This window comes from Sphingopyxis sp. 550A (genome assembly GCF_053569535.1).
Map to the genome: position 1 here is coordinate 4021419 of NZ_CM131615.1, position 447562 is coordinate 4468980.

The 447562-nt window shown below is 63.7% G+C and carries 417 protein-coding genes, 5 tRNA genes and 12 pseudogenes (2 of these 434 only partly in view); 217 read left to right on the forward strand and 217 right to left on the reverse strand.

The genetic code is table 11. The features are described 5' to 3' along the window. The 9 genes and pseudogenes from ACVENA_RS19495 to ACVENA_RS19535 form a co-directional block, all read right to left on the reverse strand. Positions 1 to 290 carry the 5' portion of an IS110 family transposase gene (locus ACVENA_RS19495; protein WP_449325887.1) on the reverse strand. 736 nt of this gene lie to the left of the window's left edge, so the window shows 290 of its 1026 coding nt (coding positions 1–290); it begins with the start codon at positions 288 to 290; its stop codon lies off the left edge, out of view. 228 nt (positions 291 to 518) lie between these two features. Then, positions 519 to 1091, reverse strand: a pseudogene (gene istB, locus ACVENA_RS19500) (IS21-like element helper ATPase IstB); the annotation flags it as partial. Between the two features lie 66 nt (positions 1092 to 1157). Continuing rightward, positions 1158 to 2003, reverse strand: a complete 846-nt coding sequence (istB, locus tag ACVENA_RS19505; RefSeq protein ID WP_053554354.1) for an IS21-like element helper ATPase IstB — start codon at positions 2001 to 2003, stop codon at positions 1158 to 1160. Then, positions 2000 to 3241 carry an IS21 family transposase gene (gene istA / locus ACVENA_RS19510; RefSeq protein WP_053554353.1) on the reverse strand — a complete coding sequence of 414 codons (1242 nt, stop codon included), beginning with the start codon at positions 3239 to 3241 and terminating at the stop codon, positions 2000 to 2002. The genes istB (ACVENA_RS19505) and istA (ACVENA_RS19510) overlap by 4 nt, the downstream gene beginning before the upstream one ends. Positions 3242 to 3396: 155 nt before the next feature. Further along, positions 3397 to 3558 (reverse strand): annotated as a pseudogene (locus ACVENA_RS19515) (ATPase); the annotation flags it as partial. Continuing rightward, complete coding sequence (istA, locus tag ACVENA_RS19520) at positions 3545 to 5059, reverse strand: IS21 family transposase (RefSeq protein ID WP_021238707.1); 1515 nt, start codon at positions 5057 to 5059, stop codon at positions 3545 to 3547. The gene istA (ACVENA_RS19520) and the pseudogene ACVENA_RS19515, both read right to left, overlap by 14 nt. Before the next feature lie 634 nt (positions 5060 to 5693). Beyond that, the gene (locus tag ACVENA_RS19525) at positions 5694 to 7607 is read right to left on the reverse strand and encodes a glycoside hydrolase family 2 protein (protein WP_449326725.1); all 1914 of its coding nucleotides are present in this window, start codon (positions 7605 to 7607) and stop codon (positions 5694 to 5696) included. Next, positions 7601 to 8290 (reverse strand): GDSL-type esterase/lipase family protein, encoded by a 690-nt coding sequence (locus ACVENA_RS19530; protein WP_449326726.1) that lies wholly within the window; start codon positions 8288 to 8290, stop codon positions 7601 to 7603. Before ACVENA_RS19530 ends, ACVENA_RS19525 begins: the two co-directional genes overlap by 7 nt. An 18-nt stretch (positions 8291 to 8308) precedes the next feature. Further along, on the reverse strand, positions 8309 to 9334 hold the full coding sequence (locus ACVENA_RS19535) for a cupin-like domain-containing protein (RefSeq protein WP_449326727.1): 1026 nt from the start codon (positions 9332 to 9334) through the stop codon (positions 8309 to 8311). Between the two features lie 88 nt (positions 9335 to 9422). On the opposite strand from ACVENA_RS19535, the gene ACVENA_RS19540 reads away from it, so the two are divergent. After that, on the forward strand, positions 9423 to 10328 hold the full coding sequence (locus ACVENA_RS19540) for an endonuclease/exonuclease/phosphatase family protein (RefSeq protein ID WP_449326728.1): 906 nt from the start codon (positions 9423 to 9425) through the stop codon (positions 10326 to 10328). A gap of 10 nt (positions 10329 to 10338) precedes the next feature. On the opposite strand, the gene ACVENA_RS19545 is transcribed toward ACVENA_RS19540, so the two are convergent. From ACVENA_RS19545 to ACVENA_RS19570, 6 genes are all read right to left on the reverse strand, one after another. Then, complete coding sequence (locus tag ACVENA_RS19545) at positions 10339 to 11619, reverse strand: sugar MFS transporter (RefSeq protein WP_449326729.1); 1281 nt, start codon at positions 11617 to 11619, stop codon at positions 10339 to 10341. A 10-nt stretch (positions 11620 to 11629) separates the two neighbouring features. Beyond that, positions 11630 to 12946, reverse strand: coding sequence for a glycoside hydrolase family 30 protein (locus ACVENA_RS19550; protein WP_449326730.1), 1317 nt, complete (start codon positions 12944 to 12946; stop codon positions 11630 to 11632). 149 nt (positions 12947 to 13095) lie between these two features. Further along, complete coding sequence (locus ACVENA_RS19555) at positions 13096 to 14607, reverse strand: tryptophan halogenase family protein (RefSeq protein ID WP_449326731.1); 1512 nt, start codon at positions 14605 to 14607, stop codon at positions 13096 to 13098. A gap of 18 nt (positions 14608 to 14625) precedes the next feature. Continuing rightward, on the reverse strand, positions 14626 to 16620 hold the full coding sequence (locus ACVENA_RS19560; protein ID WP_449326732.1) for a glycoside hydrolase family 3 protein: 1995 nt from the start codon (positions 16618 to 16620) through the stop codon (positions 14626 to 14628). Between the two features lie 157 nt (positions 16621 to 16777). Continuing rightward, positions 16778 to 19702 carry a TonB-dependent receptor gene (locus ACVENA_RS19565; protein ID WP_449326733.1) on the reverse strand — a complete coding sequence of 975 codons (2925 nt, stop codon included), beginning with the start codon at positions 19700 to 19702 and terminating at the stop codon, positions 16778 to 16780. Positions 19703 to 19865: 163 nt separating this feature from the next. Further along, a complete protein-coding gene (locus ACVENA_RS19570) occupies positions 19866 to 20924 on the reverse strand; it encodes a LacI family DNA-binding transcriptional regulator (protein ID WP_449326734.1) in 1059 nt (352 codons plus the stop codon). Between the two features lie 136 nt (positions 20925 to 21060). Here ACVENA_RS19570 and ACVENA_RS19575 point away from each other — a divergent pair, with 136 nt between their 5' ends. From ACVENA_RS19575 to ACVENA_RS19595, 5 genes are all read left to right on the forward strand, one after another. Next, a complete protein-coding gene (locus tag ACVENA_RS19575; protein ID WP_449326735.1) occupies positions 21061 to 22065 on the forward strand; it encodes a cupin-like domain-containing protein in 1005 nt (334 codons plus the stop codon). 306 nt (positions 22066 to 22371) lie between these two features. Then, positions 22372 to 22728, forward strand: coding sequence for an IS66-like element accessory protein TnpA (gene tnpA, locus ACVENA_RS19580; protein ID WP_052182212.1), 357 nt, complete (start codon positions 22372 to 22374; stop codon positions 22726 to 22728). Next, a complete protein-coding gene (gene tnpB, locus ACVENA_RS19585; RefSeq protein WP_006963110.1) occupies positions 22725 to 23072 on the forward strand; it encodes an IS66 family insertion sequence element accessory protein TnpB in 348 nt (115 codons plus the stop codon). Before tnpA (ACVENA_RS19580) ends, tnpB (ACVENA_RS19585) begins: the two co-directional genes overlap by 4 nt. Positions 23073 to 23134: 62 nt before the next feature. Beyond that, entirely contained in the window at positions 23135 to 24667 is a 1533-nt protein-coding gene (tnpC, locus tag ACVENA_RS19590; protein ID WP_449326736.1) for an IS66 family transposase, read from the forward strand. Beyond that, entirely contained in the window at positions 24664 to 25275 is a 612-nt protein-coding gene (locus ACVENA_RS19595) for a plasmid pRiA4b ORF-3 family protein (RefSeq protein ID WP_037513771.1), read from the forward strand. Before tnpC (ACVENA_RS19590) ends, ACVENA_RS19595 begins: the two co-directional genes overlap by 4 nt. 152 nt (positions 25276 to 25427) lie before the next feature. On the opposite strand, the gene ACVENA_RS19600 is transcribed toward ACVENA_RS19595, so the two are convergent. Beyond that, on the reverse strand, positions 25428 to 26453 hold the full coding sequence (locus ACVENA_RS19600; RefSeq protein ID WP_449325887.1) for an IS110 family transposase: 1026 nt from the start codon (positions 26451 to 26453) through the stop codon (positions 25428 to 25430). Between the two features lie 161 nt (positions 26454 to 26614). Between ACVENA_RS19600 and ACVENA_RS19605 the strand changes: the two genes are divergently transcribed. Further along, positions 26615 to 28198, forward strand: a complete 1584-nt coding sequence (locus ACVENA_RS19605; protein WP_449326737.1) for an ISL3 family transposase — start codon at positions 26615 to 26617, stop codon at positions 28196 to 28198. Positions 28199 to 28461: 263 nt separating this feature from the next. Here ACVENA_RS19605 and ACVENA_RS19610 read toward each other — a convergent pair whose 3' ends face one another. The 4 genes from ACVENA_RS19610 to ACVENA_RS19625 form a co-directional block, all read right to left on the reverse strand. After that, positions 28462 to 29277: an alpha/beta fold hydrolase gene (locus ACVENA_RS19610; protein WP_449326738.1), complete on the reverse strand. Its 816-nt coding sequence runs from the start codon at positions 29275 to 29277 to the stop codon at positions 28462 to 28464. Between the two features lie 136 nt (positions 29278 to 29413). Then, positions 29414 to 31831 carry a TonB-dependent receptor gene (locus tag ACVENA_RS19615; protein ID WP_449326739.1) on the reverse strand — a complete coding sequence of 806 codons (2418 nt, stop codon included), beginning with the start codon at positions 31829 to 31831 and terminating at the stop codon, positions 29414 to 29416. Positions 31832 to 31859: 28 nt separating this feature from the next. After that, on the reverse strand, positions 31860 to 34211 hold the full coding sequence (locus tag ACVENA_RS19620; protein ID WP_449326740.1) for a penicillin acylase family protein: 2352 nt from the start codon (positions 34209 to 34211) through the stop codon (positions 31860 to 31862). Continuing rightward, a complete protein-coding gene (locus ACVENA_RS19625; RefSeq protein WP_449326741.1) occupies positions 34208 to 35026 on the reverse strand; it encodes a DJ-1/PfpI family protein in 819 nt (272 codons plus the stop codon). Before ACVENA_RS19625 ends, ACVENA_RS19620 begins: the two co-directional genes overlap by 4 nt. Before the next feature lie 105 nt (positions 35027 to 35131). Between ACVENA_RS19625 and ACVENA_RS19630 the strand changes: the two genes are divergently transcribed. Genes ACVENA_RS19630 through ACVENA_RS19655 form a run of 6 tightly spaced genes read left to right on the forward strand, consistent with a single transcriptional unit; the run spans position 35132 to position 40672 of the window. Continuing rightward, positions 35132 to 35620, forward strand: a complete 489-nt coding sequence (locus ACVENA_RS19630; protein WP_449326742.1) for a MaoC family dehydratase — start codon at positions 35132 to 35134, stop codon at positions 35618 to 35620. Next, positions 35613 to 36926: an MFS transporter gene (locus ACVENA_RS19635; protein WP_449326743.1), complete on the forward strand. Its 1314-nt coding sequence runs from the start codon at positions 35613 to 35615 to the stop codon at positions 36924 to 36926. Before ACVENA_RS19630 ends, ACVENA_RS19635 begins: the two co-directional genes overlap by 8 nt. A gap of 38 nt (positions 36927 to 36964) precedes the next feature. Beyond that, the gene (locus ACVENA_RS19640; protein ID WP_449326744.1) at positions 36965 to 37699 is read left to right on the forward strand and encodes a TetR/AcrR family transcriptional regulator; all 735 of its coding nucleotides are present in this window, start codon (positions 36965 to 36967) and stop codon (positions 37697 to 37699) included. Beyond that, a complete protein-coding gene (locus ACVENA_RS19645; RefSeq protein ID WP_449326745.1) occupies positions 37696 to 38721 on the forward strand; it encodes a phosphotriesterase family protein in 1026 nt (341 codons plus the stop codon). The genes ACVENA_RS19640 and ACVENA_RS19645 overlap by 4 nt, the downstream gene beginning before the upstream one ends. Further along, a complete protein-coding gene (locus tag ACVENA_RS19650) occupies positions 38718 to 40205 on the forward strand; it encodes a class I adenylate-forming enzyme family protein (RefSeq protein WP_449326746.1) in 1488 nt (495 codons plus the stop codon). The genes ACVENA_RS19645 and ACVENA_RS19650 overlap by 4 nt, the downstream gene beginning before the upstream one ends. A 59-nt stretch (positions 40206 to 40264) precedes the next feature. After that, on the forward strand, positions 40265 to 40672 hold the full coding sequence (locus ACVENA_RS19655; protein ID WP_449326747.1) for an IS5 family transposase: 408 nt from the start codon (positions 40265 to 40267) through the stop codon (positions 40670 to 40672). Here ACVENA_RS19655 and ACVENA_RS19660 read toward each other — a convergent pair. The 4 genes and pseudogenes from ACVENA_RS19660 to ACVENA_RS19675 form a co-directional block, all read right to left on the reverse strand. Further along, entirely contained in the window at positions 40653 to 41030 is a 378-nt protein-coding gene (locus ACVENA_RS19660) for a plasmid pRiA4b ORF-3 family protein (protein ID WP_449326748.1), read from the reverse strand. The genes ACVENA_RS19655 and ACVENA_RS19660 overlap by 20 nt on opposite strands. Before the next feature lie 25 nt (positions 41031 to 41055). Next, positions 41056 to 41382 (reverse strand): annotated as a pseudogene (locus ACVENA_RS19665) (hypothetical protein); the annotation flags it as partial. Between the two features lie 120 nt (positions 41383 to 41502). Then, positions 41503 to 43218: an acyl-CoA dehydrogenase gene (locus ACVENA_RS19670; protein WP_449326749.1), complete on the reverse strand. Its 1716-nt coding sequence runs from the start codon at positions 43216 to 43218 to the stop codon at positions 41503 to 41505. A gap of 110 nt (positions 43219 to 43328) precedes the next feature. After that, the gene (locus ACVENA_RS19675; protein WP_449326750.1) at positions 43329 to 44405 is read right to left on the reverse strand and encodes an ornithine cyclodeaminase; all 1077 of its coding nucleotides are present in this window, start codon (positions 44403 to 44405) and stop codon (positions 43329 to 43331) included. A 66-nt stretch (positions 44406 to 44471) separates the two neighbouring features. On the opposite strand from ACVENA_RS19675, the gene ACVENA_RS19680 reads away from it, so the two are divergent. The 8 genes from ACVENA_RS19680 to ACVENA_RS19715 all read left to right on the forward strand — a co-directional run bounded on the left by ACVENA_RS19680 (position 44472) and on the right by ACVENA_RS19715 (position 50499). Next, positions 44472 to 44972, forward strand: coding sequence for an Lrp/AsnC family transcriptional regulator (locus ACVENA_RS19680; RefSeq protein ID WP_241942233.1), 501 nt, complete (start codon positions 44472 to 44474; stop codon positions 44970 to 44972). A 226-nt stretch (positions 44973 to 45198) separates the two neighbouring features. After that, positions 45199 to 45564, forward strand: a complete 366-nt coding sequence (locus ACVENA_RS19685) for a DUF2946 family protein (RefSeq protein WP_241942232.1) — start codon at positions 45199 to 45201, stop codon at positions 45562 to 45564. A gap of 83 nt (positions 45565 to 45647) precedes the next feature. Beyond that, positions 45648 to 46184, forward strand: a complete 537-nt coding sequence (locus tag ACVENA_RS19690; protein ID WP_449326751.1) for a DUF2244 domain-containing protein — start codon at positions 45648 to 45650, stop codon at positions 46182 to 46184. A gap of 3 nt (positions 46185 to 46187) precedes the next feature. Then, positions 46188 to 46394 (forward strand): hypothetical protein, encoded by a 207-nt coding sequence (locus ACVENA_RS19695; RefSeq protein WP_241942230.1) that lies wholly within the window; start codon positions 46188 to 46190, stop codon positions 46392 to 46394. Continuing rightward, positions 46391 to 46879: a copper chaperone PCu(A)C gene (locus ACVENA_RS19700; protein WP_241942229.1), complete on the forward strand. Its 489-nt coding sequence runs from the start codon at positions 46391 to 46393 to the stop codon at positions 46877 to 46879. Before ACVENA_RS19695 ends, ACVENA_RS19700 begins: the two co-directional genes overlap by 4 nt. Then, positions 46866 to 47492, forward strand: coding sequence for an SCO family protein (locus tag ACVENA_RS19705; RefSeq protein WP_449326752.1), 627 nt, complete (start codon positions 46866 to 46868; stop codon positions 47490 to 47492). Before ACVENA_RS19700 ends, ACVENA_RS19705 begins: the two co-directional genes overlap by 14 nt. A gap of 29 nt (positions 47493 to 47521) precedes the next feature. After that, complete coding sequence (locus ACVENA_RS19710; protein ID WP_241942227.1) at positions 47522 to 49612, forward strand: TonB-dependent siderophore receptor; 2091 nt, start codon at positions 47522 to 47524, stop codon at positions 49610 to 49612. A gap of 14 nt (positions 49613 to 49626) precedes the next feature. Further along, on the forward strand, positions 49627 to 50499 hold the full coding sequence (locus tag ACVENA_RS19715) for a DJ-1/PfpI family protein (protein WP_241942226.1): 873 nt from the start codon (positions 49627 to 49629) through the stop codon (positions 50497 to 50499). Between the two features lie 326 nt (positions 50500 to 50825). Here ACVENA_RS19715 and ACVENA_RS19720 read toward each other — a convergent pair. After that, positions 50826 to 51295 (reverse strand): annotated as a pseudogene (locus ACVENA_RS19720) (transposase); the annotation flags it as partial. 109 nt (positions 51296 to 51404) lie between these two features. Here ACVENA_RS19720 and ACVENA_RS19725 point away from each other — a divergent pair. The 4 genes from ACVENA_RS19725 (at position 51405) to ACVENA_RS19740 (ending at position 54812) form a co-directional block, all read left to right on the forward strand. Beyond that, positions 51405 to 51488, forward strand: a tRNA-Leu gene (locus ACVENA_RS19725). A 361-nt stretch (positions 51489 to 51849) separates the two neighbouring features. Further along, positions 51850 to 52461: an LmrA/YxaF family transcription factor gene (locus tag ACVENA_RS19730; protein ID WP_449326753.1), complete on the forward strand. Its 612-nt coding sequence runs from the start codon at positions 51850 to 51852 to the stop codon at positions 52459 to 52461. After that, positions 52458 to 54302 carry an alpha/beta fold hydrolase gene (locus tag ACVENA_RS19735; protein ID WP_449326754.1) on the forward strand — a complete coding sequence of 615 codons (1845 nt, stop codon included), beginning with the start codon at positions 52458 to 52460 and terminating at the stop codon, positions 54300 to 54302. The genes ACVENA_RS19730 and ACVENA_RS19735 overlap by 4 nt, the downstream gene beginning before the upstream one ends. A gap of 51 nt (positions 54303 to 54353) precedes the next feature. Next, positions 54354 to 54812: a DoxX family protein gene (locus ACVENA_RS19740; RefSeq protein WP_449326755.1), complete on the forward strand. Its 459-nt coding sequence runs from the start codon at positions 54354 to 54356 to the stop codon at positions 54810 to 54812. A 250-nt stretch (positions 54813 to 55062) separates the two neighbouring features. Here the strand turns inward: ACVENA_RS19740 and ACVENA_RS19745 are convergent, their stop codons facing one another. The 3 genes and pseudogenes from ACVENA_RS19745 to ACVENA_RS19755 form a co-directional block, all read right to left on the reverse strand. Next, on the reverse strand, positions 55063 to 55659 hold the full coding sequence (locus tag ACVENA_RS19745; RefSeq protein ID WP_449326756.1) for a class I SAM-dependent methyltransferase: 597 nt from the start codon (positions 55657 to 55659) through the stop codon (positions 55063 to 55065). Positions 55660 to 55730: 71 nt separating this feature from the next. After that, complete coding sequence (locus ACVENA_RS19750) at positions 55731 to 55958, reverse strand: LysR substrate-binding domain-containing protein (RefSeq protein WP_449328972.1); 228 nt, start codon at positions 55956 to 55958, stop codon at positions 55731 to 55733. A gap of 45 nt (positions 55959 to 56003) precedes the next feature. Next, positions 56004 to 56432 (reverse strand): annotated as a pseudogene (locus ACVENA_RS19755) (IS3 family transposase); the annotation flags it as partial. A gap of 160 nt (positions 56433 to 56592) precedes the next feature. Between ACVENA_RS19755 and istA (ACVENA_RS19760) the strand changes: the two are divergent. Next, positions 56593 to 57834 (forward strand): IS21 family transposase, encoded by a 1242-nt coding sequence (gene istA, locus ACVENA_RS19760; RefSeq protein ID WP_053554353.1) that lies wholly within the window; start codon positions 56593 to 56595, stop codon positions 57832 to 57834. Next, positions 57831 to 58676, forward strand: coding sequence for an IS21-like element helper ATPase IstB (gene istB, locus ACVENA_RS19765; protein WP_053554354.1), 846 nt, complete (start codon positions 57831 to 57833; stop codon positions 58674 to 58676). Before istA (ACVENA_RS19760) ends, istB (ACVENA_RS19765) begins: the two co-directional genes overlap by 4 nt. A gap of 184 nt (positions 58677 to 58860) precedes the next feature. Here the strand turns inward: istB (ACVENA_RS19765) and ACVENA_RS19770 are convergent, their stop codons facing one another. From ACVENA_RS19770 to ACVENA_RS19780, 3 genes are all read right to left on the reverse strand, one after another. After that, positions 58861 to 59169 carry a transposase gene (locus ACVENA_RS19770; RefSeq protein ID WP_158501145.1) on the reverse strand — a complete coding sequence of 103 codons (309 nt, stop codon included), beginning with the start codon at positions 59167 to 59169 and terminating at the stop codon, positions 58861 to 58863. A gap of 104 nt (positions 59170 to 59273) precedes the next feature. Beyond that, positions 59274 to 59624 (reverse strand): hypothetical protein, encoded by a 351-nt coding sequence (locus ACVENA_RS19775; protein ID WP_449326757.1) that lies wholly within the window; start codon positions 59622 to 59624, stop codon positions 59274 to 59276. Positions 59625 to 59931: 307 nt separating this feature from the next. After that, entirely contained in the window at positions 59932 to 61494 is a 1563-nt protein-coding gene (locus ACVENA_RS19780; protein ID WP_449326758.1) for an FAD-dependent oxidoreductase, read from the reverse strand. Positions 61495 to 61541: 47 nt separating this feature from the next. Between ACVENA_RS19780 and ACVENA_RS19785 the strand changes: the two genes are divergently transcribed. Further along, positions 61542 to 62039, forward strand: coding sequence for a MarR family winged helix-turn-helix transcriptional regulator (locus ACVENA_RS19785; RefSeq protein ID WP_449326759.1), 498 nt, complete (start codon positions 61542 to 61544; stop codon positions 62037 to 62039). 327 nt (positions 62040 to 62366) lie between these two features. Here ACVENA_RS19785 and ACVENA_RS19790 read toward each other — a convergent pair whose 3' ends face one another. Next, positions 62367 to 62822 carry an Rrf2 family transcriptional regulator gene (locus ACVENA_RS19790; RefSeq protein ID WP_449326760.1) on the reverse strand — a complete coding sequence of 152 codons (456 nt, stop codon included), beginning with the start codon at positions 62820 to 62822 and terminating at the stop codon, positions 62367 to 62369. Here ACVENA_RS19790 and ACVENA_RS19795 point away from each other — a divergent pair. After that, on the forward strand, positions 62731 to 63687 hold the full coding sequence (locus tag ACVENA_RS19795; RefSeq protein ID WP_449326761.1) for a class I SAM-dependent methyltransferase: 957 nt from the start codon (positions 62731 to 62733) through the stop codon (positions 63685 to 63687). The genes ACVENA_RS19790 and ACVENA_RS19795 overlap by 92 nt on opposite strands. Positions 63688 to 64097: 410 nt before the next feature. Further along, positions 64098 to 64841, forward strand: coding sequence for a hypothetical protein (locus ACVENA_RS19800; protein WP_257546813.1), 744 nt, complete (start codon positions 64098 to 64100; stop codon positions 64839 to 64841). Positions 64842 to 64864: 23 nt separating this feature from the next. Here the strand turns inward: ACVENA_RS19800 and ACVENA_RS19805 are convergent, their stop codons facing one another. The 4 genes from ACVENA_RS19805 to ACVENA_RS19820 all read right to left on the reverse strand — a co-directional run bounded on the left by ACVENA_RS19805 (position 64865) and on the right by ACVENA_RS19820 (position 66946). Beyond that, positions 64865 to 65557 (reverse strand): DMP19 family protein, encoded by a 693-nt coding sequence (locus tag ACVENA_RS19805; protein ID WP_449326762.1) that lies wholly within the window; start codon positions 65555 to 65557, stop codon positions 64865 to 64867. Positions 65558 to 65673: 116 nt separating this feature from the next. Continuing rightward, a complete protein-coding gene (locus ACVENA_RS19810) occupies positions 65674 to 66057 on the reverse strand; it encodes a DUF4189 domain-containing protein (protein ID WP_257546809.1) in 384 nt (127 codons plus the stop codon). Between the two features lie 74 nt (positions 66058 to 66131). Continuing rightward, positions 66132 to 66482: a hypothetical protein gene (locus ACVENA_RS19815; RefSeq protein ID WP_257546807.1), complete on the reverse strand. Its 351-nt coding sequence runs from the start codon at positions 66480 to 66482 to the stop codon at positions 66132 to 66134. Positions 66483 to 66580: 98 nt separating this feature from the next. Continuing rightward, the gene (locus tag ACVENA_RS19820; RefSeq protein ID WP_257546805.1) at positions 66581 to 66946 is read right to left on the reverse strand and encodes a response regulator transcription factor; all 366 of its coding nucleotides are present in this window, start codon (positions 66944 to 66946) and stop codon (positions 66581 to 66583) included. A gap of 380 nt (positions 66947 to 67326) precedes the next feature. Between ACVENA_RS19820 and ACVENA_RS19825 the strand changes: the two genes are divergently transcribed. The 3 genes from ACVENA_RS19825 to ACVENA_RS19835 all read left to right on the forward strand — a co-directional run bounded on the left by ACVENA_RS19825 (position 67327) and on the right by ACVENA_RS19835 (position 69869). Continuing rightward, the gene (locus ACVENA_RS19825; protein ID WP_449326763.1) at positions 67327 to 68100 is read left to right on the forward strand and encodes a LytR/AlgR family response regulator transcription factor; all 774 of its coding nucleotides are present in this window, start codon (positions 67327 to 67329) and stop codon (positions 68098 to 68100) included. A gap of 247 nt (positions 68101 to 68347) precedes the next feature. Next, a complete protein-coding gene (locus ACVENA_RS19830) occupies positions 68348 to 69265 on the forward strand; it encodes an alpha/beta fold hydrolase (RefSeq protein WP_449326764.1) in 918 nt (305 codons plus the stop codon). 169 nt (positions 69266 to 69434) lie between these two features. Continuing rightward, positions 69435 to 69869 carry a hypothetical protein gene (locus ACVENA_RS19835; RefSeq protein ID WP_449326765.1) on the forward strand — a complete coding sequence of 145 codons (435 nt, stop codon included), beginning with the start codon at positions 69435 to 69437 and terminating at the stop codon, positions 69867 to 69869. On the opposite strand, the gene ACVENA_RS19840 is transcribed toward ACVENA_RS19835, so the two are convergent. From ACVENA_RS19840 to ACVENA_RS19850, 3 genes are all read right to left on the reverse strand, one after another. Continuing rightward, positions 69852 to 70301 carry a response regulator transcription factor gene (locus tag ACVENA_RS19840; RefSeq protein WP_257546796.1) on the reverse strand — a complete coding sequence of 150 codons (450 nt, stop codon included), beginning with the start codon at positions 70299 to 70301 and terminating at the stop codon, positions 69852 to 69854. The genes ACVENA_RS19835 and ACVENA_RS19840 overlap by 18 nt on opposite strands. A gap of 108 nt (positions 70302 to 70409) precedes the next feature. After that, entirely contained in the window at positions 70410 to 71081 is a 672-nt protein-coding gene (locus ACVENA_RS19845) for a DUF4386 domain-containing protein (RefSeq protein ID WP_257546794.1), read from the reverse strand. Further along, complete coding sequence (locus ACVENA_RS19850; protein ID WP_257546792.1) at positions 71078 to 71497, reverse strand: DUF6326 family protein; 420 nt, start codon at positions 71495 to 71497, stop codon at positions 71078 to 71080. The genes ACVENA_RS19845 and ACVENA_RS19850 overlap by 4 nt, the downstream gene beginning before the upstream one ends. Before the next feature lie 18 nt (positions 71498 to 71515). Between ACVENA_RS19850 and ACVENA_RS19855 the strand changes: the two genes are divergently transcribed. Further along, entirely contained in the window at positions 71516 to 72688 is a 1173-nt protein-coding gene (locus tag ACVENA_RS19855; RefSeq protein WP_257546790.1) for a helix-turn-helix domain-containing protein, read from the forward strand. 57 nt (positions 72689 to 72745) lie between these two features. Here the strand turns inward: ACVENA_RS19855 and ACVENA_RS19860 are convergent, their stop codons facing one another. Continuing rightward, the gene (locus tag ACVENA_RS19860; RefSeq protein ID WP_257546787.1) at positions 72746 to 73873 is read right to left on the reverse strand and encodes a hypothetical protein; all 1128 of its coding nucleotides are present in this window, start codon (positions 73871 to 73873) and stop codon (positions 72746 to 72748) included. A 29-nt stretch (positions 73874 to 73902) separates the two neighbouring features. Then, a complete protein-coding gene (locus ACVENA_RS19865; RefSeq protein ID WP_257546785.1) occupies positions 73903 to 74364 on the reverse strand; it encodes a hypothetical protein in 462 nt (153 codons plus the stop codon). 233 nt (positions 74365 to 74597) lie between these two features. On the opposite strand from ACVENA_RS19865, the gene ACVENA_RS19870 reads away from it, so the two are divergent. Both ACVENA_RS19870 and ACVENA_RS19875 read left to right on the forward strand, forming a co-directional pair. Next, positions 74598 to 75089 (forward strand): ankyrin repeat domain-containing protein, encoded by a 492-nt coding sequence (locus tag ACVENA_RS19870; protein ID WP_257546783.1) that lies wholly within the window; start codon positions 74598 to 74600, stop codon positions 75087 to 75089. Between the two features lie 140 nt (positions 75090 to 75229). Then, positions 75230 to 75640 carry a hypothetical protein gene (locus tag ACVENA_RS19875; RefSeq protein ID WP_257546781.1) on the forward strand — a complete coding sequence of 137 codons (411 nt, stop codon included), beginning with the start codon at positions 75230 to 75232 and terminating at the stop codon, positions 75638 to 75640. A gap of 46 nt (positions 75641 to 75686) precedes the next feature. Here the strand turns inward: ACVENA_RS19875 and ACVENA_RS19880 are convergent, their stop codons facing one another. From ACVENA_RS19880 to ACVENA_RS19905, 6 genes are all read right to left on the reverse strand, one after another. Then, positions 75687 to 76166, reverse strand: a complete 480-nt coding sequence (locus tag ACVENA_RS19880; RefSeq protein WP_449326766.1) for a hypothetical protein — start codon at positions 76164 to 76166, stop codon at positions 75687 to 75689. A gap of 29 nt (positions 76167 to 76195) precedes the next feature. After that, positions 76196 to 77281 carry a DUF1176 domain-containing protein gene (locus ACVENA_RS19885; RefSeq protein WP_257551555.1) on the reverse strand — a complete coding sequence of 362 codons (1086 nt, stop codon included), beginning with the start codon at positions 77279 to 77281 and terminating at the stop codon, positions 76196 to 76198. A gap of 113 nt (positions 77282 to 77394) precedes the next feature. Beyond that, positions 77395 to 77997 carry a hypothetical protein gene (locus tag ACVENA_RS19890; RefSeq protein WP_257546777.1) on the reverse strand — a complete coding sequence of 201 codons (603 nt, stop codon included), beginning with the start codon at positions 77995 to 77997 and terminating at the stop codon, positions 77395 to 77397. 14 nt (positions 77998 to 78011) lie between these two features. Next, the gene (locus ACVENA_RS19895) at positions 78012 to 79139 is read right to left on the reverse strand and encodes a sensor histidine kinase (RefSeq protein WP_257546775.1); all 1128 of its coding nucleotides are present in this window, start codon (positions 79137 to 79139) and stop codon (positions 78012 to 78014) included. Positions 79140 to 79178: 39 nt separating this feature from the next. Further along, positions 79179 to 79688 carry a DUF4189 domain-containing protein gene (locus ACVENA_RS19900; RefSeq protein WP_257546772.1) on the reverse strand — a complete coding sequence of 170 codons (510 nt, stop codon included), beginning with the start codon at positions 79686 to 79688 and terminating at the stop codon, positions 79179 to 79181. A 117-nt stretch (positions 79689 to 79805) separates the two neighbouring features. Next, on the reverse strand, positions 79806 to 80309 hold the full coding sequence (locus ACVENA_RS19905; RefSeq protein WP_257546770.1) for a DUF4189 domain-containing protein: 504 nt from the start codon (positions 80307 to 80309) through the stop codon (positions 79806 to 79808). A gap of 203 nt (positions 80310 to 80512) precedes the next feature. On the opposite strand from ACVENA_RS19905, the gene ACVENA_RS19910 reads away from it, so the two are divergent. After that, the gene (locus ACVENA_RS19910) at positions 80513 to 80983 is read left to right on the forward strand and encodes a DUF4189 domain-containing protein (protein ID WP_257546768.1); all 471 of its coding nucleotides are present in this window, start codon (positions 80513 to 80515) and stop codon (positions 80981 to 80983) included. Positions 80984 to 81029: 46 nt separating this feature from the next. Here ACVENA_RS19910 and ACVENA_RS19915 read toward each other — a convergent pair whose 3' ends face one another. Then, the gene (locus ACVENA_RS19915; protein ID WP_257546766.1) at positions 81030 to 81713 is read right to left on the reverse strand and encodes a hypothetical protein; all 684 of its coding nucleotides are present in this window, start codon (positions 81711 to 81713) and stop codon (positions 81030 to 81032) included. 147 nt (positions 81714 to 81860) lie between these two features. Between ACVENA_RS19915 and ACVENA_RS19920 the strand changes: the two genes are divergently transcribed. The 4 genes from ACVENA_RS19920 to ACVENA_RS19935 all read left to right on the forward strand — a co-directional run bounded on the left by ACVENA_RS19920 (position 81861) and on the right by ACVENA_RS19935 (position 84866). Continuing rightward, the gene (locus ACVENA_RS19920; protein WP_449326767.1) at positions 81861 to 82880 is read left to right on the forward strand and encodes an SHOCT domain-containing protein; all 1020 of its coding nucleotides are present in this window, start codon (positions 81861 to 81863) and stop codon (positions 82878 to 82880) included. After that, complete coding sequence (locus ACVENA_RS19925) at positions 82874 to 83593, forward strand: tetratricopeptide repeat protein (protein WP_257546762.1); 720 nt, start codon at positions 82874 to 82876, stop codon at positions 83591 to 83593. Before ACVENA_RS19920 ends, ACVENA_RS19925 begins: the two co-directional genes overlap by 7 nt. 26 nt (positions 83594 to 83619) lie before the next feature. After that, positions 83620 to 83955, forward strand: a complete 336-nt coding sequence (locus ACVENA_RS19930) for a hypothetical protein (protein ID WP_257546760.1) — start codon at positions 83620 to 83622, stop codon at positions 83953 to 83955. Positions 83956 to 84038: 83 nt separating this feature from the next. Further along, positions 84039 to 84866, forward strand: a complete 828-nt coding sequence (locus tag ACVENA_RS19935; protein WP_257546758.1) for a hypothetical protein — start codon at positions 84039 to 84041, stop codon at positions 84864 to 84866. A 59-nt stretch (positions 84867 to 84925) separates the two neighbouring features. On the opposite strand, the gene ACVENA_RS19940 is transcribed toward ACVENA_RS19935, so the two are convergent. Beyond that, a complete protein-coding gene (locus ACVENA_RS19940; protein WP_257546756.1) occupies positions 84926 to 85966 on the reverse strand; it encodes a hypothetical protein in 1041 nt (346 codons plus the stop codon). A 293-nt stretch (positions 85967 to 86259) separates the two neighbouring features. Here ACVENA_RS19940 and ACVENA_RS19945 point away from each other — a divergent pair, with 293 nt between their 5' ends. From ACVENA_RS19945 to ACVENA_RS19955, 3 genes are all read left to right on the forward strand, one after another. Beyond that, entirely contained in the window at positions 86260 to 86763 is a 504-nt protein-coding gene (locus ACVENA_RS19945; protein ID WP_257546754.1) for a hypothetical protein, read from the forward strand. A gap of 87 nt (positions 86764 to 86850) precedes the next feature. Next, entirely contained in the window at positions 86851 to 87348 is a 498-nt protein-coding gene (locus tag ACVENA_RS19950) for a DUF4189 domain-containing protein (protein WP_257546752.1), read from the forward strand. 12 nt (positions 87349 to 87360) lie between these two features. Then, positions 87361 to 88758 (forward strand): hypothetical protein, encoded by a 1398-nt coding sequence (locus ACVENA_RS19955; RefSeq protein ID WP_449326768.1) that lies wholly within the window; start codon positions 87361 to 87363, stop codon positions 88756 to 88758. A 14-nt stretch (positions 88759 to 88772) separates the two neighbouring features. On the opposite strand, the gene ACVENA_RS19960 is transcribed toward ACVENA_RS19955, so the two are convergent. Then, on the reverse strand, positions 88773 to 89258 hold the full coding sequence (locus ACVENA_RS19960; protein WP_257546748.1) for a hypothetical protein: 486 nt from the start codon (positions 89256 to 89258) through the stop codon (positions 88773 to 88775). A 214-nt stretch (positions 89259 to 89472) separates the two neighbouring features. Between ACVENA_RS19960 and ACVENA_RS19965 the strand changes: the two genes are divergently transcribed. Beyond that, a complete protein-coding gene (locus ACVENA_RS19965) occupies positions 89473 to 90363 on the forward strand; it encodes a LysR family transcriptional regulator (RefSeq protein ID WP_257546746.1) in 891 nt (296 codons plus the stop codon). Here the strand turns inward: ACVENA_RS19965 and ACVENA_RS19970 are convergent. Then, positions 90351 to 90590 carry a DUF2274 domain-containing protein gene (locus tag ACVENA_RS19970; RefSeq protein WP_449326769.1) on the reverse strand — a complete coding sequence of 80 codons (240 nt, stop codon included), beginning with the start codon at positions 90588 to 90590 and terminating at the stop codon, positions 90351 to 90353. The two genes, ACVENA_RS19965 and ACVENA_RS19970, sit on opposite strands and share 13 nt — an antisense overlap. Before the next feature lie 12 nt (positions 90591 to 90602). Between ACVENA_RS19970 and tnpA (ACVENA_RS19975) the strand changes: the two genes are divergently transcribed. The 4 genes from tnpA (ACVENA_RS19975) (at position 90603) to ACVENA_RS19990 (ending at position 93506) form a co-directional block, all read left to right on the forward strand. Continuing rightward, positions 90603 to 90959 carry an IS66-like element accessory protein TnpA gene (tnpA, locus tag ACVENA_RS19975; RefSeq protein ID WP_052182212.1) on the forward strand — a complete coding sequence of 119 codons (357 nt, stop codon included), beginning with the start codon at positions 90603 to 90605 and terminating at the stop codon, positions 90957 to 90959. Further along, on the forward strand, positions 90956 to 91303 hold the full coding sequence (tnpB, locus tag ACVENA_RS19980) for an IS66 family insertion sequence element accessory protein TnpB (protein ID WP_006963110.1): 348 nt from the start codon (positions 90956 to 90958) through the stop codon (positions 91301 to 91303). The genes tnpA (ACVENA_RS19975) and tnpB (ACVENA_RS19980) overlap by 4 nt, the downstream gene beginning before the upstream one ends. Before the next feature lie 62 nt (positions 91304 to 91365). Beyond that, entirely contained in the window at positions 91366 to 92898 is a 1533-nt protein-coding gene (tnpC, locus tag ACVENA_RS19985) for an IS66 family transposase (protein ID WP_449326736.1), read from the forward strand. Beyond that, complete coding sequence (locus ACVENA_RS19990) at positions 92895 to 93506, forward strand: plasmid pRiA4b ORF-3 family protein (RefSeq protein ID WP_037513771.1); 612 nt, start codon at positions 92895 to 92897, stop codon at positions 93504 to 93506. Before tnpC (ACVENA_RS19985) ends, ACVENA_RS19990 begins: the two co-directional genes overlap by 4 nt. A gap of 24 nt (positions 93507 to 93530) precedes the next feature. Here ACVENA_RS19990 and ACVENA_RS19995 read toward each other — a convergent pair whose 3' ends face one another. The 5 genes and pseudogenes from ACVENA_RS19995 to ACVENA_RS20015 all read right to left on the reverse strand — a co-directional run. Beyond that, complete coding sequence (locus tag ACVENA_RS19995) at positions 93531 to 93656, reverse strand: DUF2274 domain-containing protein (protein ID WP_449326770.1); 126 nt, start codon at positions 93654 to 93656, stop codon at positions 93531 to 93533. Next, positions 93653 to 94852 (reverse strand): TrbI/VirB10 family protein, encoded by a 1200-nt coding sequence (locus tag ACVENA_RS20000; protein ID WP_257546742.1) that lies wholly within the window; start codon positions 94850 to 94852, stop codon positions 93653 to 93655. The genes ACVENA_RS19995 and ACVENA_RS20000 overlap by 4 nt, the downstream gene beginning before the upstream one ends. After that, complete coding sequence (trbG, locus tag ACVENA_RS20005; protein ID WP_449326771.1) at positions 94849 to 95883, reverse strand: P-type conjugative transfer protein TrbG; 1035 nt, start codon at positions 95881 to 95883, stop codon at positions 94849 to 94851. Before trbG (ACVENA_RS20005) ends, ACVENA_RS20000 begins: the two co-directional genes overlap by 4 nt. Then, the gene (gene trbF, locus ACVENA_RS20010; RefSeq protein WP_449326772.1) at positions 95880 to 96563 is read right to left on the reverse strand and encodes a conjugal transfer protein TrbF; all 684 of its coding nucleotides are present in this window, start codon (positions 96561 to 96563) and stop codon (positions 95880 to 95882) included. Before trbF (ACVENA_RS20010) ends, trbG (ACVENA_RS20005) begins: the two co-directional genes overlap by 4 nt. A gap of 5 nt (positions 96564 to 96568) precedes the next feature. After that, positions 96569 to 97210: pseudogene (locus ACVENA_RS20015) on the reverse strand (P-type conjugative transfer protein TrbL); the annotation flags it as partial. On the opposite strand from ACVENA_RS20015, the gene ACVENA_RS20020 reads away from it, so the two are divergent. Continuing rightward, on the forward strand, positions 97185 to 98180 hold the full coding sequence (locus ACVENA_RS20020; protein ID WP_449328973.1) for an IS110 family transposase: 996 nt from the start codon (positions 97185 to 97187) through the stop codon (positions 98178 to 98180). The pseudogene ACVENA_RS20015 and the gene ACVENA_RS20020 sit on opposite strands and share 26 nt — an antisense overlap. A 374-nt stretch (positions 98181 to 98554) precedes the next feature. On the opposite strand, the gene ACVENA_RS20025 is transcribed toward ACVENA_RS20020, so the two are convergent. Continuing rightward, on the reverse strand, positions 98555 to 99358 hold the full coding sequence (locus ACVENA_RS20025) for a hypothetical protein (RefSeq protein ID WP_449326773.1): 804 nt from the start codon (positions 99356 to 99358) through the stop codon (positions 98555 to 98557). Positions 99359 to 99589: 231 nt separating this feature from the next. On the opposite strand from ACVENA_RS20025, the gene ACVENA_RS20030 reads away from it, so the two are divergent. Continuing rightward, positions 99590 to 100273 carry a DUF6088 family protein gene (locus ACVENA_RS20030; RefSeq protein ID WP_449326774.1) on the forward strand — a complete coding sequence of 228 codons (684 nt, stop codon included), beginning with the start codon at positions 99590 to 99592 and terminating at the stop codon, positions 100271 to 100273. Positions 100274 to 100402: 129 nt separating this feature from the next. Here ACVENA_RS20030 and ACVENA_RS20035 read toward each other — a convergent pair. Beyond that, positions 100403 to 101766 (reverse strand): IS3 family transposase gene (locus ACVENA_RS20035; protein WP_257546647.1). Its coding sequence is split into 2 segments (ribosomal slippage): positions 100403 to 101416 and positions 101419 to 101766, totalling 1362 coding nucleotides; the frame shifts between segments, so codons are not numbered across the junction. 86 nt (positions 101767 to 101852) lie between these two features. On the opposite strand from ACVENA_RS20035, the pseudogene ACVENA_RS20040 reads away from it, so the two are divergent. Further along, a pseudogene (locus ACVENA_RS20040) lies at positions 101853 to 102671 on the forward strand (IS110 family transposase); the annotation flags it as partial. A gap of 517 nt (positions 102672 to 103188) precedes the next feature. Next, a complete protein-coding gene (locus ACVENA_RS20045) occupies positions 103189 to 103323 on the forward strand; it encodes a hypothetical protein (protein ID WP_269433233.1) in 135 nt (44 codons plus the stop codon). Here ACVENA_RS20045 and ACVENA_RS20050 read toward each other — a convergent pair. From ACVENA_RS20050 to ACVENA_RS20060, 3 genes are all read right to left on the reverse strand, one after another. After that, positions 103310 to 103447 carry a hypothetical protein gene (locus ACVENA_RS20050; protein ID WP_156416611.1) on the reverse strand — a complete coding sequence of 46 codons (138 nt, stop codon included), beginning with the start codon at positions 103445 to 103447 and terminating at the stop codon, positions 103310 to 103312. The two genes, ACVENA_RS20045 and ACVENA_RS20050, sit on opposite strands and share 14 nt — an antisense overlap. Positions 103448 to 103615: 168 nt before the next feature. Next, positions 103616 to 105115 (reverse strand): MFS transporter, encoded by a 1500-nt coding sequence (locus ACVENA_RS20055; RefSeq protein ID WP_449326775.1) that lies wholly within the window; start codon positions 105113 to 105115, stop codon positions 103616 to 103618. A gap of 122 nt (positions 105116 to 105237) precedes the next feature. After that, a complete protein-coding gene (locus ACVENA_RS20060; RefSeq protein WP_257546738.1) occupies positions 105238 to 106272 on the reverse strand; it encodes a LacI family DNA-binding transcriptional regulator in 1035 nt (344 codons plus the stop codon). Positions 106273 to 106563: 291 nt separating this feature from the next. Here ACVENA_RS20060 and ACVENA_RS20065 point away from each other — a divergent pair, with 291 nt between their 5' ends. The 8 genes from ACVENA_RS20065 (at position 106564) to ACVENA_RS20100 (ending at position 120295) form a co-directional block, all read left to right on the forward strand. Next, entirely contained in the window at positions 106564 to 109416 is a 2853-nt protein-coding gene (locus tag ACVENA_RS20065) for a TonB-dependent receptor (protein WP_137869759.1), read from the forward strand. An 84-nt stretch (positions 109417 to 109500) separates the two neighbouring features. Next, positions 109501 to 110997 carry a tryptophan halogenase family protein gene (locus ACVENA_RS20070; protein ID WP_257546733.1) on the forward strand — a complete coding sequence of 499 codons (1497 nt, stop codon included), beginning with the start codon at positions 109501 to 109503 and terminating at the stop codon, positions 110995 to 110997. Next, positions 110994 to 112796 (forward strand): alpha-amylase family glycosyl hydrolase, encoded by a 1803-nt coding sequence (locus ACVENA_RS20075; protein WP_249340270.1) that lies wholly within the window; start codon positions 110994 to 110996, stop codon positions 112794 to 112796. The genes ACVENA_RS20070 and ACVENA_RS20075 overlap by 4 nt, the downstream gene beginning before the upstream one ends. Positions 112797 to 112808: 12 nt before the next feature. Next, positions 112809 to 114455, forward strand: a complete 1647-nt coding sequence (locus ACVENA_RS20080) for an alpha-glucosidase (protein ID WP_137869761.1) — start codon at positions 112809 to 112811, stop codon at positions 114453 to 114455. Beyond that, positions 114455 to 116497, forward strand: coding sequence for a glycoside hydrolase family 97 protein (locus tag ACVENA_RS20085; protein ID WP_257546725.1), 2043 nt, complete (start codon positions 114455 to 114457; stop codon positions 116495 to 116497). The genes ACVENA_RS20080 and ACVENA_RS20085 overlap by 1 nt, the downstream gene beginning before the upstream one ends. Next, positions 116494 to 117411, forward strand: a complete 918-nt coding sequence (locus ACVENA_RS20090; protein ID WP_058457390.1) for an alpha/beta hydrolase — start codon at positions 116494 to 116496, stop codon at positions 117409 to 117411. Before ACVENA_RS20085 ends, ACVENA_RS20090 begins: the two co-directional genes overlap by 4 nt. Further along, positions 117408 to 118934 carry a tryptophan halogenase family protein gene (locus ACVENA_RS20095; RefSeq protein ID WP_257546721.1) on the forward strand — a complete coding sequence of 509 codons (1527 nt, stop codon included), beginning with the start codon at positions 117408 to 117410 and terminating at the stop codon, positions 118932 to 118934. Before ACVENA_RS20090 ends, ACVENA_RS20095 begins: the two co-directional genes overlap by 4 nt. After that, a complete protein-coding gene (locus ACVENA_RS20100) occupies positions 118931 to 120295 on the forward strand; it encodes a cation:proton antiporter (protein ID WP_449326776.1) in 1365 nt (454 codons plus the stop codon). The genes ACVENA_RS20095 and ACVENA_RS20100 overlap by 4 nt, the downstream gene beginning before the upstream one ends. Positions 120296 to 121023: 728 nt before the next feature. On the opposite strand, the gene ACVENA_RS20105 is transcribed toward ACVENA_RS20100, so the two are convergent. From ACVENA_RS20105 to ACVENA_RS20125, 5 genes are all read right to left on the reverse strand, one after another. Beyond that, positions 121024 to 122214: an IS91 family transposase gene (locus ACVENA_RS20105; RefSeq protein ID WP_257546699.1), complete on the reverse strand. Its 1191-nt coding sequence runs from the start codon at positions 122212 to 122214 to the stop codon at positions 121024 to 121026. 5 nt (positions 122215 to 122219) lie between these two features. Next, positions 122220 to 123128, reverse strand: coding sequence for a tyrosine-type recombinase/integrase (locus tag ACVENA_RS20110; RefSeq protein ID WP_257546696.1), 909 nt, complete (start codon positions 123126 to 123128; stop codon positions 122220 to 122222). A gap of 180 nt (positions 123129 to 123308) precedes the next feature. Then, positions 123309 to 124787: an AMP-binding protein gene (locus tag ACVENA_RS20115; RefSeq protein ID WP_257546694.1), complete on the reverse strand. Its 1479-nt coding sequence runs from the start codon at positions 124785 to 124787 to the stop codon at positions 123309 to 123311. Continuing rightward, the gene (locus tag ACVENA_RS20120) at positions 124787 to 126202 is read right to left on the reverse strand and encodes an amidase (protein ID WP_449326777.1); all 1416 of its coding nucleotides are present in this window, start codon (positions 126200 to 126202) and stop codon (positions 124787 to 124789) included. Before ACVENA_RS20120 ends, ACVENA_RS20115 begins: the two co-directional genes overlap by 1 nt. Then, positions 126199 to 127824: an MFS transporter gene (locus ACVENA_RS20125; protein WP_449326778.1), complete on the reverse strand. Its 1626-nt coding sequence runs from the start codon at positions 127822 to 127824 to the stop codon at positions 126199 to 126201. Before ACVENA_RS20125 ends, ACVENA_RS20120 begins: the two co-directional genes overlap by 4 nt. Here ACVENA_RS20125 and ACVENA_RS20130 point away from each other — a divergent pair. From ACVENA_RS20130 to ACVENA_RS20140, 3 genes are all read left to right on the forward strand, one after another. Further along, positions 127777 to 128649, forward strand: a complete 873-nt coding sequence (locus ACVENA_RS20130; RefSeq protein WP_257546688.1) for an alpha/beta hydrolase — start codon at positions 127777 to 127779, stop codon at positions 128647 to 128649. The two genes, ACVENA_RS20125 and ACVENA_RS20130, sit on opposite strands and share 48 nt — an antisense overlap. A 33-nt stretch (positions 128650 to 128682) precedes the next feature. Next, on the forward strand, positions 128683 to 130992 hold the full coding sequence (locus tag ACVENA_RS20135) for a TonB-dependent receptor (protein ID WP_449326779.1): 2310 nt from the start codon (positions 128683 to 128685) through the stop codon (positions 130990 to 130992). Between the two features lie 114 nt (positions 130993 to 131106). Further along, positions 131107 to 131733 (forward strand): TetR/AcrR family transcriptional regulator, encoded by a 627-nt coding sequence (locus ACVENA_RS20140; RefSeq protein WP_257546683.1) that lies wholly within the window; start codon positions 131107 to 131109, stop codon positions 131731 to 131733. Positions 131734 to 132114: 381 nt separating this feature from the next. Here ACVENA_RS20140 and ACVENA_RS20145 read toward each other — a convergent pair whose 3' ends face one another. The 12 genes from ACVENA_RS20145 to ACVENA_RS20200 all read right to left on the reverse strand — a co-directional run bounded on the left by ACVENA_RS20145 (position 132115) and on the right by ACVENA_RS20200 (position 146804). Next, entirely contained in the window at positions 132115 to 132582 is a 468-nt protein-coding gene (locus ACVENA_RS20145) for a hypothetical protein (protein ID WP_257546681.1), read from the reverse strand. Further along, a complete protein-coding gene (locus ACVENA_RS20150; protein ID WP_257546679.1) occupies positions 132582 to 133811 on the reverse strand; it encodes a molybdopterin molybdotransferase MoeA in 1230 nt (409 codons plus the stop codon). Before ACVENA_RS20150 ends, ACVENA_RS20145 begins: the two co-directional genes overlap by 1 nt. Further along, a complete protein-coding gene (gene cobA, locus ACVENA_RS20155) occupies positions 133804 to 134589 on the reverse strand; it encodes a uroporphyrinogen-III C-methyltransferase (protein ID WP_257546677.1) in 786 nt (261 codons plus the stop codon). The genes ACVENA_RS20150 and cobA overlap by 8 nt, the downstream gene beginning before the upstream one ends. Next, positions 134579 to 137176: a nitrate reductase gene (locus ACVENA_RS20160; protein ID WP_257546675.1), complete on the reverse strand. Its 2598-nt coding sequence runs from the start codon at positions 137174 to 137176 to the stop codon at positions 134579 to 134581. The genes cobA and ACVENA_RS20160 overlap by 11 nt, the downstream gene beginning before the upstream one ends. Further along, entirely contained in the window at positions 137176 to 137517 is a 342-nt protein-coding gene (gene nirD / locus ACVENA_RS20165; RefSeq protein WP_257546672.1) for a nitrite reductase small subunit NirD, read from the reverse strand. Before nirD ends, ACVENA_RS20160 begins: the two co-directional genes overlap by 1 nt. Then, positions 137514 to 139991 (reverse strand): nitrite reductase large subunit NirB, encoded by a 2478-nt coding sequence (gene nirB, locus ACVENA_RS20170; protein ID WP_449326780.1) that lies wholly within the window; start codon positions 139989 to 139991, stop codon positions 137514 to 137516. Before nirB ends, nirD begins: the two co-directional genes overlap by 4 nt. Next, complete coding sequence (locus ACVENA_RS20175; protein ID WP_257546668.1) at positions 139991 to 141205, reverse strand: alginate export family protein; 1215 nt, start codon at positions 141203 to 141205, stop codon at positions 139991 to 139993. The genes nirB and ACVENA_RS20175 overlap by 1 nt, the downstream gene beginning before the upstream one ends. A gap of 2 nt (positions 141206 to 141207) precedes the next feature. Beyond that, positions 141208 to 142440 (reverse strand): nitrate/nitrite transporter, encoded by a 1233-nt coding sequence (locus tag ACVENA_RS20180; protein ID WP_257546666.1) that lies wholly within the window; start codon positions 142438 to 142440, stop codon positions 141208 to 141210. A gap of 249 nt (positions 142441 to 142689) precedes the next feature. Beyond that, positions 142690 to 143901 carry a CmpA/NrtA family ABC transporter substrate-binding protein gene (locus tag ACVENA_RS20185; protein ID WP_449326781.1) on the reverse strand — a complete coding sequence of 404 codons (1212 nt, stop codon included), beginning with the start codon at positions 143899 to 143901 and terminating at the stop codon, positions 142690 to 142692. Further along, a complete protein-coding gene (locus ACVENA_RS20190; RefSeq protein ID WP_058457382.1) occupies positions 143898 to 144479 on the reverse strand; it encodes an ANTAR domain-containing response regulator in 582 nt (193 codons plus the stop codon). The genes ACVENA_RS20185 and ACVENA_RS20190 overlap by 4 nt, the downstream gene beginning before the upstream one ends. Before the next feature lie 123 nt (positions 144480 to 144602). Next, positions 144603 to 146234: a Na+/H+ antiporter gene (locus ACVENA_RS20195; RefSeq protein WP_257551553.1), complete on the reverse strand. Its 1632-nt coding sequence runs from the start codon at positions 146232 to 146234 to the stop codon at positions 144603 to 144605. Between the two features lie 63 nt (positions 146235 to 146297). Next, complete coding sequence (locus ACVENA_RS20200; protein ID WP_449326782.1) at positions 146298 to 146804, reverse strand: DUF983 domain-containing protein; 507 nt, start codon at positions 146802 to 146804, stop codon at positions 146298 to 146300. Positions 146805 to 146872: 68 nt separating this feature from the next. Between ACVENA_RS20200 and ACVENA_RS20205 the strand changes: the two genes are divergently transcribed. The 4 genes from ACVENA_RS20205 (at position 146873) to ACVENA_RS20220 (ending at position 150819) form a co-directional block, all read left to right on the forward strand. Further along, positions 146873 to 147193: a helix-turn-helix domain-containing protein gene (locus ACVENA_RS20205; RefSeq protein WP_257546656.1), complete on the forward strand. Its 321-nt coding sequence runs from the start codon at positions 146873 to 146875 to the stop codon at positions 147191 to 147193. Next, complete coding sequence (locus tag ACVENA_RS20210; protein WP_257546654.1) at positions 147190 to 148851, forward strand: SulP family inorganic anion transporter; 1662 nt, start codon at positions 147190 to 147192, stop codon at positions 148849 to 148851. Before ACVENA_RS20205 ends, ACVENA_RS20210 begins: the two co-directional genes overlap by 4 nt. Positions 148852 to 148947: 96 nt before the next feature. After that, complete coding sequence (locus ACVENA_RS20215) at positions 148948 to 149253, forward strand: alkylphosphonate utilization protein (RefSeq protein WP_449326783.1); 306 nt, start codon at positions 148948 to 148950, stop codon at positions 149251 to 149253. 558 nt (positions 149254 to 149811) lie between these two features. Next, positions 149812 to 150819 carry a fused MFS/spermidine synthase gene (locus tag ACVENA_RS20220; protein ID WP_449326784.1) on the forward strand — a complete coding sequence of 336 codons (1008 nt, stop codon included), beginning with the start codon at positions 149812 to 149814 and terminating at the stop codon, positions 150817 to 150819. A gap of 27 nt (positions 150820 to 150846) precedes the next feature. Here ACVENA_RS20220 and ACVENA_RS20225 read toward each other — a convergent pair whose 3' ends face one another. Then, entirely contained in the window at positions 150847 to 151059 is a 213-nt protein-coding gene (locus ACVENA_RS20225; protein WP_449326785.1) for a hypothetical protein, read from the reverse strand. A gap of 329 nt (positions 151060 to 151388) precedes the next feature. Here ACVENA_RS20225 and ACVENA_RS20230 point away from each other — a divergent pair, with 329 nt between their 5' ends. Next, complete coding sequence (locus ACVENA_RS20230) at positions 151389 to 152285, forward strand: PAS domain-containing protein (RefSeq protein ID WP_449326786.1); 897 nt, start codon at positions 151389 to 151391, stop codon at positions 152283 to 152285. A 394-nt stretch (positions 152286 to 152679) separates the two neighbouring features. Then, positions 152680 to 153225 (forward strand): winged helix DNA-binding protein, encoded by a 546-nt coding sequence (locus ACVENA_RS20235; protein WP_449326787.1) that lies wholly within the window; start codon positions 152680 to 152682, stop codon positions 153223 to 153225. 17 nt (positions 153226 to 153242) lie between these two features. On the opposite strand, the gene ACVENA_RS20240 is transcribed toward ACVENA_RS20235, so the two are convergent. The 4 genes from ACVENA_RS20240 to ACVENA_RS20255 all read right to left on the reverse strand — a co-directional run bounded on the left by ACVENA_RS20240 (position 153243) and on the right by ACVENA_RS20255 (position 155257). Then, complete coding sequence (locus ACVENA_RS20240; RefSeq protein ID WP_449326788.1) at positions 153243 to 153446, reverse strand: hypothetical protein; 204 nt, start codon at positions 153444 to 153446, stop codon at positions 153243 to 153245. Positions 153447 to 153526: 80 nt separating this feature from the next. Beyond that, entirely contained in the window at positions 153527 to 153772 is a 246-nt protein-coding gene (locus ACVENA_RS20245) for a hypothetical protein (RefSeq protein WP_449326789.1), read from the reverse strand. After that, complete coding sequence (locus ACVENA_RS20250) at positions 153765 to 154232, reverse strand: hypothetical protein (protein ID WP_449326790.1); 468 nt, start codon at positions 154230 to 154232, stop codon at positions 153765 to 153767. Before ACVENA_RS20250 ends, ACVENA_RS20245 begins: the two co-directional genes overlap by 8 nt. Before the next feature lie 47 nt (positions 154233 to 154279). Continuing rightward, positions 154280 to 155257: a LuxR C-terminal-related transcriptional regulator gene (locus ACVENA_RS20255; protein ID WP_449326791.1), complete on the reverse strand. Its 978-nt coding sequence runs from the start codon at positions 155255 to 155257 to the stop codon at positions 154280 to 154282. A gap of 393 nt (positions 155258 to 155650) precedes the next feature. Between ACVENA_RS20255 and ACVENA_RS20260 the strand changes: the two genes are divergently transcribed. From ACVENA_RS20260 to mobF, 16 genes are all read left to right on the forward strand, one after another. Beyond that, entirely contained in the window at positions 155651 to 155875 is a 225-nt protein-coding gene (locus ACVENA_RS20260) for a hypothetical protein (protein ID WP_449326792.1), read from the forward strand. A gap of 275 nt (positions 155876 to 156150) precedes the next feature. Next, entirely contained in the window at positions 156151 to 156579 is a 429-nt protein-coding gene (locus ACVENA_RS20265; protein ID WP_449326793.1) for a thermonuclease family protein, read from the forward strand. A 253-nt stretch (positions 156580 to 156832) separates the two neighbouring features. Then, on the forward strand, positions 156833 to 157153 hold the full coding sequence (locus tag ACVENA_RS20270; protein ID WP_439569697.1) for a DUF736 domain-containing protein: 321 nt from the start codon (positions 156833 to 156835) through the stop codon (positions 157151 to 157153). Positions 157154 to 157622: 469 nt separating this feature from the next. Beyond that, complete coding sequence (locus ACVENA_RS20275; protein WP_449326794.1) at positions 157623 to 157787, forward strand: hypothetical protein; 165 nt, start codon at positions 157623 to 157625, stop codon at positions 157785 to 157787. Positions 157788 to 157907: 120 nt separating this feature from the next. Continuing rightward, the gene (locus ACVENA_RS20280) at positions 157908 to 158339 is read left to right on the forward strand and encodes a hypothetical protein (RefSeq protein ID WP_449326795.1); all 432 of its coding nucleotides are present in this window, start codon (positions 157908 to 157910) and stop codon (positions 158337 to 158339) included. Between the two features lie 311 nt (positions 158340 to 158650). Then, positions 158651 to 158962: a DUF736 domain-containing protein gene (locus ACVENA_RS20285; RefSeq protein ID WP_449326796.1), complete on the forward strand. Its 312-nt coding sequence runs from the start codon at positions 158651 to 158653 to the stop codon at positions 158960 to 158962. A gap of 123 nt (positions 158963 to 159085) precedes the next feature. After that, positions 159086 to 159295, forward strand: coding sequence for a transcriptional regulator domain-containing protein (locus ACVENA_RS20290; protein WP_449326797.1), 210 nt, complete (start codon positions 159086 to 159088; stop codon positions 159293 to 159295). Between the two features lie 40 nt (positions 159296 to 159335). Next, positions 159336 to 159854, forward strand: coding sequence for a DNA -binding domain-containing protein (locus tag ACVENA_RS20295; RefSeq protein ID WP_449326798.1), 519 nt, complete (start codon positions 159336 to 159338; stop codon positions 159852 to 159854). Between the two features lie 102 nt (positions 159855 to 159956). After that, positions 159957 to 160202, forward strand: coding sequence for a helix-turn-helix transcriptional regulator (locus tag ACVENA_RS20300; RefSeq protein WP_449326799.1), 246 nt, complete (start codon positions 159957 to 159959; stop codon positions 160200 to 160202). Between the two features lie 62 nt (positions 160203 to 160264). Next, complete coding sequence (locus tag ACVENA_RS20305; protein ID WP_449326800.1) at positions 160265 to 160747, forward strand: DUF2840 domain-containing protein; 483 nt, start codon at positions 160265 to 160267, stop codon at positions 160745 to 160747. Beyond that, positions 160717 to 161331, forward strand: coding sequence for a S26 family signal peptidase (locus ACVENA_RS20310; RefSeq protein ID WP_449326801.1), 615 nt, complete (start codon positions 160717 to 160719; stop codon positions 161329 to 161331). The genes ACVENA_RS20305 and ACVENA_RS20310 overlap by 31 nt, the downstream gene beginning before the upstream one ends. Continuing rightward, the gene (locus ACVENA_RS20315) at positions 161328 to 161663 is read left to right on the forward strand and encodes a DUF736 domain-containing protein (RefSeq protein ID WP_449326802.1); all 336 of its coding nucleotides are present in this window, start codon (positions 161328 to 161330) and stop codon (positions 161661 to 161663) included. The genes ACVENA_RS20310 and ACVENA_RS20315 overlap by 4 nt, the downstream gene beginning before the upstream one ends. Before the next feature lie 3 nt (positions 161664 to 161666). Further along, positions 161667 to 162395: a lytic transglycosylase domain-containing protein gene (locus ACVENA_RS20320; RefSeq protein WP_449326803.1), complete on the forward strand. Its 729-nt coding sequence runs from the start codon at positions 161667 to 161669 to the stop codon at positions 162393 to 162395. Positions 162396 to 162708: 313 nt separating this feature from the next. Beyond that, positions 162709 to 163077 carry a hypothetical protein gene (locus ACVENA_RS20325; protein ID WP_449326804.1) on the forward strand — a complete coding sequence of 123 codons (369 nt, stop codon included), beginning with the start codon at positions 162709 to 162711 and terminating at the stop codon, positions 163075 to 163077. Then, a complete protein-coding gene (locus ACVENA_RS20330) occupies positions 163074 to 164960 on the forward strand; it encodes a type IV secretion system DNA-binding domain-containing protein (protein ID WP_449326805.1) in 1887 nt (628 codons plus the stop codon). The genes ACVENA_RS20325 and ACVENA_RS20330 overlap by 4 nt, the downstream gene beginning before the upstream one ends. After that, complete coding sequence (mobF, locus tag ACVENA_RS20335; protein WP_449326806.1) at positions 164960 to 167743, forward strand: MobF family relaxase; 2784 nt, start codon at positions 164960 to 164962, stop codon at positions 167741 to 167743. The genes ACVENA_RS20330 and mobF overlap by 1 nt, the downstream gene beginning before the upstream one ends. Positions 167744 to 167876: 133 nt before the next feature. Here mobF and ACVENA_RS20340 read toward each other — a convergent pair whose 3' ends face one another. Beyond that, a complete protein-coding gene (locus ACVENA_RS20340) occupies positions 167877 to 168995 on the reverse strand; it encodes a Fic family protein (protein WP_449326807.1) in 1119 nt (372 codons plus the stop codon). A gap of 116 nt (positions 168996 to 169111) precedes the next feature. Here ACVENA_RS20340 and ACVENA_RS20345 point away from each other — a divergent pair, with 116 nt between their 5' ends. Next, positions 169112 to 169297 (forward strand): hypothetical protein, encoded by a 186-nt coding sequence (locus tag ACVENA_RS20345; RefSeq protein WP_449326808.1) that lies wholly within the window; start codon positions 169112 to 169114, stop codon positions 169295 to 169297. A gap of 37 nt (positions 169298 to 169334) precedes the next feature. Here ACVENA_RS20345 and ACVENA_RS20350 read toward each other — a convergent pair whose 3' ends face one another. The 4 genes from ACVENA_RS20350 to ACVENA_RS20365 form a co-directional block, all read right to left on the reverse strand. Then, complete coding sequence (locus ACVENA_RS20350) at positions 169335 to 170171, reverse strand: JAB domain-containing protein (RefSeq protein WP_449326809.1); 837 nt, start codon at positions 170169 to 170171, stop codon at positions 169335 to 169337. Positions 170172 to 170272: 101 nt separating this feature from the next. Continuing rightward, complete coding sequence (locus tag ACVENA_RS20355) at positions 170273 to 170839, reverse strand: hypothetical protein (protein WP_449326810.1); 567 nt, start codon at positions 170837 to 170839, stop codon at positions 170273 to 170275. Further along, positions 170788 to 171120 (reverse strand): hypothetical protein, encoded by a 333-nt coding sequence (locus ACVENA_RS20360; protein ID WP_449326811.1) that lies wholly within the window; start codon positions 171118 to 171120, stop codon positions 170788 to 170790. Before ACVENA_RS20360 ends, ACVENA_RS20355 begins: the two co-directional genes overlap by 52 nt. Before the next feature lie 59 nt (positions 171121 to 171179). Continuing rightward, on the reverse strand, positions 171180 to 171701 hold the full coding sequence (locus tag ACVENA_RS20365; protein WP_449326812.1) for a LuxR C-terminal-related transcriptional regulator: 522 nt from the start codon (positions 171699 to 171701) through the stop codon (positions 171180 to 171182). Positions 171702 to 171918: 217 nt separating this feature from the next. On the opposite strand from ACVENA_RS20365, the gene trbB reads away from it, so the two are divergent. From trbB to ACVENA_RS20420, 11 genes are all read left to right on the forward strand, one after another. Continuing rightward, complete coding sequence (trbB, locus tag ACVENA_RS20370) at positions 171919 to 172902, forward strand: P-type conjugative transfer ATPase TrbB (RefSeq protein ID WP_449326813.1); 984 nt, start codon at positions 171919 to 171921, stop codon at positions 172900 to 172902. After that, positions 172899 to 173231, forward strand: coding sequence for a TrbC/VirB2 family protein (locus ACVENA_RS20375; protein ID WP_449326814.1), 333 nt, complete (start codon positions 172899 to 172901; stop codon positions 173229 to 173231). Before trbB ends, ACVENA_RS20375 begins: the two co-directional genes overlap by 4 nt. Further along, complete coding sequence (locus ACVENA_RS20380) at positions 173231 to 173500, forward strand: VirB3 family type IV secretion system protein (protein ID WP_449326815.1); 270 nt, start codon at positions 173231 to 173233, stop codon at positions 173498 to 173500. Before ACVENA_RS20375 ends, ACVENA_RS20380 begins: the two co-directional genes overlap by 1 nt. Further along, on the forward strand, positions 173497 to 175932 hold the full coding sequence (trbE, locus tag ACVENA_RS20385) for a conjugal transfer protein TrbE (protein ID WP_449326816.1): 2436 nt from the start codon (positions 173497 to 173499) through the stop codon (positions 175930 to 175932). The genes ACVENA_RS20380 and trbE overlap by 4 nt, the downstream gene beginning before the upstream one ends. A 13-nt stretch (positions 175933 to 175945) precedes the next feature. Next, the gene (gene trbJ, locus ACVENA_RS20390) at positions 175946 to 176665 is read left to right on the forward strand and encodes a P-type conjugative transfer protein TrbJ (RefSeq protein WP_449328974.1); all 720 of its coding nucleotides are present in this window, start codon (positions 175946 to 175948) and stop codon (positions 176663 to 176665) included. Positions 176666 to 176711: 46 nt separating this feature from the next. After that, a complete protein-coding gene (trbK-alt, locus tag ACVENA_RS20395; protein ID WP_449326817.1) occupies positions 176712 to 176921 on the forward strand; it encodes a putative entry exclusion protein TrbK-alt in 210 nt (69 codons plus the stop codon). After that, positions 176918 to 178198, forward strand: a complete 1281-nt coding sequence (gene trbL / locus ACVENA_RS20400; RefSeq protein ID WP_449326818.1) for a P-type conjugative transfer protein TrbL — start codon at positions 176918 to 176920, stop codon at positions 178196 to 178198. Before trbK-alt ends, trbL begins: the two co-directional genes overlap by 4 nt. Positions 178199 to 178202: 4 nt before the next feature. Continuing rightward, on the forward strand, positions 178203 to 178886 hold the full coding sequence (trbF, locus tag ACVENA_RS20405; RefSeq protein WP_449326819.1) for a conjugal transfer protein TrbF: 684 nt from the start codon (positions 178203 to 178205) through the stop codon (positions 178884 to 178886). Beyond that, the gene (gene trbG / locus ACVENA_RS20410; RefSeq protein WP_449326820.1) at positions 178883 to 179719 is read left to right on the forward strand and encodes a P-type conjugative transfer protein TrbG; all 837 of its coding nucleotides are present in this window, start codon (positions 178883 to 178885) and stop codon (positions 179717 to 179719) included. Before trbF (ACVENA_RS20405) ends, trbG (ACVENA_RS20410) begins: the two co-directional genes overlap by 4 nt. A 116-nt stretch (positions 179720 to 179835) precedes the next feature. Next, a complete protein-coding gene (locus tag ACVENA_RS20415; RefSeq protein WP_449326821.1) occupies positions 179836 to 180936 on the forward strand; it encodes a TrbI/VirB10 family protein in 1101 nt (366 codons plus the stop codon). Next, complete coding sequence (locus ACVENA_RS20420) at positions 180933 to 181154, forward strand: DUF2274 domain-containing protein (protein ID WP_449326822.1); 222 nt, start codon at positions 180933 to 180935, stop codon at positions 181152 to 181154. Before ACVENA_RS20415 ends, ACVENA_RS20420 begins: the two co-directional genes overlap by 4 nt. Here the strand turns inward: ACVENA_RS20420 and ACVENA_RS20425 are convergent. The 4 genes from ACVENA_RS20425 to ACVENA_RS20440 all read right to left on the reverse strand — a co-directional run bounded on the left by ACVENA_RS20425 (position 181151) and on the right by ACVENA_RS20440 (position 183920). After that, positions 181151 to 181315 carry a hypothetical protein gene (locus ACVENA_RS20425; protein WP_449326823.1) on the reverse strand — a complete coding sequence of 55 codons (165 nt, stop codon included), beginning with the start codon at positions 181313 to 181315 and terminating at the stop codon, positions 181151 to 181153. The two genes, ACVENA_RS20420 and ACVENA_RS20425, sit on opposite strands and share 4 nt — an antisense overlap. Positions 181316 to 181700: 385 nt before the next feature. Continuing rightward, positions 181701 to 182525, reverse strand: coding sequence for an SDR family NAD(P)-dependent oxidoreductase (locus ACVENA_RS20430; protein ID WP_449326824.1), 825 nt, complete (start codon positions 182523 to 182525; stop codon positions 181701 to 181703). A gap of 43 nt (positions 182526 to 182568) precedes the next feature. Next, positions 182569 to 183156 carry an isochorismatase family protein gene (locus ACVENA_RS20435; protein WP_449326825.1) on the reverse strand — a complete coding sequence of 196 codons (588 nt, stop codon included), beginning with the start codon at positions 183154 to 183156 and terminating at the stop codon, positions 182569 to 182571. 35 nt (positions 183157 to 183191) lie between these two features. Beyond that, the gene (locus ACVENA_RS20440; RefSeq protein ID WP_449326826.1) at positions 183192 to 183920 is read right to left on the reverse strand and encodes a pirin family protein; all 729 of its coding nucleotides are present in this window, start codon (positions 183918 to 183920) and stop codon (positions 183192 to 183194) included. Between the two features lie 199 nt (positions 183921 to 184119). Between ACVENA_RS20440 and ACVENA_RS20445 the strand changes: the two genes are divergently transcribed. Then, positions 184120 to 185483 (forward strand): IS3 family transposase gene (locus ACVENA_RS20445; protein WP_257546647.1). Its coding sequence is split into 2 segments (ribosomal slippage): positions 184120 to 184467 and positions 184470 to 185483, totalling 1362 coding nucleotides; the frame shifts between segments, so codons are not numbered across the junction. A gap of 83 nt (positions 185484 to 185566) precedes the next feature. After that, positions 185567 to 186253 (forward strand): annotated as a pseudogene (locus ACVENA_RS20450) (arylsulfatase); the annotation flags it as partial. 39 nt (positions 186254 to 186292) lie between these two features. On the opposite strand, the gene acs reads toward ACVENA_RS20450, so the two are convergent. Genes acs through ACVENA_RS20510 form a run of 12 tightly spaced genes read right to left on the reverse strand, consistent with a single transcriptional unit; the run spans position 186293 to position 197210 of the window. Next, positions 186293 to 188215 carry an acetate--CoA ligase gene (acs, locus tag ACVENA_RS20455; RefSeq protein WP_449326827.1) on the reverse strand — a complete coding sequence of 641 codons (1923 nt, stop codon included), beginning with the start codon at positions 188213 to 188215 and terminating at the stop codon, positions 186293 to 186295. A gap of 12 nt (positions 188216 to 188227) precedes the next feature. Beyond that, a complete protein-coding gene (locus tag ACVENA_RS20460) occupies positions 188228 to 189328 on the reverse strand; it encodes a zinc-binding dehydrogenase (RefSeq protein ID WP_449326828.1) in 1101 nt (366 codons plus the stop codon). After that, positions 189325 to 190065 (reverse strand): SDR family NAD(P)-dependent oxidoreductase, encoded by a 741-nt coding sequence (locus ACVENA_RS20465; protein ID WP_449326829.1) that lies wholly within the window; start codon positions 190063 to 190065, stop codon positions 189325 to 189327. The genes ACVENA_RS20460 and ACVENA_RS20465 overlap by 4 nt, the downstream gene beginning before the upstream one ends. A gap of 12 nt (positions 190066 to 190077) precedes the next feature. Next, complete coding sequence (locus ACVENA_RS20470; RefSeq protein ID WP_449326830.1) at positions 190078 to 190905, reverse strand: alpha/beta fold hydrolase; 828 nt, start codon at positions 190903 to 190905, stop codon at positions 190078 to 190080. 12 nt (positions 190906 to 190917) lie between these two features. After that, a complete protein-coding gene (dmpG, locus tag ACVENA_RS20475) occupies positions 190918 to 191952 on the reverse strand; it encodes a 4-hydroxy-2-oxovalerate aldolase (RefSeq protein WP_449326831.1) in 1035 nt (344 codons plus the stop codon). Continuing rightward, positions 191949 to 192890, reverse strand: coding sequence for an acetaldehyde dehydrogenase (acetylating) (locus ACVENA_RS20480; protein WP_449326832.1), 942 nt, complete (start codon positions 192888 to 192890; stop codon positions 191949 to 191951). Before ACVENA_RS20480 ends, dmpG begins: the two co-directional genes overlap by 4 nt. Positions 192891 to 192894: 4 nt before the next feature. After that, positions 192895 to 193680, reverse strand: a complete 786-nt coding sequence (locus ACVENA_RS20485; protein ID WP_449326833.1) for a 2-keto-4-pentenoate hydratase — start codon at positions 193678 to 193680, stop codon at positions 192895 to 192897. Beyond that, positions 193677 to 194621 (reverse strand): catechol 2,3-dioxygenase, encoded by a 945-nt coding sequence (locus tag ACVENA_RS20490; RefSeq protein WP_449326834.1) that lies wholly within the window; start codon positions 194619 to 194621, stop codon positions 193677 to 193679. Before ACVENA_RS20490 ends, ACVENA_RS20485 begins: the two co-directional genes overlap by 4 nt. Positions 194622 to 194656: 35 nt before the next feature. After that, positions 194657 to 194995 carry a 2Fe-2S iron-sulfur cluster-binding protein gene (locus ACVENA_RS20495; RefSeq protein WP_449326835.1) on the reverse strand — a complete coding sequence of 113 codons (339 nt, stop codon included), beginning with the start codon at positions 194993 to 194995 and terminating at the stop codon, positions 194657 to 194659. After that, positions 194970 to 195284: a hypothetical protein gene (locus ACVENA_RS20500; RefSeq protein ID WP_449326836.1), complete on the reverse strand. Its 315-nt coding sequence runs from the start codon at positions 195282 to 195284 to the stop codon at positions 194970 to 194972. The genes ACVENA_RS20495 and ACVENA_RS20500 overlap by 26 nt, the downstream gene beginning before the upstream one ends. Then, positions 195281 to 196147 (reverse strand): alpha/beta fold hydrolase, encoded by an 867-nt coding sequence (locus tag ACVENA_RS20505; protein WP_449326837.1) that lies wholly within the window; start codon positions 196145 to 196147, stop codon positions 195281 to 195283. Before ACVENA_RS20505 ends, ACVENA_RS20500 begins: the two co-directional genes overlap by 4 nt. 4 nt (positions 196148 to 196151) lie before the next feature. Then, positions 196152 to 197210 carry an LLM class flavin-dependent oxidoreductase gene (locus ACVENA_RS20510; RefSeq protein ID WP_449326838.1) on the reverse strand — a complete coding sequence of 353 codons (1059 nt, stop codon included), beginning with the start codon at positions 197208 to 197210 and terminating at the stop codon, positions 196152 to 196154. 198 nt (positions 197211 to 197408) lie between these two features. On the opposite strand from ACVENA_RS20510, the gene ACVENA_RS20515 reads away from it, so the two are divergent. Continuing rightward, on the forward strand, positions 197409 to 197852 hold the full coding sequence (locus tag ACVENA_RS20515; protein WP_449326839.1) for a flavin reductase: 444 nt from the start codon (positions 197409 to 197411) through the stop codon (positions 197850 to 197852). On the opposite strand, the gene ACVENA_RS20520 is transcribed toward ACVENA_RS20515, so the two are convergent. Then, positions 197828 to 198598 carry a TetR/AcrR family transcriptional regulator gene (locus ACVENA_RS20520; RefSeq protein WP_449326840.1) on the reverse strand — a complete coding sequence of 257 codons (771 nt, stop codon included), beginning with the start codon at positions 198596 to 198598 and terminating at the stop codon, positions 197828 to 197830. The genes ACVENA_RS20515 and ACVENA_RS20520 overlap by 25 nt on opposite strands. Positions 198599 to 198943: 345 nt before the next feature. Between ACVENA_RS20520 and ACVENA_RS20525 the strand changes: the two genes are divergently transcribed. Both ACVENA_RS20525 and ACVENA_RS20530 read left to right on the forward strand, forming a co-directional pair. Next, the gene (locus ACVENA_RS20525; RefSeq protein WP_449326841.1) at positions 198944 to 201082 is read left to right on the forward strand and encodes a TonB-dependent receptor; all 2139 of its coding nucleotides are present in this window, start codon (positions 198944 to 198946) and stop codon (positions 201080 to 201082) included. 13 nt (positions 201083 to 201095) lie between these two features. Continuing rightward, a complete protein-coding gene (locus tag ACVENA_RS20530) occupies positions 201096 to 202289 on the forward strand; it encodes a cytochrome P450 (RefSeq protein ID WP_449326842.1) in 1194 nt (397 codons plus the stop codon). Positions 202290 to 202401: 112 nt separating this feature from the next. Here the strand turns inward: ACVENA_RS20530 and ACVENA_RS20535 are convergent, their stop codons facing one another. From ACVENA_RS20535 to ACVENA_RS20565, 7 genes and pseudogenes are all read right to left on the reverse strand, one after another. After that, on the reverse strand, positions 202402 to 202530 hold the full coding sequence (locus ACVENA_RS20535; RefSeq protein WP_449326843.1) for a sigma factor-like helix-turn-helix DNA-binding protein: 129 nt from the start codon (positions 202528 to 202530) through the stop codon (positions 202402 to 202404). Between the two features lie 81 nt (positions 202531 to 202611). Beyond that, positions 202612 to 202911 (reverse strand): RNA polymerase sigma factor, encoded by a 300-nt coding sequence (locus ACVENA_RS20540; RefSeq protein WP_449326844.1) that lies wholly within the window; start codon positions 202909 to 202911, stop codon positions 202612 to 202614. Beyond that, positions 202908 to 203402 (reverse strand): hypothetical protein, encoded by a 495-nt coding sequence (locus ACVENA_RS20545; RefSeq protein WP_449326845.1) that lies wholly within the window; start codon positions 203400 to 203402, stop codon positions 202908 to 202910. The genes ACVENA_RS20540 and ACVENA_RS20545 overlap by 4 nt, the downstream gene beginning before the upstream one ends. Positions 203403 to 203621: 219 nt before the next feature. Beyond that, positions 203622 to 203855 (reverse strand): annotated as a pseudogene (locus tag ACVENA_RS20550) (nucleotidyltransferase); the annotation flags it as partial. A 237-nt stretch (positions 203856 to 204092) separates the two neighbouring features. After that, a complete protein-coding gene (locus ACVENA_RS20555; protein WP_449325887.1) occupies positions 204093 to 205118 on the reverse strand; it encodes an IS110 family transposase in 1026 nt (341 codons plus the stop codon). A 228-nt stretch (positions 205119 to 205346) separates the two neighbouring features. Next, positions 205347 to 205670 (reverse strand): annotated as a pseudogene (locus ACVENA_RS20560) (ATP-binding protein); the annotation flags it as partial. Continuing rightward, positions 205667 to 205939: pseudogene (locus ACVENA_RS20565) on the reverse strand (transketolase); the annotation flags it as partial. The pseudogenes ACVENA_RS20560 and ACVENA_RS20565, both read right to left, overlap by 4 nt. Before the next feature lie 190 nt (positions 205940 to 206129). Here ACVENA_RS20565 and ACVENA_RS20570 point away from each other — a divergent pair. Then, positions 206130 to 206564 (forward strand): Lrp/AsnC family transcriptional regulator, encoded by a 435-nt coding sequence (locus ACVENA_RS20570; protein WP_449326846.1) that lies wholly within the window; start codon positions 206130 to 206132, stop codon positions 206562 to 206564. Between the two features lie 117 nt (positions 206565 to 206681). Then, positions 206682 to 207164: a MarR family winged helix-turn-helix transcriptional regulator gene (locus ACVENA_RS20575; RefSeq protein ID WP_449326847.1), complete on the forward strand. Its 483-nt coding sequence runs from the start codon at positions 206682 to 206684 to the stop codon at positions 207162 to 207164. Between the two features lie 112 nt (positions 207165 to 207276). On the opposite strand, the gene ACVENA_RS20580 is transcribed toward ACVENA_RS20575, so the two are convergent. Further along, positions 207277 to 207591 (reverse strand): hypothetical protein, encoded by a 315-nt coding sequence (locus ACVENA_RS20580; RefSeq protein WP_449326848.1) that lies wholly within the window; start codon positions 207589 to 207591, stop codon positions 207277 to 207279. A 2-nt stretch (positions 207592 to 207593) separates the two neighbouring features. Between ACVENA_RS20580 and ACVENA_RS20585 the strand changes: the two genes are divergently transcribed. Continuing rightward, entirely contained in the window at positions 207594 to 208064 is a 471-nt protein-coding gene (locus tag ACVENA_RS20585) for a hypothetical protein (RefSeq protein ID WP_449326849.1), read from the forward strand. A 242-nt stretch (positions 208065 to 208306) separates the two neighbouring features. Here ACVENA_RS20585 and ACVENA_RS20590 read toward each other — a convergent pair whose 3' ends face one another. Continuing rightward, on the reverse strand, positions 208307 to 209071 hold the full coding sequence (locus ACVENA_RS20590; RefSeq protein WP_449326850.1) for an SDR family NAD(P)-dependent oxidoreductase: 765 nt from the start codon (positions 209069 to 209071) through the stop codon (positions 208307 to 208309). A gap of 222 nt (positions 209072 to 209293) precedes the next feature. Here ACVENA_RS20590 and ACVENA_RS20595 point away from each other — a divergent pair, with 222 nt between their 5' ends. Beyond that, positions 209294 to 211417, forward strand: a complete 2124-nt coding sequence (locus ACVENA_RS20595; protein WP_449326851.1) for a TonB-dependent receptor — start codon at positions 209294 to 209296, stop codon at positions 211415 to 211417. Positions 211418 to 211479: 62 nt separating this feature from the next. Beyond that, on the forward strand, positions 211480 to 212526 hold the full coding sequence (locus ACVENA_RS20600; protein ID WP_449326852.1) for a Rieske 2Fe-2S domain-containing protein: 1047 nt from the start codon (positions 211480 to 211482) through the stop codon (positions 212524 to 212526). A 34-nt stretch (positions 212527 to 212560) separates the two neighbouring features. On the opposite strand, the gene ACVENA_RS20605 is transcribed toward ACVENA_RS20600, so the two are convergent. The 3 genes from ACVENA_RS20605 to wrbA all read right to left on the reverse strand — a co-directional run bounded on the left by ACVENA_RS20605 (position 212561) and on the right by wrbA (position 215119). After that, positions 212561 to 213946: a spinster family MFS transporter gene (locus tag ACVENA_RS20605; RefSeq protein WP_449326853.1), complete on the reverse strand. Its 1386-nt coding sequence runs from the start codon at positions 213944 to 213946 to the stop codon at positions 212561 to 212563. Between the two features lies 1 nt (position 213947). Beyond that, positions 213948 to 214403 carry an SRPBCC family protein gene (locus ACVENA_RS20610; RefSeq protein ID WP_449326854.1) on the reverse strand — a complete coding sequence of 152 codons (456 nt, stop codon included), beginning with the start codon at positions 214401 to 214403 and terminating at the stop codon, positions 213948 to 213950. 116 nt (positions 214404 to 214519) lie between these two features. Then, on the reverse strand, positions 214520 to 215119 hold the full coding sequence (gene wrbA / locus ACVENA_RS20615) for an NAD(P)H:quinone oxidoreductase (protein ID WP_449326855.1): 600 nt from the start codon (positions 215117 to 215119) through the stop codon (positions 214520 to 214522). Between the two features lie 416 nt (positions 215120 to 215535). On the opposite strand from wrbA, the gene ACVENA_RS20620 reads away from it, so the two are divergent. Further along, positions 215536 to 217713 (forward strand): TonB-dependent receptor, encoded by a 2178-nt coding sequence (locus ACVENA_RS20620; RefSeq protein WP_449326856.1) that lies wholly within the window; start codon positions 215536 to 215538, stop codon positions 217711 to 217713. A gap of 171 nt (positions 217714 to 217884) precedes the next feature. On the opposite strand, the gene ACVENA_RS20625 is transcribed toward ACVENA_RS20620, so the two are convergent. Together ACVENA_RS20625 and ACVENA_RS20630 are read right to left on the reverse strand one after the other, a co-directional pair. After that, positions 217885 to 219519 (reverse strand): MFS transporter, encoded by a 1635-nt coding sequence (locus tag ACVENA_RS20625; protein WP_449326857.1) that lies wholly within the window; start codon positions 219517 to 219519, stop codon positions 217885 to 217887. 102 nt (positions 219520 to 219621) lie between these two features. Next, on the reverse strand, positions 219622 to 220587 hold the full coding sequence (locus ACVENA_RS20630; protein WP_449326858.1) for a 3-keto-5-aminohexanoate cleavage protein: 966 nt from the start codon (positions 220585 to 220587) through the stop codon (positions 219622 to 219624). Between the two features lie 393 nt (positions 220588 to 220980). On the opposite strand from ACVENA_RS20630, the gene ACVENA_RS20635 reads away from it, so the two are divergent. Then, positions 220981 to 221502, forward strand: coding sequence for a MarR family winged helix-turn-helix transcriptional regulator (locus ACVENA_RS20635; protein WP_449328975.1), 522 nt, complete (start codon positions 220981 to 220983; stop codon positions 221500 to 221502). 34 nt (positions 221503 to 221536) lie between these two features. Here ACVENA_RS20635 and ACVENA_RS20640 read toward each other — a convergent pair whose 3' ends face one another. Then, positions 221537 to 222421: an NmrA family NAD(P)-binding protein gene (locus ACVENA_RS20640; RefSeq protein WP_449326859.1), complete on the reverse strand. Its 885-nt coding sequence runs from the start codon at positions 222419 to 222421 to the stop codon at positions 221537 to 221539. Between the two features lie 115 nt (positions 222422 to 222536). On the opposite strand from ACVENA_RS20640, the gene ACVENA_RS20645 reads away from it, so the two are divergent. From ACVENA_RS20645 to ACVENA_RS20655, 3 genes are all read left to right on the forward strand, one after another. Further along, positions 222537 to 223708 (forward strand): IS3-like element ISSpma3 family transposase gene (locus ACVENA_RS20645; protein WP_449326860.1). Its coding sequence is split into 2 segments (ribosomal slippage): positions 222537 to 222789 and positions 222789 to 223708, totalling 1173 coding nucleotides; the frame shifts between segments, so codons are not numbered across the junction. A gap of 256 nt (positions 223709 to 223964) precedes the next feature. Continuing rightward, the gene (locus tag ACVENA_RS20650; protein ID WP_449326861.1) at positions 223965 to 224738 is read left to right on the forward strand and encodes an SDR family NAD(P)-dependent oxidoreductase; all 774 of its coding nucleotides are present in this window, start codon (positions 223965 to 223967) and stop codon (positions 224736 to 224738) included. Between the two features lie 41 nt (positions 224739 to 224779). Further along, entirely contained in the window at positions 224780 to 225148 is a 369-nt protein-coding gene (locus tag ACVENA_RS20655) for a nuclear transport factor 2 family protein (RefSeq protein ID WP_449326862.1), read from the forward strand. A gap of 23 nt (positions 225149 to 225171) precedes the next feature. Here ACVENA_RS20655 and ACVENA_RS20660 read toward each other — a convergent pair whose 3' ends face one another. Genes ACVENA_RS20660 through ACVENA_RS20685 form a run of 6 tightly spaced genes read right to left on the reverse strand, consistent with a single transcriptional unit; the run spans position 225172 to position 230919 of the window. Beyond that, positions 225172 to 226575 (reverse strand): NAD-dependent succinate-semialdehyde dehydrogenase, encoded by a 1404-nt coding sequence (locus tag ACVENA_RS20660; RefSeq protein WP_449326863.1) that lies wholly within the window; start codon positions 226573 to 226575, stop codon positions 225172 to 225174. A 1-nt stretch (position 226576) separates the two neighbouring features. Next, on the reverse strand, positions 226577 to 227371 hold the full coding sequence (gene hpaI, locus ACVENA_RS20665) for a 4-hydroxy-2-oxoheptanedioate aldolase (protein ID WP_449326864.1): 795 nt from the start codon (positions 227369 to 227371) through the stop codon (positions 226577 to 226579). Positions 227372 to 227410: 39 nt separating this feature from the next. Then, positions 227411 to 228259 carry a 2-oxo-hepta-3-ene-1,7-dioic acid hydratase gene (locus ACVENA_RS20670; protein ID WP_449326865.1) on the reverse strand — a complete coding sequence of 283 codons (849 nt, stop codon included), beginning with the start codon at positions 228257 to 228259 and terminating at the stop codon, positions 227411 to 227413. Beyond that, the gene (locus ACVENA_RS20675) at positions 228259 to 229353 is read right to left on the reverse strand and encodes a cupin domain-containing protein (RefSeq protein ID WP_449326866.1); all 1095 of its coding nucleotides are present in this window, start codon (positions 229351 to 229353) and stop codon (positions 228259 to 228261) included. The genes ACVENA_RS20670 and ACVENA_RS20675 overlap by 1 nt, the downstream gene beginning before the upstream one ends. Positions 229354 to 229369: 16 nt before the next feature. Beyond that, a complete protein-coding gene (locus tag ACVENA_RS20680) occupies positions 229370 to 230362 on the reverse strand; it encodes an ornithine cyclodeaminase family protein (protein ID WP_449326867.1) in 993 nt (330 codons plus the stop codon). After that, complete coding sequence (locus ACVENA_RS20685) at positions 230359 to 230919, reverse strand: hypothetical protein (protein WP_449326868.1); 561 nt, start codon at positions 230917 to 230919, stop codon at positions 230359 to 230361. Before ACVENA_RS20685 ends, ACVENA_RS20680 begins: the two co-directional genes overlap by 4 nt. Before the next feature lie 95 nt (positions 230920 to 231014). On the opposite strand from ACVENA_RS20685, the gene ACVENA_RS20690 reads away from it, so the two are divergent. Beyond that, on the forward strand, positions 231015 to 231938 hold the full coding sequence (locus ACVENA_RS20690; RefSeq protein WP_449326869.1) for a LysR substrate-binding domain-containing protein: 924 nt from the start codon (positions 231015 to 231017) through the stop codon (positions 231936 to 231938). Between the two features lie 6 nt (positions 231939 to 231944). Here the strand turns inward: ACVENA_RS20690 and ACVENA_RS20695 are convergent, their stop codons facing one another. Then, a complete protein-coding gene (locus ACVENA_RS20695) occupies positions 231945 to 232568 on the reverse strand; it encodes a superoxide dismutase (RefSeq protein ID WP_449326870.1) in 624 nt (207 codons plus the stop codon). Between the two features lie 88 nt (positions 232569 to 232656). Continuing rightward, positions 232657 to 233535 carry a hypothetical protein gene (locus ACVENA_RS20700; RefSeq protein WP_449326871.1) on the reverse strand — a complete coding sequence of 293 codons (879 nt, stop codon included), beginning with the start codon at positions 233533 to 233535 and terminating at the stop codon, positions 232657 to 232659. Positions 233536 to 233777: 242 nt separating this feature from the next. Between ACVENA_RS20700 and ACVENA_RS20705 the strand changes: the two genes are divergently transcribed. The 7 genes from ACVENA_RS20705 to ACVENA_RS20735 all read left to right on the forward strand — a co-directional run bounded on the left by ACVENA_RS20705 (position 233778) and on the right by ACVENA_RS20735 (position 238213). After that, the gene (locus ACVENA_RS20705) at positions 233778 to 233948 is read left to right on the forward strand and encodes a hypothetical protein (RefSeq protein ID WP_449326872.1); all 171 of its coding nucleotides are present in this window, start codon (positions 233778 to 233780) and stop codon (positions 233946 to 233948) included. A gap of 77 nt (positions 233949 to 234025) precedes the next feature. Then, positions 234026 to 234424 carry a nuclear transport factor 2 family protein gene (locus ACVENA_RS20710; protein WP_449326873.1) on the forward strand — a complete coding sequence of 133 codons (399 nt, stop codon included), beginning with the start codon at positions 234026 to 234028 and terminating at the stop codon, positions 234422 to 234424. Further along, the gene (locus tag ACVENA_RS20715; protein WP_449326874.1) at positions 234421 to 235182 is read left to right on the forward strand and encodes an SDR family NAD(P)-dependent oxidoreductase; all 762 of its coding nucleotides are present in this window, start codon (positions 234421 to 234423) and stop codon (positions 235180 to 235182) included. Before ACVENA_RS20710 ends, ACVENA_RS20715 begins: the two co-directional genes overlap by 4 nt. 41 nt (positions 235183 to 235223) lie before the next feature. Further along, positions 235224 to 235922: an EthD domain-containing protein gene (locus tag ACVENA_RS20720; protein ID WP_449326875.1), complete on the forward strand. Its 699-nt coding sequence runs from the start codon at positions 235224 to 235226 to the stop codon at positions 235920 to 235922. 213 nt (positions 235923 to 236135) lie between these two features. Continuing rightward, positions 236136 to 236681 (forward strand): SDR family NAD(P)-dependent oxidoreductase, encoded by a 546-nt coding sequence (locus ACVENA_RS20725; protein WP_449326876.1) that lies wholly within the window; start codon positions 236136 to 236138, stop codon positions 236679 to 236681. Positions 236682 to 236885: 204 nt separating this feature from the next. Further along, the gene (locus tag ACVENA_RS20730) at positions 236886 to 237470 is read left to right on the forward strand and encodes a TetR/AcrR family transcriptional regulator (protein ID WP_449326877.1); all 585 of its coding nucleotides are present in this window, start codon (positions 236886 to 236888) and stop codon (positions 237468 to 237470) included. A 152-nt stretch (positions 237471 to 237622) separates the two neighbouring features. Next, positions 237623 to 238213, forward strand: coding sequence for an isochorismatase family protein (locus ACVENA_RS20735; protein ID WP_449326878.1), 591 nt, complete (start codon positions 237623 to 237625; stop codon positions 238211 to 238213). Positions 238214 to 238269: 56 nt separating this feature from the next. Here the strand turns inward: ACVENA_RS20735 and ACVENA_RS20740 are convergent, their stop codons facing one another. Together ACVENA_RS20740 and ACVENA_RS20745 are read right to left on the reverse strand one after the other, a co-directional pair. Then, complete coding sequence (locus tag ACVENA_RS20740) at positions 238270 to 238989, reverse strand: glutathione S-transferase family protein (RefSeq protein WP_449326879.1); 720 nt, start codon at positions 238987 to 238989, stop codon at positions 238270 to 238272. Positions 238990 to 239334: 345 nt separating this feature from the next. Beyond that, positions 239335 to 240672, reverse strand: a complete 1338-nt coding sequence (locus tag ACVENA_RS20745; protein ID WP_257546640.1) for a tyrosine-type recombinase/integrase — start codon at positions 240670 to 240672, stop codon at positions 239335 to 239337. A gap of 415 nt (positions 240673 to 241087) precedes the next feature. Here ACVENA_RS20745 and ACVENA_RS20750 point away from each other — a divergent pair, with 415 nt between their 5' ends. Continuing rightward, entirely contained in the window at positions 241088 to 241378 is a 291-nt protein-coding gene (locus tag ACVENA_RS20750) for an SDR family oxidoreductase (protein ID WP_449326880.1), read from the forward strand. Between the two features lie 16 nt (positions 241379 to 241394). On the opposite strand, the gene ACVENA_RS20755 is transcribed toward ACVENA_RS20750, so the two are convergent. Then, positions 241395 to 242054 (reverse strand): CerR family C-terminal domain-containing protein, encoded by a 660-nt coding sequence (locus ACVENA_RS20755; RefSeq protein WP_449326881.1) that lies wholly within the window; start codon positions 242052 to 242054, stop codon positions 241395 to 241397. A 262-nt stretch (positions 242055 to 242316) separates the two neighbouring features. Here ACVENA_RS20755 and ACVENA_RS20760 point away from each other — a divergent pair, with 262 nt between their 5' ends. Continuing rightward, the gene (locus ACVENA_RS20760; protein ID WP_449326882.1) at positions 242317 to 244344 is read left to right on the forward strand and encodes a TonB-dependent receptor domain-containing protein; all 2028 of its coding nucleotides are present in this window, start codon (positions 242317 to 242319) and stop codon (positions 244342 to 244344) included. Positions 244345 to 244346: 2 nt separating this feature from the next. On the opposite strand, the gene ACVENA_RS20765 is transcribed toward ACVENA_RS20760, so the two are convergent. Then, the gene (locus ACVENA_RS20765; protein ID WP_449326883.1) at positions 244347 to 245576 is read right to left on the reverse strand and encodes a histidine-type phosphatase; all 1230 of its coding nucleotides are present in this window, start codon (positions 245574 to 245576) and stop codon (positions 244347 to 244349) included. Positions 245577 to 245728: 152 nt separating this feature from the next. Here ACVENA_RS20765 and ACVENA_RS20770 point away from each other — a divergent pair, with 152 nt between their 5' ends. The 6 genes from ACVENA_RS20770 (at position 245729) to ACVENA_RS20795 (ending at position 256714) form a co-directional block, all read left to right on the forward strand. After that, on the forward strand, positions 245729 to 246043 hold the full coding sequence (locus ACVENA_RS20770) for a PepSY domain-containing protein (RefSeq protein ID WP_257546629.1): 315 nt from the start codon (positions 245729 to 245731) through the stop codon (positions 246041 to 246043). Beyond that, positions 246043 to 246708, forward strand: coding sequence for a response regulator transcription factor (locus ACVENA_RS20775; protein WP_257546626.1), 666 nt, complete (start codon positions 246043 to 246045; stop codon positions 246706 to 246708). The genes ACVENA_RS20770 and ACVENA_RS20775 overlap by 1 nt, the downstream gene beginning before the upstream one ends. Further along, on the forward strand, positions 246705 to 248042 hold the full coding sequence (locus ACVENA_RS20780) for an ATP-binding protein (RefSeq protein ID WP_449326884.1): 1338 nt from the start codon (positions 246705 to 246707) through the stop codon (positions 248040 to 248042). Before ACVENA_RS20775 ends, ACVENA_RS20780 begins: the two co-directional genes overlap by 4 nt. 169 nt (positions 248043 to 248211) lie before the next feature. Then, positions 248212 to 250764, forward strand: coding sequence for a TonB-dependent receptor (locus ACVENA_RS20785; protein WP_449326885.1), 2553 nt, complete (start codon positions 248212 to 248214; stop codon positions 250762 to 250764). 344 nt (positions 250765 to 251108) lie between these two features. Beyond that, positions 251109 to 254249, forward strand: coding sequence for an autotransporter outer membrane beta-barrel domain-containing protein (locus ACVENA_RS20790; RefSeq protein WP_449326886.1), 3141 nt, complete (start codon positions 251109 to 251111; stop codon positions 254247 to 254249). A 77-nt stretch (positions 254250 to 254326) separates the two neighbouring features. Continuing rightward, positions 254327 to 256714, forward strand: a complete 2388-nt coding sequence (locus tag ACVENA_RS20795; RefSeq protein WP_449326887.1) for a protein kinase domain-containing protein — start codon at positions 254327 to 254329, stop codon at positions 256712 to 256714. Positions 256715 to 256724: 10 nt separating this feature from the next. Here ACVENA_RS20795 and ACVENA_RS20800 read toward each other — a convergent pair whose 3' ends face one another. The 3 genes from ACVENA_RS20800 to ispG all read right to left on the reverse strand — a co-directional run bounded on the left by ACVENA_RS20800 (position 256725) and on the right by ispG (position 260834). Next, positions 256725 to 257237: an ECF-type sigma factor gene (locus ACVENA_RS20800; protein WP_449326888.1), complete on the reverse strand. Its 513-nt coding sequence runs from the start codon at positions 257235 to 257237 to the stop codon at positions 256725 to 256727. A gap of 173 nt (positions 257238 to 257410) precedes the next feature. Further along, on the reverse strand, positions 257411 to 259261 hold the full coding sequence (locus ACVENA_RS20805; protein ID WP_449326889.1) for an alpha/beta fold hydrolase: 1851 nt from the start codon (positions 259259 to 259261) through the stop codon (positions 257411 to 257413). 421 nt (positions 259262 to 259682) lie between these two features. Continuing rightward, positions 259683 to 260834 carry a flavodoxin-dependent (E)-4-hydroxy-3-methylbut-2-enyl-diphosphate synthase gene (gene ispG, locus ACVENA_RS20810; protein ID WP_257546606.1) on the reverse strand — a complete coding sequence of 384 codons (1152 nt, stop codon included), beginning with the start codon at positions 260832 to 260834 and terminating at the stop codon, positions 259683 to 259685. Positions 260835 to 261096: 262 nt separating this feature from the next. On the opposite strand from ispG, the gene ACVENA_RS20815 reads away from it, so the two are divergent. Both ACVENA_RS20815 and ACVENA_RS20820 read left to right on the forward strand, forming a co-directional pair. Continuing rightward, a complete protein-coding gene (locus ACVENA_RS20815) occupies positions 261097 to 261849 on the forward strand; it encodes a TorF family putative porin (protein WP_449326890.1) in 753 nt (250 codons plus the stop codon). Positions 261850 to 262214: 365 nt separating this feature from the next. Further along, positions 262215 to 262979 carry a TorF family putative porin gene (locus ACVENA_RS20820; protein ID WP_449326891.1) on the forward strand — a complete coding sequence of 255 codons (765 nt, stop codon included), beginning with the start codon at positions 262215 to 262217 and terminating at the stop codon, positions 262977 to 262979. A 51-nt stretch (positions 262980 to 263030) separates the two neighbouring features. Here ACVENA_RS20820 and ACVENA_RS20825 read toward each other — a convergent pair whose 3' ends face one another. The 5 genes from ACVENA_RS20825 to ACVENA_RS20845 all read right to left on the reverse strand — a co-directional run bounded on the left by ACVENA_RS20825 (position 263031) and on the right by ACVENA_RS20845 (position 270037). Then, positions 263031 to 264608: a toll/interleukin-1 receptor domain-containing protein gene (locus ACVENA_RS20825; protein ID WP_449326892.1), complete on the reverse strand. Its 1578-nt coding sequence runs from the start codon at positions 264606 to 264608 to the stop codon at positions 263031 to 263033. Positions 264609 to 264697: 89 nt separating this feature from the next. Beyond that, the gene (locus ACVENA_RS20830; protein WP_449326893.1) at positions 264698 to 265846 is read right to left on the reverse strand and encodes an alpha-hydroxy acid oxidase; all 1149 of its coding nucleotides are present in this window, start codon (positions 265844 to 265846) and stop codon (positions 264698 to 264700) included. 102 nt (positions 265847 to 265948) lie between these two features. Beyond that, a complete protein-coding gene (locus tag ACVENA_RS20835) occupies positions 265949 to 267184 on the reverse strand; it encodes an NAD(P)/FAD-dependent oxidoreductase (RefSeq protein ID WP_449326894.1) in 1236 nt (411 codons plus the stop codon). 151 nt (positions 267185 to 267335) lie between these two features. Further along, positions 267336 to 268967 carry an amidohydrolase gene (locus ACVENA_RS20840; RefSeq protein ID WP_449326895.1) on the reverse strand — a complete coding sequence of 544 codons (1632 nt, stop codon included), beginning with the start codon at positions 268965 to 268967 and terminating at the stop codon, positions 267336 to 267338. A 191-nt stretch (positions 268968 to 269158) separates the two neighbouring features. Then, the gene (locus tag ACVENA_RS20845; protein ID WP_449326896.1) at positions 269159 to 270037 is read right to left on the reverse strand and encodes an NAD(P)-dependent oxidoreductase; all 879 of its coding nucleotides are present in this window, start codon (positions 270035 to 270037) and stop codon (positions 269159 to 269161) included. A gap of 57 nt (positions 270038 to 270094) precedes the next feature. On the opposite strand from ACVENA_RS20845, the gene ACVENA_RS20850 reads away from it, so the two are divergent. Next, entirely contained in the window at positions 270095 to 271345 is a 1251-nt protein-coding gene (locus tag ACVENA_RS20850) for a threonine ammonia-lyase (RefSeq protein ID WP_449326897.1), read from the forward strand. After that, positions 271342 to 271734, forward strand: a complete 393-nt coding sequence (locus ACVENA_RS20855; protein ID WP_449326898.1) for an acyl-CoA thioesterase — start codon at positions 271342 to 271344, stop codon at positions 271732 to 271734. Before ACVENA_RS20850 ends, ACVENA_RS20855 begins: the two co-directional genes overlap by 4 nt. On the opposite strand, the gene lptG is transcribed toward ACVENA_RS20855, so the two are convergent. After that, entirely contained in the window at positions 271735 to 272832 is a 1098-nt protein-coding gene (gene lptG / locus ACVENA_RS20860; protein ID WP_449326899.1) for an LPS export ABC transporter permease LptG, read from the reverse strand. Positions 272833 to 272838: 6 nt separating this feature from the next. Then, on the reverse strand, positions 272839 to 273993 hold the full coding sequence (lptF, locus tag ACVENA_RS20865) for an LPS export ABC transporter permease LptF (protein ID WP_449328976.1): 1155 nt from the start codon (positions 273991 to 273993) through the stop codon (positions 272839 to 272841). A gap of 174 nt (positions 273994 to 274167) precedes the next feature. Here lptF and ACVENA_RS20870 point away from each other — a divergent pair, with 174 nt between their 5' ends. The 3 genes from ACVENA_RS20870 to ACVENA_RS20880 all read left to right on the forward strand — a co-directional run bounded on the left by ACVENA_RS20870 (position 274168) and on the right by ACVENA_RS20880 (position 276616). After that, entirely contained in the window at positions 274168 to 274641 is a 474-nt protein-coding gene (locus tag ACVENA_RS20870; RefSeq protein ID WP_449326900.1) for a DUF2141 domain-containing protein, read from the forward strand. A 6-nt stretch (positions 274642 to 274647) separates the two neighbouring features. Continuing rightward, entirely contained in the window at positions 274648 to 275619 is a 972-nt protein-coding gene (locus tag ACVENA_RS20875; protein WP_449326901.1) for a diacylglycerol/lipid kinase family protein, read from the forward strand. Positions 275620 to 275704: 85 nt separating this feature from the next. After that, entirely contained in the window at positions 275705 to 276616 is a 912-nt protein-coding gene (locus tag ACVENA_RS20880; RefSeq protein ID WP_449326902.1) for a hypothetical protein, read from the forward strand. Between the two features lie 146 nt (positions 276617 to 276762). On the opposite strand, the gene ACVENA_RS20885 is transcribed toward ACVENA_RS20880, so the two are convergent. The 3 genes from ACVENA_RS20885 to ACVENA_RS20895 form a co-directional block, all read right to left on the reverse strand. Next, positions 276763 to 278721 carry an ATP-binding protein gene (locus ACVENA_RS20885; RefSeq protein WP_449326903.1) on the reverse strand — a complete coding sequence of 653 codons (1959 nt, stop codon included), beginning with the start codon at positions 278719 to 278721 and terminating at the stop codon, positions 276763 to 276765. A gap of 122 nt (positions 278722 to 278843) precedes the next feature. Beyond that, positions 278844 to 280046 carry a serine palmitoyltransferase gene (spt, locus tag ACVENA_RS20890; RefSeq protein ID WP_449326904.1) on the reverse strand — a complete coding sequence of 401 codons (1203 nt, stop codon included), beginning with the start codon at positions 280044 to 280046 and terminating at the stop codon, positions 278844 to 278846. A 7-nt stretch (positions 280047 to 280053) separates the two neighbouring features. Next, entirely contained in the window at positions 280054 to 280290 is a 237-nt protein-coding gene (locus ACVENA_RS20895; RefSeq protein WP_257546570.1) for an acyl carrier protein, read from the reverse strand. A gap of 153 nt (positions 280291 to 280443) precedes the next feature. Here ACVENA_RS20895 and ACVENA_RS20900 point away from each other — a divergent pair, with 153 nt between their 5' ends. Beyond that, the gene (locus ACVENA_RS20900) at positions 280444 to 281016 is read left to right on the forward strand and encodes a Pycsar system effector family protein (RefSeq protein ID WP_257546568.1); all 573 of its coding nucleotides are present in this window, start codon (positions 280444 to 280446) and stop codon (positions 281014 to 281016) included. A 188-nt stretch (positions 281017 to 281204) separates the two neighbouring features. Continuing rightward, positions 281205 to 282614 carry an MATE family efflux transporter gene (locus tag ACVENA_RS20905; protein ID WP_257546566.1) on the forward strand — a complete coding sequence of 470 codons (1410 nt, stop codon included), beginning with the start codon at positions 281205 to 281207 and terminating at the stop codon, positions 282612 to 282614. On the opposite strand, the gene ACVENA_RS20910 is transcribed toward ACVENA_RS20905, so the two are convergent. Next, complete coding sequence (locus ACVENA_RS20910) at positions 282556 to 283128, reverse strand: hypothetical protein (RefSeq protein ID WP_257546564.1); 573 nt, start codon at positions 283126 to 283128, stop codon at positions 282556 to 282558. The two genes, ACVENA_RS20905 and ACVENA_RS20910, sit on opposite strands and share 59 nt — an antisense overlap. A 70-nt stretch (positions 283129 to 283198) precedes the next feature. Between ACVENA_RS20910 and groES the strand changes: the two genes are divergently transcribed. From groES to ACVENA_RS20925, 3 genes are all read left to right on the forward strand, one after another. After that, on the forward strand, positions 283199 to 283486 hold the full coding sequence (gene groES, locus ACVENA_RS20915; protein ID WP_037554105.1) for a co-chaperone GroES: 288 nt from the start codon (positions 283199 to 283201) through the stop codon (positions 283484 to 283486). A gap of 63 nt (positions 283487 to 283549) precedes the next feature. After that, positions 283550 to 285193, forward strand: a complete 1644-nt coding sequence (gene groL, locus ACVENA_RS20920; RefSeq protein WP_449326905.1) for a chaperonin GroEL — start codon at positions 283550 to 283552, stop codon at positions 285191 to 285193. Between the two features lie 205 nt (positions 285194 to 285398). Beyond that, positions 285399 to 286148: a glutaminyl-peptide cyclotransferase gene (locus ACVENA_RS20925; RefSeq protein ID WP_449326906.1), complete on the forward strand. Its 750-nt coding sequence runs from the start codon at positions 285399 to 285401 to the stop codon at positions 286146 to 286148. Positions 286149 to 286321: 173 nt separating this feature from the next. On the opposite strand, the gene iolG is transcribed toward ACVENA_RS20925, so the two are convergent. Further along, a complete protein-coding gene (gene iolG, locus ACVENA_RS20930) occupies positions 286322 to 287305 on the reverse strand; it encodes an inositol 2-dehydrogenase (RefSeq protein ID WP_449326907.1) in 984 nt (327 codons plus the stop codon). A gap of 146 nt (positions 287306 to 287451) precedes the next feature. On the opposite strand from iolG, the gene ACVENA_RS20935 reads away from it, so the two are divergent. The 10 genes from ACVENA_RS20935 (at position 287452) to ACVENA_RS20980 (ending at position 299658) form a co-directional block, all read left to right on the forward strand. Beyond that, entirely contained in the window at positions 287452 to 288324 is an 873-nt protein-coding gene (locus ACVENA_RS20935) for a MurR/RpiR family transcriptional regulator (protein WP_257546552.1), read from the forward strand. Between the two features lie 94 nt (positions 288325 to 288418). Then, positions 288419 to 290359 carry a bifunctional 5-dehydro-2-deoxygluconokinase/5-dehydro-2-deoxyphosphogluconate aldolase gene (locus ACVENA_RS20940; RefSeq protein ID WP_449326908.1) on the forward strand — a complete coding sequence of 647 codons (1941 nt, stop codon included), beginning with the start codon at positions 288419 to 288421 and terminating at the stop codon, positions 290357 to 290359. Beyond that, on the forward strand, positions 290356 to 292191 hold the full coding sequence (gene iolD / locus ACVENA_RS20945) for a 3D-(3,5/4)-trihydroxycyclohexane-1,2-dione acylhydrolase (decyclizing) (RefSeq protein WP_449326909.1): 1836 nt from the start codon (positions 290356 to 290358) through the stop codon (positions 292189 to 292191). Before ACVENA_RS20940 ends, iolD begins: the two co-directional genes overlap by 4 nt. Further along, entirely contained in the window at positions 292188 to 293081 is an 894-nt protein-coding gene (gene iolE / locus ACVENA_RS20950; protein WP_449326910.1) for a myo-inosose-2 dehydratase, read from the forward strand. The genes iolD and iolE overlap by 4 nt, the downstream gene beginning before the upstream one ends. Beyond that, positions 293081 to 293872, forward strand: coding sequence for a 5-deoxy-glucuronate isomerase (gene iolB / locus ACVENA_RS20955; RefSeq protein WP_449326911.1), 792 nt, complete (start codon positions 293081 to 293083; stop codon positions 293870 to 293872). Before iolE ends, iolB begins: the two co-directional genes overlap by 1 nt. 9 nt (positions 293873 to 293881) lie before the next feature. Further along, the gene (locus tag ACVENA_RS20960; RefSeq protein WP_449326912.1) at positions 293882 to 295390 is read left to right on the forward strand and encodes a CoA-acylating methylmalonate-semialdehyde dehydrogenase; all 1509 of its coding nucleotides are present in this window, start codon (positions 293882 to 293884) and stop codon (positions 295388 to 295390) included. Between the two features lie 200 nt (positions 295391 to 295590). Further along, complete coding sequence (locus ACVENA_RS20965) at positions 295591 to 296925, forward strand: MFS transporter (protein ID WP_449326913.1); 1335 nt, start codon at positions 295591 to 295593, stop codon at positions 296923 to 296925. 11 nt (positions 296926 to 296936) lie between these two features. Then, on the forward strand, positions 296937 to 298343 hold the full coding sequence (locus tag ACVENA_RS20970) for an alkaline phosphatase D family protein (protein ID WP_449326914.1): 1407 nt from the start codon (positions 296937 to 296939) through the stop codon (positions 298341 to 298343). Positions 298344 to 298345: 2 nt separating this feature from the next. Next, positions 298346 to 298546: a hypothetical protein gene (locus ACVENA_RS20975; protein ID WP_257546535.1), complete on the forward strand. Its 201-nt coding sequence runs from the start codon at positions 298346 to 298348 to the stop codon at positions 298544 to 298546. Continuing rightward, positions 298543 to 299658: a Gfo/Idh/MocA family protein gene (locus ACVENA_RS20980; protein ID WP_449326915.1), complete on the forward strand. Its 1116-nt coding sequence runs from the start codon at positions 298543 to 298545 to the stop codon at positions 299656 to 299658. The genes ACVENA_RS20975 and ACVENA_RS20980 overlap by 4 nt, the downstream gene beginning before the upstream one ends. 212 nt (positions 299659 to 299870) lie before the next feature. Here ACVENA_RS20980 and ACVENA_RS20985 read toward each other — a convergent pair whose 3' ends face one another. Beyond that, the gene (locus tag ACVENA_RS20985; RefSeq protein WP_449326916.1) at positions 299871 to 300635 is read right to left on the reverse strand and encodes an inositol monophosphatase family protein; all 765 of its coding nucleotides are present in this window, start codon (positions 300633 to 300635) and stop codon (positions 299871 to 299873) included. Between the two features lie 141 nt (positions 300636 to 300776). Between ACVENA_RS20985 and ACVENA_RS20990 the strand changes: the two genes are divergently transcribed. Next, positions 300777 to 302771 carry a phytase gene (locus tag ACVENA_RS20990; protein WP_449326917.1) on the forward strand — a complete coding sequence of 665 codons (1995 nt, stop codon included), beginning with the start codon at positions 300777 to 300779 and terminating at the stop codon, positions 302769 to 302771. A gap of 231 nt (positions 302772 to 303002) precedes the next feature. Here the strand turns inward: ACVENA_RS20990 and ACVENA_RS20995 are convergent, their stop codons facing one another. Next, positions 303003 to 303494, reverse strand: a complete 492-nt coding sequence (locus ACVENA_RS20995; protein ID WP_449326918.1) for an AfsR/SARP family transcriptional regulator — start codon at positions 303492 to 303494, stop codon at positions 303003 to 303005. A 358-nt stretch (positions 303495 to 303852) separates the two neighbouring features. Next, positions 303853 to 304353, reverse strand: a complete 501-nt coding sequence (locus tag ACVENA_RS21000) for an AfsR/SARP family transcriptional regulator (RefSeq protein WP_449326919.1) — start codon at positions 304351 to 304353, stop codon at positions 303853 to 303855. A gap of 318 nt (positions 304354 to 304671) precedes the next feature. On the opposite strand from ACVENA_RS21000, the gene ACVENA_RS21005 reads away from it, so the two are divergent. The 3 genes from ACVENA_RS21005 (at position 304672) to ACVENA_RS21015 (ending at position 313332) form a co-directional block, all read left to right on the forward strand. Further along, complete coding sequence (locus tag ACVENA_RS21005; RefSeq protein ID WP_449326920.1) at positions 304672 to 310845, forward strand: autotransporter domain-containing protein; 6174 nt, start codon at positions 304672 to 304674, stop codon at positions 310843 to 310845. A gap of 76 nt (positions 310846 to 310921) precedes the next feature. Further along, positions 310922 to 312451 carry a class I SAM-dependent methyltransferase gene (locus ACVENA_RS21010; RefSeq protein WP_449326921.1) on the forward strand — a complete coding sequence of 510 codons (1530 nt, stop codon included), beginning with the start codon at positions 310922 to 310924 and terminating at the stop codon, positions 312449 to 312451. Positions 312452 to 312708: 257 nt separating this feature from the next. Further along, positions 312709 to 313332 (forward strand): hypothetical protein, encoded by a 624-nt coding sequence (locus ACVENA_RS21015; RefSeq protein WP_449326922.1) that lies wholly within the window; start codon positions 312709 to 312711, stop codon positions 313330 to 313332. Between the two features lie 48 nt (positions 313333 to 313380). Here ACVENA_RS21015 and ACVENA_RS21020 read toward each other — a convergent pair whose 3' ends face one another. Together ACVENA_RS21020 and traA are read right to left on the reverse strand one after the other, a co-directional pair. Further along, on the reverse strand, positions 313381 to 314127 hold the full coding sequence (locus ACVENA_RS21020; RefSeq protein WP_449326923.1) for a DUF6118 family protein: 747 nt from the start codon (positions 314125 to 314127) through the stop codon (positions 313381 to 313383). Between the two features lie 17 nt (positions 314128 to 314144). Then, the gene (gene traA, locus ACVENA_RS21025; RefSeq protein WP_449326924.1) at positions 314145 to 317165 is read right to left on the reverse strand and encodes a Ti-type conjugative transfer relaxase TraA; all 3021 of its coding nucleotides are present in this window, start codon (positions 317163 to 317165) and stop codon (positions 314145 to 314147) included. Positions 317166 to 317338: 173 nt separating this feature from the next. Between traA and traD the strand changes: the two genes are divergently transcribed. Together traD and ACVENA_RS21035 are read left to right on the forward strand one after the other, a co-directional pair. Continuing rightward, on the forward strand, positions 317339 to 317644 hold the full coding sequence (gene traD, locus ACVENA_RS21030) for a conjugal transfer protein TraD (protein WP_449326925.1): 306 nt from the start codon (positions 317339 to 317341) through the stop codon (positions 317642 to 317644). Between the two features lie 37 nt (positions 317645 to 317681). Further along, positions 317682 to 317903 (forward strand): conjugal transfer protein TraD, encoded by a 222-nt coding sequence (locus ACVENA_RS21035; protein WP_449326926.1) that lies wholly within the window; start codon positions 317682 to 317684, stop codon positions 317901 to 317903. Positions 317904 to 317909: 6 nt separating this feature from the next. On the opposite strand, the gene ACVENA_RS21040 is transcribed toward ACVENA_RS21035, so the two are convergent. From ACVENA_RS21040 to ACVENA_RS21050, 3 genes are all read right to left on the reverse strand, one after another. Continuing rightward, entirely contained in the window at positions 317910 to 318749 is an 840-nt protein-coding gene (locus tag ACVENA_RS21040) for an NYN domain-containing protein (protein ID WP_449326927.1), read from the reverse strand. A 75-nt stretch (positions 318750 to 318824) separates the two neighbouring features. Continuing rightward, entirely contained in the window at positions 318825 to 319412 is a 588-nt protein-coding gene (locus ACVENA_RS21045) for a hypothetical protein (RefSeq protein ID WP_449326928.1), read from the reverse strand. Positions 319413 to 319422: 10 nt separating this feature from the next. After that, positions 319423 to 320007, reverse strand: coding sequence for a hypothetical protein (locus ACVENA_RS21050; protein WP_449326929.1), 585 nt, complete (start codon positions 320005 to 320007; stop codon positions 319423 to 319425). A gap of 157 nt (positions 320008 to 320164) precedes the next feature. Between ACVENA_RS21050 and ACVENA_RS21055 the strand changes: the two genes are divergently transcribed. Then, the gene (locus ACVENA_RS21055) at positions 320165 to 320410 is read left to right on the forward strand and encodes a hypothetical protein (protein ID WP_449326930.1); all 246 of its coding nucleotides are present in this window, start codon (positions 320165 to 320167) and stop codon (positions 320408 to 320410) included. A gap of 28 nt (positions 320411 to 320438) precedes the next feature. On the opposite strand, the gene ACVENA_RS21060 is transcribed toward ACVENA_RS21055, so the two are convergent. Both ACVENA_RS21060 and ACVENA_RS21065 read right to left on the reverse strand, forming a co-directional pair. Next, on the reverse strand, positions 320439 to 320720 hold the full coding sequence (locus ACVENA_RS21060; RefSeq protein ID WP_449326931.1) for a type II toxin-antitoxin system YafQ family toxin: 282 nt from the start codon (positions 320718 to 320720) through the stop codon (positions 320439 to 320441). Beyond that, positions 320707 to 320970, reverse strand: coding sequence for a type II toxin-antitoxin system RelB/DinJ family antitoxin (locus tag ACVENA_RS21065; protein ID WP_449326932.1), 264 nt, complete (start codon positions 320968 to 320970; stop codon positions 320707 to 320709). The genes ACVENA_RS21060 and ACVENA_RS21065 overlap by 14 nt, the downstream gene beginning before the upstream one ends. 525 nt (positions 320971 to 321495) lie before the next feature. On the opposite strand from ACVENA_RS21065, the gene ACVENA_RS21070 reads away from it, so the two are divergent. After that, entirely contained in the window at positions 321496 to 321699 is a 204-nt protein-coding gene (locus tag ACVENA_RS21070; RefSeq protein WP_105998980.1) for a helix-turn-helix transcriptional regulator, read from the forward strand. Positions 321700 to 321711: 12 nt separating this feature from the next. Here ACVENA_RS21070 and ACVENA_RS21075 read toward each other — a convergent pair whose 3' ends face one another. From ACVENA_RS21075 to ACVENA_RS21105, 7 genes are all read right to left on the reverse strand, one after another. Next, a complete protein-coding gene (locus tag ACVENA_RS21075; RefSeq protein WP_449326933.1) occupies positions 321712 to 322944 on the reverse strand; it encodes a tyrosine-type recombinase/integrase in 1233 nt (410 codons plus the stop codon). A 163-nt stretch (positions 322945 to 323107) separates the two neighbouring features. Further along, positions 323108 to 323182 (reverse strand) — tRNA-Glu (locus ACVENA_RS21080). Between the two features lie 46 nt (positions 323183 to 323228). After that, positions 323229 to 323304 (reverse strand) — tRNA-Glu (locus ACVENA_RS21085). Positions 323305 to 323384: 80 nt separating this feature from the next. After that, on the reverse strand, positions 323385 to 325148 hold the full coding sequence (recJ, locus tag ACVENA_RS21090; protein ID WP_449326934.1) for a single-stranded-DNA-specific exonuclease RecJ: 1764 nt from the start codon (positions 325146 to 325148) through the stop codon (positions 323385 to 323387). After that, positions 325145 to 326659, reverse strand: a complete 1515-nt coding sequence (locus ACVENA_RS21095; protein ID WP_449326935.1) for a PH domain-containing protein — start codon at positions 326657 to 326659, stop codon at positions 325145 to 325147. The genes recJ and ACVENA_RS21095 overlap by 4 nt, the downstream gene beginning before the upstream one ends. Then, a complete protein-coding gene (locus ACVENA_RS21100; protein WP_449326936.1) occupies positions 326656 to 327183 on the reverse strand; it encodes a PH domain-containing protein in 528 nt (175 codons plus the stop codon). The genes ACVENA_RS21095 and ACVENA_RS21100 overlap by 4 nt, the downstream gene beginning before the upstream one ends. Before the next feature lie 238 nt (positions 327184 to 327421). Beyond that, positions 327422 to 329383, reverse strand: a complete 1962-nt coding sequence (locus ACVENA_RS21105; protein WP_449326937.1) for an alkyl/aryl-sulfatase — start codon at positions 329381 to 329383, stop codon at positions 327422 to 327424. Positions 329384 to 329481: 98 nt separating this feature from the next. Here ACVENA_RS21105 and ACVENA_RS21110 point away from each other — a divergent pair, with 98 nt between their 5' ends. Beyond that, entirely contained in the window at positions 329482 to 329964 is a 483-nt protein-coding gene (locus tag ACVENA_RS21110; protein ID WP_449326938.1) for a flavodoxin family protein, read from the forward strand. A 237-nt stretch (positions 329965 to 330201) separates the two neighbouring features. Here the strand turns inward: ACVENA_RS21110 and ACVENA_RS21115 are convergent, their stop codons facing one another. Both ACVENA_RS21115 and glpX read right to left on the reverse strand, forming a co-directional pair. Continuing rightward, entirely contained in the window at positions 330202 to 331233 is a 1032-nt protein-coding gene (locus tag ACVENA_RS21115; protein WP_449326939.1) for a TIR domain-containing protein, read from the reverse strand. A 51-nt stretch (positions 331234 to 331284) separates the two neighbouring features. Next, positions 331285 to 332259, reverse strand: coding sequence for a class II fructose-bisphosphatase (gene glpX, locus ACVENA_RS21120; protein WP_449326940.1), 975 nt, complete (start codon positions 332257 to 332259; stop codon positions 331285 to 331287). Between the two features lie 54 nt (positions 332260 to 332313). Here glpX and ACVENA_RS21125 point away from each other — a divergent pair, with 54 nt between their 5' ends. Further along, positions 332314 to 332781 carry a hypothetical protein gene (locus ACVENA_RS21125; RefSeq protein WP_449326941.1) on the forward strand — a complete coding sequence of 156 codons (468 nt, stop codon included), beginning with the start codon at positions 332314 to 332316 and terminating at the stop codon, positions 332779 to 332781. On the opposite strand, the gene ACVENA_RS21130 is transcribed toward ACVENA_RS21125, so the two are convergent. Together ACVENA_RS21130 and ACVENA_RS21135 are read right to left on the reverse strand one after the other, a co-directional pair. Beyond that, a complete protein-coding gene (locus ACVENA_RS21130) occupies positions 332778 to 334097 on the reverse strand; it encodes a homoserine dehydrogenase (RefSeq protein ID WP_449326942.1) in 1320 nt (439 codons plus the stop codon). The two genes, ACVENA_RS21125 and ACVENA_RS21130, sit on opposite strands and share 4 nt — an antisense overlap. A gap of 265 nt (positions 334098 to 334362) precedes the next feature. After that, a complete protein-coding gene (locus ACVENA_RS21135) occupies positions 334363 to 335175 on the reverse strand; it encodes a hypothetical protein (protein WP_449326943.1) in 813 nt (270 codons plus the stop codon). 341 nt (positions 335176 to 335516) lie between these two features. Here ACVENA_RS21135 and ACVENA_RS21140 point away from each other — a divergent pair, with 341 nt between their 5' ends. The 6 genes from ACVENA_RS21140 to ACVENA_RS21165 all read left to right on the forward strand — a co-directional run bounded on the left by ACVENA_RS21140 (position 335517) and on the right by ACVENA_RS21165 (position 339662). Further along, positions 335517 to 336173 carry an energy transducer TonB gene (locus ACVENA_RS21140; RefSeq protein WP_449326944.1) on the forward strand — a complete coding sequence of 219 codons (657 nt, stop codon included), beginning with the start codon at positions 335517 to 335519 and terminating at the stop codon, positions 336171 to 336173. 131 nt (positions 336174 to 336304) lie between these two features. Further along, complete coding sequence (locus ACVENA_RS21145; RefSeq protein ID WP_257551551.1) at positions 336305 to 337060, forward strand: MotA/TolQ/ExbB proton channel family protein; 756 nt, start codon at positions 336305 to 336307, stop codon at positions 337058 to 337060. A 120-nt stretch (positions 337061 to 337180) separates the two neighbouring features. Then, the gene (locus ACVENA_RS21150; RefSeq protein ID WP_257546503.1) at positions 337181 to 337699 is read left to right on the forward strand and encodes an ExbD/TolR family protein; all 519 of its coding nucleotides are present in this window, start codon (positions 337181 to 337183) and stop codon (positions 337697 to 337699) included. 33 nt (positions 337700 to 337732) lie between these two features. After that, positions 337733 to 338158 (forward strand): ExbD/TolR family protein, encoded by a 426-nt coding sequence (locus ACVENA_RS21155; protein ID WP_257546501.1) that lies wholly within the window; start codon positions 337733 to 337735, stop codon positions 338156 to 338158. Positions 338159 to 338416: 258 nt separating this feature from the next. Then, on the forward strand, positions 338417 to 338983 hold the full coding sequence (locus tag ACVENA_RS21160; RefSeq protein WP_449326945.1) for a septal ring lytic transglycosylase RlpA family protein: 567 nt from the start codon (positions 338417 to 338419) through the stop codon (positions 338981 to 338983). 106 nt (positions 338984 to 339089) lie between these two features. Next, entirely contained in the window at positions 339090 to 339662 is a 573-nt protein-coding gene (locus ACVENA_RS21165) for a superoxide dismutase family protein (protein ID WP_449326946.1), read from the forward strand. Positions 339663 to 339678: 16 nt separating this feature from the next. Here ACVENA_RS21165 and ACVENA_RS21170 read toward each other — a convergent pair whose 3' ends face one another. Then, entirely contained in the window at positions 339679 to 341271 is a 1593-nt protein-coding gene (locus ACVENA_RS21170; protein ID WP_449326947.1) for a spinster family MFS transporter, read from the reverse strand. Between the two features lie 103 nt (positions 341272 to 341374). Here ACVENA_RS21170 and ACVENA_RS21175 point away from each other — a divergent pair, with 103 nt between their 5' ends. Further along, complete coding sequence (locus tag ACVENA_RS21175) at positions 341375 to 341857, forward strand: low molecular weight protein-tyrosine-phosphatase (RefSeq protein ID WP_449326948.1); 483 nt, start codon at positions 341375 to 341377, stop codon at positions 341855 to 341857. On the opposite strand, the gene thpR is transcribed toward ACVENA_RS21175, so the two are convergent. Beyond that, positions 341770 to 342381 carry an RNA 2',3'-cyclic phosphodiesterase gene (thpR, locus tag ACVENA_RS21180; protein ID WP_449326949.1) on the reverse strand — a complete coding sequence of 204 codons (612 nt, stop codon included), beginning with the start codon at positions 342379 to 342381 and terminating at the stop codon, positions 341770 to 341772. The two genes, ACVENA_RS21175 and thpR, sit on opposite strands and share 88 nt — an antisense overlap. A gap of 196 nt (positions 342382 to 342577) precedes the next feature. Between thpR and ACVENA_RS21185 the strand changes: the two genes are divergently transcribed. The 4 genes from ACVENA_RS21185 (at position 342578) to ACVENA_RS21200 (ending at position 345199) form a co-directional block, all read left to right on the forward strand. Beyond that, positions 342578 to 342712, forward strand: coding sequence for a hypothetical protein (locus ACVENA_RS21185; RefSeq protein WP_449326950.1), 135 nt, complete (start codon positions 342578 to 342580; stop codon positions 342710 to 342712). A 1-nt stretch (position 342713) separates the two neighbouring features. Continuing rightward, positions 342714 to 343442, forward strand: coding sequence for a Bax inhibitor-1/YccA family protein (locus tag ACVENA_RS21190; RefSeq protein ID WP_297662415.1), 729 nt, complete (start codon positions 342714 to 342716; stop codon positions 343440 to 343442). Between the two features lie 154 nt (positions 343443 to 343596). Beyond that, on the forward strand, positions 343597 to 344529 hold the full coding sequence (locus tag ACVENA_RS21195) for an MBL fold metallo-hydrolase (protein ID WP_449326951.1): 933 nt from the start codon (positions 343597 to 343599) through the stop codon (positions 344527 to 344529). Positions 344530 to 344713: 184 nt separating this feature from the next. Next, positions 344714 to 345199, forward strand: coding sequence for a tetratricopeptide repeat protein (locus ACVENA_RS21200; protein ID WP_449326952.1), 486 nt, complete (start codon positions 344714 to 344716; stop codon positions 345197 to 345199). Positions 345200 to 345258: 59 nt separating this feature from the next. Here the strand turns inward: ACVENA_RS21200 and ACVENA_RS21205 are convergent, their stop codons facing one another. Next, positions 345259 to 345894, reverse strand: coding sequence for a glutathione S-transferase family protein (locus ACVENA_RS21205; protein WP_449326953.1), 636 nt, complete (start codon positions 345892 to 345894; stop codon positions 345259 to 345261). 101 nt (positions 345895 to 345995) lie between these two features. Here ACVENA_RS21205 and ACVENA_RS21210 point away from each other — a divergent pair, with 101 nt between their 5' ends. Further along, positions 345996 to 346757: a competence/damage-inducible protein A gene (locus ACVENA_RS21210; protein WP_449326954.1), complete on the forward strand. Its 762-nt coding sequence runs from the start codon at positions 345996 to 345998 to the stop codon at positions 346755 to 346757. Here ACVENA_RS21210 and ACVENA_RS21215 read toward each other — a convergent pair. Further along, the gene (locus ACVENA_RS21215; protein WP_449326955.1) at positions 346730 to 347971 is read right to left on the reverse strand and encodes an MFS transporter; all 1242 of its coding nucleotides are present in this window, start codon (positions 347969 to 347971) and stop codon (positions 346730 to 346732) included. The genes ACVENA_RS21210 and ACVENA_RS21215 overlap by 28 nt on opposite strands. Before the next feature lie 58 nt (positions 347972 to 348029). Between ACVENA_RS21215 and ACVENA_RS21220 the strand changes: the two genes are divergently transcribed. Next, complete coding sequence (locus ACVENA_RS21220) at positions 348030 to 348824, forward strand: transglutaminase-like domain-containing protein (RefSeq protein ID WP_449326956.1); 795 nt, start codon at positions 348030 to 348032, stop codon at positions 348822 to 348824. A 328-nt stretch (positions 348825 to 349152) separates the two neighbouring features. On the opposite strand, the gene ACVENA_RS21225 is transcribed toward ACVENA_RS21220, so the two are convergent. The 3 genes from ACVENA_RS21225 to ACVENA_RS21235 all read right to left on the reverse strand — a co-directional run bounded on the left by ACVENA_RS21225 (position 349153) and on the right by ACVENA_RS21235 (position 351176). Further along, positions 349153 to 349566 carry a helix-turn-helix domain-containing protein gene (locus ACVENA_RS21225; protein ID WP_449326957.1) on the reverse strand — a complete coding sequence of 138 codons (414 nt, stop codon included), beginning with the start codon at positions 349564 to 349566 and terminating at the stop codon, positions 349153 to 349155. A 321-nt stretch (positions 349567 to 349887) separates the two neighbouring features. Further along, positions 349888 to 350796, reverse strand: a complete 909-nt coding sequence (locus tag ACVENA_RS21230; protein ID WP_449326958.1) for an ImmA/IrrE family metallo-endopeptidase — start codon at positions 350794 to 350796, stop codon at positions 349888 to 349890. Beyond that, complete coding sequence (locus ACVENA_RS21235; RefSeq protein ID WP_449326959.1) at positions 350793 to 351176, reverse strand: helix-turn-helix domain-containing protein; 384 nt, start codon at positions 351174 to 351176, stop codon at positions 350793 to 350795. Before ACVENA_RS21235 ends, ACVENA_RS21230 begins: the two co-directional genes overlap by 4 nt. Before the next feature lie 166 nt (positions 351177 to 351342). Between ACVENA_RS21235 and ACVENA_RS21240 the strand changes: the two genes are divergently transcribed. The 5 genes and pseudogenes from ACVENA_RS21240 to ACVENA_RS21260 all read left to right on the forward strand — a co-directional run bounded on the left by ACVENA_RS21240 (position 351343) and on the right by ACVENA_RS21260 (position 356096). Continuing rightward, on the forward strand, positions 351343 to 352455 hold the full coding sequence (locus ACVENA_RS21240) for a multiubiquitin domain-containing protein (RefSeq protein ID WP_449326960.1): 1113 nt from the start codon (positions 351343 to 351345) through the stop codon (positions 352453 to 352455). Further along, on the forward strand, positions 352452 to 353849 hold the full coding sequence (locus ACVENA_RS21245) for a ThiF family adenylyltransferase (RefSeq protein ID WP_449326961.1): 1398 nt from the start codon (positions 352452 to 352454) through the stop codon (positions 353847 to 353849). Before ACVENA_RS21240 ends, ACVENA_RS21245 begins: the two co-directional genes overlap by 4 nt. After that, positions 353846 to 354184 (forward strand): DUF6527 family protein, encoded by a 339-nt coding sequence (locus ACVENA_RS21250; protein ID WP_449326962.1) that lies wholly within the window; start codon positions 353846 to 353848, stop codon positions 354182 to 354184. The genes ACVENA_RS21245 and ACVENA_RS21250 overlap by 4 nt, the downstream gene beginning before the upstream one ends. Positions 354185 to 354362: 178 nt before the next feature. Further along, a pseudogene (locus ACVENA_RS21255) lies at positions 354363 to 354530 on the forward strand (phenylalanine 4-monooxygenase); the annotation flags it as partial. A 162-nt stretch (positions 354531 to 354692) separates the two neighbouring features. Continuing rightward, positions 354693 to 356096 carry a metallophosphoesterase family protein gene (locus ACVENA_RS21260; RefSeq protein ID WP_449328977.1) on the forward strand — a complete coding sequence of 468 codons (1404 nt, stop codon included), beginning with the start codon at positions 354693 to 354695 and terminating at the stop codon, positions 356094 to 356096. Between the two features lie 138 nt (positions 356097 to 356234). Here ACVENA_RS21260 and ACVENA_RS21265 read toward each other — a convergent pair whose 3' ends face one another. Then, a complete protein-coding gene (locus ACVENA_RS21265; RefSeq protein WP_449326963.1) occupies positions 356235 to 356531 on the reverse strand; it encodes a DUF2285 domain-containing protein in 297 nt (98 codons plus the stop codon). An 89-nt stretch (positions 356532 to 356620) separates the two neighbouring features. Between ACVENA_RS21265 and ACVENA_RS21270 the strand changes: the two genes are divergently transcribed. Continuing rightward, on the forward strand, positions 356621 to 356860 hold the full coding sequence (locus tag ACVENA_RS21270; RefSeq protein ID WP_449326964.1) for a helix-turn-helix domain-containing protein: 240 nt from the start codon (positions 356621 to 356623) through the stop codon (positions 356858 to 356860). Positions 356861 to 356979: 119 nt separating this feature from the next. On the opposite strand, the gene ACVENA_RS21275 is transcribed toward ACVENA_RS21270, so the two are convergent. The 6 genes from ACVENA_RS21275 to ACVENA_RS21300 all read right to left on the reverse strand — a co-directional run bounded on the left by ACVENA_RS21275 (position 356980) and on the right by ACVENA_RS21300 (position 364774). Then, positions 356980 to 357786 carry a LuxR family transcriptional regulator gene (locus ACVENA_RS21275; RefSeq protein ID WP_449326965.1) on the reverse strand — a complete coding sequence of 269 codons (807 nt, stop codon included), beginning with the start codon at positions 357784 to 357786 and terminating at the stop codon, positions 356980 to 356982. 273 nt (positions 357787 to 358059) lie between these two features. Further along, complete coding sequence (locus ACVENA_RS21280) at positions 358060 to 361422, reverse strand: TonB-dependent receptor domain-containing protein (RefSeq protein WP_449326966.1); 3363 nt, start codon at positions 361420 to 361422, stop codon at positions 358060 to 358062. Between the two features lie 88 nt (positions 361423 to 361510). Continuing rightward, a complete protein-coding gene (locus tag ACVENA_RS21285; protein ID WP_449326967.1) occupies positions 361511 to 362575 on the reverse strand; it encodes a FecR family protein in 1065 nt (354 codons plus the stop codon). Beyond that, complete coding sequence (locus tag ACVENA_RS21290; RefSeq protein WP_449326968.1) at positions 362572 to 363090, reverse strand: RNA polymerase sigma factor; 519 nt, start codon at positions 363088 to 363090, stop codon at positions 362572 to 362574. Before ACVENA_RS21290 ends, ACVENA_RS21285 begins: the two co-directional genes overlap by 4 nt. Before the next feature lie 200 nt (positions 363091 to 363290). Beyond that, positions 363291 to 364502 (reverse strand): tyrosine-type recombinase/integrase, encoded by a 1212-nt coding sequence (locus ACVENA_RS21295; RefSeq protein ID WP_449326969.1) that lies wholly within the window; start codon positions 364500 to 364502, stop codon positions 363291 to 363293. A 198-nt stretch (positions 364503 to 364700) separates the two neighbouring features. After that, positions 364701 to 364774: transfer RNA gene (locus tag ACVENA_RS21300), tRNA-Gly, on the reverse strand. Between the two features lie 133 nt (positions 364775 to 364907). Here ACVENA_RS21300 and ACVENA_RS21305 point away from each other — a divergent pair. After that, a complete protein-coding gene (locus tag ACVENA_RS21305) occupies positions 364908 to 366062 on the forward strand; it encodes an acyl-CoA dehydrogenase family protein (RefSeq protein WP_449326970.1) in 1155 nt (384 codons plus the stop codon). After that, entirely contained in the window at positions 366062 to 367009 is a 948-nt protein-coding gene (locus ACVENA_RS21310) for an acyl-CoA dehydrogenase family protein (RefSeq protein ID WP_449326971.1), read from the forward strand. Before ACVENA_RS21305 ends, ACVENA_RS21310 begins: the two co-directional genes overlap by 1 nt. A gap of 112 nt (positions 367010 to 367121) precedes the next feature. On the opposite strand, the gene ACVENA_RS21315 is transcribed toward ACVENA_RS21310, so the two are convergent. Continuing rightward, positions 367122 to 367592: an Lrp/AsnC family transcriptional regulator gene (locus ACVENA_RS21315; protein WP_257547210.1), complete on the reverse strand. Its 471-nt coding sequence runs from the start codon at positions 367590 to 367592 to the stop codon at positions 367122 to 367124. Between the two features lie 98 nt (positions 367593 to 367690). On the opposite strand from ACVENA_RS21315, the gene putA reads away from it, so the two are divergent. Continuing rightward, a complete protein-coding gene (gene putA / locus ACVENA_RS21320) occupies positions 367691 to 370783 on the forward strand; it encodes a bifunctional proline dehydrogenase/L-glutamate gamma-semialdehyde dehydrogenase PutA (protein WP_449326972.1) in 3093 nt (1030 codons plus the stop codon). A gap of 330 nt (positions 370784 to 371113) precedes the next feature. Here the strand turns inward: putA and ACVENA_RS21325 are convergent, their stop codons facing one another. Then, on the reverse strand, positions 371114 to 372052 hold the full coding sequence (locus ACVENA_RS21325; protein ID WP_449326973.1) for a tetratricopeptide repeat protein: 939 nt from the start codon (positions 372050 to 372052) through the stop codon (positions 371114 to 371116). Positions 372053 to 372222: 170 nt separating this feature from the next. Between ACVENA_RS21325 and gdhA the strand changes: the two genes are divergently transcribed. From gdhA to ACVENA_RS21350, 5 genes are read left to right on the forward strand one after another with little or no spacing between them, the layout of a single operon-like run. Beyond that, positions 372223 to 373578 carry an NADP-specific glutamate dehydrogenase gene (gene gdhA / locus ACVENA_RS21330; RefSeq protein WP_329628732.1) on the forward strand — a complete coding sequence of 452 codons (1356 nt, stop codon included), beginning with the start codon at positions 372223 to 372225 and terminating at the stop codon, positions 373576 to 373578. A 48-nt stretch (positions 373579 to 373626) separates the two neighbouring features. Beyond that, positions 373627 to 375063: a multiheme c-type cytochrome gene (locus ACVENA_RS21335; RefSeq protein ID WP_449326974.1), complete on the forward strand. Its 1437-nt coding sequence runs from the start codon at positions 373627 to 373629 to the stop codon at positions 375061 to 375063. A gap of 6 nt (positions 375064 to 375069) precedes the next feature. Continuing rightward, the gene (locus ACVENA_RS21340) at positions 375070 to 377058 is read left to right on the forward strand and encodes a heme-binding protein (protein ID WP_449326975.1); all 1989 of its coding nucleotides are present in this window, start codon (positions 375070 to 375072) and stop codon (positions 377056 to 377058) included. Then, complete coding sequence (locus ACVENA_RS21345) at positions 377059 to 378999, forward strand: hypothetical protein (RefSeq protein ID WP_449326976.1); 1941 nt, start codon at positions 377059 to 377061, stop codon at positions 378997 to 378999. It begins immediately after the preceding gene. A gap of 3 nt (positions 379000 to 379002) precedes the next feature. Beyond that, on the forward strand, positions 379003 to 383307 hold the full coding sequence (locus ACVENA_RS21350) for a hypothetical protein (RefSeq protein WP_449326977.1): 4305 nt from the start codon (positions 379003 to 379005) through the stop codon (positions 383305 to 383307). Between the two features lie 243 nt (positions 383308 to 383550). Here ACVENA_RS21350 and ACVENA_RS21355 read toward each other — a convergent pair whose 3' ends face one another. Together ACVENA_RS21355 and ACVENA_RS21360 are read right to left on the reverse strand one after the other, a co-directional pair. Beyond that, a complete protein-coding gene (locus ACVENA_RS21355; protein WP_449326978.1) occupies positions 383551 to 385644 on the reverse strand; it encodes a RelA/SpoT family protein in 2094 nt (697 codons plus the stop codon). Positions 385645 to 385845: 201 nt separating this feature from the next. Next, entirely contained in the window at positions 385846 to 386154 is a 309-nt protein-coding gene (locus ACVENA_RS21360) for a CC_3452 family protein (protein ID WP_449326979.1), read from the reverse strand. A gap of 128 nt (positions 386155 to 386282) precedes the next feature. On the opposite strand from ACVENA_RS21360, the gene ACVENA_RS21365 reads away from it, so the two are divergent. The 3 genes from ACVENA_RS21365 (at position 386283) to ACVENA_RS21375 (ending at position 388802) form a co-directional block, all read left to right on the forward strand. After that, on the forward strand, positions 386283 to 386792 hold the full coding sequence (locus ACVENA_RS21365) for a winged helix-turn-helix transcriptional regulator (protein WP_257547189.1): 510 nt from the start codon (positions 386283 to 386285) through the stop codon (positions 386790 to 386792). 82 nt (positions 386793 to 386874) lie between these two features. Beyond that, positions 386875 to 387999: a sensor histidine kinase gene (locus ACVENA_RS21370; RefSeq protein ID WP_449328978.1), complete on the forward strand. Its 1125-nt coding sequence runs from the start codon at positions 386875 to 386877 to the stop codon at positions 387997 to 387999. Further along, entirely contained in the window at positions 387996 to 388802 is an 807-nt protein-coding gene (locus tag ACVENA_RS21375) for a LytR/AlgR family response regulator transcription factor (protein ID WP_257547186.1), read from the forward strand. The genes ACVENA_RS21370 and ACVENA_RS21375 overlap by 4 nt, the downstream gene beginning before the upstream one ends. A gap of 335 nt (positions 388803 to 389137) precedes the next feature. Here ACVENA_RS21375 and ribA read toward each other — a convergent pair whose 3' ends face one another. The 4 genes from ribA to ACVENA_RS21395 form a co-directional block, all read right to left on the reverse strand. Next, positions 389138 to 390184: a GTP cyclohydrolase II gene (gene ribA, locus ACVENA_RS21380; RefSeq protein WP_449328979.1), complete on the reverse strand. Its 1047-nt coding sequence runs from the start codon at positions 390182 to 390184 to the stop codon at positions 389138 to 389140. Positions 390185 to 390201: 17 nt separating this feature from the next. Then, a complete protein-coding gene (locus tag ACVENA_RS21385; protein ID WP_449326980.1) occupies positions 390202 to 390990 on the reverse strand; it encodes an exodeoxyribonuclease III in 789 nt (262 codons plus the stop codon). A 287-nt stretch (positions 390991 to 391277) separates the two neighbouring features. Beyond that, positions 391278 to 391895 (reverse strand): LolA family protein, encoded by a 618-nt coding sequence (locus ACVENA_RS21390; RefSeq protein WP_449326981.1) that lies wholly within the window; start codon positions 391893 to 391895, stop codon positions 391278 to 391280. Between the two features lie 134 nt (positions 391896 to 392029). Continuing rightward, on the reverse strand, positions 392030 to 394345 hold the full coding sequence (locus ACVENA_RS21395; protein ID WP_449326982.1) for a DNA translocase FtsK 4TM domain-containing protein: 2316 nt from the start codon (positions 394343 to 394345) through the stop codon (positions 392030 to 392032). 543 nt (positions 394346 to 394888) lie between these two features. Here ACVENA_RS21395 and ACVENA_RS21400 point away from each other — a divergent pair. Next, on the forward strand, positions 394889 to 396118 hold the full coding sequence (locus tag ACVENA_RS21400; RefSeq protein ID WP_449326983.1) for a UbiH/UbiF/VisC/COQ6 family ubiquinone biosynthesis hydroxylase: 1230 nt from the start codon (positions 394889 to 394891) through the stop codon (positions 396116 to 396118). Between the two features lie 135 nt (positions 396119 to 396253). After that, entirely contained in the window at positions 396254 to 396961 is a 708-nt protein-coding gene (locus ACVENA_RS21405; RefSeq protein WP_449326984.1) for a sigma factor, read from the forward strand. A 14-nt stretch (positions 396962 to 396975) separates the two neighbouring features. On the opposite strand, the gene ACVENA_RS21410 is transcribed toward ACVENA_RS21405, so the two are convergent. Next, positions 396976 to 397626 (reverse strand): LON peptidase substrate-binding domain-containing protein, encoded by a 651-nt coding sequence (locus ACVENA_RS21410; RefSeq protein ID WP_449326985.1) that lies wholly within the window; start codon positions 397624 to 397626, stop codon positions 396976 to 396978. Between the two features lie 6 nt (positions 397627 to 397632). Next, a complete protein-coding gene (locus tag ACVENA_RS21415) occupies positions 397633 to 398544 on the reverse strand; it encodes a tetratricopeptide repeat protein (RefSeq protein ID WP_449326986.1) in 912 nt (303 codons plus the stop codon). A gap of 202 nt (positions 398545 to 398746) precedes the next feature. Here ACVENA_RS21415 and ACVENA_RS21420 point away from each other — a divergent pair. From ACVENA_RS21420 to ACVENA_RS21440, 5 genes are all read left to right on the forward strand, one after another. Further along, a tRNA-Gly gene (locus tag ACVENA_RS21420) sits at positions 398747 to 398821 on the forward strand. Between the two features lie 514 nt (positions 398822 to 399335). After that, positions 399336 to 399470 (forward strand): benenodin family lasso peptide, encoded by a 135-nt coding sequence (locus tag ACVENA_RS21425; RefSeq protein WP_137865550.1) that lies wholly within the window; start codon positions 399336 to 399338, stop codon positions 399468 to 399470. A 61-nt stretch (positions 399471 to 399531) separates the two neighbouring features. Continuing rightward, entirely contained in the window at positions 399532 to 400173 is a 642-nt protein-coding gene (locus tag ACVENA_RS21430; RefSeq protein WP_082657704.1) for a lasso peptide biosynthesis B2 protein, read from the forward strand. A gap of 29 nt (positions 400174 to 400202) precedes the next feature. Then, the gene (locus ACVENA_RS21435) at positions 400203 to 401885 is read left to right on the forward strand and encodes an asparagine synthase-related protein (protein ID WP_449326987.1); all 1683 of its coding nucleotides are present in this window, start codon (positions 400203 to 400205) and stop codon (positions 401883 to 401885) included. A 19-nt stretch (positions 401886 to 401904) separates the two neighbouring features. Then, complete coding sequence (locus ACVENA_RS21440) at positions 401905 to 402087, forward strand: hypothetical protein (RefSeq protein ID WP_449326988.1); 183 nt, start codon at positions 401905 to 401907, stop codon at positions 402085 to 402087. Positions 402088 to 402094: 7 nt separating this feature from the next. Here ACVENA_RS21440 and ACVENA_RS21445 read toward each other — a convergent pair whose 3' ends face one another. From ACVENA_RS21445 to ACVENA_RS21500, 12 genes are all read right to left on the reverse strand, one after another. After that, entirely contained in the window at positions 402095 to 404275 is a 2181-nt protein-coding gene (locus ACVENA_RS21445; RefSeq protein WP_449326989.1) for a prolyl oligopeptidase family serine peptidase, read from the reverse strand. An 11-nt stretch (positions 404276 to 404286) separates the two neighbouring features. Continuing rightward, positions 404287 to 406818: a TonB-dependent receptor domain-containing protein gene (locus tag ACVENA_RS21450; protein ID WP_449326990.1), complete on the reverse strand. Its 2532-nt coding sequence runs from the start codon at positions 406816 to 406818 to the stop codon at positions 404287 to 404289. Positions 406819 to 406917: 99 nt separating this feature from the next. Then, the gene (locus tag ACVENA_RS21455; protein ID WP_449326991.1) at positions 406918 to 407907 is read right to left on the reverse strand and encodes a FecR family protein; all 990 of its coding nucleotides are present in this window, start codon (positions 407905 to 407907) and stop codon (positions 406918 to 406920) included. Beyond that, positions 407904 to 408512, reverse strand: a complete 609-nt coding sequence (locus ACVENA_RS21460; RefSeq protein ID WP_439513745.1) for a sigma-70 family RNA polymerase sigma factor — start codon at positions 408510 to 408512, stop codon at positions 407904 to 407906. Before ACVENA_RS21460 ends, ACVENA_RS21455 begins: the two co-directional genes overlap by 4 nt. Before the next feature lie 254 nt (positions 408513 to 408766). Further along, on the reverse strand, positions 408767 to 409378 hold the full coding sequence (locus tag ACVENA_RS21465; protein ID WP_449326992.1) for a GntR family transcriptional regulator: 612 nt from the start codon (positions 409376 to 409378) through the stop codon (positions 408767 to 408769). Continuing rightward, complete coding sequence (locus ACVENA_RS21470) at positions 409375 to 410253, reverse strand: phytanoyl-CoA dioxygenase family protein (RefSeq protein WP_449326993.1); 879 nt, start codon at positions 410251 to 410253, stop codon at positions 409375 to 409377. Before ACVENA_RS21470 ends, ACVENA_RS21465 begins: the two co-directional genes overlap by 4 nt. Continuing rightward, on the reverse strand, positions 410250 to 410876 hold the full coding sequence (locus tag ACVENA_RS21475; RefSeq protein WP_449326994.1) for an acyl-homoserine-lactone synthase: 627 nt from the start codon (positions 410874 to 410876) through the stop codon (positions 410250 to 410252). The genes ACVENA_RS21470 and ACVENA_RS21475 overlap by 4 nt, the downstream gene beginning before the upstream one ends. Positions 410877 to 410973: 97 nt before the next feature. Next, a complete protein-coding gene (locus tag ACVENA_RS21480) occupies positions 410974 to 411735 on the reverse strand; it encodes an autoinducer binding domain-containing protein (protein ID WP_439513741.1) in 762 nt (253 codons plus the stop codon). 254 nt (positions 411736 to 411989) lie between these two features. After that, positions 411990 to 412640, reverse strand: coding sequence for an SOS response-associated peptidase family protein (locus ACVENA_RS21485; protein WP_439513740.1), 651 nt, complete (start codon positions 412638 to 412640; stop codon positions 411990 to 411992). A 14-nt stretch (positions 412641 to 412654) separates the two neighbouring features. After that, a complete protein-coding gene (locus tag ACVENA_RS21490) occupies positions 412655 to 413164 on the reverse strand; it encodes a hypothetical protein (protein ID WP_449326995.1) in 510 nt (169 codons plus the stop codon). A gap of 11 nt (positions 413165 to 413175) precedes the next feature. Beyond that, entirely contained in the window at positions 413176 to 413505 is a 330-nt protein-coding gene (locus ACVENA_RS21495; protein WP_317154167.1) for a hypothetical protein, read from the reverse strand. 1 nt (position 413506) lies between these two features. Beyond that, entirely contained in the window at positions 413507 to 413698 is a 192-nt protein-coding gene (locus ACVENA_RS21500; RefSeq protein WP_089216810.1) for a DUF6771 family protein, read from the reverse strand. Positions 413699 to 413936: 238 nt separating this feature from the next. Here ACVENA_RS21500 and ACVENA_RS21505 point away from each other — a divergent pair, with 238 nt between their 5' ends. The 9 genes from ACVENA_RS21505 (at position 413937) to ACVENA_RS21545 (ending at position 425689) form a co-directional block, all read left to right on the forward strand. Next, positions 413937 to 414338, forward strand: coding sequence for a DUF2958 domain-containing protein (locus ACVENA_RS21505; protein ID WP_322309597.1), 402 nt, complete (start codon positions 413937 to 413939; stop codon positions 414336 to 414338). Positions 414339 to 414461: 123 nt separating this feature from the next. Further along, positions 414462 to 416543: a ParB/RepB/Spo0J family partition protein gene (locus ACVENA_RS21510; protein ID WP_449326996.1), complete on the forward strand. Its 2082-nt coding sequence runs from the start codon at positions 414462 to 414464 to the stop codon at positions 416541 to 416543. Positions 416544 to 416761: 218 nt separating this feature from the next. Beyond that, positions 416762 to 418360 carry a hypothetical protein gene (locus ACVENA_RS21515; protein WP_449326997.1) on the forward strand — a complete coding sequence of 533 codons (1599 nt, stop codon included), beginning with the start codon at positions 416762 to 416764 and terminating at the stop codon, positions 418358 to 418360. Between the two features lie 3 nt (positions 418361 to 418363). Next, positions 418364 to 419329: a M28 family peptidase gene (locus ACVENA_RS21520; protein ID WP_449326998.1), complete on the forward strand. Its 966-nt coding sequence runs from the start codon at positions 418364 to 418366 to the stop codon at positions 419327 to 419329. 250 nt (positions 419330 to 419579) lie between these two features. Next, positions 419580 to 420632, forward strand: coding sequence for a DUF7146 domain-containing protein (locus ACVENA_RS21525; protein ID WP_449326999.1), 1053 nt, complete (start codon positions 419580 to 419582; stop codon positions 420630 to 420632). Positions 420633 to 420949: 317 nt separating this feature from the next. After that, positions 420950 to 421891 carry a DUF2493 domain-containing protein gene (locus ACVENA_RS21530; RefSeq protein ID WP_449327000.1) on the forward strand — a complete coding sequence of 314 codons (942 nt, stop codon included), beginning with the start codon at positions 420950 to 420952 and terminating at the stop codon, positions 421889 to 421891. Positions 421892 to 421956: 65 nt separating this feature from the next. Next, positions 421957 to 422883, forward strand: coding sequence for a HEPN domain-containing protein (locus ACVENA_RS21535; RefSeq protein WP_449327001.1), 927 nt, complete (start codon positions 421957 to 421959; stop codon positions 422881 to 422883). A 298-nt stretch (positions 422884 to 423181) separates the two neighbouring features. Continuing rightward, positions 423182 to 424027: an Abi family protein gene (locus tag ACVENA_RS21540; RefSeq protein ID WP_449327002.1), complete on the forward strand. Its 846-nt coding sequence runs from the start codon at positions 423182 to 423184 to the stop codon at positions 424025 to 424027. A 348-nt stretch (positions 424028 to 424375) separates the two neighbouring features. After that, positions 424376 to 425689 (forward strand): acetamidase/formamidase family protein, encoded by a 1314-nt coding sequence (locus ACVENA_RS21545; RefSeq protein WP_449327003.1) that lies wholly within the window; start codon positions 424376 to 424378, stop codon positions 425687 to 425689. 63 nt (positions 425690 to 425752) lie between these two features. Here the strand turns inward: ACVENA_RS21545 and ACVENA_RS21550 are convergent, their stop codons facing one another. Further along, positions 425753 to 427231: a flavin-containing monooxygenase gene (locus ACVENA_RS21550; protein ID WP_449327004.1), complete on the reverse strand. Its 1479-nt coding sequence runs from the start codon at positions 427229 to 427231 to the stop codon at positions 425753 to 425755. Positions 427232 to 427377: 146 nt separating this feature from the next. Continuing rightward, positions 427378 to 427503, reverse strand: coding sequence for a hypothetical protein (locus tag ACVENA_RS21555; RefSeq protein ID WP_449327005.1), 126 nt, complete (start codon positions 427501 to 427503; stop codon positions 427378 to 427380). Between ACVENA_RS21555 and ACVENA_RS21560 the strand changes: the two genes are divergently transcribed. The 4 genes from ACVENA_RS21560 (at position 427502) to ACVENA_RS21575 (ending at position 432845) form a co-directional block, all read left to right on the forward strand. Beyond that, positions 427502 to 429925, forward strand: coding sequence for a TonB-dependent receptor (locus ACVENA_RS21560; protein WP_449327006.1), 2424 nt, complete (start codon positions 427502 to 427504; stop codon positions 429923 to 429925). The genes ACVENA_RS21555 and ACVENA_RS21560 overlap by 2 nt on opposite strands. Next, complete coding sequence (locus ACVENA_RS21565) at positions 429922 to 430713, forward strand: SDR family oxidoreductase (RefSeq protein WP_449327007.1); 792 nt, start codon at positions 429922 to 429924, stop codon at positions 430711 to 430713. The genes ACVENA_RS21560 and ACVENA_RS21565 overlap by 4 nt, the downstream gene beginning before the upstream one ends. Positions 430714 to 430915: 202 nt before the next feature. Further along, positions 430916 to 431872 (forward strand): AraC family transcriptional regulator, encoded by a 957-nt coding sequence (locus ACVENA_RS21570; protein WP_449327008.1) that lies wholly within the window; start codon positions 430916 to 430918, stop codon positions 431870 to 431872. Between the two features lie 52 nt (positions 431873 to 431924). Further along, positions 431925 to 432845 carry a LysR family transcriptional regulator gene (locus ACVENA_RS21575; RefSeq protein WP_449327009.1) on the forward strand — a complete coding sequence of 307 codons (921 nt, stop codon included), beginning with the start codon at positions 431925 to 431927 and terminating at the stop codon, positions 432843 to 432845. Here the strand turns inward: ACVENA_RS21575 and ACVENA_RS21580 are convergent. From ACVENA_RS21580 to ACVENA_RS21590, 3 genes are read right to left on the reverse strand one after another with little or no spacing between them, the layout of a single operon-like run. Continuing rightward, a complete protein-coding gene (locus tag ACVENA_RS21580; RefSeq protein ID WP_449327010.1) occupies positions 432838 to 434073 on the reverse strand; it encodes an NAD(P)/FAD-dependent oxidoreductase in 1236 nt (411 codons plus the stop codon). The genes ACVENA_RS21575 and ACVENA_RS21580 overlap by 8 nt on opposite strands. A gap of 19 nt (positions 434074 to 434092) precedes the next feature. After that, a complete protein-coding gene (locus ACVENA_RS21585; RefSeq protein WP_449327011.1) occupies positions 434093 to 435289 on the reverse strand; it encodes an aromatic ring-hydroxylating oxygenase subunit alpha in 1197 nt (398 codons plus the stop codon). Beyond that, positions 435286 to 435654 carry a hypothetical protein gene (locus tag ACVENA_RS21590; protein WP_449327012.1) on the reverse strand — a complete coding sequence of 123 codons (369 nt, stop codon included), beginning with the start codon at positions 435652 to 435654 and terminating at the stop codon, positions 435286 to 435288. Before ACVENA_RS21590 ends, ACVENA_RS21585 begins: the two co-directional genes overlap by 4 nt. A 273-nt stretch (positions 435655 to 435927) precedes the next feature. On the opposite strand from ACVENA_RS21590, the gene ACVENA_RS21595 reads away from it, so the two are divergent. Both ACVENA_RS21595 and ACVENA_RS21600 read left to right on the forward strand, forming a co-directional pair. After that, the gene (locus tag ACVENA_RS21595; RefSeq protein ID WP_449327013.1) at positions 435928 to 436707 is read left to right on the forward strand and encodes an aspartate/glutamate racemase family protein; all 780 of its coding nucleotides are present in this window, start codon (positions 435928 to 435930) and stop codon (positions 436705 to 436707) included. Between the two features lie 77 nt (positions 436708 to 436784). Beyond that, positions 436785 to 437735 carry an AraC family transcriptional regulator gene (locus tag ACVENA_RS21600; protein WP_449327014.1) on the forward strand — a complete coding sequence of 317 codons (951 nt, stop codon included), beginning with the start codon at positions 436785 to 436787 and terminating at the stop codon, positions 437733 to 437735. A gap of 44 nt (positions 437736 to 437779) precedes the next feature. On the opposite strand, the gene ACVENA_RS21605 is transcribed toward ACVENA_RS21600, so the two are convergent. From ACVENA_RS21605 to ACVENA_RS21620, 4 genes are read right to left on the reverse strand one after another with little or no spacing between them, the layout of a single operon-like run. After that, positions 437780 to 438082 (reverse strand): non-heme iron oxygenase ferredoxin subunit, encoded by a 303-nt coding sequence (locus ACVENA_RS21605; RefSeq protein ID WP_449328980.1) that lies wholly within the window; start codon positions 438080 to 438082, stop codon positions 437780 to 437782. After that, positions 438082 to 438558 (reverse strand): nuclear transport factor 2 family protein, encoded by a 477-nt coding sequence (locus tag ACVENA_RS21610; RefSeq protein ID WP_449327015.1) that lies wholly within the window; start codon positions 438556 to 438558, stop codon positions 438082 to 438084. Before ACVENA_RS21610 ends, ACVENA_RS21605 begins: the two co-directional genes overlap by 1 nt. Before the next feature lie 24 nt (positions 438559 to 438582). Then, the gene (locus tag ACVENA_RS21615; RefSeq protein ID WP_449327016.1) at positions 438583 to 438954 is read right to left on the reverse strand and encodes a hypothetical protein; all 372 of its coding nucleotides are present in this window, start codon (positions 438952 to 438954) and stop codon (positions 438583 to 438585) included. Positions 438955 to 438968: 14 nt separating this feature from the next. Beyond that, positions 438969 to 440165: an aromatic ring-hydroxylating oxygenase subunit alpha gene (locus ACVENA_RS21620; RefSeq protein ID WP_449327017.1), complete on the reverse strand. Its 1197-nt coding sequence runs from the start codon at positions 440163 to 440165 to the stop codon at positions 438969 to 438971. A 388-nt stretch (positions 440166 to 440553) separates the two neighbouring features. Here ACVENA_RS21620 and ACVENA_RS21625 point away from each other — a divergent pair, with 388 nt between their 5' ends. From ACVENA_RS21625 to ACVENA_RS21640, 4 genes are read left to right on the forward strand one after another with little or no spacing between them, the layout of a single operon-like run. Then, positions 440554 to 442935: a TonB-dependent receptor gene (locus ACVENA_RS21625; RefSeq protein WP_449327018.1), complete on the forward strand. Its 2382-nt coding sequence runs from the start codon at positions 440554 to 440556 to the stop codon at positions 442933 to 442935. A gap of 56 nt (positions 442936 to 442991) precedes the next feature. After that, positions 442992 to 443477, forward strand: a complete 486-nt coding sequence (locus ACVENA_RS21630; RefSeq protein WP_449327019.1) for a nuclear transport factor 2 family protein — start codon at positions 442992 to 442994, stop codon at positions 443475 to 443477. Positions 443478 to 443505: 28 nt separating this feature from the next. Beyond that, complete coding sequence (locus tag ACVENA_RS21635) at positions 443506 to 444750, forward strand: aromatic ring-hydroxylating oxygenase subunit alpha (protein ID WP_449327020.1); 1245 nt, start codon at positions 443506 to 443508, stop codon at positions 444748 to 444750. Further along, a complete protein-coding gene (locus tag ACVENA_RS21640; RefSeq protein ID WP_449327021.1) occupies positions 444747 to 445100 on the forward strand; it encodes a hypothetical protein in 354 nt (117 codons plus the stop codon). The genes ACVENA_RS21635 and ACVENA_RS21640 overlap by 4 nt, the downstream gene beginning before the upstream one ends. Before the next feature lie 33 nt (positions 445101 to 445133). Here ACVENA_RS21640 and pcaD read toward each other — a convergent pair whose 3' ends face one another. The 4 genes in view from pcaD to ACVENA_RS21660 are tightly spaced (at most 18 nt apart) and all read right to left on the reverse strand, a layout consistent with a single transcriptional unit that may run on beyond the window. Continuing rightward, complete coding sequence (gene pcaD, locus ACVENA_RS21645; RefSeq protein ID WP_449327022.1) at positions 445134 to 445961, reverse strand: 3-oxoadipate enol-lactonase; 828 nt, start codon at positions 445959 to 445961, stop codon at positions 445134 to 445136. Then, positions 445958 to 446608 carry a 3-oxoacid CoA-transferase subunit B gene (locus ACVENA_RS21650; RefSeq protein WP_449327023.1) on the reverse strand — a complete coding sequence of 217 codons (651 nt, stop codon included), beginning with the start codon at positions 446606 to 446608 and terminating at the stop codon, positions 445958 to 445960. The genes pcaD and ACVENA_RS21650 overlap by 4 nt, the downstream gene beginning before the upstream one ends. Beyond that, complete coding sequence (locus tag ACVENA_RS21655) at positions 446605 to 447315, reverse strand: CoA transferase subunit A (RefSeq protein ID WP_449327024.1); 711 nt, start codon at positions 447313 to 447315, stop codon at positions 446605 to 446607. The genes ACVENA_RS21650 and ACVENA_RS21655 overlap by 4 nt, the downstream gene beginning before the upstream one ends. Positions 447316 to 447333: 18 nt before the next feature. Continuing rightward, positions 447334 to 447562, reverse strand: partial view of a dioxygenase family protein gene (locus tag ACVENA_RS21660; RefSeq protein ID WP_449327025.1) — the 3' portion only. It continues 662 nt past the right edge of the window; the window shows 229 of its 891 coding nt (coding positions 663–891); its start codon lies beyond the right edge, outside the window — the gene reads right to left on this strand; it ends in the stop codon at positions 447334 to 447336.

The window sequence follows — 447562 nt, forward strand, 5'->3', positions numbered from 1 at the left end:
TCATTCTCGTCGCTCTTGTTCATGCGAACGGACAGGGCCGCATGGGCGTGACGCGCATCGATGCAGACCACGGGCAAACCGGTGCGCTTGAGTTCATGCCAGAGCCAACTCGACATGGCGCCCGTCTCGAGGCCGACGCGTTCGGCATTGGGAGCTTTCTTGGCGATGACCGCCGCCAGCACGCCCGGATCGGATTTCACCCGGCCCTGGTGTATGGGCCGTCCTGCCTCATCGACGATGCAAATCGACGTTTCCTTTTGCGATACGTCCAGTCCGACATAGTGCTTCATGGCGATGCTCCTCCGTTACGATGATTTCTCGCATCCTGCAGCTGTCGCGCCCAAATGAGAACAACGGCAGCAATTACGTCATCGTGTTCAGAAGAGGGACCCCCTTTTTCGGATATGATGTTGGTTTGTTGAAGATGGCCTTGCGCTGCGTGCGGCGGAGGGCGGGCGTAGCCCGACCGGAGGCGCGCGCAGCGCAAGATAGATTTTTGAAGGCGCCGAAGGTGGCTGTCAGCTGCGGTTTTTGAAGCGCCAGCTGTCGTTGCCCGTCTCGACGATATCGCAGTGGTGGGTGACGCGGTCGAGCAGCGCCGTGGTCATCTTGGGATCGCCGAACACGGTCGGCCATTCGCCGAAGGCGAGGTTCGTGGTGATGATGACGCTGGTCCGCTCATAAAGCTTGCTGATGAGGTGGAACAGCAACTGCCCTCCCGAGCGGGCGAACGGCAGATAACCGAGCTCGTCGAGCACGATCAGGTCGAGCCGCGACAGCTGCGCCGCCAGGGTCCCGCCTTTGCCGATCCGGGTCTCCTCTTCGAGGCGTGTCACCAGATCGACGGTGTTGAAGTAGCGGGCGCGAGCGCCCCTTCGCACGACATTGGCGGTGATCGCGATGGCGAGGTGGGTCTTGCCTGTCCCCGTGCCGCCGACCAGCACGATATTGCGGCGAGGCGGGAGGAAGGAGCCATCGTGAAGGGAGCGGATCATCTCCTCATTGATCGGTGTGCCCTCGAAGCTGAACCGCTCCAGGTCCTTCACCACGGGCAGCCTCGCAGCCGTCATCCGATAGCGGATGGAGGCTGCTGTCAACGCTGACTAATAATTCCCCAGAAGTGCCGGGTTAAAATTCCCCAGTTTGGGTTTCGGTGATCAGCCGTTCCAGTGATCGTGCGTGCGCTCCTTCGGTGGCCGCCCGCGCCTTTTGGGCGGCGGCGGCGGCGTGATCGCTGAGATCGCCCTGGTGTGTTCCGGCACGAGGTCGGAGTGCGCGCGCAAGCGGTAACTGGCGCCCTCGATCTGGATCACGATGGCATGGTGCAGCAAGCGATCGAGGAGCGCCGTTGCCACCACCGGATCCCCGAACACCTCGCCCCATTCAGCAAAGCCGCGGTTGGATGTGAGGATCATCGCTCCCTTTTCGTAACGGGAGTTGACCAGCTGGAAGAAGAGGTTGGCACCGCCGGGCGTAACCGGGAGGTAGCCGATCTCATCGACGATAAGGAGGGTGTTTCGGTTGAAGAACCGGAGCCGTTCGGGAAGCCGTCCGTCACGCTCGGCACGCACCAGCATGTCGATCACCTCAGCCAGACTGGCGCGGTAAACACGCTTGCCAGCGCGAACAGCCTCTGCGCCCAAGGCTGTCGCCAGATGGCTCTTGCCTGTGCCCGGCGGTCCCAGCAGATGGACCACCTCGCCGCGCTCGATAAAGTCGAGCTGCGCCAGTGCGAGGATGCGGCCGCGATCCAGCGAAGGCTGGAACGAGAAGTCGAAGCCTTCGAGGGTTTTCATGGGCATGAGCCGTGAGGTCTTGAGCCCGACAGTGAAGCGCCTGCTTTCCCGATTGCCATACTCATGCGAGAGCAAGACATCGATGGCTTCAAGCGCGGTCATTTCGCCGCGCTCCAGACACCGCATGGTATGATCAAGTACCTCGAGCGCGCGGGGCATTCTCAGGCCAACCAGGCTCGTGCGGATGCGGTCGATGATCTCCGTCATGGCCGTACCTCGCTGCCGGCCAGTCGCCGTCCTACCGCCTCGTAGAAGCCCAGCGAGCGCCTGGTAATCTCAAGCCCTGCAGGCGGCGGCACTGTTGCCGCGCGAGGCGGAGCGAGCCGCCGGTGGGAAGGATCAACCCGGCGCTGATTGCGTCCATCGAGAACGGGATGCACCGCGATCAGCTTGCGATCCTCGAAGATCCTGATCTCACGGGGATGATTCTGCACCTCCACGACCCGTTTGCGCGTAGCGTCGGGCACCGAGTAGAGATTGCCGCCAACCGATACCATGCCTTCATGGCTGACTCGCCGCTCGATCGTGAGCACCGCATTGTATGGGGCCGCAGGCAAGGCCGTCAGGACCGGTTGCTCCTCGGCAAAGTGCTCGCTGACGATCCGCCGGGTCGTGGCATGCAACCGAACATTCGCGACCGTGTCCAGCCATTCGCGGAACTGCCTGTTCAGGTCATCAGCGTTGCAGAAGGTGCGTCCAAGGAAGAAGTCCTGACGGATGTAGCGGTAGGGCCGTTCGATCTTGCCCTTGGTTTTCGCCCGATAGGGCCTGCATGCACGCGGCAAAGCGCCGTAATGATCCAGCAAGGCCACCAGCGACCGATTGTAGATCACAATACCCTCGGCATCCTCATCGATCACAGCGGTTTTCATGCGGTCGTAAAGCACCTCGGACGGGGCACCGCCCATCGCATCGAAGGCGTCGATGTGGCAGCGCATCACCGTCTGCAGATCCTGGGTCGGACAGAACCGACCCCACAGCCAGCGGCTATGACCCAACACCATCGAGAACAGCCAGAAGATCCGGGTCACGCCCGGCTCATCGCTGAACGCCACCTTGAACTGGGCGAAGTCCACCTGGGCCTGCCGTCCCGCGGGTGTTTCGAAGCGCCGCTCGAACGGGACCACTCGCGGCGGCCGCATCTGGCGCAGGAAGTCCGTGACGGTCGTGTAGCCGCCCTTGAACCCCATCGCAGCGATTTCGCGGAAGAGACGCTTGCCAGACAACCCAGGATATAACGCGATGCGATCGCGAAGATATGGTTCGTAGGGTTCCAGCTCCCGCGGACGGGGTGGCCGGGGCTTGTACACCGGCGCCTTCACGCCGCCGGCCAGGTGTTTGCGTACCGTCTTTCGATCAAGGCCCGTCTGCCGCGCAATCGCCGACACCGACAGCCCCTGCCGCTTCAAGTCATGGATCATGACAATTTCCTCAAGTCTGATCACCTGCCACGCCTCCCGCCAATCCGGGCAAGCATAGGAGGGATCCGTGCGGGTCGTTGCCAATTCGCTCCGGGGCTAGCCCCGGAGCGAATTGGCGCTCACCTCAAACTGGGGAATTTTCATTCGGCACTTCTGGGGAGAATACATCCGGTATCGACAGCTGCATCCCGGTGGGTCGCCTCAGCACGGAGCAGGTCGGTCAGTATCTCCATGGTGGTGCGCTTGCGCTGGAGGCCGGTGGTGACCGCCTCGTCGAACGCCGCCGCCATGCCCTTGAGTCCGAGGCCGCGCATCGTGTCGATCATATCATGCCGCTGCATCATAGCCTCGCAGCAGATCATAGCGGGCACAGTCGGCGAGCGGAGGATGCTGCAGCATCCGGTCTTCCGAAGTGACGATGCTGTGGGGTGTCGCCGGCTCGCGGCGCCGGGAGAGGATGTTGAGGATCAGCTCGTCGCTGGCCGTTCCGTTCGCCAACGCTTCGCGCACGGCAGCCTCTACCGGCTCCAGGCCATCGGTGAGCACCGCCGAGAGGACCCGCACGAACCTGCGATCGGCCTCGTCCCCGGTGCCGAGCCTTCGCCGTAATCGGTGCAGGGCGGGCGGCAGATCCCAGTCCTGGAACGGTGCGCCGTTACGCAGCGCGCCGGGCTTGTGCGCGAGGACCGGCAGATAATGCCAGGGATCGTATATCGTGCGGTTCCGACCGAAGTGGCGCTCATGCTCCCCGACGATCGCATCGCCGCAGCGTATGACGATGCGATCGGCATAGGAGCGCACCTGAACGGTCCGGCGTGCGGCCGTCGACATGACCGAGTAGCGGTTGCGATCGAAGCTGATGAGGCAGGTGCCGGTGACGGCATGCTCGCTCTCATGGAAGCCGTCGAACGGTGCCAGGATCGGCTGCAGGGCCGGTCGCTCCATATCCAGCGCCTCGGCGACGGTAATATCCCCGCGTTCGGGATGGGCATGATGCTCGGCCCAGCGCCGGCACTCGGCCTCCAGCCACCCGTTGAGCTCGGCCAGGCTGGCGAACCGGAGTCGCGGCTGGAAGAAGCGGCCTCGGATCGTCTGGACCTGCTGCTCGACCTGGCCCTTCTCCCATCCCGCCGCCGGCGAGCAGGCGGTCGGCTCGACCATGTAATGATCGGTCATGATCAGGAAGCGGCGGTTGAACACACGCTCCTTGCCGGTGAACACGGCCGTCACCGCCGTCTTCATATTATCGTAGATACCGCGTCGCGGCACACCGCCGAAGAACGCGAACGCCCGGGCATGGGCATCGAACAGCATCTCCTGGCCCTCGCGCGGATAGGCCCGGACATAGGGTGCGCGCGAGTCGCAGAGACGCATATGCGCCACCTTCACCCGCATCGGCTTGCCGGCGATCTCCACATCCTCGTGGCTCCAGTCGAACTGGTAGGCCTCACCCGGCTGGAAGGTCATCGGGATGAACGCCGGTGCGCCTTCGCCAGCATCCTTCCGCCGCGCAGCACGCCAGCGCGCCGCATAGCGGCGCACCGCATCATAGGATCCATCGAACCCCTCGCGCACCAGCAGGTCATGGATACGCGTCATCCGTAGCCGATCGCGGCGGCCGCGACCTTCGTTCTCCTCAAGCAGCGCATCGAGACGATCCTGATAAGGACCGATCCGCGGCAGCGGCTGGACTTTGCGCTGATAGTTGAACGCCGCCTCCGGCGACCGGATCGCTTTGCGGACGACCTTCCGCGACAAACGAAGGTCACGAGCGATCGCCTTGATCGCCTTACCCGCTGCATGCTCACGCCGAATCCGAACCACTGTCTCCACGATCAACATCCCGTTCTCGCCAACTGATCAAAACCAGTCGGCCGACTAAATCCCCGGGATGAAGGGGTCCTTTTTGCACGCCGATCACCCCACGAAGGGGGTGCCTATTGCACGCTGATCCTCACAATTACCTGCGAAATTGACCGGGGAAACAGCCGGGGATTTCCTTGCGCGACAAGTGCTGGACCATGTCCGGACCAGATGGCCGAACCGCCAGTTTCTGGCGATGCGGTGGAATTTGGGCGCGACTACACCTGATCCGCGTACATCAGGCTCGCTCACCCAAGGCTGGGCACTCATTCTCGAGCAATTGACGAACACCCAAGACCGCATCTTGCCATCCGCGCAATGGGTCTGGCCTGCATCCGACGTGCAATCCTGCCGGGCGAATGGTCAAAACAAGCCATGTGACGCGGTTACTAATTTGACAGTTGCTGGAGATATTGCGTCACTTGGCTACAGGATGCCCTATCTCGAAGTGTATGGAGCGGATGTCGGAAACCCGGAGCTGGGTGATGCGCTAGCGCGACTTGCGGCGCAGATGCCTCCTGCCAATTAGGAGCGCGGCATGGCAACCGTTGTTGCGCCTTGGCGATATCGCCGAACAGCGCGGGCAAGGCTCTTGCGACGCCGGAATTGAACGTCACCGGCATCTGCCTTCCGGATCGCTCTCAAGGCTAAAACACTCCTGCTGCTTGATACGATACCATTGTGCCAGGACTTCGAAGGCCAGCTTTCGTTCACCTGTCTCGCTGACCAAGCCCTTGCGGTTCCACCCGTCCTGGACGCCCGGGAGCTGCCGTCGGGGTGAACGGAAGTCTTTCAATATCCAGGGCGACATGCCTGCCAAGCTTGGAATTTCGTCTGCCATGGCAAGCGTGGCACGATAATAATCTGCCTGATAATCCTCGGTGAACTTGGCAGGAGACGAGCCAAGTTCTCGCAGGCCGAATTTTGCCCCCGCGCCGAATTCGGAGAACAGGAACGGTTTGTTCTCCGGCAGATCCCAAAGGAGAGAGCCGATATCTTCAAGTCGATCCGAGCCATACCAACCGAAATAGGTGTTCACAGCCAGAATATCGACTGCCTCGGCGAGTGGATCGGTAATCGTCACCACTTGCGTTTCCGCTCGTTGTTCACGCCCCGTCAGAAGCGCTGCGGTCACCAGCCTGTCAGGATCGAGCTGGCGAACGTCGTTTGCCAGTTGGGTCATGAACTCGTTGCGTGCCTCGCTGACCGGTGTTTCATTGCCAACACTCCACATGGCGATTGCTGCGCGGTTGCGATCGCGCAGGATCATTTCGGCGAGCATCCGGCGGGCTTTCTCGAGCACTTGCGGGTCGTCGAACGCGATCCGCCAATACACCGGGATCTCACTCCATACGATTAGTCCGAGCCGATCGGCCGCCCGCAGCATGGCCTCACCATGCGGATAATGCGCCAGCCTCACGAAATTTGCGTTAAGACCTTCCTTGGCCAAGCCCAGAAGTTGTTCCGCCTCGGCGTGAGAAACAATGCGACTGGGATTTTTCCCGAATTCCTCTTCGTGGAGGCTTATGCCGCGCAGGAAAATCGGTCGATCATTGAGCAAGATCTCGCTGCCTCGCAGTGTAACTGTCCTAAAGCCGACAGTGTCATGCCAGCGATCCTCGCCTGCAGATAATTCGACGCGGTAAAGTCTCGGCCGTTCAGGTGACCAGCGTACCAGCCGCTTGGGCGACGCAAAACGGAACGACACCTTCCCGTTGGCGTCCGCAACACCGGTCTGGATGATCCCCAGTTCGGGAATTGCCAATCGAACGGACAAATTTGCTCTGTCCTCGCCATTAAGCCGAACATTCGCAGCGATAGTTCCGTCAGCTGCCATCCGCACCCAGGCATCGTCTACGAAGGTACCCGGAACGGTATGGAGCCGCACGTCACGGGTGATCCCGCCATAGGTTTCCCAATCCGTGACGGGCGGTGGCACATCCTTATCGCTGCGATTTGAATCGGCGGCGACGACGAGGCGATTGCCCTTCTCGCGAAGAAGGCCCGTGACCTCAAAGGCAAACGGCGTAAACCCGCCTTCATGTGTCCCGAGCCGGGTGCCATTGAGCCAGACTTCGGCCGCGTAATTGACCGCGCCAAAGCGCAGGAATGTCCGCTTTCCAGGATCGAGGATCGTATCGAAGCGGCGCTGGTACCAGACCAGGCCTTGGTATTGGCGCATCTGTGTTGAGTGGGTTAGCCACGACGACGGTAGGGTGGCGACCGGGGCAGCGTCCATGTCGTACTCGTAAAGCGCCAACGGAGCGGCGGCACGGACACTCGCCACATCCGTGTCATCGAAGCGCCGATGCCCCTCGCCGACATCGCCGCCATGGAACCCGGCTTGGCCGTCGCGATAGGGATCGATTGACCAGGTCCATTGGCCTGAAAGATCCTGACTCTCGCGCAGATCAGCTGCAGAAAGGACTGGGCCAATAGGCATGACCTGGGCCGACGTGGGCAATGCAAGCAGATTCGCTGCCAATGCCAGCAGCAGTCGCACCAAGCGCATTTTGCCGATCAGCATCCCGGTGCTCGGCTCGTTTTGGCACGCCTGAACGCGTTGCTAATCTGCTCGCGCCACAATTTATAACCCGAGGATCTCATGTGCAGCCCATCCGAAATGAACAGGGATGGGTCGGGCTTTCCCTCTTTCAGCATGGCCGAAACGATATCCACGTAGACGAGGTCGTCACGCTCCTGGGCCATCTGCTCGATCATGCGATTGAGCTCCGACTGGCTCGCATACTGATTCCACCGGGCAAGCGACGGCTTGGCAGAGACGTAGAACACCGGGGTCGGGCCCAAGGCCGCGGTCTTGCTTTCCATGAACTTCGTGAATTCGGCTAACACGGCTTCGGGCGACTTGCCGGCATCGATGTCGTTCTCACCAGCGTAGAATGCGATGCGCTGCGGCCGATAGCGCCCTACCACTTGATCGAACCGATAGTTGATGTCGGAGATCTGCGAACCTCCGAAGCCGCGCTTGAGTATCCGCAGTTTGCGGAAATCATTCTTCATGTCGAACCAGAAGCGAAAGCTGGAACTGCCAACAAACAGCGTTTCGCACCCATGAGGTGGGTAGACCTCGTCCTCCACGTTGAAGACGTGAATTTCCTCACCGAATGGCGCTTCCTGCGCTTCCAGCGCTGCCGGAGGGAGCAGGCAAGCGGCAAGAAACCCGAGCGAAAGTGCAATTGTCCGTTTCATTTCAAGACTCCGGTCTTTCTAGGCGAACGGGCCGGTCTTGCCCGCCCCGTCGTTACAAAGATTGTGAATCAGGTGACGCTTGAGTTCCTCGATCCTGGCTGGCGTTGCCGAATCGAGTACACCACGGATGTCCGACGGCAGGTGTTCGCCTGCGGGACCGTTAAACTCGAAGACATAGTGGTCGAACATGGCCTTCCAGGCACGGCGCTGGTCACGCGGGAGCTCACGCAAGGCGATCACGCCGTGCAATAGTGCATCCCACGGCGACCCAAGGTCCTGCCGCGCCGCGTCCCACCAATAGTTCACCAGGATATTGACTGGTTCGAGCGCGGCAACGTGGTGATACCATTGGTAAGGAATATAGAGCACATCGCCGGGCGAAAGCTCTGCAACCTGAGCCTGGGCCAGGGCGGACGAAAACCGCGGGAAGCGCTCGTGATCGGGCTCGGAGACATGGACCATGCTGATCGGCGTCCCTCCAGGTGTGAGCTCAAAGGGACCCATGTATAGGTCACCGATTGCTTCAGGAGGGAAAAGGGTGAACCGGCGCCGCCCTGCGACGACGCATGCTATGTTCTCCAGCTCGTCGTTATGGGTCGCAACCTCGGCCCGATTACAGATCCACATTCGCGGGAGGACGGATGGCGGCAGAAGCGGCATCGGATGGACCGCGACAAAGCCGGGAACGCAAAGGTGGACAGGGAGGCCCTGTGCCGCCAGCGCCCGAGGGTGCGAAGCATTCGCTTCCTCGGCCAAAAGCTGGAGGAATTGCCGGAGCGTGGTTTCTTGGCGAGTGAAGTTCAGCTCTCGCACGTCGCGCGTGTAATGGAAGCGTCCCTGCTCCGAGGGATCGGCCACTGAATATGTGAGCGGAGCGCCGGAGGCGTTGGCTGCGAGTTGCGACAGAAGTTCGTCCGTACCGCCGATCGCAGCCTTGACGATCGGCCAGCCCGCAACCAGGCCGCGAATCACGACCGGTTCACCTTTCTCCCGAAAGGACGAGAGATTGGCTTCCGCCGCCTCGACAACAAGCACTTCCTTCACGCCTATCACGCTCCTTGTCCGCAGAATTACACTTTGACGGGAAAATTGGAAGCGCTACCAATTTCTCAAGCAACCTGTGAGAACGACCATGAAAATCTGGAGCAAGTCACGCCTTACGCTGCTACTTCTCCTTGTTGCGGCTTGGACCACGCCTGCCCGCGCTGGTGAAGATCGCTGTGCTGCACCGATCCTGGCAATGACCTATAACATCAGGCTTGATACGGCGGCCGATGGACAGAATAGCTGGCCCCATCGTCGTAATTTCCTGATCAGCCAGATAGAGATGCTCCGACCCGCACTGCTAGGCATGCAGGAAGTCCTGCCCAATCAGCGTGCGGACCTTCAGTCAGCATTGACCGGATATGCGTTCGTAGGGGGCGGACGCGATGACGGCAAGCTGGCCGGCGAAGCATCGCCGATCGCCATCGACCGACGAGTATTCCGGATCGAAAACAGCGGTACTTTCTGGCTTTCACCAACCCCTTCGATCCCTTCCACCGGATGGGATGCTGCGTACCCGCGTATCGTGACATGGGCGCGGCTCCGTTACCGGCGGAGCAAAACCCGCGTACTTGTCGTCAACACCCACTGGGACCATGTGGGGCGAGAGGCACGCACCGAGAGCGGGCAACAATTGGCTCGCTGGCTGCAGGATACCCGTAGCGGCAACGACGCCGTAATCATGCTTGGCGACTTCAACACGGATTCCGACGATCCAGCTGTTGCCGACATGCTCCAACTCACAGGCCTCAGGTCAGCCCAGGAGGCTGCAAGCTCAACAAGTGCAGCCGAGCAACCTTCGACCTTCAATCGTTTCGAGGCTCAACCTCCGGCTGGTCAGGTCATCGATCACATTTTCGTCAGCGAGAGAGTCGCGGTTTGGCGGAGCATGGTCATTGCCCAGCACCTCAATGGCCGCGTTCCCTCCGACCACTTTCCGTTCGCCGCGCTGCTCAAGCTTCCGTCCAAGCAGCGGGGGAAAGGATGCAGCTAGGCTCCCTGCCTTAGTGGGCTACCGGCACCACTTCTTCGCCGGAACTTTGAACACGAGCCCGCACAGCTAGGACAGCGAAAACTGCGATGACGGCATAGGCTGCCATTGGAATGAAGAAGGACGTCGACAGGCTGGCGCTGTCGGCCATATGCCCGACGGCATAGGGCAAAACTGCGCCGCCGACGATGGCTACGCATAGCAAGCCCGACGTCGAAGCCTGAGAAACCCCAGCCCGCTCCAGCGTGATCGTGAAGATTGTCGGGAACATGATGGAATTGAACAGCCCCACGGCAAGTGCCGCGTAGCCAGCCAAGGGTCCGGACGAGACGGCGACGACAAGGCAAAGTGTCATAGCAACACTTGCGGCAATACCAAGCAAGACGGGCGCCCGCACGATGGTCAACAGGTACGAACCAATGAAACGTCCAATCAGGGCACCCATCCAGTAGATGTTCGCAAGATAGAAGCCTGCAACTTCCAGAGGCAGCCCCATGATGTCGGACTGATTGAGGAAATTGATCATGATGCTGCCAATCGACACCTCGGCACCTACATAGAGGCCAATTGCGAGCGCACCGAACAACGCCCACCTCGAACGCAGCGCATGCAGCACAGAGCCTCCCGGAGCCTGACCGAAGTCCAGCGCGGCCTTGGTAATCCGTTCGCGCGAGAACCAGATGAACACCATCAGCCCGACAAGCATCGCCGCAATCAGGAGGAATGCGTGGGATACGGCTTGAAGCGCGATCACGCGTTCGGCCGGATCGGTGATTGGAGCATGACCAGCCTTGAGGACGTCCTCACCGAGCATGATGCGCGATCCGAAGTTCACCCCCAGAACCACGCCGAGTGAATTGAAAGCCTGCGCAAAGGTCAGGCGGAAATGGCTGCTTTCCGGTGGGCCGAGCGCAGCGGCCAGAGGGTTTGCCGCGACCTGCAAGGTCGTGATTCCCGCTCCAAGGATGAACAGCGCAGCCAGAATCAAGGTATAATCCTGAACGCGAACGATAAACTGCACCAGCAAACAGCCGGCAATCATCGTCGCCAGCGCGACGAGGATAGAGCGCAATGAGCCCAGTTTGGCGAGCAGGGCGGCAGCGGGAAACGACATAAAGCCGTAGGCGGCGAAAAAGACCAGCTGGGTAAGCAAGGCTTCGGTATAATTGAGGCTGAAGCTAGCCTTCAGCGACGCGATCAGCGGATCGTTGTTCGAGGTAATGAAGCCCCAGGCAAAGAAAAGTGTCGTTACCGAAACAAACGCCGCTGAAATGCCTGACAAATGCTGCCTCATCGTCTCATCCCTAATTTGCCTCAACGGCGATTACGTAAGTTGCCAATGATCCACGCGGCATGGCAGCGCGATAGGTCTTGCCTGCAACGCTGAAGGAAATTTCTTCCTTGTCGGCGGTGCCGTTGAAGACGATGAGCGAGACCTTGGTGCCATTGTCACCGAGAAAAGCGACTGCTTCCACTCCATTCGTATTGGCGGCGGAGCCTACGCGCCGCGCCTGATCCGGCAGGAAGCGGCTGCCGTGGGCAAAGGCATAATACTCAGGCTCGCGAGTGACAGTGCCGGTCTCGGTATTGATCGTGACCAGACCGCGACAGTTCCCGCAGCCCCCCAGGTGAGGACCGTGGTCCTGATCGAGCGCGAGGTTCCACATTACGACGCCCCTTGCCCAATGCCGGGGCGCGCCAATGACAAGGTTTCGCGCAGACCATTGGAAGGCCGATGTCCAGTCGCCGCTCCAGTCGCCGGCAGAGCATTCCGTGAACCAGGTCTCTTTGTCGGGAAAACTATCGTGAATGGCGGACTGGGCCGACAAGTCTCCGCCATAGCAATGCCAGGCTACCCCATCCACGAATGGCGATGCCTTTGGGTCCGATAGGACCGCTCTGGGACTTTCAGGCTCGTTCCAGTTGTGATCCCAGTCCAGCAAGCGTGTCTGCGGTATCTCTAGGTCCATCAGCGGGCCCAGGTGGTTGCCAATGAACGCGGCGCGCTCGGCAGGCTCGACGCGCATGCCTGGATAGTCCTCAGGCTCGAAATGCGGCTCATTCTGGATTGTCAGCATGTTGACGGGCACACCTGCCGCATCCATTGCCTTGGCATAGCTGACAAGGTACCGGGCGAAGTCATCATAGTGCGCCGGATCAAGTTTGCCTTTGATCAGACTTTGGCTGGTCTTCATCCATGCCGGCGCTGACCAAGGACTGGCGATCACCGTCAGGCGCGGATTGATCGAACGGACTTCGCTGATCGCCGGAATCAGGTTGGCTCTCGCAGGAGCGATGTCGGCCACCGGATCGCCAACGGTGTCGGCGTAGGTGTAATGAGTGAGCGAGAAATCCGAGGCCCCGATCGTGATCCGAGTGATATCCAGTCCCAGTTCCCCACCGGGGCCAAAGATCTCCTGCATCAAGGCCGCGCGATCGGCTGCGTTCATCTTCCGCATCAGCAGCCACGCGGTGGCATCAGTGATGGATGCCCCGTAGCCGGAGAATGGCTGGTATCGCTGGGAAAGGTCAACCAGGACGTCCGCTGACTGACCGGCACTTGGCTGCACCTGGCCTGCGGTGATTGCGGAAAGTCGCTTGGTTCCATCCGCTGTTGTCAACCAACCAGGCACCGACGCCGTAGGCGATGGGCCGGTGCCAGGAGGTGTGCCTGCCGAGCTAGTGGCACCGGAACCGGAACACGCGGTCGCCAGCAGCGCAAGTGCGCCAATCGAAGCACGCATCCCAAAAGCAGGAACACGGAGGGCCATCACATCGCAACCTTTGCATCGCAATATTTCGCGACGAAATCGGCATGTGTCGGCATGACGGCGACGCATTTCCCTATGACATTCTCGATATTTCCGAGGAACTGGACAACCTGCGCCTCGCTTCGGATATCGACGAGCGGGTCATAACCCTTGGGAATGATGCCCTGCCCAAGCATTACCTGAATCCAGCTCTCTTCACTGAAGAGCTCCTCGTCCTCGCGGAAGATCCGCCCGTTGGCGCTGAACAGGTCCATCTTCCGCTGAAGCGTATCGGGGACCTCCATATCGCGGCAATATTTCCAGAATGGCGTATCGTCGCGCTCGGTGGCTTTGTAATGCAGGATGATGAAGTCCCGCACGCGTTCGTATTCGAAGTCGGTCTGCCGGTTGAATTCATCGATGTTTGCCTGGTCGAAACGACCATCGGGCATCAACCGGATCAGGCGAATGAGAGAAGACTGGATCAGGAACAGGCTGGTCGATTCAAGTGGCTCCAGGAACCCGGCGGCCAAACCAAGCGCGAGGCAGTTCTTGTTCCAGATTTTTTCGCGTTTGCCGGTAGTGAAACGAATTCGGTTGGGTTCTGCCAGTTGCTCACCGTCAAGATTGTCGAGTAGGATTCGCTCCGCTTCGGCTTCGTCCATGTACCGGCTGGAGAAGACGTGGCCATTGCCCGTGCGATGCTGCAACGGGATGCGCCATTGCCAGCCGGCTCCATGGGCCGTTGCCATGGTATAGGGCGTGAAATTGTCCGACCGCTTGCACGGAATGGCGATGGCACGGTCACATGGCAACCATTGCGTCCAGTCCTCGAACCCTGTTTTCATGGCCTGCTCAATGATGAGGCCACGAAACCCCGAGCAATCGATGAACAAATCGGCTTCGATCTGCTCGCCACTGTCGAGTATTACGGATTCGACGAAACCATCGGTCGATCTAATCGCAACATCGACAATCTTGCCTTCCTGGCGAATGACGCCGCGATCCTCGGCATAGGTGCGCAGGAACTTTGCGTAGAGCCCGGCATCAAAATGATAGGCATGGGCGATATGGCCGATTGGTGAATCCCCGGCATCGGCACGGGCGGGCATGAACTTGTTCTCGAGCGCGGCGGCGGTGTTGATAGAAAAGTTGGCGAAATCGGAAGCTTCGCCCTTGAGCTTCATCTTTAGCCAGTATTGGTGGCAACGCAGCCAGCCAAGGTCCTGGCCGATGACCCCAAACCCATGGATATAACTGGAGCCGATCCTGTCCCAGTTGTTGAACTGGATGCCCAGTTTGAAGGTGCCTTGGGTCAGGCGCATGAACTGGACCTCGTCCAGTTCGAGCAATTCATTGAACTTCTTGATGGCCGGGATGGTCGCCTCGCCGACGCCAACGGTTCCAATGTCTTCCGACTCAACAAGCTTGATGCGGTAAAGGCCCTGGAACAGGTGCGACAAAAGCGCCGCCGCCATCCACCCCGCCGATCCGCCGCCGACGATCAGAATCGTTCTCAATTCACCTGACATGCCAATTTTCCTCCCCGCTCAATCGGCAAGAGCCGGGCATGTGAGGCGGTTGTCAATCGGAAGAGGCTGTGAATCCCCGTGCTTAGTCGCATCGAGGCCGAATCCACGACTAAACAATTCAGGCTGGCTCGCTGTCTCCGGACAAGGATCGCCTGGCCAGGCAAACGGCAACCTGCCGGTGAAAACTCTTCCCGGCCGCCCGGCCGTTCCCTCGAACAGGACATCGGTTATGCCCCGAGCCTCGGTACCCGGCAGCCAGGCAGCGATGAAGGCGTCGGACAGGTTCATCAGATCGTTGGCATAGACCGGCCGCCCAGAGAACAGCACAGAAACGACAGGCACTCCTTTGCCGGAAATACGCGCCAGGGTCTCGAGTTGGTCCGGATATCGCGCAGTATGACGCAGAGTGGCGGGGTAGACTATGTCTCCCTTCATCTCGGCATAGGGCGCTTCGGCCATAACCATGATCACGGCATCGTACTGGGACAAGTCGACACCGCGCCCGTCCCTGCTGACTTCGACGCTGCCGCCGCCACCCAAAGCTTTGGTCACGGCTGAGAGCATGTCGTCGGCAATGGGATAGTCGGAATCGTCCGTCTCATCACCTTGCCAGGTCAGCGACCAACCACCCATCTGGGCCGTGACCTTGTCGGCGGCTTCACCGACGAGCAGAATCTTGGCGTCGCGCTTCAAAGGCAGCGGCGAGGCCTGACCGTTCTTCAGCAGAACGAGCGACTTGGCCACGGCTTCCCGCGCAGTGGCGCGGGCCACGTCGCTGGCGAGATCCTGTTCAGCCGAAGCATCCAGAAACGGCGCACGTTCCATCAAACCCGTGCGGAACTTGACCCGCAGGATCCGGGTAACGGCATCGTCGATTCTGCTCATCGGGATTATTCCCGCTTCTACATCGGCAACGGTCTCATCGATGAATTTCTCCCAATCGTCGGGAACCATGATCATGTCGATCCCGGCATTGATAGCCTGAGGGCAATGGGTACGTGTGCAGCCGTCAACCTGCTCGATCGCGTTCCAATCGGACACGACGAAACCGTCAAAGCCCAATTTGCCCTTCAGCACATCGGTTATCAGTTCGCGATTTCCATGCATCTTGCCGTGGGCGACACCAGCACCGGTGTCATTCCAGCTACTGTAGGAGATCATCACATTCTGGACGCCCGCATCGAGTGCGCCAAAATACCCAGGGGCGTGCGTGCGGATCAATTCGTCCCGGCTCGCACGGGTTTCGCCCTGATCCTTACCTAGCCAGGTTCCACCGTCGCCGATGAAATGCTTCGCCGAAGCGATTGTGGTATCGGTGCCGACGAGGTCGCCCTGCATGCTGGTGACGAACGACTTTGCGTAGGACCGAACTAGCTCCGGATCCGATGAATATCCTTCGTAGGTTCGTCCCCATCGCGGGTTCTGGACCACTGCCAGAGTCGGTGCGAATACCCAGGTGATCCCCGTTGCTCGCACCTGCTTGGCGGTCAGATGGGCTATGCGCCCGACAAGCTCTGGATCATGAGCTGCACCGAGACCGATATTGTGAGGAAACTGAGTTGCGCCAAACACATTGTTATGGCCGTGAACCGCATCTGTCCCCCAGATGATCGGCACCTTGACCGACATATCGGTGGACATCGATGCATCGTAAAAGCTCCGCGAAAGCGCGACCCAGTCGCCCGCTGTTGAACGCATGTTTCCTCCGGGCCAGGCACCGCCACCGTTGAGGACAGAGCCCAGATAGTGCTTGCGCACTTGCTCGGGAGTGACCGAGCGAATGTCGGCCTGCGTCATCTGGCCGATCTTCTGACGCAAGCTCATCCCGGCAACGATCGCAGCAATGCGCTGTTCTGTTTGCGGATCAGTCGAATGTGGCGCGACGATCTGCGGCCATTCAGCAGGTGCCGCAGCGTGTGGCTCGAGTGATTGCGGGCCGGTCGCACAAGCCCCAAGCCCCGCCACAAGTGCTACGCCTGAAAGGAAATGGAGTCTGGAAAGCTTACTGAGCACCGCGGCCCTCCTTTAGCGCAGGCAGCCCGGCTTCTCGATAGGACGACCCGCCAATTCTGATAGGCACCGGAATCTCTTCGGAACCAGCTCTGATCTTGCTCACCTCAAAGCGGTGAGATGGGGGCCGGCCGGGAGAGAGGACCGGCCCCCAATTTCGCTAGAAGCGATAGTTGACCCCAAACAGGATCTGTCGGCCGTACTCCTCATATGTTTCGGGCAGGAAGCCGCCATCCGCAGTTCGCGTACCACCCCCGTCGGTGCCGATACGGGTGCGATAGGCGGAGTCCGTCAGGTTGTTGACCTGCAAGAGTATGCCCAGACCTTCAAGCGACGATCCTTCCTGGAAGGTATAGCCGATCTGCGCCGACACATCCTTGTCCGCGAGAATTTCCGTCACCCCGCGTGTGGCGAACAGCTGCGTAACTTCGCCCTTGAATGCCGAACGATAGCGGTAGGCTGCTCGCGCCTGGAAACCGTCCTTCTCGAAGTAACCGGTGATGGTGTAGACGGTGCCCGACAGACCAGGAATTCTGGTCGCCTGGCGCACTGTTTCATCGGTACTCGCAGTCGGCCGAAGGTTGGATTCGGTGTAGGAATAACTTCCGATTACGCCAAATCCTTCAAGTACGCTGGTGAGCTTGCCGAAACCAAGGGCACCGCTGATTTCGATACCCTTGATCGATCCCCCTTCGCCGTTCGCAGGCTGGTTGATCTGACCCAGCGGACTGACCGGAACACCAGGCGGCAAACCGTTGGGCTGCGTGGGCGTCTGCAATGAAGTCGGCGGGATCGGCAAGCCGGTGAAGTCGAACACCTGACGCTGCGTATAGATGTAGCTGTCCAGTTTCTTGTAGAAGCCAGCAATACTGATGTAGCTGGTCCGGTCGATGTACCATTCGTAGGCCAAATCGACTGCCTTCGCCCGCCAAGGCTCGAGCAGGGCATTGCCTCCGGTTGCAGACCACAGCCCGGTTCGCTCAACACCCACGACGCATGGCGTCGGGACCTGCGCGGTCGGAGTACACGGGTTGCGAGGGAAGCTGGGAATGAAGCTGGCACGCATTTCATCCATACGTGGCCGCGCCATGACTTCAGCCGCCGCAAGCCGCAGGCGATGGCCACCACCGAGTTCATAAATAACATTCAGGCTCGGCAGTATGTCCCAATACTGTTTGCTCACCGAGACAGGCGTCACAACGCGAGGCGTCAGAGTCGCATTGATTGCGCTACCGTCCGACTGCTGGCGTTGCTCGATCGCCTGAACGCCGATATTGCCGCGCAGATTACCTGAATTGAACGTTGCCTTTGCACGCAGGGTGAGGACTTCCTCGTCGATCTCCCACGCCTTGTCGAAGGTGTTGTTGTCCGTGAACACACGGCGATCATAATAGGTTGGGATTGCGGTCCGCAGATCTACGGCAAGAATATTGCCAAAGCCCGCGAAGTCGAGCGACGTTGGCTCGACCAGATGATCGGCTCCAACAAGTGTCTGTAGCCTATTATTCTTGAGGAAAAGGTCGAACTCATCAACATACTTGCTTTTGGTGCGCTTGGTGAAGTTCACACCGACGTCGAATTGCTCGAAGAAACCGTCGAGTTCGTACTCGAAGCCTAGGTCGAGGGCGAAAACGTCCTCCTTGACGTGCGGCTCCTTGGTCGCGCCGTCGTGGCCCCAGCCGCCCCAAGGCGCACGGTCGCCCAGCGAGACTTGCGATGCATCACCGTAGTCGAGCCCCTCGCTGTAGGTAGGAAACCCGCCATCGAGCATATCGGAAATATCCCAGCCGATATTGTCGAAGACACGGTTGCCGTTGTTGACCGTTATCGTGCCGCAACACCCGTAACCGGCATAGGTTTCCGTGATGCTCTCATCGCGCTTGTTGGACGAATAGGACAGATCGCCGATAAAGCGCAGACGATCGGTCATATTGAATTCGGCGTTAAGACCGGCTGAGAACAACTCGTCGTCACGCGTATTGTAATCGTTGCGAAGCTGCGGCGCGACGCCGGTTACGGTTCCGGATACGCCGACCAGCGAGCCACCAACGTCCTGTGTTGTAACATTGGTGAAATTCTGGTTGTCGGCCCAGACGTTCGAAAACCACTGCGCGCCACGCATCACTTCGCGTTGTTTGAATTTCGAATAGTAAAGGTCGGTGGTCAGGTGGACGCTGTCGCTCGGCTCCCATTCGAGGATACCGATCGCCGCCGCGCGCTTGTTGAGCCGCGAATAGGCAAAGATTTCCTGCCCGTTGAGGAACAGTGCGGTATCTGCCGAATCGGGCGAAATCCGATCCCGCCGGCTCTGGTCTCCACCAAAACTTTCATAGGCATAGGCCTTGTAGTGACGGTTCTGCGATGGTGCGTCGAGATAGGCAAAACCAAGTGCCCAGCCGAGGGTCCCCGCGTCGTTCTGATCGATGTAGCTGGCACTTGCGCGATAGCCATAATGGCGAACGTCGTCGTTGAGTTGGCCACCAGAGTTGATTTCGCCCCGCAGATTGAGAGCAATGGCCTGTTTGCCATAGGCGAGCGGACGGACAGTGCGCATATCAGCGGTGCCCGACAGGCCCATCCCCGCGATGCTGGCATCGGGCGTCTTGTAGATCACGACGCTTGAAAGCAATTCGGATGGATACTGGTCGAATTCGACACCGCGGTTATCGCCCGAGCTCGCTTGCTGGCGACCGTTGAGCAACGTGGTCGAAAAGTCGGGAGCCATGCCGCGGATCGAAATGACCTGGGCCCGGCCATTCACTCTCTGCGTAGTGAGACCAGGAAGGCGGGAGATCGCTTCCGCGATCGATACGTCGGGCAATTTGCCGATATCTTCGGCCGACACCGCTTCGACGATCGATATCTCATCACGCTTTGTACTGATCGAGTTGGCAAGACCTGCGCGAATGCCAGTAACGATGATGACATTGCCATCCTCGTCCACCGCAGTTTCCGGAGCGGACTGCTCCTCGGCGTCGGTGTCTTGCGCATGCGCCACCGTTGGCAATGAAACTGCGAGTGCCAAAGCCGATGTAGTGAGACCAAGCCCGAGAATGCGACTCGAAGAGCGAGCGTAAACCTTCATTTTATCCCTCCCAACTCAGGATTTATCCTGATGTTCAATCCCCTAGATGCCGCCGACCTCCTTTTGGTCACCGGCAACCGAGCGCAGTTATGGAAGCGCTTCCAAGCCCGATTGAGAGAAAGCTCGCCGAAAGTCAACGGCAAATTGGAAGCGCTCTCACATATTATCGACCGTCAGTCGATCCGGTGGCCGTGGATTGACGCAGAATCATCTCGAAGGGGACGAACTTTTCGGTTGGCCGATACTCATCCGATCCATTCTCCCCTGCGAATGCGCTCACAAGCAGCTTGACCGCTTTCGCACCCATTTGGCGCAGCGGTTGATGGATGGTCGTCAAAGGGGGCCAGACAATCTGCGAAACCGGAGTATCGTCAAATCCCGTGATGGAAATATCCTCTGGTACATTCAGGCCCAATCGGTGCGCTGTGAACAAGGCGCCGGCAGCCATGTCATCGTTGGCGCAAACCAGGACTGTCGGACGATCCCGCGCATCGAAAAGCTGTGCTGCCAGTTCTGTGCCGGATCGAAAGGTGAAATTCCCTTCGACGACCGCAATCGAGGCATCGGAATGTGATTTACCGTTGAGAGCCTCTCGCAAACCCTCCAGGCGGAGTGCCGCCGATCGGTGCTCGCTTGGACCACCTATGAAGCCAAATCGCCGATGCCCCTGTCGGTAGAGGTAAGCACCGAGCTCTCGCCCGGCTTCCTTGTCGTCTATCCCGACTGATGGCGCGAGGGAACTGGTCTGGGGGCCAGCGGATATAAGAACGAGCGCGACACCGGCTTCACGCAATGCTCCGATCAATTTCCCATCGTCGGAAAATGGCGGCGTCAGGACGATACCGTCGCATCTGCTTTGGCTGGCCAAGGCAACGATTTTTGAAGAGTGGTCATCGACCGATGGATCGAGCGTATGGGCAACCAAACCGAAGCCGAGTTCGGTTGCGGCTCGCATCGCGCCGAGCTCAATCGCAGAGTGATAATAGCTGTTCGGTTCAACTTCGGCGTCAGCAGCAAAAACAATCGCCAAAACGCGGGTGCTTCCACTGGCGAGTTGCCTTGCCTGATGGTTCACCTGGTAACCAAGCTTTGCAACAGCCTTGAGCACCTTTTCGCGGACCCGCTCGCTTGTATTGGGGCTCGAATTGAGGACGCGCGAAACCGTTGCCCGGGCTACACCCGCTTCACGGGCAACATCATCGATTGTTGGCTTTTTGTTCAACTGGTCGCGCTCATCTTGTCGAATGCAATTCCCTTCTGCGACTCTTATCCGACTCGGATAACGCGGCAAGCGTCAATTTTGGAAGCGCTTCCCAAAATGTGATGCAGCATCTATTCCCCGATCGAGGAGCCCGAACATGGCGAGTGACATCAGGGAAGTTGATGCCGAAGCATTAAGAGGTCTGACGAAGCAAGCGTCGGAGGTTCTGGAGCCGGTCGTCGTTCGCGGCCTTGCCAGAGAAACGCCAGTGGTCAGATCCGCCATTCAGAGCGATCAGGCACTGCTCAGTTACCTACGCAATCTTGCTCGTCCGAGCGAGGTGATAGCGCTGCATGCGAAGGAAGATGTTGAAGGAAAGTTCGGTTATTCGGCGGACCTGTCGTCTTTCAACTTCAGGCGGATCCAGACCACCTTTCCGGCATTCCTCGACGCGCTTCGGAACGGGACGCGTCCTCCTGGTGCAGTGGCGGTGCAAGGCATCCAGGCAAACCATGCCGTACCGGGATTCGTGCAAGACAACGCCATTCCCATGTTGCCGCATGGCGGAGAGTATCGCTTGTGGCTCGGCACAGGTGCAGTGGTGGCAACCCACAGCGATCCCGCTCCCAACGTTGCCTATGTTGCCGCCGGAACGCGCCGCTTCACTCTGTTTGCTCCGGAAGAAGTCGGCAATCTGTACATGGGGCCGTTCGATCCTGTGCCAAACGGCACGCAGATTTCACTAGCTGATCCACTTGCTCCCGACCCTGTGCGTTTCCCCAGGTTTTCCGGTGCGCTGGAGCGATCGCAAACTGCGGAACTTCATCCCGGTGATGCAATCTTTATTCCCACGGGCTGGTATCACCATGTTGAAGCCACTTCTCCGCTCAACTTGCTGGTCAATTACTGGTGGCTCGATAAGCAGGGAGCGCCTTCTCCATGGGACGCATTGATGCACGGCTTCATGGCGCTCCGCAGCCTTTCACCGGCCGAGAGAAGGGTTTGGCGCGCGATGTTCGAACACTACATCTTTGAAACGCACGGCGATCCAGCAAGCCACATTCCGCCAAAAGTGAGGGGGATCCTCGCCGATGCCACGCCGCAAATGATCGAGGAAATGAGACGAACTCTGGTTCGCGCGCTATCCAGTCCGCGCGGCTAGTTGCGAAAGAGGACAGCGAGCGAGCTCAGCAACATCACTTTCAATCATGACTGTCAAACGGCCCTTTAATTGCGGGTATCTGTCAAGCCTGCATATTGATCCGAACCGGGGTCATGGTCCTTTTCGAGGTCATGCCTCATGATGATGTCCGGGTCGGATGCCTCAACGGTAACCGTGGTGTGAAGGCCGCCTTGCGGGACGGCGTTCCGGGGTGCTGATAGCCGCTCTTTGCGAGGAGCGGTGATGAGCGAGGATATCGGAGCGGCGGGAGCGAGTGCTCTTGTGACTGGTCATATGAGTGATCGTATGAGCAGTCGGATCGCGGTCGTTGGCGGCCGTCGCCGTTGGTCGGTGGATCAGAAGCTGTCGATCCTGCGCGAGGCATTTGGCCCCGACGGCTCGGTCTCGGCGACATGCCAGCGGCACGCGGTCGGCAGCGGGCTGCTCTATACGTGGCGCCGACAGGCCCTGGCTGGCGATCTGACGGGAGCGAAGCGCACGCCGGCACCCTCGTTCGCCGAGGTGGAGGTGTCCGTTCCGGCCCCGGCAACGGCAGGCAGCGGCCAGATCGGGATCGAGCTGCCGTCAGGCGTGCGGCTCACCGTCGACGCGGCGGTCGATGCCGATGCGCTGGCCCGGGTGATGTCCGTCCTTGCCCGATGATCCCGTTACCGCCGACGACACGGATATATCTGGCCTGCGGCGCCACCGATATGCGCAAGGGGTTCGACGGCCTCGCGGTGCTAGTGCAGCAGGTGCTGGAGAAGAGTCCGCACTCGGGCGCGCTGTTCGCGTTCCGCGGCAAGCGCGGCGATCTGGTCAAGCTGCTCTGGTATGATGGCCAGGGCCTGTGCCTCTTCTCGAAGCGCATGGACCGTGGCCGGTTCGTCTGGCCGATCACCAAGGCGGGCAAGGTCAGCCTCACCGCGGCGCAGCTTTCGATGCTGCTCGAAGGCATCGACTGGCGGCGTCCCGAACGCACCGCGGCACCCTTGCTCGCAGGGTAAAAAGCGGCGGATTATCGTTAGTTTTACTGGCATTGCGGAGCCTGTTTTGCTAGGCATCCGGGGTGTCGGAACCAGCCTCTTCCATCATCGACAAGGACGCCCGGATCGCCGAGCTCGAAGCCGCTCTCGCGGCCCGCGACACGCTGATCGATACCCTCCGTCACCAGCTTGCGCAGCTTCGCCGCATGACCTTCGGCCAGTCGTCGGAGAAGCTCGCGCTGCAGATCGAGCAACTCGAGCTCGCCCTCGAGGAGCTCGAAGGCGAAGCCGAGGTCGCGGATAGCCGTACCGCCGACAGAGCACCCGCCGAGCGACCCTCGCCGGTGCGCGCTCTGCCCGATCATCTGCCGCGCGCCGAACGGCGGATCGAGCCCGAGGCCGGCAACTGCACCTGTCCCGATTGCGGCGGCGCACTGCGCCCGCTTGGCGACGACAGCGACGAGCAGCTCGATATTGCCCCGGTCCAGTGGCGCGTTATCCGCACCGTGCGGCCCAAGTATAGCTGCCGCGCCTGTGAGAAGATCGTCCAGGCACCGGCGCCAGCGAAGGCGATAGCACGCGGTAAGGCGAGCTTTGCCACGCTCGCCCATGTCGTCGTGAACAAGTTCGATCATCATCTCCCGCTTTACCGCCAGGCAGAGATGATGGCAGCGCAGGGTATCGACATCGATCGCTCCACCCTCGCCGGCTGGGCGGGCCAGGCCGCGCATCTGCTCGACCCGATCGTCAGCCGCATCCGCGAAGAAGGGCTGAAGGCCGCCAAGCTGCACACTGACGACACGCCGGTGCCGATGCTCGTGCCCGGCAAGGGCCGCACCGCGCAGGCACGGCTCTGGGCCTATGTCGTCGATGATCGCGCATCGGGCGCCGCAACCCCGGCACTCGCCTGGTATCGGTTCACCCCTGATCGCAGCGGCATCCATCCGCAGAGCGAGCTCAGATCGTTCACCGGCCTTCTCCAGGCCGACGGCTATGCCGGATATGAGAAGCTCTATGAAGGCAACCGCATCCGCGAGGTCGCCTGCTGGGCACACTTTCGCCGCAAGATCTTCGAGTGCCACCAGACGAGCCCGACGCCGCTTACCACCGACCTGCTGACACGTATCGCCGGGCTCTACCGGATCGAAGAGGATGTGCGCGGCCAGCCGCCCGATATCCGGCGCCGACAACGACAGGAGCAAGCCAGGCCGCAGATCGATGCGCTTCGCGGCGCGATCGACGACGCCCTGCGTCGTCTGTCGCCCAAGTCGGCGATGGCGAAGGCGCTTGCCTATGGCCGCAAGCGTTGGGATGCGCTCACCCGCTACATCGATGACGGCATCGCGGAGATCGACAACAATATCGCCGAGCGCGCGATCCGCGCCATCGCGATCGGCCGCAAGAACTGGCTGTTCGCCGGATCGAAGGCTGGCGGCGAACGCGCCGCTGCCACCTACTCGGTCATCGAGACAGCCAAGCTCAACGGCGTCGAGCCGCAGGCCTATATCGCCGATGTCATCGAGAAGATCGCATCGGGCTGGCCCGCCTCCCGCTGGGACGAGCTCATGCCGTGGAACTGGACAGCGCAAAGCGCACCCGTCAGCATGGCGGCATGACCGACCAGATCGCACGGATTCGCATAACGCTCGAAGACATGAAGCCCGCCATCTGGCGCCGTGTCGAACTTCCCGTCACCAACAGCCTCAAGACCCTGCACCTCGCGATCCAGGCCTGCATGCTCTTCGAGAACTACCATCTGTTCCAGTTCGACATTGGCGATGCCGCCTATGGCATCCGCTTCGATGATGACGATGCTTTCATGGTCCGCACCCGCGACGCCGCCCATATGCGCATCAACAAGCTCGTCGAGCGCGGCATAACCAGCTTCACCTACACCTATGATTTCGGCGACAACTGGCGACATCGTATCGAGATCGAAGAGATCTCATCCACCATTCCCGGCACCAATTACCCCCGCTTCGTCGATGGCGAACGGCGAGCCCCGCCCGAAGATGTCGGTGGCACACCAGGGTTCGAAGAGTTCCTTGAGGCCATGTCCAAGCCGCGTCATCCCGAACGCAAATCCATGATCGAATGGTATGGCCGACCCTTCGACCCCGCCGATATCAGCCCCGACGAGATCAGCGCACGCATGGCAAAGCTCGCCAAGCGAAGGGCGCAGGGAAAAGCCGCCTACGCCGACGCTAAATCCCGCGACAGCTAATCGATGGCGGTTTCCTGACCACGCTTACCCTCAACGTGCGCAACGCGGTCCTGGAAGTCCGCAGCCGTTTGAACGAGGTCACCGCAACCACCGTCCCGGTGGATCATCACAGGTCTGGCGTCAGGCCTGCAATCTCAGGGTGGGTATGACGGTCAGGCAGGCTGCTTCCCCCACTCGAACTCGGTTCCATCCACCCAGATACAATGAAGGATGATGGCGAGCTTTCGGGCGACCGCGACCTGCGCCTTCTTCATGCCACTTCGCTTCGCAAGCCGCAGCCCCCACGCCTTGAGCGAGCACCACCGCTTGGTTCGATGGAGCAGCACGCTGGCCGCCTCGAACAGATAGGCGCGTAACAACCGGTCGCCCCAGCGCGAGATTTTTCCCGTGACGTCCATTTCACCCGATTGCTTTCGGCGGGGCGTAAGTCCGAGATAAGCGCCAACCTTTGCCGCATTCTGGAAACGGGTTGGATCGTCGATCGTGTGACGATATGTCAGGGCCGTGACGACGCCAATGCCCGGCACGGTCATGAGCCGCCGCGTCGTTTCATCCTCTCGCGCAAGGTCGCGGATTGTTCGGTCGATCTTTTCCAGTTCGCTACAAGTCTGTTGGTGCACGGATAGCAGCGGCCGAAGAATGGGGCCGAGAGCATGGCCATCGGCGATGAGGTCGTTGACCCGCCGTTGGAATTGCCCGCCGGCAGCGCGTGGAAAGAGCAGACCGCATTCCTTCAGCATAGACCGCATCTGGTTTTCGAGGTCGCGCCGGACCCGTACCAATCGGGATCGACACACGAGGATGGATCGCGCGGTCTGGCTTTCTTCACTCTTGACGGCAACCTCCCGATACCAGCCGACCCGGACGAGTTCCGCCAAACCGCGAGCATCATTCTCGTCGCTCTTGTTCATGCGAACGGACAGGGCCGCATGGGCGTGACGCGCATCGATGCAGACCACGGGCAAACCGGTGCGCTTGAGTTCATGCCAGAGCCAACTCGACATGGCGCCCGTCTCGAGGCCGACGCGTTCGGCATTGGGAGCTTTCTTGGCGATGACCGCCGCCAGCACGCCCGGATCGGATTTCACCCGGCCCTGGTGTATGGGCCGTCCTGCCTCATCGACGATGCAAATCGACGTTTCCTTTTGCGATACGTCCAGTCCGACATAGTGCTTCATGGCGATGCTCCTCCGTTACGATGATTTCTCGCATCCTGCAGCTGTCGCGCCCAAATGAGAACAACGGCAGCAATTACGTCATCGTGTTCAAAAGGGGCTCTGACTCACTTTTGGTGCAGGCGGGATGATAATGGCGAGATTTTCCGCAGGAGGATATCGTCATGGGAGACAGCGCGCTTCGCGATGCCATCGCGCCGACAGGACTGGTGATCGAGAAGGTCGAGAACGTCAGAAGTCAGCTCCAGATCACCGCGCGGTCGCTATCTCGGACGTCTATCTGCCCAGGATGTGATCGCCCATCGGCCCGTGTGCATAGTCGATATCACCGCACCCTTGCCGATTTGCCAGCTCATGGCCGTCCGGTTCGGATCAGCCTTGTGGCCCGCCGCTTTCGCTGCGCCACGTCGCGCTGCCGCACACGCATTTTCGTCGAACGTTTTCGAGCAGATGTCGCAGCGACATTTTCCCGGCGTACGGCCCGCCTCGATTCCATCGTGCATCACCTCGGGCTGGCGCTGGGCGGGCGTCCGGCGGCCAGCCTGGCTCGCCGGCTACTAATGCCTGTCAGCAAGGATACATTGCTGCGCACCGTCCGCCGCCGTTTCGACAAGACGCAGGTGAAGCCGACGATCGTCGGCATCGACGACTGGGCATGGAAGCGCGGGCAGCGATATGGAACGATCGTCTGCGATCTGGAACGTCGGCGGGTTATCGACCTTCTTCCTGATCGCAGTGTTTCCACAGTCGAAGCCTGGCTCAAGAAAAGACCGGAGATCACTATTATCGCACGCGATCGCGGTGGCGGTTACCGTCATGCCGCTGCCCGCGCCTTGCCACACGCCAGACAGGTTGCGGATCGTTGGCACTTGATGGAGAATGCCAGCCAGGCATTCCTCGACGCCGTCCGTAAATCCATGCGCGCCATTCGCCACGCGCTGCAGCGGGCTGAACCTGACCCGCACCTTCTCACCCGCGCTGAGCGGCTTCAATATGAAGGCTTCAAGCGGCGTCAGAACGCCGACGACATGATCCGCACGCTGCTCCTGAAGGGCACGTCAATCAAGGCGATCGTTCGCGCAACTGGCTATGCCCGCAAGACTGTGCGGCAAGTTGCGCGCGGCGGACGATCTGATATTTTCCGTACGCGTATCGGCTCTCTCGACCCCTGGCTGGTGACGCTGGACGCTGAATGGCATGGCGGTGGCCACAATGGGGCCGAGCTTTGGCGGCGCCTCAAAGGGCGCGGCTTCCAAGGTGGCTTGCGTGTCGTGACCGAATGGGCGACCCGGCGTCGACGCGACGAAGCTGCGCCCGGTCGCGGGCCACGCGCCGTTCCATCGGCGCGGGTGGTTGCCCGGCTCATGACGGCGGCGCGCGATCAGCTCTCGATATCGGAAGCCAGGCTTGTGACCATGATCGAAGACGCCGTCCCGGCGCTCGTCTCCGTTCGCAATCTTGCCGAGCGTTTCCATCGGATGATCAGGCAACAAACCGACTGCGACCTCGCCACGTGGATCGAAGAAGCCCGCGAAACGCCGTTCCGTTCGTTCGCCAATGGGCTCAGCGACGACTGGGATGCTGTAAGAGCCGCCATCACCGACCCTTGGTCCAACGGACAAACGGAAGGACAAATCACCAAGCTAAAGCTCGTCAAACGGCAAATGTACGGACGCGCAAAGCTCGACCTTCTTCGAGCGCGACTCATGCCACCCTGCGATCAGCCCGCTTATCTGCACCAAAAGTGAGTCAGAGCCCTTTTTGCACGCCGATCACCCCACGAAGGGGGTGCCTATTGCACGCTGATCCTCAAGCATGGCAACTATGGGGATTTCCATCCCTTCTTGGTCAGACCAAGGGAAAAACAATATCACTGCAAATACTGCTGCTGCCAGGACGATGGTTGCCAGTGCGGGCGGTAAATGAAAGCACCACTTGTCGGGGGGGGGCCAGTTCACAGAGCCATCGATTCCCCACTGCATGGGAAGCCGCGCATGATCGCTTTGGCCTGCTACCGTGGCTGGTCCCGTAGGCTGTCGAAAAAGTTCGCTAAGATGTCAGCCAGATCTTTCGGCGCCTCAAGCGGAGGGGTGTGCCCAACGCCTGGCATCACCGCGATTTGCGCCGAGGGAATGCCGGCCACGATGTGTCTTGCCTTGTCGATGCCGTTGACGAAATCCTCGTCGCCGACCACGAATAAAGCAGGGCAACGCACATATTCGAGCATGTGGCTGATATCGACTCGGCGCAGGATCGGCGCCGCTGCCCGTCCCACTGCCATGCCGTTGTTGCCGCAGATATGGGCGCGCCAGGAGTCGCGCGCCGCGGCCATTTCGGGCGCTTCATTGAAGCGCTTGCCGAAAATGAGCGGCATTAGTTCTCCGATCACACTTTCCGGTCCGTCGCCGGAATAGCGCGCGAACAGATCCTCGTAGCGAACCAACGTTTCGATCGTTTCGCATTTCGCCGAGGATCCGATGCCGACCGCAGCGCTGATCAAATCGGGATATTGCGCCGCCAGACGAATGGCGATCACACCGCCCACCGAAACCCCAACCACATGGCAGGGGGCAAGGTCGAGGGCCTCGATCAACGCCCGAGCGTCATTCACAAGACCGTCAACATCATGGCCGAAAGGAGCCACTTCGCTTCGTCCCTGCGACCTCCAGTCAAGACTGACGCAGCGATAACGGTCCTTGAGTCCGGTGATCTGATCGGCAAACATCCGTCCGTCAAAAAACAGGCCGTGGATGAAAAGGATGGTCGGGCCTTCGCCGCCCGTGTCCTCGTAGTAGTGCTGCGTCCGGTTGAGCGTTATCGTAGCCATCCTGGGCTCCTCGGCTTTTGCTACTGTGTTATTTGGTCAGTTTAACCCTGCGCGGCGATCGCTGCCGCGCAGGGTTTAAGCTTCGACTGGGCCCAAGCTGGCGTGTCGGCTGTGGCCCGGTTGATGGACCCGAAGGTTAGAAGTGAATGCCCACCTCGACGCCGAAGGTGCGCGGCTCGTTGTAGAACTGGCCGTAGTTGGGTGCGATGCCGTCGGTCTGGGTCACCACAACGTAGTGCTTGTCGGTCAAGTTGCGCACATACGCGGCGATCGAGAACGGCTGTCCTTCCGGCTGGAAGGAAACGCGCGCATTCATCAGCGTATAGCCAACCAGGGTCCGCGACATCTCACGCATAGTGGTGGGGGCAGGCAGCGACGGGTTGACGTTGGCGCTCGCCAACTGGGGCATGAAGCGGTTGCTCCTTCCGTTGGCGTCGACGATGAAGCCCAGCTTGCCGAATCCCGCGATATCAGCGTCATAGCGCGCCTCGACAGTCCAGCTCCACTTGGGCGCGAATTCGCGGCGAAGGCCCATGTAGCTTGCCAGACCGCCGCTATCGAGCGTCGCGTACTGCTGTGTATCGTGATACTTGGCATCGAGGTATGTCATACTTCCCGACAAGCGCAGGCCATTGACGGGGACCACGAAGGTTTCAAGCTCGACGCCTTTGTGTCGAGCATCGACGTTGCCGGGACGACCGAAAACAGCACCGGTGGCGCTGACCGCCGGTACGCTGGCCTGGGCGTCTGCATAGTCATAGTAGAAAGCGGCGGCATTGAGTCCGAACCGGCGGTTCCAGCCCTGGAGCTTGAATCCCGCTTCATAGGCCCAGACCGTTTCCTCCCTGAACGGCACAATCGACGATTGTCCCTGGCTGGGAAAGCCTCCGAAAAACCCGCCTTCCTTGATGCCGCGGCCAAGGCTGGCGTAGAACAGGGTGTTCTCGCCCGGCTTCCAGCTCAGGTAGAGGTTGCCGGTCCAATTGTTGCGGAGGTGGTAGCTGTCGCTGAGCGTGTAATTGACCAAGCTCTGGACCAGAGGTGAAGCAGAAACCGCGCCGGTGCCAAGCGGGAAGTTGAAGCCACCATCGTGGTAGCGCTTGGTCAGATCGGTATAACGCAGCGCGCCATTAAGCTTAAAGGTCGGCGTGAAGGCATAGCCTGCCTCGAGATAGCCAGAATAGGTGCGAGAATTCTGAAGATAGCCGACATCGGCTACGGCCTCGCTGCGGCTGGCTGCGCCGTAGGCTGTGAACGCGGTCCCGGTGAACGGATCGTCGCGAAACAGGAACGTGCGTTTGCTGTTCAGTCGTTCCTCGCCGTAATTGAAACCCAGTGCCCAGGTGAAGGGGCCTTCGCCGTTGGACTGAAGCCGCAGGTCCTGGCTGAAGATCTTGAAGCGGTCGCGCGTGATCGAGTGGCCAAGCTCGTTGGCCGTGGCGTCGGCATCCATCTGGCGGCCATAGTCGAAGTCGCGATAGGCCGTGATGCTTTCAAGCGAAACCGCGCCAAAATCGATCTTTAGGTCGAAGGTCGTTCCCAGGGTTTCGACGTCGAGCTTGTTGTAGGCATTGGAAAGCGTGGTTGAGCCGTTCGCCGCCTGGGTAGCGGGGCTTGCGGACGACAGGAAGGTGAAGCCAAGCGCGTTGAGGACGCCTGGGTAGGTGCGGCAGGCATCACTGAGCGCCCCCGCATTGAAGGGCGCACACCACAATGCCGCACTGGTGCCTCCCTCCGAGGACAGGGCGCGAGCACCGGCGGCGCGCAGCAGCGGAAGCTCGGAGCGGTCCCTCGAATAATCGATGATCAGCTTGGCCGTGACATTCGAGGCGGGCGCCACCAGCAGGGTGCCGCGCAAGCCAAAGACATCAGCGTCGCCCCAATCGCGGTTGTCAGAGATGCTGTGCTGCCAGCCTCCGCCCGCCTTGACCGTACCGGCGATGCGCAACGCGGCCACATCGGCTGCCAGAGGAACAGAGACGCCAGCGTCCAGCGAAAACCGGCTATGGCTGCCATAGGAAAGCGTCGCATCGGCGCGCAGGTTGGAAAGGTCAGGCTTGCGCGAGATGATCTTGACCGCGCCGCCGCTTGTGTTGCGGCCGTAAGTACCACCCTGCGGTCCCTTGAGCACTTCAACCCGCTCGACGTCGAACAGCGGCATCTGCCCCTGCGCATTGGTTACCTCATAGACTTCGTCAAGGTAGATCGAGGCCGGCGGCGGATTGTTGGGATTGGTTTCGACCAAACCGACGCCACGGATGATCCAGGTTGGCTGTCCGGTTACGGTCCGGAAGATCTGAACTCCCGCAACCTTGTCCGCCACATCCTCAAGGTTAACGACGTTGCGCTTCTTGAGTTCCTCGCCGCCAAATGCGGAAAGCATCATGGGAACGTTCTGGATGGTTTCGCTCCGCCGCTGGGCAGTAACCACGATCTCGTCCGATTCACCCTGATCCGGGTTCGCGCTCGCAGCTTGGTTCTGGGCGAGTGCGGGCGTGCAAATGGCCAGAAGTGACACGGATGCGATCCAGCCGGAAATATGCGCAACTTTCATGAAGAGAATCCTTTGCTTTATGGGGATATCAATAAGAAAGCCGGACAGTTTCTCCGACTTGATCGGCTTTGACCTGGGGAGGGGTGAACGCGACGTCGGCAAGGGACTGGCTTGAGTAGAGTGCGGTGAGATCGCCGAAATGCGACGAGCGTGGGTTGGTCGATTGCGAATAGGTCACCATGAAGCGTCCGCGCGGCCCCTCGGGGCGCAGTTCGACAACGTGGATGTAACTGTCGCCGCGAAGGCGCTGGGGATCTTCTGGGTTTGCCCTGATCGGATCGACCAGCATGTGATAAGTGTACGATGTGCCCGACAGCGGCAGACGGGCTCCGTTGCGCGATGCAAACTGAACCTCGCGCAAGGGAGCGTCGATTGCGATCCCGACGCGGCTCATGCGCAAAACCGCTCTGGCCAGCGCGGTGCGGGTTTCATCCGAGACGTTGAGGCCGCGCGGAGTCGCGATCGGATCGGCAGGATCGAAAGGAACCTTCCAGTAGCGGACGGCAAGCTTGAAGCCGGTCTCGGGCAGCCGCTCGAGTCCGATCATGAATTCACGAAACAAGATCGAGCCGCGCGCGTCGGGCCGGTCGGTCCGGTCCCATCGTGCGAGGATGGAGCAAGCCCGGGTGAGGTCGACCTTTCCTTCGCCGCCGAGATCAACAACGGGCCTGGCGCGACAATCGTCCAGGATGTCGTCCAGCAAGAGCTCGGCCATCAGGTTGCGTGAGCGGAAGAACAGCGCCTCCCACTTTCCGGCGTCGATGCCTGGTGCGCCGAGGCCATCGCTGCCATCGCGCCGCCCGAGCGCCATCATGATGCCCATTCGCGTGCGTTCGCCGCGCAAGGTGCGCTCGTTGCCGATCGTTGCCGCATATCCCTCGAGGGTTGCGGAGCTGTCCCAGGTCGAGAGCCAGTGGCTGTCGTTTGAATTGAGGACGAAATCGTCGCGAATCATCGAAGGGCGACGCGAGGCCGGCACGGTTCCGGGCTGGACCGCAGCGGGATCGCGGCCCCAACCGCAAGTCGAATCGCTCCCATTGAGAATCGCGGCGACATATTCGACCGTCGGGGCGATCTGTGCATCGACCGTCACCCGGCACCGGGCGAGCTTGGCGTCGTCGACATCTGGTGTCAGCGAAATGTTGCCGTAGAGGACCTGCCCGGTTGAATCCGCAGCCGTCAGGTTTGACCAGGGAAGAGCCATATGCCGTTCGAGCGCGTCCTTCACGGCGCCGACCGTCTTTGCCTTGCCGACATCGAGAAATGCATCGGCGAGGCGCACGTTTCCGTTTTCCGCGTCGGCAATCGAGTAGGCGCGCCGATCTGTCCACTCGAATCCGGGAAGGGCCATCATCCAGCCGTAGCGTGTCCTCCACAGCTTCCGTTTGCGGGTTTCAATCCCGTTCCCGGTCTTTACCGGGACCGCAATCGTTACTGCGGTCATGGCTTCGGAATGGCCGTCAACTATGTAGCGGGTCGGCGATTTAGGATCGAGCTCGAGTTGGTAGACAGTCGCGTGCTGGTCGGTGGTGTAGGTGATCGACCAGCCCATGCTTTCGTTGAAACCCAGCATCGGTACAGGAAGATTGTAGAGTGCCGCTCCGAAGACATTGTACTTGCCCGGCACGGTCAATTGCACGGCATGGAGGCGCTCGATCCCGTCCCAGGGAAAATGCGGATTTGAGAAGCTGAGTCCGCCTCCCCACGCGGTCATCTTACGTCCGAATGCTGCAGCGTTCGAACCGGCCATCGGTTCGGGATACGAAGGCTCGACACGGGCCACGGTGCCCCCCGGAGGGGTCGCGCGGGCAATCTGCTGAAGGAGCAGGTTCGAGGTCTCGAGAATTGGGACATGGACGATCCGCCGCCAGATGTCGGCTTCGGTCAGCGGCCTGAACCAGGCCTTTCCGCGGCAATCCTCACCGGGCAGGGCGGTTTCACTGGCGTGCTTGTTGAAGCCGCGGACGTATCCCTTGACGAGCGCCCGCATGTCGGCAGAGGCATAGGCCTGCGCGGCCTTCGTCACGGCGGGCGTCAAATGAGCCCGGAAAAACACATCGCTGTCAAAGTTATTGACCTGCAGACCGCCGCCGAGATTGGCGAAGCCGTCGAAGTAGGTCGCATCGGGTCCTATCCGCAACGAGCGTTCGCCGGCCAGGGTGATGGCGTGATCGACCGCAAGGCAAAGGTTGTCGCGGGCATAGACCCAGCCATAGCCAAATCCCACGCCCTCGAAGTCGTCGGCCTTTACGTGTGCGACGCCATAGGCGGTGTAGCGCACCTCGGCCGCGCGGCTGGCGGCATGGGCGGGCGTAGATGCAAGCGCAGCGGCGAGCGCCAGCGGCGCGGCCGACAAGGCGAAGACGCGCGCGACGGTCACGAGCCGAGCACCTTGGCTGCGGCGCGCGGAACAACCACGTTAACCTGGTCGATGAAGGGGGCGTAGACCTTGGAAAGGTGATCTACGACCTCCCGTCCGGCACCCTGCGGTGTGCCCGCATTGAAGGGAGGGTGCGGATCGTATTCAATGTTGAGCTGCAGGGCCTTGGCGTGATTTTCCCCGACCAGCCGCGCTGCCAGCGTCAAGGCCATGTCGATGCCTGCCGTGACCCCGGCGCCGGTCACGCGGTTGCGATCCTCGACAACGCGGGCTTCCACCGGGGTAGCGCCGAACGCCGTGAGCCGGTCGCGCACGACCCAGTGCGAGGTCGCACGGTATCCGTCGAGCAGGCCTGCCGCCCCCAGGACCAGTGAACCGGTACAGATGCTGGTGACATAGCTTGCGGTCGGGGCATGTCGGCGCAGAAAGCCGAGAACCTGCGGGTCCTCCATGCAGGCCAGCGTTCCCACCGTGCCGCCGGGGACGAAAATGATGTCGATCGGCCCGGCCTCTTCTGCCTCCTCAAAGGTCATAGTCGGCACAATCGCCAGGCCTGAAGTCGAACGGACGGGGGTGTGCGACTTCCAGACAAGTCCTACCCGGTGGGTGCCCAATCCCGCGAAGACGGCCTCGGGCCCGACCAGATCGAGCGGGAACATGCCCGGATAGGCAATCATCGCCAGAATCGGTTTGTTTCCAGCGGCAGCAGGCGTTTGGCTTGTGGAAACACTGTCGGCCACGCGTGCCATAGAGGCGCTGGCGGTCATCGCCACACCCGTCACTCCCATTGCAGAAAGCAGTTCACGTCGATTCACGAAACCCTCCAAAACCTAGTATGTAGTAGCTTATAACTGAAACTTGACTAGGTTCTTACGAAATGTCAACTGTCCGTCGAGGCGCTCGCGTCGTCAGGAGGAAACATGAATAAATCGGCTGAAATCCGCCATTCAGTTCTCGAAACACGAGTCGGCGAAGAGTTCGGCGTTTCGCCGTGGTTGACGATAGACCAATTGCGAATCGACGTCTTTGCTGCAGTTACGGACGACATTGAACCGCTTCACAATGACCCGAAGTGGTGCGAACGGAACAGTCCCTACGGGCGCCCGATCGCCCACGGGTTCCTTACGCTGTCGCTGCTGACGAAGTTCCTGCACCAGGTAACCGATTATGCGATTGCGGGCCGTCACGACAGTCGAGGCCACCCGATCAACTATGGCTTCGATCGTGTGCGCTTCCTGATCCCCGTTGCGGTGGGCGAGCGAATCCGTTGTCGGGTGAAGCTTGACGGTGTGGAAGAACGCGAAAGCGGCACGATGCTGCGGCTCGAGGTAACAGTCGAGATCGAGGGAATGCCTGACAAGCCCGCACTGATTGCCGATTGGCTGGCGCTGTGGGTCGGCGATGACTGAGCGCAAGAATCCGACAACGCAAGGCCAAGGCACCGCGTGGCGGCTGGCCTTCCTGCTGTTCCTGGTGAATTCACTTTCCTTCGTCGACCGGCAGATCCTGACGCTGCTGGTCGAACCGATCCGCGCGGATCTGGAGATCAGCGACACCCAGATCAGCCTTCTCCAGGGCATCGCGTTCGCCAGCTTCTATGCCTTGCTGGGCCTGCCCCTGGGGCGCCTTGCCGATCGTACCGACCGGCCCAGGCTAATCGCCGTCGGTATCGGCATATGGAGCGTCATGACCGCCGTGTCCGGTTTGGCGCGCGATTACGCGCATCTGTTTCTTGCCCGGATGGGGGTCGCGGTTGGTGAGGCTGCACTTTCCCCGGCCGCAGTCTCGCTGCTATCCGATCGCTTCCCGCGAAACCGGGTGGCAAGAGCGATCGGTTTGTTCCAGAGTGGAATTTTTGTTGGTTCGGCACTTGCCCTGCTGGCAGGCGGATGGCTGCTGGCTTGGCTCGGCGACACGGTCCATTTGCCCGTTGTGGGAGTTATAGCAGGCTGGCGCGTGGTATTCACGGTCATCGGATTGCCAGGACTGATCTTTTCACTCGCCATGTTTCTGGTTGACGAGCCGCGCCGTCAGGCGGCCGGTGCCGCGCCTGCTCAGTTACCCCTCAGGCAAGGTCTCGCCTGGCTTTGGGCGCGACGGGGAGTCTATGGTCCTCACTTTGTCGCTTTTACCGCTATCACTGTCTTGGCCTATGGCACTCTGGCCTGGGCCCCCACCGTACTAGTGCGGGTCCACGGGCTGACACCAGCCGAAGCGGGCGTGCGGCTGGGTACCATGATGTTGGTAATGGGGCCACTGGGCGTATTCGGCTCGGGCTGGCTTGTCGATCAGCTGCTTGCCCGGCGCGTCGCAGATGGTCCGCCGCTGGCTGCGATCGGGGGTGTGTTGTTGTTCGTGGCCAGCGTTCCGGTTTTCGCCCTGTCGGCACAGCTTGGCGTGGTGCTGGCGGCTGCCCTGGTTGTCGCCTTCGCTCAAAGCTATCCCTATGGCATTGCTAGCGCTTCGCTGGCATTGATTACGCCTCCGGCGATGCGGGGGCAGGTTACGGCGCTTTACCTGCTTATCTCAAACCTTGTCGGCCTAAGCCTAGGCCCGTTACTTGTCGCGTTGGGCACCGATTACCTGTTCGCTAACGATCTTGCCGTTGGCCGATCGCTTGCGCTTTTACCTGCCATAACCGCACCTGTCGCGCTGGCGGCCCTTGTGATGTTAAGGCGCCCATATGCAGCTAGCTGGCGAGAGGTAAGCGAATGAGTGTGGAGGTGCCAGATTCTCTGAGTTTTCGGGACTATGTGGCGCGTCGTCAGGCCGGGGAGCAGCTGCGTACCAAGGGAGAGCGCACTCGCGCGCGGATCCGTCTGGCCACGATAGAGGTGCTCAATACTATCGGCTATCGCGACATGAAAGTGTCGGATGTCTGCGAACGGGCGGGCATCACCACGCCGGTCCTCTATCTTTATTTCGAAGGCAAGTTGGCGCTTACAGAGGACGTCCTGCGCGAATTTCTTGACAGCTTCATGGCCGGGGCCGGTCCCGCAGGACATGCCGGCGGCCGAACGCCCTATGCGGCAATCTATGCCGCCAACCGCAGCTGGATTGCGGCGGCGCGCGCCAATGCAGGGCTGATCCGCTGTCTGCTGCAATTCGCCGACGAGGTTCCCGAATTCGCCGCGATCTTTTCGGAAGCAAACCGCCGCTGGTACGAGCGCATCGCTCGCGCGACGATCCAGCGCTTTCCGCGGATCCGCGTCGACGAGAACCAGGTACAGCTTGCGGCCTATGCCCTGGGCGGCATGATGGATGAGATGGTCCGCAAGCTTTTCGGAGCGCAGGATCCCGCGCTATCGGAGATTCTTGCCCGCACCGCGAGCGATGATGACCAGCTTGCCCGCTTTCTCAGCATCCTGTGGTACCGCGCGCTATTTGCTGCGGACCCGGACGGGGTGGAAAACGGTTTAGCACCGCTGGCCCGCGCCGCGGCGAGCTTGCGCCGCCGCGAACGCAGAAAGGGCACGGCAGAAGAATGAACAGCGTTGTTCGAACCGTCCTGGGCGATATCGCCCCCGGTGATCTCGGTCCGACTCTGATGCACGAGCATCTGCTATGCGACATTCGCCCACCCGATTGGCACGGCGATGGATGCTGCGGCTATGATATCCTGATCGATGAGCGCTTTGCGATCGACTACGGCGAGGTTCACGCTCCGGGAAACCTGATCCTGGACGGGATTGATCTCATTGCCGGCGAGTTGGAACGCTTTCGCGCCGATGGCGGGGCGGCGATCGTCGAGCTGTCTTGCGGGGGACTTCATCCCGATCCGGTCGGGCTGGCCGAACTCGCGCGGCGCAGTGGTGTCCAGATTGTGATGGGTTGCGGTTGGTATGTCGATGAATACCAGGATTCCGCCAACGCCGGACGCAATATCGAGAGTTTCGCGGCAGAGATGATCGCGGCAATCCGCGAGGGCGCCTTTGGCACCGGGGTGCGCGCCGGCATCATCGGCGAAATCGGTTGCCAGGCCCCGTGGACCGACCTGGAAAAGCGCGTGATGGCAGCAGCCGTGATCGCCATGCAGGAAACCGGCGCGGCACTTGCCGTGCATCCCGGGCGCGATGCGGACCAGCCGCAGGAGATCGCCGGTTTCCTGCGCGGGCACGGGGCGGATCTTACCCGGGTGGTGATCAGCCACATCGACCGGACCATCTTCGATGACGAACGGCTGTTCCGCCTGGCTGACACCGGCATCGGCGTCGAATTCGATCTCTTCGGGATGGAAACGACCTACTATAAGTGGGCCGATATCGACATGCCCAACGATGGCGTGCGGGTCGCGGCGCTGCGGCGCCTGCGCGACCGGGGGCACATCGACCAGCTGCTGATCAGCCAGGACATCTGCTATCGCTCGCGGCTGCTGCGCTACGGCGGACACGGCTACGGTCACCTGTTCAGGAATGTTGTCCCCCTGCTGCTGCGCAGAGGATTTTGCCAGGAGGAAGTCGACCGGATGCTGCTTGAGACACCACGCCGGCTTCTGGCGCTGCCGCAATGAACCCGCTTGGAATGCTTGCTCCCGCAGCCCCGGGGTTGCGTCGCCTTGGCGATTATCTGGACCTCCCGCCAGACGAGGCCGATGCCATGCTTACGGGGCGCGCGCGCTGGGACTACCGGCAGTTGCGCGGCGCGGTTGAGAGCTGCGCGGCCGGATTGCTGGATCTTGGGGTCGCCGCGGGCGATCGGGTCGCCATCCTTTCGGCACCGGCTCCGGAGTTCTGGATCAGCTTTCTTGCGACCGCGCGGATCGGGGCGGTGTGGCTGGGGCTGTCACCGCGCAGCACGGCCGACGAACTGTCCACGCTGCTCGCGGATTCATCTCCTTCAGTTGTGTTGCTCGGCGAGTCTGCTGATCCAGACGTTCTTCCGCACGGGATTCGCACCGTTCCCTTCCGGGCGATCGAGGGGCAGGGTCCGGTTCCCGATGTTTCGGAACCCGACAAGCCGGCTCTCGTCGTCTTCACTTCGGGATCGTCGGGGAGGAGAAAACCCGCGCTCATCTCGCAAAGTGCCCTGGTCGAGGGCGCCCGCAGGCGCATCTCCGCATGGAATCACGGGCCCTTTCGGACTTTGGTCAATCTGCCGATCAATCATATCGGCGGCGTCGGAGATCTTGCAGTCACGACGCTTGTTTCGGGGGGGTGCCTGTCGTTCATGTCGCGCTTCAAGGCCGATGGAACGCTTGCGCGCATTGCCCGCGACAGACTGACATTCTGGTATCAGGTCCCCACTATGTTCGAACTGGTGTTGGCGGCGGATGATCCGGCTGCGCACGATCTGTCCTCTCTCGAAGCAGTGTGCTGGTCAGGCGCGCCGGCCAGCGAGGCGCTGGTGGCAAGGCTTGATGGGTTGTTCCCCGGTCGGCTCGGCACTGACTATAGCCAGACCGAAAGCGTTGGCGCGATCACGCTGGCGCCACTCGGAACACCCGCCGAACTGTTGGCGGGTTCGCCCGGCTGGCCCGTTCCGGGGCGCAATGTGGCCTTGTCGGATGCGGGAGAGGTCCTTGTCGGCCGCGAGGCATGCTTCCTGGGTTATCTTGGCCGTTCCGACAGCGACGACGACACTCTCCGTGACGGCTGGCTCCATACAGGCGATGTCGGAGAATGGCTTCCCGACGGCAGACTGAAACTGGTCGGCCGGCTCAGCGACATGTTCAAGTCGGGCGGCTACAATGTCTACCCGCGCGAGATCGAACAGGTGCTTGAAGAGCATCCGGGCGTGGCGCGCGCTGCGGTTGCTGGCTTGCCCGACCCCTTGTGGGGTGAAGTGGGCCATGCCTGGATCGAACCGCAGCTGGGACAGTTACTGGATATTGACGCGTTGAGCGAACAATTGGCCAAGCGGCTGGCGCATTACAAGCTGCCAAAGCACTTCCACATCATGGAAGCTCTCCCACTGCTGCCCGTGGGCAAGGTCGACAAGCGCGCCCTTGTTTCGAGTCTGTCTGAGGCACTTTCGGTACCCGCGAGCCATCGCTAGACTAGGGGTTGTGGGGATTCAGGATTCCCATTTGTCCGAAGATGTGATTCACACTTCGGATGGAACGCTTCGTATTGACCGACGCCCAGTGGGCAAAGATGGAACCGCATTGTCTGGGCAAGCCGACGGACCCCGGACGCAGCGGCAGGAACAACCGCTTGTTCCTGGAGGCGGTGCTTTGGATTGTGCGGACGGGCAGTCCGTGGCGCGATCTGCCGGCCATGTTCGGCAACTGGAGCACAGCCTTCCGGCGGTTTCGTGATTGGCGCGAAGCCGATGTTTTCAAGCGGATTTTCGATACCCTGTCGGAGGAACCCGACATGGAATACGCCATGGTCGATGCCACCATCGTGAAGGTTCACCGGCACGGCCAGGGCGCAAAAGGGGGACTCAGAGCCAGGCCATTGGCCGTTCCAAAGGTAAGCGTGGTCAGGAAACCGCCATCGATTAGCTGTCGCGGGATTTAGCGTCGGCGTAGGCGGCTTTTCCCTGCGCCCTTCGCTTGGCGAGCTTTGCCATGCGTGCGCTGATCTCGTCGGGGCTGATATCGGCGGGGTCGAAGGGTCGGCCATACCATTCGATCATGGATTTGCGTTCGGGATGACGCGGCTTGGACATGGCCTCAAGGAACTCTTCGAACCCTGGTGTGCCACCGACATCTTCGGGCGGGGCTCGCCGTTCGCCATCGACGAAGCGGGGGTAATTGGTGCCGGGAATGGTGGATGAGATCTCTTCGATCTCGATACGATGTCGCCAGTTGTCGCCGAAATCATAGGTGTAGGTGAAGCTGGTTATGCCGCGCTCGACGAGCTTGTTAATGCGCATATGGGCGGCGTCGCGGGTGCGGACTCAGCGCGTCGCGGGTCTGGTTGTCGGGGATGCGCAGAAGGGCTTCCGCAAGGCACATCAATGCCACCCCTTCGCGACTGGAGAGCGAATAGTCCGTCACCAACCCTTCGATGCCGCTGCGCTGGCCCTTAGCGCGCAACGCCTTGACGAGTCCCGTTGCGGTTTCCGCGATGGCGTCCTGCAGTACCGGCTCGAGCGTTGCCTGTGGCAGGAGTTCGGCAACGGCATCGGGTTCCGGGCGGCGGTATGCCTCGGTAATGGCCTGGCGCAACGCCGATTGCTCGCGCACTTGCGGGGCAAAACGGGTAAAGGCAGCCGCCGATTGCATGCATTTTTTCATTAGAGGAATCCTGTTGGCACAGCAGAATTGAAACTCAGCGCCTTTGCAAGTGGTTGCGCCAAAGGGCTGTCGACTTGCGAGGCAACCCATCCATTGCGAGAAGTGCGGTCACATCTCATCGACATTCAGATCGAACAGGTAGGCCGCTCCAGCTTGCACTCCCTCCGCCAGTCCGAGAGCCTCCGCTACGATATGCGCGCGGTACCAGTTGGCGCAGGCGATCTTACCCTTCAGGAAGCCAGGATCGCCTTGTCGCTTTGCCAGCAGATCTGCGGCGATGCGACCCTGGCGTTCCATCAGCCAGCCACAGGTCATCACGCTGACCATGCTGAGGTAGGGCGCACTTGCCGCCAGCCGGTCATCGACTTCCCAGGCCAGCAACGACCGGGTCAGGTCAGCTACCTTGTCGGTCAGGGCCACGAGGTTTGGATGTTGCGCTTCTGCACGGACATCCGCGATGAGCCTTGCCATCCCCGCACCGTCATCGCCCGCGAGTTTTCGTCCGACAAGGTCGGCAGCCTGTATGCCGTTCGTCCCCTCGTAGATCGGGGCGATACGGGCGTCGCGATAGTGCTGCGCAGCCCCCGTTTCCTCGATGAAACCCATGCCGCCATGGACTTGAATGCCAAGCGAGGCGACTTCGCAGCCAACGTCCGTGCCGTGGCTCTTGGCGAGCGGGGTGAGCAGATCGAGACGCTGCCTTGCGCCATCGAGAGCAAGACGCGCGCGATCCACCTCCACCGCGGCTGCATAGACCAGGGCGCGAACTGCCTGGGTCTGGGCTTTCATCCGCATCAGCATGCGCCTGACATCGTGGTGTTCGATGATGGCGACCGGTTCGGCAGAGGTGCCATTCGCGCGCGCCGACTGGATGCGCTGGCGTGCATAGGCGAGGGCCTGCTGCGTCGCGCGTTCGGCGATCTGGACTCCCTGCAGCCCGATATTCAGCCGCGCATTGTTCATCATCGTGAACATGGCGCGCATCCCGCCAAACTCGGGGCCTATCAACCAGCCATGGCAATCGTCGTTGTCGCCATAGACCATGACGCAGGTCGGTGAGCTGTGAATCCCCAGCTTGTGCTCGATCGAAGCGCAGTACACGTCATTGCGACTTCCGTCGGGCCGCACCTTGGGGACAAGGAAAAGCGAAATACCACGCGTTCCCGGCTGGCCATCTGGCGTTCGGGCCAGAACCAGGTGGATGATGTTGTCGGCCAGGTCGTGTTCGCCGAAGGTGATGAAGATTTTCGTCCCCTTGATCCGCCAGCTGCCATCTTTCACGGGTACTGCGCTTGTGCGGAGCGCGCCGACGTCCGATCCTGCCTGAGGCTCGGTCAGGTTCATCGTGCCTGTCCATTCGCCTGTCACCAGCTTTTCCAGATAGATGCGGCGCAAGTCGTCGCAGCCATGGCTCGCCAGGGCCTCGACCGCCCCGGAAGTGAGGATGGGGCACAGGCCAAAGCCCATGTTCGCGGCCCCCAGACTTTCGGCGACCGCAAAACCGAGCACATTGGGCAAACCCTGGCCGCCAAACTCAACAGGTCCGGCGATCGTCCCCCAACCGCCCTCGACATAGGCGTTGTATGCCTCCTTGAAGCCCGGCGGCATGGTGACGACGCCATCCTCCCATTTGGGGGCGATCCTGTCTCCCGTGCGATTGGTCGGTGCCCATTCCCCTTCGGAAAGCGCTGCGGCGCCTTCAAGAATGGCGTCGATCATGTCGGGCTCCGTTGCGGCAAAGCGTGGCGTCGCTGCGAGGTCCGTGATCCGCGCGACATGCTGGAGAACGAAGCGCTGTTCGGTCAGGGGAGAGGAAAATGGCATCGTGCCTCGCTGTGAATGGCTGTAATCGGGGGGTGCCGCTTGAGATCCTGTCCACCGGCCCCGTTGCGTTTCGCTGCTCCGGCCCCATGGTCGGTCACAAGGCCGGTGGCTCAGGCCGCGGCCCGCTGGAGCATGCCAAACAGGTCGCGCGGATCATCAGGATCGGCGACGATGTCGATTTCCTGGTAGAAGTCGGTCCCCTTGAGCTTGTCGTATACGTAGCGAAGCGCGGAGAAATCCTCGATCGCGAAGCCGACGCTGTCAAACAGGGTGATCTGGCGGGGGTCGCGCCTGCCAGCGGCTTCGCCGCTGAGGACCTTGCAGAACTCGGTCACCGGATAGTCGGGATCCATCTGCTGGATTTCGCCTTCAATGCGCGTTTGTGGTTCGAATTCGACGAAAGTGGCCGCGCGGGCGAGAATGTCCTTGTGCAGTTCGGTCTTGCCGGGGCAATCGCCGCCGATCGCATTGATATGTATGCCGGCGCCGACCAAGTTGTCGGTCAGGATCGTCGCATAGGCTTTGTCGGCCGTGCAGGTCGTGATGATCTGTGCGCCTTGGATCGCGTCATGTGAACTGACGCAGGGGATCACCCGCAATCCGCTGTCTCGCAGATTGCGCGCCGCCTTTTCGGTTGCCTTGGGGTCGATGTCGTAAAGCCGTACTTCCTCGATGCCGATAACTGCCTTCATCGCCAGAGCCTGGAACTCGGCCTGCGCGCCATTGCCAATCATGGCCAGGACTTTGGCATCCTGCGGGGCAAGGTGGCGGGCCGCCATGGCCGAAGTTGCTGCTGTGCGCAACGCGGTGAGCAACGTCATCTCCGTCAGCATGAGAGGGTAACCGGTGTCCACCCGTGCGAGAAGGCCAAATGCCGCGACGGTCTGAAAGCCTTTGGTCGTATTGCTGGGGTGCCCGTTGACATATTTGAAGCTGAAGGATTCTCCATCCGATGTCGGCATGAGTTCGATCACACCTTCATGAGAGTGCGATGCCAGTCTTGGCGTCTTTTCGAAAAGGTCCCAACGGCGAAAATCCGCTTCCACCGTATCGGTCAGTTCCAGCAGGACTTGCTCGATGCCGGAATGATGCACCAGGCGCATCATGTTCTCGACGCTGACGAAGGGGATATAGGCGAGTTGGGAAGGGGCGGGAGGCATGGCAGATCTTTCGCAGTCGTGGTCCATTCCATTCACCATATGAATCGTAGATATCTATCGAAATGCCAGTTTTGTCTTGAAATTGAGGCATGATTGAGCAATTTGCCTAGTTCATTCGGGCATTTCGTCACCCAAGTGAAGGATCTCCGCATTTCCAAATCGATCGCAAAATTCATTCCGGATGATCTTGATCGCCGCCTGATCGCCCATCTAAGAGTCGACGGACGCGCGCCGCTGTCCAAGCTGGCTGATGCCTTGGGGGTGGCGCGCGGAACGGTTCAGAACAGACTCGACCGGCTTTTGGCGACGGGTGCTCTGCTCGGCTTCACCGTTCGCGTGCGCGAGGATTACGACGATCTTACTGTTCGCGCCGTCATGATGGTCGAGGTGTCGGGCAAATCCACCACACAGGTGATCCAGAGGCTCAGAGGAATTGCGGAAATCCGGTCGCTGCACACGACGAATGGGAATTGGGATCTGGTCGCGGATATCTGCGCGCCCAGTTTATCGGACTTCGATCGCGTTCTGAGGGAAGTGAGGATGATCGACGGCATTGAAAACAGCGAAACAAGTCTGTTGCTGAGCACCATTTGACCCTGCGGCGCCCTCACTGAAGCGTCCCGGGTTTTTCGGAGGTGGTTCAAATGTTGGTTCGTCAAACTTCAAGTGTCATTGATCGCCATCGCCGTTCGCGAGAATAGATTCATCGAGATAAGTCGGTCATTGCCAAAAGCTTGATGACAGTTGAGCAAACCAAGCCTAGTGGGACCTTGAGATGTCAGTGTCACGCACTCTTCTTATGCACCATCGCGCCCTGGCCATGATCCTGATCGTGGCGGCGCTGTGCATGAAAGTGCTGGTTCCTGCCGGTTACATGATCGGCAGTGCAGACCGAGTGCTGACAGTGGTGATTTGCGCCGACTCGCAGGGCGGGCATTTGACCAAGCAGATCGTGATCCCCGGCGACGGGCAATCTCACGGCGGTCAAAGCGAGCATGGCAAGTCTGACGGCACCTGCGCGTTCTCCGCATTGTCGTTCGCCAGCCTGAGCGCTGCCGATCCGGCACTGCTGGCGCTGGCCCTGATATTCATCATGGCGCTCGGCTTTGTGCCGGTTACCGCGCCGCGCGCGCTGCGGCATTCCCACCTCCGTCCGCCTCTGCGCGGCCCACCGGCTTTGGTCTGACAGTCTAGATTTCCTGTCAGACGGGCCGGTCGCGCGTCATCACCTTCCCGATACGTGCGCCGGCCTAGCCGGAGCATTTCCCAATGTATCAATTGTTGCGCCGTCCAGAAGGACGGCCCTGGGCCACGCCAGGCGACTGGCTTGCCCTACCTGCATCCGATCCGCTGCCTGCGGAACGGCCATTCGTCCTGCTCATGCGCGAGAACCGTTCGACGCTTGGCAGCCATGAGCGCCAAGCCATCGCCATTCTTGGCACCTGCCTGACGATCATCGCCGTGCTGCCTGCCCTGAAAGGGTATTGGCTGGTTCCGGTGTTTTCGCTGGGCGTCCTTGCTCTCTTGGTGTTCGCCCTGGACCGGCATCGCCAATCGGCACCGGCAAGCGAAACGCTGGAATTGGGCCAAGGCAAAGTCGTGCTCCGACGTTCGCGCCAGAAGCCAATCGAACTTTCCCCCTGGGGGACGCAGTTCGCCGCCGAGCAGCGCAGCCCTGCCAATCTTCGCCTGTTTCTCAGGCATCGGCAGCACTCCATCGAGATCGGCGCATGCCTCAGCCTCGAAGAGCGTGAAGCCATCGCCCCCATCATTGCGGCTGCGCTCGCGCAAGCCCGCAGGAGCTGATCCATGAACAGCATCACACTTTCACCCCGGTTTATCACGGCGCTGCGCACTGTGCGCATCGCCGCCTGGCTCGCTGTAGCGTTCTGCCTTGGCACCCATTTCGCCGCGCCCGCGCCTGAGAACTTTCAACTGCAGGCCGCCCATCCTGTCTCGCATATGATCGGGGCTTCGTCCTGCGGCTGTGCCGACCACGAGGGGACCATCTCATGACCATCTGCCAACGTCTGTTTGCCGCGATTGCTATGACGGCTGTCGTTGCCACGCCCATTGACGCCGCACCAAGCCGGGTCGGCGCGATCACTGTTTCCGGGGCCTGGTCCAGAGAAACCGCCTCCGGGCAGGCAGTGGGCGGCGGATTTGCGCGCATTGCCAACAGTGGCGCGCGTGAGGATCGCCTCGTCGGAGCCACCAGCCCGATTGCCGCCGAAGTCCAGCTCCACACCATGTCGATGGACGGCGGCGTGATGCGGATGCGGCAAGTCACCGATGGTATCGCCGTCCCGGCCAGAGGCACACTCGAACTGCGGCCCGGCAGCTTCCACGTCATGTTCATGGGGCTCAAGCGCCAGCTCCGCCAGGGTGAGCGCTTCCCGGTCACCCTGCGCTTTCAGCGCGCGGGACGCGTGACGGTGCAATTTGCCGTCCAGGCAGTCGGGGCAGCCGGGCCAATGGAGGGCGGACATGTCGGACACTGATAGGCCCGCCCCATCAACTGGGTTGGCGAAGGCACGCTGGGTGCTATGGCTACTAGTTGCGCTTGCGGGGATGCTCGCCTTGCTGTTCACGCTTGGCCGGAGCGGTGGCGACACTCCGCCGTCCAGCTATGCCGGTGCGTTCGGTGGGCCGTTCGAGCTGACCGCCCCCGACGGGTCAAGCGTCACGGACAAAACGCTGGCAGGCAAGCCGTTCGCGATCTTCTTCGGCTTCACCCGCTGCCCCGATGTCTGCCCGACCAGCCTGTCACGCATGGCGCGGCTGCGAAAGCAGCTTGGGCCGGACGGCATGAAGTTCAACATCGTCTTTGTCTCGGTCGATCCCGGCCATGACAAGCCCGCAGACCTTGGCAAATATGTCGACCTGTTCGGCACGCCGATAATCGGCCTTACCGGAACCGATGCCCAGCTTGACCGGATCAAGAAGGGCTACGGGGTCTATTCGGCCAAAGTGCCGCAACCGGGCGGCGACTATACTATCGATCATACCGCAGCGATCTACCTGATGACCGCCAAGGGCGAATTTTCGGGAACCATCGACTTCCAGGAATCCGACCAGACCGCGCTTGAGAAACTCAAGCGGCTGATCGGCTGAACCAACAATTCATTGAACAAGGGAACACCATGAGGACTTCACTAATCGCACTCGCGGCCACGCTCGTCACTGCACCGCCCGCGATGGCGCAAAGCGCCGAGCAATCGACAGGCTGGACCCCCGGCGAGATCGTCGTCACCGCTCACAAGGATGATGGCTACAGCGCCCAAGACGCGGCGACGCTGCGCACGCCCGTTTCCCTGCTGGAAACGCCGCAATCGGTTCAGGTGCTGACGCGGACGTTGATCGACGAACAGGACCTGACGACGCTGGCAGATGCCGTGCGCAACATTTCCGGCGTCGTGCCCGCCCTGCCTTCCGAAGCCGTGCTGGTCAATCCGATTGTCAGGGGCTTTGAGTCCGAAGTCTATCTCGACGGCCTGCCGCTCTATGGCGACACGGCAGCCTCCGATCCGTCAAGCCTGGTCAGTGTCGAGCGGATCGAGGTAGCCAAGGGGCCGACTTCGCAACTGTTCGGCGGCGGAACTGGCGCGCCGGTTGGCGGTCTGATCAACGTGGTCAGCGCGAGCCCACAAGCCGATGCTTCCTATCGCGCGAGCTTTCGCACAGGCAGTTTCTCCACGTTGCAACCGTCGGTTGATATCAACCAGCCAATTGGCCGAAATGTCGCAATCCGGATCGCAGGCGAATACCTCGACGCCAAGGATGCGATTGATGCTGTCACCAACGAACGCCTGACGCTCGCACCTGCGCTTCGGATCGGCTTTGATGATACCAGCCTGATCGTGAGGGCCAATTACAGCCGGATCAAACAGCTCGAATATTCGGGCATTCCCTTCGCCATGGCGGGCGCTCCGGGTGTCGATCCCTATCATTTCTCTGGTGCCAAGGATGCCCCCAAGACGGAGATCGAGAACCTGACGCTAACCGGTGTGTTTACGCACCGACTATCCGAGAATGTCACGGCCAAGCTCCAGGTTCGCAATTACCACAGCCGGTTAGACGAATATGGCAGCTTCCCCTATCTGGCGTTCTATCCGCCGATGGGGACCGTCTATCCGATCATCACGGGATACCTGCCGGTCAAGGTCGATGAATGGTCATTCGATGGCAGCCTGACCGCCACGTTTGCAACCGGCGGGATAGAGCATGTGCTTATCGCGGGCGCGCAATATGACATGGTCGATTACGACGGGGCGATGGGCTTCAACTTCTTCCCGGTTGGCCTGCTGGACTATTCCGACCGCAACAGTAACGTTCCCTTCGGGCCGACGTCATTCGCAACAGACAAGTTCGTCAACGCCTATCGCACGCTTGGTTTCTACGCTCAGGACCAGATGACGATCGGTGATCGCATCCACGTGCTTGCGGGCCTTCGTTACAGCAGGATGGAAATTACCGAGAGCCTGAACGGCTTTTCCAGCCCGAAACACAGCTTCAACCGGGTTGATCCGCGCGTCGGTGTTACAATCGATGTGGTCGATGGTGTTTCGCTCTTTGCGGGCTATGCCACGGGATCGCGTCTGTCGGTGTTCTTCAACCCGCTGGCCATTCCCACAACACCTGAAACCTCGGAAAGCTGGGAGGGCGGTCTCAAGTTCGGCCTCAAGGACATCGGGCTTTCCGGCACGATTGCCGCGTTTCACCAGAACCGCAACAATGTGCCGCTTACCGATCCGTTCTTCGTAACCCGCCAGGTCGGGCAGCAGCGCGCGCAGGGCGTGGAGGCAGACCTGATCTGGGAACCGAGCAAGAGCTTTTCCCTGCTCGCGAGCTACGCATACACCGATGCGAAGGTCACCAGGGACCAGTTCACGCCCGCCAATGTGGGTGAGCACCTTTCCCGTGTGCCTGAACACAGCGGGCGCATCGCCGTGCGCTACCGCTTCACTGAGGGGGCGCTGAACGGATTGGGGCTGGGTCTCGGCATGACGGCTGCCTCGGGATCGCATGTCACCTTGCCCAACAGCGTCAAGACTAAAGGCTATGCGGTGTTCGATGCCCAGGCGAGCTACGAAACCGGACCATTCCGGATTGGCGTTTCGGTCAGCAACATCTTCGACCGGACCTATTTTACGCCATACCAGTACCTTGGCCAGCCCGTCGTGCGTCCAGGTACTCCGCGCGCCGCTTTCGTGACGCTTGGCGTCAGCTATTGATCGGAGAAGCACCCATGGACACCAATCGCCGCGCCCTCTTGCAGGGCATTACCGGGGCAGCCCTGCTCGCGCCCTATCTCGCAATCGAAAAGGCTATGGCGGCCCAGGCTGCCGAAGGAACAGCTCCGGCTGCTCCCGCCGAAGCCGCGGCAGAAGCCCAGCATGACCAGCACATGGAGGCGATGAGCCGGGTGCTGGGGCCTGGCCTGTGGGGGCAGGAGCAGATCGCTATGCTCCTTTACCCCAAGTTCACTGCGCTCGATCTTGTCGGCCCGCACTACTTCTTCGCCTGCATGTTCGGCGCCAAAGTCCACCTCGTCACCACTGAGAAGGACCTGTCTCCGGTCATGTCGGACCTCGGCCTGGCGATCACGCCGACGATGACCATGGCCGATGCGCCAAGGGATCTCGACGTGCTGTTCGTGCCCGGCGGCACGGAGGGAACACTATCGGTCATGGGCCGTGCCGACACCATGGCGTGGATCAGGGACCGGGCTTCGCGTGCCAAGCACATTACCAGCGTTTGCACTGGCTCGATGGTGCTGGCGAAGGCCGGATTGCTAAAGGGCAGGAAGGCCACGTCGCATTGGGTGACGCGCGATGTGCTGGCTGACTTCGGGGCGATCCCGACCAATGAGCGCGTGACCAAGGATGGCAACATCCTGACTGGGGCTGGGGTGTCGGCAGGGCTCGATTTCGCGATCGCTCTGGTCGAAATGCTCCGGGGCAGAGCCTATGCCGAGGCGCTGGTGCTTCAGGGCGAATACGCCCCGAATCCCCCGATAAAGGGCGGCACGCTGGCCACCACGTCGGAACCTGTCGGACAGATGATGAACGACATGTTCGCGCCGGTTGCGGAGATGTTCCGGGACATGGCGAAGAGTTAGACAATTCGCCAAGACCAGAAGCAAGCCGTCGGCGTCATTGTCGGACTGGCTGGCGAAAATTCGTGTGTGGTCTCTCCGGGCAGCCTGCCATGAATCGCCCAGGTAAGTCTCGTGCCGATTGCCAGCCTCTGCGTCACCGCTCTTTGCTGCGGCGTATCCTGGGTGGCTGTCACTTGAGCGGACGTCGGTGTGGATGACCACTTCCGGAAAGTTCGCAGGCCAAGGCAGCCGGGTGGAAAATTCGTCATTCATCGGCTCAACCTCCCTATTGGCTTTCTGAAAGGCCAGAACTGGATCGTGCGCCAGCGTGAACCACTTGGCGAAGGCTGATAGCCGTAACGACCGTAGTCCTTCGCCAGTGCGATGATGTCGGCGGTCAGGCGCTGCTCGTTGGCATCGTCCCTCGGCGGATGGCGCTGGGTCGAACGATGCTGGCCAAGCACCTTGCAGGTCCGCCGTTCCGATACCGGCAATGCGCGACGGACCTGCTCGATCGCCTCACGGCGACGGGAGGGGCTCAAAAAGTCAGCTTCGACGCCTCTTGCAGGATCGCCTTGTCAAGCGCGAGGTCGGCCACCAGCTTCTTAAGTCGCGCATTCTCACGCTCCAGATCTTTCATCCGACGCGCCTGATCGACCTTCAGGCCGCCATACTCCTTGCGCCACCGATACAGCGTCTGTTCCGCAATCCCGATTTGGCGACAGGCTTCAACCGCTGTGCCGCCTCGTCCCGCAATCACGTCTACTTCACGCAGCTTCGAGATGATCTGCTCCGGTGTAAACCGCTGGCGTCCCATACATTTTTCCAATCCATCGCCCCGCAGGGCTCTCTTCAGAATTGGACCAGTTTTTCCAAGGCAGACCATATAGGTGCAGAGAGCCTGGGCTACTAACGGCGGCAAAAGTGCGGGCGTGGCGAAACGGTAGACGCAGCGGATTCAAAATCCGCCGTAGCAATACGTGTCGGTTCGAGTCCGACCGCCCGCACCAATTCTTGGAGCTTCCTTCCGAAGCCAAACGTCCCCGCCTCGCATCTGGTCGGGTGCGCTCAGCATCAGGCAGGATTCGTCCTGCGCGGTCTTTGATTGTTTGAGAGCTGCGCCTCGTCCGTCACCAAATTCCGACGTCGCATAGCGTGCCACAGCGGGTTAGATCGTAGAATCGGTGTTCCGTCTCTCTTCCCGCTAAATCTTGATGCCCCGCAACGGGACCGATGCTCTTCCTACGCCGGCATCTGCTCGGCCGTATGATTGTGCTGGCGATGCGTTAGGGTGCCGATGGTCGCTGCGCTGATTTCAACGCCCGGTGGCTGACCGGTTGAAAAATATATAGACTGGTCTATTATTTCTGCATGGCAGTTACCAAAGGTGACCGAACGAGAGCGCGACTGATTGAGTCGATGCTCGAATTGATCCAGGCGAAAGGCTATTCCGGGACAGGCCTGAATGCCGTGAATGAGCACGCTGGTACGCCTAAAGGCTCTCTCTACTTCCATTTTCCAGAAGGGAAGGAAGCCCTGGGACAGGAGGCGGTGGAACTGGCTGCTGCCCGGTTCGGAATACTGATCCAAGAAGCGGCAGCCCAGGCAAAAACGCCTAGCGACGTGATCATACGAGCGATCGACATCTTGGCGGCGATGCTGACGGAAAGCGACTTCCAGCTTGGCTGTCCGATTTCCGTCGTCACCCTGGACATGGGTGCAGAGAGCGAGCGGTTACGGACCACTTGCGCGGCTGCGTACCAGTCTTGGATCGGGCCACTCACGGAATTTCTAACATCGTGCGGCCATTCAGGTGCCGCGGCTCGCGCATTGGCGACCACCGTAGTCAGTACGGTCGAGGGAGCCATCATAGTCTCGCGCGCTCAACATAGCGTCGAACCGCTTCGCTTGTCGGCACAGGTGCTCTCGGCTTTCCTCGATAGCGGCGTCACGATCAGCCCGGAAAAAGGAAGTGCCGCTTGAGCAGCACCGGCCGCCACGCCCTGGTCTTTGGCGCGTCGGGACTGATCGGGCGCCACTTGGTTCTCGCGCTTCACGCGGCTGGCGTGCGTGTGAGCACCGCCAGTCGAAGCACAGCTTCCTTTGCTCGGTTGCGAGCCTGGCTAGCGAACCACGGGCTGGATGATGCGCCAACAGATCTTCGGGTCGATTTCGATGCAGATCATCCTCTCGGCACGAAGAGTGCTGCATGGGAGGACATAACCGAGATCCACAATTGCGCTGGCTCGTATCAATTCGGAATGGGTATCGAAGAGGCGCGTCACGCCAATGTCGGAAGCGTAGAGGCGGTTCTTTGCGTTGCTGCCATGCTACCGAAGCTTCGGCGCGTCGTGCATGTCTCGGGCTATCGGGTCGGCGGCCAGAACCCTAAACAGGTCCCTTGGGACCGCGCGCTTACCGAACGTACATATCGCGCGCTTGGTGCATACGAAGCATCGAAGGTTGAGAGCGACGCGGTATTCCAGGCACGAGCAAACGAGCTGAATATCCCGTGGTCTATCGTGAACCCGTCGAGCGTGATCGGTGACAGCGGGACTGGCGAATCTGACCAGTTTCTGGGCCTGGCGGGAAGCGTAAAGGAGATTTGGCAGGGCACCATGAGCGCCTTGCCCGGAAATGCGCGGACGTTCGTGCCCGTCGTCGCCGTGGACCATGTGGCGCGCTTCATGGCGATGCTTCCGACCGATGCGGAAACTGTCGGTCAATCCTATTGGCTGCTCGATGATCGAACACCGGCTCTTCCTGATCTTCTCACCCGGATAGGTCGACACTTCGGCGTCAGTGTTCCCCGAATTCGAATACCAGTCCCGGTTATCAAGATGCTGCCGCGGAGCATCATCAAAGCCGATCCGGAAACGCTGACCTTCCTATCGGAAGATCGCTACCCAACCGAGCCGGCTCGAATGCTCGCCGCGCGGCACGGTTTGGAGATGCCGGATACGATGACGACCATCTTTCGATGGGCGGACCATCTCGCCGCACAGCGATTTGGCGACGCTGCGGGGCCGGACCGGCACTTCACGGATATTGCGGGAATCCGCTCGTTCGAGCTGGGCCATGCCGGTGCGCGGGTCATTTTGCCCGGTTTGCCGATCAACGCCGATAGCTGGGCAACTGTCGCCGAGGCGATCGGCGGCACGCGCGTAATAGACTTGCCCGGCCTTGGGATGAGCGGTGGAACCAGTCCGCGCGACTGGGCCACATGGTTAGACGCGCTGGTTGGAAACAGTGAGCCGATACACCTCATCGGACACTCAATCGGCGCCGCCGCAGCCTTGGAGGCGGCTGCAAGGCGCCCGGACCGGGTCACGCGTCTCACGCTGGTTTCACCATTCTTCCTTCAGCCGCCGGGCGGATTGTCCACACGGATCATACCTCTCATAGCGGCCTATCTCCGGCGAACGAACCACCTGGCATTGGCTCGGCGGCTCACTGGGCGGGACGATGACGCCGACCGGCTTCGATCAAGCGTTGCCGACTTGCGGCGCGGAAAGACGTCATGGCGTGTTGCAACGCTTCTGGCGCATGCGTCCAATCCGCGTTGGCGGGGCGACTTGCTGCAGAAGCTCGTCCAGTATCAGGGATACGTAAATCTCATCGTCGGCGCGAACGATCCGCTGACCGAAAAATGCCGACGATCTCTCAGCTCGATTTCTCGTATCTCCGTGGCGACCATCCCCGGAGCCGGGCATCATCCGCACATCACTCATCCGGGCGAAGTCGCGCGAGCAATCCTGGAGAATTCGATGAAGGCTGAGGCCAGAGCGAACGGTGTCAACCTGGATTCGGAGCGCTGCTTGTAGCAGCTCGCAACGTAATCATAGCGTAACCACTTGATACTTTAGGCAGGTTCCATGATTTTCTTCATTATGCTGGCAATGATAACTGCTATTTCCTGCTTGGTTCAATTTATCGGGAGCGGCTCTGTCGCGGTTCCGTCCGCAATGCAGTGGGGAATGAGCCTCAGTCTCATATTTTTTGGAATCGATCATCTTCGCACACCGGGCCGCTATCTTCCGATGCTGCCGGCTATTGTGCCTGCCCCCCGCAAGGTCGTGCTGGTAACCGGTCTTTGCGAATTAGCTGGAGCGATAGGTTTGGCGATTCCGGCTTTGCGAAATCCGGCTGCATGGGCGCTTGCTGTGTATTTCGTTTGCGTGTTTCCAGCAAATATCAAGAATGCCATCAAAGGCCTCGATGCCGATGGATTGCCGTCGGCAAGAGCATATTATTGGTTTCGTCTTCTCCTGCAGCCCATCGCCGTTTGGTGGCCGCTCTACGCAGCAGAGATAACCTCCTGGCCGTTCAAATAGGCATTGGGGGCTGGCCACCCGTGGCCGGCTTGGTGAACGCAGCGAAATTAAGCTCAACTCTGCGAAAATGCAGGTTTGGTCGCGGCCAGCAGGAGGATGGGAGGACGTCGCAGCGTTTCTTCCAGCATGGGACGTGCGTCCAGGAATTCCGGCAGTGGCTTTGGTTCACCCAGATGGTCCAAGGCGAAGCCCGCGACGAGCAGCGTGTTGACGTAGGTCTCGACCGTTCGGTGAAATTTTCGAACGCCGTCTACAAACCATGAAGTGCTGCGTTCTCCTCCCGCTGATAGTGGTCCACAGGCCAAGCAGCGAGATTCCCACCGGCATCCCTGATCCAGCCGACGGGATGAGCCGTGCAGATGGGATGCTCGACGGAAAAGATGAATCGTCCTTCAGGCGAAAGGGCGTTGAACACCTTCCGCGTGACAGCCGCATATTCCTCGACATAGTGCAGCGCCATGGACGAGACGACCAGGTCGAATTGCCCATGCCTTGGTGAGAAATCCTCGATTGAACTTTTCAAATAAAGGATGTTGTCATCCGTGGTTAGGCGCTTTGCCTCGGAGATCATGTTCTCCGATACGTCCAAGGCTGTGACTGAGTGGGCGCCTTGGCTGCGGGCGTGCCGAGCGAAGTCTCCGAAGCCGCAGCCGATGTCCAGAATGTGCTTTCCCGACAGATCCGGCAGAAGCGCACGAAGAGCAGGAACTTCGAGCGCCCCGTTCAGGCCGGTGTCGTTCTGGCGTAAGCGCCTGTAACCTTCAAAGAAGATGGGTTCGTCGTAGATATTCTGAGGGGCGTGTTTGCTGCGCTGGCTATCGATCGGATGGTCATCACTCTCCGTCATTGCTGCATCTCTCTCGGTAGGTTGTTGCTGTTATTTAGAAAAATATCCGTTCCGAATGTCGTGGATGGCGTTCAAACCAGGAAATGCTCCGTCAAATAGTCCACAAACACCTTGACGTTGAGAGCGAGACTTCTGCGGGCACGAAACAAGGCATGAATGTCGGCCCGGTCGCGGTGGTAATGGGGAAAGAGTCGGATCAGACGACCATTCTCCACATCGTCGGCCACGAGAAAGCTCGGCAACCAGCCGATACCCGCTCCGCCCAGCAGTGCAATGCGCAGCGCGGCGGGGTCGTTCACTGACAGCCGGGGTGTGACATCGACCTCGACGGTGCCATCCGGCCCATCGACCTTCCAGCTTTTCGACCCAGGAAGCCTGTTCACACGGCCGAAGCGGTGCTCGACGGTGGCGGTCATGAGGTCGCGCACATCCTCGGCAGATATGCCGGCAGTGGTGGCAACAAAGCCCATCGCCTCGCGATCGCAGCAGTCCAGAGAGAAGGCGACTCGCACCTTCTCGCCGTTGTCGCAGCCGATTTCGAAGCCGTCGGAGCACCAGCGGGTGTTGCGAGTATCGACGGCGACGCGCCCATCGTGGCGACGCTCGTCCGCCTTGCCGCTATGGCGCTGGAGCAGCAGGCCATGCACCTTCATCACCCGGTAGACCCGCTTGGCATTGGGCGCAGATGGCCCGCCATTGCGCGCCTGCCGCCGCAGGAGCGCGTGGATCCGGCGGTAGCCATAGGTCGGCAGCTCGGCGATCAGGGCCTGAATACGCTGTCGATACCGGATGTATTCTCCCCAGAAGTGCCGAATGAAAATTCCCCAGTTTGAGGTGAGCGCCAATTCGCTCCGGGGCTAGCCCCGGAGCGAATTGGCAACGACCCGCACGGATCCCTCCTATGCTTGCCCGGATTGGCGGGAGGCGTGGCAGGTGATCAGACTTGAGGAAATTGTCATGATCCATGACTTGAAGCGGCAGGGGCTGTCGGTGTCGGCGATTGCGCGGCAGACGGGCCTTGATCGAAAGACGGTACGCAAACACCTGGCCGGCGGCGTGAAGGCGCCGGTGTACAAGCCCCGGCCACCCCGTCCGCGGGAGCTGGAACCCTACGAACCATATCTTCGCGATCGCATCGCGTTATATCCTGGGTTGTCTGGCAAGCGTCTCTTCCGCGAAATCGCTGCGATGGGGTTCAAGGGCGGCTACACGACCGTCACGGACTTCCTGCGCCAGATGCGGCCGCCGCGAGTGGTCCCGTTCGAGCGGCGCTTCGAAACACCCGCGGGACGGCAGGCCCAGGTGGACTTCGCCCAGTTCAAGGTGGCGTTCAGCGATGAGCCGGGCGTGACCCGGATCTTCTGGCTGTTCTCGATGGTGTTGGGTCATAGCCGCTGGCTGTGGGGTCGGTTCTGTCCGACCCAGGATCTGCAGACGGTGATGCGCTGCCACATCGACGCCTTCGATGCGATGGGCGGTGCCCCGTCCGAGGTGCTTTACGACCGCATGAAAACCGCTGTGATCGATGAGGATGCCGAGGGTATTGTGATCTACAATCGGTCGCTGGTGGCCTTGCTGGATCATTACGGCGCTTTGCCGCGTGCATGCAGGCCCTATCGGGCGAAAACCAAGGGCAAGATCGAACGGCCCTACCGCTACATCCGTCAGGACTTCTTCCTTGGACGCACCTTCTGCAACGCTGATGACCTGAACAGGCAGTTCCGCGAATGGCTGGACACGGTCGCGAATGTTCGGTTGCATGCCACGACCCGGCGGATCGTCAGCGAGCACTTTGCCGAGGAGCAACCGGTCCTGACGGCCTTGCCTGCGGCCCCATACAATGCGGTGCTCACGATCGAGCGGCGAGTCAGCCATGAAGGCATGGTATCGGTTGGCGGCAATCTCTACTCGGTGCCCGACGCTACGCGCAAACGGGTCGTGGAGGTGCAGAATCATCCCCGTGAGATCAGGATCTTCGAGGATCGCAAGCTGATCGCGGTGCATCCCGTTCTCGATGGACGCAATCAGCGCCGGGTTGATCCTTCCCACCGGCGGCTCGCTCCGCCTCGCGCGGCAACAGTGCCGCCGCCTGCAGGGCTTGAGATTACCAGGCGCTCGCTGGGCTTCTACGAGGCGGTAGGACGGCGACTGGCCGGCAGCGAGGTACGGCCATGACGGAGATCATCGACCGCATCCGCACGAGCCTGGTTGGCCTGAGAATGCCCCGCGCGCTCGAGGTACTTGATCATACCATGCGGTGTCTGGAGCGCGGCGAAATGACCGCGCTTGAAGCCATCGATGTCTTGCTCTCGCATGAGTATGGCAATCGGGAAAGCAGGCGCTTCACTGTCGGGCTCAAGACCTCACGGCTCATGCCCATGAAAACCCTCGAAGGCTTCGACTTCTCGTTCCAGCCTTCGCTGGATCGCGGCCGCATCCTCGCACTGGCGCAGCTCGACTTTATCGAGCGCGGCGAGGTGGTCCATCTGCTGGGACCGCCGGGCACAGGCAAGAGCCATCTGGCGACAGCCTTGGGCGCAGAGGCTGTTCGCGCTGGCAAGCGTGTTTACCGCGCCAGTCTGGCTGAGGTGATCGACATGCTGGTGCGTGCCGAGCGTGACGGACGGCTTCCCGAACGGCTCAGGTTCTTCAACCGGAACACTCTCCTTATCGTCGATGAGATCGGCTACCTCCCGGTTACGCCCGGCGGTGCCAACCTCTTCTTCCAGCTGGTCAACTCCCGTTACGAAAAGGGGGCGATGATCCTCACATCCAACCGCGGCTTTGCGGAATGGGGCGAGGTGTTCGGCGATCCGGTGGTGGCAACGGCGCTGCTCGATCGCTTGCTGCACCATGCCATCGTGATCCAGATCGAGGGCGCCAGTTACCGCTTGCGCGCGCACTCCGACCTCGTGCCGGAACACACCAGAGCGATCTCAGCGATCACGCCGCCGCCGCCACCGAAAAGGCGCGGGCGGCCACCGAAGGAGCGCACGCACGATCACTGGAACGGCTGATCACCGAAAACCCAAACTGGGGAATTTTAACCCGGCACTTCCGGGGAAATATTAGTCGGCGTTGACATACGCGCGACGAGCTCTTCCTCGGGAAGCGGAGGTCTGCCGCGGCTTCGGGCAGCGGCCTTGCGTCTGGCTGACGAGAGATGCTGCCGAGACACGCCCAATGCATTTGCCACCGCGCTCACAGGTCGCCCTCCGGCAACGAGAGCGTGCGCAACGGCGTTTTTTTGGGAGCTGCCACCCGCGAGATCGCCTCGCGCAGGATTTCGTTCTCCATGGTCTTCTTGCCGAGCATGCGCTGCAGCTCGCGAACCTGGTTCTCGAGTGCACGATACTCGCTGGCCGGAACCACCTGGCCGCCGGCACGGGTAGCGGTCAGGGCGCCGCTTGCCGCCTGCCGGCGCCAGCCAAACAGCTGGTTCGGCGCCACCCCGTGCATGCGCGCCACACGCGACACGCTGTTGCCGGGCAGAAAGGTCTCTTCGACCATGCGGAGCTTCTCTTCCGGGGTCCACCGCCTACGGCGCTGAACCCCTCCGAGAACCTCCGCATGCACATAGCTCCTGGGATTACTGTCGGTCATAGGCCTCACTCTTACATAAGTGTGAGGAACTGTCCGGTCATTTTGGGGGCCGCTTCAATCTCGCCCGTCTCCGGGTTCTGCAGCGTTAGTCGAACAGCTACATCCACCGTATCGAGGGGGTGAACCTTCGACCGGTATTCCTTGAGTATGTTGTTGCGCTCGTCCTCGATGAAGTCTCTGTAGATCAGATGTGCCGGATCATTGCTCTTCCAACGACGATGCGCAGCCTTCCCAGCCCTTGCCACGGCCGGATCGGCAGATTGATCCACGTTGAGGAGGACGTGACCTACCGCTCTGAGAAGAGCCACCGCACCAGCCCAATGGACGCGCCACCGACCGGGCGCAGCCTCGTCCTGGAGCATTTCGAGTGCTAACCTACAGTCAGCCAGTACGTCGCGTGCTGCTCGGGTCATTCTGTGCTTCGTTCAGGTGCGGCTCAAGCCAACATTGTAACAGAATTGGAATGGCTACAATCGCGCAGTCCCTCAAACGACGATCAGCCAGTTCTCATCTTCGTCATCTTGGGTGCGCCATATCGCCGAAGGCGCAGAAATCGCCGATTTGACCACCCACCATCTTGAACAAAAGAGAGAACCCGGCAGCGTTCAGTCGACGATGACTTGGCGGGAAGGCAGGAACGCGCGCTCATTATGCCTCCGCGTCAAAGGGTCACGACCCCTGATGGTTTGAACCGAGTATCGGCCGATTATCTTGGCGACAGCGTGCAGTTCCATCCCCGCTTCTACCCAAGCCGACTCCTTTTAAATAACTCTCAAGTGCCCCGGCTTCGTCGGAGCGGAAGATCGCACCGACATAACCATCAGGTCGAACCAGCACCCGCTCGCCAGGTGCAAGGCCATAGGCGTCGCGTAGATGGCCGCCATCATCTGAAAGCTCTTTTCGCGCTCCGACTTGATGAATGTGGAGACCACTCCGCGGTGTTGCGATTTCGCCGGTCGTTTCATAGCCAATCAGGCTCCAGTGCCCACCGGCGAACAAATCGAACAGACGCCGGGGGCAACCGGCCGCCCCGCGCAGCGGCGCGTCCGGCGCTCGGTCGCCCGCGAGCAGGATGCCGGACCGAGGCGAGGGCTCGAAGCTGAGCGCTGATTCCGGATAACCGATGTCGAGTTGATGGACTTCGCGCCCGCGGCGCATGGAACCGAGCTTCTGCGCTTCGAGCAGCTGGGTCGAGAGACCCAGCATCTCTTCCGCCACCGGCCGCCTCTCTTCCTCATAGGTATCGAGCAGCTTATCAGGCGCGCCGCCCAGCACCGCCGCCAGCTTCCAGCCGAGATTGTAAGCATCCTGAACGCTCGTATTTAGGCCTTGCCCGCCCGTGGGCGGATGGACGTGCGCGGCATCGCCGATCAGGAATATGCGGCCGATGCGGTAACGATCCGCGAGGCGGGCGCTCATAGTATAGGCTGAGGCCCACGACACCGACCGAACATGAATATCGTCGCGTCCGGTCCGCTCCGCCACCAGGGAATTGAGCGCATCGGCGGACAGGTCCGCTTCTCCTTCGATCGGGATTGCTCCCTGGATCTGAAACAAATCGGTCCCGGCGAGCGGACAGATCGACATCAGCCGCCGCTTATCGCCGACATGATATTGATGCCAAGCGTCACGGCTTAGGCCGACCAAATCGACATCGGCCACCATCGCACGCGCGCCCAATGTCTTGCCGGGAAAGTCGATGCCGAGGGCGCTACGGATGAAGCTGCGGCCACCGTCGGCCCCAATCAGATATGGAACATGAACCAGCTCCTCGCCGCCGGGGCCGACAAGACGCGCCGCGACGCCATCCTCTCCCTGCTCGAAGCCGACCAGCTCGCACCCGAACTCGACACGGCCGCCAAGCTCGACCAGGCGTTCGCGCAGCACTCGCTCGGTCAGGAACTGCGGGAGCATTAGGGGGAAGTGGAAAGGCTCGGCCGGCGTTGCTGGTTCGACTTCGAGGGCAGTATCCGTGTGGCTGCCGTCGTCATGATATTCGCGTATCGGCGGGTAGACACCGCCGGTAGCAACGAGCCGGTCAAGCACCCCTAGATCCTCGAACACTTCCTGCGATCGTGGCTGGATACCCTTGCCGCGCGACCCGGCGAACGGTCGGGCCAGTTTCTCGATCAGCCGGAACGGCACGCCTCTTCTCGCCAGGTCGATCGCGAGGGTCAGGCCGGCGGCGCCAGCGCCGCAAATCAGGACCGCAGGCGGGCTTTGCTCTTTCATTCGAACCTCCTACGTGTATAACGCACATATCTTTGGAGGTCTACCGGATGTCAACAAATAAAGTGCATAATGCACATATCAAGGCGCTGTTTCCCTCCTTACATGCGTCACTGCTTGAGATCGTGACCGTGATGAACCGGCCGGAAAGGGACGATGAGTTGCTGGCGTTGGCAGGCCTGACGCTCGAGCGGGCGCTCTTCCCTCTGCTCGTGTTCGTCGAGCGCAAGGGACCGATCGGGGTCGTCGATCTCGCCGGCAGGGTTGGCCGCGATTACACGACCGTCAGTCGCCAGGTCGCGCGGTTGGAAGAACTCGGCCTCGTCGAGCGTCGTGCCGGGTCGGCGGACAAGCGCGTGCGCGAGGCAATTATCACACCCCGAGGAAAGTCGGCGACCGACGCTCTCGACACCGCCCGTGAGACTATGGCGCTGGAACTGTTCCACGACTGGTCTCACGAGGAGCTCAATGAGCTGGTGCGCCTCATGGAGAAGCTCGCCGAGGGCATGGCCAAAGAACCGGCACGGTCGAATCCAGACGCCGATTAGTCTTCGATGTGGGATCGCTTGTTCCGGGATGGAGGCTTATTTGCTCCATCGGGAGACGCGGCAACGAGATGATGCGGCGATCCGCGCGCCTTAATTACCTTGCGATCATCCTCGCGGTTTGGCCGAATTCGAACGCTAAAATCCGATACGAGACGGTCGATCATTGGGCAAAGACGTTATACAATGATCGACCAGTCGCATCTTCATCATCTTGGGCGCACCAAATATTCAGAAGCACGGAAATCCGCCATTTTTGGCTGAGGCCGTTCCTGAACAAAAGAGAGAACTTTGGCTGATTGTGGCGAGCGGGAGGCAATCCGCTATCGCCTAATCGACGCCGGGGAGCCGCCGCCTGGAAACACCTGCACAGCGCGCGTCGAGACCTCTGCTCAGCTCTGCGAGGCTCACCGCACCCAGCCGCTTGACCAGCAATGCCTCTGCATCGCGAAGAACATCTTCCACCGCTGTGTTGACGAGTTGCTCGACCGCGCAGTCTGGATTGGAGTGCTCGTTCCCGATCGCAAATAGCCGGGGGCCGCCAACTGCCCGATAGACATCGAGAAGTGACACGCGCTCCAGGTCGCACGCAATGACCCAGCCGCCGCCGTGGCCTTTCTCCGATCGAACATAGCCTGCATCGCGCAGCCCCGCCAATGTACGGCGAACGACGACTGGATTGGTCCCCAGCATCGTGCCGATCGTCTCCGACTTCATGGGGCCGTCATGCCGCGCCATATGGAGCAGCACGTGCAGCATTCGGGAAAGGCGGCTGTCGTTTCGCATTGGCCGATCTTCGCATGTCCCCAGCCGTTGGCAAGGGAATCGAATCATGTTACTCATTAAGTTACATGATTCGCGAGGTGCAGAAATGCGAGAGTTCGAGAACCCCGATCACTGGGACAGCGCCGCGAGCCATTATCAGCAGACCGCGCACCCCTTCACCGCGCTCTTTGCGGAGGCGGCGCTGGCGCGTCTGACCCAGACGCCTCAGAGCCGTGTTCTTGATGTGGCGACTGGCACCGGCGCGCTCGCGCTGGCAGCCGCGCGCACTGGAGCAAGCGTGCTGGCGACCGATTTCTCTCCCGGCATGGTGGGATGCGTCGCCGCTGCCGGCCTGCCCAACGTCGAAGCGCGGGTAATGGACGGACAGGCGCTCGACCTTCCCGACGCGCATTTCGATGCCGTCTTTTCGATCTTCGGCGTCATCATGTTCCCCGATTGGCGCAAGGGTTTGGCGGAGATGTGCCGGGTTACGCGGCCCGGCGGGCATGGCGTTGTCGCGACCTGGCAGGCTCGGGGGGCGGCGACCTTCCTCCTCTTGAGCCAGATCAGGCAGAAATTGTTTCCTGATCGGTCGGGTATGGCAATGCCTGAAGCCGTTCAGGCGCTGAGTGATCCGGAGGATTTCGCCCGCGCCCTCGTCGCTGCCGGCTATAGCAACCCCCGGATCGAAGCGGTAACGCATGATTATCTGCTAGACATGGCGGCGCTCGACGCACCTGATACGCTTTTCGGCATGTCCCCCGACTGGACCAGCCTGGACGAGACCGAAAAGGCCGCAGTGGTTTCCGAGGCGCGGGACAGGGCCGATGGTCGCCCGATCCTGCCAATCGCCTCAACTGCATTCATCGGCATGGCGGAACGATGAAATATCAACCGCATTTGTGCGAGCAATCGCGAGTGCTGTCATAATGACAGTTTCCGGAAACCCTGAATGAGCTGGAAAACGGTCGGGGTGAGGCGCATAGCCGCCCCAACCGTCGATCCATGACTGTTCAAACGACGATCAACCAGTTCTCATCTTCATCTTCTTGGATGCGCCATCAACAACCTTGCCAAGGTTGGGGTCGAGGGTTCGAATCCCTTCGCCCGCTCCAGTTTTCTCTCTATAATTCATATGCTTGTGCGGCCGTAGCAGCAAAACGGCTGCTTACAGTCGGCCCTAAAGCGCGCGCTGTAAGCATCGTGTAAGCGCGCCGGGGCGTTTGTATCCTGGGATGAACTGTCGCCCTCAAACGAAACTTCGAAAATGAAGGTTGGGCCGCTGCCGCCAGGTCCATGACGATGAACCGGTACGCGGGAACTGTTGCGGGATGTCCGGCCAGCCAACAGGATGATGAATTCCATCAAGGCATTGATCACCGGCTCATGTTTCGCATGCAACACGACCTGACCGGCCCGACGCGGCCGAGGGGCTATGTAGCTCAGACCGTCGTCGTGGCGGTGGCGCTGTTTGGCTTCCTGCAGGCATGTCACTTGGACCCATCAAAGGCGCTCCGCCCTATCGAAGTGAAGGCGAATCCGGCAGCACATCGCGGCAAGGCTTTGGAGTTCCGCTTTTCCGGCCTACCCGGAGCGGTTCGACTGTCCGGTGCAGAGCTCCATTTCGAGATCCAGAATCGCGAATGCGTCCCTATGGATTATGGGCGAGCTTGGGGGGGCGTGCGTCTGCCTCCCCAGTACGGCCTGCCAACCCCTGTCTCGCTCGCCTCAGACGGGGCGCTGATTGTGGACGTGCCGAAGGATGCGTTGATTGACGAGGACTATTTCGGCCTCGGCCCATGTCACTGGGCGCTCCAAAGCGTGTCGCTGCCATTTGCTTCCCAGCGAGCGCGCTTCGTTGCAAGCGTTTCGGCCGACGAGATTCTCACCGGTAAAGACCTAGTATTGCAGTATCTCGTCACCGACTACACATCCGGGGCCGAGCACCTTCCAGTCATCTTCGGCGAGCGCGCCGGTTTCTATCCTGACGGCAAAGCGCAGTTTTCACTCAAGGTCATTGTTAGAGCTGGTGAAGATTGACGAAATCTCGGCTGACACCTGCGCTACCAGCCCATCATCGTGAACCGGGCAGCAAGATGACGGGCGATACGATCCGGTCGCCAAGACGGTCGCGAGCAGGCGCGTATGACCGTTTCGGTCGCCGCCACTGCTTCCTTGCGCGGCAGTATCCGCGTTCCCGGGTATCCGACCAGCCACGCACCGGCGGCCAGACTATACTTGTTGCGCGAGCGAAAGCTGGTTCGCGTGGTCGCATTCTCGATCCATGCTCGCACGCATTCGGATTGGCATGCGACGTACGCGGAATAGCCCGGAACATCGAACTCCATGAAGTCATCATCGAAGAAGCGGTCATCCAGGCGTTTAAGCGCCTCAGGCCAGAGCTCCCATTCCGCCAGCTTGTCGCGTTCCTCTGGATTGGCATCGCTCCAGTCGCGGCATTCCGTCAGCAATCGCCCGAGTTCCGGCATGGCCAGCATCTCGCTGCCGCGCAGCGCGTGATCCACATTGGCGTCCAGCATTCCACCGGAATTGCCTATAAATTGGCAGTGTCCGCCATTGCACACCTGCGAGTAATAATAGTCCAGCGCATAGAGGTCGAAAAAATCACGCGGCAGCGCGCTGCGTGCGATGCCTCCGCGGACGATATCAGTCACATAGATCGCAAAAGCGCCCATGATTCCCGAAATGTCGTCGTTCACATCGCCCGATGCGAGAATGACGGGGAAAGGGTTCACGGATACCTCGCTGCTGGAGCACGCGCCGAACCTAGGTGGGGCGTTCTTCTTCGCTTTTCGCAGCGCTCGGCGCCTTATCGGCTAAACTCATACTGTGCACCGCGTGCCGGCGCAGGTCAGTTGAATGACGATGGGGTGCTGCACGCGGCGTACTGGATCTGGCAGTGCCGTGCCGTCTCGCTGCAACTGCGCAGCGCCAACCTGCTGGCTGCTGCAAGACTCGCCGCATAGGCGATGCCGACCTGTCGATCATCGCCCGTTGCATAGGCGGCGCATTGGTTTCGATAAGTAAGACGGATACGACACTCGCCAGCTCCGCCGCTTTCCTCGCACTGTCGCATCGCGCCTGATACGGCAGCATCTTCGCTCGCCCTGCCGCGTGTGGCGCCGAATCCGTCACCACCAAGTGCGATCGCCCCCCAGCGTGTTTCGTTTTGTTCGGATGCCGCCGCGCCTGACGCCGACATACCTGCAAGCAAGATCAATGGGATCCATTTCATATCGACATTCTAAGGCAGAAAACATGGCGCGGGGGCAACCGGCATCGCGTACCAGTGCATCGGAATGATGCTGATTATTTCGCCTTGGAAGCTTTCATCCTTCGTCTGTGGACGACAAGATAGCTGCCGCTCAAGAGCAGCCAGATCATCCCGAACGCGAATGCGCTCGACTTGCTGCGGCAAGTGATCACCGTCATGGTGGCCGAACCCGCACCATCTTCGGTGTCCGGGAGTTCGTGCGGTGACACGGAACCAGGCAGGCATTCGTTCACGGAAAATGCCGGGCCACCTCTGCCAGTAGGGGCAACGCCCGCCGCGGGATCGGTCAAATCCGACGGCGTCCAGCCCCTGAGGTCAGGGACCAGAAAGGCGAGCCCGGCGAGCACCAAGAGGCAGAATGCCGACCAAGTGACCCACAACTTCATTTCGTTCTCTGGCTCCGCATTCGTCGATGTACCGGTTCTGCGCCCCCTGCTGACAAGCCGGCATAGAAACGCAATTCTGCCCTCCCACGACCTTATTGCTAGACTTGCGCAGTTTCTATGTCGGAAGAGGGTTGATGTTTGAACAGAGCCAGTGCTGCCACCGCTTCCTGACGGTTCGATACGTCAAGCAGGCGCATGATCTGCGAAATGTGGTTGCGAATGGTGAAGTGGGACAAAGCGAGCTTGCGACCGATCTCCTTGTTCGAAAGACCCGTTGCCAACAGATCGAGAATCTCTTGCTGCCTTGGGGTCAGCTCGCGGCACCGTTCGGGCGGACTGCACCAACCGCCGATCTCCGTCATTGCAGCAGAAGCGTCAATGAACGTGACATCAAATCGATGTCCATCGGGCAGCACAGCTCGGATTTCGGGAAGAGCCGAGCGCAGGGCGTCCAGAAAGCTCACATCAGCGCCCTCCACCGTCAATTTCAGGGTGATTTGACCCGATGGTATTTTTGTCCGCGACACAGGTACGGCCTTGAGGCCGCACTGTTGCGGGCCACACCTGCGCAGCCGATGTGGTCGATGCTGGACGTTTCGGAGAGATCTTCTGAAAGTGGATTCCCTTATATTCATGCAGCGAACGTAAATCCCGCGCAGCGCAGTTCGTATGCATGAAATGACGAGCGGCATCACGAAGGTGGCTCAATGGCCAAACAAATCTACGAATGGCTATTTCTGGCAGACGAAAGGCTGACGGGATCTATTGAAAACGGGGAAGTGGCTTTGAGAAATTGCCGAAACACAAGCAGAGTTCGCGGGATCGTCCCGCCCTTGAGCGCCATATGACGGGAATGTCCGTTCTGGTTGTCGATGACGAGCCTCTCGCCCGCCGAAGGCTAGTCCGCCTGCTCGCCAAGATGGACTGGGTGGAGCGAATTGAGGAAGCAGGCAATGTAGAGCAGGCCTGCCAGCAAGCTGAAGAGCAACGGCCCGACATCCTTCTGCTAGACATACAAATGCCAGGAGGCACCGGCTTCGAAGTGCTGGAACGCCTCGCCGAGACTCCACCGGCTGTAGTGTTCGTCACGGCATTTGATCACCATGCCTTGCGCGCATTCGAAACCAATGCCGTCGATTACGTCACCAAGCCAATCGAGCCCGGACGCTTTGCAACGGCGATGGCGCGCGCACGGGATTCCGTGAAGTCGAGTTCGCAGACAGATCGGATCGCGGAGTTGCAGGAAACCGTAGCGTCGCTGAAGCAAGCCCTGAACAGCAACGAAAGACGGTCGCGCGACTTCTGGGTCAAGGCGCATGGCGAGTTTCTCCGGCTCGCGCCAGAAAACATTCTGTGGTTCGAAGCTGAGCGGGATTACGTCCGGCTTCACGTTCAGGATGCCGGCTATCTCTATCAGGCTAATCTGGCCTCGCTTGAACGCCGCCTGGATATCGACGAGTTTATGCGAATCCATCGCAGTGCTATCGTCCGGGTCGCTGCAATAGTTCGCGTGAAACCGGCACCCTTCGGAGCGTTAATCGTCGTGCTTTCCGATGGCACCGAGGTGCGCGTTGGTCGCACATATACTTCGACCGTTCGTGCCCGGCTAATTGGTTGAGAACCGAAGCGTACCAGCCGGAAGTCTGGTCGTTCAGCCATTCCGAATGCCAATCCATCAAAGCGTTCCAGACTCGATCTCGCCCCTCTCCGCCGTGACAGACAGCGATTGACGGGTTCGCCGCGAAAAACATCGCCGATTTCCAAACTGGCAAGACGGAGCAGTCATAGTCGCGCCTCTAGACTGCTGAGTGCACGATGAGCACGCTGACTCGGGAGAATATCGTGGCAGGCTTGAAAGATCCGAGATGCTGAAATGGTTGGCGTCTCGTCTGGACACGATGGGTGCCGACAGGAAAGCGGACAGCGTCCGTAACGCGTGGGCGGCCCGGTCGCGCAGCGACATCCGCTTCGCCAAAGCGAGTGGCGTGACGTTCCGATATCGGGAGGCTGGAGAAGGACGTCCGATCATCTTTGCAGCCGATCCGCCGATCACGCTCGAAGCCTATGATCAACTACTGCGAGTTTATAGTAAGGACTTCCGGATTATCGTATTCGAGCTGCCGGCGATGGGCTTTTCTGTTCCTGGATTCTGGCAGGACTTTCGTTTCCTTCAAGCCAATGACTCGCTTGCGGCGTTCGTTGATCTGATCGCGGGGGAACCGGCCTTGCTCGCTTTCTCTTGCGTGGCGGGCCTTGGCGCGCTCGACATTGCCGCCCGGTATCCCGCGCTCGTATCGCACCTGATCCAGATCCAGACGCCGAGTTGGGCTGAAGAAATACGCTGGAAGAAGGCGCGCGATCCGAAGAATGTGCTGGCGAAGCCATTTCTCGGACAGATCGCGATGAGAAGGCTGGCGCGTTCAAGAGCTCCGCGCTGGCTTGAGCTCGCCGTTGGACGGGAGGACTGTGTGCCGAGGTTCTGCGCTTGCGCAACCGATGCGCTCGACCATGGCGCCGCTTGGGCGATGGCGACCGCGTTTCAGAACTATCTGCCCGACGAGGAACCATCGCTGGCGCGCGTGGCACAGCCGACCTTGGCCATTTGGGGTAACAGCGACGGCTCGCATCGTCATACCGACCGGCAATCAAGTCTTTGGTTATGCGATCATCCAGCCAGCCGAATCGTGGAGCATGACGACCTCGGGCATTTCCCCGAGTTGGAGGATGTCGAGCTGATCCACGCCGAGATTCTGCGGTTCGTTGCCGACAATCCAGCTCAATAGGGCACGTGGCCTCACAAGCTGTGGCAAGAAACATTGCCGATTTCCAAACCGGCAAGACTGACCTGCCACGTTGCGCTTCATAACGCCTATTGCGTGCAGAAGCTTGCGTTAGCGCTGGCAGTACGCGGCTAATTCATCGCGTTTGAAGACATTGAGGACAACCAACATCATGCATAACGAACAAGTCCCTACCTTTCCGCCCATTGCGACATGGCGAATTCATTGCATTCGTCTCGTGTTCCTACTGATGGCCAGTTTCATGGGATACTTCGTGTGGCGCAATCTCCTGTTCGCATCTGCGGACGTGCCGGTTCCCCAAACTCTTTCGCGATCGATGCTGGCCGCTCTGGCGCTCTTGAGCTTGCTTGGGGTCCGCTATCCCGTCCAGATGTTGCCTCTCATGATTTACGAAGTCACCTGGAAGACCATCTGGCTCGTATTGATTGCATTCCGCGCCTGGCTGGCGGGCAAATGGACGTCCGATATCGAGAGTCTTTTCAACGACTGTATCGGGATCGTTTTGGCCTATATCTTCATGCCGTGGCGCTATGTTTGGGCGCGCTATGTGGTGCAGCCCATGGAACCGCTACGCCAAGCAAAGTAGGTGTGCGCGCAGGAACTCGCCGAGTTCCTGCCGGCACGAAAGCCCCAAGATCAACAATACCTGCGACAGGTGATTGCGGACGGTGAAATGGGAAATGCCGAGTTCGCGGCCGATGTCCTTGTTCGAAAGGCCGCGGATGGCGCCTAGTGCAATCTCGAACTGCCGCTGAGTCAGTCGATCCCGCAAGGTGGCGGCCCTTGGGAGGTCGAGCAACCATGGGCCACCCGGGTCTTTCTCGCTGGCGGGACCCTCGATTTCGATGCAGGTGGATGCCAGCTCCTTGATACGCGAAATCGCGTGCTCATCATCCGCTACCAGAACGAAGAGTCTTGATTTCCGTTCGGATCGGCATCTTGACGAGTCCGATCGGTACTGGTCGGATTTTGAGCTTCCTGCCTCCTCGAATTGGCCCGACTTGCCGATGGCGTTCATAAGCCAGACTCGCGAAAGCAAGGCGTGGACGGATGTCCGGTACAATTCAGGTCGGCATGGGAGCGCGCCGACTTTGGTGCTGAAGAGGCAAATTCCAGCATCGGCAATCTACGCCTCGACCTTGCGTATCCCGAAAACCAGCAGCCAGAGCGCCAGGGCAAGTTCACCCAGCAGGGTCGGCATCGTAAAATTTTGCGGAAGGCGTACCGCCCATTCCGGCGCTCCGAGCCACGCTAGGCTATTGATGACGTTGCACGCGCCAGCCGCAGCCACCATGATGCCCACCGCCATTGGGATGACGCGCTCACGCCAGATCAGCCAGCTCAGCAGCAAACAATACGCGCCGAAGAAGACGAGGCTGATCTTGTAGCCATCGCCATGGACACGAAGGAGCAGATACGCCGTTTCAGCGAGTGATGAGGTAGGCTGAGCCAGATCGCGTAGCCGCAAAACCATCGCTAAAAGCAGCGTGTCGCACGCGAGAACCGCGATGCCGATCAGGCTGAAAGCCGCGGCTGTCGCGCGAAGGTATGGCGAGCCTTTGCGGAAAAGGCCGTAAAGGAGAATGGTGACAACGATGTAGCAGGCCAGCATCGCAAGATCCGCAATGAGACCGAAGCGGAACAGCGTCTCGGATGCGAATACGGCCTGCGCGGTCGCGACGGCATCGCCGCGCACAAACAGCGCGCCTCGCACGAACACTTCCGCATAGACCCCGCAGACGATCGTTCCGAGATATGTCAGGCCTGCGAGCCGGGCATGTTTGGCGTCCGTCATCATTTCCCATCTCCTTCGATTGTCGCCCAGGCCCAGGCTACAAGCACGATCGAAGCGGTCAGGAGCATCTCGATGATGGCCAGAGTGATGTAAAACGGCTTCGCGCCAGGCATGCTGATCGCAATGATGGCCGTGTAGAGAACCCCGAATGTGATGTTGCTCCACCGACATACGACTGCGGGGACAAGCAATGTGGCCGCGATGAGCAGGCTGGGAACCGCCATCATCATGGAAACGGCGACGAGTATTCCGGGAGTGGCCGGACCAAGCGGCCCCATGCTTCCCTGCGCTACCGACGCCAGCTTGTTCGGGACGTAAAGCCCGAAATAGTCACCATATACGTAGCAGAACATTGTCGCCGTCCAGAGGGCGGACAACTTGAGCCGTGTCGGGACGGGACTGTCTTGAAATCTCTTCATGTATGGGGGCATATTTCGTTGAGCGGCACCAACCCATGGATCGAACGACACGCCGGCGTGTCGTTCGATCCATGGGTTGGCATTCGCGCTGTTCGGTTTGTCGATTCATCAGGTGCCATCGTCGATGGCAGTATTGACAGGCCCGGTCCGGCCGATTTGGAAATCGGCCATAGTTTTTTCGGAAATTTGCGGGGCAACGTCTTCATGGGATCGATTTTGCAGTTTGGCGTAAGCCCACGGGATCCGAACCCGGCCAATGTCGATCCGTCAGTCGTCTACGGCGCTGCATTCATGTGTGCGTCGCTCGCATTCTGCCTCAAGTCACTCCTTGCCTCCCGACTGGGTGCGACCACCGATTTTTTCGCCATCATCGGAAATGCAACATGCGGATGGTCATGGCTGGCAACCCGGTCGCTCTTCCGGCGCGAGGCCGGGCGCCAGGGTCTTTGGCCGCTTGGAGCCGTGCTGCTCGTCATGACAGCCTCTGCGACGACATCGTTCATTCCAGTGGACGCAATGCCGCTTCGCATTCTGGATAATCTGGCCAGACTTGGCAGCTCGGCCATGTTGTTGCTGGCCGTGGCCGAACCGTTGCTGGATCTGCGGGCCCAGGGCGACCGGGTGGAGCGGAAGTTCCGCATCCTGTATGCGGCAGGTTACGTCGCGATTTTGGGCGTAGCGGTCCTCGCGGTGGACGGAGCCCCGCCAGATTCGTTTGCATCCCAATTCAGCGTCCTCATCAAGGCTATCTGTGCAATCGCAGCGGTTTGCGGGTACGGATTGGCGCTGAACCACCGCAGGCAACATCCGCTCGAAACTGTCCAGACCCGCCCGAACCGCAAGCAGATTACCCCGGACCCCAAGCTGGGCGAGCAACTGATCAAACTCATGGGCGAGAACCATTTGTACGTGGAAGCGGACCTGCGCGTCGCTGATTTGGCGAGGCTGGCAGGAGAACCGGAATACAAGGTCACCCAATGCATCACGGGCACGCTGGGATTTCCGAATTTCAACCAGATGGTGAACAGCTATCGCATTGAGGAGGCAAAGCGGCGCCTGGTTGACCCGGCCCTTTCCCACCTGCCGATCCTGACGATAGCGCTGGACTGCGGATTTGGCTCAATCGGCCCGTTCAACAGAGCCTTCAAGGCCGACACCGGCATGACACCCCAGGAATTTCGTCGCCAGTGACACGCCCATTGCGGGCCGAGGCGGTAGTCGTCCACCCGTTGAAGGATGGTGACCCGTTCAGATTTTATGCGCGTTGCCCTTTGACAGTCGCCCGGGGATCGTCGGTCGGCCCGGTATCGACAGCCTTGCCTGATCGCCATCGATCGACAGGAACAAACAATCATTATCCCGAAAATTCAGACGGCGCTCGACGACGCACAATTTGCCTTCGCGTTGCACCAGCCACTTGATCGGAACCGCCGCGCCCCCGCCCCGTTTGGCCCGGCCCGAACCATCGCGCATGAAGTAGATGATGCTGTCCGTGCTGGCCTGCCGGTCTGCCGCTTTCAGCAACAAGCTGTGGTTTACCAACGCATCGGCGGTCTTGCGTGCGGCCGCTTCGGCCTGGTGCGACAAGTTCCGGGCATCACCCGGCAGCAAACGGGCATTCAGGGGGCCTGCCCGGAGGTGATGAAACGTCACCAGATCGCCGGCGATCGCGATGCCAGCACAAAATTCCTCCTTCCACCCGCCGCCGCTCAGACAGAAGCGATCATCGCTGTCACGGAAAGACCAGCGTTCATCCGGCTGAAGCACCCAGTTATCGAAATCCGGCTGTTCATTATGGGCGCGTCTGGCCGTTCCATCAGCCATGAAATAGTGCGCGCGGTATTCCCGCCCGCCGCCTTCGGGAATGAACACGGCCGTATTGCCGATCAGCCTACGAATGGCCGCCTTGCCGCTGACCGGCGGCGCTGATGGCCTTGCAGGGTCAAGCCGCCAGGGGTCGCCTTCCAGCATCCGACCGGGCCAAGCCGGTCCGCCCGCCGGAGTCAATGTCGCCAGCGAGCCTTCAAGCGCGAGTTTGCCGCAATCGCCATTCCAGGCCTTGCGCCCCGGATCCGTAATGCAGAACTTGCCGTCCGAGAAACTCGCCCAGCGGATGGCGCGAGCCGTGCCAGCATCATCGGGCCTGCGGGTAATCGCCCATCCGGTGCCGTCCAGATCCACGAACACGCCCGTTTCGGCGCCCGGCTGATCGGCCCTGGCATAGACCAGCGTGTTGCCGATCAGGGCGCGAACAGCATCGTGTCCGGCCAGCGCGTGCCAATCTTCCTGGGCGTTCGCGGCATAACTGGCGATTAGCGAAACACCCAACAAAGCCGCACCGACCATGGCGGAAAAGCGAGTGCGAAAAATGGTCACTATCGACTACCTCGAAGGTCGCTGCGATCCTATATAGCCGGGAGTGTTGAGACAGACACCGACTGCGCCTTGCCGCGCCTGAACCAGACATAGATGGTGTAGGACTTGTTCCGACCACACATGACGTCGGTCGATTGCAGGTAGCCTGCGGTCTCATCTTCACTATCGGCCCAGTATCGCGTTGCCAGTCCCGTGCTGGCTAGGACGTTGCGTGCGGCGCTGGCCTGATCTTCATCCCGGTGCAGGCCGAACGGCCCGGCACCGCGCGTGCCGGAGCGGAGATTGACTCGCTTGTCGATAACCATGCCATCCTCGATCAGATACTCCGTCGAGGCACCATTATTGTTCAGCGAAAAGCGGCACTCCCCGCTGAGTGGTGCGCGACGGTTGCATTCAATCGGGTGATAGCCGCGGGGCATCGCCCGCAATTTCGAGCAGATCGGCAAACCGCCGAAATCGCTGGCACGCGTGGCCAGTGCTGGTTCGGCCATCAGGGATATTGCGATGCACATTGCTGCCAATCGTGAAAACTGCATGACGCCGCACCCCGCTACCCGCACCGCGAAACTGAATAGCCTGGCAGGTGATGGTGCACATTCCTGACGATGTACCGGTATGCCGCTGAGGTCGCCGACACGATAGCTGCGATGCTAGACCATGCTGCATGGATAGATTCAGGCCGCGCAAGCGTAGAAGGCGCAAAACGCTTTTCGGCTGCTTCGCCATGGTTCTGCTCATCTCGGCCTGCGCAGGCATTCCTTCGGGTCGCGAAGGAAACCATGACGCGGGTGCAGCGCATCTCCACGCTGTTACCCGCGTCGGCACCCCATCGGCTTTGGCCCGCCTGATGAATCACGGCGCCGATCCCGATGCGCGTGAACCGGAAACTCTGCGCACACTGTTGGAGACAGCAATCCTGGCGGGGCGGGGCGATCAGGTTTCTACTCTGCTCAAGGCCGGTGCCAATCCGGACCTGACCGATAGTGTCGGCAATACCGCCTTGCACATTGCAGCCCAGACCAACCAGCCGTGGATGGCGCTTGCACTGCTGAAAGCCGGCGCCAAACCGGGTATCCGCAACGCGCAGGGCAAGTCATTCCTGACCTACCAGTTCCTGATGCGCGATGATCTGCTGTCTCAGAATGCACGCGAGGGTAAACAGGAAGTGATCAATTGGCTCAGGTTGCATGGCCTTGCGGCAGAACCCTGCTGCTGACATCACTCGTTTGCTCCGTTCACGTTGGAGCAGGCCTTTCCCCAAACGGACACGCATCGACCGGGCTTGCCGCCCAGCCGGCATGGACCGGAGATCTCGGTTATCCGGAAAGAATGCACACAACTGCGGGGAATGAGATCATGAGCACCTGGAGTTATGTAACTATAACATTCAAGGAGCCGCTTCTGAGCCAGGACCGCCCCGAGCACGAAAATCGGGTGCTTCACATCAACCTTGGCGAGCTTGGGTTCGATTCCCACGGCGTTGCCTTGGTCCACCGCTTCGACCTCCCGCTGGTCTCGCAACCATCGGCACTTGCAGACTGGTCACGAGAGATCACCGAAGGGGAGTATATCGATCTTGTCGGACCACCGGACATCGGGGCGCTGCTGGCGAAGCACCAGGGTTTGCGATGGATGATGGACTGGCGCAGCGAACTCGGCCACGAGAACCACTATGGCCAGATCGAGACAGTTTTTCAGCTCGTTTCCGAATTCCAGCGCGGTAATCAGCCCTTACGCTATCAGTTGACAGTTTCCGATATGGGGTGATGGTCATGCGCACATGTCCGGCAATGCCGTGGCTCCATTACCAGTCCTATGGCAACGGCTCGAAGCTCTCGCTGGTGAAGCCTTGCGCAAGCTGCGAAATCAGCATCCGGCCCCGGCATTCATAGGCATGTTCTTCCCAGTTCGCGCGATATTCGATCTGCCCCAGATCGGGCCTGGGCCATCCGTTCACGGTCCAGATCTTCGCCGCATAGCGCGCGCGGTTCCGCCCCAGGCTTTCGACACCCTTGCTGATCGCCTCGAGGGTTATCGTCTGTCGCGCTCCATCCGTACCGATCGTCTCGGGCTTCGGCGTGCTTGCGTCATCGGCCGCAGCCTGGCGCAGAAAATCCAGGCAGGCCTGTTTGCTCGCCAGACGTTCACGCGTCTCGGGCAATGCTGTATAACCGCTCGCCATGGCAAGCGACGGGCACAGGACAAGCGGGAGCGCGAGCAAGCGGCCGTTTACCTTCAATGTTCCATCCTCCAGCACGTTGCGACCGTCGCATCTAGCAGGATGATGAGACATCGCCGCAGCATCGCAGCGTACCGGTACATTCAGCGGTGTTGGTCGCGCACCGCCGTTTCGCGGCGGTAGACCGTGATATAGTCGATGCTGCCCCGGCAATCGCCCATGTCCGCCTCTTCGACGAGAATGAACTGCTCGCCGTCCCAGGCGAAGGCCTGCTCCTGGCCGCAATCACCCAATGCCCGCCCGCGCCCGAAGCTGTGCAGCCGTCGTTCTTTGTGGTCCCAGTATGATGAGACCACTTGTGGAGGGGCGAGCGCGGGATCTCGTGACATCAGGCGGACCGGCGCGGAGCGCACGGCACCGTCGTTGCCAAGGAGGAACACATAGCCCTCGCCGTTGTAGGGCGCACAATTGGCGAAGAGGAGCAGCATGGTGGTGCGGGCGTCCAGCCGTGCGAACATGACGTCAGGAAGCCCGCAGGGACGGTGATCGCAGCGATATTCCTGCTGGAGTTCTTCAAGACTGCGACCAGTCAGCTGGGTCGGCGGCAGGTCCGAGGGCGGCGGCAGGTAAACCGGGGGTTCGGGAATCCAGGGTGGAACCAGATAGGCGGCTGCCGCGCCGCGCGCGATCAGGGCCGTAACGTTGCTGGTCCGGTGCTGCTCTGTATCGATGTACCGCATGGCTGCTGCCAGCCCGCGCAGGGAAATGGTCGCCATAACGCCCCTCTTGCCATCCAGGACTTCCGCCGTTTCGCCTTTGCCCAGGGCTTCGATCAGCCCATCATCGGCCGGGATGGGGAGACCATCGCCGGCCAGCTTCGCGGCATCGCCTTCAGCCCATGTCCGCCGAACGAGGATTGCGCCGCCCTTATCTTTCACCAGCACTTCGCGGGCAGATGCTGGTTCCTGCCCGGCTTCGGGTTCGCACAGATAGCAGTCGATCAGCCGCAGGCGTGGCAGATCATGCATACCGCCGCCGCGCCGCAAGGACAGGTTGAAGGAATTGTCGGCGATGGGTTCGTCACTGGTAGCGACCTCCTCCTCGGTCGGTTCGGGAAGAAGTGTCGTCGCATGGCAGGCGTGCATATTGTCGCAGCCCACGGTCCAGTCCCGGTAGGTTTGCAAGGTGCCGATCGGGCTGGTCAGGGCGGCGGCGGCCAACAAGGACATCAGCACGGTTCATCTCCTGTCAGCACAGGAGGATGGTTTTCCACTCGCTGTTGTTGCCCGCCAGTCGCCATGATGCACTGGTACAGCACAGGGGCAGTGCAGTTCAGGCCCGCTTAGCCTTCCTCCATCCCGCATGCGGCAAGACCGATGCTGTCCTCCCAATCGACCAGTAGAACCCGCTGCCCGGCGGCGGCGATGGCCTTGTCATCGCGCACCCCCCGCCCAGTCAGCAGGTTGACATCGCATCGTCCGGACTGGCCATGATCGATCGTATCGTAGAACGCATAGGTGAAGCCGGCGACGATCAACTCGCCCTTGCGCCAAGCCAGCGTGTAGGTCCGTTCCCAGTGACTGCGGCCGAACCCGGTGTTTTGGGTGTGGACCGTGATCGACCGTTTTTGAAGGATGGCAACTTCGGGCTGCTGGCCGGCACTGCTCGTCCCCCAGAAGCGGGCGGGCAGTTCGATCGTTTTGTTCAGGGCCGGCACCCCGGCATTACGCAGATAGACCACGATCCCTACATCAGACCCTTCGCGACCTTCCGGTAGGGTCAGCGTCACCAGGTCTTTTGAGCCATCGCCATCGATATCGCCCATCGCGGCATCGATGATGACATCGTTCGCGAGCGCCGGCGCGGCATGGCAAAGCAGAGCACCTGCAGCGATGCACAGCGCTGTTGCTATCTGCCGCCGTGCGGCAGGCCGGTTTTCAGGCATGAGGCTCCTTCCTGTCATGCAGTTCGCCATGGCAGTTCCAGCGACACCTTGAACCGGGCTTCGCCCACGGGGCCGGATTGCATGGCGCAATCGTCCTGAAAGCGGGCACGCAAGCGATCGGCAACATTCTTGAGGCCAACGCCAACGCCTGACGGCCTCGCCATCGCCGCCTCGTATCGAGGCATGTCGTTTTCGATCACGATGCACAGGCGGTCATTCTCCCGGCGGGCCTGCAGCGATATCTCGACCTTGCCGCGCGTCATGCCGACGCCGTGCTTGAGGGCATTTTCGATGAGCGGTTGCAGGATCAGGCTTGGCACCAGCGCTTTCGCCGCATTCGGGTCCATGGCGATGGAAAAGCGCATGCGGTCGGAAAATCGCTCGCGCTCGATGCCCAGATATTCCTCCTGAAGCGCGATTTCGTCGGCGAGCGGCACATCGTGAAACGGATCGAGCGCCAGGGTGGTCCGCAAGAAGGTTGAAAGCGACAGCACCATGCGCTCGGCCTTTGTGGCAGCGCCTTCCTCGATCAGCCCGGCAATCGAGTTGAGCGTATTGAACAGGAAGTGCGGGTTCACTTGATAGCGCAGCGCGCGCATCTGGGCGCCCAGAGCTTCTTCCCGGATTGCCGCCAGACGTACCTTACGATCATTCAATTCGAATGCGAAAAGCAGGGCTACGAACTGGCACGACCAGCCGAACAGGAACCCCCAGGAAATCACGACAAGCCCCCCGAAGTTATCAAGCGAGCCCGGCTCGGGCGGAGGTGTTCCCAGAAGGGCCGGGTAATAGGTATGCGTTCCGGCCCAGAGTGCCGCTCCGACCAATGTCAGTGCGAATGAGGCAAGGAGCAAGAACGGCAGGGAATCTTCGGACGTTCTGCCCCTTATCAATCGTTCATGCAGGACGTAGAGCAAATAGGAGATGATCGCGGAAAGAATGATGATGGAGGTGAATTGAACCAACCTGAGCAATATGAAATTTGTCGATATCTCATCTACAGACGACAAAAATGACAAGACTATTATTATAAGGACCAGAAGATAAAATCCACCAAATCGCAACGTCGCGATCCTAAGCCCTCGCGAATTTGTCCGGCCGTTTGTGAATTTTCCATCCGAAATCATGCCGTCCAGATTCATGATCGGTCCCTTGTGATGCGCCGCTTGCGTGACGCCATTCTAGCGCACGCGTTCGGGGTAACTGCAGCCTGTATAGTAGATCTTGCAGTCCCCGGAATATTTCGAGCATGAAGCCATCGCCTGCCGTTCTGCTGTGGCGATGTTCAAGGCCGAGTACGAGATATTGCCATTAGAACCCCAAGCGAGAGCGATGCATTGGTCATGGTAAGCCAGGCTCAATTTGCAGGCCGCGCCGCCCGCGTCCCTACTGCACTGGCTGAGCGCCTCCTTTATGGCCTTGCCCTTCGAAGACCATCCGGTCGAATAACCGAATGCCCCGTTGGTCACGGCCACCGCGCCCCATCGCGTTGTCCAGCGCGGCCCGGAGTCCTCTTCCTCTTCATCCCGGCCGCCACCCATCGGCGCGCAGCCCTGCCAGCCCGCGTTTCCACCACCGATGGGAAAGTAGCCGTCGGGGCAGCCCCCTTCGGCCAAGGCCGAGCCTGGCTGGAGCAGGAAAGCCGCACCGGCAGCAATTCCAAGAGCCAAGAGGCAGAGCTTTGAATTCATGACGGACGGACTCTTGAAATTGGCCTCGCCTTGAGCGGGGTGATCCTGCGGATCGGGTCTGCTTTTTCCGGCAGGCTTGGCCGCGAACGCTGATTTACGCGTTCGAAATTTCGCATCTCAGTCTACCCGGACAGGAAGACTGCAAGCCGAATAGTATAGCTGGCAGTCCGTGGTGTATTTGCTGCAGCTGGCCACGGCCATCCTTTCGGCATCAGCCTGATCTGGCGACCGAAACGCCAATGCTCCGCTATCGCCCCAGGCAAGTGCGACGCATTGATCATGATACGATCCCTTGATCTTGCACTGGGCACCAGGCGTTGATGCCCGGCAGCGCTGCATCGCGATGCGTTCGGCCGTTCCTTTGCTTGTGGCATTTTCAACCGCGCCAAAAGCACCTTTCCCCGTGGCGATTGCGCCCCACCGCGATTTCCACTGCGGACCTGGATCTTCATCCCTGCCGCCACCCATCGGCGCACAGCCCTGCCAGCCGCCATTTCCACCCCCGATGGGGAAGTATCCGTCTGGACACCCTCCTTCAGCGCGCGAAGGCGCGGCAAAGAGCAATGCCATACCGACAAGTGGAGAAGCGACTACCGCACTCCAGAAAAGGCGCTGTTTCATCAGGAGGTGCCTCGCAAAATCGGGAACTCCCTCATTTGACGGGCCGCGCGCGGCTTGGACAGCCTGACCGGTGTACCAGTACCCAGGGGGCGGATGACATGCACGCCCGGCGGCGCCATGCGATGGTCCAGGCAAATGAGGGATATTGGCCAATGCGAGTCTGTCGGATTTCCACGCTATACCGCCCTCTGGCCTTGTGCCTGATGCTCTGCGGTGCCCAATCGGCCCAGGCGCAATGCCGCATCGGCTCGGGGCCTGATTTCGGAGACGGCATACCTTATTGTTCGGAGTTGGAACCGGAAACGCCGTACGAGCCATACCAGCCATACAATCAATCTGGGTATCCAGATGATCTGCCGCCGAACCTGCCATCGCTGTGGGGCGCGATCGCAATCGATCCTGAGGCTGCGCACGGCGGTGTAGGTGTCGCAGCGTACATGACAAGCGAAGCGCTTGCTGAAGCCAGAGCCCTGAAGAACTGCCGGGAAACTGGCGGCAGCGAGACTTGCCGGATTCAGTTCACCTATGCCAATCAATGCGCCGCCATCGCATCAGGCGAATCCTCTCTCTCTGTGGCGAAGGCAACGACGCAGAAGTCCGCTTCGGAACTCGCGCTTGATTCGTGTGGTGAAAGAACGACGAACTGCAAGATTGTCTACGCAAACTGCTCTTAGGCTGAGCGCATCTGGATGATTTCGACAGTGAAATCAGGTCGCAGTGCTATCTGCGCCAGCGTGTATCAGCTTCCAATTGCCAGCAATCCTTGGTCGGCCAGAACAGCAATTGCCCGTCCGCATCGGGATGCGTTCCGGGCGGGAGTGGCTCGCCGTCCGGGCCGATGATGTTGCCGAGATCGTCGCCGCCTTCCGATTTGCCATCGTAATGCACGCGCGCCCATTCGACCGCGAATTGCTCGGACTGGCTCTCGTTGAACTGAAGATCGAGATATTCGTCTTCATCACCGGCCACTTTCGGCTTTGCCGGCTTGTAATAGTAATCGACCTGGCGAACCGGGTAATCGTCATAGGCCGCGCGGGCGACCTTGCGAGTGGACAGGATTTTGCCTTTGCCGCCCAGCACGCTGACCTCGATCATCGGCGCGCTGTATTTTTGCCTTACCACCTTCGACACTGCCATTGCCGTGAACAGCGTTTTGAAATCCCGATTGGCGCAAGCGGTACGCGCCATTTCAAGCGCATTGCGATCGAGTTGGGGAAGCGGGGACGGAGCAGGCGTGGCGACCGGCGGCGCGGCTTGCACCGCGGCGTGGCCTTGCTCCGGCTTACCACTCTCGCCGCCCCGCTCAGGCCCGGCTGCGGCGCTGCTCGCGTCGCCACAGGCGGACAGAGCCAACAGGACAATGCCGCTTAGTGCCATCGCATTTGGCACAAGTCTGATCCGCACGATCGATACTCCCCAGCAAAGGCCGGATCATATCTTGCAAGCCGCAAGGGAAGCGAAGGCCAAAGGCGTACCGGTACGCCGCGCCCTCCTGTCCAGGGCAGGTCTCTCGTCTAGGTTGGCTGCGCGGCTGCGACGAAATGAGGAACTATGCCTGCCGATGACGATCTTGCCCGCCTTGAACGGCTGGTGCGGCTTCGCGAAACCGGAGCGTTGAACGAGGAAGAATTCGAACGCGCAAAGGCCCTGCTGTTTCAGCGCGACGGGGCGCCGGCTCCAATTGCGGATGCGGATGACAATAACGCACAGCCCCCGGCGCTGGATGATGCTGTGCCGCAAAAGGCCGGAAAGCGGCGCTGGCCCTATGGGCTGGCCGCTTGCCTTGCCCTCGCGGGCGCTGGCGGCTGGGCGCTAGCGCAGTGGAGCAAAGTGCAACCGCAGGAGGCCGCTGCGGCGAACGCCGGTCCCGCCGGAATTCGTTCATCGGCGGCATCCGCGCCGGCAGCGGCCCCACAGCCGGCGCCTTCCCTCATTCGCGCCCTGCCTGCGCAGCGCCAGGTCGATCTGGCCTTCGATGCGGTCTTTGGCTTGAAGGAGCGGGAAATTCGTGTGTCCGAGGGGGCTGTCTATAGCTATGCCAAGGGCAAGGTGTTCTGGGCGGACTTCGGACCTGTCCTGATCGTGGAAGGCAGTGGAGAGCCTTATCCGCTCGCGTTGGGAACCCTGGGCCTGTTCTATCTTCGGGAAATGCCCGGACCGAAGTTCGAGGAAGTCCGCCGCTGGCCCGATGCCGTGGCGGGTGGCACGATGGGCAATCCGCCCCAATGGAAGATCCGGACCGATCTCGCAGACCGTCCCGTGATCGAGGCGACCGGCGGCGGTGTCTGGCAGGGCTATGGCTGCGACACCACGACGCTGACGGAACTGACGGCCAGCGGCCCCCAGCTGCTCGCCACGTTCGCTTCCAGCTACAGCAGCGAAGGCGCCGAAGGCGATGCCGGCCAGACCTATGACGGCGCCATCGTCAACGTCGTGCGCGGCCGTTCCTTCGATGTCCGCTTCACCGGCACGCGGACCATCACCCAGCGCTTCGTCCGCAAGGGAGGAGAATACGTCCGCGTTCCCGGCAAGGACGAGGAAATGAACGAAAGCGTGATCCCGACATGCTGATCGCGCTGCTCATGGCCCAGGCCCTCACCATTCCGGACGACACGCCGAGCCATCAGCTCATTCAGGAGCAGATCTGCGCCGGGGAACAGGCAAGCGTGCAGGCTCTGGCGCTTGAACTCGCCAAGGCGGGCGATCCGGAGGGCTTCATCGGGCTTGGCTGGCTGGAAGAGACCGCCCGTCCTGCCTCGCCCACGCGGGCCTACGCCTATTATCTGGCGGCAGCCCAGCACGGTTCGATGCGGGCGCAGTGGAAGGTCGGCGTCATGCTCGACACCGGACTAGGCGTGCCTGTCGATTCAAGAGCCGCTGCTTACTGGCTGCGCAAGGCAGCACACCGGAATTTGGGCGCTGCCTGGGCAAGTCTTGGACTATTGCGCCTGCAGGGGCGTGGCGTGGCGAAAGACCGGTTCGGCGCGCGGCGCGCCTATTTCAACGCCATCCGCCATGGCGATCCGCATGGCTTTGCCGGGATCGGCGCGCTCTATTCCAGCCGCTCCGACAAAAAAAGCGATTATCTGCGGGCGATCGCCTGGTACCGCGTTGCCGCAAGCCAGGGCGATGACATCGCGCAGACGAAGCTGGATGCGCTTCCCAGGCTATCGCCTGAAGAAGAGACTTGGGTAAACCGCCGTGCGGAGACAATCCGACGCCGGCATCCCATTACCATCGCTTGGGTTGACGGGCCTTGCGCAAGTCCCCGGGCGCCTCGTTAAGGGCGCCGACGCCGGGGAAGCATCCCATGTTTGAATCCGAAATATTCGGAGTGAACGTCAATGTAGGACACCTTGTGCTCGCCGTTTTCGGCCTTGCCTTCATCACCACCTGGGCTCTTGCCCATGTGACCACCTTGAAGCCGGCCATGCTGGTGATCGTCGCCGTGCTGATCACGCAGGTTCTCGCGGCACTGCTTCTTGCGCTGCTGCGTTCACGAACCGCGCAGCCGGTTCATGATGCGCAAAGCTGGATCGCCCATGCCCTGGCCTACTTCAACGTCATCATGTTCTGGCTGCTGTGTCCGATTTTCTCGGCGCCGGCGTCAATTTTTCTGGCACTGTGGCTGAAACGCTCGAATTAGACGTACTGGTACACTGGAGCCGTATCGCGATGCGTGAACACGTGGCATCCAGTTTGGTGGTTTGATTTGCGTAGAGTTTTTTCATGATGCCCAATCTGGTTGTTTCGTTTGGATCGGTGCCGATATCCCGGCGACAAGGCGCCAGCATTGCCGTTCTTCTGGCAGCTTTGGTGGGCGCGGGAAGCGCAACTCCAGCCTGGGCCTGTTCGGACCTGCCCAACATCTGCGCAAATAACCAGCTTGCGTGGGAGCAAAACATGGAAATGGCCCGGGAATCGGCACAAAGCTATGCTGATCAGCGCGATGCGGATCGCAACGGGGGTGGACCTTCGCGGCCCCCGCCGCGCGACCCGATGGACATCAAAATGGATCTGGCAGCGGGTAACATATTTGCGCTGCACGCCATGGCCACCGACGAAATCGAGAAAATGAAGCGCGATCCGGAAATGGGTCCGATCATTCGCGGGAAGTGGGACTTCTTCCAGGACACCAACGATGCCGCCCCGGGCGAGTATTGCGCCGCGCTCTACATGAACATGGCGGGCATGGTCAGGATGTCTGGCCCCGGCGGCAATTATCGCGGTGCGCTGCTGACCTTCTGGGGGCCGAATATCCCGCAACCCGAGAAGGTCCGCTGGGTCAGAGTGACGCTCAGGCAGGTCGTCAACAACGATCCAAACAATTCAAGCACCCAGACCGTGCGCGCCTACAATTATACCGAAACGCGCGTCAAAGGCGTCGGGGCAATCGCTCTTGCTGTTCCGTCCGCCGATGCGCTGCTTGACAACATCAGTGACCATCTGGACTTCAAGCTCGAAATTGATGGCAAGGAGGTGCAGGCCATCGGCGTTCACAGCGGCCTGTCAGCACGCGACAACCTGAGGCAATGTATCGCCAGGCGGAAGTCATAAAGAGCTGAATCGCTCGCGCACGATCGCGGTCACAGTAGCTGTGTGGCCAACGGCCAGGATCAGTTTCCCAGGCAGCGAGGATCGTCCTTGCTGATGAATTCCAGCCGTTCGACAAATTGGAAGCCGACAGGCGTCTTTTCCGACGCAGGGAAGGCAATTTCCAGACGGCTGTTGCTTTCCCGGCCCAGTTCGACGCTCCAACTGCCGTCTTCGCGCACGCCGGGCTCGGCGTAAGGCGGCCCCACACCTCGGCTCTTGTAATAGATGATCCGCGTTTCATGGAGCAGGCTCATCGGATGCTCCTCACGATCCTTCGGGTCCACCCGGACCATCGGGGTACTCGGGCCGGATATTGTGATCCTGGTCCCGTCGTGCGTGAGATAGGATATTCCATCTCCCAGCGGTTTCCATGGCCGCAGAAGGCTTTCGTCCGGTTCGACGCGAAACCCGATGCCGCCCTGGCAATGATAGCCCGGACCGACGAATGGCTTTGGCGGATATAATGCGATCAACCGCCCGATTCCGTAGCTTTCGAAGCCGGCTTTCTCGGCGGCGGCCGCATCGCCAAACGGCTCGGAAGCGAAGGACAAAGGCCGGACACAGCCTGCCTCACCAGCGGCGGCGAGCCGCAGGCGGGACAGAATTGTCCGGTCGGAAGCCGATCCGTTGAACGCGGATGAACCGACAATCGCGCCTTCGCTCCTCGTGGATTTGGGGTAAACCACATAGCGGACGCGATCCGCGGCAAGAGTGGGCTCGCTCACGTCGGAAGGCAAAATGCCCGCATAGGGGTAGGCGACAAGTCCCTCTCCGAGAGCAAGGGGGTCCCCATGCCGTCCTCGCAAGACAGGATCACGCGCCGGGATCGCTGTGATGACGACGAGATAGTCGTCGTTGATGACGCGCAGAACGGGTCCGAGCACATGGATGCCCTCACCATCTAGAGCGTTGATCGCCAAGCCTGCACTGCACAGGTGAAGCGGCCCGCGGGCACCGAACTCCGGAGTCCGCAGACGGACTATCCCCGGCGGGAGCTGGGGCAGGAGCGGGGGTGTTTCCGCCGCCAGATAGAGCAAGCTCAGCAACATGGCGGATTTCACGGCAGTCGGCTCCCTGAAGGAAAATGAGGAGCCCCCATGCTTCCGCCTCGCACCGGTGCGAACAAGGGTCGGCAATGCACCGGTACGCATTCGGCCCGAAATCGACGTGCTGCGTACCGGTACACCATGCCGCTTCGTTCGCGCCTCAATCCTTGGCACCTTGCCGCAGATCATGACTCGGGGTTTGGAATTTGTGGATGTTTGGGCAAGAGTCCCAATGGATGAGGTGCGATGCCGATAGTACGGCGGAGATGATCGCAGCAGTGCGATCTTCCAGACTGCGAACGGCACTCATGCTGATCGGCACTACCGCATCGGCCATGCTGCTTGGCGGCAACGCCCCAGCACGCACGCGGGCAACGCTTGATGTGCGCGACCGGGTCGGCGAGATCGTGCAGTCGGCCACAGGTACCGACCGCGCGGTTTATGTGCCGATCGAGCCTCACGTTATTCTGCCCCGCTTCCTTGGGACATGGGCAACGCGCGGCGGGAAGTGCATTGGGCAGAACTACACCAATCGTATGGAACTTCGCCCGAACCTGGCGATCATCGCGGGGCATGCTCTCGCGGTTCAGGAGGCCTTTGCCGAAGGCGGCTCGGAACGCGACGAGGGGGACGATCTGGGCGCTGAACGGGCGCAAGACCATGCCGGCACCGGTGATATGGTCGTGGGCCTGCTCCGTTCGGGGGAGACGGAAATGCGCCATATCCACTTCTGGTTCTCATACCGCACCGGACGCCTGATCCTCGAAGAGGTTGGCAAACCGAGGAGGGCCTATGTCCGCTGCACCATCTGATCTTCGCGCGTCTTGCCCCACACGAATCCCGGCCCGTGGCCTCGATTTGGCAAGTCCAGCAACAAGGTCTGTGACGGATCTTGTACCATGACGCGATATTTCCCGATGTTCGTGCTTGCGGCGGCGATTGTCTTCCTTGCAGGCCCGCATTCGGCAAAGGCCCAATATGCGTGCCCGCCAGGCTACGCTTCGATCGGTGGTGGGCAGGACGCGGGCGGATTCTATGGCTGCGCCCCAATCGAGCAGGACGACCAACCGGATCAAGCCCCTCTCTGGGAAGATCGGTGGGGAGCGGTCGCCATCGCAAGTGGAGCCTATGGCACTGCAGGCGGCTGGGCAACTGAAGCAGAGGCAATGTCTACTGCGTTGAAGGAGTGCGCTGCGCGTTTCGGCTCCGATTGCACAGTCAAAATGACCTACACCAATCAATGCGCCGCGCTTGCCTGGGGGGATGGTAACTACACGATAAGCCGCTTCCCTAAAAGATCGGCTGCCAAAGCAGATGCGATGAAAGGGTGCAGCGAGATCACCCGGAACTGCAAGATCCTCTACTCTGATTGCTCTTACCCTGAGCAGGTGCGATAAGGCGGCCCACCCGTGTCGAACACTGTTCGTGATATGGAAATGAGGCAGCGGGCGAAACGTCAAGCGTACCCTGTCCTGACAAGGGTTGCTCTCGGCCTTTGCCTCTTGAGCCTGATTTCTCCTGCCTCGGCATTGGCGTCTCCTGGCCGAACTGAGGCGCCGCGAATTCCTCCCACTCCCGTAGCTGCCGCGCTGCAAGCATGCCGATCCAACGCGTTCGACAGCTTTTTCAGGCTTTACGTCCAGTTTCCCGAAGTCAGAGCGCGCTTCACGGCGAGCCGGATCCATAGCGCATCGCCAGATGCTTCCTCGGGCTTTGTTTCCGGGGCGGAATTCCTCGGCAGGTTTCCGCTTGTGGTGCATGGCTGGAATTATGCGTTCGCCGGTGCCTCTGCGCCGGGTGAAACACGCCAATATGTTCTGGCGCGCACCCGCCATCCGTCCCGAACCGCCTGGCATGTGGACTGGATCGCGGCGAAGTTCGATACGAGTTCTGCGAACGGCAAATGGATCGGGGTGCCCGTGGAACTGACTGGCGTGCCCATGCGCCTCGATTTCGTGGCCACCGATGACGGCTGCTGGCACCTGACCGAGGCGGTGACGGCGCCGAAGGACACGCCGTTTCAACCGGGCATCCAGAGCCTGCATTGCGCCGTCCGCATCGATGATGCCGATCGTTACCGGTGGGAGCTGCGGCGCGTCGAAAGCCGTCTGGACGATCACCCCGACGACATGGGCGTTGGCCGGGATCTGGCGGCCTGCGCGAAACTGCATGGCATGATCGAGGCGGCAATCCGGGATGATCCCGACCTGACCCGCCTGAGCCGTGCCATCACGCACAGGCTGACGGCGCTTGGTGCACGGCAAACCTCTGCCGCGCGCTCAGCCCTGGCGCTTGACCAGCAACGGTTCCAGCGCAGCCTGATGCGTGATCAAAATATCCTGCTGGACGGCTCAACGGAAAATCGTGACCTTCACGACGATCTGGCCGGTCGCCTTGCCTCGCGGCTGGACATACTCGGCCGGATCAAACCCCGGCAAAACGATTTCTCCGGCTCGTGGAGCAATGTCAGCGGGACAATCGATATCCGCCACCAGCAAGACGACACCTATGAAGTCGATGCGAGCCTGGCCGACCCGTATTTCCTTGGGTGGACCTGTGAATTCGATGAGGCCATGCCGCGAAGCGGGAACATGTTGTCACGTACTTACCCGCTCGGCGATTCACTTCGCCTGATCCTGCAGGACGGCATCCTGGTCGTGGAGCAGGAAGATGCGGGCAGCGATTATTGCGGTGCCGGCGGCAGTCTGAGGGGAGCCTATTTCCCCTCGCACCCCAGACCGGAATTGCCACCGCAAAGCCCGATCTTTGAAAATTTCGAAAACAGTGCGGCGAACGGTTCGGCATGAATCGAACGAGACCGCTAATTTCGCATGGCCGTCTGCAATTGCGAGATAAAGTCTTCGAAATGATCCCGGCCTTCGAAGAAGCGCTGTGTTGCCTTCGTCGTTCCGGCGCCATGCTGGATATGAAGAATGCGCGAACGCTTGTCGGCCTGCAGGGCCAGGCCCGTGATGTCGGCAAATGGAATTGCCATCCCCTCGCAGGATAGCAGCGAGGCAGGGATCGAAACATGGTCTGACGCAATGACGATGCATCGATCCGGCATGAGCGAGGCCCGGAGCGCCATGGTCGCCTGGATGACCAGCCAGAACGAGCCGAGCGCCAGCAGGATGAAGAACATCTTCGAGCCGCCTGGGCCGAGATTGATTAGGCTGCTGATGACCACCTCTCGATCTTCATAAACGGTGGCGTAAATCCCCACAAACGCGCATGCGAGGAAGCCGCAAAGCGCGAGCAGGGCCTGATGGAGTTTCGGCTTGTACGAATAGGAATGGATTGCATTCATTGAGCTTGGAACACGCCGTCGAGGAAGATGAGATCGTATCCTGATCTGTTCGACGTTAAGGCGGCAGCCGACAAGTGGCTGCGTTGTACCGGTACGGCCCGGTTGTTGACGCAGAGAGCTAATCTGCTCACCAAATAAGTGTCGCTACAGGTCAATCACCATAGATTTGGCCTTAGAATATAAACTGTTATGCGACATCGAAGGAGGTGAAAATTTGGAACTGCGGCAACTTCGCTATGCCGTGGCAACTGCTGACGCAGGGAGCTTTGCACGAGCAGCCGCATCTCTTAACGTGAAGCAGATTACGCTGAGCCGGAGAGTCCAGCAGCTTGAGGACCGTCTCGGTGTAAAGCTTTTCAAGCGTTCTACGCGTGGTGCCGAGATCACTGAGAATGGCCACCCGTTCATCGAGCAGGCCCGTCGCATCGTGACCGATGTCGATAATCTGCGAACCACCGCCTGCAATGTAAGCTATGGCCTGCAAGGTCGGATTGCGGTCGGCTACTGCGCACCGCTTATGGCGGGGAACCTCCGTTTGGCGATATCAGACTACCTGACCAGGTTTCCCGATGTACAGTTCGATGGCGTCGAAGCTGGTTCAGAGAAGCTGTTCCATGGCTTGCAAGCGCGCACGATCGATGTTGTCGTTGCGCCGATCGGGTTTGGCGAAGAGGGTATTAAATCCCGCGCCATCTGGTCAGAACGGCTATACGCCGTCCTCCCCTCCGATCATCCGCTGTCTGAGCGACAGCCTATTTACTGGCCGGACCTGCGCCGGGAGGTATTCGTCGTACCCGCGGGTGGACTTGGTCCGATATTCGCCAATCTGATCGCAGCTCGGCTGACCGAGCAAGGTAGACGCCCGAACATCATCCTGCAGGACACGAGTCTCGAGAGCGTTCTGAGCATGGTGGCCGCCAAGCGCTACATTTCCGCCGCGACCGAGGCCTCGCAGGGTGTCGCGTGGACGGAACTGCTATTCCGTGAAATCCATGATACCACTGGCCCAGCTCGCCTCGAATACGCGCTCTACTGGCGCGAGGGGAACGAAAATCCTGCGCTTCAACGATTCTTCGAACTGATCGAGGAACGCTACCCTGGCTGAGAGGCTCGCCGCCCCTTGGCATAACTCCGGTCAGTCGCGATGAACCGCTCGATCATCGGCGGGATCAGCCGTTCGGGAGGCGGCGCCCCCTTTGCCTCTCCGTAACCGTGGTGTGAAGGCCGCCTTGCGGGACGGCGTTCCGGGGTGCTGATAGCCGCTCTTTGCGAGGAGCGGTGATGAGCGAGGATATCGGAGCGGCGGGAGCGAGTGCTCTTGTGACTGGTCATATGAGTGATCGTATGAGCAGTCGGATCGCGGTCGTTGGCGGCCGTCGCCGTTGGTCGGTGGATCAGAAGCTGTCGATCCTGCGCGAGGCATTTGGCCCCGACGGCTCGGTCTCGGCGACATGCCAGCGGCACGCGGTCGGCAGCGGGCTGCTCTATACGTGGCGCCGACAGGCCCTGGCTGGCGATCTGACGGGAGCGAAGCGCACGCCGGCACCCTCGTTCGCCGAGGTGGAGGTGTCCGTTCCGGCCCCGGCAACGGCAGGCAGCGGCCAGATCGGGATCGAGCTGCCGTCAGGCGTGCGGCTCACCGTCGACGCGGCGGTCGATGCCGATGCGCTGGCCCGGGTGATGTCCGTCCTTGCCCGATGATCCCGTTACCGCCGACGACACGGATATATCTGGCCTGCGGCGCCACCGATATGCGCAAGGGGTTCGACGGCCTCGCGGTGCTAGTGCAGCAGGTGCTGGAGAAGAGTCCGCACTCGGGCGCGCTGTTCGCGTTCCGCGGCAAGCGCGGCGATCTGGTCAAGCTGCTCTGGTATGATGGCCAGGGCCTGTGCCTCTTCTCGAAGCGCATGGACCGTGGCCGGTTCGTCTGGCCGATCACCAAGGCGGGCAAGGTCAGCCTCACCGCGGCGCAGCTTTCGATGCTGCTCGAAGGCATCGACTGGCGGCGTCCCGAACGCACCGCGGCACCCTTGCTCGCAGGGTAAAAAGCGGCGGATTATCGTTAGTTTTACTGGCATTGCGGAGCCTGTTTTGCTAGGCATCCGGGGTGTCGGAACCAGCCTCTTCCATCATCGACAAGGACGCCCGGATCGCCGAGCTCGAAGCCGCTCTCGCGGCCCGCGACACGCTGATCGATACCCTCCGTCACCAGCTTGCGCAGCTTCGCCGCATGACCTTCGGCCAGTCGTCGGAGAAGCTCGCGCTGCAGATCGAGCAACTCGAGCTCGCCCTCGAGGAGCTCGAAGGCGAAGCCGAGGTCGCGGATAGCCGTACCGCCGACAGAGCACCCGCCGAGCGACCCTCGCCGGTGCGCGCTCTGCCCGATCATCTGCCGCGCGCCGAACGGCGGATCGAGCCCGAGGCCGGCAACTGCACCTGTCCCGATTGCGGCGGCGCACTGCGCCCGCTTGGCGACGACAGCGACGAGCAGCTCGATATTGCCCCGGTCCAGTGGCGCGTTATCCGCACCGTGCGGCCCAAGTATAGCTGCCGCGCCTGTGAGAAGATCGTCCAGGCACCGGCGCCAGCGAAGGCGATAGCACGCGGTAAGGCGAGCTTTGCCACGCTCGCCCATGTCGTCGTGAACAAGTTCGATCATCATCTCCCGCTTTACCGCCAGGCAGAGATGATGGCAGCGCAGGGTATCGACATCGATCGCTCCACCCTCGCCGGCTGGGCGGGCCAGGCCGCGCATCTGCTCGACCCGATCGTCAGCCGCATCCGCGAAGAAGGGCTGAAGGCCGCCAAGCTGCACACTGACGACACGCCGGTGCCGATGCTCGTGCCCGGCAAGGGCCGCACCGCGCAGGCACGGCTCTGGGCCTATGTCGTCGATGATCGCGCATCGGGCGCCGCAACCCCGGCACTCGCCTGGTATCGGTTCACCCCTGATCGCAGCGGCATCCATCCGCAGAGCGAGCTCAGATCGTTCACCGGCCTTCTCCAGGCCGACGGCTATGCCGGATATGAGAAGCTCTATGAAGGCAACCGCATCCGCGAGGTCGCCTGCTGGGCACACTTTCGCCGCAAGATCTTCGAGTGCCACCAGACGAGCCCGACGCCGCTTACCACCGACCTGCTGACACGTATCGCCGGGCTCTACCGGATCGAAGAGGATGTGCGCGGCCAGCCGCCCGATATCCGGCGCCGACAACGACAGGAGCAAGCCAGGCCGCAGATCGATGCGCTTCGCGGCGCGATCGACGACGCCCTGCGTCGTCTGTCGCCCAAGTCGGCGATGGCGAAGGCGCTTGCCTATGGCCGCAAGCGTTGGGATGCGCTCACCCGCTACATCGATGACGGCATCGCGGAGATCGACAACAATATCGCCGAGCGCGCGATCCGCGCCATCGCGATCGGCCGCAAGAACTGGCTGTTCGCCGGATCGAAGGCTGGCGGCGAACGCGCCGCTGCCACCTACTCGGTCATCGAGACAGCCAAGCTCAACGGCGTCGAGCCGCAGGCCTATATCGCCGATGTCATCGAGAAGATCGCATCGGGCTGGCCCGCCTCCCGCTGGGACGAGCTCATGCCGTGGAACTGGACAGCGCAAAGCGCACCCGTCAGCATGGCGGCATGACCGACCAGATCGCACGGATTCGCATAACGCTCGAAGACATGAAGCCCGCCATCTGGCGCCGTGTCGAACTTCCCGTCACCAACAGCCTCAAGACCCTGCACCTCGCGATCCAGGCCTGCATGCTCTTCGAGAACTACCATCTGTTCCAGTTCGACATTGGCGATGCCGCCTATGGCATCCGCTTCGATGATGACGATGCTTTCATGGTCCGCACCCGCGACGCCGCCCATATGCGCATCAACAAGCTCGTCGAGCGCGGCATAACCAGCTTCACCTACACCTATGATTTCGGCGACAACTGGCGACATCGTATCGAGATCGAAGAGATCTCATCCACCATTCCCGGCACCAATTACCCCCGCTTCGTCGATGGCGAACGGCGAGCCCCGCCCGAAGATGTCGGTGGCACACCAGGGTTCGAAGAGTTCCTTGAGGCCATGTCCAAGCCGCGTCATCCCGAACGCAAATCCATGATCGAATGGTATGGCCGACCCTTCGACCCCGCCGATATCAGCCCCGACGAGATCAGCGCACGCATGGCAAAGCTCGCCAAGCGAAGGGCGCAGGGAAAAGCCGCCTACGCCGACGCTAAATCCCGCGACAGCTAATCGATGGCGGTTTCCTGACCACGCTTACGCCTCTCCGCCGTTGAGCGCCGCCCCATAGGCGAGCAACTCGCGGTGCAGTCGCGTCGAGACTTCGATAGTAAGACGCACCGGCTTCTCATCGGCAAGGTCGGAGAGCTTCAACCGAGTCATCGTTCGCCTCCGAGCACAAGATCGCGCGTCACCAGCACCCGCAGAGGGAAACCTGGACGTATGGTCAGCGTCGGCCGGACATTGAGTTCACGGCTGACGATCTGCTCGCCGGCGCGGTTGACGCTGTCTTGGGTGCCGCGTCGGATCGCGCGAGCGAGATCGCCGTCGCCGCCCGAACCTACCTCGGAGCCCACCCCGAGCAATGTCGAGACCAACGCCGCCTTGAGCACGCCGCCCCAATGATAATCGGTGCCATCCTGCAAGCCGGCGAAGCCGCGTGGGTCGGCGGCGGGCTGGCGTTCGAGCACGATCGAGCGGCCGTCGGGCAGGATCAGTCGGTTCCAGGCCAGCAGCACCCGGCTCTGTCCGAATGCCACATCGGCATCATAGTCGCCGATCAGCCGCGAGCCCTGCGGGATGAGCAGGATGCGGCCAGTCGGGCTGTCATAGACATTCTGGGTCACCTGTGCGGTGACCAGTCCCGGCAGGTCCGAACGGATGCCGGTGATGAGCGCCGCCGGGATCACTGACCCCGCCTGCACCACGTTGGGCGAAGCCAAGCCAGACAGCCGCTCGCCCGATACGGTGCGTCGGTCGCTGGCGCGTTCGAGGAACGCTTGCCGCCGGTCAGCCTCGGTCTTCGGCCCTGAAGGCGGGGCAGCCGATTCCGGAGCTTCAACGATCGCTGGTATCCTGGCAAGGTCAGTGCCTCCGCCCGACGTAGCACCGCCGAAGAACAACCGGCTCCCACGCGCGGACTCGCGTTCCTGCTCGGCGCGCTGGCGGGCCGCCTCAGCAGCATTGGCGGCGGGATTGGGAGGGAGCGGCTGCGGCGCGCCGACCGGGGGCAGCGCAGCCACATCGCCGTGCCGCTGGGCATCGAGGATCGGCTTGCCGAGATCGCCGGGCAGCGGCGGTCCGAGCTTGGGCACCTGACCATAGTCCTTGGGCGCACCGGCGAGGTTGTCGGCGACGGCAACGCCTTCGGTGTTGTAGAGTTCCTCGGCGCCTTTGCGGCCCTGGGGCTGGAGCGCGTAAATGAGCGCGCCACCGACCAGCGCAAAGCCGCAGGCCGAAGCAATACCGATTGCCTTCCTCGACAAGCGCATGACGCGCGGCGGATCACCGCGCAACTTGACCGCGCTGGCGGGGTCGGAAAGCGCTTCCTCGCGCGGGACAGGTTCGGCCGCAGTCATGCCCGCCCCCGACGCTGCGAGACGATCCGCACCTTGTCCTGGCCCTTGCGCCCGCCAAGCCGCAGCTCGGCAGCTGCGAACAGCCGGTCGACGATCATGTAACGGCCCGCGACGCGGTAGTTGACGAGTTCGGCCTCGCCCTTGGCGCCGATCACGAACAGCGGCGGCAGTTCGCCTTGCGCGACGCTTTCCGGAAACTCGATGTAGACGTGGACGCCGTCGTCGAACGCGCGCAAGGGACGCCACGTGGGTTTGTCGCCGTCGATCCCATAGCGGAAGTTGAGCGCGGCAAGGTCCATGCCCGCCGCGATCGGCGCAGTTCGCTCGGCCTCGGCGTGCGCCTGACGGAGCGCGATCAACTGGTCCTGCGGATAGGTCCACGAGACCGATGCCATGTAGACTGACGGATTGGCCCTGAGCTCAAGATGATAGGTTCGCCGGTCGGTGTTGATCACGATGTTGGTCGCGATATCGGGCCGGATCGGCTTGACCAGGATATGCACCCGCGCCGCCGGACCGATTCCGCTGACAGTATCACCAATCATCCAGCGCACCGTGTCGCCGGCGGCGACCGGCCCCGAGCCGACGAGCTGCTCGCCTTCCTGCAGCGCGATGTCGGTCACCTGGCCGGGCTTGGCGTAGATCTGGTAGAGCGCCCCTTCGGTGTAGGGGAACACCTGGATTGCATTCACGAACCCGGTGCGCTCGGGCTGGATCCGCGCCGCCTCCATCGCCGCTCCCACCCGGTCCTGCAGAGTGGGGCGACTCCGCGGCGGATGGGAGCGGCCCGCGGCGGCGGGAGGGAGACGCCGCGGAAGGGCTTGCAACTGACCGGGAAGCGGCAACGGCACCGGGATGGCGACCACATCGGTGCGTGAAACGGTCGCCTGCGCCACCCCGCCCGGGGACGCAGGCGAAGTGGGCTGGTGCTTTGCCGGTTCTTGGGCCCACGTAACTGAAGTCATGGAGATGCTGCCGACGAGCATCGCGAGAGTCACAGCGCGCCGCACGCGCGTTGGTGTTCTGATCATGATCCGAGCTCCTTCGACCAGTTGATGGCGTTGACGAAAATGCCGAGCGGGTTCTTTCGCAGGGCATCGGGGGTGCGGGGAGTCTGGACGACGATGGTCAGGATCGCGGTCCAGCGGCTCGTCTCGGCAAGGCTACCGTCGCGATAGCGCCGCTCGACCCAGGCGACGCGAAAGCTGGTCGGCGAAGCGCGGATCACGCTGGTGACATCGACCCCGACCTGCTCGCGTCCGATCAGCGCAAACGGATCGTTGGTCCGGGCATAGTCATTGAGCGCCAGCGCGCCCTTGTCGGTCGCGAAGTCATAGGCGCGCAGCCAGTTCTGCCGCACGACGATCGGATCGTCAGGCACGGCACGCACCTGCTCGATGAACCGTGCGAGATGGAACGCGATCTGCGGGTCGCTCGGGGTGTAACCGGCATCGGCAGGCGCGACGGCCTGCGCTTCGCCGAGCTTGTCGACCTGGACCACCCAGGGAACGATCGAGCCGCGCGCACCCTGCCAGATGATCCCGGCGGTGAGGCAAGTCGAGAGGCCGAGCGCGCCGAAGAAGGCGAGCCGCCAGCTTCGTGCCTGAACGCGGGCCGAGCCGATGCGGTCGTCCCAGATCTGCGCGGCGCGCTGATAGGGGGTTTCGGGTTCGGGGGTCTTGCCATACCGGATCGATGGGCGTCGGAACATGTGCGTCAGTCCTTCTCGGAAGTGTCGATGGAAGCGCCGCCGCCGTGGCTGTCGCCGGACTTCAGCGTATGAGCAGCGATGGTGGCGCCGTGGGCTATGGTCTGCCGGTCCTTCATCGCCTTGGCCCAGACAGGCTGGCCCTGGTCGGCAACGGCGGCAGGCGGTGGCGTTGTGTTCGGTCCCGGTGTGATGGTGCCGTCGGTGTTGGTGATCGCGGCGCGGCTACCCTCGCGGAACGACTGCTTCACACTGTCGCCCGCCTTGCGCAGCGGCGACGTGGCCGCACCGACGGCGGCATCGCCGACCGCAGCCATGCCAGAGCCGACTGCGGAGGCGCCGGACTTACCGGCCGAGCCAAGCGCATAGGCCATCGTCGCACCGCCCGCGGCGCGCGAGGTGCCGTGCGCGACGTTGGAAGCCGCAGAGGCAACCGCACCGCCCGCCATCCGCGCACCGGCGACCGCACCAGCAGCGGTGCCGCCTGCGAACAGCGCCGTGCCAGCGGCAGCGCCTGCGCCGAGCTGCGGTCCGCCCGAGACGATGCCGTTGGCGATGCCTGGACCAAAAATGCCCAGCCCCAGCAGCGACAAGCTCGCCAGCATGATCGAGAGCGCATCCTCGATGGTCGGCTCCGCGCCGATCGCGGAAGCAACCAGCAAGGGCAGGCAGATCGACCGTGTCATCGTTGCTTATGAGGCAGGACGTGACGGTTTCTGGCTGGCGCGCTGGCTTCAGGCGCGCGGCATGGAAACGCATGTTATTCACCCGACAAGCGTCGCGGTGTCCCGTGAACACCGGCGTTCCAAGACTGACCGTCTCGACACCGCGATGCTGATGCGTGTCTTCCTCGGCTGGCTGCGCGGCGAACGCGGTCATTGCGGAATGGTCGCTATCCCTACACTGGCCGAGGAAGATGCCAGGCGGCCAAGCAGGGAACGGGAGAAGTTGGTCGGAGAGAAGACCCGTATCATCAACACGATCAAGGCGGCCATGCAACGTCTGGGAATCCGCGGGTTCAATCCCGCGCTGAAACGCGCGGCGAAGCATCTCGATTCTCTGACCACTCCTGACGGCGATCCACTGCCGCCCAATCTGCGATCTGAGCTGCATCGTTATCTCGCGCGCCTGACGGTTGTCAGAGAACAGATCGCTATGATCGAAAGCGAGCGCCTGGCTCGACTGGAGGCCGCACCGGATACGAAGACAAACGCAATGGTCCTGCTGCTCACGCGCATAGTCGGCGTCGGCATCGAAACAGCCGACATGCTGGTCCAGGAGCTTTTGTCCAGGAAACTGCGGGACAGGCGTGCCGTCGCGCGATATGCCGGTCTGACCGGTGCGCCAGATGAAAGTGGGGCGAGGCGACGTGAAAAGGGGCTCTCAAAATCCGGTAATGCACGTGTGCGTCGCGGGTTGATCCAGCTGGCGTGGCGGTTCCTCATGTTCCAGAAAGAGAGTGGCCTCGCGCAATGGTATCGGCGGCGAACTGCGGGCGATGCACCGACACCGAGAAAGAAGATGATCGTCGCGCTTGCCCGAAAGCTGCTGATAGCCTTCTGGCGGATGGTCACGACCGGTGAGGTTCCGGCCGGCGTTGTTCTCCGCCCTGCCGTCTGACGAAGGAGAAATCAGTTTCTGGCGGTCGACCGAAAGTCGTCTGCCGATCAGGAATCCGGGGTGGCGGTGACACGAGGAACGCCATGGCTGCAACGCCGAGGGAAGAATGTGCCCGCCGCCTCGGAGACTCGCCCTCGAAGCGAATGGCTGCTTCATGGTCCAGGTTCCGCGTGAACCTTACCGAATACAAGGTTGCGGTGCGATTATAGCACCCCAAAGGCGAGCTCCCCCCGGAATACTGGAAGCATCGATCGTGGGATAAACACGCTCGACCAACTGCTCACCATCAAGCCGAGCGACAACGAAGGACATGCCTATGAAAAACGCTTGACTCTGGAATCCCCATACAAGGCTTTCCCCCTCCCGGCTCAACCCTAAGCGATCATGGCGCGAGTGCGCGGTATTGGCGGATAGGTATAGATGATAACGTCATCGTCTCCGACAGCGGCTGGCGCTGCCTCGAGTAGCGCGATCTTCCCCTTCAAGGTCTCGGCATAGGCCTGTGGGCAGCACAGGATCAGTTCGGTGCCGTTACCGTATATGCCACCCCAGTTCACGTAGAAGGTGGTCCAGCCATGCTTCATTTCCCAGGAAGCTTGGGCATCGGCATTTTGTTCGGACCGGCCGGGATATGGCTCGGTTGAAAGCACATGAACGCGGGCTTTGGGGTCATACCAGGCGTGATCATGGTCGGCGACCGGCGGCCGGCCGTCCCAGTCCGCCCCTGGGTAGCATCGGCGCGCATCGGAAGGCTTCATTCCCGTTGCATCCATGAATTGGAGAGCACGCGCGATCCGACCGATGTACCATCGGGTTTCATCGGCATGGCGCTGGCGACCGGAGCGCTCGATGACCTCGGACGAGCGGAGCTTGCAGGCTCCGAAATAGCCCGTTAGGTGGTGGGGCTTTATGAGCTCGGGTAGCGGCGTCTTGAGGCGCAGAGTAATTTCGGCGGTGCCGCCGTCCTTGGATTCATAACCCCACCAGTCCTGGCGGACGGTAACGCCAAACAGGGACTGCCGCTTCTCCGGCAGCTTGCGTTTCGCATCGATATACCCAGCAAATCCGCCGTGCCGGGCAGCCAGTTCCAGTGCCTGGTGATGCGGCAGATCGTTGTCGGCCTGGATCTTTCTGGCGAGCGATTTCAGCCCGGCGAGAGTTTCGTATTCAAATGACATCGCAGGTCTCCGTCAGCTTCGGACCGGCGTCGCCTGCTACCGCCCCCAAAGCCGCGAAAACGCGATGGGTGGTTCGTCAATTGCAGTGCCATTCTGGCTTCGCTGTTGCAGGCGGCAGGCCTCTGCTGGAGGCCGACCGCGAGTTTGCATTGGTCGCTATGGCAAGTCAACGGCAGCTACCTGTCGCGTCCGAAATTCGTCTACATTTTTCGGACAGTGGTCAGTTGGATCATGTCCGAAATCATGTTACATATTTCGGACATGGATAAAGTGCCTTCCGGACTGAAAGCGCAGATCCTCGGCCGCGTCGGCCGGGGAGCGGCGAATGCTGTCTGGACACCGGCCGACTTCCTCGACCTTGCGAGCCGCGATGCGGTCGACAAGACACTCCAGCGTCTGGTGAAATGGGGCGAACTGCGCCGGATCGATCGCGGACTCTATGACAAGCCGCAGTTCAACAGTCTGACCCGCCAGGACAGCCCACCCGATCCGCGGGCGGTCATCGACGCCGTCGCGCGCCGTGACCAGATCCGCGTGCTGGTCGATGGAATGACCGCCGCCAACGATCTCGGCTTCACCAATGCCGTGCCGGCCAGGATCGTCGTACACAGCGAGGCGCGACAGAAGTCCATCAAGCTCGACAATCTCACGATCACCTTCAAGCAGACCGCCGCCAGCAAGCTGTTCTGGGCTGGACGTCCGGCTATGCGGATAGTCCAGGCCCTTCACTGGCTGCGCGACACCATGTCAGGGGATGACGCCAGCCAATGGCGCGACCGGCTGGTCTCCCTTCTGACCGACCCTCGCCACGGCGCGACATTGCGGGCCGATCTTGCCGATGGCATGACCACTCTACCTTCCTGGATGCAGGATATGCTGCGACCGCTGGTGACCAGCGAGAAGCCCTCGGCATGAATGCAAGGTTCGACGAAATCCTGCGCGCGGACGCGCACACCCGCAGTGGCCTGTTTGTCCGTCGTCAGAACATTTGGCGCAACTCGTGGCGTAAATTAGCGGAGAGCGGGCCTCGTCTTGGGATTGATATTAGGCGGCGAGCTTTCGGTGCTGCAAGCGCCGATATTCGATAGTCTGTCGTTTGATCCTTTCGCGCTGTTTGATGATGGCGGGTGCCCTGCCGAAGTAGGCGTCAGCAGGCGTCACGTTGCCGAGGCTCTCGTGGTATCGGCGGTGATTATAATGGTCGATGAAGGCCTCGATCTGGGCTTCAAGTTCGCCAGGCAGGAAGTAGTTTTCGAGCAGGATGCGGTTTTTGAGGGTCTGGTGCCAGCGCTCGATCTTGCCCTGGGTCTGCGGATGCATCGGGGCACCGCGGACATGGGTCATCTTGTTGGCCTCGATATATTCGGCCAGTTCCCCAGCGATGTAGCTCGGGCCGTTGTCGCTGAGCAGTCGGGGTTTGTGCAGCACCGTGGCGCTGTCACATCCGGAAGCCGCCAGGGCGAGGTCCAGCGTGTCGGTGACGTCCTCGGCCCGCATGGTGGTGCACAGCTTCCAGGCAATGATGTAGCGTGAGAAGTCGTCGAGCACGGTTGACAGGTACAGCCAGCCCCACCCGATGATCTTGAAGTAGGTAAAATCGGTCTGCCACATCTCGTTCGGTCGGGTGGTCTTGGTGTGGAACGCATCGGCGGCCTTGACCACGACATAGGCCGGACTGGTGATCAGATCATGGGCCTTGAGCAGGCGGTAAACCGTGGCTTCCGACACGAAGTAGCGCCTCTCGTCGGTGAACCGCACCGCCAGTTCGCGAGGGGATAGCTCGGTCGTCTCCAGCGCCATCTCGACGATCTGGTCCCGGATATCGTTGCCGATGCGATTCCACACCCGGCTCGGCGCCGATGGCCGATCCTCCAGCGCCTCCGGCCCGCCTTCGAGGTAGCGGTCATACCATCGATAGAAGGTCCGGCGGGGGATGCCGAGCTGGTCCAGCGTCCGCTTGGCGGGCAGATGCGACTGCTCGACGATCCTGATGATCTCGAGCTTCTCAGATGCGGGATACCTCATTCTTCGTCGCCCCCATCCGCGATCATGCTTTTTTTGAGCAGACGGTTTTCCAGCGTCAGGTCGGCCACGCATTCCTTCAGGGCACGGGCTTCGCGGCGCAGGTCGTGCACCTCGCCGGTGGTCGCAGCTCGGGCGGTATCGCCGGCCAGACGACGCTTGCCCGCTTCCATGAACTCCTTCGACCAGGTGTAATACAGGCTCTGGGCGATGCCTTCCTTGCGGCACAGCTCGGCGATGCTGTCTTCGCCGCGCAGCCCCTCCAGCACGATCCTGATTTTGTCCTCTGCAGAGAAGTGCCGGCGCGTCGCACGCCGTATGTCCTTCACCACCCGCTCAGCTGGGGCCTTCGGCGCCGATTTTTTCAAGGAGGATTTGGGCTTCATCTTCGTTCCTTCGTCACTACGACGAAGCCCAAATCCTCCTTAAATCACAACCTCAAATATGCGCCATTGGTGCTGACGGCGGACAGCCGGCAGCTTACGTGAAGCCCTACGTGAAGCGCGGCAAGAATGATGCCGCAGATGCGGAGGCGATCTGCGAAGCGGTCACACGCCAGACGATGCGGTTCGTGCCGATCAAGTCGCGCGAGCAGCAAGCGGCCTTGTCGCTGCATCGCGTGCGCAGCCTGTTGATCAAGCAGCGCACGCAGCTGGTCAACATGATGCGCAGCGTGCTCGCCGAGCTGGGCGTCGCTATCCCGGTTGGGATCGTAAAGGCACTGCAGATGGCGCGGGAGATCGTCGACGGCGAATCGAAGCTCGATTTGCCTGTCGAGGCTGCCAACGTCGTCGCCATGCTGGCAGGGCAACTGCTCCAGCTACACACCCAGCTGCGGAAGCTCGACCTGCGTCTCGCCGCTCTGCAACGCAGCGACGACCGGGCCCGACGTCTGGCAACGATCTCTGGTATCGGGCCGATCGGCGCGACCGCGCTCGCCGCGTCGGTCACTGATCCAAAGCAGTTCTCGTCAGGGCGCCAGTTTGCCGCCTGGCTGGGCCTGACCCCGCGGCAGAGCTCGAGTGGCGGTAAGGACCGCTTGGGGCGCATTACCAAGATGGGCGACAGATATCTGCGGCAGCTCCTGGTCGTCGGCGCCACCGCGCTGGTCCGGTACGCCAAGGAGAAGCGCGGCACGGTTGATCCGCGCTTTATCGCTTTGCTCGCCAGAAAGCCCGCGCGCGTCGCCTCGGTCGCAATTGCCAACAAGATGGCGCGGATCGCATGGGCCGTCATGGCGCGCGGCGGCGTCTTCGAACGCGGGCATGCGCCGATACTGGCAGCAGCATAGATCGAAAGCTTAGCTGAGGCGATCAGCTTCACCAGGTTGTGAGAGCGAAGGATGTGATGGCAAAACCGGTCGGACCGGGAGCAAGGACAACCCAGGGACTGTCATAGGCGTCATAGCCTGCAAAGCCGATCGGACCTTGTTCACGGACCCCATCAGGGCCAGCAGTCTACACCGACTGCATCAACAGGCCGGACAGACGACTGCACCCGACCAACGGCCAGATCATCACTTTACACTTGCAACGCGGGAGCCATCCACAGACGACAGTCCGCAACCGGCCAGTTCGAGCTGAGGACCTGTTCCCTTGGGCAATGTTGCAGCGAGGGAGCCGCGCCACAGGCGCAATAACGTTTGCCCAAATGAAATTTTGGTGCGCGATAGTGTTTGGCGCAGAAAGATGAGGTCTGTCTAAAGTTGTACCAAGACTCATGTAGACTGGAGCCGCGGTGCCATTCTTTATCAGATCAACACGCGGCAGTTCACGCGCGAAGGAACGTTTCGAGCCGCCGAGACGCAGTTGCCCCGCCCTAAAAAGCTCGGCGTCGATATCATCTGGCTGATGCCGATCCATCCGATCGGCGAGAAGAACCGCAAGGGCAGCCTCGGCTCGCCTTATTCGGTGAAGGACTATTATGGCGTCACGCGCGGATGAAACTAAGGGCATAGACATCGAGCATCGTCGGGTCGAGCGGGCGAATTGCGCTGCCGCCTGGAGAACGTTGATGCAGCACAGCGACGATGATCGGCGCCGCCAGAATGATTGCCGCCCCCAGCATTTGTCCAGACTGCATTTCGCTCGTCTCGGGATGCTTCAGCTGCGCGATGTCCGGCGCCTTCCAGTTAAAGGTTGGAGCCGGCTGCTCGGCGGCGGATGGGACGGCGCAGGCGCAAGCCGTGACGGCCGAGAGGGAGGCAAGGCGGGCGGCACGGACCCAAACGGGAGATCATCGGGCGACCCCTCCGGTGAGCGGGGTGACCCGCGTCATTGCGGCGGCCGCCAGCAGCAAGGTGCTCGACGCGAACGCCATCGTGTAGATCGGGGCGCCGGGAAAGAAGGCGGCCATGATCGACCCCATGATCGTGGCGACAAGCAGCTGCGGAACGACCACGAAGATATTGAAGAGGCCCATGTAGATGCCGAGCTTTCCCTGCGGCAGGCTGGAGGCGAGGATCGCGTAAGGCATCGCGAGAACCGAAGCCCAGAAGATGCCGATGAGGACCTCGCTCGCAACAAGATGCGTGGGGTCGCGCAGCAGGAAAAAGCTGCCATAGCCGAGCGCACCGCAGACAAGGCCGGCGATGTGCGTGCGGGCCTGCCCGATGCGCCTGGATAACCAGGGCAGGAGAGTGAGCGCGGCGACGGCGGCCACACCGTTATAGATGGCGAAGAGCGTGCCGACCCAGTTGGCGGCGGTCTGATAGGCGGCGCTCGCCGCATCGGTCGTCCCGAAATGATATTGGGCGACGATGGGCGTGGTGTTGATCCACATGATGAACAGCGCCGACCAGCTGAAGAACTGGACGAGGGCGAGCCGCTTCATGATTGGCGGCATACCGGAGAAATCGCCGACGATGCTCGACAGCATGTTGGTCTCGTTGCCACGGCGCGCGAGGGCGATGGCGATGAGGCTTGCAAGGCCGTAGGCAATCAGCAGCGCGCCGAGGAGAAGAACCTCGCGGAGCAGCGAAAATTCCTGCCGGATGGCCATTACGCCGAGACCGGCTACGATCCAGGCGGAGCAACCGGCATAGCTTCGCGACGCAAGCGCGCGAACCGCGGGCTGGGTCTCCGCTTCGGCGGGGCCGAATCCCGCCATCTCGACCGGATCATATTCGCGGGTCGTCACCACCGTCCACAAGACCGAGAGGAAGAGGGCAAGGCCGCCGAACCAGAAAGCGTAGCGGACGGTGTCGGGAATCTCGCCGGGCGGCGCGACATTGGCGACCCCCAGCAGGTCCATGAACGACGGAAAGAGCGAGCCGACGACCGCGCCCGCGCCAATAAAGGCCGTCTGGACCGCATAGCCCGCACTATGCTGGTCCTTCCGCAGCATGTCGCCGACAAAGGCGCGAAAGGGCTCCATCGAGATATTGAGCGAGGCGTCGAGGAGCCAGAGCGTCGTCGCCGCGAACCAGATCGCCGGGCTTTGCGGCATCACGAACAGCGCGATCGCGGCGAGAATGGCGCCGGCAAGAAAATAAGGCCGACGGCGGCCGAGCCGCCCCAGCCAGGTCCGGTCGCTCATATGGCCGATCACCGGCTGGATCAGCAGGCCCGTCAGCGGTGCGGCGACCCAGAGGCCGGGCAGTTTCTCGATGTCTTCGCCAAGCGATTGGAAAATCCGGCTCATATTGGCGTTCTGGAGCGCGAAGCCGATCTGGATGCCGAAAAAGCCGAAGCTGATGTTCCACAGTCCGGCGCGACTTTGCCGCGGCTTTTCCATCACGTCTCTCCCCATCGGCCGCATGGCGCGCGGCTCTTTAGCCGCGCGATCTTGCAGCAGCGCCCGGCAAGAGCAAGCGGCGGGCGGGGCGATCGGGTCAAGGTATACGAATACTTAGCCGATCAGGGCGATGTGCTTTGCCTGCGGATCAGCCGCGTCGGCAAGATGCATCGCCCTGCGGGCCGACCGTCGATGCGGCCGAGCAGCGCATCGACGAGCAATTCCCCGGCACCCTTCAAGTCCTGCATCACCGTTGTCAGCGTCGGCGACGTCAGGCTGGCCGCGGGGATGTCGTCGAACCCGATCAACGCGACGTCGCGCGGCAGTGCCAAGCCGGCTTCGACGAGCGCGCGCATGGCCCCGATCGCGATCAGGTCGCTGGCGGCAAACAGGGCGTCGAACGGAATGCCCGTGGCGAGGAGCGCGCGCGCGGCTTCATAGCCCGATTGCTCGGAAGAAACGGCAGGCTGCTGCAGCCGCGGATCTGGCGTCAGGCCCGCGGCCGTCATCGCCCGGCAAAGGCCCGCATAGCGATCCTGAAACTCTGGCGCGTGGTTGGATGCCTCGCCCAAGAAGGCGATGGATTTGCGACCTATCTCGATGAAATGCTCGCCTGCCTGAACGCCGGCACCGATATTGTCCGACCCGACCGTCAATCCGATATTGTCGTCGGCGACCGATCCCCAGCGGACAAACTTCGTGTCCATCTCCACCAGATGCTCGAGCTTGGCGCGATAAAGCTGATAGTCGCCATAGCCGAGCAGGATGATGCCGTCAGACCGGTGGCTGTCCTGATAGTCGACGTGCCAGTCGTTATTCATTTGCTGGAAGCTTATCAGAAGATCATAGCCGCGCAGGGCGCACTGCCGGGTTATCGAGCCGAGCATCGAAAGAAAGAAGGGGTTGATCATCGACTCGTCTGGGGTCGGATCCTCGAAGAAGAGGAGCGCGAGCGTGTGGGCGCGCTGCGAGCGGAGGCTCGATGCATTCTTGTCGACGGTATAGTTGAGCTCGCGCGCAATCCGCTCGATGTTGGCGCGGGTGGCGGCACTCACCGATTTGCTGCCGCGCAGCGCGCGCGAGACGGTCGGCTGCGACACGCCGGCCAGATAAGCGATATCGAAACTCGTAGGCTTGGCCGTTGGCGGTCGCCCCATATCCTTCTCCCGGTTCGGTCGGCTTCAGGCCGGCCCGTCCTTGCGTCGAGACTAGCGAGCGCCGGCCGTACTGCCAATGGGTCGAGCCCATCGCGCTGTGACATTTACGCGACAGCGGCTGACGGGCGACGATATGCGTATACGTATACCCTATGGTCGCGCGGCCGATTTGGTCTCAATTGCTGGACCGACGATGGGAACACCCACGCGATGACGAGGATGCCGTGCGGCGCGATCTGCCGCTCCCGAGCCGTTGCGCGAACGACCCCCCATCGCAGCAGGGGAGCCTTTATGCGTAATTCTATCAGCCTCCGCCGCGGCGCCAGCACCGTAGCGCTCGGCTTTGCCTTGACCGCCATGCTTTCGGGCACCGCGATGGCGCAGGACGGCGCCGCCGCGCCCGCCGACGAGGCCGCGTCCGACAGCGACATCGTCGTCACCGGCTACAGCGCCAGCCTCCAGAGCGCCGTCAACGCGAAGAAGAATCGCGACCAGGTGGTCGAATCCATCTCGGCCGAGGATATCGGCAAGCTACCCGACGCGTCGATCGCCGAATCGATCGCGCGCCTGCCCGGCCTGACCTCGCAGCGTGTCTCGGGCCGTTCGAACTCGATTTCGATCCGCGGCTTTGCGCCGGACTTCTCGACGACCTTGCTCAACGGCCGCGAGCAAACCTCGACCGGCGACAATCGGGCGGTCGAGTATGACCAATATCCGTCCGAGGTCGTGAACCAGGTCCTCGTTTACAAGACGCCGATGGCCTCGATCGTCGGACAGGGGCTTTCGGGCACCGTCGACCTGCGCACCATTCGCCCGCTCGACTATGGCAAGCGGGCGATCTCGGTCGGGGTTCGCGGCACATGGGCCGACCTCGGCAAGCTGAACGCGGGTTCGAAGAAATACGGCTACCGTGTGAACGGCGTCTTCGTCGACCAGTTCGCCAACGACACGCTCGGCGTGGCGCTTTCGGCATCCTATGTCGACGAGCCCTACCAGATTCAGGAATTCAACGCCTGGGGTTATGCCGGCGGAGGCACCGCGGCGAGCCCGGTGGTGATCGGCGGCTCCAAAAGCTATGCGACCTCGACCCAGCTCACGCGCCTTGGCCTCCAAGGAACGGTGCAATGGCGGCCCACCCCCAATTTCACCTCGACGTTCGACGCCTTCTACTCAGACTTCAAGGATGACCAGATCAAGCGCGGCATCGAGCTTCCGCTCGGCTTCGACGTCAACAATGATCCCGCCAGCCCCAACGCCACCAAGCTGACGATCACCGATATCGATTCGAGCGGTCAGTTCGTGTTTGCGCGCGCCGGCCGCTTCTCGAACGTCGAGGGCGTCGTGCGCAACGACGTGTTCGAGCGCAATGCAAAGCTCTACAGCTTCGGTTGGAACAACCGCTGGGAAGGCGACGACGGCTGGAATGTCACGGCCGACATCAGCATGTCGAAAACCGACCGCAACGAGCTGATCTTCGAAAGCAATGCCGGCACCGGGCGCGGCGCCGACGTCGGCGCGACCGACACGATCGGTTTCACCAGCGACCGCAACGGGACCATCTTCAGCCCCACCCTCAACTATGGCGACTATAACCTGATCCAGCTGACCAGCCCCCTGGGTTGGGGCGGGGATCAGACGGGCGTCGATGGCGCGCGGATCCGCGGCGGCCAGGACGGCTATTACAACAACCGCATCATCAAGGACGAGCTCTGGCAGTACCGTGTCGAAGTCGAACGCGAGCTTGAGGGCTTCCTCCGCTCGGTGCAATTCGGCGTGAACTATACAGACCGCTCGAAAAGCCTTGTTCCCGACGAGGCGTTCGTGGGTCTGGTCGCGAATACCGACGGTCTGACGAGCGTGACGATTCCCGAGCAATATCGTCTTGGGACGACGAATCTCGCCTACCTCGGGCTCGGGCCCGTCGTCAGCTACGATCCGCGCGAGTTGCTCGCCGGTGGCCTCTACCAGCTCGTGCCGAACCCTTATGGCGACGTGGTGGTGAAGGCCTATGACGTCAGCGAGAAGGTGATGACGACCTATCTCCAGGCGAACATAGACCAAGAACTGGGTTCGTCGGTGCTTACCGGCAACGTCGGTGTACAGGCGATCTTTACGGATCAGAATTCGAACGGCGCCACCGCATCTTTCGCCGGCACCAATCCCAACGGTTCACCCAATATCGTCGGGATCCCGCGGCGCGAGAGCACCGATTATGTCGATGTGCTGCCCAGCCTCAATCTCTCGCTTCGCACCGCGAGTGACTTCGTGATCCGCGCCAGCGTCGCGCGTGAGATTATTCGCCCGCGCCTGGACGACTTGCGTGCGACGCTCAGCTACGGGACGACGATCGGCGACCCGGGCGGCATGGTCTGCCCAACGGGGCGCACCTGCGCCGTCGTTCGCGGCGGTTCGGGCAACCCCGACCTGCGACCGTGGCGCGCCAACGCGGCCGACCTCACCTTCGAGAAATATTTCGGGTCGAAGGGCTATCTTGCCGTCCAGCTCTTCTACAAGGATCTCAAGAGCTACATCTACAATCAGGACATCGCGTTCGACTTCACCGGCTATCCGATCCAGGCGCCGGGGAACGACGGCAACGGGCTGCCGATCATCGTCAATTACATGGGCACGATCAACGCGCCCATCAACGGCAAGGGCGGCAAACTTTACGGTGTCGAACTTGCCGGCACCTTGCCGTTCGGCGAGATCGTATCGGCGCTCGACGGGTTCGGTGTGACCGGCGGCGCCTCCTACACCAAGACCAAGATCGCGCCCACGCCCGGCGCGCCTGCGGAGGATATCCCGGGCTATTCGAAGTGGGTCGCGAACGGTACGGCCTATTTCGAGAAATGGGGATTCAACTCGCGCGTCAGCGCCCGCTACCGCTCGAGCTTCATCGGCGAGGTGTCGGGCTTCGGTGGCGCTCGCGTGCGGCGCCGCGCCCGGCCCGAGACGATTATCGACGCACAGATCGGCTATGACTTCCAGCCGGGCAGTGCGCTCGAGGGCCTCTCGATCTTCGTCCAGGGCCAGAATCTTACCGACGAGCCGTTCGTCACCGATGATCCGCGCGATAGCCGGGCGGTTATCGACTATCAGACATATGGCCGCCGGTTCCTCGCGGGCGCCTCGTTCAAATTCTGAACCCTCCCTGGGTGGGAGCGGCAGGGTCGCGCCGCTCCCATCATTTTGTTGCGCCGCCGGGGCGGCGCTGGTCAAAGGATCGCCATGCGGTTGATGATCATCGGGGGCGGGACGGCAGGCTGGATGGCGGCCGCCTGCCTGCGGCGGTTCCTGCCGCGCGACTGGTCGGTGCGGCTGGTCGAGTCCGATGAAATCGGAACGGTCGGCGTCGGCGAGGCGACGATCCCCCAAATCCGGCTTTTCAACGATGCGCTCGGCATCGACGAAGATGAATTTCTGGCGGCGACGCAGGGAACGATCAAGCTCGGGATCGAGTTTCGCGACTGGACGCGCGTCGGCCATCGCTACATGCACGCTTTCGGGGCGATAGGCCGCGGTCTGGGGCTGGTCGATTTCCACCATTATTGGCTGCGCGCGCGCGCCGCGGGACTGGCCGAAAGTCTGGACCATTATTCGCTGAACGAGCGGGCGGCGCGCGCGCGCCGGATGCAGCGGGGCGCGCCCCGCACATCGCGCTACCTCCTCGAAATGCCCTATGCCTACCACTTCGATGCAGCGCTGTACGCGGCCTTCCTCAGGCGCCGCGCCGAGGCGGGCGGCGTCGAGCGCATCGAAGGCAGGATCGGCGAGGTGCGCCTTGATCCGCAGCGCGGCGACGTCGCCGGCGTGACGCTGGACGACGGACGGCGGTTCGACGGCGATTTCTTTATCGACTGCTCTGGCTTTCGCGGATTGCTGATCGAGGGCGCGCTGGCGAGCGGGTACGAAGATTGGTCGCGCTGGCTGCTTAACGATCGCGCTGTGGCGGTGCCCTGCGCCCACGGTACGGTGCCGCAGCTTCCGTGGACCGGCGCCACGGCACGCGATGCCGGCTGGCAATGGCGCATTCCGCTCCAGCACCGCATCGGCAACGGCTATGTCTATTGCTCGGCGCATATCGGCGACGATGCTGCCCTGGATACGCTGCTCTCCGATCTCGACGGCGCGGCGCAGGCGGAGCCCAACCAGCTGCGTTTCGTCAGCGGCAAGCGACGGCGGATGTGGAACCGCAATGTCGTGGCGCTCGGCCTTGCGAGCGGTTTCATGGAACCGCTGGAATCGACGAGCATCCACCTTGTTCAGGCTGGAATTTCGCGGCTCGTCAAAATGCTCCCGTCAGGCGCCGCCGACCCTGCGGTCGCCGCGGAATTCAATCGGCAGAGCGACTTCGAATGGGAGCGTATCCGCGATTTCATCATTCTTCATTTCAAGGCGACCGAGCGGCGGGACACGCCCTATTGGCGGGACCGGGCGGAAATGGACGTTCCCGACACCCTTGCAGCCAAAATCGACCTCTTCCGCGCGCAAGGCCTGATCTTCCGCGAACATGAAGAGCTTTTCACCGAATCGGGATGGCTGCAGGTGCTGGTCGGACAAGCGGTCGAGCCCCTGCGCTGGCATCCGCTTGCCGACAGTCTCGAACCGGCCGAGCTAGCGCAATTTATAGCCGGCATCTCGCTGACGATCGAGCGCGAAGTCGCGCAGATGGAAAATTACGACGCCTTCCTTGCCGCGGCGCGTCCCGCAGGAGTTGCTGCATGATCCGTTGGTTCGTTCCGCTCGCGATGCTTGTCGCTTCGCTTCCCGCACCGGCGGCTGCGGAAGATGCGCGCTCGCGTCCCGTCTCCGACGACATCATCTATTTCGTGCTGCCCGACCGTTTCGAAAATGGCGACCGGTCGAACGATCGCGGCGGGCTGAAAGGCGATCGTCTTGCGACCGGTTATGATCCGACCGCGAAGGGATTTTATCATGGCGGCGATCTTGCCGGGCTTACGCGACGGCTCGATTATATCGAGGGTCTCGGCGCCACCGCGATCTGGTTCGCGCCGATTTTCCGCAACAAGCCGGTGCAGGGACCGAAAGGCGACGAAAGCGCTGGTTATCATGGCTATTGGGTCACCGATTTCACGAGCGTAGACCCGCATTTCGGCTCCAATGCCGAGTTCAAAGCCTTCGTCGACGCCGCTCATGCGCGCGGGATGAAGGTCTATATGGACATTATCACCAACCACACGGCCGATGTTATCCAGTATCGCGATGGCGATGCGTCGAGCTATCGTTACCGCAGCCTCGCCGACTATCCCTTTGCGCGGCGTGGAGGGGTCGACGGACCGGCGATTAATCCCGGTTTCGCAGGTGACCGCGATCCGAGCCCCGATAACTGGTCGAAGCTCGTGGACCCCTCTTTCGCCTATCAGCCGTTCGTCCCGAAGGGCGAGGAACACAGCAAGGCCCCCGCGTGGCTCAACGATCCGGTCTATTATCATAATCGTGGCAACAGCGACTGGGTCGGCGAGTCCGCCCTCTACGGTGATTTTGCAGGACTCGACGATCTGGCGACCGAGAATCCCGAAGTCATTAAGGGCTTTATCGAAATATACGGACGGTGGATCGACGAGTTCGGCATCGACGGCTTTCGCATCGATACCGCCAAGCATGTGAACCCGGAATTCTGGCAAGCCTTCGTCCCCGCGATGCAGGCGCGTGCGCGGGCCCGCGGAATTCCCAATTTCCATATCTTCGGGGAAATTTACATCGACGCGCTCGATCCCGGTGCGCTGGCGGCCTATACGCATTCCGCCGGACTTCCCGCGGTGCTCGATTTCGCCTTCGCCCGGGCCGCGATCGACGCGGCGAGCGGAACGAAGGGGACCGACCAATTTGCCCGCCTGTTCGACGGCGACATCCTCTACAAGGGCGGCGCGCGCGCCGCGCTGACATTGCCGACCTTCCTCGGCAATCATGACATGGGCCGTGTCGCGACCTTCGTGAAACAGGCGAACCCCGAAGCGGACGAGGCAGAGCTTCTGGCCCGCGTCAAGCTCGCGCACAGCATGCTACTCACCCTGCGTGGCATCCCCACCATCTACTATGGCGACGAGCAGGGCTTCCTGTCGGACGGCAACGACCAGCTCGCGCGCGAAGACATGTTCGCCTCGAAAGTCGCCGTCTACAACGATAATGATCTCGTCGGCAGCAACGCCACGACCGCGACCGCGAACTTCGACGCCAGCCATCCGCTGTATCGCCATATCGCGACGCTCAGTGCTATTCGCCGGCACACACCGGCGCTCATGCGCGGATCCACGACGGTGCGGGCCTTCTCGGACAAGGGCGGTCTGTTAGCCGTGTCGCGCTTCGATCCCGACACCGGCCGCGAGGTCGTGCTCGCCTTCAATACGTCTACAACGCAATTGTCCGCTAACATCGCGGTGGATATGAAAAGCCGGGCCTTCGAGGCGCTTTCAGGCAATTGTCCGGCAGCCTCCGCCGCGCCCGGCACCCTTGCCATCACCGTCCCGGCCTTCGGCACCTTGATCTGCCAGGCCGGCGAATAAGCGAAAACAACAGTGACGATAAACCAGCCCCTCGCAAAAGACCCGCATAGCTGTACCGAAGCCTCTCCGCCTTGGTGGAAGGGTGCCGTCATATATCAGGTCTATCCGCGTAGCTTCGCCGATTCGAACGGCGACGGGGTTGGGGACCTTGCCGGCATTACTGCCCGGCTCGACTATATCGCGTCCCTCGGTGTCGATGCGATCTGGCTTTCTCCCTTCTACCCTTCGCCGATGGACGACTTCGGATATGATATTTCCGACTATCGCGGCGTCGATCCGATTTTCGGGACTCTCGACGATTTCGATGCACTCATCGCCCGCGCGCACGCGCTTGGTCTGAAGGTAACCACCGACCTGGTTTTTGCCCACACGTCGGATCGCCATGCCTGGTTCGCCGAAAGCCGCACGAGCCGCGAGAATTCGAAGGCCGACTGGTATGTTTGGGCGGACGCGCGGCCCGACGGTACGCCGCCGACCAATTGGCAGTCGGTGTTCGGGGGCCCCGCCTGGACGTGGGACGCGCGCCGCGGCCAATATTATCTCCATAATTTCCTAGGCTCGCAGCCGCAGCTCAACGGGCATAACCCCGACGTGCAACAGGCCCTGCTCGACGTCGTGCAATTCTGGCTCGACCGGGGGGTCGACGGCTTTCGTATCGACGCGATCAATTTCGCGATGCACGATCCCGAACTTCGCGACAATCCGCCGGCGGCGCCCTCGAACAAGGTCCGGACGCGGCCCTTCGATTTCCAGCAAAAAATCTACAACCAGTCGCACCCCGACATCCCGTTGTTTCTCGAACGGATTCGGGCGCTTACCGATCGCTATGCCGACAGGTTCACTGTTGCGGAGGTCGGCGGCGACGACGCGGTGCGCGAGATGCGGCAGTTTACCGCCGGCGGGCACCGGCTCAACAGCGCCTATGGCTTCGATTTCCTCTATGCGGACCAGCTGACCCCGAAGCTCGTTCGCGAGGCGGCGGAGCAATGGCCCGATGCGCCCGGGACCGGCTGGCCAAGCTGGGCCTTCGAAAATCACGATGCGCCGCGAGCTCTCTCCCGCTGGACTCCGCCCGGCGCCGACCGCGCGGCCTATGCACGAATGAAGATGGCGCTGCTTTGTGCGCTGCGCGGCAACATCATCATTTACAACGGCGAGGAATTGGGACTGGACCAGGTCGACATACCTTTCGAACTGATCAAGGATCCCGAGGCTCTCAAGAATTGGCCGCTTACCTTGTCGCGCGACGGCGCGCGCACGCCGCTCCCGTGGGAGGGCGGCACGGCCCATGCGGGCTTTTCCAGCGCTGAGCCTTGGTTGCCGCTGGGCGCGGCACATGCGGCGCTCGCGGTCGACCGGCAAGAGGATGATCCGGCCTCGCTGCTGCATCTGACGCGTCGACTTGTGGCGCTGCGCGCCGGGTACCCGGCCCTCCGCGCGGGCGATAACCGGAACTGGATAACCGAGGGCGATCTGCTCGCCTTTGACCGAATTGCCAGGGACGATCACCTTCGCTGCCTCTTCAATCTTGGAAATGGAACAATCGACATTTCCGGGCACGCGGGTGTCGGCACGCCGGTCGTGGCGCTCAACGGAGCCACCATCGATTGTCTGCCGCCCTGCGGCGCGCTCTGGCTGAACGTCCAAGGAGATATGTGATGCGCCGTCTGGCTCTGGCCGCCTTTGTTTCGTTCGCCCCGGTTCCCCTCCTCGCCCAGCCGGCGCCGGCGACGCAAACCGCCACCTCGCCCGACGGCAGCATCGTTCTGACGGTGTCCACCGACGGCGACCAGCGACCGACATGGTCGCTGTCGCGGCGGGGCAAGCTGCTCATCGCGCCCTCGAAACTCGGGTTCATCCTGACGGACGGCATCGGATTGCAACGCGGCTTCTCGATCGTCGACAGCGAGCGCAAGCGTTCCGATACGCGTTGGGAGCAACCGTGGGGCGAACGCCGCTTCATCCGCGATGTGCACAACGAACTGCTGGTCCGGTTCCGGCAAGACGAGAGCTGGGGCGGCCACGCGATGAACCTTCGCTTCCGGCTTTTCGACGACGGCATCGGCTTCCGCTACGAGTTGCCCGAACAACCCGGCTTCAAGACAGCGCATATCGCCGACGAATTCACCGAGTTCGACATCGTACCCCAAGGGACGGCCTGGTGGATTACCGGCGGCGAATGGAACCGCTATGAGCAGGTCTACCAGAAAACGCCGATCGACGCCGTCGCCACGGCGCACACGCCGTTGACCATGCGCCTCGACGACGGGACGCATCTCGCCTTTCACGAGGCCGCGCTGGTCGACTATGCGGGCATGTGGCTCAAGCGCGCTGAAGGGCAGAAGTTTCGCGCCACCCTGTCGCCGTCGTCGCGCGGACCGCGCGTCACGCGCGATCTGCCCTTCGCGACGCCATGGCGGACGATCAGGATCGCGGATTCGGCGGCGGGTCTCGTCGAAAACGACCTCGAACTCAACCTGAACGAGCCGAACAAGCTCGGGGACGTCAGTTGGGTGAAGCCGATGAAATATGTCGGAATCTGGTGGGGCATGATCCGTGGGGACTGGAGCTGGGCCGAGGGGCCGAAGCATGGTGCGACGACCCAGAGAACCAAGGACTATATCGATTTTGCCGCGAAACACGGGTTCGGCGGGGTTCTGGTGGAAGGCTGGAACAAGGGCTGGGACGGAAACTGGTTCGGCCATGGCGACAAATTCAGCTTTACCCAGCCGACCGCGGATTTCGACCTCGCGGCGGTGACCGATTATGCGAAGCGCAAGGGCGTGACGCTGATCGGTCATCACGAGACGGGCGGAAACATAGCCGTTTATGAGGCGCAGCTCGAAGATGCGATGAGGCTGTATGGAAGGCTTGGCGTCAAAGCCGTCAAGACCGGTTATGTTGCCGACGCGGGCGGGATCATCGCACCCGGCGATGCGCCTGGCGAAACCCGCATGGAGTGGCACGACGGCCAGCGGCAGGTCGAACATCATCTCAAGGTCGTCGAGACGGCGGCCCGGTACAAGATCGCGGTCAACCCTCACGAACCCGTGAAGGACACCGGCCTTCGCCGCACGTACCCGAACTGGGTCGCGCGCGAAGGTGCGCGAGGCATGGAATATAACGCCTGGGGCGCCTTCGCCAACGGCCCCGATCACGAGCCGACGCTGGTGTACACGCGCATGCTATCCGGACCGATGGATTTCACCCCCGGCGTGCTCAGCCTCGAGGGCGCAAACAAGGCGCCGCTGGCCTCGACGCTTGCGAAGCAGCTTGGGCTCTACCTTGCGATATATTCTCCCATCCAGATGGCCGCGGACTTCATCGAAAACCTCGAGGCGCATCCGCGCGAACTCGACTTCATTTCCAAAGTCCCTGCCGATTGGTCCGAGAGCAAATTGATTGCCGGAGAAGTCGGCGACTATGCGATCTTTGCCCGCAAGGACCGCGCAAGCGCCGACTGGTATGTCGGCGGCGTCAACGATGCGACCGAGCGGACGCTGTCGCTGCGGTTCGACTTCCTCGATCCCGGCAAGACCTATACGGCAACCATCTACAAGGATGGCGAAGGCGCAACCTATCTCACCGACGCCCGGCACCGCATCGCCTATGACAATATCCGGGTGAAAAAGGGCGACACGTACCGCCTGTGGCTCGCTCCGGGCGGGGGAGCGGCCATGCGCCTGCATCCCGGACGATGACGATCCGGCGGCACCTGGTGGCGGCGCTGATGGCGCTGTGGGCGCTGCTCGCCCTGCCTGCCGAAGCCGCCGATCGCGGCCGTCTTCTCCAATATGATCATGTCTTCGCTGCCGGATTGCCCGAGCAACGCCTGACGATCTGGCTGCCACCCGGCTACGACAAGGGCGTCCGTCGCTATCCGGTCGTCTATATGCACGATGGCCATAATCTCTTCGATCGGGCGTCGTCGAACTTCGGGAAGATATGGGAGGCGGACCGCGCCATGCTGGCGGCCATGAAGCGAGGAGCCGAGCCGCATATCATCGTCGGTATCTGGGCGCCGGGCGTGGATCGCTATCGCCAGTATCTTCCGGCGAGCGCGTACCGGCTCGCGGCGCCCGATATTGCCGCTTCTATGGCGGCGGCGGCGGGCGGTCCGATTCTGTCGGACGCCTATCTCGACTGGCTTGCGGGGCCTCTGAAATCATGGGTCGACGCGACGCTGCGGACTCGTCCGGGGCGCAACGACACCGTGATCATGGGATCGAGCATGGGCGGCCTCATGAGCTGCTATGCCTTTCTCGAACGTCCGGCGGTCTATGGCCGCGCGGCATGCGTCAGCTCGCATTGGCCGGCGGTCGCGCCCGGCGCCGTGGGCGACGCGGACCCTCGGCTGATCGCGCTCTGGGATGGTTGGTTCGCGGCACGCCTTGGCCCACCCGACGGGCGACGTCTCTGGATGGACCATGGCACGGCCACGCTCGATGCCCACTATGCGCCATATCAGCAAGCGATCGACGCGCGCCTCGCCGCCAGCGGATGGGAGCGGGGACGGGAATGGCAAAGTCGCGTCTATGATGGCGCACCGCATGACGAAAATGCGTGGGCAGCCCGTCTCCCGGAAATTTTCCTCTTTCTCATGGCGCCGCGATGAGCCCATCCGCCGAGGAACTGCTTCATATCGTCATTCTCGGCGGGGGTAGCGCCGGGTGGATGACGGCGGCGCTGTTTGCACATCTCTGGCGTGACAGCCCGATCCGGATTTCGGTCGTCGAGTCCCCCGACATCGGAATCATCGGGGTGGGTGAGGGGTCGACACCGCAGCTCAAGGCCTTTTTCGACGGCCTTGGCATAGCCGAAGCCGAATGGATGCCCGCGTGCGACGCCACCTACAAGCTCGGGATAGCGTTCGAGGGCTGGTCGGCGGGTGGCCAGGAGTCGGGCTATTTCCACCCCTTCCCGGGAACGCTCGACGTGCATACCCAGGCCGAGTTTTTCCGCAACGCCGCGTTACGGCGGACCGGCGTCGACGTCCCGGCAAATCCGGACCGCTTTTACCTTGCCGGGCGGGTCGCCGCTCGCGGAGGGGGACCGCATGGCGGCGAATCCTTCCCGTTCGATCTCGCCTACGGCTATCATTTCGACGCCTATAAGCTCGGCGCGTTTCTCCGCGATCACGCGGTATCGCAGGGCGTGACGCATCTTGCGCGGAAGGTGGTTAGCGTCGACGTCGGGGCCGACGGCAATGTGCGATCGCTGGGGCTGGAGGGCGGCGAGGCACTGGCGGCGGATTTTTTCGTCGACTGCAGTGGTTTCGGGGGGCTGATCGCCGGACAGGCGCTCGGCGCGCGCTTTCTGCCATTTGCGGAAAATCTTTTCAACGACCGGGCCGTCGTCATGCCGACGGCGCATGACGAAAGGGGCCCGGTCGTCACGGCTACGAAGAGCATCGCGATGACGGCCGGGTGGCGCTGGGCCATCCCGCTGACCACGCGGATCGGAAACGGCTATGTCTATTCAAGCCGCTATCTTGACCGCGATCAGGCCGAACGCGAGCTCAGAATTGCGCTTGGGCTAACCGATGCGGATGGTCCGGCGAGACATCTGGAGATGAAGGTCGGACGGCTCGAACATAGTTGGACGGCCAATTGCCTTGCGATGGGTTTGGCGCAGGGTTTCATCGAGCCGCTGGAGGCGACCGCGCTCCACATCGTCATCGCGACCGCACAAGAGTTCATCACGGCCTTCGAAGGCGGAGGCTTCACCCCCAGGCACCGCGACATTTTCAACGCCCGGATCGCGGCGCGCTATGAGGGCGTTCGCGACTATATCGTTGCGCATTACCGGATGAACCAGCGCGACGCCGATCGGGGCTACTGGCGCGATGCCGCCGGACTCGAGACTTTGTCGGACAATCTTAAGGCGATGATCACGGCCTGGTTCACGGGTGCCGATATTGGCGAAGCGATCGAAGATCTCCGCATCGGCGCCTTTTACCCGAATATCAGCTGGCATTGCCTGTTCGCCGGATATGGTGTTTTCCCGTCCAATGCCGCCATGCGATCACCCGTCACGACCGACCGCCCCGCCGATCTTGCCGCAATCGACCGCTTTCTGTCCCGAGCGGAGCTAAATTTCGTCCCGCCCACTTTTCCCGTCGCGGCCCGGCGACCGTGACGCGCGAACTCGTCGAAGATTTCGCGCGCGCGATCGGCGATGCGCTTGGTGCGCACGGCCCTGCTGTGGAGGCAGCACGAAGCTACACGCCGGGGGACTACAGCATCCATTTCTTCCTGCAGATTGCGGTGATCCTGCTCGTCTGCCGGATCACCGGCTGGGCGGCGAAGAAATGGTTCGGCCAGCCGCAGGTCGTCGGCGAGATGATCGCTGGCGTGCTGCTCGGCCCCTCGCTCCTCGGGCTTTTCTTCCCCGATTTTCAGGCCGTGTTGTTCCCGAAAGAGACGCGCAACATCCTCTATGTCGTCGCGCAGTTCGGGGTCGGGTTATATATGTTCATCGTCGGGACGACGCTCCGTCTTGACCATTTTCAGTCGAAGGCGCGAAGCGCCGCGGGCGTGTCGGCCGCGGGGATCATCGTGCCCTTCCTCTTTGCCTTTGCGATCACGCCATATCTTCTGACCATTTCGGGCCTCTTTTTGCCGGGAATAGGTCCGGTGAGCGCAACGCTGTTCATGGGCGCCTGCATCGCACTCACCGCGTTTCCGATGCTCGCGCGGATCATCAACGAGCGCGGACTTGCGAACACATCGCTCGGGACGCTGTCGCTGACGGCCGGCGCGTTCGACGATGCGGTGTCGTGGTGTGTGCTCGCGATCGTGCTCGCGACCTTCGGCGGAGGACCGGGTGTCGCGCTGCTCGCGATCTTCGGGGGCGGCGCTTATGTCGCGTTCATGCTGCTCGCGAGCCGCCGCCTGTTCATGCTGTTGGGCCGCGCGGTCGAGGCGAAGGGCGAGCTGACGCACACGCTCTTTGCAGTCGTGCTGATCCTTTACGCGCTATCGGCCTTCGTCATGGACACCGCAGGCATCCACGCGGTGTTTGGCGGCTTCCTGCTTGGCGTCTGCATGCCGCGCGGGCTATTCGCCGAGGAAATCCGTCGCAAGATCGAGCCGATGACGGTCGTGCTGCTGTTGCCGATGTTTTTCACTTATTCGGGGCTCAATACGCGGCTCGACATGGTAAATGACTGGAAGTTGCTGGCGGTCGCGCTCGGTATTCTCGCGGTGTCCATCGCGGCGAAGTTCGGCGCTTGCTGGCTCGCTGCACGGCTGGCGGGCGAGAACAACCGCACCGCGCTTGGCATCGGCGCGCTGATGAATGCACGAGGGCTGATGGAGCTGATTATCAGCAACATCGGGTTGCAAAAGGGTATCATCGGCCCGACGCTGTTCGCGATGATGGTGCTCATGGCAATCGCGACGACCGTGATGGCGGGGCCGCTCTTCGAACTCGTCTATGGCCGCAAGGCGCGCGAGCGCGGCGAGCTCGCCTCGCTCGGCGGAAGCACGACAGGATAAGCAGGTTGCAATCGGGGAATGCCAGCCGCGCTAGCTCGGCATAGTGCGGATGCGGTGAAACAGCCGTTCCGTGAGAGGCCGATCGCAAACGATTTATGAATTCCTTGCTACCAAATGCGGAGCGCCGCGGCTTGATACCGTGTCGATCGAGCCGCCATTGGTCGTTGCGCTGGCATCGACCGGAATGCTGGCAGCTTTTGAGCTACCTCCCCCCCCACCATCTGATTAACCGACTATAATTGCCGTTGCCGTTGCCGGCCTTGGCTGTTCCAATGTCGGGTAGTTGGGCAATCACTTAAGAGGTTTCCTGGACGGCCATTTTGACCGCTTTGTCGACGTAAATGTAATTCTGGATATCCGCCTCACGAGCTAACGCAACCAAATGTCTGCTTGTTGAGATCTGCGTCCCGGAAGCGGCCTGACAGCAAACGTTGAGAGTTTCGGACGCCGCCAGGCGTCGGAAAGTCTTCGATGCCCGAACCGCGGTGGTCATGGTGTGAGCTATGGGGAAAGCTGTTTTGCGGAGATCGTGGGGTAGCTAGGTGCTGCCGAAAAGCGGACGTGCGCGATAGCGGACCGTCTGCATATGGGTCGCAAAAGCGGACGCCGAAAAGCGGGCGGACCGATTTTGGTGGTGCGACGTCTGCTTTTGGGCAGCCCCGTCGCGAGCGGGTCCGCTTCCAGGCGCGGGTCTGCCCTGGACGAGGAAGGCGACGGGCCGTGCCGGGTCACGGCGCCGGTGTCCCGGGTGCGAGGGATGGCGGTGGCGGCGCGCGGGACTGGTAGCGGCGCTCGAAGACCTCAATGATGATCATGGTACCGCCGCAGCACGGGCAGGTCGGTCGGGGCTCTGCATCGTCGGCGGGCTCGTCGGTCGGTGGGGGTGCGACATCGAGCAGGCGGCGGGCGCGTTCGAGATGATCCTTGCGGTGTGCGCTGGCGAGGAGGCCATAGTGGCGGATGCGGTGGAACCCGCGCGGCAGGGCGTGGAGGAGGAAGCGGCGGATGAACTCGTCGGCGCCGAGCGTCATGACCTGCTGCCGTCCAGCGCCGGCCTTGCGGTAATCCTTGTAGCGGAAGGTGACGCCTTCCTCATCGAACCGGAGGAGCCGACTGTTCGATATGGCGACCCGGTGGGTGTAGCGCGCGAGATAAGCGAGCACGGCCTCGGGACCAGCGAACGGCGGCTTGGCATATACGACCCAGCGCTTCTTCCTGACGGGAGAGAGGTGCCGCAGGAAAGCACGTCGTTCGCCAAGATGAGTGAGGCTGCCAAAGAAGGCGAGCTTGCCGGCATCGTGCAGCGCGCGAAGGCGGGTTAGGAACAAGCGTCGGAACAGGGCACCAAGGACGCGGACCGGGAGCAGGAAGGCTGGGCGTGCGGATATCCAGCGCGTTCCATCGCGGGAGATGCCGCCGCCGGGCACGATCATGTGGATGTGCGGATGATGGGTGAGCGCCGAGCCCCAGGTGTGGAGGACGGCGGTGATGCCGATCCGGGCACCGAGGTGCTTCGGGTCGGCGGCGATGGTCAGCATCGTATCGGCCGCGGCCTTGAACAGCAGGTCATAGAGGGGCGCCTTATTGTGGAAGGCGATCGCGGCAACCTCGGCAGGCAGGGTGAACACGACGTGGAAATAGCCGACTGGGAGCAGATCGGCCTCGCGCGCCTCGAGCCAACTGCGCGCCGCAGCGCCCTGGCACCTGGGGCAGTGCCGGTTGCGGCAGCTGTTATAGGCGATCCGCCAGTGCCCGCAGTCGGTGCAGGCCTCGACATGCCCGCCGAGCGCGGCGGTGCGGCAATGTTCGATCGCCGACATGATCTTGAGCTGGTGCAGGCTCAGATGCCCGGCATGGGCGGCGCGGTAGGTTGGCCCGGCAGCGCGGAAGATGTCGGCGACCTCGAGTGAGGCGCGCATCGACCTCAGCCGTCGGGCGCTTCCTCGCTGGGCGATGCGAGCGCGAGCCTGTCGAGCGGGCTGACGATCGAGCGAACGGTCCTCGTCGCAACCTGGGTGTAGAAGGCGGTGGTGTTTAGCTTGGCATGGCCGAGCAGCGCCTGGATGACGCGGATATCGACACCGTCCTCGAGCAAGTGGGTGGCGAAGCTGTGGCGCAGCGTATGCGGTCCGACGCGCTTGTCGATGTCTGCTGCTTCAGCGGCTTCGACGACGACACGGTAGAGCTGGCGGGTGCTGATCGGCGCCGCTGTGCTCTGTCCGGGAAAGAGCCAGCCGTCGGGGACGAGGATGCCCTGTTGCCGCCCGGCGCGCCACCAGTCGCGCAGTAGCAGGAGCAGCCCTTCGGGCAGCATGGCATTGCGGTATCGCCCGCCTTTACCGTGCTCGATCCGGAGCAGCATCCGCTTGCTGTCGATATCGCTGACCTTGAGCGCCGACACCTCGGCGACGCGCAAGCCCGCGCCGTAAGCGACCGACAGCGCCGCCTGGTGCTTCAAGGAGCGCGTGGCATCGAGCAGGCGCTTCACCTCGGCCATGGTGAGGACGACCGGGATCTTGCGTACCTGCCTGGTGCGGACCAGCTTGCGCGCGAGGTCGGGGCGGTCGAGCGTGTGCGTGAAGAAGAACCTCAGCGCGCCGACGATGCTGTTCATGGTCGGCGCCGGGACGCCGGCTTGTTGCTGCTCGATCTGGAACTGCCGGATATCCTCGGCGCTTGCGGTGTGCGGCGAGCGCCCGAGCCAGGTCGCGAACCTCCCAACGTCGCGCAGATAGTTACGCTGCGTCTCCTTCGAGAAGCGGCGCATGGTCATATCGTCGATCAGGCGCTGGCGCAGCGGGCTGATCGGGCCAATCTGGATAAGTTCATTCATCGTTCGACTCCTCAGGTGAAGGAGCCGAAAGGGTCTGCCTGCGGCAGCCCACGTTCAATCAGGCGATGCGCTCGAAGGGCTGCTTTACATCGAGGCTAGCGCCAATCCGCGCAGCGGTTCGTGCACCGGCCATACTGCGCCGCTTATCGACGCCCAATGTGCGGCTTCGTTGGTCTTCGATTATTGCTGGAACGGCTTTCGAGCTGTTATCCAGGCAAGCCTTTCATCACGCAAAGCACTGCGTCGCACCTTGCCGGCATCGTCGCGCAGCGGGGTCTCCACCACTTCATAGCTTTCGGGCCGCTTATAGGGCGCGAGCCGCTCCGCGACAAAGGCAGACACATCCGCGATTTCGAGTGTCACGCCGGGCCGGGCTTCGAGAATTGCGTGGACGCGGTGACCAAATTCTTCGCACGGCAGGCCGATGACGACGGCGCTCACAACCGCGGGATGTTCGTCGAGCGCCGCCTCGACCTCGGCGGGGTAGATGTTGGCGCCGCCGCGGATGATCATGTCGGTGCGCCGATCGGCGAGAAACAAATAATCATCGACGTCGACATAGCCCATATCGCCAAGCGACATCCGCCCCGCATCGTCGAGGCGGGGTGCGGCGCCAATATAGTGAAAGCCTTCGGCGGATGCGGCGGGAAAGAAAATCTCGCCGATCTTGCCGGGCGGGCAAAGTTCGCCGTCAGCGTTCCGGATGGTGATCGTGTCGGGCGCAACACGGCCGACCGACCCCGGCTTGCGCAGCCATTCGGTTCCCGTAATCATGGTGCCTGGAGTTTCGGTCCCGGCATAACCTTCGAGGATGCGCTCGCCGCCGAGCCAGTCGATCCAGGCATGCTTGAGCCAAACCGGACAGGCGGCTGCCATATGAACGACGCACGTCAGCGACGACAGATCATAGGCCTTTCGGATCTCCGGCGCGAGCGACCAGATGCGGTGCATCATCGTTGGGACCAAAAAGCACCATTCAACCCGCTCGCGTTCGACGATCTGCAGCCATTTTTCGGGATCGAACCGCGCCATCCCGACCACCTGGCTTCCCGCGACGAGCGCGAGGTTCGAGAAGAGAAAGGGCGCGTTGTGATAGAGGGGACCCGGATTGAGGAGCGTGCCGCCGCGCGGCATGCTGACGAAATCGATCAGCTGGTCGATCTTGGCCGAGAGGCTGGGTGGTCCATGATCGACGATCAGCTTCGGCCGCCCGGTCGAGCCCCCACTGGCGACGGCCTTCCAGCTGGATGCGGGGGCACGCAAAATCGAGGCCGTTTCCGGCGGTAGGGGAGAATCGGCGGCAATTATTCTGCGCTCGATCCGGGGAAGTCGCGGCGATCCGATGATGACGCGCGGCGCGGCCAGTTCGACGATTGCGGAAAGCTCATGCGCAGGTAACCGAGAGGGAAGGATACAGGGCGTTGCGCCAGCCTTCCATGCGCCGAACGTCCATTCGTGATGCGCGGTACCGTTGGCAAGGACGATCGCGACCATATCGTCGCGGACGACGCCCGCTTCCAGCAATTGCGCGGCTCGACCGTCCGAGCGCGCGTCAAGTTCACGCCATGTCAGGCTGTCCTCGTCATACCGTACGGCGACCGCATCCGACGTCGCCGCGGCATGGCGTTTCAAGACGGCGCCGAAGCTCTCGCCTGTCATCACTGACCGACCCAGACCGGCGGGGTATGTCGCCACCATGCGACGGCATTCTCGAGTTGATACGCGAGCGCGAGCAGAAGCGCTTCGCCGCCGGGCCGGGTTGCGAACTGGACGCCGACCGGCAAGCCGTTGTCGCTGAAACCCATCGGCAGGCTGATCGACGGCGAGCCGGCGAAATTGTCGATCCAGCAATAGCCGGCATAGTCGAGCAGATGATCGCGCTGGTCGAGCCACGCCGTGTGGGGCCCGAAGACGCCGACGCGGACGGTTTCAGTGCTGAAGGTGGGTGTCATCCAGATATCGATGTCGTCCAGCAGCGCTAGATAGGATGCGGCATTCTGCTCCATCAGGGCCCATGCCGCATCATATTGCTTGTCTGAAATCCGGTTTCCCTGTTCCACGATCGTCCTTGAGCGATATTCGAGATCGTCGGGCGTGATGGCAACGCCGAGCTGTTCGGCGATCGGCTCCAGTCGCCGCGCAAATCTGCCTTCGGCCAAATCGCGTAGCGCGGAGATGGCGGCGGGGGCGTCGAACGGCAACCGGCCATCGCTGACGCCATGGCCAAGCCGTCCGAGCAAATCGATCGTGTCCGAAAAGACCCGGGCGACGCTCGCGTCCGGCTCCGCGGCGGTGCGCATTACCTCGCTATAGGCGTGAATGCGAAGCTTGCTATCGACCGGCGCGGTTACGAGCGGCACCGGCGCGAAGGCCGCGTCGGGCGCGCGCGTCTGGGTTGCCTCGAGCCAAGCCGCGGTGTCGCGCACGGTGCGGCTGACGCAGCCATCGACGTTCAGATCGGCGATCGAGCGCATCGTCTCGTCGCCGATATTGCGTCCGCGCGACGGCTTGAGACCGACGAGGCCGCACGGCGCGGCGCCATGGCGGATCGACCCCAGCCCGTCGCTGGCATGCGCGATGGGAACCACTCCAGCTGTCACGGCCGCCGATCCGCCGCCCGAAGAACCGCCGGGTGTATGATCCAGGTTCCAGGGATTGCGGGTCACGCCCACCAACGGCGATTCGGTTACCACGTTGAGTCCGAGTTCGGGCATCGCCGAACGGGCGATCGAAATTAGACCCGCGTCATTTATCGCGCGGGCATAGGGTCCGTCTTCGGCGGGAACGAAATCGCGGAGCACGGCGGCACCGAAGCTCGACGGTACGCCTTTTTCCAGAATGGAATCCTTGATCAGGGTCGGGAGACCGGCAAGCGGTCCCGGGCGCGGCGCGGCCGCCTGCGTACGCGCGCGGTCGAAACAGGGCCATGCGATGAAATTGAGCTGCGGATTGACGGCCTCGGCGCGTTCGATCGCGCGTTCGATCAGCGCGGCCGGCGTCGTACGCCCGGCCTCGATCGCTTCGCGCATGCTGGTCATATCGTCCGGACGGTCGAGTGTGGCGGGGATTGTCATGCTTTCTCTCCTGGAAACTGGGAATGCACGGCGCGGACCGTGGCGGCATAGGGGCGGTGGGCGAGCGACATCAGGACGGCGGCAGCGATCAGTGAGGGTATGCTGGCGATCGAAATCGAATAAAGCATGCCTCGCGGGCCGGACATCAGACCCGAAATCATGCCGACTGCAAGCTGTGAAACCGCGAGGGCCAACGCATTCACGATGCCGAGCAGGGTCAGGACGCGCGCCCGCAGGGAAGCGGGCGCGAGGTCCTGAAATATGCCCGGCATAAGCGCCGAGCCCGCGACGCCCATCGCGCCCTGCAGCGCGGCGACCGTATAGGCCTGGAAGGTCGAGGTGACGAAGGGCAGACACATGGCCGGCAACGGCGTCAGCCAGAGAAAGAAGCTGGTCGCCCTGATCGGCGTGAGCCCGCCGCCCCGCTGCCCGAATTTGAGCGTGATGCCCGGAAGGAACACGCCGATCAGCGTCGCGGCGGTTATCGCTATACCAAGCCCGACGCCGACGGTCGCCGGATTGATACCGAAGGCGCGCGGCAATGCGATGGGAAACCAGATGAGGGCCGAGGTCATCGCCACGGCCATGGCAAATATCGATCCGCAGACGCAGGCAAGCGTGCACCAGTGCGTTTGCGCATAAGACAGAAAGTCCTGCGCCTTGTCCGCGTCGCCGGTTTCCGCCGCACGGACGGCGGCCGCGCGTCTGGCAAGCGGCATCGTTGCAACGAGTAGGAAGAAGAGCGGACTGGGCAGGGCGATTACCACCATAGCGATGCGCCATGAGTCGACTCCCGCAAGCCAGTGAGGCAAACTGCCGGCCGACGCGGCCAGCCATTCGAGCAGCGCCCCGCCAAGCGCCATGCCGATCCCGGCGCCGAACAGCGACCCGCCGTAAAAGATCAGATTGGCCGTGTTGCGCCTCTGTTCAGGGAACAGGTCGGGGATCATCGCATAGATGATCGGCACCAGCCCGGCTTCGCCGATCGCGATGCCGATCGTTCCCGCGAACAGGCCGCCGAAGCTGTCCTGAAATGCGAACAGGAAGGTCGCGAGCGACCAGATGGCCACTCCGATCGCGAGCAGCAGGCGGCGTCCGTACCGATCGGCGAGCCAGCCCATCGGATAGCTCGCGATACATGCGAAGACCGCCATGCCAAGTCCCTGCAGCATTCCGATCTGCAGGTCGGAGAAGCCGAGCGAGGCCTGGAGCGCGGGCGCGATCAGGCTGAGCATCTGCCGGACGACAAAGCCGAAGAAACTCGTCATCAGGAGAACGACCAGCCCATACCAGGTCAGGGCGCTGGCTTTGCTCGCGCCATGCTTGGCAATGCACCCGCTTGCCGCGAACGCAATCGAGGGTGGAGAAGGCCTTTCTAAGGTCAAGGCTGTCCGCCCGTCATGTCCATTCTCCCAAGGCTTGTCTCGAACGGCGTATACCGACTTCCGATCGCATACAACAAATAAGTTGACTTTAATGTAAGTGAGTAGGATGAGTCGTGCGTCAAAAGTTGGCCGTCTCGGGAAGGGTCGGCGCGCAGGTCCATAGAGGCCGTTTGGGATGGAGTAACTCGAATGCAATTTTCCGTTCGCGCCTCGCTCGAGCAATTCACCCTTGCGCATCCTATCCGCGAGGGACTGCTCCAGATCAGCGTCGCGGCCCCGGCGGTCGAAGCGCTCGACGCCGCCGTTCCAGTGCTTTACGTTGTCGATGGCGATATCCTGTTCGGCTTGGCAGCAGAGATCGCGCGGGCGGTTTCGACGGTCGAGGGCTTTCCCGCTTACTATGTCGTCGGCGTCGGCTATGACGCGGCGTTCGCTGATGTGATGAGGCTGCGGACCGCGGATCTCGCGCCACCGATCAGCGCCGAGTCGCTCGAAGGCCTTGGTATGTTCGGCACGGCGATCGGCGGCGAAAACAGCGGCGGTGCGGACGCGTTCCTGGCCTTTCTGGTGGAGACGCTGCGGCCCGAAATCGCAGCGCGCTATCCGCAGACGGCCGGCGGCGCGCCGATCCTCTTCGGTCATTCACTCGGCGGGCTTTTTGCCGCCAACGCACTGTTGACCCGTCCCGAAAGCTTCGCGTCGTTCATCGTCAGCAGCCCGTCGCTCTGGTGGGACGATTTTTCGATCCTTCAAAAGCTCCCAGCGTTCAAGGAGCGGCTCGCGGCGCTGCCGCAGCAGCCGCGCGTATTCGTCGATGTCGGGGCCAAGGAGCAGGACATGCCGACGAGCGTACCCGAAGGGAGGGGTCTGACGTTGGAGGAGGCGCAGGCGCAGGTGAGTGCCGCGCGTATGGTCGATGGCGCCAGGGATTTCGCCAACGCGCTGCGCGGCGCGGGGCTCCTCAATCTCCGCCATGTCGCCTTTGCTGAGGATGATCATGTCTCGGCCGCGCCGACCGCCATTCTCCACGGCATGCGCTTCGCGCTGGGCCGCGCTGGCTGAGCGTCCGCAAATCAGAAAGATTGGGAGGGATTTATGCGAAATCTGCACAAAGGGCTGACCGGAACCGCTCTGGCCATAGTCCTGACATCCCCCGCTGCGGGCTGGGCGCAATCGGCGGAAGGCGGCGCGCCGCAGGACACCGCACAGGCAGCGCCTGACGAAATCGTCGTGACCGCGCAGAAGCGGGAGCAGCGGTTAATCGACGTTCCGTCCGCGGTCACGGCCGTCGGCGGTGAAAACTTGACGCAGCGCAATCTGACGCGAATCGAGCAGTTCGCCGCGTTCACGCCGGGGATATCCTTCAGCGACGGGGCGGCTGGCCCGCAACTGACCGTTCGCGGACTCAACGCCAGCGGCCAGGGCGCAACGACCGCGATTCTCGTGGACGATGTGCCGCTCACCTCTTCATCCTCCTATCAGCAAAGCACGACGCCCAATTTCGACACCTATGATCTCGAACGGATCGAGGTACTGCGCGGACCCCAGGGAACGCTATATGGCGCCTCGGCCCTCGGCGGGCTGGTGAAATATGTGACGAAGGCGCCGAACCTTTCCCGCGTCGAGGGCTCGGCGCAGCTGGAACTCGACCATGTCGACGAAGGTGAAACGGCAGGTAGCGTCCGCGCGGCGCTGAACGTGCCGATTCTCCCGGACCGCGTCGCGATCCGCGTCTCGGGTCTCTACGAACGTCTGCCGGGCTATATCGACAATCCCTTGGGCGATGAGCGGAACGTGAACAGCGGCGAACGCTACGGCGTCCGCGGCGCGTTGCTGTGGCAGGCCACCCCCGATTTCAGCGTCCGGCTCGGCGGTATCTGGCAGCGCGACGATCGCGATGCGCCCGCCAGTATCGACGTGGTCGGTGCCGCGCTCACGCCGGCCGATCCGCCGGCGAACGCCGCGTCGATTGCCCATGGGGGCGAGCTTCAGCGCAATCTGCGTCTGGGCGAACCAATCAAGCGCAAATCGCAGGTGTATAGCGCGACCCTGAACTACGATGCCGGGTTCGCGACGATCACCAGCATTACCAGCTTGGCGAAGATGAACTTCGAGCGCCGAAAGGTCTTCACTTACTATAATGCGGCGCCGGGCGTGACCTTTGGGGACGTTCTGGCCGGGGCGTACGGGCAGCCGGTCGACGTCCGGAGCGACGATTTCACCACGATACGCCGTATCAACCAGGAAATCCGCATAGCATCCGCGCCCGGCTCGGGGGCGATCGATTATCTCGCCGGCCTTTTCTATACGGATGAAAAAAGTTCGCTTACGCAGCTCTTCGACGTGACCAGCGTTGCGACGCCGCCGGAGATTCTGACCCTCCCGGTTCCGGGCGGCGGCCTATATGTTCCCGCCCGCTATCGCGAGATGGCCGGTTTCGCGCAGCTGACCTGGCATCCGCTTTCCAATGTCGATGTCACAGGCGGCGCCCGCTACGCCCGTAACCGGCAAAGGTCGCAGACCACGCGTTTGGCCGGGTTCATTTCGAACTCCTTCGTCGACGTCATCGACCCGCCGTCGAAAACCAAAGAGGAAAAGGTTACCTGGTCGGGTGCGATCAGCTGGCATCCGGCCGAGCGTGTGACGCTCTATGCGCGTGTAGCGACGGGCTATCGGCCGGGCGGTCCCAATCTCGTGCCGACGACGACCCCACCCCCTGGTTACCGGACCAGCTACGGCCCCGACACGACGGTGAACTACGAATTGGGCGCGAAGGGCGAATTGTTCGATCGCCGCCTGAGTTTTGACATCTCGGCGTTCACCGTCGACTGGACCGATATACAGATACCGACATCGGTGGTCGACCCCGACACGGGCGTTCCCAACAATTTCACCGATAATGGCGGCAAGGCCCGCAGCCGCGGCGTCGAATACGCGCTTCGGCTGGCAGCTTCACCGCAATTCTCCCTCTTCGTCAACGGCGCCTATACCGACGCCGAGCTGCGGGCGGCCGTCCCGGGGATCGGTGGCGCCAAGGGCGACCGCTTGCCTTATGTGCCGACATTCACCAACACGCTCGGCTTCGACTATCGTGCGCCGGTCGGCGGCGATGCGACGATGTTCCTCGGGGCGGACTGGACCTATGTCGGATCGCGCAATTCGGATTTCGTCGTCGGAGGCTTGGCTGCCCCCCAGAGCGGCCATCAAAGGCTTCCGAGCTACAACACCGTGAACCTGCGGGGCGGCGTCGACTTTGGCCAGCATCGACTCGACCTGTATGTGACCAATGTAGGGAACGCGCGCGGGCTCTATTATTACCTCAGCGGAGACGGCGCCGGGGCGACAGGCAACGGCATCGTTCAGCAGCCGCGCACCTTCGGCATTCGCTTCAGTTCGAACTTCTGATGGAATTAGGGTCGCGGGCTGCTCGCGGTCCGTGCCTTCATCCGGACCCAAATTTTGAACAGGTGCGAAATCTCGCTTATGAACGAGGCCAATGTCGTTACAGATAATTCCCGCATGACCAGCGTCGCCCAAAAACCGCGCCGAAGCCAAGCCGATCGCAGCGCGGCGACCCGTGCGAAGGTTATCGCGGCGGCGCGCGACGTCTTGTGCGCGCAGGGTTATTCAGGGGCCACGATGCATACGATCCGCGACGCGGCCGGAATGAGCCTCGGCGCGATCCAGCATCAATTCCCGACCAAGGCGAAGCTCATGGCGGCCGTCGCGGGCGAATTCTCGGCGTATCGGGTTCGCGTCTATCGCGAAGCCATTCGGCGCGGACGCACGCCGCGCGAGTCGATGGAAAATCTGATCGATGCGAACTTCGAGATGATCAGCCGGCCCGAGATGGCGGCGGTTCTCGAAATTCATCTCGCGCGCCGCAATGATCCGGACCTCGACCGCGAGGTTGGACCCAGCACCCGCCGCTTCGATCGTCGCGTCCGTTTGTGGGCCTATTCCATCCTGCACGCAGCGGGGATTGCCGAAAATGAAATAAATCTGAGCGTACAACTGCTCAACAATGCTGTCACCCGCGGGCTGACGGTGGAATACATCCGGAACCCGGACGCTGCGTCCATCGAGCGCGCAGTGCGGATTTGGAAGAATCAAATGCTCGATCTGATTTTTGGTGCCGGAGAATGACTTCGGCGGACGTCCTGCTGACGTCGTGCGGTCCATGCCAGGGACGGTTAGCGGCCGCGTGGGACATCATGATCACCTATCGACTGTCACCGCCATCGGTCGCGCCCCGTTCACCGGCACGCATATTGCCTCAAACGTCTGATTCCTGAGGCTTACGCCCCAAAGCGATCAGGCAGCTACCGGCCAGGCGCAGTCGCTCTCCGCCGCGCAACATTATGAATAGCTGGCGTTTTGGCGCTTTCATACAATCGAGAATCGCGGCGTCGCGCTAATTGCGCCGGGCGACCCAGAAGAACTCTTCCTCGAAAGGGGACGGAAATCTTCATCTTGCGCCCGCCGGTTTCATCCGGCGGGCGCTTTTTTTTGGCCGGAAGCGCGAACCTAGCGAGCGGTTCGCTCAATCAGCCTTCGTAGCAATTCCCAGAGGTCGTGCTGCTGCTCAATCGCTGAAAACTGCTGCTTCAGCTTGGCAAGCCTGACGAGAGAGTCGGTTTCGCCACGGCGGTCGCGAGGATCGATTTCGGTTCGAAAAGCGAGCTCGGTCACCAAGGATGTCACGAATGTCGCAGCGTCCGGCAAACCCATATCTTCGAAACCGGCGCGGGCGGCTGCCCAGCTGAGAACCTTGGCATTTGCGGGTGCATGATCTCTGGACGCGGGCGCCATGTAGGAGATCACCGCTGCGGTGTTCCAGATCTTGCTCTCCACCGTAGACAGAGTCTCTCCGCTGCCGTTTTCGATCTTTTGCCCAATTGCCGCGAGCGTCGATTTGAGGCTGGCAGGTTTCGCTAGCCTTGCCGGACGGTCCGGGGTTTCCCGTGTACGCAATCGGCCGAGCAGGAGGCCCATCAGCACAGCGGCAACACCGGTACGATTTCTCCTACATCCGCTGCGGGCGCATTGGCGGGGCGGCGGACGAGGCAATCGGCGACACCGAGCATCGCCTGTCCCGACGCATCCTGACGATCGCAGATCGCAGCGCCTTCGCAGGAAAATGACGCGCAGAGAAACGCCTCGCGCGGCCCATTTGGCGGGATCGGCCTCGTCGCGTGCCTGAGCTGCCAGGGCAGCGCGTCCGATACTGCTCCTCCGGACAGACCCGCGATCAGCGGGGCAAGGAACAGCGAGGCGACCGTAAAGGCCGCCGTCGGGTTTCCCGGGAGCCCGAGAACATGGGTCTGCCCCAATCGGCCATACCAGACAGGTTTGCCGGGTTTGATGGCGACATCGGCAAAAGCGACTTCCAGTCCGAGCGATGCCAAGGCCGACCGCCCGAAATCGCGGTCGCCGCGTGAGGCACCGCCAATGACGACGACCACGTCGGCGGCGGCTCTTTCCAGCGCGTCGGCAATCGCCCTCTCATCGTCGGGGAGCCTGAAGGCGGTGACGACGTCCGCACCCGCGGACACACACAAGTGCTCGATTGCGATGCTGAGACTGTCCGGGATCGCGTTCAGCATCCGCAATGCACATCCCGGCGCGAGGATTTCGTCGCCGGTCGCGACCAGCAGGATGCGCGGAGCACACCATACTTCGACCTCGGAGCGGTCTGCGGCAGCCGCCACGACCAGCCGGGCCGCCGTCATCCTCGTGCCCACCACGAGGAGTTCGTCGCCCGCGGAAAAATCGGAGCCGGCCTTCCGGACGTGCGGCTTGCCGAGCGGCGGAGCGTCCAGCACCACGAGATCGCCGCGATGCCGACAATGCTCGATCATTACAACGCGGTCGCTGCCGTGGGGCAGAGGCCCGCCCGTCATTACACGCCAGGTTTCTCCCGCCGAGATTGCGCCCGGCTCGGCGCCGCCCGCGTAGCTCGTGCCGCTCGACCGCAAGACTATGGTGCCGTTCTTCAGGTCGGCGTCGCGGACCGCATAGCCGTCCATGGCCGCGCAGTCGCGCCGCGGCGCGTCGATCCGGGCAAGCACCGGTGCAGCGAGATAGCGCCCGCCCGCGTCGTGCAAGGGGACGCTTTCCTTGCCGAGGGGGCGGGCATGCGCTGCCAGGATCGCCAGCGCGTTGTCGAAATCGATCGAGGCAGCGCAGGCGCCGGATGCCGGGATGGTTGCATGCTTACCCATGCATCTGTCGCGCGTGCGCTTCCGAAATCATGAGTGCGGGGGCACCTTGGTCGACAGCCTCGCCAACGAGGATCAGCGTCGGTGCGTCTGTTGCGAACGACCGGGTCGCGAGATCGAGCAGGTCGAGCCGCGTTGCCAGTCGGCGCTCGTCCGGGCCGCTGACGTGGCAAGCGATCATCACCGGGATGTCGCCGCGCATGCCGGCGCACATGAGCCCGCGCATGATTTCGCCCGCGGCGCCGCGCCCCATATAGAAGGCGAGGGTCGACCCGCCTTCGGCAAGCGATGACCAGTCGATGTCGAGTGCTGCGCCGCGCTTGCTATGTGCAGTGACGAACCGGACATCGCGGGCGACGCCGCGGAGCGTGAGAGAGATGCCGGCGGACGCCGCGGCGGCGCACGCGGTGGTGATGCCCGGGCAGATGCGGGCAATATGCCCGGCTTCGCGCAGGGCAGCGAGTTCCTCGGTCGAGCGGCCGAAGATCGAGGGGTCGCCGCCTTTCAGGCGCACAACGCGCTTGCCGGCTGCAGCAGCGTCGACCAGCATCGCGTCGATCGTGCGCTGGTCTTTCGAATGGCGGCCCGACCGTTTGCCGACGCTGACCATCTCGGTCTTGGCCGGGATCAGCGCGAGCACGCCATCGCCAACGAGCGCGTCGTAAAAGACGATGTCGGCGCGCTCGATCAACCGCACCGCCTTCATCGTGAGCAGGTCGGGATCGCCGGGGCCTGCACCGACGAGCCAGACGGTGCCGGGCGCGAAATCGTCAGGCTGCATTGCTGGTCTCCTCGGTCAGGATGCGCGCGAGCGCGGGGCGGCACGAGCCGCAGTTTGTGCCCGCGCCGAGCGCACCGCCGATGGCCGCGACATCGGCGAGCTTCTGGTCCCGGATCGCCGCGACGATGGTCTTGAGCCCGATGTCGAAGCAGACGCAGATGATCGGGCCGCGGTCGGCCTGCACCCCCGGCGCGCGCCCCGCGAGCAGGGTGGGGGCGACGTCGGGCGCCGCGAGCTGCGCGATCAGCCAGTCGCGCGGGGGCAGTTCGCCGGTCTCGGTGATGAACAGCGCGCCGGTGAGGCGGCCGTTCGCGACGATCGCGATGCGCTTGGTGCCGCGCGCGGCGTCCTGCGCCTCGATCCGCTCGCCCTTGGGGAGCAATGCCTCGATGCTCTTGAGGTCGCCATTGCCCGCGACTTCCCACATCACGCCCGACGGCACCGCGACGCGGGTCGCCCACAGGCAGCGCGGCGTTTCGGCGAGTTCGCGCGCGAGGAGCAGGAAGCCCCGCCACTTCGGCGTCACCGCTGCGATCGACGCTGGCGTACGCTTGAATCCCGGCTGGCCGGACACGGGGTCGACGAGCGGGCGCGGGAGCAGCCCGGTGCGCCCGCCGCTCGCGGTGCGGTCGGTCCAGTGGATCGGGACGAACAGCTCGCCGGGGCGCTGGCCGCTGTGGAAGGCGACGCGGTAGAGGCTGTTGCCCTGCGGCGTCGCGACGCGCGCGAGGCCGCCGTCGCGGAGGCCGAGGCGCGCGGCGTCGTCGGGGTGGACCTCGACCAGCGGCTCCTCGCGGTGGCGCGCGAGCTTGGGGGCGAGGCCGGTGCGCGTCATCGTGTGCCACTGGTCGCGATAGCGGCCCGTATTGAGCGTGAGCGGCCATTTGCCGAGCGGTTCGGGCAGCGGCTTTTGCGCGACGGGGACGAAGCGCGCGCGGCCATCTTCGGTGGAGAAGCGGCCGTCGGCGAAGGGGTGGTCGCCGCCCCAGCGGAACGGCTCCATCGCATCATAGGCGGCGGTTCCGCCCTGCGCGGCGCCGGGTAAGGCGAACAGGCGCACGCCGTCATTGTCGTAGGTCGACAGACGGCAGTGCTCGCGCCAGATGTCGGCGGGGCGGTCGTAGGCGAAAGCGGTCTTCCAGCCCATGCGCCGGCCGACCTCCTTGACGATCCACCAGTCGGGCATCGCTTCGCCGGGCAGCGCGAAGAGCGCGCGCTGGCGGCTGATCGTGCGGTCGCTGTTGGTGACGGTGCCGTCCTTTTCGCCCCACGCCGCGGCAGGCAGGCGGACATGCGCGAAGGCGCCGGTGTCGGTCTTTTCGATCATGTCGCTGACGACGACGAAGGGGCAGGCGGCGAGTGCTTCGCGCACCGCATTGCCGTCGGGCATCGACACGGCGGGGTTGGTCGCCATCACCCACAGCGCCTTGATCCTGCCTTCGCCGATGCCGCGGAAGAGGTCGACGGCTTTCAGGCCCGGCTTCTCCGCCATCTTTGGCGACGCCCAGAAACGCTGGACGCGGGCGCGGTTTTCGGGCGCGAAATCCATATGCGCCGCGAGCGTCGAGGCGAGCCCGCCGACCTCGCGGCCGCCCATCGCGTTGGGCTGGCCGGTGATCGAGAAGGGCGCTGCGCCGGGCTTGCCGATCCGTGCCGTCGCGAGATGGAGGTTGGTGATCGCGTTGACCTGGTCGGTGCCTGCGGTCGCCTGATTGATCCCTTGGCTGAAGAGGGTGACGGTGCGGGGGTTCGCCGCGAACAGCTCATAGAAATGCCTGAGGTCGGCGGCGGGGACGTCGCACAGGCGCGCCACCGACCACAGGTCATTCCCCTCTCCAAGCTGGCCCCAGAAATCCTGAGGTACCGCGACATGTGCGGCCAGATACTCCTCATCGACGACGCCCGCCTCGCGGCAATGCTGGAGCAGGCCGTTCATCAGCGCGACGTCGCTGCCTGGGCGGATCGGCAGATGCAGGTCGGCTTCTTCGGCGGTTTCGGTGCGGCGCGGGTCGATGACGACGAGCTTCGCTCCGGCCTCGCAGCGCGCGCGGATGCGCTGGTAGACGATCGGGTGGCACCAGGCGGTGTTCGACCCGACGAGGACGAACAGGTCGGCGGCGTCGAGATCGTCATAGGTGGCGGGGACGATGTCCTCGCCGAAGGCGCGGGTGTGGCCCGCGACCGCGCTCGACATGCAGAGGCGCGAATTGGTGTCGATGTTCGCGGTGCCGATGAAGCCCTTCATCAGCTTGTTCGCGACATAATAGTCCTCGGTGAGGAGTTGCCCCGACACATAGAAGGCGACACTACCAGGGCCATGGCGCGCGATCGTCTCCTTGAAGCGCTTGGCGACGAGGTCGAGCGCCTTGTCCCAGCTCGCGCGCTTGCTGCCGATCATCGGATGGAGCAGGCGGCCTTCGAGCCCGACGGTCTCGCCGAGATGCGTACCCTTCGAGCAGAGGCGGCCGCGGTTGGCGGGATGGTCGGGATCGCCGGCGATCTCGACGCTCCGCTCGCCCGTCACCGTCGCGCGGATGCCGCAGCCGACGCCGCAATAGGCGCAGGTGGTGCGGATCGCCTCTGTCATCAGGCGGCGGCCTTCAGCGTGCCCGCGCGGCAGATGAGGACGCGGCCGCCATCGATCTTGACCGGCACCGTGGGTGTGCAGCCCTTGTCCTCGCCCAGCGCCTCGCCGGTCGACAGGCTGATCCGCCAATTGTGGAGGGGGCAGGCGACGGCGCCGCCATGGACTATGCCCTGACTTAACCGTCCGTGTTTGTGCGGGCAGCGGTCGAGCAGCGCGAAGACCTTGCCCTCGGCGGTGCGGAAGAGTGCGATGTCGTCGCCGCCCTCGACCTGCACGGTGCGGCTGCCGCGCACGGGGATCTGGTCGACCCAGCCGATGTCGAGCCATTCAGCGGTGGTCATGCATATTCTCCCTGCGGGATGAAGCGCGCCATCGGCGCATGATGTTCGGCCTCGGCGCCCTCGGCGCGCTGCGCCCAGGGGTCGTCCTGCGAAAAGCTTTGCGAATAGAGGAAGCGCGCGCGCAGCGCCTCGCGGCCGGGTTCGTCGTCGACGATGCGCGCGACGATATGCGCGAGCCCGACGCGCTCGATCCATGGCGCGGTGCGTTCGAGGTAGCGCGCTTCCTCGCGGTAGAGCTGGATGAAGGCGGCGCAATAATCCATCGCCTCCTGCTCGGTCGCGACCTTGCAGAGGAGATCGGTGGCGCGGACGTGGATGCCGCCATTGCCGCCGACATGAAGTTCGTAGCCGCTGTCGACGCAGACGACACCGAAGTCCTTGATCGTCGCCTCGGCGCAGTTGCGCGGGCAGCCCGACACGGCGATCTTGAGCTTGTGCGGCATCCAGCTGCCCCAGCTCATCCGCTCAAGCTTGACGCCGAGCCCGGTCGAATCCTGCGTGCCGAAGCGGCACCATTCGGACCCGACGCAGGTCTTCACCGTGCGCAGCGCCTTGCCATAGGCGTGGCCCGAAACCATGCCGGCGGCGCCCAAGTCGGCCCAGACCGCGGGCAGATCCTCCTTCTTGATGCCGAAGATGTCGAGCCGCTGGCCGCCGGTGACCTTGACCATCGGGGCGTTGTATTTTTCGACGACGTCGGCGATCGCGCGCAGCTCGGTCGGGTTGGTGAGGCCGCCCCACATGCGCGGGACGACCGAATAAGTGCCATCCTTCTGGATGTTCGCGTGGAGGCGCTCGTTGACGAAGCGGCTCTGCTGGTCGTCGACATAGTCGCCGGGCAGCGCGCAGAGCAGATAATAGTTGAGCGCAGGGCGGCACGAGGAGCAGCCGTCGGGGGTCGACCAGTGGAGCTTCTGCATCACTTCGGGGATCGAGCGCATCGCCTGCGCGACGATCTCGCGGCGGACGTCGTCGTGGCCGAAGCTGGTGCATTTGCACATCGTCTTGGGTCCCGACTGGACATCGTCGCCGAGCGTCAGCGCGAGCAGATTTTCGACGAGGCCCGTGCAGCTGCCGCAACTCGCCGACGCCTTGCAGGTGCCGCGCACCGCATCGAGGCTGTGCGCGCCCTTGGCGATGCACGAGACGACCTGGCCCTTGGTAACGCCGTTGCAGCCGCAGATTTCCGCATCGTCGGAAAGCGCCGCAACGGCCGCCTTAGGGTCCGCCGCGCCGCCTCCCGCGGCGAAGGCCTGGCCGAAGATCAGCAGGTCGCGAAGATCGGAGACGTCCTCCTGTTTCTTGAGCAGGTCGAAATACCAGCTGCCGTCGGCGGTATCGCCATAGAGCACCGCGCCGACGATGCGGTCGTCCTTGACGATGACGCGCTTGTAAACGCCGCGGCTGGCGTCGCGGAGGACAATGTCCTCGCAGCCGTCGCCGCCCGAGAAATCGCCCGCCGAGAACACATCGATCCCCGACACCTTGAGCTTGGTCGAGGTGACCGATCCGCGATAGCCGGTCGGCTGTTCGACGAGGCCGTCGGCGAGGCTGCGGCACATGTCCCACAGCGGCGCGACGAGGCCATAAACCTGTCCATCATGCTCGACGCATTCGCCTACCGCGAGCACCGCGGGGTCGCTGGTCACCATATGGTCATCGACCTGAATGCCGCGCCCCACGGCAAGGCCCGCGTCGCGGGCGAGAGCCACCGAGGGGCGGATGCCGACCGCCATGACCACGAGGCGGGCGGGGATCAGCGTGCCGTCCTTGAGCCTCACACCTTCGACCTTGCCGTCGCCGACGATCTCGGCGGTGTCGGCGCCGGTGAGGATCGTCTGCCCGCGCGCTTCGAGCGCATTTTTGAGCAGCCAGCCAGCGGCTTCGTCGAGCTGGCGCTCCATCAGGGTCGGCATCAAGTGGATGACGGTGACCTTCATCCCGCGCAAGGTGAGGCCGTGCGCGGCTTCCAGGCCGAGGAGGCCGCCGCCGATCACCACCGCATCGCCGCCCGTTTCAGCCGCGGCCAGCATCGTGTCGACATCGTCCATGTCGCGGAAGGCGATGACGCCGGGCAGATCCTTGCCCGGCACCGGGATGATGAAGGGGTCGGAACCCGTCGCGATCAGCAGCCGGTCATAGCTTTCGGACAGGCCGCCGCGCGTCGTCACGCTCTTCGCGTCGCGGTCGATCGCGACCACCGGATCGCCCGCGAGCAGCGCGATGCCGTTGTCGGCATACCAGCCGGCATCGTTGATGACGATATCGTCGAAGCGTTTCTCGCCCGCCAGCACGGGCGACAGCATGATGCGGTTGTAATTGACCCGCGGCTCGGCGCCGAAGATCGTGACGCGGTAGCGGCTCGGATCGCGCGCGAGCAGTTCCTCGACCGCGCGGCAGCCGGCCATGCCGTTGCCGATCACGACGAGATGCTCGCGCGTGTCGGCGTCTGGTTTGAGGGGGCGGTGTTCCATCAGAGCATCCAGTCCAGTTGCAGCCAGAATTTGTCGGTATCGGTGGCGAAACCGTCGGTTTCGTAATGGGCGTAGCGCGCCGAGGCGGTGACCTTGCCGAGCTTGGCGCTGGCGAGCAGGTCGATCTCGTCGCCATAGGAGCGCGAGGCGCGGTCGCTGCGATAGTCGTGGTACGCCGCCTGCAGCGTCACGGCCTTGAGCGGCCCCACCGCTTTCCAGCTCCAGCCCGCGCTCGCATAGAGATCGCGCACGCCGTCGGGCGGGGTGGTGAGGAATTTGTCGGCCCAGCCCTGGAATTTGAATCCGGTAGCGAGCGGGGTCTGGAAGCTGGTGAGGGCGGTTTCCCCATTTCTTCCTGACCCGGCGCCGAGTATCTCGTACCCGGCGCCGACCCGGGGGCCGCCAAGATCGACCGCGACATCGGCGAGCCAATAGTCGGCGGCATAGTCATTGGGGTTGCGGTGCCAGTCGGACTGGCGCGCATAGCTCAGCTGGTACGCGATCTTCGCCTTGCCGAGCGGCTGGCTGCCGTCGAGCCGCACGCCATAGCTTTGGTTCGACATACGAAAGCCCTGCATCGCGGCTTCGTCTTGGTCGATCAGATAGGCAAAGGCGGCCGCCTTGCCGATCGGCGTCGCGACGCCGACGTTGGCGAAGACATTGTCGCCCGACACCGCTTGTTGCCGTGCGCCGGCGCCGTCGATGCCCCAGATGGTGCGCACGTTCCACGCATAGGCGAGGTCGGCCTTCAGGCCCTTGATCGGCGTGATCTCGGCGCGAACCGCGTCGAAGCTCTGGCCGTTCTGGCGGAAGGGCACCGCGCCGACGAAGCGCTCGTCGTCGAGCGCGATCCGCTGGCGCCCCGCGGTGATCGCGAAGCTTGGCGCGGCATAGCGGAGCTGCACGCGGGCGAGGGCGATATTCTGGGGATCGGCGACGAGGGGCCGCGTCGCGGCGCCGTGGAGGCCGTCGAAATACCCATCGACGACCGCCAGATTGCCCTGGCCTTCGACGAGCGCCGACCAGCGCCCGGCCTTCGCCTCGACCCCGGCGCGGAGGCGCAGGGTCACGGCGTCGGCGTCGGCGGCGATGCCGTCCTGATCGACCTGTTCGTAGCGAAGCCGGGCTTCGCCGAGCGGCTTGAGGGTGACATGCTGGGCGTGCGCCACCCCGGCCGGCGCGAGCGCCAGCAAGATCACAAGGGTGCGGGTCATGGTTAGATCCGCACGCCTTCGGCTGCGCCCCAGGTCGCGCGCCACTGGCCTTTCACGAACATCAGCGCCACCAGCGCCAGCACCGCGAGCCCGGCAAAGATATAGAAGCCCGGTGCAAAGCTGCCGCTCCACTGCTTCGCAAAGCCGAGCGAGGAGGCGAGGTAGAAGCCCCCGACGCCGCCCGCCATGCCGACGAGCCCGGTCATCACGCCGATCTCGGCCGAGAAACGCTGCGGGACGAGCTGGAACACCGATCCATTGCCGGTGCCGAGCGCGAGCATCGCGATCACGAACAGGCCGAGCGCGGCGGGCAACGTATCGGCTTGCGGTACGCCTGCAAGAGCAAGGGCCGCGACGACGAACACCGCCATCAGCGCCTTGACGCCGCCGACCCTGTCCGCGAGCGCACCGCCCATCGGCCGCACCAGCGATCCGGCGAAGACGCACGCCGCGGTGCAATAGCCCGCGATGACGGGGGTGAGGTGGAACTGGTCGGTGAAATAGATCGGGAGCGAGGCGGCAAGCCCGACGAAACCGCCGAAGGTTACCGAGTAGAAGCCCATCAGCCACCAGGCGTCGGCGGTCTTGAGCGGCTGGAAATAGTCGACCAGCTTTTTCGGCGCGGGGGCGTTCGGGGCGTCCTTCGCCATCGCGAGATAGATGAAGAAGACGATCGTCAGCGGGATGCAGGCGAGGCCGAGCACGGCGTTCCAGCCGAACAGCTTGGCGAGGCCGGGGGCGAAGAGTGCGGCGAGCACCGTGCCCGAATTGCCCATGCCGGCAAGGCCCATCGCCTTGCCCTGATGCTCGGGCGGATACCAGCGGCTCGCGAGCGGCAGCGCGATCGCGAAGCTGGCGCCCGCGAAGCCGAGGATCACGCCGAGCGCGAGCGTGCCCGCGAAACTGTGGACGCCGAAGAACCAGGCGGCGAACAGCCCGGCGATGACGATGATCTGGCTGATCGCGCCCGAGCGCTTTGGCCCGATGCGATCGACGAGCAGTCCGTTGACGACGCGCAGTACCGCGCCGGCGAGCGTCGGGACCGCGACCATCAGCCCCTTTTGCGCGGGGCTCAGACCAAGATCCTCCGAAATCGAGGGGGCGAGCGGGCCAAGGATGACCCAGACCATGAAGGCGAGATCGAAATAGAGAAAGGCGGCGATCAACGTCGGCCAGTGCCCGCTCGCCCAGAAGCTCGATTTGGGCGCCGTGGCCCCCGTGGTTGCAGTCGTCATCGTCCGTCCCCTTCGTGTGACGGGCAATAAAAAAGCCGCCAGGACGGCGGCCATGCGGGCGCATCCTGACGGCTTCATTGCCTGTTGGGATTGCGGGGAATGGCTCCCCGTCCGCCTGCGGTTCGATCCCCTCGTTGGAACCGTCGCCGCCTTATCCTGCCCCGGCAGCCTTGCCGAGTGCGCTTAAGCTGCCCGATTCGCGGGTTTGCTGCAAGGGATTATTTCGCAGGTGCAGCATAAATCGGAAAGCTAGGGGAGTTCAGAGAGATAGACCTCGATATCGTCGGGATCGAAGGCGCGGCCGTCGAAAAAGCGGTCGCTGCCGAGCGTCAGGCGCCCCTGCGTGGACCCCGCGCCGATGGGCTCGTCGAGCCCGCCTTCGAGCTTCGAGCTGGCGCCGGGCAGGGGGGCGCCGGAGCCGGCAAGCGCGGCGCGGTAAACGTCGGGACGGAAGACGTTGCTGGCTGCTGCCGCCTCGCCGCCGCTGAACGCCATATAGTCCCAGCGCACCATCTGCGAATAAAGCCACGCGGCTTGGCTACGCCACGGGAAGTTTGCGGCCTCGCGGTACTGGAACATGAAATCGGGATAGTGGACCGGATCACCACCGGGTATGAGCCGGATGCGGTCGGTGATCGCACGCAGCACGGCATCGCGCGGCGCGTCGAGATATTCGGCCCGCGCCAATATATCGGCGCTTTCCGCGGCTGCGTCGGGTTCGATGAAATGTGCCGCCGCCGCGTGCAGCGCGCGCACCAAGGCTTCTACTTCCCCGCGACGTTCGTCGAGAACCGTCTCGCGCATCGCCAGTACCTTCTCGACGCCGCGGCGCCAGATTTGGGCCGTCGCGAGCGCGATGTGGCCGACGCCGCGGTCAACCGCAATCGAGTTCCACGGCTCGCCGACACATATACCGTCGACCTCGCCCGCGGCGAGCGCGTCGGCGGCGAATGGCGGGCTGGTGACGACGATCTCGATATCCTGATCGGGACGAATGCCGACGCCCGCGAGCCAGTAACGCAACATGTAGTTGTGGCTCGAATAGCGGTGCACGACGCCGAAGCGCAGCGGTTTGCCCGCTGCGACCCTTGCATCTGCTGCTTTCTTCAACGCCGTGCCGATCCGGGTCGGGTCGCCCAGCTCGCCGGTCAAACCCGTCTCCGCTGCCAACCGGGTCGAAAATGTCACGGCGTTGCCGTTGAGGCCGAGGACGAAGGGCACCGCGAGCGGTACGGCGGGGCGATCCTTCCCGAGCGTCGTTGCGATGGCTAGCGGCGCGATCATGTGGGCTGCGTCGGTATGGCCGTAGAGCAGGCGGTCACGCACGGTCGCCCAAGTCATGTCGCGGATGAGGTCGATGGTGAGGCCTTCGGCAGCAGCGAAGCCGAGTTCGTGTGCGAGAACCGGAAGCGCCGCGTCGACGAGCGGAAGAAAGCCGATACGGAAGCGCTCGCCGGTCATTCCATGTCTCCCATCAGCGCTTCGCTCGTCACGATCGCTTCGGCAATTTCCGAAATCCGGCGGTTGGTGCGCATCGCCTGTCCGCGGAGCAGGGCATAAGCCTCCGGCTCATCGATCTGGCGGCGCTTCATCAATATTGCCTTCGCCTTGTCGATGACGGCGCGTTCGGCAAGCGCGTTCTTGGCGTCGTCGAGTTCGCGCTGGAGGCGCGAAAAAGCCTGGAAGCGCCGGATGGCGAGGTCGACGACCGGCTTGATGCGCTGCTTGGACAATCCGTCGACGACGTATGCAGATACGCCAGCATCGATCGCCGCGCCGGTCGCCTCGGCGTCGCTTTGATCGACGAACATCGCGATCGGGCGCGCGAGGGCGCGCGACATGGCGAAGAAGTCCTCGAGCAGGTCGCGGCTGGGGTTTTCGAGGTTGATTAGGACAACTTCGGGGGCGGCCGCTTCGATCTGCGCAACAAGTGGTTTGGAAGTATCCACCAGTACGAGGTCGTCGAGGCCAGCTTCGCGCAAACCGTCGGATATGACGGCCGCACGCCCTGCGCTGGTGTCGATGATCGCGATCCTCATGGTCGCGCCTTTACGCTGCAGCGCACAAATCTGCCAGAGACTTTGTTGGTGGCGACATAATCCGCGCGTCAAGTGTCCGCTTAGCGAAATAGGCTACCACAGCGGACAGTCTCCAGTCGGCCATCAGCCGCGATAGCGTGCCTCAGATAAATCGAGTTCGCGGCTCAGTTTCTGTGCAACACCGCTGCCGATGGCACGTGAACGGCCGAGACCGAGGAGCGCCTCGCGTTCGGCCTTGATACCGACAAGCTGGAACTCGCGCACAAGCTGTTCTTCCGCCTTGCGGGCGTCGGAAAGGCCGTTGGTCCGGCTTTCGATGCGCTCGCGGTAAAAATCCATGACGCGCGCGCCGGCAGCCACATAGAGATCGGCTTCGCCGTGCTGCTCTGCCAGCGTATGCTGTCGTTGTTCGATCGCATGGATCGCGGCCTCCGCCGTGGCGATGCGCGCCGCATCCTCCTCTTCCTGCTTCGACTGATCCGGCGGCATGACCAGCCCCCTGAGCAAAAGGGGCAATGCGACGGTGGCAAGGACCAGCGAGACGATGATGACGCCCGCAGCCAGGAAGATCGCAAGATCGCGCGCCGGGAAGGGGGTGCCGTCGTCAAGGGCCAGCGGCAGTGTCAGGACGCCCGCAAGCGTGATCGCCCCGCGCACGCCGGCAAACGACATCGCGGCGACCAGTCGCCAGTTGGGGCTCTGGAATTCGATATTCTTGTCGCGCTTGCGAAGGATCGTGAGCCTGAACGATATCCACACCCAAAGGAAGCGAAGCGCCGCGAGGCCTGCGACGATCGCGACGATATAGACGGCAAGCCACCAGGGAGCGCCATGACCGGTGAGCGCGACCGTTTCTTTCGCGCCGGCGAGGATGGCGGGCAGTTGCTCGCCGAGCAGCACGAAGATGATGCCGTTGAGCGCGAACTGGATCGTGTCCCACACCGAATTGCGCCGCATCCGGGTGACCGCCATCGCCTGCCGCGATATTTCGGCGAAGGTCATGGTCACGCCGGCACTCACCGCGGCAAGAATGCCCGAGGCATGGACATGCTCGGCGAGCAGGTACGAACCGAACGGGATCAGCAGGCTGACGAGGATTTGCGAGCCGGTATCCTCGCCCCAGCGCTTCGTCACCCACGCCTTGGCGCACGTGACCGACAGCGTCACCGCAAAGCCGATCGCCAAACCGGCCCCTGCGACCCACAGGAAGTTGAGCGCCGCCGCGCCGGCGGAGAAGGTGCCGGTCAGCGCCGCGGCGATCGCGAAGCGCAGGCAAACGAGGCCCGAGGCATCGTTCAGGAGCGACTCCCCCTCCAAAATATGCATCATCCGCTTGGGGATCGGCACGCGCGCGGCGATGGCGGACACCGCGATCGGATCGGTCGGCGACACGACGGCGGCGAGCGCGAAGGCGACCGCCATCGGCATCGCGGGGATCATCCAGTGAATGAGCAGGCCCATGCCGATGACGGTCATGAGGACGAGACCGAGGGCAAGCTCGACGACGGTCGAGAGATCCTTCAGCAGCTCGTCCTTGGGAATGCGCCAGCCGTCGAGGAACAGCAGCGGCGGCAGGAAAAGCAGCAGGAACAACTCGGGATCGAGCTCGACGCGGTAGGAGGTCGACAGGCCGATCCCCGCGCCAAGCAGGATCTGCACCAGCGGCGTCGGCAGCGACACCGGCAGCATGCGCGATATCGCGCCGCTCACGACGACGGCGAGCAACAGGAAGAGGATGATCGATACCGTATCCAGCTATTCGTTCCTTTGGACGGGATTGCCGCTCATCTAGAGGGCGGTTGCCGCTCCGGGCAAGCCTCACCCTTCGCGATCGGATATCTCCGGCGGGCGCCGTTCCTTCATGAACCCGTGCATGCCGAACCACCATTGCAGCGTGATGATGCCGCCCTTGGCGGGCTGGAGAAACAGGATCATCAAGCCTAGCATGAGTGACACGATAATCGCGGCGAGGGCGGGCAGGGACAGCTTCGTGTTCTGGACAAGGGCGATGATCACCGGCGCCATGATATGTCCGGTCAGGAAAATCGATACATAGGCGGGAAAGTCGTCGGCCTGCTGATGCGTCCAGTCCTGCCTGCATGCGGAACAATGGTCCACGGGCTTGAGGAAGGCGCGAAACAGCTTCGCATCGCCGCAGCGAGGGCAGCGTCCACGAACGCCGCGATAGATCGCGCCCCATCCCGATCCCGGTAGCACGGCATTGGCCGGTATCGCATGCAGGTCGCCCGCGCCATCGCGGAGGGGTGAAGGCTTTCCCGTATCGACTTTCCATTCTCGGCGATCTGACTGATGATATTGCATCATCGATATATACAGCATAAGATGATGGTGTTAAGACTGATAAATGATGTATGAAACATCAAGGGGCTGATATGATCACTTCGCAGCAGATGCGCGCGGCGCGCGCGCTCCTCGGGATCGACCAGCGCGAACTGGCCGAGCTTGCCGGTCTTTCGCTGCCGACGATCCAGCGCATGGAGGCGTCCAATGGCCAGGTCCGCGGCGTCGTCGATACGCTGGTCAAGGTGATTGGCGCGCTCGAAGGTGCCGGCATCGAACTGCTCGGCGAATATTCATCGAGCGTCGGGACCGGGCGGGGGGTGCGCGTCCGTGACGTGGCCGACACCGATCCCAAGGCGCCCGGTCGTGCGCTTCTGTCCGCCAAATTTCCGAGCCGGCCCGAAATTCGGTGAAGACCGAGGCCTATACGCCGAAGCTCTTTACGGTCTTTCGCGAGGGTTATTCCGTCGCCACATTTCGGGCCGATGCGATCGCGGGGCTGACGGTTGCCATCGTTGCGCTGCCGCTCGCGATGGCGCTCGGCATCGCGAGCGGCGCCTCGCCCGACAAGGGGCTGATCACCGCGGTCGTCGCGGGCTTCCTGATCTCGGCGCTGGGCGGATCGCGCGTGCAGGTGGGCGGTCCGACCGGCGCCTTCGTCGTCGTGATCTTCAACGTCATCGCGAGCCATGGCTATGACGGCCTCCTGATCGCGACCTTGCTCGCCGGGCTCATCCTCGTTGCGGCGGGGTTGCTTCGCTTCGGTCAGATCATCAAATATATTCCGCATCCGGTGGTGACCGGCTTTACGGCGGGGATTGCGGTGATCATCGCCTCGAGCCAGGTCAAGGATTTCCTCGGCCTTTCGATCGATACGGTTCCCGCCGATTTCCTTCCCAAATGGCAGGCCTATCTCGGCGCGCTGCCCAGCGCGAACTGGGCTGCGATCGGCGTTGGTGCGGGTGCGCTGGCAATCATCATCACGTTTCGCAAATTCGCGCCGCGCTTGCCGGGTTTCCTGATCGCGGTGGTGGCAAGTTCCCTCGCGGTGGCGCTTTTGAACCTGCCGGTCGACACGATTGGTTCGCGCTTTCCCGACATTCCAGCCGGCCTTCCGGTCCCGTCGTTTCCCGAGATATCGCTCGCGAAGATCAATGCCGTCCTGCCGTCGGCCTTCACCATCGCCTTCCTCGCCGGGATCGAGGCGCTGCTCTCGGCGGTCGTCGCCGACGGGATGGTCGGGACGCGGCATCGCTCGAACCAGGAGCTGATCGGGCAGGGCGTTGCCAATCTCGGCTCGGCTCTGTTCGGCGGCCTCCCGGCCACCGGAGCGATCGCGCGCACAGCGACCAATATCCGATCGGGTGCGAAGACGCCGGTCGCGGGCATGATGCATGCGGCTTTCCTGCTCGTCTTCATCCTCTTCGGCACCGACCTGATGGCCTATGTGCCGATGGCTGCGCTCGCCGCGATCCTGTTCATGGTCGCCTGGGGCATGAGCGAGTATCAGCGCTTCCTCGCACTGCTGCGGATGCCGAACAGCGACCGGGCGGTGCTGCTCATCACCTTCGGACTGACGGTGCTCGTTGACCTGACGGTGGCGATCGCAGTCGGGGTCACGCTCGCGTCGCTGCTGTTCATGGCGCGCATGGCCGAAGCGGTCGAGGTCGACCGGAGCGGCCGCCGCGACGCTGAACTCGATGCCGAAGACCTCGACCAGCGCGACGATCTGCCGCCCGGGGTCGAGGTGTTCCGGATTGCCGGTCCCTTCTTTTTCGGCGTCGCGGGCGAGCTGCTCGACACGCTGCGCCGCGTCGGGCAGTCGCCGCGCGTCATCATCTTGCGGATGCGGCTCGTGCCGCTCCTCGATGCGAGCGGAGCGCAGGCGCTCCAAGAATTTGTCGAACAGGCCCGGCTGGCGGGCGCGCGGGTGATTGTCTCGGGCGTGCAGCCCCAGCCGCGGGCGATGCTCGGGCGGATCGGCCTCGGCGAAGCGGCGGGTCGCATCGCCTATGCGGCCGATTATGCGGACGCGCAGGCGCTCGCGGTCGATCTGGCGGAGGCGAAATGACGGCGACCCCTGTGAGCGGCAGGCTATTCGCACGCGCCGTTTTTCGATCGGTCGGCCGCCGGGAAAGCCGAATTCTGACCAAGTCTGGAGAATGAAATGAGTGACAACGACGACTATGTCTATGACGAGGAAAGCGGCGAGTGGATGCCGGCGTCGGAACTTGCGGAACGCAAGGCCGCAGCCTCGCAGGTCGAGGTTCGCGACGCGGTCGGGAACCTGCTCCAGGATGGCGACAGCGTTGCACTGATCAAGGATCTCGAGGTCAAGGGGGCCGGCAAGACGCTGAAGGTGGGGACGGTCATCAAGTCGATCCGCCTGACGGGCGATCCGCAGGAGATCGATTGCCGTCACGACAGCATCAAGGGCCTCGTCCTGCGCGCCGAGTTCGTACGCAAGCGCTAGGCTTTCCGCTTGCGAAGCCTTGTCGCGGCGGCGGCAGCGCGTGGCTCGTCGCCGGGCCGACCGGTGGAGCCGCAAAGTTCCGCGGCCTTGCCGGGGCGGGATCGACCGGGCCTCGCGATGACGTTCCATCACAATCCCGAGAAACGGAACTTGCGACATGATTCCCCAAAGCCCCAAACCAACCTCACGGAACAGCCGCTTCTATCTGGCTCGCATGCAGGCGTGTCAGGCGGAAGCGAAGGAGGCGTCGCTTCCCAACGTACGGGACCGGGCCCTTCGTGCGGCCGTTGCATGGCGCGAGATGTACCAGAAGGCACTGCAGTTCGAGCAGCGGCTAAACCAATGATCCCGGCCGGGGCGATCATGACCCGGACGGGGTTTGTCTGGCGTTAGGAGGCGACCGGCAGCCTGCCCTTCGGACAATCGACACGTTCTTGCGGGAGGTGCGCATGACGATATTCCTGATCATTCTCGTCTCCGTCTTGCTTCTCGCCCTGTTTATCGGCGTCACCATTGCGGGAGGACGATCGCATGATCGGCAGAACGAGCGCCGCGACCATGACAGATAGGTCCGCAGGAGATTTCGAGGTCGAGAGCGAAATCGCTTGCGAACTCGAAACAGGGGCGGATTGCCGGAGCATCGATCGAGCGGAAACGGAGCTTGATCGCTTTCTCGACCATCTCGACGATATCGACCGCGAACAGCGTTATTTCGAACGATATGGGACCGAACATCACCACGCGTCTCCGATGGAGCCGGGGGACCTGGCCGCCCCGCTCGTCTTCGAGCTGGGCAATATACGGAGCCTCCTCGCAAACTGGGCTTTCGTGCAAAGCGCGATGAGTATCGACGATCCGGACATGTTGATCCTCGACTATACGCGCCGGATGATGGGGTTCCTTCTGTTCCATTCCTCTCCGGAGACCATCGAGATCATCGGGCTCGGCGGCGGATCGCTGGCAAAATACTGCCACCGATATCTTCCGGAGGCGTCGATCGTCGCGGTCGAGATCGACCCCGACGTCATCGCGGTTCGGGAGCAATTCTTCATGCCGCCCGAGAGCGAGCGCTTCGAGATCGTCTGCGATGATGGCGCGGAATTCGTCGTGCGGGATCCGGGACGCTGCGACATCCTACTGGTCGATGGTTTCGACAAGGACGGACAGCCGGCCCAGCTTTGCTCTTCGGAATTCTATCGCGATTGCCGTTCGCGGCTGAACCCTGGCGGCATCCTCGTCGTCAATCTATCCGATGATCATTGGAAGCACGGCGCCATCCTGTCGCGCATAAGGGGGTGTTTCGGAGCCACGATCGATCTTCCCTCAACAATAGGAATGAACCGGATCATATTCGCATTCGGGGAGGGGCGACAGCCCTTGGATCGTGCCGCGCTTTTGCAGACCGCCGGCAATCTCGATCGCGTCCATCCGATGTCCTTTTCGCTATTGGCGAACGAAATATTGGACGGTATCAAATCGCCTGATCTCAGGCCCGCCGATAGCATCGAGAGCGACTTTCAGGAACCGCAGTCGCTGTCGGTCGCTTCGCTATGGTCGGCGAGCTGAAAGTGAGCAGCCGTGGCCGATTGAACCTTATATTTTGATCTGAATGGCCGTCTTGAGCGAGCCGCATTGCCCGCACGAGGTCTTGGCGCGGTCATATTCTTCGCGATGGCCGAGTTCGCGTGTGACGACATTGGCCTGACTTCGGACCGAAAGATTGAGCCGATCGGTGATGCAGTCGTCGCAGATGGACGCGCCGCTGAGGCTTGCTATCAGCTGCTCGATCTGTCCGGCTATCTTCATTCGGCGTGGCATGCGTCTGTCATAATCGCTGCGGCGGCGCGGAGAAAGGGGCAGGCTCCTGCGCGCCGACTGAAACTCGCTTCGCCGCGTTGATGCGGATCAGGTTGAGCCAGCCGAGCGCATCATCATTAGCCGGCACTGCGCAACCTGCACGAGAATGTCTGCTTATGGCCTGTCGTGACTGAAAGCTACTCGTCGGAAATCGGCCATGTCCGACTGGGAAATGAATCGGCGCAATCGGTCCATTCCGGCGGCAAGGCGGACATGGTCGGATCGCGCCGCAGGTCTTTGCGTCCGTAAATAGGATGGGAGGACTTCGCGGAGGGAATATGAAACAGGGTCAACTATCGGAGCGCGTTTCGGCGGCCGATTTCGTTCGTGGCTTTGCAAACTGGCGCGTCCACGCGGCGCACAGCCCGGTGGTCGTGACCCACCATGGCAAGGACGCGCATGTGCTGATCTCGCTCGACGATTATCATCGGCTAGGCGGCGAGGGCGACGGTGCTGACGACGCCTCTCTTCGGGATTCGCAAATCCTGCTCCTTGAATCGGTCCGCGATGCTTTGATCCTGATCGATCGGGAACATCGGATAATAGCCCTCAATCCCTCGGCAAGCGACATGTTCGAGGCCGCCGCCGCGGCACTTGTCGGGCAGCCGCTGACCGCAGCGCTGCCGATGATCGAGACAAGCTGCATCTATCCCCATGTTGTGAGAATGGTCGAACATCGCCAGCGTTTTTCCGGCGAACTGCCGTCGCTCCTGCGCCCCGGCCAGTGGCTCCGCATCGACCTTGTGCCGCTGCCGGTCGGCGGAGCGATCATCCTGCGGGATGTGACGGAAGTGATCGCGGCGCGCGAGAGTGCGAGCGCACAGCAGGCCGCGATCCTTGCGATCGATGTCGACGCCGGCATCGGGCACGCCTTGATCTCGGTTCGCGATACGGTCGAATTTGCGAATGGCGCTCTGCTCCGCATGATTGGAGTCAGCGATGAGGCCATACGCCGTGTGCGCTTCTCGACCCTACTCACGCTTGGCTCGCGACATCAATTCTCCGACGCTCTCGAGAAATTGTTCCGTGACGGCGTAGCGGTACGGCTCGAGTCCGAGCTGGTTACCCGCGACGGGTTAGCCTATCCCGTCGCGCTGTCGATTGTCGAACGTCGCGGTACCTACGGGAGCGAAGGCGCTGCCGTCCTTGTGACGCCGCGCCGGCCGACGCATTGATGATTTTGATGGTGCGGCCAGTCTGTTCACCATCGCATATGTGTCCCTGCCATCGGCCACGATAGCGATAATCGCGCGCAGCCGGGGGCGCTCCGAGGGGTTCGTGGTAATTTCTGAAGCGACATGCCGCGCGGCGAGAGAAGCCTCCGCTTCGGTGCCGCTATGGCCGTGGGTCGCGCCGCATTGGCTGATTGGTCAGTTTCCGGGCGCAGACGCCGAAAGCCTTCTTTTTATTCCCGGATTCGGGCTCGATTCGGCCGCTATTTCTTCGACACTGCCAATATGGTAACAATAGTGGTCCGCTATGGATGATTAATAAGCAGTAACCACATTCAAACTGGGACATATTGCAGTCGTCATTGCAGCCACGGGGGGTGGACTCATGCATGCAATTATGGGCGGCGTTCCGGAAGACTCGGGCGCACAGAACAAGGTTCAGCAGATCGAGGCGGAAGTCGCCCGACTGTCGAGCCTCCTCAATCAACTGCTTTCCGGATCACTCATCGTTTCGGCTGGCAGCAGGTTCGAAAACTATCGGCCGGCAGCGGAGGGTGGCTTTTCCGTGACGTCACGGGCGGCCTCGGTCTCGCCGATACCGCTCTCCTTCGATCGCGCGCGGGCCCGCATGGTCCGGAACATCATCCGGGATCGTCGAAAACGCGAACAGCGTTTTTCCTCGCATCTGCTGGCAGATCCCGGCTGGGACATGCTTCTCGATCTCTACGCCGCGCATTACGAGGGACAGAAGGTATCGATATCGAGCCTCTGCATCGCCGCATGTGTTCCCGCGACGACCGCTCTGCGCTGGATCAAGACGATGGAGGAAGACGGGCATTTCGTGCGCGAGCACGATCCCTACGATCGCCGCAGGGTTTTCATCCAGATCAGCGATGGGGCCCGCGCGAAGATGGATGATTATTTCGACGACATCGGCGGCTAGCTGTCGCGATTGGCGAGCTAGTCTCTGAGGTGGCGGCGCTGCAGCCGCTTGATTTCCTCGGGATCGGTCGGCTCGCCGAGACGGTCGTTGAGCACCTCGATCGCGGCGTTGACTTCGTTTCCGGCCATCCGGATTCTGAGCCGGTCGAGCTCGGCAAGGGCAAGCTTGAGCTGCTCTCTGACCGCACGAATGGCAATCTTGTCCTGCTCGCAGTCGGCCATGAGCTCCCCTCGCTGCCTTGCTCCGTCGGCGGAAGAGGCGCAGCCGCTTAGCAGATGAAAGCGCAGCGGGGAACAGGGATTTAGCCGTTATGGGGCGGCGGTCCGCGGCGAACCAGCGACAATTTGACGTCCTCACCGATGAAGTGCGCTTCGATGAGACGCTCGTCGATCATGATGGCCGCAGTTCGAATGATCGTGGTCGCGGGAAGGGCTGTTGCACGGGCAAGTTCGGAAACCAGGCTGGCGCCTGCATCCATACCCTTCATGATCGCCATCGCTCGAAGGAGATAGTCAGCCGAAGGCTTCTCTCGCTCGGGATCAAACATCGCGCGCGCCGCCTTTCGAAAGCCTGCGGTCGCGTATCCACTCGCGAAGGAGCTTTCGACGCACGCTATGCATATGGGCCGCCATCACGATGAGGATGACCTGATAATAGGACCAGTGGCCCTGTGCCACCACATAGGCGCGCGGGATGATGTCGGGCGCGACCAGCTTCGCGATATGCGTGATGCAGACGATCGCCTGCAGCGCCGGTAGGCAAAGCGTCCAGTAGCGGCAGCTCGCGAGAGATAGCCATAGAAATATCCCCAATATGGCGAAATCTACCAGCGCCACGAGCCCGTTCGCCGATTCATAATATTGGCCCGAATAATAGACCGCGGCGATCGTGAGCGCCGATCCGCCGACGAGCGTGAGGATCGCGATGCACGCCTCCCGGTCTCCGGCGTAGAGTGTATACGCCGTTGCGGCGGCTATCAGCGCGATGAATATATAGCCCCAGATCATGGACGTCTTTCTTCTAGGGATCGGTCCATGACCTGGGGAGGAAGGGGTCAGGCCGCCTGCGCTTCGGAAGCGGTAGCGGCGTCATCGTTGCGGCCCTGCGGATCGAGAATCTTGACCGCGTCGCCGGTCGCGGTGATGCGGAAATTCCTGAGGCCGACGCGATCCTTGATCCGGTCCATCTCGTGATGGAAGGCGACAAGGCTCGACCGTCCCGTGAACAGTGATACGACCGCGCCCTGGATATGACCATAAGCCGCGTCACCGACGACCGGCGAAAGCTTGGCCGCGGTCTGGGCGTCGGGGAGCGAGGTCACGAGGGCGCCGAGCTTCGCGATCGCGAGATCGATAGCAGCCTCGGCTTCGGCGAGTTCGGTCGCGATCTTGTTTGCGGCAGCGAGACGTTCCTTGAGCATATCATTTCTCCCTTCACCGCCTCCATTGGATGCGGTCCCCCCTGAAGCATCGAGCAGTCTGGAAAGGGTGGTCAGTCCGTTGACCATCGTCCCCACCGCCACGAGAAACCCGAGCGCGATGGCGAGAATGATCAGGATACGACGCCCTGTCGGAAGCCTGTTGATACCCCAAAAGAATGTAGCGAACGGATGGCTTCGATTCGGCCGCACTTTCCCTCTTCCGGAATCCCGAAGGGATACCAGCCTGTGAAGTCTTTCGCGGCTATATTCGTCGGAGCCGTCGCTTTCCCCCGCCGACGCCCCTGTGTCGCCTGCTTCGGGCCCGCCGGGAATCCCCGAATTTCCATGCCTCAAATTTGAGGTGTCCGTGAAAGCGGCTGTTTTCCCGTGAGAAATTGCAGTCATATAAATTTGTGCGGCATGGGCGCGGTTATTCGCCCCCAGTTTGCGGCACGCGGAACGAATCCGGTCGTCGACGGTATTCGGCGGCACCTCGATTTCGCGGCCGATCTGCTTGGAGGATTTTCCTTTGGCGACGAGCAGCAGACAAGCGCGTTCACCAGCGTTCAATCGGTCTACTCCGGAGCCCGGTTTGCCCGGTTCTTCATTCATTATACCTGACCCCCACGCACAGTCTCCTGCTCCTATACGTTGGTCCCCTCTGGTCACTTAAGCGGTAGTTAAGGTCGTCGAAACCATTTTTTCTGCTCACAGTCGCAGTATAAATTTACCCCCTTGATATATATTGATTATTCTAGGATTCCGTAACGGCAAACCGACAGTTTGATCGGCCGTATCGGCACCGGCATTTGCCGGGATCAAGGTTGTCGCCACCGGAACTTCATTTCGAGCTTCCACCGGGACCAAGGCATACATCCAGGGCAGGCCTGTGTTTCACCCTGCCTTGATCTCCCACCCGCCCTTTCGCGGATCGGAAGCGGACTATTCCCAACCTCGCCAGAGACGAATCTTCACGAAGCAGGATTGCAACGATAGGGCATCTCCATGAGCAAACGCCCAACCATTGCAGAACGCGTCGAAGCCCTTGTCAGGCGCATGGACGGAACTCCGGTCTGCGACGAATGCATCGTCGATCGGCTGGACCTGTCGTCTCTCGCTCAGGCGAGCGTCGTCACGAGTACGGCGGGTGGCACCGGGGGCTTCGAACGGTTGAAGGGGCCGTGCGGCCTCTGCGGCGAGCCGCGGCACGTCATTCGTTACAGGAGCTGAACCTGGAGCAATGCCGGGGCAAAATTGAGCGCGGCAGAAGGAGCGTGCTCTGGCGCCGACAGGCGGCACCAGGGACCGCGCGCTGTTCTGGGCCGCGCGGCACACTTGGCTCGGTTCCCTTGCCGGACGGCGGCTGGCCCACAGGCCCGCGCGCACGCCATCCGGCGGCGGCCTCTCCAAGAGTGCGTTTTTTGGGCGCTTCGCGCCGACCTCCGCATGTGCGGGGCTGCCCGCGGGGTTTGAGTCGGGGGCTCGTCCGCATTACGGGCCGGACGATGTTCAGCCTGTTCCTGCTCGCCTCGGTCGTTCCCGCCGGCCAATCCTTCACCTGCACGCCCGTCGCGGTCTGGGATGGCGATGGCCCGATCTGGTGCGCGGAAGGACCACATGTCCGCCTCGCCGGTATCGCGGCGCGTGAAATGGATGGCCGTTGCAGGCGAGGCCACCCCTGTCCGGACGCCGACCCGGTGAGCGCGCGCGACCATCTCGTGCGCCTGCTCGGCGAGCCGCGCGGTCGCAATCGCACCGGTCATATTCTCGTCCGCGGGCCGGCGATGCGCTGCACGTCGCATGGCGGAGCCGATGGCAACCGTACCGCTGCCTTCTGCACATCGCCCCGTTCCGGCGATATCTCCTGCGCCATGCTGCGGAGCGGTCTCGCCGCGCGCTGGGACAGATATTGGGGACGCCATCGCTGCGACTGACGAGATTCAGGCGCTTGCGGTCGTGCGTGACCGAAGCCATCGGCTGCATGGTTTCAGCGCGGATGTGCGGTGGCGATCGTCCCGCACTTGCCCGAGGCCACCCCTTCCTGTCGCCTTTCTGCGGGTCCGGCTCGCCTTGGGCCGTCAACCCCATGCGGGGTTCGCCCTCGCGTTCCGCTCGGTGACGGCAGCTCGCGGCCCCTTCTTCGGGCGCCATCGGGGATGTTCCCCGAGCAACCGAAGGAGATATTCCATGCCCACCATCGCCAACCTCAACGTCAAGGCTGACGGCAGCTTCGAAGGCACGCTGGCCACCCTCAACGTCACCGCGCCGATCGCGATCGTGCCGAATGGTCGCAAGACCAAGGACAATGAACCCGACTATCGCATCCTCAGCCGCAAGAATGGCTTCGAGCTGGGCGCCGGCTGGAAACGCTTCTCGCAGAACAATGGCGCCGAATATGTGTCGGTCACCATGTCGGCCCCCGAGTTCGGGACGATCTACGGCAATGTCGCCAACGCCCCCGGCGACGATCCGATGAAGAAGGTCATCATCTGGAACCCGCCGGCCTGACGGCTTCTCCGGCTCCGCCTTCAGGGGGAGCCTATTCTCTCCATTGATACTGCAAGGGCGGTCCTCTGGGCCGCCCTTCTTCTTTTGCTGCGGTCAAGCTCGATGGCGTTCTCCCTGGAAGACGGCCTGTTTCCTCGTTGGCGGCGCCCACTCTGCGGAGATTGGGCGGGTCTGCATCGTCCGATGCGATAGCTGCATGTTTGCGTCTCAAATCGTCAGCAAGGTGGCCGGGACGGGGCGGCGAACCGGGGCTGGCAGGCTGGGGGCCGGTCGCATGGAACCGAGCCAGTCCCGCTCTCGATTGCCGCTGATCCCTTGGCCGAGGCCAGGCCTCCTTCAATCAACCCGTAAAGGGTCCCCACGCTTCGCTGGGGCCGCGGCTGCGCGCGCGGTGATTGCGGCTTGGCCCCGTCCGGCGGGGCGCCTGTCGAGCGGGACTGGCCCGCTCCCAAGGACAGGAGTTCATCCCATGCCGCTTTCTACCGCCCAATCGCTCGGCTGGAACCTCGCCCGCACGATGATGACCGTGATCATCCTGATCGAGACCGGCGCCGGCTATTCGGTCATGCCGCTCGACGAGTTCGACGGCGACCCCGAAACGATCGTCTGCGAATATGATCCCTTCAATCGCTGATCGCGAAACAGGTCCAGATTGGGTCCGGTTCGGGTTCGCCCCCGGACCGGCTCCTGCTATGCCTTGCCGGCAGGTTGCGCTGAGGAGGTGGTGGCGGGCGCGTCCGACTGGAGGACGGTCATGACGCTGATGCTGATCCTTGGCGCGGGTGCCGCCTTCTATGGCCTGCTGCTCCTCTTTCGCTGCGCCAAATTCGCGCTGCCCGTCTTCGCGGGGCTGGGGCTCGCCCTCCATCTCCGCGACCTCGGATATGGATGGTCGATCCTGATCGGGTCCGGATTGATCGCGGGCGGTCTCCTATTGGGTCTTGGCCGGCACCTGGCGAGCGGGTCGGCGCCCTTGCCGATCCGGCTCGCCGTGCTGCTGCTGTTCGCAGGCGCTGCCGCATCTGCCGGCTATCAGGCCGGAATGGCGCTCGCGGAGCTTGGCGATCTCGACGGATGGACGCAGCGCGGACTTGCCATCCTCACCGGTCTCGTCGCCGGCATCGCGAGCTGGCGGGATCTCTTGTCGCCGGGGGCGGACATCGAACGACCGGTCGTGCACACATAGGCGATCGTCCTGCCGTTCCGGTCCTTCGCGTTCCGGTCGAATGGCCAGACATCCGTCCGCCGGGCTTCACCTTCGCGGCCTCTCGAATGGCGCCATCTGTCAGCGGGCCGCTTTCGCTGGCCCGGCCCGGTGCAACCGCGCCTTTTCGACTTTCTTCCCCCGGCGTGCCGCCGTTCCTCGCGAAACAAGAAAGACGAACGACGCGGTCCTCCGCTTCGCTGCGGGCCTGCGGCTGCACCGCCGGTCCCCGCTGACGGTCGATGCGCATCGAGGCCGCGATGGTGCGGCCCGATCCAGGAAAGGAATGCATCATGGCCAGGATCGGCACGTTCAAGAAAGTCTCCGGAGAATTTCGGGGCGACATCGTCACCCTCTCGGTGCAGGCGAAATCGGTTCGCATCACGCCCGAGAAGGACCCGAGCGGCAACGCGCCCACCCACCGCGTCTTCATCGGCGAAGCCGAGGTCGGTGCGGCCTGGGAGAAGCAAACGCAGGACAAAAGGCTCTATCTTTCGGTCAAGCTCGACGATCCGAGCTTCACCGCCCCGATCTACGCGCAGCTCTTCGAGGGCGAAGGCGGCGAGCATGATCTGCTCTGGAACCGCCAGACCCGCCGCGATTGAACCGGAGGGACCCGCCCGGCGCTGCCGGGCGGGATACCCACTTATGGGGAAGGCGATCCCTGCGCCTTGGAATTGGCGGCCGCCCGTCCCTCGCCGATTCTGCCACCTCTCGAGGAGGCCGCGGTGGCAGATGCGAAGTCGGAAGAAGAGTCAGGACGGGGCCGCCTCGACTTTCCCGGCTTCGCCCAGGAATTTCTTCGCCGCAGCCCCGATTATCGCCGCGACTATGACAGCGTCATGGCGGATCGCGCAGCCGATCCGGCGTCGCAGGAGGTGATGGCCCGGCGATGGGGCCTCTGCTTTCCCGGTCGACCCGCACCTGTCGGCGCCTGAAGCGCCCGCCTTCTGGGACCCGGCTTGCTGTCCCTATGTCGTGATTCTCGATACCGCGGCGGGCGCCCTCGGAGCCGCTGCGCACTTTGATCCGGCTCGCTGGACGCATCGCCTTGCGCATCGCAGCGAAGAGGATGGCGCTCATTTTATCCTAGGCGATGGCGCGGCGCGCTACCGGATCTGGTTGCGCGGCGAGGCGGGTGGCGGACCGCCGGTTGCCGCCATGCCATGCGATGCGATGATCGAAACGCGCCTTCGGGCCGTTTCCGATCTCGATCACTGGCTGCGCGGAGTGCCGATCGTTTCGCCCGCCGCGCGGCCGACGGCCTATCAGGCGCGGCGCCTCGCTCTGCTGCTGTCGATTCTCGACCTCCGTGGAGGCGCGCCCGTCACGAACCATGAGGTTGCCCGCCGGCTCATCTATCCGCGCCTCGATTTCGGTCGCGGCGCGGCGTGGAAATCTTCGCCCGAGCGCCGCCGCACCCAGCGCCTGATCCGCGAAGCCGAGGCGTTCGCGGCGGGCGGCTACCGCGCGCTGCTCGCGGGGCGACAAAAATAGCATCGCGATTCAGCCGCTCCCCCACGGGCGCGCTTTGGCGCCACGACGCGCCATCGCCCGCTGATCCGCTTTTCCGAATTCCATCGCTGGAAGGAGCCTCCCATGACCGCCGCGCACCCACCGCGCTATCTGAGGACACCCGACGCCGCGCGCCGCGTCGGCCTCTCGCCGCGGACGCTCGAGAAGCATCGCTGCTACGGGACCGGTCCGGCCTATCGCAAGCTTGGTGGCCGGGTCGTCTATGCGATCGACGAGCTCGACGCATGGGTCGAACTTGGCCGGCGCTCGTCGACCTCGGACCCCGGCACCGGAACCGTGCATCCGGCTGTTCGGCAGCTTTCGCGCTGATGAGGGGCGCTCCTCCTTTGCAGCGGACGCCATCTCCCAGGCGTGCCGATGCGCGCGTCCCTGTGTCGTCTTCGCTGCCGGGCAGCCGGCTCACCGAGGTCGAACTCACCTGGATCGAGGGACGCCATGAGCAGTGGATTCGCTTCGGCCGCGTGGCGGCCGAGCGCATCCTGAGCCGCGCAACGCGCGTGGTGGTGTTTCGTCCGGGCGCCCTGTTTGCCTTTGTGCGCTGGACCTCGAACGATTTCGGCACGGTCCATTCGAACATCGCGATCGCTGTCGCCGTCGCGCCGGACACGCCCTATGCAACGCTGCCGTTCGTCCGCCCCGGTGCCGAAATCCTGGCGCGGATCGAAGGCTGGCCGAAGGTCCGCAAAGTGCTCGAAGCCATCGATGCGGTGGAAGCCGCCGGCATCGATCCATGCGATGCGGCGCCCGATCATTGGCGCCATGTCGGCAACCGGATCACCGCCGGCCTGCCTTTCCGGCCCTATGGCGTCGATCGCCACAGCGCATGGCTACGCCGCCGGGCAGTGGAAGCATGAACCGCCGCGCGCTCCACGTCACCGCGGCCGCCGTGACGCTCTTCGGCACGCTTTTCGCGGCGGCTGCCTGGCTGAAGCCGGCGCCGCGGCTTCTCTGGAATGCGAGCGCCAGCGCGCCGACAGGGCTCTACAGGATCGACGTCGGCGCACGGCCGCGGCGCGGCGACCTCGTCGCCATCGCCCCGCCGCCTGCACTCGCGGCCTTTCTCGCCGAGCGCGGATATCTGCCGCAAGGCGTGCCGCTTCTGAAGCGGGTCGCCGCTCCTCCCGGCGCACTCGTCTGTCGCTCGGGCGTCTTCGTCACCGTCGACGGGGTTGGGGCCGTCCGCGCGCTGACGCGCGACCGGGCGAACCGTCCGCTCCCCATCTGGACCGGCTGCCGCACCGTCGGGCGCGGCGAACTCTTCCTCGTCAATGCAGCGCGCGACAGCCTCGACGGGCGCTATTTCGGGCCGGTCTCCGACGCGGGCCTGATCGGCACCGCGCAACCCGTCCTGACCCGAGTGCGCGATGGCGCGCCGCTCCGCTGGCACCTCGCGGGTCTATCCGGAGCCCCCTCGATACCCAAGCAGGAGAGTGAATGATGATCATCGGCACGATGCGCGGCAAGGTCTCGGAGGGCTTCGCCGGTTCGATCCGGACGCTGTCGTTCGACGCACAGATCACGGTGTTGAAAGCGCCTTTTTCCGAAAATGACAATGCGCCCAAGTGGCGGATATTGATCGGCGATCCCGCGCTCGGCGCCGAAATCGGCGCCGGCTGGGACCGCGTCGGATCGCGCGGCTATTATATCGCGCTGCAGATCGACGACCCAAGCCTGCCAGCCCCGCTGCGCGCGAACATGGTCCGTCTCGGCGACGATCCCGGCGATTTTTCGATCCTCTGGTCGCGCCCCGAACCGCAGGACGGGAACTGAGCCATGGCGCGGCTGCTGCGCGCCGCCGGCGGTCTCGCGCTGCGTTTCGCGGCGCCGTGCGGGGCGCTGCTCGCGGCGCTTGCCCTGCCCTCGGCTTGCACATCGGCTGCCGCCGCAGTGCAGCCGGGCGGTCACCCGCTTGCCGCCCCGGTCGCCGAAGCGGCGCAGCGTTTCGGCATTCCCGAACGCTGGATCTGGCGCGTGATGCACACCGAAAGTCGGGGCAGGGCCGGCGCCGTTTCGCACGCTGGCGCGATGGGCCTGATGCAGATCATGCCCGCGACCTGGGCATCACTGACGGCGCGCCACGGGCTGGGATCGAACCCGTTCGACCCGCGCGCCAACATCCTCGCGGGTGCGGCCTATCTGCGCGCGATGTGGGACCGCTATGGCGACATCCGGCTGATGCTTGCCGCCTATAATGCGGGCCCCGGCCGCGCCGACGCCTTTGCAGCGGGACGCCGCGGACTGCCCGCCGAGACGGTCGCCTATGTGTCGAAAATTACGTCTGGTCTCAGCCTCCGGGAACGGGTTTCGCCCGCTACCGGAACGGCAATTCCTGCCCCGCCGTGGCGCAGCGCGAGTCTCTTTCCCACCCGCAGCGGGTCACCGCGACGCAGGGATGAAGATGCCGCCATTGTCGAGCGTGAGGTGCCGAATAATGGTCTCCACGGCGAGACCGGTCGCGTCGATTCCTTGTTCGTGCCGCTATCCGCAGAGGATCGTCAATGACACGCGTTGGATATTTTGTGCAGTTTTCGGCACGGTCTCGTGTACCGCGAGGTGCACGGAATATTGCACGGCCCTTGGCTCATACGACAACTCGGCCAGTCGTCACGCCCTTTGGTAAAGTGGCAAAGTTGCAGGGCCGCGATGCTACGCATCGGACCCGTAATTTGGATACACACCTCACGCACGGGTGCATCCAGCTTTTCCGTCACTTTTCGAGCGGCGGATTCGACGTCAGGTCGGATCGACCACTTGAAAGCGTCGGAATACCACCGCTTTTGGAGACGGCGCATCGGCGTCCCAAGCGAGCACCGCGATGAGGCTGGTGAAGCACACGGTGCGCTTGCCGGTCGAGGTCGACAAGGCGGTGATCGAACTCGCACGAGCGAAGGGCGACACCGCCTACGCGACGCTCGCGAGGTGCGTCGAAGCCGGGGTCGCGGCGCTGTCTCGCCCGCCTGCGGACGGCGGCGACAGTCGCGAACTCGTCGCCGAACTTGTGTCGCTCGGCAACAGGCTTGTCGATGTCGAACAAATACTCGACCGCACCCTGTTCACGGCATGCGCGGCTTATTGCTATGCACGCAGCGCGGCGATGGGCGACGACAAGACCGACGAATTCCTCACCGCCGAGACCAACCGGGCCTATGACCGGCAACGCGCCGCGATGGCGGAACGGCGATGAGCGAGCCGCATGATCGCCGGCTTCATGCGGAGACGCTGCGGCGGCATTCTCGCTACGGCCAGATGCGGCGCTTCAAATGGCAGGTTACGATCATGGTCTCGTCGATCGCGCTCGGCGGTCTGGCCGCACCCTGGCTGGTGCTCGATCCGCGCATCCTTCAGGACACCGGCACCCATTATCATGCGAAGATGCTGTCATGGTTCGCGGGCAGCGCCGGCGGCGATCCCGGGATCGTGATCCATTACGAGGGGACGGATTATCTGACGCCCGCCCGCACGGTCGCGACCGATCCCTATTTCGTTCGTCGGGCCGGCATCACCAAGTCGTTTGTCATGCGCGGCGGCATGCTGGGGTTCGTCGCGTGGCTGTCGGGCTTGTTCCTGCTTCGCGATCTTGCGGCGCGGCGGCGCGAACGCGCGATCCGAGACCGCGTCATCGGCGGCACCAGGGTGACCAGCGAGACGGAACTCGCAAAGCTGGCGCGAGCTGAAGCCGGCACACGGTCGCTTGCGATCGGCCCGGTTCCCTTTCCCGGCCGCCTCGAAACCCGGCACCTGGCGATGGTGGGCACGACGGGCAGCGGCAAGACCACGGTGCTGCGCCAGCTGCTCGACGGGATCGCGGCGCGCGGCGAGGCGGCGCTGGTCTACGATACCAGCGGCGAGTTCATCGCCCATTATTACCGGCCCGAGTGCGGCGACATCATCCTCAATCCGTTCGATGCCCGCTGCGTCTACTGGTCGCCTTTCGCCGAGATCGCACATCCGGCCGACGCCGATCGTATCGCGCAGCAGCTCGTTCCCGAGACCGGTGACAAGGACAATGACGTCTGGCTGGAGACGAGCCGCATCCTCGTCGCCAACATGCTCCGGCAATTGTGGAAGGAGAAGAAATGCACGCTGCCGGACCTGCTCGAAGCGCTGCAAACATGGGATAAAGACAAGCTCAAGACCTGGCTGAAGGACACGTCGTCAGCGCGCACCTTCGCCGACGACGCCGATCGGGCTACCGGCAGCGTTCTCTTCATGCTCGCGAAAGCCGCGAACCTGATCCAGTTCCTGCGCATGCCGGAGGAAGGCGAAGAAGCTTTTGCCTTTCGCGACGTCATCGCCGGCCTCGACGAGCGGGAAGGGGCGAAGCCCTGGATCTTCGTGCCGCGCAAGGAGGAGCATTTTTCGGCGCTGAAGCCACTGCTCGCCTGCTGGCTCGAATGCGCCGCGAGCGCGATGTTGGCCCTGGCTCCGTCGCCGGGCCGGCGTGTCTGGTTCCTGCTCGACGAGTTGGCCGACTTGCCGCGCGTCGACAATCTCACGCGGCTGCTGCCCGAAGGGCGCAAATTCGGGGCGGCGGTCGTGCTGACCTTCCAGGCCGTCGGACAGATGCGGCATCGCTATGGCGACGATCTCGCCGAATCGATGCTCGGCTGCTGCAACACCAAGCTCTTCCTCCAGATGACCGATGGCGAGTCCCGCCGCTGGGCGAGCGAGACGATCGGCACCTGCGAGGTCGAGATGCGCACGATGACCGGCGCGCTCGGCGACGGCGACGACAAGCCGCGGATGACGCTGGGCCGCCAGCGCCAGACCCGTCCGGCGGTGTTCGAGAGCGAACTTCGCCTTGCGCGCCATGAGGGCTATTTGCTGTTCCCCGACGGGTTCCCGGTCGCGCGCATCGCGCTCACCGCCGATCATATTGAAAAGCGTGGCGAGCCGCGCCAGCCCGCCTTCGTCGCGGCAAACCCCGAGACGACCCTCTGGCATCGATCGGTTGAGGCCTCTCCTGCCGAAAAGCCTGAGGACATAGCGGGGCCGGCGGCCGGGAAGCCGAAGGAAAAAAAGAAGCCAGCGGTGCCCCCGTCCGCAGCCGATGATGGACCGGTTTGATGGTGGCGTCGGTATCGGTGCTGACCAGCTCGGCGCAGGCGAACAGCTATTATGAAGCCGATGACTATTATGCGGAGGGCGGGCTGTCGCCGTCCGAATGGCACGGCAAGGGCGCTGAGGAGCTTGGCCTGTCGGGCGACGTCGACCGCGATGTCTTCCGCGACCTGCTCGACGGCAAGGTCGCGGGTCAGCAGCTCGGTATGGTTCGCGACGGCCAGCTCGAGCATCGCCCCGGCTGGGACGTGACCTTGAGTGCGCCTAAGTCGGTGTCGATCATGGCCGAAGTTGCCGGCGACCGGCGCTTGATCGAGGCGCATGGGCAGGCGGTGAAAACGGCGCTTGCGCATGTCGAGGCGCATATGGCCGCGACGCGCGTTCGCAGCGGTGGCGCGGTGACCCGTGAGGCGACGGACAATCTTATCGTCGCGAGCTTCCAGCATGGCACCAGCCGGGCGCAAGACCCGCAGCTTCATACCCACAATGTCATCATGAACGCGACGCGGGGCGAGGACGGCTCGTGGCGCAGCCTCGAACCGCGCGCCATCTATCAACTCCAGAAGCAGATCGGCGCGATTTACCGGCAGGAGCTGGCGCTCAAGGTTCGCGAACTCGGCTATGAGATCGACACGGGCAAGGACTCGATGTTCGAGATCAGGGGTGTCGCCTCCGAGGTCATGGCGGCGTTCAGCACCCGCAGCGCCGAGATCGAAGCCGCGCTCGGCGAGCGTGGGACTTCGCGCGAGGAGGCGAGTGCGGCTGAGAAGCAGGTGGCGGCGCTCGACACGCGGCAGGCGAAGGTCGCGGCCGATCAGGCGTCCTTGGTCGTGGACTGGCGCGCGACCGCCGACCGGGCCGGGTTCGATGCGAACGCCCGGCTTGCGCTCGTTGGAGACGCGCAGGCCAACTCCGCGCGAGGAGCGGACATATTGGAGCGGACGGGCGCGGCTGACCGTGCAGTTGCCCATGCCGCCGACAAGCTCGGCGAGCGGCACTCGGTCTTCTCGGTCGCGGCGCTTCACGAGGAAGCGGGACGGGTTGGCCTTGGAAAGGTCAGCTACGCGCAGATCGGGCAGGCGATCGAGACGGCCAGCGCGCGGGGCGACCTCGTCGGTCGCACCTTTCTTGACCGGCGCGGTGCCGAGTTCGCCGGGCTCACCACGCGCCAGAATATCGAGGCCGAAACCCGCTTGCTCCGCATCGAGGCGGCGGGTCGCGGCGCATTCGTGCCGATCGCGTCGCCGCTGGCAGCCGCGAAGGCGGTCGCGGTCGCCTCGCGGCAGGCCGAACGCGATGGCTTTGCATGGAATGAAGATCAGCGCGCAGCGACCGAGCAGCTTCTGACAAGCCGTAATCGCATCACCGCGGTGCAAGGCTATGCCGGCACCGCGAAGACCACGACGGTTCTCGCGACCTTCGCGCGCGAAGCGGAGGCGCGCGGGGTGTTGGTCGCCGCGCTCGCGCCGACGGCATCGACGGCGATGGTGCTCGGCGAGGCGCTGGGAACGCGCGGGAACACGGTCGCGCGGCACTTGCTGTCGCCGGGACATGCGGCTGCCGGCCAGCCCACCGCCTGGATCGTCGATGAGGCTTCGTTACTCTCGGCCCGCGATACGGCCCGGCTGTTCGATCTCGCCGAAAAGCATGATGCCCGCATCGTCCTTGTCGGGGATGTGAAACAGCTGGGATCGGTCGAGGCCGGTGCGGCATTCGCGCAGCTTCAGGATGCCGGCATGGAAACCGCGAGGCTTGAGGAGATCGTCCGTCAGACCAATACCGCGACCAGGGAGGCAGTGCTGGCGTCGATCGAGGGCGATGCGAAAAAGGCGCTCGCCGCGCTCGATCGCGGTGGCGGCGCAATCATCGAAGGCGCCGACCGCGCGGAGCGCTTCGCCGCGATCACCGAGCACTATGTCGGGCTGGACAAAGCCACCCGCGCTCGGACGCTTGTCATCGAACCTTCGCGCGAAGGGCGCGACGCATTGACCGCGGATATTCGTGAGGCGCTCGTCCGGTCGGGCGCACTCAAAGGACCCGCCCTGGTCGTGGAAAGTCTGGTCAACAAGGGGCTGACCCGCGCCGAGGCGCGCGACCCGCTGAGCTATGACAAGGGCGACGTGGTCCGCTTCTCCCAAGATTATGCGGATAAGGGCGTCGCACGCGGCGAGGCGTTCCGGGTGGAAGCTGTCGATCCGGCCAAGGCGGCGGTCGCGCTGCGATCAGAAGCTGGCAGGGAAGTGGACTGGCGATTGCGGCAATGGGGTGCCGGCAAGGCGCAGCTATTCGAGGCGCAACGTCTCGAACTCCGGGCCGGCGACAGCATCCGGTTCACGCGCAACGATCGCGAGGCGGGCCGGGTGAATGGCTCCCGGGCCGAAGTGATAACCGTAGATGTCGAGACCAGGACCGTCACCGTTCGAGGCTCGCGGGGTCAGGTTCAGACGCTGCATGTCGATGCCGCCCGCGATCGGCATATCGCGCATGGTTATGTCGACACCGCGTTTGCGGCGCAGGGACGCACGGCCGATCATGTCATCGTCCATGCCGACAGCCGCGCTACCAATCTGGTTGATCAGAAGAGCTTTTATGTCGGAATCTCGCGCGCGAAGCAGTCAGCGACGATTTATACCAATGACCGCGCGAAGCTGGTCTCGGCGATCAATGAGCGCGCGGGCACGGTTCAGACAGCGATAGCTCAAGCCGCCGTTTCCGGATCCGCGATCGCCAAAGCGAGCACGCCCGGATTGGCGCAGACGCTCGCTTCCCGCTTCGGTGCCGGGCTTTAGTACGCGGGTTTGGCATTTTGCGTATCGAAGCAGCGAAACAGGCCGCCGCTGGATCCCCATGCGATTTGCACGGTTCGCTCTGCAGTTTGGGCAAGGTGTCTGCGCCTGGCACCGACCGCCGCAGCGCCTCGGGTCAGACGATGTTGCGCCCTTCGGCAATATTGAGCAGTTCGCCGAACATGAAGGTGGCCGGTGCCCGGCCCGATGCACGCACGACCTCGTGGAGCATTCCATTGTCGCGAAGGGCACGGATGATCGTCCGGGCGGTCGGCCCGGGAATCTGGGCCGCACGAATGAAGTCCGGTGTCTGGAAAATCGGTCGCTGAAAAATCCAGTCGAGCGCGCGCACGGCATATTGCGAATGCGTAACTTCGACCACCCAGTCGCGCTTTTCCTGGTGCAGCTTGAGAATGGCTTGGGCTTTGCGCGTGTTGACCTCGGCTTGCGCGATGATCCCTTTCAGAAAAAAGACCACCCATCCCGTCCAGTCGCCAGTGCGCGACACGGCCAGGAGGCGATCATAATATTCTTCGCGGTTGGCCTCGAGATATTCCGAAAGATAGAAATTGGGGCGCGAGAGCAAACCGTGCGTGTAGAGAAATAGCGGAATGACCAGTCGGCCCAGGCGGCCGTTGCCGTCAAGAAACGGATGGATCGACTCAAATTCCGCGTGGACGACGGCAAGCTGGACGAGGCGATCGGGCGCGTCGGCATGAATATAGGTTTCCCAGGCTGACATGGCCGCTTCGATCTGATCGGCTGCCGGGGGAACGAACCGTGCCTGTTCGATGGTGCAGCCTTCGGGGCCGATCCAGTTCGGGATGCGGCGATATTCGCCGGGCGCTTTGCCGCGCCCGCGGACACCATCCATCAAGACTCTGTGCGCGGCCTTGATCAGGCGCTGCGACAGCGGCAGTCCCTCGGACATCATGCGCGTCGCTTCGTTGAGCGCCGCACGGTAATTGAGCACTTCGCGTGCATCGGCCTTTTTTGGCGTATTCTCGTCGAGGAGGTCGCCTTGCGCTTCAAATTCGAGGACCTCGCCCAAAGTCACCTGCGTGCCCTCGATCTTGCTCGACAGAACGGCTTCCCGGACAGTCAACGGCGACAAGAGGATATTGGGATTGGGAATGCCCGCCAACACGCCCTCGTAGCGAGCGATGGCGGCGTTTGCCGGCCCCACGAGCGGAAAAATCGCGCCGAGATCGAGGTCCGATGGAGGAAAGCCCCCCAGATGATATTGAACTGGCAAATCCGCCTCCGCCCGATCGTCGGCGATCGATCGGATTTGATGATCGCCAGATAACAACGAAAGCCTTTGATGATCGTGAAAGGCGGTTTTGCCAACAACAAATTTGTTTGTGGTAATTGGGCGATCATCAAGCTGATGGGCTCGGATGGTATGTCGAATTGTCGAACGAGGCCTTCGCGCTCTTCGTCCGGTCCTCGCTCATCAACTATACGCCGCTGCTCGGCGGGACCCTTCGCGCGGCGCAGGCGAACGGCGGGAAAAGGTCGGAAGCCTTTTCAGCCGCCGCATGGAGCTTGGGCTGAAGCTCGGGGACGAACTCTCGCGCGACATGGACGGCGGTCACTCGTCGCCCGCCGCGAAATAGGCCATCAGCCGGTGCGCGAGACGGGGCGTCAGCCGGATAAAATTGCGCCGCCCGTCATGGCGATCCGCTTCGCGGATCACCAGTCCGGCGTCGCAAAGCCGCTGCAACAACCGCAAGGCGCTGCTCATCGGCAGGCCCGATGCGATACAAAGCGAACCGGTCGACACCGGCTTTATTTCGGCCTCATGGATGAAGAGGTCGATGAGCATATCCCAGGCAGGCTCGCCGAACAGATCGTCGGCGCCGATGAGCTGGCGGCGCAGGATTCGCCGCCGTGATATCCGCTGCGCATTGGCGAGCGCCCGTTCCATCTCGGACCCATCGCGCCAGTCCGACGCCTCGTCGCGAAGCGCGAACCGCGCCGACGAACCGGGGCCGGATGATATTCGCTGCTGCAATATGCTTCGGTGCCCGCATGAGGTTACGACGATATGCTCGATCAGTTCGACATCCAGCGCGCGACCGATCGCGGCCAGCCGCTCGGTCACTTCGACATCGGACGAACTCGGAGTCGGATCGCCGCTGGGATGGTTGTGGACCAGGATGATCGCTGCGGCATCCAGCTCGATCGCACGCCGGAAAATGGTGCGGGGATAGATTGCGAGATATCCCAGCGTTCCATTCTGCAATTGCTCATCGGCGATGAGATCGCGCGCGGGACCAAGAAAGAGCACGCGCAGCACTTCGTCGGGCAACGCGCCCATCGAGGCTTTCAGATAAGCGAGCAGCCTGGGATTGGCGGGATCGATAATGCGGCCGGGAAGCTCGGCACGCAGGGCCTCGAGATTGGCCGAGCGCGCGGCGACGAGCATGGCGGCAACCGGGCTATTCTTGCCGAGGGTCCGCGCCAGCGCTTCCGGCGATTGGGCAAGCAGGCGCGCCAGTGTCCGATGTTCGGTGAGCAGCGCTTCGGCTAGCGCCTCGCAATTGTCGGGATCGATGGCCGCGACAAGATTTGCCAGGACGGCTCGCTGTCGCCGCGCGCCAGCCGACGCTGATGACGCCAGGTTGCGACGATGAGGATCGCCGGCACCGGCCAGGACGTCGCGACCTGCATCGCCAGATAGGCCGCCGGATGAAGCGTCATGTCGAGGATCCGGCTCGAGTGGGCGAGGAGCGGGGCCAGGTGCAAGACGGCGATGCACATCGGCCAGAAACGATGCGCAAAAAGCGCGAGCGCGACGGTAGACGCCGCGCCGAACAGGTCGATCGCGAGATGTCCGGTGTCGAGCGACGCAAAATTCGGCGGAACATACAGGTGAAGGAGCTGGTCCGAGCCGACCATCGTCACCGCAATCGCCGCCATCACCCGTTCGGGCGCGCCGCCCCGCCAGGCGGCGTAGCCGACAGCAACGGCCAGGAAAGCGAGAAACAAGGCAATACGCACGCCTCGAAACTTCCATGGCCGTCGCTCCCGGTCAACCGGCGTCAGGCGGCCGATGCCCGCGTGCTCCCCGCCGTTTCGGCAATCGACGGGCATTCGTGAAGATCATAGCCGGCGGTCTCGCGCCCGAGGTCGGAGAGTTCGCCATGGACGCGCAGGATGTCGCCGCTGACATCGACGAGGGCCACCTGCGCTTTCATCAGCCGGCGGATCGTGGCATGGCCTCTCGTTGCGGGGACACCCTTGGTGTCGCGCCGCGCCGTCACCACGCTCGTCATCAGCGACGACACCGCGATAAGCGCATCGTCGATCCGGACTTCGGCGGCCGGAACATCGCGGACCAGGCGAGCTGCCGCGATAGCGATTTCGTTGGACATGACTTCTCCTCTGCCGGAAGCATCTGCTCCGGCCGTTGACGGTGGACAGGATGAAGGAATCAGCCGGAGATCAGCCGCGTCAGCGTTTCGCCGATGTTCACACCCGCCAGCGCGAGAAGGATCAGGCCGCCGAACATGGCCGCCATGATCCAGACTCTGCCCGATCGGGAATGATCGTGCCTCCAGAGACCCTTGAACAGTGAGCCGAGCGCGGCTGGATAGTCTGCGAGCGACATATTGTCGTTCATTGCCAGCGCATCGCTCGGCTCACCGTCCGGAAAGTCGGATGGCACCAACCCCGGCCCCGGCGGTAGTATGACCGGATCATATGATATCCGGTCATAGGTCCGGCGGAGCCGCGCATAGATCAGCGCGGTTTCGTCGCGGTTCGCCGCGCCCAATATGCTGCGGGCGGTGGTCAGCCGAAGATCGACTGCCTGCTTCGAAATATCGAGGCGTCGCGCAATCTGTTTCGAGGTCTGGCGTTCGAGCAAGAGATCGAGACAAGCGCGCTGCTTCTCGGTGAGGCGCATCCACCGCGCGTGTTCGTCTTCTGACGGCTGCGACCCCGAATCAGTCATAGTTACACTCTTGTCAAAATCGCGCCGGGCACAAGCTACGCGTCACGATTCGCGGTTGCTCGCACGACGTTACGCCCCGGCGCCTACGCCACCGCCTGTCTTTCTTCGCTGGCGTTCGACACACGCAAATCCCTGTTGAACTTCGGGCATTCGTGCGTCTCTTACTCATCCCCGTCGAACGGGGGCCCTTGCCCCGGCATGAGAAACGGGGAAACCGATGGGCGCAGAACCGGTCCGGCTGGAGGCACGTCATCGTAGCGCGCGTATGCTGCGCACCGCGATGGGCGGCGCGATCGCGGAATGGCTTGCCGACCCGCAGATCATCGAAATCATGCTCAATCCCGATGGCCGGCTCTGTGTCGATCGGCTGGGCAAAGGCATTGCGGACAGCGGTGAAAGGCTGAGCGCGGCGGACGGCGAGCGCATCATTCGCCTCGTTGCGCATCATGTCGGTGCCGAAGTGCATGGCGCGGCGCCCCGCGTTTCCGCCGAGCTTCCCGACGGGGGTGAGCGCTTCGAAGGCCTGCTGCCGCCGGTCGTCGCCGCTCCCACATTCGCCATCCGCAAACCCGCGATCGCCGTCTTCACGCTCGGCGACTATGTCGCCTCTGGAATCATGCCGGCGGAAGCGGCCGATATTCTTCGCCGCGGGGTGCGCGACCGGCTCAACATTCTGGTCGCGGGCGGCACCGGCACCGGCAAGACGACGCTGACCAACGCCCTGCTCGCCGAGATCGCGGGCAGCAACGACCGGATCGTGCTGATCGAGGACACGCGCGAGCTGCAATGCGCCGCGCCCAATCTCGTCGCGATGCGGACGAAGGACGGTGTCGCCTCGCTGTCCGATCTTGTCCGCTCGTCGTTGCGCCTTCGGCCCGATCGCATCCCGATCGGCGAGGTGCGCGGCGCCGAAGCGCTCGACCTCCTGAAAGCCTGGGGCACCGGCCACCCGGGCGGCGTAGGCACGATCCACGCCGGGACCGCGCTCGGCGCGCTGCGCCGCATGGAGCAGCTGATCCAAGAAGCCGTGATCACCGTGCCGCGCGCGCTGCTCGCCGAGACGATCAACCTCGTGGCCGTGCTCGTCCGTGACGGAACGGGGCGGCGCCTCGCCGAACTGGCACGCGTCGACGGGTTCGACCGGCTCACCCTCGAATATCGCCTCACCCCGCTTATCGCCCCCGAAGGAGACAATCGATGATCCATGCCCCACGGCATGGCGCGCGCCGCGCCATACTCTGCTCGACCGCCCTTTTCCTGGCGTTCGCCGTGTCGGCGCCCGCCCAGGCCGGCGGCTCGTCGATGCCATGGGAAGCCCCGTTGCAGTCGATCCTTGAAAGCATCGAGGGGCCGGTCGCCAAGATCGTCGCGGTGATCATCATCATCGTGACCGGGCTCAGCCTCGCTTTCGGCGACACCTCGGGCGGCTTCCGCCGGCTGGTCCAGATCGTGTTCGGCTTGTCGATCGCCTTCGCCGCCTCGAGCTTCTTCCTCTCCTTCTTTTCCTTCGGCGGCGGAGCGCTCGTCTGATGGGCCGGGAGGAGGAGGTGCCGGGCTTCTTTGCCCCGGTCCACCGGGCCTTGGCCGAGCCCATCCTCTTGGGCGGGGCCCCGCGATCGCTCGCGATCGTCAACGGCACGCTCGCGGGCGCGGTGGGCCTCGGGCTCCGCCTCTGGCTCGTCGGCCTCGCCATCTGGGCGGCCGGTCACGCCCTCTCGGTCTGGGCCGCGCGCCGCGATCCCGCTTTCGCCGACGTCGCCCGGCGTCACCTCAAATATCCTGTCTGGATGCGCCCATGATGAATCTCTCCGAATACCGATCGAAATCCGCCCGCCTCGCCGATTTTCTCCCTTGGGTCTGCCTGGTGGCGGAGGGCGTGGTGCTGAACAAGGACGGCTCCTTCCAGCGCACGGCGCGCTTTCGCGGGCCTGACCTCGACAGCGCCACGCCCGCCGAACTCGTCGCGGTGACATCGCGGCTCAACAGCACATTGCGCCGGCTCGGATCGGGCTGGGCGGTGTTCGTCGAGGCGCAGCGCGCGCCGGCGCTGTCCTATCCCGTGTCGGAGTTTCCCGATGTGGTGTCGGAGCTCGTCGACGTCGAGCGCCGCGAGCAGTTCCGCGAGGAAGGCGCGCATTTTGAAAGCTTCTATTATCTGACCCTGCTCTGGATGCCGCCCGCCGAAGAAGCCGCGCGCGCCGAGGCCTGGCTCTATGAGGGGCGGTCCAAGACCGGGGTCGATCCCAATGAGCTGCTCGCGGGCTTCATCGATCGCACCGGCCGCGTGCTCCATCTCGTCGAGGGCTTCATGCCCGAGGCCGAATGGCTGGGTGACGGCGAGACGCTGACCTATCTTCACAGCTGCATCTCGACGAAGGCGCAGCGCGTGCGCGTCCCCGAGACGCCGGCCTATCTCGATGCACTACTCGCCGACGAGGCGCTGGTCGGCGGCCTCGAACCGCGGCTCGGCGATCATCATCTGCGCACGCTCACGATTACCGGTTTTCCGAGCGTCACCTTTCCGGGGCTGCTCGACGAGCTCAATCGCCAGGCTTTCGGCTACCGTTGGTCGTCGCGCGCGATCATGCTCGACAAGACCGACGCGACCAAGCTGCTGATGAAAATTCGCCGCCAATGGTTCGCGAAGCGCAAGTCGGTCGCCGCAATCCTCAAGGAGGTGATGACCAACGAGGCGTCGGTGCTGATGGACAGCGACGCCTCGAACAAGGCGGTCGACGCCGACATGGCGCTGCAGGAACTCGGCGCGGACGAGGCCGGCATCGCCTATGTCACCGCGACGATCACGGTGTGGGACCGCGATCCCGCGCTGGCCGCCGAGAAGCTCCGGCTGGTCGAAAAGATCATCCAGAGCCGCGACTTCACCTGCACCGTTGAGGGCGTGAATGCGCTCGAAGCCTGGTTCGGGAGCCTCCCCGGCCATGTCTATGCCAATGTTCGCCAGCCCCCCGTCTCCACCCTCAATCTCGCCCACCTGATCCCCCTCTCGGCTGTGTGGGCGGGGGCGGAACGGGACGAGCATTTCGGTGATGCCCCCTTGCTTTACGGCAAGACTGAAGGCTCGACCCCGTTCCGCCTTTCGCTCCATGTCGGCGACGTCGGCCATTGCCTCGTCGTCGGACCGACGGGCGCCGGCAAATCGGTGCTGCTGGCGCTAATGGCGATGCAGTTCCGGCGCTACGAGGGCAGCCAGATCTTCGCTTTCGACTATGGCGGCTCGATCCGCGCCGCGGCGCTCGCGATGGGCGGCGACTGGCAGGATCTCGGCGGCGCGCTGCACGATGCGGGAAGCGATGGATCGGTCGCTTTGCAGCCGCTCGCGCGCATCGACGAGGCGGCCGAGCGGGCCTGGGCCGCCGAATGGCTGGCCGCGCTTCTCGCCGGCGAGGGCGTCGCAGCGGGTCCGGCGGCGAAGGAGCATATCTGGTCGGCGCTGACCTCGCTCGCCACGGCGCCGGTTTCCGAGCGCACGCTGACCGGCCTCGCGGTTTTGCTCCAGTCGCAGGAACTGAAGCTCGCCCTTTCGCCCTATCTCGTCGGCGGCCCCTGGGGCCGCCTGCTCGATGCCGAGGCCGAGCATCTGGGTTCCGCACGGGTGCAGGCGCTCGAAACCGAGGGCCTGGTCGGTGCCTCGTCTGCAGCGACCGTGCTGTCCTATCTGTTCCACCGGATCGAGGGCCGCCTCGACGGCTCGCCGACGCTGATCATCATCGACGAGGGCTGGCTCGTCCTCGACAGCCCGGCCTTCGCGGCGCAGTTACGCGAATGGCTGAAAACGCTGCGCAAGAAAAACGCGAGCGTCATCTTCGCGACCCAGAGCCTCGCCGATATCGAGGGATCGCGCATCGCGCCCGCGATCATCGAGAGCTGCCCGACGCGGATTTTCCTGCCGAACGAGCGCGCGGCGGAGCCGCAGATCTCCCGCGTCTATGAACGCTTCGGCCTCAACGATCGGCAAATCGAAATCCTCAGCCGGGCGACGACGAAGCGCGACTATTATTGTCAATCGCGCCGCGGCAACCGCCTGTTCGACCTCGGCCTCGGCGACATCGCGCTGGCCTTTGCCGCCGCTTCCTCGAAATCCGACCAGATCCGCATTGGCGAACTCATCGCCGCGCACGGGCAGGACCAGTTCGCCGCGGCCTGGCTCCGCCACCGCGGCCTCGAGTGGGCCGCCGACCTGCTCGGAAACCTCGAAATCGCAGCCCCCTGAAGGAGTGAATATGATGAACATGTCTTTGTACCGCCGTGCCGCGCTGGCCGGCCTCGTCGCGATTGCCATGCTGCCCGCGGGTGCCGCCATCGCCCCCGCGAGCGCGCAGGTCGGCGGGATCGTCCACGATCCGCGCAACTATGCCCAGAACATCCTGACCGCCGCGCGCACGCTCGAGCAGATCAACAATCAGATCAAGCAGCTGCAGAACCAGGCAACCTCGCTCGTCAACGAGGCGCGCAACCTGCAGAACCTGCCGGTCTCGACGCTGCAGGAGCTGCAGGGCCAGGTCGATCGCACGCGCGAGCTGCTCGGGGAGGCGCAGCGCGTCGCCTTCGACGTCGGCGATATCCAGAAGACGTTCGACGCGCGCTACCGCGGCTCGGCGCTGACAGGTCCGCAGGCGGTGCTGGTCGCCAATGCCGAGGCGCGCTGGAACGACAGCGTCGGTGCCTTCCAGGATGCCATGAAGGTGCAGGCCGGCGTCGTCACCAACATGGGCGGCGCGCGCCAGACGATCGGTACGCTGGTGACCGCGAGCCAGTCGGCGACCGGCGCGCTGCAGGCAGCGCAGGCGGGCAATCAGTTGCTCGCGCTCCAGTCGCAGCAGCTTGGCGATCTGGCCGCGGCGATCGCCGCACAGGGTCGCGCCGAAATGCTCGACGCCGCGCGCGCCGCAGCGGCAGAGGCAGAAGGGCGCGAACGCTTCCGCCGCTTCCGCAAGGGCAATTGAGATGGGCTGGGCGGGAAAGCTCGTGGCTGGCGCGATCGTTGGAGGCATGGCGCTGACGCTCGCACTTCTGGCCGCAGTGAACCCGCCCGCGCCCCGTGCGTCCGCTCCCTCTCAGATCTCCGGAGCGGACGCACGACCCGTTCTTCCCGACACGCTGCGGCGGTGCCGCACGGTCACCACCGCCGATCCCGAATGCGAGGCGGCGTGGGAAGCGAAACGCCACCATTTCTTCGGCCAAGAGGAAGATGAGAGATGAACGATACGGGCGTAATCGACCAGTTTCTGTCGGTCTTCTCGACCTATATCGACAGCGGCTTCGGCCTGCTTGGCGGCGAGGTCGGCTTCCTCTCCTCTACGCTGATCGTGATCGACGTGACGATCGCCGCGCTCTTCTGGGCGTGGGGCACCGACGAGGATGTGCTGCAACGGCTCGTCAAGAAGACGCTCTATATCGGTGTCTTCGCCTTCATCATCGGGAATTTCCAGGCGCTTTCTGTCATCCTGCTCGAGAGCTTCGCAGGCCTTGGTCTCAAGGCGAGCGGCGGGGCGATGGCGATCGGCGACTTCATGCGCCCCGGCATGATTGCCGCGACCGGCCTCGATGCCGCCGAACCTTTGCTCGATGCGACCGCCGACCTAGTAGGCCCGGTCGGCCTCTTCACCAACTTCGTTCAGATCCTGATCCTGCTGATCGCCTGGGTGATCGTGGCCCTCGCCTTCTTCATCCTCGCGGTACAAGTCTTCGTTACCATTCTCGAATTCAAGCTGGTGACGCTCGCGGGCTTCGTCCTGCTGCCCTTCGCCTTTTTCAATCGCACCGCCTTCATGGCCGAGCGTGTACTCGGGCACGTCATCTCCTCGGGCATTAAACTGCTCGTTCTCGCGGTGATCACTGGGATCGGCGTCACCCTGTTCGAGCGCTTCATGGAAGCAGGCCTCGGCACCGAGCCCGACATCCGCGAGGTAATGGCAATCGCACTTGGCGCGCTGACCCTCCTCGGTCTCGGCATCTTCGGTCCGAGTGTCGCGAACGGCATCGTTGCCGGCGGTCCGCAGCTCGGCGCCGGTGCAGCAGCAGGAACGACCTTGGCCGCCGGTGCGACGATCGCCGCCGGCGCCGCGGGAGCGACGCTTGCGACCGGCGCCGCCGCGTCGATGGCCGGGAAGGGAGCGGCGGGCGCCTCGCGTGCTGCCGGATCGGCGTCGGCTTCCTATGCCCGCGGTGCTGCTGGCAAGTCCGGGATGCGGGCCTTCGGATCCGGCATTGCCAATGTTGCGCGCGACGCCGCGAGCGGCGCGGATTCGCCGCTGCGGCGGGCCGCGGCCCGCCTTCGCCAGAATTTCGCCGAGGGGCAGGCCGGAAAGGCGGCGCCTGCCGCTGCTGGGGCGGAGGCGGCCTCCCAGCCCGCTTGGGCGGCAGCCATGAAACGGCGGCAGGCGATCAGCTCGGGCGCCACGATCGGCGCGCAGACACTGAAGCAAGGCGACAGCCATGGCGCCGGCTCGGCACCCGACATCAGCCAGAAGGATTGAGATCATGTTCCGACGACCACAGCAACATTATGGCAAATCGCCCGAGCCGGTGACGCCCTATCAGCGTGCCGCGCAGATCTGGGACGACCGCATCGGCTCGGCGCGCGTCCAGGCGAAGAACTGGCGGCTCGCATTCTTCGGCTGCCTCGCGCTCTCGGGCGGGCTCGCCTCGGCGCTCGTCTGGCAATCGCTGCGCGGCACGATCACGCCCTGGGTGGTCGAGGTCGACAAGCTCGGCGAGGCGAGGGCCGTCGCGCCTGCGGACGCCGACTATATGCCGACCGATCCGCAGGTCGCCTTCCATCTCGCGCGCTTCATCGAGCACATCCGCTCGATCCCGGCTGATCCCGTCGTGCTGCGCGCCAACTGGCTCAGCGCCTATGATTTTGCGGCAACGTCGGGTGCGCAGGCGCTCAACGATTATGCCCGCAACAACGACCCGTTTGCCGAGGTCGGCAAACGGCAGGTCGCGGTCGATGTGTCGAGCGTGATCCGCGCGTCGAAGGAGAGCTTCCGCATCGCCTGGACCGAGCGCCGCTATCAGGACGGCGGCCTCATCGAAACCTCGCGCTGGTCGGCGATCGTGACCGTCACGATCCTGCCGCCGCGCACGCCCGAGGCCCTCCGGAAAAATCCGCTTGGGCTTCGTGTGACCGCGATCAATCTTTCGAAGGAGCTCAGTCAATGATGAGGATTTCCCTGCTTGCGGGCGCTGCCCTGCTCGCCATGCCGCTTCACGCCGCGCCCGGCGATCCTCGGACGCAGGTCGGTCGCGCCAATGATGCGGCTCGCGTCCAGCCCGAACTCACGACCTTCCTCAATGCCATCCAGCAATATGCCTGGGCCGAGGGCGCCCTGTTCCAGGTTTATACGGCGCCGGGACAGATCACTGATATCGCCCTTCAGGAAGGCGAGGAACTGGTTGGCCCGGGACCCGTCGCTGCGGGCGACACGGCGCGCTGGATTATCGGCGACACGCTGAGCGGCGAAGGCGGCGCGCGGCGCGTCCACATCCTCGTGAAGCCGACGCGTCCCGACATCATGACCAATCTCGTCATCAACACCAGCCGCAGAACCTATCACGTCGAGCTGCGCGCGACGCCCTCGACCTATATGGCGGCGGTCTCGTGGCGCTATCCGCAGGACGAGCTGATCGCGCTTCGCGCGGCCGAAGCCGAGCGTGTGCGGGCCGCGCCTGTCGCCGGCGGGATCGACCTGCCGTCGCTCAACTTCGCGTACCGGATCAGCGGCGACAAGGTGGCCTGGCGCCCGGTGCGCGCCTTCGACGACGGACGGCAGCTCTTCGTCGAGTTCGGGCCGTCGGTCGCGACCGGCGAAATGCCGCCGCTCTTCGCCGTCGGCCCAAAGGGCGCGGCCGAACTGCTAAACTACCGTGTCGACGGCCGCTTCATGATCGTCGATCGGCTGTTCGAACGCGGAGAGCTGCGGCTTGGGGCGGGGAAGGCGGCGAAGAGAGTCCGTATCGCTCGCGACACGCCCGCGCATCGGGGGCGCCCGTGATCCGGCCGGAGGACAAAGCGGGCGCCGCGCCCGTCGCTGATCCCGTGGAGGAAACGCAGTCCGTCGCGCCGGCCAGTCCGGGGGATTTTCGTCTCGAGGGAGAAATGCCGCAGGTCATGCGCCTGTCGCGCAAGGCCCTGGCGGTGCTTGGCGGGGCGGCGGGACTTGCGATCGGCGGGGCGCTGCTTTGGGCTTTGCGGTCGGTCGATCCGAAGGCGGCGCAGGAACTCTACGAGGTTACCGCGCAGAACCGGTCCGAAGCCGTCACCGGGGCACCCGCCGACTATGGCGCGGTCCCGAAACTTGGGCCGCCCTTGCCGGGCGATCTCGGGAGACCGATCGTCTCGGCGCAAAAGGCCGGCGAGACCGTTCCGGTTCCAGGCATGGGTCCGCCGCCGTCCGATCCCCGTCAGACGGCCTGCGAGCATGCAAGGCAGCGCGCCCTTCAGGAGCGCGAGGCAGCCGAAGGAAGCAGGCTCTTCCTTGGCAGCGGCGGAGCCGGAGCGTCCACTGCGGGGTTGGCGGAGGCATTTGTCGCCCCCGCCGCACCCACGAACGGAACCGCGGGTGCGGTGGGGTCGCGGAAGGCCTTCCTTGCGGGTGGCCCGCGACGCGCGACCGAAAGCGGCGAGCGCGTCGTTGCCCCGAGCTCGGCCGCCACCATCCAGGCGGGGACGGTCATTCCCGCGGCGCTCATCACAGGCATTCGTTCGGATCTTCCCGGGCAAATCATCGCGCAGGTAACGCAGAATGTCTATGACAGTCCGACCGGCCGGATTCTCCTCATTCCGCAGGGCGCACGGCTGGTCGGGGAGTATGACAGCGAGGTCGACGCGGGGCAGCGCCGGGTGCTGCTGGCCTGGGATCGCCTGATCCTCCCCCGCGGGCGCTCGATCCGCCTCGATCGCCAACCCGGCGCCGATGCGTCCGGGATGGCGGGGCTCGAGGATGGCGTGAACAATCACTGGGGCCGGATGATGCGCGCCGCACTCGTGTCGTCGCTGCTCGGCGTCGGGACCGAGCTCGCCGCCGGTGGAGAGGGCGATCTTGTTCGCGCGCTGCGATCGGGCCTGCAGGACAGCACGAACGAGGCAGGGCGCCGCATGGTCGAGCGGGAATTGTCGGTTCCACCCACCTTGACGGTGCGCCCCGGCTTCTCGTTCAGGGTCATCGTAACCCAGGATCTCGTGCTCGACGCCGTCGGAGAAAGGCAGTGACCAAGCTACGACTGGGCCCGATCGAGGAGGACAAGCCCGGGAAGCTGACGATCGAGCTTCCCGGCACCCTACTCCGGGATCTCGCCGACTATGCTGCAGTGCATGCAAAGGCGACGGGGCTTTCTTCGCCGCTGCCGGTGGAACGCCTCATCTCGCCGATGCTGGCGCGCTTCATGGCCGCCGACCGCGAGTTCGCCAAACTGCGCCGGCGAACCTAGGTCAGCTCGGCCGGATCGTCGGTCTTGGGCGCCCGCGCGTCGCCGTAATACATGACCTCCCAAAGCCCTTCCTGTTCGTGGCGATCGACGAGTTCGCCCTTGGCATAGGCTTCGATGGTGACCGGTCCCGTGACCCCAACAGAGGCGCCGTTGATTCGCATCAAGCGGACGAGAATGCGCTTCCAGCCCTTGATCGCTTCGCGGAAGATCAGGCGGTGGATGGCCCTCTCGATGCGGAAGGTGACGGCACATTTTTCGTCGCCCTTCTCGTAGATATAGCGCGTGGTGACCGGCCCCCACCGAGTGGCCCGTGTGGATTGTTAGTGCATTGACGCCTTCGAGATGGGCGATCTCATCGGACGTGCGATGTTGAAAGACACGCCGAAGATATATTCGCTGCCTCTGGGACAGCTTCTCAAATGCCCTACCCGTGATTCGCTCCTTCTTCGATAAAATCGCTGCCTATGTATCCATGTCATATTATGCGGGCTGGTTCACTGCTCGTTGGCTTCCAAATCGGAGATCGATCGACCGGCAATTTATAACTCAGGCCGCAGTGGTCGATGCGAACTTCGCAGCCATACGGGCCGTTTCTGCATCATCGCGCCAACCTGCCGTCGCGCCGCCATCGACGACGAAATTCTGGCCTGTTACCCAGCTCGCTTCATCAGATGCCAGATATAGCGCCATATATGCGATGTCTTCGCCCTTGCCGGGGCGCTGGATCAAGGCATTCCCGATTTGCCAAGCCCTACCCTCGGCGTCCACGGCCTGGTCGGTGGCAGGGGTGCTAATGAACCCCGGCGATATGCAGTTCGCGCGAATACCGTGAACCGCGCCTTCTACGGCGAGCGAGCGCGTCATGGCGATTACGCCGCCCTTGGCAGCGGCGTGGGCGACTTGGGCAAGAGGCTCAATCCCGCGAAGTCCGGAGTATGAACCGATGTTGATCAACGCTCCGCCATTCTCGATCAATAATGGCCAAGCCGCTCGGGTGGTGTGGAACACGAGGTCCAGTTCCACCGTCATGACGTGACGCCAGAGCGCGAAGTCCATCTGCGCAAACGGCGCGAAACCGAAGCCAGATGCGTTATTATAAAGTATGTCGAGACCGCCCATCCGTTCGGCTCCATCGACCACCCAAGCCGCAGATTGTTCGGGGTCGGACAAGTCTACCGTGCTTCCCCAAATATTATATCCTTCGGCGCGAAGGGCTGCCGCGTTCGCCTCGGCAGTGCCGGGCTTGAGATCGCAACCGATAACCGTTGCCCCTTCGCGAGCGAACAAGCGCTGTGCTACTTCGCCCTGCCCACCACCCGTTCCGGTGATGAGCACGCGCTTTCCCGCAAGCCGGCCCTTTGCTTTAGACATGGCACATTCCTCCATTTGATGAAATTGCGTGAAATCGAAAATGTCAGCCCTGCAGCGAAGGCATGACAACCTCCTGGACAATCGCACTTCCTTCCGGTGTGCTCCAATCCCCTACGAGTTCGGCGATTACCTGGTTGGTGCTGGACAGCGTAACGCCACCCCGCTCCATCCGGCGCAACGCCATATCGTCCCCGATAGTGCTTGGTGAACCGCCCGCATCAGCGATGACCTGAACGTCGTACCCCTGTCCCACAAGAGTCAGTGCGGGATATACCGTGCAAACGTCATTCGTAACGCCGGCGATAATCAACTTCTGGCGGTCGGTTGCCCGCACGGCCTGAACGAAATTGGGATCGTCCATCGCATTCACGATTCCAAGCCGCTTCACCCGAGTTGCGAATGCTTCGGGCAGAATCTCTTCAAGTTCCCCGAGCAGCGGGCCTTGCGCATAATCTTCCATGCTGGACGTCAGTACGACCGGCATGTTCAGAATACGCGCGGTCTTCGCAAGCATCAGCGCGTTTCGCTTCATTTCTTCAAATGAAAGAGATTTGACCCACCCCATTGTGCCGACCTGGTGGTCAATCAAAAGCATGGCGGCGGTTTCGCCAGTAAAGCGTTGGAAAGTCATGATCGTAATTCCTGCTGCTGTTGAATGTTCATTACTCAGGCGCGCTCCGCCGCAGTTCCGGCGAAGCACATGATACGGGCAGGCGCCTCGCCGGCGACAAGGTGGATGACACGTTTCTCCCGTTCAGCCGGATAGAGAAGCGCTTCGGGCCGCTCGATGTCGAATACCACGCCATCGACAGCCACCTGTCCCGAAATCGGGATAAAGAAGGCCGTCTCGCGCGCCGGCAATGGCATTTCGAATTCGGCTCTGGAATCGAGAGCGATGTCTAGCATCGTAACAGGCGTCGGCGGCGATAGCGGCGACACGGCGCCCTCGAAGGAACCGAGCGCAACGCGGACGATGGCTCCCGGCCGTTGAACGATTGGAATTTCGTGGGGTACGAGACTTATGGCGAACGGTTCGCCGGTTGCCGCCGTAGGAGGCAAAGCCACGAAAATCTGCAACGAATGGACGGTGCGCCCCTCATGCGCCGGCACCTCCTCATGCACAACGCCGCGTCCAGCTGTAAGCCAGTGCAGTCCGCCTGGCTCAATGACGTTCTGATTGCCCAGATCGTCACGGTTGGCAATCGCGCTTTCGGAGTCGCTGAAAACGTAGGATACTGCCGCGATACCTGCGTGACGGTGCGGCGGGAACGTGGGTCCCGCCATCCATGCGTGGTCGACACCGATGAATGGCGCGATCCGGGCATCTTCACCGCGAAGTACCTGTGCATGAAAATGGGTTCCGTGATTGACCTTTTGCATGGCTAGCTTGCGCATTCTGCGGTCTCCAATAAGAGAAATTCTGACTTTTTATCGGAACCTGGGCCGCTGAGATAAAGTGGTCGCTTTGGATTACATTGATCCGTTGGTGGACCAATATGGTGCGGCCAGTGTCCGCCGTCAGCACCAATGGCGCATATTTGAGGTTGTGATTTAAGGAGGATTTGGGCTTCGTCGTAGTGACGAAGGAACGAAGATGAAGCCCAAATCCTCCTTGAAAAAATCGGCGCCGAAGGCCCCAGCTGAGCGGGTGGTGAAGGACATACGGCGTGCGACGCGCCGGCACTTCTCTGCAGAGGACAAAATCAGGATCGTGCTGGAGGGGCTGCGCGGCGAAGACAGCATCGCCGAGCTGTGCCGCAAGGAAGGCATCGCCCAGAGCCTGTATTACACCTGGTCGAAGGAGTTCATGGAAGCGGGCAAGCGTCGTCTGGCCGGCGATACCGCCCGAGCTGCGACCACCGGCGAGGTGCACGACCTGCGCCGCGAAGCCCGTGCCCTGAAGGAATGCGTGGCCGACCTGACGCTGGAAAACCGTCTGCTCAAAAAAAGCATGATCGCGGATGGGGGCGACGAAGAATGAGGTATCCCGCATCTGAGAAGCTCGAGATCATCAGGATCGTCGAGCAGTCGCATCTGCCCGCCAAGCGGACGCTGGACCAGCTCGGCATCCCCCGCCGGACCTTCTATCGATGGTATGACCGCTACCTCGAAGGCGGGCCGGAGGCGCTGGAGGATCGGCCATCGGCGCCGAGCCGGGTGTGGAATCGCATCGGCAACGATATCCGGGACCAGATCGTCGAGATGGCGCTGGAGACGACCGAGCTATCCCCTCGCGAACTGGCGGTGCGGTTCACCGACGAGAGGCGCTACTTCGTGTCGGAAGCCACGGTTTACCGCCTGCTCAAGGCCCATGATCTGATCACCAGTCCGGCCTATGTCGTGGTCAAGGCCGCCGATGCGTTCCACACCAAGACCACCCGACCGAACGAGATGTGGCAGACCGATTTTACCTACTTCAAGATCATCGGGTGGGGCTGGCTGTACCTGTCAACCGTGCTCGACGACTTCTCACGCTACATCATTGCCTGGAAGCTGTGCACCACCATGCGGGCCGAGGACGTCACCGACACGCTGGACCTCGCCCTGGCGGCTTCCGGATGTGACAGCGCCACGGTGCTGCACAAACCCCGACTGCTCAGCGACAACGGCCCGAGCTACATCGCTGGGGAACTGGCCGAATATATCGAGGCCAACAAGATGACCCATGTCCGCGGTGCCCCGATGCATCCGCAGACCCAGGGCAAGATCGAGCGCTGGCACCAGACCCTCAAAAACCGCATCCTGCTCGAAAACTACTTCCTGCCTGGCGAACTTGAAGCCCAGATCGAGGCCTTCATCGACCATTATAATCACCGCCGATACCACGAGAGCCTCGGCAACGTGACGCCTGCTGACGCCTACTTCGGCAGGGCACCCGCCATCATCAAACAGCGCGAAAGGATCAAACGACAGACTATCGAATATCGGCGCTTGCAGCACCGAAAGCTCGCCGCCTAATATCAATCCCAAGACGAGGCCCGCTCTCCGCTAATTTACGCCACGAGTTGCGCCAAATGTTCTGACGACGGACACTCGAAAATACGATCATCCTGTTCATGTCCGACAACGGGGCCGATGCACTGGTTCTTGGGAAACCGCTCAATCCGAACAATGTGAACGAACCCATGAAGGTTCCCAACGACAACAGCCTTGCCAACCTTGGAGCAGGCGACTCCTATTTCAGCTATGGTCCCGAATGGGCCGCGGCGAGTTCCGGTCCGTTCGCCGGCGAGAAGGGCCTCACTACAGAAGGAGGCATACGAGCGCCTGCCATCGTGGCCGGCTCTGGCATCCGGAACGGGACAAGCAACGCAGTGCTTCATGTACTTGACGTCATGCCTACGATGCTTTCGCTAGCCAATGCGACGAGACCAAGCGCCGAACGCACGGCGGGGCGTGACTGGAAGCCGCTACTGAAGAATGGCGCGCGCGCGGTTCGGCGCGACGATGAACCGCTCGCCTGGGAGCTTTTTTACCGGGCGGCGATCCGCAAGGACGGCATGAAGGCCGTCTACCTCCCAAACAAGATTCCGCTTTTTGGAAAGATCACCGAGCCGGGATCGGTGCAATGGCGACTCTATGACATCGGGAAAGATCCCGGCGAGACCCGAAATCTAGCCAAAAAAAGGCCCGCCTTGCTTCAAAAACTCCAGCAACTCTGGCGACACTATGCCGTCGCGAATGGTGTTGTAACCTTACCCGAAGATGCAATCGGAGACGCACCTTAAGTGGAAGGCAGCGCAAGCCTCGGCTGGCGCGGCAGGCTCTCACTTCACGCGATGTGCCGTCAGATGAGCCACCACCGAGGGGTCGGCGAGGGTGGAGGTATCGCCAAGATCGCTGGCATCGCCCTCGGCGATCTTGCGCAATATCCGCCGCATGATCTTGCCCGAACGCGTCTTGGGAAGCCCGGGCGCGAACTGAATGGCGTCGGGCGTCGCGATCGGTCCGATTTCGGACCGCACCCATTGCCGGAGGCTCCCTCGCAGCTCTTCGGTTGGCTCGCGGTCGGCCTTGAGCGTCACATAAGCGTAGATCCCCTGCCCCTTGACCTCGTGCGGCATGCCGACCACCGCCGCCTCGGCAACATCGGGGTGCAAAACCAGCGCGCTCTCAATCTCGGCCGTACCCATGCGGTGGCCCGAGACGTTTATGACGTCATCTACGCGCCCGGTGATCCAGTAATAGCCGTCCGTATCGCGCCGGCAGCCGTCGCCGCTGAAATATTTGCCGGGGTAGGTCGTGAAATAGGTCTTAAAGAAGCGTTCGGGATCGCCCCAGACGCCGCGCATCTGCCCCGGCCAGGACTGGGCGATCACCAGATTGCCCTCGGCAGCGCCTTCGAGAAGGCGTCCTTCGGCATCGACGAGTTGCGGCAGCACACCGAAAAAGGGCTCAGTCGCCGAGCCAGGCTTGAGGTTCGTCGCGCCGGGCAGCGGCGCGATCATCGCGCCGCCTGTTTCGGTCTGCCACCAGGTGTCGATGATCGGGCACCGCCTCTCGCCGACCGCCTCGTGATACCAGCGCCACGCCTCGGGGTTGATCGGCTCGCCGACGCTGCCGAGAAGCCGCAGCGATTGCCGGCTGGTCGTGGCGACATGTGCGTCACCCTCGCGCATCAGCGAACGGAGGACAGTCGGCGCGGTATAGAGTATCTCGACCCGGTGGCGGTCGACGATTTCCCACATCCGGCTTGGCGACGGCCAGTTCGGAAGCCCTTCGTACATCAGCGTGGTCGCGCCGTTGGCGAGCGGTCCATAGACGATATAGCTGTGTCCGGTGACCCAGCCGATGTCCGCCGCGCACCAGTAGATCTGTCCCGGCCGATAATCGAAGAGCAGTTCGTGCGTCATGCTCGCCCAGAGCAGATAGCCTGCGCTCGTATGCAGGACGCCTTTGGGCTTGCCGGTCGAACCCGAGGTATAAAGGATGAACAGCGGATCTTCGGCGTCCATCGCTTCGGCGGGGCAATCCGGCGATACCTCGCGCACGAGTTCGTCATACCAGCGATCCCGGCCATCGGTCATCGCGATGCGTCCACCCGTTGCACGCACGACCACGACCTTCTTCACGCCGGGACACTGCCCAAGTGCCTCATCAACATGGGCCTTGAGCGGAACGTGGCGCCCTCCGCGGCGTCCTTCGTCCGCGGTGATCACCAGCGTCGAACCGCTGTCGATGATCCGCCCGGCGAGCGCGTCGGGCGAAAAGCCGCCGAACACGACCGAGTGGATCGCACCGATTCGCGCGCAGGCGAGCAGCGCCACGGCCGCTTCGGGGATCATCGGCATATAGATGGTAACCCGGTCGCCCTTGTCGATGCCCGATTGCTTCAGCGCATTGGCGAAGCGGCATACTTCGGCGTGCAGTTCGCCATAGCTGATATGGCGCGCCGTTTCCTCAGGGTCGTCGGGCTCCCAGATGATGGCGGTCGCGCCGGCCCGTTCGGCAAGGTGGCGGTCAAGGCAGTTCGCCGCGACGTTGAGCGCGCCGTCGGCGAACCAGGAAATCCGGAAATCGGCTTCGTCGAACGAGCAATCCGCACCCTTCGTCGGAAAGCGCAACCAGTCGAGCCGCCTCGCCTGTTCGAGCCAATAGGTCCCCGCCATGTCCAGGGACTGCGGATATTGACGGCGATATGCGGCCGCGTCGACATGCGGGGCGATTTCGTCTTGATGGATCGACTGCATTTTCGGCCTTTCCTATGCCCGCGCGGCGGGGGTGATCACGACCTTGCCGGCGCTTCCCGAGGTCACGAGATCGAGCGCCCCTGTTGCATCCTCGAGCGCGCAGCGATGAGTGATCAGTTCGGCGAAGGGGAAATCGGCATGATGCCGCGCCGCGACCTGCATCGCGTCATGATAGTGGTGCGCCTGCGCATATTGGGTGCCGACGAGCCGCAGGCTCTTCTGCACGACGAGGGACGGATCGAAAGGCTGTTCGCCCTGGCTCGCCCAAAGACCGATCAGTAGATAGGTTCCGTTGTGGGCACAGAGGTGCAACCCTTCTGCAAAGGCGCTGCGATGCCCGGTTCCCTCGATCACCATATCGGCGCCGCGGCCGCCCGTAGCCGCAGCAACCGCATCCGCGCGCACTTCGATCGACGTAGCGCTCAGGTCGAGGGTCACAGTGGCACCGAAACGGCGCGCGAAGTCGAGGCGCAGCGGTGATGCGTCGATCGCGACGATCGAGCGCGCGCCCGACAGCGTCGCCATCAGCACCGCCGCGAGGCCGATCGGGCCGGAGCCCTGGACGACGACCGACTGCATCGGCTTGATGCCGCCCGCGCGTTCGAGACCCTGCAGCACCGCCGGCAGCGCGCAACCGAAGGCGATGACCGCCTCGCTCGGCACGCCGTCCGGGATACGGTAGAAGGCGGTATCGCGCGAGAGCGTGACATAGTCGGCATAGCTGCCCCAGGTCGGCGCGTCGATCGGACCGAACCAGGTCGCATTGGTGCAGCAGGAAAAATCCTTCTCGACGGTGCAGTGCCAGCAATGGTGGCAGGGTGCGATCGGGCACCAATAGATACGGTTGCCGCGCGCCACGGGCACCCCGGCATGGTCGCGGGTCACCGCGGCATCGAGAATTTCGAGGATGCCGACGCCCTCATGACCGAGGACGATGGCGAAGGGGAGCAGAAACTCGCCCTTCGTCATATGGACATCGCTGCCGCAGACGCCGCCGAGCTCGACGCGCGCGACGACCCCGCCCGCCATCGGCAGCGGAACGTCGAGCCGCGCCATGACCAATTCGTCGGGCCCTTTCAGCACCACGGCCCGGCCGGTGCGGACGCCCGTCACAGCTTCATCATCCCGCCGTCGACGACGACCGTCTGGCCGGTCACGAAGGCCGCGTCGTCGCTGGTCAGGAACAGGATCGGGCCGACGATGTCGCCGGGCACCGCAAAGCGGCGGATCGCCTGCTGCTGCCACACCGCGCCGGTGATGTCGTCGGGCATGATGCTCGTACCCGGCGTCTGGGTGATCGCGGGCGCGATGGCATTCACGGTGATCCCCGCCTCAGCGAGGTCGTTCGCGAGGCCGCGGGTCAGCCCGATAACGCCCGTCTTGCTCGCCATATAATGGCTGAGGCCGGCAAGGTTCGTTCCGATCGAATTGGACGAGATGTTGACGATCCGCCCCCATCCCTTCTCCCTCATCAGCGGCGTAAAGGTCCGAGCGCCAAGGAAGGCGCCTTCGAGATTGATGCGGATGACCTTGCGGAACAGGTCGGGATCGAGCTGGTCAAGCGGGGCAAAAGGGTAGATGCCGGCATTGTTGACGAGAATGTCGGCGCGCCCGAACCGTTCGATGACGGCGTCGCGCGCCGCGGCCCAGTCGCTTTCCGAACCCACGTCGCAGCGCGCGTAGATCGCCTCGCCGCCAGCCTCTTCAATGCGCGCCAGCGTCTCGCCGCAATTGTCGACGTCGAGCAGCGCGAGGGCGTCGCCGCGCCCAGCCAGTCGCACCGCCAGTTCCTGCCCTATGCCCTTGGCTGCCCCGGTTACGACCGCAACCTTGCGTTCGCCGTTCATCATCTCTTCCCCTTCTCAATCCGTCAGGAAATCGGCGACAAGCATGTTGAAGCGAGCGGCCTGCTCTATCTGGGTCCAGTGGCCGCAGTTACCGAACATATGGAGCTCGGCATTGGGCAGCAGGTCGAACAGGCGTTGCGCGTTGCTCGCCGGAATCACCTTGTCCTCGCGGCCATGGACGATCAGTGTAGGATGTTGCAGACTGGCGATCTGGACTTCGTCCGAAGCCAGAGCCTCGATGCCCGCCTGTCGCGGCGCCGGAAACATGCTGCCGAAGCTTTCCTGGAAACCCGGCCGGATGCTGGCATTGTAGCGAAGCTCGGCAAGCTCGTCGCTGACCAGTTCGCGATTATGAGCGAAGATGTCGAGAAGGCGGCGCATATTCTCGATCGACGGTTCATAGCCCCAAACCGCATCGAGGCCGTCGGTCAGCGGGAAGGAAATGCCGACGCTGCCCATCAACACAAGCCGCCTGACCCGCTCGGGAAACCGGATCGCGAAGGCGAGCGCGAGGCCGCCGCCGAAACTGTTGCCGACGATGTCAGCCTTTTCGATGTCGAGCGCATCCATGAATTCGGCGAGATGCCGGATCCACAAATCCCTGCCATAGACGGCGCCGTCCGGGCGCTGTGTAAATCCGAATCCGGCCATATCGGGCGCGATGACGCGTTTCGTTTTCGCGAGCGGGCCGATGTTGAGCCGCCAGTTGGCCCAGGCCGAGACGCCGGGCCCCGAACCGTGGATCATGAGAACCGGGCCGCCGCTCCCTTCGTCGTGATAATTGGTCCGGATCGATCCGGCGTCGATTGAACGGGCGATTTCGGGATTGGTTTGAACTGACATGTGAAGTCCTTTTCAGGCAAGGTCACGGTTGCGAAGCATGTCGAGCGCGACGTCGACGATCATATCCTCCTGCCCGCCGACCATCTTGCGGCGTCCGAGTTCGACCAGGATGGCGTGGGTGTTGAGGCCGTGCTCGGCCGCCGCCTTTTCGGCATGGCGGAGGAAGCTGGAGTAGACCCCCGCGTATCCCAGCATCAGCGTCTCACGGTCGACGCGCACCGGGCGGTCCTGCAGTGGGCGGACGAGGTCCTCGGCGGCATCCATCAGCGCATAGAGGTCGCATCCATGGTTCCAGCCGTGAACGTCGGCGGCGGCAATGAACACTTCGAGCGGGGCATTGCCCGCGCCCGCGCCCATACCGGCAAGGCTGGCATCGACGCGGACCGCACCGTTCTGGACCGCAACGATGCTGTTCGCGACGCCGAGGCTGAGGTTGTGGTGGGCATGCACGCCGCGCTGCGTTTCAGGTTTGAGAACCCGGTCATAGGCCTGGCAGCGCGCGGCATATTGATCCATCGTCATCGCGCCGCCGCTGTCGGTGACATAGACGCAGTGCGCGCCATAGCTTTCCATGAGCAGGGCTTGGCTCGCAAGCGCGTCGGGCTCGGACATATGGCTCATCATCAGGAAGCCCGACACGTCCATGCCCAGGTTCCGCGCGGCCTCGATATGCTGCTTCGACACATCGGCCTCGGTGCAATGCGTCGCGATGCGCACCGAACGCACGCCGAGATCATAGGCGCGCTTGAGGTCGTGAACCGTACCGATACCGGGGAGCAGCAAGGTGGTCAGCACGCTATGCTCGAGCACCTCGGCGACCGCGCCGATCCACTCCCAGTCGGTGTGGGCGCCGAAGCCGTAGTTGAAGCTCGATCCCTGCAATCCATCGCCGTGCGCGACCTCGATCGCGTCAACCTTCGCCCGGTCGAGGGCGCGGGCGATCGCCTGCACATGATCGAGGCCGTACTGGTGGCGGATCGCGTGCATGCCGTCGCGCAGCGTGACGTCCTGGATGTAGAGCTTGGTGGTCGTCGGGTCGAAGCTCATGCGGCGACTCCTTCGTTCATGCGGAGCGCGATCTTCTCGGCGGTCTTCAGCGCCGCCGAGGTCATGATGTCGAGATTGCCGGCATAGGCCGGAAGATAATGCGCCGCGCCCTCGACCTCGAGGAAGACACTGACCTTGAGGCCCGTGAAGCTGCCGCCCATTTCGGGGATGCGCAAGGGTGCGTTGCTGCCGATGCTTTCGAATTGCACCGCCTGTTTGAGACGGTAGCCGGGGACATAGGCCTGCACCTCGGCGACCATATCCTCGACGCTCTGCGCAATCGCGTCGCGGTCGGCGTCGTCGCAGAGACAATAGACGGTGTCGCGCATGATCAGCGGCGGTTCGGCGGGATTGAGCACGATGATCGCCTTGCCGCGCGTCGCGCCGCCGACCTTAACGATCGCCTCGCTCGTCGTTTCGGTGAACTCGTCGATGTTCGCGCGGGTGCCGGGGCCGGCGCTTTTCGAAGCGATCGAGGCGACGATCTCGCCATAATGCACCTTCGCGACGCGGTTCACCGCCGCGACGATCGGGATCGTCGCCTGCCCGCCGCAGGTCACCATATTGACGTTCGCGGCGTCGAGATTGGCGTCGCCGTTGACCGGCGGGATCGTATAGGGACCGATCGCCGCCGGTGTCAGGTCGACGACGCGCTTCCCGTGCGCGATCAGCACTTCGCTGTGCCGCTTGTGTGCGCCCGCAGAGGTCGCATCGAAAACGATCGCGATATCGGCAAAGCCGGGCATTGCGACGAGCCCGTCGAGCCCGTCGGCGGTGATCGGCACCCCCAGCCGTTCGGCGCGTTTGAGCCCGTCGCTTTCGGGATCGATGCCGACAAAGGCACCCATCTCCAACACCTCTGACAGCCGCATGATCTTGATCATCAGGTCGGTGCCAATGTTGCCCGACCCGATGACCGCAACTTTCGTTTTCGCCATCGTCTCAATCCCTATAGGTAAAGCTGCAAGCGCCGATTCCAGCGACTTTCGCGTGGACATAATCGCCCGGAGTTAGCGCAGCCATCGGACCCAACGCCCCAGCCAGCAGGATGTCGCCCGCCCGAAGCGGTTCGCCGCGAGCAGCGAGCGTTCGCGCCAGCCATGCCGCGGCGTTGAGCGGGTTACCGAGCGCCGCGGCGCCGACGCCCGTTGAAACCGTCTCGCCGTTAAACCGCATTTCCATCGCCGCGCCTTCGAGGTCGAGCCCGGCGAGAGGCTTTCCCTCGCGCGCCAGCACGAAGAAGGCCGACGAGCCATTGTCGGCTACCGTATCGGCGAAGCTGATCTTCCAGTCGGCGATGCGGCTGTCGACGATCTCGATCGCGGCGTGGACCGACGCCACCGCCGCCGCGACCTGTTCGACGCTGGTGTCGGCATCGGGCAGGTCGGCGGCAAGAATGAAGGCAATCTCGGCTTCTGCCTTGGGCTGAATTGCCCGCGTTGAGTCGAGACGGCCGCCGTCAGCAACCTGCATGTCGTCGAAGAGCACGCCGAAATCGGGCTGGTCGACGCCGAGCTGCTGCTGTACCGCCTTCGCGGTCAGTCCCGCCTTGCGCCCGACGATCCGGCGGCCCTGCGCCTCCCAGAAGCGCGTGTTGATCGTCTGCACCGCATAGGCGCCTTCGGCATCGGTCGGCTCCAGCGCATCGCGCAGCGGCTGGACGGCCCCTTCCGCATAGGCGTCGCGCAGGCGGCGAGCTACGCTTTCATGCAAACGCTCCCGGCTCATGTATAGACTCCCAGAAAATCGCCGATCTCAGCGCCGGTATGATAGAAAATGCCGCGCCACAGCTCTTCCTCGGTCCAGGTGATGACCGGCATGTCGGGCTGGGTGAGGTAGCCGAGCCCCGCGAACATCTCGTTGCGGTTGCCCGAGGGGTCGAAGAAATAGGTCGTCGATCCGCGAGTGATGCCGTGACGCTGCGGCGTGACATCGACCCTTACCCGCCGCTTCGCGAGGATATCGGCCGCCTTGAGGACGTCGTTCCATTCGTCGAGGAAGAAGGAAATATGGTGAAGGCCGGGCCGTGATCCCGCGCCGAAGGCGATGTCATGCGGGGTCGAAGTCCGGAACATCCAGGCAGCAACCTGCACGTCGCCATCGGGCCCTGCCATCACCTGCTCACCCAAACCGAAATCGAGCGCGATCTTCAGGAAATCGACGCTGTCCGCGACCTTGTTGACTCCGGCGGCCGGGTCGACCTCAGCGATGAGCATGACATGATCGAGCCAGTGCACCCCGGCGCCGATGAGGCCGTCAGGCCACGGGTCGGGGTTGCGGTCGCCGACGGCTTTGCCGACGAATTGCTTCTCGGCATAAAGATAAGTTCGGTGACCACTCGGCAGGTTGAAACTCAGCGCCCGGCCGCAAAAAGGCAACCCTCCAGCCGCGACCTCCTGGATGGAAATGCCATAATCGACGATGCGGCCCCCGAGGCTGTCGAGATCGGAGTCGGCGGCAACCTTGAAGGCGATATGCTCCACCCCGGCTTCGTCCGAAGGCTTCAGCAGCAGCGAATATTTGTCCCATTCATCCCAGCCCTTGAGGAAGACCGAGCCATCCTCGCCGCGATCGGTGACGATCATTCCCAGGACATTGGTGTAGTGATCGATCGCCGCCTCGACCGACATCACCTTCAGGGCCACATGGCCTAGCCGCATCACGCCCATAGTTCCTCTCCTTCGGCGAGCCGCACGCCCGCTCCTCAGTTCAGCAGAAAGCCATATTTTCGCACGAGACGGCGCGGCACCTTGCCGACGACCTCGATCGCGCAGTCCCCAACGGGATAGGCGCGGCACGCGAGCACCAGCCCGGTGTCACGCTCCTCGCGCGTCACATGCGCGGCGCTCATCGGCCCGCTTTCGACGGCGCCCGCGACGATGCGTATTTTGCACACACCGCAGCCGCCATTGTGGCAACCGGCGCCGATCGCGACATGATGGACACTCCGTAGCGCCTCAAGGATGCTCTGCCCCGGACGGCAGCCGAAGCGGAGACCCGCATCGGGCAGCACCAATTCAAACATCGTCCGGCCACTCGACATGGGCGCGCACCGCACCCCGGTCGTCATCGACCCAGCCCATCTTGCGGGCATAGGCGATCATGCCGTCAAAATCGGCGCGCCACGGCTCGCCGAACGGCGCGCCCTGCGCTTCGAGCCAGGCAAGCGGCACCCATACTTGATCGCCATCGAGCACCATCTTCATCGCCGACAATGCGCCGGCGGCGTCGGCATGCCGCACGCGGTCGATCGCCGACGCGACATGGAAGCCGCGAAAATTCTCCGGGCTTTCGAGCGTGACGGTCCCGTCCTTTGCTAGGCTGACGATCATGACTGCCTCCTCTGTGCCGTTTCGAAATGCGCCTCGATCAACGAAGCCACCCGCTCGGGGGCCTCGATCTTCAGAAGATGGCCGCAGTCAGGCAGCATTTCGAAGCGGCTTCCCGGGATCGCCTGCGAAACGGGGATGCTGTGCTGCTCGGGCGGCGCAAGCCGGTCCTCGCGTCCCGCGAGAACCAGCGTCGGCGCCGATATTCTCCGCGCGACCGCAATCGTATCGGTCGCGCCGAGCATCGCGACCGCCTGGGCGTACCCCTCGCGCGTCGCATGATCCTTGATGGTCCCGGCAAGCATCGTAACCAGCGGGTCGGACCCCGGCGCCGTCAGCATCGCGGCAACCGCCGCGGGCGCCGCCTCCAGCACCAGCTCCGGCCCGGCAAGGACGGCCAGCGCTTCACTGCGGGCAGGCTCGGGGACGGCGCCGAGGCCCGCATTCGGCACGAGCAGCACAAGCGAACCGACCCTTGCCGGTGCCTCGGCCGCGACGGCCGCCGCGATCATCGCACCCCACGAACTTCCGACGAGGTGGAAATGGTCGATGCCAAGCCGGTCGGCAAATGCGAGCAGATGGCGAGCATAGCCGGCCGCCAATGGCGACGCGCCTGCGAGCGGCGCGCTGCCCCCGAACCCCGGGGCATCCCATGCGATTGCACGAAGATGCCCCGGCAGCGCGGCGATCACGCCGCGCCACGCGGCCGAATGCGACCCGAGTCCGTGGAGGAAGAAGACCGGATCGCCATGCGCCGGCCCCTTCTCGCGGAAGAAGATCCGGGCGCCGCCGGGGAGGTCAACCGAAGCCAGAACCGGAACGGGTGCAGCGAGCAGGTCCCGATCGCGTGAACCGAGCGAGGACATGGGCTCAGCCGACCGCGAGCTTCCGGGCGTCCGGCGCCCGGTCGAAAGCGGGCATGACCTCGCTTGAGAAGAGTTCCACCGAATTGGTGACTTCGGCGACACTCATGTCGCCGAATGCGAACCAGGAGACGAGATAGTTGATCCCCGTCCGCTCGGCTTCCTCGAGGACGAATTTGCGAACCGTCTCGGGCGACCCCGCGATGCCGTTGCCGACCGCTTCCAGCCCGTCCCAGGTTTCGGGGTAAAGCGCGGCGACCGGCGGCACCGCCTTGCGAACGGTGGTACCATTCTCCACCCAGAGCCGATCGAAGCTGTCAATCCAGTGCAGATAGGCGCGGCGGGCGATCGCCTTGGCCTCTTCGTCGGTGTCGGCGACGACGACGTGCCGGCTGACGCCCATGAGCGGGATCGAGTCGGCCGATTTTCCAAGCTTCGCCCATTCGGCACGATAGCGGTCGGTGATCCGGCGGGCGTCGGCGTCCAGCGCCAGGGTGACGATGTTGACATTATTGTCGGCAGCCCATTCAGCGCTGTCGGGGCTGAGGACGCCGTACCAGAGTTCGGGGTGCGGCTTCTGCACGGGCTTAACCCGCATCGGCACGTCCTTATAGCTGTAGTATTCGCCCTCGAAATTGAGGGTGTCGTCGCGAAAGCCGCGCATCATGCATTCGAGCGCTTCGATATACATTGCTTGCGACTTGGCGGCATCGACGTTGAAGAATTTGAGTTCGAGCGGCGACACGCCGCGACCGACGCCGAGCATGAAACGCCCGCTCGACATCGAATCGAGCATCGCAACTTCCTCGATCAGACGAAGCGGCTCGTAGAGCGGCAGCAGATAGACGAGCGGCCCAAGTTTCAGGCGGCTGGTGCGCTGCGCCACGGCCGAAAGGAGGATTCCCGGCGAAGGAGCAAATCCAAGCGGCGTCGAGTGATGCTCCGCCACATGATAGCCGTGAATGCCGCAGCGGTCATAGACCTCGGCGATCTTGAGGCGATTCTCGAGATGCTCGGCAAGCGAGACATTGCTGCAGTCGACATGGTCGAAGACGCCGAATTTCATAGCATTTCCTCTCTCGTAAATCCGCCGGTGAGCGGCTTCAGTGCATTTTCTGACTTGTCTATCGAAACTGATAGTATCATCATATATGGGTTGTCAACGGGGTTTGAACCGATCCCCGCCAACGACTGAGAGGAGGCTATGATGTGCGATTCCCAGATGTTCCGTAATGCGATGGCGCGGCTTGCAAGCAGCGTTTGCGTGATCACGACCGATGGCCCGGCTGGACGCGGCGGCTTTACCGCCTCAGCGGTGTGCAGCGTCACCGACTCGCCGCCGACCTTGCTCATCTGCATGAATCGAACGAGTCGACAGGCGCCGACGTTCACGGCGAACGGCCGCCTTTGCGTAAATGTGCTCGCGGGCGATCAGCAGCTCGTGTCGGCATCTTTTGCAGGCGGCAAGGAGCACGACGAGCGCTTCGAGTCGGGCCGCTGGGCGGCGAGCGAATGCGGGCTGCCGATGCTGGAGGGCGCTATTGCTAGCCTCGCGACGCGTATCGCGCGCACTATCGACGTCGGCTCGCATCACGTGATGTTTTGCGAGGTCGACGAAGTCAGCCTGTCGGCTGCGCCGGATAGTCTCATCTATTTCGACCGGGCCTACTGTCGGCCGGCACCCTATGCGTCGGAAGCGGCCGCCTGATCGTCAGACTGAAAGAGGTCCGATACATAGGCCGGGAGTTTTCGGCGCGACAATTTGCGCGCTTCCTCGCCGGGCACACCCAGCATCCGTAGAAGGCATTCGATCGTCTCTCCGGTGGCGCCGGCCTTTGCCGTCCCCTCCAGAAGCTCACGCATTGTCGCCATCAGCGCGGCGAGAATGATACGCATCGCGGTCTGATCGCACCCGATAGTGAAGCGTCCCGAGGTCGTCCCCTCGCGGATATGGCCGGTCCCCTGCTCAGCGAATACTCGCCAGAGCTCAGGAAGGCCGACCGCCGCGTGGACAATGAACCAGCCCCAAACCGGATCGGCGACGGCCTTGGTCAGGAAGGTCTTCTGGATATAGGCAACAGCGACAGCACGATCCTCTTCGCGCTGTCCGATGAACTTGGTGATCTCACCGAGTTCATCGGCATGAATGTCGAAGACCGCCTGAGCGATTTCAGCCTTCGAGCCAAAATGATTGTAGAAGGAGCCAAAGCCGACGTCGGCGGCTTCAGTGATGTCGTTGATCGCGGTTCCATCGACACCCTTTTCGGCCATGACGCGCAACGCCGCGTCGATGAGCTTCTGCCGCGTCGCTTCGCGTGATCGACGTCCCCGCGTCGGCTTCGCTGCCGAATCGCTTACCTTCGCTTTTGCGGCCCCTTTGATCGACGTCAAATTCGAAACTCCCATTCTCGGCACTTCAAAACCCAACATAGGGCGACGCGGCCCGCTTGCCAAATGGTCATCAATTCTGGGGGTTTCATCAGAAAAGGGGGCCGCCAAACCTGAATCACATTGACAACTGATAGTGAAAGCGTATCTGATATCTCTATCAGTTAAAGATCGGCTCGCGACCCATGACGGGCGTGGCGTCCGGCACATTGGAAGAGGAGGGCAAACGCCATGCGGCGATTCACATACCGAACGACTTCAATTCTGCTTGCGACGTCCGCGATCGCCGTGATTGCAAGTCCGGCATTCGCTCAGGATGGGCCACCGCCGGAGCCCGTAGCGGCCCAGGAGCCTTCTGATTCGGACGATATCGTTGTCACCGCCCAGAAGCGGTCGGAGAATCTGCGCGACGTGCCGATCAACATCACCGCATTCGGCGGCGACCGTCTCGAAACCATGGCGGCGCGCGACGTTCAGGACCTGACCGCCTATGTACCGAGCTTCCGCGTCACGCAGCCGGGCAACGCCGCAGTCTCGGCGCTGAGCCTACGCGGCGTCGGACAGCGCGACATCAACGTCCACAATGAGGGGGCAGTCGCGCTGTTCCTCGATGGCGCATACGTCAGTTTCATTCCCGCAATCGCCCAGCCGATCTTCGATGTCGAACGCATCGAGGTTCTGAAAGGCCCGCAAGGAACCCTCTTCGGCCGCAACGCGACCGGTGGCCTCATCAATATGGTGACGCGCCGCCCCACCGACAGCTTCGATGCCTATGCGACCGCGCAATATGGCAGCTACAATGAACTGAAGCTGGAGGGCGCCGTCGGCGGCCCGCTCGGCGAAGGCGTCTCGGCCCGCGCCTCGGTCAACTACACGCGGTCCGACGGCTATATCAAGAACAACACCGGCCCGGCGCTCAATGCCAACGACAGCCTCGCCGGCCGCCTCCAGATCCTGTTCAAACCCTCGGACAATTTCTCCTATCTCGTGTCGGCGCGGGGCTGGCGCTTCTTCGACAGTCCTGGTGCGGGCATTGCGCCGACGCCGTTCATCCAAGATTCGACCGGCGTCATCCGAAGCCCGGCGAACTATGCTGAATATTCGGCCTTCTGTGCGCCGCTGACCGGCGGCGTCGCGCCGCCGCCCGGCTCGGAGCTTAACGGGAGTTGCTTTACAAGTCAGCCCAACCGCTTTCGTGGTTCCTACAGCCCGGAAGTTCGCTTCAATCAGAGCTATTACGGCTTCACGGGCACCGGCGAATGGGCGCTGTCGGACAATATGACGTTGACCTCGATCACCGACTACCAGCATCTGTCCAACGATTATGTCAGCGACATCGACGCAACCCCCGCTCCGATCTTCAACTATGAAATTCATGTCAAATCGTCTCAGCAATTCTCGCAAGAACTGCGCCTTAACGGCGACACGGGAGGGGTGCGCTGGGTCGCGGGTCTTTATTACCTCGACATCGATCACGACATAACCAACGTCACCGACCTCTACAATCACCCCGCTTTCGGTATCCGCCTTCCCGCCGCCTATCAGCAAAACACCAAATCCTATGCGCTGTTCGGGCAGGTCGACTGGGAGATCACGCCCAAGCTTTCACTGAGCCTCGGTGCGCGCGGCATTCACGACAAGAAGCGGATGCACAATGACTCGACCTGCATTTCAAATCCGCTCGCGCCGCCGGGACTGTGCGACATTCTAGGTTCGGTGGTCTTTCCCGGCGCGCTGGCGTTCAACCGCACCTTCGACGGCAAGCTCAGCAAGGACAGTTGGTCGGGCCGTGCGGTGCTCCAATACAAGCCGAACAGCGACGTCATGCTCTACGCCGGCGTCACGCGCGGCACCAAGGGCGGCGGCTTCAATTCGGGCGCGGCAGAATTCTACCCGCTCTCCGCGGTCGAGTTCAAGGCCGAGACGCTGGTCAACTATGAAGCGGGAATCAAGGCGGTCACCGCCGACCGCGTCTTCAGCTTCGACGGATCGGTCTTCTATTATGACTACAACGACTATCAGTCCTATTCTGTCAGCACCGACGGCGGACTGCGCGTCCTGAACGTCGATGCGACAATCAAGGGCGCGGAGCTTTCGGTCGGCGTTCGCCCCGCGGAAGGGCTTTCGTTCAACCTCGCGGGCACCTATCTCGACACCAAGCAGAAGAATGTGCCGCTTCCGAGCGGAACCTTTGCCGATTTCCAGGTTCCCGACGCCCCGAAATGGTCACTGAATGGCGAAATGCGATACGCATTTCCCATTTCGGGCGATGACGAACTGGCCCTTCAGTTGAACGGCGTCTATGTCGGCAAGCGCTCGATCAGCGCGATCGACTTCCCCGATCAACGCATCGGCGCCTACCACCGGTTCGATGCGCGGATCAGCTATGAGTTGCCTGGCCGGCATTGGACGATCGCGGCATTCGCGAATAATTTCACGGACGAAACGATTGTTTCGACCCGGGTCGATTTCACGACCGTGACCGGCAACACCGTCGACACGATCGACCGGCCGCGCTGGTTCGGTGCCTCGGTCACCTATCGCTATTGAAAGGAAACGTGACGTGTGCGCCGCGGCGGCGGGATCAGCCCCCTCCTATACGGAGGATATTTTCTCCCTCGATGGAATTCGTCACCCCTATCCACATTACCGAGCGATAAGAGATATCGGGGGAGCCGTATGGCTCCCCCAGCATAACCTTTTCGCCATCGGCCGCTTCGATGGTGTCAAGAGCGCACTCTCGGACGCGACGACCTTCATCTCGGGGCGCGGTATCGCGGTGAGCGATGAAATGAACGCAATGCTGACCGACTCAATCATTACATCGGACGGCCCAGCGCACATGGCGATCCGCGAGCGTGAGGCCGCGCCGCTACTCCCCAAATCGCTCGACCCTCTGCGTGCCTTCGTGCGGAGGGAGGCTGATGAACTCGTCCGCCGCCTTTCCGGCCAAGAAGAATTCGAAGCCATGGCCGACCTCGCCGCCTATCTGCCGCTGACGATCGTCGCGGAGCTTGTCGGCCTGCCGCCCGAGGGCCGTGAGAATATGATGGCGTGGTCCGCCGCCATCTTCCAACTCGTCGGACCTCTCAACGAATTTTCACGAAGCGCGCTGGCCGACTGTCAGGCGATGTTTGAATATGTTCAGTCGGTCGATCCAGCGAGAGTCAAGCTGGGAAGCTGGGCCGACCGGATCTTCTCAATGGTTCGCGAAGGCGAAATCGACCGCGAACAGGCAGGCAAGATGCTGGTGGATCTCATCGGGCCGGCGCTCGATTCTACCTACTTCGGTATTGGCAGCATGATCCGCCTGCTCGGCGCAAATCCCACGCAATGGCGCACACTGAAGCAAAACCCCGAACTGGTATCGGCTGCTGTGAACGAAACCCTTCGTCTCGAATCTCCGATTAGGGGTTTCACCCGCTTTTCGACACAAGACGTCCAGTTCGACGACACCACCGTTCCGGCGAACTCGCGCGTCCTGCTCCTCTACGCCTCCGCCAATCGTGACGAGCGCTATTGGGGCAACGACGCCGAAACGATGAACATCCATCGACCGAGTGTCGGGCGACAACTCGCCTTCGGCTTCGGGCGACATAGCTGCCTTGGCATGCACCTCGCGCGATTGGAAATGAGCGCCATCCTCGAGGCGATGCTCCGCCATGTTTCGGACATCCAGATCGAAAATCCCGAGTTCGCAACGATCACCAGCCTGCGCGGTTTGGAGCGAATGACAGCTCGCTTCCGCGCCCATTAGTCGTAAATAGAGGCCGCAAATGGCCGACTGGAGCGGCCGCCTTCGGACATCGTGCCGTCGCGGTCCGATCGGCCGACATCAGGCGCAGAGCCGACAATCGCATGGAGCTCAGTTACTGAAGTCGCGCTCCAGCTCTCCGGCACCGAGCTAGCGCGCGCATCATATGATATTCCACACCTTTGCCTCCGATGGCGAGCTGCTCTCCGATTTGGCGATACGACATGCCCTTCAATCGGTGCATTAGAAATATCCGCCGTGTCCGCCGCGGCAGGGCAAGTAGTGCGCGCCGATATGCCGCACGCAGCTCCCGGCCTTCGATCTTTCATTCCTGTTCTGGAGGGAGGGGGGCATCGCGCGCTTCATCGAGAGGGTAAAGCATGCATCCCTTCCGGTGCCATGTCCGCGCCCGGTTGATCACCAGATTGCGAGCCGTCCGCGTCAAATAGCCGTTGGGATTTTCGAGCCTATCGAAAGCCCCGCTTCGCAGGACACAGGTAAATGCCTCCTGCACGAGGTCCGGAGCTTCCTCTCGCCCGACCTTACGCCGGAAGAAGTGGAACAAGCGATCGTGCTGCGCCCGGTAGAAGGCGTCGAACGTGGGGTAGGGTCCTGCGGCGGTCATGGCCGGTCTCCCCGGCGCTCACCGATAGGCAGCGGCGCATCGCGCGACGCTCGATAGAGGGTGATCCCGCCCTCGATCCGATCGAGAATGAAAGTGTCGCGCTCGGCCTTTGCGGTGCGGATGTTGGACTTCGAGTAAATCCCGACATCAACGGCACAGCGATTGCCAAGCTCGCGGTCGATCCTCGCCCGAGCCCGCTGCCAGCAGCGTTCTTCGGTGAAGAGCGGATGATTGACGACGACCCAGAATTCATAATCGGAAAATTCGATCGTCCGGCTGTCTTCGGACCAGGATCGCCGTGCATAGGGTCCGATGAGGATGATGCGCTTGATGCGTCCGGGCTCGGTCGCCTGAACCTGCGAGGGGTCGAACAGGCCGCGCAGGACGCGAGTAATGCGCTCGATTTCGTGCTGCTTGCGCCGGATAAGATGGCCGACGCGCGCCATTACGACATCGCGCGCGTATACGTCGTTGGATTGTGGGATAGACATTTGCAGCTCGCACCACGGCGGTCCGCGCGATTTCACGCGGATGGGCAAGCGGTGTTCGCTGTGGTGCCGCCAGAGCGGCTATCAGCAACCGTCCGACACGCGGCCGGACCTACATGATGCCTGGCAGGATGATCCCCGGAATGGCCGCCAGTCGTTCCATTCCGTGCTGACGATTATGCCAGAATCCGGGAGTCCCGGCAAGCGGCACGGACCGAGCGCCTATCGGCGCGCCGCCGCCTCAAGCTCGGCAATCTTGTCCGAGCAAACCTGATGGACCACGCGGCCGAGTTCCTCGACCCGCTCACCGAGCCAAGTGAGTTCCTCTTCGCTGACCCGGTAATGTTTTGAATACCTTGCCTTCGTGTACGCCTCTTTCAACTTCTGGAACATGGCGCGTTCGCGATGCGTGGCTTCGGGCCATACTCCGTAGAGGCGGCGGTCGAGGCCTTCTGCAAGCTGTCAAACGGCCCTTTAATTGCGGGTATCTGTCAAGCCTGCATATTGATCCGAACCGGGGTCATGGTCCTTTTCGAGGTCATGCCTCATGATGATGTCCGGGTCGGATGCCTCAACGTGCGCAACGCGGTCCTGGAAGTCCGCAGCCGTTTGAACGAGGTCACCGCAACCACCGTCCCGGTGGATCATCACAGGTCTGGCGTCAGGCCTGCAATCTCAGGGTGGGTATGACGGTCAGGCAGGCTGCTTCCCCCACTCGAACTCGGTTCCATCCACCCAGATACAATGAAGGATGATGGCGAGCTTTCGGGCGACCGCGACCTGCGCCTTCTTCATGCCACTTCGCTTCGCAAGCCGCAGCCCCCACGCCTTGAGCGAGCACCACCGCTTGGTTCGATGGAGCAGCACGCTGGCCGCCTCGAACAGATAGGCGCGTAACAACCGGTCGCCCCAGCGCGAGATTTTTCCCGTGACGTCCATTTCACCCGATTGCTTTCGGCGGGGCGTAAGTCCGAGATAAGCGCCAACCTTTGCCGCATTCTGGAAACGGGTTGGATCGTCGATCGTGTGACGATATGTCAGGGCCGTGACGACGCCAATGCCCGGCACGGTCATGAGCCGCCGCGTCGTTTCATCCTCTCGCGCAAGGTCGCGGATTGTTCGGTCGATCTTTTCCAGTTCGCTACAAGTCTGTTGGTGCACGGATAGCAGCGGCCGAAGAATGGGGCCGAGAGCATGGCCATCGGCGATGAGGTCGTTGACCCGCCGTTGGAATTGCCCGCCGGCAGCGCGTGGAAAGAGCAGACCGCATTCCTTCAGCATAGACCGCATCTGGTTTTCGAGGTCGCGCCGGACCCGTACCAATCGGGATCGACACACGAGGATGGATCGCGCGGTCTGGCTTTCTTCACTCTTGACGGCAACCTCCCGATACCAGCCGACCCGGACGAGTTCCGCCAAACCGCGAGCATCATTCTCGTCGCTCTTGTTCATGCGAACGGACAGGGCCGCATGGGCGTGACGCGCATCGATGCAGACCACGGGCAAACCGGTGCGCTTGAGTTCATGCCAGAGCCAACTCGACATGGCGCCCGTCTCGAGGCCGACGCGTTCGGCATTGGGAGCTTTCTTGGCGATGACCGCCGCCAGCACGCCCGGATCGGATTTCACCCGGCCCTGGTGTATGGGCCGTCCTGCCTCATCGACGATGCAAATCGACGTTTCCTTTTGCGATACGTCCAGTCCGACATAGTGCTTCATGGCGATGCTCCTCCGTTACGATGATTTCTCGCATCCTGCAGCTGTCGCGCCCAAATGAGAACAACGGCAGCAATTACGTCATCGTGTTCAGAAGAGGGACCCCCTTTTTCGGATATGATGTTGGTTTGTTGAAGATGGCCTTGCGCTGCGTGCGGCGGAGGGCGGGCGTAGCCCGACCGGAGGCGCGCGCAGCGCAAGATAGATTTTTGAAGGCGCCGAAGGTAGCGGTCAGCTGCGGTTTTTGAAGCGCCAGCTGTCGTTGCCCGTCTCGATGATATCGCAGTGGTGGGTGACGCGGTCGAGCAGCGCCGTAGTCATCTTGGGATCCCCGAAGACGGTAGGCCACTCGCCGAAGGCAAGGTTGGTGGTGATGATGACGCTGGTGCGCTCATAAAGCTTGCTGATGAGGTGGAACAGCAACTGCCCTCCCGAGCGTGCGAACGGCAGATATCCAAGCTCGTCGAGCACGATCAGATCGAGCCGCGACAGCTGCGCCGCCAGGGTCCCGCCTTTGCCGATCCGGGTCTCCTCTTCGAGGCGTGTCACCAGATCAGATAGTGGATCGCGTGCAGCACGGGGCCTGCATGCGGCTTCACCGCCACCTTATCGTGCGGCCGCAGCGCGTGGAAATAGAGCGCCGCCATGATCGCGGTCATCGAAGCGCAGCTCGCTTGATGCCCGCCGACTTTGAGTCCGTCGCGCTTCGGCCGGATATTGTTCGCATTGTGGATCATCCACGACGACAGCCACAGGAGCCGCGTGTCGATCAGGTCGAGCGCGCCGATGAGATCGCGCCGCTCCGTGAGAGCCAATTCGGTCATTTCCGTCCCCAGATTGAAGGCACCTTCTTAGGCCGACAGACGGTAGCATGTCCTTGCGGATTAATGTTTATATAGGATGATTTTTGGCATAAGATGCACTGATAATCAAACAAGCGGAAAGAATCTGCCAACTATGCCCCTCGATCAAATGGATTCGCGCATTCTGGCCGAGTTGCAAAATGACGGCCGCATGACCAACCAACAGCTGTCCGACCGGATTGGCCTGTCGCCAAGCCCTTGCCTGCGCCGCGTCAAGCAACTGGAGGCCGACGGCGTCATCACGCGATATGTCGCGCTGATCGAGCCGACGCGCGTCAATCTCGGCGTTACCGCCTTTGTCCGCGTGCGGCTCGACCAGCAGGACGATCTCAGGCTGTCCATCTTCGAGGAGGCCGTCGCCGCCTTTCCCGAGGTCATGGAGTGCTATCTCATGACCGGCGACGCCGATTATCAGCTTCGGGTAATCGTGAAGGATCTGCATGCCTTCGAGGAATTTCTCCGGCGCAAGCTCACCAAGATTCCAGGCGTATCGCAGCTCACCACGAGTTTCGCACTCCGCCCGGTCATCTACAAGACGGCGCTGCCAATCGGAGACAGGGTCGCCGATCGCGGTGCAGCGAGCTAGACCGACCCCATTTAGTTTTATATAGATATTATTCCGATGCACGCTGCATGCGTGCCCAGCGCGCGAAGCGGCTGTGCCTTCGAAGAGCGGCCGCGGTCGGACGAGCCGCCGAACAGGATGAAAGCAAAGGCCGAACCATTGAACAAAGCCACACCGTCTCCAGAGGAAAGCGTCGCCTTTCAGGTCCGCCGCATGCATCTGGGCTTTTCGCGATATCTTGAGTCCAAGCTTGCGGACCATGAGGTGAAGGTCAGCTGGTGGTATTATCTGCGGGCCTTGGAGCAGAAAGACAATGTCACCCAAAAAGATCTAAGCAAGGCGACGAATGTCACGGCCACGACGACGGTCGCCGTGCTGAAGGGCATGGAGGAGGAAGGCCTCATCACGCGCACGCCAGATACGATCGACCGGCGCCAGGTCTTCGTCGCGCTCACATCGAAGGGACGGGCCTTGGCTAATGAGATCATTCCCTACGCCGCAGAAGGCAATATATTGGCAAAGCTCGGAATTCCGCAGCGCGAGATCGAGATGTGCCGATCGGTGCTCAAGCGGATGGCAGAAAATATCGATCGCTATATCCGCTCAGAAATCGAAGCCTGACGCTCCCACCCGAAAGCGGAATTGCCTCGAAGACCGAGCCGGCAAGATCTTGAGCGAGTTCCCCAAAAAAAATACGGGCGCGACCGTTGCCGGTCACGCCCGGTTAGGGAGATTAAAATTCCGCCGCAGCGGTCAGGCCGATCGTCCGGACCGAATTGAAACCAAAGACCTGGATCACGGAATTGGCGCCCTGCAGCGCGTCGAGCGGATATTCGTAGACGAAGGTCGGCACGCGTTTGTCGTTGCAATTCTTGCAGAAGAGCGAAAAGCGGTAGCGGTCGCCGACATTGAGTCCGATCGAGGCTCCGAAGATGTCGTTCGTGCCGATATAGGTCTTCGGATTGTGCGAAATGCGAAAGTTGATCGGCGAACGGTGATACCAGTTGCCGCTGAGCGACAGCGTCACGTCGCCTCGGGCCGGCTGCAAAGATGGTCGCGTTCACCGAAGGCGATACACGCTACGATTATGGCTCATGGCCGCAGCTCGGGGCCGGTTCTCATATTGTTGCGGACATCGAAAACCGTGGCGCAGCCGACAAGGGGCCGATCTTGTCCTTCGGGACCTCTTTCAGCGGATACGCACTCAAACTGGAGGCGGGGCGGCCTGTCTTCGTTTATGATCCGACCGGCCGGTCAGCCGAGCGGCGCATCGTCAAGGCGGCCACGCCGTTGCAGCCGGGAAGGCACAGCATTTCCGTGTCTTTCCGTGCCATCGGTGACGAGACCGTCGAATTGCTTCTCGCTGTTGATGGCCATGTCTCGGCTAGGGCGGAAATGCCCTCCGCGAGACGACGGATTTCCGCAGCGCCCGGATATGTCGGGCGGCGGGCGGAGGATGATTTCACCGGACCAGAGAAATGCGACTGCTCGATCGAGCAGGTGTCGATCATCCAGGATTAGCGAGCGGCGGCGTCATCTCTGGTCTCGGGCTGCAGAGTCCTGCGTCCGGGCGTGTCGCTCGGAAGGATAGCCGCCGAAGAGTGCGCTCGATGACGGGAATTGGCTCGGGCTCGAAATCGCAAAATGCTCTGCAGATCGCACGGCAAGTAAAGCCATGGGTAAAGGCCATGAAGGATCGGAGCACGTTAGTGAGCGGGGAGTGAAGCTCACATGAAACGGTAACAGCCGGACCCGGGTGCGGCTCAGATAGCGAGATAGCCGCCGTCTACAGCGATGCCCGCACCGTTGACGAAGGAAGCACTGCCCGATAGCAGCCAAGCCGCCGCCTCGCCGATTTCGCGCGGCTCGCCAAATCGTCCGATCGGATGACGGTCGCGCAGCTTTTCCAAAAAGGCGGCGAACTGGGGGTTTTGCGAGAGCTCCTCGATCACGGGCGTCTGGATGATACCGGGAAGAATCGCATTCACGCGTATACCTGCCGCGCCATAGTCGGCTGCAGCAGCACGCGTGAGACCCATCACGCCATGTTTGGCGGCAACATATTCGGCCGCATTGGGAATTGCGACGGCTCCGAGCGATGAGGCGGTGTTGACGATCGAGCCGCCGCCAGAGGCGAGCATAGCGATGACCTGATATTTGATGCACCAGAAGACCCCGCTGAGATCGATCCGGATCGCCCGGTCCCACTCGTCGGTCGAAAGCTCGTGCAGCTGCTTGCCGCATTGCACGATGCCTGCATTGTTGAAGGCGCCATCAATCCGTCCGTGAACAGTGACGATCTCTTCGATTAGCCGGGCCACGTCCGCCTCGGCGCCGACGTCGGCGCGCGCGAAGCTCGCGGCGCCGCCCGATGCCTCGATCTCGGCGGCGACGGTCGCGCCGGTTTCCGCGATATCGCTGACCACGACATGGGCGCCGGCCTCGGCGATGCGGATGGCGCTGGCCCGGCCAATGCCGCTGGCGGCGCCGGTCACGAGGATGGTCTTGCCTGCGAGCGTTTTTTCCATTTCGTACCTCTCCTTTCGCCGGCCCGGCCGGTGGTCGGTCTTCCTCTATATAAACATGCTTGCGGAGTTCAAGAAACATTTATATAAATGGAAAATGAGGCGCGGTCCGGAGTCGAAGACTCATGATCTCGCGGGCCATAAGCTAAGCGCCGGACGTGCGAAGCAAGGCTGAACCATCCTCGATAATGAAGGAGGTCGGCGTCGAACTGGGAGGAGGAACCGATGGCAATCCGGAAGTATTTTGTCGTGGCTGCGAGCCTGACCGCGCTCGCGTCTGGCACTGCAATGGCGCAGGAAGCGAGCGGCCAAGCGGCCGCCAGCGATGACAGCGGACTGGGCGATATCGTCGTCACCGCTAACAAGCGCGAGGAGAATCTGCAGCGCACCGCCGCGGCGGTCACAGCAGTGTCGGGCGAACTGCTCGTCGAGAAGGGGATCACCGACCTTCGCGCCGTTCAGGCGCTGGTGCCGTCGGCCCGCTTCCAGCAGGAAGGCCAGTCGACCCAGGTCTTCCTGCGCGGTGTCGGCTCGAACCTTGACTTCGCAAATGTCGAGCAGGTGGTCTCGTTCAACTTCAACGGCGTCTACATCCCGCGCGAGGGAACTAGCGCGCCCTTTTTCGACATCGAGCGCATCGAGGTGCTGCCTGGCCCGCAAGGGACGCTTTACGGCCGCAACGCCGTCGGCGGCACCGTCAATGTGGGTTTCGTGAAACCGAAGCAGGCAACCGAATTCTCGGGTGTGATCGAGGCCGGCAATTACGACCTCGTCCACGGGACGGCGGTAGCGAATGTACCGCTCGGCGAAAGTCTCGCGGCGCGGCTAGGCGTGGATTACACCCATACGAGCGGCTACCTCACCTCGGGTGCCGAGGCGAAGGATGACCTCGCGGTGCGCCTCGGCCTTCTTTACGACGGGAACAAGGGCTTCAACGTTTATCTGTGGGGTTATCTCGTCGATAAGGACGGGACCGCTCCTAACCTGGTCAATAAGGGTTTCGATCCCGCAACTGGCGCCTACAGCGAGAATGCTTTCCTGCAAGACAATCCGTGGAACGATACGCGTACCGGAACGCTCGCGCCATTCGCGCCTTTCGGTCAACCTCAGGCAGAGGATCTCGATTACCGCAATTATGTGGCAGGTGCCGAAATCAACGTGGACCTCGGCGACACGACGACGCTGACCTACATCCCCTCCTATCTCGATTTGAAGCTCGATTACGGCTATTGGCTCGGCGGCGTTCCCGCGCACTATGATATTGCCTATGAACAGACCACGCACGAACTCCGATTGAGCGGCGACACCGACCGTCTCAAATGGATCGCGGGTCTATATTATTACCATATGTCGGTCGTGCAGGACGTGCGCGTTCTTCCCGGAACCCCGTTCGAGGGCATTTTCTTCAATAACGACAAGGGCATCAAGGAAGGCGTTGCCGCATTCGGACAGGCGACCCTTTCGGTCTCCGACACGCTTCGCCTGATCGCTGGCGGTCGTTACAGTTCCGACCATGCCGAGGCGACCGGCACGTCCTTCTTGTTGCAACCCTACAGCTTCGACCGCAAGTTCAAGCGCTTTGATTTCAAGCTCGGTGGGGAGGTTGACCTCTCGCCCTCCAACATGGCCTATCTGACCTATCAGACGGGCTATACGCCGGGCACCTATAATCCCTTCCCGGCGACACCCGGGAACGATAATCTCGTTAAGCCGGCGAAGCTTTCGTCCTTCACCGCGGGCCTCAAGAACCGGTTCCTCGATGATCGACTCCAGCTCAATCTCGAGGCCTATTATTATGATTATCGCGATCTCTACATCCAGGCATTCGATCAGAGCAAATTGTTCAACCCGATCTTCAATGCCGAGAAGGTGGAGATCTACGGCATCCAGGCCGACCTGAAGTTCAAGCCGACCCCGGCCGACCTGCTGTCGCTCAACATCTCCTACAATCACGCCCGCAACAAGGATTTCACGACCCCTGACGGACAGAATTTCGACGGTCTGTCACCGGCCTATGCGGCCGACTGGACAATCGCCGCCGATTATTCACGCGACATCGACATCGGGTCGAACGGCTATCTGCGTATCCAGGGCGACGGACGCTACGAGAGCGCCTTTTTCGCGGACTTTCTCCACAATCCCGGTACCCGCCAGAAACCCTATGTGAAGCTCAATGCGAGCCTCACCTATTTCTCAAATTCGGGCCGGTGGAATCTTGGAGCCTGGATCAAGAATATTACCAACGAACCGGTGATCGCGGCGACCGCTTTTGCCGGTATTCCGGGACCCGCCACCGCTTATCTCGAAGCGCCGCGCACCTACGGCGTTCGCCTGGGCTTCAACTTCTAAAGGGGGAGGTCGCCGGGCGCGGCCAAAAAGTCGCGTCCGGCGGCACTGAAAGGATCGGGAGCATGTTTCTGCGCAATTGCTGGTATGTGGGAGCGCTAGCACGCGAGGTGACCCGTTTCGAACCTTTGGCACGCAAGTTGCTAGATGAACCCATCGTCATGTTCCGCACTCATGACGGCGCGATCGCGGCGCTTGAGGATCGCTGCCCGCACCGCTTCGCTCCGCTTTCGATGGGCCGGATGGGTAAGGATACGATCGCCTGCGCTTATCATGGCATGGAGTTCGACCGCAGCGGCCGCTGCGTTTCCAACCCGACCCAGCCCGGTGAGGCGATAGCGCCGCACGCCTGCGTGCGGAGCTATCCAGTGTGCGAACGGCACGGTCTCATCTGGTTCTGGCCCGGAGAACCCACGCTCGCAGACGAAGCGGCGATCCCGGACTATTGGTATTATAACCACCCTGATTGGGACATCGACCTTCAATATATGCATGTCGGAGGCAATTATCTCCTGCTCCTCGACAATCTGTTTGACCTCTCCCACATCAACTTTGTTCATGGCGATGTGCTCGGCAGCTCGGATCGCGCCTCGGACATGGTACATAATACCAAAACCACCGATCGCGGCATCATCGACCAATGGCTGAGCCCGGCATCGCCGCTCGTCCCCGGGTGGGCCGCGATCGTTAACGACGAGTGGGCGCAGGGTGATGTCGATTTCTGGATGGACATGCACTGGGAAGCAGGATCGAACATGATGCTCGATGTCGGGGTGATGCCTGTAGGCGGCGAACGCCGCGGCGGCTTGCAGATCATGAGTCTCGACGGGCTCACGCCCGAAACCGCGACGAGCACTCATTATTTTTACGGCACGGCGCAATCCTATCGCCGGAATGATCGCTCGATCCTCGCTTTCTGGGCCAAGGCGCAGACCTATGCCTTCCTCCAGGACAAAAGAATGATCGAGGCGGTGCAAGCGAGCATGGGCGACGCCTGGGATATTCTTGCGATGAACCCTGTTATCAACAAGGGGGACCGCGCGGCGCTGCAGGCGCGCCGGATTCTGGCACGGCTCATTCGCGAGGAGCAGATGGCGCGCGCCGTTGCTTGAGCGGCGCGCGCCGAACGCGTCGCCTGCGATTTGCCTAGAAGTTCGCCCAGATATGCGCGGCCAGAGGGTCGCCTTGGCGGACGCCGGGAGACGGCGCCGCCGGCGGCCTGCGCACATGGCGCCAACAGAGATAGAGAAATGCTGCCATCAACGGAAGCGCGGCGCTGAGCACGGTGACCAGCGAATGGCCGACTGCGCTTTCGTCACCGAAGACGCGGTCGGTCACCAGTCCCACCACGACCGGAGCGAGACCGGCGCCGACGAGCGCGTGGAACAGGATGAAACACGCCATCAGCCGGCCACGCAGTTCAGGCGGCGCAAGCCGGTTAAAGGTCGAATAGGGTCCAGGCGCGGTAAAGCCATAGAACAGCATCCCAACTCCGAGCAGCACCATCGAATTGGCCGCAGAGGACGCGGTGAAGGCGAGAATGAGGAAGGGGGCGGCGGCGAGGGTCGCGAGGCCCGCAACGACATAGTTGGATCCTTTCTCTCCGTGCCGGAACAAGCTGTCGGTCAACAGTCCGCCGAGGATTGCGCCCGGTGCGGCGAGAGCGAGGATGAGGCCGTATCGAGGCCCGATGTCGGCCGCCCCCATCCCGTGAATGCGCATATAGTAGGTCGGTGCCCAGGCTCCAATCGCGTAAGCGACGAAGCTTGAAAGCCCGAAGCCCCCAAAGGAAAGGGCGAGGATGGTACGGTTCGCGCGAATAAAGGGAAGGAAGGCGGGCCCGGGCGCGCCGCCCGAGGCGGATCGCGGAGGCCGGCGCGGGTCGTAGAGCAGATAGGCGAGAAAGGCGATAATCACGCCGGGTAGCCCGGTGACGATGAAGACGGCCTGCCACGGCTCTACCTCGCCGATTAGCGGCAGCACGATCCGCTCCATTCCTGAAAAATGCGCGACGACGGAGGCGCCGATCGCGAGCGCCGCTCCCGATCCGAGATAGAATCCTGCCGAATAGACGCCCAGCGGCGTTGCCACGCGGTCTTTAGGGAATAGATCGCTGATGAGCGAAAGCGCAGCAGGAGCGAGCACCGCCTCCCCGATGCCCACACTCGTGCGTGCCGCAAACATTTGCCAGAAGCTGCGCGCGAGCCCCGTCGCGGCGGCGCTCAGTGACCAGAAAGTGATGCCGACGTGCAGCAGGGTCCGCCGCGGATAACGATCGATCGCCCAGCCGAGCGGCAGACCCGCCAAGGCATAGAGAAGTGCGAAAGCGAACCCTTGCAGGAGACCGAGTTCGGTATCGCTGAGACCAAGACTCCTGCGAATGGGGTCGACCTGCAGCGAGATAATCTGTCGGTCGAGGATCGACAGAAGCGAGAAAATGAGAAGGATGCCGACCGACGACCAGGCGCGGACGGGCCGGAACGGGGGTGCGCTCAAGCCGGCCGAGACATCGGGGCCGTTGCTGCCCGCCACGTCAGATGTCCCCGGCCTGGACCATCGCGCGTACTTTCGCGAGCGTCGCGGAGACGGCACCGACATAAGCTTCCCGCATCGCATCGCCGCGCGCCTGCTCTTCGGGCGAGCCGTCCGCCACTCCGGGGAAGGACATGGCGAAGGTGAAGCTCAGAAGGAGACCGGACGCTGAATCGCTGATGGTGTTGAGAATGAAATCCTCGCTCCCGACCCTGTCGAAGCGGACCATGCGCGGAGGAAAGAAGAGGATGTCCTCGTCGAAGTCCTGCCCGCCGACGGTGATCGACCGGCGCAGGCCCCTGGCGTGTCGTTCGATGAGATCGCAGCGCTGCATACTCGGGACAAAGGGAAGGGCATTCTCGGCCTTGAGGACCAGCCCGGCCCAGACCTGCTCGACCGTAAGCGGGGGCAGCGAACCGGCCGGGTTCACCTCGACGCTGTGCGACAGGATATACATGACCTCATCCTCCTTCTCGGCTGCGAATGATGCGGCGGGAAGGCCTGACCGCGCGCCATTCCCAAGCGCGCGGCCAGACCCCGCATCCGCCGGCCTCGCGGCCGGCGAATATTGCGTCAACCGGCAAGCTTCGCAGCGGTACGGGCGACGAGTTCGCCTTGGAAGCGCGCGCCGGCGAGCTCGATGTCCGACGGCATCCGCTGGCCCTGGCCGCCCGTGATGGTGGTCGCGCCATAAGGTGAGGCGCCGGCCATTTCGTCGATCGTGGTTTGTCCCTCGAAGCTGTAGGGCAGCCCGACGACGACCATCCCGAGATGCATAAGGCTCGCGACCGTCGAGATCAGGGTCGTTTCCTGACCCCCGTGCTGCGTCGCGGTAGCTGTGAACACGGAGCCGACCTTGCCGACGAAGGCATTGCGCATCCAGAGCGGCCCGGTTTGATCGAGGAAGGCCGCCATCTGCGCGGGCAGGCGACCGTAGCGGGTTGGAAAGCCGAAAATGATCGCGTCATAGCCGGGCAGTTCCTCGACGGTGCAAAGCGGCGCATCCTGGTCGAGCTTGAAATAGGCGCCGCGCGCAATCTCTTCGGGTACGGTTTCGGGAACCCGTTTGAGCGCGACCTCACCGCCCGCGGCGCGCGCGCCCTCGGCCACGGCGTTCGCCATCACCTCGATATGGCCATAGGTCGAATAGTAGAGAATCAAAATCTTCGCCATGTCATCCTCCTCGCAATGATCCCTTGAGACAGGGTCTGTTTCCGGGAGACTCGGACACGCAATCCGGGGAAATATGCGCCGCGGCCAAGGCTTTCGGGCCCGTGATCATCAGCGCCATCCTTCCTCCCAACAAATTTTATATGAAACTATCTACGTCGGAGTCAAGCGGCGTGAGAATGGCTTGGACGCGGGCTTTCGAACAACGGGTGGCAGCCGTCGACGATTGGGCGCGAGTCGATTCGGCGCTTGCACCGAGAAATCGGCAATCCGGGCTATATTTTTGGCGTTCAATAGGAAATATAACGATATTTATCAATCTGTTGTCTAGATAAATAGCTGTTATATAAAAGTTCTTGCCAAGAAAGAGGAGTTACTACTATATAAAGCTATATAAGAACTGCTCAGGGAGAGATGAAATGAGGGCATATCCGACTCCAAATTCGTTGCTTCGCGTATCGACCGCGATCGGTCTCGCCGCCGCAATGGTGACCGCCGCCCATGCCCAGGACGCGCCCGATGCCGGGCAGACGACCGACACGGGCCTTACCGACATCGTGGTTACCGCGACGAAGACGACCGGCAACCTTCAGGATACGCCAGCCGCAATCACCTCGGTCAGCGGCGATACGCTCGTGGCGCAGGGCGTCGTCGACATCCGCGGGGTTCAGAACCTCGTTCCGTCGGTCCGGTTCCAGCCGCAGAACGCCGCGACCGAAATCTATCTGCGCGGCGTGGGTTCGACGATCGACCTTCCCAATATCGAGTCGCCGACATCGCTGAATTTCAACGGCATCTATGTCCCGCGCGAAGTGTCGGCGATGCCCTTCTTCGACATGCAGGGCGTCGAGGTTCTGCCCGGGCCGCAGGGCACGCTCTACGGTCGTGGCTCGCTCGGCGGCATCGTCAACGCGACCTTTGCGCGTCCAACCAACAGCAACGAGGGCGCGGTGCTCGCCGAGGTCGGGAATTATTCGCTCGTCCATGGCTCGGCGATGGTCAACTTCGCCGCCACCCCCGAACTCGCGGTCCGCCTCGCCGCCGATTATACCTACCGCGACGGCTACCAGAAGTCGGGCGCAAGCTCGGCTGATGACTTCGCCGGCCGCCTCTCGCTCGACTATAAGCCCAGCGATAATGTCGACCTCTACATCTGGGGCCAATATGTGAAGCGCAGCGGCGACTCAACGAACCCGGTGACGGTCGGCGTCGATCCGGTCACGGGCGCCTATGCGCCGGGGCGCTTCCTGCGCCCGAGTCCCTGGGACGACACCCGCACCCCGGCCATGCTGGCACTTCCCGCCAACCCCAACCTGCCGCCGCCGGTTGCACCGCGCGCGCTCCCGACCTCGGGCGAGACCTTTCTTGCCGGAGCCGAGCTCACGATCGATCTCGGCAATGCGACGCTGACCTACATTCCCTCCTATATGCGCGCCCATGTGAACGTCGATTATTTCTTCGGCGCGTATCAGACCGACAAATATGACCGCGCCCGTCAGTGGACGCAGGAACTGCGCATCGCGGGCGATGTCGGACCGGTGGAATATCTCGCCGGCCTCTATGCCTATCGCGTCACGACCTCGGGCACCTTCAATGTCGCGGGCTTCCCGGTGTCCGACGTCGATGCGAACCGGCTGAAGGGCTATGCGATCTTCGGCGAGGCGAAAATTAACGCCACCGACGCGCTGAGCTTCACCCTCGGCGGCCGCGTCAGCTGGGACGACCGTCTCGGCAGCGGCTCCTACACCGGCTTCGAGGGTAGCGATTTCGTCGTTGGCGTACCATACAGCTATGATCGCAACTTCAACCACGCCGATTTCAAGGCGGCGGTGCAGTATGAAGTGAACCCCGATATCAACCTCTATGCGGCGATCCAGTCAGGCTATCAGCCGGGCACCTTCAACACCTATCGGGACCGCCCGGGCGTGACGAACGCGATCCAGCCCGCGAAACTGCTCGCCTATACGGCCGGCATCAAGACTCGCTCGCTCGATAACCGACTCCAGATCAATAACGAATTCTTCTACTATGATTATTCCGACCTGTTCGCGTCGGCCTATAATTCGGTGCTGAACACCACCCAGACATTCAATGCCCAAAAGGTCGAGATTTATGGCAACCAGCTCGACATTCTTTTCAAGGTCACGCCGAACGATCAGCTCAGCCTCAATGTCGGCTATCTCCACGCCCGCAATAAGCGCTTCCTTCTCCCTGACGGCAGCGCAAACTTCAACGGGTTGCAGCTGCAATATGCCCCCGACTGGACGATCAGCGGCAGCTATTATCACGATTTCGAGCTTGCCGGCGGCAGCTATGTCCGCGCGCAGGTGAACTCGCGCTTCGAGAGTGCCTTCTTCTCCGACTATAGTCATGTGCCCGGTGGGCGGCAGTCGTCCTATACGAAGACCGATGCCTCGATCACTTATTACTCGGCCGACGAGAGTTGGAGCATCGGGGCCTGGATCAAGAATATCGAGAATGAAGCGGTTCTCGCGGCTACCGCGGTCGGGAGCAGTTCGCCGTTCCAGCAGCTCGGCGCGACGACCAACCTCGAACCGCCGCGGACTTACGGGTTGCGCGCGTCGGTTAAGTTCTGACCACCAGACACGGCGCGCACCCCGGCGCGCCGTTGTCCTGTCGGCGGCCCCGAATCTTCCGTCCGGGGCGGTGAGGCCGATGACGGCAACAGGCAGAGAATGCTCGTCCTCCCTGTTGCCGTTTCGTTTCTGGCGCTTGCAGCGCCAGCGCGGTTTTTTAGAGAAGATCCGTCAGCCTCCCGGCGAGACAGGCAGGACGGCGTCGGTAGCACGGTCACGAACATGCTCGCCGCGGCGAACCGAGCCGTAGGGCCGCTCGAGCATGCGCCGGATCACAGGTGGCTCGTCGCCGACATGGAAGGCGAAGGCGAGGTCATGGAGATCGCGCTCGGCCTGCGTCGGACGGTCCCGTTGGCGCAGATAGTCGAGCCAGGTCGGGCAATAATAGCGCTCGGTCCACAGATCGGGATCGGCGACGTCGCGCGAGATCGACCAGCCATAGGCGCCGTTGCGCTGCCGGCTGAGCTGGACGTCCTGCATCAGGAGATAGAAGGATCGGGCGCGATGGCTCGGGACGCGGTAGTGGACGTCGATAACGATCGGGCCGCTCCTTCCCGTGAGCCCGAGCACCACTTCGGGATCCGCCGCGGGCTGGCCGGCCTGGGACTGCATGTCATGGGTGCGGGGGAGGCGCAGCCGGAGGCCTATGAGCGCGGAGGCGACAAGAAGACCGCCCGCCGCGAGGATCGCGGTGGCGAGACCCGAGGTCGCCGCGATCGTTCCCCACATCCAGCTTCCGGCGGCGATGCCGCCCGCGGTGGCGGCCTGAAACGCTGCGAGCGTGCGGCCGCCGACCCAGCGCGGCGCCATCACCTGGATCGCGACATTGAGGATTGTCATCACGATCATGAGGCCGCCGCCGGCGAGGAAGAGGAGCGGCAGTGCGGCCCACAGCGAAGGCGCGAAAGCAATGCCGATCGCGGCGAGGCCCATCGCGGCCGAACTCGCTGCGACAATGGTCTCGTCCCCGGTGATGCGCCGGAAGCGCGCGATGTTCATCGCGCCGGCGACCGCTCCGACACCATAGGCTCCGAGCAGCAGGCCATATATCCGGGCATCTCCGCCGAGCTGGTCGCGCGCGATCAGCGGCATCATCGAGGACAGGATCGATCCCAGAACCCCCATGACGAGCGCGCGCAACAGCACGATGCGCAGCGCAAGCGAATTGCCGAGATAACGAAGTCCCGAAATAATCGCGCGGTATAGCTGCTCGGGTGGGAAGCGCGCAGGCTCTTCGGTGCGGCGCCAAAGGAGGAAGACGAGCATCATCGGCAGGAAGAAGGCGGCGTTGATCGCAAAGGCGGCGACGACCCCGGCGACCGATATGACCAGACCGCCGATCGCAGGGCCGAAGCTGCGCGCGACGTTGAAGCTGATACTGTTCAGCGAAATGGCGGCGGGCACGTCCTGCGGGGCGACGAGCTCATTGGCCGACGCCTGCCAGGCCGGCGCGAAAAAGGCGACACCGCTTCCTATGAAGAAAGTGAAAAGGAGAATGAGTCCGGGTGTGAGCAGGTCCGCCCAAGCGACGGCAGTGAGACCCGCGCCGCCGGCAAAGGCGACGAGCAGGGCGGCGAGACCGACCTTGCGGCGATCATAAGTGTCGGCGATCGCACCTGCTCCCAGCGCGAAGAGCATCACCGGCGCCATCAACGCGGTCTGGACGAGCGCGACGAGATCGGCGCCCGCTTTCATCTCGGCCATTGCCCAGGTCGCGCCAACCCCCTGGATCAGTTGGCCGAGGTTCGAGAAGAGGCTGGCCGACCACATGCGCCGAAAAGTCTTTGCGCGAAGCGGGCTCATCATGATGTCGTCCTTCCTGAAATGGTCAGGGCCCGGCGGCGGCCGAGCGAGACGGATCTCGCGCGGCAACCCCGGGCCCCGATTTGAGCCTGATGGCTTGCTGGCTTACTTGGTGGCGAGGCCGACAAGCTGACGGTAATAATTGGCGTCGCCCGTGGTGCGACCGTGAAGTTCGGCGATCTGCTTGGCCATCTCGAACATCTCGAGATTGCTGCCGAGCAGCTTGTCCTGGTTCGGATATTTCCAGGGGGTGTCCTCGACGCCGACGCGGATGTGGAGACCGAGCATCGTTGCAAGCGTCGTCATGTAGAGCGTTGCGCGGCCGGCGGCGCAGACCGAAATGACGCTCGTCGGGTCGATCTTGCGAATCTGGTCGACCATCATGAACATGTGCTGGGCCATGTCCTGTGCATTGTTCACCGAGACGCCGGAGACGAGCGAGCGGCCGACGTTGAACGGCAGGCCGTAGAGGATCAGCCAGTTGAGCGGTTGCTTGACGATGCCAGTATCAATCAGCTTGCGCTTGGCGAGCTCGATTTCGCCCGTGCTGTGCACGGCGAGCTCAGGTTTTACGCCGAATTCCTCAAGCGCCGAGACCGCGGGGATCATGAAAGCATCGGGGTGGCCGGGCGCACAGGGTGCTGCTTCGGCAAGACCCGCCTTGGCGGGCTCGACACACATCTCGAAGCTGGTGCCGTTCAGGACGTTGAGGTTCGGAACGAAGTCATTGCCGAACCGCTTCTTGAGCGGTGTCAGCACTTCCGAATAGGCGTCGACCGGGCGAAGGTCGCGGTCGAGACGGCGGCCCTTGCTGTCGGTCACGAAAGTAAAGTCGATATGGACGCCGCACGCGCCGGCCTCGATAACGCGCGAGGCTTCATCGACATAATCTTCAAGGTTGTTCGGGTTCACGCCGCCGGCAGATGCGCCATCGGTGAAACGGCCGGAGACCGCGCAATTGATCGCGATCTTTTCAGGCACATCCCACTTCGGCTGCACGTCCGACGACGATACGAACTGATATTCTTCCATCTCGCGCTTGGCGGCTTCCCACAATGGCAACGGCGTCATCAAATCTCTCCTCTCGAAAACTTTCCCATGCTGTGACCAGCTGAAAACTACTACTATATAAAACTATATTCGCGGTCAAGTGCATCGTTGCGATCAGGCATGCGGCGCGCGGCATCCGATGAATTCATGCGACGAAATCTGCCTCCTTTGGCTTGCAATGGAACGCTGGGATGGTTAGCCAGGGAAGGGTTGAAGTGCGCGAATTGGCTACGAAATCTGCCTGTTTGCGCGCGACGCGTTGATCGCCGTCAGGACCATCTCCGCAGCGCCAGGGACCGTTCCGTCCGGCGGCGGGAGGAGCCTGCAGGTGTGCCGGATGATCGCCGTACCGGGCGATCGCCGCGGGGGCAGCAAGATGAGAGCGACAGAAATATGGTCAAGCGAGAATCGGTGATGAGGATGGCAGGCGAGGGCACGGCGGATTCGGGAGGCAGCCAGAGCGGTTCGCCGGGGATCGCGCAGCTTACCCCCGAGCGCAGCGTCGCTTTCCAGATCCGGCGCGCGCATCTCGCCTTTTCCCGACTGCTCGAGACGCGGCTCGCGCGCCACGGCGTCAAGAACGGCTATTGGTATTATTTGCGCGCGCTCGGTCTCAAGGAGAATGTGACGCCCAAATATCTCAGTGAGGCGACCAAGGCGACCGAGACCACGACGGTCGCCCTGCTCAAGGGCATGGATAAGGAAGGATTGATCGCCCGCTCGAAAGACACGGTCGATCGCCGCCAGGTCTTCATTTCGCTGACCAACAAGGGTCGGTCGCTTGCCTCGACCGTGACGCCCTATGCATCCGAGCTCAACGATATCGCGAAAGCCGGCATTTCGAAGCGCGACATCGAGACCTGTCTCTCGGTCCTCTCGCGCATGGCTAACAATCTCGAGGAAAGCCTTAAAACGAACGGCGACGACGAAGATTGATACTGGTGGCAGGGCGGGGCGGCCCGCCTGCAGTTCAGGCGAAAACGCCGCGCATAAAATCCTCAAAGCGCGTGAGGGAGATATTGGGGTAGCGCCCGTTCTGGAGATCGTCGAGCGCGGTTTGGCCGTTCATCATATACAGTTGATAGGCATAAAAGACACGGCTCTGCGGGTCCGCAGTCTCCATCGCCTTGCGCAGGTCAGCTTCGCTCCCATAGCTCTGCCGCGCAAAGCGCCGTCCGCTCAGTCGCTCGACGATGTCGAGGCCGCCATTGAGCGAGATGCGGTCGCCGCAGAAGGCGAATTTTCCGTTCGGTACGTCCCGGTCGAGCGCAACGCGGGCGGTGACGCGCGCTGTATCGTCGATCGTCGTTACCTCGAATTGCTCATCACCTGTTCCCCAATAGGCCGCGGTACCCTTCTCGTAATCAACGAGAGGAGAACCCGGTCCCATGAAGTCGATGAAGCCGCCCTGCAAAATGTGAATGTGCTCGAGTCCGAGTTCCGCGATGGCCTCATCGGCCTCGCGACGAGCATCGAAAGCGGCATGCTCCCCCGGTGTCGCCTTGAAGAGATCGAGGGCATAATCGGACGGGATGATGCGGCGCACCCCGCCTCGCCGTGCGGCTAGGGCCAACGCCACCTGTCCATCGACCATCACGGAGCGGTCGCCCGCGACCGCCGAAATCACCACGTCCACGCCCTCGGTTGCGCGCTCGAGGGTGTCAGGCTGGGCAAGGTCGCCTTCCGCAATGTCCGCGCCGGCGGCGATCAACGGCGAAAGCGCGGCCTGTTTCGCCTCATCGGCGGCCGACCGGACGAGAAGCCGCACCTTTGCACCCGGGTCTGTCGTCAGATGATGCGCGATCCGGCTGCCGAGAAGGCCGGTGGCGCAGGCGATAAGGACGGTCTGTACCATAGCGCGTCTCCCATTTTTGTTTCGCCTGCCCGTTACCGTGCTGCAGCCGGTGACGTGACCCCCTGAATTTCCTCCAACAGTGATTAGAGTCCGGCCCTGAAGGAAGGACGGACAGATGAAGCGTTTGAGGTTTTCGGAAGAGCAGATCATTGGTGTGCTGAAGGAAGCGGAGGCGGGCGCGAAGACCGGCGAGCTGGCGCGGCGTCATGGGGTGTCGGAGGCGACGATCTACAACTGGAAGGCCAAGTATGGTGGCCTTGAGGTGTCGGAGGCGAAGCGGCTGCGCTCCCTCGAGGACGAAAACGCGAAGCTGAAGCGACTGCTTGCGGACTCGATGCTCGACAATGCGGCGTTGAAGGATCTTCTCACAAAAAAATGGTGACGCCCGCCGTTCAGCGGGAAGCGGTCGCCCATCTCCAGGCTTGCCATGGGATGAGCGAGCGGCGGGCGTGCCGTGTCACAGGGGCCGATCGGAAGAGCATGCGCTACCGGTCGCAGCGTGGCGACGATGCCGAGGTTCGGGAGAAGCTGCGCGAGCTGGCGCAGCAGCGTCGCCGGTTCGGTTATCGGCGCCTGCATATCCTGCTGCGCCGGGAGGGCGTGATGATCAACAGGAAGAAGACCCAGCGCCTGTATCGAGAGGAGGGGCTGATGGTCCGACGAAGACGCAACCGGCGCCGGGCGATCGGTGCGCGGGCGCCCGCACCGGTGCTTGCGTTGCCGAACCAGCGCTGGAGCCTCGACTTCGTGCATGATCAGATGGCGTCAGGCCGGCGGTTCCGGGTGCTCAACATCGTCGACGACGTGACGAGGGAGTGCCTGCGCGCGGTGCCGGATACGTCGATCTCCGGACGCCGGGTCGTGCGCGAGCTCAGCGATCTGATCGAGGAGCGCGGCAGACCGGGGATGATCGTCAGCGACAATGGGACCGAGCTGACATCGAACGCGGTGCTCGCATGGTGCGGCGAGGTCGGGGTCGAGTGGCATTATATCGCGCCGGGCAAGCCGATGCAGAACGGCTATGTCGAGAGCTTCAATGGCCGGATGCGCGATGAGCTTCTGAACGAGACGCTGTTCCTCAACCTCGATCATGCCCGCACAGTGATCGCGGCCTGGGCCGAAGATTACAACAAGGCGCGGCCACACTCGGCCCTTGGATATGAGACACCGGCGGCGTTCGCCGCCGAACTGAATAAGCAATGGCCTGCGCAGCTACGCCCTTCGGGCTCCGCTGCGCAGGCCATTGCTTACACCGCGCTCATGCGCAACAAAGCTGCTGGGCTCTAATCCCGGCTGGTGGAAACCAGGGGGTCACGTCACCGCGAGCCGCCCTCGCGGTGCGCGGCGATGTTCCGCGCGGGGTAAAGCCTCGGTGGAAGGTTTCGTTCGCGGTGCCAGATGTCGCGGCTGCGGTCGCTGTTGCCCTGCGCATGGGCGGCCTGCTCGCGGCGGGGCCTTTCCCTTCAGCTCGTGGACGGCGCGCCGATCTGGTCGATCCCGCCGGGGCAGCCTTCCCGATTCTCGAGCTTGGGTCCGGGCGGCCGTGACATTCGGTCAGGATGACACCGAACCGCAAACCCATGCAGGCCGCGTCGCGCTGGTGACCGGGGCGGCACAGGGCATCGGTCAGGCCATAGCGCTTTGCCTCGCACGGCGCGGCGCGCAACTGATCCTGACCGATATCAAGCCGGCGGGCGAGACTCTGGAGATGATCGCGGCCGCTGTCGGGCATCGTGCCGAATTTTTGCTCGGGGATGTCGCAGCGGAAGCACATTGGGCTGCGCTGGCGGCGCTCGCCGATGTCGGTTTCGGCCGTTGCGACATCGTCGTCAACAATGCCGGCATTTATCCCTTCGCGGCGCTCGATGACCTCGATGCCGCCACGTGGCGGCGAACCTTCGCCGTCAACGTCGAGGCGCATTTTCATTCGGCGAAGGCTTTCGTACCGCTAATGCGCCGCCACCGCTGGGGGCGGTTCGTCAACGTCAGCTCCAATTCGATCGCCTATGCGGCGCCGGGGCTAAGCCATTATATGGCCAGCAAGATGGCAGTGCTCGGCTTCGTACGCGGCCTTGCCAACGAGGTCGGCGACGACGGAATCACCGTCAACGCGATCCTGCCCGCCGCGACCAAGACGGCGGGCCTCGCCCATGTGACGGACGACATGTTCGAGCAGTTCGCGCAGACGCAGTCCATCCGAAGGGTCGCGATGCCCGCCGATATGGTGGGACCGGTGGCCTTCCTCACCAGCGAAGACAGCGCTTTTATCACCGGCCAGTCCATCGTAGTCGATGGCGGGGCTTACAAGATATCCTGATGCAGAAGCCGGTGAAAAAGCCCGCCCATGAAAGGTTGAACATGTCCGATGACTTCGTGCGGAATTTCTTCGCCGCCGCCGATGCGATGGACGTCGAGCGGTTCGCCGCCTATTTCACGCACGATATCGTCTGGCGTTACGGCAATAGCCCCGCGGTCCAGGGCATCGACATCGTGCTCGCCCAATATCGGCAAATCTCGGGCGTGGTGAAAGCGGTGCGGCATGACATCGTCGGCATTTGGCGCGACGGCGACTGCGTTACCGTCGAGACGTTGGCGAATTATTTCGATCACCATGGCCGCCACTTCGCCTTCCCGGCCTGCAACGTCATGCAGGTCGAAGGCGAGCGCTTCCGCGACGTTCGTGTGTTCGTCGACAATCATGAATTGTTCGTACCGCCGGCGGGCTGACGCGCGGCCGCCAACGAGGTCAGTCAGTCGCGCGCCCAGACGAGCTGCGCGTTGGTGAATTCGCGCAGTCCGAAATGCGACAATTCGCGTCCATAGCCGCTGTGTTTGATGCCGCCGATCGGCACGCGCGGATCGGAGGCGGCAACACCGTTGACGAACATGCCGCCCGTTGCGACCTCGCGCGCGAGGCGCGAGGCACGCGCGACGTCACGGCCCCAGATGGCGCCGGACAGGCCGAACTCGCTGTCGTTCGCGATCCGCACGGCATGCCCGGCATTGTCGGCGACGATGATCGCGGCCACCGGACCGAACGTCTCCTCCTGCCAGACCGGCATCTCGCGGGTGACGTCTACGAGCACCGTCGGGGGATAGAAGGCGCCGGGTCCCTCGGGGATGCTGCCCCCGAGCAACAGGCGAGCGCCCATGTCGACGCTGCGGCGGACCTGGTCGTGGAGCTCCATCCGGAGCCGCGGCCTCGCCATCGGGCCAAGATCGGTGCTCTCATCGAGCGGGTTGCCAACGCGCAGTTTCGCCGCGGCCTCGACGAAGCGTGCGATGAAGTTGTCGGCGACCGGCCGCTCGACGATGATGCGCTTGGCGGCGATGCAGACCTGACCCAGATTCTGGAAGCGCGCCTCGACCGCGGCAGGCACGGCGCGGTCGAGGTCGGCGTCGGCAAGCACGATGAACGGATCGGACCCGCCGAGTTCGAGCACGCTCTTCTTGAGATTACGCCCCGCCTCGGCGGCGATCGCCGCGCCCGCGGCGACCCCTGCCGTAACCGTCACCGCCGCGACCCGCCGATCGGCGATAATCTCGGCGATCTCGGCCCGTGTGATGTTGAGCACGCCGAAGACGCCGGCAGGAACACCGGCGGCGGCGATCGCCCGCTCGAGTGCAAGTGCGCAGCCCTGCACATTGTCGGCATGTTTCAGGAGGAAGCCGTTGCCGGCGACGAGGATCGGGATCGCGGCGCGCAGAACTTGCCAGATGGGAAAGTTCCAAGGCATGACAGCGAAGACGACGCCGAGCGGAAGGAAGGCGATGGACGCGCTCCCGTCGCCGCCGACGTCGGCTGGCTCGTCGGCGAGCAGCCGCTCGGCATGCTCGCCGTACCAGAGGCAGAGCTTGGCGCATTTTTCGATCTCGCCGCGTGCGGCCTGCACCGTCTTGCCCATCTCGGCGCTGATCAGCGGGGCGAGGGTGGCAGCCTCCTTGCGAAGCTCTTCGCCGATGCGTGCGACGAGGCGCGCGCGGTGCGCGATCGTGGCGCTCGCCCAGCTTGGCTGCGCTTCGCAGGCTCGTGCAACGATCGCCTCGCGTTCGGCGGCGTCGTGGAGCGGATAGCGGGCGATCTCATCGCCCGTCACCGGGCTGATGGAGAGGGCGAAATTGGTGGCGGAGGTCGCCCGGATTTCGTTGAGCACGTTAATAGACACCTTTTTCGGCAGGCTTTTCGGCTTCGGCGGGATTTTTGAAACGGCGCGCGAGCGCCTCGGCGCCGCGCGCGAGGATGGTGACATCGGTTCCGACGGCAACGAAGCTTGCACCGAGTTCGAGATAGCGTTCGGCGAGTCCGGGATCGGCGATGAGCATGCCCGCCGCCTTGCCGGCGTCGAGAATGCGGCCGATGGCCTTTTCGATGGCTTGCTGGACCTCGGGATGGCCAGGGTTGCCGAGATGGCCGAGCGCAGCCGACAGGTCGGACGGGCCGAGGAAGACACCATCGACGCCTTCGGTCGCGGCGATGGCGTCGATCGCCTCAAGCCCTGCGCGCGATTCGACCTGGAGGAGGAGGCAAATCTCGTCCTCGGCGCGGAGCAGATAGTCGGGGCTCCGATTCCACCGGCTCGCCCGCCCGATCGCCGAACCGATGCCGCGCATGCCGCGCGGCGGATAGCGCGTCGCGCGGACGAGGCGCTCGGCCTCCTCGCCGCTCTCGACCATCGGCACGAGGAGCGTGCGCGCTCCGATGTCGAGATATTGCTTGATGATTACCGGGTCGCCGCTTGGCGGCCGGACCACCGTTTCAACCGGATAGGCCGCCGCCGCCTGCAATTGGGCAAGGATCAGCGGGATGTCGTTCGGCGCATGTTCGGCGTCGATCAGCAGCCAGTCGAAGCCCGAACCTGCCGAAATCTCGCACGTATAGGGCGAGGCGAGCGCCTGCCAGAAGCCGATTTGCGGCCGGCCTGCCGCAATCGCCTGTTTGAAGAGGTTCATGGCCTCCGTCTCCTTCCTGTCCCGGTCGGTCCGCGCGGGCTATTCGCTCGTGAAGTCGCACTCGACGCGGCCGAAGTCGCCGAAGTCGCCGATGATCAGGCTGCCGGGCGGGGCCTCGACCGGACGGATGAACGAGCCCGAGAGAATGATCTGTCCCGGCTCGATCGTCCCTCCATAAGCCGCGAGCCGGGCGGCGAGCCAGGCGACCGACAGCAGCGGGTCGTCGAGCACGCCGGCGCCGAGGCCGGTTTCCTCGACCTCGCCATTCTTTGAGACGATTGCGCCGACCCGGCGCAGGTCGCGATCGCGAAAATCATGCACCGGCTCGCCGAGAACGATGCCGCCGTTCGCCGCATTGTCGGCGATGGTGTCGAAGACGCGCCGGAGCTGGCCGCTGCGCGGATCCTTGCGCGTGATGCGTGTGTCGAGGATCTCGAGCGCGGGGGCGACATAGTCGGTCGCCGCAACCACGTCGGCGGGGGTCACCGCACCAACGAGGGGCGCCTTCATGACGAAAGCGATCTCGGCCTCGATCCGCGGCTGGATGAAGCGGCGGCGCGCGATCTTCGCGCTGTTGGCGAAGACCATGCTTTCGAGAAGGACACCCGAGTCCGGAATGTCGATCGAGAGCGCCGCCTGCATTGCCTTCGAGGTGAGGCCGATCTTCCAGCCCACGATGCCGTCGCCCGCCGCCTGCTTGATCCGCACCCACTCCGCCTGCACGGCATAGGCATCGTCGAGCGTCATGCCCGGATAGTCCTCGCTAAGCAGCGGAATCTGCTCATGGTTGCGCTCCGCGCCGTCGAGCGCGAGCGCAGCCGCATGCACGGCATCGCCCGAAAGGGTGATGCCGTGCGGAAGACTGTCGGTGCTGCCGGCGAGCGCCATCAGGACGCGGCCGTCTTGCGGTTCGTCGCGAACCCTTCCTCGGTACCGAGCAGCGCCGGCGGCTCTTTCAGATTTTCCTGCCAGAGAAGCGATTCCATCGCGATATTGAGCGGTTGGTCCTGGATGGTAAGCTCATAGACCGGCTCGTCGAACGAGGCGTGATTGTGCACCGCCCAGCCCGGCGCCGACAGCATGAGGTCGCCGGCCCTCCACTCATAGACCTTGCCCTCGACCGTCGAGCGGCCCGAGCCCGAGAAATAATAGTTCACGGCGGCCGACGAATGGCGGTGCGGCCGGTCGACGATCTTCGGCGGACGCAGCGTCATCGTTGCGAAGAAGTTCGGCGTCGTGCCGTTGGTGCGGCCGGTCATCGGATTGTAGAGCAGGTAGAGGCGGCGACCGACATAATCCTTGCCCAGCGCCTCGAGCTTGTCGAGATGCTCCTTGACCTCTTCCCACGGCCAGTAGAGCGCGGGGCTCTCGACCGACGGTGGGTTGATGAGGCGCTCATAGGGCATCATCCACGCGCCCTCGTCGTTGAGCGGGAACGTGCCGAAAGGGTTGGTTTTGCGGGTATCGGCCGCGTCATGCTCGCCTTCTTCCTCGACCGAGCGCAGTGCGGGGACGGGATTTTCCTCGACCACATGGATGTTCATCATGTCGAGCAACGCGCCGTTCGAATAGGTGAGGCGCACATAGATGTCCTCGCCTGTGTTGCGGTGGCGATAGATGCGCATCGACGGCGTGTTCCATACGTCGTGGATCTTGGTGGGACGGCGGTCGCCGCTGATTTCGGTTTCGCCCTCGCCGCGGATCACGAAGTTCACTTGGGTCGAATTCTGGCGGAACGTAGCAGTTTCCTCGCCGGGCAGCAGCACGTCGAGCGCCACTTCGATGCTCGGCGCGAGGCCGCGGGATTTCTTATTGAGCGGATGCACGAAATAGGAACGGCGACGGCCATTCTCGGGACGAGGAATCGCGGCAAGACGCGCGACCTCTGCGTCGATCTCTTCCTTGGTGATGACGATTGGCTCCCAAGGGGTCTCGCGTTCGGGCAGCGCGCCGCTGCCTTCGACAAAAATCGGGTTGATCATGTCAGGCTTCCTTCGTTTACTGATTGGTGAGACGGGGAGAAAGTCGGGTGGGACTTGGGATCGTCCGGCCGACGCCGGCAATCTGCGCAAGCTTCAGAATGCAGAAGCCGAGCGACAGATCGGAAATGCCCATCCCCATCGCCTTGAATACCGTCAGATCGGCATCGGCCGCGCGAACACCATCTTCGGCGACAAGCGCGCTCAGCGGGAGAACCCGCTTCCAGGCATCTTCGTCTGTATCGAACGCCTCGATGAACTCGCGCGAAAGCTTGCGCGTCTGCGGCACGCTGTCGGCGGCAATGACGTGCGCACGTTCGAGAAGGGCGGGCTCGAATTCGGCGCGCTCGGGCGTGATCGCGCCGACCGCATTGAGATGGACACCGCTCGGCAGCATCGATGGCTTGAGAAAGGGCGCCGTGGCGCGGGTCGCCAGCGTCACCACCTCGGCGCCGTCGAGCGCTTCTTCGAGGGTCGCAGCGGCGATTGTTTCGATGCCGAGCGCGGCCTCGGTTTTCGCAGCGAGCTGTTCGCGCTTGGCGGCTGTCGGGCTCCAGACGGCGATGCGGTCGAGCGGCCGCACGGCGGCGACGGCAGCGATCTGCGTGATGCTCTGTTTGCCCGCTCCGATCATCGCCATGCGCCGCGCGTCGCTTTTCGCCAGGAGCGATGTCGCGACGCCGCTGATGCCGCCGGTGCGCATCTGGCCGAGCGCAAAGGCTTCGATGATTGCGACCACCGAGCCGTCATTGCTGTCGATCATGACCAAGAGCGGCATCGCGCCCCCGGGGGTGTGCGCCCAGGTTTTGGTCCCGGCTACGCCCTTGCCCTCGAATACGGCGCCGATCGCATGCATCGTTGCATGGTCGCCCCAGATGACATGAGTCTTGACCATATTCTCGGCGCGGCCGGCCGCTTCCTCGCGAAGGCCTTCGCGCAGTGCCTCGATCGCTTCGGGTAGGGATAGGAGCGAGACGACGTCCTGCTCCGTAATCCAGAGTATGTCGCTCATAGGTCGCTTTCTTCGGAAAAGATGGAAGGGACGGGCGGCGCGAGTTCGAGCGCGTTCACGATCAGTGCGTGCGTGATGTAGCGACCGACGAGAAAGAGGATGGCGATCGCCTGCTCAGGTCCGATCAGATCGATGAGGGCGTCGAGTTCGGCGGCAACACCCTTGGCCTTTTTTTCGATTGCAAACATGACGAAGCGCTGCACGGCGCGTTCCTCGGCCGAGAGCTCGTTACCGCCAGCGGGATCGAGACGCTCGACGGCGGCAACCCAGTCGGGCCCGAAGCCAAGCCGCACCGATAGGCGCTCATGCTGGTGACGTTCGTAATCATTGCCCATTAGCGAAGCGATCGTGAGCGCGCCGACCTCGGTCAGTCGGTCAGGAAGCGCTTTCTTGAGTGCCTCGGTCATCTCCATGAAGGGGACGAGCACAGTCGGCTGATGGCCGGCGCAGCGGAAGAATTCACCAAGATAGCCGAGGCGCTTCACGCGCGCATCGAGCACCGCCTGCGCTTCGGGCGCGAGGTCCTCGAAGCCGAGCCTGGTGATCCGGTCCGACATGATCATCTCCTGCTGCTGATGCAGGACTCATGACGCCGCGCATGTCGAGAGGGAAATATATTGTTTGGGGACTGGTGATACCCTAGAGGTATAGCGTGGACTTAAGACAGCTTCGCTATTTCTCGGTTCTCGCCGAAGAGCTGAACTTTACGCGTGCGGCGGCGCGGTGCAACGTGTCGCAGCCCCCGCTCAGCCGTGCGATCCGTCAACTCGAAGTGGAACTGGGTGTCGAACTCTTCGTGCGCGATACGCACAATGTGCGCCTAACGGCCGCAGGTGCCAGTCTTGCAAAGGACGCGTCGCGCATCGCGGCATTGCTTCTGGAAGCCCGGGAGCGGACGCAGAAGGTTGCGCACGGTCTTCGCGGCACGCTCACGCTTGGATTTGGCGGGTCGACCGTCTATTCCTTCTGGCCGGCGCTGATCCGGGGCTTCAAGGCGGTGGCTCCCGACGTGGAGCTATCGTTTCGCGCAATGTCGGTTCTCGAACAGATCGAGGCGCTTCGCGAATCCCGGATCGACATCGGTCTCATTCGGCTGCCGGTGCTCGATGAACTGGTGGAGACCGGACCAGTCTATCAGGAACCTCTGTCCGTCGCGCTTCCGGCAGAGCATCATTTGCTCGCCGCGTCGGGGCCGGTGCCGATCCGTCGCCTCGCGGGGTCGCCGTTCGTAACCTACGAAGCCCGGCGGGGCTTCAATTTCCAGGCCGATCTGCACGCGCTTTGCCGCTTTGCGCGCTTCGAGCCCCAGATCGTCCACCAGGCGCCCTCGACCGAGGCTGTCGTCGGGATCGTCGCTTGCGGTGAGGGCGTGGCGATCGTGCCCGCCTCTGCCGAGCGGCTCCGCATGCGCGGCGTCGCGTTCCGTCCGCTCGATACCAAAGGACTTCCGGCGCAGCTTGCGTCGGTGTCCTTCGGTATCGGCTGGCGGCGCGATTTTGTCTCCGCGGTCACACAAGAGTTCATCGCCTTCGTGCGCTCACTGCCCCCAACCGACGCAGTGAGTTCTCCGCCGTGAACGTCCTCAGGCGGGTTGGTCGGCACGGCTTGCACCCTGGCCGTCGAGATTGGTGGCCACGAAGTCCCAGTTGATCGCCTTTTCGAAGATGGCGTCGAGATAGGAGGGACGGGCATTGCGATAGTCGATATAATAGGCATGCTCCCAGACATCGACGATGAGCAGCGGCACCGCGCCGTGCGCGATTGGCGTATCCGCGTCATGATAGGAGGTTACGACGAGCTTGCCGTTCTCGAGATTGAGGGCGGCCCAGCCGCTACCGAAGTGGCCGGCCGCTTCGGCCTTGAGCGCAGCGACCAACGCCTCGGTCGAGCCGAAATCGCGCTCGATGAGGGTCAGCAACTCGCCGCTGGGCGGAACTGATTCCGGCGAAAGGCTGAGCCAGTAGAAACTGTGGTTCCAGATCTGCCCCACCTGGTTGAACAGAGGTCCCCGGCCTTCTGCTTTCGCAAGTCCGATAAGCTCTATGAGCGACTTGCCCTGCAACGCCGGGTCGGCGGCCACGAGCTCGTTGGCCTTGGTCACATAGGCATTGTGGTGCTTTCCGTGATGGAAAGCGAAGGTTTCCGCCGAGATTGTCGAGCCGAAGGCGTCGGGCGAATAAGGGAGCGTTGGGAGAGTGAAAGGCATGAATGATCTCCAGTCGTTTGCCAGGGATCGACAAACACGTATCGGGCGCGGCCGGCGCCCGCGCATGTTGCGCCGGAAGCGCATTGTCCTACTTCTTCAGGAGCCCGTAGAAGCTCGTCTCGATATGCTTTGCGTGGGCGAGGGCTTCTGCAGTCAGGCGCATCGTAGGACGCACCTCGACGAGCCAGGCTTGATAGCCTTCGGGAACGTTTTCCTCGGGACCGTGGTGGGTTACGGCCTTGGGGACCCAGGTCAATGTGCCGGGTTCAGATATGCCGCCCCAGGCACCCGGGCCCTCGCAATAAAGGATGAGCTCGTCATAATCGGCGTTGTGATGCACCGGCGGGCGCGAACCCGGGCGGGCGCTCAGCGTGTAGCACATGACGCCAGTATCGGCCGTCGACAGAAACTGTCCCGGAGGTCCCCCCGGTCCCGTCGTATAGGCCAGCGGGTGAATGTCCTTGAGATTGAGCGCCCAGGCGGGGGAATGGCCTTCGACCTGCTTCACGGCCGGAAGCGGGTCATGCGCCATCTCGAAGCGGGTGACACCATCGTAGCTCTTGATCCACAGGCGATGGGGCTTCTCGCCGGGACCGCCCGCAGTGATCGCCGCGCGGCGCAGGCTCTTGCCGAAGTGAATCATTCCGAACGGTGCGGGCACATCGAAGTTGAGCGGTAGCGGGCTCGACAGGATGAGCGCGGCCAGGTCGCCGTCGAGCGGCTCGACCCGGTAGGAGATGGCGCGCGGGAGGAACACGAAGTCGAGCGGCCCTGCCTCGATATCGCCGAAGTCGGTGCGAACGCGCACGCGGCCCGACTGGATAAAGTGCAGTTCATCGGCTTCCGAGTTGCGGAAGGTATAGGGCGTCGGAGCGCGGCGACGCGAGACGGCGAGCTCGACGCCTTCGCGCGACGTCATGACCGGTGTCGGCATCGCTTCCGGATCGGTCATGTCGGCGGCCGGCATGTCGAACAAGTTAAGGCGATGGGGTGCGTGCGGTCCCTCGACCGAGAGATATTCGGGAAGATAATTCTCGCGGAGCGCTACCGCGTTTGCCCCGAGAAAACCGTCTCGCGACCACAAATAGGGTCCTGGACCACCATGACCAGCCATAATCAGTCTCCTCAATTTACTTTTATATAGTTCTAAATCGAATCGGCCTTTGCGTCAAGACTCGGGGGCAAACCGACAGGGTTATGGCACCATGCATGCAGCGCAATCACCACCTCGAATCGGGCGGCCCAGAACAAATTTTATTTTGCGCCCTCCATTATGACGCGGCGATGGAGCGATGGAAATTCCTCAAATTCGGCGCGTTACCTGGGATGTCGAAGCGGCTGGCGTCGATCACGATTGACAGCAAAAAAACTACTATATAAATGTTTATGCAACGACAAGCAGTGCTATCGGTCACGCAGGTCCCGTGCCTGCAAGGTCGCAAGCGAGGGAGAGTGACATGGCCGACGATCTGATCCGGAACTTTTTTGCCGCTGCCGATTCGCTCGATGAGGAGCGTTTCCTCGCCGGACTCCCCGAGGACATTGTCTGGCGCTTCGGCAACTTCCCCGTCGCGAACGGCCGCGAGGCAATCCGCGAGCAGTATCGGATTGTCACCGGAATTCTCGACGCGATGCATCACGATATCATTGGTATCTGGATAGCCGGTGACTGCGTGACCGCCGAGACCCGCGTCCATTACACGGACAAGCACGGGCGCAATTTCGAATTCCCGGGATGCGACATCTTCTTCCTCGAGCAGGGCAGTATCAAGGAGGTGCGGATCTTCGTCGACAATCACACGCTCTTCATTCCGCCTACCGAGGCCGAGGCTGCTCAGGCCGGGGAGGCTGCATGATGGGCCGTCTAGAAGGAAAAATATGCGTCATCACCGGGACTGGTGGCAGCATGGGGCGCGCCTCGGCGCTCGCCTTCGCCCGCGAAGGCGCTAAAATTGTCGGCTGCGACGTCTTTGCCGATCGCGCGGAGGAAGCCGTAGTCGCCGTTCGCGAGGCGGGGGGCGAGATGGTCTCGCTACATCCCTGCGATCTTACCAAGATGGAGGATTGCGAAGCGCTCGTCGCGTTGGCGCTCTCCACCTATGGCCGGATCGACGTCCTCTTCAACAACGCGGCGATGGCCTATTTCGGCTGGATCGACGAGATGACCGTCGAAGATTGGCACAAGACGATCGATCAGGAAGTCAATCTCGTCTACTATCTGACTCGGGCGGCTTGGCCGTCGCTCATCGAAGCGCGCGGGACGATCGTCAACACGGCATCGATCTCGTCCCACCAGGCTTATCGTCCGCTGCCAGGGCTTGCGCATACCGCGGCCAAGGGCGCGATCCTGTCGATGACGCGGCAGCTCGCGATGGAGGGTGCGCCCCACGGCATTCGCGCAAACACCATATCGCCCGGCCTGATCGCAACATATCAGACCAAGACCATATTGGGCGACAATGAGTTCGCCTCAATGATGACCGACCAGATCATGCTGAAGCGCCCAGGCCAGCCCGAGGAAATTGCCTCGGCCGCACTGTTCCTCGCGTCCGAGGAAAGCAGCTTCGTCACGGGCACCGACCTGCGCGTCGATGGGGGCACGACGGCCTGGTGAGACCGGAGCCGACCGGGCAGAAGTTCCAGCCGGAGGGTTTCATGTTCAAGTTCATCATCGCGTTCGAGCGCAGTCCCGGCCTCAGCCGGAAGGAGACGCACGCCTATCTTTCCGGGACCCACGGGCCGCTGGTGAAGAGCGTGCCCGAATTCTGCCGCCACGTTCGGGGTTATGTGCAGAATTTTGTCTTCGACGCCGGCATCCCTTCGACCGAATTCGCGATCGACGGCGCGGCCGAACTCTGGTTCGACAGTCCAGAGAGCTTCATCACCGCTTATGCCGAGCCGCGCTATCTCGAACTGGTGCGCCCCGACGAGCCGCGCTTTGCCAACCCCGATCGCATGGTGGCGGCCTTTACGACCGAGGCGACTGTCCTTGACCGGGGCGCGCCAGGGCCAGTGAAGCTGATGCGGTTTCTCGCCGCCGGTGCGACGATCGATGAAGCAGACTTCATCGGGCAGTGGCAGGCGCATTATGGCGATGCGGTCCGTTCGAACGGCGACCTCTCGGCGCTGCCGGTCAAATATGTCCAGAACTGGTCGACGCCGCGTGCGAGCAATCCGTTTCCGCTCGCGCGGAACTTCGTCGGCGTCGACGAGCTATGGTTCGACACGGTTGAGGATCTGCACGCCTTTGTCTCGCTCGAGCGACGGCTGATTCACGCGCTGACGATTGCCGGCGTAATCGACCAATCCGCGAGCGTGACCTTCATGGCCGGCGAAAAGCGGGTTCTCCCCTGAGTCGCCGCGACATCACCTGACCGAATCCGTCCGGCGGGAGCGGACGCAAGGCGCACACAAGGACATGCTCCGCGCCGGACCTCACGAAATATAATATTTTCTGTGTCTTAGGTGTCAGAGATATTTTTTCGGAACATACTGGACCGATTGGTCCGGTAATCCTATATAAAGGTATCTCGACCGAACGGTCCGTAATAGTTGAGGAGGCATTTCATGGCTATCGATCAATCAAAGATACTCGTCCTCGGCGGCGCAGGTGACGTTGGCGAGGGTATTGTCCGCTCGCTGCTCAAGCGCGGCGCACATGTCATCGCCCAAGGGCGTTCGGCATCCAAGCTCGATCGTCTTCGCGACTATGTGGCGGACGTCGAAAACGGTCAGCTCTCGACCGTCGCAGGGGCGCTTTCCGATCCCGATGAAGCCGATGCGCTGCGCGATCGCATCTGGGCGATCACCAACGAGGTTGACGGGGCCGTCGCCGCGATCGGCGGCTGGGCTCAGGGCTATCCGATCAACGGCGTGCCCTTTGACGACTGGACACGCATCGTTGCGGACAACCTCACCAGCCACTTCCTGGCGATCAAAAAGTTCGTCCCGATGTTGAGGCCCAAGGGCGGCACCTATGTCCATATCAACGGACTTAGCGCCGAAGGGCCCTACCGAGGTGCTGGTCCGGTCGGCCGCGATGGCGGCGGCGCAGAAGTCGCTGGCGTTGACCCTCGCGGAAGAAATCCACCCGGTGGGTCTGCGTGCTCATGAGGTCATTCTTCCGCCGATCAACACAAGGGCGCGCGTGCTGCAGGGCCACGCCTCGCCGGACTGGCCCTCGGCCGAGAGGGTTGGCGATATCGTCGCGGACCTGTTCGAACAACCCGATGCGCCGGTTCTGCTGCGCGTACCCTACGGAAAATCCTGACTCGGCAACGCGGCGATAACTTCCGCTTCGCCGCCACGGAGAGCGATATGGCAAGACAGAGAAACTTCGATCGGAACGAGGCGCTCCTCGCGGCGATGCGGGCCTTTTGGCGCCATGGCTATGAGGCGACCTCGCTCGCGGACCTCCTTGGGGCTACCGGCCTCAGCAAGAGCAGCCTCTATGATACATTCGGCAACAAGCGCGATCTGTTCCTCGAGTCCTTTGAAGCCTATCGAGTCGAACGCATGCGAATGCTCCGGGGCTATCTTGCAAGCGGCGAGACCGCCTTCGCGTCGATCGAAGCTTTTTTCCTGCTTGTGCTTCAGCATGCCCGCGATGAAGAGCGGCCCTTCGGCTGCATGAGTTGCAACGAGGCGGTCGAGCTCGGTCCGCACGATGCCGAAATCCAGCAGCTCATCGCCCGCGACTTCGCCGGAATGCGGGAGGCCTTCGCCGACGCGATCGACAGGGGCAGGGACGACGGCTCGATCGCCAGCGTCCAGCCGACCCAGGTCCTGGCCGACTATCTGACGGTCAACCACCAGGGACTCCAGATCATGGCACGTTCGCGCGTGGACATTGGCTGGCTCGAAAACTCGGTGTCGGTGATGCTCGCTTCGCTGAAAACGTAGAAAATAGCCGATAGGCGGCTCCGCCGCGAAAAATCTGGACCGATCGGTCCAATATTAATCGGTCATGTCGACCAACTGATCCCCGCAACCAGCCCGGCTGCGCGGAGCGGTTCCATGCGGCCTCGCCGCACCTTGCCGGCCGAAAGGAAAGCATGATGAAAATGTTCACCTCCAAGGACTCGGTCCTGCTCCTGATCGATCATCAGGTCGGCACGATGAAGCTGATCCAGAATATTCCGTTCGAGGTCGTCAAGCGCAACACGCTCGCGCTTGCGAAAGCCGCGAAGGCGCTTGGCGTGCCGATCGTCCTGACGACCGGAACCGAGACCAAGTTCCAGGGCCCGCTGCTCCCCGAATTCGAAGAGCTCTTCCCCGAGGAATATGCCCAGCGCATCCAGCGCGGCGGCATCGTCAATACCTGGAACGATCCCGAATTCCGCGAAGCGGTCGAGAAAACCCAGCGCCGCAACTTGATCATGGCCGGTGCAACCACCGACGTGTGCGTCATGCCACCCGCAATCAGCGCGCGCCAGGATGGCTATCAGGTGCAGGTGGTCCTCGACGCATCGGGCTCGCCGCACGAATATTCGGAGGAAGCGGCACGTCTTCGTCTCATCCAAGAGGGAGTTGTACTGACCGCGACCAACACGATGATCGCCGAACTGGCGCAGGACTGGAGTCGGCCCGAAGGCACCGACGTGCTGAAGATCATGAAGGAAGAAGTTCTGCCGCAGGTTTTCTGACACCTGGGCAGTTCGGCGCTCGCCCCCTCTCGCCCGGGGGCGGGCGCCGACAGTCGTCAGGCATCGTTGCGTAATGGCGCCGACTTACCGTGCGCGAACAGCTTCGACCATTGTTCATCGCTGAGTTCCATACGGGGACGGGTATAATGGTCGGGCATGCGGAGTTCGTCCTTCGCCGCGACCGCCGCGATCGCGGGGCGCGCTCCGATGCGCTGTGACCATGCAGCGACAGCAGGGTGCTCGCTGGGTTCGATGCCGAGCATGCCCATGCCCTGCACCCAAGGCCAGGATGCAATATCAGCGACGCTGTACTCCTCTCCAGCGAGATACGGGCGCTCCGAAAGTCGATACTCGAGGACCCCCATGATGCGGCGACACTCGCCGACATAGCGCGCGATCGCATAGTCCTGCCCTTCGGGTGCGTAGCGAACGAAATGATGCGCCTGACCTGTCATAGGGCCGAGCGCGGCCATCTGCCAGATGAGCCACTGCGTTGCGACGCTGCGCTCTTTGGGATCGGTGGGGAGAAACCGGCCGAATTTATCGGCGAGGTAGAGAAGGATCGCGCCGCTCTCGAATATGGGGAACGAGGCCTCGCCCTCCCTATCAACGAGGACTGGCACTTTCTGGTTCGCGTTGAGCGCTCGAAACTCCGGCTTCAGATGATCGCCGCCGAAAATATCATACGGGATGATGTCATAGGCCACATCAAGCTCTTCGAGCATGATGGCGATCTTGAGGCCGTTCGGCGTGGGCGTATAATGTAACTCAAGCAATGATCGTCTCCCTCGATTGTCTGCACGAGCGGGGCGCACGGACTATGTCGACTATAATTTGCATTTATATAGAAGTAAATTGAAGCGTGCTCCACGCCGCGCAGCGGTCCGCTTGAGAAGAGGCAAGGGCAGCCGGTCAGAGTCGATCGATGCGCATTTCAAAATGGCGGAAGACTGCGATTCCTGCAATCAGTGGTAAACAACGAAACAGCCAAAAACGCAGACCGCTTGTCTCCATATTGTCTCCAGCTGAGGGCGAAGAATCGGAAAGCGTGGCGGGTGTTGGTTCCGGCGCTACTGCTGGCAGAATTGGCATCCGGACCCGCTTCCTCGAGCGCGCATGCGCTAGGCCGCAATTTTCTTGGGTGCCTGCTGACGCGACAGGAATTCATCCAATGCCGTCTTTCGCGATTTGCGATCGAGCGCATAGGCGCGTTGCTTGAAAACGGTGCCTTCGAGCAGCGCAGAGATATATCCTGCAAGCGTGTCGGCCGCCACAATCAGAGTAGCATCCAGAACATGGATGTATTTGCTCGTGACCGAGCCCTTCGCATGACCCAGCAGGGCGGCTATCGTGACTTCGGTAAAGCCGAGATCATTCCCGATGCTCGCGAAGCTGTGGCGCAGGATGTGCGGCGTAATCCCTTCGAGTGGTGAACCGATAAAAATCTCGTTCCATTGATTGGGAAGTCCGCCGAACGCCGTGTCTTCGCCGCGCGGACCCTGAAAGACATAGGTGCCATTGTCCTCACTCTCCCGCGACTCCAGAAATTCGACAACGGGGAGGCCGATCGGGCGAACCGACCGGCCTTCCTTGCTATCTGAGAGGCGCAGGCAGCTTCCGTCGATATCGACGTCGCACCATTTCAGATTGATGATCTCCCCGCGGCGGCAACCCGTCATCGCGATCTGGCGGATGATGTCGACCGTCTCGCCGTACCGCTCATTCTCGGAAGCGGCTTTGAGCATTCGGCCGAGGATTCGATACTCGCCGTCGGTTAGACGCCGCGTGCGGACGTTGTCCTTCGGTCGTTTGATGCCATGGGCGGGATTGCTGTCGATGACTCCCAGATCGACGGCGTAGGTCAGTATCCCACCAATCAAGCCGAGCGTGCGTGCCGCCGTACCGGGGCCGCCTCGCACATTAGCGCGACCGCGGAGCTTGTTCGTCTTGATGAACGCCCTTGTCTTTCCTGCCATGATATCGCGCATGACCTTAGTGAGGATCGCCTTGGTAAGGTCCTTAACCCGCCGAGATCCAAGCAAGGGAATGACGTGTCGTTCGATACGCCCGAGATCGATATCGACGGTGGATTGCTTCTTGGGGCGACCACCTTTGCCAAGGATGAGGCCGTTCCTGAGATCGTCCATGTAGAGCTCGCAGAGCTCCTTCATCGACATGGCCTTATTGAGTTCGGCCCTCTCTTCCGCTGGATCATCACCTTGAGCCACGCGGCCGAGCTGGGCCTTGGCCTCGCGCCGGGCCGTCTCCGGCGTCCATATTCCATGCAGGCCGATGGTATAACGGCGCGAACGGCCGTCGGCTCGGTACTGGATCAGATAGCTTCGCTTTCCGGTCGGGAAAATCCGAAGCCCGAAGCCAGGAAGTTCATCGTCCCAGAGGACATAGTCTTTCGATTCTGCTATGGCGGTTTCGACAACGCGCTTGGTCAGTTTGGCCACAGGCCATCTCCATGTTGACCCTCATTTCGCGTAAGCACCACGTAAGCACGCGGGAGAAAATCGGGGCGTAATCAAGGTTACGTCAGCGAAAACGGCCAAAGCAAGAAAATGACAGCAGGGTAGTGACTTAGGTAAGAAAAACTTGCTACAGTGTTCTCTGGCGTAACGAAGTAAGTACCCCCTCCGAAGGCAGAGGCCAGGGGTTCGAATCCCTTCGGGTGCGCCATTTCTTCCTTTTGCTCTTTCGAGCCGACTTGGCGGCCGCCGCGAAGGCAGGGGTCTTGATGCGCGACCATCGCGCGCGGCTTTTGCGTGGATGGCGCAGAAAGCATGCCGGCCGCTCCCATTTTTGCTGATGTCTCGGCTCGGAGGATCGCGTTACTCTTTCTCGCAAAATGCGGATGAGGAGGATGCGATGGATCTGGGTCTGGCCGGCAAGAAGGTGATCATCAACGGCGGGGCGCACGGGCTCGGGCTCGCGTCGCTCAGGATTTTCGCGGCCGAGGGTGCCGATGTCGCTTTCCTTTCGCGCGATGCCGGGAAGGTGGAGGCAGCGGTCGCGGGAATGGTGCCGAGGAAGCGGATGGCGCAGCTGGACGAAGTGAGCGCGCTCGTCGCTTTTCTGGCCTCGGACGAGGCCGCTTTCATATCGGGCAGCGACTATGTCATCGACGGCGCGATCACCGCCGGCATGATGGGCGTATAGACCGGCGGACAGGCGGTCAGCGTCCGGACAGCGCGTCAATCTGTTCGTCGAGCGCGGCGATGACTTGCACGACATGGTCGCCGTCGCCCGCAGTGCGCGCGATGATGCGCTGGCCCGATCGGAAACCGGTGAGACTGGCGATCATCATCACCGCGCGCACCTTGCTGTCGGGGCTGGAGAGGCGTCCCGCCGCCGCCTGTTCGAGCAGCGCGGCGGCGAGCTCGATCCCCGGGCGCCAAAGCTCCGAATAGAGAATCTCGAAGGCGGGGCCGGGGCTCGCCATTTCGCGTTGGACAAACAGCGCGCGATCCTCGGCGCCTTCTTCGGACAGGAGGAAATGGGCGAGCGCCGCGAACAGGCGCTTGAGCCAGATCGCCGCCTCGATGCTGGCAAGCGGCTCCGACAGAGCGGCATCCGCGACCATGGCGACCGATCCCACGCCCTGCCGGAAGGAGGCCACGATGTCGTGGGCGCAGGCCAGATATAATCCTTCCTTGTTCCCGAAATAATAAGTGAGGCCCGGCAGATTGGTGTCCGCGGCGTCGGCGATCTGCCGGGTCGTCACCGCGGCGAACCCCTTGCGGCCGAACGCCGCGAGGGCGGCGCCCAATATCCGCTTCCGTGTCTCCTCGCCCTTGCGATAGCCGCCGTCGGCGGACCGCTGGGGTCCGGACATAGAGGGTTTTCGTGGATGAGAAGACGACATGGCGAACCTGCTTAATTTATATCAATTGATATATGGCGCGTGGGCTCGCGTGTGTCGATGATCGCCGAAAGCGCCCGGGATTTTGCCCAGAAGGCGGGCGCCTGACCCCATCCCCCTCGATCCTGCGAAGCTGACAGAAGGCTGACAGCGATCGCGGCGCAATTGTCAGCCCGCCTGTCCGATAGCGCTGCGGAGAGCGGGACGGCACCCCGCTCGCCGAAGGGGGTCGCGCGTGACATATGGCGTTCGCATCGCATTGCTGCTGTCGCTCAGCGCGTCGGCCTCACTGCCCGCGGCCGCGCAGGATGACGTCGGCGCACGAATCCCGACTTATGACAAGCATTTCTTCGACCGGACGCAGCCGTCCAACGCCTATGAAATGGTGGCGCTGCTTCCGGGCTTTACGCTCGTCGAAGGCGACGGCGACGTGCGCGGCTATTCGGGCGCGGCGGGCAATGTCCTGATCGACGGCCAGCGCCCGGCGGGAAAGACCGATACGCTGAGCGCGATTCTGAAACGCATTCCGGCGGCGCGCGTCGAGCGGATCGAGCTGATCCGCGCCGGATCGGCCAGCTATGACATGCAGGGCTATGCGCTGCTCGCCAATATCGTCCTGGCAAAGGCCGGCACGATCAGCGGCCGGGTAGAGGCCGAGCAGGCCCTCTATCGCCACGGGCGCCGGGCCCCGCGCGTTTCGGCGCAGGCGACGTTCGACGGACACGAGCGGGTGATCGACCTGTTCGGCACCGTCTATCGCGAGATCGACGACGAGCATGGCTTTGGGGTCCGCGACCGCTTCGAGCGCGACGGTACGCCCCTGCGCCTGGTCGATTACGCGCAGCCCGAGGGCGCCGACATCGCGCAGGCGACGCTCGCCTATCGTCAGCCGCTGCTTGGCGGGACGCTGCACCTCAATGGGCTGGTCCAGGACAAAAGGAAGTTCGCCGACATCGCCTATGCCATCACCTTCCCCGCGCCCGCCGCGATCACCGGCAGCGAGCGCGAGCATGCGCGCACCTGGGAAGGGGGGCTGCGCTACGAACGCGCGCTCGGCGCGGCGAACGATCTTGAACTGGTCGGAAGCTACCGGTCGGTGGCGACCGTCGGCATCGATCGCGAGACGGCGGCGTCGGACAGCAGCGTCTCCGACGAACGCGCGCGCGCCAGCGAAGCGATCCTGCGCGCGGCGCTCCGCCACCATCGCAGCGATTGGACGCTTGAGGTCGGCGCCGAGGGCGCGATCAATGTCCTCGACAGCCGCAATGCGCTGATCGAGGATGGCGAACCCGTCCTGCTGCCCCAGGCCGATGTCCGCGTCGCCGAGCATCGCGCCGAATTCTTCGCGACCGCAAGCCGGCCGCTGGGCGCGCGGACCACCGCGGAATTCGGCCTGCGCTATGAAATGTCGCGCCTGTCGCAGACGGGCGACATCGACCTCGTCAAATCGCTGGCATTCTGGAAGCCGCGCGCACGGCTCATCTGGACGCCGACGCCGAACCAGACGCTGCGGCTGCTGGCCGAACGCGAGGTCGGCCAGCTCGATTTCGGCGATTTCGTCGGCGCCGCTTCGCTGACCAGCGGAACGATCAGCGCCGGCAATGCCGATCTGGAGCCCGACAGCCTCTGGCGCATCGAGGCGACGTACGAGCGTCGTTTCGGCGCCGGGTCTTTCACGATCGCCGCGCGCCGCGAATGGATATCCGACCTGGTCGACCAGCTCCCGGTCGTCGTCGATGGAACCGTCTACGACGCGGTCGGCAATATCGGCGCGGCGCGGCGCGACAGCGTCGAGGCGTCGCTCAAATGGCCGCTGGACGGGATCGGTGCCAAGGGTGTCGTCGTCACGGCCGACCTTGCCGCGCGGCGCGGCCGGGCGACCGATCCCTCGACCGGCGCGCGGCGCCATATTTCGGGCGATCTTCCCGTCGAGGCAAAGATTGCGCTGACCCACGACATTCCGGCGTGGAAGCTGCGCTGGGGCGGCAGCTATGCCTTCGCGCGCACCGAGACGGCGTTCAAGGTCGAGGAGATCGAGGCCGACCGTCTGGCCGGGCGGCTCGACCTGTTCGTAGAATATCGCCCCGACACGCGCTGGACCTTGCGCCTGTTCGGCAAGAATCTGACCGACAGTCCGGCGACGCGGACGCGCGACATCTATGCCGGCGTCCGCGGCGACAGCGCGCTGCGCTATCGCGAATTGCGGGTGCTGCGCAGCGGACGCTATGTCGGGCTGACCGTCCAGCGAAGCTTCGGCGGGTGAACCTACCCGCGCGGCGCGGCGAGCCGGGCGAAATCATTCCAGCTGCACGCAGTCGCCTCGACCGAATGGCCGCACCCCGGAATGGGAAGATAGCGGCGGTACAGCGCGTCCCCCGATCCCAGCGGCTCGAGGTTGCGGAGCTGGTCCATCGTCTGTGCGCGATAGAAGGCGCGGACATAGCGGTCGCCCTTCGCATTGCTGACCAGTTCGAATCCCAACGCGCTGCCGGGAGGAACCTCGTCGGCGGGATAACTCGGCACCTGCCAGTGCAGGTCGAAGAAGCCGCCGAGGTCGGCGACGTTCGTGTCGTGCCCGGCGAGCAAGGTCAGCCGCGCCGGGCTGTTGCTGTCGAGCGCCGTGACGATTTCGCGCACGATCGGCGCGGCCGCGGCGGCGGCGATATAGGCCGGACGGTTCGAATAGCGGAATTTGAGTGGATGAAAGCGCAGCAACTGCTCGATCTCGGCGCGGCTCACGCGGCCCCAGCCGACCTCGGCCATCGGCTTGCCTTCCAGATATTCCAGCACCAGCGTCTGGCTGGCGGTCGATGCGATGTCGAGCGGGCCTTCGAGATCGGGGCGATCGTGCGGCTGCGCGACCAGCCGGCTCGGCTCGGCGATCAGCGGGCAGGCGGGTAGCGCGCAATTCAGCACTTTCGCGAGCAAGGTCAGTTCGCCGCGATAACGCTCGGTCTCGGCCGCCAACCCGCCCTCGGACGCCTGGGCCAGCGATGCATCGAACGCCCGCTTGCCGTCGAACGAGGCGGGGCCGCCGTCGAGCCCATGAAAGATCGCGTCATCGTCCGGACCGGCGGGATGCGCGACATCCGTCGCGCAGCCAGGCATGAACCCCGCGGCCCAGCTCTGCGCGGTGGCGATCGTGCGCTCCTTGTAGCTTGCCTTGAGGACGATCGTGCCCGCCGCCGGGCATCCCTCGGGAAACAGGCTGCGACCGCCGAAATAGAGGCGATCGCTTTCGCCGAGAAGCTTGACCCCCGCCGCGCCGTGCGGCGTCAGCAGGCCGAAATCGACCGGCCAGTCGGGCCATGTTTCGGCCGAATAACCGGGCGGCACCACTGCCGCCTTGGTTGGCGGGCGAACGCCGTGGCGCATCAGCATCACGACCTTTTCGAGCTTTAGCGACCCCGGCGCGGCAGGCGATGCGTCGGCGCCGGGCGCGGACGCGGCGCATCCCGCCAGCAGCGCGGCGGACAAAAGCAGGCTATGCTTCACGGACTCTCTCCCTTGTGGAATAAATTTATCGATCATGTATAAATCAGAAAAAATATTTCATCAATGCCCGGCATCGAGAAAATGGGATCCCCGGACAATATGTCCGATGATGCTATCAGCTTGATGTCAGCCTGAGTGTGGCAAGGAAGGCCATGAGGAAAATCTATCTGCTTGCGGCCGCGATGGTCGCTCTCGCCACCCCCGCCCTGACGCTTGCGAGCGACAAGGACGATGAAGCCGATCAGCGCGCCGCCAGCGCGGCGCTGGCGCGCGGGGAGATCCTGCCGATCGTGCGCGTGCTCGCGATCGCGACCGAACGCGTCCCCGGCGACGTGCTCAAGGTCAAGCTGGAGCGCGAATCGTTCGGGTTCAAATATGAGGTGAAAATCCTGACCCGAAGCGGCAGGGTGCGCGAGGTCGAGGTCGATGCCCGCACCGGCCGGATACTCAAGATCGAGGATGATTGATGCGCGCCCTGGTGGTCGAAGACGATCCCGTCGTCGCTTCCGAACTGGTTCGCGGATTGGCTGCCGCCGGGTTCGTCGTCGATCTGGCTGGCGATGGCCAGCAGGCCTGGTTCAACGGCGATGTCGAGGATTATGACGTCGCGATCGTCGATCTCGGCCTGCCGCGACTCGACGGTCTTTCGGTCATCAAGCGCTGGCGCGACGCGGGGCGCGGCTTTCCCGTCCTCATCCTGTCGGCGCGCGGCGACTGGACCGACAAGGTCGCCGGGATCGAGGCCGGCGCCGACGACTATATGGCAAAGCCATGGGCGATGGAGGAACTGGTCGCGCGCGTTCGCGGGCTCCTCCGCCGCGCGGCGGGGCGGTCCAGCCCGACGCTCGAGGCGGGGCCGCTCCGGATCGACACGCACCGGATGACCGCGACCCTCGATGGCGCCTTCGTCAAGCTCTCGCCGCTCGAATATCGGTTGCTCGACTATCTGGCCCATCACGCCGGCCGCGCGGTGCCCGCGACCGAGCTTTCCGATCATCTCTATGGCGATGCCGACGCCGAAAACGCCAATGCGATCGAGGCGCTGGTCGCGCGGCTGCGGCGCAAGCTCGGCGCCGACACGATCCAGACGCGGCGCGGCTTCGGCTATATTCTGCCGGCGACCGCTGCGTGACAGGCGGCTCGCTCCGGCTTCGGTTGCTCGCGGGGGCCGGGGTCGCGATCGCGCTGGCGCTGCTTGTTGCCTGGTTCGCGATGACGTGGCTGTTCGACGGCCATGTCGAGCGGCGCGTCGAGGACGAACTGCTCGTTCAGGTGCGGCCGCTTCTTGCCGATCTGCAATTGGCGCGCGGGGTGCCGGTCGCGGGGGCCGAGCCCGCCGATCCGCGCTTCGCGGTTCCCGCCGGCGGACTCTATTGGCAGGCGTCGACCGGAGCCGGCGCGATCCGCTCGGTTTCGCTCTGGGACAGCCATTTGCCGCCCGCGGCGGCGGCCCCCGGCGACCGCTGGCGGATTCGCCGCGCCGCCGGCCCCTTCGGCCAGCATCTGCTGCTGATGGAACGCGCGATTCGCCTGCAACCGCAGGAGCCGCCGGTGATCGTCCAACTCGGCTACGACCTTGCCAAGCTGGCGCCGGCGCAGCGCGAGTTCGGGCGCGAGATGGGGCTGTTTCTCGTGCTGCTGTGGGCGGTGCTCGCGCTCGCGGCCTGGGCACAGGTGGGGCTCGGCCTCCGTCCGTTGCGCCGCGTCGGGCAGGAGGTCGAGCGGCTGCGCCGCGACGCGTCGGCGCGCCTTGGCGGCACCTATCCCCGCGAACTCGCGCCGCTCATCGAATCGATCGACGCGCTGGCCGACGCGCGCGAAGCCGATCTGGTGCGCGCACGGCGTCGCGCCGCCGATCTGGCGCACGGCCTCAAGACTCCGCTCGCCGCGCTCGCCGCGCAGAGCGCGCGCGTGCGCGAAGACGGTGCGGCGGCGATGGCCGACGGGCTCGACTCGTCGATCGCCGCGATGCGCGCGGCGATCGACGGTGAATTGGCGCGAACGCGGATCAGCCTTGTTCCCGAGGGGCGCAGCACGGTGGCGCTGCCGCTGATCGAACGGCTCGTCGCGGTGATCGAACAGACCGGGGCGGGCGAGCGCGTCGCTTTCTCGCTGGCATGCGATGAAAGCGTGACGCTGCCGCTCGCCAGCGACGATGCCGCCGAACTGCTCGGGCCGCTGCTCGAAAATGCCGCGCGCCATGCCCGCCGCCTCGTCCATGTCGCGGTGGAGACGGTGGGCGACCGGCGGATGCTGGTCGTCGGCGACGATGGACCCGGGCTCGACAGCGCTCAGCGCGACGAGGCGATCCTGCGCGGCGCGCGGCTCGATTCGGGGGGCGAGGGCCATGGGCTCGGCCTTGCCATCGCGCGCGAACTTGCCGAGGCGTCGCGCGGCGACCTCGTCCTTGCACGCTCGCCGCTCGGGGGGCTTGAAGTCCGCGTCGGCTGGACGCTATCCGCCTGAACTTTCTGTCAGCCCGGTGTCAGATCGCGCGCCGTGCGCGTCCCATCGCTGCGTCTCGCCAAGCCATTGTGCAAGATATATTCTATTTTACTTGCAATATGGAATAATTGTGCCATTATGATGCCCGAACGAGCACGGCAGGGAGCCGTGCCGGGGAGGAGAGGCAATAATGACACGGCGGTTCGGACGGGCGCTTTTGCTCACGACATGTCTGGCGATCCCGATGACGGGCGCCTGGGCGCAGGAAGCGTCGACGGAGGGGGCATCTGCGGCCGATCAGGGCGATGCGATCATCGTCAGCGGCCGCCGCGCCGCCGACCGCGCGGCGCTCGAGACGAAGCGCAACACCGATACCCAGGTCGACGAGGTTCGCGCCGACGACGTCGGCCGTCTGCCCGACCAGAATGTCGCCGAAACATTGCGCCGTCTGCCGGGGCTCAGCGTCTCGAACGACATGGGCGAGGGCCGCTATCTGACCGTCCGCGGCGTGTCGCCCGACCTGCTCAACGTGACGCTGAACGGTCAGACCGCCGCCGCTCCCGAACCCGATTCGCGCCAGGTAAAGCTCGACGATATCCCCTCGGCGCTGATCGGCGCGGTGACGGTGTCGAAGACGCTGACCCCCGACATGGACGCCAACGCGATCGCGGGCGCCGCCAATATCGAGACCGTGTCGGCCTTCGACCGGCCGGGCACGTTCGGCAGCTTGCGCGCCGCCTATGGCAAATATGACCTCAACGGCAAGCATCCCTATGAATTCGATGCGTCGATCGGGTCGCGCTTCGGCCCCGACCGCCAGTTCGGTTTCGTCTTCGCGCTCAACTATTCGAACCGCGAGTTCGAGGCGCAGAACATCCAGTCGGGCGGCAAGTGGGAAGAGGTGAACGGCGAATTCGTGCCGCTGCGCCAGACGCTCCGCGACTATCACACCCGCCGTCAGCGCTATGGCGCGGTCGCCAATTTCGACTGGCGCCCGACCGACGACGTGAAGGTCTTCGCGCGCTTCCTCTATTCCAAATATAAGGACAAGGAATCGCGTCCGGGCTTCCAGGTCGACCTCGACGACGAGGAGATCACGAATCAGACCGCGACCAGCGGCGATTTCTCCGCCGCCAAGGCGAAGCGCGCGCTGCGCTCGCGCGAGGAGGATTCGGACACCTTCACCTCGTCGTTTGGCGGCGAGTTCGATCTCGGCCCGAGCTGGCTGCGCGTCGAGGGCAGCTATACCCAGGCCAACAAGCGCGACCCGCATCGCGACGAGATCATCTTCGGGGCCAAGAATATCACGGGATCTTACGACCTGTCGGGAACGATTCCGCTCTACCAATCGGACGCGACGGCGTTCGATCCGACCAAGTATAAATTCGACGAAACCAGCTACGAGCATCGCCGCGCGCGCGAGGATCTCTATCAGGCGCGCGCCGATTTCCGCACTCCGGTCGGCATCGGCGACGACAGTACGATCCAGGTCGGCGCCAAATATACGAGTCGGCGCAAGACCAATGATGCCGAATCGGTGATCTATGGCGGCTATGACGACGATTTCACGCTCGATCAGGTTCAGGACGGATCGATCGACAGCATCTTCAAGGGCCGCTACCCCTTCGGTGCGACGATCAGCCGCCCGAGCGCCGACAGCTTCTTCCAGTCGAACCTCGCCGGTTTCGAGCTCGACGAGGAAGGCACCGTCGGCGACAGCCTCGCCGCCGACTATCTGATCCGCGAGAAGATCTTCGCCGCCTATGCGATGGCGACGCTGAAATTCGGCAGCTTCACTGCGATTCCCGGCGTCCGCATGGAAAAGACGAAGAGCAATTATGCGGCGAAGGACATTCTCGAAACGACGACCGTCGCCGATCTCGACAAGGATTTCGACAGCTTCGGGTCGCAGAGCTACACCGACTTCTTCCCGGGTCTCAACCTGCGCTGGAACGCGACGCCGTCGCTCGTCCTGCGTGCTGCGGTGACGCGGGCGATCGGGCGCGCGAATTATGAACAGCTCGCACCGACGACGGTCGTCAACACCAGCGATAACGAGGTGACGAGGGGCAATCCCGACCTCAAGCCGCTGACCTCGACCAACTATGACCTCGCGGGCGAATATTATATCGGGCGCAAGGGCATCATCAGCATCGCCGGCTTCTACAAGACGATCGAGAATCCGATCTACACGGCCACCGTCGTGCAGAGCGGCACCTTCGCCGGCCAGGCGCTCGTCGATGCGCAGGTGACGATGCCGGTCAACGCCGACAGCGCCTTCGTCAAGGGCATCGAGATCAACGCGCAGACCGAACTCAGCTTCCTGCCCGCGCCGCTCGACGGCTTCAGCATCGGCGGCAGCATCACCTTCGTGAAATCGCGCGCCAAGGGCATCCCGGGCCGCGGCGACGAGCGGCTGCCGCTCGCCAGCCAGTCGAACCGGGTGGCATCGGCCTTCCTCTCTTATGAAAAGGGCGGACTGTCGGCGCGCATCGCCTACACCTACCGCTCGGCCTATCTGCTCGAACCCGGCGGGGATACCGACACCGACCTTTATGTTGGCGCCTTCAACCAGTGGGACGCGCGCATCGGCTACGACATCGTCAAGAATGTGACGATCTTCCTCGAAGGATCGAACCTCAACGACGAGCCCTACCGCGTCTTCCAGGGAATTTCGTCGCGGACCGACGAGGTCGAGCGCTACGGCTATTCGGTCAAGACGGGTCTCCAGTTCAAATTCTGATCCTCTGCAGGGGGCACTGGACCTGGGGCCGGGGAAACCCGGCCCCTTTCTTTTTGGAGGCAATCGTTTCCCAACTTTCGTCTTTCTCGCGAAAGCAGGAACCCAGAGCGTGCGTCGGCTGATCCCACACTGGGTTCCCGCTTCCCCGGGGGACACCTTTGTTATAACTCGCTGGAACTCGCCATTTGAAACTCTTCGGAAGGCAAAGAACGATAGCTTAGCGCCTGATTTTGGCCGTTCGCTGCCTCTCACGACACCCGTCTAAAATGATTTCACCGAAGGTGACCCCTTTTCCGCACCGATGTCGCCTTGGTGTCTGGATAGGCGGAATGGGGGGAACGACGATGGCGCGGATTTCAAGGCTTCGGCTGGGCGTGGCGGCGTGGGCGCTGATGGTGCCGACCGCCGCATGGGCGGAGTGTGCGACGACGACGGCGGGCGACGGCATGGTGACGATCAACTGCGGCAACACCATCACCAATTCCGGCATCAACCGGAACGGCAATAATCCGTCGACTTCGGCAAATTATCAGGCGATCGAGGCCCCGCTCAATCTGACCGTGAACAGCGGCGTGACGATCAACGGGTGGGGATTGTACCTGTATAGCGGCAGCCAGCCCGCCGCCACGACGCTGCGGCCGATCGATGTCGTCAACAACGGCACGATCAGCCATACGGTTGGCTGGGATGATCCTTCCGAAAGCGACGGCCTCAACATCGGTACCAACAGCGGCTCGATCCACTATTCGGGTAACGGCAGCGTCACCACCAACGGCACAGCGAACGCCACGGGAAATTTCGTCGGGTCCACGGCCCTCGTCATCAATGCGTCGGGCCTGGGTAACAGCGTCACCGTCGGATCGCAGACCGCTCCGCTCGGCGGAACGTTCACCGGTGAAGGGGGCTTAAGGCTGGTCGCGGAGAATAGCAGCCTCGATGCATGGTTTGCGGGCGGCACGATCACCGCGACACGGCGGGACAATGGTGTCGGCGCGCTCGACATCCAGGCTTCCGACAGCATCAACCTGACCATGGCCGGCGGAACGGTCGTGAACGGCGGCATTTCCGTGTCCCTGACGGCCGGGCCCGGACATGGCGCGTCGTCGGCGCTCACCATCATCACCGATGCGCGGGTGACCAACAGCTATTCGGCTGGCGCGGGCCTGACCGCCTTCAGTCGCGAAGCCGGCGCCAATGTGACGCTGACCAGCGGCGCAGCGATCAGCGTCGCGAATGTCGGCGTCATCCTCAACGCCATTACCGGCCAGAGCCGCTTCACCACTGCGGCCGGCACGACGATCAATCAGACCGGAACGACCGGAGCCGTCCGGGCCGGCCTCTGGTTCACACCGACGGGCACCGGTTCGCTGGTGGCCGACCTGTCCGGCGCCATCGCCGCCACAGGCACCGGCATCCTGCTGCAGCCGGCCAATGGCAATGCCAGCGTCGCCATCCGTGCGGGCGCCAGGGTCGGAGGCGATCAGACGGGCATTCAGGTCTTTCAAAGCGCGGGGGCAACCGGCGCTGTCGATATCCGGAACTTTGGCACGCTCAGCGGTGCGGTGGCCGTCGCCGGGACGCCCGCCGGAACCGCCTTCACGCTGATCAACAGCGGCACGATGACCGGCCGCGTCGATGTGACGGGTTCGGCGGTCGTCGGATCCTTGTTCACCAACAGCGGGACGTGGAACAGCGGCGGCGGCAATTCGACCTTTGCCGGATCACTGACCAGCAGCGGCACGATGAACGCCCATGACGGCATGATCGACACGCTGACGATCGACGGCAATCTGGTGCTGGCCGCGGGCAGCGTCTATCGCGTTGATGTCGGCAATAATGCCGCCGACCGGATCAATGTGACGGGCACGGCGAGTCTCGCAGGCAGCCTGGCGACCTTTGCCACCGGCGGCACCTTCACCGCCGGAACCTACACGCTGCTCACGGCGGCGGGGGGGCGGTCGGGGACGTTCAGCCCGCTGACGACGACACCCGAAAATGCATCGATCAGCCTGCGGTACGATGCCAACAATGTGTTTCTCGACATAATCGCCGCGAACCCTGGTCAGACCTTCAGTTTTTCATCGCGCGAAAGTCTGGTGTTCAACCCGGCAACGGTGATCACCAACCGCACGGCAGCCTATTCGACCCAGATCATCGGGCGGCTTCTGGGCGGCACGTCGCTCTATGATCAGACTTTTGCTGCTGCCTTTGCCGATCCGTTGGTACAGAGCGGCGTGACGGCGGCGCGCGCGGCGATCACGGCTGCGGGAGGGCCGGGGGTGATTGTCGGCGACCCGGTTCGCATCGCTTCGACGACGACCAGCACGACAATCACGGGTGCCTCGACCTACTCGCTTGCCGGGCCGGGTGTCGTGACGACGACGGGGGTGACGACTTTCGGTCCCGACACCATCCTGACCGGCGCGTTGTCGACGTGCAATATATCGTCGCTGCCGTCCACCACGCGGCCGACTTGCACGACCGGCGGCACATCGGTCGACCTGGTCGACGCAGACGAAAACTTCAACACCATCACCGATACCGTCTATACCATCAACGAAACCCGCACCGACACGATCACCGACACGCTGCGCGAGACCTATGAGCTCAACGGCCAGGTCGTCGGGGTCGGCACTATCCATGCCGAGGTGCAATCGGGGCTGTTCGACCTTGGCGGGCGGCTGCTCGGGCGGCTCGCCGGGCCGATGGCGGCCAATGCGGGCTGGGGCGAGGTCTATGGCTTTCGCGTTCGGCAGGGCGGTCGGCGCGATGCGACCGGCTTTGCCGCCGGGTTCAACCTCGCGCTCGCACCGCAATGGTCGCTGGCGGCCGGTGTCGATCACGGCAATCTCGATATCGACGTTCCCGGCGCGACCGAGACTGGCGATGTGACGCTGACCGAGGGCGGGGCAGCGCTGCGTTTCGACGGCGGCGCCTTCACCGCCGCGTTGTCGGCCAGCTATGGCACGGGCAAGGCCGAAACGCTGCGGACGATCATTGGCAACTCGGCCGCCAACTATGACGTGCGCGTCGCGGGGGTCGCCCTCGATCTTGGCTATGCCTTCAAGGCTGGCGAATGGACGTTGCGTCCGGTGGCGGGGATTGATCTTGTCTCGGTCCGCACCGACGGCTTTACCGAAAGCGACATGCTTGGCCTGCAGGTCGCCAGGCAACACGCCAACCGCACCCGCGCGTCGGTCGGGCTGGAAGTTTCGCGGCACTGGGGCGGGATCGACCTCTCCGCCTCGGCGCGCTATCTCGCGGTCCTCGACGGCCGCGAAAGGAGCACTCCCGTCGCTTTCGCGCTCGCGCCGACCCGCTTGCTTGTTATGACCGCCGCCAGCGAACCTGACACCGCCCTGCTCGGCGCGCGAGCGCGGATTCCGGTGTCAAGCAAAGCCAGCTTCTTCCTCGGCTATGATGGCCGTTTTGGCGGAGGCTATACGTCGCACGCGGGCGCCATCGGCTTCACCCTGTCCTGGTGACGGTCGAACGATGCGGGCGGCGGATCGGCGCAATCAACAGGGTTCGCTTTTCGGGGCGATGAGGATAGCAAACAGCGATGGCCGATGACACGCGCGCCCTGTTGATCGTTGAGGAAGCGCTCGGTCTCGACGCCCCCGATTTGCGGACGGCCCTGATCGCCGAACGGTGCGGCGCCGATGCCGGTCTGCGTGCCCGCGTCGAGCAATTGTTGGCGCTGGACGATGCGGTGTTCCGGCTGACGCCAACCGAGAGTTTCGTCCAGCCGCTATCGGTGGTGGACGCGATTCCGGGCCGCATCGGCCCCTATCGGGTCACAGGCGAGATCGCGCGCGGCGGCATGGGCGCGGTGGTGAAGGCCGAGCGCGACGACGGCGTGTTCCAGCAGACGGTGGCGATCAAGCTGATCCGCGGTGATCTGGCTAGCGAGCGCGCGAAAGCGCGCTTTGCCGAGGAACGGCGTATCCTCGCCCGGCTGCGCCATCCCGGAATCGTGCGCATATTGGATGGCGGACAGGTCGACAATCGCCCCTGGCTGGCGATGGATTATATCGACGGGGAACCGGTCACGCGCGCGCTCGACCGGCTGCAGGCTTCGCAGGGCGCGCGGCTCGATGCGTTCGAGGCAGTGGGCGAGGCGCTCGCGCACGCCCACCGCAACCTCGTCATCCATGCCGACCTCAAGCCGTCGAACGTCCTGATGACCGCGGACGGCCGCGTCCACCTGCTCGATTTCGGGATCGCGCGACTGATCGTGGCGCTCGATGTCGAGGAAGAGGGCGATCCCTATCCGCTGACCAAGGGCTATGCCGCGCCCGAACGCGGGGTCGGGCTCGCGCCGACGATTGCCAGCGACATCTTCAGCCTGGGGGTGCTGATGCTCGGCATGCTCGACCGCGCGATCCCATCGCCCGATAGGACCTATGTGCCCGGCACGCGGCTTCCGGTTGGTCAACTGGACGGCGATCTCGCCGCGATCGCGGGCCGCGCGCTCGCCGAAGACCCCGCGGACCGCTACCCCGACGTGACCGAATTGCTCGCCGATGTCCGCCGCCATCGCAGCTGGGTGCCGGTCAAGGCGCGCGGCGATGCCGCGTGGCGTTACCTTGCGGGTCGTTTCATCCGGCGCCATCGCAAGGGACTGGCGCTGGCCGGCATCGCCGGGCTGCTGCTGCTGGGCGTCGCGACCTTTTCGACCATCCAATATGTCCGCGCCGAGCGCGCACGGGCCGAGGCCGACGCGCGTTTCGACGATGTGCGCGGTATCGCCAAATTCATGCTCACCGAACTCAGCGACAGGCTCGACGACGCGCCGGGCACGGTCGCAGCGCGCGCACGCCTGGCCGAGGAGGCCGCGCATTATCTTGCGCGGCTGTCGGCGGTACCGGATGCGCCTGAAGACCTGCGGTTCGATACAGCGCAAGGCTATCGGCGCCTCGCCAGCCTGCAGGGCCTGTCGGGCACCTCGAGCCTTGGTCGCCCCGACGCGGCGCGGCGCTCGCTTGCCAGGGCGGAGGCGCTGCTCGCCGAACTCGATCGCCAGCGTCCGGGAAATGCAGCGATTCTGGAAGAACGCGGCCGGGTCGCACTGGCACTCTGGACCATGGCGGCCGACAGCGCCAGCAGCGCGCAGGCGACGCGGGCAGAACGCTTTTTCGCAGCGGCTCTCGCGGCGGAACCGGGACGGCCGGGCGCGCTGCTCGGCGCGGTAACGGCGGAACGCAATCATGGCGTCGATCTGATCAACGCAGATCAGGCAGCGGCGGCCGTGCCGATCCTGCGCAGCGCGCTCGTCAAGCTGCGCGCGATGAAAATCGGGCCGGAACTGCAACGCGAAGCGGCGCTCCTCGAAGTCACTTTGCTGGCGCGGATGGGTGACGCCACATATTATGCGGGCGACAAGCGCGGCGCCTTGGCGCCCTATCGCGAAGCAAAGGCGATCATAAGCGCCGAACTCGCGCGCCGCCCGTCGTTACTGTGGACCGACAAGCTGGGCGAAGCGGCTTTCAACCTGTCCTCGACGATCGCCGAAACCGGTGGTTCCTCTGCCGAGGCCCTCGCCGAAGCCCGCAAGGGCAGCGAAGCGATGCGGCGCGCCCTTGCCTTCGGCCCCGACGCCGCGATCGAGATGCGACTTGTCATCCTCTATGGCGAGGAATCGCTTTTGTTGTCTGAGCTGGGTCGGCGCGAAGAAGCGGCGGCCATCTCGTCACGCGGGCTGGCGATGCGCGATGCGCGGCTCGCCGTGGCACCGAATGATCCGACGCGCCAGCGCGACGTCGCGGTGGCATTGGCCAACCATGCCGACCTGCTACGCGCCGCCGGGCATGCACCGGGCGCCTGCGCCGCCGCCCGCCGCGGACAGGCCCTGTTGCGCGGGATGCAACAAGGCGGAGAATTGGCCGAGCGCGACGCCAGGGTTGAAATTCCCCGTCTGGATGCGGCCGCCGACGCTGCCTGCAATTGACTCTGGGCTTCTAGTCCATCGCGTCGTCGCCGCGTAGTTCGGAGGCCAGCCATAGCCGCGCGGTTTTCCAGCGCCGCTTGATGGTCGATTCCGACGCGCCGGTGACCTGCGCGATCTCGGCAGGCGTGAGTCCGACGAAAAAACGCATCTCGACGAGATGGGCAAGATCGGGTGAGACGCCCTCGAGCTTCGTCAGCGCCGCGTCGAGCAGTTCGGCATCGACCCCGCCCGGGCCGTCGTTATCGATCAGGAAAACGGCCGGAGCCTGACGCTTGGCGCGCTTGCGGCTGCGGACAGCATCGATCATCGCCTGGCGCAGAATTCGCGCGCCGGTTGCAAAGAAATGCTGGCGGTCATTCCAGCTCATCTCGTCCAGTCGCACGATACGCAGCGCGGCTTCGTTGACCAGATCGGTTGGTTGCAGGGTCAGCGACGGCGCGTCGCGCCGCAGCAGCCGGGCGGCAGCGACACGTAGTTCGTCATAGACGTCGCTCAAAAGGCGGTCGCGGTCATTGCTCTGCATATTTGGTTTCCAACCGACCTGCCCGGATACGAAGCTTTGCGAAGGAAAGACGATGATGCAAGGCGAATGACGGATCAGCGCCTGAAATCAGACAATGGACCGGGCGAGGGGACCGGCGAAAGCGGGCGCTGAACGTCTCTCAAGGGAGTGGCGATGCCGCTCGGCGCGATGCGCTACGCCGTCAATCGGCGGACGATCAGTCCCGGGTCGGCATAGGCCAGGAGGCGCCCGTGTTCCGGCAAGGTTTCAAATTCGGCTTGTGGCAGAATCTCTTTCCAATAGGATCGGACCGAGGCGGGATCGGACAATGTGTCATGGGCGCCGATCAACACCGACCAGCCGGCGCCGCTCACCGGATAATCGACGGTTTTGCCCCGCGCGAAATAGATCTGCTCGCGTACATAGCCTTCGAGCCTGCCCGTCGCGAGCATCCGGACAGCGCGATAATAATCGTCGATCACCTGCTCGTCTTTGAGCGCGGCCTCGTCGGGCGGACTCCCCCGCATGGCCTTTTGCAGCGCCTTGCCGAGATAATCGCGCGTCATCGCGCGCGCTATCAAACGCGCCGCGGGGAGGATCAATCCGGGCCTCTGCCGATAGGCTTCCTTGAACGAGCCGAGCACTCCCCAGCGGCGTTCGTCGCGGGCGGAGATCGGATCGGGATTGACGAGGACGACCTTGCCGCACCGTTCGGGGTAAAGGCCGGCGAACGCGACTGCTGCCTGCGCGCCGCCGCGACCGATGATATCCGCTCGCGCGATCCGCAACCTGTCAAACACCGTCGCCATATCATGCGCCGCTGCCGCGAAGGGGTCGGCATCGCTGCCTCCCGCAGGGGCGGGTGATGGATCGGTCAACCCGAAGCCCGGCCGGTCGATCGCAAGAACGCGAAAGCCTTCGTCCACGAGCTTCGCCACCAAATGCCGCGGCGGGTGGCGTGTCGTCATGCTGCTGTGAAGGATCACCAGCGGGTGTCCCTTCGGGTGACCATATTCCGAGATGGCAATACGCCGGCCATCTTCGGAATGAAGGATGCGAAGCGGCTCGGCGTTGCTGTCGAGCCAGCTCATGCGCCCGTGGCTGGCGCTTACGAGAGCCTGCGCCACGGTGGCGATACTGATCGAGCGGGCCATTTCCGCCGCGCTCGACACGCCAAGGGTCTGAAAGACGATGTCGGTCTGCTTCTTGACCGAGGCTTCGGAGAGGCTGAGGGCCCGTGCCGTCTCGGCCCGGGTCATTCCCTGTGCCAGCAGCATGGCGATTTGCGCCTGTCTGGGTTTCAGGCCCCAACGGTCGACAAGAATTGCCGGCGCCGTATCGCCCGCCGGAAAGACGCCGAAGGCGAGGAGCGACAATCGATACAGCAATCCGGGGATTCGCCGTGCGCCGCTCTTTGCGAGCGCTGACGAGATGGCCGCGCGCGCCGTCGTATAGCTGATCCCGATCGCCGTGGCGGCCCTTCGGATATTCCCCTCGCGCAAGCTTGCCTCGATGATGCGCGTCTCGAGGCCGCTCATTCCGAATGAGCGGCAGGCTCTTCGCAAGGGCCGCTCGGGGATGGCCGGCGCGGCGATGACCAAGGCTCTCTCGGCGGGGTTCTCGTTCAGGGCCTGGGCGATGGCTCCGGGCAGTTCCCAATAGGACGCTTCATGCGCCGCGACATAGACGATGACGGACGAGTCGCCGCTGTCGACTTCTCCTTCGACGAGCTTCATGCCACCTTGCCGTTGGACCGCTCGCACCGCGTCCCAGTCGATCTCATATGCGACGTCGGACGCTTCGACTCCCGGGGGATCCAGAAGTCTGCATGAGCCGGTGTCGGCGATCGCCAGGGTCAGCGCATCGCCGTCGAAGAGCGAGGTGGTGCGGAAGTCGTTCGACGCATCGAGCGCATGGAAATAGGCTTCGAGGGCATCGGGTTCGGCTCGCGCCTTCGCGAGCAGGCGTTCGGGATCGCTCAGCCAATCGAGGGCATAGTCGGCCGTTGCCGGAACCTCCTGGTCTGTCGACTCACGCTGCGTCATCCTCCTAGCGTTAGCCTTCCGGCGATTACCCTACAAATGGGGATATGCGGCGCGCCGGGAGACCGTCATTTTGCCGGGAATTTAAAGGATTGCAGGGGGTATGGCGAAGGTCCCGACAATAGGTGCGGGCGTACTTGTTTTGCCGACGGGCGCAGTCGCAGCCGGTGGGAGGCGGCGAATGCGGGGAGGGGACGGCAATATTCCATTGGTGCAATGCGCTTCCGCCTGGACCCGTCATGATCGTGTGCCCGTCGCGCCTCTTTCGCGCGCGCTTGGCGCGCGACGAGGTGTCCGATGCCGGGGAAACCCGCGATGCGTTTCGACGCAACCTGGGTCGCAGCGGCGTCCCCGCTTTCGCGGGAATGGCAAGAAGATGGGGAATCCGCTTCCAACCCCGAACCGTGTCGGGGTCTGTCGGTTCCTAGGCCGCCTTGCCGTGGAGCGTGTCCATGCTCACCGCGCTGCCGGCGTCGATCTCGGCCGCCTTGGCTTCGACCAGCCTGACGATATGCGCGATCATGTCGGCGTCCTCGACATGATGGTCGGTGACGCCCGAGAGATAGACCATATGCTTGCCGTTGCCGCCGCCGGTGATGCCGATATCGGTCTCGCGCGCCTCGCCGGGGCCGTTGACGACGCAGCCGAGGACCGAGAGCGACATCGGGGTCTTGATGTGCTGGAGCGCATCCTCGAGCGCCTGGACGGTGCGGATGACGTCGAAGCCCTGGCGCGCGCAGCTCGGGCAGGAGACCACCCGGACGCCGCGGGTGCGCAGGCCGAGCGTCTTCAATATCTCGTAGCCGACGCGGACTTCCTCTTCGGGTTCGGCCGAGAGCGAGACGCGGATCGTGTCGCCGATCCCGGCCCAGAGCAGGTTGCCGATGCCGAGCGCCGACTTGACGGTGCCGCCGATCAGCCCGCCCGCCTCGGTGATGCCGAGGTGGAGCGGGCAGTCGACCGCGTCGGCGAGCTGCATGTAGGAAGCGACGGCGAGGAAGACGTCGCTCGCCTTCACCGCGACCTTATAGTCGTGGAAATCATGATCCTGGAGCAGCTTGATATGATCGAGCGCGCTTTCGACGAGCGCCTCGGGGCAGGGCTCGCCATATTTTTCGAGCAGATCCTTTTCGAGGCTCCCCGCGTTGACGCCGATGCGGATCGCGCAGCCGTTCGCCTTGGCGGCGCGCACCACCTCGCCGACGCGCTCCGACGAGCCGATGTTGCCCGGGTTGATGCGCAGGCACGCGGCGCCGGCGTCGGCGGCTTCGAGCGCGCGCTTGTAGTGGAAATGGATGTCGGCGATGATCGGAATGCGCGCGGCGCGGACGATGGCCCCAAGCGCCGCGGTGCTGTCGGTATCGGGGCAGGAGACGCGGATCAGGTCGGCGCCCGCATCCTCGCAGCGGCGGATCTGGTCGATCGTCGCCACCGGATCGGCGGTCGGCGTGTTCGTCATCGTCTGGACCGTGATCGGCGCGCCGCCGCCGACGGGGACGGTGCCCACCATGATCTGGCGGCTGGTCCGCCGCGCGATGTCGCGCCAGGGGCGCAGGCCAGGATTGTGATCGCTCATCGATTCAGGCTCGATACCAAGGAAGAAACCGGGCGCTCTTTAGCCTTCCGGGGCCGACTTGGCAAAGCCAAGCGTGAAGCGAATGGCTGTTGCGCGAAAGACACAGGCCGTCCTTCAATCGCGACTTACACGCAATTTTCATTTGTGCGATGCAACAACATCGGCAATTTCCGGCCCGTTCGTGGTATCAGGCCCGGTCAGAGGCATGGACGTGCAGGGCAGGCGGGACGATCCGGTTGCCATCAACGAGGGGGATCAACCCATGAAGTTTCTCGGCAAAGCCTGTTTCGGCATGCTGCTCGCGGTATCGGCGATGTCGGCTCCGGCCTTTGGGCAGGATGACGAAAACAAGGGCGGTCCGTTCACCCTGTCGGGCGGCGTCGATATCGTGTCCGACTATCGCTATCGCGGCATTTCGCTGTCGAACGAGAAGGTCGAGATCCAGCCCAGCCTGACGCTGACCCACGACAGCGGCTTCTATGTCGGCACATGGGGATCGGGGCTTCCGAACAGCCCGCTCTACGGCAAGTTCGAGCTCGATCTGATCGCGGGCTTTTCGACCGAGGTCGCGCCGGGAACGACGATCGACCTCAACACCACTTATTATGCCTATCCGGGGCACCATAACGGTGCGGGGCCCGCCGACTATGTCGAGTTCATCGGCTCGCTGTCGCACGATATCGGCCCGCTTTCGGCGACCGGGCTCGTCGCTTATGCCCCCAGCCAGAAATCGCTGGGAAGCGAAGACAACCTCTATCTGAACCTCGGCCTCGGCTTCGGGATTCCGAACACGCCGGTCACGCTGAATGCCGGGCTCGGCTATACCGACGGGTCGCTGGGCACCGCGGCGGCCGACGGCAATTATTTCGACTGGTCGATCGGCGCGTCCTACAGCGCCGGGCCCGCGACGCTGTCGGTCGCCTATATCGATACGGACATCAAGAAAACCGGCGTCAAGGCCGACGACACGCTTTACGATCCGACCGTGGTCTTCACGCTGGGCGTGGCTTTCTAAGCCCCCGGCAGGTCAGCGACCACGCGCTCGAGGGGGGCGGCTTTCGGGGGAAGGCCGTCCCCTTTTTAATGGGCGGCGTTTGGACGAAAGCCGTCCTCCCGCCTTCGCGGGAATGCGCAGATTTTTTCCCCGAAATCCAAGCCGTTCGCCGTATCAAAATTTCAACCGCCGGGGCATTTGCGCAATCTCCTGTTGCATAAAAGTCGCACGATGATGCCGATTTCGCGCAGGCGGTGCATTTTTCGTTTGTGCGACGCAGCAAATTCGACGACACATCGGGCACGCGAGATGTGACCGGCCCGAAAAAGAGGCTGGCGGTCGCGCGGCAGGCAGGGACGATCCGACAACCTTCAAGGGATCAGTCCATGAAAAATCTCTCCCGCGCATGCCTCGGCATGCTCTTCGCCGTTTCCCTGATGCCCGCCGCGGCTCACGCTCAGGAAGAAGCGGCCTCCGAACCGATCACGATCACCGGCAGCGTGACCCTGGTCTCGGATTATCGTTTCCGCGGTTTCAGCCAGAGCAGCGAGGACCCCGCGATCCAGGGCGGAATCACCGTTACCCATGAGAGCGGGCTTTACGCCGGCACCTGGGCATCGAGCGTCAGTTTTGCGGGCAATACCGAAGTCGATCTCTTTGCCGGCTATAGCAAGGATGTCGGCGGCGTGACGGTCGACGGCGGCCTGCTTTACTATCTTTACCCTCAGCATGGAGGGTCGGGTGCCGATTTCTTCGAACCCTATCTGAACCTGTCGACCGATGTCGGCCCGGTGAACGCCAAGGTCGGCGTCAACTATGCATGGAAGCAGTCGGCGCTTGGCAACACCCAGGATCCGAGCCGTCCGATCGGGGCGAAATCGTCGGCCTTTTATCTGCACGGCGAACTGGCCGCCCAAATTCCCGATACGCCGTTCGCGCTGAACGCCCATGCCGGACAGGCGTGGAGCGATGCGTTCCCCGGCGGTTTCGACGGCAAGGTTTTCGACTGGTCGGTCGGCGCGACCGCTTCCTACAAGATGCTCACCTTCGGCATCAGCTATGTGAACACCGACGAACCGAAAGCGCTTGGCTACAAGAGCGCGATCGGGGCCGACGGAGCGGTGATCTTTTCGCTCGGCGCGTCTTTCTGACGCCGGGCCGGGGCGGCATCCGGGGGGAAGCCGCCCCCTTCCCAACCAGCGCTAGGGTTTCGCGGCGGCGGGAGCGGCCAGCGCATCGCGCGCGCCGCGGAATCCCATATATTGTTCGGCGAGCATCCAGTCCTGCCGCGCGAGCTGCGGGTCCGACAGGCTGATTGCCTTCGCCTGGTCGAGCAGGCGTCCCGCCTTCGCCGCGGCGTCGCCGTCCAGCAGCGGATAGCTTTCGGCGAGCGCGCGGATTTCCCAGCCCGCCGGTACATGGCGATAGGTGTCGACATAGGTCTCGCCATTCGCGCGGGTGACCATGATGTCGGCCGAGAAATTGCTGTCGATCGGCGACAGCTTGTCGATCCCCGCGACGAAGCCCGCCGCGATGTCCTTTGCCTCGGCCTTGCTTACCTCGGGGAGCAGCGCGACCGTCGCCATCGCCGAGATCGAGGAAGCTTCGGTGCGCAGGCTGTTGTCGGGATAGTCGGCCCAGTTCACGCCGGTCTTGGGTCGCCGCCGCTTCAGCCATTCGACCGCGCGCTCGCGCGCCGCGCGCACCTTGGCGCGGAGCGCCGGGTCGCCGGTCAGCGCCGGGTCGAGCTCGCGCAGCGCGATGACCGCGAAGGCGGTGACATAGGCGGCGGCATTGTCGGGCCGGTTGGCGGCGTCCATCGCGCTCGACCACCAGCCTTCGCCATTCTGCGCCGCGAGCAGCGATTCCACCACCATCGCGGGCGGCGGCCGCTTGACCGCGCCATAGGCCTTGAGCGTCCAGAGCGAGACGATGGTGAAGGGCGCGCCCTCGACGGGCACACAGTGGCAGGGGTCGCCGAAGAATTTCGCGACGTCGGCATCGAAGCGCGCGAGTTCGCTCTCGCTGGGCGCAGTCTCGACCGCGATGAGCTGCGCGAGGCCCCAGAAGATCTTGCCGTTGGTCGACCCCTCGGTGTCGCGGAGCGCGCTGTCGACGGCATTGGCGATGACCGGGGCGGCGGTATCGACCGACCGGTCGAGGCTTGCTTCGACCGCCGCCTTGTCGAAAGCGCCCGCGCTCGCGGCATAATACCAACCGCCTCCGCCGATGATGGCGACTGCCAGAAGCGCGGCGCCGCCGAGTGCGAGCGGCGAAAAGCGTCGGTGTGGGGTAGGGGGACGAACCGTCGCGGCCGGGCGGGGCGCCGCGGCGCCCTCGCGGCCGAGGCGGCGGTCGATGGCGGCGGGAACGCGCTGCCACGCGGGATGCGCTTCGCTGCCGCCGTCGAAGCCCGACAGGTCGAGGACGTTGACGTTGTAGAATTCGGCCGGCAACGCCTCGGGGTCCATTTTTTCGAGCCCGATCGCGACGAGCGAACCGCGGTCGAGGCCGATGCGGCTTTCGATGCGGACCCAGCGGCGCTGGATCGCGGCGGGGGTCCAGCAGCCGAGCACGACCTTCGCGCCCTTGACCGCGCGGTCGATGACGTCGGGAAATTCGGCGCCGGCGTCGATCCCCTCGGCATCGAAGAAGATATGATGGCCGCGCGCGAGCAGCAGGTCGCGCAGCCGCATCGCCTTGTCGGCGTCGGCGCGGCTGTAGCTGATGAAGATGTCGTAGGGGCGCTCGGGCGGCGCGTCGCTCGCTTCTGTCGTCATCGCTGCCCCGGCCTCGGCCCTGTCCCCGTTTTTCCTGCCGGCAGCGATAGCAGCCCCGCGAGGCTTGGCAAGCGCCGCGCGGCGAACGGTCAGCGCCAGCGCAGATTGCCGCGCGACAGATCGGCGAGGCTTTTCGCGCCCATCAGCTTCATGCCGCGCTCGATTTCGGCGCGCAGCAGGCCGACCGCGCGGCCGACGCCGTCCTCGCCCGCCGCGGCGAGCGCATAGAGATAGAGGCGCCCGCCCGAACAGGCCTTCGCGCCGACCGACAGCGCTTTGAGCACATGGGTGCCGCGGGTGATGCCGCCGTCGCAGATCACTTCCAGCCGGTCGCCGACCGCATCGACGATCTCCGCGAGCGCGTCGAAGGGTGCGCGGCTGCCGTCGAGCTGGCGGCCGCCGTGGTTCGACACCATGATCGCGGTCGCGCCGATATCGGCCGCGCGCTTCGCATCCTCGACCGCGACGATGCCTTTCAGGCAGAAGGGGCCGTCCCATTGCTTGCGGATCGCCTCGGCGCGCTTCCAGTCGAGGCTCTGGTCGAGCATCGTGGTGAAATATTCGGCGACGGACTTCGGCACGCTCGAGCCCTCGGAGACGTGCGTCGCGAGGTTGGGGAGGCTGAATTTCTCGCGGCAAACGTAGTTCAGGCCCCAGCCGGGCTTGATCGCATAGCTCAGCATGTTGCTTGGCGTGAAGCGCGGCGGTGAGGTGAAGCCCGAGCGCAGGCAGCGCTCGCGGTTGCCGCCAACGATCGTGTCGACGGTGAGCGCGACGGCATCGAATTTGGCGTCGCGCGCCGCGTCGAGCATCGCCTTGTTGAGCCCTTCGTCGTGGTGGACGTAGAGCTGGAAGAGTTTCGGGCCGTCGGTCAGCGCGCCCGCTTCGGCGAGGCCGATCGTCGCGAGGCTGGAGATGCCGGCGACGGTGCCCGCGTTCGCCGCGGCGCGTAGCACCGCACGCTCGCCCTGCCAGTGGAAGAGGCGCTGGAGCGCGGTCGGCGAGAGAAAGAGCGGCATCGCGATCTCGCGCCCGAACAGCGTCGTCTTCATGTCGACATTCTCGACCCCGGCAAGGACGCGCGGGATGAGGTCGCATTGGTCGAAGGCGTCGCGGTTGCGGCGGCGGGTGACCTCATCGTCGGCGGCGCCGTCGATATAGTCGAACACCGGCCAGGGCAGGCGGCGCTTCGCCAGCGCGCGGAAATCGTCGATATTGTGGCAGTCGGTCAGGCGCACCCCATTCCCCCGTTCGTCCTGAGCTTGTCGAAGGACAGTCCTTCTTTGTCACCTATGAAGGAAAATACGGCCCTTCGACAAGCTCAGGGCGAACGGGAAGGGTTAAGGCGTCCCACCACCCGTCAGCCGTGCCAGCGCCCAGCGCGGCTCGATCGGCCGCGCGGCGTCCTGGACGTGTGCGGCTACGCGCGCGCCGATCGCGGGGGCGAGCGCGAAAGCGCGGCCCGCGGCGCCGCCGACGACCCAGACGCGGTCCTGTCCGGGCAGGCGGTCGAGCAACAGGTCGCCGGTCGATGTGCGGCAGTCGTGCGCCGCCGCGCTGGCGACGACCGGCGCATCGGTGAGGCGCGGCAGGCGCGCGGCGATCCACTGGCGCGCGTCGGCAAGCGCGCGCGCTCCCGCATCGATGTCGGCGCGGCGGTCGAAGCTGTCGGGGTCGACGCTCGCGTCGGGCGCGCTTTTCCAGACGCGCACCCCAACCCCCTCGATGTCGGGGAGCAGATTGAAACCATAGGCGCGGTCGACGAAGGCGGGCATCGCGGGCGGACGGAACTGCGTATCGCCCTGACCGGGGCCGAAGTGGAAGACCTGCTGGCGCACCGCCGACAGGCGCGCGGGCGTCAATATCTGCGGGAATAGTTCGGTCAGCCAGGCGCCGGTCGCATAGACGAGGTTCTGCGCGGTGCCGCCGTCGGGGAGCAGGTAGAGACCCTGTTTCTTGTCGCGCAGCGGCGCGGGCATCACGATGTCCTCGCATTCGATCTGCGCGTCGAGAATCGTTTCGAGCACCCCGCGGCGACCCGCGATCATCGCGCCTTTAGTGGCGTGCAACACCGCTTCCTCGGGATGCCAGGCGATCTGGGTGAAGCGGCTCCGCAGCCGCTCGCCGGTGGTGCGGTCGGCGCCGCGCGGATCGGCGACGGCATCGCTCGCGGCGAGCGCGGTCACCGCCTCGCACGGGGTCAGGATCGGCAGGCTCGCGCTGTCGGACAGGCGCTCCCACGCGTCGCGGCTGTCGTCGACCAGCGCCGCGTAGAGCGCATCGCCGCCCTGCACCGGATCGAGCATCATCGACGGCAGGTTCGACGCGGCGCGGCCGTTGCCGGCGCCATAGGCGTCGAACAGCCGGACGCTGAGCCCCGCGCGGACGAGGTGCCACGCGGTCCAAGCGCCGATCGCACCCGCGCCGACGACGGCGACGTCGACATGCTGAACCCTGGGTCGCGCGGGCTTGCGCTTTTTCGACTTGCGTTCCTTGCGTTCGGTCGCGGCAGCCGCGGTCGCGATGGGCAGCGCGGCGAATCCGGCAAGGATGGCGCGGCGCGACGGATTGCTCATGACGGGCAATCCTCCACCCCCGATTCCCCGAGCGAAGCCGAGGGGCTTGTTCGAGCGGAGCGAGAAGCTGCACCGTCGCGGCCTCGACTTCGCTCGGCATAGCCCCTCGGCTTCGCTCGGGGAATCGGGGGATATTGCATTCTGCCTTTCCTCACCGGCCGGCGTCGGCGGCGCCCTTCTTGTAATAGCGATAGCCGCCGATCCAGGTTTCGAGCGGGGTCATCTTGCGGATGTCGTCGGGGCTGGCGAGCAGCGGGTCGTCGGCGAGGATCACGAAATCGGCGCGCATTCCGGGCATCAGCGTGCCGAGTCGGTCCTCGGCGAAGGCGGCGAAAGCCGCGGTGCGGGTGAAGCCGTCGAGTGCGGTCTCGCGGCTCACGGTCTCCTCGGGATGCCAGCCGCCGACCGGCTGGCCGTCGGCGCCGGTGCGCGAGATGGCGGCGGCGATGCCGGGGAAGGGGTTCGAGCTTTCGACCGGCACGTCGGACCCGAAGGCAAGGCGGACCCCCGCTTTTTCCATGCTGCGCCAGGCGTAGGCGCCCTTCAGTCGATCGGGGCCGAGCCGCGCCTCGGCCATCAGCCGGTCGGACGGCTGGTGGATCGGCTGCATTGAGGCGATGACCTTCATCTCGGCAAAGCGCGCGATGTCGGCGGGGTCGACGATCTGCGCATGTTCGATCCGCCAGCGGCGCTCGCCCGGCAGGTCGCGCGAGAGGTCGGCGATCGCATCGAGCGCTTCGGCATTGGCGGCGTCGCCGATCGCGTGGATCGCGACCTGGAACTTGTCCATCGAGGCGCGCACCATCTTGTTGCGAAGCTGCGCGGGGGTCAGCAGGGGCAGGCCCTTCTGCCCCGGCGCGTCGCTGTAGGGCGCCTTCAGCCACGCGCCGCGCGAGCCGAGCGCGCCGTCGAGATAGAGTTTCACCCCGACCATGCGCAGCTTGTCGTCATAAAGCCAGGGGGTCGGCTCGCCGCCCGCGATCAGCGCCATATTATCGACATCGCGGCCATAGCTCAGGATGCGGATCGCGAGCTGCTTCTTGTCGCCGGCGCGGCGATAGGCCTGCCAGTCCTGGATCGTCGTCCCCATGTCGGCGATGCCGGTGATTCCCTGCGACAGCAGTTTTTGCTGCGCGAGCAGGAAGGCGCGATCGAGGTCGCGCGCGAGCGGCTTGGGCTTGGCGGCATCGACGAGCGCGACCGCGGCATCGACGAAGATTCCGCTCGGCTTGCCGCCCGCCATTTCGATCCGGCCGCCCTCGGGCGCCTTGGTCGTCGCGCTGATCTTCGCGGCGTTCATCGCCGCCGTGTTCGCCCAGCCGGCGTGACCGTCGACGCGTTCGAGCCACACCGGGCGGTCGGGGACCGCCGCGTCGAGGTCGGCGGCGGTCGGGAAGCGGCCGAGCCCCCATTTCTCCTGGTTCCAGCCCGACCCGATGATCCACGGCATCTCGGGATTGTCGGCGGCATATTTGCGGATCGCCGCCTGCGCTTCGGCGAGGCTGGTCGTGTCGGAAAGATCGAGCAACATCAGCGAGAAGCCGAGCCCCATGACGTGGCCGTGCGCGTCGATCAGCCCGGGGATGAGGGTGCGGCCCTTGCCGTCCTCCTTGAAATCGGGGCGTTCGGGGCGCTTGTCCTTGCGGTCGAGGAGTTGCTTGACCTTGCCGTCGGTGCCGACGAGCAGGCCGGTGAAGCGCACGACCTTGCCATCCTTGTCGAGGGTGATGCCGTTGACGTTATCGACGAGCGTATCGGCATGCGCGGGCGCGGCGAGGGCCAAAGCCGCGAGAACCAGCAATCCCCTCCCGCTTGCGGGAGGGGCGGCGAGACTTGCGAGCTTGCTCGCTAGTCGCAGCGGGGAGGGCCGATTGCGCGGGCGGCTGGCCCTCCCCGCTGCAACTAGGCCCGGCTGCGCCGGACCAAGTTTCGCTGCCCCTCCCGCAAGCGGGAGGGGATGGGTGTGTTCCCCACTCACTTCGGCAGCCTCGTCACGAGCGAACTCGTATCCTTGCGCCCGCCGCCGGCCCGCTGCACGTCGGCATAGAATTGATCGACGAGGCTCGCCACGGGAAGCGTCGCGCCGTTTACCCGCGCTTCGTCGAGCGCGAGGCCCAGATCCTTGCGCATCCAGTCGACCGCGAAGCCGAAATCGAACTCGTCCTTCGCCATCGTGCCCCAGCGGTTGAGCATCTGCCAGCTCGCCGCGGCGCCGCCCGACACCGCCTCGAACACCTTGTCGGTGTCGAGTTTCGACGCCTGCGCGAAGCGGACCGCTTCGGAGAGGCCCTGAAGCACCCCCGCGATCGCGATCTGGTTGACCATCTTGGTCGTCTGCCCCGCGCCGGGGCCGCCGATGTGGGTGATGCGCGCGGCATAGGCGCGCATGATCGGCTCGGCGGCGTCGAACGCCGCCTGCGTGCCGCCGCACATCGCCGACAGCGTTCCCGCCTGCGCGCCCGACTCGCCGCCCGAGACGGGGGCGTCGACGCTGAGCAGCCCCAGCCCCTCGGCCTCGACCGAAAGCTGGCGGGCGATCCGCGCCGAAACGGTGGTGTGGTCGATGAACAGCGCGCCTTTCCGCATCGCCCTGAAGGCGCCGTCGCGGCCGAGCGTGACCTGCGCGAGGTCGTCGTCGTTGCCGACGCAGCTCAGCACGACATCGGCGTCCTTCGCGGCCTCGGCGGGCGTCGCCGCCGCCGTGCCGCCATATTCGGCGACCCAGGCGTCGGCCTTGGCGCGGGTGCGGTTGTAGACGGTGAGGGCGTGCCCCGCCTTGACGAGATGCCCCGCCATCGGCCCGCCCATGACGCCGGTGCCGATGAAAGTGACGCGTAATTTCTGTTCGCTCATACCCGGTCCATAGCATTGTTTGCTTCGTGCGCCAGATGGGCTAGGGCGCCTATCGCTATGACCGATCAACTCACGCTGACCTCCGCCGCCGATTTTCCGGCGATCACATTGGACGATGTGCGCGCGGCGGCGGGGCGAATTAACGGGGCGGTCGTGCGGACGCCGACGCTGAAGTCGCAGACATTGTCCGAGATGGTCGGCGCCGACGTGTGGCTGAAGTTCGAGAATCTGCAATTCACCGCGGCGTACAAGGAACGCGGCGCGTTGAACGCGCTGCTGCTGCTCGACGACGAGGCCCGGGCGCGCGGCGTGATCGCGGCGTCGGCGGGCAATCACGCGCAGGGGCTTGCCTATCACGGCAAGCGGCTCGGCGTGCCGGTCACCATCGTCATGCCGAGCACGACGCCGCAGGTGAAGGTGTCGCAGACTGCGAGCCACGGCGCGACGATCGTTCTCCATGGCGAGAAGTTCGACGACGCCTATGCCCATGCGCGCGAGCTCGAAAAGGAACGCGGGCTGACTTTCGTCCATCCCTTCGACCATCCGCATGTCGCGGCGGGACAGGGGACGGTGGCGCTCGAAATGCTCGAGGACGTGCCCGAACTCGACACGCTGATCGTGCCGATCGGCGGCGGCGGGCTGCTCAGCGGCATGGGCACCGCGGCGCGCGGGATCAAGAACGACATGCGCCTCGTCGGGGTGCAGGCCGAGCTCTATCCGTCGATGTATGCCGAGCTCAATGGCGTCGACATGGCGTGCGAGGGCGACACGCTGGCGGAGGGCATCGCGGTCAAGGAACCGGGCGCCTATACGCGCAAGATTGTCGCCGAACTCAACGACGACATCGTGCTGGTGGCCGAGCGCCATCTCGAACGCGCGGTGAGCCTGCTGCTCCAGATCGAGAAGACGGTGGTCGAGGGCGCGGGCGCCGCGGGGCTCGCGGCGATGCTCGCGCACCCCGAGGAGTTTGCCGGGCGCAAGGTCGGACTCGTGCTGACCGGCGGCAATATCGACACGCGGCTGCTCGCGAACGTACTGCTGCGCGACCTCGCGCGTTCGGGGCGCATCGCGCGCCTGCGCATCCGGCTGCAGGACCGGCCCGGCGCGCTGTTCAAGGTGATGAAGCTGTTCGACGAGAAGCAGGTCAACATCATCGAAATCTATCACCAGCGCATCTTCACGACGCTGCCCGCCAAGGGCCTGATCACCGACATCGAATGCGAGGCGCGCGACCGCGAGCATCTCGACAGCCTCGTCGCCTCGCTGCGCGACGCGGGCTATATGGTGACGACCGTCGAGCTGGCATGAGGGAATATACGCACGAATTCGTCGCGACGCCCGAAAGCATCGACGAGCTTGGCCACGTCAACAATGCCGTCTGGGTCCAGTGGATCCAGCAGGTCGCGACCGGCCATTGGGACGCCGCGGCGCCGCAGAGCCACAAGGACGCCTATATCTGGGTCGTGGTGCGGCACGAGATCGACTATCTGCGCGCGCTCGGCCCCGGCCAGGCGGTGACGGCGCGGACCTGGGTGGCCGACAGGCCGCAGGGCGCGAAGTTCGACCGCTTCATGGAATTCACCGACGCTGACGGAAAGGTGCACGTCCGCGCACGCACGGTGTGGGCGCTGCTCGACAAGGCAAGCGGGCGGCCGCTGCGCGTCACCGACGCGGTGGTGGCGCCGTTTATAGGGTAGCTATTCCTCGGTGCGGATCAGGATCATCTCGCCGATCAGCGCGAAGAGGATGAACGGTCCCCAGGCGGCGAGGAAAGGCGAATAGGCGCCGAGGTCGCCCATCGCGAGCGCGAAATTGTCGGCGACGAAATAGGCGAAGCCGAGCGCCATGCCGAGGATCGCGCGCACGAACAGCTTGCCCGAGCGCGCGAGGCCGAACGCCGCGACCGCGCCGAGCAGCGGCATCAATATCGCCGACAGCGGCCCCGAAATCTTGTGCCACAGCACGCCCTTCAGCGAGTCGACCGGCCGCCCCGCGGCTTCGAGGTCGGTGATGGCGGAGGCGAGCTGCGGGAAGGGGAGTTCGTCGCCGTCGACCTGCGCCAGCGTGAACTGGTCGGGACGCACGCCCTTCATCGCGATGACGGTGCCGAGCGGTTCGAGCGTGCCCGAGCGGCGGAGGAAACGCCGGGCATTGGTCAGTTCCCAGCCGCCCGCGACCGGACGCGCGCTGTCGGCCTTGAGCATCGACGACAGCACGCCCTGCGTCCGTTCATAGATGGTGACGGTCCGCAAGGCGATCGCCGGTCCGCCGGTTTCGACCGTCGCGGCGTTGATCAGGTCGCTACCCTCGCGGACCCAGATGTTGGTGCGGATTCCGCTGTCCTTCGGCACCTTGGCATATTCGACCTTCTGCCAGGCGCTGAGCGTCGCGGTCGCGCGGGTGACGATGCGTTCGTTGAAGGCGAAGCTGATCCCCGCGACGAGCAGCGCGGCGAGGAACAGCGGCGCGAGCACCTGATGCGCCGACATCCCCGCCGCCTTCATCGCGATCACCTCGCTGTTCTGATTGAGCGTCATCAGCGTCAGGATCGTCCCGAGCAGCACCGAAAAGGGCAGGAATGTCTCGATGATCTGCGGCATCCGCATCCCGACATAGCGCCAGACGTCGCTGTCGCTGTTGCCTGCGACGGCCAGGATCTTGCCGCTTTCGCCGAGCAGGTCGAGCGTCTGCAGCACCAGCACCAGCGCGAACAGAATCGCGAAGGACCGGATCAGGAACATCCGCCCGACATAGATCGCCATCGTGCGCGACGGGAAAAAGTGAAGCTGGTGCATCTGGTCCTAGGCCGTCTGTTGCTTGCGCTGGAAGATGCGGATCAGGCCGCGGATGCGCGCGCCGGCCTTGGCCGCGACGCGTTCGAGCGCGCCGATCGGCTGGCCGCCGGGAACGTGCGCGAGCGTATAATACATCCAGATTGCCAGCCCCGCGAACAGCAGGAAGGGAACCCACAGCGCGAGCAGCGGGTCGATGACGCCGCGCGCCCCCAGATCCTCGGCATATTGGTTGATCTTGTGCTGGGTCACCAGCATCACGATCGACAGGAAGACACCGAGCGCCGAGGTCGAGCGCTTGGGCGGGATGGCGAGCGCAATCGCGATCAGCGGGACGAGGAACATCGACATGACCTCGACGATGCGGAAATGGAAATTCGCCCGCGATTCGAGCCGCGTCTTCAGCGGTTCGGTCTTGTCCTTGCCGACGACGAACAGTTCAGGGATCGTGAGTTCGCGGTCGGCGCCCCCGCGCAGGCGGAACGCCTCGATCTTCGGCAGCGGGATCGGCAGATCGTGATTGTCGAAGGTCAGGACGCGCGGCACCGCGAATTTGGGCGATTCGTGGATCAGCACGCCCTGCGACAGGCGCAGGATGATCGTGTTCGGATCGTCGGTCGCAAGGAACTGGCCGCGCGCGGCGGTCGCGGAGACGGTCTGCCCGTCCTTGTTCTCGCCGCGCACGAAAATGCCGCGCAGCGACTTGCCGTCGTTATAGCTTTCCTCGATCCTCAGCGTCATCCGCTGGCCGAGCTTGGTGAATTCGCCGACCTTGATCGACGCCCCGAGCGCGCCCGAGCGCAGATCGAACTGCAAGCCTTCATAGGCATAGCGCGCATAGGGCTGGATAAACCCGACGATCGCGAGGTTGAGCAAAGCGAGCGCGAAAGCAAAGGCATAGGGGACGCGGAGCAGCCGCCCGAAGCTCATCCCGACGCCGCGCAGCACGTCGAGTTCGCTCGACGTCGCGAGGCGGCGAAAGGCGAGCAGGATGCCGAGCATCAGCCCGATCGGAATGCCGAGCGAGAGATATTCGGGGATCAGATTGGCGAGCATCCGCCACACGACGCTGACCGGACCGCCCTCGGTCGCGACGAAATCGAAGAGGCGAAGCATCTTCTCGAGCACCAGCAGCATCGCCGAGAGGACGAGAGTGCCGAGCATGGGGAAGAAGATGAGGCGCGCGATGTAGCGATCGATGGCGGGTAGCTTATTCAAGTTTCGGTCGCCCCATCACCATGATTTGGCCGCAAATGTTTCCGATATGCCGATTCAAGGGCGACAGGGGCCCATACCAGCCTGGCTGGCATGGCTATAACCACTGGGAGCTATTGCGTCATGTCGAAATTTGTATCGACGTCCCTCTGTCTGGCTTTGCTGTTCGTCGCGGGAGCGGCGAATGCAGAGGGGCAGGTCATGTCGAACGACCTGTCGAAGTGCCGAAACGGCCCGTCCACCCTCGTCCAGATCACCGGACTGAAAGGCGGCACGGGCAAAGTGCGCGTGCAAAGCTATCGCGCGACCGCGGCCGACTGGCTCACCAAGGGCCGCTGGATCAACCGGATCGAAGTGCCCGTGCGTGCGGGGTCGATGACCGTGTGCGTGCCGCTTCCCGAAGCAGGCAGCTATGGCATCGCGGTGCGCCACGACGTCAACGGCAACGGCAAGACCGATCTGACCTCTGATGGCGGCGGCATGTCGAACAATCCGAGCATCAACATCTTCAACCTCGGCAAGCCGAGCTACAAGAAGACCGCCTTTGCGGTCGGCAATGCGCCGCGGACGATCACCATCACCATGAAATATATGTAGGGACGAATGGCGAGCGTCGCGCTTCTTTCCAATCCACGCTCGACGGGCAACCGGGCCCTGTTGCCGCGGGTGCGCGAATATTGCGCGGCGCACCCCGACATTTTCCATTATGAGGTCGAGGATGTCGACCAGATCGGCGAGGCGATCCGCACTATCGCGATGGTCAGCCCGCGCATCGTCGCGATCAACGGCGGCGACGGCACCGTCCAGGCGGCGCTGACCGAGCTCTATTCGGGCGGCCATTTCGGCGGCTCGCCGCCGCCGGTCGCGGTGCTGCCCAACGGCAAGACCAACCTGATCGCGCTCGACCTGGGCGCCGAGGGCGATCCGATCAAGGCGCTGCAGCGCGTCGTCGAGCTGGTCCACGATGGCCGGCTCGAGGATCATGTCGTCCAGCGTCAGCTCATCGCGCTCGACCGCGACGAGGGCCGGCCGGTGCTCGGCATGTTCCTCGGCGGCGCCTATCTCGCCGACGTCATGCTCTATTGCCGCCACCGCATCTATCCGCTCGGGCTGCCGAACGGCGTGTCGCACGTCCTCGCGGCGATCCTCGGCCTGTTCGCGATGATCCTGGGGATCGGCGGCGGGCGCCTGCCGCCCAAGCCCGAACCGATGACCGTGTCGCTCGTCCGCCAGGGCGAGTTCCAGGGCAAATTCTCGCTGCTGATCGTCACGACGCTCGAAAAATTGCTGCTCAGCATCCGCACCGGCGACGGCCCCGGGCCGAACGGCCATATGAAGCTGCTCGCGACCGAAAGCAGCGTCGGGGCGCTGTTCCGGATGCTCGGCGCGACGTGGCGCGGGACGCTGGGGCAAAAGCCGCTCGACGGTGTCCATTTCCAGCAAGGCGACGAAATCCGGATCGAGGGCGAGCGTTCGAACGTCATCCTCGACGGCGAGATTTTCGAGGCGACGGGTGGCAAGCCGATCATCCTGACCTCGACCCAGCCGGTTCCCTTTCTGCGCCTTGCCGCCTGAACCAGGCGTTTCCGCAATGCGCGATTCCACCCACCCCGATTCCCCGAGCGAAGCCGAGGGGGCAGGCCGAGCGCAGTCGAGGCCCATGAGCGGTTCTCGCTTCGCTCGAACGAGCCCCTCGGCTTCGCTCGGGGAGCCGGACAGGCTGGCGCAACTCGTCCGCGAAGAATTGTCGCTCCCCGTCGATCCGCGCGTTGCCGCGATGGCGGCGGCGATCGCCGCCGACTATCCGGGCAGCGCGCGCGCGGTGCTTTTTTACGGGAGCTGCCTGCGCGAGCGCGAACTCGACGGGCTGATGCTCGATTTCTATCTGATCGTTTCCGACTATGGCGACGCCTATCCGCGGCGCTGGCTGGCGCTCGCGAACCGGCTGATCCCGCCCAATGTCTTTCCGTTCCAGCACGGCGGGCTGATCGCCAAATATGCGGTGCTGAGCGAGGGCGATTTCGAGCGGCTGAACGGGCCGGAAACGCGCAACGTGTCGGTCTGGGCGCGCTTCGCGCAGCCGTCGCGGCTCGTCTGGGCGGTCGACGACACCGCGGCGGGGCGGGCAGTCGCGGCGATGTCGCGCGCCGCGCCGACGCTGCTCGCCGCCGCGGGCTCGCGCGCCGGCGAGGAGCCGCTCGACTGGTGGCGCCGTGCTTTTTCACTGACCTATTCGGTCGAGCTGCGCGCCGAACGCGCGAACCGCGCGCAGTCGGTCGTCGACGCCGACCCCGAGCGCTATCGGCGCTTCAGCGAGCCGGCGATCGCCGCGATTCCCGCCGGCGCACCGAGCGGCGGTTGGGCGCGCCGCCGCATCGAGGGCAAGCTGCTCAGCGTCGCGCGGCTGGCGAAGGCGAGCCTCACCTATGCCGGGGGGATCGATTATCTGGCGTGGAAGATCAATCGCCACGCAGGCACGAAGATCGAGATCAAGCCCTGGCAGCGCCGCTGGCCGCTGCTCGCCGCGGTGACGCTGGTGCCGCGCCTGATGAAGAGCGGCGCGATCCGTTAGAGCGCGATCGGATTTGACTGAAACGCTGCTTTCGTCATCCCGGCGAAGGCCGGGATCCCGCCGGTGCATCAGGCCGAGACGGTGAGATCCCGGCCTTCGCCGGGATGACGAAAGAAAAAGGGACGATCAGGATTTGACAGGTCTCGCTAGCCCGCCAGCCGCCGCCCCTCCGCCGGGGCATTGCTGCGCCGGATCGCCTGGTCGAGCGCGGTCAGGGTGAAGGGCTTGCGCAGCACGTCATGGTCGCCGAACGCCGCGTCCTCGCTCGCATCGCCCGCATAGCCGGTGACGAACAGCACCGGCAGGTCCGGCCAGCGCCGTTTCAGCCCGGCGACCATTTCGGGGCCGGTCAGTTCGGGCATCAGCACGTCGGACAGGATCAGGTCGAAGCCGCCGTATCGGGCGACGATCTCCTCGGCGTCGAGCGGATTGCCGCATGCGACGGCCGTGTGCCCCAGCTCCTCGACCGCATCGACCGTCGCTGCGAGGACGCGCTGGTCGTCCTCGACGACAAGGATGGAGAGCGCGTCGCCGGGCGCCGCTTCGTCGGCGGTCTCGTTCGCATTCGTCAGCGCCGCGCCTGCTTCCTCAGGCCGCGCGACGGGGAGCAGCATCGCGACGCTCGTCCCTTCGCCTTCGGTCGACGACACCTGCACCTCGCCGCCCGACTGGCGGCAGAAGGCGAAGACCTGGCTCATGCCGAGCCCGGTGCCCTGGCCGGCGGGCTTGGTGGTGTAGAAGGGATCGAAGACGCGTTCGAGTACCTCCGCCGACATGCCGCAGCCCGTGTCGATGACCTGCACCGCCAGCGCTGCCGCTTCTTCCTCTTCATCGCGCAGGGTGCGGATCGTCAGCGAGCCATGGCCGTCCATCGCATCGCGCGCGTTGACCGCGAGATTGAGCAGCGCATTCTCGAACTGCTGGCGATCGACCCAGCAGGCCAGGTCGGGTGCATGCAGATCGAGCGTCAGCGCGATGCGGTCGCCGATCGTCCGTTCGATCAGCTCGGCGAAGCTGGTGATGCACTCGTCGACCGGCATCATTTCGGGACGCGCGGGTTCCGATCGCGCGAAGGTGAGCAGGCGGCGCGTCAGGTCGGCGGCGCGGTTGGCGCCGTCCATCGCATTGCTGAGGTGCCGTTGCGCCTTGTCGGGCGCGGTCGCGACGAGCCTCTGCGCGAGTTCGAGCCCGCCGACCACGACCGCGAGCATATTGTTGAAGTCGTGCGCGATGCCGCCAGTGAGCTGGCCGACGGCTTCCATCTTCTGCGCCTGGCGGAGCTGCGCCTCGGCCGCTACGCGCTCGCTCATCTCGCTGCGCAGCGCGTCGTTGGCTTGCGCAAGCTCGGCGGTGCGCGTTTCGACCGCGGCTTCGAGCTGCATCGCGCGGTCGCTTTCGAACAGGGTTTCGCGCCGCGCCGCGCGTCGTTCGCCCTCGGCGCGGACGAGCGAGACGGTGGCGGCGATCGCAATCACCGCCGCTGCGGCGCCGAGCAGCGAAAAGAGCAGGATCGCCTGGTTGAGGCTGGCGCGATCCGATGCCGCGACGCGGTTGCGCTCGAACAGGATTCGGCGTTCGTTGCGAATGAGGCTGGACAGCAGCCGGTCGATGCGGATCAGCGCGGCGTCGTGGCCGGCGGCATTATATTTGGAGATGGCGGCGACGGTCTGACGATAATTGGCGCTGAGCGCGGCGTCGCCGAGCTGGGCGCCGCGGGCGGCGAGTTCGGCGGTCAGTTTGCGGACAAGTTCGGCCTGCTGCGGATTGTCGCGGACGTTGCGCTGGAGCAGCGTCAGATATTGCTGCGACAGCCCCCATTGCTGTTGATAGACGCGGCCATCCTCTTTCTGCAGCCCGACCGCGAAGCGACCGAGCGCGGCTTCGGCTCGGGCTAGCGCCGCGTCGAGGCTGCGCGTTTGCGAAATGATCTCCAGGCTGTGCGCCTGCCAGCCGAGCGAGCGGTCGTAGTCGTCGTTGGCGCGGCTGAGCAGCAGGACGAGCGCCCCGACCACGCAGGTCAGGATCGCGCCCAGCCCGACGGTCAGCCAGAAGCGAAACCGCTCCCGCCGCTCCTCGGTTTCATCGTCCAGATCCCGCTCGAACACGGCTTCGTTCTACCGGACAAGCGCCGCGGGGCAAAGGTGCGAAGGACGCGGGCGCCGCGCGCCGGCTCGACTCGCCGCGAAAAGGAATCCGCTGGTCGGCGCGGACGCCCGAGGAGGGCGGCTCAGCCCAAAATCCCGGCGCGTCGGCCCGCGCGTTCGAAGCGGGCGAGAATCTCGCCGACCTGGTCGCTCGTATGTTCGGCGCAGAGCGAGCAGCGCAGCAACGTCATGCCCGCGGGAGTCGCCGGCGGACGCGCGAGATTGACGTAGAGTCCTTCCTCGAGCAGCGCTTCCCACATCATTGCGCCCTTTTCGAGGTCGGGCATGATGACGGCGATGATCGCCGACTGCGGCTCCTCGGTGCCGAGCGTGAAGCCCAGATCCTTGAGCCCCTTGTGCAGCGTCTTCGAATTTTCCCAAAGGTGCGCGCGCTTGTTCGATCCGTGCATCAGCTTGCGGATGCTCGTCGCGGCGGTCGCGACGACGCTCGGCGGCAGCGAGGCGGTGAAGACGTAAGGCCGGCAGACCAGCCGCATGATTTCGAACTTCGGATGGTTCGAGACGCAGAAGCCGCCGACGGTGCCGACGCTCTTCGAAAAGGTGCCGATGATGAAATCGACGTCGTCGATCACGCCCTGCGCCTCGGCGACGCCGCGGCCATGCTCGCCGATGAAGCCCATCGAATGCGCTTCGTCGACCAGCACCATCGCGCCATTTTCCTTGGCGACGCGGATCATCTCCTTCAGCGGCGCGACGTCGCCGAGCATCGAATAGACGCCTTCGAGCACGACGAGCTTGCCTGCCTCGGGCGGCAGGCGCTTCAGGCGCTTTTCCAAGGCTTCGATGTCGTTGTGGCGAAAGGCGACGATTTCGGCGTCGCCCATCTTGCACCCGTCATAGATCGAGGCGTGGCTGTCGATGTCGAGGATGACATAGTCGCCCTTGCCGGCGATCGTCGAGATGATGCCGAGGTTCGCCTGATAGCCGGTCGAGAAGACCATGGCATGATCCATGGCATAAAACTCTTTCAGCGCGTCCTCGCACGCCTTGTGACCCTGATAGGTGCCGTTGAGGACGCGGCTGCCGGTGGTGCCGCTGCCGAAGCGGTCGAGCGCGTCCTTGCCCGCGGCGATGACGTCCTCATCGAAGGTCATCCCCATATAATTATAGGTGCCGAGCAGGATCGTCTCGCGCCCGTTGCAGATCGCGACGGTGGGGGAGAGGACTTTCTCCATCACCAGGCTGAACGGATCGGTGACGCCGGTCGCGAGCAGATCTTCGCGCTGCTTGATCAGCGGGTCGAATTTGGAGAAGAGGTCGGTCATCGGCGGGTCAGCCCTGCAGCTTTTCGACCGCGGCGATCAACTGGCCGACAGTCTCGATCTCGGCCTGCTGGTTCATGCTGATGATGATGTCGAACGTGTCCTCGACCTCGGCGACGAAATCCATCACCGTCAGGCTGTCCCATTCGAGGTCGCCGGCAAAGGTCGTCGCGTCGGTAAGGTCGACGCCCTTCTTGTTGAAAGGGGTGATCAGGCCGTAAATCTGGTCCTTGAGGGCGGTGCTCATCGGGTGCGTCCCATATAGATAGAATGTTGCGCGCGGGAATGCCGCGATGCGTCCCGCATGGCAAGCGAATGCGGCGGGAATCGGGCAGCATCTTGCCGTTCCCGACGCTTCATGCCATCCCCGCAAAAGGTCGCGGACAGGGACGGGACTTATATGGACAGCGAAAAATCGGATGCGACGCCGGACCGGCCGGCGATTTCCTTCCCGCCCAATGCGGTGCATCTCGTGCGCACCAACCAGCAGATCACGATGCAATTGTCGCAGATGGCGGACCAAAAGGCGTCGATCCTGATGGGCGCGACCTTCGTCGTCTTCACGCTTGCGGTCGGACAGGCGCGCAGCGGCCCGGGGGCATTCGCGCTGCCGCTGACGGTGCTCGCGACCTTTTCGTTTCTCTCGGCGCTGCTCGCGATCTCGGCGGTGCTGCCGCGTGTCGGCAAGGCGCCGCCCGCCGTCTATCGCGACGGCAAGGATCACAGCAACATCCTCTTCTTCGGCCGCTTCGCGCAGATGGACGAGGATGAGTTCATCGACGCGGTCAAGGCGCGGATGCGGACCGAGGAGGACCTTTACGAGACGATCCTGCGCGATACCTATCAGAACGGCCTGATCCTCGCGCGGCGCAAATATCGGTTTCTGGCCTATGCCTATCGGCTGTTCGTGGTGGGGCTGACGCTGACCTTTCTCGCCTTCGCCTATGAGATGACGGCGATGTGGGTTGGGTAAAAGCCGCGTCATTGCGAGCGAAGCGAAGCAATCCAGAGCGGTTTACGCCACTCTGGATTGCTTCGCTTCGCTCGCAATGACGAAATGAGGGAGCGGCTGTTGCCTTTTTATCACCCCCGCCCCTGAAACCGCGCGCGGCGCTTCACCGCTATTGAACGCCGGAAACCCCGCGCCTATCCGGGCCGGCTATGCTGGAGCAGGCCCACCCCCTGACCGCGGCGCCGCCGCAGAATTTCCGCGCCGAATTTCGCGCGACGCTGGCGCTCGCCTGGCCGCTGGCGGCCGCGAACCTGCTCCAGATGCTCGTCTATGCGATCGACGTCATCTTCGTGGCGCGGCTTGGCGATGCGGCGCTCGCGGCGTCGTCGCTCGGCGTTTCGATCTATGGCCTCTTGCTGTGGACCGGCACCGGACTCGTCGGAGCGTCGGCGCCGCTGATCGCCGCCGAACTCGGGCGGCGCAAGCATAGCGTGCGCGAGGTGCGGCGCACCGTCCGCATGGCGCTGTGGCTCAGCCTGCTCGTCTCGCTCGTCTTCATGGGTGTCTGCGCGGCGGGCGGGCCGATCATGCGCGCGACGGGGCAGGAGCCCGAACTGACCCACCGTGCCGCCAGCTTCCTGCTGCTGCTCATGTGGTGCATGTTTCCGTCGATCGCGGCGAGCGTGCTGCGCATCTTCGTTTCCGCGCTCGGCCGGCCGACGATCGCGACCGCGATCACCTTCCTGGCGCTGTTCGTCAACGGGTTCGGCAATTGGGTATTGGTGTTCGGCCATCTCGGTATGCCCGCGCTCGGCCTCCACGGTTCGGCGCTGTCGAGCATCCTCACCAGCACCGCGATGCTGATCGCTTATGTCGTCGTGATCCAGAGCGACCGGCGGTTGCGGCGCTATCATCTGTTCGGCAACTGGTGGCGCAGCGAATGGAGCCGCTTCACCGAAATCCTGCGCATCGGCACGCCGATCGGGCTGACGATCCTCGCCGAGGCGGGGCTGTTCACCGGCGCGGCTTTCCTGATGGGGCGGATCGGCGAGGCGCAGCTTGCCGGGCATACGATCGCGCTCCAGATCGCGGCGCTTGCCTTTCAGATTCCGTTCGGGGTCGCGCAGGCGGCGACGATCCGCGTCGGGCTCGCATACGGCGCGGGCGACCGCCGCGGCATCGCGCTCGCGGGTCGCGCCTCGCTGGGGCTCGGCATCGGCTTCATGGCGCTCACCGCGCTGTCGATGTGGCTGTTTCCGAGTCTTTTCCTGTCGATCTATGTCGATGTCGGCGATCCGAAGAACGCGCTGCTCGTCGGCTTTGCGATGCAGTTCCTCGTCGTCGCCGCGGCCTTCCAGCTCTTCGACGGTGCGCAGACGGTCGCGGCGGGGGTGCTGCGCGGGCTGCAGGACACGCGCATCCCGATGCTGATCGCGGTCTGCGGCTATTGGCTCGCGGGCTATGGCACCGCCATCTACCTCGGCTTCTGGACGCCGATGGCGGGGGTCGGCGTGTGGATCGGCCTCGCGGTCGGGCTGGTCGTCGTCGCGGCGCTGCTGCTCACGCGGTGGCGGCTGCGGGGGCGGTTGGGGCTGTTGCCTTCATCGGCTGATCGCTGAGTTGTTTTGCTGCGGTCTTTACGCGGCTGATCAGCGCCTTGAACTCTTCACTCGTGATGGCTCGTAGCTGCCGTCCTGTGCAGTCCGGTAGCGCCGAGACATTGCGGAACACGAAATAGCTGTTGGAATCGCTGCTCAGTTCGGCAACCGCCAAGATAGAATGCACCATGTCGTTCCGGCACTCTACCAAAGCGCGAATTTCCGCGATCCGCTGTTTGGCCTTGATGGGATGACGAAATGAAGCCTTCTCTAAAGCGTTGAGCTTCTGGGTCAGCGATTGGGCGGCCGTTCCTTTTGCATCGTGATCGAGCTTCTTGCAGACAACCTCTTCGAGGCGGGCAAAGGCATCGAGCAAATCGCTTCGTAAACGCGCTCCGCGCTCCAGCAACTCCAGTTGGCTGGGCGGTTCAACGTCCTTGATGATAGGAACTTCGCACCCCATCTGGATGCCATAGCCGAGCAGGCGTAAAATTTTCGTTGGACTCCGCTTGACGCCCCACGGGGTGCGACCCATATGCCCGCCTGTTAGCACTCGCCCCGCGTGAGTGCTAAGTGACATCATTTGCACCTCTGGAGGGATATCCATGCAATTTCGTCCGCTGCACGACCGCGTGCTCGTCCGCCGTATCGAAGCCGAGGAAAAGACGGCCGGCGGCATCATCATCCCCGACACCGCCAAGGAAAAGCCGCAGGAAGGCGAAGTCGTCTCGGTCGGTTCGGGCACCCGCGCCGACGACGGCAAGGTCACCCCGCTCGACGTCAAGGCCGGTGACCGCATCCTGTTCGGCAAATGGTCGGGCACCGAAGTCAAGGTCGACGGCGAAGAGCTGCTGATCATGAAGGAATCGGACATCCTCGGCGTCATCGCCTGAGTCCATCCGTCGAATTGAGAGTGAAGTTGCGCAGTTTTCTGCGCCTTTGAAAGGAATGAGCCAATGGCTGCCAAGGACGTTAAATTTTCGCGCGACGCGCGCGAGCGCATCCTGAAGGGCGTCGACATCCTCGCCGACGCCGTCAAGGTCACGCTGGGCCCCAAGGGGCGCAACGTCGTGATCGACAAGAGCTTCGGCGCCCCCCGCATCACCAAGGACGGTGTGTCGGTCGCCAAGGAAATCGAGCTCAAGGACAAGTTCGAGAATATGGGTGCGCAGATGCTGCGCGAAGTCGCCAGCAAGGCGAACGACAAGGCCGGTGACGGCACCACCACCGCGACCGTTCTCGCCCAGGCGATCGTTCGCGAGGGCATGAAGTCGGTTGCCGCCGGCATGAACCCGATGGACCTCAAGCGCGGCATCGACCTCGCGGTCGGCAAGGTCGTCGCCGATCTCGCCGCGCGTTCGACCCCGGTCGCGGGCAATTCGGAAATCGCGCAGGTCGGCATCATCTCGGCCAACGGCGACACCGAAGTCGGTGAGAAGATCGCCGAAGCGATGGACAAGGTCGGCAAGGAAGGCGTGATCACCGTCGAGGAAGCCAAGGGCCTCGAGTTCGAACTCGACGTCGTCGAAGGGATGCAGTTCGACCGCGGCTATCTGTCGCCTTACTTCATCACCAACCCGGAAAAGATGATCGTCGAGCTCGCCGATCCCTATATCCTGATCTTCGAGAAGAAGCTGTCGAACCTCCAGTCGATGCTGCCGATCCTCGAAGCCGTGGTGCAGTCGGGCCGTCCGCTGCTGATCATCGCCGAGGACATCGAAGGCGAAGCGCTCGCGACGCTGGTGGTCAACCGCCTGCGCGGCGGCCTCAAGGTCGCGGCCGTCAAGGCGCCGGGCTTCGGCGATCGCCGCAAGGCGATGCTCCAGGACATCGCGATCCTGACCGCCGGCGAAATGATCAGCGAAGACCTGGGCATCAAGCTCGAATCGGTCACGCTGGGCATGCTCGGCCAGGCGAAGCGCGTCACCATCGACAAGGACAACACCACCATCGTCGACGGTGCGGGTGAAGCCGAGGCGATCAAGGGCCGCGTCGAACAGATTCGCGCACAGATCGAAACCACCACGTCGGACTACGACCGTGAAAAGCTGCAGGAACGTCTGGCGAAGCTCGCCGGCGGCGTCGCGGTGATCAAGGTCGGCGGTGCCACCGAGGTCGAGGTGAAGGAACGCAAGGATCGCGTTGATGACGCGCTGCACGCGACCCGCGCTGCCGTGGAAGAAGGCATCGTCCCCGGTGGCGGTACCGCGCTCCTTTACGCGACCAAGGCGCTCGACGGGCTGAAGGGCACGAACGACGACCAGACCCGCGGCATCGACATCGTCCGCAAGGCGATCGAGACCCCGCTGCGCCAGATCGCGGCCAACGCCGGTCACGACGGCGCGGTCGTCGCGGGCAATCTGCTGCGCGAAGGCAATGAGGAGCAGGGCTTCAACGCCGCGACCGACGTCTATGAAAATCTGAAGGCCGCCGGCGTCATCGACCCGACCAAGGTCGTGCGCACCGCGCTTCAGGACGCCGCGTCGGTGGCTGGCCTGCTGATCACCACCGAAGCGGCGGTCAGCGAGCTTCCCGAAGACAAGCCGGCGATGCCGATGGGCGGCGGCGGTATGGGTGGCATGGGCGGCATGGACTTCTAAGTCCGTACCGTTCGGCGCTCAGTCGAAGAAACGGGGCCGGGGGAGCGATCCTCCGGCCCTTTTTTCGTGGCTCTTGCACGTATCGTCACCCCGGACTTGATCCGGGGTCCCGCTCGGCGACCTCGAAAAGCGGGACCCCGGATCAAGTCCGGGGTGACGAAGGAGAGACATTGCCAGTTCACCTTGCCCGGCATAGCTAGGCGCTATGATCCTGCTCCTCGCTTTCGCCGCTGCCGCCGATCCCGCACCGCCGCCGGTCGAGCGCTGCGGCTATCGCATCGTCCGGAGCTATCCGCACGACAGCTCGTCCTTCACCCAGGGCCTGTTCTGGGACGGCGGGCATCTTTACGAAGCCACCGGCCAATACGGCCGTTCGCGCCTCGCGCGGCTCGACCTCGCAACCGGCAAGGCGCTGGCCGAGACGAAGCTGCCCGACGATCAGTTCGGCGAGGGAATCACGCGCTGGGGGCATCAGATCATCGGCGTGACATGGCAGAATGGCGTCGGCCATCGCTGGTCGCTCAAGGATCTGAACCCGATCGGCGATTTTGCCTATGACGGCGAAGGGTGGGGCGTCACCATGGTCGGGGATCGCCTGGTGCTCAGCGACGGCTCGTCCGATCTTCGCTTCCTCGATCCCGCGACGATGAAGGAGCAAGGCCGCGTCACCGTCCGCTTCGGCGGCCGGCCATTGCGCATGATCAACGAGCTCGAGACGATCGACGGACAAATCTGGGCCAATATCTGGATGACCGACCTCATCGTCCGGATCGACCCCGCGAGCGGCGACGTCGTGTCGCTCGTCGACCTTTCGGGGCTGAAGGCGGATGCGGGCGCGCGCGGAAACGACAGCGTACTCAACGGCATCGCGTGGGACGCGAAGAAGAAGCGGCTGTTCGTCACCGGCAAATATTGGCCGAAGCTCTACGAGATCGCGCTCGCCGATTGCGGGTAGAGGGCAATTGCGACCCTCATCCCCGCCTTCGCGGGAACGACGCAGGTAGGAGGCGCCGGACGCCGCCAATCTTTTAGAGTGTTTTCAAGTCAGGTGGAACCAGCTGACGACTCGGAAAACACGGTAAGACAAGAATCTAGAGTGCCGGTTTTGATTCCATCAAAACCGGCACTCTAGAGCAGCACCCGCTCGCCCGTCTGTGCCGACTGCGCCGCCGCCTCGGCCAGCGCCAGCGCCGCGACGCCATCGCGAAAATCGACGAGCGGCGCGGCGCCGTCCAGAATGTCGGCGAAGTGCTCGGCCTCGCGGGTGTAGGCGATGGCGTAACGATCGAGGAAGAAATTCTGGAAGCGATCGGCGGCGGCGCCCTTCTCGCCCCACGTCTCGACCGTCGTCTCGAGCTGGTTCTGCGCACGGATCATGCCTTTCGATCCGAACGCCTCGATCCGCTGGTCGTAGCCATAGCCGCTGCGGCGGCTCGACGAGATCACGCAGAGCCGGCCCGATGCGGTGCGCAGGATCGTCTTCGCGGTATCGGCGTCGCCCGCCTCGCCGATCGCGGGGTCGACGAGCACCGAGGCGCTGGCGAAGACCTCGGTCACCTCTTCGCCGAGCAGCCAGCGCGCCATGTCGAAATCGTGGATCACCATGTCCTTGAAGATGCCGCCCGACACTTTGACATAATCGACCGGCGGTGGTGCGGGGTCGTGGCTGATGATGTGCAGCGTTTCGAGCGCGCCGACCGCGCCGTCCGCCAGCCGTGCCTGCAGGGCCGCGAAATTCGGGTCGAAGCGGCGATTGAAGGCGAGGAAGAGCCGCGCTTTGAGCGCCGCGAACCGCGCCGTCGATTCGCGCGCGGCGGTCAGATCCTGATCGAGCGGCTTTTCGCAGAAGATCGCCTTGCCGGCCTCCGCGGCCGCGAGGCTGTAGGGCAGATGGGTGTCGGTCGAACTGGCAACGACGACGCCGGCGATGGTCGGATCAGCGAGGGCGTCCTCGATCGTCGAAACCTGTGCGCCATATTGGGCCGCAATCTCCGCCGCCGCCTCGGGAAAGGGATCGACGACCCGCGTCAGCCGCAGGCGCGGGTTGGCGGCGAGGTTCGCCGCATGGATTTTGCCGATCCTGCCGGCGCCGATCAGGGCGATGTCGTGCATATTATCCTCTTCCGGTTGAAACCATGTTCCAACTCTATATCATATGGAACATATATTCCATAGCTTCGAACAAGCCGCAGGGCGACAGTTGCGTTACAAGTTTTGAACAGATATTCCGTTTTTCCGACCAACGGGGGAGAATGATTTTGACCGACGTCCCGACAGCCCCCGCTTCGGCGGAAGAATTGCGCGCCGAGATCGTGAGCCGATACGAGACGCTGAGCAAGCGGCTCAAGCAGATCGCGCGTTATATCCTCGACGAGCCCAACGACATCGCGCTCGAAACGCTTGCGGTGATCGCCGACCGCTGCGGCGTCCAGCCCTCGGCGATCGTGCGCTTCGCCAAAAGTTTCGGCTTCGAGGGCGCGAGTCAGATGCAGCGTCTGTTCCGCGACGGGCTGCTCAGCAACAATGCCGCGCTCGGCTATTCGGAGCGCGTCCGCCAGCTCGACCAGACGACCAGCGCGCAGGATGCGGAACCCGCGAATCTCCTCTCCGAATTCGTCGAGGGCAACAGCCTTGCGATCCAGAATCTGTTGCAGACGGTCAGCGGTGCCGACATGCGCGCCGCGGTCGACCTGTTGATGGCGGCCGACACCGTGCATGTCGCGGGGTTCCGCCGCTCGTTCCCCGTCGCTTCCTATATCGCCTATTCGCTGCTCCAGGCGGGCAAGCGCGCGGTGTTCATCGACGGAGTCGGGGGGCTGGGGCTGCAGCAGGTGCACGCGATGGGCCCCGACGACCTGCTGATCGCGATCAGCTTTCATCCCTATTCCGAAGAGACGATCGCGGTGGTCAACGCCGCAAAGGCGAGCGGCGGCCGCGTCCTCGCGATCAGCGACAGCCTGGTCAGCCCGGTCGCCAAGCCCGCCGAGCATGTCCTGCAGATTCGCGAGGCGGAGGTACGGAAATTCCGCTCGCTGTCGGCATCGATGTGTCTCGCGCAGGCGCTCGTCATCAATTTCGCCTTCGAAGCAACACGCGCCGACGGCAAGGCGCGCGAGGACGGACCGGCATAGCTATTTCATTTCCAACCCAACATGAAACATATGTTGCAAACATTCTAAAAGTGGAATAAGCGTTTCAGACCAAGGAAGGATGGTCTCGAAAGCGATGACGCAACAAGGGCAGGAACGGGGCGGAGAGGGCCGGCTGGATGTCGTCACGCTGGGGCGCGCGGGGATCGACCTTTACGGCGAACAGATCGGCGGGCGGCTCGAGGATATGGCGAGTTTTGCCAAATATATCGGCGGCAGCCCGACCAACACCGCGGTCGGCGCCGCGCGCCTCGGCCTGCGCGCCGGGCTGATCACGCGTGTCGGCGCCGATCATTTCGGTCGCTTCATCGTCGAGGAACTGGAACGCGAAGGGGTGTCGACGCGCGGCGTCCGCTCCGACCCCGAGCGGCTGACCGCGCTCGTTTTCCTCGGCATCCGCGACCCCGATACCTTTCCGCTGATCTTCTACCGCGAGAATTGCGCCGACATGGCGCTGGCCGCCGACGACATCGACCCCGATTTCATCGCTTCGGCCGGTGCGCTGCTGATCAACGGCACGCACCTGTCGCAACCGGGCGTGTTCGCGGCGAGCCTCAAGGCGGCGACGCTGATGAAGGCGGCCGGCGGTCGCGTCGTTTTCGACATCGATTACCGGCCGGTGCTGTGGGGACTCGCGGGCAAGGACAATGGCGAGGACCGCTTCGTCGCGGATAGCGGCGTGACCGAAGCGCTCCAGCGCGTGCTTCCGCTCTGCGACCTGATCGTCGGCACCGAGGAGGAGATCCATATCCTCGGCGGCTCGACCGACACGCTGGCGGCGCTCGGTGCGATCCGCGCGAAGAGTCCGGCGCTGCTCGTCTGCAAGCGCGGCGCCGAGGGATGCGTTGCCTTTCCGGGTGCGATACCCGCGTCGCTCGATGCCGGGATCGTCGGCCGCGGCTTTCCGATCGAGGTGTTCAACGTGCTCGGTGCGGGCGACGCTTTCATGGCCGGCTTCCTGCGCGGCTGGCTGAAGGACATGCCGCTCGAAAAATGCTGCGAGATCGCCAATGCGTGCGGTGCGCTCGTCGTGTCGCGCCATGGCTGCGCGCCGGCGATGGCGTCGTGGGAGGAGCTGCAGCATTTTCTCGGCGGGCAATGGCCGCACCGCCTGCGCGAGAGCGCCGAGCTCGAACAGCTTCACTGGTCGACCAACCGCCACGGAGAGCGCGACGAACTGACGGTCCTTGCGATCGATCACCGCAGCCAGTTCGACGACCTGCTCGCCGAGCTCGGCGAAAGCGACGAGGCGCGGGTCCATCATTTCAAGAATCTGGCGCTCGAGGCGCTGCACCGCATGGGCGCGGGCGATCCCAATTATGGCGTGCTGCTCGACGGGCGTTTCGGTGCGCGCGCGCTCGAGGCGGCGGCCGATCATCCCTATTGGATCGGGCGGCCGATCGAGGTGCCGGGGTCGCGTCCGCTGCGCTTCGAGGGATCGCCCGACGTTGGCATGACGCTACGCGACTGGCCGACCAACCATGTCGTCAAATGCCTCGTCTTCTATCATCCGGACGACGATGCCGAGATGCGCGCGCGGCAGGACCGGCAGATCGCGCGGCTGTTCGACGCGTGTCGCCGCACCCGTCACGAATTTCTGCTCGAAATCATCGCCTCGAAACATGGGCCGATCGACAGCGGCACGATCGCCTCGGTGATCGACCATATCTATTCGCTGGGTATCTATCCCGACTGGTGGAAGCTCGAACCGACGACCGATGCCGCCGCCTGGGCCGCGAGCGAGGCCGCGATCCTGCGCCACGATCCGCTGTGCCGCGGCATCGTCCTGCTCGGCCTGTCGGCGCCGCAGGACGAGGTGCTCGCGGGCATCGTCGCCGCTGCCGCCTTTCCGCTGGTCAAAGGCTTCGCGGTCGGCCGGACGATCTTCCACGACGTCGCGCAGCAATGGCTGACCGGCGCGATCGACGACGAGGCGGCGATTGCCGCGCTCGGCGCCAATCTGCGTGTCCTTGCCGATGGCTGGCGCGCGGCGCGCCGTGCTAAGGTGGCGGCATGAGCAAGACGGTAAGATTGACGATGGCGCAGGCGCTGTCGCGCTGGCTCGCGGCGCAGCGGGTCGAGATCGATGGCGTCGAACTGCCCTATTTCGCCGGCATCTGGGCGATCTTCGGCCATGGCAATGTCGCGGGGATGGGCGAGGCGCTCGCTGGGATGGAAGATACGCTTCCGACCTATCGCGCGCACAACGAACAGGGCATGGCGCACGCCGCGATCGCCTTTGCCAAGGCGAGCCGCCGCCGGCGCGCAATGGCGTGCACGACCTCGATAGGCCCCGGCGCGACCAACATGGTGACCGCGGCAGCGCTCGCGCACGTCAACCGCCTGCCCGTGCTGTTCCTGCCCGGCGATGTCTATGCCAGCCGCCGCCCCGATCCCGTGCTCCAGCAGATCGAGGATTTCGCCGACGCGACGGTCAGCGCGAACGACTGCTTCCGCCCGGTGTCGCGCTATTTCGACCGGATCACGCGGCCCGAACAGATCCTCGACGCGCTCCCCCGCGCGATGGGCGTGCTGACCGATCCGGCGCTGTGCGGGCCGGTGACACTGGCGCTTTGTCAGGACGTGCAGGCCGAGGCCTTCGATTATCCTCAGAGCTTCTTTGCGCCGCGCCTGTGGCGTCCGCGCCGGCCGCGTCCCGACCGCGCCGAACTGGCGGGCCTGATCGAGGCGGTCCGTATTGCAAAGGCGCCGCTGCTCGTAGCGGGTGGCGGCGTGCTCTATTCCGAGGCCGAGGCGGTGCTCGCCGACCTTGCGGCACAGACCGGCATTCCGGTCGCCGAGACGCAGGCGGGGAAGGGCGCGCTGGCGTGGGATCACCGCCAAGCGCTCGGCAGCATCGGCGTCACCGGGACGAGCGCTGCGAATGCCGCCGCCGAGGCCGCCGACCTGATTATCGGCGTCGGCACCCGGCTGCAGGATTTCACCACCGGGTCGCGCACGCTCTTCGCGGGCAAGCGGCTGATCCAGGTCAACATCGCCGCGCCCGACGCGATCAAGCAGGGTGCCGAAGCGGTCGTCGGCGATGCGCGCGAAACGCTCGAAGCCCTGACCGAAGCGCTCGCCGATTGGCGGGTCGAGGCGGCATGGCGCGATGCGAACAGCGATGCTGTCACCGAATGGAATGCCGCGTGGGACGCCGCGACTGCACCGGGCACCGCGCTCCCCTCCGACGCGCAGGTGATCGGCGCGGTGTGGCGGCAGGCGCATGCGGACGCGACTGTCGTCTGTGCCGCTGGCGGACTGCCGGGCGAACTCCACAAGCTTTGGCGGAGCCATCGCCCCGGCGGCTATCATGTCGAATATGGCTTTTCGTGCATGGGTTACGAGGTCGCAGGCGGACTGGGGGTCAAGATGGCCGACCCGGCGCGCGAGGTCATCGTGATGGTCGGCGACGGCAGTTATCTGATGCTCAACTCCGAACTCGCGACCTCGGTGATGCTCGGGCACAAGATCATAGTCGTGCTGCTCGACAACCGCGGCTACGGCTGCATCAACCGGCTGCAGCAGGGGACCGGCGGGCGTCCGTTCAACAATCTGCTCGCCGACGCGGCGCACGCGGTGCTGCCTGAGATCGATTTCGCGGCCCATGCCCGTAGCCTCGGTGCGGGGGCCGAGAAGGTCGGCGGCCTAGCCGAACTCGACGCCGCGCTCGGCCGCGCCAAGGCGTCGGCCAAAAGCTACGTGATCGTCATCGACACCGATCCCGCGATCACCACCGAGGCGGGCGGCCATTGGTGGGACGTCGCCGTCCCCGAAGTGTCGGCGCGCGCCGAAGTGCAGGCCGCGCGCCGCGATTATCAAACCCGAATCGACGGAGAGAGGAAATGACGATCCGCTGGGGCGTGAGCCCGATCGCCTGGTGCAACGACGACATGCGCGAACTGGGCGGCGACACGACGCTCGACGAACTGCTCACCGATGTCCGCGACATCGGCTTCGACGGGGTCGAGCTCGGCAACAAATTCCCGCGCGATCCCGAGGTGCTGGCGCCGATCATGGCGGGCTATGGCCTCGACATCGTCGGCGGCTGGTATTCGTCGAATCTCCTGGTCCGCGACGCCGATGCCGAGATTGCGGCGCTGTCGAAGCATCTCGCGCTGCTCGAATATATGGATTCGAGCGTCTTCATCCTCGCCGAGACGTCGAACGCGGTCCATGGCGACCGCTATGGCAGCCGGCTCGACACGCATCCGGTGCTGCCCGCCGCCGACTGGAAGCAGTTCGGCGAGCGGTTGAACACCGTCGCGCGCTTCATCACCGATCGCGGACTGCGTTTCGCCTATCACCATCATCTCGGCACCGTCGTCGAGACGAAGGACGAGCTTGAACGCTTCTTCGATGCGACCGGCGATCATGTCGGGCTGGTGCTCGACACGGGCCACGCGCTGTTCGGCGGGATCGAGCCGATCGACGTGATCAAGGCGCGCCCCGAGCGCGTCGCCCACGTCCATTGCAAGGATGTCCGCACCGCGAAATATGACGCGTTCCTCGCCGATGGAACGAGCTTCCTCAACGGCGTCGTCGGCGGCATGTTCACCGCGCCCGGCGACGGCGACTATGACTATGCGCCCTTCATGCGCGCGCTCGCCGATATGGACTATTCGGGCTGGATCGTGATCGAGGCCGAACAGGACCCGGCGATTGCCAATCCGCGCGAATACAGTCAGCTCGGCCTCGACACGCTGAAGCGGCTCGCGCGCGAGGAGGCGCTGGTCTGATGTCGCTGCTCGTCCGCCCGCACGCCCCCGATGACGACGGCACGCTGCTCGACATCACGCCCGAAAGCGCGGGCTGGAAATATGTCGGTTTCCGCGTCGTCCGGCTGGCCGCGGGCGCGCGCTACAATCATGTTGAGGACGGGCGCGAGGCGTGCCTCGTGATCCTGACCGGCACCGTGTCGGTCGATGCGGGGGGTGAGCATTTCGGCGATATCGGCGGGCGCGAGACGGTGTTCGATGGCGCCGCGACCTCGGTCTATGTCCCTGCGGGGCATCGCTACACGATCGAGGCGGCGTCCGATGCCGAGATCGCAATCTGTACTGCGCCGGGAACTGGCACGGGCGCGGTGCGGTTGATTCGCTCCGACGCGGTGGAGGTACGCGGGCAGGGCACGAATACGCGCCACGTCCGCAATATCCTGTCCGACGCCGACGAGGCCGAAAGCCTGCTCGTCGTCGAGGTGATCACGCCCGGCGGCCACTGGTCGAGCTATCCGCCGCACAAGCACGACCGCGACGCCTTTCCCGAGGAGACTTTCCTCGAGGAAACCTATTACCACCGCCTGTCGCCGCCGCAGGGCTTCGCCTTCCAGCGCGTCTATACCGACGCGCGCGACATTGACGAGACGATGGCGGTCGAGGACGGCGACGTCGTGATGGTGCCGCGCGGCTATCATCCGGTCGGCGCACCGCACGGATACGACCTTTATTATCTGAACGTGATGGCGGGCCCCCGGCGCAACTGGGTGTTCCGCAACGACCCCGCGCACGAGTGGATCGTGCGCCAGTAAGGAAGAGCGATGAGACAGATTGAATCCTTCATCGCCGGCGATGCCGCCGGCGGCGGCTCCGTGCGTCCTCGAGAAGCGCGCGCGGGCGATGTGTTCAACCCGAGCACGGGACAGGTTCAGGCCCGCGTCGCCTTTTCGACCCCTGCCGATCTCGATCGCGCCGTCGCGACGGCAGCGGCCGCGCAGCCCGGCTGGGCGGCGACCAATCCGCAGCGCCGTTCGCGCGTGTTGTTCCGCTTCCGCGAACTGCTCGAGGCAAACATGCAGGACCTCGCCGAGCTGCTCGCGAGCGAGCATGGCAAGGTCGTCGCCGACGCAAAGGGCGATATCCTGCGCGGGCTGGAAGTCATCGAATTTTCGTGCGGCATTCCGCACGCGCTGAAGGGCGAATATACGCAGGGTGCGGGGCCGGGAATCGACGTCTATGCGATGCGGCAGGCGCTCGGCGTCGTCGCGGGCATCACCCCGTTCAATTTTCCGGCGATGATCCCGATGTGGATGTTCGGCCCCGCGATCGCGGCGGGCAACGCCTTCATCCTCAAGCCCAGCGAGCGCGATCCGTCGGTGCCGGTGCGCCTCGCCGAACTGATGCGCGAGGCGGGGCTGCCCGAGGGGATCCTGCAAGTCGTCCATGGCGACAAGGAGATGGTCGACGCGATCCTCGACCATCCGGCGATCGCGGCGGTCAGCTTCGTCGGCTCGTCGGATATCGCGCACTATGTCTATGGGCGCGGCACCGCAGCGGGGAAGCGCGTGCAGGCGATGGGCGGCGCGAAGAACCACGGCATCGTCATGCCCGACGCCGACCTCGATCAGGTCGTCAGCGATCTTTGCGGCGCCGCTTTCGGTTCGGCGGGCGAGCGCTGCATGGCGCTGCCCGTTGTGGTGCCGGTGGGCGACAAGACCGCCGATGCGCTGCGCGAACGGCTGATCCCGGCGATCGCCGCGCTCAAGGTCGGGGTGTCGAGCGATCCCGACGCGCATTACGGCCCGGTCGTCAACGCCGCGCACAAGACGCGTATCGAACAATGGATCCAGACCGGGGTCGACGAAGGTGCCGAGCTGGTCGTCGACGGCCGCGGGCTGGTGCTGCAAGGGCATGAGCAGGGCTTCTTCGTCGGCCCGACGCTGTTCGACCGGGTGACGACCGACATGCGCGCCTATCGCGAGGAAATTTTCGGCCCGGTGCTGCAGATCGTCCGCGCCCCCGATTTCGAAACGGCGCTCCGCCTGCCGAGCGATCATCAGTACGGCAATGGCGTCGCGATCTTCACGCGCAACGGCCATGCCGCGCGCGAATTCGCGCAGCGCGTCAACGTCGGCATGGTCGGGATCAACGTGCCGATCCCGGTGCCCGTCGCCTATCACAGCTTCGGCGGCTGGAAGCGTTCGGGCTTCGGCGATACCAACCAATATGGGATGGAGGGCATGCGCTTCTGGACCAAGGTCAAGACGGTGACCCAGCGCTGGCCCGACGGCGGCGCGGGCGACAATGCCTTCCTGATTCCGACGTCATAGAGCATGATCGCTCGGGATTACTCATCCGTCATTGCGAGCGAAGCGAGGCAATCCAGAGCGGCTTGTCACACCCTGGATTGCCGCGTCGCTTCGCTCCTCGCAATGACGATTCATGGATATGAAACAAATCTTCCATTTTATTGAATAATGAAATAGTCTCGCAACAGAGGACTGGCAATGGCCGGCGAGGGAGAGAGGCGATGCTCAGATATTTCGCGACGGGGCCGGACCTGCCGGTCAGGACCGACGACGGTGTCGATGGCGCTTTCAAGAGCTATCGGATGCGGATCATCATGGCGATCACGCTCGCCTACGCCGTCAGCTATACCTGCCGGCTCGCGATCAACATCGTCAAGAAGCCGCTGATCGATCAGGGCATCTTCACGCCGCTCGAGCTCGGGATGATCGGCTCGGCGCTCTTTTACACCTATGCCGCGGGCAAGCTGATCAACGGCTTCGTCGCCGATCACAGCAATGTGAAGCGGCTGTTCGCGGCGGGGATGGTGCTGTCGGCGCTGTGCAATATTGCGATGGGCTTCTCGACGCTCTTTTGGGCGACGCTGCTGATCTGGGGCCTCAACGGCTGGTTCCAGAGCTATGGCGCGCCCGCCTGCGTCGTCGCGCTGGCGAGCTGGTTCTCGAACCGCGAGCGCGGGCGCTATTACGGCATCTGGTCGACCGCGCATTCGATCGGCGAGGGGCTGACCTTCGCTGTCGTTTCGGCTCTCGTCGCGCTCGGCGGCTGGCGCTGGGGCTTCTGGGGGCCGGGCGTCGCCGCAATCCTCGCCGGGATCGCCGCCTTTTACGCGATGGCCGATCGTCCGCGCGCGCTGGGCCTGCCGACCGTCGCCGACTGGCGGAACGATCATTATGCCCCGCCCGCCGAAGGCGCGCCCGAGCGCGGAGTGTTCGCGACCCAGCTTTCGATCCTCAAAATCCCGGCGGTCTGGATTCTCGCGCTGGCAAGCGCCGCCAACTATGTGACGCGCTACGCGATCAACAGCTGGGGCATCCTTTATCTCCAGGAAGCGCGCGGCTATTCGCTGGCCGAGGCGGGCGCGGTGCTGACCGCGAGCACGCTCGCGGGGGTCGCGGGCGCGGTCGCCTTCGGCTTCGTTTCCGATAAATTCTTCGGTGCGCGGCGTCCGCCAGCCAATCTGCTGTTCGGCGTCGTCGAGCTCGTCGGGCTGCTGCTGCTCTTCTTCGGCCCGAACAATCCGGCCGTCGTTCTGGTCGCGGTGGTCCTGTTCGGGCTCGGCATGACCGGCCTTGTCACCTCGCTCGGCGGCCTGTTCGCGATCGACATTTGTCCAAAGCGCGTCGCGGGCGCGGCGCTCGGCCTCGTCGGCGTCTTCTCCTATCTCGGCGCCGCGATCCAGGAACAGGTGTCGGGGGCGCTGATCGACGCCAACATGCATATGGCGAACGGCGCGAACGTCTATGATTTCGGGCCGGTGATCTGGTTCTGGATCGGCAGCTCGGTGCTGGCGACGATCCTCGCCACGACGCTCTGGAACACGAAGCTGCGTGACTGAAGGACATGACGATGCATCGCCGCAATCTTCTGCGCGGGGGCGCCGCGCTTGCCTTTCTCGCTGCGTTGCCGCGCCGGCTTTATGCCGCCGCGATCGGCTATCCGCGGCTGCTCGATGGCCCGATGGTCGGTGCGACGACGCCGGAGAGCTTCTCCGTCTGGTCGCGCGCGAGTGGCGCCTTCGGGGTCGCGGTCGAATATGCGACGCGCCGCGACTTCGCCGATGCGAAGACGACCGCGCCGGTCACCGCGACGCAGGAGAATGATCTCTGCACCGCGATCGAGGTGAAAGGGCTTCGGCCCGACACCGACTATTATTACCGCATCAAGACCGACGGAATCGACGACCGGCACCAGCCGCTCGCTTTCCGCACCCGCACCGCGCCCGACCGCCCGCGCCCGATCCGCATCGCTTTCGGCTCGTGCGCGCGCGTCCAGCTCTACCCCGAGCAACCGGTGTTCGAAGCGGTCGCGGCGATGGAGCCCGACCTCTTCCTGTGGCTCGGTGACAATATCTACGCCGACAGCGACAGCGAGACCGCCTTTTCGGCGCTCTATTCGCGCCAGCGCAATGTGCCGGCGCTCGTCCCGCTGCTCCGTTCGGTGCCGCAGCTCGCGATCTGGGACGATCATGATTTCGGCTATAATGATTCGGACCGCCGCAACGGCGCGAAGGCGATGACGCGCCGCCTGTTCGACCGCTGGTGGGCGAACCCGGGGTCGGGGCTGCCCGATACGCCGGGCGTCTTCTTTCGCCACAGCTTCGGCCCGGTCGACATCTTCATGCTCGACGGGCGTTACCATCGCGACCCGCCGTCGGACCCCGACAGTCCGGCCAAGACGATGCTCGGCGCGGGACAAAAGGCGTGGCTGAAGCGCGAGCTCAAGGCGTCGAAGGCGGTGTTCAAGATCCTCGCGTCGGGCACCGGCTGGACGCTCGCCGAAAAGGACGGCGACAGTTGGGCCGCCTACCTCCACGAGCGCAACGAGATCCTTGATTTCATCCGCGATGAAGGGATCGGCGGCTGTCTCGGCATTTCGGGCGATGTCCATCAGGGCGAACTCAACTGTGTGCCCTGGTCCGATCAGGGCGGCTATGATTTCTACGATCTGGTGAGCTCGGGTCTCGCCCAATATCTCGCGCCCAAATTCGTCGATCAGCATCCCGAGGTGCGATTGCGCGCGCCGTGGGTGCGGAGCGCCAATTTCGGCCTGCTCGAATTCAGCTTCGATCCCGAACCGCGCGTCGAACTGAGCGTCCGTGACGTGATCGGAGCCTCGGCATCGGGCAAGCCCGTCGTCCTCACCGCCGCCGATCTGGTCAACGGCAAGCAGAGCTGGCGCGCAGCGATCGACCCGCATGAACTCGAACGCCGCGAGCGCGTGGAGCGCGGCGGCAGCTATTATGGAAGTGAATGAGAATGCGTTTCGAGATGGAGACGATCGCGCGCGACGAGTTCGAGGCGCTGAAGGCGCATCTGCCGTGCGCGACGCGGGAAGGCTTGTTCGAGACCTACCGGATCAGCCAGAATAGCTGGTACAAGCTGCGCGACGGTCAGCCGGTCAAGCGCAAGACGATCGAGCGGCTGCGCGAACGCTTTCATCAGGTCGCGGGCGGATGAGCGGCGCCCCTCTCCATATCGCGCTGATCGGCAGCGGCTTCATGGGCCGCGCCCATGCGCTCGCCTTCGCGGCGGCGGACCGGACCTTCGACTTGCCGCGTGCGCCGCGCGTCACGATCCTCGCCGACCGCGATCTGCCGACGGCGGCCGCTGCGGCTGACTCGCTCGGTATCCCGCAGGCAAGCGGCGACTGGCGCGCGGCGATCGCCGACGCATCGATCGACATGGTCGCGATCGCCACCCCGAATTTGCTCCACGCCCCGATCGCGATCGCCGCGCTTCAGGCCGGCAAGGCGGTCTATTGCGAAAAGCCGCTGGCGACGACGATTGCGGAGTCCGAAGCGATGACCGCGGCCGCCGCAGCAACGGGGCGGCCGACCGCAGTCGGCTTCACCTATCTCTACAATCCGATGATCGTCCTCGCGCGCGACCTGATCGCCAGCGGCGAGATCGGCGAGGTGACCGCCTTTCGCGGCATCCATGCCGAGGATTTCATGGCGTCGGCCGACGCGCCGTTCAATTGGCGCTGCGAGCCCGAGCAAGCGGGCGGCGCGCTCGCCGACATCGGCAGCCATATCATCGCGATGGCGCAGCATCTGGTCGGCGACATCGCGTCGGTGTCGGGCCGGCTGCATACCGCTTACCCGACGCGCCGCGACGCAGCGGGCACCGAACGCGCGGTGACGGTCGACGACCAGATGGACGCGGTCGTCGAATTTGCCGGCGGCGCGACCGGCACTCTCGCGGCGAGTTGGATCGCGAGCGGGCACAAGATGGGGCTGGCGTTCGAGGTCAGCGGCACGAAGGGTTCGATCGCCTTCACGCAGGAGCAGTTCAACGAACTGCAACTCTATCGTTCCGGACCGGGCCGTACCAATGGCTTCACGACGATCTGCGCCGGGCCCGAGCATGGCGACTATGGCGCCTTCTGCCCCGCATCGGGCCATCAGATCGGCTACAATGATTTGAAGACGATCGAGGTCAAGGCCGCGGTCGAGGCCGCGGCGGGACTGCCGTCGGCGGCGAAAAGCTTCGCCGATGCGCTGGCGGTGGAGAAGGTCGCCGACGCGATCCGGCGGTCGCATCGCGAGCGGGGTTGGGTGAAGCCGTAACGGAGAATTGGTGAGTTTCGACCGGAAGCGGACCTATCTTCTCCCCTCCCGCAGGCGGGAGGGGTCGGGGGTGGGCAGCGACGGTGCAAGGACCCACCCCGCTGCGACTAACGAACAAAGTTCGTAAGTCTCGCCGCCCCTCCCGCTTGCGGGAGGGGAAAGTAGCGCCATCCTTCAACGTCCGCTCCCCACCCCATAGCCGCCTTCAAACCCTAAACCCGTGTCAGCGCCGTCAGCAGGTCCTTGTGGATCGCCGGCGTCGAGGCCAGCACCGTCCCGTTCATCAGGTCGAGCGCGTTGCCAAGCGTGTCGGTAACGATCCCGCCCGCCTCGCGGACGATCGCGACCCCTGCGGCCATGTCCCAGGCGCTGACGCTCTGTTCCCAATAGGCGTCGTGGCGGCCGCAGGCGACCCACGCCATGTCGATCGCGCCGGCGCCGAGGCGGCGGATGCCGGTGACGCGCGGGGTCAGCCGTGCCATCTCGGCGTAAAATTGTTCGTGATCCGGCTTGGTCGCAAAGGGAATGCCGACCCCCAGCACCGATTCCTCGATCGTCGTGCGCGGCGAAATCCGGATGCGCCGCTCGCCGAGCCAGGCGCCGCTGCCGGTTTCGGCCCAGAACAGCTCGTCCATCGCGGGGACGTAAGTGACCCCCGCAATCACCTCGCCCTGTCGCGCCAGTGCAATATTCACGGCGAAGAGTGGGGATCCTGTCAGGAAGTTGGTTGTACCGTCCAGGGGATCGACCACCCACACATGGTCGGTGTCGCGGCCGGGGGTCAATCCGCCTTCCTCGCCGAGGAAGCCATAGTCGGGGGCATGGGCCATCAGCTGTTCGCGGACGGTCGCTTCGGCCTTGAGGTCGGCCTCGGTGAACATGTCGGCGGCGCCGGCCTTGCTGTGGATCGTGAGCGTCGCGATGCGCTCGCGGTCGGCGATCAATCCTTCGCCCGCGGCGTGAGCGGCGGCGATCATGGCGGAAATAAGGGATGACATCGGCATGGAATGAATATACGTTCTGTTTTATAAGAAAGATAGAAAAATTATTCTGAATTTGAGAGCGGGCCATCGCATCCAGATGGCCGCCGCTTTTCCGGATGAATGAGGGAGGGTTGAGTGAAAACCAGTCTGTTTGCAATCGCCGCCGCGCTGACGGCCGTTCCCGCCATTGCGGCCGCCGACACCGCGGTCCCCGCCGTTGCCGCATCGGCGGAGACGCAGGCGACGCAAGGGTCGGGGGCCGATGGCGCCGCCGTGATCGCCGATCCCGGCGATCCGTCGCGCACGCTGATTCTCGCGGGCGCCGAATCGGCGGGGATCGACGTTTTCGACCTTACTGGGCAGCGCGTCGCAACGCACAAGGTCGGCAATATCCGCGCACTCGATCTTCGCGCCGACGCCGCGCCGGGCGGTGCGCCGTTGCTTGCCGCGCTCGACGGCAAGGCGAACGCGCCCAAGCTTTTCCGCGTCGGCGCCGGCGGCGCCCCCACGCCGCTCGCGCTGACCGGAATCAAGCCCGACATGACCGTCGCGGGCCTCTGTTTCTCGCGTAGCCACCGCGACGGCACCCTCTATCTCTTCCTCGTCGGAGACCGGGGCGAGATCGAGCAATGGGGGCTCGCCGCCGACGCCTCGGGCGCGATGAGCGGGCGGATCGCGCGGCGCTGGTCGCTGGGGTCGGAGATCGGCTATTGCGCCGCCGACGATCGCGGCGCGGTCTATGTCTCGCAGGAAGCCGTCGGCGTCTGGCGTTTCGCCGCCGAGCCCGAGGCCGAGATCAAGCCCGAAATCGTCGACATCGTCCGCCTCGGCCATATCACCGACGAAGCGAAGGGTGTCGCCATCGCCACCGACGGACGGCTGCTCGTCTCGGACGCCAAGGCCGACCGGCTCAACATCTACGATCCCGCCGACGATCATGCCTATCTCGGCTCGGTCGCGCTCGCGGCGGGCGCCGACAGGGTCGAGGACGCGGGCAGCATCACCATCGCCGGCCCGGTCGTGGTCGTCGCCGACGACGACAATGCCCCCGAACAGCCCAATTTCAAGATCGCGAGCTGGTCGGCGCTGCTCGCCGCGGCGGGGCTTCCCGAACGGCCCGCCGCTCCGGCGCCCGCAACGATGCCGCTGGCGCTCGCCACGGTCGAAACCGCGCCGGTCGAAACCGGGGGGGACGCCGCCGACGATCCCGCGATCTGGATCGACCCCGCCGATCCCGCGCAAAGCGTCATCATCGGAACGCAGAAGCAGTCGGGGCTCTATGTCTATGGCCTCGACGGCAAGGTGCTCCAATATCTGCCCGACGGACGCATGAACAATGTCGACCTGCGCAGCGGTTTCCGTCTCGGCGGACGCGATGTCGCGCTGGTGACGGCAAGCAACCGCACGACGAAGGGCATATCGATCTATGCGCTCGACCCCGCGACGCGCCGGCTGACCGATGTCGCCGACGGGCTGCAGAATACCGGCTTCGAAGACCCCTATGGCCTGTGCATGTATCGCAGCGCGAAGACGAAAAAGACCTATGTCTTCGTCAACCAGACCGACGGCAAGATGCGCCAGTGGGAACTGATCGCGACCCCTGCCGGAAAGGTGCGTGCGAAACTGGTCCGCGACCTGCCCTTTGCGAGCCAGGTCGAAGGCTGTGTCGCCGATGACGAGACGGGGATGCTCTATACCGGCGAGGAGGATGTCGGGATCTGGCGCGAGGGCGCCGAACCGCGCGGCGGCCCTGCGCGCACGATGCTGGCGAAGATCACCGACAATCCGGCGCTCAAGGACGATATGGAGGGCATGGGCCTTTATGCGATGGCGGACGGCACGGGCTATCTGGTCGTCTCGAGCCAGGGCAACGACAGCTATGCGGTCTTCCGCCGCGAAGGCGACAACGCCTATGTCGGCTCGTTCCGCATCGGCGCCGACATGGCGGCGGGGATCGACGGCGTCTCCGAAACCGACGGCCTCGACGTCAGCAGCCTCGCGGCCGGTCCGAACTTCCCGCACGGCCTGATGGTCGCGCAGGACGGCCGCAACGTCTCGCCGCCCGAGAATCAGAATTTCAAGCTGGTGCCGTGGGAACGGGTGGCAAAGGCGCTCGGCCTCGATCTTTGATCGCATCCCGCTGTGCGCTCATGGGCGCGCAGCGGGCCGAAGCCGATCTTTCGTTCGAATGGTGACCCCTACGGGCACCCGGCTGCCGTGGCAAGGTATTGATTTAATGATGCTATTTGCCTTTAGCAAGGTTGCCATACCATCAGAGATGCCACCTGTCCATTGGGATTATTTGGGCATGAATGATACTGGCAGGAGGTTAACTGGCGTGTGTCGACATCACCGGCGTAGCTAGATTGTCTGGCCCCGAGGCCGGGCAAGTTCACTGCCGCTTGGGTCGCGGAGTGTCTTTCGCACATTTTGAAGCCATTCTTCGAACCCTTCCTCGCCGACAACGCACATGCCTTCGAGAAACTCCTGACGTGGAGTGGTGCGTTGCGGGGCGCGCCGCACGTCCACGTCGACATTCTCCAAAATCAGACGAGCAACGCGGCGGTTTGTCTCGATTAGCGGAACCCCCACCTCGGTGCCCACTCGGCGCAGGCCATGAAGCTCGCGCCTGAGGCTGCCTTGCGCCTGGGCAGGTCCCCTCGTGCCCCAGAGCTTTTCCTGAATCCATGGGCGCCACCGTTCGCCATTGCCATCTGTAGCAAGGAGACCAAGCAAGGCGATCCCCTTTTTGCTTGAAAGAGGGAGCCGGCTGCCATCTGGCGCTGCCAGCCGAAAGGCTCCGAGCAACTTCAGCCGATATCTCGGGCGTCGATCTTCCATCTCGATTAGCATCGGCCTCGCTCGTTTATCTGCGGAATGGCATCCCCGCTTGCTCTTGCGTGGCCGTTCTCCTCAAAGTCTTGAAGGCGCTCTAAAGGATTCTTAAAGACTCGGTACCTGTCGAGCGAACGAGCGAAGCCGCTCCTTGAGCGCTCGCGATTATCCGGGAATAGAGGTACGGCATGCAGTGTGCTCGAAGCCGTCAGAGGCTACGATGAATGAGGCGGCATAACTTGCATTAACGGGGCCGGGACATTTTGACCCTTGTCCCGACCCCAACTACGGCAATGCCTTCCAACCGGGGTAGTGTGGCGAAACGGCAATGCGCGCAGCTATGGAAATCCTGCCGACGCGACGCGCGCGAGCGCGGCTAATGCGTCTGATCGAGGCCGACTGGTGAATTGTATTGCTTATCGGTCAAAGGCATCGGACCAGACAAGTCCGCGATGTTGTTCCGCATTTCGCGGAGCCATTCCTCGAAAGACTCTTCACCCGCGATATCGATTCCTTCGAGGAACTCGCCCGAGGAACGCATGACTGCCTCCTTATTGCGAATATCAACATCGACGACGTTCAGATTCAGCCGGACCGTCCGGGTCGTTGCCTCGATGAGCGGGAACGGCGAGCCTACCGTCAGCTTGCGGAGGCCATGGAGTTCGCGGCGCAAACTCGCTTGGGCCTGCCGGAGCTCGCGCGATCCCCAAAGCTTGTCCTGGATCCACGCGCGCCACCGCTCGCCTGAATTGGCACTGGCCAGAAGACCGAGCAGCGCGATCGCCTTTTTGCTGGTGACGTCAAGACGCTGTCCGTTCGGCGCAACCAGCTGAAACGCTCCCAAAAGCCGGAGCCGATAAAGCGCCATACCGTTCACCCCCACCCCTCTTTCCCTTCTCCCCGCGCGGATTATGCCGCGCCTCCCGGAGGGCGGATTAAGACGCTGCCGAAGGTGGGAGCAATGCCGAACAGCCGCGCGACGAATTAATAACGCTACGGAAACGCTCAAGAAACGCATCGCTCACGATGCGCGAACGCAGCAATTGGCATTTGCCTCCGTGATCGACCGGGCGACCGGTCTGACTCAGGGGGAATGCTTCAACAGCTAAGATTTTTCGCAGTCTTTGACGGCCGCGCCGATAGCTTCGGGCGCGTGCGCCAATTCGCCATACTTATTTCAAGCAGAGGATTAAACATGACGACGAACTCCACTTCTCATTTGCGCCGCTTCGCCAAGGGGGCGCTGCTTGTCTCCGCGGCCTTCCCGCTTTCGGCGCTCCTCGCGGACAGCGCGAACGCCGAGCAGACGGTGGAGGTGAGCGCGGCGGAAACCGCTGCGAGCGTTCAGGCGAAGATCGATACCGCCAAGGCGACGCCCGATCGCGACATCACGATCACCGTGACGTCGAAAGGCGAAGTGACGGGCCCCGGAACGATCGGACTTACCCCCGCCGCAGGGCAGGGCGATGGCTCGATCGTCTTCGGCAACGCCGGCAGCATTGGCGCGGTCGACAAGACCGGCGCCGTGACCGATGCGGTCGGCGTTGCTCTCGGCGGCTCCTCCGCCAAGGCCGACAACAAGCTGACCGCCACCAACAGCGGCGTGATCACCGGCGGCTTCTCCGCAAATGGTTTCGGCAGCACCGTGTCGCTCGACAATAAAGGCACGATCCACAATGGCGTCACCATCCAGGGACCCGGCGATCTGTCGCTGACCTCCTCGGGTGCCGTCCGTTCGGGCGACGTCTTCCTCCAGTCGCTGGGAACCATCACCTCGACCAAGGCGGGTGATACGACAACCGACGTCTACAAGAGCGGCGATGTCGCGGGTGTCATCGGCGACGTCGCGAGCGCTGACGGCAAGAGCAAGGGCGACGCCCTGTTCATCGCGCAGGTCGGCGATGTCGATGTGAAAGCCAAGGGCACTGCGAGCGATGTTGTCGGCTATACCGTCGGCTCGACCGTCACCGTCGTCAACACCGCCTCGGCGCCGGTCGCCGACAAGTCGGTCGTGACCAGCGAGAACAAGGTCACCTATGAGGCCGGCACGGTCAAGATCGACACGGCCGCTACGAGCAAACTCGATTCCGTCACCGGCGTCGCCAATGGCACCGTCGATATCGCGGTCGCGGGAAGCGTTGAAGGCGACGTGACCGCCAATCCGGTGTTTAACACCAATTCGGCGAACAAGACCGTCCAGACGCGCGACAGCAAGAATGCCGTCGATCTCGAGCGGATCGACACCTACAGCAACGGGGCCATCGCGGGCGACTCGACGATCACGATCGCCGCGACGGGTGCCGTCGGTGGAGCGGCCAATGCCCAGGCGACGCGCGATGCGTCGATCGCCAACGCTGGCGAAGTCAAGGGCGCGCTGAATGCAATCGCCGGGACGGGCTCTGCGACGAACGCCGGCAGCACGACGACGACGCGGAACGCGACCGGCGATCTGCTCTCGATCGTGACCGCGAATTCGTCGGCGAGCGCGGTCGGCAAGGCGGCGATCGACGTCGCCGAAGAAGCTTCCGTGGGCGGCGGCGTGTCGGCCACGGCGACCAGTGATGCATCGGTGATCAATGCCGGTGCGGTCGAAGGCGCCGTGACCGCTCGCGCTGGCAACGGTTCGCAGTCGACCTTCGATCAGACGCAGACCTTCGACGGCAAGGGCGTCCAGCTCGGCTACACGACAAAGTCGACAAACGCTCCTTCCGCGGGCAATGCGTCGGTTGTGATCGCCGAAACCGGCTCGACGGGTGGAACCGTGCTTGCCGTCGCGACGAACGATGCCTCTGCCGATAATAGCGGTTCGGTCGGCGGCAATCTGAACGCGACTGCCGGAAACGGCACCGCGAGCGTGACCGAGCAGGCGCTCGTCTTCGACAGCACCGGCGCGCTCGTCCTCAGCGACGTCTATGAGGAAAGCAATACGCGCTCGAAGGGCAATGCCACCGTCGTCAACGCGGCGCGAGGCGAAGTCGACGGATCGGTCAACGCCAATGCGACCGGCGACGTCTCGATCACCAATGCCGGCACGATCGGCGGCGGCGTGAACGGCGCCTCGTCGGGGAATGACACGACCCTTATCCGCACGATTCTGACGCCTGCGGCGGTTGTCGATGGGGCCGCCGGGACGACCACCACCAAATATAATTACGCCGAGGAATCGACGAACACCGCTTCGACAGGCAAAGTCGATTTCACCAATGCGGCAGGCGGGATCGTCGGCTTTAATGGCATCGGCAACGTCAACCTGACGGCGGGCGGCGACATCACGATCCTCAACCAGGGTGAAGTTCGCGGCTCGACCTATGCGGCAAGCAGCGGCGGCGCGTCGTCGAACGGCAATACCTATGCCTCGACGTCGGTGCTCGACGGCAAGGGCGGAAGCAGCTTCACCGAAGAACGGACCGACAGCGGTTCGTACACGGCGACGGGCGGCAGCGTCACCGGCACCTATGCCGGCGCGAACGGCACGAAGAATTTCTTCCCCGCCGCCATCGGTAACGTCACGCAGGTGGCTGATCTCGCGAGCACCGTAAATGCGACCGGCGCCATCTTCGGCAACGTCAGCTCGACCGCTGGCAATTCGGGGGTCGCAAGCTCGTCCTACGAGAGCAGCAGCACCGAGACGACTATTCTCGATGCCGATGGCTCGGGTACCTATACCGGTGAATATGCCGCCAAGTCTGAAACGACGGCGGTGGCCGGCGGCGACAGCAAGGTCACCATCGCAGGGCAGGTCGCGCGCAGCAACGCAGGCGGCAGCGCCAGCGTCAACTCGCAGGGCACCAATTCCTCGACGGTGGTCGTCAGCGGCTCGGTCGCCGACGATGTGACCAGCAACGCCTCGGGCGCGACAGCGCAGACCTCGGAAGAGTCGGGCAATATCGCCCAGACTATCACCAAGGGCAGCTACGTTACCGACGAGCTCAATATCAAGAGCAGCGGCACGTCGATCGTCACCGACGGCGTGGGCGCGGCGTCGATCACCGGCAAGGCGACCGCCAGCCAGGATACGGTCGGCGGTTCGGTCACGGTCTATGGCGTGAAGTCGGCCTCGGCCGATGTCGCGAGCAAGGCGATCGTCGGCGGGAATCTCACGGTCAGCGCCAACAATGGCACCGACAGCGAGACTTCGGCCGAGCGCTCCTATGTCCGCGATGCGGCGACTGGCGTCGCGACCGCTTCGGAAACCTCGAGCTCGACCTATGGGGCGGCCGCCGCGCAGGGCAATGCCACTGCGACGATCGCCGGCACCGTCGAAGGCGGGACCTATGTCAACGCAGGCCGCGGCGATGCGACCGTCACGCTGACCGGCGTCTCGGAAGACTATGTGAGCGCGATTGCTGGAAGCAGCGTCACGACGTCCGAGGCGACCCGCGAATGGACCGGCAAGACCAAATCCTCGTCGGATGATTTCGGGACGCTCGTGAGCAGCCTCACCGACCGCACCTTCGAGGAAAGCGTCACCACCGAAACAGCGGCGGTCGGCGGCAAGGCGACCGTGCTGGTCGACTCCGCCCAGGCGCTGAAGGACAAGGCGGTCGCAGCGACCGACGATGTCTATGCCGCCGGCGTCAGCGGCGCTTCGGTCACCGTGACCAAGGGCTCGATCGTCACCAGCGACGTCGACGCCGAAAGCTATGCCTTCAATACGGTCGGCACCAGCACGACGAGCGATGACGGCAAGGGCACGGTGAACCTCACGAGCTCGACCACGACGACGATTGTCGGCGGTCCGGCTTCGATCACCAACGCCGGCCTGATCGGCGACGATGCGCGCGCGGTCAGCGCGACGTCGGCGACGGTCAGCAATACGGGTCAGATCGGCGACCTGGCCAGCGCCAGCGCCATCGTCATCGGTTCGAACACGACGAGCGAAACGACCAACTTCGGCAAAGCCTCGCTGCAGACGATCACCGAAACCATCACGCCGGTGGTGGCGCTCGGCAAAGCGAGCGTGACGAACGCGGCGGGAGCGACCATCGGCGGCGACATCCTCGTCGAAGCCGGCGAAGGCACCGTCACGAACAATGGTACTGTCGGCGGGACGACCGTTCTCGGCCGCAACATCGACACGGCGTCGGTCACCGAGGTCCGCACGGATACCTCGACCGACACGAGCTTCACCCCGGCGGATGCGCTGCTCACGCAGACCTACACGGTCGACCAGAACGGTGTCTCGGGCGGCTTTGCGGTCATCGGCGGTCTCGACAATGACCCGACCGGCGAAGGCGCCACGCTGACCAGCGATGTGAAGGCGACGATCAACCTCAATTCGGGGTCGGCGACGCTCGGCAGCATCACTGGCGAGCGCGACGCTGACGGCAATCGGACGACCAATACCACGGTCAACCTGGTCGGCTCGGGCTTCCTTGGCGCCGATGCCATCCTCTATCCGAACCAGAGCTGGCCGGTCGGTGCCGACAAGCCCAACCCGCTGCTCTCGCTCGGCAAGGACGCGCAGAGCCTCTTCGGCGGCTCTAACTATCAGGTTCGCGTGGTCGGCGTCGAAACGCTGAACAAGGAAGGCGCAGGAACGTTCGTCATCAACGGCGCGGCTTATGACCCGGGTCTCCCGGGCGATGAGCCGGCCTACACGCTCGATGTCGGCAACTTCAACATCAACGCAGGCGAGATCCAGCTGACCACCAGCCAGTCGGACGGCGCCGAATTCGGGGTTCGCGGCAACATCAACAACGCCGCGACGCTCGTCGTCGGCCGCCGCATCACTCCGGGCCAGAACCTGTTCGGCAACAGCCTGGTCGGCCAGACCGAACTGATAGACGGGATCACCATCCGTCAGGTCGGCGACTTCAACCAGAGCGCCGCGGGTACGACCGTCGTGGGCATCACGCCGACGCTGGTTCGCGTCTACCGCAGCGAGGTCTCGGATGGCTCGACCCTTCCCGAACCGCTCGGTCCGGTGGCAGGCGGCGTCTATGTCGGCTATTTCACCACGCCGCAGGCGCTGGGCTACGAAGCCGACAATTCGCGGGTCGACATCACGGGTAACCTGAACCTCGCCGGCAAGGTCGCGGTGAACGTCTATCGTGACAGCCTCTACGCCAATGGCGATGGCTACACGCTGTTCACCTACACCGGTACGGGGGCGGTCTCGGCCGCCGCGGCGCCGACGCTGACCTCGCCCTATGTCGGTTTCAGCCTCGTGCACGACACGGCGACGAAGGAAGTCCGCCTCGAGGTGAAGCGCAGCAGCTATGCGAGCGGGGCGACCAACCCCAACGCCGTGGCGGCTGCGGCTGGCCTGGACTCGGCGCTGACCTCGGCGATCGGGCGCATCCGGAGCGATGCAGCAGGCGGGACGGGCTTCGCGTCGGTGACCGAACTCGGCTACGCTCAGGACATCGCCAATGTCGCGACCGCACTCGACTTCCGCCTGTCGTCGGATCAAGCCGCCGAGCTCTTCAACGAGCTGTCGTCGGGCGAGATCTACGGCTCGCTCGCCGCGGTCGACCAGAACGGCGTCTTCGGGCAAACGCTCGACATGCTGACGAACCGCCGCTCGTTCGGGGGCGATTTCGCGACGCAGCTCTGGCTTAACCCGGTCGGCAACTGGGCGAAATATGGTGACGGCGACGCCTATGGCGCATCGGACATCCGCGCGAACAGCTACGGCATCGCCGGCGGTCTCGACTTCGCCTACGCGCCGAACGGGGCGTTCGGCTTCGGCGGCGCCTATGCCGAGCATGACATCGCCGCGCGCGGTACGCCGGAGGCGGTCGACGGCCGCACCTGGACCGTGGGCGCTTATGTCACGCAGGGCTTCGGACCGATCTATGCCAATGCGAAGCTCGCTTTCGGCTGGACCAACTATGACGCGACGCGCACGATGAGCCTCCTCGCTCGGACGGCGGAAGCATCGATCAATGCGAAGCAGCTCGATGCCAGCCTCGAGGTTGGCTACGACTATCGCGCCGGCAGCGTGACGGTCACGCCTTATGGCAAGCTGGTCCTCCGCCGCACCTCGCTCGAGGGCTTCACCGAAACGGGTGCAGGCGCGTTCAGCCTCGATGTCGATGGCCGGAAGAAGACGGTCTTCTCGCCGGTTCTCGGCGTGAAGCTCGGCACCGAAACCGAGCTTTCGGACAGCGTGACCCTGCGCCCCTTCGCGAAGGCGTCCTACACCTTCCAGGGCAACCTGCCTAACGATGTGACGGTGGGCTATGTTGGCGGCGGCGACAAGTTTGTCCTCCGCGGTGCCGAGCCCGACAGCTACGGCATGGTCGAGGCCGGGTTCGAAGCGAAGGTGGCCGATAGGCTCAACCTCTTCTTCACCGGCAGCCAGACCTTTGGCGGCGACAATAAGGTGACGGGCGTGCGCGGCGGCGTGAGCTTCCAGTTCTGATCTGAAGAGCAGTCCACTGGGGAACCCCCGTGGGGGGCGTGCCTCGCGCACGTCCCCCTTTTTTTGGAGAGATGACATGTGGAATGCGGGCTATGTCTCGGAGGTCGACTATATCTACGGCTATTTCTCCGAGCTCGCGCCAGTTCGGCTCAAGTTCGCTCTTCTCTCTCGCGGCATCTCGCACGATGTCGGGGATCGGCCGAACTATCTCGAACTCGGCTTCGGCCAGGGCTTGTCGCTGAACATCAACGCAGCGACCTCGTCGGGCTCATTTTATGGGACCGACTTCAATCCGTCGCAGGCGGCCTATGCAAGCCAGGTCGCGCGCGCGAGCGGCAAATCGCTCAGCATCTTCGACGATAACTTCGAGGAATTTGCTCGCCGCGATCTGCCGCAGTTCGACATCATCGCGCTGCACGGCATCTGGTCGTGGGTCAGCGGCGAGGCGCGCGACGCCATCGTCGAGATCGCCCGGGCCAAATTGAAGCCCGGCGGCATTCTCTACATCAGCTATAATTGCAAACCGGGCTGGGCGCCGATCGAGCCGCTGCGCCATCTGCTCAATCTCCACGCCGCGAAAGCCGCGACAGGAGGTTTGCTCGCGCGCGTCGAGGAATCGCTCCACTTCGTTCGGCGCATCGTTGAGACGAATGCCGGCTATTTCGCGCAATATCCGGCGATCGGGAATATGGTCGAGGCGATCGGGAAACTCGATCGCAACTATGTCAGCCATGAATATTTCAACCGCCACTGGCTGCCCGAATCCTTCTCCGAGGTTTCGGAGCGCCTCGCTGAAGCCAAACTCGATTTCGCTGCGTCGGCGAGCCTGATCGACAATATGCCGGGGCTTGGCGTGCCCGCGCATTGCCATGATCTTCTTGCCGGTATCACGGACCCGGCGCTCTACGAAACGACGCGCGACTATCTCGTCAACCGCCAGTTCCGGCGCGACATTTTCGTCAAGGGCAAGCGCCAGATGACCACGGCCGAAATCGCCGACGGAATCGAGGAATATAGCTTCTTGGCGCTGAATGATGCGAAAGAGCTTTCGCTTTCGCTCGCAACCGCCGCCGGGTCGGCAAGCTTGCGCGAAGAAATCTACAAGCCCGTGTGGAAGGCGCTCATGGCGAAAAAGGGAGCCATCACGCCGTTCGGGGCTCTCGCCGCCGCGGTCCAGAGCGAGGGGATCACACGAACCCAGCTCGCCGAAGTGCTGTTCGTCCTGACGGGCCGCGGAGATATCGCGCCCGCCGCGCAATCCGCGACACCCGACGAGGATCTCGCGGCGTCGGTCGCACTCAACCAAGAGCTCTGCCGGCGATCAAAATATGGCGCCGGCGCCAATAACCTCGCTGCGCCCCGTATCGGCGCCGCCGTCACAGTCTCGCGCGTGCAGCAACTCATCCTCCTCGCGCTCTCGGATAGTGTCAAAGACGTCGAGGCGACGGTCTGGGGCTGGCTCTCATCGCAGGGCGAACGCCTCGTCAGCGACGGCAAGCCGCTCGAGACCCCTGAAGAGAATATCGAGGAAATCCGGAAGCTCAGAAAGGATGTCTCGGCGCGGCTCGTGCCGCTGCTTCGGCGTTTGGGGGCAGTGCCCGAATAGGCGACAAAAGAGCGATCTTCATATCGCCCGTGGCTGTCGGCCAATTCCGCATGGGTTAAGCGAAAAGCTTATTCATTGAAGATGAAAGTTATTTTAGGGTGGAAAGATGCGCAGAATGACGACAAGGTAAATTGGATAACGCGGAAGGACGAGGCTCCTATCTCGCGACGGGGCGCAATCACATGGGTCGAGTTTTGGGCCAGGTTCCTTGTTTCGACAAGGGGCCTGTCTTGGTTATTCGACGTAGGGGATTGTTCATGTCGCACTCTATAGGCATGCGGAGGCGTTTAAATTTCTTCGACGAGGTTTGTGCTTCGACCGACCAACAGGCGCGCCCGGCACTCCGACATCCGCGCGGTCATTTCTACCGACTGACGTTTCTGGGCGCGTTTCAGTTGATCGCGCCTGACGGGAATCGTATTGAGATCGGCAGCAAGAAGGCGATCGCGCTGCTTGCACTCCTTGCCACCGCGCCGACTGGCGAACGCTGGAGATCCTGGATTCAGGAGAGATTATGGGGCTCGCTCGAAATACCGCGAGCACAAGCTGGACTCCGGCGCGAATTGCACCGTCTCCGCAAGCTGACGAGCCCTTACGGCGTTTCGCTGCTGCACTCTGATTTTCGGACTGTTAGCCTCAATCTTGTCGCTGCAGAGGCGGATGTTCGTCGCAATATCGCTGCGAACGCTGCGGAGTTTCTTGAAGGGCTTGACCTCTCGGGTGAAGATAATTTTGAGGACTGGTTAAGGGAAATGCGTTGCAACCTCGCCGACTACCCCAAGACAGTCGATGAAAATAGCATGCTAAAGGATGCAGAATATGAGGATAACCGGTTGCTGATGGTGATGAAAGAGTTGCCAGCAAAGCGCAATTTTACATGATGAGGGATTTTGCTTCCCAGCCTATCTCCGAGTGGCTTGATCGGGTCGCTAGCGCCCTATCCTGATCGTGCATCGCACCGGCTCCTTGGCTTTCTCCGCCGCCCTCTCGCACGCGGCGATGGTGTCGCGGTTCGCCTGCCGCATGTCGGCGGCGTCCACGATGGCCTGCCAGCCTTCCGGGTTCCCGGCCTGCATGAGACGTATGCCCGCATCCCATAGCGTCGGTTCGCCCATCGTGCGCCGCGCGACCCGTTCGGGCCAGTGCCAGCTTTGCGGGCCGATGCTTGCCGCCCATCCCGGATAGAACAGCCATAGGAGGGATATGGCGAGGACCGCGATGCCGATGGCATAGAGCATGTGCCAACGCTGATCCTCCTTGGCCCGGAGCGTTCCGACCGCCTTGTTTATCGCGGCGTTGCTCTGCCGGTTAAGCTCCCGCATTTCCTTGAGGGCGATCCGGTCGGACTCGCGCGCGCCTTCTGCCGCTGCCATGATCCGCTCGGCCATGCTCTCCGGGGTCGTCCGTAACGCTTCGGATTGCGAAAGAGCCTTCATGTGCTTGGCGAACTCGGCCATGTTGGCGTTGATCTTGCCAAGCGTCGGGTTGTAGTCGGGAACCTCGATGCTCTGCTTTTCGATGGCGATATGCTCAAGGGCGCGGGCGATCACCGCCAAGCGCCCGTCAAACCGCGCGTCCATCGCCTCCACGCGCGCCGCCAGGCGCGCGAACGCCTCCGCCGCCGTGCCGGTCGGCGGGGCGGGTTCCGGCCCGTTCAACAGGGATTGTTCGTCCATTGTCACTTCTCCTTGGTCTAGCGTTCCATGCCGCGGCTGATGTCGCGGCCATGATCGAAGGGGATGGAGGCGGCGAGATCACGGCCGATGCTGCGGCCCATGTCCGCGCCAATCTCAAGGCCAAGCTCGCGGCTGCGCAGCCCCAGCACTGATTCAAGCTGGGCGTCGCGTTCAAGGCTTTTCGCCATGTCGGCCATGTGCTGCGCGGTGGTCTTCGCGCCCCGGAAATCGCCGTCGCGCACCAACTCCTGATGCTGCTGCCGCAACTGCTGCCAGCCTTCAACGAACCTGTCGGCGCGCTGGAAGGGGTCGATGCGGATTTCCGCTTCCGCCCGCATCGCGCGCACGGCTTCATGGCCGCGCCCCTGCGCTGCCTCGCGGATCAACTCCGGGCCGCCCCGGAACGCGCTGTTGAGGTCCGTGGTCCCTTCGGGCCGGATCGCGTCCAAGGCTCGCCCCGCCCGGTCCAGCGCCTCGCGCTGGTGGGGCATGGGGTCGATGCCCTGCGCGCGGGTCTGCCGGATCGCGTCCAGCGCCTTGGCATAACGCTCGACCGCGCCGCGCAAGCCTCCGGCGCGGATCGGCTGCGGGTCATGCTCGCGCCGCTGCTGGCGGGCGGAGTCTGGCTGTGACACGAAACGGCCAAGGTCGAGGCCGTCGAACATGCCGCGCCGTGGTTCTGGCGCGGACGCTGCCCCGCGATCCTGACCGGGAAGCGAGTGGCGCAGCCCGTCGAAGATCCCGCGCGCCTTCTCGGCCCCCGCGCGGGCAATCTCCATGACATGCTCGCCAAAGCCGATGCCACGCCGCTCCGCGAACTGCTGCGCCGGGTCGCGGGCAGATTCGACGCGCGCATAGTCGCTCGCCATGTCCTTGGTGCGTTCGCGGGACAGGACGCCGACAAGGCGGGACTCGTCCTTGAAGTCGTCGCGCCCATAGTGAAGCGCCATGCCGTCCTTGTGGCGCGTCATCCCGACATAAGCGCCGTGCCGATCCATTCCCGGCGTGGCGAGCATATGGGAGCGGTCCACGCTCATGCCCTGCGCCTTGTGGATCGTGGCCGCATAGCCATGATCGACATGGGCATAGTCCTTCATGTCAAACGATACGGAGCGCCCGTCATCGGTGCGGACGGTCATGCCCTGCTGGTTGACCTGCTCGACGGTCCCCAGCGTGCCGTTCTTCACCTCTAGCCCGCGCTTGTTGCGAAGGAACATGATACGGTCGCCGGTCGCAAAGGCGCGGTTGCCGCGCTCGACCTTCACGCGCACATCATCGCCAAGCTCGCCCGCCGCCCGCATCCGGTCGCGCGCCGCCTCGTTGAGTTCGCGCACCTCGTCATTGGTATGGGTGAGGATGATCCGGGTTTGATCGGGCGCGGTGATGCGCTCGCGATCCCACCGCTCGACCAGTTCGCCGCGCGCCTGCTCGCGCGTCTCGGCCGCATGGACCATGCCATGATCGGCATAGGCACGGATCGCCTCGCCGGTCCTGCCGGTCGCAAGGTGGCGGGTGGCGTCCTGCTGCCAGTCGATATGCTGGCGGCGCACCTCTATAATCTCCACCCCGCCATGCCGTTCGTTGATCGCGCGGAACGCCGCGCCCGCCTCGATGGCCTGCAACTGCTGCGGGTCGCCCACCAGCACGACCTTGGCCCCGGCATCGGCGGCATGGGACAGCACGCGCTCCATCTGACGCGTGCCGACCATGCCGGCTTCGTCTATCACCAGCACGTCGCGAGCGGTGAGCAGGTCGCGGCCCTGCGACCAGCCATGCTCCATGCTGGCAATGGTGCGCGAGGCGATGCCCGATCCGTTCTCCAATCCCTCCGCCGCGATGCCCGACAAGGCCGCGCCGCGCACGTCATACCCGGCGCGCTCCCATGCCTCCCGCGCAACGCCCAGCATCGCGCTCTTGCCCGTCCCGGCATAGCCGACGACGACGCTCAAGCCGCGTTCGCCGGTCACATGCTCGAACGCCCCGCGCTGCTCGCCCGTCAACGCCTGCCCGCGTCCCTCCGCGCTTGCCAGTGCGGCGGCGCGGTCCTTCTCGTCCACGCGGTGCCACTCGCGCTCGGCCATCAACTCGCTGGCACGCTGCAACCGTTGCTCCGTGTCGATCATGTCGCGGCTGGTGAACCTGTCATCGCCGCGCCCGTCTTTGCCAAGCGCCACCAAATCGGGCGAGGCACGAACGGCGCTCATCGCCCGGTCATATTGCTCTTTCCCGTCGCTGTGCCGGTGGACGAAGATCGCAAGGTCGCGGCGGGTGAATGTCGCCTGATGATGGGTGATCGCGTCCAGCGCGATACGCGGCTCCGCGATGATGCGTTCACCGTTGCGCTGCGCGATGGCGCGGTGATCTTCGATCCGTTCGGACTCGAGCCCGCGCTCGCCCATGCGTGACGCGGCCGGGCCGATCTTGTCCTGCGGCTCAAGGTCGATGCCCTGCGCCTCAAGACTGCGATGGTCGATCCGCGCGTCTATGTCGAGTTCGGCAAGCCGGGTGTTGACGTGATCCGCCCACCGCTCGCGCCATTGCTCGACAAGCTCGGTCCTGTTCCAGTCGCGTTCCTTCGCGCCGAAACCCTGCTCGTTCACCTCGCGCATGGTGAGCATGACATGGGTATGGGGCTTGGGCTGGCCGTCCGCGCCAATGTCCCAATGCACATTCAGGTCGGCAACCATGCCGCGTTCGACAAACTCGGCCTGTGCAAAATCGCGGGCAAGCTCGACACCCTGCGCTTTCGTCAGCTCGCGCGGAATCGAAAACTCGACCTCGCGGACAAGCTGCGCGTCCTTGCGCTTCTCGGTCGCCTCGACCTCGTTCCAGAGCGTTTCCCGATCCGTGAAGCGTTCGGGCGCACCTTCGGGCAGCATGATCTCGCTATGCTCGACGCCCGACTTGGCGCGGAAATCATGATCGCGGTCCAAGCGCTCGTCGTGCAGTCGCTCGCCCGCCCGATAGGCGGCGGCTGCAACGGCGCTGCGCCCGCTGGCGCGGCCAATGACTTGCACGGAGAAATGGTAGATCGCCATAGCGACATACCATCTACTGCCTTAAGCGCACGTCGGCACGACGTATAAGCGCGCCCTCCTCGAATAAAATCCGAGCAGGGACTAGGCGGTATCATCACGTCCCGGCGACTCTGCTGCGTAACCGCCTGCCTTCTTCTATCATGCCCGCATCATCACACAATGGAGACTTTGCGATGCGAAAACCACGCGACTATGATTCGGAACTGAAAGCGCTCGCCGACAAGGCCAAGGCTATCAAGGAACGCCGTGTGCGCCAGCTTGGCGAACTCGTCGCGGCAACCGGGGCCGATGCGCTCGACGCCGATCTACTGGCCGGGGCGTTGCTAGATGCCGTTGCCAGCAAGGATGCCGCGACAAGGGAGGGCTGGCGCAAGGCGGGTGCGGCCTTCTTTCGCGGCAAGGAACGCAAGCCTGCGCCGCGATCTGGCGGGCAGCCGGAGGGCGCTCTCCCGCTCCAAGGCGGCGCGGCATCGCATTGAAGCAAGCAAGGCGCGAACCGACACGCGGGAATGGGTGATGAAACGGCGCGAGAGAACGCGGCATTTGATCGAACTCGGCGGCCTCGTCGTCAAGGCAGGGCTGGTCGATCTGACCGATGATGATCGCGCCACCCTCTACGGTGCGCTCCTTACGGTCGCGGGGAGACTGCAAGGCGAGGATCGCGACAACGCGCTCGCCCTGTGGCAGCGCAAAGGCAAGCGCGCGTTCGAGGCGGAACAAGAGGCAAGGAACAACTGACCCCGCCTATCGGCTCGGTTGTGGCGTTCGGTCCTTGTTGCGTCTGTCGGCAACATAGCTTTGCCCGCTTTCGGTTTTCACAATCTCGAACAAGCCGGTCGCCGCAAAGAGCGCGGGGAAATTCTTGACGCCGTAATTGCGCGGGTCAATTGGGGCTTGTCGCTTGGCCGCGCTTCCCGCCGCCGACATCGCCGCCCATCCATCCTCGTGCACGGCGGCGTCAACCGCGCCCCGCAATATCGTCACAAGCGTCGTGTCCTGCGACAAGGGTTTGCTCGCCGGTTTATCGCTTGCCTTGTCGGCGGGTGTTGCCTTCGCCTTGGTTGCCGGTTTGCCTGTGGACTTTGGCTTTGCGGCCGGTTCGGAAATGGCAGCGGGTTGCGTCGGTTCATCAAGCGTATCAAGATAGAGAAAGGTCGTGCAGGCATTGACGAAGGGAGTGGGCGTCTTGCGTTCCCCAAAGCCGTAAACCTCATGGCCGTTGGCTTTCAACTGCATCACCAGCGGCGTGAAATCCGCATCGCTCGATGCAAGGCAAAAGGCATCCGGCTTCTGCGTGTAGAGCAATTCCATTGCGTCGATCACCAGCGCAATGTCGGTCGCATTTTTCCCTATCGAATAGTTGAATTGCTGAATCGGCCGGATTGCAAAATCGTGCAGCTTGTCCTTCCATCCCTTGAGGCCCGCGCCCGCCCAATCCCCATAAGCACGGCGAATATTGGCCGCACCGTATTTGGAAAGCTCCGCCAATATCGCAGCGATCTTGCTATGCGAAACATTGTCCGCGTCGATCAACAACGCAATCCTGCGATCCGGGCCGTTCCGCACGCGGTCGTCTATTTCCATTGGCCGTTTGCCTCCAATCGCCACGTTACTGCGGTCATCATTGCGCGGAAGCGAGGTAAACGCCATCGACAATAGCTAGACGACTGCCGGTTTCTGCAACGGTGCAGGCTTTGCGTCCGTGCAATCGCGCGGCTTCCATTCCTGCCGCGCCCATGCCTCGTTTGATCTGCTGAAAGGTGCGCTCGATCCGTGGCAGTAATTGATGCCAATCCCATTCCTCATATCGATGGCGCATAGACCTGCATCCCCTGCCAGCAGGCGCACGGCATCAAACGGCCTGAACCAGCCGCGCAAGGCGCGTGACCGCTTTCCCGTCAAGGAATCCGTCGCCATTATTATTTCGCGAAAGTGGGGCCGCGCGGCATGATATATCCGGTGTATTGCCGGGCCGGGCTTTATGTCGAAGTAGTGATATTCGGCGGGTGCGTTCGGGTCGCATATCTCGCCCCTAAGACGGGGCGGCTTGCTTTGCTGCGGCGGAGGCTCGTCCAATAGATCGACCGTCAAAGCGTCTGGCTCTTTCGGCCGTTCCGTTTGATCTTCCGATTGTTGCGAAATCGAGCAACCGGGAATCGAGAGCGGCACCAACAGCGCAATGTGCACCAGCGCCGAAAGCAGCAAGGGACCGGCCCCCTTCTGCCTGCCGCGCCGATCATCCGTCATCGCTATGTCGTCAACTGCGCCGTCCGCGCGGTCGGGGATGGCCGGTCACGTCCCGCACGCGGTCCAGCAGGGCGCGGAGCAGCGCGCAGACTTGCGGAGCGGTCAGTCCGCCGTCATCGGGTTCCGGCTCGCCAAACAGGCGGACTTGGTTCCATCGCCAATAGGGGGTGAGGACAGCAGCGAGCCGCGCCATGTCGGGGCAGTCATGCCCCAATCCCGTCGCATTGGCGTAGGCGAGCGACTTGGCGACACGCAGGCCGATATGACGGGCGCACCACTGATCGGCAAAGCCCATGTCCAGCAAGTGAGAGGACAGGGCGAGTTGGGCGGTTATCCCGGCCCTATACAGATAGCCGCGCCAGTCCGCCCGCTCATGCTCGGCGGGAAAGAATCCCTCCGCGACATGATAGCGGCGGCGGCTCAAGGCCCGCCCTTCTTTCGTTCGGATGATCGCGGCCGGATCGTCGCCATAATCCGCATGGAGCGACGCCAGCGCCTCGCCCCAGGGCGAGGCGATCACCGGAACCATGACCGGCGCGGCGGTCAACGCTCTCAAGAGCGCACGGCGCGACGTGGTAGGGACGACACGGCCCATATGCACCTCCGTTCCGCATCCTTGGCGGCTGGACGGAAGCGACGGGGCGGATGCGGCACGGTCCCGGCACTCCCGCGATTCGCGATGCCGGAGTGCTGACGGGCCAGAGGGGGCCGGACCATTGCAGCAATATACGCCATCGTTTATCACATAAACGATGGCGTATATTCAAATAAACGGTGGCGTCAACGTGTTTGGCTTGGAGTTGGCAGACGTGGCCGATAGCGACAGCATGATGGGACGCCCGCCGCTTGGAATGAAGCCGACAACGATCAGGCTATCAGCCGATACGATCCGCCGTATCGAGGCGCTGGTTGGCAACCGGCGTTTGGCCCTGTTCATTCGCGAGGCGGTGGAGAACGAATTGCAGCGTCGCGAGAAGCCGGAGCCGCCCAAGGACTAGCGTTGCCAGTGGGGCGTTGGACGCCGCGTCACCACCCCAATTCGGCGTGTGATCCCAAGCGCACAAGCTGCAAGGTGTCATTGTCGGGCTTGCGGTAGATCAGCACGAGGTCGGGCTTAATGTGGCAATCTCGATGGTCGCGCCAATCGCCGGTTAGCGCATGGTCGCGGTGGCGCGGCTCAAGCGGTTCGTCGCTCGTCAGCGCCTCGACGACTGGAATCAGGGCAGCGTCCAGCGTCTTGGCGTTCTGCCCCTTCTTCTCCCGCTTGTAGTCGCGCTTGAATTGCCCGGTGCGCTCAATCGTCCGCATCGAGGTCGGCCATCAGGTCCGCCACCGTGCCGAAACGCTTGCCCTTGCCCTCGCGGGCTTCCTTCATCGCCGCAATCGTCGTTTCGTTCGGGGTCAGCGGCTCGAACGGCAAAGCCTTCTCGCGCGCAACGCGGGTGAGCATCAGGCGCACGGCATCCGAGACGGTCAGCCCCATCGCCGCCAGCACGGTCGCGGCTTCCTCCTTCACGGCCCCGTCGATTCGGGTCTGGACAAGTGCGTTCGCTGCCATGTCGATTTCCTTTCTGCATGACAATGTAATGCAAGAAGTTGCTGCGCGCAATGCTGGCGACTGCCGAAAGCTACTATGTTGGCGCATCTACGGCTAAGATGGCTGCGAGCGGCACCATAGTGCCTCCCCCTCTTGCGCGACGGGGCAAAGCGATACAGCATGGAAATGTGGCGGACGGACTGGGCGTTTTGAAAGGTCCGCCATGTCGTGCGAATCGGAAACGGGACGGGTTCATCCGACCCCTTCTCCTTGTCGGAAACCGGGCAATGTCGTGGCTTATTTGTCACGGTCGGTAAAGAAACGTGCAAGAGTAGATCGCAACCTAATACCCTACGCCGTAGTCCGCTGCCGTGCGCCGCAGTATTCCAAAGTGCGCCGCCGTTCGCCGCAGCAACCCCCATTTATACCGCCGTAAGCATCATCTTCACCACATAGCGACCGTGACGCCCTTGCGGGCAGCGTCAAGGTCGCCAATTCTATTCGCAGGGGAGCTTTGTCAACCGCTACCAACCGAAAGTTACCTCAATGTCCAACCCTGAAAGGATCATCCGTCTCAAGACCGTGCTGACCCGCACCGGGCTTTCCCGTTCCACTCTCTATCGCAAGATCGCGGAAGGCAGCTTTCCCCGGCAAATCTCAATCAGCGTCCACGGCACCGGCTGGCATGAGTCTGCCGTGGACCGCTGGATCGCCAACCCCGCCGCCTACCGCGAGGATCGTGCCGAGTGACGCAAGGCCGGGTTATTCCCCGGCCTTCGCCTTCTGGAAATCGCCCTTGATGACCTTCGCCCCGTCGCGGAGGAAATCAAGGTGATCGGACCAGTGCTGCATCATGCGGACGCGCTCATCCCAATACTCGCCCCGCGTGTAGGCACGGCGCACAGCGTTGTTGTCGCAATGGGCAAGCTGGCGTTCGATTGCGTCGGGATGCCATAGCCCCATCTCGTTCAACAGCGTTGCCGCCATCGCCCGGAAGCCGTGGCCGGTCATTTCATCCTGCGCGAAGCCCATGCGCCGCAAGGCGGCGTTGATGGTGTTTTCCGACATGGGCCGATCCACCGATCGCAGCGACGGAAATAGGTAGCTGCTGTAGTCCGCGTCATGCTCGATGGTTTCTAAGATCGCCAGCGCCTGCCGGGAAAGCGGGATGCTGTGGACGCGCCGCATCTTGGTCTTATGCGGTGGGATCGTCCAAAGCGCCTTGTCGAAATCGAAATCGGTCCATTCCGCATAGCGAAGCTCGCCGGGACGGACAAACACATGCGGAAGCAACTGCAACGCCGCCTTGGTGTTCGCAAAGCCGTCGAACGTCTCGATGGCTCGTAGCAAGCCGCCCGCTGCATTGGCGTTGGTGATCGCCGCGCGGTGGACGGGTTGCGGCGCTATCAGTGCGCCGCGTAGATCGGCGGCAACGTCGCGCTCGGCGCGGGCCGTGGCAATGGCGTAGCGGAATATCTGGCTGCATGTGCTGCGAAGGCGCTTGGCTGTCTCGTAGCGGCCTTTACCCTCCATCTTGCGGAGCATGATAAGAAGCTCCTGCGCGGTGATGGAGGCGACAGGCCCCTTGCCGATGGACTCGTTGATGAAGTCCAGCAGCCAGCGCAGTTTTTTCATGGTGACGGCGGAACGGCCTTCGCGCTCGACCTTCACAAGCCATTCGTCGGCAACGGCCTTGAAGCTGTTGGACGCTGCCACGGCCGCCGCGATCTTTTCCAGCTTGATCTGCTCTGCCGGATCGTTCCCTTTCGCCAGAACCTTGCGCGCCGCGTCACGCTGCTCGCGGGCGTCGGCAAGGCCGGTGTCGGGATACACTCCGAACGCCAGCGTCTTTTGCTTGCCGTGGTGGCGGTAGTTCATGCGCCAGTAGCGCCCGCCATTGGGGGTAACATAGAGAAACAACCCGTCGCCATCGGTGAGTTTATAGGGTTTTTTCCGGCCCTTGGCGTTTTTGATCGAAACAGCGGTAAGCGCCATGATGGTATCTCCGACAAGGGGAGGACCGCGCTACCATCAGATATACCATCAAAACGCTGGTATCCGGTGGCACTCGGCCGCTCCGTATGGGATACCTATACCACAAAAAACCGCAGAAATCAGCCAGTTATGGCATCTTCTGACATCCTCTGGGAGAGGATTTTGGTGACCCCTACGGGAATCGAACCCGTGTTTCAGCCGTGAGAGGGCCGCGTCCTGACCGCTAGACGAAGGGGCCTTATGGTCGGATGTCTGAAAGGGCGAGCCGACCGCCCGCTCCACCGTGGTGACCCCTACGGGACTCGAACCCGTGTTTTCGCCGTGAAAGGGCGACGTCCTAGACCGCTAGACGAAGGGGCCGTCAAACCGGTGAAGCGGCGCCTTAGACGGGCGTTTCCATGCGGTCAAGCGCCGATTGGCCGAGGAGCGGCGGCCGGTCGCTAGTCGGCCCAGGCGGCATCTTCGAGGTGGAGTTCGGCGGCGGGGCGGCTGCCCCAGTCGTCGCGTTTCGCGCGCCCCGCGAGCCACAGCTTGCGCCCGCGCGCATTCAGCAGCGATTGTCCCAATTCGCTCTCGGCGCTGCGGAATGCGATCGCCTTGAAGCGCGCGCCGTCGTCGCCCGCCACGATCAGCCGGACATGATCGGTGCCGACGATCCCCGATTCGACGATCCGCACCGGCCCCGTCGCGACGCGCGGTGCAGGCCAGCCGGCACCATAAGGTCCCGCATTCTCGATCGCCTCGCACCACAGCGGATTGATCGCGCGCGGCGCGAGCACCGCGTCGATCAGCAGCGACCTGTCGCCGCTCGCGCGCTCGACGTCGGCGGCGAGCCGGTCATTGAGGAAGGCGCCGAGCGCATCGACCTTGCCCGCCTCGACGGTCAGCCCCGCCGCCATCGCATGGCCGCCGCCCGCGACGAGCAACCCGGTCTCCTTCGCGGCGAGGATCGCGGCGCCGAGGTCGACGCCCGAGATCGAGCGCCCCGATCCCTTGCCGACGCCATCCTCGTCGACCGCGATGACGATCGCGGGGCGATGCAGCTTCTCTTTCAGGCGCCCGGCGACGATTCCGATCACGCCGGGATGCCAGCCTTGCCCGGCGACGATCGCGACGGGCGCGTTCGCGCACGATAGGCTCGCCGCCATCGCCTCGTCGAGCACCGCCGCCTCGATCGCGCGGCGCTCCTCGTTGAGGCGGCCCAGCTCCTGCGCGATCTCGGCGGCTTCCTGCGGATCGCTCGTGGTGAGCAGCCGCACGCCGAGGTCGGACTTGCCGACGCGTCCGCCGGCGTTGATCCGCGGGCCGAGCGTAAAGCCCATGTCGCTCGCGGTCGGTGGCTTGGTCAGCCGCGCTGCGTCCATCAGCGCCGCCATGCCGATATTGCCGCGCCGTGCCATCACCTTGAGGCCCTGCGTCACCAGCGCACGATTGAAGCCGGTGAGCCGCGCGACATCGGCGACGGTGCCGAGTGCGACGAGGTCGAGCAGGTCGATCAAGGCGGGCTCGGCGCGGCTGCCGAAATGACCGCGCGCGCGCAATGTGCGGAGCAGCGCGGCGCCGAGCAGGAAGGCGACGCCGACCGCGGCGAGATTGCCGTGGATCGCCGCCGCGGCCTCTTCGTCGAGGCGGTTCGGGTTCACCACCGCGAAGGCATCGGGAAGAACGGTCGCGCATTGGTGATGATCGACGACGATCACCTCGACCCCTGCCGCCTTCGCTTCGGCGATCGCGTCGAACGCCTGCGCGCCGCAATCGACCGTAACGACGAGCCGCGACCCCGCCTCGCCGATCTTCACCAGTGCGGCGCCCGACGGGCCATAGCCCTCCATCAATCGGTCGGGGATATAGGCGCCGACCGGAACGTCGAGCGCGCGGAGCAGACGGACGAGCAGCGCCGCCGAGGTCGCGCCGTCGACGTCGTAATCGCCGAAGATCGTCACCACCTCGCGTGCTTCGACCGCGTCGGCGAGCCGCGCGGCGGCGGCGTCCATGTCTCGAAACAGCGACGGGTCGGGCATGAAACCGCGCAGGGTCGGCGCGCGCTGGCGTTCCAGATCGTCGCGCTCGACACCACGCGCGAGCAGAAGCTGCGTGACGAGATCGTCGGGCGCGAGGCTTTCGCCGCCCATCTCTGCACTCGTCCGCCGCCAGTGCCACGGCTGGCCGAGGATCGAACGCGTGATGCCGAGTGCGGCGGTCATGCGCGCGCTCCCGCGGCGAGAATGCGCGCGCGCAGGTCCTTCGCTGTGCCGAGCGGGATGGCCGGAATCTCATGCGCGCCGAGCGCGCTTCCGCCCGGCACCCCGAAAACGAGCGTCGCGAGGCCGAGCGGGCGGAGGATGAAATCGGTCTTGAGGTCGACGCTCTGCACCGAGGCGTGCGGGAGCAGGGTCGTCTTGGGCTTCCAGAAGCCGCTGCGGATCGCGACCATGTCGCCGGTATCGATCCATTGGTGAAAGCGCGCGCCGATCAGCGCAAAGGCCGCGATCAGCGCCGCCGCGACGATGGCGATCCAACCGATCGGCTGGCCGAAGAAGACCGCCAGGCTGCCGCCGAGCGCCGCACAGGCACCGCCGACGAGCCCGCCGAGCGCGATGATCCGGTGGCTGTGCGACCAGGGGCCACTGGGCGCGGGGCGATCGATCGCGACCTCGCCCAGCACCGGGTCGATCTCGGCGAGCGTGCCGAAGGGAATGATCTGATGGTCCTTTTCCTTCTCGCCGTCGCTCGCGAGGCTCTGCAGGCGCAGCTCGTGCCAGCCGAAGCGCTGGCGCAGCCAGCCGGTGACGACGATCGCCGCCTGCACGCGCTTCACCGGCACCGCGACGTCGGTCCGCGTCGTCAGGCCGCGCGTTCGGCGCAGCGCGCGCGGCTCGCGCATCAGGCGGAAATTCCAGTTGGCGAACAGCATCGTCGCGATGCCGCTCGCGAAACCGATGAAAAGAAGCGAGATCGCGGCGCCGAGACCGGCGATCCAGCGATGCGCGAGCAGCCAGTTATCGAGGCCATAGCGTTCGGTCAGGTCGATCCAGTCGACAGGATTGAAGATGTTGAAGTCGAAGGGCAGCAGCCCGTCGAAAAATTGCATCGCGGCGCCGACGATCGCGAGCGCGGCGAGCGAGAAATTGAACAGGCCGGCGATCAGCAGCCGGCGCGGCCCCATCGCGAAGAGCAGCCGGTCTTCGGCAGGAACGGCAGCGGGCGCGTCGGGCGTCGCGACGGCCGCCGGGACGCTGCGGTGCGCGCGGATCGTCGCGCGCAGCGCTTCGGCGGCGTCGAGGCCGATCGCGTCGAGCGTCGCGTCATTCTCCTTGCCGCCGCCCGCGCCAGTTTCCAGCCCCACCTTGGCGATGCCGAGAACGCGCGACACCAGCCCCTGCTCGATGCCGACGTCCTGAATGCGATCGAAGGGGATCGTACGGTGCTGACGCGACAGCACGCCGCTTTCGATGACGATCTCGTCCGCGCCGACCGCGAAGCGGAAGCGCAGCCAGTGGAGCCACGCAAAGACGAGCGAGACCAGAAGGAAGAGGAGCAGCGCGGGGGCGACATAGGCCCATTTGCCCGCGATCCCGATCGCCGCGAGCGCGGGAATGAAATTGAGCGTGCGCGGCCCGAGCTGGACGATCGACAGCGCGAGCGTCGCGGGATGGAGCCGCTGCCAGTGCGGCTCGGCGGCGTCGATTGCGGGCAGGGCGGCGGCGTCGCTCATGCGAAATCGGTCTGGATATGGCGCCGGATCGTCTCGCGCATCGCGGCGGCGAGGTCGGCGCGAAGGCCGGGCAACGTCACCATCGAATTATGGGTGCCCGAGGTGTGGACGACGAGATGCGACAGGCCGAACAGGCGCTCGACCGGTCCCTGCCCGACGTCGATATGCTGGACGCGCACGAAGGGGACGATCGTGTCGGTGCGAAACAGCCAGCCCCGCGCGACGCGCAGTTGCCCCTCGCCGATCTTGAAGCCCCAGCGCGTGACGCGCCGCGCCGGAAAGCTGACGATTACGACGATCGCGATCAGCCATGCCGCGGTGCTGAGCAGCCCGAACGGCCCGCCGATCCGCGGCATCACGAGGATATCGACGAGCGTCACCGCAAGCGCAATCGGCACCAGGGTGAGCGCGGTCGTCACGCGCAGCACATGCACGAAAGCCGGATCGACGGGATCGAGCCCCTCGCGCGCGTTGAGCGCGTCGGGTGCGAATGGGTCGGTGGGCGCTGCAGGGGTTTCGGTCATGCGTAGATATTTAGGAGGATCGCCGCAGACTGAAACCTCTAATTCGGTCTCGGTCTCGGCCGAACTTTCAGCCATCCTCCTTCGTCATCCCCGCGAAGGCGGGGATCCAGCTATTTTCCTCCTCTTTGCGCCTTCGTTCCTTCGTGCGAGCTCATGAAGTCTCGCACGAAGGCGCGAAGAAAGCTGGACCCCCGCCTTCGCGGGGGTGACGAAGACAGGGTCGGCCTCTTCTTCCTTCTTATGGCTCGACCACATGAAAGCGCGGGTCGGCGGGCGGGTGCAGCGCGAACCATGACAGGAAGGCCATTTTGTCGCCGTCGATGCGGATCGCGCCCGACTGGAGCAGCGCCGGGAACGCTGCCTGCCCCAGCATCACATCGTCGAGTATCTTGCGGTCGATGGTGATCGTCGCGGTCGGCGCGGCGTCGGTCACGCCATAGCGCGGAAATTCGACCCCGCCCTCGACCACCACCGCGACCGCTTCCTTGCTGTCGGGCAGCACGAACTGGAATGTCCCTTTCAGCGCCGATCCCTTGGCGGCATCGAACCGCGTCGCAAGCGCATCGAAAAAGACGCCGGTCGGGATCGCGCTGACGAAGCTGCGGCTCTGCCCGTTGCTCGTCGACGCCGCGACCTCGGTACCGCGCAGGCTTGCGGCGGCGGCGAGATAATAGTTTCGCCAAGCGCCCGATTCGGCCTGATAGCCCATCTGGTCATAGGCTGAGGCGAGCGCGCCGCGCGCTTCCTTGTTGGCGGGTTCGGCAAAGACGAGCTTGTTCAAAAGCTCGGCCGCCCAGCGATAATCGCCCGCCGCGATCGCCGCCTGGCCCGCCGCGAGCAGCTTGTCGGCACCGCCCGCGAGCGTGACATATTTGGGCGCCGACTGTTCGGGCGGCAGCGGGTTGAAATTGGCGGGATTGCCGTCCCACCAGCCGAAATAGCGCTGATAGGTCGCCTTCATGTCGTGGTTGAGTGTGCCGTAATAGCCGCGCGTCGAGAAATCGCCCGCCTGGACCGGCGCCTCGGGCGTCTGGTCGGCGAGCTCGTGCAGCGTCGCGCCGCGATTGGCGAGAAAGAGCGTGCGGTCGTGGACATAGCGATAGGCGTCGCGCTGATGGGTGAGCAATTCGCTCACCTCGCCCGTCCCCCAGGTCGGCCAATGGTGCGATCCCATCGCGACCTCAGCGCTGCCGCCCCATTTGAGCAGCATCGCGTCGATCACCTTCGACCAGCGCAGCGCATCGCGCACCTGCGCCCCGCGCAGAGTCAGGATATTGTGGAGGTTGTGCGTCACCACCTCGGTGGTATGTAAGGCCTTATACGCGGGGATATAAAAGACGCATTCGGCGGGCGCTTCGGTGCCGCCGGCGTCCATGAAGTCGAACGCCAGCCCGTCGATGGTCAGCGCGCCGCCCTTGTCGCTCAGCGTCTCGGTCGGCTCCATATAGCCGATCGTCCCCGACGACAGCTTGGGGCCGAGCCCGGTGTCGACCTGTCCCGCCGGGCCGGGGGGCAGGATCGCGCCGAACATATAGAGCGCGCGCCGTCCCATCGCGGCGCCGGCGAGGACATTCTCCGCCGTCGCCTCCTCCGAAAAGCCATGCGGTGCGATGATGCGGACCTTGCCCGCCTTGACATCGGCCGCGCTGACGATTCCGCCGACGCCGCCGAAATGATCGCTGTGGCTGTGGCTGAAGATCACCGCCCTGATCGGCCGCCGGCCTTCCTTCGCCTCGACCGTGTCGGCGAACAATTTCCATCCCGCGGCGGCCGCCTCTTCGGACAGCAGCGGGTCGACGACGATCCAGCCGCTCTTGCCGCGGATGATCGTCATCACCGAAATATCATAGCCGCGAAGCTGCCAGATATTGCCCGGCACCACCTCGAACAGCCCATGGACCGCGTTGAGCCGCGCCTGCCGCCACAGCGAGGGGTTCACCGTGTCGGGCGCTTTCGTCTGATTGAGGAAATCATAGGGACGGCGGTCCCACACCGTCTTGCCGTCCTTGCCCAGGATCACCCCGCCCGGAATCTCGGCGAGCTTGCCGCGCATCACATTGGCCTCGTCGCGCGGGTCATCGAGCGGCAGGCGCTTCGCCAGTTCGGCCTGCGCGGCGCGGGTCGCCTCGCTCGCGGCGTCCTGAGCAAAGGCGGTGGCGGGCAAGGCGGCGGTCAGCAGCAATAGGATCAGTCGGCGCATGTCTCTCTCCCCTGATGTCGTCCTGCTTGCGCCGCGCGCCGCGGCTTGGCAAGCGAAGGCCCTGCAGCGCGGGCAAGCGCAGCATAGAGGATCGGCCGATGGAAGAATGCAAACTTCTTGTCATTTGGCATAGCCGCACCGGCGGCAGCCATGCGCTTGCCGAAGCGGCCGTCGCGGGGGCGAAGGACGCGAGCCTCGTCGCGGCGGACGACGTCACCCCCGACTGCTTGCTCAAGGCGGGCGGCTATCTCTTCGTCGGACCCGAAAATCTCGCCGCGCTGTCGGGGGCGATGAAGGAGATGTTCGACCGCTGTTACTATCCCTGCCTCGGACGGATCGAGGGGCGCCCTTATGCGACGATCATCTGCGCGGGCTCCGACGGCGAAAACGCCCAGCGCCAGCTCGACCGCATCGCGACCGGCTGGCGGTTGCGGCGCGTCGCCGATCCGGTGATCGTGAACACTGCAGCGCAGACGCCGGAAGCGATTCTGGCGCCGAAGACGATCCCGGCGGATCGGCTCGCGGAAGCGCGCGACCTGGGCGCGGCGCTAGCCGAAGGGCTGGCGGCGGGGATTTTCTGAAAGAGGCCGGGCCACTGTAGGGTCCGCTTTGGGGTGGAAAGCGGACGGTGAGGGATGGCGCTGATTTCCCCTCCCGCAAGCGGGAGGGGCAGCGAGACTTACGAACTTTGTTCGTTAGTCGCAGCGGGGTGGGCCCTTCACCGTCGCTGCCCACCCCCGACCCCTCCCGCCTGCGGGAGGGGAGAGGAGCGGCCGCAACCGGTCGAAAGCGGCCGGACTGGCACGAGGCCGGTGGCTCTATTGCCCCTCTTCGTTCCCCAGCGAGGCGCGCTGCGAATCGAGGACGATGATACGCTGGCGCATCGCGTCGGCGACGCAGGCCGCGTCGCCGCAGGTGTCGCGCTGGCCGATGCGCCAGCCGCGCTGCTCGGCGGCGATCTGCTCGCGCAGCGGCCCCGCGGTGCGGTCGAGCTGCTTGTAGGCGCGGTTTAGCTCGCGATCGAGCGCTGCGAGCTCGTCGTCGCCGCAGATCAGCTTCTCGGCGCGCGTCGCGGCATATTTGCAGTTGAAGCTCGGCGGAATCTTCGCCGTCGCCATTGTCTCCGCCGGTGCGGTGGGCATCGTCGCCGCGGGTGCCGCCGTCGCAGGACCCGGCGCGGTCGCGGCCGGTGAAGCGGCAGCGGGGGCCGCCGCTGTCGCAAGCTCGGCCTTCTTTTCCTCGCCGCCGCGCAGGAACAGCATGGCGCCCAGCACCGCGACCAGAACGAGCAGCGCGCCGATCATCAGCGTCTTGGCCGACCCGCCCGAGGATGCGGCGGGTTCCGGGGCGGACGCCTGCGTCAGGATCGCGGCGTGAAGATTGTCGGCAGCGGCTGCAGCCGCCGGCGCTGCGACGGCGGGCTCCGTCCTGTCGGGAGCGAGGGTGCCAGCAAGCTGATGCGCTTTCGCCGCGATGCGCGCGATCGAATCGTCGCGCTTTTCCAGCCAGTCGATCCACTGCGCGCTCGCGAGATGATAGGCGAGATCGTCGGGAACGATCTCCTCGAGCCGCAGCGGAATGATCGCCTTGTGCGCGCTGTCGGCGAGGATCAACTCGCGCTTCACGTGCGGGCTCTTGTCCGACTGGCTGCAGAAGAGGAGGAGGACGCCCGCCGAATCGCGGATCGCCTGCATGATCGCGGTGTCGAAGGCTTCGCCCGGGCCGACGTCGCGCGGCGCGATCCAGCAATCGACGCCGTGGCGCGCGAGCGCCTTCTCGACGTGGAGCGCGACGTCATATTTGCTCGAATGATGGCTGACGAACAGCTTCGGACGCTTTGCTTCTTCCATTTCGCAGTCCCCTCATTCCAACCGTCGCCTTCGTGGGGCGACGGGGATTTGTCACCCCGCGCGGTGCTCGCCCTTGACCCAGCGCACGGTGCCCGACGAGGCGCGCATCACGACGCTTTCGGTGGTCAGCACGCCGCCGCGGCGATGCTTGACGCCGCGCAGCAGCGACCCGTCGGTGACCCCGGTCGCGGCGAAGATCACGTCGCCCTTGGCGAGGTCTTCGAGGTCGTAGACGCGGCCCAGATCCTCGATCCCCCATTTCTTCGCGCGCAGCCGCTCGTCGTCGTTGCGGAACAGCAGGCGGCCCTTGAACTGGCCGCCGACGCAGCGCAGCGCCGCGGCGGCGAGAACGCCCTCGGGCGCGCCGCCCGACCCCATATAGATGTCGACATTGGTGTCGGGATTGGTGGTCGCGATCACCCCGGCGACGTCGCCGTCGGGGATCAGCGCGACGCCGCAGCCGATGCTGCGCAGTTCGCTGATGATCGCTTCGTGGCGCGGCCGGTCGAGGACGCAGACGATGATGTCCTGCGGCGATACGCCCTTTTCGCGCGCAACCGCTTCGACATTCTCGCGCACGCTGTTGTCGAAATGGACGATGTTCGGCGAGAAGCCGGGACCGACCGCGAGCTTGTCCATATAGACGTCGGGGGCGTTGAGCAGGCAGCCTTCCTCGGCGATCGCGAGCACCGCGAGCGCGTTGGGGCCGGCCTTGGCGGTGATCGTCGTGCCTTCGAGCGGATCGACCGCGATATCGATCTTCGGCCCCTTGCCCGGCGCGTTACCGACCTTCTCGCCGATATAGAGCATCGGCGCCTCGTCGCGCTCACCCTCGCCGATGACGATGGTGCCGTCCATGTAGAGGGTGTTGAACGCATCGCGCATCGCCTCGACCGCGGCGGCGTCGGCCGCCTTTTCGTCGCCGCGCCCGATCAGCCTGGCGGCGGCGATCGCCGCGGCTTCGGTGACGCGCACCATTTCGAGCACGAGCACCCGGTCGAGGTTGCTGCCGCTGCTGTTCGTCATCGTCCTGACTCTCCGTCTTTACTTGTCGGCGCCCTTGGGCATGGTGCGCGCCATATGGCCCGTTGCCCCGCTTGTCGAGAATCCTTCGCCCGTTTCGGCGCGGCTTTCGTCGTCTATTGCGTCATCGGCGTGACGCCGCCCCTTGCCGCGCAGACGATCGGCCCGCCCGCGCCGGCGAAAGCGGAGCCGGGGGCCGAAGCGGCGATCGCCCGGTCGCGCGAGATGACCGATCCGGTGCGGCGCTGTACCCCGTCCGACGACGGCTCGATCACCGTGTGCGGCAGCGATACCGAAAGGCACCGGCTGTCGCCCGAATTGCGTGCGATCGCCAACGAAGGCCGCGAGGCGCCGCCGAAGCTCCCGCGGGCCGAAGCCAAGGCGATGAGCCTCGACCGGCTACCCTATAACTGGATGCCGATCGGCGGCCGCTATCCGCGCGGCCCCGAATATAATCCGCTGTACGAAATGGCGAAGCGCGCGACCGATCCCGAGAACGGCGTGCCGGCGGCGCCGGAGAATTAGAGCGCCAGGATCGGCATCCGCATCGGCGCGCCGACGACATGGTCCGACGCGGCGAGGGTCGCCAGCGCCGCCTCGATCGCGCGCGCGGGGCCTTCGTGGGTGACGAGGACGATGACGACGCCGTCATTCTCTTCGGTGCCGCGCTGGATGAAGCTTTCGATCGAGACGCCCGCATCGCGCATCGCGGTCGCGATCTCGGCGAGGACGCCGATGCGATCCTCGACGATCAGGCGGACATAATGCTTGCCGACGCGCGCCCCGGCGTCGGCGACTGGCGCCGCGTCGAGCGCGTCGACCGGCATCGCGAAGGCGGGGCCATATTCGTCGCGCGCGATGTCGATGATGTCGGCGACGATCGCCGATGCGGTCGGCCCCGCGCCCGCACCCGCGCCCTCGAAGAAGAGGCGGCCGACGAAATTCCCCTCGGCGACCACGGCATTGAGCGCGCCGGGGACATAGGCGAGCGGATGATCGGCGGGGACGAGGCACGGCTGGACATGCTGGTAAAGACCGGTTTCGTCGCGTTCGGCCATGCCGATCAGGCGGACGCGGTGGCCGAGCGCCTCGGCCTCGCGGATGTCGGCGGCGATCAGGTCGCGGATGCCCGCCGCCGTCACCGCGTCGATGTCGAGCTTCGTCCCGAAGCAGAGAGCGGCGAGGATCGACAATTTATGCGCAGCGTCGATCCCGTCGACGTCGAAAGTCGGGTCGGCCTCGGCATAGCCTTCCGCCTGCGCGGCGGCGAGGGCATCGGCGAAGCCCCAGCCATCGCGTTCCATCCGCGTCAGGATATAATTGCAGGTGCCGTTGAGGATGCCATAGACGCGCGCGATCTGGTTCGCGGATGCGCCTTCGCGGATCGCCTTGATGACGGGGATGCCGCCCGCGACCGCGGCTTCATATTTGAGCGGCGTGTCCTTTGCTTCGGCGAGCCGCGCGAGGTCCAGCCCGTGATGCGCGATCATCGCCTTGTTCGCGGTGACCAGCGCCTTGCCTGCGCCTAGCGCGCGGCGCGCGAGGGTCAGCGCCGATCCGTCGGCGCCGCCGATCATCTCGACGACGACGTCGACATCGCCCGCTTCGACGAGCGCGTCCATATCGTCTTCCCAGCGATAGGGCGACAGGTCGACGCCGCGATCCTTGTGGCGGTCGCGTGCCGACACGGCAACGATCTCGATCGGCCGGCCGGCGCGGCGCGCGATCAGCGCGCGGTTCGCCTCGAGCAGCCGCACGACGCCGCCGCCGACGACGCCGATCCCCGCGAGCGCGACGCGGAGCGGCGGGCGGGGCGCGGCGGGGGCAGAGGACGGCGACATCGGACACTCCATCGAGACGCGGGATCATCCGCGGGATGCGAGGCCCCCTATCGGCTTTTGGCGTGGAGGCAAGCCCGGACGAAGGTGGAGTCCATATGGTTCACGCGGAGACGCGGAGACGCGGAGAAGAAAAATGCGCGCAGAGGCGCAGAGGTCGCAGGGTCGAAGAGGAAGGGCGGCGAAGCCGCCGATCTTCCTTCTCTCCGCGTCTCCGCGTCTCCGCGTGAACCAATAGCTCGCCTTTCTCCGCATTTGCGATGAACGGCTAATTCCCGACCGGCGGCGTCCGGGTCCGGGTGCATTCGCCGAGCGCGCCGAGGACGACGGCATAATCCGCTGCCGCTTTCTTGCGGTCTTCGGGCGCGGTGCCGGCGAGCTTGCTGAGCGGCAATTGATGCGGCAGGCCGCAGGCAAGGCGATACCAAGCGAGCGTATCGCGCGCCGGCACCGCCGCCGACCCGTCGACGATCTCGCCGAACGCCGCGGCCCAGCGGCGCGATCCGTCGGGGGCGGTGAGAATGGTCAGCGACACCGGCTCGCCGGTCTTCGTATCGAGAAACAATTGCGTCTCGCCTTCTCCCGGCAGCGTGCCGGGGACGTGGAAGCCGTTGGCGACGCCGGTGATCGCGGGCGGCGCGCCGGGTTTGACCAGCTCGGTCAGGATCGCGCGAAGCTGCGCCTCGGTCGCCGGATCCCACGGCAATTGCGCATCGGCGGCGACGAGCTGGACGCTGCCGGTGTTCTTGGCACCGGGGGCGACGCCCGCGACGGGGCGGGCGAAGAGCAGGACCGGCTGCTTCTTTTTGAGCTTCACCGGCTTGCCCCCGGCGTCGAGCGGCAGGTCGACGAGATAGGAGATTCGCGCCGCGAGCGGACCCGCGCCGCGAATCAGGCTGACCACGTCGGCTTCGACATAGAATCGCGCCTGACCCGCTTTCAACCCCGGCGCCCGCTCGGCTTTCAGCGGCGTCGCGCGAAAGATCCGGGCGTGGATCGCCATCGGCGCGATCGTCGCCAGATCGGCGATATCGGCATAGCTATAGGGTGATGATGTTGCCGCCGGTGTCGGCGTCTGCATGGCAGAAGCGCTGATAAAACAGCCGCTTACAACAGAAAAACCCAAAGCGGCAGCCGGCAGGAGCGCGCGCATGATCGAACCACCTTCCATTGTTCGAGGCGCCGGACGGGCGCCAAAACCCCATCATGGGGAAGCGGACATTAACCGCTGATAAAGGGTTTGCGAACTTGTCGCCACCGCGATAGGACGAGCGACGAAGCGTCCGGCGACAACATAAAAGGCCGGCTGCGACGCCGCCGGGTCTGTGAAAGCGCATCGGAAATTATCCGAGCATTTGGCAACCGCACCCGTCGGTGATGGATTTGGTGTCAGGATGATCTAGCAAGGAGCGTCGTCCCTGAATGGCTTATGGTGATAATGTCGACCCTAAAAACAGGGTAGTGGCGATTGTCTTGGTGGGCTTGTTCACGGCTTTGCTGGGCTACGGCCTAGTGAATGGTCTGAACATCAGCATCGTCAAGAAGCTCGCCGAGAAATTGGACGTGGTGGACGTCGAAGAGCCGCCGCCGCCGGAGGAACCCCCGCCGCCGCCGCCGCCGGATAACAAGCTGCCGCCGCCGCCACCGGTGGTGACGCCGCCGTCGCCGATTCCGCCGCCGAACACGTCGAACCAGGTGTCGTCGGTGCCCGAGGCGCCCCCGCGTCCGCCGCTGCCGATCCCCCCGATCGCGGCTCCGCCGGCGCCTCCGCCGGCTCCGGACATGAGCGCGCCCGGCAAGCCGAAGGGCAACCCCAGCAACTGGGCGAGTTCCGACGACTATCCGGCGCGTGCTCTCCGCGAGGAACGTCAGGGCAGAACGGGATTCCGGGTCGCGTATGATGTGAGCGGCAAGCCGACGGGCTGCGACGTCACTTCGTCAAGCGGCCATGCCGATCTCGATGATCTGACCTGCAAGCTCATTATGCGGCGTGCGCGGTTCACCCCGGGCAAGGATCGTGCAGGTAACCCCTCAGGCGGGAGCTTCAGTAGCACAATCACGTGGCGGATTCCGAAGTGATTCGCCGCCGGGAACTCGCATATTTCAGTCTTTTCATACCGTTTTGAATATTTTGAGAGGGAATAACCACCATGTTTAACCTGATTGCAAACGCTGCCGCGGGCGCTGCGGCTCCGGCCCACGAAGCGGGGATGTCGCTCCTTCCCGCGTCGGTCTGCGTCGTGAAGGAAGGCCAGAACCCCTACGGCCTGCTGCCCGCCCTGTGCGAAGGCGGCATCGTGTCGCAGGTCACCTTCCTGGTCCTGCTGATCATGTTCGTCGGCACGCTCTACATCCTGTTCACCAAGCTGTTCGAACAGAATAAGGTGATCAACCAGGGCAAGGCGGTCGACGCGAACTTCTGGCGCGCCCCGACGCTCGCCGACGGCGTTTCGAAGCTCGAAAAGAACAGCGCCTATCGCCAGGTCGTCGAAGACGGTCTGCGCGCCAACGAAGAGCATAACAAGCTGACCGATCCCGTCGAATCGCATGACTGGATGCACGGCACGCTCGAGCGTTCGCAGAACCACATCAACTCGAAGCTCAACGGCGGCCTCGCCTTCCTCGCGACCGTCGGCTCGACCGCTCCGTTCGTCGGTCTGTTCGGGACCGTTATCGGCATTCTGCGCGCCCTCGTGAAGATCGGCGCGTCGGGCCAGGCCTCGATCGACACCGTCGCCGGCCCGGTCGGTGAAGCGCTCATCATGACCGCCATCGGTCTGATCGTGGCGGTTCCCGCGGTGCTCGCGTTCAACTGGCTTCAGAGCCGCAACAAGTCGATCGCGCGTCGCCTGTCGACCTTCTCGAACGATGTGCTCGGCTCGATCATGTCGGGTGGCCAGGTGAAGCCGGCCGTGGTGGCTGCTCCGGCCAAGGCCGCTCCGGCTGCCGCGCCGAAGAAGGCGTAAGTCTGCGGGCCCCGTGCCGTCGCCCCTTGGGCGGTGCGTACGGGGCCGCTGGACGACGCGGGCGCCAGGCGGCCTCCGCTTCGCTCCATGACAGTAATTTTGTGACAGGATGCTAATCCTATGGCGATGAGTGTAGGCGACAAGGGCGAAGATGCCCCGATGTCGGACATCAACACGACCCCGCTCGTGGACATCATGCTTGTGCTGCTCATCATCTTCCTCATCACGGTTCCCGTGGTGCTGAAGACGGTGGAGCTCAAGCTGCCCGACGTGGTCTTTGAGCCGACGACGACGAAGCCCGAAAACGTCAACCTGTCGGTCCGCTCGGCGGATACCGATGGCGATGGCTTGCCCAATGCCGACAGTTCGGCATGTGAAGTTTACTGGGGCCAGACGCCCGTCGATTCCAAGCAACTGCTCGATCTCGGGCAGAAGAAGCTCGAAAAGCTGATCGCGGATATCGGCGGCGTGCAGAATATCACCGAAGATAACTTCCCCGAAGTGCATATCCGCGGCGACGTCAACACGCCGTACCAGTGCATCGGCGGCGTGATCTATACGATGCAATATGCCGGTTTCCAGAAGATCGGGTTCATTTCCGAACCGGTTGCTGGCTCGGGCACGCTGGGCCGCCTGTAAGGGCGCCCGGCGAGAATGAAGGAATAGACCTCTATGTCTATGGCAGTTGGAGATCGGGACGAAAACGAACCGATGATGGACATGAACACGACGCCGCTGATCGACGTCATGCTCGTGCTCCTCATCATGTTCATCATCACCCTCCCGGTCCAGACCCACGCGGTGAAGATCGACTTGCCGGTTCCGACCGACGCGAAGAACAACGTCGATCCGGAAAAGAACAAGATCACCATCGATCCCGCGGGGACGATCGCGTGGAACGGTTCGCCCGTCGATCTGGCGCAGCTCGCGCAATTTCTGGAACAGACCAAGGCGCTGCCGGTCGAACCCGAATTGCAGGTTCAGCCCGATCCCTATGCGCGGTATATCACCGTCGATCGCGTGATGGCGGTCGTGAAGCGCAGCGGCGTCGGCAAGCTGGGCTTCGTCGGCAACGAACAATATGCGCGCGTCTTCTGATCCTTGATCCGAAGCGTAAGCTCAAGGAAGGGCCGCGAAGCGATTCGCGGCCCTTTCTTTTTGGGTGATCGGATGGAGGGTTTCGACCGAACCCCGTCATCCCGGCGAAGGCCGGGATCTCGCCGGTGCGACATGGCGATAGGGTGAGATCCCGGCCTTCGCCGGGATGACGGGAGCCGTTAGTAGATGTCCGCTTCCCACCCCAAAGCAGACACAGGGACTTTATCCCAGCGCGGGCTGCCTGTACCAAGATGCCCGATGAACCGGCGCTTTCCGCTTTCCTCCCTGACCCTGATCCCGGCGCTGCTGCTCTCCGCCTGCGCCGGGGGCAATTTTCGCCCCGTCAGCGACGTGCCGGTGCGGATCGGCCCTGCCTATACGGTGCGCGGCGCCACCTATGTGCCCGCGGCGGCGCCCGGCTATGACGCGATCGGCACCGCGAGCTGGTACGGCAACGAATCGGGCAACCGCACCGCGAACGGCGAGCAGTTCCGGCCCGGCTGGATCACCGCCGCGCATACGACGCTCCCGCTCCCGACCTATGTCGAAGTAACCGCGCTCGACACCGGGCGGCGGATCATCGTGCGCGTCAACGATCGCGGGCCGTTTGCCGGCGGCGGGCGGATCATCGACCTGTCGCGCGGCGCCGCCGAACAGCTCGGCATCCGCGCGCAGGGCCACGCGCCGGTGCGCGTCCGCCGCGTCGAACCGGCCGAAAAAGACCGCAAGCGGCTGCGCGAAGGCAAGCCCGCCGCGGCGTTGCCGCCCGTCCCGCCGCAGGAGCTCAAAAGGCTGCGGATGCGGCTTTCGGCGGGCGGTGGTTGATGCCTTGGGCTTATCTGCTTGGAAGCGGTGGAATTTGCAGGCATCCTCGTGGGGATCGCAGGGCGCGGTGCTCGCGCCGGATTCGCAAAAGAAATGGAGACGAGAGATGATCCTTGCTTCACGTCACGGACGGACGCTTGCGGCGGTGCTGGGCGCGGCAGGCGCGCTGGCGCTCGCCGGCTGCGCGACCATGGGCGGCAAGCCGGTGCAGAAGCTTCCGGCGGCGGACGCTTCGGCCCAGCTGACCGATGCGCGCGGCGCCGACCGCGGCCGCGCCGATTTCTACAAGACCGACTCCGGCCTTCGCGTCGAACTCGTCGCGCGCGGCTTTGCTCCGGGCACCTATGGGATGCATATCCACGCCGTCGGGCAGTGCACGCCGCCCGGTTTCACCAGCGCGGGTCCGCATTGGAACCCGACCGGCGCCCAGCACGGCCGCGACAACCCGATGGGCGCGCATCACGGTGACTTGCCGAATCTCGTGATCGAACCCGATGCGATCGGCCGTGCGACGCTGAACCTCGTCGGCACGCGGCTGACCGGCGAGGGCGGGCTGATCGACGCCGACGGCGCCGCTTTCGTCATCCACGCCGGTCCCGATGACATGAAGACCGACCCCGCCGGCAACAGCGGCGCACGCGTCGCCTGCGGTGTGATCGAGCTTCCCACCGCCAAATGACGGCGACGCGGGCGGGTCAGACGGACTCGCCTGCGTCCCGCGCGCGCTTGACCACCGAAGCGGCCGCGATGGGGACGCTGCGATAGGCGATGAACAACGCGGCCAACCCGGCCGGCACGATGACCAGTGTCGACAAGACGCCGGTTGCCAGACTACCGGTCATTGCCGAGACCTGTCCCGCCATATAAGGCCCCAGTGCGAGCCCGACGAGCGTCGTCGCGAGGAAGAAGGTCGCGGTCGCGGTGCCGCGCATCCGCGGCAGCACCAGATCCTGCGTCGTTGCCGCCGCGGCGCCGAGCGCGCTCGACGCGAGCAGCCCCGCGAGCGACGCGAAGAAGACGAAACGGACGAAATCGCCGGTCCCCGGCTCCGATTGGGTGGTGAAGGCGACGACGATCGGCAGGATCGGCGCGATCAGGCCGAAGATCACGACCAGGATGCGCCCTGCCTCGTTTCGCTGCCGCAGCCAGTCGGACATGCGCCCGCCGAGGATCACCCCCAGAAAGCCCGCGAGAGCGCCGCAGCCCCCGACCCACAGGCCGACGGTGCCCGCGTCCTCGCCCAGTACCTCGAGCGCATAGATCGGCGCGAAGGCGCTCGACGCATAGGAGAGGAAGGCGACGGTGCCATAGCCGAGGATCGTCGCGAGAAAGGCCTTCGATTCCCAGATCAGCCCGAAGGTCGGGCGGTCGCGGCTTTTCAGCGAACTCGCCCAGGAAAAAACGGCATAATAGCCGAAGGCGACGCATATCCATTGCAGCGTCGCGCCGGTGAGCGAAATCATCGCCGCCGCGACAAGCCCCAAAATCGCAATCGCGCCGGCGTTGATCAGAAAGGCCCGCGAACCGCGCAGCGCCGCCGAGATCAGCGTGAACGGCGGAATGATCGCGAACAATTCCTCGAAAAAGCCTTTGAAGGGCGTCGGCGATGCCTGGGTCGGAATGCCGTCGACAAGACCGCGCACCGGCTCGCGCAGCGTCGCGACCCACGCCGCGAGCAACAGGCCGGGGATGCCGACCGCCATGAACGCCGCCTGCCAGCCGACGAGGCCGAAGGGGCCGCCGTCCGGATAGGCCTCGTTCCAGCCCTCGACGATGAAGCCGCCGATCATCAGCGAAATACCGCCGCCGAAATAGAGACCGGCGGAATAAATGGCGAGCGCGGTCCCGCGCATGTTCTTGGGAAACAGGTCGGAGATCAGCGAATAGGCCGAGGGCCCGGCGGTCGCCTCGCCGATGCCGACCCCCATCCGCGCCGCCGCGAGCTGATAGCGATTCGCGGCGAGCCCGGAGACCGCGGTCATCGCCGACCAGATCGCAAGCCCGACGGTCAGCAGCCGGACGCGGTGCCAGGCATCGGCGAGGCGGCCGAGCGGAATGCCGAACAGCGCATAGAAGACCGCGAATGCCGTGCCATAGAGAAAGCCGATGTCGGCGTCGTCGAGCCCGAGGTCGCGCTTCAGGTCGGGCGCGAGGATCGTGATGATCTGCCGGTCGATGAAATTGAGGACATAGACGAGGAACAATATACCGAGCGCATACCAGGCATAGGGCGACGCCTTGGTCGGCGGGGTAATCGCGTCGTCGCTCGCGCTATTGCTATCGGCCATCTGGCAAGTCGCTCCCTCTTCTCTTATCGTTTGTGCCATGGCTAGCAGAGCCGGGCGAAGGCGCAAGTTGAAAGTCGGTTCACCTTTGCGCGCGAGGAGCGACATGCACGACGATCGACGAAATCCTCCCGCCATTCTCTTCCTCTGCCTGGGCAACATCTGCCGCTCGCCGCTGGCCGAGGGGGCGGCGCGCGCCGCCTTCGCCGACGCCGGGGTCGAGGCGACGCTCGATTCGGCGGGCACCGGCGACTGGCACGTCGGCCATCCCCCCGACGCCCGCGCACAGGCCGAGGCGCGGCGGCGCGGCGTCGATATCTCGAACCTGCGCGCGCGCCAGCTTTCGGCGGACGATTTCCGCCGCTTCGACCTGATTCTTGCCGCCGACGCGGCCAATCTCAGCGACGCGCGGGCGATCCGGCCCGCCGATGCGACCGCGACGCTGGCGCTGATGCTCGACCTGGTGCCCGACCGCGCGGGCGAGAGCGTCGCCGATCCCTATTATGGCGACGACGGTGGTTTCGCGGCGACGTGGGACGACGTCAGCGCGGTCGCGTCGGCGCTCGTCGCCTCGGCCTCGAGCGGATAGCGCGCGACGGGGTGATAACGCGATCCGCCGTGGCCCATCTCGCTTTCATAGAGGGTGACATGGTCGAACAGGAACGGCGGGCTGGCGAGGTCGCTGCTCTGCGCGAGGAAGGGGGCGACCGGGCCCGATGCGCGGTTCAGCCGCGCGAGCGTGATATGCGGAACGAAGGCGCGTGTCTCGGGCGCGACCCCGACGCGCGCGAGCGCCTGATCGACCTTGCGGTGCAGCGCCGCGAGCGGCGCGGGCGGCTCGACCCCGGCCCAGACCATATGCGGCCGCCCCTGTCGCTCGAACAGCCCGACCCCGGCGATGCGCGCGGGAATCGCGGCCGCGTGAAGGCCGCCGAGCGCCGCGGCGATGTCCTCGGCCCGGTGCCGGTCGACCTCGCCGATGAAGCGCAGCGTCAGATGGAGTTGCTCGTCGTCCTGCCAGCGCGCACCCGAAATGCCGTGCATCGCGGCGATCAGCGCCGCGCGGATCGGATGGGGCGGGCGCAGCGCGACGAACAGGCGGTGGGTGGACATGGCGCGGGCAGCATAAGCGGTTCGGGCGGGTAGGAACAGAGGGGCTGGTCCGAGAGAGATCGGGATGCGCGCGGAGGCGCGGAGGATGACAAATATTGAATGAGAAATTTGCGTGTCCCCGCGAAGGCGGGGACCCATCTCCGGTCGGTTCCAGATAGCGCCGACCGGAGATGGGCTCCCGCCTTCGCGGGAGCACATGGCTCTTTTTGTCGACGCCTTGGCTCTTTCGCGCTCCGTTTCGCCCCTCGACCCGGTTTTGCTTGAAACAGAGGCCGATTATACCGATATTGCCGCTACGGCTGGTATCGTCCGGCCGGTGATGGAGATTTGAAATGGCGAATTGGAACGACCCCAATATGGCGGCGTCCGGCTTCCCTGGCAGCGCGAGCGCGATGGATCAGGCCGTCGACGCCGGCCTGCGGTCGTACATGCTGTCGGTTTACAACTATATGGGCTCGGGCGTGCTGCTGACCGGCATCGTCGCGATGCTGGCCTATAATTCGGGCTTCACCCTGTCGCTGGTCGGCAGCCCGCTGATGTGGGTGGTGATGCTGGCGCCGCTGGCCTTCGTGATGGTGCTGAGCTTCGGGATCAACAAGCTGTCGACGACCGCCGCGCAGATGCTCTTCTGGGCCTATGCTGCGGTGATGGGCCTGTCGATGTCGACGATCTTCCTGGCCTTTACCCAGACCTCGATCGCCACGACCTTCTTCGCGACCGCGGCCGCCTTCCTCGGCCTCAGCCTCTACGGCTATACGACCAAGAAGGATCTGTCGGGTTTCGGCACCTTTCTGATCATGGGCGTCGTCGGCATCCTCGTCGCGCTGCTCATCAACATGTTTGTCCAGTCGGCGGCGCTGAACCTCGCGATCAGCATCATCGGCGTGCTGCTGTTCGCAGGCCTGACCGCCTATGACACGCAGAAGATCAAGAGCATGTATTTCTATGTCCGCGGGACCGACTTCGTCGGCAAGTCGGTGGTGATGGGCGCGCTGACGCTCTACCTCGACTTCGTCAACATGTTCACCTTCCTGCTCAACCTGCTCGGCAGCCGCGACTGAGCGGACGGACGGCAAGCAAAAACAAGAGCCCGGCGGAGCGATCCGCCGGGCTTTTTCTTTGAGAGAGGGCTGACACCCTTGATCGCTGCGAGTGGATGGCCTGCCGCTTTCCGCCGAATGACCCCGAGGCAACTTTTTCAAGAGGAATATGCGGATGAAACGCGCCTTGAAATGGATGGGCGGAATCGTCGCGATCATCCTGATCTCATTGGCGATAGTACTATTCTGGCTCTTCTACAGCAATCAGGCGACGCCCGATTCCCGATTCCCACTCGATCTTGACGAGTTGCGACGCGTCTCCGGCACGATTCCGGGTGCAGGGCCCGACCATATCGAGATTGAGCGCCTGTCGCATACGATGGTGCCCAGGATCGCGATCGTTTCCGGGACGGGCTGGGGAAAAGTCGATATGGTGCGGGCCAGCTACCGCCTTGTGTTCCCGGATCGAACCATTCTCATCGACACCGCCAATTCGGCGGACCTGGCAAAGAGATTCAAGGCGGCCAGCTATGATTCTGCGGCATGGAAACGTCTGGTCCCGGCCATGGAAAGCGCATCCGCGATTGTCGTGACGCACGAACATGCCGATCATATCGGTGGCCTGCTCGAGAGTCCGCATCGCGATGCGCTTTTCGGCCGGGCCGTTCTGACCAGCGAGCAGGCGGCGGATATGGCCGGCAGCCTGCCGCTGCATTGGCCCGACCTTGCGGCGCTGAACTTTCATCCCCTCTCCTATGACCGGCTTCATGCGCTGGCGCCGGGCGTGGTCCTCATCAAAGCCCCGGGCCACACCAGCGGGTCGCAGATGGTATATGTCCGGCGCGCCGATGGCCGCGAATATCTGTTCACCGGCGATACGACGTCACTTCTGGACAACGTCACGCTGAAACGAATCCGGTCGCGATATGTAACGGACTGGTATGGCGACCAGACCCACGACGACCGCCCGGCCCTGATGGCCCAGACGATAGCCATCCACGATTTGGCCCAGAAGTATCCGGATTTGATAATCGTGCCTGGCCACGACGGACGGCAAATGCTCCGCCTGATCCATGAAGGTCTTCTGACCACCCGATTTACCCCTTGAGAGTATCTTGCTCCACTCCCCGCCGGGCTTTTTCTTTGGGCGCGGGTCGCAGTTTCAACCGCGACCGGACATCCTTGTCCTCGGCCAATGCGCGCAGAAAGTGCGGTCACGGGTCAAGCCCCGAGCGGCGAATGGCTGGAACTGCCCGATTGCCGACACGGGGTTAACAAGCCAGAATGCGCGGATGGCGGATACCGATCTCCTGTTCCGTTTGGCCGATGCCGCGGAGGAAGGCGGCAACTTCGATCTGGCGCGTGCTTCGTTCGAGCGCGGCGCGGATTTGGGAAGCGTCGAGTGCTTGACGCGCCTGGCCTATATCTACGACCACGGCTTGGGGGTCGCGCCCGACAAGCCGCGAGCCATGAAGCTCTATCGGAGAGCATGGCGTCGAAGCCATTCATGCGTTGCGGCCAACAATATCGCCATTCTCTACAGAGAGGCAGGCAATAGACGTTTGACGTTCCAGTGGTTCCAGCGAGCCGCACAAGCCGGCGATGGAAGCGCGCAACTGGATTTGGCGAAATGCTATATCGACGGCGAGGGCGTAAGGGCCAATCCGTCCTTGGCATTACGGTGCCTTGTGTCAGCCGTGGGATCGACCTTCATTTCCGAGGATGAAAGGGACGAAGCGCGAGAATTGATCGCCGCGCTTGCTCCCCGGCTTGTTTGAACGGCAGTTTCTCATCTCATCGCCGTCCCCTTCACCTCCGGCCTCTTGCCATTGCCCGCTCAGGCCGGGTTCGCCGCCTGCATCTCCGCGATCAGCGCATTGTCGATCGCCTTTGCGCGCTGGTAGCCCGCGCGCTCGCGCAAGGGGGCGACATAGGCTTCGAACGCCGGGCGCGAGGGGATGGTGCCGAACTGCAGGCCCCAGTCGATCTGGCTGCCGACATAGACGTCGGCGGCGCTGAAGCGATCGCCGGCGACGAACGCCTTGCCCGCGACCGCGCCTTCCAGCGCGTCGAGCACGGCGGGGAGCGAACCGAAGCCCGCCATCCGCTGCTGGTCGGCGTCGGGTTCGATGCCGAAGGATTTCGCGGTGATCGCCTGTTCGACCGGCCCCGCGGCAAAGAACATCCAGCGGTAATAATCGGCGCGGTCGGCGGCCGCCGGTGCGAGGCTCGCGGCCGAAAACGCGTCGGCCAGATAGGCGCAGATCGCCGCACATTCGGTGACGGTGCGGCCGTCATGGACGATAGCCGGAACTTTGCCCATCGGATTGATCGCCAGATAGGCGGGATCCTTCATCGAGGTGCCATAACCCAGGATCTGCGTTTCATAGGGCGCGCCCACCTCTTCGAGCATCCAGCGGACGATCTGCCCGCGCGACATGGGGTTGGTATAGAAAATCAGCTCGTCGGCCATCGCGGCTCTCCCAAGGTTGCGATTCGGATTGGAACATAACAGGAACGATAGCCTGCCTCCAGCACCCTTGTTTTGTCACGGCAGCAGGCTAAGGCAAAGCGATGAGCGACGAACGCATCTGGACCGCCGCCGTGCTGGTGATCGGCGACGAGATCCTCTCGGGCCGCACGCAGGACAAGAATGTGTCGCAGATCGCGACCTGGCTCGACGTGCAGGGCATTCGCCTGCGCGAAGTGCGCATCGTCCCCGATGTCGAGGCGGAGATCGTCGATGCGCTGAACGCCATCCGCGCGCGCTACGACTATGTCTTCACCACCGGCGGCATCGGCCCGACCCACGACGACATCACCGTCGACGCCGTCGCCAAGGCGCTCGGCGTCGGGGTCGTGATCCATCCGCAAGCGCGCGCGATCCTCGAAGGCTATTACAGCAAGCGCGGCGGCGAGCTCACCGAGGCGCGGCTGCGCATGGCGCGGGTGCCCGACGGCGCCGACCTGATCCCGAACCGCATGTCGGGCGCGCCCGGCATCCGCATCGGCAATCTCTTCGTCATGGCGGGGGTGCCGCACATCACCGCCGGGATGCTCGACGCGCTGACCGGCGAGCTTGAGGGCGGTGCGCCGCTGATCGCGCACACGATCGGCGCCTGGGCCCCCGAAAGCGAGATCGCCGACCTGCTCCGCCTCGGCGAAAAGGAGCATCCGGGGGTCGCGATCGGCAGCTATCCCTTCTTCCGCGACGGGAAGGTCGGGGCGAATTTCGTCATCCGCTCGACCGACGGCGCCGCGGTCGCGGCGTGCGTGGCGATGCTGACGACCGGGTTCGAGGCGATCGGCTATGCGGTGACCGACGGCGGCATCTGATCGGCCGCTGCCGGCAGCGCGCGCGGCAGGCGGCGGAGCATGGCAATCGCGAGCAGGCCGAAAACCGCCGCGACGAGGAACGCCGCGCCGGGGAAATGCACCGGCGCCTTGTCGGCGGTGAAATAGGCCATCGTCCCGGTGAGCAGGATCGGTGCCGCGAGCTGGCCGAGCCCCATCGCCATCGCTGAAATCCCCTGCACCTCGCCCTGCGTTTCGGCGGTCGCGCGGCGCGACATCATCGCCATCAGCGACGGCTGCACCGGCGCCTGCAGCGCGACGGGGATCAGCAGCAGGAAGGCGCCGATCGTCGAGGTGGTGAAGGCATAGCCGACATAGACCGCGACCGCGACGAGGATGCCGAAGGTCGCGGCGTCGCGCTCGCCGAAGCGCGCGACCATCGGTCCGACGACGAGCATTTGCCCTAGCGCGATCGCGACCCCGACCGCCGCCAGGCTGGCGCCGATCATCCCCGGTGTCCAGCCGAGCTGCGCGATGCAATAGAAGCTCCACGTCATCGGATAGACGAGGCTCGCGATCTGCCACAGCACCAGCACCGCCGCGACCCCGCCCATGCCGGGCAGACCGCGCAAGGTCCGGAAGGCGCCGAGCGGATTGGCGCGTCGCCAGTCGAAGGCGCGGCGGCGCCCGGCGGCCAGCGTCTCGGGAAAGACGATCAGGCCGTACAGCATGTTCGCCGCGGCGAGGATCGCCGCCGCGACGAAGGGCGCGCGCGGGCTGAGCTCGCCGAGGAAGCCGCCGATCGCCGGACCGACGACGAAACCGACCCCGAAGGCCGCGCCGACGAAGCCGAAGTTGCGCGCGCGCTCTTCGGGCGCGGTGATGTCGGCGATCGCCGCCTGCGCCGCCGCATAGCTGCCGCCGAAGATGCCCGACAGCGCCCGCGCGACGAACAGCCAGGGCAGCGTGCCGACGACGGTGAGCAGCGTATAGTCTGCCGCCAGCCCGCCGAGCGAGAGCAGCAGCACCCGCCGCCGCCCGAAGCGGTCGGAGAGGTTGCCGAGCAGCGGTGAGGCGAGGAAGGTCGCGACCGCCATCACCAGCCCGATCCACGCGCCGACCTCGATCGCATGCGGCAGGTCGATCCGCCCGACCTCCATCACGAGTTGCGGCAGCACCGGCATGATGATGCCGAAGCCGATCGCGTCGATGAAGATGGTGACGACGATGAAGGCGATGGTGCGCGCCGACGTCATTTGTGCTTTTCTCCGGCTGTCATTCGCGACCGATCCTTCCCCTGAGCGTTGCCGATAGATGAAACTCGAAATCTCCGCCTCCCTAAATTACCGCCTCTCCGAGCCGGTCGACCTGATGCTGCAGATCGAGGCGGCGAACGGCGGCGGCCAGCATGTCGAAAGCGCGTCGCTCGACCTTGGCGAGCCCGAGGTCGTCGCGCGCGTTCCGGGAGGCGTTCCGGGGGGCGACGGCATCTGCGAGCCGATCTGGCTGCGCGCTTCGGGCAGCTTGCGGGCCGTCTATCGCGCAAGCGTGGCGATCGACCGCCCTACCGTCGATTTGTGCGCCCTGTCCGAAGCTCCGCTCCACCAGCTGCCCGCGGCGGCGGTCCCCTATCTCAACGAATCGCGCTATTGCCCGTCGAACAAGTTTCACGCCTTCGTCGAGCGCCGCTTCGGCGAGCTCGCGGCTGGCGCGAAGATCGCCGCGATGCGCGACTGGATCGAAAGCCGCTTCACCTACGTGGCGGGAACCAGCGACGCGGACACCGGCGCGCTCGACAGCTTCGTCGAGCGGCGCGGCGTGTGCCGCGACTATGCGCATGTGATGATCGCGCTCGCGCGCTCGGCGCATATCCCGGCGCGCATGGCGAGCGTCTATGCGCCCGGCGTCACGCCAATGGATTTTCACGCGGTCGCCGAAGTCTATCTGGGCGGCGGCTGGCACATGGTCGACGCAACCGGCATGTCGTGTCCCACCGAAACCGCGCGCATCTGCGTCGGCCGCGACGCCGCCGACATCGCCTTCCTCACGGCGTATCGCGAGATCGAATTGATCGAACAGCAGGTGCGGGTGGAGCGCTATCCGGACTGATAGGGACCGGCGTGGCAAAGCCACGCCGCCAGTTCCCGCTGCGCGGGGCCGGCCGGACTTTCGCTAACCGCGATCTAGCGCTCCTAAATCGCTGCGAATGACTGGAGCGGTGAAGGGAATCCAAGGCGATTGCTAGGCGTTGGATTTATTGGAATTTCTTCGACCAGCCGTGCCGCACTGCCCCCAATCTGGCCCCCATCAGTTGCCGTGGGTAGGGTTCGGTTCCTGTAGAGGGAAGGCTGCAAATCGACTTTTGGGCGAGTTTCGCGCGCCGAGTCGATGGACCGCTTTTACCATCGTGATCGCGACATGGCCATGCCCGCGAAGCCTATTCTCGGTCGAAAAGCCGCTTGAGACTGGCGTAACGGATAAAGGTGGACCGACCGACTTTTACGGCTTCGACTTCACCGGTTCCGATGAGTTCGTAGAGCGTCGATCGACTGATACCCGTCAGCTTCACCGCCACCGGGACGCGAACGCAGATTGGCTCGGCGGGTAACTCGTCAAAAATCTTTTGTGCTGGAGGGAGCGGGTTCTCTTGATCTTGCCGAGTTGCGTCATTCAGATGCGGGCCGCCATTGCGCGGACGCGGCCTTCTTACCCCATCAATGCTCCCAAACTTCGGCTTAAAATCATTTCCGCTGGGCATAACCGACACCTTCGGTAGGGAAGAAAGCCCAACCATGCGCTCGACTGGAAACGATGAAAATCGGTGCCACCGAATAGGCTTGAAAACTGCCATTTTTCAGCCCTCCGGCACTGTCGCCGTTATGACGGCACTGTTTTGATTTCTATAAAAATGATGTGCAGACAATAGCTTAGCCCTGTCCGCATAGTCGGACAGTGTCGTGGCTTTAAATCTTGCCTTTCCGATAAGCCACTGAATCCGCGCTAATTCTCTTCGAGAATCCTTACTCGGCCTGACGAATCACCTACGCAGACCACCCGCCGCTATCGGGTAAAACTGGGCCGGATCATGCCCGGCCGCTTGTAGCTTCGCAACTTACCGAAAGCTGCCGCGCCGACATGCGATCGGATTTGCCGGACGATGCCGTTACTCCGATCAGAATACGATCGCAGGCGGACCGAGGGTCTTTACACAGTGGATCAAAATGAAGACCTGATGTGTTTGGGTGAAAGCTTCTACCACGCAGTCATGCCGATCGCCGTTCGCGTCTGTTAGATACATCCCGCGCTTTCCCGACGCCCGTCGTGAGCCAAGCGGCACCAACGCGCCAAATTCATCGTCAGGCGTAAATACGGTACGCCAGGCGTGCTTGCCGAAAACTTCAGTAAACGTCGGGGATTGGATAGCGCGACGCAAAGAGGCGCGGAATCCGTCGCCTTCGATAAGTTCGGGCTTGTTGAGGACGAGCACGGCACAGCGGCGATGGTTTTTCGACACGTATTGACGGATCGACGCGTACAGCGACGCTTCGAACTTTTTGGCCAATCCGATCGGCGTCCAAATGCTGAACTTTTCGTCGGCCGCCATCGCCGCGAAAGTGTCGAGCTGGAACAGCACTTCGGCGGCAAAAACGTTCGCCTGCCGGTCGAACAGTTCGGCCGTCTCCGGCTCCAGCGCCATCTCACAATCTTCGACGATTTTGTACATGCCGCGCTGCCAAGGCAGGAACCCATGTGCAGCTTCGTGGAATGTGACGAACCGCCTCTTTGGCAGGTAGAGCGAATGATCGAGGAAGATCAAGCCAGCGACCGCGTCAAACAGGCCAATCACCTTGCTGACCGCACTTTTCAGAAGGCCGCCCGCCTTAGCACGCATTTTCTCGACAAAGCTTGGATTGAGGACATCTTCCTTGACCTCTTCAACCTTCGCCACATTCAGGATGTTATCGATCGGGGTCGGGAACACGCCCAATGCGCCGGCCTCGCGCAGTGCCCTTTCGGCCTCTGCCCGGACTTTCGCAAACTCACCTTGGGTCAACGTGCAATCGTCCGGGCGCAAGGTCATTTCTTATCTTTCCAACGAATGAAGGCGAGGTGATCGCGAAGCGCCTTTTCCTCATCTGCAGAGAGGTTTTCGATCGCGAAGGTGGCCGCTCGGCCGTGCTTCACGCCGGGGGCACGATCGGCTGCGGGTGCGATATAGCCCGCCAGCTGCATCAACGCCTCGTAGGCCACACCCAGCGCCGACGATAAAGCAAACAATATGTGCGGCGAGGGCTTGGTGATCTTTCCTGTCTCCAACTGACTCAAATATGCATTGCTGACCTCCTTCTCCGTTGCCTCCTCGACGTCCCGAAGGGACATGCCGAGCGATTGTCTCACGCTCTTGAGATAGTCGCCCAGCTTGTTGGGCCGCCCCGCATCACTGTCTGTTTCATCACTCATCTGACCTCCTTGACGATAGCCCGACGCGGAGTCCGAGCAATGACACCTTAAGCTGGTTGCTAATTTTGTCAAGCGGTCGCTAAGGATGTGCTTGACATACTTAGCGATCGCTCAATATCATTAGCGGTACCGGCGAATGGCCCGGCGATGCTCTGGAGATTTTGATATGAGCACCACTGCAGATGCCGCGCTCAGCCGCGGCGATAACCGTCACACCATCGAAGTGGCGGACGACACCCTCACCTTCCGGTCGGTTGCGATCACCGACCTGACGCCGACCGGCACGCAGCTGGCGAAGGCAGCGGGCTTCAAGCCACCCGACACGGCCATCGTCCTCCAGATGCTCGCTGATGGCGCCCTGGAAACGATCCGCCCGGACGAGGTGGTCGACCTCCGCCATGACGACGGCCGCTTCATCATCGTGGAGAGCGATCGCCTCTATCTGTTCTCGGTCAACCGCGAGCGTTTTGACTGGCCGGCGCGCGTCGCGACTGGCGCTGTCGTGCGCAAGCTCGGCAAGGTGCCGCGCGACGAGGCCTTGTACTTGGAACGGATCGATCAGCCCGATCGCCTGATCGATGACCGGGATCTCGTCGATCTCGATCGCGAGGGCATCGAGTCCTTCATCTCGCGCAAGCAGCACTGGAAGCTCAATGTTCACGGCGTCGTGATCGAGGCCGCGACGTCGACCATCACCGCTGAAGCGGCGATGGCTCAGGCCGGGTTCGACACCACCAAGCCGTGGCACATTTATTTTAAGGTGGCCGGCGCGCCCAAGCGTGAGGTCCAGCTCGATACGGTCCTCGATCTCGAAACCCCTGGCATCGAGAAGCTGCGTCTGAGCCCGCGCGATGTCGGCAATGGCGAGGCGCCCCCGGCGCCTCGCCGGGATTTTGCGTTGCTGGATGCCGACGCCGAGTATCTGGACCGCCTCAAGCTGCGCTGGGAAACGATTGAAGAGGATGACCAGCGCCGCTGGCTGGTCATCCACAATTATCCCGTGCCGGCGGGCTATGCGGTTTCACGCACGCTCCTCGCGCTGGAAGTGCCGCCGACCTATCCGGCTGCGCAAATCTATGGCTTTTACGTTTATCCGCCGCTCCAGCTGACTTCGGGGCGCGAGATTCCGAGCACGCAGATGCGCGGTACGATCCGCAAGAAGGAGTTCCACGGCTGGTCGCGCAATCGCGGCGCAGTCGGCTGGAACCCGGCCGTCGACAATGTCGTGACGCAACTCGCTCTAGTCGAAGCTGCCTTGGCGAAGGAAGTTGGCGAATGATGCCGGCGAGCACCTTGGCCCTCGCCGGCATCCAGCATGGCGAGGCCCGCAGCCACCTTTTTCCGGGCGATGGCTGCGAAGCCGCGACCATCCTCTTGTGCGCCCGGACGCCTGGCCCCCGGCTCAAACTGGTTGTGCGTGAGATGATTCCCGTGCCGCACGACGCGTGCGCGCGCCGGGTACGAGACGCCATCACCTGGCCGGGTGCCTATCTGGAAAAGGCGATCGACAAGGGCGAGGTCGAAGGGCTGGCAATCATCCTGCTGCATTCGCATCCCGGTGGTCTCTTCGCCTTTTCCGAAGTCGATGACGCCAGTGATGCAATCACCATGTCGAGTCTGTTTCAGGCCTATGGTGATCTGCATGGTTCTGCGATCATGACGCCCGATGGCGCGATCCGCGCCCGGTTGTACGGTCCCGATCTGCAGGCCAGCCCGGTCGACCTGGTCACCGTCGCTGGGGACGACCTGCACTACTGGTGGGCAGATACCGCCGGGTTCGGCGGCCCTTCGAATAAGCCGATCGCCTTCACGAGCGGCATGACCCAGGAGCTTGGTCGGCTGCACGCCGTCATCATCGGTGTGTCCGGGACGGGGTCGGTCAATGCTGAGCAGGCAGCCCGGCTGGGCTTTGGTCGCGTCACCTTGATCGACTTCGATCGTGTGGAGCGGAAGAACCTCAATCGCATCCTGAACACGACCCTTGCCGACGCTGCGGCCGAACGTCTGAAAGTCGACGCCTTCAGCGCGGCAATCACCGCCTATCGCGGTGCGGGCGTGGCGATCCCGCTACCGAAGTCGATCGACACGCGCGCGGCCGTGATTGCCGCCAGCCAGGGCGATGTGATCTTCTGCTGCGTCGATACGCTCGACGCGCGGTACATGGCGGACCTGATCGCTTCGGCGTTCCTGATCCCGCTGATCGATGTGGGCGTGGTGATCCCTGTCCGGGCCAAAGCGGGCACTGTCGCGATCGCCGATGCGGTTGGCCGGATCGACTATGTCCAGCCGGGCGGCGCGACGCTTGGCGACCGCCAAGTCTACACACCCGAAACGCTGCGGGCCGAATATCTCCGCCGTGTTGCGCCTGCCGAGCATGCGCACGAGATCGAGGCGGGATATCTCAAAGGGATTGTCGAGGAAGCGCCCGCTGTCATCACCCTCAATATGCGCGCGGCCGCAGCGAGCATGAATGAGTTCATCCTTCGGGCCTATCCCTTCCGGCTGGAGCCCAACCGAAACTATGCCCGGACCCGTTTCAGCCTGGCAGGCTGCGACGAGGACTTCTTTGCCGAAGACGGTTTCGACAAGGCGCCGAACCCACTCCTCGGGCGCGGCGCGCGCGAGCCGCTGCTTGGCCTGCCGGCATTGGCGGCGCGGGCGACGAAGCCATGATTGGATGGCTCAGCCGATGGTGGCGTGACGCCAGGGAGCGCCTGGGTCCGCGGCGTCGACTGCTGCGGGCAGGTTCTGACATTCTGCCCGCAAAACTGCCCCGGCGCGACCTGATGCTGGCCGAAGACGATGGCGAGGCGTGGAGCATCGGCATGAAGTGCCCGTGCGGTTGCGGCGATACGGTTGAGCTGCTGCTGCTGGCGGAGGCCACCCCACGATGGACGCTGACGCTCGACGCCAAAGGCCGCCCGAGCCTTTCGCCATCTGTGTGGCGCAAATCGGGGTGTCGCGCTCACTATTGGGTGATCAACGGCCGCGTTCGCTGGTGTCGGTAACTGCCCGGCAAGTATCAGCGTTGCGATTGGCCGCTTCCGGCGCGAGCGGACATTCCCAGCATTGCGTCGGTACGGCGTGTGTTGGTCGGTTGCGGACTGGCGTTTTAAGTCAAGAAATCGCAGAAGCGGACAGCTCGCGGGGCTTTATGGTACACGTCCAGTTCGGCCTAAACGCGAGGAAGATTCGAGGGTCTACGGCACCGGGATAGTTTCAAGCTGTGGCGAAATCCATTTCGCACTTGACGATGCGAGCCCCAACCGCATCGCCTTCGTCCTCAAGCGGGTGATGCGCACTCGCTATCGGATCGACGATTATCAGGAGAACTATTTCGTGATCCCCTCCTTCGGGTGGCCGCGGGCCCGAAGGGCGATATACGGTGCATGCGACGGGGGAAAAGACATGGGCGCGCGATTCGCTGTCAGGCATAGTAATCTCATCGGGTTTTGCACGACCGAGGGTCGAGTAAAGGCTCCGAGAACGGACCGTGAGACGTTGGGGACCTTCCTGATGTCGCTTGCCTATGGCCATAATCTTATCAGTTCGACCCAGGGCGCCGCGGACGACTGGACCGATCAGGTCCGGAACGTCGCGCGGGACCGCCTGCAGCGCGCCCGATTCAATTTTGGCGACGAGAGCGCTGTCGAGCCGCATGAGGTGCGCACGCTGCTGGATCCGCTCCGCCCCTATTTCACGGGATATGACTTCTTCGCGCTGGTGCTGCCGCAGGGAAGATGGGACCAGGATCGCGAGAGCCTGTCGTTCTTCGTCGAAGCAGCGATCGGGTCGCAAGAAGCCGGACTGATCCTGTTGCCCGAGGAACTGCCCGAAAACGGCGTGGCGCAGTTCGTCGATCCATTTCCCGCGCTTCGTGAACTTGCCGACCATCCGGTCGCCCCGCCCTGGGTCCTGTTCTGGACAAGCCTCGGCGGCGCCTGTGCGCTGCCGCTCGAAAACGCACGCGTCTTTTATCGCGACGCGATCGTGCCCGCGCTGCGGCACGGCCGTCGGGGGGTCGATGATGCAATCCGGCGAGCGGCCGAGCGGCAGCAGAGCAAACGCATCCTGCACTTGAGCGACCTTCACATCGGGCGGTCGGAAGCAGCGCAGCGTCGCTCGTGGCTAAAACAGCATCTGGCAAGCGTGCTCCCCGGTATTGATCGCGCCGTGGTGACGGGCGATCTGTTCGATACGCCGAAAGAGGAATATCGGACCTCATTCGACGAGCTGCGGCTCGATGTCGAACGATTGACGACGAAAAGCCTGCTCGTCATCCCGGGCAATCACGATGTCCGGGTCAAGGGCAATGCTTGGGGACCATTTGGTCGACGTGCGGACCAAGTGATCGATCTGGACTGGTCGCCGATAGAGATCGATGACGATCTGCAAACTGTCTTCTTCTCGTTCAATTCAAGCGAGGACGGCGATGCCGCGCGCGGCTCGGTCAATCAGCGCCAGCGTTTGGATCGCGCGGCGAAGTTCGACGCCCTGCTGGTCAAGCGGCCCGAACTCGCCGGCTATTTTAAGGTCGCGCTCGTACACCATCATCCGGTCAACTATGCGGGGCAGTCGACGGCCTTTTACGAGAGGCTGCTGGCTCCTTTCGGGATCGGCGATCGGCTGATCGAGTTTGAGGATGCGGAGGCGTTCCTCACTTGGTGCGTGGGCCGCAGTGTCAGTCTCGTGTTGCACGGTCACAAGCATATCCCGCACCTCGCCTCGCTCACGCGCGGCCGGCAGCAGACGATGATCGTCGGGTGCGGATCGTCAGTCGGCGCTGAGGGCAAGCCGATGTGCTACGACATCGTCACGCTCGATCCGACGTCAGGCGAATGGAGCGTGACGTTCTTCCATGATGCTGCGGGCGACGGCAGCGGCTTCAGTCTGCAGAATATCGCGGTGAAGGTGGTCTGATCGTCGGCCTCCATCAAGCCAATCTCACGCTTGGTGCAAATCGCCAGACATGAAAATGGTAGCCTTTGGGATCTCGCGCCGGCTCGGCGAACGACTGAAAAGAGGCGCGAACCCGACAAAAACGCTGTGCCTTCCAGCTCAACACCCGCACTGCTTTCCGTCACCCGCAAGGAACAGCGGTAGCCCTTCGCCGATGATCCAGCGCGCTCGCGCGACATGGGCGTCCCAGCAGCGACGCGCGGCCGGTTCATCCTTATCGGGATCGCATCCCAGAATGATGATGCTTGCCTCGCGCCAGTCGCGGCCATCGATGATGTCCCGCCCCTCGGCAACATCGAGAACGCGCGCGTAGGTCAGGATGTTGGCGCGATCATAGGGTAAAATGGTGTCGGGGAAATTGAGGTTTTCGGGGCGTAGTGGCGGTGTCACGGTCATATCCAACGCTCCCCGGCAAACCATATAATCCCAATATGGGATAATCCCAAAACCGACGCAAGGAAAGGCCTCCTTTTGTCGGTTCTTTCATGGCTCGGTCGCTTCGTACTCCCAAACATCGCCAGCTCCAATCCGGCCTTGCCGCTGCGCGCAAGGCGGCGGGGCTGACGCAGGTGCAGCTGGCGGAGAGATTGGGCCGACCGCAGTCGTTCGTCGCCAAATATGAGGTTGGCGAACGGCGTCTCGACGTCGTCGAATTCTGCGAGATCGCCGATGCGCTTAAGCTGGATGCCAGCGCGTTGCTGTCGTCCATATTCGCCGACCGTTAGAGCCCCGTCACTAACAGCAATTCGGAAGGCCGCCGCCCGCCCCCAAAAGGCTGGGGCGGCGGCAAGCCGGTGCCGGTCGCGGATTCGCGAACGGGCGCTTCAGGTCGCAAAGGGAATGTCTAGGTCGCCAGGTGGCGGTATTGACGCGGAGCGATTTCGTGGAGGCCGATTTCTCCGTCCAGCACGGCGGCGATGACGAGTTGGGTGCGGTTGTGGACCTCGTAACGGCCGCAGGCGGCTTCGATGTAGGTTTTGATCGTCGCGGGGGTCAGGCCGAGGATGGTGGCGATGTCGGTGTTGCTCTTGCCCTGGGCGGCGAGGATCGCGCATTCGCGTTGGCGGGGTTGCAGGCCGGGGGCGCGGATCGGGCGCGGACGGCGGCCGATGATGCGGCGGGCTTTCTGGAAGGCGAAGCCGCCGACCATCTGAGCGACGGCGATGTGGCGCTGCGTCAGGTCGGGGATACGCGGGCTACAGAAGTTGCAGGAGCCGCTGCGTTCGCCGAGAACGGAGGCGGGGACGGTGATGCCGTGGGTGACGCCGTGCCGCGCGCCGCGTTCGAGGAAATGGTGATGACGCGGCGCCAGTTCGATCAGGTCGGCCAGTTCGCACCATGCGAAGCAGGCGTTGGCGGCGATGCAGGCGTGAACGACCGGATCGTCGCGATGATAGAGGCCGCTGAAATATGCCTCCGCATAGTCGGCGGGGTAATTATTCATGTTGATGAGGCCGGGCGACGCGGCGCGGTGATCGTCGTGATGGATCATCGCATAGTGGCGGAAGCCCAATTCCCGCGCCGCGGCTTCGAGCAGCCGCTCGACATCGGCGAGGTCGGCGGCCTGCTGGATTTCGGCGAGGAACGCCGAGCCGAAACTCAGCGCGCTCGCGTCCAAACCCTGGTTCGGCAGAAGATCGCGGCCTTGCATCCTTTCACCTCCAGCTTGTCGTCGGGGCGGAACATCATGCCCCCTTCGCTGCCGGACAAATGAGGCCGCCGCCCGGTGCCGGGAAGGCGGGACGGCGGCCGAGTTGTCCCTCAGGGGAGGGAGTGCGCGATGGCATGTTCCGGTCCAAAAAACCGGGCCGATGCTTGCCCGGGAGCAAGCGGGCATCGGCCCGAGGTTGTTCCCCCAGTGGAGAGAGGACCCGGAATGTCTATCCCCCCTCCCCTGAAGGGGAGGGGCTTTATTGCCTTGCCGTCAGAATTTCTTGGCGATGCTGAACCCGATGATGCGGGGATCGAGGGTGAAGACGTTTGTCGTCAGGCCTGAGTCATCCGAATTGAGGAAGGCGTCGGTGATCGGCGTCGAGTTGAAGACATTCTTCACATAGGCCTCGATCGAAAGGTCATCGGGACCATCGACGCGGAGCGAGATGTTGAAGTTCGTCCAGTCGCGCAGGCGGTCATAGGGATTCAGGTTGTAAACCCGCGCCCAGCTTTTCGCCTGCCAATATCCGTCGCCGCGGATCGTGGCGCTCCAGTCGCCATCGAACGGGATCGTATATTCAGCACCGAGGTTGACCGTCCAACGAGGCGAGTTTGGAAGCTCATTCCCCGACAAATCGGTGTAGAACCCAGCGCCCCCATTCAGGCCGTAATTTGCCGGATCATACTTCGCCCCGGTAAGTGGATCGTTCAAATACTCGCCGAAAAGGCCCGAGATTATTCCACGGACACCACCGCACATCTTCCATGAACTCTGAATGCCAGTGTTCGTATTCAGATATGCTTCGGCCATATGCACTGGAACAACGCAATTTGACGGCAATTGAATCCAGGGCTTGGTTACTACGAAGTCGGGGTTACCCAAGGTTCGATTCATGGGGTCAATGGACTGTTCTCCTTTCCCGATCCTTGTCTTGAGATAGCCGATATTGACATTGAAGCGCAACCGGTCGACCGGCTCGAATAGCGCGGAAAGTTCCGCCCCCCAAACCTTCGCATCGAAATTTTCGTTGACTGCCGTACGGTCTCTAATCTGCGAGACCTGATAGTTGCTATAGTCATAGAAGAAGGCGCCGGCATTGAGCGTCAGACGCCCACCCATCATTGTATTTTTCGTTCCGATCTCGAAGGCATTGACGAACTCTGGCTCAAATGTTGGACCATAGTTCACGGCAGTCAGCGACAAAGGTGGCCACCAGCCGAAGTTCTTGTAGAGATCGAATGTCGCCTGCGAGATTATACCCGCGTCGAGGAGTTGCTCTCCCGTCGCATAGCCCGGCGTCGGTGGATTGACACCGCCCGCCTTATAACCACGACTGTAGGAAACGTACACGAGGCTGTGGTCGGTAATACCGAGATCGGGTTGCCAGTCCAACCCGATGCGGCCCGTATATTCGCCCCATTTGCGTTTGATAACACCTGTGGCGGGATGGCCTTTGCTGACAAGTCCACCGCCTTCGAAGGTTGGCGCAAGCAGTAACTGGCTCGGAACCACGGTAAAGCTCTTCTCGTCACGAGTGTAGCGCAGACCTGCCGTCAGTTTCAAATTGGGGTTGATGTTATAATAGGCTTCTCCGAAGAGAGCCCAGCTCTCAAGCTTGTAAGGATTGGAACTTCGGAAATAATTGTGGCCTTCTCCGTCTATATTTTCGACCGGATTTGGGTCAATATAGGGGCAGTACTGGGCCTCTCCAATCGGAACTGTGGGACCTTGGACATTTCCAAACTGCGCCCTTGTGCATTCCGTCATGGTTCCCGTTGTATTGAACGGCGCAACCATCGCAATGGCAGTGAGGGCATTGCTCATCACATAATAGTCGTTCTGCGTCCTGAATTTCGTATAATTTCCGCCGATGCTGAAATTAAATGGTCCTGCAAAATCAGATTGCAGACGTACCTCCTGCGCAAACTGCTTCGAATAGGCTGAAGACACGTCGAACACTGCTAGCCGATCGGTGCAGCCGATTTGAGGATCACAAAACAATCCCCCGGGCGCCATGTCCCGCCACTGACTTGGGTTACCGCGAGAGTCCACCATGGTGGAAGTGTCGTTGAAGATTGGAAGGGTGTTGAAGCGGTTATAATCCTGAAAGCTGTAAACATCGTCCCAGTTCCACGCCGTTTGCGAGGATAGGGTCAGGCTTTGGGACAGGTCGACATCGAGATTGAGCGCGAGAATATCAGACTTGGCCCGATAGATCGGGTCGCGAACCGATGCGATTTCACGCAAATTGCGCGATTGCATCAAGCCGCCATAGGGGTCCGTACGGGGATCAATGGTAAAACCAGTCCCCCCCTGTGGCGCCGGAAAGAGTTTCCCGCCCGGGAAGACATATTCCGTCGTCACCAATCCAGAAACATAAGCGAGCGCAAGCCCATTCGGTGTACCGAAGGCCGCATCATCATAAAGGCTCCCAGCCTTGCAGCCGGTGCTGAACAATGCCGCTCGCAATTCCTGAACAGGGAGATCGCGGGGAGAGGGGCTGGCCTGCCTCGTGAACGTCGAGCCGATCATATCGGGGCTTTCGTCGCGGTGACAGAGCTGCTTGCCCGTGCGCGAGCGATTGTCGCTTTCTCGGAAGCGTTCCCAAATAAAGCTGCCCCGCAACCAATCGTTCTCGAACCCCAATGTCGTGCGGAGCGACCACAAATCGCGTCCGTTAATCCGGTTCTGTGTCACCGAATTATAATCATAGCCGTCGCGGTCGGTCATCGAACCAGCGATGCGCAGACCAAAGGCATCGGGCACGATCGGGATATTGAGCATGCCGACCATGCGGCGGCTATCGAAATTGCCAACCTCACCCTTGATGCTGCCCTCGAACTTGTTCAGTTTTGGTTTGGCGGTGATCAGATTGACAACGCCGCCGGTCGCATTGCGACCATAGAGAGTGCCCTGTGGCCCACGGAGGACTTCCACGCGCTCGAGATCGAAGAACTCCTGCTCGAAGAAGCGGTTGTTGATCATCGCGACGTTGTTGAAGCTGACGGCAACGCCCGGATCGGTCGATGCCGAAACCGCCTTGGTGCCAATACCGCGGATCGAAAGGTTATAGCTGGTGAAGTTCGACTTGGAAAAGGTCAGGTTCGGCACGGCACGCATGAGATCCGAGCCGGTCTCGATCTTTTGCGCGTTCAAATCCTCGGACGAAAGTGCGGTAACGGCGATCGGCACGTCCTGAACCGATTCCACGCGCTTCTGCGCGGTGACGACGATTTCGTTGGCGCGGTAGCCATCGTCATCGGCCGTCGAACTGCGCTCGATCGTATTGGCGCCTTCCTCCGAGCGCGGAGACACCACGAACGTGTTCGCATTGGCCCGCCGGGCAGAGAAGCCCGTGCCCGTCAGCAGGCGGTCGAGCGCCTCTTCCGGGGTGAATTGCCCTTGCACAGCCCGCGATCTTGCGCCCGTCAGCCGCGCCGGATCGAACATCACCGACCGGCCGCTTTGCCGTCCGAACTGTTCGAGCGCTCGCGCCGCGTCCTGCGCCGGAATGTCGAACGGCTTGCGCTCCGCCGTCTGCGCGATGGCCGGTGAAAGCGGCAGGACCAGCGCGGCGAGCGACGCGCCGCTCAATGCCGCGGCTGCCAGTCTGCGGCTCAGATGATTGTGCATATTCATACCCCTCCCTTGCGGGGCTTTCGAGCGCCCCTGCTAAACAAGACGAGGAGATTTCAGAGCTCCGAACGGCCGAAGGCAAAATTCATTCAGTTTCGTTCGCCCCGGCCCGCAAGAGCAGCCGCACGGTCCCGGCGCTCTCCGGCTTGCTCTCCACCGGATATAGCGCCTCGAGCGCCGCCAGGAAGTCCTTGCGGTCCGCCGTCGGGAAGACGCCGGAAACCTTGAGCGCGCCGACGCGGGGATCGTCCACGACGAGCTGGACGGTCGAATAACGGTTCACCTCGCGCACCGCGTCGCTCACCGTGTCGTCGCGAAAGATCAGGATACCCCGGTTCCAGGCCGTGTCGCGCTCGACGTCGCCCGACGATACGACCGCTTCTCCCCCAGCGGGCGCGACAAGCTGCTGGCCCGGTGACAGATCGGTGCGGGCGAGGTCGGGCAGGATGCGCGCCAGCCCCGCGCGCGCGACCGGATCGACCCGGACCCGTCCCTCGACCAACAGAATTTTCACCTGACCGTTCGAGTCGAGCCGGACGTCGAAGGCCGTGCCGAGCGCGGTGATCTGCCGGTTTCCCGCGCGCACGATGAACGGGCGATTTTCGTTATGAGCGACATGGAACATCGCCTGGCCCTGCAACAGCCGGATTTCGCGGCGCTCGGGCGCGCCATAATCGACCTCGACGAGCGAGGCGGTGTTCAACGAGACCCGCGACCCGTCCGGCAGCATGACGTCGCGATGCTCGCCGACGGCGGTTGCATATCGCCGGACGCTTTCGACCTTGACGATGTCGGTTGGCGATATGGGACTGCCGACACGGCCGACGATCCCGGTGAAGGCAAGGACGAGGCTTGCCGCGATGGCGGCGCCGAGGACCCATCGGCCCCGCGCGGGCCTCCGCCCCTGCTGCGCCTTGGCGAGCGCGGCCTGACGCATCGCCCGGACCTCGGGCATGGTCGCGAACGCGCCGACGCCCTCGACGCGCCGGTCGATCTCATTCCAGGCGCGCGCATTCTCCTCGTCCTTCAGCCAGACTAGAAAATCCGCGTCCTCGGCGAAGCGCGCCGGATCGATCTGGCGGCGCGTCGCCCACCAGATGGCGGCATCTTCGGGCCGCTCGGGCGGCCGTTCGGCTCTGAGCAGTCTCATGGCATCTGCTCCCTTAGATGCGCCAGCACGCGGCTGATATCCTTTTCGATCTGTCGTTGTGAGAGGCCGAGCGCGGCGGCGATCTCGCGCCCGCTCATATCCTCGAAGCGATTGAGGATGAAGACGGTGCGGAGCCTTTCGGGCAGCATGTCCATGGCCTCGACGAAGCGCTGATAATCCTCGCGGCCCATCGCCTCCCGTTCGGGGGAGATTTCGTCGACAAGCCGCCCGGACGGATCGGCAAAGCCTTCAAGCCCGATGTCGGGGCGAACCTGTGCGCGCCGGAAACGATCGCGCAGCAGGTTCGCGGCGACCTGGAACACATAGCCTTCGACATTCTCGACCGGATCGTCGTTGGCGCGCTGCGAGAGTCGGGTGAACACATCCTGCGTCAGATCCTCCGCTTCGGCCGCATCGCCGATGCGACGAAGGAAGAATGCGTGAACCGCATTCTTGTAGCGAAGCGCAATCGCTGCGATATCGCGCCGCCCGTCCTGTTCCCGTCGCATCTTCATGTCCGTTATTCATATCATAAGACGGGCGATTTGGCGGGTTCCGAACGGGCCTGGCCCGTCTCGGTGAATAAACCTGTCCGCTCGCGCAGTCGCGCCCCCAAGGGGCCATCAGCTTCACGCGCGCGCCCGCCTCGGCTAAATTGTAGGATGCGCCGCGACGACTCTTCCGATTGCCGGGCGAAAGTTTTTGAAAAATCCCGCTAACGGGGCTTCTTTCCCTTCGCGCGCAGCTCGTCGAGGTGGTCGCTCCACCATTGTGCCATCTTCACGCGCTCCTTCCAATGCGTGCCGCGATGATAGGCGGCGCGGACCCGGTCGGTGTCGCCGTGCGCCAGCGCGCGCTCGATCGCGTCGGGCGACCATAGGCCGGATTCGTTGAGCAGGGTGCTCGCCATCGCCCGGAAGCCATGTCCCGTCATTTCGTCGCTGGCATAGCCGAGGCGGCGCAGCGCGGCGTTGAGCGTGTTGTCCGACATCGGGCGCTTGCGGCTGCGGATCGACGGGAAGGCATAGCCGCTGTTGCCCGAAAACATTTGCAGCGACCGGAACAGCTCGATCACCTGAAGCGACAGCGGGACATGGTGGGGTTTTCGCATCTTCGTCTTTTCCGCCGGGATCGTCCATACAGCGGCCTCAAGGTCGATTTCGCCCCATTCGGCGTGCCGCAGTTCGCCGGGCCGAACGAAAACATGCGGGGCGATCTGCAAGGCGAGCTTGGTCACGACATGCCCCTCATAATCGTCGATCGCGAGCAGAAGTTCGCCGACCTCCTTGGGATCGATGACCGCGCCATAGTGCGTCACCTTGGGCACGATGAGCGCGCCCCGCAAATCGCGCGTCGGGTCCGAATCCAATCGGACGGTGGCGACGGCATAGCGAAACACACCGCTGGCGAGTTGCAGCGTCCGGCGCGCGCTTTCGTGATTGCCCTTGGCCTCGATCTTGCGGATGGCGGCGAGAACATCGGCAGGCCCGATGTCGGTGACGGGCAGGCGGCCAATGGAAATGCTGAGCTGCGAAAGCAGGTACTCGCTGCGTTTCGCGGTGGCGGGCGCCCAGGCGCGCGCGCCGTCGCGCCGCCGCTTGCGGCAATATTCGTCGGCGATGGCGGCAAAGGTGTTGGCTGCCTCCATGAACGCGCGGTGCTTTTCGAGCTGCTTTTCGCGGGCGGGGTCGCGGCCATGGGCAATCATCTGGCGCGCCTCATCGCGGCGGCGGCGCGCTTCGCTCAAGCTGATGTCGGGATAGGTGCCCAGCGCGAGCTTCTTCTCGCGCCGGAGCACCCGATATTTGAAGCGCCAAAGCTTTCCGCCGCTCGGTTGAACCAGCAGGAAGAGGCCGAGCGAGTCGCCCATTTTATAGGATTTTTCTCGGGGCTTGGCGTTGCGGATCGCGACATCGGAAAGCGGCATGGTTCAAGCCTTTCCACCGAGTGGCCCCCACGCTGGGGGCTACTCGAATTGAAGCCCGACGCTAGAATCGGCAAAATGGCCCCCAAACACGCTCGGATGCTGTCGGATCGTGCTGGACATCGTCGGAGAATGAAAGGCAATATACCGCAGTTTTCTGCGGCTTTCAAAGGCAAACTCGGACAATGTCGGATGAGGTCATGGAGCGGGTGAAGGGAATCGAACCCTCGTCGTAAGCTTGGGAAGCTTCTGCTCTGCCATTGAGCTACACCCGCGCGCTGTCCGGCCTTTGCCGTTTCGCGCGCCGCCGGTCAATCCTTCGCCGTACCGCTCGCACAAAAAGCAGCTTGTCGCGGCGCGCGCGGCGCAATAGCGGCAAGGAGACAAGACATAGGGAGAGAGAAGCCGGTGTTCGATACGCTCAGCCTCGCCAGCCTGCCGCCCGCCGACGAGGCGATCCGGCCGGCGATTCGCGCGCTTGCGGCTGAAGCCGCCTCGTCGGCCGGTGCCGATCGCCGCGTCCGGTCTTGGCAGGGCTATGATCCCGCCTTCAGCCGCCGCCTCGGCGAAGCGGGCTTTCTCGGGCTCACTCTCCCCAAGCGTTATGGCGGGCACGAGCGCGGGCCGTTCGCGCGTTTCGTCGTCGTCGAGGAATTGCTTGGCGTCGGGGCGCCCGTCGCGGCGCACTGGATCGCCGACCGCCAGAGCGCGCCGCTGATCCTCAATTTCGGCAACGAAGCGCAGCGTGAATCCTATCTGCCCCGTATTGCAAAGGGCGAAATCTTCTTCTGCATCGGGATGAGTGAGCCCGGCTCGGGCTCCGATCTCGCGAGCGTCCGCACCCGCGCGGTGCGCACCGAAACCGGCTGGCGCGTCAACGGGCAGAAGATCTGGACCTCGGGCGCGCCGCACTGCGATTACATGATCGCGCTGCTCCGCACCTCGGGCAGTCCCGAAGACCGTCACGCCGGGCTGTCGCAACTCATCATCGACCTCAAGGCGCCCGGCATCACCATTCGCCCGATCCGCGATCTCGCCGGCGACGAACATTTCGCCGAAGTCTTCTTCGAGGATGTCGATCTGCCCGCCGACGCGCTGATCGGCGAAGAGGGCGAGGGATGGAAACAGGTCACCGCCGAACTCGCCTTCGAGCGCAGCGGTCCCGAGCGCATCTATTCGAGCGTCGTGCTGCTCGATGCGTGGATCGCGCATTTGCAGCGCACGGGGCGCCGCGACGATCCGGCGACCCTCGCGCTCGTCGGCGATTTCACCGCACGGCTCGGTGTGCTGCGCGCGATGTCGATCGCCTGCACCGCGCGGCTCGCGGCGGGCGAAAGTCCGGTGACCGAGGCGTCGCTGGTCAAGGATCTCGGCACCGCCTTCGAGCAGCAGTTACCGGCGGCGATCGGCGACGATCTGGCGGCGCATCCCGATGAGGCGGTCGATGCGGAGCTCTATCGCGCCCTGCTCTACGTGACCCACGTCGCGCCGAGCTTTTCGCTGCGCGGCGGGACGCGCGAGATATTGCGCGGGATCATCGCGCGCGGGATGGGGTTACGGTGATGAGCGAATTTCTCCTGCCCTTCGAACGGATGCTGGAAAATCTCTCGCCGCCCGCAGTGGTCCGCGCGGTCGAGGCGGGCGCCAGCGCCGATGCGCTGTGGGACGGCCTTGCCGAATCGGGCTTCCTCGATGCGCTGGTTCCCGAGGATCGCGGCGGCGCGGGCCTGCCGCTCGCCGAGGTCGGCGCGCTGTGGCAGGCGCTCGGCCGCCACGCCGCGCCGCTTCCGGTCGGCGAGACGATGCTTGCGCGGGCGCTGCTCGCCGACGCCCCCGCAGGCCCGATCGCGCTCGCGACCGCGAAGGCGGGAGTAGAGGTCGTCGTGCCCTTCGGCCGCGTCGCGCGCCACGTCCTGCTCGAAATCGACGGAACGCTTTATCTGGTCGATGCGGCGGGTGAGCCGACCGGCGTGCCGGGCAGCCTCGCCGCGCGGATGTGCTGGGATGCGGTTCCGGCGGCCAGCGTCGGCGCCGCTCCCGCGGGCGGGCTGCGCGCGATCGCCGCGATCCTTCGGGCCGCGCTGATCGCGGGCGCCGCCGACCGGCTGACGGTGATGACCGCCGCCTATGCCGGCGAGCGCGTCCAGTTCGGCAAGCCGATCGGCAAGCAGCAGGCGCTCCAGCAGCAGATGGCGGTGATGGCCGAGGATATGGTCGCGTGCCGCATCGCGGCGCAGCTCGGCTGCGCGGGCGGCCTGCCGCCAAGCCTCGCCGCCGCGGCGACCGCCAAGTCGGTGACGAGTGCCGCCGCTGTCCGCCTCGCCGCGACCGCGCACGCGGTCCACGGCGCGATCGGGATCAGCGAGGAATATGACCTCCAGCTCTACACTCGCCGCCTGCACGAAGGACGATTGGCCGACGGGTCGGAAAGCTATTGGAACCGCCTGCTCGGCGCCGCACGTCTCGGCGACGCGCGCGGGTCGGTCGATTATGTGCGGGAACTCCTCTAACCCCCGTTTCCGTCATCCCGGCGAAGGCCGGGATCTCCCCCTATCGCCATGACGTACCGGCGAGATCCCGGCCTTCGCCGGGATGACGAGGTAAGAGCCTTCTTACCGCGGTTCAGCGCGCCGACTCCAGGATCGTCTCCATCGCGACGAAGGTCGAGGTGCTCGCGACATGCGGCAGGCTCGAAATCTTCTCGCCGAGCACGATGCGATAGCGACGGATGTCGGGGGTGCGGACCTTGAGCAGATAGTCGAAGCTGCTTGCGATCATATGGCATTCCTCGACCTCGGCGATCTGTCGCACCGCCGCGTTGAATTGCCGTAACGCTTCCTCACGGGTATCGGACAATTTCACTTCGGCGAAGGCGACATGGTCGAGCCCGACCTTTGCAGGATCGACGATCGCGCGAAAGCCGGTGATCAGGCCGCTCGCGACCAGCCGCTTGACCCGCTGCTGGCACGGTGTCTTCGATAGCCCGACGCGCTGCGCGAGGTCGGTGTAGGTGATCCGCCCGTCGCGCCCCAATATGCTCAATATCTTGCGGTCGAACTCATCCAGTTCGACTACGGATCGATCAATTTTCATATAATCAGACTAAGATAGATAAATAATTTGGTCAAAATATAAATCTGAAAACATATATGAAGTCAGATCGACTGTACCGGATATGCTATGGCAGTGGCATGACCCAGCCCTCCGACCGCGTCGCGCTCCGCGCCCTCGCCCGCCGCTCCGAAACCGACATCGTCACCGACCTGCGCGCCGATCTCGCGCGTTCGCCTGCCACCGTCGCCGCGACGACCGCGCGCGGGCTCGCGCTGATCCGCAAGGCGAAGGCCGAGGGCGACCGCGAGACGCTCGTCGCGCAGCTCATGAACCGCTACCGCCTGTCGACCGAGGAAGGCGTCGTGCTGATGTGCCTCGCCGAGGCGCTGCTCCGCGTCCCCGACAGCGCGACCGCCAACGCGCTGATCCGCGACAAGATCGCCGGGCGCCACTGGAAAGAAGGCGAGGATGAGGACAGCCCGCTGATCGTCGCGCTCTCGGCGCGCGGACTGTCGCTGGGGTCGGCGACGCTGATGCTCGATGCGCTCGGCAGCAAGGCGAATCCGCTAACCCTGCTCAAGGCGATGATCCGCCGCTCGGGCGAGCCGGTGATCCGCCAGGCGGCGCTCGCGGCGATGAAGATGCTCGGCCAGCAGTTCGTGATGGGCGAAACGATCGACGCCGCGGTCAAGCGCGCCGACAAGGACAAGTCCGAACTGGCAAGCTTCGACATGCTCGGCGAGGCGGCGCGCACCGCCGCGGATGCGGCGCGCTATTACGACAGCTATGCGAACGCGATCGCGCGCATCGGCCGCAAGGCGAAGGCAGGCGATCCCTTCGTCAATCACGGCATCTCGATCAAGCTGTCGGCGCTCCATCCGCGCTATGAATATCTGCAAGGCCAGTGTGTCCGTGAGGAACTGATTCCACGGGTGATCGAACTGGCGAAGGCAGCGCGCGCGGTGAACATCCCGCTGATGATCGATGCCGAGGAAAGCGACCGGCTCGAACCGCATATGGACGTCTATGGCGCGCTGATCGACGCCGGGATCGCCGACGGCTGGACCGGGCTCGGCATCGTCATCCAGGCCTATCAGAAGCGCGCGCCGGAGGTGATCCGCTGGGTCGCCGCGCGCGCGCGCCAACGTGGCGTCAAGCTGTCGATGCGGCTCGTCAAGGGCGCCTATTGGGATACCGAAATCAAGCGCGCGCAAACGCTCGGCCTCGGCGACTTTCCGGTGTTCACCGCGAAGAACCACACCGACCTCAATTACATGCAGTGCGCGCAGATATTGCGCGAGGCGCAGGATTGCATCTTCCCGGCCTTCGCCAGCCACAATGCGATGACGCTCGCCTTCGTCGCCGAACTGTTCGTGGGCGCCGATTACGAGCTGCAGCGGCTCCACGGCATGGGCGAGGGCGCGCATGACGCGATCGCCCTGCTGTCGCCGCCGCCGCGCCCGGTGCGCGTCTATGCCCCGGTCGGGACGCACCGCGACCTGCTCGCCTATCTCGTCCGCCGCCTGCTCGAAAACGGCGCGAACAGCAGCTTCGTCCATCAATTCTCCGACCCCGACGTGACTGCCGAGGAACTGGCGGTCGATCCGCGCAGCATCGCGAGCTCATCGTCGAAAATTCCCACCGGCCTTCAGCTTTTCGATCCCGCTCGGCGCAACTCGCGCGGCTATGACCTAGGCGATCCTGGTGTGCCCGAGGGTCTGGTTGCCGCCATCGCCAAGGCGCGACGCGGCGATCTGGTCGCGGCGCCGATCGTCGGCGGCGTGGCGCTGGGCGGCCAGCACGAGCCGGTCCGCAATCCCGCGACTGGCGCCATCGTCGGGCAGGTGATCGAGGCCGATGCGAAGACGGTGGACGCCGCCGTAGCAGCGGCGCGCAAGGCGCAGAGCGACTGGAGCCTCGCCGGGGGCGCCTTCCGCGCCGAACGGCTCGAACGCGCCGCCGACCTGCTCGAGGAGCGCCATGCCTTCTTTCTCGGGCTCGCGATCGACGAAGCGGGCAAGACGCTCGTCGACGCCATCGCCGAGGTGCGCGAGGCGACCGACTTCCTGCGCTATTACGCCGCGCAGGCGCGCGCCGATTTCACTTACCCCATCGCGCTTCCCGGCCCGACCGGCGAGCGCAACGAACTGATCCTCGAAGGCAAGGGCGTCTTCGTCGCCATCAGCCCGTGGAACTTCCCGCTCGCCATCTTCCTGGGGCAGGTGTCGGCGGCGCTTGCGGCGGGCAATGCGGTGCTCGCCAAACCCGCCGAGCAGACCCCGCTCATCGCGCACGCCGCGATCGAGCTGCTGCTCGAAGCGGGCGTGCCCGGCGACGTGCTGCACTATCTTCCCGGCCGCGGCGAGACGGTCGGCGCGGCGCTGACGAGCCATGACGCCATCATCGGCGTCGCTTTCACCGGCTCGACCGAGGTCGCGCGCGCGATCAACCGCAGCCTCGCCGGGCGCGACGGCCCGATCGCGACGCTGATCGCCGAGACCGGCGGCGCCAACGCGATGATCGTCGATTCGACCGCGCTCCCCGAACAGGTCGCGCGCGACGCGGTCGCTTCGGCCTTTCAGTCGGCGGGCCAGCGCTGTTCGGCGCTCCGTCTCCTCTGCGTGCAGGAGGATGTCGCCGACACGATGATCGCGATGGTCGCGGGCGCGATGGCCGAGCTCAATGTCGGCGATCCCGCGCTCCTCGCGACCGACGTCGGCCCGATCATCGACGCAGAAGCTGGGGCCAATATCGCCGCCTATGTCGCCGAGGCGCGCGCGGCGGGCCGGGTGATCGCCGAAGCGGTGCGCACGAATCTTCCCGCGAGCGGCCATTTCGTGCCGCCGGTGATGATCCGCCTCGACCATGTCACCGATCTGAAGCGCGAAATCTTTGGCCCGGTGCTGCATGTCGCAACATGGAAGGGCGGCGAGCTCGACGCGCTGATCGATGCGATCAACGCTTCGGGCTATGGCCTGACGCTCGGCGTTCACACGCGCATCGACGGGGTGGCGGCGCACATCGCGGCGCGCGCCGAGGTCGGCAACGTCTATGTCAACCGCAACCAGATCGGCGCGATCGTCGGCTCGCAGCCTTTTGGCGGTCGCGGCCTGTCGGGGACGGGGCCGAAGGCGGGCGGCCCGCATTACCTCCACCGCTTCGCCGAGGAAAAGTCGATCTCGACCGACATCACCGCCGCGGGCGGCAATGCGGCGCTGATGGCGGGCTAGGGTGTGATCGACTTCAATTGAAAAAGCTCCGTGCGCCCGCGAAGGCGGGAGCCCATCTCCGTTCGGTGCCAGTTTGAACCGGTCGGAGATGGGTCCCCGCCTTCGCGGGGACACATTTGTGTTTGGCTCAAGGTTCAATCACGCTCCGGCCGAAAATCCGCCGATGGAGCGGTAGGATTTTCCAAAGACCGCGAGGCCCGATACAGAGTGGACGGCTGTCCCAGGCGATACGCCCGAAGCGTCTCGCGGCGTGTGCCACGGCGACCTCTTATATGGTTCCCCCAGCAGCGCGGTTGTTATAACCGTTTTGGAGCTATTCGCCAACGGCAATCATGCGCCCGGAACACCCAACATTTGTGCCTGCGCCTTCAGCCGCGTGGCGGCGTCCGGATTGGCAGCGATGCCGTCCTTCAGCGCCTGCGCGGCCTTCGCCGTCTCGCCCAGCGTCATGCGGCTGCGCATCAGCATGATCCAGCGGTCGACGTTCGCCGGATCGGCTTTCAGCTTGGCTTCCAGTCCGCTCACCATACCCTCGATCATCGCGTCCTGCTGGCCCTTGGGAAGCTGCGAGGCGGCTTCCATGTCGGCGCGGCTCGGGCCGGGGATGGCGCGCGCCGCAACCGGCATCTCCTCGGGCTTCAGCGGCCGCGCCTGCGTGTTCATCAACCGCGCGCCGACGTCGATCTTGTGGATCGCGGCGACCTGTTCGATCGTGCGGCGCAGGTCGGCTTCCCACGGCGCACCCTGCGGCGTGTCGGCGAGCAGCGCGAACCAGTCCTCGATCGCGCCCTTATGGTCGCCGCCGATGTCCTTCTTGACCGCGAGGAAATAGCGCGCGCGCGGATCCTTGGCGTCGAGCGCGATCGCCTTGTCGAAGGCTTCGAGGGCTGCCGCTGGCATCGGATCGCGTTCGCTCGCCATCACGCGCGCTTCGCCGAGCGCCGACCACAGCCCCGCCGACTCGGGCGAAAGCGCCGTCGCCTTCTCGTAAGCGGCGGCAGCGCCGGGATAATCGCTCATGTCGAACCGCGCCGCGCCGAGCGCGGTCCACGCCGCGGCGCTGTTCGGTTCGCGCGTCGTGCGCGCTTCGAGCGCGGCGAGCTGGTCGTCGGGAGATGCGGTGGCGCCGACCGGCGCCGGCGGCGTGGAAGTGGCGGAATCGCGCCAGATTGCATAGCCTACCGCCCCCGCCAGCAACACGAAGGCGGCGATCAATATCGCCCGATTGACCCCGCCGAGCCCTCCCGCCATCTTCTTGCTCTCGTTCATCTTTGTCCCCGTCCTTGCCCACCCGGCGGCGCGCCGAAAAACGTCGCCGCCCTGCGCTCGCGTCTTGCCTTTGCTTCGCGATGGTGTAGCCTTTCACCCGCGAGGTCGGTCAACGATAAAATCGTCAGTGGGGTCGCGCCGATTTTCCCAGGCAATAGGGGGAGGGGTGCATGGCAGTTTCGGATCATGTCGACTTTTCGACGTTCATGGAAGGCGTGAAGCGGCGCAACCCGGGGCAACCCGAGTTCGTTCAGGCGGTTCAGGAAGTGTCCGAGGACATTTTCGATTTCATCGCCGACAAGGAAGAATATCACGCGCAGCAGATATTGCGGCGCATCGCCGAACCCGACCGGGTCGTCTCCTTCCGCGTCTGTTGGGAGGATGACAACGGCAATATCCGCGTCCAGCGCGGCTGGCGCGTCCAGAACAACAATGCCATCGGCCCCTATAAGGGCGGCATCCGCTTTCACCCGTCGGTGACCGAAAGCGTCCTCAAATTCCTGGCGTTCGAACAGACGTTCAAGAATGCGCTCACCGGCCTGCCGATGGGCGGCGGCAAGGGCGGGTCGAACTTCAACCCCAAGGGCAAGAGCGTGCGCGAGATCATGCGCTTCTGCCAGAGCTTCATGACCGAACTCTATCGCCACATCGGCGCCGACATCGACGTTCCCGCGGGCGACATCGGCGTCGGCGGGCGCGAGATCGGCTATATGTTCGGTCAGTACAAGCGCATCACCAATGAATTCACCGGCGTGCTCACCGGCAAGGGCCTCGAATGGGGCGGCTCGCTGATCCGCACCGAGGCGACGGGCTATGGCGCGGTCTATTTCCTCGCCAACATGCTCGCGGCAAAGGGGCAGGATCTCGTCGGCAAGAGCGCGGTCATCTCGGGCTCGGGCAATGTCGCGACCCACGCCGCCGAAAAGATCGTCCAGCTCGGCGGCAAGGTGCTCACCCTGTCCGATTCGGGGGGCTTCATCCACGATCCCGACGGGATCACCCAGGACAAGATCGACTGGGTGAAGGCGCACAAGACGCACCGCCGCGGCCGGATCGAGGATTATTGCGCCGAGTATAAGGGCGCGAGCTTCACCGCCGGCAAGACGCCGTGGGGCGTCCCGTGCGACGTCGCGCTGCCGTGCGCGACGCAGAACGAACTGCTCGGCGACGATGCCAGGGAGCTCGTCAAGAACGGCTGCATCGCGGTCAGCGAGGGCGCCAACATGCCGACCAACCTCGAAGGCGCGCATCACTTCCGCGACGCGAAGATCATGTTCGCGCCGGGCAAGGCCGCCAATGCCGGCGGCGTCGCGGTGTCGGGCCTCGAAATGAGCCAGAACAGCGGCCGCCGCGCGTGGAGCGAGGGCGAGCTTCAACAGATGCTCAAGGACATCATGGACGGCATCCACAAGAGCTGCCTGACCTATGGCGATCGCGGCGACGGCTATATCGATTATGTGAAGGGCGCGAATATCGCGGGTTTCAAGAAGGTCGCCGACGCGATGCTCGCTTTCGGGGTTGTATGACGACGGTCTAGGCGCAAAGGCGTCAGGCGGAAAAAGGGGACACAGGGCATGACGACCGACGCGATAGCGAGGCGCGGCGAGCGACCATGGGCGGCCATGGGCGCGTTCGCGCTTCTTTTGCTCGCGCTGGTCGTCGCGGCGCTGCTCTCGGCCCCGCCCGCGCGCTCGCAGGGCGAGGGCGGGGCGCGCTATGTCGGGGTGGCCTCCTGTGCCGGATCGACCTGCCACGGCCGGATGGAGGGCGACGGCACCGTCGTCCGCCAGGACGAGCTGATGAAATGGCAGGAGCCTTCGACCCCCGGTGGCGCGCATAGCCGTGCCTGGGCGGTGCTGCAGGGCAGCCGCAGCCAGTTCATCGCGCGCAATCTCGGCATCGGCGATCCGGCAAGGGCGCCGATGTGTCTCGGCTGTCACAGCACGGCGGGGACGGCGCGCGCGGTTCCTGCCGAGGACGGCGTCGGCTGCGAATCGTGCCATGGCCCCGCGGGCGGCTGGATCGCCAGCCATTATGCCGGGATTTCCGCCACCGCCGATCCCGACCGCGAAATGCACGAAAAGCATCTCGCCAACCTGCGCGCGGGGCTTCGCAAGCTCGAGGATCCGGTGGTGCGCGCGGGCGTCTGCGTCGATTGCCATTTCGGCGCGGCGGGCGAGGGGCAGTTCGTCACCCACCGCATCATGGCGGCGGGCCATCCGCGCATCTCGTTCGAGCTCGATCTCTTTTCTTCGCTCCAGGCGCATCATCACGAAGACAGTGATTATGGCTGGCGCAAGTTCGGCGCCGCCAATGCGCGCACCGACCATGTCCAGATGTGGGCGGTGGGACAGGCGACCGCGCTCGAACGCAGCCTGTCGCTCTTCCAGTCGCGGCGCGGGACCGAGGGGATGTTCCCCGAATTCTATTTCCTCGACTGCCATAGCTGCCACCGTCGCATCTACGACCAGGCGAAGCCGGTGAAGACCAGCGTCGACAATCCCGGCCGTGCCGCGCTTCCCGAAGGCATGCCGCCCTATAATGACGAGAATCTGATCATGCTGGCGGCCGCCGCGCGCGTCGCCGCGCCCGCGCTTGCCGAGCAGCTTGCGGCGCGCACCGCGGCGTTCCACAAGGCGATGACCATCGACCGCGCGAGTGCGGTCGCCGCCGCGGCCGAACTCGGCCAGACCGTGTCGGCGCTCAAGAGCGCCTTCGCATCGCGCGGTTTCTCGGGCGCCGACGCCTTCACGCTGGTCGATGCGATCGCGGCAAAGGCGTCCGCCGACCGCTTCACCGACTATACGGGATCGCAGCAGGCGGTGATGGGGATCGACACCTTGCTCAACGCGATGGTCTCATCGGGCCGGGTCACGGTCGGCGCCGCAGCCGGAATCCGGGCCGACATCGACCGCGCCTATACGTCGGTCAAGGACCCCAACCTCTATAAACCCACCGATTTCCAGACCTCGTTCGGCAGCGCGGTCAGCGCGATCCGGGCGCTGCGGTAAAGCGATATGCAAAGCAAATCCCATCTCTTCCGTTCGGCGGCCTTTGCCGCGATCGGCTCGCTTCTTCTTGCCTCGTGCGGTGGAGGCGGAGGCGGCGGCACGCCGACCCCCACGCCGACGCCCACCCCGACCCCCACGCCCACCCCCACGGGCGGGCTCTATACGCCGCCCGCCGCCGAATCGCTGAGCGTCGCCGAGGTGCAGACGGTGCTCGCCAACGCGATTTCGGAAGCGCAGGCGCGCGGTCTGCCGTCGGTGATCGCGGTGACCGACCGCGTCGGCAACGTCCTTGGCGTTTTCCGCATGACCGGCGCGCGCGCGACCGCGACGACCGCGCCGGCGCCGAACGGCGTCAATATGGACGCGCAGAACGTCACCTTCCCCGCCGAGGGCGGCGCGATCGCCAAGGCGATCACCGGCGCTTACCTGTCGAGCGGCGGCAACGCCTTTTCGACCCGTACCGCGAGCCAGATCGTCCAGCAGCATTTCCCGCCCGCGCCGACCACCGTCGGCCTCGAAAGCGGGCCCTTGTTCGGCGTGCAGTTCAGCCAGCTTCCGTGCAGCGACTTCTCGTCACGCTTCGGCGCGGTCGGCGCGGCGGCGATGATCGGGCCGAAACGCTCGCCGCTCGGCCTCGCCGCCGATCCCGGCGGGCTGCCGCTCTACAAGAATGGCGTCCTCGTCGGCGCGGTCGGGGTGATGGGCGACGGGGTCTATGGCCTCGACACCAATATCCTCGACGTCGATGACGATGCCGAGGAATTTATCGCGCTGGCGGGCACGCGCGGGTTCGAAGCGCCGGCGGCGATCACCGCCGACAAGATCAGCGTCGACGGAACCAGCCTGCGCTTTTCCGACGCGACCGCCGCGGGGCTGAAATCGAGCGGCGGCGCGAGCTTCGCGTCGCTGAACGGCAGCGCGGGCAATCTCGTCGCGGTCCCGGGCTATGCCAATGCCGCGATCAGCGCGGGGGCCGCCTACGGCAGCGAGGCGTCGGGCGTCCGCGCCTCGACCACGGCCGAATTCGCAAACCGCGACGCTTTCGTCTTCACCGACGGCAGCGGTGCGAACCGCTACCCGATCCGCGCCGGCACCGACGGCGCCGCGAACAGCGCCCCGCTCACCGCCGCCGAGGTGCGCGCGCTGCTCGAGGAAGCCTTCACGGTGATGAGCCGCGCGCGCGCGCAAATCCGCAAGCCGCTCGACAGCCGCGCGCAGGTGACGATCAGCGTCGTTGACACCTTCGGCACCCCGCTCGGCATCGTCCGCGCGCCCGACGCGCCGATCTTCGGCTCCGACGTGTCCTTGCAGAAGGCGCGCACGGCCGCCTTCTTCTCGAACGCGCAGGCGGGGGCGGAGCTCAGCGCCAATGCGAGCGCCGACATCCGGCAGTTCGTTACCGCGGTGCGCAGCTTCCTGAACGACCAGACGGTGCTGACCGGCACGCTCGCCTTTCCCGACCGCGCGGGCGGCAATCTGTCGCGGCCCTATTTCCCCGATGGCGAGGTCGGCCGGCCGAACGGTCCCTTCTCGCGCCCGATCGCACAGTTCAATCCCTTCTCGACCGGGCTGCAATCGGCGCTGATCATCGGCAACATCGGCCAGCATGTCGGCTTCTTGCAGAACAAGAACGCCGACACGCCGGCGCGCTGCACGACCCTGCCCGACGTCGCGCCGGGTCAGAACCGGCTGCAGAACGGCATCCAGATCTTCCCCGGATCGGTGCCCATCTATCGCGGCAATCAGCTCGTCGGCGGGATCGGCGTGTCGGGTGACGGCATCGATCAGGACGACATGATCAGCTTCCTCGGCGCGCACAATGGCGGCGCGCGTTTCAGCGGCCCCGGCGCCATCGGCAATGCGCCGAAGGATATCCGCACCGATACGGTCGTCGTGACGCTGGCGGACAATACAAAGGTGCGTCTCCGCTACGTCAGCTGCCCCTTTGCGCCGTTCCTCGACACGTCGAAGCAAAATGTCTGCGACGGGCTGTAGATGAGCATCGAAGTCAGCCTTTGGCCGATTATCGCGACTCTCGCGGCGCAGGGCGCGCCCGCGGCCGATGTGCCGCCGGCGCCGCCCGCCGCCGATCCGCCCGCGACCGACCAGAGCGCCGCGACTTCGCCTGCCGATCAGCCGCCGGCCGAGGAACTGACCCCGCCCCCGCCGCCGGTCGACTGGCAGCTGATGGTCAATGACGATCTCGTCACCCAGATCATCGAGGGCCGCCGCCGTCCCGGCTATACGCCCGACCTTCCCGACCAGTTGACGCAGGACAATGTCGGCGCGCTGCGTCCACCGCCGCCGCAGGCCTTTCCGGGAATCGAGGACCAGCTTCCGATCCCCGACCGCTGGCGCCTGATCGAAAGCCTGGGGGTGGTCAAGGAACGCTGGTTCGATCCCTATCACCAGAATACGCTGAAGGGCGACCGGCCGATCGACCGCAGCAAGGTCAAATGGCTGCCGATCAACGGCGACGACTGGTTCTTCGTCCTCAACGCGATCTCGGACACGGTGTTCGAACCGCGCACCTTCCCGATTCCGGTCGGCGTCCAGACGACGTCACGGCCAGGCAGCCTCGATGTCTTCGGCAAGAATCGCAGCTTCGTGCTGTCGCAGACTTTCATCGGCGGGGTCGCGCTGATCAAGGGCAACACCGCCTACAAGCCGCCCGACGTCGAATATCGCCTGACGCTTGCCTATAACGCCAATTATGTCGACGTGCCCGAACGGCGCGTCCTCGACGTGCGCCCGTCGAAGAAGAGCCATCGCTTCGATCATTTCATCGGTGTGCAGGAAGCCTTCATCGACAAGCATCTCGGCAACGACAGCGACCGCTACGACTTCCACTCGATCCGTATCGGTATCCAGCCGTTCCAGAGCGATTTTCGCGGCTTCCTGTTCAACGACAGCCAGCTCGGCGTCCGCCTGTTCGGCAACCGCGACAACAATCGGTTCCAATATAATGTCGCGGCCTTCTGGCGGCTGGAAAAGGACACCAACAGCGGCCTCAACGACATCACCCAGACGCCGCGCGACGATTTCATCTTCACCGCCAACCTCTATCGCCAGGATTTCCCGTTCGTCGGGCTGACCAGCCAGGTCAGCGTGACCTACAATATGAACCGCGAAAAGAATGACGTGCAGATCGACCACAACGGCTTTCCGGTGCGGCCGGCCTTGCTGGGGACGCTGCGCGGGCGCGAATATGACGTCACTTATCTGGGCTACAGCGCCGACGGGCGGATCGGGCGGATCAACGTCACCGCCAGTCTCTACGCCGCGCTGGGCGAGGACCGGAACAGCTTCTTCACCGACAAACCTGCGAAGATCCGCGCGGGCTTCGCCGCCGCCGAGCTCAGCTACGATCACGACTGGATGCGCTTCCGCCTTTCGGGGCTTTACGCCAGCGGCGACCGCGATCCCTACAACAACACCGAGGGCGGCTTCGACGCGATCTTCGAGAATCCGATCTTCGGCGGCGCCGACACCAGCTACTGGATCAGGCAGACGATCCCCTTCGCGGGCGGCGGACGCGTCATCTCGATCAACGGCCGCAACGGCATATTGAACTCGCTGCGCTCGTCGAAGGAAGAGGGGCAGTCGAACTTCAACAACCCCGGCACCGTCTTCGTCGGGGCGGGCGGCGATTTCGACCTGTCGCCGCAGATGCGCGTCAGCGTCAACGCCAACCACCTCTGGTTCGACAATACGAAGGTGCTCCAGAATCTGCGCGTCGAGGGCTCGATTCCCAAGGATATCGGCTGGGACCTCTCGATCGCCAGCATCTGGCGGCCGAAGGCGACGCAGAATATCGTCGGCCGCCTCAGCGCCGCGGTTCTTCTGCCCGGCAAGGGCTTCAAGGATTTGTTCGACAACAAGGAACGCGACAAGGCCTATGTCTCGATCCTCGCCAACCTGATCGTGAGTTTTTAGACCATGGCGCGCAAGCTCTTCGCCCTTCTTGCCTTCGTGCTGATGATGGCGGCGGTCGGCGCGCAAGGCGTCCGCGCCTCCGAAGAGGAAAAGCCGGTCCAGGTGACCTATCGCTTCACTCCGCCCGCGCCCAAGGAGCAGAGCGAGGCGGACATGCAGGCGAAGTCGGAGGGCTGCTATAGCTGCCACGTCCGCACCGACCTGCCGACGATGCACAAATCGCCCGCGGTGCGGCTCGGCTGTACCGATTGCCACGGCGGCGATTCGACCTCGCCCGCCGCGTTCGGCAAGCCCGAACTCGGTTACGACAGCCCCTATAATCTCGCGGCCAAGAAGGTGGCGCATCCGCAGCCGACGCTACCCGGCGCATGGGGCGACAGCCCGGCGAACCCCAAGCGAAGCTATACGCTGCTCAACAAGGAAGCGCCCGAGTTCATCCGCTTCGTCAACCCGAGCGACTATCGCGTCGCGCGCGAGGCGTGCGGGTCCTGCCACCTCGAGGTGATCGAGGCAGCCGAGCGCTCGCTGATGTCGACCGCGGCGATGTTCTGGGCGGGCGGTGCCTATAACAACGGCATCGTCCCCTTCAAGAATTCGATCTTCGGCGAGGCCTATACGCGCGACGGCAAGGCGGCGTGCGTCCTCTCTCCCTCGTCGCGGCTCACCGCCGAGCAATATAAACAGGCGTGCGATCCGGCCTTCGGTTTCGACAAGATATTGACCGATGCCGAAAAGAAGCGCGGCGCGCTCGCCAAAATCTATCCGCTGCCGCGCTGGAACGTCACCCCGCCCAGCGACGTCTTCCGCGTCTTCGAGCGCGGCGGGCGCAACATCGGCACCCAATTCTCCGAAATCGGCCTGCCCAACCCGACCGGCAGCATCCAGCGGCTCGAGGAACCGGGACGCCCCGACCTCAAGCAGTCGAACCGCGGTCCCGGCACCGGGCTGCGCGTCGCGATCGCGATCCTCAACCTCCACAAGACCCGCCTCAACGACCCCTATATGTGGTTCATGGGCACCAACGACCAGCCGGGCGATTATCGCCATTCGGGCTGCGCCGGATGCCATGTCATCTACGCCAACGACCGCGAGCCGCGGCACAGCCTGATCTACGCCCAATATGGCCGCGACGGCGAAACCGCGACGGTCGACCCGACGATTGCGGAGCGCAAGTGGAAGCCCGATGCGGACGGACACGGCGGCGGCCACGACGCCGCCGGAAGTCACGCGCCCGACGCCAGCGAGCATGGCGCGCTCGTCGATCCCGCCGCCGCGGCGGCCGGACCGCAGGTGAAGCCGGTCAGGGAAAGGCTCGAATCGGGGCATCCGATCGGGCATGCCTTCACCCGCGCGATCCCGACCTCGCAGTGCATGACCTGCCACATGCACCAGCCGAACATCTTCCTGAATTCCTACCTCGGCTACACGATGTGGGACTATGAATCCGACGCGCCGCAGATGTGGCCGGGGCCGAACAACACCGCGCCGCGCCCGCCGGGGATGAGCGACGAGGAGTATCAGAAGACCTACAAGCAGCAGCATTATCCGACCGCGGCCGAGGTTCACCAGGCGCTCGAACGCAATCCCGAGGGCGCGAATCCGCGCGGCCTGTGGTCGAACGTCGAGTTCCTGCGCGACGTCTACGACATCAACGACACCAACCAGAATACCCAGTTTGCCGATTATCACGGCCACGGCTGGAACTTCCGCGGCATTTTCAAGCGCGACCGCAACGGCAATCTGCTCGACGCCGACGGCAATATGTCGACCTATGGCACCGACACCGCGCATATCGTCGATCCCAAGGATCCCGAGAAATGGCGCAAGAGCTGCGACCATTATGAGGGCGCGAAGGAGCGCGAACTTTGCCTGTCGAGCGCCGATCCCGGCAAGCCGGGGGTCGAGGGCAAGTTCGTGCCCCCCGGCCTCAACCCCGGCAAGAGCGTTCATATGATGGACATTCATGCCGAAAAGGGGATGCAGTGCGCCGACTGCCACTTCGCGCAGGACGCGCACGGCAACGGCTATATCCAGGGCGAGGTCGCGAACGCGATCGAGATCAGCTGCAAGGACTGCCACGGCACCGCCGATGCCTATCCGAATCTGCTCACCTCGAACGTCGCGGCGCGGCCGCAGGGCACCAATCTGGCGCTGCTGCGCAACATGGACGGCCGTCGGCGCTTCGAATTCCAGTATAATGACGATGGCGAGGTCACCGGGCTGATCCAGCGCTCGATCGTCGATCCCAAGCTCGAATGGCAGGTCAGTCTCGTCAAGCAGTCGGTGACGCCGGGGCCGCATTTCAACGCCAAGGCGGCGCGCGCCAAGCTGATGTCGCGGTCGGGCGCCGACGACGGCAGCTTCGCCTGGGGGCCGGGGGTCGCGAAGGAGGATCGCGCGCACGGCGACGACCGCATGACCTGCTTCACCTGCCATCTGTCGTGGACGACGAGTTGCGGCGGTTGCCATTTGCCGATCGAGGCGAACTGGAAGACCAAGATGCATCATTTCGAGGGCGAGGAGACGCGCAACTTCGCGACCTACAATCCGCAAGTGGCGCGCGACGAGATGTTCCAGCTCGGCCGGCACATGCTCACCAAGCCTGGCGAACCCGACGCCGACGGCAATCCGCGCGGCATCATCACCCCGGTCCGATCCTCCTCGGCGCTGATATTGTCGTCGACCAACATCAACCGCGAACGCATCTATGTGCAGCAGCCGCCGATCTCGGCCGCGGGCTTCTCGAGCCAGGCGTTCGCGCCGCACTTCCCGCACACGGTGCGCCGCCAGGAAACCAAGCAGTGCACCGACTGCCACCTGTCGGCGGCCGACGACAATAATGCGATCATGTCGCAGCTCATGTTGATGGGCACCAATTTCGTCAATTTCGTCGGCCTCAACGTCTGGTCGGGGCAGGAGGACAGCTTCCAGGCGACCCGCGTCACCGAATGGGAAGAGCCGCAGGCGGTGATCGGCAGCTATCTGCAGAAATATGCCTATCCCGACTATTGGAACCTGCACGTCAACCAGAACGGGCGCGAGCTCAAGAATTGGGTGCGCGGCAAGACGTTCGACAAGAAAGCGTCGGGCGAAAGCAAGTCGCTCGAGGAATTCCGCAACATCGTTCAGGGGACGAGCGGCCGGGTGAATTGTCTCCAGCAGCGCGGCGAATATATGTTCGTGGCGGAGGGCAAGGGCGGCTTCCGCGTCTATGACGTCGCCTCGGTCGGCAACAAGGGCTTCTCCGAACGCATCGTCCGCGCGCCCTTCTCGCCGCTCGGCCACGACACGCATGTGAAGACCACCAACGCGACCTGCATGGCGATCGGCACCAACCAGCCGATCAGCATGGAACGCAACGACAATATCCGGAAGAATTTCCCCGAGAATCACGAGCAGGCGCTGCACCCGCTCTATCGCTACGCGGTGATCACCGACAGCGTCGAAGGCCTGATCCTCGTCGACATCGACACCATGGCCGACGGCGAATTCCGCAACAACCGGCTGACGCGGGCGCTGACCTGGAACCCCGACAATGTGCTTGCCGGGGCGCGGCACGTCACGCTCGCAGGCAATTATGCCTATATCACCACCGATGCCGGGCTCGTCGTCGTCGACCTGTCGACCCCACTGGAGCCCAAGGTCACGGCGCAATTGCCGCTGACCGACGCGCGCGCCAGCGCGGTGCAGTTCCGTTACCTCTGGGTCACCGATGCCGAGGGCGTCAGCCTGTTCGACATCACCCATATGGACCGGCCGGTGCCGGTGCCGAGCGGGACGGTGCGGCTCGCCGATGCGCGGAAAATATACGTCGCGCGCACCTATATGTATGTCGCGGCAAAACAGGACGGCCTCGTCATCGTCGACGTGACGCGCCCCGCGGCGCCGATCGTCTGGCCGGGACTGACCTTTGGCGGCGCGATGAACGATGCCGAGGATGTGATCGTCGGATCGACCAACGCCTCGCTCTTCGCCTATGTCGCCGACGGGCGGAACGGCATCAAGGTGCTGCAACTGACCAGCCCCGACAATCCGGGCCTCTACGGCTTCTCGCCGAAACCGACGCCCGAGCTGATCGCCTGGGCGAAAACGCCATCGCCGGCGCTCGCGCTGTCGAAGGGGCTCGACCGCGATCGCGCGGTCGACGAGACCGGCGGCCAGATCGCGATCTTCGGCCGCGTCGGCTCGCGCCCCTTCACGCGCAGCGAGATGGAGAAATTCTTCCTGAACAGCAAGGGGCTGGTCTACAAGGTCAGCGATGCGGTCGACCAGAGCGCGTGGCGCCCGCCGCTGGCTTATCCGAACTGAAGGTGACGGCAGCTAACGGGCTGAAGTCGGCCTATCTTACATCGTTATCCCGGAATTGATCCGGGATAACGGGGGTCTGCAATCGACCGATAGACGACATTCGATAATATAACTTCGTCATTCCCGCGAAAGCGGGAACCCAGTGTGGGATCAGCCTACGCACGCTCTGGGTTCCCGCTTTCGCGGGAATGACGAAGGTGGGGAGTGTCCGCTCCCCACCTCAAAACCGACCGCTTTGACCGCCTAAAGCCGCTCCGCCTGCACCACGCTGTCCGACGCGCGCAGTGCCGACAGGATGCGCATCACATGCTGGACGTCGCGCACCTCGACGACGACGTCATAGGTGTGGAAATCGCCTTCGCGGTTCGACAGCCGCAAATTGGTGATGTTCGCCGAATTGGCGGCGAGGATGCCCGACATTTCGGCAAGCGTGCCGGGTTCGTTGAGGATGACGACGCAAAGGCGCGCATTGCCGCCTTCGCTATCCTCCTGCCAGCGAAGGTCGATCCAGTCGGCGTCGACTCCGTCGGCAAGGCTCGGGCAGTCGATGACATGCACCTCGATCCCCTCGCCGGGGCGCGACAGGCCGACGATGCGGTCGCCGGGCACCGGGTGGCAGCAGTCTGCAAGCTGGTAGGCAACCCCCGGCGTCAGCCCCGCGATCGACACCGCGGCGCCCTGGACGAGCTTGCCGGGCTTGCTCTTCATGTCGGCGGTGATGCCGGGGACCAGCGCCTCGAGCAGCGCATTGTCCGACACGCGCTGCTTGGCGATCGCGACATAGAGCGCGCTGTCGTCCTCCAGCTTCAGCCGCGTCAGCGCCGCGGCGCGCGCCTTGTCGCCGACCTTGTTGGGAAGGCGGCGGGCGATCTCGTCGTACATCTTGCGCCCGAGCGCCGCGAGTTCGACCTTCTCCTTCGAACGGACGTGGCGGCGGATCGCGGCGCGGGCCTTGCCGGTGACCGCGAAGCCCAGCCACGCGGGCTGCGGGGTCTGCTTGTCCGAGGACAATATCTCGACCGTGTCGCCGTTCGCGAGCTGGGTGCGCAGCGGCACGAGCCGCCCGTTGACCTTGGCCCCCACGGTGCGGTCGCCGAGCTTGGTATGCACCGCATAGGCGAAATCGACCGGGGTCGCGCCCTTGGGAAGCTGATGCAGGCTGCCCTTCGGGGTGAAGGCGAAGATGCGGTCCTGATACATCGCGATGCGCGTATTTTCGAGGAACTCGTCGGGATCGTGCGTCTGTTCGAGGATTTCGAGCAGGTCGCGAATCCACCCCGCCTGCCCGTCGGGCGCCGCGCCGCCCTGCTTGTAGGCCCAGTGCGCCGCCAGCCCGAACTCGGACTGCTGGTGCATGTCCAGGCTACGGATTTGGATCTCGATCCGCATATTCTGCTGGTGCATGATCGTCGTATGCAGCGACTTGTAGCCGTTGCGCTTGGGGGTCGAGATATAATCCTTGAAGCGCCCCGGCACCATCTTCCACTTGCCGTGGATCAGCCCCAGCGCGGCATAGCAGTCGGCGGTCGTCGGGGTGACGATGCGAAAGGCGATGATGTCGGTCACCTGCTCGAAACTGACGTGGCGTTCCTGCATCTTGCGCCAGATCGAATAGGGATGCTTCTCGCGCCCCGACACCTCGGCCTCGATCCCGTTCTTCGCGAGCAATTCCTTGAAATCGCGGCTGATCGCGGCGACCTGGTCCTTGCCCCCCGCGGTCAGCTTGGCGAGGCGACCGGTGATCGTCGCATAGGCCTCGGGCTCGAGCTCGCGAAAGGCGAGGAGCTGCATCTCGCGCATATATTCATACATGCCGATCCGCTCGGCGAGCGGGGCATAGATGTCCATCGTCTCCTTGGCGATGCGGCGGCGCTTGTCGGGATTCTTGATGAAATGCAGCGTCCGCATATTGTGCAGCCGGTCGGCGAGCTTGACGAGCAGCACGCGGATGTCGTCGGACATGGCGAGCAGGAATTTGCGCAGATTCTCGGCCGCGCGCTCGTTTTCGGTCTGCGCCTCGATCTTGCTCAATTTGGTGACGCCGTCGACGAGGCGGCCGACGTCGGTGCCGAACAGCCGCTCGATCTCCTCGGGCGTGGTCAGCGTGTCTTCCAGCGTGTCGTGGAGCAGCGCGGTGACGATCGTCTCGCTGTCGAGGTGAAGATCGGTCAAAATGCCCGCGACCTCGACCGGATGGCTGAAATAGGGGTCGCCCGACGCGCGCTTCTGGCTGCCATGCTTCTGCACGGTAAAGACATAGGCGCGATTGAGCAGCCCCTCGTCGACGTCGGGATCATAAGCGCGCACGCGCTCGACAAGTTCATATTGCCTCAGCATCGCTATCAATGTCGTTCATGCGGACTTAATTGCAATGCGAAATTTGCTGTCGCGTCTTCGGGAACCCCCGCAATTTTGACAAAGCCTGCTAGAAGCATCGTTCGTGGTCGCCTGCATCGAAAAGGCCGCCGGCTCAAGGGAGCGGGCGGCCTTCCAATGGTCCGGGCGAGAGAAAGAGGGGAGAAGCGCCCGACCGGACGGCTATTTGCCGTTGCAGCGCGCGAGGTCTTCGGCCGTGATCGCCGCGCCGTCGACCGTGAAGCTCTTCACTTCGCCGGCTGCGCGGGCGAGGCTCGCGCACATGATCAGCGGGCGGCTCGTCCCGCGGCCGGCGACGCAACTGGCGCCCTCGCAGGCCCATACGACATCGCGCGCGACGAATTTGGCCTTCGGTGCCGGATTGGCGAGTTCGGCGCGATAATAGGCGCTACCGGCCGCGCCGGCGGCAATCGGCGCGAAAGCGGCAGCGAGAAAGGGCAGCGCAAGCGCCGCTGTTGAAAGTTTCGACATGGGGAGTCCTCCTGTTTTCCTGGGCAGCGCAAAGCGTTGCACGATGCGATGTAGGACATGAGTTGCAAATTGCAACGGACGCCATATATTTTTTGTGCGGGGGGCGATTTTACGTTAGTGCTAGGCTCATGGGAAAATTACGCGAACCGTTGAACGACATTTACGGCAATAATTGCGCGCTGCCGCTCGCGCTCGAAGCGATGGGCGAGCGCTGGTCGTTCATGATCCTTCGCGCCGCCTTCAACGGCGTCCATCATTTCGAGGAGTTCCAGCAGGAGCTCAGCATCGCGCGCAACATATTGTCGAACCGGCTGTCGAAACTCGTCGACCATGGCATCATGGAGCGCGAGGTGATGGCCGAGGATCGTCGCAAGGTGCTTTATCAGCTTACGCAGAAGGGCGTCGAACTGCTGCCCGCGATGATCGCGCTGCGCCAGTGGGGCGAAAAATGGGGCGCCGGCGTGGCATCGACCCCGGTGCTCGTCGACACGACCGACGAGCAGCCGATCGGCCCGGTGACGATCACCGCGCACGACGGCCGGCCGCTCGGCTATGGCGAGCTGGTGTGGAAGCATCGCTCGGAGTTGCAGCCGCTCGGACAGGCGCGCGTACGGATGGCTCCGGTCGCGGCCGAATGACCCCCGGAGCCGCGCGCACGCTTCGCATTTCAATCCCCGGAGGCTGACGATGGCGAGCCAGCCAGCATCGCGGCCGGCGTCGATGCCGCTGTTCGGATTTTCCTCGCCCGGCCCCTTTTTCGGCAACAAGGTGCGGGCGTTCTGGAACCTCCAGTTCCTGGGCTGGGCCGCGTGGCTCGGCCTGCGCGGGGTGTCGGGACTCGCCAACGGCCAATCCTTCACTTTTCTCATCCCGCAGGTGATTTCGGCGATCACCGGCTTTTCGCTGACGCTGATCCTGTCGGTCTGCTATCGCGCCCTGATCAGCCGGCGTCCGATCCTGATGTGGGGCGTCAGCTTCGGCCTCGCCGGACTGGCGACGATGCTCTGGGCGTTCATCGACGCCTGGGTCTCGCAGATCCAGAATCCGGCAAGCGAGGCGGGCTTCACCAGCCTGCTGCTCGGCGCCATCTATATCGACGCGACTTCGCTCGGCGCCTGGTCGGCGCTCTATTTCGCGATCAACTATTTCCTCCAGCTCGAGGAGCAGAACGACCGGATGCTGCGGCTCGAGGCGCAAGCCGCCTCGGCGCAGCTCGCGATGCTGCGCTATCAGCTCAATCCGCATTTCCTGTTCAACACGCTGAACAGCATCTCGACGCTAGTATTGCTCAAACAGTCCGAACCCGCGAACGCGATGCTCTCACGCCTGTCGGCTTTCCTGCGCTACACGCTCGCCAACGAGCCGACCGCGCAGGTGACGCTGGCGCAGGAGGTCGAGACGCTGAAGCTCTACCTCGATATCGAGAAGATGCGCTTCGAGGACCGGCTGCGCCCGCACTTCAACATCGATCCCGCCGCGCAGCGCGCGCGGCTGCCGTCGCTGCTGCTCCAGCCGCTGATCGAGAATGCGATCAAATATGCCGTCACGCCGCAGGAGGAGGGCGCCGATATCACGCTCTCGGCTCAGCTTGCCGGTGAAAAGGTTCGGATTACCGTGTCCGACACGGGGTCGGGATTGTCAGAGGGGGCGGTCGATCCCACCACGGGCGCTGCAACGGAATCGACCGGTGTGGGTTTAGCCAATATCAGGGACCGGCTGGCGCAGGCTTATGGCGATCAGCAACGGTTCGAGGTGCAGTCGGGCGCCGATGGCGGCTTCACGGTTATTATCGAGATTCCGTTCCAGCCCGACGGACAAGTGACGATTGGAACCGAACGCACATGACGATCAGAACCATCCTGGTGGATGATGAAAAATTGGCGACCCAGGGCCTGCAACTGCGGCTCGAAGCGCACGGAGATGTCGAAATCGTCGACACCGCCCAGAACGGCCGCGAGGCCATCCGAAAGATCAAGACCCACAAACCCGACCTCGTCTTCCTCGACATCCAGATGCCGGGGTTCGACGGCTTTTCGGTGATCCAGGGGCTGATGGAGGTCGAGCCGCCGCTCGTCGTCTTCGTCACCGCTTATTCGGACCATGCGATCCGCGCCTTCGAGGCGCAGGCGGTCGACTATCTGGTCAAGCCGGTCGAACCCGAACGGCTCGCCGACGCGCTCGACCGCGTACGCCAGCGACTGGCCGAAAAGCGCGGCGTTGCCGAGGTCGAGCGATTGAAGACCGTGCTCGCCGAGGTCGCCCCCGACGCGGTCGAGGAATATGACGCCGAAACCGCCGCCGAAGCCCCCGCCGCCGACCGCTATGAGAAGATGATCAACATCAAGGATCGCGGCCAGATTTTCCGCGTCGATGTCGACAGCATCGAGCGCATCGACGCCGCGGGCGACTATATGTGCATCTATACCGCCGACAACAGTCTGATCCTGCGCGAGACGATGAAGGATCTTGAAAAGCGGCTCGACCCGCGCAACTTCCAGCGCGTCCACCGCTCGACGATCGTCAACCTGTCACAGGTCAAGCAGGTCAAGCCGCACACCAACGGCGAATGCTTTCTCGTTTTGGGTTCGGGCGCGCAGGTGAAGGTCAGCCGCAGCTATCGGGATGTGGTCGCGCGCTTCGTGCATTGATTGGACTCGCACGAAGCCACGAAGCCACAAAGAATTCTACAATCCGTTCGCCCTGAGCTTGTCGAAGCACCGTTCTTTTTCGCGACTCCGCAAGGAAGAACGGTACTTCGACAAGCTCAGCACGAACGGGATGAGAGGGCTTCTTTGTGGCTTCGTGGCTTTGTGCGAGGCCAGATCGGGACATTCGCGTCTAGAGCATGGTCGTTTTTGACTGAATCGTCATCCCGGCGAAGGCCGGGATCTCGCCGGTGCGTCAGGTCGAGATAGCGAGATCCCGGCCTTCGCCGGGATGACGAGATAAGTAAGAAAGTGTTTCAGCCTAACCCGATCACTATCTAAAGCTGATGCCCCGTCCGGTCGCGCTTCGTCGCGAGATACTGCTCGTTATATTTGTTCGTCGGCAGTGCGAGCGGGATGCGTTCGACCACCGCGACGCCTTCCTTCTCCAGCCGCGCGACCTTTTCGGGGTTGTTGGTCATCAGCCGGATGCGCGGGATGCCCAGCAATTCCAGCATTCGCCCGGCGATCGCGAAATCGCGCGCCTCGACCGGAAAGCCCAGCCGCAGATTGGCGTCGACCGTGTCATACCCCTGATCCTGCAGCGCATAGGCGCGCAGCTTGTTGACCAGCCCGATCCCGCGCCCCTCCTGCCTCAGATAAAGCAGCACCCCCCACGGAGCGTCGGCCATCGCGTGGAGCGCGGCGTGGAGCTGTGGTCCGCAATCGCATTTGAGGCTGCCGAGCACATCGCCGGTCAGGCATTCGCTGTGCAGGCGCACGACGGGGGGCTGGCCATCGCGCTTGCCGATGATCAGCGCGACATGGTCCGAGGCTTCCTCGGGGCTGCGAAAGGCGACGATCTCGGCGCTTTCGCTCGCCTCGACGGGCAAGCGCGCCCGCGCCGCGATTTCGAGCCGTGCCGGGTCGAGCAGCGCGGCGACGTCGCCGGCGCTGCATTCGGTTTCGGTCGCGCCCGACGCTGCGCGCACGAAGAAGGCGGGGAGCAGCCCCGCGTGCCGCGCCATCGTCATCGCGGCCGCCGCCGCGGCCTCGCCGCCGGTGGACGCAGTGCGAAACGGGCCTTTCAGCGGATGCGCGAGGTCGAGCGCGGGGTCGGCGATCGCGAGCGCTGCCGCGACACTATCGGCGGCATTTGAAAGCCGCACCGGCCCCGGCGTTGCGGCGGCGCGCTGGTTGGTGAGCTTCAGCGTCACCGCGCGCTCGCCCGAGATCAGCAGGTCATGGCTGTCGAACGCCGCCAGCGCCGCATCGCGCGCGCTTTCGACCGCGATCAGGTCGAGCGCGCCATCGCCGCCGCCTATCCGGAACGGCCATCCCCGGCGCAGCGCATCGATCGCGCGCGCGGCTCTCCGGGCGCCCATGTCCTTTAGCGCATCGCTCAAATGGCAAACTCCGTCACTAGCGGAATATGGTCCGACGGCCGCTCCCAGCTCCGCGCCGGCTGCACCACCCGATGCGAAACCGCTTTCGGGGCCAGATCGGGGGTCGCCCACATATGGTCGAGCCGGCGGCCGCGGTTCGACGCTTCCCAATCCTTCGCGCGGTAGCTCCACCAAGTATAGAGCGGCGTAGGCGCCGCGACGAAATGGCGGCCGAGGTCGACCCAGTCCGACGCCGCCTGCAGTCGTGCGAGCGTTTCGACTTCGATCGGCGTATGGCTGACGACGTCGAGCAGCGCCCTGTGGTTCCAGACGTCGCTTTCGAGCGGGGCGACGTTGAAGTCGCCGGTCAGGATCGTCGGCGTATCGACCAGCGCGCGCGACCAGTCGGTCATGCGGCCGAAGAAATCGAGCTTCTGGCCGAATTTGGGGTTGAGGGTGCGGTCGGCTATGTCGCCGCCCGCCGGGATATAGACATTGTCGAGCCGGACCCCCGACGGCAGCGTGACGCCGATATGCCGCGCCTCGCCGTTCGCCTGCCAGTCATATTTGCGGATGTCGGTCAGCGGCAGCCTGCTGACGATCGCGACGCCATGGTGCATCCGCTGACCATTGGTGACGATATGGGTATAGCCGAGCTGCTCGAACATGCCCTTGGGGAACAGGCCGCATTCGACCTTCGTCTCCTGCAGGCAGAGGATGTCGGGGGCTTCTTCGCGCAGGAATTTTTCGACGATGCCGATTCGGGCGCGGACGCTGTTGATGTTCCAGGACGCGATGCTTGTCATGCCGTCGGCTCTATCGAGGCGGGATGCGGTTCGCAATGGCGGCGCCGAGAATCATAAACCCCCGTTCCAGGGGCGGTGGAACGGGGGTTCAAGGTCAGCGTTCGTCACGCTCTTGAATGAAGACACCGGGCGATCCGGATGGGGCAACAGGGGGAAACCCAAAAACCGGAGACCCGTTGGCGCCTTCGAGAGTTGAAATAGTCGCCTTTCCCTGTCGCCAAGCTGAACAAGCGCCGCTTCGCTGTCGTTCGTCGGTCAGGGAAGGCCGTTCGTCGATGGCGCGGCGATCACTTGCGCTTGCGCGGGCGCGGGTCGGTCCATTTGAACGCCGAATCGGCGACCGCGACGTTGAACTTCTGGTTGCTGAGGTCGATGCGCGTCCGGTTGTTCTGCGAATCGAGCGCTACCCAGCCGCGCAGGCGCAGGCCCGCCGGCGACGATCCGTCGCGGACGAACACCATGGTGATCGTGCCATATTCGGGGCGTTTCGGATCCTTGACCTCGACGCTCAGCACGTCGCCGCTGCCGGTGGGCAGCACCTTCGCATATTTCGACAGGTCGCGGTCGGGGTCGAGCAGCGCGCCGAGCGGCGAATTCTTGACCGGCCAACTCTGCACCTGCTTCACCTGATAATCGATCATCGTCAGGCGGCTGCCGTCGCCGACGATCAGCAGCGGCACGTCCTTCTGATATTGGAAGCGGATCTTGCCGGGTCGCTTCAGGGTCAGCTTGCCGGACAGCCGCTGGCCGTTGCGGTCGGTCTGGACGAAATCGGCGGTCATCGAACTCGTCGACTTGAGATGCGCCTGCACCGACGCCAGCGCGTTCGCCGACTGGGCAATGGCGGGGGCGGCGACCGCGAGGCCGACGGCAGCAAAAGGGGCGATCATCTTCTGAAAGGTCATCTGGCTCTCTATCTTGCTTGTGGGCCTGCATCATGAGGGTCAGGCATTGAACTCGTCCTGAACTGCCGTTTCATCTCTTCGTCATCCCGGCCTGTGCCGGGATGACGATACGAGGAAGGCGATATTCAATCCCCCTATCGCGGCTGGCCATATTGGTCGGTCAGCACGTCGCGGCGGCCGACGTGGTTGGGCGGGCTCACCAGCCCCTCCTCCTCCATCCGCTCGATCAGGCGCGCGGCGCTGTTGTAGCCGATGCGGAGCTGCCGCTGCAGCCAGCTCGTCGAGGCTTTCTGGCTCTCGGCGACGATCTGGCAGGCTTTCGCATACATGCGGTCCTCGGCGCTGTCGCCGCCCGCGGGGGCGCCTTCCATCGCGAAACCGCCGTCCTCGGGGTCTTCGGTGACGCTCTCCACATAGTCGGGGCGGCCCTGACCGCGCCAGTGATCGGCGACCGCGCGCACTTCGTCGTCCGACACGAACGGGCCGTGAATACGCGTGATCTGCTTGCCGCCGGGGACGTAGAGCATGTCGCCCTTGCCGAGCAGTTGCTCGGCGCCCGCCTCGCCCAGGATGGTGCGGCTGTCGATCTTCGAGGTGACGTTGAAGCTGATACGCGTCGGCAGATTCGCCTTGATGACGCCGGTGATGACGTCGACCGACGGGCGCTGCGTCGCGAGGATCAGGTGGATTCCCGCCGCGCGCGCCTTTTGCGCGAGCCGCTGGATCAGGAATTCGACCTCCTTGCCCGCGGTCATCATCAGGTCGGCGAGCTCGTCGACGACGACGACGATCTGCGGCAGCGGCTGATAGTCGAGCGCTTCCTCCTCATAGACCGGCTGGCCGGTATCGGGATCGTAGCCGGTCTGGACGCGCCGCCCCAGCGATTTGCCCTTGGCGAGCGCGCCGCGCACCTTGTCGTTGTAGGAGGCAAGGTTGCGCACCGACAGCGAAGACATCATCCGGTAGCGGTCCTCCATCTGCTCGACCGCCCATTTGAGCGCGCGGATCGCCTTCTTGGGCTCGGTCACCACCGGGGCGAGCAAGTGCGGAATGTCGTCATAGACACTGAGTTCCAGCATCTTCGGATCGATCATGATCATCTTCACCTGGTCGGGACCGAGGCGATAGAGGAGCGAGAGGATCATCGCGTTCAAACCGACCGACTTGCCCGAGCCGGTGGTACCCGCGATCAACAGGTGCGGCATCGGGGCGAGGTCGGCGATCATCGCGTCGCCGCTGATATTCTTGCCGAGGATGATCGGCAGCGCGCCGCTTTGGTCCTGGAACAGCGCACTGCCGATGATCTCGTGCAGCACCACCGCCTCGCGGTTCGCGTTGGGCAGCTCGATGCCGATAACCGTGCGGCCGGGAATCGGCGCGATGCGCGCCGAGAGCGCCGACATGTTGCGCGCAATGTCGTCGGCGAGGTTCGAGACGCGGCTTGCCTTGGTGCCCGGCGCGGGTTCGAGCTCGTACATGGTGACGACGGGGCCGGGGCGCACCGCCGTGACGACGCCCTTGACCTGGAAATCCTCGAGCACCGATTCGAGCAGCCGCGCATTGCGTTCGAGCGCCGCCTTGTCGATCTGGCCGCTTCGCCCCTCGGGTGCAGGAGTGAGCAGATCGATCGAGGGAAGCTGATAGTTGGTGAACAGCTCGGTCTGTGGCTTGGCCCTGGGCTTCGAGGGTGCGGTGCGCTCGACCGGATCGGCAATCTCGGGCGGGGCACGATCACTCGGCTCGGCGCGCGGGCGCGGGCGAATCACGCGCTCCATCAGATTGGGGGCTTTGGCGCCGGTGTCGGCAACGGCCTTTGCGGGTTCGACGACGCGGCTGCTTGCCGCCGCAGGCAGTTTGAGCCGCGAGGCCCAGCCCTTTTCGAGCCGCAGCGAACGAAAGGCCAGCCATAGGCCCAGGATGATAAGGAACAGGATCGCGGCAACGCGTGCGAGCGCCGCGCCGGGTTCGCCAGCAAGCGCGAAGAGCGGGGTGATCGCGCCGCCGACGACGAGCGCAATGATCCCGCCCCAACCCGCGGGCATCGGCGAGCCGCTCGCGGGCGCCCAGAGTTCGGCGCCCAGTCCGACGAACAGGATTCCGGCGAAGCAGTACGCGAGCTGGCGAACCCAATAAGGCTGCGGTTCGCCGCTCCACAGCCGCCACGCCATGATGCCCAGCAGGGGCAGCAACAGGATGATCGGCGCGCCGCCGATCGACAGGCCAAGGTCGGCGAACCAGGCGCCCGGGCCGCCCATCCAGTTCGCGGCGTTGCCGTTCGCGGCGGTGTTGAGCGCCGCGTCGGTGCTGTCGTAGGTGACGAAGGCGAGCGTCAGGAACAGGGTGAAGGCGGCGAGCGCCACCGCCGCCGCGATCACGAGCGACCGGGCGATGCTCTGGCGGAAAATCGTGCGCCAATCGGCCTTTGCGGCGATGGGCTTGCGGCTGGCCATGCTGGAAACGGTCCTCAACTATTAACCACGGCGATATGCACACGGGGCGGACTCGCCGTCAAGCAGCCCCTCGGCGAGGCGTGCAAGCGTGCACGATATTATTCCGAAGTTCAGGAAAGTTCATCCCAATGCGCGCGTCGGTTCGGGTCTTGCGGCGTACTGGACGCGCCGCGCGATGGCTGCGCCGCAAGCCGGCTAGCGACCGTTTTTGTTCACCAAATAAAAGAGCCGGATGAAGGCTGACACAGCTGGATAATGTAGGAAAGGCCTATTTGAAGCCGATGTCGGCTTCGGGGTGGGGAGCGGCCGTTGAAGGATGGCGCTCCTTTCCCCTCCCGCAAGCGGGAGGGGCAGCGAGACTTACGAACTTTGTTCGTTAGTCGCAGCGGGGTGGGCCCTTGCACCGTCGCTGCCCACCCCCGACCCCTCCCGCCTGCGGGAGGGGAGAGGAGCGGCCGCTTCCGGTCGTTTTCAGACGTTCCTCTCTCTTTCGGTCAAACGCCGTCCTTTTCATCCTGCCCCAAAACGCGCTAGGGCGGGTGCATGACCGAACCTCTGCGTAACGATGTCCTGATCTCCGGTGGCGGCCTCGTCGGTCAGGCGCTGGCTCTTGCCCTTGCCCGCCACGGTCTGTCGTCGCAGATCGTCGATCCCGCCGACCCGGTGGCGACGATCGCGCCGGGCTTCGACGGCCGCGCCTCGGCGATCGCGAGCGCGGTGTGGCGGATGTTCGAGGTCATCGGCATCGCCGACCGGCTCACCGATCACGGCTGCCCGATCCGCGCGATCAAGGTCAGCGACGGCGGGCAGGCTGGCGAGCTCGATTTCGTCACTGCCGAGGATGCCCCGGCCCTGGGAACGATGGTCGAGAATCGCCGTCTCCGCCTCGCGCTCGCGGCGGGGATCGCAGAAGCGCCGCTCGTGCGGCTCTTCGCGCCCGCGAAGGTCGCGGGGCGCGAGGTCGGGCCGCATGGCGTGACGCTGACGCTCGCGGACGGGACGACGCTCGCGGCGCCGTTGCTGATCGTCGCCGAGGGGCGCCGCTCGCCGACGCGCGACGCGGCGGGGTTCAGCATCGCGAGCTGGTCTTATCATCACCATGCCATGATCGGCGCCGTTGCCCACGCGAAACCACATGATCATGTCGCGCACGAAATCTTCTTCCCGTCAGGACCTTTCGCGCTGCTGCCGCTCGTCGACGACGAGCAGGGACGGCATCGCTCGGCGTTCGTCTGGACCGTGTCCGAAAAGGATGGGCCGGGTTTCGCCAAGCTCGGCGACCGCGGCTTCATCGCCGAGCTCGAAAAGCGCGCGGGCGGGCTGCTCGGCGCGATGGAGCTCGTCGCGCCGCGCATGACCTATCCGCTCGGCTTTCATCACAGCGCAAAGATCGTCTCCGACCGCGTCGTCCTCGTCGGCGACGCCGCACACGGCATTCATCCGATCGCGGGACAGGGGCTCAACCTTGGCCTGCGCGACGTCGCGGCGCTGACCGAGGTGCTCGTCGAGGGCGCGCGAATCGGGCTCGATCTCGGCGATGCGGCCTTGCTCGCGCGCTATCAGCGCTGGCGCGGGCTCGACAATCTGATGGTCAGCCTCGCGACCGACGGCCTCACCCGCCTGTTCGGGATTCCGGGCAAGACCGCGTCCGCCGTCCGCCGCGCCGGGCTCGGCGCGGTGCAGCGGATGCCGACGCTCAAGCGCTTCTTCATGGACGAAGCGCGCGGCGAGGCGGGCGACCTGCCGCGCCTGCTGGCGGGCGCCGAGATCTGACCCGATCGTCGGCCCTGTCCGCGCAGGGGCGACGGATATGGGTTTATACTTAAGCGCCCGGCACGCCCCCGCTAACCATCGCGGCCTATCCCTTGTCCTGCGGGCGGCTTGGCCCGCCTAGGATGGGGAACGACCATGTCGGCCAAAAGCGATGCTCTCGAAGATGCCGTCACCGCACTGATCCAGGCGCGCACCGCGCTCGAAGCGGCGCCGGGGCTCCGCGCACGGGCGCGTGTCGACCGCGCCTTCGCCCATCTTCTTGCGCTTACCGCGCCGCGCATCCGCTATTTCACCGGGTCCTATGGCCTCGCCGAGGTTGCCGAGGATGCGGCGCAGGCGTGCGCGATCGCGCTCCACCGCGCCGCCGAACGCTACGATCCGTCGCGGGCGCGCTTCACCACCTATGTCAATTGGCAGATCCGCGCCGAATTGCAGGCGCTGCGCCTGCGTCTCCATGGCGATCAGCGCTGCGCCGGCCGGCGCGCGGCGGGTGCGACGCTGTCGCTCGACGCGCTGGCGGACGAGGGTGTCGATGACGGGCTTGTCGACCCCCGCGCTGAAGCGGCAACCGAGCAGGCGGCCGCCGACGGTCTGGCGAATCTTGTCGCTGATCGACTCGTTGCCGGCTGGGCGATGCGGCGCGAAAAGGCGCTCATGCGCACCCCGCGCGGCGCGGCGGCGCCCGCACGGGTAGCGGCGAAAGTAAGCGAAGAAGGCGCGCTGGTACGCCGCCAACTCACTCACACCGAAGCGTTGATCGAACGGCTCGGCGAGGCCGATCGCCATATCGTGCGTCGCGCCTTCGCCGACATGGCTCGCATGGTGGGCGTCAAGCCGCATTGAGCCTGTACAGAGGGCTACTGCAGCGTCGCGCGCCCATCGTCGCCGTCGAAACGGCCGAAGAATTGCATCATCTGCACGACCAGCTCGGCGCGCGCGTCGATCGGGCTTGTCTCGAGTAGTGCCTGCTTCGCCGCCGCGTCGAATGGCGCGACCTGCGCGATGCCGTTGACCAAAGTCGCGTCGTCGAGCTGGCCGACCGAATCCCAGTCGACGACATAGCCCTGCCGCGCCGCGAAGCGCTTTGCCTCGCGCTCCAGGCTCGCGCGCTCGATGCTCGACAGCACGGCATCGTCTTCGGCTTCGACCTCGATCTCGGCTTCGACCTGACGGAAGGGCGTCGTGACGTCGAGCTCGCGACGGACGCGAAAGCGCGCGACGCCTTCGAGCACCAGGTTGAAGCGCCCTTCGTCGAGCGCCTCGACATCGACGATGCGCCCGACACAGCCGACATCGTAGAGCGCAGGCGGTTCGCGGGCCTCCTCGCCGGGAATCTGACGCGGCTGGATCATCCCGATCTGGCGGTCGCGCGCGAGCACCTCCTGCACCATCGCCTTGTAGCGCGACTCGAAGATGTGGAGCGGCAGGTGCAGCCCCGGAAACAGCACCGCGCCGGGCAACGGAAAGATCGCGATCCGCTGGATGGTGAGGGGTGCGGCTTCGGCCATGACGCGTCAGCCGAACAGGATCAGCGACAGGCGACGGCGCTGCGCCGCGACCCACGGGTCTTCGAGCCCGACCGCCTCGAACAGCGACAGCAGCTTGGCGCGCGCGGCGCCGTCGTTCCATTCGCGATCGGCAGCGACGATGTGCAGCAGATTGTCGGCGGCGGCGTCGCGCTGGCCGGCGCCGATCTGCGCGGCGGCAAGGTCGAAGCGCGCCTGATGGTCGTCGGGGTTCGCCGCGACCGCGGCCTCGAACCCCGCAAGCTCGCCCGCATCGGGAGCATCGGCAGCGAGCGTAAGCGCGCTTTTCGCCTGCGCGATCGCAGGGTCGGTCGCCACATCGGCGGGCACAGCATCGAGCGCCGCCTGCGCCGCCGCCGTATCGCCCGCCAGCAGCAGCGCGCGGATCAGCCCGCCGTGCGCCGCGGCATTGTCGGGCGCCATCTCGACGATCTGCGAAAAAATGCCCGCGGCGCGCGGCCCGTCGCCTTCGGCCAGCACGCCCTCGCCCATGTCGATCAGCGGCGCGATCTCGACCGCGCGGGCGCTCGCCTCGCTCTCGATCGGAAGCTGCGCGAGCAACTGGTCGAGTAGCGCCTTGAGCTGGCTCTCGGTCCGCGCATTGGTCAGGTTGGCGACCGGTTGGCCCTGAAAGATCGCATAGACGGTCGGGATCGACTGGACCTGGAACTGGCTGGCGATGAAGCCGTTCGCATCGACATCGACCTTCACCAGGACGACGCCCTTGTCTGCATAATCTGCGGCCACCTTTTCGAGCACCGGGCCGAGCTGTTTGCACGGTCCGCACCATTCGGCCCAGAAATCGAGGATGACGAGGCTTTTCATCGACGGATCGACGACGTCGCGGCGGAAGGCTTCGACGGCTTCCTTCTCTTGCGGGTTCAGACCGAGGGTGGCCACGGTGATGATGCTCCTTAGTATATACGCATGAGCCCGGCGCGCTTCCGCATGGGCGAAAAAGACTCTTCACGCGCTTATGTGGGATTTGGCGCGCCAATGCCAACCCTTCGCGGAAAAAGCGCAAACAGGGCTTGCCGACTCCGAAAGCCGGTGCTAATCGCGCGCCTCACCCGCTGGGAGCCACCCGTTTCCAGCCGCCAGAGCGGGCGTAGCTCAGGGGTAGAGCACAACCTTGCCAAGGTTGGGGTCGAGGGTTCGAATCCCTTCGCCCGCTCCAGTTTTCATACATTTTCCAGTGACTTAGACCTCCAGGCGCACTGCGACGTTTGGAGACAAAGCGGCCTTTGATGGGGTTTGTCCCCATAATGTCACCACTTGGGATCGTGGCATCGGAAAGAATCTGCAAGGTCGACCATAAGCCATCTACGAATGGGAAGTGGCTGCGGCTATCGCAGGCCGTGTCTGGGCGACCTGTCTGTCGAACATCGATGCAGTTCACGGAAACATCCAATTCCGGTTCCAGTTGTCGTTGCGAATCGCTCAATCGATCGGGGATGAAACCGCGCGCTTCGCAATTGTTGAAGCGTGTGACCGGGTTCCGCTACGCATGTCCAGGCGAAAGCTAAAGGTAGTGGTACGCGCCCCGACGTGCGTTTCCTTGGCTCGGTCACTTTTTTGGGAGATTGATGGGTATCCGATTATTATTCGATTATAAAATGGATGCCACTCTGCCCGAGGCATAACTTCCCGAATGCGACTCATTCTGGTCGCGAATTGGGAAGGAAGAAGCGATGAAGGACTTCAACGAACTGATCGACCTCGGCGCCATCAGCGTCGAAACCCGCGGCATCGAGCCGCTCGGGCCGGTCGACGAAGATCAGGGCGAACATTATCTGTTCGCCGGCGGCATCACGGCCGACGACTGAAAGCGGTGGCGTGCCGCTCGCATGCGGCACGCCATTCGCATTGCCCCGCGCAATTATCGAAATGTCCGCCATGCTGCGATCGGGCCTGCATCACTGCCATTTCAATGGCGCCGTCGTCCTGTTCGATCTCTTCGCCGACCGCTATTTTCTTCTCACCGATCAGTCCGTCGAACGGTTTGACCTCGTGCTTGCCGGTCATGGGACTTCTGCAGATGAAGACCATTTACGTAGTCTCGGCCTTCTCGCTGACGATACAGACCGAAATCCTAGGCTTGCTATACCCCCGCCGGTGGCCGCGCGCAGTCTCGTTGATGAGCCGTCGGCTAAGGCTTCGATGGCGGCGACAATATCCTGTATCTGGGAGCAGCGGAGAGCCCGCCGCGATCTTCAAAACAATTCTCTTAGCGATATTGTAACCGGCCTAGGACGCAGGTCTGATCGACTGGCGCCATCCGGTGCGGACGATTGCCGCGATATTACCGCCGCATTCGTGCGCGCCAAGCGCTATATGTCATCAGATGATCGATGCCTGGTGCGCGGCATTGCCATGACACGGATGCTTGCGCGCCGCGGCGTGGCAGCCTCGCTGGTGTTTGGCGTCACCATGCCCTTCGCCGCCCATAGCTGGGTTCAGGTCGGTGATACCGTGCTGACCGACTCCTTGGATGTTGTTCTCCACTATCGACCGATCTTTGCCGTTTGATGGCCGGCGGGTTTCGAATTGAGGTCGAGATGTCGACCAACCGTCCGGCTCCGGAGCAACAGGGCCCGCCGACTTTCGAAATATCTGGCGTGAAGATATGGACCGCCGAACCGGCAATCGCAGTGCCTCCTCGGACCGTCATTATCGGTCATCTCTTTACGAGAGGCCCACCCAGCCGCCGGGTCGAGGCTTTTGAAGTCGGCGAGGGCGATGGTCTTGCGGCCAATGATGCGCAACGGCTGCTGAGGCAATATTGGGGCGGTTACGTCATGGTCCATGCCGACCCAGCGGGTCCGGTACGGATATTTCGCGATCCATCGGGACTTCTTCCTTGCTATGTCCGCCGCGATCGCGGCCGCGTGACGCTTGCAGGATCAATTACTGACCTCGCGAACCCCGCCCCTGGTTCGGCAAATCTCGATGAGATCGCTCGCATCCTGGCGGGTGGCGATCTTCGGGGGCGACGGACATGTGTATCGGACGTCGAAGAACTGATCGCCGGCGAATGCTTGGTTATCGGCGAGGGTGCGTTGCGGACTGAGCAATATTGGTCGCCTTGGGATCATGTCGCCAGTTCCGGCCTTGGCGCCGACGAAGTGACTGACGAATTGCGGCGCACGATTGCGGACTGTGTCGGAGCCTGGGCCGCCTGCTTCCCCTCGATCATGGTTGGTGTGTCGGGCGGTCTCGACTCCTCAATCGTTGCCGTCTCGGCGACGAAGACGGCCGACAAGTTGACCTGTCTGAACTTGGTGAGTCCCGACTTCGATGGAGACGAGCGTCGATACGCTCGGGCGCTGGCCGAGACGATCGGTACGCAGCTGATTGAGGAGAATCGCGAGCTACGAGACATCGACGTTTCCGTCTCGTCCGCGCCCAATCACCCTTGGCCTTTTGCGCCGCTCTACAAACAGACCAATGAGGCAATCCATCTTCGGTTGCTCCGCGAAATGTCGGTCGATGCATTCTTCAGCGGCAATGGCGGCGATGGCATCCTTTGTGGTCTACGGAGCGCCGTACCTTTCCTTGATCGGCTTTTAGTCGAAGGTCCGCGGCCATCCCTCGCGTCCACCCTTTACGATCTCACCCTGTTGACTGGAGCCGATACCAAGACTGTCTTGAAGCACGGCTGGGACCGATATCGACGCAATCGAGGGCGGCATAGTCCTCTCATCAATCTCGCGGGCCTGGGAAAGGAAGTCGGACGAAAGATCAGGGCGGAGGGCGCCTCCCACCCCTGGCTCGATGCGCCCGACGACATTCTTCCGGGGAAGACTGTGCACGCCGCATTTCTGATGCGAGCGCAGAAGGGCATCGAGCTTTATCCGCGCGCGACGATGCCCCCCCACATTGCCCCGCTGATGTCACAGCCGATCATCGAAGCCTGTCTTGCGATCCCGACTTGGGAGTGGATCGCCGGAGGACAGAATCGCGCTGTGGCGCGAAAAGCATTCGAGGGATGTTTACCGGAGTTGATCACCGCGCGAAAACAAAAGGGCGGACCTGGCGACTTTCACCTGTCGATCTATCGCGCCCACCGCTCTGCGCTCCACGATCGCCTACGCGGCGGGATCCTTGCGGAGTCGGGGATCGTGGATCTTGCTCTTCTCGACATACCCGAAGACCCAAGCTGGCGCGGCACGGAGCGCATCGACCGGATCCTCACATTCGTCGCCGCAGAGAATTGGTCACGATATTGGGAGGGAAGTTGATCATGAGAACAAGAATGTGATGCGCGTTCAATTCGAACCGCAATTTGGAGGAAGAGCAATGGAAGACAGAGACGCCAAGCTGGAGCTTTTGGACCTTGGTGCGATCAGTGCGCAGACGCGCGGTTTGGAACCGGTGGGCCCCGTCGAGGAAGACACCGGCTCGCGCTACATACCTTTCGCAGGAATTGGCGAATACGATTGAGCACGGATCAAGGCGCGGCGGCGCAGCGATCTGGCAAGTTTTTCTTCAAGCGATCCCATTTTACCACATGATCTGGGAAAGGCGCATCGGCGTCCCTCTTGTCGAGCAGCCAATAGTCGAACCACGCAATGTTTTCGCGCATCGCGCGCAATCGGTTGGTTGTCAGGTAGAAGACATGCGTTTCGTCGGACGCCGCTGTTGCTCCCGGATAGTAGCTGATCTGGGTTGCCACGCCTGCCGCACGCAAAGCCTCGAACAGTTCGATCTGTGACGGCGATGCCGAAGCCACTTGCTGCAACACCGCGGCACAGACTTTGTCGGCATTCAGCGACGGCGCAAATCGGCGCCAGCGTTCGATATTGTCGCTGAGCGGGGCACCGCCATAGACCGCATCATAACTGGAGCGGCCCGTTGCATAGCCGGCGGGTTCCAGAAAGCCGCCATCGCCGCTCGAGGCTGCGCGAAACATTTTTGAGTTGGTCACGGTGACGTTGACCATTTGGGAGCCGCGACTGTAGCCGGCTATTCCGACGCGGGCCGGATCGATCAGCCCCTCAGCGGCAAGTTCCGTCACGGCATCCTCGAAGCTGTGCACGCCGGTCAGCCAGAGTTTTTGTTGAACCGTTTCAGGATCGGGGGGACCTTTACCGCGTAGCCAGGCGTGCATGGCGTCCATCAAATCCTTCGACTGGCCGGGTGAGGGGTCGTTCAGGAGAAGAACCACATAACCGCGTTCAGCAAGCAGCTGGACTGGATAGTTCCACTGGTTTGCGGGCTCGGCAAAGCGGTCGTCTGCATCGGTGCCGTGGGTCACGACCACCGCTGGGTGTCGGTCGCCGGCGCGGTGGCCGCGCGGGAGCAAGACATAGCCGCTCGACCAATAGCCATCGCGACTGACAAAGGTGCGTGCGATGGCCTGAAGAGGTTCGATCTCCTCATGTCTTGGTGAGATGGGACCAAGGTCCGCGATCTTATCTGTGTAAAGGCTCACACGAACGAGGCGCGGCGGCCGGGACATGCCTTCCTCGACGCATATGGCAGCCCGGAGCATGCCGTCGAAGCCGCATCGCGTCAGGCTCGCGTCCCCGCGGAGTTCACGCACCCCTCTTTTGTCGATGAGCGCGAGACCATAGCGCGCATCGCCGAGCCCCCTGGTCCCGATCACCACCCGTCTACCGTCGCGGCTGCTTTTCCAGCCGACAGAACGCGAATCGCCGATGTCGAATGCGACACGACCATAGCTGTGCGAACGGCCTTCCGCCGAAGTCTCGAGCAACTCCCGATCTCTGCCCACACCGCTTGTCGAAAGCTGCCCACCGCGCGGGCCGCCGAGAATCGACATGCTGAGCAAGTCGCGTTGCTTCGCGAGCGTGCGCACCGTCTTGTTCACGCGGTTCCACGCCAGGAACTCGAAGGCACCACCCAAAGTGCCGTCGCTCGTCTCGATCCGAAACTGGACTTCATCGCCTCGCCACAGAATGCGACCCCCACCGCGGGTGGCGACGCGATCGGTCGACGGCCGCGTCATGATCCTCGTCGTGCTGCCCTCAGGTCCCCGCAGGAAATAGTCGACCTCGACGTCGATCGTCGAGCGTCGCCGGCCAAGTAACGCAGTAACTTCCTGATCGAACCGGACTCGAGGTCCGTCGGCCTTGGCCCTGAGCTGTGAATACCAAAGCCATTTGCCGTCGGGTGACCAGTCATAGTCGAGGATACCGATATGCGAAGGGCGTATGCCGCCGCCGAGCGGGAAAGACATGTCGGCCTTTCCCACTGGCACGGGGTTGGGGTTCACGATCAGCGGCAGCAGCTTGCTCTCAGTGTCGATCCGGTAGAGTTGCTGGCCTTCGCCAAGGTCTATCAAAGCGCTCCAGTCGGGTGTCCCGGGGACGGGTCGCAGCGACTTGATTGTATCGACCGTCAGCAATTCCTTCGTCCGACCAGTTTCGACGTCCACGATGCGAATATGCGATCTTGGCTTTCCGGCATCGAGGTCGGCAATCTCGGCAGCGTAAATCGCGAGGCGACCATTGTCCGACAGAGCGATTTCATTCACTTCGGGAACTGTGAGGATATCCTCGAGCGTCCAAGGCCTGCCCTTGCTCTCCCCTGCCTGCGCGGCAGGGGAGAGCGCCGCGGCGGCAAGGAGCGCCACGGCCGGGAGGCCGGATCGGAGTGCGATTTTCATATCGGCGCTCCTCACCAGTCGCGGCTGATCGTGACGCCAAGGAAACGCCCGACAGCCGAATAGTTGGTTGAATCGAAAGGCGTGTCGCTAGCGGATGCGACTGCCGTCATATCCGGCTTGGCATTGAGGATATTGAGCGCATTGACCGATATTTCGGCGAGGCGTCCCAGCTTCACGCGTGCGGAAAGATCGAGCGTCGTGACGGGCGAGACACTCACCGGAACGGCGCGCCGCCGATCGGTTACGCCGCCCGTGAAATTGGCGAAGGCGGCCAGTGCGAAGCGCTCGCCGCCGAAGGTCGCGCCGCCACGGGCGCGAAAGTGCGGCGAATTGAATATCGTGCCCGCCAGATCGATGTTCGGAAGACCGGGCAGCAAGCGCTGCCGGCTGTCGAGCCAGGTGGCGTTGGCGGTAAGCGTCAGCGTCTGCTTGCCAATCGGAGCCCGGTAGCGGATCGCCAGATCGGCGCCTTCATAGCGCTGCGCGGCGATATTCCGGTCGCGACCGTCGATGATCGCAATCACCGTGGCGGGATTATAGGGCCCGCTCGTTCCATTGCCGAGAGGATCGGCGGCGCCGGCGATTGCCTCGGCCTGCGACGCGGCCGACGGGTTGAAGGTGATAAAATCAGCGTAGAGCGGATTGGTCAGCGTTCCGAGCGGTGAGCCGAAGGGTGGCGCAACCCTGTCGCGATAATCGATCCGGAACAGGCTGGTGACGATCTGGAGTCGCGGCGACGGCCGAAATGTCGCGCTTAAGGTGATATTCTCGGACCGCTCGGGACCGACGTCGGGATTCCGGCCGCCGATGTAGATGTAGGTCGAACCCGCTGGGAACATTGTACCGTAGCCAGTGACGGGCAGCAGCACCGGCGTGTAGCCGCTGAATTGCTGGTTGAGCGTCGGCATCTTGAACGACCGGCCCCATGATAAACCAATGCTTAGTTCTTCGGCCGGCGCATAAACGAAGCCCAGCTTGGGAACCACGATGCTCCCGGCATCGGAGTAATCTTCGAAGCGAAGCGCCGCAGTGATCGACGCGCGGTGGGCAAAGGAGAGGTCTTGAGCAGGACTTGCCAACGGCAGGAAGAACTCCCCATAGGCATAGAGATTGTCGCGGCGTCCGGCGAAACCACGGCCGTTGACCTCCGCGACGAGCCGGTTGCGACGCCAGCCGCCGCCGGCGGCGAGCCGCACATCGCCGGCGGGTAGCGCGAAGATCGCGCCCTCCACACCGGCTTCGACGCTGACACTGCGATTGTTGAATATGCGAATGGGGCGCGTCGCCACCCCGTTGGTGAAATTCTGCGTCTCGCCATAGGTGTTATCGCTGCCGTAGAAGGCGGAGATGCGCGCGGTCCAACTGCCACCGATCTCGGCCTCGATCGTCGGGGCGATTCCGAAGGTTTCGAACTCATTGGTGACAATCGTACCGCGCGTCGTGATCGGACGGTCCACGATAAGACCGCGCACCGAAGTCATATCGCCGCGCTTGTAGATCGCGTCGGTCTTCAACTGTACGCCGGCAACCACCTGCTGATGAGCGCTCAGCAGAAAACTATGCCGCTTGAGCTCCGGGTAGAGTGTCGAGGCGGGGTTGCTGCTCGCTGCATAGCTGCGATTGCGCGCAAGGATCGCGCTATTCTCGAAATAGTCATAGGCCGCAAGGAAGCCGCCACCGGACCATTTTGCGCCCCCGAGCAGCCCATATTGCTGCTGAAAATTGCCCCCGTCGGTCGATCCGCCGAGCCGGGCACTCGTCGTGATTCCTTCATAATCCTTGCGCAGCAGGATATTGACCACGCCCGCCACCGCGTCGGCGCCGTAGATCGCCGACGCGCCGTCGGTGACGATCTCGATCCGTTCGACCGCCGCTGCCGGAATCGCACTCACGTCGATGGCGCTTTGCGTGCCGCTGTAGGCAAAGCGATTGCCATTGAGCAGCGTCAGCGTTGCACTCGGCCCTATCCCCCTGAGGTTGAAGGTCGAGGCCCCATTGACGTTTCCATTCTCGTTCGCGACGCCCTGACCCGACCCGATCCCGGGATTCTGCCCGCCGCCGAAATTCTGGGGCAGGCTTCGCGCCACCTCGCCGAGGTCGGCATGACCCGCGTTGCGAATATCCTCGGCACTGATGTCGATAACCGGCGCGGCGGCAGGAGCGCCCGCGATGCGCGACCCGGTGACGATGATGACTTCGGGCTCGCCCGCGGGGATGGCCGGAACGGCGGCGTCGCTCAGGATAATGACCGACCGGCTCTCGAAACGCGCCGTGAGGCCGCTGCCGGCGAGAAGCGCCTCGATGGCTTCGCGCGGCGTGAGCTGACCCCGCACGGCGGGCGCCCTCTTCCCTTCGATGTCCTGCGCGCTGACATAGAGCTCGATATCGGCGAGCGCGGCGGCACGGCGCAGAGCGTCGCCCAGATCCTGCGCCGGAATATCATAGGATTGGCGCGGCGCCTGCATGGCCTGCGCGCCTTCGGGCGAAAGCAAGGCTGCTGTGCCGACGAGCAGTGCGGCCAGCGAACGGGATTTAATCGACATTTTCACTCCCCCAATATTCTCGGCCGTGCATCAGGCAGACGGCCAGTGGGGGTGCGTTGACGGGAAGATAGGAGCGACCTTAGTCGCTCGGTGAAAAAATTATCGACGGCGGAGGTGGATGGCGTCAGACCTCCGTTCGACGGCGAGGCCGAACAATATGGCGATCCGTTCGGCAAATGCCTCGGTCTGGCTGATATGGAAGCGACCCGACACTTCGCGCGCGGCTATGTCGGTGTCGTCGATCACGATCGGCACCGCGGCGTAGCGATTGGCTTCGGCGACGAGCGCGCCGAGTTTGATCGATCGATACTCTGCCCACCCTTCGGTCCAGTCTGGCTGAATGACGGCCGCCGGCGCCGCGACAGGCTCCAACCGGCTACCGGGCCCATAGGCGAGGGCGCTTCCTGCCTTGAGGGGCATGGTCTGCTCGACGTCTGCATCGGCGCGCACCTCTGCTGCGCCGCGGCGCTGCGACGCGACCACTCTCCCCGATGCGGCGAGACTCAGATCGATTTCTGCATCATTTGCCGTCGCCCCTCCGCGCCCGGCCTCGATCCGGAGTGGGACATCGCCCGGCGCGACCGACAGTCGGACCCGGCCCCTCACGAGACGAACGCTTCGTTCGCCATGCGAAAAGGCCACGTCGAGCCGGCTGTCGGTGTCGAGCGTCGCGCGCGAACCATCGACGAGCCGGAAGGTGCGGATCTCGCCGCGCTGCGTCTCGAGCGGTTCGGCGGCAAAAGCCGTCGCGCCGCCGCCTGGCTGGCCGGGAAAGGGGGCGCCCGCAGCCCCGATCGCGATGATCAGGAGCGCGAGCGCGGTGGCGGCCGCTCCCCATGTGAACCAGCCGCGCATTCGACCACGGCGCGCCTCGGCATGCGTGGTTCCGTGGCGCTGTGAAGTCTTGAGGATCGCAAGCGCAGCCATCCGCTTTTCGGCGCGCCGATAGGCTTCGCGATGCTCGGTTGAGGCCTGCAACCACGCGTCGAACTCGTCGCGCAGCGCCTCCGCATCCTCGCCGCGCATCTTGACGAGCCACGCGCGCGCGACCTCGTCGGCCGGATAATCGTCGTCGACGGCCTTGGTCATTTCCCGCTGTCCACCACCTTCGCGATCTGACCGAGCGCCTTCATCATATGATATTCCACCGTCGCAATGCTGATGCCGAGCTGTTCATGTATCTCGCGATAGGAAAGTTCGTCCACCCGGTGCATCAGAAAGACGCGGCGCGTCTTGAGCGGCATTGCGTCAACGGCCTTCTCGTAAAGCTCCAGAAGGTCCGCCGCTTCGAGGTGCCATTCCTGCGTGGCCGGGGTCACGGCATCGCTCTCTTCGCGCAGCGAAAATAGAGCGATCGGCGCAGACTTGCGGCGTCGCGCCCGGTCGATCAGCAGATTCTGAGCAATACGGCGAAGAAAGCCGCCCGGGTTGACGAGGTGATGCCGTTGCTCGCTTCCCGCTGCCCGCGCGAAGACTTCTTGAACCAGGTCGGGTGCTTCCTCGGGGCCCGCCTTGCGGCGCAGGAAATGAAAGAGCGACGAGCGGTGCGTGCGATACATTGTCTCCAGATCCTGTCCGGTGACGGGCCGATGTTCGACCGGTGCCGGGCGATCGTCGGGATGCACATGACAGGCCGACGACACCGAAAAGGGGTGACGCAGCGGAGCGTCGTCGCAGCAGGTACAGGAAGACACAGCAATTGTTCCGAGGGCACGAGCAGAGCCATCCCGCCGTAGCCGGATGCCCGTCTCCCAGTGCTGTGCCGCCGTTCGGTCGCTTGTGCGATCCAGGGTCCGGTTCGGCCGCCGGTCCGGTCAAGGACTGGCGCATATAATGCCTGGCGAAATAGTCCGCGCGAAAGCTGCCAGCAATGCTCCAGCGCGCCCGAATCATGTCAATTGCGGGCGGCTGTGACAAGCAAAAGCGTCGATCCGGCAATATTGGCCGCTCAGGTCTGGCGGCCGGGATGCGCAGCAAGCGTCCGCGCATAGGAAGTGGCCTCGCGCGCGCGCCGCTCATGATAGCCAAGCAGCAGGCTCCGCATCTCGGTCTGCGGAGCGGCATCGACAATGGCGGACTCGAGCAATTTATATTCGGCCTGGACATCGCCAAGGATCGCAGCGTCGAAATGGCGCGAGAACTGGAGCCGGTCGCCGATTGCGGCGATGCTCGCCACGATCTCGGCATTCGAAGATCGATCCGCGACCGCGAGGAACAGATCGGCGATGCGTTCGGGATAGGGCTGATCGGCGCTCACCGGGGTTGCCAGCCGATTTGGCGCCGTCGCGAGCGCGGCGAGTTGGAGGATCAGATGCAGCTCGAGCAGATCGCGAAACTCGGTCTCGGTAGGGCGGTGAACATGAAAGCCTTCGCCCGGCATGAAGTCGACCATGCGCTCGCCATTGAGGCGGTAGAGACTGTCGCGTACCGGGGTCATGCTGACGCCGAGGTCATCGGCTAGACGCGCGGCCTCAATTCTGGCCCCAGTCGCCCATTCGCCCGTCATCAGCCGGCGCTTGATCGCCTCATAGGTCGGCTCGAACACATGCGCGGGACTCATGCGCCTGCCCTTTCGACGGCGGCAAAGGCGGCGACCGCCTCGGCCTGGTCGGGGCGCAGCGCGTCGATCGCGCCGAGATGAGCGGGCCTTTCATCCTTCAGCAGAACAGAGGGGCATTGGCCTTCATAATTGCCGAGATTGGGACGGTGCTGCGCATAACCGGCGAGCGCTGCCAGTTCGGGTGGAAAATGTCGCGCGACCTCGGGGGGATAGGCCAGCCACAAATTCTCATAGGGCTTGAGCCAGCCAAGGCTGTAGCTGACCAGCACGCCGCGCCTCACCTCCTTGCTGAGGTTCGTGCCCGCACCGTGTGCGGTCGATCCGAGAAAGCAGATCGCCGACCCCGGCTCACATTCGGCGAATATCGGCTGGCCGAGATCGGTCTTTGCCATTCCCGCCGCGCCATGGCTGTTCGGGAAGATGCGCGTCGCGCCATTTTCCTTCGTGAAGGGCGTGAGCGGCCAGAGGACATTGACCAGATATTCCTGGGTGCCGTTGGCGCCGCGCCACATATCCTGGTCGCGGTGCGGAAACTGCCGGACTTCGCCCGGATGGATCTCGATCGCCTGGGTGAGGTTGAGCTGTATCCGGTCGCACCCAGTTCCGAGGATCGTCTCGACCGCGGGGAGGATGATCGGATTGAGCACCAGTGCGGCCATATGCTCCGATCGCTTGAGCAGGCTGCCGCAGCGCTTCGTGCGGCGACCATAGAAATTGCCATCGCAGAAGGGTGTCGCGTCGAAGATCGGATCGAGATCCTGCGCCAAGGCGCGGACGCGGGCGATCGCCTCGTTGCGGAGGATGCAATAGCCGGTGCGGCGCAATTCCTCGACCAGCATCGCGCTGACATCGGCTTCGGTGAGATCCTTTTTCATAGCGCCGGCTCCCCGCCTTCCTCAAATTTGAGCATGAGCGGCGCATAGGTCCCCGTTCGTTTCAGGCCCGGGAGCGTGTCTTCGTCGATCGAAATGTTGAGCGCGACGATCCTGCACGCGTCATCTCGGTAGACGGGCCCCAGCGTGCGGCACGTCCAGCCGAATTTGCTGATACTGTGGTACCAGCCCGCCTCCGCAATCCCGACATAGTCGCTGATGCCATTGTGCAGGGCATGGTCGGCGAGCGCGGTCACGAGCTGGTTGCGGGCGTCGCGGCGCTCTGCGGGCGTCTGCGCGGGGTCGAGGCAGAAGCGGCTGATCTCCCACATTCTGGTGCCGGTCGGCGGGCCATCGGCGCAGAGGTGCGGATAGATGTCGCCGAGAAGGTGCGGCGCCGTGGTCGGCAGGAGGCGCGCCGAAGCGCGATGACGCAGATCGTCGGGGTCGAGCAGGATCAGATAGCGGGCGTCGGGCGTGTCGAACTGATCCAGCTCGAAACGGCCGTCGAGGACGGGCAAATCCCATTTGAGCTGGTCGATGAAGACCTGCTTTCGCGCGGCAAACATGCCGCGCAGCGCGGCATCCCCGGGCGCCATCGGCGCCCGCACGGATTGTTCGATCATGATGATTCCTTGGCTGTGGAGCCGGAATCAGACCATCGATCCTGCGCGGCGCCTATGCCCATTTCTGGGCAAGGATTTTGCGATTATGCGCGGCGCGTCAGTTCGGGCGCCACCAGTCGTAGATGTCCGAGAAGCCGATCAGCCCGTCGAACAGCGCGCACAGAATCAGCATCGAGCGGCAATGCACCGAATAGCGGTCGCGCGCCATCTTGAGGTGGCGCACGACCGTCTCTTCGCTGATCCCGAGAATATCGGCGATCTCGCCGGCGGTCTTGCCGCGCGCCGACCAGAGCACGCATTCGCGTTGCCGTTCGGTAAGCATCGGGCGTGGCCGTAAGGGAGAGGAGCCGATCAACTCGCGCGCCGAAGCGATGGCAATCGCGCCGAGGATTTCGGCGGCGTGGAGCATGTCCGCCGGAATGTCCGCATGCGGACGGACCGCGAAGGAACAGGTCCCCGACGCCTCGCCGGGCAGATGGCGGGGAACCGTGAAACCGTCACCGACGCCGCTCTCGCGTGCCACCGACAGCAATTGGCGATCGCCGCGGCTCAGCGGAATATAGCGATCGACGTGGCGCCATTCGAAGCCGGTCAGCGATCGCTCGCTGGCGCGGCGGATGGGATCTGTTCCGCTGAGATCGAAACCGACATAGACCTTGGCCCAGGCGTCGGGATAATTGTGCACGAGGATCGACGCCGGTTCGCCGGTTCCGCGCCGATCGAAGGCAAGCGCGAAATGGTCGAACCCCATTCGGCCCGCAGCCTTGGTCAGTGCGGCAAAGAGCTGCTCTTCTCGGTCTGCTCCGGTAAATTCCTGTGCGAGTTCCTCTGTCAGATAATAATGCTTCACGTCGTTCATCGGCCGCCGGCGCGTTCCCGACCCGCTCGCCTGCGGTCCGCTCCAACAATCGCCGCGGGCCTTTTCCTTTCGGCGCGGGCGAACGGGGGAATTTCCGACGGGTCCTCACGCCATGTCCGGCCGCTGTTTCCGCAGCCTGGCGCACGGCGATCGATCGGTGAGCAAGATGTAACAGGCTGATAATCCGGGTAAAGGCCCCCGTCCCGACAATCGGACCCGCTTCTGGATCTATTCCTGTCGGATATGACGGCTTGTCAGAGCAGCGACGGCGCGTCGGCGGGCGGCGCCTTACGGCTGAACCAGGGCACTTCAGTGCGCTCGACGGCGAGGCGATCGGCAGGATATTTTGCGACCAAGGCCATCGCCTCTTCGGCAGGTGCGTGAAGCCAGGCATCATGATCTTCGGGGTGCAAAATAACCGGCATGCGATCATGGATGTGGAACAGTTCCTCGGTCGCATCGACCATCACGCCGGTATAGCAATCACCCCATTCGTCGGTCGGTTGCCAGAGCCCCGCCCATGCGGCAAGCGGCTGGTCGGTGACGCTGATCCAGGTTCGCGTCATCTTGCCCTTCTCGCCTTCGGCTTCGGCGAAGGAGGTGAAAGGGATGAGGCAGCGATTGGCGGGGGCGGTGAACCAGGGGCGCCAGAAGGACATCAGCTTGTCGTCGCGCGCATTGTTGACCGGCTTCGGCTTGCTGGCCGGTTTCATATGTTTGAGGCGCACCGGGAAGCCCCAGGTCATGGCCTGAAGGATGCGTTCGCCGCCGTCCTGCCTCACCACGAAACCCTGTCCGCCGGGATAGACATCGCCGGGCGATGCGTTGGTGGCCTGCGGCCGACGCGATTTGAAATAGGATGCCACCTCGTCGACCGTCGAATTCAGCGTCACCAGGTTGCACATCGGGCGGCCCTTCGTCAGGCCGCTCCGAGCAGGTCGTCGAAATTCTGCTGGATCGGCGGCGTGATCCTGAAGCTATCCTTGGGGAAGGGCCGCAGCAAGTCCAGCGGTGGTCGCCTTCCCATCAGCCAGTCGAAAAGGTCGTCAGGATGAACCACCCCGACATGGCGGTCCTTATGATGGGCAAGATCGGCATAGGCGGGGACGGTGAGCGCCGCGAAACTGTCGGGCCAATCGCGGTTCCCGGGACGCCATGTTGCCGCGATGCATAGGAAGGGTTCGCCGATGAGGCTTGCCGAATAGACCGTCTTGCCGCGCTTCACCAGGCCGAACTCATTGGCAAGCAGCAGGCACGGACGGTCGATGATCGCGGTCTCGGACTTGAGCAGCGGGATCTGGAAGATGTCATGATCACGCGACGGCAGGCCCCAGTGAAGCTCCTTCTCGCGCTCCTGCTGTCCATCCCAGATCATCACGCGATGGCTCTTGCCAATGCCCACAAGGGCGTCGTCATTCTCGATGTCCATCGGACGGTCTCCTAGGCCCGGAAGCGGCTCAGCGCGCGCTTCCATTCGCGTTCGTCGGGCATGGGCAATTGGATATCGTCCTTGCTCGGCGCGACCAGTTCGAGCCGGATCGGCCGAATACGTTTGCCGGTCCGTGCCTTGCAGCGCGCGCACCAGAATTTCTCACGCGCCTTGCCAAGATCATCGTCCCACATCTTGCGCTGGAACTTCCACCACAGACCATAAGGATCGAAGGTCGCGCTATGGCCGCAGCGGCACACGGGCCTGACCGCCTGATACCATGCCGCCGCCTCGAACAGATGCGTCGCGCGCCGCCCGCCTTCTCTGGTCCAGCCGCCCACGTCACAGCGAAAGCCCGAGCTGGTCGATATGCGCGGGCTCGGGGCTTCCACCCACGCTCTCGACGATGACGCGGGCGAGCTCGAACGCCGCTTCGACGCGCATGTGACTTGTAGGTGCGGTGAGGCCCACGCGCGCCCAGCCGGGAGCGGCAAGCAGGGTTTCGGCGACTCGGGCGGTATCGATTCTGTCCATGCCCATATGAGAACATAGGAAGAACAACATGGCAAGCCCGCTGCGCACGGCTGGGCCTGTCCATGATCCCCGGTCCCGCGGCGGCAGGCCGCCGCGAGCGAGCGCGAGGGTTGCCGGACCGCGTGGCGGACGGAGTGCGGCGAGAGAGGCTCGCTGCCGGTCCGCTGCGGAGAAGCGAAATGAACCATCAAGCAAAGCCTTGCCGCCGCGGCAAAGATTCCGGGGGAAGGATCGCGGCATGAAACTCCTCACTCCCGACATCGCCGCCGCGCTCGCTGCCAATGCTGCCGCAAGGCACGATGCGATCGCGCGCGGCGCGCGCGAACCCGATCCCAAGCCCGTCGTGCGCTTCTTCAGCCCCGTCGGCGCCGCCACCTGGCTCGCAACCGAGATCGATGCCGACGGCATATTGTTCGGTCTTGCGGACCTGGGCTTCGGTTGTCCCGAACTCGGCAGTTTCTCGGCCACCGAACTCGAGGGGGTGCGCCTGCCCTTCGGGCTCGGCATCGAGCGCGACCTCCACTTCGAGGCACGCCATCCCCTGTCGGTCTATGCCGAAGCGGCGCGCGCGGCGGGCTCGATCATCCTTGGCGAGCAGCGCCTGCATGCAGCGGCGCGCCGGCTTTCGGGGCGGGGCTGAGGCCGCGGGCTTTTTCGGGGCAGCCGGCGGCGGCCCCGTTCGAGGAAGAGGGAAGCCGGGGCTTCATGACGGGTTTCAGGAGCCGGGAGAGTGTCTCTCGGCGGCCCGTCATGGAGAAGGCCCATGACCAAAGCGCTTCCGAAAATCACCCTCGCTCCATCGCGCGACATTCCCCTCGACCGCTTGCGCCTGTCGCAGGCCAATGTGCGGCGCGTGAAGGCAGGCGTATCGATCGATACGCTGGCGGCCGACATCGCCCGCCGCGGTTTGCTCCAGAGCCTCAATGTGCGTCCCCTGCTCGATGGGGAGGGGCAGGAAACGGGGCAGTTCGAAATTCCGGCCGGTGGCCGGCGCTTCCGCGCGCTCGAACTGCTGGCGAAACAGAAGAGGCTCGCGAAGGACGCGCCGATCCCCTGTGTCGTGGGCGGTGCGGCCAATGATGTGCTCGCAGAAGAGGACAGCCTCGCCGAGAACAGCTTTCGCGAGGCGCTGCATCCGCTCGATGAATTTCGCGCGATGCAGGCGATGGTCGAGAAGGACGCCGGCATCGAGGAAATCGCCGCGCATTTTCACACCACCCCCGCCGCAGTGCGCCAGCGCCTGAAGCTCGCCAGTGTCTCGCCCAGGCTGCACGCGCTTTACGCCGAAGAGGCGATGACGCTCGATCAACTCATGGCCTTCACCATCGCCGACGATCATGCGCGGCAGGAAGAGGTCTGGGAGCAGCTCGAGCATAGCTTCAACAAGTCGGCGACCTGGATCCGCCAGAAACTCACCGAGAACAGCGTTCGCGCGGGTGACAAAAGGGTCTGCTTCGTCGGTCTCGACACCTATCTCGAAGCGGGCGGCGGCATCGCGCGCGACCTGTTCGAATCCGATGGCGGCGGCTGGCTCACCGACCCCGCGCTTCTCGACCGGCTCGTCGATGCCAAGCTGAAAGCCGAGGGCGCGCGCATCCTCGCCGAGGGCTGGAAATGGGTGACGACCGCGATCGACCTGCCGTGGGACGCGACGCGCGGGTTTCGCGAGATCGACCGCGAAGAGGTCGCGATGACCGAAGCGGAAGCAGCCCGCGTCGCCGAGCTTGAAGCCGAAGGCGAGGAGCTCGGCGATGAATGGGCCGATGCGCACGACGTGCCCGACGAGGTGCATGCGCGGATCGAGGCGATCGATGCCGAACTCGGTGCTTTGGTCGACCGTCCGCTGATCTTCGCTCCTGAGGACATGGTGATGGCGGGGGCATTCGTCTCGCTCGACCGCGATGGGTCGGTGCGCGTCGAGCGCGGCTTCGTGAAGCCTGAGGATCAACTGCAGGGGGGACTCGGCGACGACAGCGCGTCGGGGCCGGGCGACACCACGCGCTCCACCGGCAGCGATGGCGAACCCGTGAAGGCTCAGGATGACGCCGAAGGTGCCGAAGAAGCGAGCGCGCTGCGCCCGCTCCCCGACCGTCTCGTCTCGGATCTCACGGCCTGGCGCACCCTCGCGCTGCAGGACAGGGTCGCTCAAGACCCGGCGCTCGCCTTCGCCGCCGTTCTCCACGTCCTCGTGCTGGGCTGTTTCTACAGCTTCAGCCGCGAATGCTGTGTCCAGATCGCGGCGAACCGGGTCTCCTTTTCCAACGCCCCGGGTGATTTGCGCGATTGCGCGCCCGCACAGGCGATCGACGCTCGCGCGGCGGCATGGAAGGAGCGTCTGCCGCAGTCGGACAAGGAAGTGTGGAGCTTTCTGCTCACTCTCGATGGGGAGGAGCAGTCGCAGCTCCTGGCGCATTGCGTGTCGCTCTGCGTCAACGCCCAGGCCGAAGTCGTTCCCAAATATGACAATGGCCGCATCTCGGCGCATGGCGTCGAGCGACGGATCGCCCACAGCCATATCCTCGCGCTGGCCGCGGGGCTCGATGTGCATGGCGCGGGGTGGCGGCCGACCGCGGCAGGCTATTTCAGCGGTGTGACCAAGCCGCAGATCCTCGCCGATGTCGCCGAGGCGCGCGGTGACGAAGCTGCCCGGATGATCGGCCATCTCAAGAAAGCCGACATGGCCCGCGAGGCCGAGCGGCTGGTCGAAGAAACGACCTGGCTCCCGGCGCCGATGCGAACGCCGGGTATGGACGACATCGATCCGGACGGCGGTAAAACGGCGGTGCCCGTCGATGCCGACGAGGGCGATCCTGGCGTCGCCGAACTGCCCGTCGCGGCCGAGTGAGCCATCTGGCGGGGGCGTAGCTCCCGCCAGATTTTCTTCACGGCGCAGCCGCATCCGGGAAAGTCGCCCTTTGACGGCTTGACGCGATCCGGGGCCGGTCACGGCCTTCAGTCCGGACGCTGACCCCGACCCTCGCTGACCCTGCGCCACCCCAACAGCAATGCAGCCCGCGCTCGCTCCTCTTTGGGGCATGCGCGCGGCTGCGCGGAGTCCCATCCATGGCACAGTTTCAAATCCTTTGCCCGCACTCGGAAGCCGAGTGGCGGCCGGTGACGATCGAATTCCTTTTCGCACCCAATGGCGACCAGCAATATCTCTGGTCCTCGTTCGACGAAGCCGAAGCCGCGCGGAAGCAGCTTCTCCTCCGCGCGCCCGATGCGCAGCTCCGTATCGCGCTCGCCGGCGCCGAAATCGGCGACGTCGACTGGCCGGTCCGCGAGAAATTGCGCTTCGCCGACGGCACCTATGCGCCGACGCCCTGGCATGAGGAGCCCTGGTATCAGGAGAAGCATGACGAGCATTTCTGCCATGTCTCGACCGAGCAGGCGGGCAAGATCGCTTTCACCGAGAATGCCGCGAAGGGTGAGGTCGACCGGCAGCTCGTCATGTCGCCGGGCCGCTATCTTCATCGCTTCTTTTCGGCCCATCTCGACAACAATGCGATCGAGGGCTGGTGCGCCCGGCTCTCGGTTCAGCTCGCGGAAGATGCGCTCAAGATCACGCAGGACGCCGACGAAATCGAGGAGGTTTATGTTGGCGGTCCCGGCAGCTGCATGTCGCATGGCGCAGGCGACTTCGAGAGCTATTGCCACCCGGTGCGCGTCTATGCCGGTCCCGACACGGCGCTCGCCTATATCGGCGCCCGCGACGATGCCCGCGCGCGCAGCGTGGTGTGGCCCGAGCTCAAAATCTACACCAGCATCTATGGCGATGTATCGCGGCTCAAGCTGCTGCTCGAAAATGCGGGCTATGCCAAGGGCAGCCTCAATGGCGCGCGCATCCGGCGCCTCGTCGACGGCGGCAGTTTCGTTGTTCCCTATATCGATGCCGGCGATGACCTCGCCGACGACGGCGAATATCTCATCATCGGTCATGGTGAAATCCCGTCCGAAAATACCAACGGGCTGGGCGACCGATGCTGGTACTGCCCGCGGTGCGACCGCGAAACGACGCCGCACGAGGATGTGTATTTCGGCGACGGCTCGTCGGAAGAATGGTGCTATAATTGCTTCACCGATCACACGGTCTTCTGCGCGCATAATGAGCGCAGCTACAGCGATGCCGAAACCTTCATCACGGTGTTTGCCGATGGCGATGAGCATGACGTGCTTGACGGTTATGTCGAGGCCTTCGGTGCGGTCTATCTCGAAGATCGCGGCGAATGGTGGCTCGCGACCTGCTGCCGGAAATGCGACGGGTCGGGCGAATGGTATCATGCGGCCGATCTCACCGAATATCATGGCGAGTGGCTTTGCGCCGATTATCTGCCCGATCCTGTCGACGATGACGATCCGGCGCTCGCCAATGCTCATGTCCTCGCGCGCGACTGGTTCCTGTATGAAATGTCCGCGATCGAAATCGAGGTCGCCAAATGGCAGGCAGCCGGGGAGCGTGCCCGCGAAGAACGGCTGAGGCGCGAGCAAGAGGCGGCCGAGCGCCTTCGCCTCGAAACAGTGCAATCCCCGCCGCTCGAACCGTGCGCCTGCGGATGCGCCCACGACAATTCTCCCGAAACGCCAGGCTTGGCCGATGGCCTCGCCCCCGCCGTCGCGGCGTCCGTGGCCGCGATGGCCATCCCTTGCCAGACAGGAGCCTGATCCATGACCCATGACCTTGCAGGCCGCGCCGGCCTCCTCGAAATCCTGTCCTGGGCACGGCCCCATGACAGTGCGACCGAACGCGCCTTTTGCCGCGAATATCTCGACCGGGTTCCCGACATGCGCGCCGACGGATTCGGCAATCGGATGCTGGAAATCGGCGATCGTCCGCGCACATTGTGGAGTTGCCATGTCGACACGGTCGCGGCCGTCGGCGGGCATCAGGCGGTGGGCGTCGACGAGCATGGCATCGCGCATCTGTGCGACGGCAAAGCGGGCATGTCGCTCGGCGCCGACGACGGCGCGGGACTGTGGATCATGCTCGGCATGATCGCGGCCGCGCGTCCCGGCCTCTACCTCTTCCATCGCGGCGAGGAGCAGGGTTGCCTCGGCTCGCGCTGGATCGAGCGCCACACGCCCGAACTTCTCGCGGACATCGACGCGGCGATCGCCTTCGACCGCGCGGGGCTTGGCGATGTCATCACCCACCAGAGCTATGGCCGGACATGCTCCGATGCCTTCGCATCGAGTCTTGCGGCGGCGCTCAACCGGCAGAATATGGGGTTCCGCTATGCCCCCGACGATACCGGCGTCTACACCGACACCAATGAATATGCCGGCATCGTTTCCGAATGCACCAATCTGTCGGTGGGCTATCAGCGTCAGCACGGGCCGCGCGAGACGCTCGATGTCGTCCACTGCGAGCAATTGCTCGCAGCCATGCTCGAACTCGATGCGTCGCAGCTGGTGATCGAGCGCGATCCTTCCGTCCAGGAAGAGGCCGGTTGGTGGTTCGACCGCGGGCGCAGGCATGGTGGTGATGATTTCGTCGAAGCCGTCGCCGATCATCCGGCGCTCGCGGCCTGGATGCTCGAGCAATGCGGGGTCAGCTATGATGACTTCCAGATGGCGCTGTGGGCCGAGGAAATGGACGTTGACCAAGGCTATCGTCCGCTCATGCCGACCTGATGCGCGGCATCCGCCGAATAACCTGCGGGCCGATAGTGTCCGCCATGTTTGGATCGGCTTCGACTCCGCCGGTTCCGCGGGTCCCGCCGCCGGACGGGCGGGCAGGTCATGCTTGATTCTGATGTCCCGTTTGTGACAAAATCACGCTCTACGCGCTGGCAGGGGCTGCCGGTGCCGAGCTGTCCGTGCGGATCGCCGATCACTTTCGATCGACATCTGCGCGGGCGCAAGGCCTTGGAAGGAGCCCCGAATGGAAAGTCCAGCCCGTGAATTGGCGCGCCGCCTCGCCGACAATGCCGAAGCCGTCTGCCGCCACTATCTCCCCAACGGCCGCCGCGAAGGCCGCTACTGGCTTGTCGGCGATGTCCGGGGGACGCCCGGTCGCAGCCTTTACCTGTTGCTGTCGTCGTCGGGCGACGGGCGCGGCCGGGCGGGGAAATGGACCGATGCCGCGAGCGGCGAACATGGCGACCTGCTCGATGTCATCGCCGCCAGTTGCGGTCACGCCGATTTGCGCGAGACCCTCGCCGAGGCGCGGCGATTTTTGAGCATGCCGATGTCGATGCCGCAGCCGGCGGGGTCTCAATCGCGGCGCTCGCGCAAGGCATCGATGGGAACGCATGTGGCGGCGCGGCGGCTTTGGGCTGCGTCGAAGCCGATCGCCGGGACGGGGGCCGCTGCCTACCTCGCATCGCGCGGGATCGGTGTCGCCTGCGGGAATGGCGCGATCCGCTTTCATCCGCGCTGCTATTACCGGGCATCGATCGACGATGCTCCCGACGTCAGGACCGCCTGGCCGGCCATGATCGCCGCGGTGACCGACGACGCCGGTCAAATCGCCGGCGTCCATCGCACCTGGCTCGATCCGGCGGGCGGCAAGGCTCCCGTCGCCTGTCCCCGCCGCGCGATGGGAAATCTCCTTGGACATGGCGTCCGGTTCGGAACCGCAGGGGACGTCATGGCGGCCGGAGAGGGCATCGAGACGATCCTTTCACTGCGCGAGCTGATGCCGGACCTCCCGATGATTGCTGGCCTGTCGGCGGCGCATCTCGCGGCCATCCATTTCCCGCCGTTGCTGCGCCGTCTCTACGTCGCGCGCGACGATGACGCTGCGGGCTCGTGGGCGATGAAGACCTTGATTGAGCGCGCCGAGCCGCTCGGGGTGGCAATCGTCCCGCTCGATCCGCGGCTCGACGATTTCAACAGCGATCTCGTTCGGACGGGCCGGGAAGAAATGGCGGCCCGGCTTCGCGACCGGATACTGCCGCTCGATGCGGCGCGCTTTCTTGTCCGAAATATATAGTGCTATTTCGGACATCGGGATCACCGCTTCATCTAACGTCCGACCGATTTGGCCATTGCTTCCCTGTGGAGGCCGCGCCTCCGGCCTTCGCTGGAGGGCGACTGCGGCGGCGGGCGCGGGCACCGCAATGGCGAGCGCGTGGCTATTTTCCGCCGGGGCTGCGCCCCTTTGCATCGCGAGACAAAATAGCCGCACCCTCGCCATCCTACGCTGGCGCTTCGGCCGCGCGTGCCGCGCGGTGCCGACCCGCACCCGCCGCCGCGGGGGCGTCGCCGCGAAGGCCGCGAGAGCCGCGGCCACCAGAAGCGAGGCATGACATGAGCGACCTGTCAGACTTTTCCGAACGCAGCGAGCCCGCCGAGCCCGGCGCCAGCGCATATCTCCTCCAGGAAATGCAGCTCTACGGCTATCGTCCGTTCGAGGATGAGCCCGACGGGCGGCCGCTTCCCGATGACCGGCTTGCCGGCGGCGCCGTCGCCGACATCTTCGACGCGCTCGCGGGCTGTCTCGTCGACACGCGGATCGAACCCGATCTCGAAGATTTGCTCTGGGGCGTCGTCAATCTCTTCCACGGCGCGGGCACGCGGATCGAGCGCGATCTCGACCGCAACGAGGTGGCGCAGCGAGATCTCCAGCGCGAACAGGATGGCAGCGAAATCCGCTCGGTCGAACTCGAGCGCGCGATCGCCGAGGGCATCACCTTGATCGAGCGGCGCGACGCCATGGAATTTTTCCGCGAATGCGCCGCTGAACAGTATCGCATTCACGCCCGCAAGGCGTGGGTCCCGCGCACCGGGTCGCGCGTCCGCCATCAGACGATGACCGCGGCGATGATCGACAGCCGCGACTTCATGGATCGCCGCCTCCGCGAAAAGGCCAAGGCGCTGATCCCCGAGGGCACCCGCATCGCCTTCAGCGGTGGGCCCGCGTGCAACGATCACCGGCATATCTGGTCGGCACTCGACAAGGTTCATGCCCGTCATGCCGACATGATATTGCTCCACGGCGCGACGCCGACCGGTGCCGAGCGTGCCGCCGCCTGCTGGGCCGACGCCCGCAAGGTGCCGCAGGTGGCCTTCCGCCCCGACTGGAACCGCGACAGGAAGGCGGCTCCCTTCAAGCGCAACGAGCGCATGATCGACGCCATGCCCGCCGGGCTCATCGTCTTCTCGGGCACCGGCATCCAGGACAATCTCGTCGACAAGGCGCGGGCGTTCGGCATCCCCGTGTGGGATTTCCGCATCCGCGAAGCGCCATGAGGTTTCGATCTGGACCCGACCATGCTTGCCATCGGGCGAGCTTGTGACCACAGAAGGAAGGAACGATGCGTACCGATCTCGATCATCTTCCGGCCAACAAGCAGCGCGAGCTCGAGCGCGTAAAGGCGATCATCTTCGAAGAATTCGAAGATGCCGTCGCGCTTTCGACGATGGGCTGGAAGAAAAAGGGCCGGATCGACAAGATCATCCTCTACGGCAGCTATGCCCGCGGCGGCTGGGTCGACGAGCCGCACACGGCGAAGGGCTATCGCTCGGACTTCGATTTGCTGATCATCGTCAACGACAAGCGCCTGACCGACAAGATCGACTTCTGGTCGAAACTCGAGGACCGCCTGACCCGCGAACTTGCGATCGACAAGACACTGCACACACCGGTGAATTTCATCGTCCACACCCTGCAGGAGGTGAACGACGGGCTGGCGCATGGACGCTATTTCTTCATGGACGTCGCGCGCGACGGGATCGCGCTCTACGAATATGACGACAAGTTATTGCATCAGCCGAAGCCGAAGACGCCTGAGCAGGCATTGGCGATGGCAAAGGAATATTTTGAGGAGTGGATGCCTCAAGCAAACGCATTCTTCAAAATGCATGAGGCAGGACGCGCCGAAGGCGCATTCAAGCAGGCGTCATTCGTTCTTCATCAAGCGGCGGAGAGCCTTTATCATTGCGTCCTGTTGGTATGCACCTTCTACACACCGCATGTGCACAACCTCGGGTTCCTGCGAACGCAGGCGGAACGGATCGATATGCGGTTGGTGGATGCGTGGCCTCGCACGTTGAAGGCTGATCGCACACGCTTCGAGAAGCTGAAGGAGGCTTATGTGAAGGCCCGCTACTCGAAACATTATCGCATCGGCGAGGCGGACCTGCTGTGGCTCGCTGCGCATGTTGAGGAGCTCGGCCGCGCGGTGCATGCGATCTGTTCGGAGCGCGTTGCCGAGTTGGAGGCCCGTATTCCGACGGCCTGATGTGCAGTGGCTACCCTTTGACAGGGCCTTGGGGACGCTCCTTCCTTCGTTCGCGTGATGCCGGGGTGGAAGGGTCCTATTTCGTGTTGCGATGCGACGCTTGTTATTGATTTGTTCGCTTGTCTACCCTATGTGGGCATCAATCGCACCCGCCCGGCCTCTGTCCGCAAGGATATGCACACTGGGCGGGTCTTTTATTTTGGGCGCCATTGACGCATGACGATGGTCAATGTCACGCGCCTATTCCAAACCGACTCTCACCTACACGCAGCAAATCGCTCACCTCCGGGCAAATGGCATGATCGTTGCCGACGAGCCGGCGGCCGAGGCGTGGCTCCGCCATGTGAGCTACTACCGGCTGAGCGCCTACTGGCTCTATTTCGAACATCCGAAGGGACAGGCGGGGCCGCGCTTCCTTCCGGGCACGACATTCGAACGCGTCACCGCCCTCTATGATTTCGATCGGCTACTCCGGCGCCTCTTGATGCGCGGCACCGAGCATGTCGAAGTGGCATTGCGCGGAAGCTGGGCTTATCATCTGGCTGGGCTTGGCGATGGACACAGCTATCTCGACGCCAGTCTTTATAGCGACCGCATCGACTATCACCTTCGCCTCTCGAAACTGGCTGGCGAAGTGGGGCGTTCGAACGAGACCTATATCAAGCATTATCGGCAAAACTACGATCTGCCAGCATTGCCGCCGGTCTGGATGGTCGCAGAAATGATGTCCTTCGGTCACCTTTCGCGCTGGTATTCGAGCCTCGCAGACCGCGCTCTTCGAACGCGCATCGCCGCGCCCCTTGGTCTTCCGGAGACCGTTCTCGTGCCCTTGGTCCGCCATGTGACCGACATCCGTAATATCTGCGCGCATCACGGCCGGCTGTGGAACCGGGGCTTCCTTACGCCTCCGAAGCTCGCGCAAAAGCCCAAATCCCTACAGGCGACCATCGACCAGAATGCCACTCAGGCACCGGCGAAGCTTTACAACGGCATCTGCATGATCGGCCACGTCATCAATACCGTGGCGCCGGACTCGACCTGGCTTGCCGATGTGGCGGCGCACATCGCGACCCATCCCGAGGGCGATATACGATCGATGGGTTTTCCCGCGAACTGGCTGCAGCGGCCACTTTGGCAAGTTTGATGGGCAAGACGACTGGTCGGCTTTGCGCCTGATTCCGGTCGTTCCAGCCACAAGCGGCCGTATCCGAAAGCGGCCTTTCGTTTGTCGAGCCTCCGTGTCAGCCGTGACCGATCTATGAATCCCAAGACAGGCTCTGAAATGGCGGGGAATCGCCGAACCTCTTTGCGCAGGGCCGTCGCCTCGGCAAGACGATCCTGCAGGATCGTCAATATCCCGCGGATGCATTCGATCTCATGGCACTGCAGCCAAATGTGCAAACTGACCGGCTGACATGCTCAAGACCTTTTACCCCAAGCGCGTTGCTCCTAGCTTTGACGGCGAAATCGATCCGACCAAGGACTCTCCACCATGTCAAATGCCCAGCCGATCGTCGAAGTCTTCGAATATAGCGGCGGCATATTGGGGCCGAGCATCGCCCCCGCCGGAACGGTGCGCGATGGCGGCACCATCCGCACTGGCACGCCGCCGGGCTGCTGGGGGCCGATGATCACCCCCAAATTCCAGGGTGGCCACGAAGTCACGCGACCGGTGCTGGTCGAGGGGGCCGAGATCGGCGACGCGATCGCGATCAAGCTGAAGAAGGTTCAGGTCACCTCGCTCGCAACCTCGTCGGGCGTGATGACCTTCGTCGAGGGGCGCTATAGCGGCGACCCCTTCGTCGCCAAGCATTGCGACGCCTGCGGCGAAATCAGCCCGCCGAGCCATATCGAGGGCATCGGTGACGACGCGGTGCATTGCGACAAATGCGGGGCGGAGGTCAGCGCCTTCCGCTTTTCGAACGGTTATGTCATCGTCCTCGACCGCGACACCGGCGTCTCGCTGACCGTCGGGCAGGAGATTGCCGACAGCATTGCCGCCGATGCGAACACGATGGCGGCGCTGCCTGGGCAGTCGGCGCAGCATTCGATCCTGTCGCTGGCGCGCGCCGACATCTCGGGCCTCGCCGCGCGGATGCGTCCCTTTCTGGGGAATATCGGCACCACGCCATCGCGCGACCTGCCCGATTCGCACAATGCGGGCGATTTCGGGTCGTTTTTGATCGATGCGCCGCACGGCTATGCGATGACGCAGGACGAACTCGACCGTCACAAGACCGACGGGCATATGGACACCAATTCGGTGCGCGAGGGCGCGATCCTGATCTGTCCGGTGAAGGTGCCCGGCGGCGGCATCTATATGGGCGACATGCACGCGCAGCAGGGCAATGGCGAGATCGCCGGTCATGCGACCGACGTCGCGGGCGAGGTCGAGTTGGAGGTGGAGGTCATCAAGGGGCTGGCGCTCGACGGGCCGATCCTGCTGCAGCGCGCCGACGATCTGCCGCCGCTCGCGCAGCCGCTGAGCCCGGCCGAACGGTCGGCGGTCGATGCGCTGGCGCAGCGATACGGACAGGCGGTGGTCGAGGACAATGCCCCGATCACCTTCATCGGTTCGGGCGTGACCTTGAATGATGCGACAAAGAACGGGCTCGATCGTGCGGCGAAGGTCACAGGTCTGCCCTATGACGAAATCCTCAACCGCGCGACGATCGCGGGATCGATCGAGATCAGCCGCCTGCCGGGGGTCGCACGCGTCACCTTCATGTGCCCGCGGCCGATCCTCGAACGGCTGGGCGTCGCCCATCTGGTCGAGCAGCAATATGGCGCGCCGGGCGCCCGCTAGCTCCTCCCGCCGGGGCGGCCAGCCGGCCGCCCCATTTTTATGATCGATGATACCCGCCAGGCGCTATCGGCGCCGCGCGATCAGCTTCGCCGGCAGCCTGGCGAACTGGCGCGCATCGACGGCGCGCACCCACTGGCGCAGCCGGAGCAGCGCGGGAAGGCAAAGGTCGATGTCGGCCAGCAATTCGTCGATGTGGTGAAGCGAAAAGGGGACGATATTGGTCCCCTTGCAATGCTTGCCGCCGGTCCGCTCGTGCATCCACGCGAGCCGTTCGTCGATCGCCCGGTTTTGCCCGCTCGTATCGGGCAGGGCGATGCGGCCCGCCATATATTCGGCGATCCAGAACGATCCGACCTCGGCGCTCAACTGGCTGAAGAAAGAGGAATTATAGCCGTTGAACAGGAGGCGCGGTACACCGACCGGCAGCGTGGAGCGGTAGAGGCGAAAATTGCCCGCCGCGTCGGTCACCCGGGCGAGAATGTCGTCGGGGAGGAAGGCGGCGCGCTGATCCCAGCCGGTGCCGCACACGATGATGTCGGCCGGAAGCACGCCGCCGCGCTTCAGGTGGATCACCCCGGGTTCGAGCGCCGTGATCTCGTCCTCTACAACGGCGAGACTGCCCCGCGCGATCTTCTCGTAGAAACCGTCGCTCACCAGGCTCACGGTACTGCGCGCGATCGTTTCGAGCGGCCGGTCGGGTTCGAGCCCGATCTGGTCTAGCCTGAGCTGACGCGAAATCACGCCCTGGACGAGATTGAGCATCCCATTGCGCAGGAAACGACCGGGACCGTGCAGGAAGCGCTCGAACCCGCGCAGTTCGATATAGGGAAACAGCCCCTCGCCCATGCGGGTCAGGAACAGATGTTTGAAGTTGACGACATTGCCGATCCGCTTCGGAATCTTCCAGATGAGCTGACGCGCGAGCAGCGTCGTGCGCGCAGCGACTCCGTCCATCGCGTTGGCGACATCGCACGAGGATTTGCCATAGCCGATCACCACCACCTGCTTGTCGCGTGCCCGTTCGGGCTCGGTGAATTCGCTGGTGTGGACGAGCAGGCCGCCTGCCGCCTTGAACGCCTCCGCACCGGGATAGGCGGGCACGGTGGGGATCGAGAAGATGCCGTTGCACAGGATCAGCCAGTCGAAGCTCTGGACGGCGGGCGGCGCGTCGCTTGACGCACCGGCCGGGCGCGTCGCGAGCGTCCAGCCTTGGCCGTCGGTGCGCGGCGTCGCGCGCACGATCTCGGTCGCCAGCGATAGGTGCTGGGTGACACCGAAATGATCAGCGTAGGATTGCAGATAGGTCTGCATCTGACGGCCGCTCGGCCATTCGGGATAGTCGTCGGGCATCGGAAAATCGGAAAAGGCATAAGTATCGCGGGGGTTCTGCGTCGCCAGGCCGGGATAGCGCCGCGATGCGGCCCACACCCCGCCGACTTCGGACTCCTTCTCGAACACCCGGACGTCATAGCCGAGCGCGATCATCAACTTCGCCGTGCACAGGCCGGCGATTCCGGCACCCACGATCGCAACGCTTTCCACCACATATTCCCCTGACGATTTCCTGTCGGCAGGGTTAGGAAAGGACGGCCGCGGCGGCCTATGCCGGAAATGCCGAGGCTGTTCCCTAATCGCATTATTCTGATCCGACGGCGTCGCTCAGCCGCGGTTTGCCGTGCTCGCGGCGGTCAGAAATCGGCAATGTCCGCATAATCGATGCAGTTGGCGAATATCGCGGAGCGTCCGTCCGACCGATTGTCGTGCCGAGCCGCCGCCGAAAAGGCGGGGCGATGACCGGCCAAGGGGACTATCATGACACGCATTCCTTCTTTCTGGCGGCTCGGTGCCGCAGTTCCGGCGCTGTTCGCCGCCGCCATGCTGACGACGCCCGCCGCGGCGCAGCAGGACGACGCTGCAGCCCCGCAAGATGCTGCCGGAGGGGATGGAACGCGGGCCGATGCGATGGGCGGCGATATAGTGGTGACCGCGCGCAAACGCGAGGAGCGCGCGCAGGACATCCCGATCGCGATCTCGGCCTTCAGCGGCGAATCCATCGAGGCGCGAGGCATCGAGAAGATTGACGGCGTTGCGACCTTCACGCCGAACATGACCTTCCAGAACAACCCAAGCTTCGGCGGCGCGGGCTCGTCGGCCGCCATCTATATTCGCGGTATCGGGCAGAAGGAGTTCCTGCCCACGACCGAGCCCGGTGTCGGCGTCTATGTCGACGGCGTCTATGTCGCGCGCTCGGTCGGCGCGCTGCTCGACCTTGTCGATGTCGAGCGCGTCGAAATCCTGCGCGGACCGCAGGGGACGCTGTTCGGTCGCAACACCATCGGCGGTGCGCTGAGCATCACGACGCGCAAGCCCGATGACGAACGTTCGATGAGCGGCCAGTTGCTGGTGGGCAGCGATGACCGCCTGGACGCCAAGATGTCGGCCAATCTGCCGATCAGCGACACGCTGTTTTCCAAGATTTCGGCCGCCAGCTTTCGCCGCGATGGCTATGTGACCCATCTGGTCGACGGCCGCGACCTCGGCAATGTGAACACGCTGACCGGGCGGCTGGACCTGCGCTGGGTGCCGAGCGACAGCGTCGAGGTTAATCTGGCGGTCGAGGGAACCCGCGACCGTTCGAACGGCCCGGCGCTGGTGCTGACCGGGGTGACCTATCAATCGGGCGTGTTCAATCCCGGCAATCTGCCGATCCTGCCCCCCGGCAGCCCGGCAACGCCGGGTTTCTATGTGCTCAATCCGCCGTTCGACGCGCCGGTCGATAATTTCACCCTGCTCAACAATTATTTCGCCGCCTTTCTGGGTGGGCAGCCGTGCGTCGGCTTCAATCCCTATGATCCGCAGGCGAGCGACGCCCCGGCCTGTTTCTCGAACCGCTTTCTGGTTGGCAACACGGCCGATGCGGGAACCGCGCCGCAATATTCGAAGAACGACACCTGGGGCGCGCAGGGAACGATCGACTGGCACCTGGGGGGCGTTCAGCTCAAGTCGATCACCGCCTATCGCAAGATCGACGGCAGCTATGCCCGCGATGGCGACCATAGCTCGCTGACCATCCTGCACCTGCAGGACATATTGAAGCAGCGGCAGTTCAGCCAGGAGTTCCAGTTGCTCGGCGAGGCACTCGGAGACCGGCTCAAATATGTCGTCGGCCTCTATTATTTCGACGAGAAGGGGAACAATATCAACAGTCTGGACTTTACGCCGGTGACCTTCCGTTCGGGCGGCCGGTTCCAGACCAAAAGCTATGCCGCCTTTGCGCAGGCGACATGGACGATCGTGCCCACGGTCGATCTGACCGCCGGCCTGCGCTATACCGACGACCGCAAATCCTTCCTGCCCGATCAGGAGATATTGGTCGACAAGACGGGAGGCGCGCTGATCGCGGGCAGCCCCAACACGCCGCAGACACGCGTCCTTCCCTTCGTCCGCGTCCGTCAGAGCGAGGATGCCTTCACGCCGATGGTCAACCTGGCCTGGCATGTGACGCCCGACGTCATGCTCTATGGTTCCTTCTCGCAGGGGTTCAAGAGCGGCGGCTTCGTGCAGCGGGTGTTCCCGCCGCTCGCCGCGACGCCGCAATTCTCGTCGGAAAAGGCGACGGCTTATGAACTGGGGTTCAAATCGAGCCTGTTCGACCGCGCGCTAACACTGAACGGCGCGCTTTTCTATACGCGCTACGACAATTTGCAGGTGCAGGTGTTCACCGGCATCGCCCCGGTCACCAAAAATGCCGCCGAGGCCGAAATCAAGGGCGCCGAACTGGAAGCGCGGCTGTCGCCGGGAGGCGGCTGGTTCATCGAAGGCAGCCTTGGCTATCTCGATCCCGAATTCACCAGGATCGATCCCGCGGCCACCGAAATCGGCCTGGACTCCCGCTTCGAGCGCATCGCGAAATGGACGTTGAGCGCTTCGGTTTCGAAGAGCGTCAGCCTGTCCGACGGCAGTGCTTTCACCGCGCGCGGCGACTGGTCGTACCGGTCGGGCATGTACATGGACGCGCTCAATTCGCCGCAGCTTTACCAACCGGGATACAGCCTGTTCAACGCGAACCTGACCTATGATTTTCCCGGCGAGACGCTCAGCATCGTTGCGGGCGTCAGCAATATCGCGAACAAGAAGTACAGCTTGACCGGCGTCTATGGCAGCTCCTTCGGCCTCTACGAACAGATGTTCGCGCGCGGCCGCGAATGGAGCGTCGCGCTGCGGTGGAAGCTGTGAGCGGGCGCCCGTTCGATGGCCGCACCGCGATCCTCGCGGGCGGCGCGACCCTGATTGGCCGCGCGACCGCTGCCGCCTTCGTCGAGGCGGGCGCACAGATTGTGATCGCCGACATCGATGCGGAGGGCGGCGCGGCGGCGGTGGAGCAACTCGGCTCGCGCGCGCTGTTCGTGCGGACCGACATCACCGCCGATGCCGATATCGATCATTGCCTGGGTCGCGCGGTCGCCGCTTTCGGCGGTGTCGACTTCCTGATCAACGTCACGACATCCTATATCGACGACGGCCTGCAGACCGCGCGCGCCGACTGGTTGCGCGCGCTCGACATCTCGCTCGTCGGCGCGGCGGTGTTCGCGCAGAAGGCGGCGCCGCACCTGATCGAACGCAAGGGTGCGATCGTCAATTTTTCGAGCATCAGCGCGCATCGTGCGCAGGCGGGACGGTTCGTCTATCCCGCCGCCAAGGCGGCCGTCGCCCAGCTCACGCGATCGCAGGCGCTTGAATTCGCGCTGTACGGGGTGCGCGTGAATTCGGTCGCGCCCGGCTGGACCTGGTCGAACGTCATCGCCTCGCTGAGCGGTGGCGACCGGGCGAAGGCCGACCGCGTCGGCGCGCCCTTTCACATGGCGGGCCGGATCGCCGACGCCGAAGAGGTCGCGCGCGCGGTGCTGTTCCTCTGTTCCGATGCCGCGTCGTTCATGACCGGGGCCGAACTGCCCGTTGACGGCGGTTATCTGGCGCTGGGGCCGGAGCAGGCGGGGCAAGCGATCGGCGCGCTGGTGGACTGACCCGCGCGACTGACCCGAAAGTGCAGCGCCTGACCCGTGCCGGAAGCAAAAGGCGGGCAGCGGGCAGGCCGGTGCTTGACTTGCCGACACGGGAAAGGGAAGCTCCTCCATTAAGCTGAAATCCATGCAGGGGGAGGCTATGGGACCGGGCGGGATCATGATCGGAGGCCTTGCGGAACAGGGGCCAGCCGGTCGGCAGTTGATGGACAATCACTGCGTTTTCGAATCCGACGATCTGGACCAGACGCGCGACCATGTCGCACGTACCTATTGCCCCCATCATCTTTCGATCGGCGACCGGACCGGCAGGCTGGGCGCGTGGCTTAACCACAAGCGCCTGTCGCAGGTCGGCGTGGGCGCCATGTCCTATGGTACCGAAGTGCAGATATCGGGTGTCGAGGATCAGGGTTTCATCCTGCTGATGCTGCCGCTGCGCGGCGCCGCCGATATCGGGCTGGGCCGCCAGTCGATGCAGTGCCACTCCGGCCGCGCCGTCGTCGCGAGCACGATCGAACTCGACCGGATGCGGTGGTCGGCGGATTGTTCGCAACTCGTGGTGCAGATCGCGACGGAGGCTATCGATCGCCAGGTCGCGCTGATGACCGGGCGCGGGGTCCGCGAGCCGCTGCGCTTCGCGCCGGAGATGGATGTCCCCGCCGACCGGCTGTCGTGGTGGAGCTATGTCGCGTTGCTGCTCGACGAATTGAGTCACGCTGAGGCGCGGAGGGCGCAGGCCAGCATCGCGCATCTGGAAACGCTGCTGATCGTCAAGCTGCTCGAAACGCAGCCGAGCAACTATATCGACCAGCTTCAGCCGCAACAGGGGCGCATCGCGCCGCAGCATGTGCGGCGCGTCGAACGCTTCATCGCCGACAATGCCGCCCGGCCGATCACGCTCGAAGAGCTTGTCGAGGTCGGCGGAGTAAGCGCCCGCGCGCTCTTCGACGGTTTCCGCCGCTTCCGCGGGCTGTCGCCGATGGCCTATGCGCGCTCGATCCGGCTCGAGCGGGTGCGCCGCGACCTGCTGAGCGCGCAGGAGGGCGAGACGGTCACGAACATCGCCTGCCGCTGGGGCTTTTTTCAGTTCGGACGCTTTGCCGGGCAGTATCGGCAGGCCTATGGAGAACTGCCTTCCGAAACGCTGCGGTCGCATAGCTAGGCGGCGTTCGCGCAACACATTGCGGCTCACACCTGTCTTCTTGAGGTAATCGATGGAACTTCGGCATCTGCGCTATTTCGTCGCCGTGGCGCAGGAACGGAACTTTTCGCGCGCCGCAGAGGTGCTGAACATCGCGCAGCCGCCGCTCAGCCGCCAGATCCGGCAACTGGAAACCGAAATCGGCGCCGATCTGTTCGATCGGACGACGCGCCCGCTGCGGCTGACCGAGGAGGGGCGCCTGCTCTACCAGCACGCCGTGCAGGCGCTGGCTGGGTTCGACCAGGTGCGCGGGATGATGTCGCGCTATTTCGGCACCGCGACGCGCCATTGCATCATCGGTTTCGTCGGATCGATCCTGTGCGGGCGGTTGCCGCAGGTCATTCGCGAGTTTCGCGCGCGCATGGGGGAGGGGGTGACGATCTCGCTGCTCGAAATGGGCTCGCTCGAACAGGCGGCGGCGCTGCGCGAGGGGCGCATCGATGTCGGCTTTGGTCGCCTGCGGGTCGATGACGAGGGATTGCGGCGTATCGTGCTGACGAAGGAGCCGCTGGTCGCGGCGCTGCCCGCCGACCATGCGCTGGCGGAGCAGGAAGCGGCGCTGGGCCTCGACCAGCTCGCCGACCAGTCGATGATTCTTTATCCGCGGCCCTTTCGTCCGAGCTACGCCGACCAGGTGCTGTCGCTGTTCGAGGATCATGGGCTGACGCTGCATCACCGTCACGAGGTGCGCGAGTTGCAGGCCGCGCTCGGCATGGTCGCGGCGGGTGCCGGCGTGTCGATCGTCCCTGCGTCGGCGCAGATCATGGCACGTCCCGACCTGGTGTTCCGACAGGTCGCGGCGGCCGACGCGATCTCGCCGATCATCCTGAGCCACCGCGCAAGCGATTCCTCGTCGGAGCTGCAATGCCTCGTCGAGATCAGCCGAGCGGTGTATCAGACCGATCAGGACGACGGCCCCGCTCCGGTCAGTTGATCAGCTGCTTGGCGATTTGGCGGGTGGGGATGCTCGTGTCGGCGAGCTGCGCCACATCGACGCGCGCTCGATCCTGGACGAGCGAGCGACCGCCCATGAAATCCTTGGGGCAATTGACTGCGTCGAGCGCGATCACGGCGCCGTGCTGCAGATAGAAGATCGAGAAGGATCCGCTCGCCATGTCACCGCGCACCACTGCCTCGCACGTTCCGCGCAGGATGCCCGCCGACTGGATGCGCATGTCATACTGATCGGACCAGAAGGTCGGCAGCGCATCATAGCAGCGCGGACTGTTCATGATCGCATCGGCGGCGACTTCCGCCGATCCGGTTGCATGTTGCACCGATTCCAGCCGCCACAGACCGCCCGCGAAACTGTTCGGATGGCGTGCGCAGTCGCCGATGGCGAAGACCGACGTACCCGAGGCGCGGCCGCATTGATCGACGATGACGCCGCCGTCGCAAGCAAGGCCCGCAGCCTCTGCGAGTTCGCTCCGCGCGGCGATCCCGATGCCGGCGATGACCAGGTCGGCGGACAGCCGCTCGCCCGATTGTAGCACCACCGCTTCGACCCGCCCGTCGCCCTCGATCGCGATAACCTGCTGGCCGAAACGGAATTCGACGCCGTGCGAGCGGTGCTTGCGCTCTACGAAGCCGGCAAGCCCGGGCCCCGTGACGCGCGCGAGGGCGCGGTCCTGCGCCTCGACCACCGTGACCGGATGATCGAGTTCGCGCAGCACCGCGGCCGCCTCCAGCCCGACATAGCCCGCGCCGACGATCGCCACCCTCATGCCCGGGCGCAGCGCGGCGCGGATCGCATCGGCGTCGGCGATCGAGCGGACGCTATGGATGCCGGGCAGGTCGGCGCCGGGGCACGACAATGTCCGCACGCTGCCGCCGGTCGCGAGGATGCAGTGGCCGAAGCCGATCGTGCGTCCGTCGCCGAGCTGCAGGGTCGAGGCAGCGGTGTCGAGGCGATCGGCGGTGACGCCCAGCGCGACGTCGATCTTGTGCTCGGCCCAATAGGAAGCGTCGCGCAGCAAGATCTGCTCGATGCCGATCGATCCCAGCATATAGGCCTTCGACAGCGAGGGGCGATCATAGGGCAGCATCGCTTCCTCGCCGATCAGCACGATCGAACCGGTGAAGCCGCGGCTGCGCAGCGTGATCGCGGCGTGGGCCCCGGCGTGGCCGGCGCCGACGATCGCAACGTCGTAATGCTCTGTCATCGATTGTCCGTCTTATCTGTCAGGCAAGGCCGCGGATGCAGCGTTCGACGCCGTTGCCGAGATGGCGGACGAGCAGTTCCTCGTCCTGGAAATGGATCACCTGCTTGGCGCCCGATTTGAGCTGCGCCGCCATCAGTTCGTGCGTGTAGCAATCCTCCATCATCGGGTCGCGCAGACCGATCTTCGAATATTCGCGCGCGAAGAGCTGGCCGGCGGTCGTCGCCGGTGGCGAATAGCCCTTGATTTCCCAGATGCTCCGGTCGGTCGCGACCGGCCAGATGTTGAAGGTGAAGAACAGGCCGTCGAGTAGCCCGATGAAGAAATTGGGAAAGATGTGCCAGAAGTCGAACGAGCCGCGAAACTGATACCCGTCGGCGCCCGTGTCTGCCTTCGACCCGAAAGCCTGCACCGTGCCGGTCCCGAACCGGCTGGCGAGCGCGGCGGTCGGCGGCGGGGTGAAGCTGTCGGGCGGCGGCGAGCCGAGCACGCCGTGCAGGCCGTAAAGCTCGATCGCGCTGTGCCGATATTGGCGCCCGTCGATCTTGACCGCGCGCGCCAGCGTCTTTTCGTGGAGATAGGGCAGGTGCCAGCCTTCGAGCTGCGCCTCCTGCAGCGTCTTCCAGTTCACATTTTCGTCGATCCGGTAGGAAAAGGCGGGCTCGAACCCTGCAAAATCATAGCGTCCGATATGCTCTGCCACCGGCGCCAGATGCTCGGCGAGCGTCTCTTCGGGGTCGGCGGCCAGATTGATGAAGATGAAACCTTTCCAGACGTCGCAATGGATTTTCGCCAGGCCGCTGTCGGCCGCTTCGACGCTCGGGAAATTCTCGGCATCGCTGACATGCACCAGCTTGCCTGTCGTGTCATAGACCCAGCCGTGGAACCGGCAGGTCAGGAACCCGCGGCAATGGCCCTGCGCGTCCCACGCCACGGGGGCGCCGCGATGCGAGCACATATTGTGGAAGGCGCGGATCACGCCGTCCTTGCCATGCACGACAAGGACGCCGGTGTCGGCGACCTGCAATTGCACGACGAAATAGTCGCCGGGGCGCGGCGCCTGGAGGACATGGCCGACGTTCAGCCATTTCCGCCGGAAGACCGCGGTCTTTTCCTGCTCGAAATAGGCTTCGCTGGTGTAGCGCTCGACGGGGATCGGATCGGTCCCCTCTTCGGGATAGCGCGCGGTGAAGCGCCCCGCCATTTCCGTAACGCTCATCGTGCACCTCCTGCGGCCGGCCCGTTCGCCCCAAGCGCCCAGCTGTCGTGGACGGGAAAGAAGCGATCGATGGGAAAGACATATTTGGGCTGCGGCTCGCCATACATCTCGACGGTGATCGCCACCTCGGCGAGCGCAAGGCACAGGTGGAGCAGCTTTTCCTGCCGCGCGTCGAGCGCGGCCAGCGGATACTGGTCGAGATAGCTCAGCGCATCGCCGCACCGCTCTTGCATCACGTCGTAGAAGGCCCGACTTTCCTCCATGGTTGCCGACCACCGCTTGCGGTTGCGCAGCAGTTCGGTCGGCTGCGCCCAGTCGATCCATTGTTCGAGATCGGCAAATCCGTCCGGTAGCGAAGAAGGCATCTCGGTCTCCCAACAAGATGTCGGGAAGTGTCGCGGGGAACGCGCGGGCAAGCTATCCCGTGGCCGCAGCCGCTGCGCTAAAACGGCGGGATTCGCCGATGCGGCGGACGTGGAGCGCAATCGGCTTTTTCCATACTCACCGGGTATGAAGTCGACGCCAATCGGTATTTGACTCTGGCCCGCTGACAGCGTCACCTTGGCAGATCGCAAGTGCCCGTGGCGTGCGATCGAAAGGTTCGTGTCGCACCCCTATCATGCCTGCGGAGTATCGTGATGGCCAGACGGATCAAGATGATTGTGCCTGTGCCGGTTCCGCCGGAGGCGCTGGACGGCTTCGCCGCCCAGTTCCCTGCGCATTTGCTACGCCCTGATTTGTCGGTCGAATTTTGCTGCGCGGCGCGCGGCGGGACGGCACTTGATTCGCTCTATGAAGGCGTGATGGCCGACGCCTTCTGCCTCGACGCCGGGCTGCGCGCCGAAGACGAGGGATTTGCCGCCGTCTGCGTCAACTCGATGAGCGACTCAGGCGTCGCGGCGCTGCGATCGCGCCTGTCGATCCCCGTGCTGGGTACTGCGGCTCCGACCTATCATCTCGCGAGCCAACTCGGGCGCCGCTTTTCGATCCTCAGCATGTGGGACCGGTGGCGCTGGCTGTATGACAAGGTACTTGGGGAAGCCGGGCTTTCGCACCGCCTCGCGTCGATCCGCACGATCGGCGTCGCGCCTGACACCGCCGAGCTGCTGTCGGGCAAGGAGGACAGTGTCTTTCCCAAGCTGCTCGACGCGGCGCGCGCGGCGATCGAGGTCGACGGCGCCGACGTGCTGGTGCTCGGCTCGACGACCATGCATCAATCGCATCTGTTCCTGCAGGACCGGCTCGACGTGCCCGTCCTGAATCCGGGCTTGATCGCGTTCAAGACCTGCGAGACACTTCTGGATCTGGGGCTCAGCCACAGCAAGCGGGCATATCAGTCGCCGCGAGGCCTGAATGACACCGCATTTCGGTTCGGGGAGGCGCTGTCTCACCCGAAAGAGGAGGACTGCCTGTCATGATGAATCCCGGTTCGTGGCCGATGCCCAGCCCGGATGCGTGGAACGGTTCCGCGCTCCCGCTTTCGAGCTGCCCGAAGTTGCAGAGCACCGACATCGATGCGGTGCACGAGCATATGAGCGCGATGTTCTGCCAGCATGATTTATATATCGAAGGCGGCGTGCCGCCGATCACGTTCCGGCACAATCAGGCGCCGTTGCGGTCGCTGACTTTCAACGCGACCGACTATGGCAATCCCTATGGCCGCGTCGTTGTGGCGATCCCGCCGATGGAGCAGCTCTATCTGGTGCAATTCTCGCTCGCCGGCCGGGCCGAGATCAGCCAGGGCAACGACAGTTTCATCCTCGAACAGGGCGAAATGTGCGTGCTGGGTTCCAACTCGCGCATCCGTCAGGTGTTCGACGAAGGCTACAAGCATTTCACCGTCAAGATACCCAAGAGCGATCTCGAAACCGTGCTGATGCAGGAATTGGGGTTCCGGCCCGGCGAGCTGCATTTTTCGCCCAAGCCGGTCCGGCTGGAGGGCGCGGCGGCATCCTTTGCCCATATGGTGCGGACGGTCTGCGACGACATCGACCTTGGCCTGCCGGGCTACAGCCACCCGCGCACCTGCGGCTCGATCGAGGACAGCCTGAAGCGGTTGTTGCTGGCCGCGGTGCCGCACAATCATAGCGACCTGTTCAACGGATCGGTTTCGGGGCCCGCTCCCTATTATGTGCGGCGGGTCGAGGAATATGTCCGCGCCCATGCCGAGGAACCGATCGGCCTTGCGGAACTGATCGAGGTGTCGGGCGTCAGCGCCCGTTCGCTCCACGCCGGGTTCCGCCGCTTCCGCGATGCGACGCCGATGGGCTATCTCAAGAACCATCGGCTGGCGCTGGCGCGCACGGCGCTTCAGGCGGGCGCGGACAGCGGCGTCTCTGTGACTGGCGTCGCGCTTTCCTGCGGTTTCACCCATCTCAGCAAGTTCGCGCGCGACTATTTCGAACGCTATGGCGAACGGCCGTCGGAGACGCTCCGCGCCATGTGATCGAGCGGCCCGCCACTATCGGCGGGCCGGACCCTTTGGGGTGTTCAGGAGGTGAGGACGACTTCGCCGTCGCGTTCGGTGACGCGATAGGTGCGGATCGCGATCGAGCAGGGTGCGGCGGTCGGTTCGCCGGTGCGGATGTCGAAGCTGCCGAGATGGTAGGGGCAGACGATCTGCCCGTTTTCGATTTCGCCGTCGGCCAGCGACGCATCGCCGTGCGAGCAGACGTCGTCGGTGGCGAACACGTCGCCGTCGAGGCGATAGACCGCGAGGACGCGTCCGTCGCCAAGATCGACTTGCAGCACTTCGCCCTCGGCGATGTCGGCGGACGCGCACAGCCGCTCCATCACGCGCCCGCCGGCTTCTTGAAGGAGAGCGCGGGGGCAATGTCCCCCTGGACCCGGATGTCCAATATTACCGTTTGCAATCTCCATCCTTCTTCCGTCCTTGTTACGGTGGCGTCGTACCAACCGCCGAGCCACTGATCCTGCGGTCCCTGATCGGTCTGCATCGTGCAGAGCTCCCAAAGATACCATTGGCATGTCCCGCTATGGCAATCGTCCGACAGGACGATGACCGGGGCGACCATAAAGTGGATCGACCACAATATCTTCTCCGCCGCGATGGCGGCGAGGCCCGCGGCGATCGCGTCGCGTCCATCGAGCGCGGCGAAGCCTTCCGCCGACCACGTGGCGTCGGCCGCGAACAGCGGGCCCATGATCGCGGGATCGTTCCGGCGGTCGGCGCCGAGCGCGTAGCGGGCAACCAGATCGGTGATCGCCGCGCGCGCTTCGAGCGCCTCCAGTCTTTGCTCCAGCGACATGGTCGCGACGTCCGCCCCGGAGAGTCAGGCCGCCGCAGCGGGGGGCAACCCCAATGCGGTGTCCTGATCCCCGTGGACGGCGACGAAGCGGGTTTCCTCGAATGCGTAGGGCACGCCCGGGGCACCCCCGTACAGCTCGATATGCGGCGCGATCTCGGCGAGTGACAGCGCGAGATGATAGAGCGGACGCAGCTCTTCGGGCAGGCCGCCGAGCGGATAGTCGTCGACGCGCTTCAGGATCGCCTCGATCCGCGGCAGGGTCGCGTCGTAGAAGGCCTTCAGCTCTTCGCGGCTCGCGGTCCGGCGCCGCGTCTGGCGCGCGTCGGCGCCGGGCAGGGCCCAGCTCAGGAAGGGCGTGAGGTCGGCGAAATCCGCGGGCAGGGTGATGTTGGTCATGGCCTCTTTCCCCTTCACGCGTTGACGAACTGGTCGACCACGACGGTCGAGTGGCGGATCAGGATTTCATCGTCCTGCAGATGCTGTTCGCGCTTCGCCCGCGATTGCATCGCGCGCTGCGTGTCCTCCATCGTCGCCGTGTCCTCAAGCCAGGCGTTGCGCTGCAGGATCATCGCATGTTCGGTCGCCCAGCGCTCGGCGTTGGTTTGCGGCGCCTTCACATAATAGCGGCCTTCCCACAGTGTCTTGTTGTAGGCGGTCGGCCAGAACTGGTGAGTGAACCAGATGCCCTCGGATACATGGATCAGCGTGTTCGGGAACAGCACGCTGAGCTCGAACGCGAAATCCTCGCGCTTGTCGGGGTTGATCGTCGGCGGCAGCATCGTTTCGCCGCGCTGCGACACCAGCGACGCGCCGGCCAGCGCATTGGCGATGCCGGCGACCGGCGTCGGCTTCGCGTTCAGCGTCAGGCACACCGCGCAGCTGCGATGCGGCCCCATCAGCTTCACATTCTGAAGGCCGGTCGAGAAGACGTTGGGGAACGACCCCGCGTGGATCGTGTCGACATGATAGGCCTCGGCAAAGGCGTCGTGTGCGACCTTCCAGTTGCAGTCGAGGCGCGTGTAATAGGTGAAGCCGTAATCGAGTTCGTGGAACGGATAGCCCGCGAAATGGGTGGCATATTCGCCCAGATATTCGGTCAGGCTGGTTTCCGGATTTTCGGCGACGTTGATGAACAGAAAGCCTTCCCAGATGTCGAGATGGACCGGGGTCAGACCATTCTTCTCCTTCGAGAAACAGTCGTAGAAACGCTGCTCGCTCGGCACCTGCTTCAGACTGCCCTCGGCGTCATAGACCCAGCCGTGGAAGCGGCAGGTGACGATCGCGGCCTTGCTGCGGCCGAAGGTTTCTTCCCCGATTTCGTTGACGACCGTGTTGCCGCGATGCGCGCAGGCGTTGTGAAAGGCGCGGACCTTGCCGTCCTTGCCGCGGATCAGGATCACCGACGTGTCGGCGGCGGCGACGCGCTTGACCTTGTAGTCGCCGACCTTCGGGATTTCGTTTTCGCGGCCGACGCACAGCCACACCTTGCGGAAGATCTTTTCCTTTTCCCGCTCGTACCATTCGGGGGAAATATAGGGCTCGGTGGAGATCGGGCCGGAGCCAAGCTCCGGATATTGTTCCATCCAGCGATGCGCGGTCTCGGACATGGTCCACTCCCTTTGACGATAGATATGCCGGGCCGGACGAGGCAGTCCCCTCGGTCCGTCGATCTTTTTATAGTGAGCGGGGTGGTTCGCGACCGCTAGCCCACCCCTGAGGGCGTTAGCCTGCACGCGCAGCAAAGCTGCAAGGGCGCGGAGAGGCGCGCTTCCGGCAGGTGCATTTTCTGCACAGTCTTCCGCAGCGAGGGGATGGCGGCAGCGGGATCAGGCTAGCGGAAAGATCCGATCCGGCGTCTTTTATGTGCAACGGTGGGGCGTCGATGATCCCGCCGAAGCAGAGGAACAGACATCGGCCGGCAGCATGACCACGAGGCACGGCGGTTGGCCTGATCTGGAAAAGGGGACAGGCATTATGCGTTGCATCAAGACAAACATGCGGACCGGAGCAGCAAGTTGCTGGCGAACGGGGCTGCTGGCCGGCGTTTCGCTGGCCGGGCTGTTCGCGGCGGCCCCCGCGGCCATGGCGCAGGAAGCACCGGCGGCCGCCGAAGCGCGCTCGGAAGGCGGCATCGAGGATATCGTCGTCACCGCTCGCCGCCGCGAGGAATCGCTGCAGGATACGCCGATCGCGATCTCGGCGGTGTCGGGCGACGCCATCGCTTCGCGCGGGCTCGACAATGTGACGCAGATCGGCGACTTCACGCCGAACGTGAAGTTCAACAGCTCGGTTCCGGTATCGGCGAGCAACGCGACCGCCGCGATCTTCATCCGCGGGATTGGGCAGAACGACTATCAGCTTTCCGCCGATCCCGGCGTCGGCCTCTACCTCGACGGCGTCTATATTTCGCGCGGCGTGGGCAATGTGCTCGACGTGCTGAACGTCGAGCGGATCGAGGTGCTGCGCGGGCCGCAGGGCACGCTGTTCGGGCGCAACACGATCGGCGGTGCGGTGAGCGTCACGACCAAAAAGCCCGGCGATGTCCTGACGGGTAGCATCGACCTGACCACCGGCAGCTATGAGCGGGCGCAGGTCAAGGCATCGATCGACATTCCGCTCGCCGAAGGCGTTTACACCAGCTTCTCCGGCTTCTTCCATCGCCGCGACGGCTATGTGAAGGGCGTCGTCACGGGCGCGCCGGATCTTGGCGACACCAACCAACTCGCGGGCCGCTTCGCGCTGCGCCTCGAACCGTCGAGCGACGTCACTATCGACATTGCGGTCGACGGCACCCGCGCCCGCGAGGAATCTGCGCCCAACGTCCTCATCGCGCAGGACGAGAATGCGCCCGCCGCGGCGACCTGGAATGCCGCCTATTCGGGCGCGGGCGCGATCTGCGCCGATCCGACGAACCCGGCGCGCTTTACTGACCAGCGCTGCTTCAACAGCCAGTGGGCACTCGCGCCCTATCGTCATGGCGGCACGTTCACGACTATCTCCAACGTCTTCAACACGACCAGCCGCCGCCCATACCAGTCGGCGTCGGACCTCAATATCTGGGGCGTGTCGGGCGTGCTGAGCTGGAACGTGTCGGACAGCGTTACCTTCAAGTCGATCACCGCCTATCGCAAGGTGACGGGCTTCTGGACCCGCGATTCGGACCATAGCCCGGCGACGATCATCCAGACCAACAGCGACTGGAAACAGGATCAGTTCAGCCAGGAGTTGCAGCTCGGCGGCGAGGCGTTCGACAAGCGCCTGAACTGGCTCATCGGTGCTTACTACTCCAACGAAAGCGGTAACCACCGCGATCTCGTCAACATCATTGACGCGGTGTTCCTGAGCGGCGCGGTGCTCGACGGCAAAAGCTATGCGGTCTTTGGCCAGGCGACATACGAGATCGTTCCCGATCTCAACCTCACCGCCGGCATCCGCTGGACCCAGGACCAGAAGACCTTCGGCAACGCCAATCAATATGTGGTCGAGGCGGGCTTCCTGACCGGCGCGCCGTTCAACCCGGACGGTTCGGGGCTGCAGGACGGCGATCCGCTGATGGGGCCGCTCGGCCAGACGTCGACGATCAAGGACCGCGCGTGGACCCCGATGGCCAGCCTGTCCTATCGCTGGAGCCCCGAGGTGCTGACCTATCTGTCCTATTCGAAGGGCTTCAAGGGCGGCGGCTTCACTCAGCGCGTCTTCCCGCCCTTCGCCTTCATTCCGTCGTTCAAGCCGGAAACCAGCGAAACCTATGAAGCGGGGATCAAGACCGACCTGCTCGATCGCAAGGTGCGGTTGAACGCCGCGGTGTTCCTCAACAATTACAACAATCTGCAGATCACGGTGAACGATCCGACCCTGGGCTTCGCGCCGATCATCCAGAATGCGGCGAAGGCACGCATCAAGGGCGTCGAGCTCGAACTCCAGGCGCGTCCGACCGATGCGCTGCGGATCGAGGCGGGTCTTGGCTATCTCGATGCCAAATATCGCCAGGTCGATATCCGCGCGCTCAACGCGGGTGTCAGCACCGATACCCATCTGCAGAATGCGCCGAAATGGACGCTCAGCGCGGGTGTTTCCTATGCCTTCGACCTCGGCGGTTCGGGAACGCTGACGCCGCGGGTCGACTGGTCCTATCGCTCGCGCGTTTACAATGACGCGGTGAACACGCCGCAATTGGTGCAGGACGGCTATCACCTGCTCAACGCGTCGATCGGCTATACCGATGAAGGCGAGCGCTGGTCGGTCAATCTCGGCGTCAAGAATATCACCAAGGAAGTCTACCTCGGCTCGGGTTACGCCGACTCCTTCGGCGGCATCTTCGAAGGCGTCTATGGGCGTCCGCGCGAATGGTATCTGAGCGCGGGCTATAAATTCTAGGGAGAGGCGGCGGGCGGCCCTTTCGGGTTCGCCCGCCGCGAACGGGATGTTTCGCCATGACCATGCTCGCCGACCTTGAAGCGCGCATCGCCCGGCTGGAAGCGCACAAGGCGATCGAGCGGCTGATCGCCGACCTCGGTCACGCCTTCGACAACGGGCCGTCGGCCGAGACGCTGCGCGGATTGTTCACCGCCGACGCGATATTCGAGATCGACGGCTATGACGCGCTGCGCGGGGGCGACACGATCGCCGACGGGGTCGCGGGCAATGCTGATCGCGGCTTTCGCTGGACGCTGCACTATCTGGTCTCGCCGCGCATCGACCTCGCGGCCGATGGCAGCAGCGCTGCGCTGTCTTTCATGCTGTGGGAAGCGGCGACGGCTGCCAGCGGCCGCGCCTATTGGATCGGCGGCAGTTACGCTGCGGAGGCCGTCGCGGACGGCGGCCGGTGGTGTTTTCACCGCCTACGGCTGAACGCTGATCTCATCTCGCATTATCCCGAGGGTTGGCACGCCAAGCCCGCGGCTTTGGATCGGGCCTGAAAAAGGCCGTCATTCGCAACCGGAGTGTATGCACATGTTACAAGAGGCCGCCACGCTGGATCACATCCAGCGCACGATACCGCAGATTCGCGAGGAACTGGGCGTCGCCCCGGTCTCCGTCCGCGCGATCCGCGATCCCGCCGTCTATGCGCTCGAAAAGGAACGCATCTTCAAGAAGGTGTGGCTGAAGGTCGCGACCGCATGGGAACTGCCCCAGCCCGGCGACTACAAGGTCAAGGAGATGACGGTCGCCGATACCTCGGTCCTGATCGTGCGCGGCAAGGACGGGCGCATACGCGCCTATCACAATGTCTGCACGCACCGCGGCAACAAGGTGGTGCCGAACAAGGGGTTCGAAACCTTCGGCCGCTCGCGCGCCAATGTCGTGACCTGCCGCTTTCACGGCTGGGTGTTCGGGACCGACGGCGCGCTGAAGTCGGTGCCGATGCAGGAGGGGTTCGGGCAGCTCGACAAAAGCTGCCTCGGCCTTCGCGAAATCGCGTGCGACGAGTGGGAAGGCTTCGTCTTCATCAATTTCGACCCCGAACCCGCCCAGTCGCTGAAGGAATATCTGGGCGATTTCGGGGCGCTGTTCGGCGGCTATCCCTATCATGAATCAACCACCGCCTTCCGCTATTCGACGGTGCTCAAATGCAATTGGAAGGTCGCGCTCTACGCCTTTTCGGAAGGCTATCATGTGCCGACGATCCACGCCGGATCGCTGCCGGGATTCCGGGGAATCGAGCATACCGATTTCAAGCTGATGGGGCCGCACGCCTCGTCGACCATCTATGGCGCCGGCATGGACGCCGCGCCGTCGACGCAGACCTTTGCGGGCATTCTCCACGGTTCCGAACGGCATCGTCCGCGTCCCGACCAATTGCCGGCCAACATCAATCCGGCGCGCCGCGACGATTTCCAGTTCGAGATTCCGAACATCTTTCCGAACCTGCTCATCCACCTCGCGTCGGGCTGCGGCTATCCCGGCATGTCCTATTTCACGCACCAGTTCTGGCCGCTCGATCATGGCACGACCTTGTGGGAGGGGATCAACTATTTCCGCCCGCCGGCGAATGCGGCGGAACGCGCCGCGCAGATGCACGTCAACGCACTGCATCGCAACGCGTGGCTCGAGGATACGGCGACGATGGAAGACACCTTCTCGGGCATCATGTCGGGCGTGATCGACGAGATGCAGTTGATGGACCAGGAATTCCTGATCCGGCACGCCGCGCTCAATCTTGATGACTATCTTGCCGGGGAAGATGCATGATGACCGTGGATTTGCCGACCATGCCCGCCGGTTTCGAGGATCTGGCGCCGCTCGCAGCGCGCTGGGGCCGGGCGACGGAGAATGAGCGCAACGCGCTGCGCCTTGCCTCGACGACGGCTGATTTTGCCGCCTTCGATGCGGCGATGACCCCGCGTCTCGATGCGCTGCTTACCTATCTCGGCGATTGCCCGGCAGCGCCCGAGGACCCGGTGCAGCGCAACGCGCTGATGCTCGCCTGCGCCTTCGCCGAGGCGGCGCCGCATCACGAGCTTTACGGTGGCAGCGCCGAAGTGCCGTTCAGCTTCGATGCGCGGCGCTTCGTTCCCGACCATGGCGACGAGTCCCTCTAAAAGGGACCGTCGCACCGGGCGCCCGACGCGCGATCAGCCGGCGATGAAATCCAGAACGGCGCGGGCGAAAGCCGCCGACTGCTCGACGTTCGACAGATGCGCGGCGTCGAGCATGACCAGCCGTGCGCCCGCGATGGTGCCTGCCAGCGCGTCGCTGTGCGGCGGCGGCGTGGCGGGGTCGCGGCTGCCGCCGATCACCAGCACCGGCGTGTCGATCAGCGCGGCGGTACGGCGCATGTCCATGTCGCGGATCGCGGCGCAGCAGCCGGCGTAGCCGACGGGATTTGTCGTCTGAAGCATGTGTTCGACCGGCGCGATCGCGGCGGGGGAGGAGGCGGCGAATTCAGGGGTGAACCAGCGTTCGACCGATGGCCCCGCCAGCGGCGCCATCCCGTGCTTGAGTACCGACGCGATGCGCGCATCCCAATTGGCGGGCGGCCCCATGTAGAAGGAGGTGTTGGCAAGGATCAGCCGGCGGACACGGTCCGCCGCACGAATGCCGAGCCATTGCCCGACCATGCCGCCGAGCGACAGGCCGCAGAAGTCGACGCTGGCGATGTCCAGCGCGTCGAGCAGTTCGACGACGTCGCGTCCAAGCCGGTCGATCGAATAGCCGCCGGCGGGGGCGTCGGAGACGCCATGGCCGCGCTGGTCGTAGCGGAGGACGCGGAAGTCCGCGGTCCACGCATCGATCTGCGGCGCCCACATCGTCCGATCGGTGCCCAGCGAATTGGAGAGCAGAAGGACAGGGGCGTCCGCCGGGCCGTCGAGCTGCCAACCGATGCGGCACCCATCGCCGGTCGTGACGAAGCCGCTCGCCGCCTGCGCCGTGTCGACGGTGGCGGGCGAGGCCGCGCTCATGCCGCGAGCGCGCCCACGGCAAGCGGTGCGCCGGTGCGCGCCACGACCTCGTCGACGCCGACGCCGGGGGCGGTCTCGACCAAAGTCAGCCCGCCCGCCTTGCGGTCGACCGCGATCACCGCGAGGTCGGTGATGATCAGGTCGACGACCGCGCGGCCGGTCAGCGGCAGCGTGCAGCGCTCCAATATCTTCGGGCTGCCGTCTTTCGCGACATGGTCCATGACGACGACGATGCGCTTCACGCCCGCGACGAGGTCCATCGCGCCGCCCATGCCCTTCACCATCTTGCCGGGGATCGTCCAGTTGGCGAGGTCGCCATTGGCCGCGACCTCCATCGCGCCGAGCACCGCCATGTCGATATGGCCGCCGCGGATCATCGCGAAGCTGTCCGCGGATGAAAAGAAGCTCGAGGTGGGAAGCGCGGTGATGGTCTGCTTGCCCGCGTTGATCAGGTCGGGATCGGCCTCTCCCTCATGCGGGAAAGGACCGATGCCGAGCATCCCGTTCTCGCTCTGCAGCGTCACATGGATGCCCGCGGGCACATGGTTCGCCACCAAGGTCGGGATACCGATGCCGAGGTTGACATAATAGCCGTCCCGCAGCTCTTTTGCGGCGCGCGCCGCCATCTCGTCACGCGTCCAGCTCATGCCGCATTCTCCAGCGCGCGGGTGGTCAGTTTCTCGATCCGCTTTTCGTTGATCGTCGAAAGCACGACGCGGTCGACATAGATGCCCGGCGTGTGGACGCAGTCGGGATCGAAGCTGCCCTCGGGGACGATCTCTTCGACCTCCGCCACCGTCATCCGCCCGGCGGTCGCCATATTGGGGTTGAAGTTGCGCGCGGTCTTGCGGAACATCAGATTGCCCGCGGGGTCGGCGCGCCACGCCTTGACGATCGACAGGTCGGCGCGCAGGCAGGTTTCGCGCACATATTCCTCGCCATCGAACATCTCGGTCGGCTTGCCTTCCGCGACGACGGTTCCGACGCCGGTCCGGGTGTAGAAAGCGGGGATACCCGCGCCGCCGGCGCGGATGCGTTCGGCGAGCGTGCCCTGCGGGGTCAGTTCGAGTTCGAGTTCGCCCGATAGATATTGGCTCTCGAACAGCTTGTTCTCGCCCACATAGGAGGAGATCATTTTCTTCACCTGGCGGCTTTCGAGCAACATCCACAGGCCGAAACCGTCTGCGCCGGCGTTGTTCGAGATGATCGTCAGCCCCTTCACGCCGCTCGCGCGGATTTCGGGGATCAGGCTTTCGGGATTACCCGACAGCCCGAACCCGCCCGACATGATCGTCATGCCGTCGAACAACAGGCCGTCGAGCGCTGCGGCGGGAGAAGAATGGATCTTTTGCATGAGGCCAGGCGGTCCTTGTCAGGCGACCGCGCGCGTGCGGGCCGAAAAATGCTCGTCGTCTTCGTCGTTCGCCTTCTGCAGCACGAAGTCGAAGGCGATATAGGCGGCGTCGCCCTGACGGTTGGGAACGGGCAGCAGCCCCTCGCGGGTGCCGAAGGCGAAATCGTCGGCGGCGAACGGATCGTCGCCGAAATTGATCTGCGTCGTCAGCGTGCGGTACCCCGGCGCCTCGACGAAGAAATGGACA

What these genes read in the sequence shown, in the direction of transcription:
- istB (WP_053554354.1), bottom strand. Translation starts at nt 2,003, where the DNA reads ATGACGGAGATCATCGACCGCATCCGCACGAGCCTGGTTGGCCTGAGA.
- istA (WP_021238707.1), bottom strand. Translation starts at nt 5,059, where the DNA reads ATGTTGATCGTGGAGACAGTGGTTCGGATTCGGCGTGAGCATGCAGCG.
- ACVENA_RS19525 (WP_449326725.1), bottom strand. Translation starts at nt 7,607, where the DNA reads ATGCTGATCGGCAAAATGCGCTTGGTGCGACTGCTGCTGGCATTGGCA.
- ACVENA_RS19530 (WP_449326726.1), bottom strand. Translation starts at nt 8,290, where the DNA reads ATGAAACGGACAATTGCACTTTCGCTCGGGTTTCTTGCCGCTTGCCTG.
- ACVENA_RS19540 (WP_449326728.1), top strand. Translation starts at nt 9,423, where the DNA reads ATGAAAATCTGGAGCAAGTCACGCCTTACGCTGCTACTTCTCCTTGTT.
- ACVENA_RS19545 (WP_449326729.1), bottom strand. Translation starts at nt 11,619, where the DNA reads ATGAGGCAGCATTTGTCAGGCATTTCAGCGGCGTTTGTTTCGGTAACG.
- ACVENA_RS19555 (WP_449326731.1), bottom strand. Translation starts at nt 14,607, where the DNA reads ATGTCAGGTGAATTGAGAACGATTCTGATCGTCGGCGGCGGATCGGCG.
- ACVENA_RS19565 (WP_449326733.1), bottom strand. Translation starts at nt 19,702, where the DNA reads ATGAAGGTTTACGCTCGCTCTTCGAGTCGCATTCTCGGGCTTGGTCTC.
- ACVENA_RS19575 (WP_449326735.1), top strand. Translation starts at nt 21,061, where the DNA reads ATGGCGAGTGACATCAGGGAAGTTGATGCCGAAGCATTAAGAGGTCTG.
- tnpA (WP_052182212.1), top strand. Translation starts at nt 22,372, where the DNA reads ATGAGCAGTCGGATCGCGGTCGTTGGCGGCCGTCGCCGTTGGTCGGTG.
- tnpB (WP_006963110.1), top strand. Translation starts at nt 22,725, where the DNA reads ATGATCCCGTTACCGCCGACGACACGGATATATCTGGCCTGCGGCGCC.
- ACVENA_RS19595 (WP_037513771.1), top strand. Translation starts at nt 24,664, where the DNA reads ATGACCGACCAGATCGCACGGATTCGCATAACGCTCGAAGACATGAAG.
- ACVENA_RS19600 (WP_449325887.1), bottom strand. Translation starts at nt 26,453, where the DNA reads ATGAAGCACTATGTCGGACTGGACGTATCGCAAAAGGAAACGTCGATT.
- ACVENA_RS19605 (WP_449326737.1), top strand. Translation starts at nt 26,615, where the DNA reads ATGGGAGACAGCGCGCTTCGCGATGCCATCGCGCCGACAGGACTGGTG.
- ACVENA_RS19610 (WP_449326738.1), bottom strand. Translation starts at nt 29,277, where the DNA reads ATGGCTACGATAACGCTCAACCGGACGCAGCACTACTACGAGGACACG.
- ACVENA_RS19615 (WP_449326739.1), bottom strand. Translation starts at nt 31,831, where the DNA reads ATGAAAGTTGCGCATATTTCCGGCTGGATCGCATCCGTGTCACTTCTG.
- ACVENA_RS19630 (WP_449326742.1), top strand. Translation starts at nt 35,132, where the DNA reads ATGAATAAATCGGCTGAAATCCGCCATTCAGTTCTCGAAACACGAGTC.
- ACVENA_RS19635 (WP_449326743.1), top strand. Translation starts at nt 35,613, where the DNA reads ATGACTGAGCGCAAGAATCCGACAACGCAAGGCCAAGGCACCGCGTGG.
- ACVENA_RS19645 (WP_449326745.1), top strand. Translation starts at nt 37,696, where the DNA reads ATGAACAGCGTTGTTCGAACCGTCCTGGGCGATATCGCCCCCGGTGAT.
- ACVENA_RS19650 (WP_449326746.1), top strand. Translation starts at nt 38,718, where the DNA reads ATGAACCCGCTTGGAATGCTTGCTCCCGCAGCCCCGGGGTTGCGTCGC.
- ACVENA_RS19655 (WP_449326747.1), top strand. Translation starts at nt 40,265, where the DNA reads ATGGAACGCTTCGTATTGACCGACGCCCAGTGGGCAAAGATGGAACCG.
- ACVENA_RS19660 (WP_449326748.1), bottom strand. Translation starts at nt 41,030, where the DNA reads ATGCGCATTAACAAGCTCGTCGAGCGCGGCATAACCAGCTTCACCTAC.
- ACVENA_RS19670 (WP_449326749.1), bottom strand. Translation starts at nt 43,218, where the DNA reads ATGCCATTTTCCTCTCCCCTGACCGAACAGCGCTTCGTTCTCCAGCAT.
- ACVENA_RS19675 (WP_449326750.1), bottom strand. Translation starts at nt 44,405, where the DNA reads ATGGACCACGACTGCGAAAGATCTGCCATGCCTCCCGCCCCTTCCCAA.
- ACVENA_RS19685 (WP_241942232.1), top strand. Translation starts at nt 45,199, where the DNA reads ATGATCCTGATCGTGGCGGCGCTGTGCATGAAAGTGCTGGTTCCTGCC.
- ACVENA_RS19690 (WP_449326751.1), top strand. Translation starts at nt 45,648, where the DNA reads ATGTATCAATTGTTGCGCCGTCCAGAAGGACGGCCCTGGGCCACGCCA.
- ACVENA_RS19695 (WP_241942230.1), top strand. Translation starts at nt 46,188, where the DNA reads ATGAACAGCATCACACTTTCACCCCGGTTTATCACGGCGCTGCGCACT.
- ACVENA_RS19700 (WP_241942229.1), top strand. Translation starts at nt 46,391, where the DNA reads ATGACCATCTGCCAACGTCTGTTTGCCGCGATTGCTATGACGGCTGTC.
- ACVENA_RS19705 (WP_449326752.1), top strand. Translation starts at nt 46,866, where the DNA reads ATGTCGGACACTGATAGGCCCGCCCCATCAACTGGGTTGGCGAAGGCA.
- ACVENA_RS19710 (WP_241942227.1), top strand. Translation starts at nt 47,522, where the DNA reads ATGAGGACTTCACTAATCGCACTCGCGGCCACGCTCGTCACTGCACCG.
- ACVENA_RS19715 (WP_241942226.1), top strand. Translation starts at nt 49,627, where the DNA reads ATGGACACCAATCGCCGCGCCCTCTTGCAGGGCATTACCGGGGCAGCC.
- ACVENA_RS19730 (WP_449326753.1), top strand. Translation starts at nt 51,850, where the DNA reads ATGGCAGTTACCAAAGGTGACCGAACGAGAGCGCGACTGATTGAGTCG.
- ACVENA_RS19740 (WP_449326755.1), top strand. Translation starts at nt 54,354, where the DNA reads ATGATTTTCTTCATTATGCTGGCAATGATAACTGCTATTTCCTGCTTG.
- ACVENA_RS19745 (WP_449326756.1), bottom strand. Translation starts at nt 55,659, where the DNA reads ATGACGGAGAGTGATGACCATCCGATCGATAGCCAGCGCAGCAAACAC.
- istB (WP_053554354.1), top strand. Translation starts at nt 57,831, where the DNA reads ATGACGGAGATCATCGACCGCATCCGCACGAGCCTGGTTGGCCTGAGA.
- ACVENA_RS19770 (WP_158501145.1), bottom strand. Translation starts at nt 59,169, where the DNA reads ATGGTCGAAGAGACCTTTCTGCCCGGCAACAGCGTGTCGCGTGTGGCG.
- ACVENA_RS19775 (WP_449326757.1), bottom strand. Translation starts at nt 59,624, where the DNA reads ATGCTCCAGGACGAGGCTGCGCCCGGTCGGTGGCGCGTCCATTGGGCT.
- ACVENA_RS19780 (WP_449326758.1), bottom strand. Translation starts at nt 61,494, where the DNA reads ATGAAAGAGCAAAGCCCGCCTGCGGTCCTGATTTGCGGCGCTGGCGCC.
- ACVENA_RS19785 (WP_449326759.1), top strand. Translation starts at nt 61,542, where the DNA reads ATGTCAACAAATAAAGTGCATAATGCACATATCAAGGCGCTGTTTCCC.
- ACVENA_RS19790 (WP_449326760.1), bottom strand. Translation starts at nt 62,822, where the DNA reads ATGCGAAACGACAGCCGCCTTTCCCGAATGCTGCACGTGCTGCTCCAT.
- ACVENA_RS19800 (WP_257546813.1), top strand. Translation starts at nt 64,098, where the DNA reads ATGACGATGAACCGGTACGCGGGAACTGTTGCGGGATGTCCGGCCAGC.
- ACVENA_RS19810 (WP_257546809.1), bottom strand. Translation starts at nt 66,057, where the DNA reads ATGAAATGGATCCCATTGATCTTGCTTGCAGGTATGTCGGCGTCAGGC.
- ACVENA_RS19815 (WP_257546807.1), bottom strand. Translation starts at nt 66,482, where the DNA reads ATGAAGTTGTGGGTCACTTGGTCGGCATTCTGCCTCTTGGTGCTCGCC.
- ACVENA_RS19825 (WP_449326763.1), top strand. Translation starts at nt 67,327, where the DNA reads ATGACGGGAATGTCCGTTCTGGTTGTCGATGACGAGCCTCTCGCCCGC.
- ACVENA_RS19830 (WP_449326764.1), top strand. Translation starts at nt 68,348, where the DNA reads ATGCTGAAATGGTTGGCGTCTCGTCTGGACACGATGGGTGCCGACAGG.
- ACVENA_RS19835 (WP_449326765.1), top strand. Translation starts at nt 69,435, where the DNA reads ATGCATAACGAACAAGTCCCTACCTTTCCGCCCATTGCGACATGGCGA.
- ACVENA_RS19840 (WP_257546796.1), bottom strand. Translation starts at nt 70,301, where the DNA reads ATGAACGCCATCGGCAAGTCGGGCCAATTCGAGGAGGCAGGAAGCTCA.
- ACVENA_RS19845 (WP_257546794.1), bottom strand. Translation starts at nt 71,081, where the DNA reads ATGATGACGGACGCCAAACATGCCCGGCTCGCAGGCCTGACATATCTC.
- ACVENA_RS19850 (WP_257546792.1), bottom strand. Translation starts at nt 71,497, where the DNA reads ATGAAGAGATTTCAAGACAGTCCCGTCCCGACACGGCTCAAGTTGTCC.
- ACVENA_RS19865 (WP_257546785.1), bottom strand. Translation starts at nt 74,364, where the DNA reads ATGGCCGAACCAGCACTGGCCACGCGTGCCAGCGATTTCGGCGGTTTG.
- ACVENA_RS19870 (WP_257546783.1), top strand. Translation starts at nt 74,598, where the DNA reads ATGGTTCTGCTCATCTCGGCCTGCGCAGGCATTCCTTCGGGTCGCGAA.
- ACVENA_RS19875 (WP_257546781.1), top strand. Translation starts at nt 75,230, where the DNA reads ATGAGCACCTGGAGTTATGTAACTATAACATTCAAGGAGCCGCTTCTG.
- ACVENA_RS19880 (WP_449326766.1), bottom strand. Translation starts at nt 76,166, where the DNA reads ATGTCTCATCATCCTGCTAGATGCGACGGTCGCAACGTGCTGGAGGAT.
- ACVENA_RS19885 (WP_257551555.1), bottom strand. Translation starts at nt 77,281, where the DNA reads ATGTCCTTGTTGGCCGCCGCCGCCCTGACCAGCCCGATCGGCACCTTG.
- ACVENA_RS19890 (WP_257546777.1), bottom strand. Translation starts at nt 77,997, where the DNA reads ATGCCTGAAAACCGGCCTGCCGCACGGCGGCAGATAGCAACAGCGCTG.
- ACVENA_RS19895 (WP_257546775.1), bottom strand. Translation starts at nt 79,139, where the DNA reads ATGAATCTGGACGGCATGATTTCGGATGGAAAATTCACAAACGGCCGG.
- ACVENA_RS19900 (WP_257546772.1), bottom strand. Translation starts at nt 79,688, where the DNA reads ATGAATTCAAAGCTCTGCCTCTTGGCTCTTGGAATTGCTGCCGGTGCG.
- ACVENA_RS19905 (WP_257546770.1), bottom strand. Translation starts at nt 80,309, where the DNA reads ATGAAACAGCGCCTTTTCTGGAGTGCGGTAGTCGCTTCTCCACTTGTC.
- ACVENA_RS19910 (WP_257546768.1), top strand. Translation starts at nt 80,513, where the DNA reads ATGCTCTGCGGTGCCCAATCGGCCCAGGCGCAATGCCGCATCGGCTCG.
- ACVENA_RS19920 (WP_449326767.1), top strand. Translation starts at nt 81,861, where the DNA reads ATGCCTGCCGATGACGATCTTGCCCGCCTTGAACGGCTGGTGCGGCTT.
- ACVENA_RS19925 (WP_257546762.1), top strand. Translation starts at nt 82,874, where the DNA reads ATGCTGATCGCGCTGCTCATGGCCCAGGCCCTCACCATTCCGGACGAC.
- ACVENA_RS19930 (WP_257546760.1), top strand. Translation starts at nt 83,620, where the DNA reads ATGTTTGAATCCGAAATATTCGGAGTGAACGTCAATGTAGGACACCTT.
- ACVENA_RS19935 (WP_257546758.1), top strand. Translation starts at nt 84,039, where the DNA reads ATGATGCCCAATCTGGTTGTTTCGTTTGGATCGGTGCCGATATCCCGG.
- ACVENA_RS19945 (WP_257546754.1), top strand. Translation starts at nt 86,260, where the DNA reads ATGCTGATCGGCACTACCGCATCGGCCATGCTGCTTGGCGGCAACGCC.
- ACVENA_RS19950 (WP_257546752.1), top strand. Translation starts at nt 86,851, where the DNA reads ATGACGCGATATTTCCCGATGTTCGTGCTTGCGGCGGCGATTGTCTTC.
- ACVENA_RS19960 (WP_257546748.1), bottom strand. Translation starts at nt 89,258, where the DNA reads ATGAATGCAATCCATTCCTATTCGTACAAGCCGAAACTCCATCAGGCC.
- ACVENA_RS19970 (WP_449326769.1), bottom strand. Translation starts at nt 90,590, where the DNA reads ATGACCAGTCACAAGAGCACTCGCTCCCGCCGCTCCGATATCCTCGCT.
- tnpA (WP_052182212.1), top strand. Translation starts at nt 90,603, where the DNA reads ATGAGCAGTCGGATCGCGGTCGTTGGCGGCCGTCGCCGTTGGTCGGTG.
- tnpB (WP_006963110.1), top strand. Translation starts at nt 90,956, where the DNA reads ATGATCCCGTTACCGCCGACGACACGGATATATCTGGCCTGCGGCGCC.
- ACVENA_RS19990 (WP_037513771.1), top strand. Translation starts at nt 92,895, where the DNA reads ATGACCGACCAGATCGCACGGATTCGCATAACGCTCGAAGACATGAAG.
- ACVENA_RS19995 (WP_449326770.1), bottom strand. Translation starts at nt 93,656, where the DNA reads ATGACTCGGTTGAAGCTCTCCGACCTTGCCGATGAGAAGCCGGTGCGT.
- ACVENA_RS20000 (WP_257546742.1), bottom strand. Translation starts at nt 94,852, where the DNA reads ATGACTGCGGCCGAACCTGTCCCGCGCGAGGAAGCGCTTTCCGACCCC.
- trbG (WP_449326771.1), bottom strand. Translation starts at nt 95,883, where the DNA reads ATGATCAGAACACCAACGCGCGTGCGGCGCGCTGTGACTCTCGCGATG.
- trbF (WP_449326772.1), bottom strand. Translation starts at nt 96,563, where the DNA reads ATGTTCCGACGCCCATCGATCCGGTATGGCAAGACCCCCGAACCCGAA.
- ACVENA_RS20020 (WP_449328973.1), top strand. Translation starts at nt 97,185, where the DNA reads ATGGTCGGCTCCGCGCCGATCGCGGAAGCAACCAGCAAGGGCAGGCAG.
- ACVENA_RS20025 (WP_449326773.1), bottom strand. Translation starts at nt 99,358, where the DNA reads ATGTCATTTGAATACGAAACTCTCGCCGGGCTGAAATCGCTCGCCAGA.
- ACVENA_RS20030 (WP_449326774.1), top strand. Translation starts at nt 99,590, where the DNA reads ATGTCCGAAATCATGTTACATATTTCGGACATGGATAAAGTGCCTTCC.
- ACVENA_RS20050 (WP_156416611.1), bottom strand. Translation starts at nt 103,447, where the DNA reads ATGCTGGGGGCGGCAATCATTCTGGCGGCGCCGATCATCGTCGCTGTG.
- ACVENA_RS20055 (WP_449326775.1), bottom strand. Translation starts at nt 105,115, where the DNA reads ATGGAAAAGCCGCGGCAAAGTCGCGCCGGACTGTGGAACATCAGCTTC.
- ACVENA_RS20060 (WP_257546738.1), bottom strand. Translation starts at nt 106,272, where the DNA reads ATGGGGCGACCGCCAACGGCCAAGCCTACGAGTTTCGATATCGCTTAT.
- ACVENA_RS20065 (WP_137869759.1), top strand. Translation starts at nt 106,564, where the DNA reads ATGCGTAATTCTATCAGCCTCCGCCGCGGCGCCAGCACCGTAGCGCTC.
- ACVENA_RS20070 (WP_257546733.1), top strand. Translation starts at nt 109,501, where the DNA reads ATGCGGTTGATGATCATCGGGGGCGGGACGGCAGGCTGGATGGCGGCC.
- ACVENA_RS20075 (WP_249340270.1), top strand. Translation starts at nt 110,994, where the DNA reads ATGATCCGTTGGTTCGTTCCGCTCGCGATGCTTGTCGCTTCGCTTCCC.
- ACVENA_RS20085 (WP_257546725.1), top strand. Translation starts at nt 114,455, where the DNA reads ATGCGCCGTCTGGCTCTGGCCGCCTTTGTTTCGTTCGCCCCGGTTCCC.
- ACVENA_RS20090 (WP_058457390.1), top strand. Translation starts at nt 116,494, where the DNA reads ATGACGATCCGGCGGCACCTGGTGGCGGCGCTGATGGCGCTGTGGGCG.
- ACVENA_RS20095 (WP_257546721.1), top strand. Translation starts at nt 117,408, where the DNA reads ATGAGCCCATCCGCCGAGGAACTGCTTCATATCGTCATTCTCGGCGGG.
- ACVENA_RS20105 (WP_257546699.1), bottom strand. Translation starts at nt 122,214, where the DNA reads ATGCGCGCCTCACTCGAGGTCGCCGACATCTTCCGCGCTGCCGGGCCA.
- ACVENA_RS20110 (WP_257546696.1), bottom strand. Translation starts at nt 123,128, where the DNA reads ATGAATGAACTTATCCAGATTGGCCCGATCAGCCCGCTGCGCCAGCGC.
- ACVENA_RS20115 (WP_257546694.1), bottom strand. Translation starts at nt 124,787, where the DNA reads ATGACAGGCGAGAGCTTCGGCGCCGTCTTGAAACGCCATGCCGCGGCG.
- ACVENA_RS20120 (WP_449326777.1), bottom strand. Translation starts at nt 126,202, where the DNA reads ATGACAATCCCCGCCACACTCGACCGTCCGGACGATATGACCAGCATG.
- ACVENA_RS20130 (WP_257546688.1), top strand. Translation starts at nt 127,777, where the DNA reads ATGCAATTTTCCGTTCGCGCCTCGCTCGAGCAATTCACCCTTGCGCAT.
- ACVENA_RS20125 (WP_449326778.1), bottom strand. Translation starts at nt 127,824, where the DNA reads ATGCGCAAGGGTGAATTGCTCGAGCGAGGCGCGAACGGAAAATTGCAT.
- ACVENA_RS20135 (WP_449326779.1), top strand. Translation starts at nt 128,683, where the DNA reads ATGCGAAATCTGCACAAAGGGCTGACCGGAACCGCTCTGGCCATAGTC.
- ACVENA_RS20140 (WP_257546683.1), top strand. Translation starts at nt 131,107, where the DNA reads ATGACCAGCGTCGCCCAAAAACCGCGCCGAAGCCAAGCCGATCGCAGC.
- ACVENA_RS20145 (WP_257546681.1), bottom strand. Translation starts at nt 132,582, where the DNA reads ATGGGCCTCCTGCTCGGCCGATTGCGTACACGGGAAACCCCGGACCGT.
- ACVENA_RS20150 (WP_257546679.1), bottom strand. Translation starts at nt 133,811, where the DNA reads ATGGGTAAGCATGCAACCATCCCGGCATCCGGCGCCTGCGCTGCCTCG.
- cobA (WP_257546677.1), bottom strand. Translation starts at nt 134,589, where the DNA reads ATGCAGCCTGACGATTTCGCGCCCGGCACCGTCTGGCTCGTCGGTGCA.
- ACVENA_RS20160 (WP_257546675.1), bottom strand. Translation starts at nt 137,176, where the DNA reads ATGACAGAGGCGATCCGCACCACCTGCGCCTATTGCGGCGTCGGCTGC.
- nirD (WP_257546672.1), bottom strand. Translation starts at nt 137,517, where the DNA reads ATGACCACCGCTGAATGGCTCGACATCGGCTGGGTCGACCAGATCCCC.
- nirB (WP_449326780.1), bottom strand. Translation starts at nt 139,991, where the DNA reads ATGGAACACCGCCCCCTCAAACCAGACGCCGACACGCGCGAGCATCTC.
- ACVENA_RS20175 (WP_257546668.1), bottom strand. Translation starts at nt 141,205, where the DNA reads ATGACCCGCACCCTTGTGATCTTGCTGGCGCTCGCGCCGGCCGGGGTG.
- ACVENA_RS20180 (WP_257546666.1), bottom strand. Translation starts at nt 142,440, where the DNA reads ATGACGACTGCAACCACGGGGGCCACGGCGCCCAAATCGAGCTTCTGG.
- ACVENA_RS20185 (WP_449326781.1), bottom strand. Translation starts at nt 143,901, where the DNA reads ATGACCGGCGAGCGCTTCCGTATCGGCTTTCTTCCGCTCGTCGACGCG.
- ACVENA_RS20190 (WP_058457382.1), bottom strand. Translation starts at nt 144,479, where the DNA reads ATGAGGATCGCGATCATCGACACCAGCGCAGGGCGTGCGGCCGTCATA.
- ACVENA_RS20200 (WP_449326782.1), bottom strand. Translation starts at nt 146,804, where the DNA reads ATGATGCAATATCATCAGTCAGATCGCCGAGAATGGAAAGTCGATACG.
- ACVENA_RS20205 (WP_257546656.1), top strand. Translation starts at nt 146,873, where the DNA reads ATGATCACTTCGCAGCAGATGCGCGCGGCGCGCGCGCTCCTCGGGATC.
- ACVENA_RS20215 (WP_449326783.1), top strand. Translation starts at nt 148,948, where the DNA reads ATGAGTGACAACGACGACTATGTCTATGACGAGGAAAGCGGCGAGTGG.
- ACVENA_RS20220 (WP_449326784.1), top strand. Translation starts at nt 149,812, where the DNA reads ATGACAGATAGGTCCGCAGGAGATTTCGAGGTCGAGAGCGAAATCGCT.
- ACVENA_RS20225 (WP_449326785.1), bottom strand. Translation starts at nt 151,059, where the DNA reads ATGAAGATAGCCGGACAGATCGAGCAGCTGATAGCAAGCCTCAGCGGC.
- ACVENA_RS20230 (WP_449326786.1), top strand. Translation starts at nt 151,389, where the DNA reads ATGAAACAGGGTCAACTATCGGAGCGCGTTTCGGCGGCCGATTTCGTT.
- ACVENA_RS20235 (WP_449326787.1), top strand. Translation starts at nt 152,680, where the DNA reads ATGGGCGGCGTTCCGGAAGACTCGGGCGCACAGAACAAGGTTCAGCAG.
- ACVENA_RS20240 (WP_449326788.1), bottom strand. Translation starts at nt 153,446, where the DNA reads ATGGCCGACTGCGAGCAGGACAAGATTGCCATTCGTGCGGTCAGAGAG.
- ACVENA_RS20245 (WP_449326789.1), bottom strand. Translation starts at nt 153,772, where the DNA reads ATGTTTGATCCCGAGCGAGAGAAGCCTTCGGCTGACTATCTCCTTCGA.
- ACVENA_RS20250 (WP_449326790.1), bottom strand. Translation starts at nt 154,232, where the DNA reads ATGATCTGGGGCTATATATTCATCGCGCTGATAGCCGCCGCAACGGCG.
- ACVENA_RS20255 (WP_449326791.1), bottom strand. Translation starts at nt 155,257, where the DNA reads ATGAATGAAGAACCGGGCAAACCGGGCTCCGGAGTAGACCGATTGAAC.
- ACVENA_RS20260 (WP_449326792.1), top strand. Translation starts at nt 155,651, where the DNA reads ATGAGCAAACGCCCAACCATTGCAGAACGCGTCGAAGCCCTTGTCAGG.
- ACVENA_RS20265 (WP_449326793.1), top strand. Translation starts at nt 156,151, where the DNA reads ATGTTCAGCCTGTTCCTGCTCGCCTCGGTCGTTCCCGCCGGCCAATCC.
- ACVENA_RS20270 (WP_439569697.1), top strand. Translation starts at nt 156,833, where the DNA reads ATGCCCACCATCGCCAACCTCAACGTCAAGGCTGACGGCAGCTTCGAA.
- ACVENA_RS20275 (WP_449326794.1), top strand. Translation starts at nt 157,623, where the DNA reads ATGCCGCTTTCTACCGCCCAATCGCTCGGCTGGAACCTCGCCCGCACG.
- ACVENA_RS20280 (WP_449326795.1), top strand. Translation starts at nt 157,908, where the DNA reads ATGACGCTGATGCTGATCCTTGGCGCGGGTGCCGCCTTCTATGGCCTG.
- ACVENA_RS20285 (WP_449326796.1), top strand. Translation starts at nt 158,651, where the DNA reads ATGGCCAGGATCGGCACGTTCAAGAAAGTCTCCGGAGAATTTCGGGGC.
- ACVENA_RS20300 (WP_449326799.1), top strand. Translation starts at nt 159,957, where the DNA reads ATGACCGCCGCGCACCCACCGCGCTATCTGAGGACACCCGACGCCGCG.
- ACVENA_RS20310 (WP_449326801.1), top strand. Translation starts at nt 160,717, where the DNA reads ATGGCTACGCCGCCGGGCAGTGGAAGCATGAACCGCCGCGCGCTCCAC.
- ACVENA_RS20315 (WP_449326802.1), top strand. Translation starts at nt 161,328, where the DNA reads ATGATGATCATCGGCACGATGCGCGGCAAGGTCTCGGAGGGCTTCGCC.
- ACVENA_RS20320 (WP_449326803.1), top strand. Translation starts at nt 161,667, where the DNA reads ATGGCGCGGCTGCTGCGCGCCGCCGGCGGTCTCGCGCTGCGTTTCGCG.
- ACVENA_RS20325 (WP_449326804.1), top strand. Translation starts at nt 162,709, where the DNA reads ATGAGGCTGGTGAAGCACACGGTGCGCTTGCCGGTCGAGGTCGACAAG.
- ACVENA_RS20330 (WP_449326805.1), top strand. Translation starts at nt 163,074, where the DNA reads ATGAGCGAGCCGCATGATCGCCGGCTTCATGCGGAGACGCTGCGGCGG.
- mobF (WP_449326806.1), top strand. Translation starts at nt 164,960, where the DNA reads ATGGTGGCGTCGGTATCGGTGCTGACCAGCTCGGCGCAGGCGAACAGC.
- ACVENA_RS20350 (WP_449326809.1), bottom strand. Translation starts at nt 170,171, where the DNA reads ATGCTCGTCGCCGCGCGCTCGGCCAATCTCGAGGCCCTGCGTGCCGAG.
- ACVENA_RS20355 (WP_449326810.1), bottom strand. Translation starts at nt 170,839, where the DNA reads ATGCCCGTCGATTGCCGAAACGGCGGGGAGCACGCGGGCATCGGCCGC.
- ACVENA_RS20360 (WP_449326811.1), bottom strand. Translation starts at nt 171,120, where the DNA reads ATGTCCAACGAAATCGCTATCGCGGCAGCTCGCCTGGTCCGCGATGTT.
- ACVENA_RS20365 (WP_449326812.1), bottom strand. Translation starts at nt 171,701, where the DNA reads ATGACTGATTCGGGGTCGCAGCCGTCAGAAGACGAACACGCGCGGTGG.
- trbB (WP_449326813.1), top strand. Translation starts at nt 171,919, where the DNA reads ATGGGCGCAGAACCGGTCCGGCTGGAGGCACGTCATCGTAGCGCGCGT.
- ACVENA_RS20375 (WP_449326814.1), top strand. Translation starts at nt 172,899, where the DNA reads ATGATCCATGCCCCACGGCATGGCGCGCGCCGCGCCATACTCTGCTCG.
- ACVENA_RS20380 (WP_449326815.1), top strand. Translation starts at nt 173,231, where the DNA reads ATGGGCCGGGAGGAGGAGGTGCCGGGCTTCTTTGCCCCGGTCCACCGG.
- trbE (WP_449326816.1), top strand. Translation starts at nt 173,497, where the DNA reads ATGATGAATCTCTCCGAATACCGATCGAAATCCGCCCGCCTCGCCGAT.
- trbJ (WP_449328974.1), top strand. Translation starts at nt 175,946, where the DNA reads ATGAACATGTCTTTGTACCGCCGTGCCGCGCTGGCCGGCCTCGTCGCG.
- trbK-alt (WP_449326817.1), top strand. Translation starts at nt 176,712, where the DNA reads ATGGCGCTGACGCTCGCACTTCTGGCCGCAGTGAACCCGCCCGCGCCC.
- trbL (WP_449326818.1), top strand. Translation starts at nt 176,918, where the DNA reads ATGAACGATACGGGCGTAATCGACCAGTTTCTGTCGGTCTTCTCGACC.
- trbF (WP_449326819.1), top strand. Translation starts at nt 178,203, where the DNA reads ATGTTCCGACGACCACAGCAACATTATGGCAAATCGCCCGAGCCGGTG.
- trbG (WP_449326820.1), top strand. Translation starts at nt 178,883, where the DNA reads ATGATGAGGATTTCCCTGCTTGCGGGCGCTGCCCTGCTCGCCATGCCG.
- ACVENA_RS20415 (WP_449326821.1), top strand. Translation starts at nt 179,836, where the DNA reads ATGCGCCTGTCGCGCAAGGCCCTGGCGGTGCTTGGCGGGGCGGCGGGA.
- ACVENA_RS20425 (WP_449326823.1), bottom strand. Translation starts at nt 181,315, where the DNA reads ATGCGAATCAACGGCGCCTCTGTTGGGGTCACGGGACCGGTCACCATC.
- ACVENA_RS20430 (WP_449326824.1), bottom strand. Translation starts at nt 182,525, where the DNA reads ATGTCTAAAGCAAAGGGCCGGCTTGCGGGAAAGCGCGTGCTCATCACC.
- ACVENA_RS20435 (WP_449326825.1), bottom strand. Translation starts at nt 183,156, where the DNA reads ATGACTTTCCAACGCTTTACTGGCGAAACCGCCGCCATGCTTTTGATT.
- ACVENA_RS20440 (WP_449326826.1), bottom strand. Translation starts at nt 183,920, where the DNA reads ATGCGCAAGCTAGCCATGCAAAAGGTCAATCACGGAACCCATTTTCAT.
- acs (WP_449326827.1), bottom strand. Translation starts at nt 188,215, where the DNA reads ATGCAGTCGATCCATCAAGACGAAATCGCCCCGCATGTCGACGCGGCC.
- ACVENA_RS20465 (WP_449326829.1), bottom strand. Translation starts at nt 190,065, where the DNA reads ATGATGAACGGCGAACGCAAGGTTGCGGTCGTAACCGGGGCAGCCAAG.
- ACVENA_RS20470 (WP_449326830.1), bottom strand. Translation starts at nt 190,905, where the DNA reads ATGTCAGTTCAAACCAATCCCGAAATCGCCCGTTCAATCGACGCCGGA.
- dmpG (WP_449326831.1), bottom strand. Translation starts at nt 191,952, where the DNA reads ATGAGCTTCGACCCGACGACCACCAAGCTCTACATCCAGGACGTCACG.
- ACVENA_RS20480 (WP_449326832.1), bottom strand. Translation starts at nt 192,890, where the DNA reads ATGGCGAAAACGAAAGTTGCGGTCATCGGGTCGGGCAACATTGGCACC.
- ACVENA_RS20485 (WP_449326833.1), bottom strand. Translation starts at nt 193,680, where the DNA reads ATGAGCCGGGAGCGTTTGCATGAAAGCGTAGCTCGCCGCCTGCGCGAC.
- ACVENA_RS20490 (WP_449326834.1), bottom strand. Translation starts at nt 194,621, where the DNA reads ATGGGCGTGATGCGGCTAGGCCATGTGGCCCTGAAGGTGATGTCGGTC.
- ACVENA_RS20495 (WP_449326835.1), bottom strand. Translation starts at nt 194,995, where the DNA reads ATGTCGAGTGGCCGGACGATGTTTGAATTGGTGCTGCCCGATGCGGGT.
- ACVENA_RS20500 (WP_449326836.1), bottom strand. Translation starts at nt 195,284, where the DNA reads ATGATCGTCAGCCTAGCAAAGGACGGGACCGTCACGCTCGAAAGCCCG.
- ACVENA_RS20505 (WP_449326837.1), bottom strand. Translation starts at nt 196,147, where the DNA reads ATGTCCTCGCTCGGTTCACGCGATCGGGACCTGCTCGCTGCACCCGTT.
- ACVENA_RS20510 (WP_449326838.1), bottom strand. Translation starts at nt 197,210, where the DNA reads ATGAAATTCGGCGTCTTCGACCATGTCGACTGCAGCAATGTCTCGCTT.
- ACVENA_RS20535 (WP_449326843.1), bottom strand. Translation starts at nt 202,530, where the DNA reads ATGCACCGATTGAAGGGCATGTCGTATCGCCAAATCGGAGAGCAGCTC.
- ACVENA_RS20540 (WP_449326844.1), bottom strand. Translation starts at nt 202,911, where the DNA reads ATGACCGCCGCAGGACCCTACCCCACGTTCGACGCCTTCTACCGGGCG.
- ACVENA_RS20545 (WP_449326845.1), bottom strand. Translation starts at nt 203,402, where the DNA reads ATGTCTATCCCACAATCCAACGACGTATACGCGCGCGATGTCGTAATG.
- ACVENA_RS20555 (WP_449325887.1), bottom strand. Translation starts at nt 205,118, where the DNA reads ATGAAGCACTATGTCGGACTGGACGTATCGCAAAAGGAAACGTCGATT.
- ACVENA_RS20570 (WP_449326846.1), top strand. Translation starts at nt 206,130, where the DNA reads ATGACCAACCAACAGCTGTCCGACCGGATTGGCCTGTCGCCAAGCCCT.
- ACVENA_RS20575 (WP_449326847.1), top strand. Translation starts at nt 206,682, where the DNA reads ATGAAAGCAAAGGCCGAACCATTGAACAAAGCCACACCGTCTCCAGAG.
- ACVENA_RS20585 (WP_449326849.1), top strand. Translation starts at nt 207,594, where the DNA reads ATGGTCGCGTTCACCGAAGGCGATACACGCTACGATTATGGCTCATGG.
- ACVENA_RS20590 (WP_449326850.1), bottom strand. Translation starts at nt 209,071, where the DNA reads ATGGAAAAAACGCTCGCAGGCAAGACCATCCTCGTGACCGGCGCCGCC.
- ACVENA_RS20595 (WP_449326851.1), top strand. Translation starts at nt 209,294, where the DNA reads ATGGCAATCCGGAAGTATTTTGTCGTGGCTGCGAGCCTGACCGCGCTC.
- ACVENA_RS20600 (WP_449326852.1), top strand. Translation starts at nt 211,480, where the DNA reads ATGTTTCTGCGCAATTGCTGGTATGTGGGAGCGCTAGCACGCGAGGTG.
- ACVENA_RS20610 (WP_449326854.1), bottom strand. Translation starts at nt 214,403, where the DNA reads ATGTATATCCTGTCGCACAGCGTCGAGGTGAACCCGGCCGGTTCGCTG.
- wrbA (WP_449326855.1), bottom strand. Translation starts at nt 215,119, where the DNA reads ATGGCGAAGATTTTGATTCTCTACTATTCGACCTATGGCCATATCGAG.
- ACVENA_RS20620 (WP_449326856.1), top strand. Translation starts at nt 215,536, where the DNA reads ATGAGGGCATATCCGACTCCAAATTCGTTGCTTCGCGTATCGACCGCG.
- ACVENA_RS20625 (WP_449326857.1), bottom strand. Translation starts at nt 219,519, where the DNA reads ATGATGAGCCCGCTTCGCGCAAAGACTTTTCGGCGCATGTGGTCGGCC.
- ACVENA_RS20630 (WP_449326858.1), bottom strand. Translation starts at nt 220,587, where the DNA reads ATGACGCCGTTGCCATTGTGGGAAGCCGCCAAGCGCGAGATGGAAGAA.
- ACVENA_RS20635 (WP_449328975.1), top strand. Translation starts at nt 220,981, where the DNA reads ATGAGGATGGCAGGCGAGGGCACGGCGGATTCGGGAGGCAGCCAGAGC.
- ACVENA_RS20640 (WP_449326859.1), bottom strand. Translation starts at nt 222,421, where the DNA reads ATGGTACAGACCGTCCTTATCGCCTGCGCCACCGGCCTTCTCGGCAGC.
- ACVENA_RS20655 (WP_449326862.1), top strand. Translation starts at nt 224,780, where the DNA reads ATGTCCGATGACTTCGTGCGGAATTTCTTCGCCGCCGCCGATGCGATG.
- hpaI (WP_449326864.1), bottom strand. Translation starts at nt 227,371, where the DNA reads ATGAACCTCTTCAAACAGGCGATTGCGGCAGGCCGGCCGCAAATCGGC.
- ACVENA_RS20670 (WP_449326865.1), bottom strand. Translation starts at nt 228,259, where the DNA reads ATGGCGCTCGCCGGCAGCACCGACAGTCTTCCGCACGGCATCACCCTT.
- ACVENA_RS20675 (WP_449326866.1), bottom strand. Translation starts at nt 229,353, where the DNA reads ATGATCAACCCGATTTTTGTCGAAGGCAGCGGCGCGCTGCCCGAACGC.
- ACVENA_RS20680 (WP_449326867.1), bottom strand. Translation starts at nt 230,362, where the DNA reads ATGAGCGACATACTCTGGATTACGGAGCAGGACGTCGTCTCGCTCCTA.
- ACVENA_RS20685 (WP_449326868.1), bottom strand. Translation starts at nt 230,919, where the DNA reads ATGTCGGACCGGATCACCAGGCTCGGCTTCGAGGACCTCGCGCCCGAA.
- ACVENA_RS20695 (WP_449326870.1), bottom strand. Translation starts at nt 232,568, where the DNA reads ATGCCTTTCACTCTCCCAACGCTCCCTTATTCGCCCGACGCCTTCGGC.
- ACVENA_RS20700 (WP_449326871.1), bottom strand. Translation starts at nt 233,535, where the DNA reads ATGCCGGCCGCCGACATGACCGATCCGGAAGCGATGCCGACACCGGTC.
- ACVENA_RS20705 (WP_449326872.1), top strand. Translation starts at nt 233,778, where the DNA reads ATGCAGCGCAATCACCACCTCGAATCGGGCGGCCCAGAACAAATTTTA.
- ACVENA_RS20710 (WP_449326873.1), top strand. Translation starts at nt 234,026, where the DNA reads ATGGCCGACGATCTGATCCGGAACTTTTTTGCCGCTGCCGATTCGCTC.
- ACVENA_RS20715 (WP_449326874.1), top strand. Translation starts at nt 234,421, where the DNA reads ATGATGGGCCGTCTAGAAGGAAAAATATGCGTCATCACCGGGACTGGT.
- ACVENA_RS20720 (WP_449326875.1), top strand. Translation starts at nt 235,224, where the DNA reads ATGTTCAAGTTCATCATCGCGTTCGAGCGCAGTCCCGGCCTCAGCCGG.
- ACVENA_RS20725 (WP_449326876.1), top strand. Translation starts at nt 236,136, where the DNA reads ATGGCTATCGATCAATCAAAGATACTCGTCCTCGGCGGCGCAGGTGAC.
- ACVENA_RS20730 (WP_449326877.1), top strand. Translation starts at nt 236,886, where the DNA reads ATGGCAAGACAGAGAAACTTCGATCGGAACGAGGCGCTCCTCGCGGCG.
- ACVENA_RS20735 (WP_449326878.1), top strand. Translation starts at nt 237,623, where the DNA reads ATGATGAAAATGTTCACCTCCAAGGACTCGGTCCTGCTCCTGATCGAT.
- ACVENA_RS20750 (WP_449326880.1), top strand. Translation starts at nt 241,088, where the DNA reads ATGGATCTGGGTCTGGCCGGCAAGAAGGTGATCATCAACGGCGGGGCG.
- ACVENA_RS20755 (WP_449326881.1), bottom strand. Translation starts at nt 242,054, where the DNA reads ATGTCCGGACCCCAGCGGTCCGCCGACGGCGGCTATCGCAAGGGCGAG.
- ACVENA_RS20770 (WP_257546629.1), top strand. Translation starts at nt 245,729, where the DNA reads ATGAGGAAAATCTATCTGCTTGCGGCCGCGATGGTCGCTCTCGCCACC.
- ACVENA_RS20775 (WP_257546626.1), top strand. Translation starts at nt 246,043, where the DNA reads ATGCGCGCCCTGGTGGTCGAAGACGATCCCGTCGTCGCTTCCGAACTG.
- ACVENA_RS20785 (WP_449326885.1), top strand. Translation starts at nt 248,212, where the DNA reads ATGACACGGCGGTTCGGACGGGCGCTTTTGCTCACGACATGTCTGGCG.
- ACVENA_RS20790 (WP_449326886.1), top strand. Translation starts at nt 251,109, where the DNA reads ATGGCGCGGATTTCAAGGCTTCGGCTGGGCGTGGCGGCGTGGGCGCTG.
- ACVENA_RS20795 (WP_449326887.1), top strand. Translation starts at nt 254,327, where the DNA reads ATGGCCGATGACACGCGCGCCCTGTTGATCGTTGAGGAAGCGCTCGGT.
- ACVENA_RS20800 (WP_449326888.1), bottom strand. Translation starts at nt 257,237, where the DNA reads ATGCAGAGCAATGACCGCGACCGCCTTTTGAGCGACGTCTATGACGAA.
- ACVENA_RS20805 (WP_449326889.1), bottom strand. Translation starts at nt 259,261, where the DNA reads ATGACGCAGCGTGAGTCGACAGACCAGGAGGTTCCGGCAACGGCCGAC.
- ispG (WP_257546606.1), bottom strand. Translation starts at nt 260,834, where the DNA reads ATGAGCGATCACAATCCTGGCCTGCGCCCCTGGCGCGACATCGCGCGG.
- ACVENA_RS20815 (WP_449326890.1), top strand. Translation starts at nt 261,097, where the DNA reads ATGAAGTTTCTCGGCAAAGCCTGTTTCGGCATGCTGCTCGCGGTATCG.
- ACVENA_RS20820 (WP_449326891.1), top strand. Translation starts at nt 262,215, where the DNA reads ATGAAAAATCTCTCCCGCGCATGCCTCGGCATGCTCTTCGCCGTTTCC.
- ACVENA_RS20825 (WP_449326892.1), bottom strand. Translation starts at nt 264,608, where the DNA reads ATGACGACAGAAGCGAGCGACGCGCCGCCCGAGCGCCCCTACGACATC.
- ACVENA_RS20835 (WP_449326894.1), bottom strand. Translation starts at nt 267,184, where the DNA reads ATGAGCAATCCGTCGCGCCGCGCCATCCTTGCCGGATTCGCCGCGCTG.
- ACVENA_RS20845 (WP_449326896.1), bottom strand. Translation starts at nt 270,037, where the DNA reads ATGAGCGAACAGAAATTACGCGTCACTTTCATCGGCACCGGCGTCATG.
- ACVENA_RS20850 (WP_449326897.1), top strand. Translation starts at nt 270,095, where the DNA reads ATGACCGATCAACTCACGCTGACCTCCGCCGCCGATTTTCCGGCGATC.
- ACVENA_RS20855 (WP_449326898.1), top strand. Translation starts at nt 271,342, where the DNA reads ATGAGGGAATATACGCACGAATTCGTCGCGACGCCCGAAAGCATCGAC.
- lptG (WP_449326899.1), bottom strand. Translation starts at nt 272,832, where the DNA reads ATGCACCAGCTTCACTTTTTCCCGTCGCGCACGATGGCGATCTATGTC.
- lptF (WP_449328976.1), bottom strand. Translation starts at nt 273,993, where the DNA reads ATGCTCGGCACTCTCGTCCTCTCGGCGATGCTGCTGGTGCTCGAGAAG.
- ACVENA_RS20870 (WP_449326900.1), top strand. Translation starts at nt 274,168, where the DNA reads ATGTCGAAATTTGTATCGACGTCCCTCTGTCTGGCTTTGCTGTTCGTC.
- ACVENA_RS20875 (WP_449326901.1), top strand. Translation starts at nt 274,648, where the DNA reads ATGGCGAGCGTCGCGCTTCTTTCCAATCCACGCTCGACGGGCAACCGG.
- ACVENA_RS20880 (WP_449326902.1), top strand. Translation starts at nt 275,705, where the DNA reads ATGAGCGGTTCTCGCTTCGCTCGAACGAGCCCCTCGGCTTCGCTCGGG.
- spt (WP_449326904.1), bottom strand. Translation starts at nt 280,046, where the DNA reads ATGACCGACCTCTTCTCCAAATTCGACCCGCTGATCAAGCAGCGCGAA.
- ACVENA_RS20895 (WP_257546570.1), bottom strand. Translation starts at nt 280,290, where the DNA reads ATGAGCACCGCCCTCAAGGACCAGATTTACGGCCTGATCACCCCTTTC.
- ACVENA_RS20900 (WP_257546568.1), top strand. Translation starts at nt 280,444, where the DNA reads ATGGACAGCGAAAAATCGGATGCGACGCCGGACCGGCCGGCGATTTCC.
- ACVENA_RS20905 (WP_257546566.1), top strand. Translation starts at nt 281,205, where the DNA reads ATGCTGGAGCAGGCCCACCCCCTGACCGCGGCGCCGCCGCAGAATTTC.
- ACVENA_RS20910 (WP_257546564.1), bottom strand. Translation starts at nt 283,128, where the DNA reads ATGGGTCGCACCCCGTGGGGCGTCAAGCGGAGTCCAACGAAAATTTTA.
- groES (WP_037554105.1), top strand. Translation starts at nt 283,199, where the DNA reads ATGCAATTTCGTCCGCTGCACGACCGCGTGCTCGTCCGCCGTATCGAA.
- groL (WP_449326905.1), top strand. Translation starts at nt 283,550, where the DNA reads ATGGCTGCCAAGGACGTTAAATTTTCGCGCGACGCGCGCGAGCGCATC.
- ACVENA_RS20925 (WP_449326906.1), top strand. Translation starts at nt 285,399, where the DNA reads ATGATCCTGCTCCTCGCTTTCGCCGCTGCCGCCGATCCCGCACCGCCG.
- iolG (WP_449326907.1), bottom strand. Translation starts at nt 287,305, where the DNA reads ATGCACGACATCGCCCTGATCGGCGCCGGCAGGATCGGCAAAATCCAT.
- ACVENA_RS20940 (WP_449326908.1), top strand. Translation starts at nt 288,419, where the DNA reads ATGACGCAACAAGGGCAGGAACGGGGCGGAGAGGGCCGGCTGGATGTC.
- iolD (WP_449326909.1), top strand. Translation starts at nt 290,356, where the DNA reads ATGAGCAAGACGGTAAGATTGACGATGGCGCAGGCGCTGTCGCGCTGG.
- iolE (WP_449326910.1), top strand. Translation starts at nt 292,188, where the DNA reads ATGACGATCCGCTGGGGCGTGAGCCCGATCGCCTGGTGCAACGACGAC.
- iolB (WP_449326911.1), top strand. Translation starts at nt 293,081, where the DNA reads ATGTCGCTGCTCGTCCGCCCGCACGCCCCCGATGACGACGGCACGCTG.
- ACVENA_RS20960 (WP_449326912.1), top strand. Translation starts at nt 293,882, where the DNA reads ATGAGACAGATTGAATCCTTCATCGCCGGCGATGCCGCCGGCGGCGGC.
- ACVENA_RS20965 (WP_449326913.1), top strand. Translation starts at nt 295,591, where the DNA reads ATGCTCAGATATTTCGCGACGGGGCCGGACCTGCCGGTCAGGACCGAC.
- ACVENA_RS20970 (WP_449326914.1), top strand. Translation starts at nt 296,937, where the DNA reads ATGCATCGCCGCAATCTTCTGCGCGGGGGCGCCGCGCTTGCCTTTCTC.
- ACVENA_RS20975 (WP_257546535.1), top strand. Translation starts at nt 298,346, where the DNA reads ATGCGTTTCGAGATGGAGACGATCGCGCGCGACGAGTTCGAGGCGCTG.
- ACVENA_RS20980 (WP_449326915.1), top strand. Translation starts at nt 298,543, where the DNA reads ATGAGCGGCGCCCCTCTCCATATCGCGCTGATCGGCAGCGGCTTCATG.
- ACVENA_RS20985 (WP_449326916.1), bottom strand. Translation starts at nt 300,635, where the DNA reads ATGATCGCCGCCGCTCACGCCGCGGGCGAAGGATTGATCGCCGACCGC.
- ACVENA_RS20995 (WP_449326918.1), bottom strand. Translation starts at nt 303,494, where the DNA reads ATGCTAATCGAGATGGAAGATCGACGCCCGAGATATCGGCTGAAGTTG.
- ACVENA_RS21005 (WP_449326920.1), top strand. Translation starts at nt 304,672, where the DNA reads ATGACGACGAACTCCACTTCTCATTTGCGCCGCTTCGCCAAGGGGGCG.
- ACVENA_RS21010 (WP_449326921.1), top strand. Translation starts at nt 310,922, where the DNA reads ATGTGGAATGCGGGCTATGTCTCGGAGGTCGACTATATCTACGGCTAT.
- ACVENA_RS21015 (WP_449326922.1), top strand. Translation starts at nt 312,709, where the DNA reads ATGTCGCACTCTATAGGCATGCGGAGGCGTTTAAATTTCTTCGACGAG.
- ACVENA_RS21020 (WP_449326923.1), bottom strand. Translation starts at nt 314,127, where the DNA reads ATGGACGAACAATCCCTGTTGAACGGGCCGGAACCCGCCCCGCCGACC.
- traA (WP_449326924.1), bottom strand. Translation starts at nt 317,165, where the DNA reads ATGGCGATCTACCATTTCTCCGTGCAAGTCATTGGCCGCGCCAGCGGG.
- traD (WP_449326925.1), top strand. Translation starts at nt 317,339, where the DNA reads ATGCGAAAACCACGCGACTATGATTCGGAACTGAAAGCGCTCGCCGAC.
- ACVENA_RS21035 (WP_449326926.1), top strand. Translation starts at nt 317,682, where the DNA reads ATGAAACGGCGCGAGAGAACGCGGCATTTGATCGAACTCGGCGGCCTC.
- ACVENA_RS21040 (WP_449326927.1), bottom strand. Translation starts at nt 318,749, where the DNA reads ATGGAAATAGACGACCGCGTGCGGAACGGCCCGGATCGCAGGATTGCG.
- ACVENA_RS21045 (WP_449326928.1), bottom strand. Translation starts at nt 319,412, where the DNA reads ATGACGGATGATCGGCGCGGCAGGCAGAAGGGGGCCGGTCCCTTGCTG.
- ACVENA_RS21050 (WP_449326929.1), bottom strand. Translation starts at nt 320,007, where the DNA reads ATGGGCCGTGTCGTCCCTACCACGTCGCGCCGTGCGCTCTTGAGAGCG.
- ACVENA_RS21055 (WP_449326930.1), top strand. Translation starts at nt 320,165, where the DNA reads ATGGCGTATATTCAAATAAACGGTGGCGTCAACGTGTTTGGCTTGGAG.
- ACVENA_RS21060 (WP_449326931.1), bottom strand. Translation starts at nt 320,720, where the DNA reads ATGCGGACGATTGAGCGCACCGGGCAATTCAAGCGCGACTACAAGCGG.
- ACVENA_RS21065 (WP_449326932.1), bottom strand. Translation starts at nt 320,970, where the DNA reads ATGGCAGCGAACGCACTTGTCCAGACCCGAATCGACGGGGCCGTGAAG.
- ACVENA_RS21070 (WP_105998980.1), top strand. Translation starts at nt 321,496, where the DNA reads ATGTCCAACCCTGAAAGGATCATCCGTCTCAAGACCGTGCTGACCCGC.
- ACVENA_RS21075 (WP_449326933.1), bottom strand. Translation starts at nt 322,944, where the DNA reads ATGGCGCTTACCGCTGTTTCGATCAAAAACGCCAAGGGCCGGAAAAAA.
- recJ (WP_449326934.1), bottom strand. Translation starts at nt 325,148, where the DNA reads ATGACCGCCGCACTCGGCATCACGCGTTCGATCCTCGGCCAGCCGTGG.
- ACVENA_RS21095 (WP_449326935.1), bottom strand. Translation starts at nt 326,659, where the DNA reads ATGAGCGACGCCGCCGCCCTGCCCGCAATCGACGCCGCCGAGCCGCAC.
- ACVENA_RS21100 (WP_449326936.1), bottom strand. Translation starts at nt 327,183, where the DNA reads ATGACCGAAACCCCTGCAGCGCCCACCGACCCATTCGCACCCGACGCG.
- ACVENA_RS21105 (WP_449326937.1), bottom strand. Translation starts at nt 329,383, where the DNA reads ATGCGCCGACTGATCCTATTGCTGCTGACCGCCGCCTTGCCCGCCACC.
- ACVENA_RS21110 (WP_449326938.1), top strand. Translation starts at nt 329,482, where the DNA reads ATGGAAGAATGCAAACTTCTTGTCATTTGGCATAGCCGCACCGGCGGC.
- ACVENA_RS21115 (WP_449326939.1), bottom strand. Translation starts at nt 331,233, where the DNA reads ATGGAAGAAGCAAAGCGTCCGAAGCTGTTCGTCAGCCATCATTCGAGC.
- glpX (WP_449326940.1), bottom strand. Translation starts at nt 332,259, where the DNA reads ATGACGAACAGCAGCGGCAGCAACCTCGACCGGGTGCTCGTGCTCGAA.
- ACVENA_RS21125 (WP_449326941.1), top strand. Translation starts at nt 332,314, where the DNA reads ATGGCCCGTTGCCCCGCTTGTCGAGAATCCTTCGCCCGTTTCGGCGCG.
- ACVENA_RS21130 (WP_449326942.1), bottom strand. Translation starts at nt 334,097, where the DNA reads ATGTCGCCGTCCTCTGCCCCCGCCGCGCCCCGCCCGCCGCTCCGCGTC.
- ACVENA_RS21135 (WP_449326943.1), bottom strand. Translation starts at nt 335,175, where the DNA reads ATGCAGACGCCGACACCGGCGGCAACATCATCACCCTATAGCTATGCC.
- ACVENA_RS21140 (WP_449326944.1), top strand. Translation starts at nt 335,517, where the DNA reads ATGGCTTATGGTGATAATGTCGACCCTAAAAACAGGGTAGTGGCGATT.
- ACVENA_RS21145 (WP_257551551.1), top strand. Translation starts at nt 336,305, where the DNA reads ATGTCGCTCCTTCCCGCGTCGGTCTGCGTCGTGAAGGAAGGCCAGAAC.
- ACVENA_RS21150 (WP_257546503.1), top strand. Translation starts at nt 337,181, where the DNA reads ATGGCGATGAGTGTAGGCGACAAGGGCGAAGATGCCCCGATGTCGGAC.
- ACVENA_RS21155 (WP_257546501.1), top strand. Translation starts at nt 337,733, where the DNA reads ATGTCTATGGCAGTTGGAGATCGGGACGAAAACGAACCGATGATGGAC.
- ACVENA_RS21160 (WP_449326945.1), top strand. Translation starts at nt 338,417, where the DNA reads ATGAACCGGCGCTTTCCGCTTTCCTCCCTGACCCTGATCCCGGCGCTG.
- ACVENA_RS21165 (WP_449326946.1), top strand. Translation starts at nt 339,090, where the DNA reads ATGATCCTTGCTTCACGTCACGGACGGACGCTTGCGGCGGTGCTGGGC.
- ACVENA_RS21170 (WP_449326947.1), bottom strand. Translation starts at nt 341,271, where the DNA reads ATGGCCGATAGCAATAGCGCGAGCGACGACGCGATTACCCCGCCGACC.
- ACVENA_RS21175 (WP_449326948.1), top strand. Translation starts at nt 341,375, where the DNA reads ATGCACGACGATCGACGAAATCCTCCCGCCATTCTCTTCCTCTGCCTG.
- thpR (WP_449326949.1), bottom strand. Translation starts at nt 342,381, where the DNA reads ATGTCCACCCACCGCCTGTTCGTCGCGCTGCGCCCGCCCCATCCGATC.
- ACVENA_RS21185 (WP_449326950.1), top strand. Translation starts at nt 342,578, where the DNA reads ATGGCTCTTTTTGTCGACGCCTTGGCTCTTTCGCGCTCCGTTTCGCCC.
- ACVENA_RS21190 (WP_297662415.1), top strand. Translation starts at nt 342,714, where the DNA reads ATGGCGAATTGGAACGACCCCAATATGGCGGCGTCCGGCTTCCCTGGC.
- ACVENA_RS21195 (WP_449326951.1), top strand. Translation starts at nt 343,597, where the DNA reads ATGAAACGCGCCTTGAAATGGATGGGCGGAATCGTCGCGATCATCCTG.
- ACVENA_RS21200 (WP_449326952.1), top strand. Translation starts at nt 344,714, where the DNA reads ATGGCGGATACCGATCTCCTGTTCCGTTTGGCCGATGCCGCGGAGGAA.
- ACVENA_RS21205 (WP_449326953.1), bottom strand. Translation starts at nt 345,894, where the DNA reads ATGGCCGACGAGCTGATTTTCTATACCAACCCCATGTCGCGCGGGCAG.
- ACVENA_RS21210 (WP_449326954.1), top strand. Translation starts at nt 345,996, where the DNA reads ATGAGCGACGAACGCATCTGGACCGCCGCCGTGCTGGTGATCGGCGAC.
- ACVENA_RS21215 (WP_449326955.1), bottom strand. Translation starts at nt 347,971, where the DNA reads ATGACGTCGGCGCGCACCATCGCCTTCATCGTCGTCACCATCTTCATC.
- ACVENA_RS21220 (WP_449326956.1), top strand. Translation starts at nt 348,030, where the DNA reads ATGAAACTCGAAATCTCCGCCTCCCTAAATTACCGCCTCTCCGAGCCG.
- ACVENA_RS21225 (WP_449326957.1), bottom strand. Translation starts at nt 349,566, where the DNA reads ATGGCAGTTTTCAAGCCTATTCGGTGGCACCGATTTTCATCGTTTCCA.
- ACVENA_RS21230 (WP_449326958.1), bottom strand. Translation starts at nt 350,796, where the DNA reads ATGACCTTGCGCCCGGACGATTGCACGTTGACCCAAGGTGAGTTTGCG.
- ACVENA_RS21235 (WP_449326959.1), bottom strand. Translation starts at nt 351,176, where the DNA reads ATGAGTGATGAAACAGACAGTGATGCGGGGCGGCCCAACAAGCTGGGC.
- ACVENA_RS21240 (WP_449326960.1), top strand. Translation starts at nt 351,343, where the DNA reads ATGAGCACCACTGCAGATGCCGCGCTCAGCCGCGGCGATAACCGTCAC.
- ACVENA_RS21245 (WP_449326961.1), top strand. Translation starts at nt 352,452, where the DNA reads ATGATGCCGGCGAGCACCTTGGCCCTCGCCGGCATCCAGCATGGCGAG.
- ACVENA_RS21250 (WP_449326962.1), top strand. Translation starts at nt 353,846, where the DNA reads ATGATTGGATGGCTCAGCCGATGGTGGCGTGACGCCAGGGAGCGCCTG.
- ACVENA_RS21260 (WP_449328977.1), top strand. Translation starts at nt 354,693, where the DNA reads ATGTCGCTTGCCTATGGCCATAATCTTATCAGTTCGACCCAGGGCGCC.
- ACVENA_RS21265 (WP_449326963.1), bottom strand. Translation starts at nt 356,531, where the DNA reads ATGACCGTGACACCGCCACTACGCCCCGAAAACCTCAATTTCCCCGAC.
- ACVENA_RS21270 (WP_449326964.1), top strand. Translation starts at nt 356,621, where the DNA reads ATGGCTCGGTCGCTTCGTACTCCCAAACATCGCCAGCTCCAATCCGGC.
- ACVENA_RS21275 (WP_449326965.1), bottom strand. Translation starts at nt 357,786, where the DNA reads ATGCAAGGCCGCGATCTTCTGCCGAACCAGGGTTTGGACGCGAGCGCG.
- ACVENA_RS21280 (WP_449326966.1), bottom strand. Translation starts at nt 361,422, where the DNA reads ATGCACAATCATCTGAGCCGCAGACTGGCAGCCGCGGCATTGAGCGGC.
- ACVENA_RS21285 (WP_449326967.1), bottom strand. Translation starts at nt 362,575, where the DNA reads ATGAGACTGCTCAGAGCCGAACGGCCGCCCGAGCGGCCCGAAGATGCC.
- ACVENA_RS21290 (WP_449326968.1), bottom strand. Translation starts at nt 363,090, where the DNA reads ATGAAGATGCGACGGGAACAGGACGGGCGGCGCGATATCGCAGCGATT.
- ACVENA_RS21295 (WP_449326969.1), bottom strand. Translation starts at nt 364,502, where the DNA reads ATGCCGCTTTCCGATGTCGCGATCCGCAACGCCAAGCCCCGAGAAAAA.
- ACVENA_RS21310 (WP_449326971.1), top strand. Translation starts at nt 366,062, where the DNA reads ATGAGCGAATTTCTCCTGCCCTTCGAACGGATGCTGGAAAATCTCTCG.
- ACVENA_RS21315 (WP_257547210.1), bottom strand. Translation starts at nt 367,592, where the DNA reads ATGAAAATTGATCGATCCGTAGTCGAACTGGATGAGTTCGACCGCAAG.
- putA (WP_449326972.1), top strand. Translation starts at nt 367,691, where the DNA reads ATGACCCAGCCCTCCGACCGCGTCGCGCTCCGCGCCCTCGCCCGCCGC.
- ACVENA_RS21325 (WP_449326973.1), bottom strand. Translation starts at nt 372,052, where the DNA reads ATGAACGAGAGCAAGAAGATGGCGGGAGGGCTCGGCGGGGTCAATCGG.
- gdhA (WP_329628732.1), top strand. Translation starts at nt 372,223, where the DNA reads ATGGCAGTTTCGGATCATGTCGACTTTTCGACGTTCATGGAAGGCGTG.
- ACVENA_RS21335 (WP_449326974.1), top strand. Translation starts at nt 373,627, where the DNA reads ATGACGACCGACGCGATAGCGAGGCGCGGCGAGCGACCATGGGCGGCC.
- ACVENA_RS21340 (WP_449326975.1), top strand. Translation starts at nt 375,070, where the DNA reads ATGCAAAGCAAATCCCATCTCTTCCGTTCGGCGGCCTTTGCCGCGATC.
- ACVENA_RS21345 (WP_449326976.1), top strand. Translation starts at nt 377,059, where the DNA reads ATGAGCATCGAAGTCAGCCTTTGGCCGATTATCGCGACTCTCGCGGCG.
- ACVENA_RS21350 (WP_449326977.1), top strand. Translation starts at nt 379,003, where the DNA reads ATGGCGCGCAAGCTCTTCGCCCTTCTTGCCTTCGTGCTGATGATGGCG.
- ACVENA_RS21355 (WP_449326978.1), bottom strand. Translation starts at nt 385,644, where the DNA reads ATGCTGAGGCAATATGAACTTGTCGAGCGCGTGCGCGCTTATGATCCC.
- ACVENA_RS21360 (WP_449326979.1), bottom strand. Translation starts at nt 386,154, where the DNA reads ATGTCGAAACTTTCAACAGCGGCGCTTGCGCTGCCCTTTCTCGCTGCC.
- ACVENA_RS21365 (WP_257547189.1), top strand. Translation starts at nt 386,283, where the DNA reads ATGGGAAAATTACGCGAACCGTTGAACGACATTTACGGCAATAATTGC.
- ACVENA_RS21370 (WP_449328978.1), top strand. Translation starts at nt 386,875, where the DNA reads ATGCCGCTGTTCGGATTTTCCTCGCCCGGCCCCTTTTTCGGCAACAAG.
- ACVENA_RS21375 (WP_257547186.1), top strand. Translation starts at nt 387,996, where the DNA reads ATGACGATCAGAACCATCCTGGTGGATGATGAAAAATTGGCGACCCAG.
- ribA (WP_449328979.1), bottom strand. Translation starts at nt 390,184, where the DNA reads ATGGGCGCCCGGAGAGCCGCGCGCGCGATCGATGCGCTGCGCCGGGGA.
- ACVENA_RS21385 (WP_449326980.1), bottom strand. Translation starts at nt 390,990, where the DNA reads ATGACAAGCATCGCGTCCTGGAACATCAACAGCGTCCGCGCCCGAATC.
- ACVENA_RS21390 (WP_449326981.1), bottom strand. Translation starts at nt 391,895, where the DNA reads ATGACCTTTCAGAAGATGATCGCCCCTTTTGCTGCCGTCGGCCTCGCG.
- ACVENA_RS21395 (WP_449326982.1), bottom strand. Translation starts at nt 394,345, where the DNA reads ATGGCCAGCCGCAAGCCCATCGCCGCAAAGGCCGATTGGCGCACGATT.
- ACVENA_RS21400 (WP_449326983.1), top strand. Translation starts at nt 394,889, where the DNA reads ATGACCGAACCTCTGCGTAACGATGTCCTGATCTCCGGTGGCGGCCTC.
- ACVENA_RS21405 (WP_449326984.1), top strand. Translation starts at nt 396,254, where the DNA reads ATGTCGGCCAAAAGCGATGCTCTCGAAGATGCCGTCACCGCACTGATC.
- ACVENA_RS21410 (WP_449326985.1), bottom strand. Translation starts at nt 397,626, where the DNA reads ATGGCCGAAGCCGCACCCCTCACCATCCAGCGGATCGCGATCTTTCCG.
- ACVENA_RS21425 (WP_137865550.1), top strand. Translation starts at nt 399,336, where the DNA reads ATGAAGGACTTCAACGAACTGATCGACCTCGGCGCCATCAGCGTCGAA.
- ACVENA_RS21430 (WP_082657704.1), top strand. Translation starts at nt 399,532, where the DNA reads ATGTCCGCCATGCTGCGATCGGGCCTGCATCACTGCCATTTCAATGGC.
- ACVENA_RS21435 (WP_449326987.1), top strand. Translation starts at nt 400,203, where the DNA reads ATGTCGACCAACCGTCCGGCTCCGGAGCAACAGGGCCCGCCGACTTTC.
- ACVENA_RS21440 (WP_449326988.1), top strand. Translation starts at nt 401,905, where the DNA reads ATGCGCGTTCAATTCGAACCGCAATTTGGAGGAAGAGCAATGGAAGAC.
- ACVENA_RS21445 (WP_449326989.1), bottom strand. Translation starts at nt 404,275, where the DNA reads ATGAAAATCGCACTCCGATCCGGCCTCCCGGCCGTGGCGCTCCTTGCC.
- ACVENA_RS21450 (WP_449326990.1), bottom strand. Translation starts at nt 406,818, where the DNA reads ATGTCGATTAAATCCCGTTCGCTGGCCGCACTGCTCGTCGGCACAGCA.
- ACVENA_RS21455 (WP_449326991.1), bottom strand. Translation starts at nt 407,907, where the DNA reads ATGACCAAGGCCGTCGACGACGATTATCCGGCCGACGAGGTCGCGCGC.
- ACVENA_RS21465 (WP_449326992.1), bottom strand. Translation starts at nt 409,378, where the DNA reads ATGAGTCCCGCGCATGTGTTCGAGCCGACCTATGAGGCGATCAAGCGC.
- ACVENA_RS21470 (WP_449326993.1), bottom strand. Translation starts at nt 410,253, where the DNA reads ATGAAAAAGGATCTCACCGAAGCCGATGTCAGCGCGATGCTGGTCGAG.
- ACVENA_RS21475 (WP_449326994.1), bottom strand. Translation starts at nt 410,876, where the DNA reads ATGATCGAACAATCCGTGCGGGCGCCGATGGCGCCCGGGGATGCCGCG.
- ACVENA_RS21480 (WP_439513741.1), bottom strand. Translation starts at nt 411,735, where the DNA reads ATGAACGACGTGAAGCATTATTATCTGACAGAGGAACTCGCACAGGAA.
- ACVENA_RS21485 (WP_439513740.1), bottom strand. Translation starts at nt 412,640, where the DNA reads ATGTGCAACCTGGTGACGCTGAATTCGACGGTCGACGAGGTGGCATCC.
- ACVENA_RS21490 (WP_449326995.1), bottom strand. Translation starts at nt 413,164, where the DNA reads ATGGACATCGAGAATGACGACGCCCTTGTGGGCATTGGCAAGAGCCAT.
- ACVENA_RS21500 (WP_089216810.1), bottom strand. Translation starts at nt 413,698, where the DNA reads ATGGACAGAATCGATACCGCCCGAGTCGCCGAAACCCTGCTTGCCGCT.
- ACVENA_RS21505 (WP_322309597.1), top strand. Translation starts at nt 413,937, where the DNA reads ATGAAACTCCTCACTCCCGACATCGCCGCCGCGCTCGCTGCCAATGCT.
- ACVENA_RS21510 (WP_449326996.1), top strand. Translation starts at nt 414,462, where the DNA reads ATGACCAAAGCGCTTCCGAAAATCACCCTCGCTCCATCGCGCGACATT.
- ACVENA_RS21515 (WP_449326997.1), top strand. Translation starts at nt 416,762, where the DNA reads ATGGCACAGTTTCAAATCCTTTGCCCGCACTCGGAAGCCGAGTGGCGG.
- ACVENA_RS21520 (WP_449326998.1), top strand. Translation starts at nt 418,364, where the DNA reads ATGACCCATGACCTTGCAGGCCGCGCCGGCCTCCTCGAAATCCTGTCC.
- ACVENA_RS21525 (WP_449326999.1), top strand. Translation starts at nt 419,580, where the DNA reads ATGGAAAGTCCAGCCCGTGAATTGGCGCGCCGCCTCGCCGACAATGCC.
- ACVENA_RS21530 (WP_449327000.1), top strand. Translation starts at nt 420,950, where the DNA reads ATGAGCGACCTGTCAGACTTTTCCGAACGCAGCGAGCCCGCCGAGCCC.
- ACVENA_RS21535 (WP_449327001.1), top strand. Translation starts at nt 421,957, where the DNA reads ATGCGTACCGATCTCGATCATCTTCCGGCCAACAAGCAGCGCGAGCTC.
- ACVENA_RS21540 (WP_449327002.1), top strand. Translation starts at nt 423,182, where the DNA reads ATGATCGTTGCCGACGAGCCGGCGGCCGAGGCGTGGCTCCGCCATGTG.
- ACVENA_RS21545 (WP_449327003.1), top strand. Translation starts at nt 424,376, where the DNA reads ATGTCAAATGCCCAGCCGATCGTCGAAGTCTTCGAATATAGCGGCGGC.
- ACVENA_RS21560 (WP_449327006.1), top strand. Translation starts at nt 427,502, where the DNA reads ATGACACGCATTCCTTCTTTCTGGCGGCTCGGTGCCGCAGTTCCGGCG.
- ACVENA_RS21555 (WP_449327005.1), bottom strand. Translation starts at nt 427,503, where the DNA reads ATGATAGTCCCCTTGGCCGGTCATCGCCCCGCCTTTTCGGCGGCGGCT.
- ACVENA_RS21570 (WP_449327008.1), top strand. Translation starts at nt 430,916, where the DNA reads ATGGACAATCACTGCGTTTTCGAATCCGACGATCTGGACCAGACGCGC.
- ACVENA_RS21575 (WP_449327009.1), top strand. Translation starts at nt 431,925, where the DNA reads ATGGAACTTCGGCATCTGCGCTATTTCGTCGCCGTGGCGCAGGAACGG.
- ACVENA_RS21580 (WP_449327010.1), bottom strand. Translation starts at nt 434,073, where the DNA reads ATGACAGAGCATTACGACGTTGCGATCGTCGGCGCCGGCCACGCCGGG.
- ACVENA_RS21585 (WP_449327011.1), bottom strand. Translation starts at nt 435,289, where the DNA reads ATGAGCGTTACGGAAATGGCGGGGCGCTTCACCGCGCGCTATCCCGAA.
- ACVENA_RS21590 (WP_449327012.1), bottom strand. Translation starts at nt 435,654, where the DNA reads ATGCCTTCTTCGCTACCGGACGGATTTGCCGATCTCGAACAATGGATC.
- ACVENA_RS21595 (WP_449327013.1), top strand. Translation starts at nt 435,928, where the DNA reads ATGGCCAGACGGATCAAGATGATTGTGCCTGTGCCGGTTCCGCCGGAG.
- ACVENA_RS21605 (WP_449328980.1), bottom strand. Translation starts at nt 438,082, where the DNA reads ATGGAGCGGCTGTGCGCGTCCGCCGACATCGCCGAGGGCGAAGTGCTG.
- ACVENA_RS21610 (WP_449327015.1), bottom strand. Translation starts at nt 438,558, where the DNA reads ATGTCGCTGGAGCAAAGACTGGAGGCGCTCGAAGCGCGCGCGGCGATC.
- ACVENA_RS21615 (WP_449327016.1), bottom strand. Translation starts at nt 438,954, where the DNA reads ATGACCAACATCACCCTGCCCGCGGATTTCGCCGACCTCACGCCCTTC.
- ACVENA_RS21620 (WP_449327017.1), bottom strand. Translation starts at nt 440,165, where the DNA reads ATGTCCGAGACCGCGCATCGCTGGATGGAACAATATCCGGAGCTTGGC.
- ACVENA_RS21625 (WP_449327018.1), top strand. Translation starts at nt 440,554, where the DNA reads ATGCGGACCGGAGCAGCAAGTTGCTGGCGAACGGGGCTGCTGGCCGGC.
- ACVENA_RS21630 (WP_449327019.1), top strand. Translation starts at nt 442,992, where the DNA reads ATGACCATGCTCGCCGACCTTGAAGCGCGCATCGCCCGGCTGGAAGCG.
- ACVENA_RS21635 (WP_449327020.1), top strand. Translation starts at nt 443,506, where the DNA reads ATGCACATGTTACAAGAGGCCGCCACGCTGGATCACATCCAGCGCACG.
- ACVENA_RS21640 (WP_449327021.1), top strand. Translation starts at nt 444,747, where the DNA reads ATGATGACCGTGGATTTGCCGACCATGCCCGCCGGTTTCGAGGATCTG.
- pcaD (WP_449327022.1), bottom strand. Translation starts at nt 445,961, where the DNA reads ATGAGCGCGGCCTCGCCCGCCACCGTCGACACGGCGCAGGCGGCGAGC.
- ACVENA_RS21650 (WP_449327023.1), bottom strand. Translation starts at nt 446,608, where the DNA reads ATGAGCTGGACGCGTGACGAGATGGCGGCGCGCGCCGCAAAAGAGCTG.
- ACVENA_RS21655 (WP_449327024.1), bottom strand. Translation starts at nt 447,315, where the DNA reads ATGCAAAAGATCCATTCTTCTCCCGCCGCAGCGCTCGACGGCCTGTTG.